This window comes from Bradyrhizobium sp. URHA0013, from assembly GCF_000518345.1.
Classification (GTDB): domain Bacteria; phylum Pseudomonadota; class Alphaproteobacteria; order Rhizobiales; family Xanthobacteraceae; genus Bradyrhizobium.
On record NZ_KI912426.1, the window covers coordinates 1,510,069 to 1,836,269 of the forward strand.

General features: G+C 64.0%; 332 protein-coding genes, 3 tRNA genes and 3 pseudogenes (1 of these 338 running past the window's edge). 185 read left to right on the forward strand and 153 right to left on the reverse strand.

Going from position 1 to position 326,201, the window contains the following annotated elements; translation table 11 throughout:
• The 3 genes from N551_RS0127690 to N551_RS0127700 all read left to right on the forward strand — a co-directional run.
• Nucleotides 1-649, forward strand: partial view of a type I secretion system permease/ATPase gene (locus N551_RS0127690; RefSeq protein WP_027569686.1) — the final stretch only. 1,484 nt of this gene lie to the left of the window's left edge; 649 of the gene's 2,133 nt are visible here — the last part of the coding sequence; its start codon lies off the left edge, out of view; the stop codon is at nt 647-649.
• On the forward strand, nt 636-2,090 hold the full coding sequence (locus tag N551_RS0127695) for an HlyD family type I secretion periplasmic adaptor subunit (protein ID WP_027569687.1): 1,455 nt from the start codon (nt 636-638) through the stop codon (nt 2,088-2,090). Before N551_RS0127690 ends, N551_RS0127695 begins: the two co-directional genes overlap by 14 nt.
• A gap of 165 nt (nt 2,091-2,255) precedes the next feature.
• Nucleotides 2,256-3,221: a tripartite tricarboxylate transporter substrate-binding protein gene (locus N551_RS0127700; protein WP_027569688.1), complete on the forward strand. Its 966-nt coding sequence runs from the start codon at nt 2,256-2,258 to the stop codon at nt 3,219-3,221.
• A 157-nt stretch (nt 3,222-3,378) separates the two neighbouring features.
• On the opposite strand, the gene N551_RS0127705 is transcribed toward N551_RS0127700, so the two are convergent.
• The 3 genes from N551_RS0127705 to N551_RS0127715 all read right to left on the reverse strand — a co-directional run bounded on the left by N551_RS0127705 (nt 3,379) and on the right by N551_RS0127715 (nt 5,954).
• Nucleotides 3,379-5,241 carry an ABC-F family ATP-binding cassette domain-containing protein gene (locus N551_RS0127705; RefSeq protein WP_027569689.1) on the reverse strand — a complete coding sequence of 621 codons (1,863 nt, stop codon included), beginning with the start codon at nt 5,239-5,241 and terminating at the stop codon, nt 3,379-3,381.
• Nucleotides 5,242-5,312: 71 nt separating this feature from the next.
• A complete protein-coding gene (locus tag N551_RS39035; protein ID WP_197031194.1) occupies nt 5,313-5,486 on the reverse strand; it encodes a hypothetical protein in 174 nt (57 codons plus the stop codon).
• 216 nt (nt 5,487-5,702) lie between these two features.
• Nucleotides 5,703-5,954, reverse strand: a complete 252-nt coding sequence (locus N551_RS0127715; protein ID WP_027569690.1) for a hypothetical protein — start codon at nt 5,952-5,954, stop codon at nt 5,703-5,705.
• 310 nt (nt 5,955-6,264) lie between these two features.
• Between N551_RS0127715 and ndk the strand changes: the two genes are divergently transcribed.
• Nucleotides 6,265-6,687 (forward strand): nucleoside-diphosphate kinase, encoded by a 423-nt coding sequence (gene ndk, locus N551_RS0127720; RefSeq protein ID WP_027569691.1) that lies wholly within the window; start codon nt 6,265-6,267, stop codon nt 6,685-6,687.
• 44 nt (nt 6,688-6,731) lie between these two features.
• Nucleotides 6,732-7,592 (forward strand): TerC family protein, encoded by an 861-nt coding sequence (locus tag N551_RS0127725; RefSeq protein ID WP_027569692.1) that lies wholly within the window; start codon nt 6,732-6,734, stop codon nt 7,590-7,592.
• A 59-nt stretch (nt 7,593-7,651) separates the two neighbouring features.
• On the opposite strand, the gene ppx is transcribed toward N551_RS0127725, so the two are convergent.
• From ppx to N551_RS0127745, 4 genes are all read right to left on the reverse strand, one after another.
• Nucleotides 7,652-9,154: an exopolyphosphatase gene (gene ppx, locus N551_RS0127730; RefSeq protein WP_027569693.1), complete on the reverse strand. Its 1,503-nt coding sequence runs from the start codon at nt 9,152-9,154 to the stop codon at nt 7,652-7,654.
• Between the two features lie 15 nt (nt 9,155-9,169).
• Nucleotides 9,170-11,362 (reverse strand): RNA degradosome polyphosphate kinase, encoded by a 2,193-nt coding sequence (locus N551_RS0127735; RefSeq protein ID WP_027569694.1) that lies wholly within the window; start codon nt 11,360-11,362, stop codon nt 9,170-9,172.
• Between the two features lie 128 nt (nt 11,363-11,490).
• Complete coding sequence (locus N551_RS0127740; RefSeq protein ID WP_027569695.1) at nt 11,491-12,168, reverse strand: DnaA ATPase domain-containing protein; 678 nt, start codon at nt 12,166-12,168, stop codon at nt 11,491-11,493.
• 93 nt (nt 12,169-12,261) lie between these two features.
• Nucleotides 12,262-12,804 (reverse strand): CDP-alcohol phosphatidyltransferase family protein, encoded by a 543-nt coding sequence (locus tag N551_RS0127745; protein ID WP_027569696.1) that lies wholly within the window; start codon nt 12,802-12,804, stop codon nt 12,262-12,264.
• A gap of 155 nt (nt 12,805-12,959) precedes the next feature.
• Between N551_RS0127745 and purM the strand changes: the two genes are divergently transcribed.
• Both purM and purN read left to right on the forward strand, forming a co-directional pair.
• Entirely contained in the window at nt 12,960-14,033 is a 1,074-nt protein-coding gene (gene purM, locus N551_RS0127750) for a phosphoribosylformylglycinamidine cyclo-ligase (protein WP_027569697.1), read from the forward strand.
• A complete protein-coding gene (gene purN, locus N551_RS0127755; RefSeq protein WP_027569698.1) occupies nt 14,033-14,686 on the forward strand; it encodes a phosphoribosylglycinamide formyltransferase in 654 nt (217 codons plus the stop codon). The genes purM and purN overlap by 1 nt, the downstream gene beginning before the upstream one ends.
• Before the next feature lie 96 nt (nt 14,687-14,782).
• Here the strand turns inward: purN and N551_RS0127760 are convergent, their stop codons facing one another.
• A complete protein-coding gene (locus N551_RS0127760) occupies nt 14,783-14,989 on the reverse strand; it encodes a cold-shock protein (RefSeq protein ID WP_007591938.1) in 207 nt (68 codons plus the stop codon).
• Between the two features lie 379 nt (nt 14,990-15,368).
• On the opposite strand from N551_RS0127760, the gene N551_RS0127765 reads away from it, so the two are divergent.
• Nucleotides 15,369-16,508: an autotransporter outer membrane beta-barrel domain-containing protein gene (locus tag N551_RS0127765; RefSeq protein WP_027569699.1), complete on the forward strand. Its 1,140-nt coding sequence runs from the start codon at nt 15,369-15,371 to the stop codon at nt 16,506-16,508.
• A 79-nt stretch (nt 16,509-16,587) separates the two neighbouring features.
• Here N551_RS0127765 and N551_RS0127770 read toward each other — a convergent pair whose 3' ends face one another.
• On the reverse strand, nt 16,588-17,628 hold the full coding sequence (locus N551_RS0127770; protein ID WP_027517562.1) for a LysR family transcriptional regulator: 1,041 nt from the start codon (nt 17,626-17,628) through the stop codon (nt 16,588-16,590).
• Between the two features lie 71 nt (nt 17,629-17,699).
• On the opposite strand from N551_RS0127770, the gene N551_RS0127775 reads away from it, so the two are divergent.
• The 5 genes from N551_RS0127775 to N551_RS0127795 all read left to right on the forward strand — a co-directional run bounded on the left by N551_RS0127775 (nt 17,700) and on the right by N551_RS0127795 (nt 21,255).
• Nucleotides 17,700-18,317 (forward strand): hypothetical protein, encoded by a 618-nt coding sequence (locus N551_RS0127775; RefSeq protein ID WP_027569700.1) that lies wholly within the window; start codon nt 17,700-17,702, stop codon nt 18,315-18,317.
• Nucleotides 18,304-18,924: a GNAT family N-acetyltransferase gene (locus tag N551_RS0127780; RefSeq protein WP_027569701.1), complete on the forward strand. Its 621-nt coding sequence runs from the start codon at nt 18,304-18,306 to the stop codon at nt 18,922-18,924. Before N551_RS0127775 ends, N551_RS0127780 begins: the two co-directional genes overlap by 14 nt.
• 25 nt (nt 18,925-18,949) lie before the next feature.
• Entirely contained in the window at nt 18,950-19,513 is a 564-nt protein-coding gene (locus N551_RS0127785; protein WP_027569702.1) for an isochorismatase family protein, read from the forward strand.
• 30 nt (nt 19,514-19,543) lie between these two features.
• Nucleotides 19,544-19,714 (forward strand): hypothetical protein, encoded by a 171-nt coding sequence (locus tag N551_RS39040; RefSeq protein WP_197031195.1) that lies wholly within the window; start codon nt 19,544-19,546, stop codon nt 19,712-19,714.
• 158 nt (nt 19,715-19,872) lie between these two features.
• Nucleotides 19,873-21,255 (forward strand): aspartate aminotransferase family protein, encoded by a 1,383-nt coding sequence (locus N551_RS0127795; protein ID WP_027569703.1) that lies wholly within the window; start codon nt 19,873-19,875, stop codon nt 21,253-21,255.
• Between the two features lie 174 nt (nt 21,256-21,429).
• Here the strand turns inward: N551_RS0127795 and rnd are convergent, their stop codons facing one another.
• The gene (rnd, locus tag N551_RS0127800; RefSeq protein WP_007591909.1) at nt 21,430-22,581 is read right to left on the reverse strand and encodes a ribonuclease D; all 1,152 of its coding nucleotides are present in this window, start codon (nt 22,579-22,581) and stop codon (nt 21,430-21,432) included.
• Nucleotides 22,582-22,954: 373 nt separating this feature from the next.
• On the reverse strand, nt 22,955-23,854 hold the full coding sequence (locus N551_RS0127810) for a LysR family transcriptional regulator (RefSeq protein ID WP_027569704.1): 900 nt from the start codon (nt 23,852-23,854) through the stop codon (nt 22,955-22,957).
• Between the two features lie 103 nt (nt 23,855-23,957).
• On the opposite strand from N551_RS0127810, the gene N551_RS0127815 reads away from it, so the two are divergent.
• Complete coding sequence (locus N551_RS0127815; protein ID WP_027569705.1) at nt 23,958-24,947, forward strand: zinc-dependent alcohol dehydrogenase family protein; 990 nt, start codon at nt 23,958-23,960, stop codon at nt 24,945-24,947.
• 86 nt (nt 24,948-25,033) lie between these two features.
• Here the strand turns inward: N551_RS0127815 and N551_RS0127820 are convergent, their stop codons facing one another.
• Nucleotides 25,034-26,509: a YdiU family protein gene (locus N551_RS0127820; RefSeq protein WP_027569706.1), complete on the reverse strand. Its 1,476-nt coding sequence runs from the start codon at nt 26,507-26,509 to the stop codon at nt 25,034-25,036.
• Nucleotides 26,510-26,703: 194 nt separating this feature from the next.
• Here N551_RS0127820 and aspS point away from each other — a divergent pair, with 194 nt between their 5' ends.
• Nucleotides 26,704-28,476 (forward strand): aspartate--tRNA ligase, encoded by a 1,773-nt coding sequence (gene aspS / locus N551_RS0127825; protein WP_027569707.1) that lies wholly within the window; start codon nt 26,704-26,706, stop codon nt 28,474-28,476.
• Between the two features lie 145 nt (nt 28,477-28,621).
• On the opposite strand, the gene N551_RS0127830 is transcribed toward aspS, so the two are convergent.
• Nucleotides 28,622-30,586, reverse strand: a complete 1,965-nt coding sequence (locus N551_RS0127830; protein ID WP_027569708.1) for a hypothetical protein — start codon at nt 30,584-30,586, stop codon at nt 28,622-28,624.
• Nucleotides 30,587-30,831: 245 nt separating this feature from the next.
• On the opposite strand from N551_RS0127830, the gene N551_RS0127835 reads away from it, so the two are divergent.
• Both N551_RS0127835 and N551_RS0127840 read left to right on the forward strand, forming a co-directional pair.
• On the forward strand, nt 30,832-33,141 hold the full coding sequence (locus N551_RS0127835) for an NADP-dependent malic enzyme (RefSeq protein ID WP_027569709.1): 2,310 nt from the start codon (nt 30,832-30,834) through the stop codon (nt 33,139-33,141).
• Between the two features lie 303 nt (nt 33,142-33,444).
• Nucleotides 33,445-33,897: a DoxX family protein gene (locus N551_RS0127840; protein ID WP_027569710.1), complete on the forward strand. Its 453-nt coding sequence runs from the start codon at nt 33,445-33,447 to the stop codon at nt 33,895-33,897.
• 11 nt (nt 33,898-33,908) lie between these two features.
• Here the strand turns inward: N551_RS0127840 and N551_RS0127845 are convergent, their stop codons facing one another.
• The 4 genes from N551_RS0127845 to N551_RS0127860 form a co-directional block, all read right to left on the reverse strand.
• Entirely contained in the window at nt 33,909-34,460 is a 552-nt protein-coding gene (locus N551_RS0127845) for a dihydrofolate reductase (RefSeq protein WP_027569711.1), read from the reverse strand.
• Between the two features lie 7 nt (nt 34,461-34,467).
• Entirely contained in the window at nt 34,468-35,493 is a 1,026-nt protein-coding gene (locus N551_RS0127850) for a polysaccharide deacetylase family protein (RefSeq protein ID WP_027569712.1), read from the reverse strand.
• Nucleotides 35,494-35,659: 166 nt separating this feature from the next.
• Entirely contained in the window at nt 35,660-36,229 is a 570-nt protein-coding gene (locus N551_RS0127855; protein ID WP_027569713.1) for a glutathione peroxidase, read from the reverse strand.
• Nucleotides 36,230-36,321: 92 nt separating this feature from the next.
• The gene (locus N551_RS0127860; protein ID WP_027569714.1) at nt 36,322-37,908 is read right to left on the reverse strand and encodes a L,D-transpeptidase family protein; all 1,587 of its coding nucleotides are present in this window, start codon (nt 37,906-37,908) and stop codon (nt 36,322-36,324) included.
• Nucleotides 37,909-38,116: 208 nt separating this feature from the next.
• Between N551_RS0127860 and N551_RS0127870 the strand changes: the two genes are divergently transcribed.
• The 3 genes from N551_RS0127870 (at nt 38,117) to N551_RS0127885 (ending at nt 39,931) form a co-directional block, all read left to right on the forward strand.
• Entirely contained in the window at nt 38,117-38,665 is a 549-nt protein-coding gene (locus N551_RS0127870) for a CreA family protein (RefSeq protein ID WP_027569715.1), read from the forward strand.
• Between the two features lie 703 nt (nt 38,666-39,368).
• On the forward strand, nt 39,369-39,533 hold the full coding sequence (locus N551_RS39045) for a hypothetical protein (protein WP_007591870.1): 165 nt from the start codon (nt 39,369-39,371) through the stop codon (nt 39,531-39,533).
• Nucleotides 39,534-39,568: 35 nt separating this feature from the next.
• Nucleotides 39,569-39,931: a hypothetical protein gene (locus N551_RS0127885; RefSeq protein ID WP_027569717.1), complete on the forward strand. Its 363-nt coding sequence runs from the start codon at nt 39,569-39,571 to the stop codon at nt 39,929-39,931.
• A gap of 3 nt (nt 39,932-39,934) precedes the next feature.
• On the opposite strand, the gene N551_RS0127890 is transcribed toward N551_RS0127885, so the two are convergent.
• Entirely contained in the window at nt 39,935-40,183 is a 249-nt protein-coding gene (locus tag N551_RS0127890) for a DUF6719 family protein (RefSeq protein WP_027569718.1), read from the reverse strand.
• A gap of 67 nt (nt 40,184-40,250) precedes the next feature.
• The gene (locus N551_RS0127895) at nt 40,251-41,723 is read right to left on the reverse strand and encodes a PLP-dependent aminotransferase family protein (protein WP_027569719.1); all 1,473 of its coding nucleotides are present in this window, start codon (nt 41,721-41,723) and stop codon (nt 40,251-40,253) included.
• 74 nt (nt 41,724-41,797) lie between these two features.
• Between N551_RS0127895 and N551_RS0127900 the strand changes: the two genes are divergently transcribed.
• The 7 genes from N551_RS0127900 (at nt 41,798) to N551_RS0127930 (ending at nt 48,352) form a co-directional block, all read left to right on the forward strand.
• Complete coding sequence (locus N551_RS0127900; protein ID WP_027569720.1) at nt 41,798-42,523, forward strand: pyridoxamine 5'-phosphate oxidase family protein; 726 nt, start codon at nt 41,798-41,800, stop codon at nt 42,521-42,523.
• 54 nt (nt 42,524-42,577) lie between these two features.
• Nucleotides 42,578-43,855 (forward strand): ArgE/DapE family deacylase, encoded by a 1,278-nt coding sequence (locus N551_RS0127905; RefSeq protein WP_027569721.1) that lies wholly within the window; start codon nt 42,578-42,580, stop codon nt 43,853-43,855.
• A 253-nt stretch (nt 43,856-44,108) separates the two neighbouring features.
• Nucleotides 44,109-44,918, forward strand: coding sequence for an alpha/beta hydrolase (locus N551_RS0127910; protein WP_027569722.1), 810 nt, complete (start codon nt 44,109-44,111; stop codon nt 44,916-44,918).
• Between the two features lie 33 nt (nt 44,919-44,951).
• The gene (gene kynA, locus N551_RS0127915; protein WP_027569723.1) at nt 44,952-45,791 is read left to right on the forward strand and encodes a tryptophan 2,3-dioxygenase; all 840 of its coding nucleotides are present in this window, start codon (nt 44,952-44,954) and stop codon (nt 45,789-45,791) included.
• An 8-nt stretch (nt 45,792-45,799) separates the two neighbouring features.
• A complete protein-coding gene (gene kynU / locus N551_RS0127920) occupies nt 45,800-47,002 on the forward strand; it encodes a kynureninase (protein ID WP_027569724.1) in 1,203 nt (400 codons plus the stop codon).
• A gap of 169 nt (nt 47,003-47,171) precedes the next feature.
• On the forward strand, nt 47,172-47,573 hold the full coding sequence (locus N551_RS0127925) for a PaaI family thioesterase (protein ID WP_027569725.1): 402 nt from the start codon (nt 47,172-47,174) through the stop codon (nt 47,571-47,573).
• Nucleotides 47,574-47,722: 149 nt separating this feature from the next.
• Nucleotides 47,723-48,352: a GNAT family N-acetyltransferase gene (locus N551_RS0127930; RefSeq protein WP_027569726.1), complete on the forward strand. Its 630-nt coding sequence runs from the start codon at nt 47,723-47,725 to the stop codon at nt 48,350-48,352.
• Between the two features lie 65 nt (nt 48,353-48,417).
• Here the strand turns inward: N551_RS0127930 and N551_RS0127935 are convergent, their stop codons facing one another.
• The 7 genes from N551_RS0127935 to N551_RS37460 form a co-directional block, all read right to left on the reverse strand.
• Nucleotides 48,418-48,723, reverse strand: a complete 306-nt coding sequence (locus N551_RS0127935; protein WP_007591844.1) for a hypothetical protein — start codon at nt 48,721-48,723, stop codon at nt 48,418-48,420.
• Between the two features lie 95 nt (nt 48,724-48,818).
• A complete protein-coding gene (locus N551_RS0127940; protein WP_027569727.1) occupies nt 48,819-49,505 on the reverse strand; it encodes a DUF2161 domain-containing phosphodiesterase in 687 nt (228 codons plus the stop codon).
• A 195-nt stretch (nt 49,506-49,700) separates the two neighbouring features.
• Entirely contained in the window at nt 49,701-49,943 is a 243-nt protein-coding gene (locus tag N551_RS39475; protein WP_027569728.1) for a hypothetical protein, read from the reverse strand.
• The gene (locus tag N551_RS0127950; RefSeq protein ID WP_027569729.1) at nt 49,940-50,137 is read right to left on the reverse strand and encodes a hypothetical protein; all 198 of its coding nucleotides are present in this window, start codon (nt 50,135-50,137) and stop codon (nt 49,940-49,942) included. Before N551_RS0127950 ends, N551_RS39475 begins: the two co-directional genes overlap by 4 nt.
• 53 nt (nt 50,138-50,190) lie before the next feature.
• Nucleotides 50,191-50,871, reverse strand: a complete 681-nt coding sequence (locus N551_RS0127955) for an SDR family oxidoreductase (protein WP_027569730.1) — start codon at nt 50,869-50,871, stop codon at nt 50,191-50,193.
• Nucleotides 50,872-50,911: 40 nt separating this feature from the next.
• On the reverse strand, nt 50,912-51,655 hold the full coding sequence (locus N551_RS0127960; protein WP_027569731.1) for a tyrosine-protein phosphatase: 744 nt from the start codon (nt 51,653-51,655) through the stop codon (nt 50,912-50,914).
• Between the two features lie 167 nt (nt 51,656-51,822).
• Entirely contained in the window at nt 51,823-52,026 is a 204-nt protein-coding gene (locus N551_RS37460; protein WP_007591835.1) for a DUF2735 domain-containing protein, read from the reverse strand.
• A gap of 538 nt (nt 52,027-52,564) precedes the next feature.
• Between N551_RS37460 and N551_RS0127965 the strand changes: the two genes are divergently transcribed.
• The 4 genes from N551_RS0127965 to N551_RS0127980 all read left to right on the forward strand — a co-directional run bounded on the left by N551_RS0127965 (nt 52,565) and on the right by N551_RS0127980 (nt 56,052).
• Entirely contained in the window at nt 52,565-53,599 is a 1,035-nt protein-coding gene (locus N551_RS0127965; RefSeq protein WP_007591833.1) for a glutamine synthetase beta-grasp domain-containing protein, read from the forward strand.
• 195 nt (nt 53,600-53,794) lie between these two features.
• Complete coding sequence (locus N551_RS0127970) at nt 53,795-54,496, forward strand: GrlR family regulatory protein (protein WP_027569732.1); 702 nt, start codon at nt 53,795-53,797, stop codon at nt 54,494-54,496.
• Nucleotides 54,497-54,514: 18 nt separating this feature from the next.
• Nucleotides 54,515-55,198: a substrate-binding domain-containing protein gene (locus tag N551_RS0127975; protein ID WP_027569733.1), complete on the forward strand. Its 684-nt coding sequence runs from the start codon at nt 54,515-54,517 to the stop codon at nt 55,196-55,198.
• Nucleotides 55,199-55,230: 32 nt separating this feature from the next.
• The gene (locus N551_RS0127980; RefSeq protein ID WP_027569734.1) at nt 55,231-56,052 is read left to right on the forward strand and encodes a tetratricopeptide repeat protein; all 822 of its coding nucleotides are present in this window, start codon (nt 55,231-55,233) and stop codon (nt 56,050-56,052) included.
• 105 nt (nt 56,053-56,157) lie between these two features.
• Here N551_RS0127980 and N551_RS0127985 read toward each other — a convergent pair whose 3' ends face one another.
• Nucleotides 56,158-56,607 carry a hypothetical protein gene (locus N551_RS0127985; RefSeq protein WP_245287858.1) on the reverse strand — a complete coding sequence of 150 codons (450 nt, stop codon included), beginning with the start codon at nt 56,605-56,607 and terminating at the stop codon, nt 56,158-56,160.
• Between the two features lie 338 nt (nt 56,608-56,945).
• On the opposite strand from N551_RS0127985, the gene N551_RS0127990 reads away from it, so the two are divergent.
• A complete protein-coding gene (locus N551_RS0127990) occupies nt 56,946-57,650 on the forward strand; it encodes a GrlR family regulatory protein (RefSeq protein ID WP_027569736.1) in 705 nt (234 codons plus the stop codon).
• A gap of 380 nt (nt 57,651-58,030) precedes the next feature.
• Complete coding sequence (locus tag N551_RS0127995; RefSeq protein WP_027569737.1) at nt 58,031-59,794, forward strand: methyl-accepting chemotaxis protein; 1,764 nt, start codon at nt 58,031-58,033, stop codon at nt 59,792-59,794.
• A gap of 1,134 nt (nt 59,795-60,928) precedes the next feature.
• On the opposite strand, the gene N551_RS0128005 is transcribed toward N551_RS0127995, so the two are convergent.
• Nucleotides 60,929-61,792, reverse strand: a complete 864-nt coding sequence (locus tag N551_RS0128005) for a helix-turn-helix transcriptional regulator (protein ID WP_245287859.1) — start codon at nt 61,790-61,792, stop codon at nt 60,929-60,931.
• A gap of 264 nt (nt 61,793-62,056) precedes the next feature.
• On the opposite strand from N551_RS0128005, the gene N551_RS37470 reads away from it, so the two are divergent.
• Both N551_RS37470 and N551_RS0128015 read left to right on the forward strand, forming a co-directional pair.
• Complete coding sequence (locus N551_RS37470) at nt 62,057-65,197, forward strand: autotransporter domain-containing protein (RefSeq protein ID WP_051462932.1); 3,141 nt, start codon at nt 62,057-62,059, stop codon at nt 65,195-65,197.
• Between the two features lie 318 nt (nt 65,198-65,515).
• On the forward strand, nt 65,516-66,202 hold the full coding sequence (locus N551_RS0128015; RefSeq protein WP_027569740.1) for an outer membrane protein: 687 nt from the start codon (nt 65,516-65,518) through the stop codon (nt 66,200-66,202).
• Between the two features lie 198 nt (nt 66,203-66,400).
• Here N551_RS0128015 and N551_RS0128020 read toward each other — a convergent pair whose 3' ends face one another.
• From N551_RS0128020 to N551_RS0128030, 3 genes are read right to left on the reverse strand one after another with little or no spacing between them, the layout of a single operon-like run.
• Nucleotides 66,401-67,018 carry a hypothetical protein gene (locus tag N551_RS0128020; protein WP_027569741.1) on the reverse strand — a complete coding sequence of 206 codons (618 nt, stop codon included), beginning with the start codon at nt 67,016-67,018 and terminating at the stop codon, nt 66,401-66,403.
• 8 nt (nt 67,019-67,026) lie between these two features.
• Nucleotides 67,027-67,551, reverse strand: coding sequence for a (2Fe-2S)-binding protein (locus tag N551_RS0128025; protein WP_027569742.1), 525 nt, complete (start codon nt 67,549-67,551; stop codon nt 67,027-67,029).
• On the reverse strand, nt 67,548-70,319 hold the full coding sequence (locus N551_RS0128030; RefSeq protein WP_027569743.1) for a xanthine dehydrogenase family protein molybdopterin-binding subunit: 2,772 nt from the start codon (nt 70,317-70,319) through the stop codon (nt 67,548-67,550). The genes N551_RS0128025 and N551_RS0128030 overlap by 4 nt, the downstream gene beginning before the upstream one ends.
• A gap of 235 nt (nt 70,320-70,554) precedes the next feature.
• Here N551_RS0128030 and N551_RS0128035 point away from each other — a divergent pair, with 235 nt between their 5' ends.
• Nucleotides 70,555-72,162 (forward strand): multicopper oxidase family protein, encoded by a 1,608-nt coding sequence (locus tag N551_RS0128035; protein WP_027569744.1) that lies wholly within the window; start codon nt 70,555-70,557, stop codon nt 72,160-72,162.
• Nucleotides 72,163-72,282: 120 nt separating this feature from the next.
• A complete protein-coding gene (locus N551_RS0128040; protein WP_027569745.1) occupies nt 72,283-73,905 on the forward strand; it encodes an ABC-F family ATP-binding cassette domain-containing protein in 1,623 nt (540 codons plus the stop codon).
• Here N551_RS0128040 and N551_RS0128045 read toward each other — a convergent pair.
• Complete coding sequence (locus N551_RS0128045; RefSeq protein ID WP_027569746.1) at nt 73,902-74,903, reverse strand: glycerophosphodiester phosphodiesterase family protein; 1,002 nt, start codon at nt 74,901-74,903, stop codon at nt 73,902-73,904. The two genes, N551_RS0128040 and N551_RS0128045, sit on opposite strands and share 4 nt — an antisense overlap.
• Before the next feature lie 149 nt (nt 74,904-75,052).
• Between N551_RS0128045 and N551_RS39795 the strand changes: the two are divergent.
• Nucleotides 75,053-75,927, forward strand: a pseudogene (locus tag N551_RS39795) (MBL fold metallo-hydrolase).
• Between the two features lie 14 nt (nt 75,928-75,941).
• On the opposite strand, the gene N551_RS0128055 reads toward N551_RS39795, so the two are convergent.
• Both N551_RS0128055 and N551_RS0128060 read right to left on the reverse strand, forming a co-directional pair.
• A complete protein-coding gene (locus N551_RS0128055) occupies nt 75,942-77,198 on the reverse strand; it encodes a type II asparaginase (protein WP_305803832.1) in 1,257 nt (418 codons plus the stop codon).
• Between the two features lie 82 nt (nt 77,199-77,280).
• Nucleotides 77,281-77,529, reverse strand: a complete 249-nt coding sequence (locus N551_RS0128060; protein WP_035962662.1) for a hypothetical protein — start codon at nt 77,527-77,529, stop codon at nt 77,281-77,283.
• 204 nt (nt 77,530-77,733) lie between these two features.
• On the opposite strand from N551_RS0128060, the gene N551_RS0128065 reads away from it, so the two are divergent.
• The gene (locus tag N551_RS0128065) at nt 77,734-78,198 is read left to right on the forward strand and encodes a cupin domain-containing protein (RefSeq protein ID WP_027569749.1); all 465 of its coding nucleotides are present in this window, start codon (nt 77,734-77,736) and stop codon (nt 78,196-78,198) included.
• A gap of 15 nt (nt 78,199-78,213) precedes the next feature.
• Here the strand turns inward: N551_RS0128065 and N551_RS0128070 are convergent, their stop codons facing one another.
• Nucleotides 78,214-78,777 carry a TetR/AcrR family transcriptional regulator gene (locus tag N551_RS0128070; RefSeq protein ID WP_027569750.1) on the reverse strand — a complete coding sequence of 188 codons (564 nt, stop codon included), beginning with the start codon at nt 78,775-78,777 and terminating at the stop codon, nt 78,214-78,216.
• Between the two features lie 101 nt (nt 78,778-78,878).
• On the opposite strand from N551_RS0128070, the gene N551_RS0128075 reads away from it, so the two are divergent.
• On the forward strand, nt 78,879-79,250 hold the full coding sequence (locus tag N551_RS0128075; protein ID WP_027569751.1) for a nuclear transport factor 2 family protein: 372 nt from the start codon (nt 78,879-78,881) through the stop codon (nt 79,248-79,250).
• A gap of 46 nt (nt 79,251-79,296) precedes the next feature.
• On the opposite strand, the gene N551_RS0128080 is transcribed toward N551_RS0128075, so the two are convergent.
• The gene (locus tag N551_RS0128080) at nt 79,297-80,259 is read right to left on the reverse strand and encodes an alpha/beta hydrolase (protein WP_027569752.1); all 963 of its coding nucleotides are present in this window, start codon (nt 80,257-80,259) and stop codon (nt 79,297-79,299) included.
• 128 nt (nt 80,260-80,387) lie between these two features.
• On the opposite strand from N551_RS0128080, the gene N551_RS0128085 reads away from it, so the two are divergent.
• Together N551_RS0128085 and N551_RS0128090 are read left to right on the forward strand one after the other, a co-directional pair.
• Nucleotides 80,388-81,065, forward strand: coding sequence for a nitroreductase (locus tag N551_RS0128085; RefSeq protein ID WP_027569753.1), 678 nt, complete (start codon nt 80,388-80,390; stop codon nt 81,063-81,065).
• Between the two features lie 133 nt (nt 81,066-81,198).
• Nucleotides 81,199-81,402, forward strand: coding sequence for a hypothetical protein (locus N551_RS0128090; protein ID WP_018456356.1), 204 nt, complete (start codon nt 81,199-81,201; stop codon nt 81,400-81,402).
• A gap of 25 nt (nt 81,403-81,427) precedes the next feature.
• Here N551_RS0128090 and N551_RS0128095 read toward each other — a convergent pair whose 3' ends face one another.
• Genes N551_RS0128095 through N551_RS0128105 form a run of 3 tightly spaced genes read right to left on the reverse strand, consistent with a single transcriptional unit; the run spans nt 81,428 to nt 84,020 of the window.
• Nucleotides 81,428-82,549 (reverse strand): HD-GYP domain-containing protein, encoded by a 1,122-nt coding sequence (locus N551_RS0128095; protein ID WP_027569754.1) that lies wholly within the window; start codon nt 82,547-82,549, stop codon nt 81,428-81,430.
• Between the two features lie 50 nt (nt 82,550-82,599).
• Nucleotides 82,600-82,920 carry a PilZ domain-containing protein gene (locus tag N551_RS0128100; protein WP_007591767.1) on the reverse strand — a complete coding sequence of 107 codons (321 nt, stop codon included), beginning with the start codon at nt 82,918-82,920 and terminating at the stop codon, nt 82,600-82,602.
• On the reverse strand, nt 82,917-84,020 hold the full coding sequence (locus tag N551_RS0128105) for a DUF2336 domain-containing protein (RefSeq protein WP_035962666.1): 1,104 nt from the start codon (nt 84,018-84,020) through the stop codon (nt 82,917-82,919). Before N551_RS0128105 ends, N551_RS0128100 begins: the two co-directional genes overlap by 4 nt.
• A gap of 303 nt (nt 84,021-84,323) precedes the next feature.
• Here N551_RS0128105 and N551_RS0128110 point away from each other — a divergent pair, with 303 nt between their 5' ends.
• Together N551_RS0128110 and N551_RS0128115 are read left to right on the forward strand one after the other, a co-directional pair.
• On the forward strand, nt 84,324-85,271 hold the full coding sequence (locus N551_RS0128110) for an AraC family transcriptional regulator (RefSeq protein WP_027569756.1): 948 nt from the start codon (nt 84,324-84,326) through the stop codon (nt 85,269-85,271).
• Between the two features lie 50 nt (nt 85,272-85,321).
• On the forward strand, nt 85,322-85,912 hold the full coding sequence (locus tag N551_RS0128115; protein WP_027569757.1) for an NADPH-dependent FMN reductase: 591 nt from the start codon (nt 85,322-85,324) through the stop codon (nt 85,910-85,912).
• 35 nt (nt 85,913-85,947) lie between these two features.
• On the opposite strand, the gene N551_RS0128120 is transcribed toward N551_RS0128115, so the two are convergent.
• The 3 genes from N551_RS0128120 to N551_RS0128130 all read right to left on the reverse strand — a co-directional run bounded on the left by N551_RS0128120 (nt 85,948) and on the right by N551_RS0128130 (nt 89,551).
• Nucleotides 85,948-88,029, reverse strand: a complete 2,082-nt coding sequence (locus tag N551_RS0128120) for a methyl-accepting chemotaxis protein (protein WP_027569758.1) — start codon at nt 88,027-88,029, stop codon at nt 85,948-85,950.
• A 112-nt stretch (nt 88,030-88,141) separates the two neighbouring features.
• The gene (locus tag N551_RS0128125; protein ID WP_027569759.1) at nt 88,142-88,927 is read right to left on the reverse strand and encodes a 2-keto-4-pentenoate hydratase; all 786 of its coding nucleotides are present in this window, start codon (nt 88,925-88,927) and stop codon (nt 88,142-88,144) included.
• 15 nt (nt 88,928-88,942) lie between these two features.
• Nucleotides 88,943-89,551, reverse strand: a complete 609-nt coding sequence (locus tag N551_RS0128130) for a TetR/AcrR family transcriptional regulator (RefSeq protein WP_027569760.1) — start codon at nt 89,549-89,551, stop codon at nt 88,943-88,945.
• Between the two features lie 102 nt (nt 89,552-89,653).
• On the opposite strand from N551_RS0128130, the gene N551_RS0128135 reads away from it, so the two are divergent.
• Nucleotides 89,654-90,136, forward strand: coding sequence for a hypothetical protein (locus N551_RS0128135; RefSeq protein WP_027569761.1), 483 nt, complete (start codon nt 89,654-89,656; stop codon nt 90,134-90,136).
• A gap of 32 nt (nt 90,137-90,168) precedes the next feature.
• A complete protein-coding gene (locus tag N551_RS0128140; protein WP_027569762.1) occupies nt 90,169-90,945 on the forward strand; it encodes a crotonase/enoyl-CoA hydratase family protein in 777 nt (258 codons plus the stop codon).
• A 9-nt stretch (nt 90,946-90,954) separates the two neighbouring features.
• Here the strand turns inward: N551_RS0128140 and N551_RS0128145 are convergent, their stop codons facing one another.
• Nucleotides 90,955-91,392, reverse strand: a complete 438-nt coding sequence (locus N551_RS0128145; protein WP_027569763.1) for a DUF1810 domain-containing protein — start codon at nt 91,390-91,392, stop codon at nt 90,955-90,957.
• A gap of 212 nt (nt 91,393-91,604) precedes the next feature.
• Between N551_RS0128145 and N551_RS0128150 the strand changes: the two genes are divergently transcribed.
• From N551_RS0128150 to N551_RS0128160, 3 genes are all read left to right on the forward strand, one after another.
• Nucleotides 91,605-92,555 (forward strand): DUF2778 domain-containing protein, encoded by a 951-nt coding sequence (locus tag N551_RS0128150; RefSeq protein ID WP_027569764.1) that lies wholly within the window; start codon nt 91,605-91,607, stop codon nt 92,553-92,555.
• 79 nt (nt 92,556-92,634) lie between these two features.
• Entirely contained in the window at nt 92,635-92,892 is a 258-nt protein-coding gene (locus tag N551_RS0128155; protein WP_007609546.1) for a hypothetical protein, read from the forward strand.
• 156 nt (nt 92,893-93,048) lie between these two features.
• On the forward strand, nt 93,049-94,140 hold the full coding sequence (locus N551_RS0128160) for a TRAP transporter substrate-binding protein (RefSeq protein ID WP_027569765.1): 1,092 nt from the start codon (nt 93,049-93,051) through the stop codon (nt 94,138-94,140).
• Between the two features lie 121 nt (nt 94,141-94,261).
• Here N551_RS0128160 and N551_RS0128165 read toward each other — a convergent pair whose 3' ends face one another.
• The 6 genes from N551_RS0128165 to N551_RS0128190 form a co-directional block, all read right to left on the reverse strand.
• Nucleotides 94,262-95,044, reverse strand: coding sequence for an ABC transporter ATP-binding protein (locus N551_RS0128165; RefSeq protein ID WP_027569766.1), 783 nt, complete (start codon nt 95,042-95,044; stop codon nt 94,262-94,264).
• A complete protein-coding gene (locus tag N551_RS0128170) occupies nt 95,032-96,087 on the reverse strand; it encodes a dihydrodipicolinate synthase family protein (RefSeq protein ID WP_027569767.1) in 1,056 nt (351 codons plus the stop codon). The genes N551_RS0128165 and N551_RS0128170 overlap by 13 nt, the downstream gene beginning before the upstream one ends.
• A 6-nt stretch (nt 96,088-96,093) precedes the next feature.
• A complete protein-coding gene (locus N551_RS0128175; RefSeq protein WP_027569768.1) occupies nt 96,094-96,915 on the reverse strand; it encodes a GNAT family N-acetyltransferase in 822 nt (273 codons plus the stop codon).
• Nucleotides 96,902-97,939 (reverse strand): NAD(P)-dependent oxidoreductase, encoded by a 1,038-nt coding sequence (locus N551_RS0128180; protein ID WP_027569769.1) that lies wholly within the window; start codon nt 97,937-97,939, stop codon nt 96,902-96,904. Before N551_RS0128180 ends, N551_RS0128175 begins: the two co-directional genes overlap by 14 nt.
• A gap of 30 nt (nt 97,940-97,969) precedes the next feature.
• Nucleotides 97,970-98,740, reverse strand: a complete 771-nt coding sequence (locus N551_RS0128185; RefSeq protein ID WP_007609553.1) for an ABC transporter permease — start codon at nt 98,738-98,740, stop codon at nt 97,970-97,972.
• 85 nt (nt 98,741-98,825) lie between these two features.
• A complete protein-coding gene (locus N551_RS0128190) occupies nt 98,826-99,473 on the reverse strand; it encodes a TetR/AcrR family transcriptional regulator (RefSeq protein WP_027569770.1) in 648 nt (215 codons plus the stop codon).
• A gap of 100 nt (nt 99,474-99,573) precedes the next feature.
• Here N551_RS0128190 and N551_RS0128195 point away from each other — a divergent pair, with 100 nt between their 5' ends.
• The 5 genes from N551_RS0128195 (at nt 99,574) to N551_RS0128215 (ending at nt 103,053) form a co-directional block, all read left to right on the forward strand.
• Nucleotides 99,574-100,590 (forward strand): ABC transporter substrate-binding protein, encoded by a 1,017-nt coding sequence (locus tag N551_RS0128195; protein WP_027569771.1) that lies wholly within the window; start codon nt 99,574-99,576, stop codon nt 100,588-100,590.
• 291 nt (nt 100,591-100,881) lie between these two features.
• Nucleotides 100,882-101,580: a septum site-determining protein MinC gene (gene minC / locus N551_RS0128200; protein ID WP_027569772.1), complete on the forward strand. Its 699-nt coding sequence runs from the start codon at nt 100,882-100,884 to the stop codon at nt 101,578-101,580.
• Nucleotides 101,581-101,599: 19 nt separating this feature from the next.
• Complete coding sequence (gene minD / locus N551_RS0128205) at nt 101,600-102,415, forward strand: septum site-determining protein MinD (protein WP_007591740.1); 816 nt, start codon at nt 101,600-101,602, stop codon at nt 102,413-102,415.
• Entirely contained in the window at nt 102,412-102,693 is a 282-nt protein-coding gene (minE, locus tag N551_RS0128210; RefSeq protein ID WP_027569773.1) for a cell division topological specificity factor MinE, read from the forward strand. The genes minD and minE overlap by 4 nt, the downstream gene beginning before the upstream one ends.
• A 174-nt stretch (nt 102,694-102,867) precedes the next feature.
• Nucleotides 102,868-103,053, forward strand: coding sequence for a hypothetical protein (locus N551_RS0128215; RefSeq protein WP_027517632.1), 186 nt, complete (start codon nt 102,868-102,870; stop codon nt 103,051-103,053).
• Nucleotides 103,054-103,066: 13 nt separating this feature from the next.
• Here the strand turns inward: N551_RS0128215 and N551_RS0128220 are convergent, their stop codons facing one another.
• The 4 genes from N551_RS0128220 to N551_RS0128235 all read right to left on the reverse strand — a co-directional run bounded on the left by N551_RS0128220 (nt 103,067) and on the right by N551_RS0128235 (nt 105,540).
• On the reverse strand, nt 103,067-103,318 hold the full coding sequence (locus N551_RS0128220; protein ID WP_027569774.1) for a hypothetical protein: 252 nt from the start codon (nt 103,316-103,318) through the stop codon (nt 103,067-103,069).
• Nucleotides 103,319-103,428: 110 nt separating this feature from the next.
• Nucleotides 103,429-103,818, reverse strand: coding sequence for a hypothetical protein (locus N551_RS0128225; RefSeq protein WP_027517634.1), 390 nt, complete (start codon nt 103,816-103,818; stop codon nt 103,429-103,431).
• Nucleotides 103,819-103,910: 92 nt separating this feature from the next.
• Nucleotides 103,911-104,141: a hypothetical protein gene (locus N551_RS0128230; protein WP_007591727.1), complete on the reverse strand. Its 231-nt coding sequence runs from the start codon at nt 104,139-104,141 to the stop codon at nt 103,911-103,913.
• A 379-nt stretch (nt 104,142-104,520) separates the two neighbouring features.
• Entirely contained in the window at nt 104,521-105,540 is a 1,020-nt protein-coding gene (locus N551_RS0128235; RefSeq protein WP_027569775.1) for a hypothetical protein, read from the reverse strand.
• Nucleotides 105,541-105,895: 355 nt separating this feature from the next.
• Between N551_RS0128235 and N551_RS0128240 the strand changes: the two genes are divergently transcribed.
• On the forward strand, nt 105,896-106,513 hold the full coding sequence (locus N551_RS0128240; protein WP_063628391.1) for a L,D-transpeptidase: 618 nt from the start codon (nt 105,896-105,898) through the stop codon (nt 106,511-106,513).
• Nucleotides 106,514-106,520: 7 nt separating this feature from the next.
• On the opposite strand, the gene N551_RS0128245 is transcribed toward N551_RS0128240, so the two are convergent.
• A complete protein-coding gene (locus N551_RS0128245; protein ID WP_027569776.1) occupies nt 106,521-106,949 on the reverse strand; it encodes a hypothetical protein in 429 nt (142 codons plus the stop codon).
• A 179-nt stretch (nt 106,950-107,128) separates the two neighbouring features.
• Nucleotides 107,129-107,593, reverse strand: a complete 465-nt coding sequence (locus tag N551_RS0128250; protein ID WP_027569777.1) for a MarR family winged helix-turn-helix transcriptional regulator — start codon at nt 107,591-107,593, stop codon at nt 107,129-107,131.
• Between the two features lie 103 nt (nt 107,594-107,696).
• On the opposite strand from N551_RS0128250, the gene N551_RS0128255 reads away from it, so the two are divergent.
• From N551_RS0128255 to N551_RS0128265, 3 genes are all read left to right on the forward strand, one after another.
• Entirely contained in the window at nt 107,697-109,619 is a 1,923-nt protein-coding gene (locus tag N551_RS0128255; protein ID WP_027569778.1) for an FAD-binding monooxygenase, read from the forward strand.
• A 165-nt stretch (nt 109,620-109,784) separates the two neighbouring features.
• Nucleotides 109,785-110,780, forward strand: a complete 996-nt coding sequence (locus tag N551_RS0128260; RefSeq protein ID WP_027569779.1) for an SH3 domain-containing protein — start codon at nt 109,785-109,787, stop codon at nt 110,778-110,780.
• A gap of 174 nt (nt 110,781-110,954) precedes the next feature.
• On the forward strand, nt 110,955-111,233 hold the full coding sequence (locus N551_RS0128265) for a hypothetical protein (protein ID WP_027517641.1): 279 nt from the start codon (nt 110,955-110,957) through the stop codon (nt 111,231-111,233).
• Nucleotides 111,234-111,252: 19 nt separating this feature from the next.
• Here N551_RS0128265 and N551_RS0128270 read toward each other — a convergent pair whose 3' ends face one another.
• On the reverse strand, nt 111,253-111,531 hold the full coding sequence (locus tag N551_RS0128270) for a DUF3551 domain-containing protein (RefSeq protein WP_027569780.1): 279 nt from the start codon (nt 111,529-111,531) through the stop codon (nt 111,253-111,255).
• Between the two features lie 109 nt (nt 111,532-111,640).
• Between N551_RS0128270 and N551_RS39050 the strand changes: the two genes are divergently transcribed.
• Together N551_RS39050 and N551_RS0128280 are read left to right on the forward strand one after the other, a co-directional pair.
• A complete protein-coding gene (locus N551_RS39050) occupies nt 111,641-111,847 on the forward strand; it encodes a hypothetical protein (RefSeq protein ID WP_027569781.1) in 207 nt (68 codons plus the stop codon).
• A gap of 85 nt (nt 111,848-111,932) precedes the next feature.
• Entirely contained in the window at nt 111,933-112,247 is a 315-nt protein-coding gene (locus N551_RS0128280; RefSeq protein ID WP_027569782.1) for a hypothetical protein, read from the forward strand.
• Nucleotides 112,248-112,317: 70 nt separating this feature from the next.
• Here the strand turns inward: N551_RS0128280 and N551_RS0128285 are convergent, their stop codons facing one another.
• Together N551_RS0128285 and N551_RS0128290 are read right to left on the reverse strand one after the other, a co-directional pair.
• Nucleotides 112,318-112,662 carry a multidrug efflux SMR transporter gene (locus N551_RS0128285; protein ID WP_027569783.1) on the reverse strand — a complete coding sequence of 115 codons (345 nt, stop codon included), beginning with the start codon at nt 112,660-112,662 and terminating at the stop codon, nt 112,318-112,320.
• 164 nt (nt 112,663-112,826) lie between these two features.
• Nucleotides 112,827-113,492 (reverse strand): O-methyltransferase, encoded by a 666-nt coding sequence (locus N551_RS0128290; RefSeq protein ID WP_027569784.1) that lies wholly within the window; start codon nt 113,490-113,492, stop codon nt 112,827-112,829.
• Nucleotides 113,493-113,589: 97 nt separating this feature from the next.
• On the opposite strand from N551_RS0128290, the gene N551_RS0128295 reads away from it, so the two are divergent.
• The 3 genes from N551_RS0128295 to pdxY all read left to right on the forward strand — a co-directional run bounded on the left by N551_RS0128295 (nt 113,590) and on the right by pdxY (nt 115,830).
• A complete protein-coding gene (locus N551_RS0128295) occupies nt 113,590-114,234 on the forward strand; it encodes a TetR family transcriptional regulator (RefSeq protein ID WP_027569785.1) in 645 nt (214 codons plus the stop codon).
• A 92-nt stretch (nt 114,235-114,326) separates the two neighbouring features.
• Nucleotides 114,327-114,968, forward strand: a complete 642-nt coding sequence (locus tag N551_RS0128300; protein ID WP_027569786.1) for an FMN-binding negative transcriptional regulator — start codon at nt 114,327-114,329, stop codon at nt 114,966-114,968.
• A 49-nt stretch (nt 114,969-115,017) separates the two neighbouring features.
• The gene (pdxY, locus tag N551_RS0128305) at nt 115,018-115,830 is read left to right on the forward strand and encodes a pyridoxal kinase (protein WP_027569787.1); all 813 of its coding nucleotides are present in this window, start codon (nt 115,018-115,020) and stop codon (nt 115,828-115,830) included.
• 9 nt (nt 115,831-115,839) lie between these two features.
• Here the strand turns inward: pdxY and N551_RS0128310 are convergent, their stop codons facing one another.
• A complete protein-coding gene (locus tag N551_RS0128310; protein ID WP_027569788.1) occupies nt 115,840-117,150 on the reverse strand; it encodes a hypothetical protein in 1,311 nt (436 codons plus the stop codon).
• 347 nt (nt 117,151-117,497) lie between these two features.
• Between N551_RS0128310 and N551_RS0128315 the strand changes: the two genes are divergently transcribed.
• From N551_RS0128315 to N551_RS0128335, 5 genes are all read left to right on the forward strand, one after another.
• Nucleotides 117,498-117,668 (forward strand): Flp family type IVb pilin, encoded by a 171-nt coding sequence (locus N551_RS0128315; RefSeq protein ID WP_007609602.1) that lies wholly within the window; start codon nt 117,498-117,500, stop codon nt 117,666-117,668.
• Between the two features lie 60 nt (nt 117,669-117,728).
• The gene (locus tag N551_RS0128320; RefSeq protein WP_027569790.1) at nt 117,729-117,932 is read left to right on the forward strand and encodes a hypothetical protein; all 204 of its coding nucleotides are present in this window, start codon (nt 117,729-117,731) and stop codon (nt 117,930-117,932) included.
• 171 nt (nt 117,933-118,103) lie between these two features.
• Nucleotides 118,104-118,358, forward strand: coding sequence for a hypothetical protein (locus N551_RS0128325; RefSeq protein ID WP_027569791.1), 255 nt, complete (start codon nt 118,104-118,106; stop codon nt 118,356-118,358).
• Between the two features lie 246 nt (nt 118,359-118,604).
• Nucleotides 118,605-118,751 carry a hypothetical protein gene (locus N551_RS39055; RefSeq protein WP_197031196.1) on the forward strand — a complete coding sequence of 49 codons (147 nt, stop codon included), beginning with the start codon at nt 118,605-118,607 and terminating at the stop codon, nt 118,749-118,751.
• A gap of 90 nt (nt 118,752-118,841) precedes the next feature.
• Complete coding sequence (locus N551_RS0128335) at nt 118,842-119,762, forward strand: DMT family transporter (protein ID WP_027569792.1); 921 nt, start codon at nt 118,842-118,844, stop codon at nt 119,760-119,762.
• Nucleotides 119,763-119,784: 22 nt separating this feature from the next.
• On the opposite strand, the gene N551_RS36365 is transcribed toward N551_RS0128335, so the two are convergent.
• On the reverse strand, nt 119,785-119,970 hold the full coding sequence (locus tag N551_RS36365; RefSeq protein ID WP_035962695.1) for a hypothetical protein: 186 nt from the start codon (nt 119,968-119,970) through the stop codon (nt 119,785-119,787).
• A 150-nt stretch (nt 119,971-120,120) separates the two neighbouring features.
• Nucleotides 120,121-120,471, reverse strand: coding sequence for a zinc ribbon domain-containing protein YjdM (locus tag N551_RS0128345; RefSeq protein ID WP_027569793.1), 351 nt, complete (start codon nt 120,469-120,471; stop codon nt 120,121-120,123).
• A 200-nt stretch (nt 120,472-120,671) separates the two neighbouring features.
• Between N551_RS0128345 and N551_RS0128350 the strand changes: the two genes are divergently transcribed.
• The 4 genes from N551_RS0128350 to N551_RS0128365 all read left to right on the forward strand — a co-directional run bounded on the left by N551_RS0128350 (nt 120,672) and on the right by N551_RS0128365 (nt 122,941).
• Nucleotides 120,672-121,208 carry a helix-turn-helix domain-containing protein gene (locus N551_RS0128350; RefSeq protein ID WP_027569794.1) on the forward strand — a complete coding sequence of 179 codons (537 nt, stop codon included), beginning with the start codon at nt 120,672-120,674 and terminating at the stop codon, nt 121,206-121,208.
• Nucleotides 121,209-121,456: 248 nt separating this feature from the next.
• A complete protein-coding gene (locus N551_RS0128355; RefSeq protein WP_027569795.1) occupies nt 121,457-122,110 on the forward strand; it encodes a hypothetical protein in 654 nt (217 codons plus the stop codon).
• Between the two features lie 136 nt (nt 122,111-122,246).
• Nucleotides 122,247-122,540, forward strand: coding sequence for a (2Fe-2S) ferredoxin domain-containing protein (locus tag N551_RS0128360; protein ID WP_035962697.1), 294 nt, complete (start codon nt 122,247-122,249; stop codon nt 122,538-122,540).
• Nucleotides 122,537-122,941 (forward strand): hypothetical protein, encoded by a 405-nt coding sequence (locus N551_RS0128365; RefSeq protein ID WP_245287861.1) that lies wholly within the window; start codon nt 122,537-122,539, stop codon nt 122,939-122,941. The genes N551_RS0128360 and N551_RS0128365 overlap by 4 nt, the downstream gene beginning before the upstream one ends.
• A gap of 12 nt (nt 122,942-122,953) precedes the next feature.
• Here N551_RS0128365 and N551_RS0128370 read toward each other — a convergent pair whose 3' ends face one another.
• Nucleotides 122,954-123,688 (reverse strand): lytic transglycosylase domain-containing protein, encoded by a 735-nt coding sequence (locus tag N551_RS0128370; RefSeq protein WP_371180124.1) that lies wholly within the window; start codon nt 123,686-123,688, stop codon nt 122,954-122,956.
• Nucleotides 123,689-123,955: 267 nt separating this feature from the next.
• On the opposite strand from N551_RS0128370, the gene N551_RS0128375 reads away from it, so the two are divergent.
• The 3 genes from N551_RS0128375 to N551_RS0128385 all read left to right on the forward strand — a co-directional run bounded on the left by N551_RS0128375 (nt 123,956) and on the right by N551_RS0128385 (nt 125,720).
• Nucleotides 123,956-124,963, forward strand: coding sequence for an acyl-CoA desaturase (locus N551_RS0128375; RefSeq protein ID WP_027569799.1), 1,008 nt, complete (start codon nt 123,956-123,958; stop codon nt 124,961-124,963).
• Nucleotides 124,964-125,289: 326 nt separating this feature from the next.
• Entirely contained in the window at nt 125,290-125,508 is a 219-nt protein-coding gene (locus N551_RS0128380; RefSeq protein ID WP_027569800.1) for a hypothetical protein, read from the forward strand.
• Entirely contained in the window at nt 125,502-125,720 is a 219-nt protein-coding gene (locus N551_RS0128385; protein WP_027569801.1) for a hypothetical protein, read from the forward strand. Before N551_RS0128380 ends, N551_RS0128385 begins: the two co-directional genes overlap by 7 nt.
• 440 nt (nt 125,721-126,160) lie before the next feature.
• Here N551_RS0128385 and N551_RS0128390 read toward each other — a convergent pair whose 3' ends face one another.
• Nucleotides 126,161-127,240 carry a hypothetical protein gene (locus tag N551_RS0128390; protein ID WP_027569802.1) on the reverse strand — a complete coding sequence of 360 codons (1,080 nt, stop codon included), beginning with the start codon at nt 127,238-127,240 and terminating at the stop codon, nt 126,161-126,163.
• 213 nt (nt 127,241-127,453) lie between these two features.
• Here N551_RS0128390 and N551_RS0128395 point away from each other — a divergent pair, with 213 nt between their 5' ends.
• On the forward strand, nt 127,454-127,750 hold the full coding sequence (locus tag N551_RS0128395; RefSeq protein WP_245287862.1) for an HdeA/HdeB family chaperone: 297 nt from the start codon (nt 127,454-127,456) through the stop codon (nt 127,748-127,750).
• Between the two features lie 107 nt (nt 127,751-127,857).
• Nucleotides 127,858-128,421 carry a type 1 glutamine amidotransferase domain-containing protein gene (locus tag N551_RS0128400; protein WP_027569804.1) on the forward strand — a complete coding sequence of 188 codons (564 nt, stop codon included), beginning with the start codon at nt 127,858-127,860 and terminating at the stop codon, nt 128,419-128,421.
• A gap of 188 nt (nt 128,422-128,609) precedes the next feature.
• Here N551_RS0128400 and N551_RS0128405 read toward each other — a convergent pair whose 3' ends face one another.
• Complete coding sequence (locus tag N551_RS0128405) at nt 128,610-129,125, reverse strand: ParB N-terminal domain-containing protein (RefSeq protein WP_027569805.1); 516 nt, start codon at nt 129,123-129,125, stop codon at nt 128,610-128,612.
• Nucleotides 129,126-129,298: 173 nt separating this feature from the next.
• On the reverse strand, nt 129,299-130,129 hold the full coding sequence (locus N551_RS0128410) for a response regulator (RefSeq protein ID WP_081747954.1): 831 nt from the start codon (nt 130,127-130,129) through the stop codon (nt 129,299-129,301).
• Between the two features lie 556 nt (nt 130,130-130,685).
• Between N551_RS0128410 and N551_RS0128415 the strand changes: the two genes are divergently transcribed.
• The gene (locus N551_RS0128415) at nt 130,686-131,240 is read left to right on the forward strand and encodes a hypothetical protein (protein WP_027569807.1); all 555 of its coding nucleotides are present in this window, start codon (nt 130,686-130,688) and stop codon (nt 131,238-131,240) included.
• A 316-nt stretch (nt 131,241-131,556) separates the two neighbouring features.
• On the opposite strand, the gene N551_RS0128425 is transcribed toward N551_RS0128415, so the two are convergent.
• Both N551_RS0128425 and N551_RS0128430 read right to left on the reverse strand, forming a co-directional pair.
• Nucleotides 131,557-132,339 (reverse strand): ImmA/IrrE family metallo-endopeptidase, encoded by a 783-nt coding sequence (locus N551_RS0128425; RefSeq protein ID WP_027569809.1) that lies wholly within the window; start codon nt 132,337-132,339, stop codon nt 131,557-131,559.
• Nucleotides 132,340-132,569: 230 nt separating this feature from the next.
• Nucleotides 132,570-136,334: a vitamin B12-dependent ribonucleotide reductase gene (locus N551_RS0128430; protein ID WP_027569810.1), complete on the reverse strand. Its 3,765-nt coding sequence runs from the start codon at nt 136,332-136,334 to the stop codon at nt 132,570-132,572.
• Between the two features lie 779 nt (nt 136,335-137,113).
• On the opposite strand from N551_RS0128430, the gene N551_RS0128435 reads away from it, so the two are divergent.
• Nucleotides 137,114-138,010, forward strand: coding sequence for a DMT family transporter (locus N551_RS0128435; RefSeq protein ID WP_027569811.1), 897 nt, complete (start codon nt 137,114-137,116; stop codon nt 138,008-138,010).
• A gap of 162 nt (nt 138,011-138,172) precedes the next feature.
• Here N551_RS0128435 and N551_RS37485 read toward each other — a convergent pair whose 3' ends face one another.
• Nucleotides 138,173-138,952 (reverse strand): outer membrane protein, encoded by a 780-nt coding sequence (locus N551_RS37485; protein WP_027569812.1) that lies wholly within the window; start codon nt 138,950-138,952, stop codon nt 138,173-138,175.
• Nucleotides 138,953-139,370: 418 nt separating this feature from the next.
• Between N551_RS37485 and N551_RS0128445 the strand changes: the two genes are divergently transcribed.
• Nucleotides 139,371-139,607, forward strand: a complete 237-nt coding sequence (locus N551_RS0128445) for an arginase family protein (RefSeq protein ID WP_027569813.1) — start codon at nt 139,371-139,373, stop codon at nt 139,605-139,607.
• Here the strand turns inward: N551_RS0128445 and N551_RS0128450 are convergent.
• From N551_RS0128450 to N551_RS0128460, 3 genes are all read right to left on the reverse strand, one after another.
• Nucleotides 139,604-141,856, reverse strand: a complete 2,253-nt coding sequence (locus tag N551_RS0128450) for a CHASE3 domain-containing protein (protein ID WP_027569814.1) — start codon at nt 141,854-141,856, stop codon at nt 139,604-139,606. The genes N551_RS0128445 and N551_RS0128450 overlap by 4 nt on opposite strands.
• On the reverse strand, nt 141,853-142,275 hold the full coding sequence (locus tag N551_RS0128455; protein WP_027569815.1) for a response regulator: 423 nt from the start codon (nt 142,273-142,275) through the stop codon (nt 141,853-141,855). The genes N551_RS0128450 and N551_RS0128455 overlap by 4 nt, the downstream gene beginning before the upstream one ends.
• 240 nt (nt 142,276-142,515) lie before the next feature.
• Nucleotides 142,516-143,148 carry a BA14K family protein gene (locus N551_RS0128460; protein ID WP_027569816.1) on the reverse strand — a complete coding sequence of 211 codons (633 nt, stop codon included), beginning with the start codon at nt 143,146-143,148 and terminating at the stop codon, nt 142,516-142,518.
• A 248-nt stretch (nt 143,149-143,396) separates the two neighbouring features.
• Between N551_RS0128460 and N551_RS0128465 the strand changes: the two genes are divergently transcribed.
• Nucleotides 143,397-143,804, forward strand: coding sequence for an NADH:ubiquinone oxidoreductase subunit NDUFA12 (locus tag N551_RS0128465; RefSeq protein WP_027569817.1), 408 nt, complete (start codon nt 143,397-143,399; stop codon nt 143,802-143,804).
• 413 nt (nt 143,805-144,217) lie between these two features.
• Here the strand turns inward: N551_RS0128465 and N551_RS0128470 are convergent, their stop codons facing one another.
• Nucleotides 144,218-144,904: a DJ-1/PfpI family protein gene (locus N551_RS0128470; RefSeq protein ID WP_027569818.1), complete on the reverse strand. Its 687-nt coding sequence runs from the start codon at nt 144,902-144,904 to the stop codon at nt 144,218-144,220.
• A 91-nt stretch (nt 144,905-144,995) separates the two neighbouring features.
• Here N551_RS0128470 and N551_RS0128475 point away from each other — a divergent pair, with 91 nt between their 5' ends.
• Both N551_RS0128475 and N551_RS39060 read left to right on the forward strand, forming a co-directional pair.
• Entirely contained in the window at nt 144,996-145,937 is a 942-nt protein-coding gene (locus tag N551_RS0128475; RefSeq protein WP_027569819.1) for a GlxA family transcriptional regulator, read from the forward strand.
• Between the two features lie 183 nt (nt 145,938-146,120).
• Nucleotides 146,121-146,297, forward strand: a complete 177-nt coding sequence (locus tag N551_RS39060) for a hypothetical protein (protein WP_008137831.1) — start codon at nt 146,121-146,123, stop codon at nt 146,295-146,297.
• Between the two features lie 59 nt (nt 146,298-146,356).
• Here N551_RS39060 and N551_RS0128485 read toward each other — a convergent pair whose 3' ends face one another.
• Nucleotides 146,357-147,373, reverse strand: coding sequence for a hypothetical protein (locus N551_RS0128485; RefSeq protein ID WP_027569820.1), 1,017 nt, complete (start codon nt 147,371-147,373; stop codon nt 146,357-146,359).
• 13 nt (nt 147,374-147,386) lie between these two features.
• Entirely contained in the window at nt 147,387-148,334 is a 948-nt protein-coding gene (locus N551_RS0128490) for an alpha/beta hydrolase (RefSeq protein WP_027569821.1), read from the reverse strand.
• Nucleotides 148,335-148,541: 207 nt separating this feature from the next.
• Here N551_RS0128490 and N551_RS0128495 point away from each other — a divergent pair, with 207 nt between their 5' ends.
• Nucleotides 148,542-149,576: a DUF2155 domain-containing protein gene (locus N551_RS0128495; protein ID WP_027569822.1), complete on the forward strand. Its 1,035-nt coding sequence runs from the start codon at nt 148,542-148,544 to the stop codon at nt 149,574-149,576.
• 33 nt (nt 149,577-149,609) lie between these two features.
• On the opposite strand, the gene aat is transcribed toward N551_RS0128495, so the two are convergent.
• The 10 genes from aat to N551_RS0128545 all read right to left on the reverse strand — a co-directional run bounded on the left by aat (nt 149,610) and on the right by N551_RS0128545 (nt 159,556).
• On the reverse strand, nt 149,610-150,290 hold the full coding sequence (gene aat / locus N551_RS0128500; protein ID WP_027569823.1) for a leucyl/phenylalanyl-tRNA--protein transferase: 681 nt from the start codon (nt 150,288-150,290) through the stop codon (nt 149,610-149,612).
• A 50-nt stretch (nt 150,291-150,340) separates the two neighbouring features.
• Nucleotides 150,341-151,456 carry a sensor histidine kinase gene (locus tag N551_RS0128505; protein ID WP_027569824.1) on the reverse strand — a complete coding sequence of 372 codons (1,116 nt, stop codon included), beginning with the start codon at nt 151,454-151,456 and terminating at the stop codon, nt 150,341-150,343.
• Nucleotides 151,453-151,893: a response regulator gene (locus tag N551_RS0128510; RefSeq protein WP_027569825.1), complete on the reverse strand. Its 441-nt coding sequence runs from the start codon at nt 151,891-151,893 to the stop codon at nt 151,453-151,455. The genes N551_RS0128505 and N551_RS0128510 overlap by 4 nt, the downstream gene beginning before the upstream one ends.
• Complete coding sequence (locus N551_RS0128515) at nt 151,890-153,407, reverse strand: ATP-binding protein (RefSeq protein ID WP_027569826.1); 1,518 nt, start codon at nt 153,405-153,407, stop codon at nt 151,890-151,892. The genes N551_RS0128510 and N551_RS0128515 overlap by 4 nt, the downstream gene beginning before the upstream one ends.
• Nucleotides 153,408-153,513: 106 nt before the next feature.
• On the reverse strand, nt 153,514-154,872 hold the full coding sequence (gene accC, locus N551_RS0128520) for an acetyl-CoA carboxylase biotin carboxylase subunit (protein WP_007609734.1): 1,359 nt from the start codon (nt 154,870-154,872) through the stop codon (nt 153,514-153,516).
• 60 nt (nt 154,873-154,932) lie between these two features.
• The gene (gene accB / locus N551_RS0128525; protein ID WP_027569827.1) at nt 154,933-155,421 is read right to left on the reverse strand and encodes an acetyl-CoA carboxylase biotin carboxyl carrier protein; all 489 of its coding nucleotides are present in this window, start codon (nt 155,419-155,421) and stop codon (nt 154,933-154,935) included.
• 37 nt (nt 155,422-155,458) lie between these two features.
• On the reverse strand, nt 155,459-155,926 hold the full coding sequence (gene aroQ / locus N551_RS0128530) for a type II 3-dehydroquinate dehydratase (protein WP_027569828.1): 468 nt from the start codon (nt 155,924-155,926) through the stop codon (nt 155,459-155,461).
• Between the two features lie 262 nt (nt 155,927-156,188).
• The gene (locus tag N551_RS0128535) at nt 156,189-157,028 is read right to left on the reverse strand and encodes a DUF1236 domain-containing protein (RefSeq protein ID WP_027569829.1); all 840 of its coding nucleotides are present in this window, start codon (nt 157,026-157,028) and stop codon (nt 156,189-156,191) included.
• Between the two features lie 216 nt (nt 157,029-157,244).
• Nucleotides 157,245-158,012, reverse strand: coding sequence for a DsbA family protein (locus N551_RS0128540; protein ID WP_027517690.1), 768 nt, complete (start codon nt 158,010-158,012; stop codon nt 157,245-157,247).
• Between the two features lie 140 nt (nt 158,013-158,152).
• Entirely contained in the window at nt 158,153-159,556 is a 1,404-nt protein-coding gene (locus N551_RS0128545) for a M48 family metalloprotease (protein ID WP_027569830.1), read from the reverse strand.
• 220 nt (nt 159,557-159,776) lie between these two features.
• Here N551_RS0128545 and N551_RS0128550 point away from each other — a divergent pair, with 220 nt between their 5' ends.
• From N551_RS0128550 to N551_RS0128560, 3 genes are all read left to right on the forward strand, one after another.
• Nucleotides 159,777-160,964 carry a pyridoxal phosphate-dependent aminotransferase gene (locus N551_RS0128550; RefSeq protein WP_027569831.1) on the forward strand — a complete coding sequence of 396 codons (1,188 nt, stop codon included), beginning with the start codon at nt 159,777-159,779 and terminating at the stop codon, nt 160,962-160,964.
• An 87-nt stretch (nt 160,965-161,051) separates the two neighbouring features.
• Nucleotides 161,052-161,606, forward strand: a complete 555-nt coding sequence (locus N551_RS0128555; RefSeq protein WP_027569832.1) for a biotin transporter BioY — start codon at nt 161,052-161,054, stop codon at nt 161,604-161,606.
• An 84-nt stretch (nt 161,607-161,690) separates the two neighbouring features.
• Nucleotides 161,691-163,025 carry a dicarboxylate/amino acid:cation symporter gene (locus N551_RS0128560; RefSeq protein WP_027569833.1) on the forward strand — a complete coding sequence of 445 codons (1,335 nt, stop codon included), beginning with the start codon at nt 161,691-161,693 and terminating at the stop codon, nt 163,023-163,025.
• A 26-nt stretch (nt 163,026-163,051) separates the two neighbouring features.
• Here the strand turns inward: N551_RS0128560 and N551_RS36370 are convergent.
• A pseudogene (locus N551_RS36370) lies at nt 163,052-163,874 on the reverse strand (SDR family oxidoreductase).
• Here N551_RS36370 and N551_RS39490 point away from each other — a divergent pair.
• Nucleotides 163,788-164,003 carry a hypothetical protein gene (locus N551_RS39490; RefSeq protein ID WP_245287876.1) on the forward strand — a complete coding sequence of 72 codons (216 nt, stop codon included), beginning with the start codon at nt 163,788-163,790 and terminating at the stop codon, nt 164,001-164,003. The pseudogene N551_RS36370 and the gene N551_RS39490 sit on opposite strands and share 87 nt — an antisense overlap.
• A gap of 30 nt (nt 164,004-164,033) precedes the next feature.
• Nucleotides 164,034-164,870 carry a helix-turn-helix transcriptional regulator gene (locus N551_RS0128570; RefSeq protein ID WP_027569834.1) on the forward strand — a complete coding sequence of 279 codons (837 nt, stop codon included), beginning with the start codon at nt 164,034-164,036 and terminating at the stop codon, nt 164,868-164,870.
• Nucleotides 164,871-164,943: 73 nt separating this feature from the next.
• Here N551_RS0128570 and N551_RS0128575 read toward each other — a convergent pair whose 3' ends face one another.
• Nucleotides 164,944-166,176 carry an FAD-binding oxidoreductase gene (locus N551_RS0128575; protein ID WP_027569835.1) on the reverse strand — a complete coding sequence of 411 codons (1,233 nt, stop codon included), beginning with the start codon at nt 166,174-166,176 and terminating at the stop codon, nt 164,944-164,946.
• A 64-nt stretch (nt 166,177-166,240) separates the two neighbouring features.
• Nucleotides 166,241-169,342 (reverse strand): ribonuclease E/G, encoded by a 3,102-nt coding sequence (locus N551_RS0128580; protein WP_027569836.1) that lies wholly within the window; start codon nt 169,340-169,342, stop codon nt 166,241-166,243.
• A 702-nt stretch (nt 169,343-170,044) separates the two neighbouring features.
• Here N551_RS0128580 and N551_RS0128585 point away from each other — a divergent pair.
• The 8 genes from N551_RS0128585 (at nt 170,045) to N551_RS0128620 (ending at nt 180,474) form a co-directional block, all read left to right on the forward strand.
• Nucleotides 170,045-171,337 carry an N-acetylmuramoyl-L-alanine amidase gene (locus N551_RS0128585; RefSeq protein WP_027569837.1) on the forward strand — a complete coding sequence of 431 codons (1,293 nt, stop codon included), beginning with the start codon at nt 170,045-170,047 and terminating at the stop codon, nt 171,335-171,337.
• Nucleotides 171,338-171,631: 294 nt separating this feature from the next.
• Nucleotides 171,632-174,133, forward strand: coding sequence for a penicillin-binding protein 1A (locus N551_RS0128590; RefSeq protein ID WP_027569838.1), 2,502 nt, complete (start codon nt 171,632-171,634; stop codon nt 174,131-174,133).
• A gap of 111 nt (nt 174,134-174,244) precedes the next feature.
• Nucleotides 174,245-175,376, forward strand: a protein-coding gene (prfB, locus tag N551_RS0128595) for a peptide chain release factor 2 (protein ID WP_155809971.1) whose coding sequence is annotated in 2 segments (ribosomal slippage) — nt 174,245-174,313 and nt 174,315-175,376 — 1,131 coding nt in all. Because the reading frame shifts where the segments join, the coding sequence is not laid out codon by codon here.
• Nucleotides 175,376-176,257, forward strand: a complete 882-nt coding sequence (locus N551_RS0128600; protein ID WP_027569840.1) for an NAD(P)-dependent oxidoreductase — start codon at nt 175,376-175,378, stop codon at nt 176,255-176,257. Before prfB ends, N551_RS0128600 begins: the two co-directional genes overlap by 1 nt.
• A gap of 189 nt (nt 176,258-176,446) precedes the next feature.
• Nucleotides 176,447-176,818, forward strand: coding sequence for a T6SS immunity protein Tdi1 domain-containing protein (locus N551_RS0128605; protein WP_197031197.1), 372 nt, complete (start codon nt 176,447-176,449; stop codon nt 176,816-176,818).
• A gap of 417 nt (nt 176,819-177,235) precedes the next feature.
• Entirely contained in the window at nt 177,236-177,928 is a 693-nt protein-coding gene (locus N551_RS0128610) for a Clp protease N-terminal domain-containing protein (protein WP_027569842.1), read from the forward strand.
• A gap of 290 nt (nt 177,929-178,218) precedes the next feature.
• The gene (locus tag N551_RS0128615; protein WP_027569843.1) at nt 178,219-179,130 is read left to right on the forward strand and encodes a DMT family transporter; all 912 of its coding nucleotides are present in this window, start codon (nt 178,219-178,221) and stop codon (nt 179,128-179,130) included.
• 108 nt (nt 179,131-179,238) lie between these two features.
• Nucleotides 179,239-180,474: an ABC transporter substrate-binding protein gene (locus tag N551_RS0128620; protein ID WP_027569844.1), complete on the forward strand. Its 1,236-nt coding sequence runs from the start codon at nt 179,239-179,241 to the stop codon at nt 180,472-180,474.
• 27 nt (nt 180,475-180,501) lie between these two features.
• Here N551_RS0128620 and N551_RS0128625 read toward each other — a convergent pair whose 3' ends face one another.
• The 3 genes from N551_RS0128625 to N551_RS37495 form a co-directional block, all read right to left on the reverse strand.
• Complete coding sequence (locus tag N551_RS0128625) at nt 180,502-180,987, reverse strand: low affinity iron permease family protein (protein ID WP_027569845.1); 486 nt, start codon at nt 180,985-180,987, stop codon at nt 180,502-180,504.
• A 99-nt stretch (nt 180,988-181,086) separates the two neighbouring features.
• On the reverse strand, nt 181,087-182,445 hold the full coding sequence (locus tag N551_RS0128630) for a M23 family metallopeptidase (RefSeq protein WP_027569846.1): 1,359 nt from the start codon (nt 182,443-182,445) through the stop codon (nt 181,087-181,089).
• Between the two features lie 110 nt (nt 182,446-182,555).
• Complete coding sequence (locus N551_RS37495; RefSeq protein WP_081747957.1) at nt 182,556-183,248, reverse strand: peroxiredoxin; 693 nt, start codon at nt 183,246-183,248, stop codon at nt 182,556-182,558.
• Nucleotides 183,249-183,452: 204 nt separating this feature from the next.
• Between N551_RS37495 and N551_RS0128640 the strand changes: the two genes are divergently transcribed.
• On the forward strand, nt 183,453-187,250 hold the full coding sequence (locus tag N551_RS0128640) for a DUF3971 domain-containing protein (protein WP_051462967.1): 3,798 nt from the start codon (nt 183,453-183,455) through the stop codon (nt 187,248-187,250).
• Between the two features lie 96 nt (nt 187,251-187,346).
• On the opposite strand, the gene N551_RS0128645 is transcribed toward N551_RS0128640, so the two are convergent.
• The 4 genes from N551_RS0128645 to tyrS form a co-directional block, all read right to left on the reverse strand.
• Nucleotides 187,347-189,041 carry a methyl-accepting chemotaxis protein gene (locus tag N551_RS0128645; RefSeq protein WP_027569849.1) on the reverse strand — a complete coding sequence of 565 codons (1,695 nt, stop codon included), beginning with the start codon at nt 189,039-189,041 and terminating at the stop codon, nt 187,347-187,349.
• Nucleotides 189,042-189,437: 396 nt separating this feature from the next.
• Entirely contained in the window at nt 189,438-189,842 is a 405-nt protein-coding gene (locus tag N551_RS0128655; RefSeq protein ID WP_027569850.1) for a DoxX family protein, read from the reverse strand.
• Nucleotides 189,843-190,063: 221 nt separating this feature from the next.
• On the reverse strand, nt 190,064-191,335 hold the full coding sequence (locus tag N551_RS0128660) for an MFS transporter (RefSeq protein ID WP_027569851.1): 1,272 nt from the start codon (nt 191,333-191,335) through the stop codon (nt 190,064-190,066).
• Nucleotides 191,336-191,392: 57 nt separating this feature from the next.
• Nucleotides 191,393-192,646, reverse strand: a complete 1,254-nt coding sequence (gene tyrS / locus N551_RS0128665) for a tyrosine--tRNA ligase (protein WP_027569852.1) — start codon at nt 192,644-192,646, stop codon at nt 191,393-191,395.
• A gap of 163 nt (nt 192,647-192,809) precedes the next feature.
• Here tyrS and N551_RS0128670 point away from each other — a divergent pair, with 163 nt between their 5' ends.
• The 3 genes from N551_RS0128670 to N551_RS0128680 all read left to right on the forward strand — a co-directional run bounded on the left by N551_RS0128670 (nt 192,810) and on the right by N551_RS0128680 (nt 195,031).
• Nucleotides 192,810-193,913, forward strand: coding sequence for an anhydro-N-acetylmuramic acid kinase (locus tag N551_RS0128670; RefSeq protein ID WP_027569853.1), 1,104 nt, complete (start codon nt 192,810-192,812; stop codon nt 193,911-193,913).
• Nucleotides 193,914-194,019: 106 nt separating this feature from the next.
• Nucleotides 194,020-194,697, forward strand: a complete 678-nt coding sequence (locus tag N551_RS0128675) for a glutathione S-transferase family protein (RefSeq protein ID WP_027569854.1) — start codon at nt 194,020-194,022, stop codon at nt 194,695-194,697.
• Nucleotides 194,698-194,707: 10 nt separating this feature from the next.
• A complete protein-coding gene (locus N551_RS0128680; protein ID WP_027569855.1) occupies nt 194,708-195,031 on the forward strand; it encodes a multidrug efflux SMR transporter in 324 nt (107 codons plus the stop codon).
• A gap of 122 nt (nt 195,032-195,153) precedes the next feature.
• Here N551_RS0128680 and N551_RS0128685 read toward each other — a convergent pair whose 3' ends face one another.
• Both N551_RS0128685 and N551_RS36375 read right to left on the reverse strand, forming a co-directional pair.
• The gene (locus tag N551_RS0128685; protein ID WP_007591562.1) at nt 195,154-195,801 is read right to left on the reverse strand and encodes an alpha/beta hydrolase; all 648 of its coding nucleotides are present in this window, start codon (nt 195,799-195,801) and stop codon (nt 195,154-195,156) included.
• Between the two features lie 349 nt (nt 195,802-196,150).
• A complete protein-coding gene (locus N551_RS36375; RefSeq protein ID WP_245287863.1) occupies nt 196,151-196,969 on the reverse strand; it encodes a LytTR family DNA-binding domain-containing protein in 819 nt (272 codons plus the stop codon).
• 176 nt (nt 196,970-197,145) lie between these two features.
• Here N551_RS36375 and N551_RS0128695 point away from each other — a divergent pair, with 176 nt between their 5' ends.
• The 9 genes from N551_RS0128695 (at nt 197,146) to N551_RS0128735 (ending at nt 205,936) form a co-directional block, all read left to right on the forward strand.
• Nucleotides 197,146-198,339 (forward strand): acyltransferase family protein, encoded by a 1,194-nt coding sequence (locus N551_RS0128695; RefSeq protein ID WP_027569856.1) that lies wholly within the window; start codon nt 197,146-197,148, stop codon nt 198,337-198,339.
• 51 nt (nt 198,340-198,390) lie between these two features.
• Nucleotides 198,391-199,530: a cysteine desulfurase family protein gene (locus N551_RS0128700; RefSeq protein ID WP_027569857.1), complete on the forward strand. Its 1,140-nt coding sequence runs from the start codon at nt 198,391-198,393 to the stop codon at nt 199,528-199,530.
• A gap of 116 nt (nt 199,531-199,646) precedes the next feature.
• Entirely contained in the window at nt 199,647-201,143 is a 1,497-nt protein-coding gene (sufB, locus tag N551_RS0128705) for a Fe-S cluster assembly protein SufB (protein ID WP_027569858.1), read from the forward strand.
• Between the two features lie 62 nt (nt 201,144-201,205).
• Complete coding sequence (gene sufC / locus N551_RS0128710) at nt 201,206-201,955, forward strand: Fe-S cluster assembly ATPase SufC (RefSeq protein WP_027569859.1); 750 nt, start codon at nt 201,206-201,208, stop codon at nt 201,953-201,955.
• An 11-nt stretch (nt 201,956-201,966) separates the two neighbouring features.
• Nucleotides 201,967-203,271 carry a Fe-S cluster assembly protein SufD gene (sufD, locus tag N551_RS0128715; protein WP_027569860.1) on the forward strand — a complete coding sequence of 435 codons (1,305 nt, stop codon included), beginning with the start codon at nt 201,967-201,969 and terminating at the stop codon, nt 203,269-203,271.
• The gene (locus N551_RS0128720; protein ID WP_027569861.1) at nt 203,268-204,515 is read left to right on the forward strand and encodes a cysteine desulfurase; all 1,248 of its coding nucleotides are present in this window, start codon (nt 203,268-203,270) and stop codon (nt 204,513-204,515) included. The genes sufD and N551_RS0128720 overlap by 4 nt, the downstream gene beginning before the upstream one ends.
• Nucleotides 204,512-204,883 carry an SUF system Fe-S cluster assembly protein gene (locus tag N551_RS0128725; protein ID WP_027569862.1) on the forward strand — a complete coding sequence of 124 codons (372 nt, stop codon included), beginning with the start codon at nt 204,512-204,514 and terminating at the stop codon, nt 204,881-204,883. Before N551_RS0128720 ends, N551_RS0128725 begins: the two co-directional genes overlap by 4 nt.
• A gap of 74 nt (nt 204,884-204,957) precedes the next feature.
• On the forward strand, nt 204,958-205,368 hold the full coding sequence (locus N551_RS0128730; RefSeq protein WP_081747958.1) for an iron-sulfur cluster assembly accessory protein: 411 nt from the start codon (nt 204,958-204,960) through the stop codon (nt 205,366-205,368).
• Nucleotides 205,369-205,504: 136 nt separating this feature from the next.
• On the forward strand, nt 205,505-205,936 hold the full coding sequence (locus N551_RS0128735) for a TfoX/Sxy family protein (RefSeq protein WP_027569863.1): 432 nt from the start codon (nt 205,505-205,507) through the stop codon (nt 205,934-205,936).
• 2 nt (nt 205,937-205,938) lie between these two features.
• On the opposite strand, the gene fabA is transcribed toward N551_RS0128735, so the two are convergent.
• From fabA to N551_RS0128755, 4 genes are all read right to left on the reverse strand, one after another.
• Nucleotides 205,939-206,469 (reverse strand): bifunctional 3-hydroxydecanoyl-ACP dehydratase/trans-2-decenoyl-ACP isomerase, encoded by a 531-nt coding sequence (gene fabA, locus N551_RS0128740; RefSeq protein ID WP_027569864.1) that lies wholly within the window; start codon nt 206,467-206,469, stop codon nt 205,939-205,941.
• Between the two features lie 108 nt (nt 206,470-206,577).
• Nucleotides 206,578-207,645, reverse strand: coding sequence for a GGDEF domain-containing protein (locus N551_RS0128745; protein WP_027569865.1), 1,068 nt, complete (start codon nt 207,643-207,645; stop codon nt 206,578-206,580).
• 166 nt (nt 207,646-207,811) lie between these two features.
• Entirely contained in the window at nt 207,812-209,392 is a 1,581-nt protein-coding gene (locus N551_RS0128750) for a DEAD/DEAH box helicase (protein ID WP_027569866.1), read from the reverse strand.
• Between the two features lie 299 nt (nt 209,393-209,691).
• The gene (locus tag N551_RS0128755; RefSeq protein ID WP_027569867.1) at nt 209,692-210,657 is read right to left on the reverse strand and encodes an AraC family transcriptional regulator; all 966 of its coding nucleotides are present in this window, start codon (nt 210,655-210,657) and stop codon (nt 209,692-209,694) included.
• A gap of 210 nt (nt 210,658-210,867) precedes the next feature.
• Here N551_RS0128755 and N551_RS0128760 point away from each other — a divergent pair, with 210 nt between their 5' ends.
• Nucleotides 210,868-212,382, forward strand: a complete 1,515-nt coding sequence (locus tag N551_RS0128760; RefSeq protein WP_027569868.1) for a caspase family protein — start codon at nt 210,868-210,870, stop codon at nt 212,380-212,382.
• A 72-nt stretch (nt 212,383-212,454) separates the two neighbouring features.
• Here N551_RS0128760 and N551_RS39600 read toward each other — a convergent pair whose 3' ends face one another.
• Nucleotides 212,455-212,589: a hypothetical protein gene (locus N551_RS39600; RefSeq protein ID WP_256379060.1), complete on the reverse strand. Its 135-nt coding sequence runs from the start codon at nt 212,587-212,589 to the stop codon at nt 212,455-212,457.
• 118 nt (nt 212,590-212,707) lie between these two features.
• Here N551_RS39600 and N551_RS0128770 point away from each other — a divergent pair, with 118 nt between their 5' ends.
• Both N551_RS0128770 and N551_RS0128775 read left to right on the forward strand, forming a co-directional pair.
• Nucleotides 212,708-213,964, forward strand: a complete 1,257-nt coding sequence (locus N551_RS0128770) for an FAD-dependent oxidoreductase (RefSeq protein WP_081747959.1) — start codon at nt 212,708-212,710, stop codon at nt 213,962-213,964.
• A 179-nt stretch (nt 213,965-214,143) separates the two neighbouring features.
• On the forward strand, nt 214,144-214,911 hold the full coding sequence (locus tag N551_RS0128775; RefSeq protein ID WP_027569870.1) for an outer membrane protein: 768 nt from the start codon (nt 214,144-214,146) through the stop codon (nt 214,909-214,911).
• A 109-nt stretch (nt 214,912-215,020) separates the two neighbouring features.
• Here the strand turns inward: N551_RS0128775 and N551_RS0128780 are convergent, their stop codons facing one another.
• From N551_RS0128780 to parE, 4 genes are all read right to left on the reverse strand, one after another.
• Nucleotides 215,021-215,791 carry an SDR family NAD(P)-dependent oxidoreductase gene (locus N551_RS0128780; protein WP_027569871.1) on the reverse strand — a complete coding sequence of 257 codons (771 nt, stop codon included), beginning with the start codon at nt 215,789-215,791 and terminating at the stop codon, nt 215,021-215,023.
• 21 nt (nt 215,792-215,812) lie between these two features.
• Complete coding sequence (locus tag N551_RS0128785; RefSeq protein WP_007609848.1) at nt 215,813-215,998, reverse strand: hypothetical protein; 186 nt, start codon at nt 215,996-215,998, stop codon at nt 215,813-215,815.
• Between the two features lie 221 nt (nt 215,999-216,219).
• Nucleotides 216,220-217,002: an outer membrane protein gene (locus N551_RS0128790; RefSeq protein WP_027569872.1), complete on the reverse strand. Its 783-nt coding sequence runs from the start codon at nt 217,000-217,002 to the stop codon at nt 216,220-216,222.
• Between the two features lie 468 nt (nt 217,003-217,470).
• A complete protein-coding gene (parE, locus tag N551_RS0128795; protein ID WP_027569873.1) occupies nt 217,471-219,513 on the reverse strand; it encodes a DNA topoisomerase IV subunit B in 2,043 nt (680 codons plus the stop codon).
• Nucleotides 219,514-219,787: 274 nt separating this feature from the next.
• Between parE and N551_RS0128800 the strand changes: the two genes are divergently transcribed.
• From N551_RS0128800 to N551_RS0128820, 5 genes are all read left to right on the forward strand, one after another.
• The gene (locus N551_RS0128800) at nt 219,788-220,318 is read left to right on the forward strand and encodes a DedA family protein (RefSeq protein ID WP_027569874.1); all 531 of its coding nucleotides are present in this window, start codon (nt 219,788-219,790) and stop codon (nt 220,316-220,318) included.
• Between the two features lie 224 nt (nt 220,319-220,542).
• Nucleotides 220,543-221,211, forward strand: a complete 669-nt coding sequence (locus N551_RS0128805; protein WP_027569875.1) for an FMN-binding negative transcriptional regulator — start codon at nt 220,543-220,545, stop codon at nt 221,209-221,211.
• A complete protein-coding gene (argC, locus tag N551_RS0128810) occupies nt 221,208-222,206 on the forward strand; it encodes an N-acetyl-gamma-glutamyl-phosphate reductase (RefSeq protein ID WP_027569876.1) in 999 nt (332 codons plus the stop codon). The genes N551_RS0128805 and argC (N551_RS0128810) overlap by 4 nt, the downstream gene beginning before the upstream one ends.
• Nucleotides 222,207-222,305: 99 nt before the next feature.
• Nucleotides 222,306-223,352, forward strand: coding sequence for an N-acetyl-gamma-glutamyl-phosphate reductase (gene argC, locus N551_RS0128815; RefSeq protein WP_027569877.1), 1,047 nt, complete (start codon nt 222,306-222,308; stop codon nt 223,350-223,352).
• Nucleotides 223,353-223,366: 14 nt separating this feature from the next.
• Entirely contained in the window at nt 223,367-223,954 is a 588-nt protein-coding gene (locus tag N551_RS0128820; RefSeq protein ID WP_027569878.1) for a bifunctional 2-polyprenyl-6-hydroxyphenol methylase/3-demethylubiquinol 3-O-methyltransferase UbiG, read from the forward strand.
• Nucleotides 223,955-223,956: 2 nt separating this feature from the next.
• Here N551_RS0128820 and N551_RS38440 read toward each other — a convergent pair.
• The 4 genes and pseudogenes from N551_RS38440 to N551_RS0128840 all read right to left on the reverse strand — a co-directional run.
• Nucleotides 223,957-224,067: pseudogene (locus N551_RS38440) on the reverse strand (MAPEG family protein); the annotation flags it as partial.
• Between the two features lie 74 nt (nt 224,068-224,141).
• Nucleotides 224,142-224,909 carry an outer membrane protein gene (locus N551_RS0128830; protein WP_027569879.1) on the reverse strand — a complete coding sequence of 256 codons (768 nt, stop codon included), beginning with the start codon at nt 224,907-224,909 and terminating at the stop codon, nt 224,142-224,144.
• 182 nt (nt 224,910-225,091) lie between these two features.
• Nucleotides 225,092-225,490, reverse strand: a complete 399-nt coding sequence (locus tag N551_RS0128835) for an MAPEG family protein (protein ID WP_027569880.1) — start codon at nt 225,488-225,490, stop codon at nt 225,092-225,094.
• Between the two features lie 65 nt (nt 225,491-225,555).
• Nucleotides 225,556-227,364 (reverse strand): alpha/beta hydrolase, encoded by a 1,809-nt coding sequence (locus N551_RS0128840; RefSeq protein ID WP_027569881.1) that lies wholly within the window; start codon nt 227,362-227,364, stop codon nt 225,556-225,558.
• Nucleotides 227,365-227,617: 253 nt separating this feature from the next.
• Between N551_RS0128840 and N551_RS0128845 the strand changes: the two genes are divergently transcribed.
• The 5 genes from N551_RS0128845 (at nt 227,618) to N551_RS0128865 (ending at nt 232,619) form a co-directional block, all read left to right on the forward strand.
• The gene (locus N551_RS0128845) at nt 227,618-227,893 is read left to right on the forward strand and encodes a hypothetical protein (RefSeq protein WP_027517741.1); all 276 of its coding nucleotides are present in this window, start codon (nt 227,618-227,620) and stop codon (nt 227,891-227,893) included.
• A 216-nt stretch (nt 227,894-228,109) separates the two neighbouring features.
• Nucleotides 228,110-229,330 carry an LL-diaminopimelate aminotransferase gene (locus tag N551_RS0128850; RefSeq protein ID WP_027569882.1) on the forward strand — a complete coding sequence of 407 codons (1,221 nt, stop codon included), beginning with the start codon at nt 228,110-228,112 and terminating at the stop codon, nt 229,328-229,330.
• A 29-nt stretch (nt 229,331-229,359) separates the two neighbouring features.
• On the forward strand, nt 229,360-230,676 hold the full coding sequence (locus N551_RS0128855) for a homoserine dehydrogenase (protein WP_027569883.1): 1,317 nt from the start codon (nt 229,360-229,362) through the stop codon (nt 230,674-230,676).
• A 97-nt stretch (nt 230,677-230,773) separates the two neighbouring features.
• Nucleotides 230,774-231,775 carry a class II fructose-bisphosphatase gene (gene glpX / locus N551_RS0128860; protein WP_007609885.1) on the forward strand — a complete coding sequence of 334 codons (1,002 nt, stop codon included), beginning with the start codon at nt 230,774-230,776 and terminating at the stop codon, nt 231,773-231,775.
• Nucleotides 231,776-231,899: 124 nt separating this feature from the next.
• Nucleotides 231,900-232,619: a haloacid dehalogenase type II gene (locus tag N551_RS0128865; protein ID WP_027569884.1), complete on the forward strand. Its 720-nt coding sequence runs from the start codon at nt 231,900-231,902 to the stop codon at nt 232,617-232,619.
• Nucleotides 232,620-232,649: 30 nt separating this feature from the next.
• Here the strand turns inward: N551_RS0128865 and N551_RS0128870 are convergent, their stop codons facing one another.
• The 3 genes from N551_RS0128870 to N551_RS0128880 all read right to left on the reverse strand — a co-directional run bounded on the left by N551_RS0128870 (nt 232,650) and on the right by N551_RS0128880 (nt 236,507).
• Entirely contained in the window at nt 232,650-234,368 is a 1,719-nt protein-coding gene (locus N551_RS0128870; protein WP_245287873.1) for a peroxidase family protein, read from the reverse strand.
• Nucleotides 234,369-234,663: 295 nt separating this feature from the next.
• Nucleotides 234,664-235,635, reverse strand: coding sequence for an MBL fold metallo-hydrolase (locus tag N551_RS0128875; RefSeq protein WP_027569886.1), 972 nt, complete (start codon nt 235,633-235,635; stop codon nt 234,664-234,666).
• 191 nt (nt 235,636-235,826) lie between these two features.
• A complete protein-coding gene (locus tag N551_RS0128880) occupies nt 235,827-236,507 on the reverse strand; it encodes a GntR family transcriptional regulator (protein ID WP_027569887.1) in 681 nt (226 codons plus the stop codon).
• Between the two features lie 102 nt (nt 236,508-236,609).
• Between N551_RS0128880 and N551_RS0128885 the strand changes: the two genes are divergently transcribed.
• The 6 genes from N551_RS0128885 to N551_RS0128910 all read left to right on the forward strand — a co-directional run bounded on the left by N551_RS0128885 (nt 236,610) and on the right by N551_RS0128910 (nt 242,909).
• Entirely contained in the window at nt 236,610-237,404 is a 795-nt protein-coding gene (locus N551_RS0128885) for an enoyl-CoA hydratase/isomerase family protein (RefSeq protein WP_027569888.1), read from the forward strand.
• 9 nt (nt 237,405-237,413) lie between these two features.
• Nucleotides 237,414-238,673 (forward strand): CaiB/BaiF CoA-transferase family protein, encoded by a 1,260-nt coding sequence (locus tag N551_RS0128890; RefSeq protein ID WP_027569889.1) that lies wholly within the window; start codon nt 237,414-237,416, stop codon nt 238,671-238,673.
• Nucleotides 238,674-238,725: 52 nt separating this feature from the next.
• Nucleotides 238,726-239,718 (forward strand): tripartite tricarboxylate transporter substrate binding protein, encoded by a 993-nt coding sequence (locus N551_RS0128895; RefSeq protein ID WP_027569890.1) that lies wholly within the window; start codon nt 238,726-238,728, stop codon nt 239,716-239,718.
• Nucleotides 239,719-239,851: 133 nt separating this feature from the next.
• On the forward strand, nt 239,852-240,334 hold the full coding sequence (locus tag N551_RS0128900) for a tripartite tricarboxylate transporter TctB family protein (RefSeq protein WP_027569891.1): 483 nt from the start codon (nt 239,852-239,854) through the stop codon (nt 240,332-240,334).
• 11 nt (nt 240,335-240,345) lie between these two features.
• On the forward strand, nt 240,346-241,908 hold the full coding sequence (locus N551_RS0128905; RefSeq protein WP_027569892.1) for a tripartite tricarboxylate transporter permease: 1,563 nt from the start codon (nt 240,346-240,348) through the stop codon (nt 241,906-241,908).
• On the forward strand, nt 241,905-242,909 hold the full coding sequence (locus N551_RS0128910) for a 4-hydroxythreonine-4-phosphate dehydrogenase PdxA (RefSeq protein WP_027569893.1): 1,005 nt from the start codon (nt 241,905-241,907) through the stop codon (nt 242,907-242,909). Before N551_RS0128905 ends, N551_RS0128910 begins: the two co-directional genes overlap by 4 nt.
• 20 nt (nt 242,910-242,929) lie before the next feature.
• Here the strand turns inward: N551_RS0128910 and N551_RS0128915 are convergent, their stop codons facing one another.
• From N551_RS0128915 to N551_RS0128925, 3 genes are all read right to left on the reverse strand, one after another.
• Nucleotides 242,930-243,346, reverse strand: coding sequence for a cupin domain-containing protein (locus N551_RS0128915; RefSeq protein WP_027569894.1), 417 nt, complete (start codon nt 243,344-243,346; stop codon nt 242,930-242,932).
• Between the two features lie 10 nt (nt 243,347-243,356).
• Nucleotides 243,357-244,100, reverse strand: a complete 744-nt coding sequence (locus tag N551_RS0128920; RefSeq protein WP_027569895.1) for an SDR family oxidoreductase — start codon at nt 244,098-244,100, stop codon at nt 243,357-243,359.
• Nucleotides 244,101-244,337: 237 nt separating this feature from the next.
• Entirely contained in the window at nt 244,338-245,348 is a 1,011-nt protein-coding gene (locus tag N551_RS0128925) for a formylglycine-generating enzyme family protein (protein WP_027569896.1), read from the reverse strand.
• A gap of 501 nt (nt 245,349-245,849) precedes the next feature.
• On the opposite strand from N551_RS0128925, the gene N551_RS0128930 reads away from it, so the two are divergent.
• Nucleotides 245,850-246,836: a helix-turn-helix domain-containing protein gene (locus N551_RS0128930; RefSeq protein ID WP_027569897.1), complete on the forward strand. Its 987-nt coding sequence runs from the start codon at nt 245,850-245,852 to the stop codon at nt 246,834-246,836.
• Between the two features lie 159 nt (nt 246,837-246,995).
• On the opposite strand, the gene N551_RS0128935 is transcribed toward N551_RS0128930, so the two are convergent.
• Nucleotides 246,996-248,072 carry a methyl-accepting chemotaxis protein gene (locus N551_RS0128935; RefSeq protein ID WP_027569898.1) on the reverse strand — a complete coding sequence of 359 codons (1,077 nt, stop codon included), beginning with the start codon at nt 248,070-248,072 and terminating at the stop codon, nt 246,996-246,998.
• A gap of 278 nt (nt 248,073-248,350) precedes the next feature.
• Here N551_RS0128935 and recJ point away from each other — a divergent pair, with 278 nt between their 5' ends.
• The 3 genes from recJ (at nt 248,351) to N551_RS0128950 (ending at nt 251,953) form a co-directional block, all read left to right on the forward strand.
• Nucleotides 248,351-250,192, forward strand: coding sequence for a single-stranded-DNA-specific exonuclease RecJ (recJ, locus tag N551_RS0128940; RefSeq protein ID WP_027569899.1), 1,842 nt, complete (start codon nt 248,351-248,353; stop codon nt 250,190-250,192).
• 44 nt (nt 250,193-250,236) lie between these two features.
• Complete coding sequence (locus N551_RS0128945; protein ID WP_027569900.1) at nt 250,237-251,046, forward strand: SDR family NAD(P)-dependent oxidoreductase; 810 nt, start codon at nt 250,237-250,239, stop codon at nt 251,044-251,046.
• 109 nt (nt 251,047-251,155) lie between these two features.
• Complete coding sequence (locus N551_RS0128950) at nt 251,156-251,953, forward strand: aldolase (protein ID WP_027569901.1); 798 nt, start codon at nt 251,156-251,158, stop codon at nt 251,951-251,953.
• A gap of 6 nt (nt 251,954-251,959) precedes the next feature.
• Here the strand turns inward: N551_RS0128950 and N551_RS0128955 are convergent, their stop codons facing one another.
• Nucleotides 251,960-253,189: a lytic murein transglycosylase gene (locus N551_RS0128955; protein ID WP_027569902.1), complete on the reverse strand. Its 1,230-nt coding sequence runs from the start codon at nt 253,187-253,189 to the stop codon at nt 251,960-251,962.
• Between the two features lie 133 nt (nt 253,190-253,322).
• On the opposite strand from N551_RS0128955, the gene N551_RS0128960 reads away from it, so the two are divergent.
• The 3 genes from N551_RS0128960 to N551_RS39065 all read left to right on the forward strand — a co-directional run bounded on the left by N551_RS0128960 (nt 253,323) and on the right by N551_RS39065 (nt 254,169).
• Nucleotides 253,323-253,583: a hypothetical protein gene (locus tag N551_RS0128960; RefSeq protein ID WP_027517762.1), complete on the forward strand. Its 261-nt coding sequence runs from the start codon at nt 253,323-253,325 to the stop codon at nt 253,581-253,583.
• A 72-nt stretch (nt 253,584-253,655) separates the two neighbouring features.
• Nucleotides 253,656-253,907, forward strand: a complete 252-nt coding sequence (locus N551_RS0128965) for a hypothetical protein (protein ID WP_027569903.1) — start codon at nt 253,656-253,658, stop codon at nt 253,905-253,907.
• Nucleotides 253,908-253,992: 85 nt separating this feature from the next.
• Nucleotides 253,993-254,169: a hypothetical protein gene (locus N551_RS39065; RefSeq protein WP_197031198.1), complete on the forward strand. Its 177-nt coding sequence runs from the start codon at nt 253,993-253,995 to the stop codon at nt 254,167-254,169.
• Between the two features lie 28 nt (nt 254,170-254,197).
• Here the strand turns inward: N551_RS39065 and N551_RS0128975 are convergent, their stop codons facing one another.
• Nucleotides 254,198-254,722, reverse strand: a complete 525-nt coding sequence (locus N551_RS0128975) for a MarR family winged helix-turn-helix transcriptional regulator (RefSeq protein WP_027569904.1) — start codon at nt 254,720-254,722, stop codon at nt 254,198-254,200.
• A 54-nt stretch (nt 254,723-254,776) separates the two neighbouring features.
• On the opposite strand from N551_RS0128975, the gene N551_RS0128980 reads away from it, so the two are divergent.
• Both N551_RS0128980 and N551_RS0128985 read left to right on the forward strand, forming a co-directional pair.
• Nucleotides 254,777-255,256 carry a carboxymuconolactone decarboxylase family protein gene (locus N551_RS0128980; protein ID WP_027569905.1) on the forward strand — a complete coding sequence of 160 codons (480 nt, stop codon included), beginning with the start codon at nt 254,777-254,779 and terminating at the stop codon, nt 255,254-255,256.
• A gap of 21 nt (nt 255,257-255,277) precedes the next feature.
• On the forward strand, nt 255,278-255,781 hold the full coding sequence (locus N551_RS0128985) for a cupin domain-containing protein (RefSeq protein ID WP_027569906.1): 504 nt from the start codon (nt 255,278-255,280) through the stop codon (nt 255,779-255,781).
• 30 nt (nt 255,782-255,811) lie between these two features.
• On the opposite strand, the gene N551_RS0128990 is transcribed toward N551_RS0128985, so the two are convergent.
• The 3 genes from N551_RS0128990 to efp form a co-directional block, all read right to left on the reverse strand.
• A complete protein-coding gene (locus N551_RS0128990) occupies nt 255,812-256,798 on the reverse strand; it encodes a DUF808 domain-containing protein (protein ID WP_027569907.1) in 987 nt (328 codons plus the stop codon).
• An 84-nt stretch (nt 256,799-256,882) separates the two neighbouring features.
• Complete coding sequence (locus N551_RS0128995) at nt 256,883-258,505, reverse strand: peptidoglycan DD-metalloendopeptidase family protein (RefSeq protein ID WP_027569908.1); 1,623 nt, start codon at nt 258,503-258,505, stop codon at nt 256,883-256,885.
• A 23-nt stretch (nt 258,506-258,528) separates the two neighbouring features.
• Nucleotides 258,529-259,095, reverse strand: a complete 567-nt coding sequence (gene efp, locus N551_RS0129000; protein WP_027569909.1) for an elongation factor P — start codon at nt 259,093-259,095, stop codon at nt 258,529-258,531.
• Between the two features lie 162 nt (nt 259,096-259,257).
• Between efp and epmA the strand changes: the two genes are divergently transcribed.
• From epmA to N551_RS0129015, 3 genes are read left to right on the forward strand one after another with little or no spacing between them, the layout of a single operon-like run.
• Nucleotides 259,258-260,322 carry an EF-P lysine aminoacylase EpmA gene (gene epmA / locus N551_RS0129005; RefSeq protein WP_027569910.1) on the forward strand — a complete coding sequence of 355 codons (1,065 nt, stop codon included), beginning with the start codon at nt 259,258-259,260 and terminating at the stop codon, nt 260,320-260,322.
• Nucleotides 260,319-261,413 (forward strand): lysine-2,3-aminomutase-like protein, encoded by a 1,095-nt coding sequence (locus N551_RS0129010; RefSeq protein WP_027569911.1) that lies wholly within the window; start codon nt 260,319-260,321, stop codon nt 261,411-261,413. The genes epmA and N551_RS0129010 overlap by 4 nt, the downstream gene beginning before the upstream one ends.
• A gap of 30 nt (nt 261,414-261,443) precedes the next feature.
• Complete coding sequence (locus N551_RS0129015; RefSeq protein WP_027569912.1) at nt 261,444-261,695, forward strand: hypothetical protein; 252 nt, start codon at nt 261,444-261,446, stop codon at nt 261,693-261,695.
• A 55-nt stretch (nt 261,696-261,750) separates the two neighbouring features.
• Here the strand turns inward: N551_RS0129015 and N551_RS0129020 are convergent, their stop codons facing one another.
• The 7 genes from N551_RS0129020 to N551_RS0129055 form a co-directional block, all read right to left on the reverse strand.
• Nucleotides 261,751-262,836 carry a 3-deoxy-7-phosphoheptulonate synthase gene (locus tag N551_RS0129020; protein WP_027569913.1) on the reverse strand — a complete coding sequence of 362 codons (1,086 nt, stop codon included), beginning with the start codon at nt 262,834-262,836 and terminating at the stop codon, nt 261,751-261,753.
• 235 nt (nt 262,837-263,071) lie between these two features.
• Complete coding sequence (locus N551_RS0129025) at nt 263,072-263,650, reverse strand: HdeD family acid-resistance protein (protein ID WP_027569914.1); 579 nt, start codon at nt 263,648-263,650, stop codon at nt 263,072-263,074.
• 74 nt (nt 263,651-263,724) lie between these two features.
• On the reverse strand, nt 263,725-264,765 hold the full coding sequence (locus N551_RS0129030; protein ID WP_027569915.1) for a PrsW family glutamic-type intramembrane protease: 1,041 nt from the start codon (nt 264,763-264,765) through the stop codon (nt 263,725-263,727).
• Between the two features lie 577 nt (nt 264,766-265,342).
• Entirely contained in the window at nt 265,343-265,600 is a 258-nt protein-coding gene (locus tag N551_RS0129040) for a hypothetical protein (RefSeq protein ID WP_027569916.1), read from the reverse strand.
• A 104-nt stretch (nt 265,601-265,704) separates the two neighbouring features.
• Nucleotides 265,705-266,331, reverse strand: a complete 627-nt coding sequence (locus N551_RS0129045) for a pilus assembly protein PilZ (RefSeq protein ID WP_027569917.1) — start codon at nt 266,329-266,331, stop codon at nt 265,705-265,707.
• A gap of 165 nt (nt 266,332-266,496) precedes the next feature.
• Entirely contained in the window at nt 266,497-267,144 is a 648-nt protein-coding gene (locus N551_RS0129050; RefSeq protein ID WP_027569918.1) for a hypothetical protein, read from the reverse strand.
• Nucleotides 267,145-267,247: 103 nt separating this feature from the next.
• A tRNA-Glu gene (locus N551_RS0129055) sits at nt 267,248-267,322 on the reverse strand.
• A gap of 224 nt (nt 267,323-267,546) precedes the next feature.
• Here N551_RS0129055 and N551_RS0129060 point away from each other — a divergent pair.
• Genes N551_RS0129060 through N551_RS38445 form a run of 3 tightly spaced genes read left to right on the forward strand, consistent with a single transcriptional unit; the run spans nt 267,547 to nt 268,277 of the window.
• Complete coding sequence (locus N551_RS0129060; RefSeq protein ID WP_027569919.1) at nt 267,547-267,801, forward strand: PilZ domain-containing protein; 255 nt, start codon at nt 267,547-267,549, stop codon at nt 267,799-267,801.
• Between the two features lie 57 nt (nt 267,802-267,858).
• Nucleotides 267,859-268,104 (forward strand): hypothetical protein, encoded by a 246-nt coding sequence (locus N551_RS0129065; RefSeq protein ID WP_027569920.1) that lies wholly within the window; start codon nt 267,859-267,861, stop codon nt 268,102-268,104.
• 5 nt (nt 268,105-268,109) lie between these two features.
• The gene (locus N551_RS38445) at nt 268,110-268,277 is read left to right on the forward strand and encodes a hypothetical protein (RefSeq protein ID WP_155809976.1); all 168 of its coding nucleotides are present in this window, start codon (nt 268,110-268,112) and stop codon (nt 268,275-268,277) included.
• A gap of 109 nt (nt 268,278-268,386) precedes the next feature.
• Here the strand turns inward: N551_RS38445 and N551_RS0129075 are convergent, their stop codons facing one another.
• The 3 genes from N551_RS0129075 to N551_RS0129090 all read right to left on the reverse strand — a co-directional run bounded on the left by N551_RS0129075 (nt 268,387) and on the right by N551_RS0129090 (nt 270,416).
• Complete coding sequence (locus N551_RS0129075; RefSeq protein WP_027569921.1) at nt 268,387-269,025, reverse strand: glutathione S-transferase family protein; 639 nt, start codon at nt 269,023-269,025, stop codon at nt 268,387-268,389.
• Between the two features lie 310 nt (nt 269,026-269,335).
• Nucleotides 269,336-269,788, reverse strand: a complete 453-nt coding sequence (locus tag N551_RS0129085) for a VOC family protein (protein WP_027517781.1) — start codon at nt 269,786-269,788, stop codon at nt 269,336-269,338.
• 229 nt (nt 269,789-270,017) lie between these two features.
• Nucleotides 270,018-270,416 carry a VOC family protein gene (locus N551_RS0129090; RefSeq protein WP_027569922.1) on the reverse strand — a complete coding sequence of 133 codons (399 nt, stop codon included), beginning with the start codon at nt 270,414-270,416 and terminating at the stop codon, nt 270,018-270,020.
• A gap of 302 nt (nt 270,417-270,718) precedes the next feature.
• Here N551_RS0129090 and N551_RS0129095 point away from each other — a divergent pair, with 302 nt between their 5' ends.
• The 3 genes from N551_RS0129095 (at nt 270,719) to N551_RS0129100 (ending at nt 271,762) form a co-directional block, all read left to right on the forward strand.
• Nucleotides 270,719-270,919, forward strand: a complete 201-nt coding sequence (locus tag N551_RS0129095; protein ID WP_027569923.1) for a hypothetical protein — start codon at nt 270,719-270,721, stop codon at nt 270,917-270,919.
• A gap of 5 nt (nt 270,920-270,924) precedes the next feature.
• Nucleotides 270,925-271,206: a hypothetical protein gene (locus N551_RS37505; protein ID WP_371180131.1), complete on the forward strand. Its 282-nt coding sequence runs from the start codon at nt 270,925-270,927 to the stop codon at nt 271,204-271,206.
• A gap of 325 nt (nt 271,207-271,531) precedes the next feature.
• The gene (locus tag N551_RS0129100) at nt 271,532-271,762 is read left to right on the forward strand and encodes a hypothetical protein (RefSeq protein ID WP_027569924.1); all 231 of its coding nucleotides are present in this window, start codon (nt 271,532-271,534) and stop codon (nt 271,760-271,762) included.
• 139 nt (nt 271,763-271,901) lie between these two features.
• On the opposite strand, the gene N551_RS0129105 is transcribed toward N551_RS0129100, so the two are convergent.
• The 7 genes from N551_RS0129105 to N551_RS0129135 all read right to left on the reverse strand — a co-directional run bounded on the left by N551_RS0129105 (nt 271,902) and on the right by N551_RS0129135 (nt 275,781).
• Nucleotides 271,902-272,105, reverse strand: a complete 204-nt coding sequence (locus N551_RS0129105; RefSeq protein WP_051462968.1) for a DUF3072 domain-containing protein — start codon at nt 272,103-272,105, stop codon at nt 271,902-271,904.
• Between the two features lie 132 nt (nt 272,106-272,237).
• Complete coding sequence (locus N551_RS0129110) at nt 272,238-273,248, reverse strand: acyltransferase (protein ID WP_155809978.1); 1,011 nt, start codon at nt 273,246-273,248, stop codon at nt 272,238-272,240.
• 170 nt (nt 273,249-273,418) lie between these two features.
• Complete coding sequence (locus N551_RS0129115) at nt 273,419-273,928, reverse strand: hypothetical protein (RefSeq protein ID WP_027569927.1); 510 nt, start codon at nt 273,926-273,928, stop codon at nt 273,419-273,421.
• A gap of 204 nt (nt 273,929-274,132) precedes the next feature.
• On the reverse strand, nt 274,133-274,309 hold the full coding sequence (locus N551_RS36380; protein ID WP_007610124.1) for a hypothetical protein: 177 nt from the start codon (nt 274,307-274,309) through the stop codon (nt 274,133-274,135).
• 338 nt (nt 274,310-274,647) lie between these two features.
• On the reverse strand, nt 274,648-274,920 hold the full coding sequence (locus tag N551_RS0129125) for a hypothetical protein (protein WP_027569928.1): 273 nt from the start codon (nt 274,918-274,920) through the stop codon (nt 274,648-274,650).
• A gap of 126 nt (nt 274,921-275,046) precedes the next feature.
• Nucleotides 275,047-275,349 carry a hypothetical protein gene (locus tag N551_RS0129130; protein WP_007610128.1) on the reverse strand — a complete coding sequence of 101 codons (303 nt, stop codon included), beginning with the start codon at nt 275,347-275,349 and terminating at the stop codon, nt 275,047-275,049.
• Nucleotides 275,350-275,595: 246 nt separating this feature from the next.
• Nucleotides 275,596-275,781 carry a hypothetical protein gene (locus N551_RS0129135; RefSeq protein ID WP_007591378.1) on the reverse strand — a complete coding sequence of 62 codons (186 nt, stop codon included), beginning with the start codon at nt 275,779-275,781 and terminating at the stop codon, nt 275,596-275,598.
• Between the two features lie 410 nt (nt 275,782-276,191).
• Here N551_RS0129135 and N551_RS0129140 point away from each other — a divergent pair, with 410 nt between their 5' ends.
• The gene (locus N551_RS0129140; RefSeq protein ID WP_007591377.1) at nt 276,192-276,488 is read left to right on the forward strand and encodes an HU family DNA-binding protein; all 297 of its coding nucleotides are present in this window, start codon (nt 276,192-276,194) and stop codon (nt 276,486-276,488) included.
• Between the two features lie 157 nt (nt 276,489-276,645).
• Nucleotides 276,646-276,822 (forward strand): DUF2934 domain-containing protein, encoded by a 177-nt coding sequence (locus N551_RS37510; RefSeq protein ID WP_081747961.1) that lies wholly within the window; start codon nt 276,646-276,648, stop codon nt 276,820-276,822.
• 239 nt (nt 276,823-277,061) lie between these two features.
• On the opposite strand, the gene N551_RS0129150 is transcribed toward N551_RS37510, so the two are convergent.
• On the reverse strand, nt 277,062-277,289 hold the full coding sequence (locus N551_RS0129150; protein WP_027569929.1) for a hypothetical protein: 228 nt from the start codon (nt 277,287-277,289) through the stop codon (nt 277,062-277,064).
• 291 nt (nt 277,290-277,580) lie between these two features.
• Between N551_RS0129150 and N551_RS39070 the strand changes: the two genes are divergently transcribed.
• The 3 genes from N551_RS39070 (at nt 277,581) to N551_RS36385 (ending at nt 278,716) form a co-directional block, all read left to right on the forward strand.
• Nucleotides 277,581-277,733 (forward strand): hypothetical protein, encoded by a 153-nt coding sequence (locus N551_RS39070; protein ID WP_197031199.1) that lies wholly within the window; start codon nt 277,581-277,583, stop codon nt 277,731-277,733.
• Nucleotides 277,734-277,976: 243 nt separating this feature from the next.
• Nucleotides 277,977-278,114, forward strand: coding sequence for a hypothetical protein (locus tag N551_RS39075; protein ID WP_197031200.1), 138 nt, complete (start codon nt 277,977-277,979; stop codon nt 278,112-278,114).
• 380 nt (nt 278,115-278,494) lie between these two features.
• Nucleotides 278,495-278,716, forward strand: coding sequence for a hypothetical protein (locus tag N551_RS36385; protein ID WP_051462969.1), 222 nt, complete (start codon nt 278,495-278,497; stop codon nt 278,714-278,716).
• A gap of 139 nt (nt 278,717-278,855) precedes the next feature.
• On the opposite strand, the gene N551_RS0129170 is transcribed toward N551_RS36385, so the two are convergent.
• Nucleotides 278,856-279,086 carry a hypothetical protein gene (locus tag N551_RS0129170; protein ID WP_027569930.1) on the reverse strand — a complete coding sequence of 77 codons (231 nt, stop codon included), beginning with the start codon at nt 279,084-279,086 and terminating at the stop codon, nt 278,856-278,858.
• 281 nt (nt 279,087-279,367) lie between these two features.
• Between N551_RS0129170 and N551_RS0129175 the strand changes: the two genes are divergently transcribed.
• Entirely contained in the window at nt 279,368-279,655 is a 288-nt protein-coding gene (locus tag N551_RS0129175; RefSeq protein WP_027569931.1) for a hypothetical protein, read from the forward strand.
• Between the two features lie 67 nt (nt 279,656-279,722).
• On the opposite strand, the gene N551_RS39080 is transcribed toward N551_RS0129175, so the two are convergent.
• Nucleotides 279,723-279,887 carry a hypothetical protein gene (locus tag N551_RS39080; protein ID WP_007610153.1) on the reverse strand — a complete coding sequence of 55 codons (165 nt, stop codon included), beginning with the start codon at nt 279,885-279,887 and terminating at the stop codon, nt 279,723-279,725.
• A 294-nt stretch (nt 279,888-280,181) separates the two neighbouring features.
• On the opposite strand from N551_RS39080, the gene N551_RS0129185 reads away from it, so the two are divergent.
• The 4 genes from N551_RS0129185 to N551_RS0129200 all read left to right on the forward strand — a co-directional run bounded on the left by N551_RS0129185 (nt 280,182) and on the right by N551_RS0129200 (nt 282,574).
• A complete protein-coding gene (locus N551_RS0129185) occupies nt 280,182-280,943 on the forward strand; it encodes an NAD-dependent protein deacetylase (protein ID WP_027569932.1) in 762 nt (253 codons plus the stop codon).
• 198 nt (nt 280,944-281,141) lie between these two features.
• Nucleotides 281,142-281,774 carry a cold-shock protein gene (locus N551_RS0129190; RefSeq protein WP_018457757.1) on the forward strand — a complete coding sequence of 211 codons (633 nt, stop codon included), beginning with the start codon at nt 281,142-281,144 and terminating at the stop codon, nt 281,772-281,774.
• Nucleotides 281,775-281,885: 111 nt separating this feature from the next.
• Complete coding sequence (locus tag N551_RS0129195; RefSeq protein ID WP_027517796.1) at nt 281,886-282,371, forward strand: DUF192 domain-containing protein; 486 nt, start codon at nt 281,886-281,888, stop codon at nt 282,369-282,371.
• A gap of 126 nt (nt 282,372-282,497) precedes the next feature.
• Nucleotides 282,498-282,574, forward strand: a tRNA-Pro gene (locus N551_RS0129200).
• 367 nt (nt 282,575-282,941) lie between these two features.
• On the opposite strand, the gene N551_RS39605 is transcribed toward N551_RS0129200, so the two are convergent.
• Nucleotides 282,942-283,073 (reverse strand): hypothetical protein, encoded by a 132-nt coding sequence (locus tag N551_RS39605; protein ID WP_256374433.1) that lies wholly within the window; start codon nt 283,071-283,073, stop codon nt 282,942-282,944.
• 332 nt (nt 283,074-283,405) lie between these two features.
• Between N551_RS39605 and N551_RS0129210 the strand changes: the two genes are divergently transcribed.
• On the forward strand, nt 283,406-283,600 hold the full coding sequence (locus N551_RS0129210; RefSeq protein WP_027569933.1) for a hypothetical protein: 195 nt from the start codon (nt 283,406-283,408) through the stop codon (nt 283,598-283,600).
• A gap of 41 nt (nt 283,601-283,641) precedes the next feature.
• Here the strand turns inward: N551_RS0129210 and N551_RS0129215 are convergent, their stop codons facing one another.
• Complete coding sequence (locus N551_RS0129215) at nt 283,642-284,811, reverse strand: OpgC domain-containing protein (protein WP_027569934.1); 1,170 nt, start codon at nt 284,809-284,811, stop codon at nt 283,642-283,644.
• Between the two features lie 259 nt (nt 284,812-285,070).
• Between N551_RS0129215 and N551_RS0129220 the strand changes: the two genes are divergently transcribed.
• The 3 genes from N551_RS0129220 (at nt 285,071) to N551_RS0129230 (ending at nt 286,706) form a co-directional block, all read left to right on the forward strand.
• The gene (locus tag N551_RS0129220) at nt 285,071-285,376 is read left to right on the forward strand and encodes an ETC complex I subunit (RefSeq protein ID WP_007591346.1); all 306 of its coding nucleotides are present in this window, start codon (nt 285,071-285,073) and stop codon (nt 285,374-285,376) included.
• Nucleotides 285,377-285,648: 272 nt separating this feature from the next.
• The gene (locus N551_RS0129225) at nt 285,649-286,134 is read left to right on the forward strand and encodes an Lrp/AsnC family transcriptional regulator (RefSeq protein ID WP_007591345.1); all 486 of its coding nucleotides are present in this window, start codon (nt 285,649-285,651) and stop codon (nt 286,132-286,134) included.
• Between the two features lie 272 nt (nt 286,135-286,406).
• Nucleotides 286,407-286,706, forward strand: a complete 300-nt coding sequence (locus N551_RS0129230; protein ID WP_027569935.1) for a DUF3551 domain-containing protein — start codon at nt 286,407-286,409, stop codon at nt 286,704-286,706.
• A gap of 85 nt (nt 286,707-286,791) precedes the next feature.
• Here N551_RS0129230 and N551_RS0129235 read toward each other — a convergent pair whose 3' ends face one another.
• The gene (locus tag N551_RS0129235; protein WP_027569936.1) at nt 286,792-287,820 is read right to left on the reverse strand and encodes an AraC family transcriptional regulator; all 1,029 of its coding nucleotides are present in this window, start codon (nt 287,818-287,820) and stop codon (nt 286,792-286,794) included.
• Between the two features lie 112 nt (nt 287,821-287,932).
• Between N551_RS0129235 and N551_RS0129240 the strand changes: the two genes are divergently transcribed.
• The 4 genes from N551_RS0129240 to N551_RS0129255 are packed head-to-tail and all read left to right on the forward strand — an operon-like array spanning nt 287,933 to nt 293,655.
• Nucleotides 287,933-289,105: an isovaleryl-CoA dehydrogenase gene (locus N551_RS0129240; protein WP_027569937.1), complete on the forward strand. Its 1,173-nt coding sequence runs from the start codon at nt 287,933-287,935 to the stop codon at nt 289,103-289,105.
• A 24-nt stretch (nt 289,106-289,129) separates the two neighbouring features.
• Nucleotides 289,130-290,734: a carboxyl transferase domain-containing protein gene (locus N551_RS0129245; RefSeq protein ID WP_027569938.1), complete on the forward strand. Its 1,605-nt coding sequence runs from the start codon at nt 289,130-289,132 to the stop codon at nt 290,732-290,734.
• 4 nt (nt 290,735-290,738) lie between these two features.
• Nucleotides 290,739-292,742: an acetyl/propionyl/methylcrotonyl-CoA carboxylase subunit alpha gene (locus tag N551_RS0129250; protein ID WP_027569939.1), complete on the forward strand. Its 2,004-nt coding sequence runs from the start codon at nt 290,739-290,741 to the stop codon at nt 292,740-292,742.
• Nucleotide 292,743: 1 nt separating this feature from the next.
• A complete protein-coding gene (locus N551_RS0129255; protein ID WP_027569940.1) occupies nt 292,744-293,655 on the forward strand; it encodes a hydroxymethylglutaryl-CoA lyase in 912 nt (303 codons plus the stop codon).
• 47 nt (nt 293,656-293,702) lie between these two features.
• Here the strand turns inward: N551_RS0129255 and N551_RS0129260 are convergent, their stop codons facing one another.
• The 3 genes from N551_RS0129260 to dctP are packed head-to-tail and all read right to left on the reverse strand — an operon-like array spanning nt 293,703 to nt 296,631.
• A complete protein-coding gene (locus N551_RS0129260; protein ID WP_027569941.1) occupies nt 293,703-295,061 on the reverse strand; it encodes a TRAP transporter large permease in 1,359 nt (452 codons plus the stop codon).
• Nucleotides 295,058-295,612, reverse strand: coding sequence for a TRAP transporter small permease (locus tag N551_RS0129265; RefSeq protein WP_027517812.1), 555 nt, complete (start codon nt 295,610-295,612; stop codon nt 295,058-295,060). The genes N551_RS0129260 and N551_RS0129265 overlap by 4 nt, the downstream gene beginning before the upstream one ends.
• On the reverse strand, nt 295,609-296,631 hold the full coding sequence (gene dctP, locus N551_RS0129270; protein ID WP_027569942.1) for a TRAP transporter substrate-binding protein DctP: 1,023 nt from the start codon (nt 296,629-296,631) through the stop codon (nt 295,609-295,611). The genes N551_RS0129265 and dctP overlap by 4 nt, the downstream gene beginning before the upstream one ends.
• Before the next feature lie 329 nt (nt 296,632-296,960).
• On the opposite strand from dctP, the gene N551_RS0129275 reads away from it, so the two are divergent.
• Entirely contained in the window at nt 296,961-297,203 is a 243-nt protein-coding gene (locus N551_RS0129275; RefSeq protein ID WP_007610178.1) for a pentapeptide MXKDX repeat protein, read from the forward strand.
• Nucleotides 297,204-297,341: 138 nt separating this feature from the next.
• Here the strand turns inward: N551_RS0129275 and N551_RS0129280 are convergent, their stop codons facing one another.
• Nucleotides 297,342-297,689, reverse strand: coding sequence for a DUF6481 family protein (locus N551_RS0129280; RefSeq protein ID WP_027569943.1), 348 nt, complete (start codon nt 297,687-297,689; stop codon nt 297,342-297,344).
• Nucleotides 297,690-297,957: 268 nt separating this feature from the next.
• Between N551_RS0129280 and N551_RS0129285 the strand changes: the two genes are divergently transcribed.
• From N551_RS0129285 to N551_RS0129295, 3 genes are all read left to right on the forward strand, one after another.
• Nucleotides 297,958-298,194, forward strand: coding sequence for a hypothetical protein (locus tag N551_RS0129285; protein ID WP_027569944.1), 237 nt, complete (start codon nt 297,958-297,960; stop codon nt 298,192-298,194).
• Between the two features lie 76 nt (nt 298,195-298,270).
• Nucleotides 298,271-298,519, forward strand: coding sequence for a hypothetical protein (locus tag N551_RS0129290; RefSeq protein WP_027569945.1), 249 nt, complete (start codon nt 298,271-298,273; stop codon nt 298,517-298,519).
• A 184-nt stretch (nt 298,520-298,703) separates the two neighbouring features.
• Nucleotides 298,704-299,483, forward strand: a complete 780-nt coding sequence (locus N551_RS0129295; protein ID WP_027569946.1) for a hypothetical protein — start codon at nt 298,704-298,706, stop codon at nt 299,481-299,483.
• Between the two features lie 106 nt (nt 299,484-299,589).
• On the opposite strand, the gene N551_RS39085 is transcribed toward N551_RS0129295, so the two are convergent.
• The gene (locus N551_RS39085) at nt 299,590-299,751 is read right to left on the reverse strand and encodes a hypothetical protein (RefSeq protein WP_027569947.1); all 162 of its coding nucleotides are present in this window, start codon (nt 299,749-299,751) and stop codon (nt 299,590-299,592) included.
• A gap of 246 nt (nt 299,752-299,997) precedes the next feature.
• Here N551_RS39085 and N551_RS39090 point away from each other — a divergent pair, with 246 nt between their 5' ends.
• Together N551_RS39090 and N551_RS0129310 are read left to right on the forward strand one after the other, a co-directional pair.
• Nucleotides 299,998-300,147: a hypothetical protein gene (locus N551_RS39090; RefSeq protein ID WP_197031201.1), complete on the forward strand. Its 150-nt coding sequence runs from the start codon at nt 299,998-300,000 to the stop codon at nt 300,145-300,147.
• 233 nt (nt 300,148-300,380) lie between these two features.
• Complete coding sequence (locus N551_RS0129310; protein WP_027569948.1) at nt 300,381-300,599, forward strand: hypothetical protein; 219 nt, start codon at nt 300,381-300,383, stop codon at nt 300,597-300,599.
• Nucleotides 300,600-300,724: 125 nt separating this feature from the next.
• Here the strand turns inward: N551_RS0129310 and N551_RS0129315 are convergent, their stop codons facing one another.
• Nucleotides 300,725-300,952 carry a DUF2171 domain-containing protein gene (locus N551_RS0129315; protein WP_027569949.1) on the reverse strand — a complete coding sequence of 76 codons (228 nt, stop codon included), beginning with the start codon at nt 300,950-300,952 and terminating at the stop codon, nt 300,725-300,727.
• 139 nt (nt 300,953-301,091) lie between these two features.
• Here N551_RS0129315 and N551_RS0129320 point away from each other — a divergent pair, with 139 nt between their 5' ends.
• From N551_RS0129320 to N551_RS0129335, 3 genes are all read left to right on the forward strand, one after another.
• Nucleotides 301,092-302,375 (forward strand): hypothetical protein, encoded by a 1,284-nt coding sequence (locus tag N551_RS0129320; protein WP_027569950.1) that lies wholly within the window; start codon nt 301,092-301,094, stop codon nt 302,373-302,375.
• Nucleotides 302,376-302,390: 15 nt separating this feature from the next.
• Entirely contained in the window at nt 302,391-302,756 is a 366-nt protein-coding gene (locus N551_RS0129325; RefSeq protein ID WP_027569951.1) for a hypothetical protein, read from the forward strand.
• Between the two features lie 644 nt (nt 302,757-303,400).
• The gene (locus N551_RS0129335; protein WP_027569953.1) at nt 303,401-304,363 is read left to right on the forward strand and encodes a hypothetical protein; all 963 of its coding nucleotides are present in this window, start codon (nt 303,401-303,403) and stop codon (nt 304,361-304,363) included.
• 60 nt (nt 304,364-304,423) lie between these two features.
• On the opposite strand, the gene N551_RS0129340 is transcribed toward N551_RS0129335, so the two are convergent.
• Nucleotides 304,424-304,500 (reverse strand) — tRNA-Arg (locus tag N551_RS0129340).
• Between the two features lie 402 nt (nt 304,501-304,902).
• On the opposite strand from N551_RS0129340, the gene N551_RS0129345 reads away from it, so the two are divergent.
• The 6 genes from N551_RS0129345 (at nt 304,903) to N551_RS0129370 (ending at nt 316,030) form a co-directional block, all read left to right on the forward strand.
• The gene (locus N551_RS0129345) at nt 304,903-310,107 is read left to right on the forward strand and encodes an alpha-2-macroglobulin (RefSeq protein WP_027569954.1); all 5,205 of its coding nucleotides are present in this window, start codon (nt 304,903-304,905) and stop codon (nt 310,105-310,107) included.
• Between the two features lie 11 nt (nt 310,108-310,118).
• Nucleotides 310,119-312,245: a penicillin-binding protein 1C gene (gene pbpC / locus N551_RS0129350; RefSeq protein ID WP_245287865.1), complete on the forward strand. Its 2,127-nt coding sequence runs from the start codon at nt 310,119-310,121 to the stop codon at nt 312,243-312,245.
• Between the two features lie 50 nt (nt 312,246-312,295).
• The gene (locus N551_RS0129355; protein WP_027569956.1) at nt 312,296-314,038 is read left to right on the forward strand and encodes a glycosyltransferase family 39 protein; all 1,743 of its coding nucleotides are present in this window, start codon (nt 312,296-312,298) and stop codon (nt 314,036-314,038) included.
• Between the two features lies 1 nt (nt 314,039).
• Nucleotides 314,040-314,885: a phosphatase PAP2 family protein gene (locus N551_RS0129360; protein ID WP_027569957.1), complete on the forward strand. Its 846-nt coding sequence runs from the start codon at nt 314,040-314,042 to the stop codon at nt 314,883-314,885.
• A gap of 63 nt (nt 314,886-314,948) precedes the next feature.
• Nucleotides 314,949-315,695: a glycosyltransferase family 2 protein gene (locus N551_RS0129365; protein ID WP_027569958.1), complete on the forward strand. Its 747-nt coding sequence runs from the start codon at nt 314,949-314,951 to the stop codon at nt 315,693-315,695.
• Complete coding sequence (locus tag N551_RS0129370) at nt 315,692-316,030, forward strand: lipid-A-disaccharide synthase N-terminal domain-containing protein (RefSeq protein ID WP_027517911.1); 339 nt, start codon at nt 315,692-315,694, stop codon at nt 316,028-316,030. Before N551_RS0129365 ends, N551_RS0129370 begins: the two co-directional genes overlap by 4 nt.
• Before the next feature lie 10 nt (nt 316,031-316,040).
• Here the strand turns inward: N551_RS0129370 and N551_RS0129375 are convergent, their stop codons facing one another.
• A complete protein-coding gene (locus tag N551_RS0129375) occupies nt 316,041-317,732 on the reverse strand; it encodes a Na/Pi cotransporter family protein (RefSeq protein WP_027569959.1) in 1,692 nt (563 codons plus the stop codon).
• Nucleotides 317,733-317,887: 155 nt separating this feature from the next.
• On the reverse strand, nt 317,888-319,072 hold the full coding sequence (metC, locus tag N551_RS0129380) for a cystathionine beta-lyase (RefSeq protein ID WP_027569960.1): 1,185 nt from the start codon (nt 319,070-319,072) through the stop codon (nt 317,888-317,890).
• Between the two features lie 395 nt (nt 319,073-319,467).
• Between metC and N551_RS0129385 the strand changes: the two genes are divergently transcribed.
• The 5 genes from N551_RS0129385 to N551_RS0129405 all read left to right on the forward strand — a co-directional run.
• Nucleotides 319,468-320,484 carry an amino acid ABC transporter substrate-binding protein gene (locus tag N551_RS0129385; RefSeq protein ID WP_027569961.1) on the forward strand — a complete coding sequence of 339 codons (1,017 nt, stop codon included), beginning with the start codon at nt 319,468-319,470 and terminating at the stop codon, nt 320,482-320,484.
• 25 nt (nt 320,485-320,509) lie between these two features.
• Complete coding sequence (locus N551_RS0129390; protein ID WP_027569962.1) at nt 320,510-321,715, forward strand: amino acid ABC transporter permease; 1,206 nt, start codon at nt 320,510-320,512, stop codon at nt 321,713-321,715.
• Nucleotides 321,712-323,232 carry an amino acid ABC transporter permease gene (locus tag N551_RS0129395; RefSeq protein ID WP_027569963.1) on the forward strand — a complete coding sequence of 507 codons (1,521 nt, stop codon included), beginning with the start codon at nt 321,712-321,714 and terminating at the stop codon, nt 323,230-323,232. Before N551_RS0129390 ends, N551_RS0129395 begins: the two co-directional genes overlap by 4 nt.
• 11 nt (nt 323,233-323,243) lie before the next feature.
• The gene (locus tag N551_RS0129400) at nt 323,244-323,981 is read left to right on the forward strand and encodes an amino acid ABC transporter ATP-binding protein (RefSeq protein ID WP_007591212.1); all 738 of its coding nucleotides are present in this window, start codon (nt 323,244-323,246) and stop codon (nt 323,979-323,981) included.
• 100 nt (nt 323,982-324,081) lie between these two features.
• Nucleotides 324,082-326,201: tetratricopeptide repeat protein (locus N551_RS0129405; RefSeq protein ID WP_035962917.1), on the forward strand; the 2,120-nt coding region annotated here is incomplete at its 3' end.

Consider the following 326,201-nt stretch of genomic DNA (forward strand, 5'->3'; position numbering starts at 1 on the left):
GACCGTCGGCATTGTCGGATCGTCCGGCTCGGGCAAAAGCACCTTCACCAAGCTGGTGCAGCGGCTCTACGTTCCGCAAGGCGGCCGCGTGCTGGTCGACGGAATGGATCTGATGACGACCGACCCGGCCGGGCTCCGTCGGCAGATCGGAATCGTGCTCCAGGACAACATGCTGTTCAACCGGTCGGTGCGCGACAACATCGCGCTGGCCGATCCAAGCCTGCCGATGGACCGCATCATCGACGCGGCGAAGCTGGCGGGCGCTCATGATTTCATTCTGGAGCTCCCCGAGGGCTACGATACGATGGTGGGCGAGCGCGGCTCGACGCTCTCGGGCGGGCAGCGCCAGCGCATCGCGATCGCCCGTGCGCTGGTAGGCAATCCCCGGATCCTGATCTTCGACGAAGCCACCAGCGCACTCGACTATGAAAGCGAGCGGATCATCCATGACAACATGAAGGAGATCGCGAAAGGCCGCACCGTCCTGATCATCGCGCACCGTTTGTCCACCGTCCGCGGCGCCGATCGCATCTTCACCCTGGAACGCGGCTGTCTGGTCGAGGACGGCACGCATGATGCGCTGATCAAGACCGGCGGCCGCTACGCCGCCCTGCATCGTCTCCAGGGAGGCATTTATGAGGTCGGCTAGCACTGTGCCGGCCGCTCGTCCGGAGCAGACCGTGATCCCGTTCCGGAATGGAAAGGGCCGGCGCGCCGAGGAAGTCGCCTTCCTGCCGGCGGCGCTGGAAATCACGGAAACACCGCCGTCGCCGATCGGCCGCGCCATCGCCCTGGTCCTGATGCTGCTTGTCTGCGCAGCGCTGGCCTGGTCGGCCTGGGGCACGATCGACATCGTGGCGTCCGCAACCGGCAAGGTCGTATCGAGCGGGCGAAGCAAAGTGGTCCAGCCGTTCGAGACCGGTGTGGTGCGCGCGATTCACGTGCAGGACGGGCAATCGGTCAAATCAGGCGACCTGCTGATCGAGCTTGATCCGACCGTGAACGCCGCAGAGCGCGATCGTCTGCACGACGATCTCATGGCCGAACGGCTCAATGTCGCGCGCCTCCGCGCGGCATTGGCGGGCGGCGAAGAGGTGTCCGCCGATCTCGTCGTACCAGAGGACGCCGATCCCATGCTGGTCGCGACGCAACGGCAGCTCCTCGCCAATCAGGTCAGCGAGAACAGGGCCAAGCTCGCGGCGCTGGCGCGTCAGGAAGCGCAGAAGGAGGCCGAACATCAGACGATTGCGGCGACGATTCACAAGCTTGATGCGTTGCTGCCGGTCACCCAGCAGCGTGTCGAGATCCGCAAGACGCTGATGGAGAAGGAGATCGGCTCGAAGCTGACTTACTATGAGACCCTCCAGCTCCAGATCGAGCAGCAGGAGGAGCTTCGCGTCCAGAGCAGCCGCTTGAAGGAGGCCGAGGCGGCCGTCGCCGCGATCCGGGAGACCCGCATCCAGGCCCTGGCGGAGTACAGGAAAAGTCTCTCCGACGAGCTTGCCAAGAGCGAACAGAAAGCCAATGGCGTCGCACGCGATCTGATCAAGGCACAGCAGAGGACGAGGCTTCAGCAACTGACGTCGCCGGTCGACGGCGTCGTGCAGCAGCTCGCGGTCCACACTGTGGGCGGCGTGGTCACGCCCGCACAGTCGCTGCTGGTGATCGTGCCGACCGATGCGCGGCTGGAGATCGAGGCGATGATCTCCAACCGCGATATCGGATTTGTCGAGGCCGGGCAGGGCGCCGCCATCAAGATCGACACTTTCAATTTCACCCGCTACGGCCTTCTCGCGGGCCAGGTCGTGAGCGTCTCGCAGGACGCCATCATCCGCGACCGGCCCCAGGAGCGCGGGAGCGACCGTGCGCTTGGGACGCAACGCGACAGCAGCGAGCCCAGCGGGCAGGAGTTGAGCTACAGCGCCCGCATCTCGCTCGATCGCAGCCAGATGCAGGTGGACGACCGCCTCGTCAATCTATCCCCGGGGATGGCGGTGACTGTCGAGATCAGGACCGGCTCGCGCAGCATCCTGAGCTATCTCCTATCGCCCCTGCAGCGCTACCGGCACGAGATCATGCGGGAGCGCTAGTTCCCGCCTGTTGCCGACGAAGCTTCGCGAGGCGCGCTGAGGGCCGATCAGGCCTTCGGCAGCTACACCATGCCGCGGGCGCGCCGCTCTCGATGAAGTCGTTTTGGTGTGGCCGCGCAGCCCGGAATGCGTACATAGGAGCAAGCAAAAAATTTGGAGGAAAGCATGCGGCTCATTGCCCTCGTATCGGCTCTGGTTCTGCCGTTTGGCGCGGCGCTCGCCCAGGACTATCCGATCAGGCCCGTCACCATGTTGGTGCCGTTCGCCGCCGGCGGACCTACGGACACCATTGCTCGCCTGACCGCGGCAGGCATGGCAAAATCGCTTGGCCAACAGGTCGTCGTCGAGAACGCGCCAGGCGCCGGTGGCACCATCGCCACGACCCGCGCCTCGCGAGCCCAGCCCGACGGATACACGCTGCTGATCCATCATGTCGGCCTCTCGACCGCCGCCACACTGTACCGCAACCTCAGCTATGACACGAAGACGGCCTTTGCGCCGATCGGGCTTGTGACCAATGCGCCGATGACCATCATCGCGCGTCCGGATTTTCCGGCCGACACGCTGAAGGAATTGGTCGCCTACGCCCAACAGCAGGGCGACAAATTGACCTATGCCAATGCCGGACTCGGAGCGGCGTCGCATCTCTGCGGCATGCTGTTCATGACGGCGATCCAGAAGCAGCTGACCGCAGTGCCCTACAAGGGCAACGGCCCCATCATGAACGATCTTCTCGGCAGGCAGATCGATCTCACCTGCGACCAGGCCACGAACACGACCGGCCCGATCATGTCGAAGCAGGTCAAGGCCTATGCGATCACCACCAGGGAGCGGCTGAAGAGCCTGCCCGATCTGCCGACGGCCGACGAGGCCGGCCTCAAAGGGTTCGAGCTTGGTGTCTGGCACGGCATCTATGCCCCCAAGGGCACACCGCCGGCGGTCGTTCAGAAGCTAACCGCGGCGCTCCAGTCCGCCCTTAGGGATTCCACGCTGATCGCCCGGTTCAACGACATCAACACGGAGCCGGTCCCGCAGGAGAAGGCGACGCCGGAGGCGCTGGCCGCGATGCTCGAGAGCGAAGTCGACCGCTGGGCTCCGATGATCAAGGCAGCCGGCCAATTCGCGGACTGAGCCATTTCTGCGCAATTCGTGCCGGTATCGCTGCGTGAGCGGGCCAAGTCAGCCCGAAAGAACAGTCCATTCAACAGCTAATCACCGGGTAGCAAAATACCGGTACTGTGCATGGGGTTGTTTTTGCGATTTTGATGTCGGCCCGGTCGTGGAGGCGTCAACCCGCCGCCTCGTCGAACTGCGTGCTCGCCTCGAGCCACTGCTCCTCGGCGCGCGCCAGCGCGTCGGCCGCATTGGCGCGCGCTTTCGACAATTGCGCGGCCTGCTTGGGGTCGCGGGTGAAGATGTCGGGCAGGGCGAGCGCAGTGTCGATCTTGCTGATGATCGCGCTGACGCGGGCGATCTCGGTTTCGGCTTCCGCGATACGTTTCTTCAGCGAACCGCGATTGTCCGATCTCGGACGCTGCGGCTTCTCGCTCGCGGCGCTTCGCTCGCGCGGGGCGGGCTCGCCATTGCGCGCGGACAGCACCAGGCGGCGATATTCGTCGAGGTCACCGTCGTAATTGGTCACGGTGCGGTCGGCGACGATCCAGAGTTGATCGGCGCAGGACTCGATCAGATAGCGGTCGTGCGAAACCATGATGACGGCGCCGGGGAATTCGTTGATGGCTTCGGCGAGCGCTGCGCGGCTGTCGATGTCGAGATGGTTGGTCGGCTCGTCCAGGATGATCATGTTGGGGCCGAAGAAGGTCGCAAGTCCCAGCAGGAGCCGCGCCTTCTCGCCGCCCGACAATTTTCCAACCTTGGTGTCGGCCGCCTTGCCGGAAAAGCCGATCGCGCCGGCGCGGGCGCGTACTTTCGCTTCGGGCGCCTCGCCCATCAGCTTGCGGACGTGGTCGTAGGTCGAGGCATCCTCGTTCAGTTCGTCGAGCTGGTGCTGCGCGAAATAGGCGATCGACAGCTTGTCCGCGCGCGTCACCTTGCCCGAGAATGGCGCGAGGCGGCCGGCGAGCAGTTTCACAAGGGTCGACTTGCCGTTGCCATTGGAGCCGAGCAGCGCAATGCGGTCGTCATTGTCGACGCGCAAGGTGACGCGGTTCAGCACGGGCGTATTCGGATCGTAGCCGACCACGACGTTGTCGGCGGCGATGATCGGCGGCGACAGGATTTTCTCCGGCGCGGGAAAGCTGATCTCGCGTACGTCCTGGGTGACAAGCGCCGTGATCGGCTTCAGCCGCTCCAGCATTTTCACACGGGACTGCGCCTGGCGGGCTTTCGAGGCTTTGGCCTTGAAGCGGTCGACGAAGGCCTGCAGGCGCGCACGTTCGGCTTCCTGGCGCTTGACCGCTTTGGCGTCCAGCATCTCGCGCATGGCGCGCTGCTCCTCGAAGGAGGAGTAGGTGCCTTTGTAAAGCGTGAGCTTGCCGCGCTCCAGATGCAGGATCTGGTCGACCGAGCTTTCCAGCAGGTCGCGGTCATGGCTGATCACGATCACGGTGCGCGGATAATGTGCGAGATGATCCTCCAGCCACAGCGTGCCTTCGAGGTCGAGATAGTTGGTGGGCTCGTCGAGCAGCAACAGGTCGGGAGCCGCGAACAACGTTGCGGCGAGCGCAACGCGCATGCGCCAGCCGCCGGAGAATTCGGCGCAGGGGCGGAGCTGGTCGGTGGCGGAGAAGCCGAGGCCGGAAAGGATGGCGGCGGCACGGCTCGGTGCCGAATGCGCGTCGATGTCGACCAGCCGGGTCTGGATCTCGGCGATCCGGTGCGGGTCAGTCGCGCTCTCGGCCTCGGTGAGCAGCGCGTCGCGTTCGAGGTCGGCTTTGAGCACGACCGAAATCAGGCTCTCGGGGCCGTTCGGCGCTTCCTGCGCGAGGCTGCCGACGCGCCAGCGGGGCGGCAGGGTCACCGTGCCGTGCTCGGCGGCGAGCTCGCCGCGGATCACCTTGAACAGGGTCGACTTGCCGGTGCCGTTACGACCGACCATGCCGACGCGGGATCCGGGCGTGATCTGCACGGAACTCTGGTCAATCAGAAGGCGTCCGGCGAGGCGGATGGAGAGGTCGGTGATGGCAAGCATGCGGCCTTGTCACCGCACCCGCGATCAAACGCAACCCGTTTTTCCGTGTCCACGGGCCAGTGCTCGTCAACTCAGTGCGAATCGCGGTCGCGCTGCTTCAGCTCATTGAGGAGTTGCTCGAGGTGCGTCGGGAGCCTGGCTTCGGGGCGCAGACTCTGCTTGAGCCGTTCGCCCACCGCATCGCGAATCGAGCGGCTGGTGCGCCGGTCGATTTGCTCGCTGTCATCGGCGAAAAGGCTAACCATCGCAGGGTTCCGTGTTCTCAAAGAAGCGACACGGTACCAAGTCCTTGGCCCCCAAATGGTTTCGCCACTCGCGGCGATTGCGCGGCATTCTAGCAAAAATTGTGTGAAGCCGCGCAATGGCCCCCTCCGAATACAAAACCCCGGCGCTGGGGGACACCGGGTTTCGCTTGGAAGGTACCTTGGGGCTCAGGTAGCTTTGGAAAGGTGCTGTCGGGCTCAGTAGCAGCGGTTGATCATCCGCCAGCGGGGTCCCCAGGGGGTCGGGACCAGCCGGCGCACATAGCAGCCGCCATAGCCGTAGGAGACGGGGCCGCCGGCATAGAACCGCGGTCCGCCCCAGCCGTGATGCCAGCCACCGCCGCCGCCATGACCCCAGCCGCCATGCCAATGAGCGGACGCGGAGGTCGGCGCCAGCGCGGCACCAAGCGCGACCACGGCGAGCGCGGCGAGCGAAAGTTTCCTCAACATGGTGATCTCCTCAAAACTGCCGGCGCGGGGCTATCGCGTCGATGGAAAGGCCGCCGAAACGGTCCGCCTCGGGCAGAGGCTTTGGTTTCGATGGACCCGAGGTTATCCGAGCGAGGCTGAACCAAACCCTGACGAGGCCTTCAGATTGGGTTCATTTGGGTGAAATCGTCGTAATCCATCTTGGAATTCGGGCGCTTGGCCTGCGGCGAAGCGCCCGCGAGTCGGTTTTGGCGGTCGCTTGCCGTATGGCGAACGCGCCGATATAAGCCCGGCAACTCCGAACCACCGTTTTCTCTTCAAGGACAAGATCATGGCCATCGAACGCACCTTCTCGATCATCAAGCCTGACGCCACCGCGCGTAACCTTACCGGTGCGGTTAACGCCGTGATCGAGAAGGCGGGCCTGCGCGTCGTCGCGCAGAAGCGCATCCGCATGACCAAGGAACAGGCCGAGACCTTCTATGCGGTCCACAAGGCGCGCCCCTTCTTCGGTGAACTCGTGGACTTCATGACCTCGGGCCCCGTGGTGGTCCAGGTGCTGGAAGGCGAGGGTGCCGTCTCCAAGTATCGCGACGTGATGGGGGCGACCGATCCGTCCAAGGCGGCTGACGGCACCATCCGCAAGCTCTACGCAAAGTCGATCGGCGAGAACTCCGCGCACGGTTCGGATGCGCCGGAAACCGCCGCGATCGAGATCGCGCAGTTCTTCTCGGGCAACGAGATCGTCGGCTGATCCGTCGGCCGATAAGGTAACGAGACGCGGCGAAAGGACGTAGTGTGAACTGGCTCTGGCAGATCTTCGATCCCGCTACGATCGGGGCATTCTTCACCCAGTTCCGCGTTGAGATGGCCGAACCGACCTTCTGGGTCGCGGTCGGCAAGATCATCTGGATCAACATCCTCTTGTCCGGCGACAATGCGCTGGTGATCGCGCTCGCCTGCCGCGGCCTCAAGCCGCGGCATCGGCTGTGGGGCATGATCCTCGGTGCAGGCGCGGCGGTGCTGCTGCGGATCATCTTCACGGGCATCGTCGCGAGCCTGATGGAGCTGCCGTACCTCAAGCTGGTCGGCGGTCTTGCGCTGATCGTGATTGCGGCAAAGCTGCTGGTGCCGGAACAGGAGGACGAGGACGGCGTCGAGTCGGCTTCGCATCTGTGGCAGGCCGTGCAGATCGTGGTCGTCGCCGACATCGTCATGAGCCTGGACAACGTCATTGCGGTGGCCGCGGCCGCCAATGGCAGTGCGCCCCTGCTGGTGCTCGGTCTTGCCATCAGCGTGCCCTTGATCGTCGCCGGTGCGGCGCTGATCATGGCGCTGCTCGCAAAGCTCCCGGTTCTGGTGTGGGCCGGCGCGGCGCTGCTCGGCTGGATCGCGGGCGAGGTGATCGCGACCGATCCCGGCATCGCGCCGAGGCTGCACACGCTGTTCGACGGTCCGTTCGGCGCCTCGCTGGACAACATGCTCGGCGCCTTGCGCATCCCGCCGCAATTCGCCCATGGCGGCGGAGGCGGCGAATATCTCTGCGCAGCTCTCGGCGTCGTCGTCGTGCTGGTCGTCGGCTCCATCTGGCGCCGACGCAGCATGAGCGCAGCCGCGCTGGAATCCTCCGAGCGCCACGCCAAGGCATCGGCGGAATAGGCTTATCTTTCGAGCATGATCTTTCCGGAAAAACGCTTCACGCTTTTCCGGATCATGCGCTAGCGCCGGATAATCGAGCCGGCGCGGTTGATCAGCCGGGCGAGCGCGCGGAAGCGGCTGCCGACGCGGTCCGCGACGAGATCGCCGAGGCGGTGCTCGAACACCAGCAACAGCTTGCGGCCCACGCTGCGGAAATGGGTCGCAGGCAAGACGCCCGGACGCGCCGCCGAGATCAGATGCGCGACGCGGAAGGCCGCGCCCAGCAGGCGGGCGCGTTCGAGCTGCGCCGGCGTCAGAAGCTCCTGCATGGCGACCGGCGGCTGGTTCTCCTCGCTGAGCCCCGCATAGCGATAGAACACGGACAGGCCGACGAAGGCGCGCTCGGTGTGGGTGATCGCGCCGAAATTGCCGTTGACGACGAGGCTCAGCGTCTGCTCGCCGCGATGGTCGGGATGCACGCGCCAGCCGATGTCGGACAGCAGGCACGCGGCGTGGCGCAGGCGGCGGTCCTCCTCGGTCTCGCGCAGCTTCACCACGCGGGCGAGGCGGTCGGTCCAGGCGATCAACTCGCGCGCGTGCTTGGCCGAACGCGACAGCAGCTGGTTCAGCTCCTCGGCCGCGCAGATCAGCCCGTCCTTGTTGCGTTCGGACTCCGGCAGCTTCTCGTGCAGCAGGCCCTCGCGCACGCCGAAGGTCGAGAACACGATGGTCTTCGGCTTCGCCACCCGGATGATGTGCTCGAGCACCAGTGCGGCATAGGTGAGGAGCGGGCGCCGGGCATCGGCGACGATCTCGATGTCGGCGAGCATGCCGGCGGCCGCAAGCCGGCGGAGACGACGCGAAAAATCGAGCGCCTCGGCCGCCGAAATCGAATAGCCGTGCATCACTTGGAGCGGATAGCCGCTCTGGATGATGTGGATGCGCGCAAGCGCGCGCCAGGTGCCGCCGACGGCGTAGAAGCTGCGGCCGCTCCCTGCCTTGAGCTGCGGCACCCCGTCGAGCGCTTCGCGCACGATGCGGTCGGCGCGTTTCAGGGATTTATGCGCGAGGTCCTGCAGCGCGAGGCCGCCGAGCGGCAGCGTCACGCCGCTGCGCACGGTGTTTTTGCGCACGTCGATCAGTTCGAGCGAGCCGCCGCCGAGGTCGCCTACGATGCCGTCGGGATGGTGGATGCCGGAGATCACGCCGAGCGCCGACAGCCGCGCCTCGCGCGGGCCCGACAGGATCTCGATCTTCACCGCGCAGATGCGCTCGGCTTTCGCGATGAAGTCGGCGCCGTTGGAGGCGTCGCGGCAGGCGGCGGTCGCAATCGCAAACACCCGTCCGACCTGCATCACCCGGCACAGCGCACGGAAGCGCTTGAGCGAGGTCAGCGCCTTGTCGACGGCGTCGGGCGCAAGCAAGCCGGTGCTCTGCACCTCGCGGCCGAGCCCGCACAGCGTCTTCTCGTTGAAGATCGGAATGAGGCTCCGCGTCGGTCCCTCGTAGACGACGAGACGGACCGAGTTGGAGCCGATGTCGATGACGGCGACGCTCGAGCCGCGCTTGCGCGGCCGCTTCACGTCGACGATCCCGGATCAGGATTGATGACGTTCATTACGGCGCGTGAGGCGGCGCGGCGAGGATTCCTTGAGCGACTTACCACGGCCAGACAGACTCGGATTTGTCATGAAGTAGTTGTGGACGTTGAAAGGCTCCTCGCCCTTCGCGGTCTTCATACGCGTTGAGGACCCGTCCGGCAACAATTGCCAGCTCTGTTCATTGTCCTTGAGATTCGCAACCATGATCTGTTCGAGAACCTGCTGATGCACCGTGGGATTTTGCAGCGGACACAGCACCTCGACGCGGCGGTCGAGGTTGCGCGGCATCATGTCCGCCGAGGAGATATACACAGCCGCTTTCGCGCTCGGCAGGCCCTGGCCCATGCCGAAGCAGTAGATTCGGCCGTGTTCGAGGAATCGTCCGATGATCGACTTGACGCGGATGTTTTCCGACAGGCCGGGAATGCCGGGCCTGAGGCAGCAGATACCGCGCACCACGAGTTCGACCTGCACGCCGGCCTGTGAGGCCTCGTAGAGCGCGTCGATGATGTCGGGGTCGACCAGCGCGTTCATTTTCATCCAGATCGCACCAGGCCGGCCGTGTCGCGCATGCGCAGTCTCGCCCTGGATGTGCTCGATGATGCGCTTGCGCAAGGTCAGCGGCGAGACCGCCATCTTTTCCAGATCGCTCGGCGCAGCGTAGCCGGTGATGAAGTTGAACACGCGCGCGGCGTCGCGGCCGATGGTCGGCTCCGAGGTGAAGTAGGAGAGGTCGGTGTAGATGCGCGCGGTCACCGGGTGGTAATTGCCTGTGCCGGTGTGGACGTAGGTCGTTAGGCTGCCGCCCTCGCGGCGCACCACCATCGAGAGTTTCGCGTGCGTCTTCAGTTCGAGGAAGCCGTAGACGACCTGCACGCCGGCGCGTTCGAGGTCGCGCGCCCAGCGGATGTTGGCCTCCTCGTCGAAGCGGGCCTTCAGCTCGATCAGCGCGGTGACGGATTTGCCGGCTTCGGCGGCTTCCACGAGCGCACGCACGATCGGCGAGTTGCTGGAGGTGCGGTAGAGCGTCTGCTTGATGGCGACGACGTCGGGGTCGCGCGTGGCCTGCTGGAGAAACTGCACCACGACGTCGAAGGATTCGTAGGGGTGATGGACGACGAGGTCCTTCTGTCGGATCGCAGCGAAGATGTCGCCGCCTTGCTCGCGCACGCGCTCGGGATGGCGCGGCACATAAGGGGTGAATTCCAGGTCGGGCCGGTCGAGGCGGGTGAGCTGCGAGAGCTCGTTCATGGCGAGCACGCCGTCGACCAGGAACACCTCGTCGTCGGCGGTCGACAGCGCGTGCTGCACGAAGCTGCGCAGCTGTTCCGGCATCTTGGCGTCGATCTCGAGTCGGATCACGGAGCCGCGGCGACGGCGCTTCAGCGCCGTCTCGAACAGGCGGACGAGATCCTCGGCCTCTTCCTCGATTTCGAGTTCGGAGTCGCGGAGGACGCGGAATGCGCCCTGGCCGTGCAGATTGTAGCCGGGGAACAGGCGGTTGATGAACAGAGCGGTGGCCTGCTCCAGGGAGATCAGCCGGACGACCTTGCCCTCGGCCGGCAGGCGGATGAAGCGGTCGATCTTGCCGGGCATGCGGATCAACGCGTTCATCTGCTTGCCGTCGGCGGCGCGCGTGAGCTGGAGCGCGATGGTGAAGCCGAGGCTCGGAATGAACGGGAAGGGGTGGGCCGGGTCGATCGCGAGCGGCGTCAGCAGCGGGAACACGTTGCTGAGGAAGTAGTCCTCGATCCAGGTTCGTTCCGCCTTGGTGACTTCCTTGCCCTCGACCAGCACGATGCCCTCGTCGGCGAGCGTGCCGCGCAGGTCGCGCCAGATTGCCTGCTGGTCGGACGCAAGCTGCGAGACGGTCCGGTTGATGAGCGCGAGCTGCTCGGACGGGGTCAGACCGTCGGGGCTGCGCTCGGCAATGCCCTCGCGCACCTGGGCCTTAATGCCGGCGACGCGGACCATGAAGAACTCGTCGAGGTTATTCGCTGAAATCGACAGGAATCGCACCCGCTCCAGCATGGGGTGGCTGGGATTGACCGATTCCTCCAGGACGCGGCGGTTGAAGTGCAGCCAGGACAGCTCGCGATTGATGAACCGCTCGGGGCTCGATGCGATCGCCGGCGGGCCTTCGGCTTCCGGGGCTTTTTCTTTAACTTCAACAGCTTGCGCAGAGTCCATCAGAAGTCGATCCATCCAGTTCGCCCCAATTTGCGACTTACGCGCAAAACCCGCGGGAGCATGTGTTAGAGCGATGACGTTTCGATGACATTGATGTTCCGCCGCCCGGCCGCGTCAAGCCGCCTTGGTCAGACATCCCGGAGCAGCTCGGCTGCCAGGGCCCGGGTGACGGGACGGCCAAGGCGCAGGGCCTCGGTGTCCAGCAGGTCGACAGCCCGTCGGGCGGCGGCCGAGGACCGCTCCAGGCGAGTGGCGAGGTAGCTGACCACGCTCTCGTCCACCGCGAGCTGGCGGTCGGCGCAGAATTTGACGATCAGGCCGCGGAAGAGCTGATCGTCAGGCGGCAGCAGCGAGATAACAGGGACGGCGCGGAGCCGCGAGCGCAGGTCGGCAAGCTCGATCTCGAGAGAAGCGGGCGCCTCGCGTCCGGTGAAGAGGACGTAGGCGCCGTCCTCGCGCGCCAGATTCATCAGATGGAACAGGGCGCGCTCGTCGAATTCCCTGGCCTTGGGGTCCTCGACCACCAGCGCGCCGGTGGCGAGCGCAGCCGGGACGGCTTCGGCGGTCAGCCCATTGGCCGTGGTCGAGCGGGCGCCTGAAGCCTCGGCCCAGATCGCGGCGAGATGGCTTTTGCCGCTTCCTTCCGGGCCGGCCAGCCACATGATCCGGTTCGGCCATTCCGGCCAGGCGTCGATGAGGGCAAGACCGGCGGCATTAACGGGGCCTTCGAGGAAATTGTCCCGGCTCAGGCTCTCCGCATGCGGAAGCGAAAACGCCAATTGTCGGGGATGAACGCGGCCTGGCACGCTTGCTTTGCTCCGTGCCGGCGTGCCGGCTTCGTTTGACGAGATGCGACTTCATCGAGCGGGAGTTGGCCTTTTACGGGGCCGCTTCCCAACTCACTTGGCCTCGATCGTGCTCATGTGCCGCAACCACTCAACGAGATAGAGCGACACGGAGGAGAGCGTGAAGACCGTTACGAGGCCCATCAGGATGATATCATAAGGACCGGCTTTGAAGCCGAAGGCGAGGGCGGCCAGCACCAGCGCCGCGAACGCTACCTGAGCCACAGTGTTGAGCTTGGATACCTTCGAGGGCTTCATCTCCACAGGGCGGTCGAACAGCCACGATATGATCACGGCGGCGACGATCATGATGTCGCGCGAGACCACTAAGATGACGATCCAACGCGGAATCGCGCCCCAGATGCCCAAGGCCATGTAGATCGAGACCAGCAGCGCCTTGTCGGCGAGCGGGTCGAGCAAGGCGCCGAGCTCGCTCGTCATGTTGAAGCGCTTGGCAAGGAAGCCGTCGACCGCGTCGCTGATGCCGGCGATCAGGAAGACGGCGAACGCCACCTCCATTTGGCTCGACACGATGGCCCAGACGATGATCGGGACCAGCATGATGCGGCCCAAAGTAATGATGTTCGGTATACTCACACGGCGCTTCCCGGCACCCGGCCTGACCTCGAATTCGGCCCTTTGGAGGCTGAACCGGTTGATATCTCTACATAGTATACGGAGGCGCGCCATGCGAGCCATTGCGCGTCCCCGGAATTCGACGTAACCAGCCGCAAACCCACTGGAAATCGGGCATGACCGACCGCAAAAACGGCCTCACTTACGCCGATTCAGGCGTCGATATCGACGCGGGCAACCGCCTGGTCGACCTGATCAAGCCAATGGTGCGCGCAACCGCGCGGGCCGGCGCCGACGCCGAAATCGGCGGATTCGGCGGCCTGTTCGACCTCAAGGCGGCCGGTTTCAAGGATCCCATCCTGGTGGCCGCGACCGATGGCGTTGGCACCAAGGTCAAGATCGCGATCGAGACCGGCCTGCATGGCGGGATCGGCATCGACCTCGTCGCCATGAGTGTCAACGACCTCGTGGTGCAGGGCGCCGAGCCGCTGTTCTTCCTGGACTATTTTGCCTGCGGCAAGCTCGATCCAGAGGCGACCGCATCGATCGTCGCCGGTGTCGCCGAAGGCTGCCGCGAATCCGGCTGCGCCCTGATCGGCGGCGAGACGGCCGAGATGCCCGGCCTCTACAAGGACGGCGACTATGACCTCGGCGGCTTTGCCGTCGGCGCCGCGGAGCGGGGCACGCTCTTGCCGCGCAAGGATATCGCCGCCGGCGATGCCGTGATCGGGCTCGCCTCGTCGGGTGTGCACTCCAACGGTTTCTCGCTAGTGCGGAAGATCGTGGAACAATCCGGCCTCGGCTTCGGGGCGCAGGCGCCGTTTGCGCCTGTCATGACGCTCGGCGGCGCGCTGCTGACGCCGACGCGTCTCTACGTCAAATCCTGCCTGCGCGCGATCCGCGAGACCGGCGCGGTGAAGGGGCTTGCCCACATCACCGGCGGCGGCTTCACCGACAACATTCCGCGCGTGCTGCCGAACCATCTCGGTGTCGGTATCGATCTGGCGCGCCTGCCGGTGCTGCCGGTGTTCAAATGGCTGGCAGCCCAAGCCGGCATCGCCGAGCTCGAAATGCTGCGGACCTTCAATTGCGGGATCGGCATGATCGCGATCGTCGAGCCGGACAAGGTCGACGAGGTCGTGGAGGTCTTCACTGACGCCGGTGAGACCGTCGCACAGCTCGGTACCGTGATCCCGGCTGAGGGCGAGCACCGCGTCATCTATAACGGCCACCTCGATCTGGCGCTTTGATGAAACGCCGCGTCGCCATCCTGATCTCCGGTCGCGGCTCCAACATGTCCGCGCTGATCAGGGCCGCTGCTGCTGCGGATTTCCCGGCGGAGATTTCGCTCGTCATCTCGAACAAGGCCGACGCGCTCGGGCTCGAACGGGCCAAAGCGAGCGGCGTGAACACGCTGGTGATCGAAAGCAAGCCGTTCGGCAAGGACCGCGCCGGCTTCGAGAAGGTGCTGCAAGCAGCGCTCGATCAGCACGGCATCGAGCTGATCTGTCTCGGCGGTTTCATGCGGCTGTTCACGGCTGAATTCACAAAAGCCTGGTACGGGCGGATGCTCAACATCCATCCCTCGCTGCTGCCGTCATTCCCAGGCTTGGACCCGCATGGCCAGGCCTTGCGCGCCGGCGTCAAGCTGTCCGGCGCAACGGTGCACTTCGTAATCCCCGAGACCGACGCCGGCCCAATCGTGATGCAGGGCGCGGTTCCCGTCAGCGACCACGACACGGCGGATACGCTGTCGGAGCGTATCCTCGAGGTCGAGCACCGCATCTATCCCGCAGCGCTGAGCCTGCTCGCGGCCGGCAAGGTCCGGATCGAGGGCGACGTGTGCAAGACCGCGGGCAGCGGGCCGTCCGAGAATTTTCTGGTTGCGCCGTTGGTGCGGTGAAGCGCCGTCGCACGAAATACTTCTCATCCCCAAAACAAAAACCCCCGGCAGAGCCGGGGGCAACGTCATGATCTCTTGCGCAGACCGCGAGAGAAGTCAGGAGACCTTGAGGTTCTCCGCGGATGCCTTGCCGCGGTTCTCCACGAGGTCGTATTCAACCACCTGGTTTTCATTGAGGGTGGAGAGTCCGGCGCGCTCGACGGCGGAGATGTGGACGAAGACGTCCTTGTCACTGCCGTTCGGCTTGATGAACCCATATCCCTTGGTCGGGTTGAACCATTTGACGGTGCCCTTTTGCGGCATCCTCAGTCTCCTCCGCTAGATACAAAAACGACGCGGCCGCTTTTCGCGTGCCACGCCACAAACGGGCTTCCGGTAGTCTGTTCGAGTCTTGAGTCTCAATGTCGCGAAACGCACAGTCGAGCGGCCAATTCCGATTGTGTCCGATATTGCAACATGAAAATCGCCCGTTAGCAAGCCGCGCGCGAATTTCAAGTCCGGGCCGGGTGCCGTCATCTGCAATTTACGACCTGTGGCCGGGGAACCACAATCGATGGCAATCGCCTTGGCGATGAGGTCTGGACCGATTGACCCTCGGGGGCAGTTCAGCACAAATCGTCGCATGCAGTGTGGCGCGTGTTGCATTTTTGCGCGCCGCCATTTTGCTTTGGGATTCATTGTCATGTGCTGCACATTGCAGCTTTCCGGGACGCGGCGGGTGATTGGCGGAGACCGGGTTCGTCGGACGGCGGCCAAGGTCGCGAGTGCCATCGTGCTTGGCTTGGTGACGACGGCTGCTCCCGTTCTCGCTCAGGTCGCCCCGCCGCTGCCACTGCCACCACCTCCCACGCCGTCGGCCACCTCCACCAATTACGACCAATCGGCCGGCAACAGCGCGCTCAATCTCGGGTCGAACTTCCTGGAGCGGCTCGGCAACCAGGCATCTGGCGGCGTCAACCGGGCGTTCCGAACCAATCCCGGCGGCGGCGGCGCATCGGCCGGCGCGGAAGATCCGCGCTACCGCACCTGGTTCGAGGGCTACGGCATCTCGGTCCGGACCGATGCGCAAGGAGACTTTGTCGGCGACAAGCGGAAGACCTTTGGCGGTGTCGCGGGCTTTGGCGCGCGGCTCGCACCGGGCGTCAATCTCGGCTTCTCCGTCGACCAGAGCCACACCGACATCGACGTTCCGCTCGCGCTCCAGTCCGCGACGCTGGACCTGACTCAACTCGGCTTCAGTGGCTCCGTCGACAAGGGCCCCTGGACCTGGGCTTTCGCGCTGGTGCACGGTTTCGGCAAGGTCCGCTCCAGCCGGGATACCGGCCTCGGCCTTGCGACCGCGGGTTATCGCGCCGCAGTCGACGGCGCGTTGACCGAGATCAGCTATTACTGGACCAAGGACCAGATGCGCATCGTGCCCAAGGGCGCACTGGAATATGTCCGCGCCACCAGCGTCGCGTTCCAGGAGGTTGGCGGCCTCGATCCACTCAATGTCGGCTCGACGGCGCTCTCTCGCGCGCGCGTCATGATCGGAGCCGAGATCGGACGCTACTTCATCTTCGACCAGAAGATCCTGGACCTGTCCGCCTACGGCAAGTTCGTCGACAATTTCCATCAGAACCTGGGATCGGTGCAGGTCAGCCTCGGGACCCAGAGCATCGTCGTGCCCGGCATCGGCGAGAGCCGCTACGGCACGGATGCCGGCGCCTCGGCCTCGCTCAGTCTGACCAACACGGCGCGGCTCTACGTCAACTACGACGGCAAGTTCCGCAGCGAGCTGACGTCGCACCAGGGCACGGTCGGCTTCGAATATCGGTGGTGAGGCGAAGCCTGCCCACGTCCGCCCAGAGCCGGATCTGGAAAACTGCGAAGCGGTTTTCCGAAGAGATCATGTTCAAGCTTTAAGTCGGCATCGCCGCGACATAACCCGTCAATCCAAAGCCCTCGCGCGCGGCCGTCATCATTGGCGCCAGCGCGTTCGGATGGATGAACTCGTCGCGGAAACAGGGATGGATCTTGGGATCGAAGATCTTCTTCAGCCAATCGACCACGATCTTGTGGCGCTCGGAGGCGCGGAACTCCTTGTGATAGGTGAGCCAGAGATCGGCGTGGTGGCTGACGCCGAGATCGACGGCAACGAGCGGGGCGCCGAGCGCGATCGAGACCGTCGGCAGGAACCCGATGCCGGCGCCGCGCTCCACCGCATAGAGCACGCCGACCGAGGAATTGGTCTTGATCCCGACGATGCCCTCGAGCGACTTCAGTCCGAGCACGCGGGCGTAGGCGCCGTCGTCGACCTGCGGGGCGCTCTGCTTGATGATGCGATGGTTCTTCAGCTCGGCCAGGGTCGCGGGCACGCCGTAGAGGTTTTCGTACTCCTTGGAGACGAAGGGATAGATGTGCAGCCGGCCGAGCTTGGCGACGATCAGATCGGGATTGGTCGGCGGCTCGAGCTGGATCGCGATATCGGATTCGAGCCGCGCGACGTCGGCCTGTTCCATCGCGCAGCGCAGGTCGACGGTGATCTTGCGATAGGTCTTCTGGAAGTCGATCAGTCGCGGCAGGATCCAGAAATTGCCGGGGCCTTCCGTCACCGCGACGCGCACGGTGCCTGACATGTCGTTCGACGATCGCGAAGCACGCCGGAACACGTTGAAGGCATGACGCTCCATATGCGCGACGTCGGCGATCATCGCGCTGCCTTCGTCGCTGAGCGTGAGCCCGCTCTGGTCGCGCAGGAACAGCTTGCAGTCGATGCTCTCTTCGAGCCGGTCGATCCTGCGCATCAGGGTCGTGGAGGTGAGCCCGAGCTCCTCGGCGGCGTTGCGGAAACTTTTATATTTTGCGCAAGCTAAAAACAGTTTCAAATCGTCCCAGGACATATCCAGGGCTTCTTCACGGTGCTGCATCATCGCAGCACCCCGGTGCAATAACTGCTGCATACGCCAGATCCCCAGCCGCTAAGCTCTTGGTCATAGCGGGGCACGAAAGCCGCGAACGATAGAGGGGTGACATGGGTATGGAAAGGGGCTCGTTTGCCGCAAGGCATGATTTCGACGCGCTGCCGCTCAGTCCGGATGTCGACGTCCGCCGCGCGCAATTTTCCGAAATCGCCGCGCTTTCGCAGTTGGCCCACCGGCTGGTGCCGGGCGTTCGGATCGGGGCGGCGGAGCTTGCAAAATATTTCGCCTTCGATCCCGAGAGCATCCTGACTTTCAGCCGGAAGGGCAATCTCGTCGGCGGCATGGCCTTCCTGTTTCTCAACGATCGCGGGCATGATGCGCTGCTGCTCGACGAGATCTGCCTCACCGCGCCGGAGACGCGCCATCTCGCGTCCGCGAAGGAAGACGTTTCCGCCATCTACATCTGGGCGATCGCGGCGACGGGGCGCGGCGTCGCCGGTCTCGGCAAGGCCGCGGCTCATCTGAGGCAGCTAAGGTTTCGCCACGCGGATTGCTATGCGCAGCCGTCAACCGTGGCCGGACGCGACATCATGAAGGCGACGGGATTCGAGCCTGTTCCAAGCTTCCAACCCGACCTCTGGTGCTACGAGCGGCCCTGGCATCGGCAGCCGATGCGCATGCCGGGCGCGATCATTCAAGCAAGGAGTTTTGCAGATGCACGGTACTAGGATTCCTCTCGCGAAGCCCGATTCCCGCGCCATCACCATTCGCCTCGCACGCGATCTCAGCGATCTCATGCTGGTCACCTCGATCCGCTCGGCCGTCTATCTCGCCGAGCAGGATTGCCCGTTCGACGAGGAGTTCGACGGCAACGACATGGTCGCCGCGCATTTCATCGGCTATGTCGGCAACGAGCCTGCGGGCTGTCTGCGGGTGCGGTTCTTCGGCGATTTCGCCAAGGTGGAACGGCTTGCGGTGCGGCACCAATATCGGCGCTCGCGGGTCTCGTTCAAGCTGGTGCAGGCGAGCGTCGACTATGTGAAGCGCAAGGGCTTTCGCAAGATCTACGGCCAGGCGCAGGATCGGCTGGTCGATTTCTGGGCCCATTTCGGCGCCAAGCCGCTCGGCCACAATCGCAAGATCACTTTCTCCGACTTCTCCTACACGGAAATGCTGCTGGAGATCGAACCGGGCCCGGATGCCATTACGCTGGAGAGCGATCCGTACGTGATCATCCGACCCGAGGGCGATTGGGACCGGCCGGGCGTGCTCGACGCCTCGGCGGGACGGGCCGTGACGTCGCCGCTGCGGGACGTCGCGCTCGCTGGCCGTTGAAACTGGTGCAGCTGCGCGCAAAAACATGCTGGTTTCCATCGCCGACGATCCGCCGATCCTGGTCTGCGCGGATCTCCAGGTCGAATATCTGACCCCCGGACGTCGCCACGTCATCCTCGATGGCGACGCCGCGACAGCGCGCTGCGTGGAACTGTTGACGTTCTGGCGCGACAATCTCTGGCCGGTGATGCATCTGAAGCGCATCGCGCAGGCGGCCTGGTTCAATCCGGCATCCAAGCTGACCGATTGGATCGCGGAGGCGAAGCCGCGGCCGGGAGAAATGACGTTCGAGCATCCGCTGCCGTCGGCATACAGTTCGGCGCGTTTTGTGGACTACATGTCCAATATCCGCAATGTCCGTTGCGTGCTCGCGGGCTTTTCCCTGGACGAAACTGTCCTGGCCACCGCTATTGACGGGTTTCACCGCAGTCATCGCTTCCAGGTGGTGGCTGACGCGGTGGCCTGCCGGCAGCCGGGGACAGGCGATGCTGCCGCCTACAAGCATGCGGTAGTGAATGTGATCGGGAATTTTGCTACAATCCAGTCCAGCGCCGAACTGATCAGAACCAGCGGCGCCGTTGCGGTGTAGGCGGCCGCGATCGACGGATGGAGTGGGACATTGTCACGGGGAGATCAGCTCGAGGAGCTGGCAAGCGACCTGTCGCGTGCCGCCGAGGCGGCGCGCCGTCTCGGTCTGCCCACGACGGTGTATCTGCTCTCGATGGCGCTGGTGGAGGTGCGGGAGGCCGCTGCCGCCGATGGCGATGGAAATGACGACGGCGCGACGTGACAGCTGCCCGATGTGCGGCTTTGTGCAACGCTGCTGAGCGCTTGCTGCCGACGAATTGACGTTGCAAGTTTTGCGCGGTGGCAATAGCCAAGGAGCTGGATCATCGAGTGATGACGCTGGCCGCGCCGGCGACGTGACGCTTTCAAGGATGCCTGCAAATGTCCATGTTGCCCAATTCCCAAGAGGCCCGGGATGTGGCCTATCAGCTCCATCCCTACACCAACGCGCGCGCCCATCAGCAGGCCGGTCCCCTGGTGATCGAACGCGGCGAGGGCCCTTACGTGTTCGACGCGTCGGGCAAGCGCTATTTCGAGGCGATGGCGGGCCTGTGGAGCGTCGGGCTCGGCTTCAACGAGAAGCGGCTGGTCGAAGCCGCGCACAAGCAGATGCAGGCGCTGCCGTTCTATCACACCTTCTCCGCCAAATCGCACGGGCCCTCGATTGATCTCGCCGAGAAGCTGGTGGCGCTGTCGCCGGTGCCGATGAGCAAGGTCTTCTTCACCAACTCCGGCTCGGAGGCCAACGACACCGTTCTGAAGTTGATTGCCTATCGCTCCAATGCGCTCGGCCAGCCACAGCGCAAGAAGGTGATCAGCCGGATGCGCGCCTATCACGGCGTCACGATTGCGTCCGCCAGCCTCACCGGGCTGCCGAACAACCACCGCTCTTTCGACTTGCCGCTCCCGAACATCCTGCACACGGGCTCGCCGCATTTCTACAAGGACGGCGCGCCCGGGGAGAGCGAGGAAGCCTTCGCGACGCGGCGGGCCGAGGAGCTCGATGCGCTGATCCAGAAGGAAGGCCCGGACACGATCGCGGCGTTCTTCGGCGAGCCGGTGATGGGCGCGGGCGGCGTCATCGTGCCGCCGGCGACCTATTGGGACAAGATCCAGAAGGTATTGAACAAGTACGACATCCTGTTGGTCGCCGACGAGGTCATCTGCGGCTTCGGCCGCACCGGCAAGATGTTCGGCTGCGAAACCTACGGCATCAAGCCCGACGCGATCGTGGTCTCCAAGCAGATCACGTCGAGCTATTTCCCGCTGTCGGCCATCATGATGAACGATCGCATGTTCGAGCCGATCGCCGATGAGAGCAACAAGATCGGCGTGCTCGGCCACGGCTTCACCGCGGGCGGCCATCCGGTCGGGTCGGCGATTGCGCTGGAGAATTTGAAAATCATCGAGGAGCGGGGCCTCGTTGCGCATGCCGCCGAGCTCGGTGGCTACATGCAAGGCAAGCTGCGTGAACTCACCAGCCATCCGCTGGTCGGCGAGGTCCGCGGTGTCGGGATGATCGCCGCGATCGAACTGGTGCTGGACAAGGCGCGCAAGACCGCAGCGGCAACGCCGGGCGCCGTCGGCGGCATGGCCAGCCGCATGCTGCAGGAGCGCGGCGTGATCTCGCGCAACATGCTCGACGCCATCGCCATCTGCCCGCCGCTGATCGTCACCAAGGCCCAGATCGACGAGCTGGTTGCGGCGATTTCAGGTGTGCTGGACGACATGAAGCCGGAAGTGGCGAAGCTGACGCCGGCGTAAGGGAAGCGTTTCAACGCGAGCGGAGCGTCTCACCACACTCTCGGTGTCGTCCTGGCGAAAGCCAGGACCCATACCGCGCGATCTAGCGAGACGGGTGGTAGTAGTCCCGAACGACGAGTCTTCGCCAAACTCTTGCCTGGAGTAATGGGGACGACGTTGCGGAGGGATGGCGGCCTATTCCGCCCGCTGAACCCCGATCACGCGGCCTTTCTCCACCGCCAGCGCCAGCTCACCGCGCTTCAGTTTCAGTGCGGCCTCGCCGAACAGCTCGCGGCGCCAGCCGCGTAGCGCCGGCACGTCGGCCTCGTCGTCGGCCGCGATCTCCTCGAGATCGTCGACGGTCGCAATCACCTTGCTCGCGACCGCATGGCGCTCCGCGGTCATGCGCAGCAGCACCTTCAACAGCTCGACGATCGCGGCGCCATTGTTGTTGTTGCGCGGCTTTTCCAGCTTCGGCAGCGTGGCGTGATCCCGCGCCAGCCCGCGCTCGACGGCGGCGACGATGTCGGCGCCCCATTTGGATTTCTCAAAACCCTTCGGCACCGAGCGCAGGTTTGCGAGCTTCTCGATCGTATTCGGCGCGTGGGTTGCGATGTCGCTGACGGCCTCGTCGCGCAGCACGCGGCCGCGCGGCACGTCGCGGCTCTGCGCCTCCTGCTCGCGCCAGGCGGCGACCTCCATCAGGACTGCGAGGTCCTTGGGCTTGCGCACCCGCGTCTTGAGCCGTTCCCAGGCGCGCTCGGGGTGGAAGTCGTAGGTCTTGGGCGAGGTCAGGACCTCCATCTCGATCGAGACCCATTCGCTGCGCCGGCGCTTCTTGAGGTCGGCGTCGAGCGCTGCGAACACGTCGCGCAGATGCGTGACGTCGGACACGGCGTAGTGCATCTGCTCCTTGGTCAGCGGCCGGCGCGACCAGTCGGTGAAGCGATGAGTCTTGTCCGGGCGGTGCCCGGTGACCTTCTCGACTAGCGCGTCGTAGGCGATGCTGTCGCCGTAGCCGAGCACCATGGCCGCGACCTGGGTGTCGAACACGGGGTGCGGGATGATGCCCGCCTGATGCCAGATGATCTCGATGTCCTGGCGGGCGGCGTGGAACACCTTCAGCACGGCCTCATTGGCCATCAGCTCGAAGAACGGCTTGAGGTCGATGCCGGCGGCCAGGGTGTCGATGACGATCGCTTCCTCGGCGCTCGCCATCTGCACCACGCACAGCAGCGGGTAATAGGTGGTCTCGCGCAGGAACTCGGTATCGACGGTAATGACGGGGTGCTTGGCCAGCCGGCTGCAGGCAGCCGCAAGGTCAGCGGTGGTGGTAATCAAATCCATGAACGGCCCATGACAAGTCCATCAGCCGTTCTGCCGAAAGCGCTGTGATGTCAAGGGGCTCGAAGCGAATTCGAGCCTTGCATTTGGGCCGGAATCGCATTTTCCGACGAAAATCCTATTCGTAGCGGACCCGCCGGGAGGGTTTGCGCGCGCAGGGCAGCGCCACCACGACCACGCACATGGCGACCAGCGCCAGCCCCAGGAACTCGAAAACCAACAGATCCACGGCAATGTCCCCCAGCAACATTGCTAAACTTGTCCGGGGGGAATTGAGGGTCTGTTAATTCTCGTGGTTACCGGCGGCGGGCTGGGCCGGATGGTGGACGCGGGGTTAACGGGGGCACCATGCGATGCAGCGCCGCGGCATCCGGCGTCACGTCATGAGCTTCGGCAGGACGGCCGCCAAGGCGTCCACGGCGGCGCGAACTTTCGGCGGCATCCGGGGCGAGCGGGGCCAGAGCGCGTGGCAGTCGTAGAGAAATCCCGGCTGACCGCTCAACAGATTGATGAGCGTACCGGCGCGTAGGCGTTCGCGGACCAGCCAGTATGGCAGCCAGGCCAGTCCCATCCCCTGTGTAGCGGCGTCCGCAATCGCGTCGAGATCGTCGAGCCTGAGCCTTCCCGCCGGCATGATTTCGCTCGGAGGCTGGCCTTCGCGGGGAAACAGCCACGGCCGGACGCGTCCGGAGCGGCGATAGATGATCGCTTGGTGTGCGGCGAGATCGTCGAGCGATTTCGGCTTGCCGTTGGCGCGCAGATAGGAGCGCGAACCGCACACCACCATGCGCTGGCTTGCGATGCGCCGCGTCATCAGGCCGGATTGATCGTTTAGATCGCCGGTCCGGATCGCAAGATCATAGCGGGCCTCGATGATGTCAGCGATCGGGTCGCCGAACGAGAGATCGAGCTCCAGATGGGGATATCGTCGCGCGAGCTTCATCAGCAAGGGGGCGATGCAGTGCCGGCCCAGCAGGGCGGGCATGGTCACGCGAAGCCGGCTACGCGGCTCGGACAATTCGTCGGAAGCGACGGCATCGGCGGCCTCGGCTTCGGCGAGCACAGTGCGGCAGCGCTCGTAATAGGCTTGGCCTGTCTCGGTCAGGCTCTGGCGCCGTGTGGTGCGGTTGAGGAGGCGGACGTCCAAGCGTTGTTCGAGGAAGCGAACGTGCTTGCCGACCATTGGCCCCGACATTTCGAGCGCATCGGCGGCAGCGGCGAACGAACCCACGTCAACCGCCTTGACGAAGACGGCCATGCTGGTCAGGCGGTCCATGATTGCAAACTCCTGGTTTCGACTGTTTTGCCGTTTGATCGCTTTATGCGCTGCCGCTCGGTTGGCATAGCTCCATTCAATTCAATTGTTTTGGAGTGTGTTCATGGCGCGCGTCGTTCGCTTCCACAGACATGGTGGCCCCGAGGTGCTGCGCATCGAGACCGTTGACGTCGCGCCGCCAGGAAGGTGCGAGGTGCAGATCAGGGTCAAGGCCCTCGGGCTCAATCGCGCGGAAGCGCTCTTGCGAGCGGGGACCTATATCGAGACCGCGACCTTTCCGTCTGGCCTTGGTCTCGAGGCCGCCGGCATCGTCGAGGCGATCGGCGAAGGCGTGAGCGGCTTCTCGCCGGGCGAGGTCGTCAGCATCGTGCCGCCCGTGTCGATGGTGCGATGGCCGGCCTATGGCGAGCTCGTCACGTTTCCGGCGGAGTTCGTTGTGAAGCACCCGCCCGAGCTCGGCTTCGACGCGGCGGCCGCGGTATGGATGCAATATCTGACGGCGTTCGGTGCTCTGGTCGATATTGCTGGGCTAAAGCGAGGGGAGGCAGTCGTTATTACGGCGGCGTCGAGCAGTGTCGGGCTTGCAGCGATTCAGATCGCGAACCGGATTGGTGCGATGCCGATTGCAGTGACGCGAACCTCGATCAAGCGGCAAGCCTTGCGCGATGCTGGCGCTGCCGACGTCATCGCCTCGGTGGAAGAGGACATCGGGTCGCGCCTGGAGGACATTGTCGGCTCAAACGGCGTCCGCGTGGTGTTCGACGCGGTCGGCGGTCCCATATTTGAGCCGCTCACCGCCGCAATGTCGCCGGGTGGCGTTCTCATCGAATATGGCGGCCTGAGCCCCGAGCCGACGCCATTTCCGCTGGTCAACGTCCTGACCAAGAGCCTGACGCTGCGCGGCTATCTCGTGCACGAGATCATCCGCGACCCCACGCGGCTTGCGAAGGCGAAAGCGTTCATCCTCGATGGGCTTTCGGGTGGTGCCTTGCGTCCGATCATCGCCAAAACGTTTCGCTTTGACGAGATAGTCGAGGCCCATCACTTTCTGGAGTCAAACGAGCAGTTCGGCAAAATCGTGGTGACGATCTGAGCGAACGATCGTCCTGGACAAACGATTTCCGCACCCGCATCACGGATTACGCCTTCGGCGCCTCCACCCTGCGCACCGAGCTCGCCTCACGTCCCGCAGAACGTCTGCAGCACCCGCTGGTCCGGCAGCGGGGGATCGGCGTAGGCGGCGTAGTCTGGCTGGTCATCGAACGGCTTTGCCAGCACCTTCACCAATTCCTCGAACGGCGCGTAGTTGTTATCGTTGACCGCGGCCTGGATCACGGCCTCGATGCGGTGGTTGCGCGGGATGAAGATCGGGTTGACGGCGTGCATGGCGGCTTGCCGTTCGGCTGCGCTCTGCGGCTCCAGGGCTGTGCGCTCGTGCCAGCGCCTGGCCCACTCGTCGAACGCCGCGGGCTCCATGAATTGCGCGCGTGCATCGTCGGCAGCAGGATCGCCAGCGGCGTCACCGAGCTTGCGGAAGGTGAGGGTGAAGTCGGCCTGGTTCTTGGCCATGGTGTCCAGCAGGTCCTGGATCAGCGCGTCGTCGCCGTCGCGCTCCGTGAACAGGCCGACCTTCTTGCGTAGACCCGCCTGATAGGCGTCGCTGAACGTCTCGGAGAAGGCGCCGAGAATGTCCTGGGCATCGGCGACCGCCTTTTCCTGATCGTCGGAGAACAGCGGCAGCAGGCATTCGGCCAGCCGAGTCAGATTCCACAGCGCGATGCGCGGCTGGTTCGCATAGGCGTAGCGGCCCATCTCGTCGATCGAGGAAAACACCTGCGCCGGATTGTAGGCATCCATGAAAGCGCAGGGGCCATAATCGATGGTCTCGCCCGAGATCGAGCTGTTGTCGGTGTTCATCACGCCATGGATGAAACCGACCAACAGCCAGCGTGCGACGAGATCGGCCTGGCGCGCGACGACGCCACCGAGCAGCGCGTGATAGGGCCGCTCGGCGCCGAGCAGCTCCGGATAGTGCCTCGCGATGACATGGTCGGCGAGCCGGCGAATGGCATCAGTGTCGCGGCGAACGGCGAAAAACTGGAAGGTCCCGACGCGGATGTGGCTCGAGGCGACGCGGGTCAGCACCGCGCCTGGCAGCGCGGTCTCGCGGATGACGTGCTCGCCGGTGACGACGGCAGCGAGTGAGCGCGTGGTCGGAATGCCGAGCGCGAACATCGCTTCGCTGACGATGTATTCGCGCAGCACCGGCCCGAGCGCGGCACGGCCGTCGCCGCGGCGGGAGAACGGAGTGGGACCCGAGCCCTTGAGCTGGATGTCGCGGCGGATGCCGTCCTTGTCGATGACCTCGCCGAGCAGCACCGCCCTTCCGTCGCCCAGCTGCGGTACGAATTGCCCGAACTGGTGGCCGGCATAGGCCATGGCGATCGGATCGGCGCCGGCGGGAACCGTCTTGCCCGCCAGGATTTCGGCGCCCTCAGGGGTCTCCAGCACATCTGGATCGAGCCCGAGCTGGACCGCCAGCGGCCTGTTCAGCTTGATGAGCCGGGGCGCCGCCACCGGCGTCGGTGCGACACGGGCGAAAAAGCTATCCGGCAGCCCCGAATAGGAGTTCTGGAACGGGAAATGGACTGTCATGGCCTCAAGATAGGCGTGGAACGCCGGATGGCAAAGGCTTGAGCCCGGATCGGGCAAAAAGGGGCACTTCCAGCCGAAAACAGGGCGTTCCCTTGGTTGCCGCTTGGGGCCTCGTCGGGTAAACCCTGCCGCAACTTCGGACCGGTCGTTTCAGGCCGTCCGATTCGATCCTCAGACATCATTTTGGGACGACCATGCATCGCTACCGGTCACATACATGCGGCGCGCTCCGCGAGAGCAACATCGGCGAGACGGTCCGCCTTTCAGGCTGGGTCCATCGCGTTCGCGACCATGGCGGCGTGCTGTTCATCGACCTGCGCGACCATTACGGCCTGACCCAGTGCGTGGTCGATCCGGACTCGCCGGCGTTCTCGCAGGCCGAGAAGCTGCGCTCGGAATTCGTGGTCAAGATGGACGGCAAGGCCCGCCGCCGCCCCGAAGGCACCGACAATGATGATTTGCCCACCGGCAAGATCGAGATCTATGTCAGCGAGATCGAAGTGCTGGGACCTGCCGGCGACCTGCCGCTGCCGGTGTTCGGCGACCAGGAATATCCCGAGGACATTAGGCTCAAGTACCGCTTCCTCGATTTGCGTCGCGAGAAGCTGCACCAGAACATCATGACGCGCGTCGAAATCATCAAGTCGATGCGCAGGCGCATGGAGGGGCAGGGCTTCTTCGAGTTCAACACCCCGATCCTGACCGCGTCCTCGCCGGAAGGCGCGCGCGACTTCCTGGTGCCCTCGCGCATCCATCCCGGCAAGTTCTACGCGCTGCCGCAGGCGCCGCAGCAGTACAAGCAGCTGTTGATGATGTCGGGCTTCGACCGCTACTTCCAGATCGCGCCCTGCTTCCGCGACGAGGACCCGCGCGCTGATCGTCTGCCGGGCGAGTTCTACCAGCTCGACGTCGAAATGAGTTTTGTGACTCAAGAGGACGTCTTCTCGGCGATGGAGCCGGTCATCACCGGCGTGTTCGAGGAGTTTGCCAAGGGCAAGCCGGTGACCAAGGGCTGGCGCCGGATTCCGTTCGCCGAAGCGCTGCGCAAATACGGCAGCGACAAGCCGGACCTGCGCAATCCGATCGAGATGCAGGACGTCTCCGAACACTTCCGTGGCTCCGGCTTCAAGGTGTTCGCGCGGATGTTGGAGGACCCCAAGAACCAGGTCTGGGCGATCCCGGCGCCGGGTGGCGGTTCTCGCGCCTTCTGCGATCGCATGAATTCATGGGCGCAGGGCGAGGGCCAGCCCGGCCTCGGCTACATCATGTGGCGCGAGGGCGGCGAAGGTGCCGGTCCGCTTGCCAACAACATCGGCGCTGAGCGCACGGCCGCGATCCGCGCCCAGATCGGCGTGAAGGAAGGCGATGCCGCGTTCTTCGTCGCCGGCGATCCCGACAAGTTCTGGAAGTTTTCAGGGTTGGCCCGCAACAAGGTCGGCGAGGACCTGAACCTCACCGACAAGGAGCGGTTCGAGCTGGCCTGGATCGTCGACTTCCCGATGTACGAGTACAATGAGGAAGACAAGAAGGTCGACTTCTCGCACAATCCCTTCTCAATGCCACAGGGCGGTCTCGAGGCCTTGAAGGGCCAGGATCCGCTGACCATCAAGGCATTCCAGTACGACATTACCTGCAACGGCTACGAGATCGCCTCGGGCGGCATCCGCAACCACGTGCCGGAAGCGATGGTGAAGGCCTTCGAGATCGCCGGCTATGGCGAACAGGAAGTCGTCGATCGCTTCGGCGGCATGTACCGTGCCTTCCAGTACGGCGCCCCGCCGCATGGCGGCATGGCCGCCGGCGTCGACCGCATCGTCATGCTCTTGTGCGGCACCAACAATCTGCGCGAGATCTCGCTGTTCCCGATGAACCAGCAGGCCATGGACCTCCTGATGGGCGCGCCGTCGGAGCCCAGCCCCAAGCAGCTCCGCGAGCTGCATGTGAAGGTGAATCTGCCGCAGAAGTGAGGCTGTCTCCACGGCGTCATTGCGAGCGTAGCGAAGCAATCCAGAATCTTTCCGCGGAGGGACTCTGGATTGCTTCGCTACGCTCGCAATGACGGGGAGGGATTTGCGCCGGTCCAATTGCCATCCCCGCGCGCAGCGTCGTTCCCTACAGCCCTGTCGACGCCTCGATCCTGAACTGCGCAAGCGCGCTCTGTGGGTCGGTTTGCAAGAGCTGCATCAATTGCATCAGCGGTGCCTTGGCGCGCGGGGACAGCTTGATGGAAAGCGTCTGGCCCGGCGTCTCGACGAAGCGGGCGATCGCGTCCACGGCCGCGTTCGCATCCGGATTGGCGGAAGCAACTTGCTCGCGTTTAGCCTTGATGCTCTCGACGAGTGCCTGGCGTGCGGTATCGCGGCTGACATTCTGCATGCGCGCGAACTGCGCCGCGACGAGATCGACGACGCCGCTATCGCGCAATGAGAATTCGAGTGTGCCCGCCTCGATGCGTGCCGCCTGGCCCATGAGCTGGGCGGGATCGGTCGAAAACACCTCACGCGGCACGTTGCCGAGCGCAATACGCAATTGCGCGCTTGCGATCCCGCCGATGTCGAGCGTCGCCGGCGTCAGAACGAAGCTGTTGGACTGTTCGGTCCAGGCAGCGCCGAGATCGAGGTCGACCGCGAGCTTGTCGATCCCGCTGGCAATCAATGGAAGCTGCTTCGGGTCGGATGGATCGGTGGGCGTGACAAATTTGGCAACCACATGCGCCTTGCTCGGGATTGAGCCGACCAGCTGCCCCCAGTCCAGGCTCAGTGTGTCGATCATGACCAGCTTCTTGGTGGTCTTGAACGGCGCCGTCACGCCCTTGATCTCTGCGCCAGCGAGCACGCCGAACAGCCCGAGCATCTGATCCGGCGAGGGCGCCCGCCCGGGAGTGGTGAGGGTTGCTGCCCAGCGCATCAAATTCGCCGTGCTGAAGGATTTCAGCGCGAAGCGCTCCATCTTGAACTGGCCTTGCGGAGATGGTGTGTCGACGCCTTCGACCGCGAACTCGCCGTCGCGATATCGGATGGCATTAACCGTGGCCGTTCCTTGCGGCGTGCCGACCGACATCTTGCCGAGTTCGGCCTTACCGATGCGAAGACCCTCATAGACTCCGGCGAGCTTCTCCAGCAGCTCGCGTGCCTGTGCCGGCGTCGGCGGGGCCGATTGATCCCGCGGCAGCGCGGCAAATATCTCGGCCAGCCGGAATTTCGACGGCTGCACGGCGATGTCTTCCATGGTGAAGCCGTCGATATCCACTCGCATCCCCTGTGCCGATTTGAGCGCATAGGGACCTGTCGAGACCTGCCGGTAGACCCGGCGATAGCTGTCGTCGCTGGCCGTCTGCGGATCGAGCGCGGCGAGGATAGCGCTCGCGTCGAAATCGTTGACGATGATGTTCGACAATTCGCCCGTCAGCTTGTCCGGCTTGCCGGGCTGCTTCACGTCGAGCGAGATCACGGCGCGGTCCGACTTCATCGCGTCGATCTTGCCGTGCTTCAGGTTCTGGATCGCCAGTCCGGAATAGGTGACCTCGCCGCTGCCGGCGGCGCCGGAATCGAAGCTAATCGCGAGGGTCGGGGCCGTGAGCGACGATGCAGCGACACTCGCATATTGGCCGAGCACGTAGCGGTACAGGTCGACCAGCGAGCCGTCCGCCGGCACCTGATCCGCGTGAACAGGACCGGCATAGTCGCGCATGACCAATTGCGGGAGCTTGTACGCGACCTTGAGCTTGGCAGCGCCGATCTGGTCCAGCGTAACCTCGAGCCCGGTGATGTTGATATCGTCGGCCGAGAACCTTGTCTCGTCGATCTGGCGAACGCCCGTGCCCTTGATGGCGGCGATCCTGATCTGCGCCTGCGGTGCCTTGCCGGGCGTAACCGCGATGTCCTCGATCGTGAGGGTGCGCGTGGGCAGATCGAAGGCGATCTTGCCGTAGCTGGCCTTGCCGCCTTGCTTGCGGATTTGCTCGAACGCGGCCTCCACCTCGGCGGTGGTGCGATGCTGGACGTAGAGATTGAAGCCGAACCATCCGCCCGCGACCACCACGGCCACGACGATTAGGCCGATCAGGATTCGCTTCATTCTCAGCTCCAGTTGCTCGCATTGCAGGACGCAACCTGCCATATTCGCAAAGCAATGCGGGGTCCAGGGAAAGTGAGCGCTATCAGATATTTGACCGCGCGCCCTGTTGATGGAGCCGCAATCGGATGTTGCCACCGGGGCGCCCGGCGTGCTTCATCCCGTTTCCATGACCCGGAAATACCACCCGAAGGCGGGCCGGTCAGGACAACGTAGTTTGAGGCCGGTAACGCGAGGCGAGACACCGCATGTCGTCTTATTCCGATGATCTCCACCAGGCGGCGCTGGCCTATCACCGTCTGCCGCGCCCCGGGAAGCTCGAGATTCAGGCGAGCAAGCCGCTCGCCAACCAGCGCGACCTCGCGCTGGCCTATTCGCCCGGCGTCGCCGCCGCCTGCCTGGAGATCGCCAAGAACCCGGCGGAAGCGGCGACGCTGACGATCCGCTCCAATCTGGTCGCCGTGGTTTCGAACGGCACCGCCGTGCTCGGCCTCGGCAATATCGGTCCGCTGGCCTCGAAGCCGGTGATGGAGGGCAAGGCGGTCCTGTTCAAAAAATTCGCCGGCATCGACGTGTTCGACATCGAAATCGCGGCCGACACCATCGAGCGCGTGGTCGAGACCGTGGCCGCGCTCGAGCCGACCTTCGGCGGCATCAATCTCGAGGACATCCGCGGACCGGAATGCTTCGAGATCGAGGCGCAGCTCAAGGAGCGCATGAAGATCCCGGTCTTCCACGACGACCAGCACGGCACCGCGATCATCGTTGCCGCCGCCGTCACCAACGCCCTGCGACTCAACGGCAAGAAGCTCTCCGACGTGAAGATCGTAGCATCGGGGGCAGGGGCCGCGGCGATCGCGACCCTGAACCTGCTGGTGTCGATGGGCGCGCAGCGCAAGAACATCTGGGTCTGCGACATCGACGGCCTAGTGCATGAGGGCCGCAACACCACGATGGACCGCTGGAAGGCGGTCTATGCGCAGAAGACCGACAAGCGCACGCTCGCCGACGTCATCGGCGGCGCCGACATCTTCATCGGCCTGTCGGCACCGGGCGTGCTCAAGCCCGAGATGGCCAAGGCGATGGGCGACAAGCCGCTCATCATGGCGCTCGCGAATCCGACGCCGGAGATCATGCCGGAGGAGGCGCGCAAGGTGCGCCCGGACGCCATGATCTGCACCGGCCGCTCCGACTTTCCGAACCAGGTCAACAACGTCCTGTGCTTTCCCTTCATCTTCCGCGGCGCGCTCGACGTCGGCGCCAGCGCGATCAACGAGGAGATGAAGCTCGCCGCCGTCGAGGCCATCGCGCAGCTCGCGCGCGAGGCGCCGTCCGATGCGGTCGCGCAAGGCTTTGATACCGGCGAGACGCAAGGGTTTGGCCCGGGCTCGCTGATCCCGTCTCCGTTTGATCCGCGGTTGATTTTGCGAATCTCGCCGGCGGTCGCCAAGGCTGCGATGGATTCCGGCGTCGCGACCCGACCCATCACCAATTTCGACGAGTACACCGCGCTGCTCGAGCGCTTCGCTTTCCGCTCCGGCCTCGTCATGAAGCCGATGTTCGCGAAGGCCAAGACCCAACCGGTGCGCGTGATCTACGCCGAAGGCGAGGACGAGCGCGTGCTGCGCGCCACCCAGGTGGTGCTGGAGGAGAAGCTGGCGACGCCGATCCTGGTCGGACGTCCGTCGGTGGTCGAGGCCCGCATCGAGCGCTTCGGCCTGTCGATCAAGGCCGGCAGGGACTTCGATCTCGTCAATCCCGAGGACGATCCGCGCTACCGCTCCTACGTGCAGTCCTATGTCGAGGTCGCCGGCCGCCGCGGCGTGACGCCCGATGCGGCGCGCACGGTGGTGCGCACCAACAACACCGTCATCGCGGCGCTCGCAGTGGTGCGCGGAGAGGCGGACGCCATGCTTTGCGGCGTCGAGGGCCGCTACATGAGCCATCTGCGCCATGTCCGCGAGATCGTCGGGTTCACACCGGGGATCAGCGACTATGCGGCGCTGGCGCTGCTGATCACCAGCAAGGGCGCCTTCTTCATCGCCGACACCCAGGTGCGGCCCAATCCGAGCGCCGAAGAGCTCGCCGAGATCGCCTCGCTCGCGGCGGTCCACGTCCAACGCTTCAACATCAAGCCGAAGATCGCCTTCGTCTCGCATTCGGATTTCGGCAGTTACGACACGGAATCCTCGCGCAAGATGCGCCGGGCGACCCAGCTCCTGAAGGAGAAGCATCCGGAGCTCGAGGCTGACGGTGAGATGCAGGGCGACACCGCGCTCTCGGCCGCGGCGCGCAAAATGGTGCTGCCGCACTCCAACCTCGAGGGCGAGGCCAACATCATGATCATGCCAAGCCTCGACACTGCCAACGTCGCCTATCAGATGATCAAGTCGCTGGCGGACGCGCTGCCCGTCGGTCCGATCCTGATCGGGCCGGCGCGTCCAGCCCACATCCTCACCCCGTCCGTGACGGCGCGAGGCATCCTCAACATGACCGCAGTGGCCGTGGTGGAAGCGCAGGAGCGCGCGTCGCGGCAGCAGCCGACGTTGTTTACGTAGGGGCGGGGCTCTTCACCTCGCCCCGCTTGTGGGGAGAGGTCGAATTCGCGCGCAGCTCGAATTCGGGCGAGGGGGGACTCTCCGCGAGTCCAACTTTCACCGTCCCGGCCGAGGCTCCCCCTCACCCCAACCCTCTCTCCGCAAGCGGGGCGAGGGAGCGCACCTGCCGCGCGTCGGCAATTCAATGCTTTCAAAACGACTTTCGCCATTTCCCCGTTTGTAAACCGGCGAATGACTCTCCATAATCCTTCAGTGCTTTCGCGAAAATTCCGGTTTCAAAAAGCCTGAGCAAAGAGGCCGATCATGCCAGCGTTCGTGACTTTCGGGCGGATTCTGTTCGCCGTGCTGTTCATCTACACGGGCGCGGCAAGACTGTTTGCCATGCAGGCGACCGTTGATTTCATCGCCGCCAAGGTCGTGGTGCCCGACATGATCGCGCCTTACGCCAAGCAGGTCGAGACGGCGACGGCCATGACGACGCCGCAACTGCTGGCGATCGCGGTCGGTGTCCTCGAGATCATCGCTGGGGTGATGATCGCGCTGAATTTCGGCGCGCGGTTCTTCGCGATGCTGATGATCATCTATGTCGCGGTCGCGACCTTCCTGTTCTACGACTTCTGGAACCAGGTGCCGCCTGACAACGGCAAGATGCTGGTGGACGCGCTCAAGAACCTGTCGATCATCGGCGCGCTGTTCATGATCATGGGCTACGGCCGCGCCACGCGTCCGGCGGAGGCGGCCTACGGGGACGTATAAAAGATAAACCGCTACGTCCTGCGCCACGGCGTGACGGTCACCCCGTGCGCGGCGTCGAGCAGATACGGCGCGCCCGGTTTCATCCCGTGTGAGGCCAGCACCTGCTGAGGCGTCCGCGCCGGTACTTCCACAAAACAGCCTTCGCCGCCGGGCAGCCGCAGATGCTGGGCTTCCGACAGCCAGAACGTGTCGTAGCGGTTCATGAACATGTCGAACACGACGGGGCCGCCGATGATTGCGACCGTGCCGGAGGCGACATCGGCAAACGCACAGGCGTCTTCGAAGCTGACGTGATCCGGATTCCACAAGGTCGCGTTCGGCATTTCGGGATCGACGGTCAGAGCCTTGATCTTGCGGGTCAGGATCAGGCGCTTGCGCTTGGGTGAATTCGGCTGCTGCTCGTGCGAGTGACGGCCGTGCACGATCAGCGCAGCGCGATCGAGCGCCTGCTCGAAGAACAGCTTGTCGCCTTCGAACTTCAGGCTGTCGGGCATGACATGCGCCGCGTCGGCGAGCATGCCGTCCGCGGAGACGATGACGTAGCCTTCGATGCGAAAGGACAAGGCGCGGCTATTCGGAAACCGTCGTCACGACGCTGTTGACCGGCCGGGTGCTCACCGTCGGCAGCTTGACGTCCTTGAGCAGCTCCTGGTCGTATTCCGGCAGCGTAGAGGCCGGGAACTTGGCGCGCATCGCTACCACCTTGTAGCCGCCGGCCTTCAGGCGCTTGAGCAATTCGGGCAGGGCCTCCGCGGTGTGCTTCTGGAAGTCGTGCATCAGGATGATGCCCTTGCCCTTGCTGTCCAGCTTCTTCATGACGGTCTCGACCACCTTCTCGGGCTTCGAGGCCTTGAAGTCGAAGGAGTCGATGTCGCAGGAGAAGATCGCCGTGTTGCGATTGCCGAGATAGGTGACCATCTCCGGCGGATGCTGGAGCGCCGGGAAGCGGAAGAACGGTGAGGGCGAAATGCCGCCGAGCGCCCATTTCACCGCGGAAAGACCCTTCTCGATCTCTTCCTTGCGCTGCGCTTCCGTGAGCTTCTTGTTGTTGAGATTGGCGTGCGACCAGGTGTGGGTGCCCACGGTGTGGCCGGCCGCGTAGACCTGCTTGAGGATCTCCGGCTCGTACGTCGCGTGCTTGCCGATCGAGAAGAAGATGCCGGTGGTGCACTCGTCGGCGAGCGCCTTCAGCACCGCAGGCGTGTTCTTGGGCCAGGGGCCGTCGTCGAAGGTCAGCACAACCTCCTTGTCGCGCAGGAAATCGAGCTCCTTGAAATGCTCGAAGCCGAAGCCGGGACCGCCCGTGGTGTCGATCTCGACGGTGCGGGCGACGCCCAAGGCGCCCGGCGTGTTGCAAGCCGCGCGCGCGGGCTGCGGCGCCTGTTTAGGCGCGGGAGGATTGACGAAGCCCGCCGGCGCGGCGGCTGCTGCAGGAGCGGGTGCCGGAGCCGCAGCGGGCGCAGCCGCAGCCGGTGTTGCCGCCGGTGGGGCTTGCGTCGCGGCAGCGGGCTTTGCAGCCGGGGTCTGCGACCATGCCGCGCTCGTCATCGCCAGAGACATCGCGCTTGCCAAAATCAGTCCTGCCGCCACACGCATGGTGTTGTCCTCGAGATTGATCCCGTTGTTCCGCCGCGGCTTTTCGCCTCCGGCAAAACCATCCTGCCCCTAACGATCCTAGCCTAGATGGTGGGCCCTCGCCATTGCAACGGCTGTTTGGCGCCCCACCGCAATTGTGCCCAACCGGGTTGCGGGACATGCGCCGTCAAGTGTCGGCCAGCGCCTTGGCGATCGCCGTCTTGATCCGCGTGTCGGCCGGCTCGACCGTGGATGCAAAGACGTCGGCGATATAGCCGTCCCGGCCGATCAGGTATTTGTGGAAGTTCCAGCGTGGAACATCCTTGGGGCGCGCCTCTGCCGCCCATTTGTAGAACGGATGCGCTTTGGCACCGACCACGACAGCCTTGGCCGCGATCGGGAAGGTAACGCCGTATTGGTGGTGGGCGGTCTCCGAGATCTCGCTGGTGCCGCCGGGCTCCTGTCCGCCGAAGTCGTTGGAGGGCACGCCAATGACGGTGAGGCCGCGTTGGCGAAACTCGCCCCAGATGTCTTGCAGGCCAGCGTATTGCGGCGTGTAACCGCAGAGCGAAGCGGTGTTGACCACCAGCAGCGGTTTGCCGGTGAAGGCCGCAAGGCGGATGTCGCCGCCTGACAATGCCGGGAAAGAGAAGGCGTAGGCGGAGATTCGGCTCATGCCGCCATCCGCCAGTGCACGCGTCGCCGGTGCCAGCGTGCCTGCAAAAGCGGCGATCAGCATCGTCCTGCGGTTCATCATGACGGCGTTTCCCGAAATGATCCGGGGCGGATGTTACCCCGCCGCTGCGAGCGGCCTCGTCAACACCGCGTTATCTGCTGCGATGAAGCGCGTTAGTACAGGCGGACGATGAAATCGGTGCCTTCGCCAGTCTCGCCCTGGTTGATGCCCTGGTCGGAGACGATGATCGAGCCGCCTGACGTCAGCATTTCGTTGATCTTCGTGATCGTGTCGGCCGGGACCGAGATGCGGTCGAGGGCTTCGGCCGGGCTGTCCGGCGTGACCACGGGCTTGGCAGCGACGGGAATCACGGCTGCGCCACGCTGGTGGCCTGTCATGCGGCGATCATCCTCGCGCGCGGCAGAGCGGACGGACACCGGCAAGGACACCACCGACCAATGCAGTGCATTGGAATCGGCCTTGTCGACTTCGGCGGTAAAGACATGCGTGCCGAGCGGTCGGTCGCTCGCGGCGATCGTGACAGGCACCTCGAACAGCGGCGCAAAGTTCTGCCGCACGTAGAGCTTGGAATCCTTGCGGCTGATGAAGACCGCGATCTGGCCCGCGCGCTTGGGCGCTTCAGGTTTCGCCACGGGCGCCGGATCGGCAACGCGGGTTTCGTCCTTCTTGACGTCGGGCGTGGCCGCCTGCGCTGGAGCCACGGCCGGTGCATCGGGCGTCTTCGCGGGTTCGGCGGTTTCGGACTTCGGCGTCTCCGCGGCCTCGACAGGCTTCGCTTCAGTGTTCGCGGGCTGCGCGGCATCTCCGGCCTGGGGCTTGGCCGCGTCCGCCGCCTCAGCGGTCTTGGTCTCGGGCTTTGCGGTGGTCTCGGTCTGGTCGGCCGAGGCCTCCTCGAGGACCGGGGCATATCCGGTGGTCACGTCCGACAACACGGTGTGGCCGACCGACGAGCGCAGCTCGAGCACGCCGTCCGCGCTGGCAGTCTTCGTTTCAACCGGCTTTGCTTCGGTGGCCCCGGTATTGGCCGCGCCCTTGTCGGCCTTCTCGGCGGCATTGGTCTGCGGCTCCAGGCTGGCCGCGGGTTGCGGCGGAACGCGCATCGAGGCAAGCAGCGGATGTGAGAAGTTCTGCGGTGACATCTGCCCGGGCGAAACGATCACGCGCGCGCCCATCCTGGTCCAGTTCCACATCTTCACAGCGAACGCCATCGGCATGCGGATGCAGCCGTGCGAGGCCGGATAGCCCGGCAGCACACCGGCATGCATGGCAACGCCCGACCACGTGATCCGCTGCATGTACGGCATCGGCGCGCCGCTATAGATGTTGGAATGGTGGAATTTGTGCTTCTGGATGACGCTGAACACACCCATCGGCGTCGAATGGCCCTTCATGCCCGTCGACACCGGGGATTCCGCGAACACGCCCTTGGTGTCGTAGACCGTGACCTTCTGCCGGTCGATCGAGACGACGATGACGAGAGGACCCTGCGGTTTCGTGCCGGCTTCTTTTTCGGCAACGAGGTCTTTCTTGCCGGCCGCACCACGCTTCTGCGGCTTCTGGCGCGGGACTTCGGGATGGCGCTCCTGGCGCCCGTAGGACCCGTCGGAATAATCCGTCCAGTAATAAAACGCTGCGTCCGCCTGGCTCGCCGTGCCGATCGCACCCGCCGCCGTCAAAATGGCGACCTGCCAAAATCGCGCCGGCTTGGCAGAAAAACCAGACCCGTTCACGCTGTTCATCATCGAATCCATAATCCAAATCAGATGTTAGTCTCTCAGAGGGGATACGCGTTCACCAGCACGGCGGTTCTGCGATCAGCTACTTTTGTCCAAAGCGTAGCAAAAAAGCCTCACGGAGCGGTAAACGGCGGCCGTATCGGCCTGCCGATCGTCTTCCTGATCGGTCGCCTCATACCTACATTGCTGGGACTTGTTACTGGAGAACTTCATGTCATCTCGTTTCCCCAGTCTTTCCAGCATCCGCTTGAAAGGCCTCGCTTTATTTCTCCTGGCGCTGACCGTGCCGGCAGCGTCCGCATCCGCCGCGGACGAGCCGGATCTGATCTTCCGCCGCTCGACCGTGTTCAAATGGATGAGCCCGAACGACAAGCTTGCGACCTATGGCCTCGACGACCCCGAAGTCGAGGGCGTGGCCTGTCATTTCACGGTGCCGGAGAAGGGAGGCTTCAAGGGCTGGCTGGGCCTTGCCGAGGAGGTCTCGGACATTTCGCTCGCCTGCCGTCAGGTCGGCCCGATCAAGTTCAAGAACAAGATGGAGCAGGGCGACGACATGTTCCGCCAGCGCCGCTCGCTGTTCTTCAAGAAGATGCAGATCGTGCGCGGCTGTGACGCCAAGCGCAACGTGCTGGTCTACATGGTCTATTCGGACAGGCTGATCGAGGGCTCGCCGAAGAACTCGACCTCGACCGTCCCGGTCATGCCGTGGGGACCGGCGGACGCAAACGTCCAGAAGTGCGGAGAGTTCTTCACTCAGTGACGCTCTTGCGTTCACTCAGTGACGCTCTTGCGTTCACTAAGTGACGCGCTTGCGTTCACCAGTGACGCGTTTGCCTTCACTCGGTGATGTCAGCGCGGCTGGCGCGCGGTTTTGCAAGATGCGAGCCGGTCAGCCGCACGAATGATTGCGGTGTGGCCTCAAACCCGCGGCTCGATTGCAGCGCCATTTCGCCAGGCGAATTGGCGCTGCTGCGAACAGACCGTTGCTCCCGGCGGTCCGTTGGTTGGTCCGCATCGCGCGTCGTTGCGCGATTCTGCGCCGTCATGATGGCCGTTCCTCACATGAACGCGCTCGGCGATTTCCGGGCGTCTCGGTCTCGATAGCTTGGGTCGCCGTCGAAGCGCCCCCGGTTCGACGGGGCCCAGCCTTCGTTCGGCTTCTCTTCAGCAGAAAAACGTAAAACGCATGTGAAGGGTGTGAGGCGGGATCATGACGGCGCCAGCATTCCGGCGCGCAGCCGAGCGCGCACGGAACCTGCCAAGCCACATTGGGCGGCCGCACGACCCATCTGAAAAGATTGAGATTTTCCGTCGAATATGTCGTCGCCCCGAGCGGGACGAAACAATTCTCACGGAGATGAAACCATTTTCCGGCTTTGGCGCATCACGCGCGAAACCGCCCATGGTTATCAACCTCACAACGACGACGGCGCACGCCGGCCACAGAATTCGGAGAGAACTCCATGCGTACGCTCAGCCTCATCCTTGCTTTCGCTTTTGTGCTCGCCGGCTCCTCGTTCGCAGGCTCGCCGGACGGCAATGTCCCGGGTATCGGCACTTTCCAGTACAGCGGGTCGCCGATCATGACCCCGGCGCCGCAGCCGATCGTGGTTGCCGCGCGCTTCTGATCGCCAACAAGAAAAATCAGCCGATAAAGGCCATCATGATTGTTCGTACCTTCGCTGCGGCGTTCATATTCCTTCTGACGATCAGTGCCGTTCAGGCGCAGGTGCGCTCTCCCTCCAGATTACCCGATCCCCGTACCGAGTTCGTGAGGCAATGCGCGCCGCGCATGCTCGGGCGATGGGAGCATCCGGAAGAGGTCTGCGGCTGCCTGCACGATCATGCTGCCGCCGTCGTCGAGGATCGCGATCTCCGCGAGGCCCTGCTGCGCGGCATCAGCGAGACCGGGGTTCCGACGATCGAGACCGACTGGGTGCCGGCCGCAAAGCAGACCGAAATCGGCCCGACCTTCACCAAGATCGCCAAGCCGACCCTGCAATGTATGTTCGATCCGGCGAAGTAGCGCTCATCGCTTTGATTTCGGACCAAACCGCGACACGCAGGTGCTCGTCCGTGCGACGCCCTTGTCGGTCATCTTGGCGCCGCGCACTTCCTTGACCTGTCCGGCGGGGCAGGTTCCGTCGTCCACTTGCACGCGCTGGCCGAGCTTGAGATCGACGATGTCCTGCTCGCGTCCGACCGTGCCTGCGCGCGCGGTTGCGGCGAATGCGATGAAGATCAGGAGCGAGAGGCAAGTCGCGCGGCGTAGCAGCATGGTGTGAGCTCCCGGCATCGATGCCGCAATGTAGGGAGCGGCAGCCGATTCTCATAGTGAGCGTTCGTCATGCCCGCCGGGCCGGCTTGCGTCTCGCACGCAAGGCCGCTCGCGATTCCCGCGCGAGCCGCTCGGCGGATGCGACGAGCTTCGGAACCGCGTGGCCGGAAAATCCCAGCACGAAACCGGGAAGAGGACGCGCGCGTGAATAGGTGTCGGCCAACAGCCAGCCTTCGGCGCCGGCGGCCTGCTTGGCGTCTGCCGCCACAGCCAGATCGACCGAGGGATCGAACCGGGCGACAAGATGCAGACCCTGTGATGGGACCGGCACCGACAGCACGCCCTCGGATTCGGCTTCGAGCGTCCCGGCCAGCGCGTCGCGCGCCTCGCGGTAAAGCTTGCGCACGCGCTTCAGGTTCGCCGCGAACGCGCCGGAATTGAGCATGTCGGCCACCGCGCCCTCCATCAGCGTGCCGGGAAAGCGGTCGAGCGCGGCCCGCGCGGCGGTGACATCCGCAATCAAGCGCTCGGGCAGGGCGCAATAGCCGATGCGCAGGCCCGGAAACAAGGTCTTGGCGAACGTGCCCATGTAGATCACACGCTGGAGGTGATCGATGCCGGCTAGTGACATCAGTGGCGCGCCGTCATAGCGGAACTCGCTGTCGTAATCGTCTTCCAGCACGAAGGCGCCGGCCTGCCTGGCCCAGTCCAGCAGCTCGAGCCGTCGCGGCATCGACATCTGCACACCCAGCGGAAACTGGTGCGACGGGGTCACATAGGCTGCGCGCGCGGACGGCGCCGCTGCGCGGCCTTTGGCGACACGCATGCCGTGCGCGTCGACGGGAACGGACACCGCACGATAGCCGCAATGCGCGATGGTTTTCCGCGCAGCGGGGTAGCCGGGGTCTTCGCACCAGACCTGGTCGTTGGGCTTCAGGATCGCGCTCAGCAGGATGCGCAGCGCGTGCAGCGTGCCCGACGTCAGCATGATCTGATCGGGATCGCAGCGCAGGCCCCGCGCCGACAACAGATGATCGGCGATCGCCGCACGCAGCTCGCGGCTGCCACGGGGATCGCCATAGTGCAGATGCTCCGCGCCGAAGGAGCGCATGCGACGGCCGACAAAGGCGCGGAAACGCTGCACGGCGCGCGCGTCGATATGGGTGCAGCCGAGCGAAAACGCGCCTTGCCCGGGCGTTTCGACGCTGATCTTCGGCCGCTTCGGCTCGGCCGCGCGCGCGGGGATGCGCGCGGCGACGAAGGTGCCGGAGCCGACTGTTGCGTCGGCAAAGCCGTCGGCAATCAGCCGCTCATAGGCGGTGACGACGGCATTGCGCCGAAAGCCAGTCTGTTTGGCCAGCGTGCGCGACGGCGGCAGCGGCTCGCCGGGTTTTACCAGACCGCCGACGATCATCTCGCACAGCGCCTGATACAGCCGGTGCGCCGACGAGGCGCCAGCCGTGATGTGCGGGCCTGCGAGGTCGAGCGGCAGCTCGGCTTTGGCCGGCGAGGAGACGTAATTGGTCGGAATTTTTCGCATGGAATTGGCACTATCGCAGACCAAATCCGTGGCTACAACTGCGCTGGAAGTGATTCAATCCGACAGGAGCGGCCGTGAGCCAGACCGAGAACCAAAATTCCTATCCGACATCCGCGCGCAACCAGGTGAAGCGCCGTCACGACCGCGGCTTCTACGATCACGACACCGTTCATCGCATCCTGGATTCCTCGATGCTCTGCCACGTCTCCTACGCCATCGACGGCCAACCCTATTGCACGCCGACCTTCTTCTGGCGCGAAGGAACGAAGCTGTATTGGCACGGCTCGAGCGCCAGCCGCATGCTGCGCAACCAGACCCGGGGCGAGCGCGTGTGCCTGACGGTCGCACATCTCGACAGCCTCGTGCTGGCGCGCTGCGGGTTCAATCACTCGGCCGATTACCGCGCCGTGATGGCATTCGGCACCGCCTATCTCGTCACCGATCCCGAGGAGAAAGAACGCGCGGTTGTCGCGATGGTCGACCGCTTCTTCCCGGATCGCACCGCGAGCCTGCGGGCGAGCAACACGCAGGAGATCAAGGCGACCTCCTTTATCGCGATGGAGATCGAGGAGGCCTCCGCGAAAGTCCGCGCCAAGGGTGTAGCCGACGATGACGAGGACTATGAATTGCCGATCTATGCCGAGCGCATCCCGGTGCGCACCGTGCTCGGCGCGCCGGAGCCTTGCCCGCGGCTGCTTGAGGGCGTGCGCCGACCGGCGACACTGAATGGCTATTCGGAGGGCCGGCTGCTCGAAGATGCATTGCGGGATGCCTATTTTGCAGAGTACCCGAACGGCTGAAATCGGCTAGCTTGCGCTCCATCGATGATCTTAATGCCCGATTGGAGTTGCCTGATGAATGCCGAAACGCAGCAGAGGATTCTTGACGCCGTTGATGCCGGCTTCGAAGCCCAGCTCGCGACCATACGCGATTTCGTCGCGATCCCCTCGACCCGCGGGGCGGAGGGGCCGTGCCAGGACATGATCGGCGACCTCCTGCGCGCGCGCGGCTACGAGGTCGACGACTGGCACATCGATGTCAATGACCTCAAGGATCTGCGCGGCTTCGGGCCCATCGAGCATGATTTTTCGAAGGCGCGCACTGTGGTCGGCACGTACCGGCCCAAAACCGAGGCGGGCAAATCGCTGATCCTCCAGGGCCATTGCGACGTCGTACCGGCCGGCCCGCTGGAACTGTGGGACACCCCGCCGTTCTCGCCCGTCATCAAGGACGGCAAGATGTTCGGACGCGGTGCCTGCGACATGAAGTCGGGCACCATCGCAGCGCTCTCCGCGCTCGATGCGATCAAGGCCGCGGGCCTCAGGCCGACGGCGCGGATTCACTTCCAGTCCGTGATAGAGGAGGAGAGCACCGGCGTCGGCGCGCTCTCGACGCTTCAACGTGGCTATCGCGCGGATGCCTGCTTCATTCCTGAGCCGACCGGCGGCAAGATGGTGCGCTCGCAGGTCGGCGTGATCTGGTTCCGCCTGCGCGTGAAGGGCCATCCGACACACGTCGCCTTCGCCGGCTCCGGCGCGAACGCAATCATGGCGGCCTATCATTTGATCCAGGCGCTGCAAAAACTCGAGATCGAGTGGAACGAGCGCGCGAAAGCCGATCGTCACTTCAAGACGCTGAACCATCCCATCAATTTCAACCCCGGCATCATCACGGGCGGCGACTGGGCCTCCAGCGTGCCGGCCTGGTGCGACGTCGATTGCCGGATTGCCGTGTTGCCGGGCTGGTCGATCGCCGATCACCAGAAGGAGATCATGGCTTGCGTTGCGGCTGCCGCGCGCAACCATCGTTTCCTCGCCAATAATCCCCCGGAGGTCGAATGGTCGGGCTTCTTGTCGGAAGGCTATGAGCTGACCGACGCCGCCGCGCCGGAAGCCGCGTTCGGCAAGGCCTTCAGCGCGGTCTATGGCGGACAAATCGAAGACCTCGTCTTCACCGCGCTCACCGACACGCGCTTCTACGGCCTCAATCACGGTATCCCGAGCCTGTGCTTCGGCGCGAGTGGCGGCGAGATGCACGGCTTCAATGAATATGTCGATCTGCAATCGCTGAAGAAGACGACCAAGGCGATGGCGCTGTTCATCGCGGATTGGTGCGGGGTGGAGAAGGGATAGGGGCCTTCCGTCGTCATTGCGAGGAGCCCTTGCGACGAAGCAATCCGGACTGCCACCGCGGAGGCAGACTGGATTGCTTCCGCCCTCGCTAAAGCTTCGGCGGACAAGTCGCTGCCCTCGCAATGACGGGAGCTGCCCAATCCACCGGCGTTCCAAAATCCTTTAAGCTTAAACTAAAGACTAGGACGCCGCCCGCGCCGGTGGCAGACTGGCGCCGGGTCCACAAGGTCTTGAGTCCGTCGAGGAAGTCACGATGCGCGATTGGGATGACGCTTACGCCAATTCGGCCCATATCCCGGGCTCGGACAAGATACCCGCGCTGTGGGCGGAGCGCGCGGCGGCTTATCGCGCCGGACTGAAGGAATTTCGCGCCGACATCGCCTATGGCCCCGGCGAGCGCCAGCGCCTCGACCTGATCTTGCCCGACGGCGACAGCAAGGGCCTCGTCGTCTTCGTCCACGGCGGCTATTGGATGCGCTTCGACAAATCGGCGTGGACTGATCTCGCCGAAGGCGCGCGGCATCATGGCTGGACGGTGGCACTGCCAAGCTACACGCTGACGCCGGCCGCGCGCATCTCCGACATTACGGCGGAAATCACCGTAGCGATCGCCAAGGCGGCCGCGCTCGTCGCGGGACCGATCCGGCTCGCCGGCCATTCCGCGGGCGGGCATCTCGTTACGCGCATGCTGTGCGACGACAGCCGGCTGGAGCCCGCCGTCTTCAACCGCATCGCCGGGACGCTGTCCATCAGCGGCCTGCATGATCTGCGTCCGCTGCTCAAGACCAGGATGAACGACACCCTGCGCATGACGATGGAGGAGGCGACGCTGGAAAGCGCGGCGCTGCATCTGCCGCGCGGGCCTTCACCTGTGACCGCCTGGGTCGGTGGCAACGAGCGGCCCGAATTCATCCGCCAGTCCGATCTGGTGGCCAATGTCTGGACTGGATTCGACGTGCCGACGCGTCTTGTCGTCGATCCCGGGCTGAACCATTTCACCGTGATCGACGCCCTCAAGGACCCGTCGTCGCCAATCACCGCGCGCCTGATCGGCCTCGACTGACGAGGCCTTAAAAATCGATCGAAAGGGCATGCCATGACGTCCAGCGAATACGATCCCGCAAGCGAAGGCGCCGAGACCGATTTCGCCCGGCGCATGTCCTACGGCAACTATCTGGCGCTGGACGCGATCCTCGGTGCGCAGCATCCGCTGTCGGAAGCACATGACGAGATGCTGTTCATCATCCAGCATCAGACCACCGAACTCTGGATGCGGCTCGCCATCCACGAGCTCAGCGCCGCACGTCGTTCGATCGCGAAGGATGAAGTGCAGCCTGCGATGAAGATGCTGGCACGGATGTCGCGTATCTTCGAGCAGCTCAACGGCGCCTGGGACGTGCTGCGCACCATGACGCCCAGCGAGTATACGCGCTTCCGCTCTCAGCTTGGGCAATCCTCAGGCTTCCAGTCGCGGCAATACCGGTTGATCGAATTCCTGCTGGGCAACCGCAACCACGCCATGCTCAAGCCGCACGCGCACGATCTGGAAACCACGCAGCTGCTCGAAGCCGAGCTCGCGACGCCAAGCCTCTATGACGAGGTACTGCGGCTCGCCGACCGCAACGGGCTCAAGATGCCTGCGGCCGTGCTGGCGCGCGATGTTCGCGAGACCCATAGCTTCAACGAAGGTGTGCTGCAGGCCTGGCGTATCGTCTACGAAGCGCCGGAAACGCACTGGATGCTCTACGAGCTGGCCGAGAAGCTGGTCGATTTCGAGGATTATTTCCGGCGCTGGCGCTTCAACCATGTGACGACAGTCGAGCGCGTCATCGGCTTCAAGCGCGGTACCGGCGGCACCGGCGGCGTCAGCTATCTCAAGCGTATGCTGGAGGTCGAGCTGTTTCCCGAGCTCTGGCGCGTGCGCACAATCCTGTAGAGATTTTCATGACCATGCTTCGCGTTTACGACGACACCAAAGCGCTGTTCCATATGCCCGACGGTGTCATCTATCTCGACGGCAATTCGCTCGGCGCGCTGCCGCTTGGCGTGGCCGAGCGCGTCAGTCGCGTCATCACCGCCGAGTGGGGCGATGAGTTGATCCGCGCCTGGAACACAGCGGGCTGGTATGCCCAGCCGCGTCATGTCGGGGATCGCATCGCGCGACTGATCGGCGCGGAAGCCGGCTCCATCATGGTCGGAGATACGCTGTCGCTCAAGGTCTATCAGGCGCTCGCCGCCGCGCTCGATATGAACGCATCGCGCAAGGTCGTCCTGTCGGACACCGGTAATTTTCCGACCGACCTCTATATCGCCGAAGGCCTGATCGCGACGCTCGGCCGTGGCCATCAATTGCGCCTGGTCGCGCCGGAGGAGATCGAGGCGTCGTTGTCGGAGGAGATCGCGGTGCTCTACATCACCGAGGTCGATTACCGCACCGGACGGCGCCACGACATGGCGAAGCTGACTGCAAGAGCGCATGCGCTCGGCATCGTCACGGTATGGGACCTCGCGCATTCGGCCGGCGCGCTGCCGGTTGACCTTGCAGGCACCGGCGCTGATTTCGCCGCCGGATGCACCTACAAATACATCAACGCCGGTCCCGGCGCGCCAGCCTTCCTCTACGTCGCGCCGCGCCACGCCGACAGCGTGCGAGCCGCTTTGTCGGGGTGGATGGGGCACGCAAAGCCGTTCGCGTTTGAGCTTGCCTACGCGGCCGCGGGCGGTGTCGAGCGCATGCGCGTCGGCACGCCGCCGGTGCTGGCAATGGCGGCGCTGGAGGCTTCGCTCGACATCTGGGACCGCGTCGATATCAGGGAAGTCCGCGCGCGTTCGCTGGCGCTCGGCGATCTCCTGATTGCCGAGGTCGAACGCCGCTGTCCGTCCTTGAAACTCGTCACCCCGCGCGCTCATCAGCGTCGCGGCTCGCAAGTCTCCTTCGCCTTCGCAGGCGGCTACGCTGCGATGCAGGCCCTCATCGCCCGCGGCGTGATCGGCGATTTCCGCGCGCCTGACATTATGAGGTTTGGCATCACGCCGCTGTATATCGGCGAGAGCGAGATCGTGCGGGCCGCCGAGTTCATCGAGGAGGTGATCGCGGGCGAGGTGTGGCGGCGGCCGGAGTATCAGGTGGTGAATGCGGTGACGTGAGGTACGAAGGCTGTCTCCCCGTCCTTGCGAGCCCAGCGAAGCAATCCAGAATCTTTCCGCGCATACATTCTGGATTGCTTCGCTGCGCTCGCAATGACGACCTCGGACGTCATTGCTTTGCCGCGCGGAGCAATTCACCCTGTGAGCAGAATGATTGGGAGGAGATCCGATGACGCCGCTCGAGAAGCTTAAAGCAATGAAGATGCCGTTTGCCGAACTCAAGGGCGTCGAGTTCGTCGAGGCCGGGAAAGATCGCGTGGTGGCGCGGATGACGGTCAGGCCCGATCTCTGCACGCTTCATCACACCATCCACGGCGGCGCGGTGATGGCGCTGGCCGATTCCGTCGGCGCGGCGGCCACCGTGATCAATCTGCCGGAGGACGCCAAGGGCACGACCACGCTTGAGAGCAAGACCAACTTTATCGGCGGGGCCAAGGAGGGAACCACGGTGATCGCGACCGCCACCCCAGTCCACAGAGGCCGGCGAACCCAGGTCTGGACCACCCGGCTGGAGACCGAGGACGGCAAGCTGGTCGCCGTGGTGACGCAGACCCAGCTGGTCCTCGTATGAATACGGGGCTTGATTTTGTTAACGAATTAGTCGCCTCCCATGCCCGAAACTTTGGCAGGTTCCCGTCTTGAAAAATTTGTTGCGATGCACAATATTGGAGGCCTAGGGATTCGAACGCCTCCTCGAGGGACACCAAGAGGAGTTTTGACTTGTCACTCGCAGCAGATTTTGGACTTGAAGTATCCAGCCGCCCGAAGTCCGTTCAGGGCTACGTGCGCACGTTGAGCCAGCAGGAAGAATTGCCGCTCTTGCGCGATCACCTGCTGAGGCTTGATGCCGAAAGCCGGCACGACCGCTTCAACGGTTTTCTCGACGACAGTTTCATCGAGCGTTACGCCGCCCGTTGCGCCGAGGACGGCACCGTGATCGTCGCCTATATCGTAGATGGCGTGGTCCGCGGTGCGGCCGAGTTGCATCCGCCCGAGGGCGATTCGCTGCCCGAGGTCGCCTTCAGCGTGGAAGCCTCGGCGCGGCGCCAGAACGTCGGCACCGTGCTGTTCAGCCGTTTGATCGCGGAAGCGCGCTGGAAAGGCTACAAGCGCCTGCGTATTACCACCGGCGCCGAGAATCACGCGATGCGGGCGCTCGCCAGGAAGTTCGGCGCGCATCTGCAATTCCGTCATGGCGAATCGACCGGTACGATCGATCTCGCCAAGGCGCCTGAGGACGAACTCGCTGATCTCGCGGCCTCGCCATTCGCGGCCGGCCGCGCTCTTATCAGCTTCAACTCGACCTGCTGGAAGATCATTTCCAGCATCTACGGCAATCGCGCCGCCTGAAGCCGATTGGAATCAAAAAAGCGGACCGGCAAAACCGGTCCGCTTTTGTATTCAGAATAGCGAGCTCAGGTGCCGGTGCGCTTGTCGTTGCCGAAGCGGCGCACGACACGGCGTTCGACCACCACTGAGCGCTGCGCGCCCTGTTCGCCGGCGATCACGCGCGTCGAGGTGATGCGGCTGTTGGTGCGAACCTGTTTCTTGACCTCGGCCTGGACGACATCAAGCGGCATGCCCATCAGGGCTGCGGCGATCTCGGCCTGCTGCTCCTGATCGTCGGTGATGCCGACGGCGGCGAAGATCGCCTCGTCCAGGGTCGGCGGATCGTGGCGCACGCGCCGCGTGCCATATTTCGTATTCCAGTCTGCGTTCATAACGGCCTCGTTTCGATGCCGGGATACCTAGTGCTGTCTATGTTGCATTGCAATATGAAATCGGTGTGGCATCACAGCTATGCACCGGTTGGGTGTCAGGGTGGTGACGCGACACCGGCAACATCCGCAAGCCGCTGTTGTGGCCAGCGTTTCAGCGCGGCGTGGCCCGCTTCCGTCAGCCCGTAGATTCCCCGCTCGGTGCGTTCGAACCAGCCATACACATTGTTAAGCATGATCTTGCCGGCATCGGGACAGCGTTGGCGCAATTCGCTCACCTTCCGCGGGCCCGCTGCAAGCTCTGAGGCGCAGGCCAGCGCCTGCTGCCGATAGGCCGTCATGATCGGCGCGCGCGTGCTACCGCCGAGCACCGGATCGCCCTGGCGGCGCTGATGCTCTGCGACGAGGCGCGAACGGACCTTCGGCTCGCGGCGTGGGGCTGCCGTCGGCGGCTTCACCAGCACCTCGACCTGACCGCGATCGGTCACCCCGAGCATGCCGAAGCCGAGGCGGCGACAGAGATTGCGATAGCGCGCGTCGGTCTCGCGTCCCTTGCCGCGCACCGACATCTTCGCGGCAATCCAGACCTCGTCGCCGGCCGGTGCACGATCGACCGCCTGAAGGATCAGCTCGAGATTGAAGGTCAGCTTGAGCTCGCCGATCACGACTACCGGCGGATCGCCGGCGCTGAGGCCCACGAGATCGCAGCCGCCGATCTCGCCCTTGACCGTGAAGCCGAGCTCTTCGAGGAAGCGTTTGACAGGCAGGTAGAGCGTGGTTTCCAAAGAAAGCTTCCGGGTGTCACGTCCGATCGGAGAATCAGTTGCGGCAGTTTAGCCCGGAACGGGCTTGAGGCTCTGCGCCATTTGATCGGGAACAGATGATCCGGCTGTTGGCGAGAAAATCGCACTCACCGGCGAGCAGAGCATCCGTTTCAAAGGCAATCTCCGGCTCTTGGGTGCCGGATTGACGCCTTTAGCCTATGAGACGGTCGCGTGCGAGCCGATCCGGAACCAGACGCAGGCTCCATCAGACTCGATAGCGAGGGCGCGATAACGTAGGCCGACTCTGGCGGACCAAAATCGTCCGACCCGTTTGAATTGAAGCGAGGGATGCGTTGGGTCGTTCTTCAGCAGCTTGAAATTGGCATCGGCGAGCCGCCGAACATTGACGGGCAATGCCTCATAAGCCTTCCAGAATCTCGTGGAAGCCGTGTGCTTCACAAGTCGCGCGTTTGGGCGGCGCGATAATCGCTCAGCGCTTCCTCGGCAAATTGATCGAGCTTACCCGCCTTGATATCCTGCTCCAGGACCTGATCGAAGCGTTCAGCGTCGAACTGCTCGAACCATGCACGAAACCGGGCCAATTCGTCAGGCGTAAGTCGCTCGACCGCTTGCTCGATATCTTCCGTTGTCATGGTTCGAATATAGCAATGCAGGAAGATTCAGAAAAGGTGGGCGGCAGTTGAACCTACATCCGCCCGCCGACCGGGATCAGCGCGCCGGTGACGCCGCTGGCGGCATCGCTGGCGAGGAACAGGATGACTTCGGTGAGCTCCTGCGGTGTCACCCATTTGGCGAAGTCGGCTTTCGGCATGTCGGCGCGGTTCGCCTCGGTGTCGATGATCGAGGGCAGCACCGCGTTCACGGTCACCTTGCCTTTCCACTCGCTCGCCAGCGCCTCGGTGAGCCGGTGGACGCCGGCTTTCGAAGCCGCATAGGGCCCCATGCCGGAGCCGGCCTGAAGCGCTCCCATGGCGCCGATATTGACGATGCGGCCGGCTGTGGACGCAGCCAGATGGGGCAGCGCCGCGTGCGAGGCGTTGAGCGCCGTCAGCAGGTTGAGCGCATGCATGTGCTGCCACGTCTTGACGTCGCCGTCGCCCACGGTCTCGACGGCGAAGCCACCGGCGATGTTGACCAACACGTCGACCTTGCCAAAGTGTCTTGCCGCCACCTCGACCGCCGTCTTTGCTTGTGCCGCCTCGGACAGATCGACGCCGCCGATCTCGATGCGCTCAGGCGTCGCGGAGATTTGCGATGGCGCATGGTCGATGCCGGCCACGCGCGCGCCGCGCGACTGCGCGGTCTCGGCGACGACTTTTCCAAGTGCGCCGAGTGCTCCGGTCACGATCAGAACCTTGCCTTGCATCATCGTTCTCCCGGCACGGCCGTATAGGATTTATTCCCGCTTACGATTGCAAATAGCGCGCCTTCAGTGCGGTCCGTTCCGCTGTGCCGAGCTTGAGACCGTCGCGCAAGTAGGTTTCGAGATCGCCATACTCGCTACCGACGGCCTCGAAAGCAGCGGCAAGATACGAGGCCTCGACGGTGCCGATCGCGTCGAGAACATCGGCGGGAAGATCGGAGACATTTGATGCGTCGCGCTTGTAGTGCCGGTTGGTCAAGAGGTAGTCCTCGGCAATGATTTCGTCGGCGACGCCGAGCGCATGCAGGATCAGCGCGCTGGCAAAGCCGGTGCGGTCCTTGCCGGCGGTGCAATGAATGACCAGTGGCGCGCGGTCCTCCAGGAGATGACCGAACAGGTTGCGGAAACTGGCCGTGTTGTGGCGGACGTAGTTGCGATAGGATTCGCGCATGAGTTCGAGCGCGACCGGCGCGGTCAGCCTGCCCCTGGCGAGCTCGGCGCGCAGCGCGGCCACGACCGTCGGCTCGATCGGCAGTGAGTGCACGGCGATCTCGCTGACCACGCAGACACCCGCCGCGCGCTCATCGACGCCGCGAAAATCGAAGGCGCTGCGCACGCCCAGCGCGCGGACGATCTCGACATCGGCGGCAGTGAGCTGGCCGAGATGGTTGGAGCGGAAGATGTGCCGCCAGCGCGTGGTGCGGCCATCTGCGGTCGGATAGCCGCCGAGGTCGCGAAAATTGCTGGCGCCTTGCAGGGCGAGATGGCGGGTAGGGGAGTCTTTCATGGAGGTGTCTTGTCACGCATCTGAAGCGGTCGGTGACCGCCTGTGCGACCATATGATCCCGCAATCAAGTCCGGAATCAAAAAGGGCCGAAACACCGTTGTTTCGACCCTTTTTCGACTGACGCCGGGCATTGAGAGACCGCGGCGGTATTGAACCGAACGCAGGCATCAGCGATCCCATTTCGGCTTGGCTTCATCGACTGCTTCCTGATGGTACCAGCTGCCGCTGCAAATCGTCTCGTTCACGGGGAGCGAGGCGTGGTTGGCGGGAAGGCGGGTCTCACCGTTGCGGCGCCCCCCGAGAGCCGAGCGGCCCCCGACAGGGAATTGGTAGATCTGTGCAGATCCGTGACTCAGTCCATTGTTCATCATTGCGGTATCTCCCGAGATCGCAGCGCTGGGCCTCCATGGTGCGCCCGACTCGTTGGCTTGTGGTTGCTGGAATCCCCATATCGGCCGTGCATTCCGAAATGCAAAGTGCTGAAAAGGAAATCAGCCTTGGCCTATTTTGTAGGCAGACTGCATTCTGCTTCCTCTAAGGCAGCGCTCGGGTGGCTAACGCGTGGGCCGTTGCGAAGGTTGCGGGCGACGGTCGCAGACTTCGCGAATATTGCCGGACGTTGATGCGCGTTTAGCCGGCAACCTCAGGCCGGGGCCTGCCTGCTCCAGAATCGGGCGATTTCCGCGGGATTTTTGCGGTGCAGCTTCACGCAAAGGTGCGCCGCTATGACGCACGGCGCGCTGGCCGATCCGCCGGGAGGGAGAGGGGGCCGGCCGCGGTGGAAAACCTCCCGCGCTGCGGCCTTTTGGCACGTTAAATGCTTGGAAAGGGTCGGCCGATGTTGGCCGGGTAAACAATCGTGCGGGGGCCTGCGGCCCCCACCTTTCGCATCATCTACAGAGAGGCTCAATGACCAAGTATAAGCTCGAGTACATCTGGCTCGACGGATATACGCCGACTCCGAACTTGCGCGGCAAAACTCAGATCAAGGAATTCGCGTCGTTCCCGACGCTCGAGCAGCTTCCGCTCTGGGGCTTCGATGGCTCCTCCACCCAGCAGGCTGAAGGCCACAGCTCCGATTGCGTGCTGAAGCCGGTCGCGGTGTTCCCGGATGGCGCCCGCACCAACGGCGTGCTCGTGATGTGCGAAGTCATGATGCCCGACGGCAAGACGCCGCACTCGACCAACAAGCGCGCCACCATTCTCGACGATTCCGGCGCCTGGTTCGGTTTCGAGCAGGAATACTTCTTCTACAAGGACGGCCGTCCGCTCGGCTTCCCGGCCTCCGGCTATCCGGCCCCGCAGGGTCCGTACTACACCGGCGTTGGCTTCTCGAATGTCGGCGACGTCGCCCGCAAGATCGTCGAAGAGCATCTCGACCTCTGCCTGGCTGCCGGCATCAACCATGAAGGCATCAACGCGGAAGTCGCGAAGGGCCAGTGGGAATTCCAGATCTTCGGCAAAGGCTCCAAGAAGGCCGCAGACGAAATGTGGATGGCCCGCTACCTGATGCTGCGCCTGACCGAGAAGTACGGCATCGACATCGAGTTCCACTGCAAGCCGCTCGGCGACACCGACTGGAACGGCTCCGGCATGCACGCCAACTTCTCGACCGAGTACATGCGTACGGTCGGCGGCAAGGAGTACTTCGAGGCGCTGATGGCGGCCTTCGACAAGAACCTGATGGACCACATCGCCGTCTACGGCCCGGACAACGACAAGCGTCTGACCGGCAAGCACGAGACCGCGCCCTGGAACAAGTTCAGCTACGGCATTGCCGATCGCGGTGCTTCCATCCGCGTGCCGCACTCCTTCGTCAACAACGGTTACAAGGGCTATCTGGAAGACCGTCGTCCGAATTCGCAGGGCGACCCATACCAGATCGCTTCGCAGATCCTGAAGACGATCGCCTCCGTGCCGGCCGACAAGAAGGCGGCCGCCTAAGATCCTCCCGGCCCGGGCTGGGGGGCTGGCCCGGGTTGGACTTCGATCCGCCGAAGCCGAAAGGCTTCGGCGGATTTTTCATTCCGATGACAGCCGTTGCGGAAGACTCCCCGGATATCATGGCGGGAAATTTGTCCATCGTCGCCGAAAGCGGAGTAGAGTGCGCCTGGATGCGTGTAGGGCCGGGGACGGCTGGTGTTTGAAGGCTTCTACAAGGTGAGATTTCAGCTCGGCGACGGGGTCGGCCGAAGCGTGATGCATGCTGGCAACGGCAAGATGCTCGGCGGTAATTCGGCCTTCGCCCATATCGGCACCTACGCCAAGACCGAAGCCGGCGTCGACATCGTGATCAACACGGTCCGCCACAACCCCGATCCGACCTATCGCGCCATGGCGGGCACGGACGATGCGACCCTGCTGGCCAAGGGCTGGGCCGACGGCGATCTCTATCGCTTCAAGGGCGAGCTCAAGGAGCTGCCCGGCGTACCCTTTCAGTCGTTGATGACGCCGATCACCGAAGACGAGATGCCGATCGCCGGCGGCGTCGGCGAGGCCGGCATCGCCGACGGGCTTTACTCGGTGCATCTGCGCATGCTCGACGGCGTCGACGGCGGTCTCACCGGCGTGATGCTGCTCAACAAGGGTCGCATCCTCGGCGGCGACGCATCATTCTACTATCTCGGCAGCTACACCGCCGCCAACGGGCGCTGGAAGGGCCAGATCCTCAATCAGGAGCACACGCCGGCCAAGGACGACCCGATCTTCGGCGGCCACGAGGTCGGCATCGGCTTCTCCGGCACTTATGATGCCGAGGAGGCGGTCCTGGAGGCAACGGCGCTCGCCGGCAAGCGCAGCCTGCGCCTGACCGCCGCGCTCAAGCTGATGCACCGCGCCTGATCGCCACGGGAATCGCTGATGGAAACAATTCGCATGCTTTCGACGCTCGGCCTGATGGGCGCGATGCGCAGCCTGTCCTCCGCGCACGAGGCCGCGACCGGCGTCCGCATCGACGCCGACTTTGCGCCGACCCTGGCGCTGCTCAAACGGTTGCGGGACGGCGAGGCCGCCGATCTCGTGATCCTCACCCGCGAAGGGCTCGACGAGATGATCGGCGAGGGCCGCGTCGTCTCAGGGAACGCAGCCGATCTCGCGCGCTCCTTCGTCGGCATCGCGGTGCGGGCAGGGCAAGCACATCCCGACATCGCCACCGCATGCGCGCTGCGCGACACGCTGCTGGCGGCGCGGTCCGTGGCCTATTCGCGGCTGGGCGCGAGCGGCGTGTACTTCGCCCAGCTGGTCGTCCGGATGGGGATCGCGGCCCAGATCAATGCCAAGGCCACCATCGTCGAGCAGGGCTTTACCGCAGAGCGGCTCGTGACCGGCGAAGCTGACCTCGCCGTGCAGCAGATCAGCGAGCTGAAGCAGGTCGAAGGCATCGAGGTGGTCGGCCCGGTCCCGCACGATCTGCAAACGCCGGCCGTGTTCTCCGCCGGCCGGATGGCCAACGCCGAGCACGCCGAAGCCGCTGACCGGCTGCTGCGCTATCTGGCATCGCCCGAGGTCATTCCCGTGCTGCGCCAATCGGGGCTGGAGCCTTGAATTTGCCGGGGCCACGACGCAACCTGGCGTCCATGCGGACTTTCCTCGTTGCCATCCTCCTCACGCTTGCGGCGCCGTTGTCGGCGCATGCGCAATCGGCCGATCTCGTCCTGTGCGACCGGGTCGCCGCCGACCCCAGCGATCCCGACAAGCCGGCCGACATGAGGGGCGTGACGGAGATTGCGGCCTCCGACGTTGCGACCGCCATCAAGTTCTGCAAGCAGGCCGCGCCGTCATCGCGACGCGCGATGTTCGCGCTCGGCCGCGCCTATGCGGCCAACCGGCAGACGGCGGAAGCGATGGCAGCCTGGCGCAAGGCCGCCGACAAGGGATCGAGTGCGGCGATGGTCGAGCTCGGTGTGGCCTACGGCACCGGCTCCGGTGTCGCCAGGGATGAAGCGCAGGCGCGCAAATTGTTCGAGAAGGCGGCGCAGGCCGGCAATCCCCGCGGCATCAGCAATCTCGCCGCGCTCAGTGGTACCGGCGGTGCCGCGCCGGCCGATCCCGCACAGGCGCGCGCATTGCTCGGCAGGGCCGCCGAGACCAATGCCGAGGCGCAGTACCAGCTCGGCGTGATGCTCTCCGAAGGTACCGGCGGGGCGAAGGACGACGCCGCGGCGCGCGCGCTGTTCGAGAAGGCGGCCGCGCAAAACCATCCCGGCGCGCTGGAGCGGATGGGTGCCTTCGCACAGGAAGGCCGCGGCGGGCCAAAGGACAAGGACGCCGCGAAATCCTATTACGAGCGCGCCGCAGCGCTCGGCGATGCGGATGCCAAGCAGGCGCTGGAGCGGCTGCGCTGTCCCTATGCGATCAAGGACAAGCAGGGCAAGCTCGTCACCACGCTGTGCTTCTAAAGCGCGTTGAACGCGCTTTGGATTTATTTGGGAGCATGATCTCTTCGGAAAACCGCTGTGCACTTTGCGCCAACGCGGCCCTGCGGGTCCGGATCATGCTGTAGCTCATTTGTAGTAGTAGGCGACGTTGTTGCGGGCGTCGCGATAGGTCATCTCGAGGAAATCGGGATAGTGCGCGGAGGCCTTCGCCACCGCGCGGACGACGCAGTCCCAGAAATCGCCATCCCAGCTGAAATACGTGAAGGTCGCGTCCTCGAACCTGACGGCGGTGATGATGGCCTGCCTGATCGCGTCGTCATCGGCACGCGGATGAGCGCGCTTCAGATAATCGAACATCGGTCCTTCATGGGCGTGGTCGCGATCCCAGCGGTATTTCGCGCTGATCTGCTCCGGCGTGAGGGTGCGGTTGACGCGGACCTCTTCGGCGGTCGGGCGCCCCTCGACCGAATCCAGCTGGGTGCGTCGGCGCCAAAGCTCGAACGCGGCATCGAGCAGCGGCTGCTTCGCCGCGCTTGCGATGAAGGTTGCGATCTGCGCCTCGGCTGATGGCTCCATGTGATCCATGCCGGTTTGTCGCGCGCCTCAACCGGCGGGTTCGAAGCCGGCTTGGGGGAGTGCGTAAGGGCGGCTCGCGACCGGCCAAACAAAAAACTCGAAAAACAACCCCATGCACAGTAGCCAAGTGTTTGAAATCGCAGCTCCGCAAATGGTGTGAAATCGCCTCCTGCGGAATTGCCGAAATCTATTGCGCCGTCGGGCAAAACAGGCGCATGATGGCATCATGGCAGGGTGTGGCTTCGCGAATGCCCCTGCGCGAAAAAGCCCGATGGTCTTGGTGCGATGGCGGTGCTAGGTAGCGCGTGCTTTCCTTCTGATATTCCGGGTCAATTGCGTTGCTGGACGGACTCTACAAGGTTGAATACGGGGTCAACGATGCCTTCGGCCGCAGCATCATGTGCATGCATGACGGCAAGCTGCTGGGCGGCAATTCGGCATTCGCGCATCTCGGAAGCTATTTCGAGCGCGACGGCGAGATCATCGCCGAAGTCATCACCGAACGGCATAACGACGATCCCAACTACAAGCCGCTGATGGGGGCCGACGTCGCCTCGATCGGCGCGCGCGGCCGGCTCGTTGGCAACCAGATCCGTCTCGCGGGCAGCGCGGACACGGTGCCGGGCGCCGGTTTCTGGGCCAATCTCACCCGGCTCGATGACGAGGGGTTGCCGCCGCAGGGGACGATTGGTCCGGGCGGGGTGGTGAACGGGCTCTATGCGATCCACCTGCGCGCGCTCGACGGCGTCGATGCCGGGCTCTCCGGCGTCATGCTGCTGATGGACGGCCGCATCCTCGGGGGCGATGCGTTCTTCTACTATCTCGGCTCCTATTCCTCGGCCGACGGCCGCTGGAAGGGCGAAATCCTCAACCAGGAGCACACGCCGGCGAAAGGCGAGAACCCCGTGTTCGGCGGCTATGAGGTCGGGATCGGCTTCTCCGGAACCTGCACGGCCGACAGCGGTGAGCTCGAAGGCATCGCACTCGCCGGCAAGCGCAGCTTGCGGCTGGCAGCATCGCTCAAGCTGATGCGACGGGCGTAGGGCGGTTATTCAAAGGTCCGGGGTGTCCGCTTGCGAAGATAAGCAGGCTGGCGTTCCGCTGAGGTCGAGGTCAGCACGTGACCCCATTGCGGATCTCTCGTTGAACTTCCGATAGCGGCGCTTCTGAACGAAGCGTCATTCGGTAATTCCGCCATTGCAGATCATCCTCGATCGCACCACCACCGTGTCAACCTGTGCCGTTCCGGCGAGGACGCCCAAAATTGCGAGCAGGGTGGATCCGTATTTTTACGTAACGGAATGTTAAGACTAACAATACCAGCCGTGCCTCAGATTTAGGCAGAGCACCGCCGCTCGCCCCCCAAATCATCAATTGCCGACCGCACATCGTTGATGGGCTGAACACATTTTGAGGAAACGACATGATTGGCATGATCCAGAATTTGCGCATTGGAACCAAGCTTGGGATCGCTTCGGCCCTGAGCATTCTTCTGGTGGGCCTGATGATCTACACCCAGATGTCCGGCAACTTGGCGGTTAAAAGAGCTAATCAGACTGCGACCGAGCAACAGACAATCGCGCTCACTGCTGCAGAGGCGAAGGCGGCGCAGCGCGGCATGCAGATCGGCCTTCGCGACATGCGCCTCGCCAATGGCCCCGAGAGCTTCAAAGCGGCGAGCGAGTACCTTGCGGCCCGGGTGACGCGGGCACACGGATTTGCCGACGCGATGTTGAAGCTGAGCCATTCCCCGGAAAATCGAGGACGCATGGAGAAGCTCAAGGGCGGTATTGGAGAATATGCCAAGGGTGCCCAGCAGATCGCAGCGATCAAGACCGAGATCATTGGGATCGAAGCTAAGCGCGTCGCCGGCGGCGAACTGCCGGCTGATGCTGTTGCAAAGATCGCAAAACTCAACGACGAGGCAGTCCGCGTCGCTCGCGAGGTGACTTTGCCCGTCGCGAACGAAGTTGAGGTGCTGGCCAACAAAATTGTTGAATTTTCGAAGAGCAGCGCCGATGAGGCCAATGTCACTGCCGCAAAGGAAATGGCTTCAGCCGAACTCATGTCGCTGGCGATCGGCCTGTCGGCAGCGTTATTGTTGGTCGCAAGCTGCGTGTTCTCGATTTTCAGCATTGCCCGTCCCATGCGCGCATTGAGCCTTTCCATGGAGAAGCTTGCCGAGGGTGATTTCGGAGTGGTGCTGCCCGGCCTCGGCCGTAAGGACGAGGTTGGCCAGGTCGCTGGAGCGGTCGAGAAATTCAAGGTGGTGTCGGCACAGAAGGCCCAAGCGGAAGCCGAAGCCAAGATCAAGCAGGACCAAGTTGCCGCGCAGCAGCGCAAGGCGGACATGATCAAGCTCGCTGATGGTTTTGAAGGCGCTGTCGGCGAGATCATCGAAACCGTGTCTTCGGCCTCGACCGAACTCGAGGCCTCCGCGGCAACGCTCACTTCCACCGCCGAGCGAGCGCAGGAGCTCACCACCATGGTCGCTGCGGCCTCGGAGGAAGCCTCAACCAATGTGCAGTCTGTGGCGTCCGCCACTGAGGAACTGACGTCGTCCGTCAATGAGATCAGCCGCCAAGTGCAGGAATCGGCGCGAATGGCCAATGATGCCGTCAACCAGGCCCGCACCACCAACGATCGAGTCGGCGAGTTGTCGAAGGCTGCCGCGCGCATCGGCGATGTGGTAGAACTGATCAACACCATAGCCGGCCAGACCAATCTGCTGGCTCTCAACGCAACCATCGAGGCGGCCCGTGCTGGCGAGGCCGGTCGCGGCTTCGCAGTCGTGGCTTCGGAGGTTAAAGCCCTGGCCGAGCAGACCGCAAAGGCGACCGGCGAGATCGGTCAGCAGATCACCGGTATTCAAGCCGCGACCCAGGAATCGGTGAGCGCCATCAAGGAAATCAGCGGCACCATCGAGCGGCTGTCGGAGATTTCGTCAACCATTGCCGCAGCAGTCGAAGAGCAGGGCGCGGCGACGCAGGAGATTTCCCGCAACGTCCAGCAGGCGGCGCAAGGCACCCAGCAGGTCTCCTCCAACATCATGGATGTGCAGCGGGGAGCTAGTGAGACCGGGTCGGCTTCCTCGCAAGTTTTATCTGCTGCGCAGTCACTCTCAGGTGATTCTAATCGCCTCAAGCTGGAGGTTGGCAAGTTTCTTAGCACAGTGAGGGCTGCGTAGTCCTGGGCCCGGATATCTGGAGGCAAATGCACTCGAGCGATATGAAGCCTTCAATAACGAGGCAGACCAAAAGCTCGAAAGCTTCTATGGAGGATGGCTTCTGTTTTCGCGAGCGCATGGTCCCTGCCGGCCGCCGCTAGTTTGCGGCGTCACGGATTTGAATCGTGATCGACGTGCTGACTTCCTCTGTTGGCCCATCGCTTCGGTTGACGCGGTGCGATGCATGTCGGCTCGAGAGTTTAGAGCGGAAGTTTGCAGCCGAGAGCCAGTTCGGCGTGGTGAGATACATGTGGTGAGTTGACACTTCCGGTGTTGGCCCTTCGCATTGCCCGGACGCCGTGCAGCGATCTATCTGCAGTTCGGGTCAGTCCGGAAGTGCCACGACTCCAGTCAAACCGGCTTTGTTGACCCAAGAGGACATGGAGGTTCGCGTTCTATGCCGATTTGTTCTCATTCTCGGCGCGACACCGGGGCTACTTAACCGCCCGCAGCCTCAGTTGAATTCGCGCTCGCCTGGTTCAATCTGCGGAACAATTGTGCACGTTGGAACTTAGTGATTCTCGCAACCTGAGTGCAGTACAGTGGACCGCGATTTCAAAAACGAAGTCTTTTCCAGCTATCAGCCAAATCCGACCAAGCCCTGCAATCACTGTGGCCGAAGGCTGGCCCTCGCGGTGAAGATGCTCAACCCGGATACCGGTGGAATCGTTCGCATGTTCAAGTGCCAGTGCGGCGAGCAAACCTGGACTGAGAACAAAGAGTAAGGCTGCCGCGTCGGCGCGCTCATGCACTGCGACTTCTGCTCTTGGACCATCAGCGAAGTAGCGGCGCATTTCATTGAGGGCCGCGTGGTTATCGCATCGAAGCTCGACTGCTGCGACCGGTGGCGGTTTCGCCGGAAGGCCGGGTCAGTTGCGAAGTCCTGATCTAAGAAATTTCGACCACGCGAGAGCCCGGTGCCGCAGCGGCTCTTTGACTTGCGAGGCGCGCCACAGACCAAAGGGCTTCGGTTGTATAGAACTCCCATCAAACGATTTCCTCGTCGGTCAAGGGGTGCATCGGCCCGCCGTCCGTGTTTGAGAACAGCCTCTACCGACCTGTGTCAGGCCGGGTTAACTGCGGACTTGAGTTCGTTTATTGCAGCTTGCCGAGCCACAGGGCGGCGAGCGACTGGCGACTGCGCACGCCGAACTTGGCGTAGATCGACTTGACGTGAAAATGCGTGGTGTTCGGACTCTGCTCGAGCTTTTGCGCGATCTGCCTTTCCGTGTCCCCTGCGAGCAGTCCGAGCAACACCCGGCGTTCAGCTGGCGTGAGGGGCGCGTTGGCGATGAGCAGACCATGGCTGAGCAATTGTTGACGGTGAAACCATCTCAAGGCGCGCATCACGGAGCCCAGACGCTGGCCGTCCTGTGCCGTAAAGCGGGGTTGCTGGGCATCACGAAACACGAACAGGCGAATCCTCAAATCGTCATTGAGTGCGATGCGCACGGAAATGCTGTCGGCGAAGCCGACATCCAGATAGTGCCGACGATAGTGCTTGCCCTCGAACCATGCCGGCGGCAGCGTTTCGAACAGCAGGCGGACGCGGAACGGCTCATCGCCCGACATTGACAGGATCTGCGACAGGTCGACGTCGTCCGACCAGAGCGTATCGTACTGCTTCTGCACGGATGCCGCGACCGCCGGTACCGGGTCCAGCACCCTGACGAGGCGCGGACGCCAGCCGAGCAGGGGATCGGCCCGCTTCGGCGAAGGCAATCGCACGACCACGCCCCACAGCACATTGCGTGCCGACAACATGGTGCGCAGTGCGGACATCAGGTGGGTCAGCGCAGCATCACCATCGGCTACCGAGAAGTCGGCCAGTTGATCCCAGAGTGCATAGACGTCTTGATTTTGCGGATCGATGGGATCCGTGGAGAGAAGCATGTCATTCCCAGTGCGCGTGCAGAGTTTCTCTGACCTCAGAGGTCGCCGACCTGCGCGGGCATACATAAAGCACGGCGAACCACCTTTCTAGGTAGTTCTCAGACCTATCCAGTGGCGCGATATTCGGCGCCGTGACTGGGAAGACGGATTCTCTCAGCGTAGCGACATTGGGAGATCAGCGATGCGTACGACGACGGGCGCGCGCCGGCTTAGATGGCCCGGCGAAGGCCGGACGGACAGGCGATGGCCCGGCTCTTTCTTCGTCCTGTCAGGCGCTATTCCGGCACTCGCAGCTTCCACTGGCCAGGGTGCCGGCGGTGGAGCAATGAAGTGAAGAATACGCCTGCCCGTCGACAGCGCCGCGAGCTTCTGGTGCGATCAACTCTCCTGAGCGGCACGGCTTATGCCCTGATCAGTTGCACCTGTGCGCACGCCCAGACGGTCATCAATGTGTCCGACGGTGCCAGCCTGTCGGCGGCGATCGCGCAGGCCGACAGCAATGCCAGCGCGAGTTATGTCATCAATTTCCAGAACAACATCACGCTGACTGGCGCAGCGGCCGACACGCTCAGCGCCTTCAACACCACCAGCAACGTCACGGTGAATGGCGGCGGCTTCAGGCTGGACGGCGGTGGCGTGCAGCGCGGGTTCTTTGTCTACGCAGGCACTGTCGCCATTAACAATCTGACGATCCAGAACACCCAGGCGCTTGGCGGCGACGGGGGCAACGTTGGATTCGGTAGCGGGGGCGGCGCTGGCGGCCTCGGTGCAGGCGGCGCGCTGTTCGTGGCGAGCGGTGGCCATGTGACCGTGAGCAACGTCGTTCTTTCAGGCAACAACGCAACCGGCGGCGCCGGCGCTGTCGGCGGTGACGGCGTGCCGGGCGCAGGAACGGCCGGCGGCGCAGGCGGCGGTCTCGGCGGCCATGCAGTGGGCGGGTTCGCCGGTGGCGGTGTCGGACGCGGCGCCGATGGCGACACAGGGGCCGGAGGCGGGGCGGGCATTGTCGTTGGTGCGGCAAGTGGCGGACAGGGTTTCGGCGGCTCCCCCGGTGGCATTAACGGCGGAGGTGGCGGCGATGGAGGTGCCGGCGGGATCGGCGGAAGTCCCATATTCGGCAATGGCCAAGGCGGTTTCGGCGGCGGCGGCACTCATAGTGCTGCGGACGACAGAGGCGGCTCGGGGGGATTTGGCGGCGGCGGCGCAGGGGGTCACTCGATAGCGGGCCATCAGGGAGGCGCTGGTGGCGTTGGTGGCGGCGGCGGCGGCGGCGGCGGGGCAGACCATTTGGGTGAGGTGGCCGGAACCGGCGGGAGTAGAGGATTTGGTGGTGGCGTCGGTGGCAACGGCAGCAGCATCGCGGCGAACGGTGGCAGTGGTGGAGGTGGCGGCGGCGGCGGCGGCGCCGGATTGGGCGGCGCCATGTTCGTTCAGGAGGGCGGCTCGCTAACGATCGCCGGCGCGTTCAACGTCAACGGCGGCAGCGTCGCCGGGGGAGTCGGCGGCACGGGCGGCAACGGTTTTGGCGGCGTGGACAATGGCACGGCGGGTAGTGGCGGTTCTGCTTTCGGAGCCGGCATCTTCCTTCAAGGCAACGGCATCCTCAACTTCCAGCCCGGCGGCGGCGCGACGCAAACGCTTTCAGACGGCATCGCCGACCAGACCGGTTCTGGCGGCACGGGTGTCGAGGCCGGAATATGGGGACTGAACAAGAACGGCGTCGGCACGCTGGTGCTCTCGGCGGCCAACACCTATAGCGGCGCAACGATGGTAGACGGCGGAACGCTGCGCGCCGGACACGCCGCCGCGTTCGGGACCAGCAATCAGTTTTCGGTCGCGGGCGGCGCGACGCTGGATTTGAACGGCTTCAACCAGACATTCGCCGTTTTGCAAGGCGCCGGCACGGTGACCGGCGCCAGCAGCACGATCTCCGGCATGTTTACGCCTGGCAACGGCACGCCGGGTTCGTCGATGGTGATAACGGGCAATCTCGCGTTCCAGGCGGCCGCGCAATATCTGGTCCAAATCGACCCCACGACGGCCTCATTCACGGTCGTCAACGGTACAGCGACGCTTGGCGGCGCTGCGGTGGGCGCCAGCTTTGCGCCCGGGACCTATGTGCAGAAAAAGTACATCATCCTCACCGCGACGGGCGGCGTCAGCGGTGCCTTCGGTGGCGTGATTACTTCCAGTGCGCCATCGAACTTTTCTTCGACGTTGAGCTACGATGCCAACAACGTCTACCTGGACATGGTCTTGAATTTTGGCATTCCAGGCGGCCTCAACCCCAATCAGCAGGCGGTCGGCGACGCGCTGACGAAGTTCTTCAACACCACCGGCGGCATTCCCGCAGTGTTCGCAAACATGTCGCCGAAGGGGCTCTCGCAGGCGGCCGGCGAGACCGGAACGGGATCGCAGCAATCCACGTTCAACGCGATGAACCAGTTCATGGGCGTCATGACCGACCCGTTCATTGCCGGACGCGATGACGGCGGAACTGCCGGCGGCAACGCCCCCGGTTATGCCGACGAGGAAGCGCTCGCCTTTGCCGCGAAGAAGCGCAATCTGAACGATGCGCTGGCGGCGATTTACACCAAGGCGCCAGCTGCGGTGCCGTTCCAGCAGCGCTGGAGCGTGTGGGCGGCCGGCTTCGGCGGCTCGCAAACGACGAATGGCAACAACGTGACCGGCTCCAATGCGGCGACGTCGCAGGTCTTTGGCACAGCTGTTGGCGCTGACTATCGCTTCTCGCCGTTTACCATCGCCGGCTTCTCGCTGGCCGGCGGCGGTACCAGTTTCAGCGTCGCCAATAACGGCACCGGGCGTTCCGACCTGTTCCAGGCCGGCGCGTTCGTTCGGCACACTATCGGCGCCGCCTATGTTTCCGGCGCACTCGCCTATGGCTGGCAGGATGTCACCACCGATCGCACCGTCACCATTGCCGGCATCGATCGGCTGCGCGCGCAGTTCAACGCCAATGCCTGGTCCGGCCGCGTCGAGGGCGGTTACCGCTTCGTGGCGCCCCTGATCGGCGGGATCGGCTTCACGCCCTACGGGGCGGGCCAGTTCACCACGTTCGAACTGCCGGCCTATGCGGAAGGTGTCATCTCGGGCAACAACACCTTTACGCTCGCTTATACGGCGAAGAGCGTGACCGACACCCGCAGCGAACTCGGCGTGCGCACCGACAAATCCTTCGCCATGCAGAGCGCGATGCTGACGCTGCGCGGCCGCGTGGCCTGGGCGCATGACTTCAGTTCCGACCGCGGCATCGGTGCGACGTTCCAGACTCTGCCGGGCGCCAGCTTCTTCGTCAACGGCGCCCCGCAGGCTACCGATTCCGCGCTTCTCACCGCATCCGCCGAAACCAAATGGATGAACGGCTGGTCGACCGCCGCGACTTTCGAAGGCGAGTTCTCCAACGTGACGCGCAGCTACGCCGGCAAAGGCGTGGTGCGATATGCGTGGTGAACTCCTCGGGTGGCAGCGGTGCCGTCGGAAATGATCAGGCCGCGCGATCACGTGATGACGCTCGGCGTGAACTACAATTTCGATTGGACTCCGTTCCCGGGACGGAGTGCGCTTGAGAAATGAGATCGATTGGCGCGCTGTTGAGATCGCGAAGAAGCGGCGGCGCGCGGGCGCCGCCGACCCGAATGACGCTGTCTGCTTGCTACCGAGCGTCATTCTTACTGAAAGACGAGTCGGGAGCGTGACGATGAGGACGCACTGCTACCGTTCTCGAAAGCTATGAATACAGTCGATAACTTAAAAAACAGGTGGGCTTTAATGAAGAAGATCTTGATGGCCTCGGTGGCCTTACTGACTATGGTTGGCTCATCATCGGCCGCTGACTTGTACGCAAAGGCGCCGGCCCATGCCGCTCCGGTTTTCAATTGGACAGGTTTCTACGTCGGTGTGAACGCCGGATATGGCGGCGGTGAATCGGCAATCATCACTGAGTCTCCTTTCGGGAGCGGAGTGTTGGCCCTCAAGTCGAACGGATTTCTCGGCGGCGGCCAATTTGGTTACAACTGGCAGGCCGCACAGTTCTTGTATGGCTTCGAAGCTGACATTCAGGGCACCGATGTGAAAAGCAGCCTCGGGATCCCCGCGCTTTTTGGCGCCGCCGCCGGCACGACGGTGGATTATTTCGGTACGGTTCGCGGACGCATTGGTTTCCTGCCGTGGGAGCGTTTCGTCGTTTACGCGACGGGCGGTCTCGCCTATGGACAGACAACAACCAACAGCGGCGTTCCACTCGGGACGAATACGAAACTCGGTTGGACCGCCGGCGCCGGCTTCGAATACATGATCGCACAAAACTGGTCTTTGAAGACCGAGTACCTTTACGTTGACCTGGGCAAGGACGCATTCAACCTAGATCAATTTGGCCTTCCCCCAGGCACCGGCTTCTCTGTCAGCGAAAAAACAGACATGCACGTCGTGCGCGCTGGTGTGAACTATCATTTCTAAGCGAACGAAGCTTAAGCGAACGAAGCTTTCAGACGTTGGCTGAGAACGAGACGCAAGAGGGGCCCCGGCGACGGAGCCCCTCAGTTATTTTTCACACTGCGTTGGTTTGCATTTTCTCGGCGTCGAAGGAGTGAAGCCTCGATGCCCTGTCACCGTACTGCTGCTTCACTGGAGCTTTTTTGTCATGCTTCGACGTCGTCAAGGCGCCGGACACGCCGCTCCGGTCTTCGCCCACGCCTCCACCAGCGCGCCGGCCTGCTGCTGCGTGCCCGGCACGGGTGAGCGGCCGAAGCCGGGCTTCCAGGCCCAGCCGACGAGGGTGTCCTTGCCGATATGGTCGATCAGGTCTTCCACCTTGCGCCCGCCATTGCGCGCGGGATCCCTGATCTGCTCGCAGATCTCGCCGACGGTCTTGCCCTCCCAGGCCATCTCGCGCGGGGCCAGATGCCAGTCGGGATGGCCGGGCATGCGGCCGGGCTCGAAATTGGCCTTCTGGTGGCAGCTGTTGCAGCGCATCGCCTCGAGGCCGTGGCCGTCAGCGCCGCGCGTCACCGGCGGCTGATGCAGGCGGGCATTGTCGCCCTGATGCGGCCTGTCGCCGGCCGGATGACAGTTGGTGCAGCGCGGATGCGTCAGCACCTTGCCGAGCTCAGTGAAGATTGCGGCCGAACGCCTCTCTGTGTCTCCGACCGAAGCAAAGCTCTCGGGCGAGGCGAGGGCGTGGCTTGCCGTCTCCGACGCCGCGTAGCCCGCACTGAGACTGCCGGCGAGTGCGGCGACCACGGCAATCATCTTGAACCGCACGTCGGAGATCATGATGCGTGTCACTTGGTGGCCATGAGGTAGCGCTTCGAGTCGGCGAGGATCACGTCCCGCACCGCCTCGTGATATTTGACGTAGCCGGTGCAGCGACAGAGATGACCGTCGAGCGCGTCCGCGATGGTCTGCTCCAGCGCCTCGCGCGCGACCGGTGTCCGCGACAGGCGCTCCAGCAAGACCTGGCCCTCATTGAGGAAGCCCGCGGTGCAATAGCCGCACTGAAAGGCGAAATGCGCGATGAACGCCTTTTGCAGGGTCGAGAGCTCGCCGTCCCTCGCGTGCCCCTCGACGGTGCGGATCGATTTGCCGTCGAAATTCATGGCGGGCGCGACGCAGGTCGGGCTGGTGGTGCTGGTGCCGTCGGGCGCGTCGACGATGACGGCGCAGCTCAGGCATTGCGCGGCGCCGCAGCCGAACTTGGTGCCGGTCATGCCCAGCATCTCGCGCAGAAAATCGTTCATCGAGAGATCGTCGCGGACGTCCATCGGACCGTGCTTCTGGCCGTTGATGGTGAGGCTGAGGGTCGTCACGCGAGCACTCCCTTCAATAGGCTTGCGGTGACCGGCAGCGCGCGGAAGCGATGGCCGGTGGCGTCGTGGATGGCGTTGATCAGCGCCGGCACGATCGGGATCATCACGACCTCCGCCATGCCCTTCGGCGCTTCGTCTGGTACTAGCGGCTTCAGCATCTCGATCTCGAGATCGCGGAGCGGCAGGTCGGAGCCGCGTGCGACCAGATAGCGCCCGAGATTCCATTCGCCGTTGCCGGGGCCGCCCTCGAAGGGTGGCAGGGTTTCGAGCAGCGCGTAGCCGACGCCCATGGCGAAGCCGCCCTGGGCCTGGCCCATCACCACCTCGGGCACCAGCGCGGTGCCGCATTCGAAAACGCTATAGGCCTTGGCGATGCGAAGCGCGCCGGTTGCGCGCTCGATCTCGACGCGGACGACCGTGCCGCACATCGAGGTGTAGGCGGTGCCGATCCGGTTGTTGTCGGTCGGCGGAAACTTGACGCTGGTGCGGTTGATCCGCTCGAACTTACCGTTGCCTTTGCGGATCGCCAGCGCGTCGATCTCGGCGCGGTATTGCTCGCCGGACAGCGGGAAGCGTGCCCGCGACCACGCCCAGCGCGAGAAGCTGTGCGCAACCGCACCGGTGACGAAGCCGCGCGCGTGAGCTGCCGCCGCGAGCGCAGGGAGGGCGAGCGGTTCGAGGCCGGGCATGATGAGCTGGCCGTTGTGCCAGCTTGCGCTGGCCCATTGCCCCGCGCGCGGATCGGTCTTTGCGATGCGCCACAGCTCAAGCGCCGCGGGCCACAGGCCGAAGCGGAAAATCACGCGGGCGGCTTCCGCGGCGGAATGCGTGCCGACATGCGCGCCGATCGAGGAGCTCGTCGGCGAGCTGATCGCGGGCACCCAGCGCGGGTTCTTCTCCGCGGCATCCTGGGTCTTCTGGTCCATGGTTGAGGGATCGCCGGATGTGACCAGCCCGAGTACGTCATAGCTGTCGACGCGGGCGACCGAGACCTCATCGGCGATGGCGCCGAGATGGCCGGCGACCCGGTTGGCCAGCGCCGTCCCGATGCCGTTGCCCATCTCGACATGATCGCAATAGATGACGATCCTGCCGTCAGGTCCAAGCTCAACGCGTCCGAGCGAGCCGTCCGCACCGGAGCCATAGTCTTTCGTGACGCAGGCAACGCCGGTGCCGACCAGCCGATCCGACGAGGTCTGCTTGAACTGCGCCCGCTGCTGCCAGATCGGATGCTTCTCGAGCTTGTCGAGGATTTCGGGGGTGCGCACCGAGACGATGTAGGGATTGCCCGTCATGGTCCGACCGTTCTGCGGCAGCGCGTTACGCCGCCGGAATTCGATCGGATCGCGCTTGAGCTCGGACGCGGCTTCGTCGATCAGGACCTCCAGCGCCGTCATGGCTTGCAGGATGCCATAGCCGCGCATCGAGCCTGCGCTCACGCCGCGCGAGTGCACCGCGACGGTCCTGACGTCGACCTTCGGAATGTCGTAGATGCCGATCGCGCCGGTGGCCGCGACGATTGCGACGCTGGCCGAGAAATGGGCGAGCCCGCCGCCGTCGAGCACGTGATCGGCGGCGAACGCCTTGATCTTGCCGGTCGCGCGATCGATGCCGATGCGCGAGCGCATCTTGATCGCGTGGCGTTTGATGCCGGCCTGAAATTGCTGGTAGCGGTCATGCGCCAGCCGCACCGGCTTGCCGGGAAAGCAGACCGCCGCGAGCGCAACATAGAGAATGAAAGGCGTGTGATCGCGGCCACCAAAGCCGCCGCCGACATGGGCGAACTGCGCGTTGATGTGCGCCGGCTTGTAGGGCGCGCGGGCCTTGCCGAACAGATGCGCGATCGACTCCGCCGCCTCGTAGGGCGACTGGACGCCAAGCAGCAGTTCGAGATTGCCGCCCTTGCCGTCGTACCAGGCGAGCCCGCATTCCGGCTCGAGGAACATCGGGTCGACCGATTGCGTCTCGAACTCGCGGTCGAGCACCAGCATCGAGGCGTCATTCGCTGCAAGCTCGGCGCGGATCTGCTCGCCATGTTTCGCCGCCTTGGCGTAATCCGCCGGCATGTCCTTCGCGAGCGGCGACCACACCGGCAGCGCCGCGCTCTGCACCTTCTTGGGCGAGACCCAGCCGGCCTGGAGCGGCGAATAGACATCCGGTTGGTCAGGCGAGGGACCTGCCACGCGGGTGAAGCGGAAGGCCCCGTAATCGGGGACGACGACAGGCCCGGTCTCCTCGCCGAATTGGACGAACGTGCCGTCGCGCAGCGCGAGACGCGCCTGGTCGAAGGCGTCGAACTTTTCGAAGATCAAAAGCGCCACCGGCTGTCCCAGATAAAGCGGCGTCTTGCCGATCGGACAGAACAGGTCGCCCGCATAGAATTCCGGCACCTGCGTCCCGATCCGGTCGAGATCGGCGGCTGTCACCACCACCGACGGCTTGAGCGCGCCGCCGAGGCGGGCGAGGTCCAGTCCGGTATAGACATGCGTGGCGTCGTTGGCGCGGACCAGGATCGCGTGCGAGGTGGTCTGTGGCCAGCCCTGCAGATCGTTGGCGCGGAAGTCGGAAGCGTAGAGCTTTGCGCCGGTGACCTTGGCGACGCCGTCGACGCGGCCGGCGCCCGTTGTCGCGGGATTGAACTTGCCGCGTCCGGGCAGCGTCTCGTGCGCTGCGAAGGGCACGCCCGCCGCGGACGCCAGATGTGACAGGCTGACCGAGATGCCTCCCGCCGACAACCACTTCACGAACTCACGTCGCGAAGGCCCCATGATCATATCCTTGTACAGAGTTTCGAGAACATCGGGATGCGGCCAGCATGCGATGTCCGGAGGACATAGGTCAGCGCCAGCGCGAATCCGTCACGATGCATCATGCGACGATAGAACGGGTGAGAAGGTTTACAACCGCTGAATGTCGTGCGCTCGCAGATCGAATTGTGGTTTCGTGCTTGCTTTGAAATCGAATCGAACGGAAGACGGTCCGGCAACAGGGGGCGCGATTCAAATGCAGCACGATCCGAACGGTGCGTGTTCAGTCACCAGCACCATGGGCACGACGACATTGTCGCGCCGCCAATTGCTGGATCGCGGTCTCAAAGCGGGTGCGTTGTCGCTGTTCGCAGGTGCAGCGAATGCCCAGCACGCCGTGCACGACCATGCAGGCACGTCCCACACCGCGGACATGTCGCCGACCATGGGAATGATCGCTGATACGCCCGTTCCCGCCATGGACCAGCCGCTGCTCGAGCCCGAGGCGCGGCGGTCCGTCAATGGCGTGCTGAGCACGACCTTGCGCGTCGGCTATGCCTATCGCCAGATCGGCGGCGTCCGGCTCTATGTCAGGTCCTATGAGGGCGGCAGCCCCGGGCCGACCTTGCGCATGAAGCCCGGCGATACGCTGCGCATCAAGATGATCAACGATTTGCCGCCGAACCGCGATGGATTGCCGGCCGACATCAGCCATCCGCACCAGTTCAACAACACCAATTTCCATTTCCACGGCGCGCATACCAGCCCGAGCGGGATTTCCGACAACGTCATGCGCTCGATGGCGCCGGGCCGCAGCTACAACATCGAAATCACCCTGCCGGCCGATCACACCAGGGGCACCTACTGGTATCACCCACATCACCACGGCAGCGCTGACATCCAGATGTCCTCCGGCATGGTCGGCGCCATCGTCATCGAGGGCGATTTCGCCGACGTCCCCGAGATCTCGACCGCCCGCGAACGTCTCATGGTGCTGACCCAGGTGGTCTACGATGCCAATGGCATGGTCGAGAATTTCGAGACGCTGTTTCCCGAGACTGCGACGCGCTTTCTCGCCATTAACGGCCAGCGCCGGCCAATGATCGAGATGCGGCCCGGCGAGGTGCAGCGCTGGCGCATCCTCAATGCCGCCTATCAGGACGACATGCTGCTCGACCTGGAGAAGCACGATCTGCAAGCGATCGCCTATGACGGCATCCAGCTCGGCGCCATGCAGCCGCTCAAGCAGGTCCTGATCGCGCCCGGCCAGCGCGCGGACATTCTGGTCAAGGCAGGGAGCCCCGGCACCTACGCCTTCAACGCGGCGCAGTACGACCAGGGCCATCCTTCGCCAGTGGGACCGCTGGCGCGGGTCGTGGTCTCAGGCGCGCCGATGGACATGAAGCTGCCGCGGGCCCTGCCGCCGGCGCCGCTCGCGACCATCAAGGATTCCGAGATCACCAACCGTCGCAAGGTGGTGCTGTCGGCGACCGCGCCGGAGGCCGATGCCGCAGGCCATTGGCAGGAATTCGAGTTCTTCGTCGACGGCAAGAAGTTCGACCCTGGCCGTATCGATCAGCGGGTCAAGCTGGGTGCGGTCGAGGAGTGGACCATCGTCAACACCCATGAGCATGACGACCACGTGTTCCACATCCACACCAACCCGTTCCAGGTGATCTCGGCCAATGGCAAGGCGCTGGCGGTGCCGGAATGGCGGGATTCCGTGATCGTGGAGCGCAAGGGCGGCCAGGTCGTGTTCCGCTCGCGCTTCATCGATTTCACCGGCGTCTACATGCTCCACTGCCACATGATGAACCATGAGGAGATGGGCATGATGCAGACCGTGGAGGTCTACAAGGCCTAAGCTGCGGGTCGAATTGCGCGAATTCGGCGGCGCGCGGGGCTGATCCGGGTCCGGCCGGGCTTCCCCTGGCGGCCGGCATGGCCTATGACGCTGCAACGCAACAATCCCCCAAAAGACCCCATGATCCGCCTCGACAACGTCAGCAAGCAAGCCGGCCACCAGATCCTGTTCATCGAAGCCTCCGCCGCCCTCAACAAGGGCGAGAAGATCGGCCTCGTTGGCCCGAACGGTGCGGGCAAGACCACGCTATTCCGGATGATCGCCGGCGAGGAACTGCCCGACGAGGGGCAGGTCTCGACCGACCGCGGCATCACCATCGGCTATTTCAACCAGGACGTCGGTGAGATGGCCGGCCGCAGCGCCGTGGCCGAGGTCATGGACGGGGCGGGGCCGGTGAGTGCGGTCGCGGCCGAGCTGCGCGAGCTCGAGACCGCGATGGCCGATCCCGACAAGGCCGACCAGATGGACGAGATCATCGCGCGTTACGGCGAGGTGCAGCACGCATTCGAAGAGCTCGACGGCTACGCGCTCGACGGCCGTGCGCGCGAGGCGCTGTCCGGCCTCGGCTTCAGCCAGGAGATGATGGACGGCGACGTCGGCAAGCTCTCCGGTGGCTGGAAGATGCGCGTGGCGCTCGCCCGCATCCTGCTGATGCGGCCCGACGTCATGCTGCTCGACGAGCCCAGCAACCATCTCGATCTCGAAAGCCTGATCTGGCTCGAGAAGTTCTTGCACGATTACGAAGGCACGTTGCTGATGACCTCGCATGACCGTGAGTTCATCAACCGCGTGATCTCCAAAGTGGTCGAGATCGATTCCGGATCGCTCACCACCTACGCCGGCAATTACGAGTTCTACGAGCAGCAGCGGGCGCTGAGCGAGAAGCAGCAGCAGGCGCAGTTCGAGCGCCAGCAGGCCATGCTCGCCAAGGAGATCAAGTTCATCGAGCGTTTCAAGGCGCGCGCCTCTCATGCGGCTCAGGTCCAGAGCCGGGTGAAGAAGCTCGACAAGATCGAGCGGGTCGAGCCGCCGCGCCGCCGCCAGACGGTGGCATTCGACTTTCCGCCGGCGCCGCGGTCGGGCGAGGACGTCGTGGCGCTCAAGAGGGTGTTCAAGGGCTACGGCAGCAAGCGCATCTATGACGGGCTCGATTTCATGATCCGCCGCCGAGAACGCTGGTGCGTGATGGGCGTCAACGGCGCCGGCAAATCGACGCTGCTCAAGCTCGTCGCCGGTGCGAGCGAGCCGGACGAGGGCACGGTTGCGGTCGGCGGCAGCGTCAAGATGGGCTATTTCGCCCAGCACGCGATGGATTTGCTCGATGGCGAGCAGACGGTGTTCGAGTCACTCGAATACGCGTTTCCGACCGCGGGGCAGGGCTCCCTGCGCGCGCTCGCCGGCTGCTTCGGCTTCTCCGGCGACGACGTCGAGAAGCGCTGCCGCGTGCTGTCAGGCGGCGAGAAGGCGCGCCTGGTGATGGCAAAGATGCTGTTCGACCCCCCGAACTTCCTGGTGCTGGACGAGCCTACCAACCATCTCGATCTCGCCACCAAGGAGATGCTGATCGCAGCGCTGTCGGATTTCGAGGGCACCATGCTGTTCGTCTCGCATGACCGGCATTTTCTCAGCGTCCTGTCGAACCGCGTGCTGGAGCTGACGCCCGAGGGCATCCACCAGTTCGGCGGCGGCTACACCGAATATGTCGCGCGCACGGGGCAGGAAGCGCCGGGATTGCGGAGCTAGTTCTTGCTCTTTCCCTTGCCCTTGCCCTTGCCCGCGATCGCGGCGATCGCCTCGATCTCGTTGGTCCAGATCCCGCCGGAATAGCCTTGCGGGAGCCGGGCGAAGAGCTCGGGCGTATCGATGCCGGTGGAGAACTCGCCTCCACTGTAGGGACCGAGCACGAACACTGCGCTGTTCGCGCCCTCCATGCGCGCGAGGAAGCGGTCAGGCCAGCCCCATAGAAAGGGCGCGATATTGATCGGCACCAGCACCATCGCGTTCCGGCAGGCTGCCGGCACCAGGCCGGTCCAGCCGCAGCCGATAGAGCCGATCAGGCAGGTTCGGATTGCCGCGCGCGAGATCGTGCGAACTTCCGGGGTAAGGCGACGGATCATGTCGATGGGCTCGTCGCCGCCATAAACCATGATCGTCCGGCGGCGCTCGGCCGGCAGCGCGTTCAACACCGTGGCAAGTTTCTCGCCTTCGTGCCCGTCGCGGCTCTTCACGTTGATGAGCAGCTTCCTGTCAGGGAAGGCGGCGAACACTTCCGACAATTTCGGCATCATCCCGATGCCTTTGCCGCGAAACGGAAATGTCTTGCCGCCGTCGGCGGTGTAACCATAGCCGATGTCGAGCAGCTTCAGCCTCGGCATGCTTTGCTCGCGCGTCACGCCGTGGCCGTCGGTGCGGCAATCGAGCGTCCAGTCGTGGAAGACGGCAAACTCGCCGTCGGTGGTCGGGTGCACGTCGAGCTCGACCACATCCGCGCCGGCGTCGAAGCTTGCCCGCATCGAGCGAACAGTGTTCTCCAGATAGTCGTGTGTCGGCGGCAACATTTGTGCGGCGGTGCAGGTGTCGTTCTTCACATCGCGCTCATCGAAGCGCTGCGCCATGCCGCGATGGGCAAGCAGCACCGGCTTGCCGTCACGACGAGGCGCCAGCAGACTCGTGTTGTTGACGTAGACGCCCGCGGCGACGGCGATGATGGCTGCCGTCGCGACTCTCAGTTTCGTGCCCACCGATTCTTCCCCCAACTCCGTGATCACCGTCGGCGGCGTTTGGGGTTGATTTGCGGCAATCGTCACGCAAGGGGACGGCTCTGCGCCTTCCGGCTTGAACGGTCCGATGCCGCCCGCTACGCTGCTTTAAAAGCTGGGGTGGAACGCGCATGAAGCAGCTGCGGATCGGCGACATCACCATCGATGCGGTGATCGAGCGGGAGGGGCCGTGGCGGCGGCCGCAGGATTTTTTCCCGGCCTATGACGAGGGTGTGTTCAAGCACCATCTGCCGACGATGGAGCCGGAGGTGTTCGACGCCGCGCGCGGCATGATGGTGATCACCTATCAGACCTTCGTGATGCGCACGCCGCGCTACACCATCCTGGTCGATACCTGCACCGGCGAGGACAAGGGCCACCGCCGCCATTCGATTTTCCGGGCAAGGAGCGCTGGCGCAACGAGCTGTTCGCGCTCGGCATCGGCTTCGAGCAGATCGATTACGTCTTCTGCACGCATCTTCATATCGACCATACCGGCTGGAATACGACCTTACGCGACGGACGCTGGGTGCCGACTTTTCCGAATGCGAAATACGTCTTCCACAAGGGGGAATATGCGGCCTGGGAGGCCGAGCACGCCAAGGGCAGCAACCCGCCCGGCACCGTGTTTCGCGACAACTGCCTGCCGATCGTCGAGGCCGGACAGGCACTGCTGGTCGATGACGATTACGCGCTCGACGACACCGTCACGCTGACGCCGACGCCGGGGCATTCGCCCTGTCATTGCTGCGTGAACATCTTCTCGAAGGGCCAGCGCGCGGTGGTGGCCGGCGATCTCATGCATCACCAGATCCAGTGCCGCGAGCCGGACTGGTCGGCCAAGCCGGATTGGGATGCGAAGCAGTCGGCGGTGTCGCGGCGGAAGTTTTTTGCTTCCGTCGTCGACACCGACACGCTGATCCTGCCGATTCATTTCCCGGCGCCGACGGTCGGGCTGATCAAGCCGTTCGGCGCCGCCTTCGACTACCGTTTCAAGCGGGAGTAGGGCGACCGGACGGTCTAGTAAGTGAAGAACATCCGCTGGATTTCCTTGGTGTCGGTCGTCTTGGTTAGCGCCAGCATCAGCAGAATACGCGCCTTTTGAGGATTGAGCGTATCCGAGACGACGAAGTCGTGTTCGTCATCCTTGGCCTCGCCATTGCGTGCGACGATGCCGTTGCCGACACGGCTGCTGCGCACGATCACGACGCCCTTCTTGCGGGCCTCGTCGAGGGCCGGTTCGACCGCGGGACGAGCCAGGCTGCCGTCACCGACGCCGGCATGCACGATCCCCTTGGCACCGGCGGCGACAAACGCGTCGATCGCGACCCGGTTCATGTTGGCGTAGCCGTAGACAATGTCGACTTGCGGCAGGACATCGAGGCTGGAGACGTCGAACTCAGAGTCCGCCGTGTGCCGCCGCGTCGATTGACGATAGAAGAACGGCTTGTTGCCCTGCATGTAGCCGAGAAAGCCGAGTTCAGGCGTGCGGAAGGTGTCTGCCGTCGAGGTGTTGTTCTTGGTCACATCGCGAGCCGCGTTGATCTGATCGTTGAGAGCAACGAGTACGCCCTTGCCGACGGCCTCGTCGCTGCCTGCGAGGATCACCGCATTGAAGAGGTTGATCGGCCCATCCGCGCTGATCGCCGTCGACGGCCGCATCGCGCCGACGACGACGACAGGTTTCTTGCTCTTGACGACGAGATCCAGAAAATAGCTGGTTTCCTCGATCGTATCGGTCCCGTGCGTGATCACAATGCCATCGACGTCGTCCTGCGCGAGCAGCGTGTTGACGCGCTTTGCGAGCTTGAGCCAGTAGTCATTGTTCATGTTCTCGCTGGCGATCTGGAAAACCTGCTCACCCTTGACGTTGGCCACCGTTTTCAGCTCGGGGACGGCGTTCAGGAGCGTCTCTATGCCAACCGTGGCGGCGGTGTAGCCGACCACGGTGGTGCTGCTCGCCCCGCTGCCGGCGATCGTGCCGCCGGTTGCGAGCACCATGACGTTGGGCAGTCCCGGGCCCCTTGCATGCGCGACGTCAAAACTGATGAGCAACGCGAAGAGCACGCTCATTATCGCCATCGTGTAATCACGCACTCGAAACTGCAACATCTCGACCACCCTTTGCTGGAAGATTCGTTGGTGCGCCCCGGTTTGCTCAGCGCTGCATGTTCCGCTAGCCGAGGCACTCTGTCTAGGGTGGCGACGATTTTGCTCTGCGCGCTCGGCGCGTGCGAGAAGAGGCAAACGGTCTTTGCCTCTGTTATTCAGAGACAAAAACGTGGATGCCCGGGACAAGCCCGGGCATGACGAGTTTGTGGAACCGTTGCTCGCTAAATGAGCACCAAAGTCGCAGCGGTCAGGCGCCGACTTCGCACTTCTTCATAAAGCTGTTCTTGGCGGCGCCGGCGAGCGGCTTGCCCTCGGCGCTGACGGCCTTGGGCGCGCAGGCGTCGGCCTTGCACTTCTTCATGAACGAGGTCTTGGCGGCACCAGCCAGGGCCTTGCCGTCCTTCCCGACGGCCTTGCTTTCGCAGGTGTCCTCCGCGAAGGCCGAACCCGCCGCAAACGTGGCAACGATCGCAGCCAGGAAAATCCGCTTCATCATGATTGTCTCCCTAAACCAGAAATGGCGCGCGGATTGGAGCCGGGAATCGTGGCGCAATCAAGCTGGATGAGCGCCTGCCGTCCGGTCTTCCTGGCGATTTTTCGAGCGCGGGTGCGAAGGGGCCGACGGCCTGCTGCACTGCTCGCTGACCGGGACGGGCGATCCTGCTAGCTTCGGGCGAATTTAGCCGAAGGGAGCATCGTGATGGAGACCCTGATTGCGAACATGCCGGTTGCCGCTTCTGACCGGCATTCTCACCTGGTTCGGCCGCAAGAGATGGAATGGCAGAAGACGCGCTTTCCCGGCTGCGAGGCCAAGACGCTGCTGTTCGATCGCAGCAGCGGTCTGATGACGGCCTTGATGCGCTTTGCGCCGGGATCGGTGCTGCCCGATCACGAGCATGTCGGGGTCGAGCAGAGTTATGTCATCGAAGGCGCTCTCGTCGACAACGAGGGGCCGGCCAAGGGGATTGCCTGCAAGGCCGGCGAATTCATCTGGCGCGAGGCCGGCAGCCGGCATGCCGCCTGGTGCCCGGAAGGCGCCCTGATCCTGGCGATCTTCCAGGTGCCGAACAAGTTCTTCGAAGCCGACGGCCGCGTCGTCGATGCCGCCGGTCAGGATTGGGACCAGACGTGGGGGCACACCGACGCGCAAAGGGCGGGGAGATAGGCGGCTGTTCGCAGCTCAAACGCTGTCATCGATGCTTCTGACGAGCATGGTGACCTGAACGGCGATCAGCCGCCGCATCTCCTTGCCGGTCCTGGCGGTTTCGCGCAGCCCCCGCATGCCGAACACCAGGCATCGCGCCAGTACTTCCGGCTCGTCCGCTATCGCAGCGGCCTTCACCTGATCGCGGATGAGGTCGGCGACCAAAGACTGGAAGTTGTCGTAGACGTTTCGGACTGCCGGGAAACGGAGGTCGAACAGATCTGCTGAATCGGGATGCGCCTCGATCAGGTCGAAGCCATGGGATCCCCAGGATTTGCAGGCGTGGAGCAGCTTGGCATGGAGACCGTCGAGACGCGCGATTGCGGCCTTAATGTCGCGATGCTTCTGCTCGTCCATTCTCTGGATCACCGCCGCGAACACGGCATCCTTGTCGGGGAAGAGCAAATAGAGCGCCGGCCGCGACATGCCCGCCTTGGCGGCGATATCGCCCATCGTCGTACGGGCATGGCCGTAGCGGGAGAAGACCTCCGTCGCAGCCTCGATCGCGAGCTCCTCTTTCGAAATGCTGGAACGAGCCATGAGCCTCACCGGCGTCGGAATTGAACCTCGGTCATATTGACAAAAGAACAAGAATTGTCAATTTGCCGGAAGCGGCATGAAGCCATGAGAGGTTCTGCGAGATGAACGATGAAGCGCGACTGAAGACCTGGAACACCTATCAGGCGGCGTGGGGACCCGTCGATGAGGACGAGCGGCGTCGGCTGCTGGAGCAAAGCGTCGCCGCGGACTGTGTGTATACCGATCCGGGCTCTCAGATTGAGGGACGCGACGCCTTGATGGCGCGCATCGGTCAAACCCAGCTCAAGTTTCCTGGCGCGCATTTCAGGAACGACAGCTTCCTCGAACACCACGAGCAGGGGCTTTTTCGCTGGACTATGTATGATGGCGCCGGTCGCGTGTTCGTCAGGGGTGAGAGTTTCGGCCGCTTCGGCGGCGACGGCCGGCTCGTTCAGGCGACGGGCTTCTTCGAGGTGCCCGCTGCCAAGGCCTGAACGCCGGCCGGCGTGGCGGCCGATCCTGCCGCTCCCGATATCACCCTCAGGCGCCGCGCGCGAGAAGCGCCTTGAAGTCCGCGCGTGCGCGCTGCGCTTCCGCGCGCGCCACCTCGGAGGCATCGCCGAGGCCGAAATAGCCGTGGATCAGGCCGGGGCCTTCATGGTGCTTCACCGGCACGCCGGCGGCTTCCAGCGCGCGCGCATAGGCTGTGCCCTCGTCGCGCAGGGGATCGAACCAGGCGGTGGTGACGATCGCGGGCGCGACGCCGGCAAGCGAATTCGCGCGCAGCGGTGAAACGCGCCAGTCGGTCGCATGCGAGGGATCGGCGAGATAATGGCCGCAAAACCACTCCATCACGGCGCGTGAGAGGAAGTAGCCTTCGGCATTCTCTGCGCGCGAGGGAAAGCGTGCGTTCTCGCGCGCGTCCGCATAACTGCCGAGGACGTCGGTCACGGGGTAGACCAGCAGTTGCGCGGCGAGCTTGATGCCGGCGTCGCGGCAGGCGATCGCGGTGGTGGCGGCGAGATTGCCGCCGGCGCTGTCGCCGGCAACACCGAGGCGTTTTGCATCGCCGCCAAATTCCGTGACGCGGCCAAACACGTCGCTGACCGCGGCAAAGGCGTCCTCGAACGCGCCGGGAAAGCGCGTTTCGGGCGGGCGGCGATAGTCGACGGAGACGACGACCGCGCCGGTCTCGATCGCAAGGTTGCGGGCCTGCCGGTCGTGGGTCTCGAGGTCGCCCGCGACCCAGCCGCCACCATGGAAGAACACCACGGTCGGTGCGGGCGTGGTGCCGACCCGGTAGACCCGTGCATCGAGCGGTCCGGCGCCGCCTTTCACCTTGATATCCGCGACAATGTCGACGGGTGGCGGCGGTATGGCCGCGCGCGAGGCAGCCAGTGCGCGCAAGGAATCGCGGGCGCTCTGTGGCGTCATCGTGGTGGCATCGCGCATCGGCAGCAGCGGAATGATCTGGGCGATGACGGGATCGAGCGGTGCGGCCATGTTGGCTTTCATGGGATCCTCACAGGGTTCTTGGTCTTGCTTGCGGGTTAGCATAGATATGGCGCGCCGCGTCGGCAACCGCTCGCATGTGGCAATGCCGGGGAATGAACGGGCAGGGAGGTCTTGAGGTGGAATTCGAAACGCTGGTCCAGTCGCGCCGCAGCGTGCGTGGCTTCAGGAACGAGCCGGTGCCGCGCGCGGTGATCGAGGCGATCATCGACACCGCCAAACGTGCGCCGTCGTCGATGAACACCCAGCCCTGGCATGTCCACGTGCTCACAGGCAGTCCGCTGGAACAGCTGCGGCGACGCAACATGGAGGAGATGGTTGGCGGCGCCAAGGTCAAGCGCGACATCGTCAGCCACGGCGAATACCAGGGCGTGCACCGGACGCGGCAAGTCGACGTCGCCAAGAAATTGTTCGGCGCGATGGGAATCGCGCGCGACGACAAACCGATGCGCCAGGACTGGGTGCTGCGCGGCTTCCGCCAGTTCGACGCGCCGGTGTCGCTGGTCTTGACCTATGACCGCGTGCTCGATCCCGGCGCGGTCTGCCATTTCGACCTGGGCGCGCTCTGCTACGGCATCGTGCTCGCGGCCTGGGACCGCGGGCTCGGTTCGGTGATCAACGGGCAGGGCATCATGCGCTCCGACATCGTGCGCGAGGTCGCGAACATTCCGGAGGACGAGGTGATCATGACCTGCGTCGCGATGGGCTATCCCGACGACAACTTTGCCGCGAACGCCGTTCGCTCCGATCGCGAGGGCAACGACGATTTCGTGCGCTACGTCGGATTCGCCGAGTAGCGCAGGCAGAGGAGATTATTCTCTCGCCGAATTTTTTTTGGTGCGGACCGCTTGGCGGCCTCTTGCAATCTCGATCGTGCAGGAGGAACAATGTACGGACTGAAAGGTTTGATGCTGGCGCGAGGGAATTGACATGCGGCGGCTCGCTAGCCTGGTTCGACGGTTCTTCGGCCCGCGAGTGCGGCGTCCGATCGATGATGATCCAAGTCTTCCTTTCACACCCGAAGAGTTCGGCCGGCTGATCCGCAGCGGCCGGCACGAGGACATGAAGCTGCTGGCCGAAGGGCTCGCGTGCCGGACCGTTCCGCGCCGCACCAGACATCGCGCCGCGCACTAGACCGGGTCGAGACGGGTTGCTGCGCTCATCTCGTGAGCGCGACCTGTCTGAACGCGGTCAGCAGTGCCTTTTCCAGCTTTCCACTCATTCCGCAGAGAATGTTATAAGCCTCTGCCCGCGGTATCGTCGGCTTGTAGTGCCGGTGCTCGATCAGGGCAGCGAAGATGTCCGCGATCGTCAGGATGCGCACGACATCACCGATGTTCCCGGCGCAAAGCGCATCCGGGTAGCCGCTGCCGTCGAGAAATTCGTGATGATGCCGCACGGCATCAAGGATCTCCGGCGAGATATTGTCGTGGTCTTTCAGAAAATCGTAGCCCGCCACCGGGTGCGTCTCGATTATGGCACGTTCCTCCGGATCGAGACGGCCGGGCTTGTCGAGGATGGCAAGCGGAATCCGGGCCTTGCCGATGTCGTGGAACATGGCCGCCGTATATAGCCGCTCCAGATCTGGCCTGCCGACGCCAAGGCTCAGGCCGAAGTCGATGGCGACGCCGGTGACGAGGAGGCAATGCTGATAGGTCCCCTCGTGATGGCGCCGCACCGTGGTGAGCCACTCCGACAAGCCATGCTGGGTGATGCGATCGGCGATCTGGCGGCCGGCTTCCTTCGTGCCGTCGACGTCGACAGGCTCGCCGAGCGTGACGGCCGTGAACATCGACGCGATGGCGATCGCCGCGGTCTCGACGGCGTTGTCCGGCTGCGGCGCGTGACCTGAGGAACCAGACGCCTCTTCGGCGGGATGAGCCAGCGCTGCCAGGAGCTTGATCTTGTCGATCGTCCCGGGAAGGACGAGCGTGGCTCCGAGCGCGTACGCCTGCGAGATACTCATGTGAGAGGAGTGCTCGACCAGGAAGATGCGTTTCGTTGCCTTCGCGAGCTTTGCGGCTCGTTTCTTGATGGCCGCAATGGTGCGGACGTCACGCAATTCCGCACGGATCACGATCGCGAACGGCACCTCGGACAGCTTGGCTTCCGCGTCGAGCCGTTCGCCTGCGACGGCAAACTGCTGCTCGAGAATCGAACAGACGCTCGACAATTTGTCCGAGGAATCAGCCAGCACATGCACGAACGGGCGTGCCGCTTCCTTCTCTCGGATGCCGCCGTCGCCTTTGACGGGGCGGGATATAATTCGCGCGTTCTGCACGGTTGACCTGAATCATGCTGGAGTTAATTGGGGCTGATGAATCCTTGGGGCTATTTGCTCTGAGCGGCAGTCTGCGCGGCGGCTGCCGGTTTCCTCTTTCCGTCTGCGGTGACGAAGTGTACGCCGGCGGTGGTGCCGTCGATCCAGACCAATTCGCAGCGCCGGTAGGCGAGCCCCGTCGACGATAGCAGCAGGAAGAATTCCTTTGCCCGCAGCACGTCGAGCGTGCCCTCAACTTCGATCTTCGCACCGCTTTGCGATATGTCGAGCAGAACGCAACTGCGCCGCCACGTGCCGTCCGAGCCCATCAGATTGACCGGCTGCTTGTGATCCATTTTTACGCGCTGCGCTTTGCGACCGTCGAACTTCATCGATTAACCACCATCTTCGAGCCGCGATCTACCGGATCGCGCGTGTTGGCGCTTGCTGCTATTTCTCCCCATCGCACTGCCCATTGGCTGGTGGACAGAAGCAGCGTCTCGAAGATGCGTTGCGCGCGCTCGCGCTCGGCAAAGGAGAGCCTTTTCCCGCCGCGGTTGCTCAGGATGGTAAGGGTGGTCTGCCAGTTCAGCCGCGAAGCCCGGCACGCCATGACCAGCCCTTCGCAATCGTCGTCGCTCACGACACGCTCGATGATCTCGAGCGGCGCCCCTGAAAGCACCGACAGCGCCGTGAACAAATTGGCCGTCTCGCCGCGGATCGCAAAACGGTTCACCGTGGAATCGTTGAGCTTGCCGATGCGGTTGAGGACGACGATCTCCGGCCTCGCGCTTGCGTAGTCGGCCCTGCAAGGCCGCTTTGGCGGAGCCGGCTCCGCTTCCGGCACCGGCGCCGCGGCGGGCGGGTTGGGTGTGGCCGGTGCCTTCCGGGCTGGTGGGGCGGAGAGCAGCTTGCGCACGACCAGGTCGGGCGTGCCGGGCCGGAGCACCAGCGCCTTCGCGATCTCGCCGTCATGGTCAGCCTTGGCAATCAGCGCTGCATAGGCTGCGTCGGAGAATTTCGTTCCCGGGTTCTTGATCAGGGCAAGGCAGATCGGGCCGCCGTGCTTGATCAGCGCCTCGGTCACGGTCGGCGCGATCTCGCTGCGGGCGGCGATTGCGCGTCGATGCCGCTCGCCACGGGAGTCAATGACAGCCTCGAGGTCTGCCGCGGAGAGCGCCTGCGATTTGAGCAGGACCGGACACGCCACGTCGGGATCGTCGTGTGAGGCGAGACGCCACAATGTTTCGGGAGGCGCCACGTCAAGCTCGGCGAGCGCCGTGCTGAGCTGAACCAGTGCGCTGGCCTCGACCCGTTCCGTCAATCGCAGCAGAACACCGTCGACCACGTTGCTGAGCAATTCCCGGCACTGGTCCTGGCTGCCAATGAGCAACTGCACCATGCCGGTGAGAATGCGTGCGCAACGGTGCGGTGGGCACGTTGCGACCACCTCTTCCAATTCAGCGAGAATAGCAGCAGGCGAATTTGCCATCCTGGCAGGGGCCTGACTCAAAATTGATTTTGACTATCTAACAGCGCTCATTCCGCTCGACAGAGGTTAATATGAAATGTTGCTTTCGACCGTTTGGGTATTGGTGCACCGCTGGCACGGCAGGAAACGCTATCGAAAATTGGCGAGATTTGATGCGCCGGGTTGTCCTTGGACTTCGACGCTCGCCAACTGGTCGGCATAGTTCGAAGTGATTCTTTCAGACTGAGGGGACACCGGAACGGGAAGTTGGGTCGGCATTGTCGCCGGACACGCGTTTGTTGCGACGCGAAGTTTCACATTGCCATGAACAGAATTGATGATGCGCCGACGCTGGCGCCAAAGGTATTTCGTTTCTCTGACGTCGATGAATTTCGAAATGCCATACGGGGCCTGAACTTCGAGTTCACGCCTTTCGTACGGAGGATTTCGGCCGAGCAGACCATTCTGTCGCTGCCCGGCTGCGACGTGAATTTGACGCGGGCATTTCCGCGGGTCGTCGACGCACAGCTCGTCGAGAATTGCACCGCGATCGGATTCACGATGGACGATTTGGACGTGCCCGTTCGATTCAACGGCACGCGGCGCACACGACCCGTCATCGTGATCGGCAGCGGCGGCGCGGCCTACACCACCGTCGAGGAGGTTCAGCGGGAAATCGCCTCGGTGGTGTTCAGGCCGGAGGTGACGGATCGCGGCTGGCCACAAGCAGCCCTCTGCTTCAAGATCTTCGAAACGACCGTCGCGGGCTTGAACCGGCTCCGCGGGGTGGTTCGGGAGGTGTTGGCAGCCGCTTCGGAGCCGGTCGACGTGCCCGACGTGCCGCTGAAGGCGGCCGCCATGAAGGAGACCCTGCTCGGCGCCGTGGACGCAATTTTCCAAAATATGGGTCCCGCGCGATGGACCCTGCACCCCAATGACGAGCGGAACTTCAAGGTCTTTCAGGACATCCGCGCTCTGCTTTCCGACGACCTCTCTCAGCCCATCTACAGCGCCGAGATCGCGCGCAAGCTTGGCCTGCCGGTTCGCACCATGCACGACGTCGTCCGCCGCTATCGCGGCATGAGCCTGCACCGCTATCTACGTCTGCGGCGGCTGTGGCTGGTGCGCCAGCGGCTGCTCGCCGGTGCCGACAGCGTCAAGGCCGTCGCGCTGGCGTTCGGGTTCTGGCATTTCGGCGACTTCTCCAGAAGCTATCGCGACCAGTTCGGCGAGACACCGTCGCAAACGCTCGAGCGCGGACGGCGAACCTAGCGCGTCAAAACGTTGAGGCCGGCTTGCTGATCCGTGCTATACTACCGCCCATGAGCAATCGTATCCTCGTCCTCTACGGTTCCTACCGTTCCGACCGCATGGGCATCCGCCTTGCGAATTTCGTCATCGATCGCCTGCGCGCCCGCGGCGACGACGCCGTGTTCATCGATGCCAAGGCGATCGGCCTGCCGATGCTCGATCGCATGTACAAGGAATATCCCAAGGGCTCCGCACCCGAGGCGCTGGAGAAGCTGGCCGGAGAGATCCGCGGCGCGGACGGTTTCGTCTTCGTCACCGGCGAATACAATTGGGGCATTCAGCCTGGCCTGAAGAATCTCACCGATCACTTCCTTGAGGAGTGGTTCTGGCGACCGGCCGCGATCGTGAGCTATTCGGCCGGCCGCCTGTCCGGCGCGCGTGCCTCGACCGCCTGGCATGGCACGTTGTCGGAGATGGGCATGGTGGTGGTGTCGAGCACCATCGGCGTCGGCCCGATCGCACAGACGCTGTCGGAGGCGGGCGAACCGATCGGCGAGGGCGGCAAGGCGCTCGAACGCTCGTTCCCGCGCTTCGCCGACGATCTCGCCTGGTGGATCGAGGCCGCCAAGGCGCAGCCGGCGCGCAAGGCACCGCCTTACTGACGGTCCCGGACTACGAAGCTGCGCGTTTGCCGCGCTTACGCGGCCCTGACCTCACCGAGGAAACGGTCGAACTGTCCGGCGAGATCGCGGGACTGGGTCGAGAGCTGCTCGGCTGCGCCCAGCACCTCCCGTGCGGCCGTGCCGGTATGGTCGGCGGCGCGCTGCACGCCTGATATGTTGGTGTTGACCTCCTGGGTGCCGCGCGCGGCCTCCTGAACGCTGCGGGCGATCTCCTTGGTCGCCGAGCCCTGTTCCTCGATCGCGGCCGCAATGGCGGTGCCGATCTGGTCGATCTCGCCGATGACGTCGGCAACGTTGCGGATCGCGGTCACGGTCTCGTCGCTCGCGGCCTGGATCGCCGAAATCTGCTCGGAGATTTCGGTGGTGGCCTTGGCGGTTTGGCCCGCCAGCGACTTCACCTCGGCAGCAACCACCGCGAAGCCACGGCCGGCGTCGCCGGCGCGGGCGGCCTCGATGGTCGCGTTGAGCGCCAGCAAATTGGTCTGCTCGGCGATGCTCTGGATCAGCGTTACGACGTCGCCGATCTTCTGCGCGCCCTCGGCCAGCGCACGGGCGGTGTCACCGGTGCGGCGGGCGTTGTCGACGGCGCGGGCCGCGATCTCGGTGGACTGGGCCACTTGACGGCCGATCTCCGAGATCGAAGAGGTCAGCTCTTCGGTGGCGCTCGCGACGGTCTGGACGTTGCTCGATGTCTGCTGTGAGGCGGCGGCAACGACCGCGGCCTGGCTGTTGGTCTGGGCCGCCGTCGAGGTCATCGACTGCGCCGTGCTTTCCATGGTGGATGACGCGCGGGACAGTCCGCCGACGAGCTCGGTGACCTTGGCTTCGAACGCGCGGGTGATCCCGTCGAGCGCCTGTGCGCGGCGCATCTTGCCGTCGTTCTCGGCCTGCTTCTCCGCCGCAAGGCTGTCGGCCCGGATCATGTTGTCCTTGAAGACCCGGACGGCCGCGGCCATGGCGCCGATTTCATCGGAACGCTCGGCGCCGGGAATCTCTTCCGTGACCTCGCCCTCGGCGAGCCGCGACATCCGCGTGGTCAGGTTGACGATCGGGGCGCAGACGCGGCGGCGGACCGTGACGATGAGGCCGGCGCTGGCGATCAGCACGGCGAGGAGGCCCGCGAGTGCGATGGTGAAGCTGGTGTGGGCCGCAGTGGAGGCACCGGCGAGAATCTGCTCCGCGTTGTCGTAGAAGGCATCGCGGACGTCGATGATGGTGCTGAGGCCGCGCTGCGTGGCGGTGTAATAGGTGTCCATGTCGTGTTCGTACTTGCCGCTGACCGCACCCTCCTTCACCAGCTTGAGCTCGCGGCCGAACTCGTCGATATAGATCGCGTTGAATTTCTCCAGTGCGGCGGCAACGTTCGCCGGCGTTGCGGGATTGCCGCGCAACTCCAGCAGCGACATCACGATCTGGTCGTTGCGGCCCTGCGAGCGGCTGATCTCGGCCTTCTCGGTATCGGTCGCCGGCTTTTTGCCCCCGACGAGATTCTTGTGCAGGCTGGAGTTGAAGCCGCCCACGTCGCGCAATGTCATGGCGATGTTGGCGTAGCTGGCCTGCCGGTAGGCATCGCCGTTGAGGATCGCCATGCGGCGGACCTGCTCGTTGAGCAGCGCGGTCACGCCGGCGTTGAGCACGGCGTTGTCGGCGACGATCTTCTTGGCCGCGTCCTTGCGCGCCTCCGGCGGGCCCGACATCGCCTTGTCGATGGCCTCGCGCAGCGCGGTGAACTTCGAATTGACGGCGTCGATGTTGCCGCCGGTGGTGTTGCCGTCGTCGAACGGGCCGGGCAGGTCCTTGCGCAGCGCGTTCATCCTGTCGCGGGCGGCATCGGTCTGCTTGCGCAGCTTGTCCTGCTCGGCAAGCAGCGCCGGGTCGACGGCGGGAGGGCCATAGAGGATGTTGGTGGAAAAGCCGCGCTCGGGATTGAGGTAGCGTGGGATGTCGCTGACGGCGCGAACGATCGCCAGCCGCCCCTGGGCCTCGGTGATCCGCTCCATGGTCTGGTATTTCGTCACGGCGACGTAGACGGCGAGGCCGCCGCCCACTGTCGAGAGCGAGACGATGGCGGTGGTCAGGAGCGTACCGATTTTCATGATTCTGTCCGGCAACTGGCGCGGGAAATTATTTGCACGGACAATAAGCAGGCGATGTTAATCCCGGGTTTACGCTGGTGGCCGCGGGCAGCCGCGCGCTGAGTCTGTCCGTCTAGGCGTAGGTCGCGCTTACGGTTCCGAGCGGACCGAAATCGGCGACGTAAGTCTCGCCCCGCTTCGGCCGCAGCATGCCCGTCAGCGTGCCGGTGGAGATGGTCTGGCCGGCCTTGAGGCCGATGCCGGTTCGTGACAGCTCATTGGCGAGCCAGGCGAGCGGCACCAGCGGATGATCGATCGCCTCTGCAGCGCTGCCGCGGCGCCTCTCGGCGTCGTTGCAGTTCAGGACGACCTCCTGATTGGCAATGTCGCGTTTGCGCCAGTCCGCGATGGGCTCTCCAAGCACGATCGTTCCCGATCCGGAGCCGTCGGCCATGATTGCGGGCATCGGGGGAAACGCCGCGTCGTGGACGAAGCGGCATTCCGCGAGCTCGATGCCGGGATGCAGCGAAGCGACCGCATCGCCGACCTCTTCCACCGTATAGGGCTTCGCGCGCGGCGGCAGGTCGGCGCCGAGCCGGGCCTGGTACTCGACCTCCGGAATCGGACTGCATTGTTTGACGTGTTCCACGCTCGCGGGCGAGGTCTTGATCAGTGGCGCGAACACCCGCCCATAGATCGGCGTGGAAATGCCAAGCTGGCGCTGGAGCCCGGGCTTCATGCCGGCGATCTTCCAGCCGACGACGTCCCAGCCCAATTCTTCTTCCACCATCTGCGCGATGCGGTACGCCGTGTCGGCATCCGGCGGCACCAGCCGCTGCTCGAGGCCGCTTTGCTGCCGGCCCTCGCGGCGCAAATCGGCGAGATGGCGGGCGAGTTCGCGTTGTCGGGAGAGATCCATCGGTGCGTCTCCATTCTATCCTGGTGTGCGGGCGAGGGCGGAGGACAGGACCGTCTCCAGCTCCTCTTGCACCTGATCGAGCGCGTCGGCGCTGCGATTTGCACGGCACATTGCGACCGTGCCTTCGATCGAGGCGACGACCAGCGTTGCAAGCCGCTCCGCGCGTTCGGCGGCCACTCCCTCGCGCAGGAGGGCTGAGCGCATGATCTGTCGCCAATCGGCGAACACGCCGTCGGCAAGATCGAGCAGGTGCTGCTGCGCCGTCTCGTCGTCCCTGTCGGAGGCTTCTCCGACATAGCGGTCGACGGCGACCGCGAGCACGGGGCAGCCGGCCTCGAAGCCGGTCGCTTCCAGCTGGCGGCGCCACGATGCGACGAAAGCTCGCAAGCCACCGATCACGCCGCGTTCGTTCATGGCCCTCTCCAGGGGAATGGACACCTGCTTGCCGGCAAAGGTTACGGCCTCGGCGATCATCTGCTGCTTGCCGCCGGGGAAGTGGTGACTGATCGAGCCGCGTGGCGTCGCCGTATGGCGGACGACGTCGCGCATGCTGGTGGCGTTGACGCCGCGCCGGCTCATCAGGTCGGCGGCGCCGGCGATCATCTTGTCGCGCGTGGTGGTCATCGGAACTTCCGCAGTTGGCTGTGCTTTATCTAAACTATGACGATTGACATAGGCAAGCGGCACTGCGATATGACGTGCGTCATAGTCGCAGAAAGGAATAGGTTGACCATCATCACCGTGACCGCACCTGCCGGCCGGCTCGGACTGGCGCAGCGCCGCTGCCTCGCCGAAAGCCTGACCGACGCCGTGCTCTCGCCCGAGATCGGCCAGCATGCGCCGGCGGCGCGAATGGGCTTTCAGGTGCATTTCCATGACCTGCCAGCCGACTGCATGGCGATTGGCGGCCGGCTCCTGTCGGACCAGGAAACGCCGCGCGACGTGATGACCGTCAATATCGCGGTGATGAACGCAGCCTGGCCTGCCGAGGTGCGAGCGGAGGTGATCCGCAATGTGCTGGCGCGGCTTGCGGAGGCCTGCGGCATGCAGGCGCCTGCGCCAACCTGGTGGGTCAATTTCGAGATCATCGAGGAGGGAAGCTGGGGATCGCGCGGCGGCGTGCTCTCGATCCTCCAACTCCTGGATTCCGGTGTGTTCACGCCGCAGCGGATCGAGGCTATCCGCGCGGCAATTCAGCCGCCGGCCTGATTTGCCCACCGATTAATCCGGAGAGAAGCGAAATGAGCGAAGGTCAGATCCGCACCGAGGTGCACGGCCATGTCTTCAAGATCATCATCGACAACGCCGCGAAGAAGAACGCGTTCACGCCGGCGATGATGGAGCAATTGTCCGATGCGCTGACTGAGCTGCACGACAACGATGCCTATCGCGTCGGCGTGGTTTGCGCCGAGGGCGGGGATTTCACCGCCGGTCTGGACATGCCGAAATTCTTCGGCCCGACTGCGGAGAAGCGCAATATCAGGGAAGGCAATGTCGATCCGTTCGGCCTTGCCAAGCGCTGCCGCAAGCCTGTTATCACCGCCGTGCAGGGCATCGTGTTCACGATCGGCATCGAGCTGATGCTCGCCGGCGACATCGTGGTCGCCGCCGAGGATGCGCGCTTCTGCCAGATGGAGTCCAAGCGCGGCATTGCGCCGCTCGGGGGCGCGCATTTCCGCTTTTTGTCGCGCGCCGGCTGGGGTGACGCGATGTACCATTTGTTCCTCTGCGACGAGTTTTCAGCCGAGCGCGCCCACACAATCGGTCTCGTCCAAGAGGTCGTGCCGGCGGGAGAGCAGGTCGAGCGGGCGATGGCGCTTGCCGCCATCATCGCGCGCAATGCCCCGCTCGGCATCCAGGTCACCAAGGAAGCCGCGGCCAAATATATCGAAGGGGGCGAGGCGGCGGCGATCGCCTATATCCCGATAATCCGCGATCGCGTGCTTGCAAGCGCCGACGCGAAGGAGGGCATTCAGTCCTTCATCGAGCGTCGCGCGGCCGTCTTTCAGGGGCGCTGATCCGACGCGCTATGTCGGCCGATCCAGCTTCGACAGGATCTCCAGCGTAGCGCCGTCGCGCTCGCCCGAAAAATACCGGGCGAGCGCCTCGTCGAAAACGGGCTCATTGGACACCGCGTCGAACAGCGTCATCGACGAGCGGCATTTGGCGTCATCGGGCGCGCCGAGGATGGCGTTGATGCTCCGACCCTCGATGGCAAGCACGAGGCGGGTGCATTCGATCAGGCGCGGACCGAGGATGGGGTGGGCGAGATAGGCCTTGGCCTCGGCGCGGGAGGCGATGGCGTAGCGCTGCGACATGGCACTGAAGCCGAGGCCGGCGACCTGGGGAAAGACGAACCACATCCAGTGGCTCTGCTTTCGGCCCCGGGTCAGCTCCCCCTGGATGTCGCGATAGACCGGGTCCTGGGCCCGGACAAAGCGAATGAGGTCGAAAGGATCGGTCATTGGATACCTTAGGATACCCTGGAATGGCTTGCCGGAGCCTTGCCGGCCGCGATTATGCCTAACTTTTGGCTCCCAATGTGGTAGCTGGTATAGAATCTCCGGGTGGGGGTGGGTCCCCCCCGGGGCTCGATTTTGGGGAGCTGATGGTTTCCGACCGGGCACAAGCCGAGAGGCTATTGTCGCGCCGCCGTATTGGGCGAGCCGAGACGATATTGCTGTCTCTGGCCGCTGTCGCGCTGGCACTGGGCGCCGCCGCCTGGGTCGCGGATATCGGCGGTTCGGCCTCGCTGGTCACCGCCGCGCTGCCGCCGTCCAATGCGCCTTCATTCGATGATCGTTTCGCTTCTGCTTCCAGCAGTCCGCCCGCCCGCGAGCTCGGCTTGCGGACGCTGGAGCGCTCCGCGGTGAGTGCAGTCCAGCTCAAATTGCGCGACGCCAAGGCGATGCTTGCCCAGAAGCTCCAGGGCGACGACTGGCGCTCGACCCTGACCGACGACGACCGGCATATGTCGGAGGAGACGAGACAATCGCAGCGTGCTGACGCCATCCCGATGCCGCGTTCGCGCCCGCCCCAGGCCGACATCTCGGCCCAGATCGCCTCGAGCCAGGCTTACGCGGAGACCAACCCCAGGGTCGACAACCGCAACTTCTTCGAAAAATTCACCGACAAGATCAGGCTGGCCTCGCTGACGCCCGACAGTGGCCTGTTCGGCAAGGCGCCGGACCTCGCCGCGCTCGGTTACGATTCGCGCACCGCGGTCTACGACATCTCGGCCAAGGCGCTTTACCTGCCGAGCGGCCTCGCGCTCGAAGCGCATTCCGGCATGGGCGCGCTGATGGACGACCCGGAGCACGTCGACCAGCGGATGGTTGGCGCGACCCCGCCCGCGACCTACGACCTGAAGCCGCGCGAAAAACTGTTTCACGGCGTCCGCGCCCTGCGCTTGACGCCTACCGAAGGCACCAGCGCGCTCGGCCGCGTCGGCCTGCTCACCCACAATTACATGCTCGGGCCCCGTGGCGACTCCAATGGTTGCGTGTCGATCAAGGACTATGATCGGTTCATGAAGGCCTTCGACAACGGTGAGTTCAACCGTCTGGTCGTGGTGCCCAGGTTGACCCCATCGGCGACCGCCTCGCAGCGCGCGAGCACTGAGTCCTGATATCTGCTCCTGATATTTGCCTGCCGCGGCGGGGCTGCCGTTTTCCCTTCGTTAAGCCGTCATCGTCCAGAAGCAGCCCATGAGTGATCCGCAAAGTTCCGAGACCCCGCTGCGCACGACGTTCAAGATCAAGCTGAACGGCGACACGCTGGCGATCGCGACCGTCGGCCAGGCCTATCAATTCCTCACCAATTTCAAATCGGTCGAGTGGATGGAATTCCGCTCGTTGCACGAAGACGCGGTCGCGGCGCTCGAAGGCGCCGCCGAGAACGCCATGCTCGTCGTGCAGGCGACCAACGCCGTGCGCGCGCTGTTCGTCAGCGCCAAGCTGCTCTGAGAGCGACACGGCAGATATTTGGGGAGATTCCCGGATTGCGCTGCGCTCCATCCGGGCTACCGCTCACGACTTGAATTCCGCTATAGGAACGGCAATAGCTCGCGAAGATCGCGCTCAAGCCGATACATTGAAACATAGTTCAGGGAGAGACCCATCATGAAACGCCGTACATTTCTCAAGGGCGGCGCGGTCGCCGGCGCGACGACGCTGGTTGCCGCACCCGCGATCGCGCAAGGCGCGCCCGAGATCAAATGGCGCCTGACGTCGAGCTTCCCGAAGTCGCTGGACACCATCTACGGCACCGCGCAGACGTTTGCGAAATATGTTGCCGAGGCCACCGACAACAAATTCCAGATCCAGACCTTTGCGGCCGGCGAGCTCGTCCCCGGCCTGCAGGCGCTCGATGCGGTCAGCACAGCCTCCGTCGACATGGCGCAGACCCCGCTCTATTTCTACATCGGCAAGGAGCCGGCGCTGGCCTATGCGACCGGCGCGCCGTTCGGCATGAACCATCGTCATCAGGAGTCCTGGTGGCATTTCGGCGGCGGCGCCGACCTCACCAACGAGGCGCTGAAGCCGTTCAAGGCGCATGCCATCCTCTGCGGCAATTCCGGCACCCAGATGGGCGGCTGGTTCCGCAAGGAGATCAAGACCGTCGACGATCTCAAGGGCCTGAAATTCCGCATCGCCGGTATGGGCGGTCATGTGCTGGCGCGGCTCGGCGTGGTCCCGCAACAGATCGCGGGCGGCGACATCTATCCGGCGCTGGAGAAGGGCACGATCGACGCGGTCGAATTCGTCGGCCCCTATGACGACGAAAAGCTCGGCTTCCAGAAGGTCGCAAAATACTATTACTTCCCGGGCTGGTGGGAAGGCGGCGCCATGCTGCACATGATCGTCAACGACGAGAAGTGGGCGTCGCTGCCCAAGCAGTACCAGGCGATCGTCAACCAGGCCGCGTCGGCCGCGGGCGCCTGGATGCTCGAGAAATACGACAGCGTGAATCCGGCGGCGCTGAAGCGGCTGATCGCCAATGGCGCGGAGCTGAAGGCGTTTCCGCAGCCGGTGCTGGAGGCCTGCTACGCTGCGACCCAGGAGCATCTGAACGAGCTCGCCACCAAGAGCGACCTCTTCAAGCGCACCAAGGAAAGCCACGACGCCTATATGAAAGAGCTGCTGTTCTACACGCAGATCGCGGAGAATTTTTACGACAATTATCTGCTCGGCAAGATGCGCAACAAGACCTGATCGCGCAAACGCCCGCGGGTGGGCAAAGGCGCACTTGCGCCGTGCCCACCACTGCTTGCTCGAGTCGCCATGGTGGGCACGCTTCGCTTTGCCCACCCTACAGCATCTGTCGTGCGGTGAATTAAGCCGCGCCCAAACCCAGCTTCTCGTAAATGCGCCGTGCATAGGCGCCGAACAGGTCCGTCGTCTTCAGCGGCAGAGCCCGCGGGAAGGGCAGGTCGATCGGGAAATAATCGGCCATCTTCGCCGGGCCGGCGGTCAGCACGGCGCAGTGCGAGGACAGGAATACGGCCTCCTGGATCGAGTGCGTGATGAAGATGATGGTCTTGCCGCTCTCGCGCCAGATCCGCAGCATCTCCAAATTCATCTGCTCGCGCGTCAAGGCGTCGAGCGCGCCGAACGGCTCGTCCATCAGGATCAGTTTCGGGTCGTGAATGAAGGCGCGCGCGATGGCGGTGCGCTGCTGCATGCCGCCTGACAGCTCTCGCGGATATTTCTGCTCATAGCCGGCAAGTCCCACCAGATTGAGCAGATCGCGTGCCCGCTCGCGCGCGGCCTTCATGGGAAGACCGACGATCTCCGCCGGCAGCAGCACGTTGTCCAGGATGGTCCGCCATTTCAGCAGCAGCGCCTGCTGGAACACCATGCCGATGTCGCGGGTCGGATCGAACGGGCTTTTGGCATTGCCGATCTTCACCGTGCCGCCGTCGGCGTCGTGCAGGCCGGCCAAGATCTTCATCACCGTGGTCTTGCCGCAGCCGGACGGCCCGACCAGCGAGACCAGCTCACCCTCCTGCACGTCCATGGTGACGTCGGACACCGCGAGGAATTCGGCTCCGCCGCTACGATAGACCTTGCGGACGCCGTGCAGGCTGATGAAGGGGTTTGAGCTCATGCCAGCCATTTGTTCAAGTTTGCGGCCACGAAGGCATCGTCGCTGAGATCTGAATGCTCGCGAGTGACGCGGTCGATCTCGTCCTTCTGGCCGGGGCTCAGGCCCTCGTTCGGATCGAGGCACCATAGGCCCTGCATCAGGCCCTGCCGTCGCAGCACCTCATGGCAGCCGGCGATGCAACCGTGAAAATCGTTGGCGACGTCGAAGAAGGCGCTGTTGCAATCGGTGACGCGGGCATCGAGCGCGAGCAAATCGGCCGGGACGCTGTCCTTGTGCCGTGCCGCCTTGCAGCGCTCGAATTGCTTGATCGCGCTCGCCGTCCACACCGACCAGTGGCCGAGCAGACCGCCCTTGAAGTAGGTCCGCGTGGTGACGCCGTTGTCGCGCAGATCGAACGGCAGCATCAAATCGAGCAGGATGTGGTCGTCATTGCCGGTATAGATCGCGACGCGGTCGAGCGCGCCGGCCGCCGCGACGCCGCGCAGAACATCAAGGGTCCTGTAGCGGTTGAACGGCGCGATCTTGACCGCGATGACATTGTCGATCGAGGCAAAGCGCTGCCAGAACCGGCTCGACAGGACCACGCCGCCGACTGCCGGCTGAAGATAGAAGCCGACCAGCGGAATTTCGGCTGCGACCGCTGTGCAATGCGCGATGATCTCGTCTTCCGACGCGCTCTTCATCGCAGCGAGGCTGAGAAGCCCTGCGTAGTAGCCGATGTCCCGCGCGGTGCGGGCTTCAGTGGTGGCCTGCCTGGTCGGACCGGCGAGGCCCGCGACCAGCGCCAGCGGACGCTTGGTCCAGTTCGCCGCAGTCTCGGCGGCGAGCTCGAGCACGGGACGATAGAGGCCGACATCGCGGATCGCAAACTGCGTGGTGTGGACGCCGACGGCAAGGCCGCCGGAGCCGGCGTCGATGTAATAGCGCGTCAGCGCGCGCTGATGCTCCTTGTCGAGCTGGCGTTCGGCGGTGAGCGCGAGGGGATGCGCCGGCAGCACGGTGCCGTCGGCGATCAGCTTGCGGATATCGCGATTGATCTGGCTGTGGTGCATGATGTCCTATCCGAATTCAGGGCCGGCGACGGCGAATGGCATGTCTTCCCCCACGGCAGTGGCGGGGCCGAACCGCATGCGCTGGAATGGCCGTTCGATGCTCCAGCCCGATGCGGTCAATCCGTCAGGGAACGCGGCTTGCGACGCGACGGCATCGAGCAGCAGCGGCCCGGTCTCCGATCGCGCGATTGCCTCGACCAGGGTCAGCGCGGCTGCCGTGTCGTCGGCAAACAGCGGGCCGATATGGCGCGCGGTGCGTCCGTCGCGAACCAGCGCGATGGCGCCGTTCGCGGCGACAATGCGTGAGCCGGGACGCTGAGCGAAGTTGGAGAGCAGGGCGGTTCGATCGAGGCCCATAGCCCGCCGGTCACGCGCGCAGAGCGCGTCGAGCGTCGCGGATGAAGGTGGCTGCGCGGACGCGAACGCGAATTTCACCAGCTTGAGACGGCGCAATTGCAGCGTCGGCGTGAACCCGAGCGGTCCGTAGACGGCAGCACCGTCGGGTGTTGCGTCGAGCCAGCTCGTCAGGCCGTTCCTGCGAGCGGTTTCCAGGCAGGCATCGACGAGGCGCGTTGCAATGCCGCGGCGGCGATGGGTGCCTGATACCAGCACCATGCTGATCCAGGCGTTTTTGCTGGAGTAGGGCAGCAGGGCCGCGGTTGCCACCAGCCGTCTGCCGTCGCGAATGCCGAACACGATTCCATCGTGCAGGAAGATGCGCCAGTCCTCCTCGGTCTGGTTCCAGTGTGCTTCCGTCGACAGCACGAGCCCGGCGATCGCATCGTCGACGCCGAGCTTGATGATGGCCGGATCGTCAGTAGCGTCCATCGCGCACCTCGTATTTTGTGGGCTTGCCGAGGCTCGGCATGGCGCGGGACACCCAATCCGCGGTCCAGGCGATCAGCTGCTCGGTGTCGACGACCGGCAGGCCGAACAGCTCGACGGCCTTGGACGTGTCGGTCAGCCACGCCGTCGGCTGTTCGTTTCCTGTCAGCACCGGCGTGCGGCCGAACCTGGCGCCGAATCGTGCTGCGAGGTCGCGGACCGACAAAATCTCGTGGCCGCTGACATTGATCGGCGAGGTCGGCGTCGTGCAATGCGCGAGACAGCGCAGCGCCTGGGACGAGGCATCGCCTTGCCAGATGAAATTGACATGGCCGATGCTGACGTCGATCGGCGTGCCCGTGAGCACTTTCGATGCGATGTCGTGGAGCACGCCATAGCGCATGTCGATCGCGTAGTTGAGGCGGAACAGCCGCCCGGGCGTTCCGAACTTGCGCGAAAAATACTCGAACATGCGCTCGCGGCCGACGCACGACTGGGCGTATTCGCCGGGCGGATTGGGCGCCATGTCCTCGGTTGCGCCTTTGCCGCCCACGGGGACGAAGGGATAGATACAGCCGGTCGAGAACGCCACGATCCGCGATGACGGGAAGGCCTGCGCGACCAGTGCCGGCACGTGCGCATTCATCGCCCAGGTCAGCGAGAGGTCGCCCTCCGCGCCGAATTTGCGGCCGGCCATGAAGACGATGTTGGGCGCCTTCGGCAGCGCCTCAATCGCGGTCTCGTCCATCAAATCGCAATTGATGGTCTCGACGCCACGCGCGTGCAGCCAGTCCTTGACGCCGGCGTCGCTGAAGCGGGCGACGCCGATGATGCGGCGATCGGGTGCTGCGGCTTTGGCGAGCCCCGCCAGCGTCGGCCCCATCTTGCCGGCGACGCCGAGGATCATGATGTCGCCGTCAACCCTGGCGAGGTCGTCGACCAATGCCTGCGTCGGCTGGCACAGCAGATCGTCTAGCGCGGCGATATCGGGGATGGTCTTCGGCAGTGTCTGGCGGGTGAGGAGCATGGTTGTGGTCCTTGGTCTTGGCTTTGCCGTTCAAGTCGGTGTTGCGTCACCGACCACGAACATGCGTTCGAGGACGAGCACGAAGCCGTAAAGCGCGACGCCGAGCAGCGTCAGCAGCACAACAGCCATCACCATCGCGGGCGTGTCGAGCGACGACTGCACCTGGATCATGAGGTAGCCGAGCCCGCGCTCGGAGGCGATGAATTCGCCGACGATGGCGCCGGCCACCGCGAGGATGGCGCCGACCTTCATGCCGGAGAAGATGTAAGGCAGCGATCCCGGCAGCTGGATCTTGCGGAACAGCGTCCAGCGCGAGCCGCGCAGCGATTTGACCAGATCGAGCAGATCCGGCTCGACCTCGCGCAAGCCCCGCGCGGTGGTGAGCAGGATCGGAAAGAAACAGATGCTGAAGGCGATCAGGATGTTCGGCACGATGCCGTAGGAGAACCAGACGATGAGGAGCGGGCCGAGCGCGACCTTCGGGATCATGTTCAGCGTCACGAACAGCGGCAGCAGCACGAGGCTGATCAGCGGCGCCCAGCTGAAGATGACGGCCAGCGCAACCCCGACGAATGCGCCGAGCGCAAAGCCGCCGAGGATCTCGATCGCCGTCACCAGCGTATTGGCGCCCCAGGCGTAGCTCGCGGTTCCCAGCGTCTGGATTGTCGCGAGCGGCGAGGGCAGGATGAACTTCGGCACGTGAAAGGCATCGACCAGGACCTGCCAGAGCACGAGCACGGCGAGGTGCACGATCAGGACGATCGCAAAGCTGCGCGTATTGCGGGCGCCGTCTCCTGTCACCGGTTGCTCCCTGTTGCCGCCGGCCACCTTGCCGCCTGGTCTGAAGCCTAACCGTCCTTGAGGGAAGTTTCAACCAGTTGGTTGATTACGGACGGAGCGAATGCAGCACGAGATCGGCGACGTGCCGGCGGCGGGCGCGGCGCGCGGCCCGGCTCGACAGGTCCTTGCCGAAGATCGCCGATAGCGTCGGCGTGTTCGAGAGATAGAAATAGCTGAGGCCCGCGATGGAGATATAGAGCTGGATCGGGTCGATCCCCTTGCGGAACATGCCGGCGCGGACGCCCTCGTGGAGGATGTGGGACACGCTCTTCACCAGTGGCGAATGCATCGCCTCCAGCCGCGTCGAGCCACGGACGTGGCGGGCGCCGCCGCGGTTCTCGTCGTTCAGAAGCACGATGAAATCGGGGTTTGCCGCGAGGTAATCGAACGAGGCCTCGATCAGTTTCCGGATCGCCTTTTCCGGCGGCAGGCCTTCGAGATTGAGCTGGCGCTCCTGCTCGCGGATATCGGCGTAAACCCATTCAAGCACGGCAAGATAGAGCGCGTCCTTGTCGCCGAAATAATGGTAGACGAGTTGCTTGTTGACGCCGGCGCGCTCCGCGATCTCGTCGACGCGGGCACCGGCAAAGCCGTGCCGGGCGAACTCCTCGCGCGCCGCGGTGAGCAGCTTCCTGCGGGTTGCGACCGGGTCGCGCCGCTGCGGCACGGTGTCGCCTGAACGTTTTGCGGGCATTTCCAACCAAACAGTTGACAAGTTGAGGGCGGCCTTGTTGCATTGGTATCCTCACAGGGGGAGAGCGACAAGCCGGTCGCGGGCAACGAGGAGAGATGCGATGAAGCGTTTGCAGGCGGCGGGCTCGGCCCTGGCTGTGGCCCTGATGCTCGGATTACCAGTCGTGCCGGCGACCGCGGGCGAGGCGGTCAATCTGATCCTGAACTGGGCACCGACGGCCGATCACTCGCCCTATTATTACGCCAAGGCACAAGGCTGGTACGAGAAGGCGGGCATCGATCTGACCATCGAGGTCGGCAAGGGCTCCGGTGTCTCCGCCGCCAAGGTCGGCTCCGGGGGCTCGCCCTTCGGCGTCGCTGATCTCGCCACCATGCTGGTGGCGAAGAGCAAGGGGGCTGACGCCGTTGCCGTGATGAGCGTCTACGCCAACACCGGCCAGACCTTCTACTGGCTGAAGAGCTACGGCGTGAACGGGGTGAAGGATTTTGCCGGCCACAAGATCGGCAATCCGCCCGGGGACGCCTCGCGCGTGATGTGGCCGGCCTTCGCAAAGGCTGCAGGGCTTGCCCCCGACTCCGTCGGCTTCGTCAATGTCGGACCGACGGCGAAGATCGCCGCGCTGAAGAGCCATACCGTCGACATCATCAGCGACTTCTACAACGAGCACGATTTGAAGGTGATCGAGTTCGGAGCCGATCTCGGCTACGTCAACTGGAAGGACATCGGGCTCAATCCTTACGGCAATTCGCTGATCGTCAACGGCGGCTATCTGCAGAAGAACCCGAAGCTGGTCGAGGAGTTCGTCCGCGTCACGCAAAAGGCCTTCGCGACTTGCGTTGCCGACGCCGCGCCCTGCCTGAAGGCGCTGCTCGACCAGGTCTCCGGTCTCGACAAGGAGAACCAGGAGCGCCAGTGGGAGCGCATCAAGTTCCTGATGACGGACGAATTCACGACGACGAAGGCGCTCGGCTGGATCGACGGCGAGCGGATGAAGAAGGACTACGATCTGGTCCAGACCTATCTCGGGATGGAGAAGCCGTTCGACGTCACAACGGCGTTCACGACCAAGATGCTCGATCCGACCATCAAAATGGATGCGAGCAAGGTGAAGAAGTAGGGGGGCTACGGGCGGAAGCGCTCGCCTCATACACCGGTGTCATGCCCCGCGCAGGCGGGGCATCCAGTACGCCGCCGCCTATCGGCTGACCCACAACCGTCTCGGATCGCCCGCCTTCGCGGGCGATGACAGCAGCGCGTTGGGCGAGAGCGTCTGCCCGACGCTCGCCCAATGCCGCCGGCTCATCGCGGCCCACCAACATCCCACGTAACCGCACGGAGAAATTAACCGGCCATTAACCATATCGGCGGCATCGTTAACCATTCAATAACAGGGAACGAGTCGGCCGCTATGGAGGCTGCAGTAAAACCTCAACGCCAAATGGTTCGCCTGCGCGGGCGCTCCTATGTGGCCTTCGTGTTCGTGCCGACGGTTCCCATCCAGGACTGGCTGCAGGAGATCGACACCACCATCGCGCGCTCGCCGGGCTTCTTCGCCGGCCGCCCCGTGGTGATCGACCTGTCCTCGGTCGATCTCAGCCAGTCCGGCATCGGCCATCTGCTCACCAGCCTTCAGGACCGCAACATCCGCGTGCTCGGGATCGAGGGCGTGGAGGAGGGCCGGCTGACCCCCATGATGCCGCCGCTGCTGTCGGGCGGGCGGAGCTGCGTGGTCGAGCCGAGTGCGCCCAAGAAGGTTGAGGCAAAGGTCGAGACCAAGCCGACTTCGCTGCTGCTCGAAAGCCCCGTGCGCTCCGGCCAGACCGTGATCTTCCCCGAAGGCGACGTCACCATTTTGGGTTCTGTGGGCTCCGGCGCCGAGGTCGTTGCCGGCGGCTCCATTCACATCTACGGCGCGCTGCGCGGCCGTGCCATGGCGGGCGTGAACGGTCACACGAGCGCACGCATCTATTGTCAGAAGATCGAGGCCGAACTGCTTGCAATCGATGGTTTCTACCAGACCGCCGACGATATCGACGCGGCCCTGCGCGGCAAGCCGGCTCAGGCCTGGCTCCAGGGCAACACCATGCGAATTACTGCGCTGAACTGACCAGAAGGAGATTTGAGAGATGGCCAAGGTACTGGTCGTGACGTCAGGCAAGGGGGGCGTCGGCAAGACCACGACGACCGCCGCGCTGGGAGCTGCGCTCGCGCAACGCGGCGAAAAGGTCGTGGTCGTCGATTTCGACGTCGGCTTGCGCAACCTCGACCTCGTGATGGGGGCCGAACGCCGCGTCGTGTTCGACCTTATCAACGTGGTGCAGGGCGTCGCAAAGCTGCCGCAGGCCCTTATCAAGGACAAGCGGCTGGAGAACCTCTGGCTGCTGCCGGCCTCGCAAACCCGCGACAAGGACGCGCTGACCGAAGAGGGCGTGGGCAAGGTCATCGACGATCTGCGCAGCCGTTTCGACTGGGTGATCTGCGACAGCCCTGCCGGCATCGAGCGCGGCGCCTCCATGGCGATGCGCTTTGCCGACGAGGCCGTGATCGTCACCAATCCGGAAGTCTCCTCGGTGCGCGATTCCGATCGCATCATCGGCATGCTCGATTCCAAGACGGTGCGGGCCGAGAAGGGCGAGCGGGTCGAGAAGCACATTCTCATCACCCGCTATGATCCCTCGCGCGCCGCGCGCGGCGAGATGCTGACCATCGAGGACATCCTCGAAATTCTTGCGACGCCCTTACTTGGCATCATCCCGGAGAGCCAGGACGTGCTGCGCGCCTCCAATGTCGGCACGCCGGTGACGCTGTCGAACGCGGAAGGTGCTCCGGCGCGGGCCTATATCGACGCGGCGCGGCGGCTGTGCGGCGACACCGTGCCGATGCAGGTGCCGACCGAGCGCAAGGGCTTCATGGACCGCCTGCTGCGAAGGAGGGCCGCATGAGCATGGGTTTGCTTCGGCTTCTCCGCGGCAACAAGGCCTCTGCACCCGTCGCGCGCGAACGGTTGCAGATCCTGCTTGCCCATGAACGCGGACTGCGCGGCCAGCCCGATCTGCTCGGTGTGCTGCGTGAGGAAATTCTCGCGGTCGTCTCCAAGCACGTCACGCTGGACCCGACCAAGGTCATCGTCCGGCTCGATCGCGGCGACGAGGTCTCGACCCTCGAGGTCGATATCGAGGTGCCCAACGATTTCGAGCGCAAGCGCGCGGCGGCCGGGTAGGATTTCGGCCGCGACGCTTTGAATTTGGGGTGGGTGAGAAGGCGGTCCGCTGGGCATAGCGGGCCGCCTTTTGCGCGTCGAGTGAACGCTACGGAACGAGGTCCGGGGCTCAATCGTTGTGAACAACCCGCGGCGGCGCGATGCACCGCGGTTTCGTCAAACGGGAGAACGCCCATGATGACCGAGGTCCAGGTCCACACCGTCGCGCGCCAGATGTTGGAACAGCACGGTTTTGCGGCGATCGCGAAGGCCGCGGAACAGGCCAGGGCTTGCGAGGGCCGCGGCGAGGCCGATGAAGCCAAAGAGTGGCGTCACCTCGCCGACGCGATGAAGATCATTCGCGGTCCGCACCAGAGCTGACACTCCCGCGCGTTCAACGCTCCCCGCGGTCGGCGCCCTGCGGCGACGTACGATGTTGCGTCTGCGGCTGGGAGCGCTCGCCCGTTTCCTTGCAGAGCAGCGGCTCCCACGAGCCGTCCGGCGCCTGCTGATAAGCGCTGCACGATGACGGCGAGGTCGATTTGTCCTCACCCTTCTGGGCGTCGGAATTCTTCGCCAGCACGGGCGCAGTCAGGATCGTGGCGACGGCAAACGCCACGGCGAGAAGGACATGGTTGATCCGCATGGGGCTCCCCTGTTCGAGATTCGAAGAGAGCCGCATGCTGGCGAGGATTGTGACGATTATTGGCCGAAGCAAAAGTTCCGGCGCGGCGTGCTTAACGCCGCGCGACAACGCTAGCCGCCCTTGCTGCGGATCAGGCCGGCGAGGTTGGTCTTCTGGGCCTCGCACCAGCTGGGCATGCCGAGGCGGCGTTGGTTGAGGTCGGTCGCCTGGGTGGCCACCGCGACCTCGGCCATCAGATCGTCGTCCTGCTTCTCGCCCAATTTGCCGCCGGTGTGCATCCACGCGATTGCCTTGCGGACCTTCTCGGTGGTGCCTTCGGGCAGCTGCATCTGCTCCGCCTTCTGCACCAGATCCTGGTAGACGACATCCGTGCCGGGACATTCGACCTTGGCGGCGAAGGCCTGCAAGACCAAAGTGACATAGGTCGAACGTGGATGGTCGGCCGCTTGGGCCGGCGCCGCCAGCAGCAACAGGGCCGTCATCAGAAAACCAGTGCGCATCCTTGGTACCTCCCCGAATTTTCGGGAAGGCTAGCGGCTGCCGCGCCGCTCCGCAATGGGGATAGCGTGCGGCTGCGAAGCCGGTCGGCGACCTAGCGCCGCCAGGCCGGCACGGGATCGAGCGGCGTACGATAGACCTCTTTGTGATCGCGGTCGGTAACGCGCACAGCGCAACCCTTGCTTTGCAGCTCGGGCTTCACCTGCGACAGCTCGGTGGCCAGTTGAACGGCGCGATCGGAGGCGACCTCGATGTCTTCGAGGATGATGCCGCCCTGGTTCTTGAACTCTTCACCAACCACGAGATCGAAGGAATAGTAGGGCATCCGAATTCCCCGGTGTGACGAATTGAGCTTCGGGTGGACGTTTCAACACATGACCGATGGTACCACTGAGTCGATGTTTATCGAATGAACGGCGCGCGCAATCTCTGTGCTTATGGCGCAGAAATGATGTGCAGCATTCAAGCGTGTTAAGATTTTATTAAATATGTCGGCGTGATCATGAGGCATGGAATTGCAGCAGAACCGGGCTCCGGGAACCGGCAGCTGCAAGAGAAGGCCGCCGGCATAAATCCCGACGGCCTTTTCTCTTGATCGAAAACGATCGAAGCGCCGCTTCCCGTAGTCATCCGGAGTCAACGCATCATATCGACTCGGACAGCATCGCTGGCGCGACGCTTTCGTGTCATCGCGTGACGATCGTTCAGCGCAGCGGCATTGGCGGGCGTACGACAGGTCCGTCGTCGTCGGCAACGGCTTGCGTCGTCATGGCAGCTGGCGGTGGGACTGAAGCAGCCTGCGAAGGCGGCGGCGGAGCGAGCGGCGCGGGCGAATAAGCCGGCATGTAGGTGTGCGACACGACCGGCTTGGGCTTGCGAACCGGCGGCGCCGCGGGTCGCGGCGGCAGCGCAGACATTTGCGCGCGCGGATCGATGCGCGGCTTGGCATCGGCCACCGGCTTCGGCGCGGGTGGCTTCGCCATCTCGCGTGCCATCTGCTCCTGCCCGGCCTTCAAGTCGGCGATGTTGGCCTTGAGCTGCTCGATCTGTTGCGCCATCGCGGCGAGATCGCGCGTCATCGACTGCACCGATTGTACAGGATCGGATTGTGCTGCCGCGGGCACCGCTGCTGCAAGCTGGGTTGCGGGCGGAGCCGCAGATTGATCGGTTGCTTGATCCGTGGCGGCTTGATCCGTTGCAGCCTGGTCCGCAGGCGCCGCGGCTTGTGCGGCGGCGACCGGTGCCGAGTGCGAGGTCGACGGCAGCAGCGACGACAATGCCGGGGTCCATTCGGCGAGCATCTGTCTTGCGGTGTCGCCATGTTTCTCCCAGGCGACAGTGGCGGCCGCGCTTCCGCCCGCAAACAGCATCGTGACGAACGCGCCGCGCAGCCATTTGCCGGCTGAGGAGCGCTTCTGCCGGCTGAGACCATCACTGGCCGCGACGCGCACGGCGGTGTCGACCGAGGGCGCTGCCGCCTGCGGCTCCACGAGGGGACTGAACTTCGGCTCGGGATTCGTTCTGGACTTCAGCGTGAACGCCGGATCTATCTTGGGCTCCGGACGGGCCGTAATCTCAGGCGCGAGCGCGGGCGCGACGCTGAGAGGGCGCGAGGCCAGCACAATGTCAGGCGAAATCTGCACGGCGTCGTGCGGGTCGTTGTTCGTGACCGTGTCCTTCACGATCTCATCGACGATTTGCCGAGAGTTCAGCGTCGCGAGCATCGCAGCTCCTTTGAAGCCTGGGTGTTTTGAAGCCCAGTTGTTGAGTAGTTGAAGTGTTGGCCGTCCGCATTCGCGCGAGCAGATCCGTGAGGTGAGCCCATCCAATTCCCCGAGGCCCAAGCACATGACGCACGAGTCCAGCCGGGTTTGACCAAAGCAAGGCGAGGGGATGGAGACTGTGCGACGCTCTTGCGCCGTTTGTGGTGATGGAACCCGGTTGATCAAACACGCGCAATTGTTCCGCAATGCCTTGTTTTCAGCACGATTTTGGCAGCATCTGGTGTCGCTGGGGGTGCTGCTATCGCTATCGGGGCCGGCGGTGCCAAGATCCTTATTCGTTCTATTCGTTCTTGCCATGCTTCCGTTGGGCGGCTGCATGCAGACAACGCTTTCGCCATCGACAGATGCGAGCATGACGCCGCGCGACCGGCAGTTGCTGGCGCATACGCCGTACGCGCAGGCGAACGTGCCCGAGCAATATCTCCGTCATATCGTCGATTATCCGCGCAAGGAGCAGCCGGGCACGATCCTGGTCGATACCGATGCGCGCTATCTCTATTTCGTGCTGCCCGAAGGCAAGGCGATCCGCTACGGCGTTGCGGTCGGCGAGGAAGCCATGGCGTTTTCCGGGGTCGCGCGGGTCGGTCGTCTGGCGGAATGGCCGGACTGGGTTCCGACGGCGGACATCCAGGCGCGGCTCGGACCCTATCCGGCGCGCGTGCCCGGCGGTCCCGCCAATCCGCTCGGCGCGCGGGGCATCTATCTCTATGCCGGCAACAAGGACACGCTCTACCGCATCCACGGCACCAACCAGCCGGAATATATTGGGCAGGCGATCTCGTCCGGATGCATCCGGATGCGCAACGAGGACGTGATCGATCTCTATGACCGCGTGAAGCTCAATTCAATGGTCGTGGTGCTGCCGCCCGGACAGAACGCGCAGGTCGAGGCGCGGCCCAGCTGGCGCGGGTGAGGTCGCCCTAGTTCTCGGGACGGGCGATGCGCCATTGCAGCGTCGTGGCATTGCCGTTGGCCTCGCCCGGCGCCTTGTCTGCCGGCGAGGTGTAGAGCGGACGATAACGATATGCCCACATCTTGCTGCCGTCGTTGCGGTTGATCACGGTGAAATCGCCGATCGCCTTGGCATCGGCTGTTGCGGAGAGCGGAATCCAGCTCTCGACGCATTTCCCGTTGCAGTTCGACGTCTTGCCGGTGGTATCTCGCTCGTAATAGTAGAGCGTCATGCCGTTGAGGTCGACGAGCGTGGGGCCCTGCTTGGTCAGGATCACTTTCGCCGGTGAGGTCGCGGGCTTCGGCGGAGGAGGGGCATCGCCGCCGCCATGGCCATTCGCGAGCGCCGGAGCGACCGAGAGCGCCATCGCCGCCGCCGCAATGAGGAACCTGAACATCCGAAACTCCAGACCGGCAAAGTTAATCGCGCGTTAAACGCCGAATGCCGCCGACCGTAACAGCCGAAGGTTAGTTCCTGGTTTCGCGATACTGCGACAATGAGGGGTAGAATTACGGGGGCATTCTGTCGTGGCGCGCTTTCTTGACGCGAAGCGGTGCCCCTTCGCTCGAAAACGCTCTATGCCTGCACCTCGCGTAACGGGGCGCGGCTGAGCTCGTTACCGGCGGCAATGGCCTTGTGCAACAGCCGCATCAGATCCTCACCTTCCTTCGCGCTGAGGCCACGCAACATGATGCGTTGCGCGGATTCGACGGCCGGCGTGATCTTGCGCAGGGTGCGGCGGCCTTCGTCGGTGATCTCGAGCTCGCGGGCACGACGGTCGCGGCGCGAGGCGCGGCGCTCCGCGAGCCCCTTCTGCACGAGGCGGTCGATCACGCCGGTGATGGTGGTGCGGTCGTAGGCAATCAATCCTGCGAGCGTCACCTGGTCGAGCCCCGGATTGGCCTTGATGGTCGCGAGCGCGGCGTATTGCACCGGCGTGAGGTCGAAGCCGGCATCCTCGACCTCGGCCAGAAACACCGCGACCGCGATCTGCTGGAAACGGCGCGCCAGATGTCCGGGCATGTCGTTGTTGTCTTTCACCGAATTTCTCCGTTGGGGTAGGACGGCCGGGATCGTTGACAAGTATACTGATAGTCAGCATACTGAGCAATATCCAAACAGAACATCGGCGGGAGAGGTGCTCATGCAATTCCATCTCAATGGATTTCAGCCGGGTGACCCTGAAATCGCAGATCCCGCCGCGCGCATTCAGCCTTCTGGCGCAACGGGCGCCGTGCCTGAAGAGGTCGATGTCCTCATCGTCGCCTGTGGTCCTGCGGGCCTGACGCTTGCGGCCCAGCTTGCGCAGTTTGATGACATCAAGACCTGCATCGTCGAGCAGAAGCCGGACCGCTTGCTGGTCGGGCAGGCCGACGGCATCGCATGCCGCACCATGGAGATGTTCCACGCCTTCGGATTCAGCGAGCGCGTCCTCAAGGAAGCCTGTTGGGTGAACGAGACGACATTCTGGAAGCCGGACGAGCGGGTGCCAGAACATATCGTCCGCAGCGGCCGGGTGCAGGACGTCGAGGACGGCTTGTCGGAATTCCCGCACGTCATTCTCAACCAGGCGCGCATTCATGACGGTTTTCTCGACGTCATGCGCAAAGCGCCCGCCAGCCTCGAGCCCCATTACAGCCGGCGCCTGCTCGACCTTCAGGTCGATCCGGCCGCGGGTCCCGCCGACCATGCCGTGACGGCGCGGCTCGAACGGCTCGATGCCGAGAACGAGGGCAAGATAGAGACGATCAAGGCGCGCTACGTCGTCGGCTGCGACGGCGCCCGCAGCACAGTGCGCAAATCGATCGGCCGCGAGTTGCTCGGCGATTCCGCCAATCATGCCTGGGGCGTGATGGACGTGCTGGCGGTGACCGATTTTCCGGACATCCGCTTCAAGGCCCTGATCCAGTCGGCGAAGGACGGCAGCCTGCTGATCATTCCGCGCGAGGGCGGTTACATGGTCCGCCTCTATGTCGAGCTCGCCAAGCTCGACATCGGCGAGCGCGTCGCCAATCGCAACATCACCGCCGATGACGTGATCGCGAAGGCGCAGCGGATCCTCAAGCCGCACACGCTGGATGTGAAGGAGATCGCGTGGTGGTCGGTCTACGAGATCGGCCAGCGACTGACCGACAAGTTCGACGACGTGCCGGGGACCGAGATCGCTAAGCGTCTGCCGCGGATCTTCATCGCCGGCGATGCCTGCCACACCCACAGCCCGAAGGCGGGGCAGGGCATGAACGTCTCGATGCAAGACGCCTTCAATCTCGGCTGGAAGCTCGCTGCCGTTTTGCGGAAGCAGTCTGCGCCAAGCCTGCTGCATTCCTATTCGGCCGAGCGCCAGGCCGTTGCGAAAGAGCTGATCGATTTCGACCGCGAATGGGCTGGGATTCTTGCGTCCGCCGCCAAGGCCGGCGGCGCCGATGCCGCCAGGACGCAGGACTATTTCGTCAGGCACGGTCGCTACACCGCGGGCACGGCGACGCATTACCGCTCGTCGGTTCTGACCGGAGCGACGTCCCACCAGCAGCTCGCGCAAGGCCTCGTCATCGGCACGCGCTTTCATTCCGCACCCGTGATCCGGCTTGCGGATGCCAAGCCGGTGCATCTCGGTCACGCAGCGTCCGCGGATGGCCGCTTTCGCATCTACGCTTTCTCCGGCGCTGAGGATCCGGCAACAGCCGGCTCGGCTATACGCGCATTGTGCAATTTTCTCTCCCAGGCGCGGGAGTCGCCGGTCCGGCGTTACACGCCCGGGGCCGCCGACATCGACAGCGTGATCGACCTGCGGGCGGTCTTCCAGCAGGATCATCGCGAGCTCGCCGTCGAGGCGATGCCCGCGCTGTTGCTTCCGCGCAAGGGCCGGTACGGCCTGATCGACTACGAGAAAATGTTCTGTCCGGACCTCAAGAATGGCCAAGACGTTTTCGCGATGCGCGGTATCGATCGTAAGGCCGGCTGCATGGTCGTGGTGAGACCGGATCAGTATGTCGCGACCGTGCTGCCGCTCGATCATTTTGCTGCGCTTGCTGCGTACTTCGACGGTTTTATGCAGCAAGTGAACTGACGGGACGGCGGCGCACACACTCGCGCGTGCGCGCGATGTCGATGAACGGCGAATGAATATTGAACCGCGCGCGGCATTCGTCTTGATCTTTCGACGGATGAGACCTTCGTTCGCGGAACGCCTGTTCCGCTTGCGCGTTCCGACTCGAAAGAGGAGGACTACGCCATGAAATTCCGAAGCGTGTTGTTAGCCGCATTGCTGCTCGCCCCGACGGCCGCGCTGGCCGCTCCGGGTATGGTCACCGTCTCGACCGGCCTGCGCGCCGGGCCGGGTTCGGGCTTTCCGCTGGTCGATCGCATCCCCGAGGGCGCCCGCGTCGATATCCATGGTTGCCTGCGCGGCAAAGCCTGGTGCGACGTGAGCTTCTCGGATGACCGTGGCTGGGTGTCGTCGCGATATCTCGAATATCTCTACCGCAATCATTACGTCTATCTCCCCGACTATGTCGACGAGATCGACGTGCCGGTCGTCCCCTTCGTGCTGACCTCGTACTGGTCGAGCTATTATGAGGGGCGGCCCTGGTATCGGCGCCATGCCCACTGGAATAGCTACTGGACCTCGCATCAGCGCGAAGCGACGCGGATGACGATCGATCCGCGCGCGGCTCGCATCGGCCGCGCGGCAACGCGCGATGCGGCGGTCGCACTCGGGCGCAACAGTGCGAATGCCAGGGAAAATGCGAAGGAAAGTGTCAAGGGCGCGGCCGCGGTCTCCGGTCGTGATGCCATAACTTCACGGCACGACGCCGCGATGGCCAGGCACGAGAGTGCGACTGCGACGGACCGGAGCCGTGCGGGACGAAGCGACCGCATCGCGCATGAGCGGACCAATCTTCAGGGCCGCAATCCGCACGATGCACAGGCCCGCATCATGCACGAGCAAGCCGCACACCGCGCGGCCCTGCATGCGCAGCCGATGGCGCGCCCGCATGAGGCGCCGCGTGTCTCAGCAGCTCCCGCAAGCCGGCCCGCGATGCCGCATGTGGCCCAGCCTAATGTGAGCCACGGCTCCCCGATGAACGCTCATGCCCAAATGCCGGCGCCGCGCACGGCTGCGCCTGCGATGCCTCATGGCGGTGGCGGCGCTCCTCACATCAACGCCGCGCCGCACGGCGGCGGTGCGCCGGCCGGCGGTCCCGGTGGCGGGCACCAGAAGCACTAGCGTTGCCAACGAAAGCCCGGCCCTCGCGCCGGGCTTTCTGCTGAGGCCCGAGCGAGTTCCTTGCCCATACAATTTAAGAAGTTTCTTCGCGGGCAGATTTCATCGATCGTAATATGTCTACTCAAAGCTGTAAGCATTCCACTCGGGGCAGCGGGGCACGGGAGGATGACGACGATGAGACAGAACCAGGCGGAGACGCGCCGCCATAATGTCGCGAAGAGGTCGATGACCAAGGAAGCCAAGCAGCTGTCCGGCCTGATTGCCGGATTGCGCCAATCTCTCGAGGTGATTCACAAGGAGCGATCGAGCACCAAACTCTCCGGCGCCGAGATGGGCCTTCTCGACGAACGCCGCAACAATCTGTTGCTGACCATCGCAGCCCTCGACGACCGCCTCTCCGCGGTGCAGGGGCTGATCGATCTTGGCCGCCCCCACATCATTCGCGTCCACTGATCGGAGCGCAGACCTGATGCTATCGGCTTCGTCGCGGCGGCGACGGAACCGGGCTCAGCTGCCGGCTCTGCGTGGCATAGGGATTGGCGTAGCACTGGGCGGATTGCCCGGAGGCGGTAGCGGCGCACTGCGCGATCGTCGCAAAGCTGCAATCGATGCTGCGGCCGTCGATGGTGTAGATCTCGATGCAGACGGGATGGCGCGGATCGTAGGTCTGAGCCGCTGTGGGCGCCGCGCCAAGCAGGCCCGCACCAAGGCAGCCCACGACAAGCAGGATTGCATTCATGATGCGGCGCACGAAAAGCTCCTTTCGTAATCGGAACCAGGCACAATGCTGCCGCGGATGGCACCAAATTGCCACGCTCCCGGCGAATTGCCGCCAAAGCCCGCTGCCACGACGAGAGCGGGTGCAGGCAACGCTAAGGGGATGCGCATTGGCCTACAAGATGATCGCAGAACGCGACAATGAGAAGTGCAGTTTTGCCCGCGAGAGCCGTTTGCTCATCGTGGCGAAGGCAAAGGTTTGGGCAAGCGAGGGGTGGAAGGTCGTCATCACCGACCAGGACGGCAAGGCCTACGCGCCGCCCGAGTTCGATCAGCTATTGGCGGCCTGACCGCAAGACGGGGCTGGGCAAGACATTGATTTCGCCATTTCGATTGGGGCGCGGCGTGATCGCGCCCCCTATGACTCTTCCAACGATGACTCTTGCGGCGGCCGCTGTTCTGACGGCGACGGTTGCCGTGGCGCAAAATCTCGATGCCGGCAAGTCGCCGCAAAAGCTTTTCGCCGATGGGTGCGCGACCTGCCATCGCAGCCCGCGCGGTCTTGCCAAGGGGCGCTTCAACCTGACGCTGTCCTGGTTTCTGAAGGACCATTACGCAACCAGTTCGGACACAGCCAAGGCACTTGCCGCCTATCTGGAATCGGTCGACACGGCGCCGCCGCGAGCTGCGGCCAAGCCTGGCGCGAAGCGATCCGGGCCGCGTGCGCCCAAGCCGTCGCAAAGCCAGTAGGCGTGGGTCGGCTGCCGGCAGGGCGTCGCGAAGCCGAAGGCCTTGCCGGTGAACACCGTGCTTGCCGGCATCAATGCACCGTGGTCGCCGAGAACAGGTTGATGACCACCACTCCGGACACGATCAGCGCGATGCCGACGAAGGCCGCAGCGTCGAGCATCTGGCGAAACAGCACGAAGGAGATCGTTGCAGTCAGGATGATGCCGACCCCGCCCCAGATCGCATAGGCGATGCTCAGGGGGATGACCCGGATCGCGACCGACAGCGCGTAGAACGAGGCGACATAGAACAGCACCATCGCCAGTGTCGGCCACAGCCGCGTGAACTGCACGGATTGCTGGAGGAAGGCGGACGCCGTGACCTCGAGGACGATAGCGAGGGCAAGCGCTGCGTAGGCATTGAAGGCGGAAGTCATCACGGGCTCGGGCGTATTGTGCAAAGAAAGATACCGCACGGTACGGGGAATATGACGTTTGCCCGGGTCCAGCTATCACGTGTCAGTGACGAGCCTGCGACACGAAGGAGCGCCGCACGAAACCGCCGCGCGATGGTTCGCGCGGCGGCTCATTGGTCGTGGCGTTAGTTGATCCGCACGGAGAGTTCGACGTCGTCGGCAAAGGCCGTGGACATGTAGCTGCTTCCGGGCATGCGCATGCGCGCCAGATAGTCGGGGCTGTCGTCGGCGTTGTCGGCGACGATGATCGCGCCCGGCCGGAGGTGGCCTTCGACCAGATCCAGGATATCGGGGTAGAGCGCCTTGGCGCCGTCGAGTAGCACGAGATCGATCGTATCAGGCAGATCGACTCGAAGCATATTCAGCGCGTCGCCTTCGCGGATTTCGACGAGGTCCAGCAGCCCGCCGGCCGCGAGGTTCTCGCGCGCCCGGGCCGCCTTGGACGGTTCGAATTCGCTGGTGATGAGGCGGCCGCCGCCATTGTCGCGCAAGCCCGCGGCAAGGTGCAGGGTCGAGATGCCGAACGAGGTGCCGAACTCGACGATCGCTTTGGCGCGGGAGCTGCGTGCGAGCATGTAAAGCAGGTGACCGGTCTCGCGGGAGACCGCGAGCGGTGCGTCCTTCAGCCGCCCGTAGAGGTCGCGGTAAGCGGTCTTGCTCCGCATCATCCGTGCGCGGTCGGCGTCGGTCACATCGGCGAAGGCGGCTCGCATCGCGCCGCGCGCGGCTTCGTCCTGGTCGAACAGACGATCGAGCAGTGGCGCAAGTGATGTGATGGTCGGGGTGGTCATGTGTACTCTCCAGATGTCGCCGAGAGGCGAGTGCTTGCGTGAGAATTGAAATACGACTAATTCGTCGCATTCGCTATTCGCATTGCCCGAGGGCCCCATGGCCGATCGCCGAAGCCGTTCAGTTTCCTCACGAAAACAGCCGCAGCAGGCCCGCTCGAACGAGCTGCTGGCGGCCATTCTGGACGCGGCTGTTCAGGTCCTGGCAAAGGAGGGGGCACAGCGCTTCACGACGGCGCGGGTGGCCGAGCGAGCCGGGGTGAGCGTCGGGTCGCTCTATCAATATTTTCCGAACAAGGCGGCGATCCTGTTCCGCCTCCAGAGCGACGAGTGGCGGTGCACGAGCGAGCTCCTGCGCGGCATCCTGGCGGACCGGGCGAAGCCGCCACTGGTGCGGCTGCGCGCGCTGGTCCACGCCTTCATTCGCTCCGAGTGCGAGGAGGCTGCGATCCGCACGGCGCTCAGCGACGCCGCGCCGCTCTATCGCGATGCGCCCGAAGCACACGACGCGCGGGCCGCCGGTAAGGGCATCGTCGCGGCCTTCATGCGGGAGGCCCTGCCCAAGGCGCCGGATGCGACGCGGGAGCTTGCCGGCGAGCTGATCAAGACGACGCTGAGCGAGGGCGGCAAGCAGTTCTCGGAGACACCGCGCAACGACGCGGAGATCGCGCGTCATGCCGACGCAATGGCCGACATGTTCTGCGCCTATATCGATGAGCTTGCGCGGCGGCGAGATCATTCCTGACATCCGCGTTTGCGGGCCAATATCGCTTCTGATCTGACCGGATCATGAGTTAGCCTCGATTTGTCCTCCAGCCCGCTAACGAGCGCCCCGCCATGCATGTCCTCCGCCCCCAATTCCGCATCGAGGAGCAGCAAGCGCTGGAATTCGCAACCCAGCGCGGCTTCGGCATGATCGTCGCTGCGGATGAGCGCGGTCCGCGCGCCTCGCATGTGCCCTTCGTGCTGGAGCAACGTGAGGGGCGCGCGATCGTCCAGATCCATTTCACCGCCAGGAATCCGCTCGTTCCGCTCGCGGATGGCGTGCGGCGCTTTCTGCTGATCGTTGCCGGCGATGACGCCTACATCTCCAACGACTGGTATTCTTCGCGCGACAACGTCTCGACCTGGCTGTACGAGGCCGTGCACCTGTCGGGCGTGGCGCATGTGCGCGGGCTCGACGAGAACCGCGGGCACGGCGATGCGCTACTCGCGGTCGCCGAAGCGCGGCTGCCGAAGGCGCCCTGGGACCTGGCGCAGATGGAGCCGGACAAGCGCGAGACCATGTTGGCCACCATTCGCGTCATCGATCTCGTGGTGGATACCGTCGAGGGGCAGGCCAAGCTCAACCAGCACAAGAGCGATGCGGATCACGTCGCGGTCGCCGGCCGGCTGGCGCGGTCGGAGGAGAGCGGGCATCGGCGGCTGGCGCGGAAGATGCAAGCGCTGCGGCCGGGGCTTGGATATGATTTTTCGTGATCTGGGCGACCCTTGTCCCGCTTGACGATTACTCCTACGGACCTCCTTCATGCTCGTCATCTCCATTCAAAGCCAGGTGGTCCACGGCCATGTCGGCAACAGCGCCGCCGCCTATGCCATGCAGGCGGAAGGTGTGAATGTCGCGGCGGTGCCGACCACGTTGCTGTCGAACCATCCGCGCTATCCGACCCTGCGCGGGCGGGTGCTGGAGACCGAGCTCGTTGCAAATCTGCTGAGAGGCGTCGAGGAGCGCGATCTCGTCGACGAGGCCGCGGTCCTCGTCACCGGCTATCTCGGTTCGTCCGGCAATGCCGCTGTCATTGCCGATTTCGTAGAGCGGGCGCTGACACGCAATCCAAAGCTGATCTATCTCTGCGACCCCGTGATCGGTGACGATGGCCGCGTCTACGTCGCCGACGGCATCCTGGACGTGGTCCGGCACCGGCTGCTGCCGGCCGCCAATCTGACCACGCCGAACCAGTTCGAGCTCGGGCTGCTCGCAGGCCTCGACATCGCGGATGCGCAGGGTCTGCGCGCGGCGTGCGCAGCGCTGGCCGGGACCGGCCACGTCGACGTGGTCGCCACCGGTTGCACGCTCACTGATACGGCGGAAGGGCAGGTGGAAACGATTCTGTGCGCCGACGGTCAGTTGTCGCGCTTTGCGACGCCGCGCCTGCCGATCCGCCCCTCAGGCACCGGCGATCTTCTCACGGGCCTGGTCGCGGCGCATCTGGCCAAGGGCACAGCGACCGAGGCGGCGGTACGGCTCGCGGTCGAAACCATCTTTGCAGTGCTGGTGCGGACTCAGGAGGCGGGCACCGTCGAGATGCAGCTCGTGCCGCTGCCGACGCCGGGACGATAAGCTGGATACTCAGGTCGCGCGTTTCGCGGCCGATTGCGCTGATTTCTGCGGCTTTGCCGGAACCTTCTGCTCGCGCGTCGCCTGTGCCTTCGCCTTTGGCGGCTTTGCGCTTGCCACGGCCCGCGCCTTCCTCGGCTTGACGCTGGCTTCCTTACGGTCCGACGTGCCTCGGCGCGAGACATATTCCGTACCGTCGACCGGGCCGACATGCGGGGGATCGCGGCCGAGATAGGGTCGGCCGATACCGAGCGCCTTGCCATTGGCATCGACCCACTTCCACAGCACCTCGGTCGAGACCCAGCGTTGCGCGCGGTTGTCGCCCTTGGTGCTGACGATGTCGGCCGCCATGCCGTGGCCGTAGCCGCCGCGCGTGCTGCCGCCGTGATAGGAGCGGTCCGAGGCAGCCTTCAGGCCGCTCGCGATCGACTGGCGATAGTCGTCCCGGAACGCGCTGGTGATGCCCGGCGAAAGCCCGGCAGCCTCAGCCGCGAGCAACGTGCGAAACAGCTTTTTCTTGAAACTCTTGTCCATGCCGCCGATGACGTAGTCCATCATCGACATGCCGGCGCGGTCGGCCGCCTTCGGATCCTTCCAGCCAAAGTCCTCGTCGACCAGTTTCGTGAAGCTGCGCATCACGGTCACCATCTTGCCCTTGCGCTTGACGGTGACAGCGCGCCGATCCTCGACCTTGACCGAGTCTTCCTTGGGCGTGCGCTGGTAGAGCGCCCAGAGATAACGGTCGATGCAGGCTTCCATGACGTAGCATTCGTCGAGCACCGCGGTCGTGTCCGCGGACGGCGAGGCCTTGCTCGCGGCAGGCGCAGGGCCGGTCGCGATCGTCGCGGGCGACAGTGCGTCCGTCGTCACGATCTCGGTGGGATCGGCCGAGGCGAGCTTAATCACGGGCTCCGGCGCGGGAGCCGGAGCCACCTCGCTGGCGACTGGAGTCGGCTCAGTTGAAATCTGCGGCACGAGCGGCGCTTCGGTCGGCAAGATCAGCAACGGGTCGGCCGAGGCGAGCTTGATGGCCGGAGCTGGCGCCTCGGGCGCTGCCGTTTCAGTGGTTACGATCGACGGTGTCGCAGCGATGGCGGCCGCGATGTCGGCGGTCAGGGCGACGCCGTCCTCGATGGCCGCAGCGTGCGGGATGTCCGCGAGGTCAAGCCGGCTGAGATCCTTCGCGCGCGAGACGGCGGAAGCATTCGCGCCGCTGTTCTCGATAAGGGCAGGGGCATAGGCGGACAAAGAGAGCGCCAGCCAGCCAGCGAGAACCGCCGAGGGGCAGGAGACCGCCACCAGAAGAGACCGCCGATCATTCATGATCCCTGCCTCCAAACGGTTCTGTCGAACCTCGTCTTCTCCGAACAGACTTGACCAGACAGTCTTGGCCAAACAGCCTTGCACGAAAAGGCACGCCGCGCGTCGATTGTTCGGAGGACGGTGTGGCGGCGCAATGGCGCAATTCGGCGAAATGGGGCTTTTCGAGCGGGTGTTGCGCGCGGGCAACGCGGGTTCCATTGTGGTTTCAGGGGGCCGTAGTCGAAAGGGCCCGCAAATGCGGCATTCATTGTCATCAACTTGAGGCGACTGAATTTACTCAATCTTGGATTGTGGCTGTGCAAGTCTCCCGTGTCGGCGATTCCGGCAGAGTTGGGAAGGACACGCACATGAAACTGAAATGCAAATGGGCCGAATTCGCTGCCGATGAATCCGGCGCTACCGCGATCGAATACGGCCTAATCGCAGCCGGCATCGCGCTCGCGATCATCGAAATCATCTACGCCCTCGGCACCAACCTCGTCGCAAAGCTGCAATCGCTGGCGACAGCGCTGAAATAAGCTGTGCGGTGCGGCGCCCGGCGCTTCGCAACCTTGGGCCGGCTGGCGCGTTAGGCGGCCATGACGCATTCGTCGCTTCGTCCCATGGACGCCTTCGATCCTTCCGAGCCCGCCATCCTGCACGACCAGCTCTCCGATACGATCATCACGTGGACCGCTGAGCAGGCTGACGATTTCAGGCGTGCCAGCCAGCCGGGACAGGACGGAACCGTGATCTGGAAGACCTACGTCTTCGACGGCTGGGGACACGTGCTCGGCGGCTGACCGCCGCTCATAAAAGTGTCATGTCGCAGTCGGCGGTGATTCGGCCAAAGCTTTGTGCGCATTAAACATATTGCTATGCACCGGGCGCGTTGTTGCAATGCAGCAACGCATGTCGCAACGCAGCAAAATGAGCTTAGATGTGCTCCGAACCTTCCATCAGGAGCATCACCCATGAACAAGAAGACTCTGTCGATCGCCGCCGCCATTCTGACGATCGCGGGCAGCACCGCGGCTTTCGCCGCCGAGCTGCCGACTTATGAGGTCAACGGCTTTCCGGTCTCCCCGATGCAGGTGCGCGTGCTCGGTGCAGCGCATGTCGAGCAGCAGGCCTCGGCGCCCACTACTGTCGCTTCGGTCCACCAGACCCGCGTTCTGTCGCCGCGCAAGGTGAAGACGGCTGACGTCACGACGGGCAGCGCCCGCTGATCTGGGGACGCCACAAGCCAACATCAAGCCAACGTGATGCAGGCTCGTTTTCTTCGAGCCTGCCTGGACCGCGTTCCCTTTCGGGAGCGCGGTCTTTTTTTGGCGCAGCGAGTCATGATCACGTGCGGTTGTGTACGGCCGTTCAAAGCGAGTGTGATCTCTTTAATAGTTGCTTTGCAGATCGCGGCGCTTGATGCGGGCGCCGCTTATTGAGCAGCCAAGAATCATTTTCATAATGGAGTAGTCATGCCCGTTGCACAGAAAGCCGTTGTTGCAAGCGTCTCGCCGCGCGCCTTCATTCTCAGGCACATCGCTTTGTTCGCAGCCGCCGCGCTGTTCGTGTTCGTTCTGAGCCTGACCTATGGGCTCGATCTCAGCCCCGGGTTCTTCTGAGAGAAGGCGCGCTGGCGTCTCTCGCCTGCGTGCCAGCCTTGCAGGCACATGGGTTGAGCCGTGGCCTCCGTCGGCGTACCGCTTTGTCCCATGGATCAGCTGACGAGCGGCGCCGACGCTCTCATTCGGAAGAACGATCAGGCGCCGGCGCTTGTCGGCGTGCTCTGCGGCCTTGCCGCGGCGGTGTTCTGGGCGCTCGGCTTTGCCGGCACGCGGCACGGGCTCAAGGTCGGCTTCACGCCGGTCGATCTGCTGGTGCATCGCTATGTCTGGTCCGGCATCGCGTTCCTGCCGCTGGTGATACGCGGCGGAATCTCCGATCTCTGCGGCATCGGCTGGGGCAGGGGCCTTGCGCTGATGGTGCTCGGCGGCCCCGTGATGTCGCTGATCTCCTACACCGGTTTTCTGTTCGTGCCGCTCGGCCATGGCAGCGTGATCCAGCCCTCCTGCGCGACGCTCGGCGGCCTGCTGCTCGCGGCCTTGTTTCTGAAAGAGCATGTCTCCGCGTCGCGCATCGCTGGCGCCCTCGTCATCGTCGCCGGGCTCGGCGTGATCGGCGCGGAATCGATCGGTCATATCGGCGTCGATGGCGTGCTGGGCGATCTCACCTTCGTGCTGACCGGATTGATGTTCGCAGGTTTCGGCGCGCTGGTGCGCCACTGGCGTGTCTCCGCCGTGTCGGCCGCGCTCGTCATCAACGTGCTGTCGCTGTTGCTGCTGCCGATCTACCTCATGACCGGCGGCCTCGCGCGGATCGCGGCGATCGGTGTCGGTGAGAACGCCATCCAGGCGCTGGCGCAGGGCGTGCTTGCGGGTCCGGCTGCGCTTTATCTGTTCGCCGTCTCGGTCCAACGCCTCGGCGTTGCCCGCGCCGCCGTTGTCCCCGCCTGCGTGCCGGCGCTGACGGTGCTCACCGGCTGGCTCCTGCTCGGCGAGCCGCCGACACTATTGCAGACGGCGGGATTGGTGACGGTGCTGTGCGGATTCTATCTGGCGCAGAGGCAGCGATAGACCGCAAGCCTCCGCACGGCGCTTACCATTCGATGGTGGTGAACTTGACGCCGCGGCCGGTCAGCTCCCGCCCGAGCCGCTCGGCGCGCTCGCTGGCGGATTTGCCGAGCAGCCGATACCTGCCTCCGAGAGCCTTGTCGGCGACAACCTGATGCCGGATGTTTTCGTACAATCGCAAGACGGCCTGATCGCTCAGATTGTCGAACATGTCATCGGTCGGGTTTGGTTTGGTCGCGTCGCTTGTTGGCGGTCCTCGCAGAGCGGCCTCCCAAGTCTTGTTCGTACGGATGTCGGCTCATGGGTAGCGGTCCGGCGCAGCAACGTATGTCCACTTCTGAACATTGCGACATGCCTCGGTTTACGCCTTCCTCACGAACTCCGATTTTAGGTTCATCGCGCCGATGCCGTCGATCTTGCAGGCGATGTTGTGGCCGTCGGTCGCGTCCTGCAGGCGGATGTTGCGGACCTTGGTGCCGCCCTTGACGACGGAGGAGGAGCCCTTGACCTTGAGATCCTTCATCACGATGACGCTGTCGCCATCAGTGAGCGCATTGCCGTTGGCATCGCGCACGCCGGCCTCCTGCGCGGCGTCCGCGGCGGCCTCCGCCGTGCCGCTCCATTCATGGCCGCATTCCGGGCAGACCCAGAGGCCGCGATCCTGATAGGCGTGCTCGGAGTTGCAGGTCGGACATTTCATCGCGTCGGTCATCGTTTGCCTCGTCGCCCGTCACGGGCGCGCCGCACGCTTTCCGCCGGAAAAGATGGATTGGGAGCAAATCCTTTACCATGGCTTTCAGTCCTGGTCGAACCCTTGGAAACTTAGGAGTTCAGGAAAAACTCTGCGGTATCGAGGTCCGGAATTTGTGGCTGCGCCGGTTCGACGTCGCGGCGGAAGGGAGTGTTCTGGTCATGAGCGAGCATCGCGCCGCAGTCAGACATCACACGCTACGCACCGGCATTGTCGAATTCGACAACGGTACCGGCAAGATCATCAGCGCGCCCTGCACGATCCGCGATGTCTCGGGCACCGGCGCGCGCCTCGGCCTCAACGCCTCGCTCTGGGTCGCCGAGCAGTTCACGCTGGTCTTCAGCAGCGGACTGCGCAAGGACTGCCGCGTCGCCTGGCGCAAGGGCCGGCTGATCGGCAGCGCGTTCGCGGACGGCTATGCGAGCGCGGACGAGCAGGCCGTGATGATGACGGCGGACGAGCAGTCCCGGCACCGGCTCGGGATCGGCGCGCGCCTCAGGGCTGCGCGCGAAAAACGCGGCTACACGCAAGGCCAGCTCGCCGAACTCATCGGCGCCACGCCGGCCTTCGTCTCGCTGGCCGAGCAGGGCCTGGCGGACATTCCGCTGTACCAGCTGATGCACATCGCCGATCTGCTGATGGTCGGTCTCGATGGGCTCGTCGCAGGGCCGGCGCCCGAGGACGTCGACGCGGCGTAGTCAGCACCCCGTCAAAATAAGAACGTCGAAAACAACCCCATGCACAGTAGAAATCCCGAGGGATTTCAGCGTGTTGAAAATCCGAAAAAACGGTGGTGTTGAGCCGTAGCACGGATGGAGCGCAGCGGGCTACGAGCCTCGCATCGACTTCGGCGATACCGAATCGAATTTGACTCGTCGGGCAAAACAGGGGCAGTATGGCATGATGGCGCCGCTGGAAGCTGGTGGCTCGCCGGCTGCGGAGCGACATGCCGAAGACACCAAAAAGAAAACTGAAGACCTATCAGACCTCGCTCGGCTTCTACGACCAGGCGATCGCCGCGCCCTCGATGAAGGCGGCGCTGGATGCCTGGGGCGCCAGGTCCAATCTGTTTCACCAGGGCGCCGCGAAGGAGACCGACGACCCCGACATCGTCGCGGCGACGATGGAGAAGCCGGGCGTGGTGCTCCGGCGTCCGGTCGGATCGGACGGGGCGTTCACCGAGCATTCCGAGTTGCCGACCGATCTCGCTGACGACGAGGCCGGGCCGAAGCGCAAGGCCAAGTCCAAAGCGAAGTCCAAACCGAAAAAGAGTCCTTCAAAGGCTGCAAAGCAACCAGCCCGCAAGATCGACGCTCAACAGGCGCGCAAGGCCGCCGCGGCGTTCGAGAAGGAAGAGAAGCGGCGGGAAGCCGAGCGCCGCAAGGAGGAGGCCGCCCGCGCCAAGGAGCGCGCGCGTCGCGACAAGGCGGTCGCAACTGCGCAGGCCGCATTGGACGAAGCGAGGCGGGAGCACGAATCGCGGGCGGAGACGATTGAAGCCGAGCGCGCTGCACTCGACGAACGCGCCGAGGCGGAGCAGAGCCGGTGGGACAAGCAGAGGATGAAGCTGGCGGAGGCTGTGCGTCGCGCGCGGGAGTAAATGCCCGGCCATGCGCGCCGCGTCGTCGTCCTTGGCGGCGAGGTCGCGGTTCCATGCCTATATGGACTGATGTCCCACATAGGTTGCCATGTCTGAAAAGCCGTCGATTTTTAAAAGCCCCAATTCTGCAAGCCCAATGATCGTGCGCTCGCGCCGCGCGGCGCCTGTCCTGGTTTGCCGCAAGTGCCTCAAGCGCAGCGACGACGGCCGCGACGTCAGGCGTGCGCTGAAATCCGAACTGAAGGCGAACAAGCGCGACGGCACCAAGCCGGCCAAGCTGATCGTGACCGGATGCTTCGGCCTGTGCCCGAAGCAATCGATCGTGATCGCGAGCGGCGCCAGCCTGGCGCGGCAGGAATATGTGCTGGTTGCGGACCGCGATCAGGTGCCGCGAGCGCTCGCGCTGTTGGATGGCAAGCCCGGCGCATGATGGTCGGTCTGCGCTGCGCCGAAACGGCGGAGCGGCCGGCGTCGGTCATTCCGGCAAAGCTTGATCGCAAATTCGCTTGCCTTGCCTGGCGTCCTTTTGCACTCTGGCGGCAAGGAGACCAACGCATGAAGATCATGACTGTCGCGTGTGCGCTCGGAACCGCCCTGGTGCTGGGCAATCTCGGGATATCGGATGCCGAAGCCCGGACGCGGAAGGCTCGCGTGGTGGATGAACAACGGCTGAGGGTGGATGTCCCCGTGCTCAGGCCAACGCCGTGGGATTACAATATCGTTCCGCGCTATCGTTATCGCCCGGAAGACGACCGGGTCGACCCCTACGGCCCGCCGCTGGTGTCGTCGTATGTCCGCTACGAGGGCTGGCGGTGGCCGTATTGGTGGTGAAGGGCGCCGTTCCTAACCGCCATCCTCCGCCGCAAGCCGCAGAAACTGCCGCTTCATTACGTTGACCCTGGCGACATAGCTCGCGACGAGGTGATCGCCGCAGCGCTCGTCGGCGCTCATCGCAAACTTGCGGCGCGCATAGGCCGTGGCGGGGCCGGCGCCGCAGAGATGGATGAAGGCGGCGAGATCCTGTCTCTCGCGCGCACTCGCCTTCACATCGCCCGCACGGGTGAGCACATCGGCGACATTGCGATCGAGATAGACCGATGCCAGCTCGATGGCGTGGCTCGGGATTGCGCGGATATAGAGGAAGGGAGAGCCGCAGCCGGCCTCCGTGACCGCGTTGCCACGAACGCAGAACCGCGCGGCGTCGGCATAGGCTGCGTCCAGCATCTGGAAGAGGCCGACGGCGCTGGAGGCGGGCCGGTAGATCGCGAGCGGATTAAAACTCCATCGCCAGCGCCAGTAGGTGCGCGCCAGCGGATTGCCCGATGTCTCGACCTGCGCCAGCGCGGCCAGCAATTCGGGCGTGATCGTCGCGGTGGCATGCTTGCGGAATAGCGGCCCGTATTGCCGCCAGGTCTCCGGTGGATCCTTGTCGAGCGCGTGGCCGACAAGGACGAACAGCTCGGTCGGCTTGCGCATGGTTTGATAGGCGATGTTCACGAGCACGACGACCGCAAGCAGCATCGCCACGCCGCCCGCGATCCGGACCATCCGCGGTGCGCGCGCGAAGGTCTTTCGCATCCATCGTGCGCGTCGCCTGAGCTTGCGAAGGCGAGAGAGGAGGGGCTTGCTTCGTCCTGGCATCGGTCTTCTGGGAGTGCATTGCGGAGGCTTTGCACCTGGTTAACGCTACCACCAGGCTTGAAATCCGGCTTCTTTTCGCTCTGGTCGCGTCCTTTCAAGCCGCCGGTCCGTACTCCCACGGCAGTTCGCATCCTTGATGGAAATAACCCGAGGTTGTACTGTGCACCGCAACAGGGATAATTTTGTGTGAATGGATCGGCTGGAATGACCGTAATCGAAAGCGTGGTGTCGGCGGAAGGCGCGGAGCGGAAAATGCCGCCGGGCGTGCTGGTCGAAGGGCCGGTGGTCGAGGCCAAGTTTCGCGACTCCTACATCTCCTTCGTCATCATGATCGGCGGTTCGATCGCGGCGCTGGTCTGGGCGTTCTGGCAAGGCATCGGTTGGGTGGAGATTTCGGTCTTCGCCGGGACGTTCGCGCTGTCCACGGTCGGGATCGGCTTCATGCATCGCTACTTCGTGCACCGCAGCTTCCGCTGCGGTCCGGTGATGCGGACGCTGTTCGCGGCCATCGCCACCATGGCGGTGCAGGGCTCGATCCTGAAATGGGTGAGCAATCATCGCCGGCATCATCTGCACTCCGACAAGCCCGGCGACGTCCACAGCCCTTACTATGACGGCGACGGCAACCCCTATGTCACATTCGCCAAGGGGATGATGCATGCGCAAGGGGGCTGGGTGTGGGACCAGGCCACCACCGATGCCGGATACTACGCCAAGGATATCCTGGCCGATCCGATCGCGATGTTCTTCACCAGGACACGCTGGTACTGGTACGCGCTCTCGGCGGTGATCATTCCGGGCGCGATCGGCTACGCCTTCGGCGGCGTGCACACGATGACCGGCTGCATCCTGTTCTCCGGCCTGTTCCGCAGCTACCTCATGACCATGGCCACCTCGATGGTCAATTCGGTCTGCCACAGCGACGGCCGCTACGGCTACCGCCGCTTCGATCTCGACGACGGCACCACCAACGAGTTCGTGACCACGATCCTCACCTTCGGTGAGGGCCTCCACAACAACCATCACCGGTTTCCGCGCGACGCCTACATTTCGCACGCCTGGTACGAGATCGATATCAACGGCCTGATCATTCTGGGGCTGGGGAAGCTCGGGTTGGTGCACGACATTTTCGCGGCCGGAAGCAGGGCTGTTCGCTCTGGAGATTCGGAGGACGGAAAGCGTCCAGTGGCAGATACCGAAGCGATGGTCTGAAGCAGGTAGGATGGGTCAAGCGGAAGCGAAACCCATCAGTTGCCATTATGACGCGACGGGTTTCGCAAGTGCTCTACCCACCTACGGGCTTTGTGCGTGAGGCGCGGGCCAAACCGTATCTATCCCGCGTTGGCTTGGACGCCATCGGTGAAATCCAAACATAAGTTGTGTTCGGAGGGAACTCTGGCCCAAGGGAGCCGTTGAGCCTATGATCCCCGAGCGTAGCGAGATCGAACCTCCGATCCTCGCCTGAATAAAGACCGCAGTCGCGTTGTGAGCGCGGCTCGGCGCGAAGCGTCCTCCGTGCGTATCAACCGGAAACCTTCATGAACAGCCCCGATGTTCGCAATGCCATTCAGATCGACCGCGGCTCCAGCCTGGCGATCTGCAATGAAATAGGCGACCGCCTGCGGATCAAGCTTGGCGGCGAGCACGACCCATTGCCGCGACATCTAGCGGCCCTGGTCGACCGGATCGCGCAGATCAGCAGCCATTCGAACCAAGCGACGCTCGTGATGACCTCCAGATCGGATCCAGCATGTTAGACTTTTCGAATGTATCTTTTACGCCTGAAACCATCGGCGTCATGAAGACCGCGCTGGACACGGCGGTGGCGTCACTGCCGGCCCCGGTCAGCTCTGCGCATGTCCGGTCGATCGCGGAAACAATCCTTCGCACGGCGAAGGAGGGCGAGCGAGACCCCGCTGTCCTGGAGCGCATGGCGTTGATGGAGCTTCAGATCTCGTCGCGTGATTGATGCCGGTCCGCAGGCTTGCGTGCTGGCGCAGACGTGCTTGCGTTGATTGCCGTGCCCTGATGCGTGGATGGAACTCTGGGGCCGCGGAAGCATTCACATCTGCAGCCGCGATCACGCGGCTCCTGGAGAATCCCCAACATGATACGTCATTTGTTGATCGGCGTTGCCGCGTGCGCAATCGCGGCAATGTCGACACTATCCGCTTCTGCCATGCCCCGGGTTGCGGCGGAGACGCTGGTCGCTGGCTCCGACAGTCCGGTGATTCTCGCGCGCGGCGGTCATGGACACGGCCACGGTCACATGGGACGTGGCGGCCACGGTCATCACTATGGCTGGAGCAGGGGCCGTCATCGTGGCTGGCGCTAAACGCAAACCCACTCAACATCCGGGGCCGCCTTCGATCGGCGGCTCCGTAAAGTCGGCTCATTCGCCCAGCGCGCTCACCAATCCGGATCGCCGTAATAGGGATCGACCATATAGGGCGGGGGCATCCAGGGCCCTCGCGACGGCCTGGGCCGCCGAGGTGCGGCCGCTTGAGCGTGCGGCCGTGCAGGCGCAGCGGCATCGTTGTTGATCACGCTGCGCGGGGCGGGTTTCGCGGATGCAGGCGCGGATGGAGGTGCGGATGCGGGTGAAGTCGTCAGCTCCTTTTGCAGCGTCTGGACCTGTGCGGCGAGGCGCGCATTGGCCGCCGCATCCTTCTCCTGCGCCGCCTTGAGCTGTTGAATGGTGTCGGCCTGCTCGCGCAGCGTCTGTTCGCTGCGGCTTTTCAGTTGCTCGAGCTTTCCGTTGATGTTCGCGAGCTCGCTGCTGATGGTCTTGAGCGATTGCGCGAGATCAGACGACGACGGGTCAGGCGTTGTGGCGCCGGTTCTTGAGGCGTCGGATCTCGAGGCATCGGGTCTTGAAGCGTCAAATCCTGCATTGCTCTCCGTGTCCTTGGCGACCGGCGGCGCTGGCACCGTGCCGGGCTCATCCGCGGCAGCCAGTTGCACGGCCCGCGGTGGCGCCGGACTTTCGACAGCGGAGGATGGCGGAGGCGGCTTCGCGACCGGCGGAGCCCATCGCGCCATGATCGACCTGCTGATCGACCTGGCCTCATCGCGATATTGCGAAGCGAAGGCGACACCGAGAACGCCGATTGCCAGCACGAGGCCGATCAGAGCGCGCCGCATGGGCCGGTCTCCCATCAGGCCTTGATCGCGAACTTGGCTATCCGGCGCCGGCGCCGCGGCCTTGGGAAGCTCGTCCTTGGGAGGCTCCTCCTTGGGAATCTCGTCTTTGGGAGGCTGGACTGCCTCCGCGGCGGCGCTTGCTCGCGAGACCCGTGGGCTTTCGCTGCCGCGTTCCATTCCGGAAACCAGCCGGTCCAGCCGCGCAAGGTCTTGCTCCGCGCTCTTGATCCGGTCGTAAGCCCGCGCCAGCCCGCCATCGGCGCGCCCCGCGTCCGGCTTGGGGGCCTCAGGTTTGGGCGCGTCTGCCTTGTGGTCGTCAGGCTTGGGGTCGTTCGTCTCGGGCACCGATGCGCTCTCGATCCAGTCGGGCGTCAATGGGAGTGCGGCAGTTCAATCGGAACGATAGGTCTCGCCGCTGTCCCACACAACGCGCGTGCGAAGGAGAAATTATGGCGGGCTCGAAGGAGGGCGGGTCGCGGGGTAGCGGGCCCCTTGATCTGGATCAAGCAGGCAGCGCCCGACCGCCTCCAGCGTGCAGGCATTCATCGGAAGGAAAACATGGTTCAGACAAGAGTGATCGTCCTTGGTGCCTTCGCCGCCCTGCTGCTGGCGGTGCCGGCCAAGGCCCAGGTGCTGGTCGATGTTTCCAAGATCAGCTGCGACCAGTACATCACCCAGCGCATTACCCACATGCAGACCGTGAACGTCTGGCTGGCCGGGTTCTACGCCGGCCGCCGCAACAATCCCGTTGTGGACACGCAAGCGCTGAACAAGAACGGCAACAAGCTATCGCGCTTCTGCGAGTCGCATCGCGAGATGCCGCTGCTGGATGCGGTCGAGGCCAATACGAAGTAGCGCCTCGCTCGTCTACCCGACGAGCTCTTACCGTAATGTTGGGCTTGGGAACCAAATGCAAAATCATTCGATTGATGAGCATCACCCCACGATCAACGGAGACACGGATGGAACTGGCCGGGAAAAAGATTGCGATTCTTGCGACCAACGGCTTCGAGCAATCGGAGCTCGAAGTGCCGCGTGATACCCTCAAGGCGGCCGGAGCGACCGTCGAGATCATTTCGCTGCAGCCCGGCGAGATCAAGGGCTGGGACGAGAAAGACTGGGGCCGCCCCGTCAAAGTCGACAAGACCCTCGATCAGGCCAAGGCCGGCGATTATGACGCGCTGGTGTTGCCCGGCGGCCAGATCAACCCAGATCTCTTGCGCGTCGAGCCCAAGGCGCTGGCCTTCATCAAGAGCATCTTCGATGCCAAGAAGGTCGTTGCCGCGGTCTGCCATGCGCCCTGGCTGCTGGTCGAGACCGGCATCGCGAAGGGCCGCAGGATGACCTCCTACAAATCGATCAAGACCGACATCGCCAATGCCGGGGCGAAGTGGGAGGATTCCGAGGTCGTCGTCGACCAGGGCATCATCACCTCGCGCAACCCGGGTGACCTCAAGGCCTTCAGCGCCAAGATCATCGAAGAGGTGAAGGAAGGCCGCCACACCCAGCGCAGCAACGCGGCGTAAGGGTGTTGGCGGTGCGCGAGGCGATGCCATCCAACCCCGGTTCACGTGGCGCTATCGAAATGAAATTGGCTCGTAGCTCGTAGGGTGGGTTAGCCGAAGGCGTACCCCCCACGACTTGCCGGAGAAAACAAAAGAGGTGGGTTACGCTTCGCTAACCCACCTTACGCGCCAGAATCTGGAGCCAGCAATCAATAGCGGCTGCCGCTGCCCTTTTGCTGCGTGATCCAGTCCGACAATGTTTTCGGTCTGGATTTCTCGGTCCGGCCCGGTGATACCTTTGGATTGTCGCGGGTGCCTTTGGTCGAACGGGACCGCGGTGCATCCGTTGCGTGGACGCTCCTCAAGGCAGTCGTCGATGCCTCCGCGGCTTCCTTCTCCAGGCGCAATTGCTTCAATCGCGCCATCTTGAGGCGCTCTGCCTCGACTTCGGGGCGTTCGGCGAGCTGCGGCTTGTGCTGAGCAAGCTCGGCCGGGACCAGGACACCGAGAATGGTCGTCTCGCCGAGCGCCTTGCAGGCTTCGAGCCGATGCAATCCCTCGACCAGAACGAGCCGGTCTCCGTCGAGCCGAACGGAAATGGGGCTCTGCTGTCCGATCTCCAGCATGCTTTCTGCAATCTCCTCGACGGTCTCGGGCTTGATGGCTTTCTTCTGCTTCGTGGGAACGAAAATCTTCTCGATCGGGAAGCTTTCCGGTTTGGGCATAACTCGACTCCGCTTCTACCGGGCCCGTCGGAACCCATGCCGGCGGTGGTCGGAGTTTAGGAGGGAGGGGCTCGACCGCAAAGGTAATTTCGGCGGCATTGATCGCCGAATGATGGGTTTCGCAAGGGCTCTACCCATCCTACGAGCTGTCGCCGCCATTTCCGATCCTTTCCTTAAGTTATCTTCTTTGACGCGATATCAATTACGAGATCAAAGACCTTCTGCGGGTCATCCGTGATCGTTATGACGGGCGACACAAGTGCCTCGCTTGAAGGCCGGTTTGCGAAGCTACCGGAGTAGACAATGATTGGAATATTCGGATGGCTCGACTTGATGTTATCGATGGTCTTTAAGCCGGCGGTCTTATCGGCGGCCCTCATTCCGCTGCCGTCTCGCCCGATGTCTGTAATGACTACGTCAAACAGTCCTGCGGTTGCAAAAGATGCAGATATACCGGCATCGCTGTCGATACAAACGACGATCATCCCAAGGGTCTGAAACGCATATTGTAGGCCAATATTGTTCTGCGGATGATCGTCGATCCACAAAACTTTCATGCGTGTTTCCGGTGGCTGCAAATTCTGCGACATCAGCTTTGATGTCGCGTTTTTTGCCTCGGGACTGGTAGGATCTCGTCGAGAAATCGTATTTGCTTCCCCAGGTTTGGCTGCAAGTTGTTGCGATAATCCATTCTGAACTTGTTGCGCGACCAACTTGAAAGTGAGCCCGTCCTTACCGGCAGAAATCTCGACGGATTGCTTGTCTCGCATGAAAGCATTCACGAACGTCTGGATTGCGTTCATGTTGGTGTGCTGGACGGCCATATAGATCAGGATTAGCAACGTCGCCGGCCAAGCCAATCCGATGAGTAACGTAACAAGCGATGACCAAACGTCGGATATGAACTTGTTGCGGACGGGGATCGTGGCCGACGGATCAGCGGCAGGATCTTTTGCGGCGCCTGCGTTTTCCTGAGGTACGAGAGGATTCGGATCATCTGGCATGTCTAATCAATCAAAAGAGTAAAGGGTGACAATAGGGCTCAGCTTATAATTGTGAATTTTTATTCACATCTCCGCTGGTTGTCTAGCGGGTTGTCGCTAGCCCGTAGGATGGGTTGAGCCGTTGCGAAACCCATCGCTTTGCCGAACGACTGACGATGGGTATCGCTTCGCTCCACCCATCCTACGGGCTTGTTAAGCCTCTTCCGCTTCAGCGCAGCACTTGATCTGGTCGTACGCCCGCGCCAGCCCGCCATCGACGCGCCCCCGTCCGGCTTGGGGGCGTCAGGCTTGTGGTCATCCGGCTTGGGTTCGTTCGTCTCGGGCGCCGATGCGCTCTCGCTCCAGTCGTGCGTCAATGGGAGTGAGGCAGTTCGATCGTTGGAACGATAGGTCGCGCCGCTGTCCAACACAACGCGCGTGCGAAGGAGAAATTGTGGCGTCGGATCGTCGATGAAGAAAGCTGAGCCTCACGACAATTTAAGATTGAATTGCACTCACTCGTGGGCCAAAGATTGGTCTCTTCAATGAGAAGTCGGTGGAGAGAAGTGCATCGCCCATGTCCTTGCCGCCCGTCCGCGCAATGCTGGGAAGTATTGATGATCTACCTGATGACCTCGATTTTGAAGAGGAAGACGGCTGCGTCTATCTTCGCGCTCCGATCGGCCTGAGCGAAGACGACCGTTGGCTCACCCTGATCGACGTGGGCCTTACACCGAGACGCGATTCGACGCCTCTGCCCGACCTGCGGTCCTTCGACTATCACGAATTCGGGTATGAAGTTACCATTCTTGATCAGTCCGGGAAGGTCCCGATCCGATCAACGATGAACCGGGACATCGCAAAAGTCTGGTTGCCGCCAAACTGCTCCGGCTTGGTTTTCGACGTCGTAAACCATTGTTGTCGCAGGCTTTTGCGGGAGTTTAGGCCCGGCTATATCTACCGTGTGACCGCTGCCTCGCAGGTTGGAGGACCTGCACTGCACAAGCACACTTTGGTGACGAATGTGATGCAGAATGAGGGTTACTCGATCCTTAGGGACGGAACGGACGATTGGAAGCGGACGTTCTGGCTGATGGGCCGAGAAGGGTTTGATCTGTCCTACCTAGGGTAGGAAGTTCGACGAAGGTCCTTCGATGAATTGGCAAAAGTTGATCTCGACGGCGCTGGAGGCAATCGGTTTCCGCAGGGAAAGCGAACAGAAGCCCCGTGTCTATGAAGGCATTCGCGAGCGTCGGGGCGAGGAAGCGCAGCGTTATCTCGCACAGGCAAACCGTTCGCTCGCCAAGGTTCGGAAGAAGCGAGACGAACGGGCGCACGAGTCCGCATAACCCGATAGGCCACGGTCGGATCTTGGCGTTAGCGTTTAGTGCACTGTGACTGTAATCCTGCCATTATAGCCAAATCAACGCGGTATAGGCGTCGCTCCGTTACTGGACTTCGTCGCCATCTTGGAAACGGTCGTAAACTGTGTCGCAGACTTGACACATGAACTTGTGGCCGACTGGAAAGAGCTTCTGCTGACCGCAGCAAGAGCAGACCTCGTTTAAGAACGTAGTTTGCGGAGGCACGGGATTTGACGACAAGATCTCCCGGACCTCGTCGGCGATCTTCTGGACCCGAATTGCAACCGCCGGTCTCGCCAGCTCTTCCTGCATCTCCTCGAAATAGATACGCGCGGCAGTCAAGCTTACGCCAGCCTGAACGGACACCTCGTCGGCCGAGGAGAGTCCGCGCGCGGTGTCGTCGTTGATCAAGAACGCCCCGCCGAACACGACGGCTTGGTGCTCGGCCGACTTAAACTTGGGAATCCAAGTCGGGGTTACGTTGCCGACGCGACGCCGTGGGAGCGTTGCTCCCTTCATCAACTGGTCGATGTGAAGAACGGCATGGCCGAGCTCATGGGCAATGGTGTACCGAGCATAACCGTCACCCATGAATGCCTTGTGCCGAATCCGCCTGGGAATCTTCACGACGATGCATGCGCCATCGTAAATGGTCAGTCCGGAATCGTCGGGCAGTTCGGCATCGGACACGACGTCGAGCCTAAACGGCATTTTCCCGCGAACAGTCCAAATCTCGTTGACTGACTCGAGAGCGAGAGGATCGACTCGCTCGGAATTCTCCCACCGCAGGAAGCGGCGGAAAGCCTTCGCGTGTTCGTGGACTTCGATGTCCCGCAGCGGATCTACTATGAAATCGTCACTCGACATCGAATTGACCTCGTCGAAACGAACAATTCTTCACTCAGGAATGCGCCGGCACTTGGCCGGCAGGTCGGTTAGATGCCGGCAGAGAGAGGCCAACCGGGCCTCCGTGGGTTGGAAACCCCGCAACTTCGCGGGGAATCCGTGGATTTGCAGGCCCGCGATCGCGAGCGTCAGAGTGGGAGTCGCGGGCTTTCTTTCGTAAAAACTAGAAGATTGTCATCTTTCTCGCTAACTCAGCTACACCCCGTCGTGCTTCCACACGTATCGCACTTCATGCAGGTGCCATTCCGCACTAGCGTGAAGTTGCCGCACTCCGAGCACATCTCGCCTTCGTAGCCTTTTGCCTTCGCTTCCGCGCGGCGTTCGGCTTTGGAGGGCACCATGGTCTGCGCAGTGCCGGACTTGCTCCATTGCAGGGCTTCCAGCTTCTCGGTGGGCGAGAGGTCGTGGGCCACTTCCTGCTTCAGCGCGACCGCGCCTTCCAGGACGTCGCCGGCACGGCCTGCGCCGTGCGAGGCCAGCGAGGTGACCTTGCTGCCGCCTGATGGTGCGCTGTCGTTGCCCTGCGCGACCGCGGTCGAGCCGCCGCGCATCACCACGAGGTTGTCGGTGCGGGAGCGGGTGAGGCCGCGCGACACCAGCTTGGAGGCGCGCTGGCCGTGATCGTCGGGCTCCTTGCCTTCCTCGACGCCCTTGCCGAGCACGTCGAACCCGGTCTCGCTGGGATCGACATGGGCGAGGTCGAAGCGGCTGAGATAGCTCACCGCCAGCTCGCGGAAGACGTAGTCGAGAATCGAGGTCGCGTACTTGATGCTGTCGTTGCCCTGCACGGGGCCCGCCGGCTCGAAGCGGGTGAAGGTGAAGGCGTCGACATATTCGTCGAGCGGCACGCCGTACTGGAGGCCCAGCGACACCGCGATGGCGAAGTTGTTGATGAAGGAGCGCAGTGCCGCGCCTTCCTTGTGCATGTCGATGAAGATCTCGCCGATGCGGCCGTCGTCATATTCGCCGGTGCGCAAGTAGACCTTGTGTCCGCCGACGACCGCCTTCTGGGTGTAGCCCTTGCGACGATCCGGCATCTTCTCGCGCTCGCGCATCACGATGATGCGCTCGACCAGCTTCTCGACGATCTTTTCCGAGACCTGGGCGGTACGTGCCGCCATCGGCTTGTCGTAGAGATGCTCGATCGCATCGTCCTCGTCCTCATCGTCGCTGATGAGCTGCGAGTTGAGCGGCTGGGACAGCTTCGAGCCGTCGCGATAGAGCGCGTTGGCCTTGAGCGCCAGCTTCCACGACAGCATGTAGGCGGACTTGCAGTCCTCCACGGTCGCGTCGTTCGGCATGTTGATGGTCTTGGAGATCGCACCCGAGATGAAGGGCTGCGCCGCCGACATCATGCGGATGTGGCTCTCGACCGACAGATAGCGCTTGCCGACCTTGCCGCAGGGGTTGGCGCAGTCGAACACCGGATAGTGCTCGGCCTTGAGGTGCGGAGCACCTTCCACCGTCATCGCGCCGCAGATGTGGACGTTGGCCGCCTCGATCTCGCGCTTGGTGAAGCCCACGGCCTGGAGCAGGTCGAAGCCGGGGGTCGCGATCGCCTCGGCGCCGATGCCGAGCTGGTCGCGGATGAAGTCTTCGCCGAAGGTCCATTTGTTGAAGGCGAACTTGATGTCGAACGCGGTCGGCAGCGCCTTCTCGACCTTGGCGATGGCCTCGTCGGTGAAGCCCTTGGCCTTCAGCGTCGAGGCGTTGATGCCGGGCGCGTTGGAGAGCGAGCCGTGGCCGACGGCGTAGGCCTCGATTTCCGCGATCTCGCTCTCGCGATAGCCGAGCGCGCGAAGTGCTGCGGGGACCGCGCGGTTGATGATCTTGAAGTAGCCGCCGCCGGCGAGCTTCTTGAATTTCACCAGCGCGAAATCAGGCTCGATGCCGGTGGTGTCGCAATCCATGACCAGGCCGATCGTGCCGGTCGGCGCGATCACCGTGGTCTGGGCGTTGCGATAGCCGTGCTTCTCGCCGAGCTCGAGCGCCGCATCCCAGGCCGCTTGCGCGTGCGTGACCAGGTCGGTCTGCGGGCAGGACACCAGGTCCATCGGCACCGGATTGACGCTCAGCGCCTCGTAGCCGTTGGACTGGCCATGGGCGGCGCGGCGGTGGTTGCGGATCACGCGCAGCATGTGCGCGGCGTTCTTCTTGTAGCCGGGGAAGGTGCCGAGCTCGGACGCCATCTCGGCCGAGGTCTTGTAGGTGATGCCGGTCATGATCGCGGTCAGCGCGCCGGCGATGGCGCGGCCTTCCTTGGAGTCATAAGACAGACCCATGGTCATCAGCAGGCCGCCGATATTGGCGTAGCCGAGGCCGAGCGTTCGGAACTCATAGGAGAGCTCGGCGATCGACTTCGACGGGAACTGCGCCATCATCACCGAGATTTCGAGCACGATGGTCCAGAGCCGGCAGAGGTGCTCGTAGCCCTCGACGTCGAAGCGCTTGGAGGGGATGTCGTAGAACGTCAGCAGATTCGCGGAGGCGAGATTGCACGCCGTGTCGTCCAGGAACATGTATTCCGAGCACGGATTGGAGGCGCGGATGTCGCCGGACGCCTTGCAGGTGTGCCAGTCGTTCATGGTGGTGTTGAAGTGCAGGCCCGGGTCGGCCGACGCCCAGGCGGCGTAGCCAATTTTTTCCCAGAGGTCGCGCGCCTTCAGCGTCTTGGTGATCTTCTTGGTGGTGCGTCCGACGAGATTCCAGTCGCCGTCGGTCTCGACCGCGCGCAGGAAGTCGTCCTTCAGCGAGACCGAGTTGTTGGAGTTCTGGCCGGATACCGTGAGATAGGCTTCCGAATCCCAGTCGGTGTCGTAGACGTCGAACTGGATGTCCTTGTAGCCTTGCTTGGCGAACTGGATGACACGCTTGATGTAGTTGTCAGGCACGAGGCTGCGACGGGCGAGCTTGATCTCGCGGCGGAGCGCCGGGTTCTTCTCGGGATCGAAGCAATCGTCGCCCGAGCCTTCGCAATTGACGCAGGCCTTGAGCACGGCCTTGAGGTGCTTCTGGTTGATCTTGGATCCGGTGACGAGAGCCGCGACCTTCTGCTCCTCCTTCACCTTCCAGTCGATATAGGTCTCGATGTCGGGGTGATCGACGTCGACGACGACCATCTTGGCCGCGCGGCGCGTGGTGCCGCCCGACTTGATCGCGCCCGCGGCGCGGTCGCCGATCTTGAGGAAGCTCATCAGGCCGGACGAGCGGCCGCCGCCGGAGAGGCGTTCGCCTTCGCCGCGCAGCCGCGAGAAGTTGGAGCCGGTGCCGGAGCCGTATTTGAACAGGCGGGCTTCGCGGACCCAGAGGTCCATGATGCCGCCCTCGTTGACGAGGTCGTCACCGACGCCCTGGATGAAGCAGGCGTGCGGCTGCGGATGCTCGTAGGAGGATTTCGACCGGGTCAGCTTGCCGGTGAAGGGGTCGACGTAATAATGGCCCTGGCCGGGGCCGTCGATGCCATAGGCCCAATGAAGCCCGGTGTTGAACCATTGCGGCGAGTTCGGCGCGACCATCTGCATGGTCAGCATGTAGCGGAGCTCGTCGTAGAAGGTCTGGGCGTCCTCGTCGGAGGAGAAATAGTTGCCCTTCCAGCCCCAATAGGTCCAGCAGCCGGCGAGACGGTCGAACACCTGCTTGGCCGAGAGCTCGCTGACATAGCGCTCTTTCTCGGGCAGGAGGGCGAGCGCCTCGGTGTCGGGCACGGAGCGCCACAGGAAGGAGGGAACGGACTCTTCCTCGACCTTCTTCAGGCGCGCGGCGACGCCGGCCTTGCGGAAGTACTTCTGGGCCAGGACGTCGGAGGCGACCTGCGACCACGCGGTCGGCACCTCGACGTTCTCGAGCTTGAACACGACAGAGCCGTCGGGATTCCTGATCTCCGACGTGGTCAGCCGGAAATCGATGCCGGCGTAAGGTGACTGTCCCGAAGTGGTGTGGCGCCGCTCAATCCGCATGGTCTTGCCCCGTCCTAATCTTTGACCGGACCGCCTCCGTTCAGGCGTGCCGGGTCATCATTTCATTTCGCGGTGCTTGAGGGCGGTCGGGCCCCTTAGCAACGCAGCTCAGCCGGTAGACCCGGCCCATTTTCTCCCGACGCGATTCCTCGATGCGCGCACCGATCATCCGCCGGCACGTCCAGACCCATCCGCCCCAAAGGGATGAGCCCGACATGCGTTCAACGCCCCACACATCAAGTCTTCAACCACTGCACGTCTTCAACCATTGCCATCCGGGCCTGTTTCCAGCCCGTTCAGGCGCCCGAAAAGTCCGCTCTCGCCGGGCAGACAAGCCCGTATCCCGCTGCCCTTGTCTGGCTTGGCGGAGTGCTGTTTTGCAGACCCTTTGGGGGAGTGCCGGCGGGACGCAAACACACTCGCGCCGAACGGATCGAAAACTAGGACTCTCCGTTACGCCCGTCAAGAACTAGTGCGAGTTCCTGAATCAAATACTAAATATGGTGGATTGCGGGGGATAACAGGGGGCAAGCCCACGCCTGTTGTTGAGCCAAGTATCAGTGAGTCCTCAGGGATTCCCAACCGAAAAAATTTGCATCTTGTAGTGCCGGCGAGGCTTCACCCCGCTGTTCACAGGGGAGGTATATTTTTGAATGGCGGGCTTGCCTCCGGGGGACTCACGTAGGGCTACGGAAGGTGAGGGCAGGCATGCCCGCCGGGGTGGTGGTGGGAGGCGCGAATCCGCGCCAAGCTGAGCCCGATTTTGCCGGACTGCCCACATGCTTGATTCGACTCGGCCGGTGCTGCGACCGCGCATCGCCCCGGCCGGCCTGATGTTCCTCGCCATCACCTCGGTGGGCTGGGGCTTCAACTGGCCGGTGACGAAATTCCTGCTCTCCGAGCTGCCGCCGCTGACCTTGCGCGGGGTGACCGGCGTGCTGGGCGCGGTGCTGCTGGCGGCGTTGGCGCTGATCCGCGCTGACAGCCTCAGGGTTCCGCGCGAGATCTGGCCGCGGCTCGTGACCGCCGCGGCCCTCAATGTCACCGGCTGGATGGTGCTGATGGGCCTGGCGCTGCTGTGGCTGCCGGCGAGCGAAGCCGCGCTGATCGCCTACACCATGCCGGTCTGGGCCTCGCTGATCGCCTGGCCGGTGCTCGGCGAGCGGCCGACCTTGTTGCGCACCATCGCACTGGTGATGGCCTTTGCCGGCCTCGCCTCGATCATGGGCGGCAACGGCTTTGCCGCCACCGCGGACAAGCTGCCGGGCATCATCATGGCGCTGTGCGGCGCGATCGGCTTCGCCGCCGGCACGGTGTTTTCGAAGAAGTACCCCATCCGCCTGCCGCCGATCACGGCCGCGGCCTGGCAGATCGGGATCGGCTGCCTGCCGATCACCATCATCGGCCTCGCAGTCGAGACCACGCATCTGGAGCTGGTGACGCCGGTCGGATGGTGGCTGCTGGTCTATTCGACCGTGGTGCAGTTCTGCATCGCCTATGTCAGCTGGTTCGCAGCCCTCGCGCGCCTGCCGGCCTCCGTCGCCGCGATCGGCACCATGGCGGTGCCTGTCATCGGCGTGGTGGCGTCAGCGATTGCGCTCGGCGAGCCGCTGGGGGCAGGGCAGATCGCGGCACTGATCTTCACGCTGGCGGCGGTGGTGCTGGCGACGCGGTAGGGCGTGTACTCAGGAAGCGACTGGCCGGCGGATGTCCGGCTTACCGCCAACATCCGCCGGCGAGCGGAAGGTCTCCGAGGTCGCCGATGGGCCGATCGGCGACATGCTGAGCACACAAAAAAGCCCCGGAGGATGCCGGGGCTTTCGCAGTGCTCTTAAGGATCAGTACCTGGCGACGACCGGACCGCCGAAGTTGAACTTGTAGTTTACGCCGACCGTCGCGGTAGATACCTCCAGCCGAGTCGAGATGACTTCGGAGGGAAGTCCCGCCACGAAGCCACTGCCGGTAACGGCCGAGATGTGCTGAACGTCTCGACGGCCGAAGTCCATATAATTGTACTCGGCAAAAGCCGACCAGCCCGGAGCGAACATCCACTCGAGACCGCCACCCACTGTCCAACCAGAACGGTTCACACTCAGAGCCGTTTCGGAAAGAGCTCCGCTGGGCTGCACGACGATATTGTCCTGCCGGGTCCAAGCGCCACCGCCCTTGATATAGCCAAGCAACTGCGGAACGAATAAATAGCCGACGCGGCCCGTGACAGTCCAAACGTCTTTGGTCTCGTTAACGGAGGTAAAGGTCGGGAACGCTGGCAAAGCGTGCGAGCTGCCGATGCGAGCATAATCGTACATGCCTTGGATACCGACCACCCAATTTCCAGCAAATTGGTAATCGCATCCGATCTGACCGCCGCCAATGACCTGGCTGTTATCGCTAGAACCATAGTCCGCCGGAAACAGTACACCGAGTCGCGACACTCGGGTTTGATCAGTCCGGGCCCAACCACCGCCGACGTTGCCGCCAACATAGCAACCCGTCCAGTTATAGACCGTGACAGGTGCGGGGGGTGGAGCCTTCGCATAACGAGGAGCCATATCTGCGGCGATAGCTGATCCGGTGAATGCTGCTATAGCGGCGATAGAGATCACGATCTTTTTCATGTCCACTCTCCCATGGCGCATCCGAAATCGTGGCCCGAAAGTAGCGCTATTCTGGCAAATTACTGTCCCCGGAAAGCCACACTCGCCTGTTGTCGCGACGATTGGTAGGCATCGAAACACTGCGAAATGTGCGAAGAGCGACAAGTCGGCTATGGGGCCGATTGCAGGAGTCTATGTTGTTGACGGGCTACCGCCGGGGCAGGAAGGAACGACAACCTTGGTGTACGCACAAAAGCCGAGGTGTCAGATGTCATTGCGTGGAGTGATCCGCAAAATCGAACCGGACTGCACTGGGCAGCGTGGCTGACGTTCAGCTGCAGCTCAGTCGGGTTTTTCCTGGGGTTCGGTTTGTCTACCTGGCCGAGGAACCGCCAGGTGCGATCGAGACGCCAAAACACGTGCCTCTTACGCTGCGGCTATGGCTTATGTTGTTCGGAGTAAACGCACGCTACCCCTGTTGCAACGGCTCCTGAGAGCGGGCCTGTCCTATTTCGACGTCATAGACCTGATCGCGGGCGTCGCCTCGAAGGCCAGAATTGTCGGTCTCGATCTAGTCGAATTGGTGCCGGAACGTGATGTGCAGACTATTGGGGCGATCTGCGCAGCGCGGATCATCTGCAACGCCATTGGATGTGCCGCCAAGCAGAAACGCTAGCCCGCCACCGCGCCTCCCAGCGCCTTCCTGATCATCTCGGCGAGCTGGTTGCGGCGGTAGGGTTTTGTCAGCAGCATGACGCCGTCGTCGAGCTTGCCGTGGTGGACGATGGCGTTGTCGGTGTAGCCGGAGGTGTAGAGCACCTTCACCCCGGGGCGGATCGTCGCCACCTTGTCGGCGAGCTCGCGTCCGCTCATGCCGCCGGGGATGACGACGTCGGTGAACAGCAGATCGAACGGCTGGCCGGCCTGGATCAATTCGAGCGCGGCCTTGCCGTCGGGCGCGGCGACGGTCTGGTAGCCGAGGCTCTGGAGCTGCACGGTGACGAAGTTGCGCACCAGCGGGTCATCCTCGACCACGAAAATGGTCTCGGCGCCGCCTTCCGCCTGCGGCGTCGTGGTGGGAGCCACCTCGGCCATGCCTTCGCCCGGCGGCAGATAGAGCTTGATCGTGGTGCCGTGGCCTTCCTCGCTGTAGATCTTGATGTGGCCGCCGGACTGCTTGACGAATCCGTAGACCATGGAAAGGCCGAGGCCGCTTCCCTTGCCGACCTCCTTGGTGGTGAAGAACGGCTCGAACGCCTGCTGCTGCACCTCCGTCGGCATGCCGGTGCCGGTGTCGCTGACGGCGAGCATCACGTAAGGACCGGGCCGTACGTCGGGATTGTTTTGCGCATAGGCCTGGTCGAGCACGACGCGGTGGGCCTCGAGCAGCAGCTTGCCGCCGTTCGGCATGGCGTCACGCGCGTTGATCGCCATGTTGAGCAGGGCATTGGTGAGGCGGGACGGATCGATGTGCGCGGTCATCTGCCCCTGTTCGAGCACGGTCTCGATCTCGATCTGCTCGCCGAGGGTGGGGCGCAGGAGTTTCGCGATGTCCGCGACCGCGGCGTTGATCTCGACGTTGCGCGGCTGCAGCGGCTGCCTGCGCGCGAAGGCGAGCAGATGCTGGATCAGCTCGGCGCAGCGTTCGGCGGCCTCGTCGATCAGGCGCGCCACGCGCTGGAGCTCGGGCTGCTGCTTCAGGCTTGCCACCAGCGTCTCGGTATTGCCGGAGATCACGGTCAGCATGTTGTTGAAGTCGTGCGCGACGCCGCCGGTGAGCTTGCCGATGGCATCCAGCTTCTGCGACTGGTACAATTGCCGCTCGGTCTCGCGCGACATGGTCGCGTCGTGATAGACCAGCACCGCGCCGGAGACGTTGCCTTGCCCGTCCAGCATCGGCCGGCCGCTGATCATGAGATGACGGGGAGCATTGCCGCTGTGCGGGCGGACGATCATCTCCATATTCTCGAACGGCTCGCCGCGCAGCACGCGTGCCGACGGCAGTTCGTCCGGCTTGAGCGGGGTGACGCCGTCGCCGTGAAGCACGTTGGACAGCGCCCGCAGATTGCGCAGGTTCATGCCGGTCCGGTGCAGCAGCATGCGCTCGGCGGCGGGATTGGACAGAAGGACGTTGCCCTCGGCGTCGATGACCAGCACCGCTTCCGCCATGCTGTGGAACGTGCTCTGGAGCACGTTGACCGACAGGCGGAGCTCGTCATGCGCGGTGACCAGATGCTCGGTGCGCTCGGCCACTGCGGTCTCGAGCTGCTGGTTGGCGGCCGTAGTCTCCAATAGCGTGCTCTTGAGTGCGCCCTCGGTGCGCCGGCTCTCGCGCATCATCATCACGACCAGCAGCAGGATCACCAGCGCGCCGGCGACGTCGATGCCGAGCAGCACGATGCCGGTGCGGCGCGAATCCTGGGAGCGCGCCGCGAGCAATCGTTCTTCTTCTGCGCTCAGATGATCGAAATTGCCCATCACCGTGTCCATGAGGCCACGGCCCTCGCCCTTGCCCTGGAGCGCGGCAATGCCGGCCTGGTCGTTTCCGGCGCGCAGGCGCATCACTTCGGCGGCGATCTCGATCCGGCGCAGCGCCAGCGGCTCGGTGCCCTCGAGCAGCGCGACATGTTCCGGAGTGTCGCGCACGCTGCGCTTGAGGTCGGCGAGTGCCGGTGCGATCCGGGCGTGCACCGCCTGGAATTCCTCGCTGAAGCTCGGGTTGCGATAGATCTCGTAGCCGCGTGCGGCGCTCTCGGCACTGCGCATCAGCACGCGCAGGTCGGAGATCTTCTTCAGCACCTGGACGGTGTGATTGACCCAGGCCGCGTCGGACCGCGACTTGACGTCGAGGCCGATCGAGGCTGCGGTGATGATCAGGAGGATGGCAAGTCCAGCACCGAGAATGACGCGCTGCGTTGGGATCAAGGGGCTTCTTTCTTGTCCTTCGGCTGCGAGCCATCGCCCGGCGCGGCGATGCATTCCCGGATCGTGGTCAGCAGCGCGTCCGGCGTGAACGGCTTGCGCAGGCAGCGGGTCGCGCCAAGCTCCAGCGCCATCCGGAGGAAGTCGGGAGAGGGCGAGGCGGATGAGGCGAAGGCGTAGCCGGACATTGCGATCAGCGGAACCGCCGGCGCGCGCTCGTGAAAGATGCGAATGGACTCGAAGCCGCGCATATGCGGCATGAAGATGTCGACCAGCATCACGTCGAAACTCTGGGTTTCGAGCGCAGCCAAACCCGTTTCTCCGCCGTCAGTCAACGTGACGTCGAAGCCCTGACGTTGGAGGAGGACCTCGATGGTCGCACCGACCATCGGATCGTCATCGACCACGAGAATACGCGGCATGACACTTCCCAGTCATCGAAGTCCCCATAGCCAAGTTGATACAGGTGAATCGCGCGTCGGGTCAATTTGGGATTGGATAAGGGTAGGTATGCACGGTGCGGTGAATAAAGGTCCGCGCATCGGTTGTATGCGACAGTCGCCGATGGCGAACATGAGGCGAGCGAAACAGGTGAGGCGCCCGAATGCGAAAAAGGCGCCGCATCGCTGCGACGCCTTCTTCTTCACGTGTTGCAGGTCGTGTTACGGGCAGGGATGACGCTGGCCGTCATAGCCGAGATAAGTGCCGGACGCCGGATCGTAGGACTTGTAGCGCTGCGCGCAGTAGCCCGCGGAGTCGCCGCCGCTATCTGGGACCACGGCTACTGACGGCTCATCATAATAGCTGTCGTCGCCATAGTAGTACGGGTCGTTGTAATAGCCGCCGCCGTAATAGGCGTACGAGCCGAGGCCGCCGATCGCAGCGCCTGCCGCGACACCGGGCCAGAAGCCGCCGCCGCGATGGCGCCAGCCGCCGCCGTGCCAATGACCGCCGCCGCCATTCCAGTGCTGACCCCCGGCTGCTGCGAAGCTGCGCCCGCCGCCGCCGTTGAAGGCAGCTCCGCCGCTGGGACGCATGGCTGTACCTGCTGCGAAATTGCCACCGCCGCCACCGATCCTCGCGCCGCCGAAGTTGCCGCCGCCCATGCGGGCGCCGCCACCGCCAAAGTGAGCGCCACCGCCGCCGCCGCCGCCGAAGTGGGCACCGCCACCTCCGCCGAAATGGCCACCGCCGCCACCGCCATGTCCGCCGCGACCTTGCGCGAAGCTTGGCGTCGCCAACGGGAGAACCAGCGCCACGGCCGCAGCCGCGCTCAAGACTTTCAGACTTCTCATGATCAAAACTCCTTTTCCCGGAAGCAAACCCGATGAAAGGGCTGTAGTTCCTGGGATCACGGCGGTTTGCGTGCGAGGACAAGTTTTCATGGCGACGCTGTATCCGGCATGAACGGATCGCGTCCGATTTGCGGCAGAGTCCGTGTGCCCGGCGACCGCATCTGCAGCAGGGCACCGCCGCCCCCGCCGAACTGGACATTTCGCCGTCCGGATGGCATCAGGACCCGACGAAGCAGGGCCCTTGCCGCATGAAACAATTCTTCCTCAAGTTCTTCACCTGGTGGAATGGCCAGACGTTTGGCACCCAACTCTGGACCAGGCGCTATGGCGAGCTGGTCGGCCAGGACGAGCAGGGCAACCTCTATTATCGCACCCGCGGCGGGGCGATCGATCCTGCCCTCGGCTTCGAGCGGCGCTGGGTGGTCTATAACGGCTACGCCGAGGCCAGCCGTATCCCGCCGTCCTGGCACGGCTGGATGCATCACACCGTCGACGTGCCGCCGACGCAGGACAACTACCAGCCGCGCGAGTGGGAAAAGCCGCACCAGCCCAATCTCACCGGCACGGCCAACGCCTACCGTCCCTCGGGCTCGACGCTCGCCAGCGGCAAGCGGCCCAAGGCGACCGGCGACTATCAGCCCTGGACGCCCAGCTAGGCTTCCGATTCCCGTCTCAACCCTTGTCGTTGGAGTGGATGCACCCGCATCCGCCTCGCTCTGCTGTGGACAGCGGGAACAGCGGCGATGAGTCCTGCGCGGGCATTGCAGCCACCCGGGCGATGCGGCTCAATGGTCGCATCTTACGGAGATGGGAGACCATCGTGTTCGGTTCGGGCAACAGTTCGCGACTGTCCCGAAATGCAGCGGCCGCCGACCAGGACTCGATCGGGAAATAGGCCCCCGGTCTGGAAGCTCCGAAATCGCCCGATGAAATGTGCAGCCGCCGTAAGACAGGAAAGGCCGCTCGGGAAACCGGGCGGCCTTTTTCTTTCATGGAGGCACAACTGGATGTCGCGTCCGTGCGCAGCGCCGCTACGCGCTGCAGCGCGCCCGGAACACGAGAGCGGAGACTAGGTCATCCTTTCAGCCGCGCGCTTCACCGCCTCTAGCCGCCGCGCCTGACCCTGCGCGCCACGCTCTTTCAGCAATGTCAGCACCTCGGCGGGTGCGGTGTCGGGCGAGCCTGCATTGAACGGCGGGGCCGGATTATATTCGAGTTGGAGCTGGATCGCCTCCGCGGTGGTGCGATCGACCATGATCGACACCAGGGTCAGCGCGAAATCGATTCCCGCGGTGACGCCGCCGCCGGTGATGCGGTTGCGGTCGACGCAGACGCGCGTCTTGGTCGGCGTCGCGCCGAACTGAGCGAGCATCTCCATCGCGCTCCAATGCGTGGCGGCGCGGTAGCCCTTCAGGAGGCCGGCGGCGCCGAGCGCCAGCGATCCCGTGCAGACCGAGGTGACGTATTTGGCGCCCTCGGCCTGCCGGCGCAGGAAACCGAGCACCTCCTCGTCATTGAGCAGATCGTTGGTGCCGCCGCCGCCGGGCACGCAGATCACGTCGAGCTGCGGGCAGTCGGCGAAGGTCGTGGTCGGGGTCAGCGTCAGCACGGAATCGCTCGGCACCGGCTCGATCCGTTTCCAGATCAAATGCAATTTCGCGCCCGGCACGGAGGAGAACACCTGCAAGGGGCCCGTAAAATCGAGCTGGGTGACGCGCGGAAACACCAAGAGACCGATCTGGAGCGGGGACGACATGAGAGCCTCCAATTTTGAGCTTGACGGACGCAGCCTCTCATGATGCCATTCTGTCCAAAATGGCGTATTTCCCTCGCTTTCGGACATGACCATGATCGGCATCCTGATCTTCCCGGACTTCCAGTTGCTCGATGCGGCCGGTCCGATCTCCGTGTTTGAGATCGCGGCGCGCTGCACGGGCAAGACGACGACCGGGATCCGCGTGCTGGCGGTGAACGCGGGGCCCGTGCGCAGCTCGTCCGGCGTCGAGATGATGGCCCGCGACTTCAAGTCGGCAAATGCGATCACGACGCTGGTCGTGGCGGGAGGCGCGGGCGTGACGGATGCCGCGCGCTGCGAGGTCACGCGCGCCTTCGTGCAGCGGCTGGCGCGGCGCGGCGTGCGGGTCGCCAGCGTCTGCTCGGGCGCCTATGTGCTGGCGGAGGCGGGATTGCTCGACGGCCGTCGCGCCACCACGCATTGGGGGCGGACACGCGATTTCGTTGCGCGCTATCCCAAGGTGAAGTTCGAGCCGGACCAGATTTTCACGCGCGACCGCAATGTGTGGACGTCGGCGGGCATCACGGCGGGCATCGACCTTGCGCTCGCGATGGTGACCGAGGACCACGGCGAGCAGATCGCGCAGGACACCGCGCGGCAGCTCGTGCTCTATCATCGCCGCAGCGGCGGCCAGTCGCAGTTCTCGTCACTTCTGGAATTGAAGACGCCGAACGGCCGCTTCGGCGCGCTGCTGTCCTGGGCGCGCGAGAACCTCGACGCTCGCTTGACGGTCGAAGATCTCGCCGACCGCGCTGGCATGAGTGCGCGGCATTTTGCCCGCGCCTTTGCCGCCGAGACCGGCACGACGCCCTCGAAGGCCATCGAGCGCTTGCGCATCGAGGTCGCGCGCGAGCGCGTGCAGTCCTCGCGTGAGGCGATCGAGCTCGTCGCGGAGACAACTGGCTTCGGCGACCCCGAGCGCATGCGGCGCGCTTTCATCCGCGCCTTCGGCCAGCCGCCGCAGGCGCTGCGGCGCGCGGCAAGGGCCGGGTAGGGAGAATTCACCGATTTGGAGAGGCCGCTTGAGCGGGTGAGCAGACTTGGATATTTGAGCAGACTTGCATATTGCGCGGCATTTCGCCTTTTGGACCCGGAACCGACCTCCTCAAGCGAATGCAGCCGTTGCGGACGATCTGTACAACACGTACCGTCGCCGAAACCGATGCAAGGAACCCCAATGACCGATCGAGAAAAGATTCTGATTGCCCTTCGCGAAAAACCTCTGAAGACTTTCGACATCATGAAGCGCGTGAACATCAAGAACCAGGACGACTGCCAATCGCTCCTGTTGAAGATGCGCGACGACGGTGCCGTGAAGTTCGATATTCACAAGGGACATTGGCGCGCTGCGTGACGACATTCGCTTGGTCACCAGCGGCGTCGCTTGGCAGCGGACATGACTTGCGGATTGGTTCAGCCCGATGCGGCCTTGCCGCCGGTCGCCGCGGCGCCCGAGGCCTGTGCGCGCGCCGTCAAGCGCCGCGCGATCGGCATCAGCATGTAGGGCGCCAGGTGAATGGGAAACTGCGTCATCGCGAAATAGAGCCAGGTGGTGGGCGGCAGCGCGCCGGCGGTCGCGGCGAGCATCAGGCCCAGATTGCGCTGTGACACCATAAGCCCGAGCGCCAGCGCGCGCTCATAGCCGATACGGCGGAACAGCAGCGTGGTCACGGCGAGCAGCGTGAAATAGATCGCGAAGGCGAGAGCCGCGAAGCCCAGGGTGGAGACCGGCCGGGCGACGAGATCGCTCGCGACGTCGCCCATGATCGCGGTCGCGAAGACCAGCAGGATGACGATGTTGAAGCCGTCGATCGGCTGCCTGTGGCGCTGGATCGCGGCCGCGCCGAAGACCTGCCGGATCACGGTCGCTGCCAGCAGCGATGCTGCGAGGATGCCGAGCAGCTTCAGCCCCAGCGCAGGCGGCGAGATACTGAGCATGTCGCCGAGGAACAGGCTCGCGAACAGCGATGCCGTGAACGGCACCAGCGCGGTCGCGCTCACCAGCGTGACCAGCACCAGCGTGGCGTCGAGGCCCATCAGCGCGGCCAGCGCCGGCGCGGCCATCATCGGCGAGGCCATGCTCTGCAGCATCAAGGCCAGCGCAAGGTCGGGCGCGCGCGCCGTGAGCCCGGTGACATGGACGATCAGCCCGACGATCACGGGCACGCCGATCATGGTCCAGACGGTGGCGGTCCCGACCAGCGCCGGCCGGCGCAGATGGCCGGTGAGCGCGGCGAGATCGACCCGCATGAAGGAGATGCAGAGCAGAACGAAAATCGCCTCGGTGACGAAGGGGCGCAGCAACATCCCGAGCGGCGGCACCGCGAGCGCGATGAACACGACGGCGGCCACCGCGCGGGTGCCTTGGCCGCCAAGCCATGTCAGCCAGCGCAGGGGGAGGACGAATATGCTTTGAAGAACGGGCGGCATCGGGAACGGCGTTTCAGCCCAATCCTTTCAGCCACGCGCCGATCTCGCTCACGGCGACATTGGCCTCACGCAGCAATTTTCCCATCGTGATGAAGCCGTGGAACTGGCCGGGATAGTGCTTGGTAGCCACGGGCACGCCGGCCTGCCTCAGGCGCTGGGCATATTCGTCGCCTTCGTCGCGCAGGGGATCGGCACCGGCGGTGAGCACATAGGCCGGCGGCAGTCCGGCCAGGTTTGTCGTCCGTGCCGGCGAGGCGCGCCAGTCGTGGATATCGGCGGCGCCGTTGAGATAATGGTCGCGAAACCAGCGGATCACCGAATGCGTCAGCAGCAAGCTGGTCTCGGGCTCGCGGTGAGAGCCATGCGTCATGGCGAAATCGGTCGCCGGGTAGATCAGCAACTGGGCCGCGATCGCGGGACCGTTGCCGTCGCGCGCGGCGAGCGCGACGACGGCGGCGAGATTGCCGCCAGCGCTGTCGCCGCCGATCGAAAGTCGGGAGGCGTCGATGCCGAGCTCGCGCGCGTTGGCGGCGACCCATTTGGTCGCGGCGATCGCGTCATCAATGGCGGCGGGAAATTTGTGCTCGGGCGCTAGGCGGTAATCCACCGAGATCACGATCAGCGCGCCGGCGTCGGCGAGCTGGCGGCAGACGACGTCATGGGAATCGAGATCGCCAATCACCCAGCCGCCGCCGTGGAAGAACACCAGCGCTGGCGACAAACCATCATCCCGGCGCGGCTCCTTCGGAACATAGAGACGCGCGGGAATGGCGCCGTGCGGTGCCGGGATCGATAGCGGCGTGACGCGCGCGAGGTCCGGTGGCTCGGGATTGGTCGCAAAGCGTGCCTGCGCGTAATAGGCCCGCGCTTCCGGGGCGGTCAGCGTCTCGTAGGCGGGCCGGCCGGCCTCCTGGAAGGCCTTGTAGACGGCGGCGGCATCGGGATCGAGCACAACGGGCATGGGGGAGCGACCTTGCGGGTTTCTGATTGTTCGTTGGACGTCGTTTTCGGGGGCGATGCCCGCCTGACCCCTGGCAGGAGTGCTCGACTATCCCATCCGGGGGCCGATCTGGCCAGACCGGGCCGGGAAGGGCAGGGATGCCGCCCTTCCCCCGCCGTATTCGCCGTGTTAACCGGATGGCCTGCGAGCGGCGGTATCCCCTGTAGAATGTCCAGCAAGCCCGATTCGCTGTTGAAGCCGCGCGAGATGTTTCGAACATTTACTCTGACAGGTCTTGCGGCGCTTCTGGCCGCCACCGCACTGACGGCTGCGACGCCGGCGCAGGCGCAGATCGGTACGATCTTCTCCGATCCGCCGCCGCTGCGGCCGCCCGGCAACATTCCGCGTGGCCAGCCCCAGCCGCAGCAGCAGATACCCGACGACGACGAAGAGGTGCCGGAGCTGCCGCCGCAGGGCCGTGTGCTGCCGTCGCGTCCGATGGCGCCACCGCCGGGTCGGCAGGGCAATGTGATGCCGGGGCCGGTCGAGACCCAGCCTCTGGCGCCGCCGCCAGGGTCTAGCGCAGCTCCGCCAAACCAGCCGCCGTCCGTCGCGGTCGCTCCACCCAATCCGCAAGGCGCGCCGGGTCAGCGCCAGCCGCAGCAGAAGGGCGCGCCAGGAGGCGCAGTCCCGCAGACGCCGGCGAGCCTTCAGCCGGGCGACGAGGTCGTTACCGAGCCGCCGGCCCAGAAGATCGTGAACAAGAAGGCGACCTTCTCCGGCCTCGACAAGATCACCGGGCGCATCATCAATTTCGACGAGGAGATCGGCGAGACCGTGCAGTTCGGTGCGCTGCGCGTCAAAACAGACGCCTGCTACACGCGGCCGGCGACCGAGGCCGCCAACACCGACGCCTTCGTCGAGGTCGACGAGATCACCTTGCAGGGTGAGGTGAAGCGCATCTTCTCGGGCTGGATGTACGCGGCAAGTCCAGGCCTGCACGGCGTCGAGCACCCGATCTACGATATCTGGCTCACCGACTGCAAAGAGCCCCAGCAGACGATTGCGACCGCGGCACCGGATCCCGGCACCAAGCCGCCACCGCCGCCGCCCGCGCAGAAGAAAGCCGCGCCCAAGCAGGTGCAGCAGCGTCCGCCGCAGCCGCTGCCGCCGATCCAGCAGCAGCAGCCGGCACCGCCGCCACCACCTCCGCCGCCCGAGCAGCGCCCAGGTCTGTTCGGTATCCCCGGGTTCGGCCGCTAGGCCAAATCCCCGGGGGTTGGCTAATATCCCTGATTATTGCCGCGCGGCGATGATCTCGAGCGCGCGTGCGCCCGGGATTGCTTCACCAGTGGAGAGCCTCAGGAAATCGCCGGGCTCGCCCGCGAGCGCCTTGTCGAGCAGCGCGGTGTAGCGCCGCCGCGAAATCTCGGCCGCGCCAAAACTCTTCAGGTGCTCGGTGACGTACTGGGTGTCGAGCAGCTCGAAGCCGCCATGGATGAGCCGCGCGACCAGATGCACCAGCGCGACCTTGGAGGCATCGCGCGCGGTGTGGAACATGCTCTCGCCGAAAAAGGCCCGGCCCAGGCTGACGCCGTAAAGCCCGCCGACAAGGTCCTCGCCCTGCCAGGCCTCGACGCTGTGGCAATGGCCGAGCTCGTACAGCCCGCCATAGAGGTCGCGGATGCGCTTGTTGATCCAGGTGTCCTCGCGCCCGGCCTGCGGCGCGGCGCAGCCGGCGATCGTGGCCTTGAAGGCGGTGTTGACGGTCACACGGAATGAATCCGAACGTACGGTGCGCGCGAGCCGCGAAGCCACGCGAAATCCGTCGAGCGGGATGACCCCGCGCAACTCCGGCTCGACCCAGAACAGGGTCGGATCATCGGCGCTTTCGGCCATCGGAAAGATGCCGCAGGCATAGGCGCGCAGCAGAACGGCCGGCGTGATTTCAGACGGGGCAGAGTCGCGCGAAGTCATGGCTCGCCATAATAGCAGGATCGCAATGCGGTTGCGATGGGCGGTGCAGATCAGTTCGCTGCGGCAGCAGCCGGCTTGCCGGCGGCAACTGGGACACGGCGGAACATCAACATGACGCGGGTTCCGGAATGGGTGGGATCGCGCTCGACCGAAGCATCGAGCTTCGTGGCCATGGCTGCGACGATGCGCTGGCCCATACCGGTGGAGCGCGGATCGGCCTTGACGTTGTCGCCGACACCATCGTCGCTGATCGACAGCAGGAGATCGTCGCCCTGCGAGGTCAGCTCGACATGGATCGGGCCGGCGCCGTCAGGGTAGGCGTATTTCACCGCATTCATCACCAGCTCGTTGACGATGATGCCGACGGCGACCGCACGGTCCGGATCGATCTCGATCGGTTCGGCCTTCAGCGTCAGGCGCGACATCCGGTTGCCCTCGGCCGAGCGGCGCAAATCCTCGAGCAGCGAGTCCAGATACTGGTTCAGGACCACGCTCTTCAGGTCCTGCGAGGTGTAGAGGCGGCGGTGCACCTGCGCGACCGCGGCGACGCGGCCCATCGCATTGGTCAACGCAGCCTTGACCTCGTCCTGCGCAGCGGAGCTGGCCTGCAGATGCAGCAGGGAGGCGATGATCTGGAGCGAGTTGCCGACGCGGTGGTTGACCTCGCGCAGCAGCATTTCGCGTTCGGCGGCAAGGGCCGCGTAGCGGTCGCGTGAGGCATGGATCTCGGCTTCGGCTTCCTCGCGCGCCTTCTGCATTTCGGCCTGGCGCAGCGCGCCCTCGGCCGCGACGTGAAGCAGGGGGATGAAATCGCCCTTGACGTCCTTGACGAGATAATCGGCCGCGCCCGCCTTCAGCGCCGTCACCGCAATGCTGGAATCCTGCGAAGCGGTGACGAAGACCACCGGCGGCGCGCCCGGGATCGCCATGATCTGCTCCAGCGTCTCCAATCCGTCGAGGCCGGGCATGTACTGGTCGAGCGCCACGACGTCGATGCCGCGGTCAATGCTGTCCTGCGCGCCCGCGCGGCGGATGAGCTCGAGGCCTTCCTCGCCGCTTGCGGCGTGAACGACCTTGTAGCCGCGCCGTGTCAGGCCGCGATCGACCAGACGCGCAAGCGCCCCGTCGTCGTCGATGTAGAGCAGTGTGGGCATGCGCTGGTTCATGGGGCGGCGGGCGGGACCTGGATGACCGAGAAGAACAAGCCGAGCTGCCGGATGGCATTGGCGAAATTCTCGTAGTTCACGGGCTTGGTGATGTAGACATTGCAGCCGAGCTCGTAGCAGCGCTTGATTTCCTGGGAATCGTCGGTGGTGGTCAGCACCACGACGGGCGAGGCCTTCAGATATTTGTTCTCCTTGATCTGCTTGAGAATGTCGATCCCGGTCATGTCGGGAAGGTTGAGATCGAGCAGGATCAGGAGCGCATTACCTTTCTGCACGAGCCCGCTGCCGTCGGGCCCGAACAGGTATTTCATCGCGTCCGTGCCGTTGGCAAAGGAGATGATCTCGTTGTTGACGCCGGATCTTCGGATGTTCCGCTCGATCAGCCGCGCGTGCCCTTCGTCGTCCTCGATCATGATGATGCTGACGGGTTGAGTCATTGATCCGCGTTCCGGTTGCTGGTGTTCCAGGTGATGGGCAGCGTGATGGTGAAGGTACTGCCCGTATTCAGTTCCGATGATACCGACATGGTGCCGCCGAGGCGACGCACAAGTGCACGCACATGCGCAAGACCGATGCCCTGACCGGGCTTATCCTGGGTTCCGGCGCGGCGAAACAGGTCGAAGATCCGCTGGTGGTCCTTGGGGTCGATGCCGCGGCCGTTATCGCTGATCTCGAAGATTGCGTAGCCGAGCTTGGTGCGCCCGCGGATTCTGATCTCGCCGGGGACGCCGGGCTTGAGATATTTGATGGCGTTGTCGATCAGATTGGAGAAGATCTGCTCCAGCGCCAGGCGGTCGCTGACGAGATTGGGCAGGGGGGCGACTTGGATCTCCGCCTGCGCCTCGGCGGCCTGATGCGCCAGCGTCGATACGATCGCTTCGATCAGCTCGGCGGTGTCGATCTTTTCCGGCTGGAACTCGCGCCGGCCCTCGCGGGTGAGATTGAGGATCGCCGAGATCAGGCGATCCATTTTGGCGATCGACGACTTGATGAAGCCCAGCGCTTCGGAAAAATCCGCTGAGAGCTGCTTGTCGGGACCTTCGAGCGCGATCTCGCCGTCCGGCAGCGGCGGCCCGTCGGCCGGGACGTGGGTAAGGCCGCCGATACGGCGGAAAATGTCGCCGCCGAGCTCTTCGAGTTCGCTGGTGAAGCCCATGATGTTGACGAGTGGCGAGCGCAGATCGTGGCTGACGATATAGGCAAAGCGCTGGATCTCGTTGTTGGCTTCGCGCAGATCGGCCGTGCGTTCGTCGACCACGGCTTCCAGGTTGACGTTGGCATCGCGCAGGCGCGCCTCGGCATCGTCACGGGCGCCGGCCGAGCGCCGCACCAGCCAGATCGATATCAGCGCCAGCAGCACGACGAGGCCGGAGCCGATGCCGGTCATCGACGCGGCGAGGGTCTGGCTGCGATCCGAATTGACCGTTCGGAGCCGGAACAGCCGCTCCTCCTCCTGAATCATCCCTGTCGCGACATTGGCGATCACGGCTGTTGCGTCCGTGGAGGCGATCTCACGGACCAGCGCTGCGGCTTTCTCCGGCTCACCCCGCCGGATGAAATCCATCTCCTGCGCGAACTGCCCGAGCCGGGTCTCGATCGCCGCGCTCAGCTTCTCGATGCTTTGGCGTTGCGCCGGGTTGTCGCCGATCAGGCGCGTGAGCTTGTCGAGAGCGGGGATGACGGCCGCCACGGCCTTGTCATGCTCGACCTTGAAATCCGCCCCTTGTGTCAGAAGGTAGCCGCGGGCGGCGCTCTCGGCCCGCCGGATTTCCAGCAGGAGGGCGTTGATCTGGTTCTCCGCCTCGATGGTGTGAACCACCCATTTGCTGTCGTCTCTCGCCTTGTTGACGAGGTAGACGGAGCCGGCGCTGATCACGGTCAGCACCAGGAGTCCCGCTGCGAACAGCAGGATCTGCCAAAATGTACGCCGTCGCTGCGCGTCAGCGGTCACGACGGTCTCGCTCGATCAGGATTGCCGGACTTCAAAACGCCCCCTCGGAACTGTCCCCATCGTCCCAAACGCGATTGGGGCCAAAGGGTTCCATGCGGAGGGACGGCTACTTCGGGGCGGGTTCCGCCTTGCCGGCAAGATATTGTTCCAGCCAATGGATGTGGTAGTCGCCGTTGATGATGTCGTCTTCGCGCACCAGAGCGCGGAACAGCGGCAGCGTGGTCTCGATCCCCTCGACCACCATCTCGTCCAGCGCCCGGCGCAGCCGCATCAGGCACTCGCCGCGGGTCTTGCCGTGCACGATCAGCTTGCCGACCAGCGAGTCGTAATAAGGCGGGATCGTGTAGCCCTGATAGACGGCGGAATCGATCCGCACACCGAGCCCGCCGGGCGGGTGATATTGCGTGATGCGGCCGGGCGAAGGACGAAAGGTCTGCGGATTCTCGGCGTTGATGCGGCACTCGATCGCGTGGCCGATGACCTGGACCTCTTCCTGCCTCGCCGGCAGGTCGCCGCCGGCGGCGATGCGGATCTGCTCCAGCACGAGGTCGATGTCGGTGATGCTCTCGGTGACGGGATGCTCGACCTGGATGCGCGTGTTCATCTCGATGAAGTAGAACTCGCCGTCCTCGAACAGGAATTCGATGGTGCCGACGCCGAGATATTTCATCTCGCGCATCGCCTTGGCGCAGGTCTCGCCGATCTTGGCGCGTGCAGCCGCGGTCAGCACAGGCGAGGGGCCTTCCTCCCAAACCTTCTGGTGGCGTCGCTGCAGGGAGCAGTCGCGTTCGCCGAGATGAATCGCGCCGCCGCGGCCGTCGCCGAGGATCTGGATCTCGATGTGACGCGGCTTCTGCAGATACTTCTCGAGGTAGACGGAGGCATCGCCGAAAGCGGATTTGGCCTCGTTGGCAGCCGTCGACAGCGCGACCTGAAGATCGGCCTCGCTCTCGGCCACCTTCATGCCGCGGCCGCCGCCGCCCGCCGCGGCCTTGACCAGCACGGGGAAGCCGATCTTCCTGGCGATCGCCATCGCGTCGTCGTTGGGGCCGACCCCTCCGTCGGAGCCGGGCACCACGGGAATGCCGAGCTTCTTGGCAGTCCTCTTGGCCTCGATCTTGTCGCCCATCAGGCGGATGTGCTCGGCCTTCGGGCCGATGAAATGCAGATTATGCTCGGCGAGGATTTCGGCGAAGCGCGCGTTCTCCGACAGGAAGCCGTAGCCGGGATGCACGGCATCGGCGCCGGTGATCTCGCAGGCCGCGAGCAGCGCGGGCACGTTGAGATAGCTGTCCTTGGACGCCGGCGGCCCGATGCACACGCTCTCGTCCGACAGGCGCACATGCATGGCATCGGCGTCGGCGGTGGAATGCACGGCGACGGTCGCGATCCCGAGCTCCTTGCAGGCCCTGAGGATGCGAAGGGCGATCTCGCCGCGATTGGCTATGAGGATCTTGTCGAACATGGTGTCCTTATTGGACTGACGCGCGGAAAGCGGCGAGGGCGATGAGACCGCCCTCGAACGTCACTCAATGATCACGAGTGGCTCGCCGTACTCGACCGGCTGGCCGTCCTCGATCACGATCTGCGTCACCGTGCCGGCGCGCGGCGAGGGAATCTGGTTCATGGTCTTCATGGCTTCGATGATCAGCAGCGTCTGGCCGACCGAGACCTTGCTGCCAACCTCGATGAACGGCTTGGCGCCGGGCTCCGGCGCCCAATAGGCGGTGCCGACCATCGGCGAGGTCACGGCGCCGGGATGCTTCGACAGGTCGGCAGCGGCCGGCGCGGCGGCAGCTGCAGCCACCGGGAGCGCGGCGGGGGCAGCCGCCATCTGCATCGGCATGGTCGCGGCGACGCTGATGTTGCGGGCGACGCGCAGGCGCAGGCCGGCACGCTCGATCTCGATTTCAGTGAGGCTGGTCTCATCGAGCAGCAAGGCGAGCTCGCGGACGAGGGCGGAATCCTCGCTGGAAAACTTTGCGGCTGATTTGTCGTCTGGCTGGCGCGCCATGTTGTTTGATCCGAATGTTCTGTGTGAAGGGGGAGCGTCAGGCTTTGGGCTTGATGCCGAGCTTGGCGGCAAGGCCCTGGATGGCGAGGCGGTAGCCCTCGATGCCGAAACCGCAGAGCGAGGCGAAGGCCGCGCGCGCGGTGTAGGAGTGATGTCGGAAATTCTCGCGGGCGTGGATGTTGGTGACGTGCACCTCGACCGTCGGGATCTGCACCGCCAGCAGCGCGTCGTGCAGCGCGATCGATGTGTGCGAATAGCCGCCGGCATTGATGATGATGCCCTTCATCTTGCGGGCATGTGCCTCGTGGATGAAGTCGATCAGCTCGCCCTCGCGGTTGGACTGCCGGCAGTCCGCCTTGAGGCCGAACGTCGTTGCCGTCTCCCGGCACAGCGCCTCGACGTCGGCCAGCGACGCATGCCCGTACTTCTCGGGCTCGCGTGTCCCCAACATGTTGAGGTTCGGCCCGTTCAGGACAAGGATCGTATCGGTTGCTGGTTCGGCCATTCCAATCCCGCAAGAGGTGCTTCGGCGTGGCGGGGTTATAGGTAACAAAGCGCGTGAGGGGAAGCCTTGAAGGACCTCCGAGCTGGCTTCAGATGCCTCATCCGGGGTGCAAAAACCTGTGTGCAAGCTACGGAAATTGCTTGTTAACCAGTCCGAAGCATGGCTGCCGCAGCGCCAGAGGGGCTGGGTCTCCCGAGAGACCGAAAGCCCCCGCCGATTTCTCGGCGGGGGCTCGTGCGGACGGGTCGGTCAGCGGACCGGCTTACCCCTCGATGACGTACACGATCTCGCGCGTCTGCGGACGAACGATCACGTACTGGCCGTGCACGAAGATCACCTCGTAGCCGCGCCACTCCGGATAGATCTCGACGATCCGCGGCGGGAGCGGGTGGAAATGAACGCTGGCAGGGATCGTCGTGCCGACCGAGATGTTGAAGTTGACGTTGGTCGTTTCCTCGATCTTGGTCGACTTGATCGCGGATGTGATCTCGGTCCGCTTCTCGGGCGGCGGTGCAGAAGCGGTCGCGGAGGCCGTGCCGGTCGTGGTCTGAGACTTGGTATCGGCAGCCTTGTTGTCCGCACCCTTGGTCTGACTGTCTGCGCCCTTGGTCTGGGCGTTCATATTGCCGCTCTTGGTGTCAGTCTCCGTGCTCTTGGACTTGTCCGTCTGGGACTTGTCCATCGTGCTCTTCGACTTGTCCTGCGCTGCCTTGTCCTGCGCTGACTTGTCATGCATGGACTTGTCCTGCGCGGACTTATCCTGCGCGCCTTGGGCGTGCTCACCCTTCGCCGCGCCGGCCTTCTCGTCGGCCGCGTTCTTGTTCATCGCGCCGGACTTATCCATCCCGCCCGACGACTTCTCCTCGGCTGCACCGCCGGGCTTCATGGCGCCGCCAGTCTGGCCGACGGTGCCCTTCTCCTGAGCGGATTCACGGCCCATCGAGCCGCCGCGCTCGGCGGCGCCGGAAGGCTGCGAGTGCTGGGTCGGCTGCGCGCCAGCGCCGCCACCGCTGTCGCGGTTCATGGTGCCCTGTGCGTTTGCCAGACCGGTGCCGGCGACGAGCGCGAGCGCGGCGACCGAGATCATAAAGCGGTTAGACATTGAATTCTCCTCACGTGTTTCTCTGCGTCATTGCCCGCGCCGACAACGAAAGGAGGTATCAGGAGTTCCGGAACATTGGCGGTTCCGCGGCATTTGTTTGTTGAACGCCAGATGAACGCGCGCGCCAGATTTCGGCGCAATGAAAAGGCCGGCTTTTCAGCCGGCCTTTTGCGTTGGTGAGTTGTAGAGCAGATCGCTGATCAGCAAGTCGCCTTGTTAGCAGGTCGCTTTGCCGCAGCGGGCCACAGCGATCTTTTCCTTCAGGCTATCGACACCGACGGCGCCGACAACGATCTGCTTGCCGATCACGTAGCTGGGCGTGCCGTTCATGCCCATCGCTTCGGCGAGCTTGAAGTTCTCCTCGATGGTGCTGCGCACCTCGGCGCTGCCGATATCCTTCTCGATCTTCGCGACGTCGAGACCGGCTTCCTTGGCCGCCTGAAGCGCGCGCGCCTTGTCGGCCGCGCCACGGCCGCCGAGCAGCTTCTGATGGAAATCGAGATATTTCTTGCCGGAGGGATCCTGCATGCGCACGGCGACGGCGACCTGGGCTGCTTCGACCGAGCCCTGGCTCAGCACCGGAAACTCCTTCAGCACTACCTTCAGCTTCGGATCGGCTTTCATGAGGGTGAGCATGTCGTCCATCGCGCGCTTGCAGTAGCCGCAATTGTAGTCGAAGAACTCGACGAAGGTGACGTCGCCGTCCTTGTTGCCGAGCACGACCTGGCGCGGCGAGTTGAAGATCGCATCGGAATTCTGCGCAACGCTGGCCTCGTGTTTCTGCGTCTCGGCCGCGGCCTGGCGCTTGGTGAGCTCGGCCATCGCTTCCTCGAGCACCTCGGGATGGGTGACGAGATAGTTCTTGATGATCACCTCGATGTCCGTGCGCTGGGCATCGGAGAAGCTGTCGGCCGACGCGGGTGCGGCTGCGCCGAACATGGCGAGCGCAAACAGCGCGGGAGCAAGCAGGCGCAGCGAAGGCATAGGCAAATCCTCTTATCCAAAGCAGGTTTCGGAAAACGTCCCGGCAGACTTAAGCTCAGTGTCGTGACGTCGTTTCGTAAGGCGTCGTTTCTTAGGGCGTCGTGGCGTAAGCGTCGTCTTGTCAGGTCGTCTTGGTCTTGTCAGTTGCGCGGCGGTTTCGACGCCACGATGTCGTCGGCCTTGACCCATCCGGGCGTGCCGACGGCGAAACGGGTTTTCGCGCGCGTCGCAAGCTCGCGGGCGGTCTTGTTGTCGCCGCGCAGATAAGCGGCCTGCGCCGACGCCAGATCGGCCTCGGCATAGTCGCCCTTCCGGCCATAGGCCATCGCGAGCTGCATGTAGCCGAGAATGGCCTCCGGTTCCCGTGCGACCGCGGCCCGGAGAATCCGAACGGCGTCATCGGTGTAGGCCTTATTATCGGACCCAACCAGAGCCTGCCCAAGTAACATCTCGATGAGGGGCGCGTTGTTCGAAAGTGCGACGGCCTTGCGCAGGGCAGGGATCGCCTCGGCCGGCTTGCCGCCCTCCAGCAGGGCCTGGCCGCGCACCTCGTAAAAATACGCATTGTTGGGCTGGACCTGGATCAGCGCGTCGATCTGGGTGAGCGCGCTGCGCAAATCCCCGTGCAGATAGGTGCTGATGGCGCGGGCGTAGCGCGCCGGCATGCTGTCATTGGTCAGGGGATAGCGGCGATACACCGTCTCCGGCCGCTCCATGAAGGCGGAGATCTTGGCGCGCACCATGTCGTGGCGGAGCTGGAGCGCTGGATCGTCCTTCTTGTCCCAATAAGGGCTGGAGCTGGCGAACTCTTGCAAGGAAGCGACGCGCTCGGCCGGCATCGGGTGCGACTGGAGATAGGGATCGGCGCCTCGTGCGGCGAACAGGCTCTCGCTGGTGAAGCGCTTGAACGTCTCGTACATGCCCTTCGGCGACTGCTGGGTCGCAGTCAGGAATTTCACGCCCGCGCGGTCGGCGTTCTCCTCCTGCTGGCGCTGGTAAGACAGCAGCGTCCGGCGGATCATCTCCTGGGGACCGGCGAGGGCGGCGGCTCCTGCATTGGCAAGGCCATTGTTGCCGGCGCTGCCACTGCCGCGGGTGCTGCCTACGGCCATCGCGCCCGCGCCGAGCAGCATGGCGATGATCATCTGGGTCTGGGCATTGGCGAGCTGCTCGCGCAGCTTGGACAGATGGCCACCGGCCAGATGCCCGGTCTCGTGCGCGAGCACGCCGATGATCTGGTTCGGCGTCTCCGACTGGAGGATCGCACCGTAATTGACGAAGATGCGGCGGCCATCGGCGACGAACGCGTTGAACGAGCCCTCGTTGACGATCACCATCTGGATGTTCTGCTTTTCCAGACCGGCGGCGCGCAGGATCGGGCGCGTGTATTCGCGCAGCAGCTGCTCGGTCTCGGTGTCGCGCAGGACCGGCGGCCCCTTGGCCTGCGCATGCGCGGCCGAGAACGGCGTCAGCGCGATCGCAGCCGCCGCGACGAGGGAGGTGAGGGCGGTGGCCTTCTTGCGCAATGCGATCTGGAACAACATCAAGCGGTCTGGGTCAAACGGTCTTGTCAGCAGGCTTGTCAGGCATTCCTGGTCAAGCAGTTCAGTGATTGGTTTTGGCGATTGGCGGCGGACCGGATACGCGATATGCCCCTTTGAGCCGTACCCCTTATGAGCCGTACAATGCGGCCAGTCTGGGGCGCAAGCACCCCGTTTTTCCCGGGTCGGACGGATCGGCCCCGCCAGCGAATAGCAGAAATCGATGCACGATGCGACATTGAGGAACCGATTGGGAGAGTGGCTTGCGCCCTCTCGCCGCGGCGATGTTCCCCCGTTCATGGTGATGGACGTGATGGCCGCGGCGGCCCGGATCGAGGCGGCCGGAGGCCATGTGATCCACATGGAGGTTGGCCAGCCCGCCGCCGGCGCGCCGAAGACTGCGATTGCGGCCGCCCATGCGGCGCTCGAGGCGGGGCGGATTGATTATACTTCCGCACTCGGCATCCCCTCCTTGCGCGCGCGCATCGCGCGGCATTATCGCGATGCCTATGGCTGTGACGTCAGCCCCGAGCGGATCGTGGTGACCACCGGCTCCTCCGGCGGGTTCATTCTGGCATTCCTCGCGATGTTCGAGCCGGGCGACCGCGTTGCCGTAACGGTGCCGGGTTATCCGCCGTACCGTCATATCCTCACCGCGCTCGGTTGCGAGCCGGTGCTGATCGAGACCACGAACGAGACGCGCCATGCGTTGACCGGCGAGGCGCTGCTGGCCGCCCATCGCAAGGCGCCGCTGAAGGGCGTGCTGGTCGGCAGCCCCGCCAATCCAACCGGGACCATGATGTCCCGCGAGGCGCTCGCCGGTCTGATCGCGGCGGCGGAAGACGCGGGCATCCGTTTCATCTCGGACGAGATCTATCATGGGCTCGATTACGCGTTTCCCGCGGTGACGGCTGCGGCGCTGTCGGACCACGCGCTCGTGATCAACTCGTTCTCGAAGTATTTTTGCATGACGGGCTGGCGCGTCGGCTGGATGGTCGTGCCCGAGATTCTGGTGCGGCCGATCGAGCGGCTGCAGCAGAACCTGTCGATCTCGGTGCCATCGCTGTCGCAGATCGCAGCCGAAGCGGCCTTCGACGGCGCGGCCGAGATGGAGGAGATCAAGCACGGCTATCAGGAAAACCGGCGCATCCTGATCGAGGGATTGCCCAAGGCCGGCCTGACCAGGTTTCTGCCGGCCGACGGTGCATTCTATCTCTATGCGGACGTCTCGGATTTCACCTCCGACAGTTTCGAGTTCGCCAAGCAGATGCTCGAACAGGCCCATGTCGCGGTCACGCCGGGGCTCGACTTCGATCCCATCCATGGTCGTTCATTCATAAGGCTCTCTTACGCGCGTTCGGCTGCGGAGATGCGGGAAGCAGTTGACCGGATCGCCCACTGGCTTAAATAGCCGCCAGTTTTCGACAGCCTTCTGGAGTGCAACTTGTCTGACCGTTCCGTCCCGTCTACCGCCACGCATTCTCCTCTCGCCGCATTGATGTGGCCGATCCGGCCGGGTGAAACCGTCGGCGCCTTGCGCGCCGTCGTGCTGATAGCGCTCGGCACCGCCTTGATGGCGCTGTCAGCCAAGGTGAACCTGCCACTGCCTTACGTGCCCATGACATTGCAGACGCTGGTCGTGTTGATGATCGGCGCCGCCTATGGCTGGCGGCTTGGCAGCGCAACCATGATCGCCTACCTCGCCGAGGGCGCAATGGGCCTGCCGGTGTTCGCCGGTCCCGTTGGTGGAATCGCACCGTTGGTCGGCCCGACCGCAGGCTATCTGTTCGGCTTCATTGGCGCCGCGTTCGTCACCGGCTGGCTCGCCGAGCGCGGCTGGGATCGCAGCGTAATGCTGCTGTTTGCGGCCATGGCCGTCGGCCACATCCTCATTCTGGCCGCGGGCTTTGGCTGGCTGGCCTTCGGTCTCGGCCTCGGCGCCGCAAAGGCGTGGCAGGTCGGCCTGATGCCGTTCGTTGCGGCCTCGCTGGTCAAGAACGCGCTGGGCGCGACGTTGATGCCGGCGATACGCCGGGTGGTCGACCGCGGGTAAAGCGCGCAATATCGAGCAGTTCCGATTGACAGGGCCGGCCAAGTTGATCTTGGCTGGCCTGGCGTTTTGAGGGGGAGTGAAACAATGACGACGACAACGATGGTGGGGGCGCCGGTCGCGCCGCCCGCCGCCAAGCCGTGGTACAAGGTACTTTATATCCAGGTGCTGATCGCGATCGTGCTTGGCGCCATCGTCGGCTGGCTCTGGCCGTCAGTCGCCACCAACGAGTGGATCAAGGCACTCGGCGACGGCTTCATCAAGCTGATCAAGATGGTGATCGCGCCGATCATCTTCTGCACCGTTGTCTCGGGCATTGCCCATATCCAGGACGCCAAGAAGGTCGGCCGCATCGGCGTCAAGGCGCTGGTCTATTTCGAGATCGTCTCGACCTTCGCACTGGTGATCGGACTCATCATCGGCAATCTGGTGAAGCCGGGTGCGGGCTTCGGCGGCGCCGCCGCCAATGCGCAGGCCGTCGCCAACTACGCCAAGCAGGCCGAAGGCCAGAAGTCGGTCGACTTTGTGCTGCACATCATTCCGGACACCGTCGTCGGCGCCTTCGCGCAAGGCGAGATCCTGCAGGTGCTGCTGTTCTCGGTGCTGTTCGGCTTCGCCATCATGGGGCTCGGCGAACGCGGCCACACCATCCGCAGCTTCATCGACGACGCCGCGCATGCGGTGTTCGGCGTCATCTCCATCGTGATGCGCGCAGCCCCGATCGGCGCCTTCGGCGCGATGGCCTACACCATCGGCAAGTTCGGCACCGGGGCGATCCTCAACCTCGTCGGCCTGATCGCGACGTTCTACGTGACCGCGGCGCTGTTCGTGTTCGTCGTGCTCGGAACCATCGCGCGCTTCGCCGGCTTCTCCATCTTCAAGTTCCTCGCCTACATCAAGGACGAGCTGCTGATCGTGCTCGGCACCTCGTCCTCGGAAAGCGCGTTGCCGTCCTTGATGGAAAAGCTCGAGCGCCTCGGCTGCTCCAAGTCGGTGGTCGGCCTCGTGGTGCCCACGGGCTATTCGTTCAATCTTGACGGCACCAACATCTACATGACGCTGGCGACCCTGTTCATCGCGCAGGCGCTGGGCTTCGATCTCACCTTCGGCCAGCAGCTCACCATCCTGGTGGTGGCGATGCTGACCTCGAAGGGTGCCTCCGGCATCACGGGCGCGGGCTTCATCACGCTGGCGGCGACGCTCGCCGTGGTCGATCCGCGCCTCGTGCCGGGCATGGCGATCGTGCTCGGCATCGACAAGTTCATGAGCGAGTGCCGCGCGCTAACCAATCTGTGCGGCAACGGCGTTGCCTGCGTGGTCGTCGCCTGGTGGGAGGGCGAACTCGATCGCGACAAGCTCAACGCCAACCTCGCCAGGCAGATCGATCCGACCGATATGGAAACGGCGGTCACGACGGACTGATCTGCATTTGGCGGTGCCGAGCGCCGTCAGATCTTGAAGTAATAGGGCTGGTCGAGATCCTCGATCAGCCCTTTTTCTTTGGGCGACCAGCCGAGAGCGGCACGCGTCTTCGCGCTCGAGGTCGGAACGTCGGCGGCCGCGAACTGTGCGAACCAGCCGAAATGCGCGGCCGCTTCCTCGGGCGATTGGGACACCACGGGCACGCCGAGCCGTCGGCCGATCACCTCCGCAATCGCCTTGAACGGCACGCCTTCCTCGGTGATCGCGTGATAGTGCTTCGCGGTTACGCCTTGCTCCAGCGCCAGCCGGTAGACGCGCGCGGCATCGACGCGGTGCGCGGCGGGCCAGCGGTTGCCGCCATCGCCGACATAGGCCGATACGCCTTTCTGGCGCGCGAGGTTGATCAGGATCGGGACGAAGCCGTGGTCGCCCTCGCCATGCGTGGAGGGCGGAAGGCGCACAACGGCGGCGCGGACGCCGGCCAGCGACAGCGCGGTCGCTTCCGACACGCGCGGAAAGCGCTGCGCCGAACACATCGTCCTCGGTGGCGAGGCGGCCGGGCGCAAGCAGCGCGACGCCGGAGGTGACGATGAGGGGGCGACCGGAGCCCTTGAGCTCCTCGCCGATCGCCAGGATCGCGCGGCGGTCGAGCTCGCAATTTTCCAGAAACTTCGAAAAGTCGTGGTTGAAACCGAGGTGCAGGACGCCGTCGGAGGCGGCCGCGCCGCTGCGCAACGAGGCGTGATCCTCTAGCGACCCGCGGTGGACATCGGCACCCATCGCGGCGAGCGCCGCGGCTCCCGCGTCGGAGCGGGCGAGGCCCGCGACCCGGTGGCCGGCGGCGATCAGGTCGCGGACGACGGCGGAGCCGACGAAGCCGGTGGCGCCAGTGACGAAAACACGCATGAGCATTCTCCAGGGATCAAGCAAGGATTGGTGGAGACGACGATCTGCGCTAGAATTATCCGGGTAAAGTAGTGACATTATCGGGGTATAATAGCTAACAGGATGAGCGAGACAGCTTCAGCCGAAAACCTGCTCGGGACCTACCTCAAGGACCGCCGCACCCGGCTCGACGCGGCCGCGTTCGGCTTCGCGGGTCGCCGCAGGCGTACGCCGGGACTCCGCCGCGAGGAGGTGGCGCAGCGCGCCAATATCAGCCCGACCTGGTACACTTGGCTCGAGCAGGGCCGCGGCGGCGCGCCATCGCCCGATGTGCTCGACCGCATCGCGCGTGCGCTGATGCTGACCGATGTCGAGCGTGAGCACCTGTTCCTGATCGGGCTCGGCCGCCCGCCCGAGGTGCGCTACCAGGCGAGCGAAGGCGTCTCGCCGCGCCTGCAGCGCGTGCTCGACGCGCTGGAGACCAGCCCGGCGATCATCAGAACTGCAATCTGGGACGTCGTTGCCTGGAATCGCGCGGCGACCATCGTGCTGACCGATTACGCCAAGCTCGCGCCGGAGCGACGCAACATCTTGCGGTTGATCTTCTGCGAGCCGCGGGTGCGCGCCGCGCAACATGACTGGGACAGTGTGGCCCGCTTCGTGGTCGCCGCCTTCAGGGCGGATGCAGCGCGGGCCGGGGCCGTCTCGCATGTCGCCGACTTCGTCGATGAGCTCTGCCGCCTTAGCCCCGAATTCGCGTCGCTATGGCGCGACAACGACGTCCGCGCCCATGGCGAAGGCGTCAAGCATCTGCGCCACCCCGTGCTCGGTCCGATCGCGTTCGAATATTCGGCCTTTGCCGTAGATGGTAGGCCAGATCTCGGCATGGTCGTCTACAATCCGGCGACGCCTGATGATGCCGAACGCATCAGGACGCTTCTCGCCGAGCGCGCTGGCTGACGGAATTTGCGAACTCGCGCGTTCAACCTGCATCGGGCGACGCGCGCGCGGTGCTTGCCGTCAACCCTGGGAATTAGAATCGCTCCGGCCGGTACGGCGTCGGATCAATCATAGGCGTTTCGCCGCTCATCATCTCGGCGAGCAAGCGCCCGGTCGCGGGTCCCAGCGTAAAGCCCTGGTGGCCGTGGCCGAAGTTCATCCAGAGGCCGGGATGGCGTGGGGCAGGGCCGAGCACCGGCAGCATGTCGGGCGTGCAGGGGCGGGTGCCGAACCATGGGTCAGGCTCGACGCGCTTGCCGAGGTCGATCAGCTCGCGCGCGGAGGCTTCCGCGCTGGCAAGCTGCACGGGCGTTGCGAGCGCGTCCAGGCCGGTCAATTCCGCGCCGGTGGTGATGCGGATGCCTTTGGCCATCGGACCCATGGCGTAGCCACCGGCCTTGTCGACCAGAGGCAGATCGAGCGAGGCGCCACCGCTGTAATGCATGTGGTAGCCGCGCTTGCGCACCAGCGGGATGCGATAGCCGAATTTGAGCAGGAGATCGGGCGACCACGGCCCGAGCGTAACGACGGCGTGGGCGGCGTCGATGTGTCCAACGTCGGTCCCGACCGACCAGCCGGTCGCGGTTTGCCGCAAGCTCTGGGCATCGCCAAGCACGATGCTGCCGCCGAGTCGCTCGAACAGATCGGCATAGGCCGTGACCAGCGCGCCGGGATCGGACACGGTCCAGGTGTCGAGCCAATGGATCGCGCCGGGGAGGTCGTCGCGCAGGACAGGTTCGGCCTTGGCGAGCTCGGCGCCCGAGAGCGCACGAAACCTCACGCCGAATTCGCGCTGGTCCTCTTCCGCCGCCTTGACGGCGAGATCGAACGAAGCTGCGTCGCGATGCAGGTGCCGGTATCCCGCGCGGCGGATCAGATTGTCGGCGTGGGCTTCGCGAATGAGAATGTCGTGCTCCGCCGTCGCGTAGGCGATCAGCCGCGCCCAGGCGTCGATCGCCTCGCGATGCCGCTTCGGCGCCGAATGCCACCAATAGCGGAGCAGGGGCTCGATATGGAGATGAAGCGATGACAGGCTGTAACGCACGTCGTTGGTGCGTCCGGTCGCGATCTTCAGGAGCGTGGCGAGGTCGCGCGGCATCGGATAGGGGCGCACCGCTTCCGCCTGGATCATGCCGGCATTGCCGTAGCTGGTCTCGCGGCCCGGCTCCCTGCGGTCGATCAGCGTGACGGACCAGCCGCGCTGCTGGAGGTGCAGCGCCGCGCTGACGCCGATCATGCCGCCGCCGAGGACGATCACGCTTTGCATCGAACTGACCTCGCAAATCAAAACCGCCCGGTTTGGCCGGGCGGTTTCAACAGTTTTGTTCGCTTTATTCGCCGCCGCCGAAGCGGCGCGACCACCAGCCGGCACGACGCGGTGCGGCCGACGTTTCGCTTGCCGCTGCGGGCGCGGGCTCCGGAGCCGGTGCGGGCGGGGCAACCGGCTCGGGCGCCTGAGCAACCGGCGCCGGTTCACTCTGGCTGCTCGACAGGAAGCTCACCTTTTCCCGAACCGTCGAACGGCGTCGTGAGGCCTTGTCGTCGGCGTTCTCTTCGTCCGCGGCAGCAGGAGCCGGCTCAGGCCGGGCCGTTGCCTCGATGCTTGCCTCGATCTTTGCCGCGGCGCGCGGCTCTGGCTGGGTGACCTGCGGCTGCGAGGTGTGCTCGGCCTGCGCGATCGAGGGCGCAGCCTCGCCGCTGAAACCGTCGAAATCGGCGACTGCGTCGGTCGCTTCCGACGGCGCATTGGCCGCGAGCTCGTCGCCGATGGAGCCGGCGAGACCTTCCTCGCCAGGACCACGCCGGCGGCGTCCGCCACGGCGACCACGCCGGCGGCGGCGGTCCGCGCTGCCCTGCTGCTCGCCACGGGCTGCCTGGTCCTCGCCGTCCTCGCCGTCCGGCTCGGCCTCGGCATCCTCTTCGCCTTCGCCGGCCGCCATGGCCGTCTCGGCAAGAGCGGGAGCGCCATCCTCGCGCGTCTCCTCGTCGCGCGGGCCACCGCGACCGCGGCGACGACGGCGACGCTTGCGGCGCTGGCTGTCCTGCTCGATAGCGTCGCCTGCGGTCTGCTCCTCGGCGAGACCTTCGGTCTCCTCGGTCTCGACCTCGGATTCGGTCTCGGGATCGAATTCCTCGTCGTCATAAGCCTCTTCGACCAGGGGCGGCGGGCTTGCGGCCGCCTGCGCCGCCAGCAGAGCCTTGGCGGCTTCCAGCGTATGCACCTGCTCGCCGCGGTCGATGACATAGGCCTGAGGTCCGTTGACGCTCGGGTCGGCGATGACCGCCAACGTGACCTTGAAGCCGTTCTCGAGGTCGCGCAGATGGCCGCGCTTGTGGTTCAGCACATAGAGCGCGACGTCAGTGCGGGTGCGGACCACCAGATTGTGGGTCGCGCCCTTCATCAGGATCTCTTCGAGGCCGCGCAGCAATTGAAGCGCAACCGAGGACACCGAGCGCACATGGCCGGTGCCGCCGCAATGCGTGCAGGGATCGGTCGAGGATTCCAGCACGCTGGCGCGGATGCGCTGGCGCGACATCTCGAGCAGGCCGAAATGCGAGATGCGGCCGACCTGGATGCGCGCGCGGTCCTGCCGGAGGCAATCCGACATCTTGCGTTCGACCGCGCGGTTGTTGCGCTTTTCGTCCATGTCGATGAAGTCGATGACGATCAGGCCGGCGAGGTCGCGCAGCCGAAGCTGACGGGCGACCTCCTCAGAAGCCTCGAGATTGGTCTTGAGCGCGGTGTCCTCGATATGATGCTCGCGCGTCGAGCGTCCGGAGTTGACGTCGATCGAAACCAGCGCTTCGGTCTGGTTGATCACGATGTAGCCGCCGGAGCGCAGCTGCACGGTCGGCGAGAACATCGCATCCAGCTGGCTTTCGACGCCCATGCGCGAGAACAGCGGCTGGCCGTCGCGATACTGCTTCACCGCGCTCACATTGGCGGGCATCAGCATCTTCATGAAGTCGCGCGCTTCGCGGTAACCGGATTCACCGGCAACTGAGATCTCGTCGATCTCCTTGTTGTAGAGGTCGCGCAGCGAGCGCTTGATCAGCGAGCCTTCCTCGTAGACGAGGGTCGGGGCCTGCGACTTCAGCGTCATGTCGCGCACCGTCTCCCACATCCGGATCAGGTACTCGAAATCGCGCTTGATCTCGGGCTTGGTGCGGGCGGCACCCGCGGTGCGCAGAATGATCCCCATGCCCTCGGGCACGTCGAGATCCTGCACCACTTCCTTCAGGCGCGAACGGTCCTGCGCGCTCGTGATCTTGCGGCTGATGCCGCCGCCGCGCGCGGTGTTCGGCATCAAGACGGCATAGCGGCCGGCGAGCGAGAGGTAGGTCGTCAGCGCTGCGCCCTTGTTGCCGCGCTCTTCCTTGACGACCTGCACCAGCATCACCTGGCGGCGCTTGATGACTTCCTGGATCTTGTACTGGCGGCGGGGACGGAAAGTGCGCTCCGGCACTTCCTCCAGCACATCGTCGCCGCCGACGGATTCAACGACGTCCTCTTCGGCTTCCTCGTCGTCCTCGTCTTCGTCGTCATCCTCAGCCGTGGCTTCGGATTCGTGATGCGGAGGCTCCGCACTCTCCCCTGCGGCGTACACGGCGTCGGCAGGCTCAGCAGCCGATGTCACGGCCTCGGCAAGGTCGTCGGCGTGTGCGTCGGAGGCAACCTCCTGCGGCTCGGCAACGGCCTCGGTGGCGACCGCGGGCTCGGCACCGATCGCTGCGACAGGCGCCGGTGTCTCGTCGGCATGATCATGGTCGTGATGACCATGGTCGCCATGATCGTGGTCGTGATGTTCGTGCGCGTGATGATCGTCACCATGGGCATGATGATGGTCGTCGTGGTCATGCCCTTCGTGGTCATGCCCTTCGTGGTCATGTGCTTCGTGGCCGTGATCATGATGATCGTGGCCTTCGTGCTCGCCGTGATGCTCTGCGCCGGCGTGCAGGTGCTCGCCCTCGTGCGACGCGCCCTCGGGCAGGGCCTCGCCCGGGACCTGCCGGGCCGCGGGATCGCTGCCTTCGACGACGTCGCTGCGGACGCGCTCGCCATGACTACGGCGGCGGGAATTGCGGTGGCGGGAGCGACGGCGACCCTGGGAGCGGTTCTCGCTCTCTTCCTCGGCCTCGCGATGGGCCTGCTCCTCGGCTTCGATCAGCGCCTGCCGGTCGGCAACCGGGATCTGGTAGTAGTCGGGATGGATTTCGCTGAAGGCGAGGAAGCCGTGGCGGTTGCCGCCATATTCGACGAAAGCGGCCTGGAGCGAGGGTTCGACCCTTGTGACCTTGGCGAGGTAGATATTCCCGCGCAGTTGCTTGCGTTGCGCGGTCTCGAAATCAAACTCTTCTACGCGATTGCCGCGGACCACGACGACCCGGGTCTCTTCCGGGTGGGTGGCATCGATCAACATCTTGTTGGGCATGTCTTAACTCTTGGCGGCGGCGGGCGCGATTCACCGTGGGCGCCATCAGCGCTGCCGGGTGACGCGACGGTCCACCTGATTCGGGGGTGAGGGGAAGGCCGAAACGCCGTCTCTCGCGCCTTGCCGAACCGGAAGCCGGAGGACCAAAGCGGCGCGCGGAATTTTCACTCCGCAGCGTCGCGAATGGTCCTTCGGAATTGGTCGGCACAGTCTGGCGCATCAAGCGTCGGCCCGTATGAAACATTGGGCGGCGGGGCCGCCCCTCAATCAGTTGCTGTTGGCCAGGCATGGCGCGAGCGCGCTCGCCTTGGGTATTACGAACCGTTCCCTTGGATTAAGGGACCGGGTAACGGGTCGCGCCACTGTCAGAACCGTCCCGGAAACATGGTGGTAACCGGGGACCGTCCGCCGCCGGGGCTTGCCCCGTCCACCTCGCTGCCGCGCACCGCGCTGGACTTAGAGGGGAACGGAAAAACGCTGGAATTCCCAAACCTTGAGAGTTCCGGCGCTGCACCGGGAGGCTGAATGCGACACAACCAGAAATATCGGCCGTCAGCATTCCGTACATACGTGGATTGGGCCATTCGTGCAAGGAGCGTCGCACGGCGGTCACAGTCAGCGAGTTTCGCGTGTCCGTCATTAAGGATCGTTTAACCCTGTGGTTCTATTGCGTTAAAGAGGCTGCTCGGAGGCACGGAATCGGTGGCGAGCCGCGCAAATCAAAGGATCCTGCTGGGATGCGTGCTGCTCTGCGCGGCGGCATTGCCGTGTGCTGATTCCTCGCGTCTGAAGGCTGCGGAAAGTCAGCCTCAACTCCCTGTTGCATCAGCGAATTTCCCGACGGCCTCGGCCGCCCGGCTGGCCGGCGACGGCCGGCAAACGCGCTTTGTCCTCGACATCGACCAGACCGTGACCTTCCGCGCCGTCACCCTGGCTGACCCGTACCGGGTGGTGGTCGACGTGCCCCAGCTTAATTTTCAACTTCCCGCCGGCACCGGTTCCGGCGGACGCGGACTGGTCAAGGCCTTCCGCTATGGGCTGGTGATGCCCGGCGGCTCCCGAATCGTGTTCGACCTGACCGGCCCGGCCAAGATCGCCAATTCCTACGTGGTGGAGGCTGCCAACGGTCAGCCGGCGCGGCTGGTGCTCGAATTGGAGGAGGTCGAGCGCACCGCCTTCGTGGCGTCGTTAGCTCCGGAAAACCGCCCTGAGCTGCGGCCGGCAATTGCCGATCCGCCGCCCGCGACGGTTCCGGCATCTGCGCACCCTGAAGCCGGGCAGAAGGCCGATGGCCGCGCGGTAGTCGTCATCGATCCCGGCCATGGCGGCATCGACAACGGCACGCAGTCGAGCGGCGAGAGCGAGAAGAATCTGGTGCTGGCCTTTGGCCTGGCACTGCGCGAACGGCTGGAAAAGACCGGCAAATATCGCGTGGTGATGACCCGAGACGACGACACCTTCATCCCGCTTAACGACCGGGTTAAAGTGGCTCGCAGCCTCAAGGCGGCGCTGTTCGTCTCGATCCATGCCGACGCGCTGCCGCGCGCCGAGGGCGATGCGCAGGGCGCGACCATCTACACCTTGTCCGACAAGGCCTCCGACGCCGAGGCGCAGCGGCTGGCGGATGCGGAAAACCGGGCCGACGCCATCGCCGGCTTCAACCTCGCGGAGGAGCCGACTGATGTCGCCGACATCCTGATCGATCTCACCCAGCGGGAAACCCGCACCTTTTCAAGTCGTTTTGCCCGCCTGTTGATGGGCGAAATGAAGTCGACGGTGCGCATGCACAAGCATCCCCTGAAGTCGGCCGGCTTCCGGGTGCTGAAGGCGCCCGACGTGCCGTCGGTCCTGGTCGAGATCGGCTACGTCTCCAACAAGGGCGACCTCGAGCATCTGGTCTCCGAGGGATGGCGTTCGCGTGCCGTGGGCTCGATGGCGCAGGCGATCGACGGGTTTTTGGCCAAGCGGATGGCCACGGCCGGATCGTCCAATTGACGACCGGGGGATCGTCGAACTGACGACCGGGGGTCGTCGAATTGAGAGTGATTTTCCGTCCCGCCGCAAAAGCCCTAGTTTGGCCACAGCGGGCGCTTTATAAAAACGCCGCAGGGGGTTCCGGAATCGGCGAGAATCCCGCTCGGCAAGCGTCTTGGGTCCGGCACTGATAGTATTGAGTAAGGCCGGGGAATTCGCGATGGTTTGGTGCCTGTTTTCGGTGCCAAGGGCTGATCTTAAGCTGGTCTTGGGCTGATCTTTGGGCTGATCAGAGTTTGAACGGATAAACAGATAATGCGCTTGCTGGTGCGGTTCATGGGCTTCCTGTTCGCCGCGGGAACGGTGTTGTTCCTTGTCGGGGTCGGTGCCATCGCAGGCCTGATCTGGCATTTCTCCAAGGACTTGCCGGACTACTCTCAGCTTCAGGATTACGAGCCGCCGGTGATGACCCGCGTGCACGCGACCGACGGCTCGCTGCTCGGCGAATACGCCAAGGAGCGGCGGCTTTACCTGCCGATCCAGGCGGTGCCGAAGCTCGTGATCAACGCTTTCCTCGCGGCCGAGGACAAGAATTTCTACGAGCATGGCGGCATCGACTACACCGGCATGGCGCGCGCCGGCGTGGTCTACATCCAGAACTACGGCTCCAATCGCCGCCCGCAGGGCGCTTCCACGATCACCCAGCAGGTCGCCAAGAACTTCCTTCTGACCAACGAAGTCTCCTTCGCCCGCAAGATCAAGGAAGCCTTGCTGGCGATGCGGATCGAGAAGACTTACTCGAAGGACAAGATCCTCGAGCTGTATCTGAATGAAATCTATCTGGGCTTAGGTGCCTACGGCATCGCGGCGGCGTCGCTGGTTTATTTCGACAAGTCGGTGAACGAGCTGACGGTGGCGGAGGCGTCCTATCTCGCGGCGCTGCCGAAGATGCCCGCGACCCTGCATCCCGTTCGCAACCGCGATCGCGCCATCGAGCGCCGCAACTACGTGATCGATCGTCTGGTTGAGAACGGCTGGGTCAAGCAGGCCGACGCCGACAAGGCGCGCAAGGAGCCGCTGGCCGTGACCAGCCGTTCCAACGGCGCCCACACCTTCGCCGGCGAGTATTTCGCCGAGGAAGTGCGCCGCGACATCTTCGAGCGTTATGGCGAGAAGAAGTTGTACGAGGGCGGTCTCTCGGTCCGCACCACGCTCGATCCGAAGATTCAGGTCATGGCGCGCAAGACCATGGTCGCCGGACTCGTGAACTATGACGAGCAGCAAGGCTATCGCGGTGCCATCAGCAAGCTCGACATTTCGGGCGACTGGGGCGTGAAGCTCGCCGAGATCAAGTCTCCGTCCGATATCTCGCCGTGGCGCATGGCGGTGGTGCTGGAGACCAGCGATCAGTCGGCGCGCATCGGCTTCCAGCCGAGTCGCGAACTCGGCGGCGCCATTAGCAAGCAGCGCGAGACCGGCCTCATCACGCTCGATGGCATCAAATGGGCAAGAGCGGCGTCCGGGGCTGCGAAGGGCAGGGCGGCGAGCGCGGTGTCGCAAGTGCTTCAGCCCGGCGACGTGATCTACGCCGATCCGCTGTACAAGGACGCCCAGCCTGTCGAGGGCCAGTACCGGCTGCGCCAGATTCCCGAAGTGTCCGGCGCGATGGTGGTGATGGACCCCTGGACCGGCCGCGTGCTGGCAATGGTCGGTGGCTTCTCGTTCGACCAGAGCCAGTTCAACCGCGCCACGCAGGCCTATCGGCAGCCCGGTTCGTCGTTCAAGCCGATCGTCTATTCGGCCGCGCTCGACAACGGCTATACGCCCTCGACTGTCGTGCTCGACGCTCCGATCGAAATCGACCAGGGCCAGGGCGCCGGCGTGTGGCGGCCTGAAAACTTCTCCTCGGGCAAATTCCAGGGGCCGGTGACGCTGCGCAATGCGCTGCGGCAGTCGCTCAACACGGTGACGGTGCGCCTCGCCCAGGACATCGGCATGCCCCTGATCGGCGAATATGCCCGCCGCTTCGGCGTTTATGACGAACTGCCGAACTATCTCTCCTACGCGCTCGGCGCCGGCGAGACCACGGCGATGCGCATGGTCACGGCCTATTCGATGCTCGCCAATGGCGGCCGCCGGGTGAAGCCGACTCTGATCGACCGGATCCAGGATCGCTACGGCCACACCATCTTCAAGCACGACCAGCGCGAATGCCGCGGCTGCGACGCGCCGGGTGGTTGGAAGAACCAGAACGAGCCGCAGCTGATCGACCGCCGCGAGCAGGTGCTGGATTCCATGACCGCCTATCAGATCACAGAGCTGATGGAAGGCGTGGTCCAGGCTGGTACCGCGACCGTGGTCAAGCAGGTCGGCAAGCCGATCGCCGGCAAGACCGGCACCACCAACGAGGCCAAGGACGCCTGGTTCGTCGGCTTCTCGCCCGACGTCGCCGTTGCCATCTATATGGGCTACGACAAGCCGCGTCCGCTCGGCAAGGGTAACGCCGCGACCGGCGGCCATCTGGCGGCTCCCATCGCACGCGACTTCCTCCAGCTCGCGCTCGCCGACAAGCCGGCGGTCCCGTTCAAGGTGCCGGCCGGCATCAAGCTGGTGCGGGTCGTCGCCAAGTCTGGCATGCGCGCCGGTCCAGGCGAGACCGGCGGAACAATCCTCGAAGCCTTCAAGCCGGGCACGGCGCCGCCGGATAATTATTCGGTCATCGGCGTTGCCGATGCCGACGGCCGCATGCCGGCGTCACAGCAGCAGCAGCCGGATTCCGGTTTCTTCATGCGGCCGGGCACCGGCGGGCTGTACTAGGGCTTAGGACAAAAAGGGCGTTCTTCGCCGCGGCGGTTGCGCTTTGCAGCCGCCGCCGCTACATCCCGTTGCAACGAGACGCGGAACAATTCCGCGAGACCCGAGAATCACATGCGCGCCGAAATCGAACGGTTGGTAGAAGAGATCAAGCAGTCTGTCGGGCTGCTGAGGAGGCATCTTTGACGTCGAGAAATCGACGGCGCGCCTCGCTGAGCTGAACAAGCTCGCAGAAGATCCCAACCTCTGGAACGATCCCCAGAAAGCCCAGAAATTGATGCAGGAGCGCACCTCGCTCGAGGATGCGCTCTCCGGCATCGGCAAGGTCGAGCAGGAGCTCGAAGACGACATCGGCATGATCGAGCTCGGCGAAGCCGAGGGCGATGAGGGCGTCGTCAAGGAAGCCGAAGCCGCGCTCAAGACCCTCAAGAAGGAAGTCGCCCGACGCGAACTCGAGGCGCTGCTGTCGGGCGAGGCCGATAGTTTCGATTCCTATCTCGAAGTGCATGCCGGCGCCGGTGGCACCGAGAGCCAGGACTGGGCGCAGATGCTGCTCCGCATGTACTCGCGCTGGGCCGAAACCCGCGGCTTCAAGGTCGAGATGCTGGAAGAGTCCGAGGGCGAAGAGGCCGGCATCAAGTCCGCGACCATCCAGGTCTCCGGTCACAATGCCTATGGCTGGCTCAAGACCGAGGCGGGCGTGCACCGCCTGGTGCGGATCTCTCCATTCGATTCAAACGCGCGGCGGCACACCTCGTTCTCATCCGTAGCCGTGTTTCCGGTGATCGACGACACCATCAAGATCGACATCAAGGAATCCGACGTTCGCGTCGACACCATGCGCTCTGGTGGTGCCGGCGGCCAGCACGTCAACAAGACCGAGTCCGCGGTACGACTGACGCATATCCCGACCGGCGTCGCCGTGGTCTGCCAGGCCGGCCGCTCGCAGCACAAGAACAAGGCGCAGGCCTGGGACATGCTGCGCGCCCGGCTTTACCAGATCGAGCTGAAGCGGCGCGAGGAGAAGGCCGCCGCCGACCAGGCCGCCAAGACCGACATCGGCTGGGGCCACCAGATCCGCTCCTACGTGCTGCAGCCCTACCAGATGGTGAAGGACCTGCGCACGGGTGTGCAGACCTCGGACACCTCAGGCGTGCTCGGGGGCGATCTCGACGAGTTCATGGCCGCAACCCTGGCGCAGCGCGCCTTCGGCACTCCCGGCGCCGACATCGAGGACGTCGACTGATGCTCCGCATCGCCTTCATCGGGCTTGGACGGATGGGCCATGGCATGGCCGGCCGCTATCTCGATGCCGGTTTTACGGTGACGCTGTGGAATCGCAGCAAAACAAAAGCGGAAGACCTGATCGCGCGCGGCGCGCTGTGGGCGACCTCGCCCGAGGACGCGGCGATCGACGCCGACGCGGTCGTGACCATGGTCGCCGATGACGAGGCCTCGCGCGCAGTCTGGCTCGGCCCCAAGGGCGCAGCCAAGACGGCGAAGGCCGGCACCATCGCGATCGAATGCTCCACCGTCTCCTATGACCATGCGCGCGAGATGGGCCGCGAAATGAATGCGCGCGGTCTGATCTATATCGATTGCCCCGTGACCGGATTGCCGGATGCGGCCGCGAGCGGAAAGCTGACGCTGCTCGTTGGCGCCGATGCGGCCGATCTCGAACGCGCGCGGCCCTATCTGACACCGATCAGTTCGACCATCCGCCATTTCGGCTCGGTCGGCACCGGCACCGTCTACAAGCTGATCAACAATCTGATGGGCGCGATCCAGATCGCCGGCCTCGCCGAGGGACTTGCCATTGCCGAACAGGCCGGGCTCGACATGAACCTGGTGCTGGACTCGATTCAGGCTGGCGTGGCCGCGAGCCCGCAGGTGCAGCGCCACTCCAGGCGCATGGTCGCCCGCGATTTTTCCGGCGCAACGTTCACGGCGGCACTGCGGCACAAGGATGCCGCCTACGCGGTGAAGCTCGCCGAGAGCCTGCTGGCCGACAAGCCGCTGGTCGCGCGCGCCGCGGTGGAGGCCTACGCGCAGGCAAAAGCTGCGATGCCGGATGACGATGAAGGCAAGATGATCGAGCTGGTGTCGCGGCCGAAGAAAACGTCCTAGGTGTGGACTCATAAACTTCAGCTTAGCAACGCAAAGCGGAAGTCTCCGACCTTGAAGGTGTTCGGCGGCTTGTGACCCGAACGAGACATTGGCGGGTGACCTTCACACCTATAGCATGATGCGATGCACATCCTTAATGAGATAGCTGATGCTTGGGGTTGGCGGGGGGTACGGCCACGTGCATTTGTCATGCAGAATGAATTTGGCAATGTGATCTTCACTGATGAAGACGGGCAATATTGGCGCATCTGCCCAGAGGAATTGACTTGCGAGGTTGTCGCGATCAACGGAGAGAACTTTGCAAGGCTGCAAGATACGGACGAATTCTTGAAAGATTGGACTATGCGCGAACTCGTTGAACAAGTTCGCACAACGTTGGGAATGCCAGATGCTCAGCGATGCTACTGCCTGAAAATCCCCGCCACCCTGGGCGGTGCTTACGCGCTCGCCAATATTGGAACTATCGATAGAGCAGAACTGATCTCATTCTCGGGCCACGTTGCGAAACAGATCAATGATCTTCCCGACGGTGCCCAGATCCGGCTAAAGATCACCGATTAAGCTTCAGAGTGTGGTACTCCCTTGTGCGCACTTCTACTGTTCTCCAAACGCCAGCCGTCGCTGAACGAGAAGCGAAAGCGCGTTTCCCATGGCTCCAATAAGTCTGCATTTGGCCCGTTCGAGACCTGCCGGCCCGATCTGACCACGTCCGCTTATCTGGATAGACCGGAAGTCACTGCCTCTCGGGCAAACCGGCGCGAATGACCCAACTCGGACATGATCTATCGCGTCAAAGGTAATTGACAGCGTTTTGCATCCGGATCATTCTACCTTGGAAGGTAGATACGACCTGCTGCTTGCGCCCCAACGGGGACGGTGAACGTATCACAGGTCTTTCATAGCCCTTTGCCCGAACGAACGGGTCAGCAACGCAAGCTCCTGGCACCTCTTTTTCGTTCAAGCAAAGGATGAAAGGTCATGCGCGATTTTCGCGATGCCAAGGCTATGGCACACACGGTTCGAAGCTTCTTGGCGCACCAAAACCTAAAGATCACAAACAGTCAAAGTCTTGAACTGGTTGCAAAGGCATTTGGAGTTTCCGACTGGAATACGCTTGCCGCTGCAATTCGCGGCGAAGTCACGGCGGGCCGCACCGAGGTTGCCACGCCACCGGGCGCAATCGACGCGGGGATCAGGCCTCGGGCACCTCGGTATTCTACCGAGCTTGAACTCACTCTGCAGCATGCGCTCAGCTACGGCGACGCACGCAGACACCAGTACACGACGCTAGAACATCTGCTGCTTGCGCTGACCGATGATGGGAATGCTTCGAAGGCATTGCGGGCGTGCGGTGTCGATCTTGCCGCGCTCCAGAAGAGCTTGACCGACTACATCGACAACGAACTGCGGGCCATCGTGGTCGAACCTGGTAGATCCCTCGGCGGATCGCGACCATCGGCGGCGTTTCAGCGCGTGATGCAGCGCGCGGAGGCACACGCCGAGCAGATGGGCCAGCAGGAAGTCACCGGCGCAAATGTGATGGTCGTTATCTTTGCCGAGCGGTTGAGCCCGGCAGTGCGGCGGCTCTACAATCAAAGCATGACCGCTGAGGATGCGGCGAACATCGTCGAACGCGGCATTGCCAAGCGAGATGGCACCGCTGCGCCCTGATCAGTTCGGGGCCGTGCCCAATTTCGGGACTTCTGTAACTGGCCCTTAGCCGACCAGTTGGGGCGACCTCGCTGTGTCCGCAATTGAAAACTGAACGGACAAGGCGCCGCCTCCGCGGGCTGATCGGGTTTATGAGTTACGCGTCCTGGCCGGTCAGCATCGCGTGGGAGAAATTCGATCGCCCCATTCATTGTCGGGATCGGTTTCATAAACCGGCATTCATCGGAAATCGGGTGGCAATGTCCGCCATGTCGTATAAGCGACCGCCTTGGTCACTGATACGAGACACCATGCCCCCGAACCACAAACGGATCGACGCGCGCGACTGGTCGCTGCTCGCTGTGCTCTCGGTCCTCTGGGGCGGCTCGTTCTTTTTCAACGGCGCTGCGCTGCGGGAATTGCCGCCGCTCACGCTGGTGCTTTTGCGAGTTGCACTCGGATCGGCCATTCTGCTGCCGCTGCTCCGCATGCAGGGCATCAGTTTCCCCCGGGGCATAGCCGGCTGGAAGCCGTTCATCGCGATAGGGCTCCTCAACAATGTCATCCCGTTCTCGCTGATCGTGATCGGCCAGACTTTCATTCCAAGCGGGCTGGCGTCGATCCTGAATGCCACCACGCCGCTGTTCACGGTGATCGTGATGGCCGCGGCAGGCGAAGAGGCCTTACGGCTGCGCCGCGTGGCCGGCGTTGCCCTCGGGCTTGCCGGCGTGATCATCCTGCGCGGATGGGGCGTTGAAACACGGGCAGGGCAGGGGCTCGGCATCCTGCTCTGCCTCGGCAGCGCCTTCAGCTATGGCTTTGCGGCGCTAGCGGCGCGGCGGTTGTTGAAGGACGCAGCCCCGCTGGGGACGGCAGCATTTCAACTGATGGCTTCCACGGTGATGATGGCGATCGTCGCCGGCGCGATGGAGCAGCCGTGGCGTCTCCCGATGCCGGGCGCGACAACGTGGCTCGCTGTGCTTGGCCTTGCCGGCTTGTCGACGGCCCTCGCCTACATCGTCTTCTTCCAGATCCTGCGGCGCTCAGGCGCGACCAATGTGATGCTGGTGACGCTGGTCATTCCCGTCACCGCCATTCTTCTGGGATGGCTGGTGCTGGGCGAGCCGATCTCGATGCGCGAGATCGCGGGCGCGATCGTGATCGGCAGCGCATTGCTGGTGATTGATGGGCGCGTTCTGAACCTGTTGCGGCGCGGCACATAGTTCCAGAGCCGCCGTTTCACCTCGCGGAAAATCGCGGCGCTTGCCAGCCGAGAGCCACCTTGCGACACTCCCAGCAAAACAAGACTACAAAACACAGGGGAGAGAACGATGCCGGGTCGTCGCAATAATTTTGCTGCCCTCGCCATTTTTGCTGCCGGCGTGCTCGTCACGACACCGGCCCTGGCGCAGAAGAAATACGATCCCGGCGCCACCGACACCGAAGTCAAGCTCGGCAATATCATGCCCTATAGCGGGCCGGCGTCGTCCTATGGCGTGATCGGCAAGACCGAGGCTGCGTTCTTCAAGATGATCAACGACCAGGGCGGCATCAACGGGCGCAAGATCAATTTCATCAGCTATGACGACGCCTATTCCCCGCCGAAGGCGATCGAGCAGGCGCGCAAGCTGGTGGAGAGCGACGAGGTGTTGCTGATCTTCCAGCCGCTCGGCACACCCTCGAACTCCGCGATCATGAAATACATGAACGCCAAGAAGGTACCGCAGCTCTTCGTTGCCTCCGGCGGCACCAAGTTCGGCGACCCCAAGAATTTCCCATGGACCATGGGATTTCAGCCGAACTACCAGAGCGAGGGGCGGATCTACGCGAAGTATATCCGTGACAAGTTTCCGAACAGCAAGATCGCGGTGCTCTGGCAGAACGACGACGCCGGCAAGGACCAGTTCAAGGGCCTGAAGGATGGGCTCGGCGACAAAGCCAATATGATCATCGCCGACAAATCCTATGAGGTCAGCGATCCTTCGATCGACTCGCAGATCGTTGCGCTTCACGATTCCGGCGCCGACATCTTCTTCTCATGGGCCGCGCCGAAAGGCTCGGCGCAGGCGATCCGGAAGGTCGGCGAGCTCGGCTGGAAGCCGAAATTCTTCCTCGCCAATACGGCCACGTCGATCGCCTCGGTGCTCAAGCCCGCCGGGCTCGACTATTCCAAGGACATCATCTCGACCGCATATCTGAAGGATCCGACCGACCCGACCTGGGACAAGGATCCGGCGGTCATCGCGTGGCGCACCTTCATGGACAAGTACTATCCCGAAGGGGACAAGACCAACGCCAACAACCTTTACGGCTACGTCCAGGCGGAGGCGATGGCGCAGGTGCTGAAGCAGTGCGGCAACAACCTCACACGTGACAACGTCATGAAGCAGGCCACGAACCTGAAGGATTTTCACACCGACCTGATGCTGCCCGGCATCATGGTCAACACCTCCGCCGACGATTATTTTCCGATCGAGCAGATGCAGCTGATGCGCTTCAACGGACAGGCCTGGGAGCTGTTCGGCGACGTCATCACGGGCGAGGTCGGCCACGAGCGCGGACAGTAGTCAGCCCCATTTTCGGCGTCCCCCCGCTTATTCGGTGACGAGATCGGCGGCGCGTTTCGCCTTCTTGCCGGTATTCTTGACCGTCTCTTCTCCGGCCTTTTCGGCGTTGGCGCGAAGCTCACATTTGGTGCGGATCTCGTCGAGCTCGTCATCGGTCAAATGCTCAATTCCGACGAAGGAATTCTGCGCCGCGCTCACCCGGATCAGTTCGTCAAGCTTCACCTGGATCGCCGCGCTATCGCGATTCTGAGAATTCTGAATCAGGAAGACCATCAGGAACGTCACGATGGTGGTGCCGGTGTTGATCACCAACTGCCATGTGTCGGAGTACTGGAAGATGGGACCGGTGACCGCCCAAACCAGGATGATGCCGGCTGCAATCATGAATGTTAGCGCGCGCCCGGCCGCTTGAGATGTTCGGTTAGCAATATCGCTGAAGAGTTGAGCCGCGCTGTTACGTGGCTGGTTCGCTTTGCCCTTGGCCGGACGAGCTTTGGTATCGGTCTGTTGCATCGGAAGATCGCGCTGATAAGGGAGCTGCGATCTAACGTCGAGGGAACTCCGAAGTTCCGCGATGTAAACAGGAACTAGGCGAGCGGACTCTCAACGAGCCTAGCCCGCGCTCAGGCGCACGCCGGCGCGCAGGAATTTCTGCGGATCGACCGCTTCGCCGTCGATGCGGGTTTCATAGTGCAAATGCGGACCGGTGGAACGGCCGGTCGACCCGACGAGCCCGACGACCTGGCCGATCTTCACGATCTCGCCGACCCGGACATTGATCTCGGAGAGATGGCCGTAGCGGGTCGCAAGACCATTGCCGTGATCGACCTCGATCATGCGGCCGTAGCCGCCCGACCAGCCGGCCGAGATGACTTTGCCGTTGGCGGTGACGCGAACGGGATCGCCGCTCGCGGCGCGGAAGTCGAGCCCGGTGTGCATCGCGGGCCGGCCGAGGAACGGATCGCTGCGCACGCCGAAGCCGGAGGTGAACTCGACCTCGCCGATGACGGGCTTGCGGTAGGGCACGAGCGCGAGCGTGCGATTGAGTCGGTCCATCTCGGTGCGGGTATTGTTGATGCGATAGAGCTGCTTCTCGAACGGCCCCGAACTGGCGGTGATCTTAACGGGCACGAAGGGGCCCCCCATCGCGGTGCGCGGCACGGCGGCTTCGAGATTTGCGAGGTTCAGGCCGAGATCGCTGACGACGCCGCGCATCCGGCGCATGCGGGAATCCATGGTTTCCTCGAGGGCGCTGAGCGCCGCGATCTGGCGACGCTCGACCTGGTCAAGCGAGGTCGTGAGCCGAACGACGACGTTGTCGAAGCCCTGGTTCTTGGCGAACTGATTGACGGGCGGAGCCGCGAGGGTCGGCGCGCGCGACTCGAGCCGCGCCTCGCGATCCGGCGGCGCCACGAAGATCACGGTGTCGCTGATCGGCGAGGGCTTTGGCGTGCCCTGCGTCGTCTGGCTGGCATCGCCACGCTGCGGGCTGGAGCGGGGAATCGATCCGGTCACGTCCGGCATGGACCCGAGCGCCGTGGCACGGGACTCCAGCGCCGTCTGGCGCTTCATGATCTGGTCGAGCTTCTGGTCGAACTGCTCCTGGTCGAGTAGCTGCCGGCTGGTGGTGCGGTCGACCTTGGCGCGCAGCTCGGCGATGCGGTCTTCATAGGCGTATTGCATCTCGGCCTGCCGGGCGATCAGCCGGGTGAGGACGTCGTCGCGGAAGGCGAAATAGGTCGCGGTTGCAGCCGACCAGAGCCCGAGCAACACGATCGTGCCGACCACGATCCAGAACACCACAGGCCCCAGGCGAACCTGCTTGCCGTGATGCACGATGGTGTAGGCGTCGTCGATGTCCGGAAGGGGAAGCGCGGTTGCCACCGCGGCGGCACGGCGATGAAAGGCTCGGCCGTGGTCGTGGGGGTGATGTTGGGGGTACTGCGAGAGCTGGGCAGAACTTTTCGACATCGGCACTCCCGCGCCGATCGGATGAGTCCGTGCGGCCTAATTGCCGCGGCAATCTGGGCCGGTCATGGTTAATTTTCCGGAAACGGAACCGCTTGAATTTAAATGATTGGTTAAAGGCTCCTTGCGGCTTCCAGCACCTCGTCGGCGTGGCCGTCGACCCGAACATTGCGCCAGATCCGGGCGATCTTGCCGTCGGCGCCAAGCAGCATCGTGGTGCGAAGAACTCCCAGGAAGCTCTTGCCATACATGGATTTTTCGCCCCAGGCGCCGTAGGCCTCCAGCATCGCGTGCGTCTCGTCCGAGATGAGGGGCACGCCGAGACCGTGCTTGTCGCGGAACTTGTCCTGAGCCTTTACCGGATCGGCGGAGATACCAAGCACGGCGGTGCTGGCCTTGGCGAAGGCGCCGGTCAGCCGGGTGAAGTCGATGGCTTCCCTGGTGCAGCCCGGCGTGTCGGCGCGGGGGTAGAAGAACAGGACCAGCTTCTGGCCGGCATAATCCGACAGCGCAACGACACCGCCACCGTCGCGGGGCAGGCGGAAGGCGGGGGCCTTCTGACCCTCGGCTAAGCCGGCCTTCGCCGCCGTTTTGGGCGCGGATGCCGATTTGGAAGAATTTAACCGTTTCGGTGCGGCCTTATGCGATGCTGTCTTTGCTATGATCCCAGTTGATTTGCTCGCTGGTGTCCGCTGTGTTTTCGCGGACTTAGTTTGAGTCGCAGCCCGCGCTTTCACGGGCGTCTTTTTAGCCGTCGGACTGACGGAGGGCGTTTTGGACGATTTCTTTCGGGATTTCTTGGACATACGCCTTCCTTTCGTCGCTTTCGGCGGGTCAACCAAAGCGGTATTGCAGCCTTTTTCCGGTATGCCGGAATCGTGCCCTCGGCTGGATGAGTCTGACGACGGCGAAGTCTGGTTACAAGGAATTACACGGACCACCCCACTGCTCGTTGAACGCGCTCCCGGGGCGACATGACGAACAGAAGGAATATTCGAGGTATGGCGGCAATGCCGGCGCGGGAAGCTTCGCTTCCTGACGACGGCTGCGGCCCCGGCGGCGCTCAATCCCACGACGGGCGCCTGTATCGAGAGGCAATGGCAAGGAATACGTCGCCCCAGGATTACAATCGGGATTCGGATCGGCGCGGCAGCCAACCAGAGCAGCAGCAATGGGACGACGCCGATTGGGATCCGGATCAGGAAGCGGCGGCGGGCTATCGGGCGCGCCGGCTGTTGTCGCGTTCCAATTCGGGCTTCCATCGCTTCGCTGACGGGTTTGGTCCCTTGCGCCGCTGGCTGGGCGGCGGTCGCTGGGTGAAGCGCGTGGCCGTGGTCGTCGGTGCCCTGGTCGTCATCTTCGTCGGCTGTTTCGGCGCGCTGTGGTGGCGGCTCGGCGCCGGTCCCATCAATCTCGACATTGCGACGCCGTGGCTCGCGGCCGCGATCGAGGACAATATCGGTCACGGCAACACCGTGGAGGTCGGCGGCACGCAGATCGAACGGGCCGGGCGGATCCGAATCGCCGTGCGCATCCGTGATATCGTCGTGCGCGACCACGATCACGTCATTGTCGCCACCGCACCGAAGGCCGAGGTGAAGCTGTCGGGTGCAGGCCTGCTGATGGGGCATCTGCGCGCCGAAAGCCTCAACCTCGTCGATGCCGAGCTCGCGATCCGGATCGCGCCTGACGGCACCGTCACGGTGTCGGCTGGCGACACCGCAAAGCCGCTTGCAACTGGCGTCGCCTCCAAGAAGGACGCGGGGCTGCCGCCGACTTTCCCGCGCAATGGTGTCCCACCGCCGCCATTCGCCACCGGGCCTGCGACCCCCGACGCATCGCAAGCCGCGACCCAGGCCACGGCCCCGACCGGCATTCTTCAGGGCCTCGACTGGCTCGACAGTCTGAGCATGACCGGCCTCGACGGCCAGAATCTCAACGAGATCGGCCTGAAGAACGGCAATCTGATCGTCGACGACCAGCAGCGCGGCAGCAAATGGACGTTTGAGAACATCACGCTCAGCCTGCGCCGACCCAGCCGTGGCGGCGTCGCGCTCAGCCTCGGCGAGGAGGGCGCGCGTCCGTGGTCGTTGCGGGCCACGATCGGCCCCACCGAGAACGGTGTGCGTTCGGTCGATATCCGCGCCGACAAGGTTTCGACCGCCAACATCCTGCTGGCGCTGCGGGTGAAGGATCTCACCTACACCGCCGACCTGCCGCTGACCGGCGAGCTCAAGGGCGAGCTCGGCCGCGACGGCGTGCCGACCTTCTTTCGCGGCAAGATCGCAGTCGGTGCGGGCAACATCATCGACACCGATACGCCGGATTATCCGATGGCGATCGACTCGGCCGAGATCAATGTCGAGTGGGACGCCAATCGGCGGGTGCTGGTCGCTCCGTTCAAGGTCCTCTCGGGCGCGAACCGCCTGACGCTTCTGGCTCATGTCGAGCCGCCCAACGGCACCGTCAATGACTGGCAGCTCGGTTTCAGCGGCGGTTCGATCCTGCTCGGCGGCATCGACAACGAGCCGCCGCTGGTCTTCAACCGTATTGCGATCGGCTTCCGCTTCGACACCGACCACAAGAGGCTGCTGTTGACCCAGGCCGACATCTCCAACGGAGAGATCGGCGTCGCCGGCACCGGTGCCATCGACTATTCGGGCGAGCCGCGGCTGACATTGGGTTTTGCGGGGACGCCGATGTCGGCCTCGGCGCTCAAGCGGATGTGGCCAACGCTTGTCGTTCCCGAGTTGCGCGAATGGGTGATCGAGCGGATCGAGCGTGGAACGCTCCAGCGCATCGAGATCGGCGTTAACTCGCCGACGAAGAATCTTCCGCGCAAGGGCCCACCCATTCCCGACGACGGCCTGTCCGTCAATATCGTGGCGAGCGGTGTCACGGTTCGCCCTGTCGATGGCCTGCCGGTGGTGCACGATGCCGATTTGAAGGCGCGCGTGACCGGGCGCACCGCGACGGTGAACATCGGGCAGGGCATTGCTGATACGCCGGCGGGCCGCAAGGTCACGATTTCCGACTTCGTCTTCGAGGTGCCCGATATGGCGCCCAAGCCGTCGCCGTCGCGAACCAGGTTCCGCGTCGAGGGTCCGGTGCCCGCAGCCGCCGAAATGCTTTCCAACGATCGCCTGAGCGATCTGTCGTCGACCGTCATCGATCCCAACACCAGCAAGGGGACGTTCTCGGCGAACGTCCAGCTTGGGCTGCCGGTCAAGGGCGAGCTGACCAAAGCCGACACCACCTACAGCGTGACCGCCGATCTCAACGGTTTTGGTGCCGACAAGCTGGTGATGAACCAGAAGCTGGAGGCCAACAACCTCAAGATCGTCGCGAGCAACCAGGGCTATCAGGTCAAGGGCGACGTCAAGATCAACGGGCAGGCGGCCTCGCTCGACTACCGCAAGCCCGCCGAGGGCGATGCGGACGTCAAATTGCAGACCACGCTGGACGATGCGAGCCGCGCGCGCCTCGGGTTCGATCTGGGCCCCGCCGTCAGCGGATCGGTGCCGATCAAACTGTCGGGCAAGATCGCCGGGGGGCCCGACCAGACGACGAGGCTCGGCATCGAGGCCGACCTGACCTCGGTCAAGCTCGACAACATCCTGCCCGGCTGGGTCAAGTTGCCGGGCAGAGCGGGCAAGGCCAGCTTCAAGGTGGTGCCGACGGCGCAATCGACGCGCCTGGAGGAGATCGTCATCGAAGGCGGCGGCGCCTCGATCAAGGGGTCGATCGAGGTCGATGCCAACGGCGATCTCATGAACGCGAACTTCCCGACCTACGCGCCGTCCGACGGCGACAAGGCGTCGCTGAAGGTGGAGCGCAGCCAGGACGGCGTGGTCAAGGGCACCATGCGCGGCGACGTATTCGACGGCCGCGGCTTCCTGAAATCGGCGATCTCAGGCAATTCCAAGGACGATGCCAAGAGCAAGACGAAGAACGTCGATTTCGACATGGACGTGAAGCTCGGCGCCGTCATGGGTTTCAACGGCGAGGCGATGCGCAGCGTCGAGGCCAAGATGTCGCGGCGCAATGGTGCGGTCAAAGCCTTCACGTTGAGCGGCAGGATCGGAAAAGACACGCCTGTGGCCGCCGATTTGCGCGGCGGCCGCGCCCAGGGCAACCGCGAGGTGATCTATCTCCAGACCAGCGATGCCGGCAACTTCCTGCGCTTCACAGACACCACCAACAAGGTCTTCGGCGGCCAGATGGTGGTGGCCATGGAGCCGCCGACGTCGGAGCCCACGACCCGGGAAGGCCTGATCAATGTGCGCGACTTCTCGGTCAAGGGAATGGATCAACTCGATCGCGTCGCGGCGGGCGCTCCCAACGGGGCGCAGAGCGGCGTGGCCTTTACGGCGATGCGTGCGGAGTTCACGCGGCAGAACGGCGCGCTCACGATCCGCGACGGCGTGGTCAAGGGGCCGATGATCGGCGCTACCATCGAGGGCTCAATCGACTTTCCCGGCAATCAGGTCTGCATGAGCGGCACATTCGTGCCGATGTATGGCGTCAACAACATCTTCGGCCAGATCCCGTTGTTCGGCATCTTCCTCGGCGGCGGCAACAATGAAGGATTGATCGGCGTGACCTACGAGGTCGTCGGCACCCCGGCCGCGCCCGTGATGCGCGTCAATCCGATTTCGGCGATGGCACCCGGTCTGTTCCGCAAGATCTTCGAATTCAACACCGGCAAACAGAACTCGCCGTTCGAGGAATTCCCGTCGCAGTCGAACGATGGTTCGACCGGAACGACGCGCCAGCTCTCGAGCGGCTGCACCCTCGCGCGGCGATAGCGGCGAGGCTGCCGAGCTCCTTCCAATAAGCGCGCAGAACGTGGATGGCCGGGACAAGCCCGGCCATGACGACGTGCTGGGTTTGATGCCGGCCGCTTACGCCGCGCGCACGCCGGCCAGGAAGGTTCCGACTTCGCCGGAGAGCTGCTCGGCCTGCTTGGAGAGGTTTGACGCAGCTGCGAGCACCATGCCTGCCGCATTGCCGGTCTCGTTCGCTGCCGTGCTGACGCCGCCGATATTGGTGGTGACCTCCTGGGTCGCCTCCGCCGTCTGCGAGACGCTGCGGGCGATCTCGGCGGTGGCGGCGCCTTGCTCCTCGATCGCAGCGCCGATCGAGGTGGCGATCCGGCTGACCTCCTCGATGGTGGCGGTGATGCCGCCGATGGCGTCTACCGCTTCCTTGGTCGCGCCCTGGATCTGGGCGATCTTGTCGCCGATCTCGCGGGTGGCTTCCGCAGTCTGGCTCGCCAGCGACTTCACCTCCGAAGCGACGACCGCAAAGCCGCGGCCGGCTTCACCGGCGCGTGCGGCCTCGATGGTGGCGTTGAGCGCGAGCAGATTGGTCTGCGCCGCGATGCTGGAAATCAGCTCGGCGACATGCTCGATCTGCTGGGCGCCGTCCGAGAGGGCGCGCACGATGGTGTCGGTGCGGCGTGCGCTGTCCACGGCACGGCCGGTGACCACGGCGGACTGCGCGACCTGACGGCTGATCTCGGTGATGGAGGAGGAGAGCTCCTCGGCGGCGGCCGCAACCGTCTGGACGCGCTGGCTGGCTTCGGTGGCGGCCGAGCCCACGACGGCGGCGCGGCGGTTGGTGCCTTCCGCGGTCGACGACATCGACTTGGCAGTGACCTCCAGTTCGCCGGAGCCCGAGGCCATGAGGCCGACTAGCTGGCCGACGGAGGCGTCAAACCGGTCGGCAAGCGAGATCAGCGCGTCACGCTTCTCCTGTTCGCTGCGGGTCTTGGTGGCGACCTGCTCGGCCTCCAGCTTGCGCGCTGTCAGCGCGGTCTGCCTGAGCACTTCGAGGGTCTCGGCCATGCGGCCGATCTCGTCGCCGCGACCGGTCTCCTCGACCGCCGCATCGATGGCGCCTTCGGAGATGGCCTGCATGCGGTTCTTCTGGCGGTCGAGCGCGCCGAGCACATCGCGCGCAATCAGCCAGGACAGCGTCGCCATCAGCAGCATCAGGCCGATGCCGATCGCCCCCAGCTCCAGCGTCAAGGCTCGCACGTCGGCGTCAATGTCGTCGACATAGAGGCCGTAGCTGATCGTCGCGTTCCAGGGCGCGAATTTGCGCGCGAACACGGTCTTGCGGACGGGCTCCGTCTGGCCGGGGCGGGGATAGAGATAGGAGGTCACGCCGCCCTGTGCGGTCTCAGCGCCAGCCTTGATAATGGCGTCGGCGATCAGGACGCCATTGGAGTCCTTCGCACCGGTGATCTTGCCCTCGAGCTGCTGGTTGGCGCCGTTGACGATGAGGGACGTATCGGCGTTATAGACCACCGGATAGCCTTGGCCGCCATTGAAGCTCATGCGGCGGCCGCGCTGGTGGAACTGGACCTTCGCTTCGGCCTGCGTCAGCTTGCCGGCGCCGACTTCTTCTTCAAGTGATTGGGCGAGGTTATGGAGCATATCGACCGCGGTCCGCATCTGCTGGACGCGGTCCTCAAGCATGCGGCTCTTGCTGAGCACGGACGACACCCCGATGATGGCCGTGACCGTGAGTGCCGAAAGAAAGACCATGCTGGCGAGCTTGGTGCGGATCTTGAGGTGGCTCAGCAGCTTCATCACGGCCTCGACGGAATGGTTATTGTTGCTCGCGTCGGTAGCATGAAATTCTTACCAATCATGAATGGACGCGTGCGACGGCTGCCGCGCAAGCGGCGTCCGCGAGCCGCATGCGCAAACATCCATGCGGAAAAGCGCCGTGTCGGCGCATGGCAAGTCAACTGGGAGAAAGATTGTGTGGGTCTTTAGTCCCGACCGAATCCGGTGGGAGCGGACATGAACCGATTCGTTCATCGCCTCATCATGTCGATGCTGCTGGTCGCGGTCCTCGTCCTCGTCTGGAACGTGCTGGGCTCGCGCTGAGATGGCACCCGTAAATGTTCGGGTGCCATCCCTTTATCCGCGAATCAATTGCTGATGCCTCAGCGCCGCGGGAACGCGCCGCCGGTTGTGCCGCTAGTCCTTGCCCATCGCCGCATCGGCGCTGACCGAGCCGCCGCCGGCTGCCGAGAGATAGAGGCAGGCGAAGCAGAACAGGATCGCCGCGGTGCCACCATTGAGCAGCGGCAGGAACACCGGCGTCTCGCCCTTGAACATGTGGCCCATGAAGTAGGCGAAGGCCATCTCACCCGACAGGATGAACGCCGCGAGGCGGGTGAACAGGCCGATCATCAGCAGCGCGCCAAGCACGAGCTCAAGCGTACCGGCTGCGTAGATGAGCGGCGGGATGTTTGCGAAGTAGGGAAGCACCGGAAACTTGAACAGCTTGGCGATGCCGTACTGGAGCAACAGGAGTCCAGTGATGAAGCGAAACAGGCTCAAGAGAACCGGTTGAAAGCGAACGAGATAGGGAAAGTTCATTGGTTTGTGCCCTCCATCCAATGCTTGCGACTAGGACCGCATTCAGTTCTGCCCTGCAAGCCGCCCAAGGGCAATTTGCGCTGACATTTTTGTCATGTCGGACAAAACACCGCAGGAGGGACTTTCACCCGCGCGCCATCCACATCTTTTGCAGCTGTTCGCGTCGTGCCCATCCGTAATTTCCCGGTGACGCGAATGCCCGCAGGTTACCTCTGAGACACCTACCGCCGCAGGGCGGGCACGACCAGGAACGGGATCATCCCGAGCACCACGCTGGCAAGCGCGAAGGCGAGCAGCGCGTTGTAGCCGTGGGTCGCGTCATGGATCAGGCCGCCGCTCCAGGAGCCGAACGCCGAGCCGAGTCCGCTGCCGATCGAGATCGTGCCGTAAATGGTGCCGACGCGCTTGCCCCCGAAGATCTTCATCGCGGTCGCCGTGATCAGCGGTCCACGTGAGCCCATCATGCTGCCGAAGCAGACCACGAATCCGGTGAGCAGGAGGAGATTGGCGGAGTATTGCAACAGCCACAGCAGGAAGATGCCGAGGATCGAGATCGCGTAGCTGAGCAGCACCGACGGCCGACGTCCGATCAGGCCGTCGAGCGCGGACACGCCGAGCATGCCGAACACCAGCACAACGCCGGAGAAGCCCCAGGCGGTCGCGGCCTGCAGCGGCGGAAAGCCGGCATCGATCAGATAGGCCACAATCTGTGCGGCGATCGCATACATGCCGACCGCGGTGAAGAAGAAGGTCGAGAACAGCGCCCAGAAGGCGTGATGGCGCATCGCGCTCGGAAGGGTCCAGCCGTGATCGACGAAATCCGGATCGGTCTTCTTCGCGATATGCGGCGAGCCCGAGGCGAACAGCCGCCATGGCAGCAGCATGAGCGGCACCAGCAGGCCGAGCGCGGCGAAGCCGAACAGCTGGTAGGTTTCGCGCCAACCGAGATGATCAATCAAAAGCTGCGAGGTCGGCAGCAGTGCCAGCACGCCGCCCCCCATGGCCGAGTAGACCACCGCCATCGCGGTCGGCAGCTTTGGGCCGAACCAGCGGCCCAGTAGGATCGAGTTCGGCACATTGCCGATGAAGGCGACGCCGATGCCGACGAAGAGTCCGATCGAGAGCTGGAACTGCCAGAGTGACTGCGCGTGCGCCGCAATCAGGAAAGCCGAGCCGAGCAGCAACAGGCCGAGTGCATAGACGATGCGCGGTCCGGAATGATCGAAAAGCCGTCCGACCAACGGCGCAGTCAGTCCGCTGACGAGCCAGGTCAGCGAATAGATCGAGACCACCTGGGCGCGATCCCAGCCAAAATTTTCCGAGATCGGCTTCAGGAAGACGGTAAAGCTTTCGCTGAGGCCGCGGCCGAGCACGGCGAGTGTGAAGCAGAGCGCGAGCACCACGAGCGCGGTGCGCACGACGCCCTGCGGCGTCGCCGTGACGCGTTCCCTGGTCGCTTGCTTGGACTGTTCCTCTAGCGTGTTCTGGTCCATTGCCGATCAGGGAGCGCGCTTCGGCGCGCCCTGACAAGCAGCGAAAATCTCATACGCCTATGCAGGCCTGAGCAGGATGTGCTTCTTCTTGCCGAACGACAGCTTGATCACGCCTTCCGGCGTCAGGTCGGCCGCCGACAATGCCATCTTCTCGTCGGTGACGGGCTCGTCGTTGACGCGCAGGCCGCCGCCCTTGATCTGGCGCCGTGCTTCGCCGTTAGAGGCAACGAGGCCCGCCTTGACGAAGGCATTGAGCACGCCGAGGCCGGCGTCGAACTCGCCGCGTGGAATTTCCACGGTCGGCAGGCTCTCGGCCAGCGCGCCTTCCTCGAAGGTGCGGCGCGCGGTCTCGGCCGCCTCGTTCGCTGCGTCGCGGCCATGCAGGAGCGCGGTCGCCTCCGTGGCGAGCACCTTCTTGGCCTCGTTGATCTCGGAGCCTCCGAGTGCCTCGAGCTTCCTGATCTCGCTCATCGGCAGCGTCGTGAACAGCTTGAGGAATTTGCCGACGTCGGCGTCCTCGGTGTTGCGCCAGTACTGCCAGAAATCATAGGCCGAGAACTGGTCGGCGTTGAGCCAGACCGCGCCTTGTGCGGTCTTGCCCATCTTGACCCCCGATGCCGTCGTCAGCAGCGGCGTCGTCAGCGCATACAGTTGATGGGTGCCCATGCGGCGGCCGAGATCGACGCCCATGATGATGTTGCCCCACTGGTCGGAGCCGCCCATCTGCAAGTTGCAGCCGGTCCGCCTGGCGAGTTCGACATAGTCGTAGGCCTGGCAGATCATATAGTTGAACTCGATGAAGCTCATCTCCTGCTCGCGCTCGAGGCGTAGGCGCACGGAGTCCATGGTCAGCATGCGGTTGACCGAGAAGTGCCGGCCGATGTCGCGCAGCATCTCGATGTAATTGAGCTTTGTCAGCCACTCGGCATTGTCGAGCATGATGGCGTCGCTCTTGCCCTCGCCATAGCGCAGCACTTTTGCGAACACGCCGCGGATCGATTCCTTGTTGGCCTCGATCTCGGCGACGGAGCGGATCGCCCGCGTCTCGTCCTTGCCGGAGGGGTCGCCGACCATGGTGGTGCCGCCGCCCATCAGCGTGATCGGTTTGTTGCCGGATTGCTGCAGCCAGTGCAGCATCATCATGGTCAGGTAGTTGCCGATGTGCAGCGAGCGGGCGGTGCAATCGTAGCCGACATAGGCCGTCACCTCGCCCTTGGCGGCGAGTGCGTCCAGCCCCTCGAAATCGGAGCATTGGTGGATGAATCCACGTTCCTGCAGCGTATTGAGGAAATCCGATTTGAATGCAGTCATTTGTCGGCGTGCCTGACAATTCTTGGTTTACTGTTTCGGGAGCAATTTAAGGGTCTTCCGTGGGAACTCGGTTGCTGCCCGCTACTTTGGCCTGTGGCATTATAAGATGTGTCCCTCTGGCACAAGATCGGCATGCCGGAGGGGGCTTTGAGGATGCTGATCCATGATGTTGACGGCACTCGGTTTGATGAGCGGCACCTCGCTGGACGGGGTGGACGTCGCGCTGATCGAAACCGATGGAAAGCAGGTCAAGGCGTTCGGGCCGTCCGGCTACCGGCCCTATAGTCCGGCGGAGCGCAACCTACTCCGCCAGGCGCTCAGTGAGGCCGTGCACCTGTCGCAACGCGATGCCCGGCCGGGAGTTCTGGCCGAGGCCGAACGCGCGGTGACGCTGGCGCACGCCGAAGCGGTGGCCGCCTTCGTCGCCCAGAACCGGATGAAGCCGGAAGACATCGACATCGTCGGCTTCCACGGCCAGACCGTGCTGCACCGCCCCGAGAAGCGCCTGACCGTGCAGATCGGCGATGCGCCGGCGCTGGCGAGGGCGATCCATATTCCCGTAATGCATGATTTCCGCGCCGCCGACGTCGAGGCCGGCGGGCAGGGCGCGCCATTCGTGCCGGTCTACCACCGGGCGCTCGTCCATTCGCTGGAGCGCGAAGGGCCGATCGTTGTCGTCAATATCGGCGGCGTCTCCAACATCACCTATATCGACGGCAACGACACGCTGATCGCCTGCGATACCGGGCCCGGCAACGCGCTGCTCGACGATTTCATGTACCGCACCATGAATCAGGCGTTCGACGCGGACGGAAAGTTCGCAGCGCTCGGCAAGGCCGACGAGGCCTGGATTGCACGGGCGCTGGAATTGCCGTTCTTCGCAAGCCCGCCGCCGAAATCGCTCGACCGCAACGATTTTGCTGCCCTCAAGCTGGGCGATATCGCGCCGGCCGATGGCGCCGCGACGCTCACCGCCTTCACTGCGGCGGCCATCGCCCGCATCGTCCCGCTGCTGCCACGCAGGCCGCGAAGCTGGATCGTCTGCGGCGGCGGCGCCCGCAACCGGACCATGCTGCAGATGCTGCGGGAGCGCGTGGGGTCCGCCACTGTCGAGGCCGCCGAGACAGTCGGCTGGGCCTCCGACGCCATCGAGGCGCAGGCCTTCGGCTTCCTGGCTGCCCGCGGCCTAAAGGGCCTGCCGCTGTCGTATCCCGCGACCACGGGCGTGCCGATGCCGATGACAGGCGGGGTGATCGCGCGGCCGTGAGGAGATCCTACATCGATACCGGTCGATGCAAATGCACGAACTTGACGAATGTATGCAAGTGCATCTATATTGGATGCAGTTGCATCCAACCGCCGGGATCTTTGCCATGACCGCTTCACTCAAACTGATCAGCCACAAGCTTTGTCCATACGTGCAGCGCGCCGTGATCGCGCTCAACGAGAAGGGCGTCCCGTTCGAGCGGGTCGACATCGATCTCGCCAACAAGCCGGACTGGTTTCTCAAACTGTCGCCGCTCGGCAAGGTGCCGGTGCTGGTGGTTGCGACCGACAAGGGCGAGGTCGCGCTGTTCGAGAGCAACGTGATCTGCGAATACATCGAGGAGACGCAAGGCGGCGGAAAACTGCATCCGACTGATGCGCTCGAGCGTGCCGAGCATCGCGCCTGGATGGAGTTCGGCTCGGCGATTCTCGGCGATCTCTGGGGGCTGGAGACCACGACCGACCCGGCGACGTTTGAGAGTAAGCGCCAGGCACTCGTGGCGAAGTTCGCGCGTGTCGAGGCCGCGCTCAGCGCGGGCCCATTCTTTGCAGGCGATGCGTTCAGTCTCGTCGATGCGGTGTTCGCTCCCGTCTTCCGCTATTTCGATGTGTTCGATGAACTGATCGAACTCGGCATCTTCAAGGATCTACCGAAGGTGCGCGCGTGGCGCGCCGAGCTGGCAAAGCGTCCGAGCGTCCGTACTGCGGTGGGCGCGGACTATCCGCAATTGCTGCGCGCCTTCCTCGTGCGCCACGACGCGCATCTGCTCAAGCTTGCGGCCTGAGCCCACGCCGATGTCGCAATCCATGGCCTGGTTGATGCTGGTGATCGCCGGCGCACTTGATGTCGGTTGGGCGATCTCGATGAAATATGCGGAGGGCTACACGCGCGCTGGATGGAGCATCGTCTCGCTCGTGCTGCTCGCAACCTTCGTTGTCCTGCTCGGGCGTGCCTTGAAGGTGCTCGAGGTCGGCGTCGCCTATTCGGTGTGGACCGGCATCGGCGCCGCCGGCACCTTCGTCATGGGCGTCGTGCTGTTCGGCGAGACCTTGAGCGCGATGAAACTAGCGGGCATCGCGCTCGTCTTGATGGGAATCGTCGCCCTCAAGCTGGCTTAAAACCGAGCTTTAGTTTGGTAGCCCGGATGGAGCGAAGCGCAATCCGGGGCCTTGTCTCAGCAGATGGAGCTTCCCGGATTTCGCTTCGCTCCATCCGGGCTACAAGGCTCAGCGACGAGGCCTTAGCGCACGTTGGCGAGGCGCATGTCGAGATAGGCGGTGATGGTTTCCATCAGCGGCTCGAGTTTGGCGTCGAAGAAATGATTGGCGCCGGGGATGACCTGTTGGTCGATCACGATGCCCTTCTGCGTCTTCAGCTTCTCGACCAGCGTGTTGACGTCCTTGGGCGGCACCACCGCGTCCTTCTCGCCATGCACGATGAGCCCAGAGGACGGGCAGGGCGCGAGGAACGAGAAGTCGTAGAGGTTGGCGGGCGGCGCGATCGAGATGAAGCCCTCGACCTCCGGACGGCGCATCAGCAGCTGCATGCCGATCCAGGCGCCGAAGGAGAAGCCGGCAACCCAGCAGGCGCGCGCTTCGGGATTGATGGTCTGCGCCCAGTCGAGCGCCGCGGCCGCGTCCGACAATTCGCCGGTGCCGTGGTCGAACGAGCCCTGGCTGCGGCCGACGCCGCGGAAATTGAATCGCAGCACCGAGAAGCCACGATGCGCGAACGCATAGTAGCACTGGTAGATGATCTGGTGATTCATCGTGCCGTGGAACTGCGGATGCGGGTGCAGGACCATCGCGATCGGCGCGTTCTTCTGCTTGGCCGGATGGTAGCGGCCTTCGAGACGGCCGGCGGGGCCGGTGAAAATAACTTCAGGCATGATGATCTCTTGATTGATCCCTTGAAGACGCTCTTCAACAATCAACCGATTGTGCGGACTTCGTCGGCTGCTGGGCCGATCAAGCCGCGAATGGAAGGGTGGAGCGGCGCCCTCGGATGATGCGCGAGCGGCGCGCGGCGAACTGACGCGCGCGTTCTAACATGAGGCGAGGGTCAAAAAGCAAGCATCTTGAACATCGCCCAATGAGCTCAAGAGCTTACCCGGTCATGCCAGTGTCATGCCGACGGCTGCCGGGACCCAACCAGGTGACGGCTAGGATCGGTGGTGTGGCAACAACCAATTGGAATCACGATTGTTTATCGTTTGTCGGGCGATCGCCGGTGGCGATTCACACCGGCTCGGTGCGATCTCCCAGGGAGGCGACCGCGGGCCGATAGCGGCGACTGCCCCCAAGCGTCTGCCCATTGTCGAATGTGAGCTCGAAATCCCCTGACGGCTTGAAGTCCACGGCGCTCACCCGGTCGAGATTGGCGAGCCTGGTCCGGTGCACGCGCACGATGGCGAAGCGGGCGAGCTCGCTTTCGGTCGCGGCCAACGTGCCGCGGATCAGGTGCTGGATGCCGCTGGCGAGGTTGTATTCGATGTAATTGCCGGCAGAGGCGACCCACAGGATGTCGCGCGGCACGACGCGAATGCGGCTGGTGCCGTCCCGGAGCCAGATCAGATCGAGGGACGACTGCTCCAATGGAACGGCCGGGATGGGCATCGCCGCCCGCACGGCCTTCCGCAGCTCGCGCCGGCTTTCGAGCAGCCAGAGCGTTGCTCCGAGCAGCAAAGCGGTCACGGCATCCTTGCGGAACTCGTACAGGACCGCCGCCAACGAGAAATGGAAGTCGTAGGCACTTCCCGCGAGCCAGAGCAGGAATTTCCGGACCGCTACCATTCCGGTGATGTGGAGGGCCGAGAAGCCAAGCAAGGCGACCGCGGCGATTCCGATCCGAATTGCCAGCGGCCGTGTCTGGCGCATGCGCCGGACGGCCAGCACCAGGATCGGCACCAGCAGCAAGATGACGATGATGCTCGACAGCTCCCAGAACAGTCGCCGGCCAATGTCATAGCTGTCGCCACGCCAGGCGGCGTCCTGCGCGCCGGAGAGCGCATTGACGATCCCGATGGCGAGCGAGACGGCGGCGATCGCGGCGAACATCGTCCCGTCGCCACTGATCCCGCCGGGCCAACCGCTCGTCCCGGACCCCGACGCCTCGTCCCCTCGCGCCCGGTCCTGATCCCAAACCGTCTCGACACGCTCCGTTTCGGGGGCATTTTGGCCGTCAGCCATGGCCCAAAACCCGTGTTTGCCGTCCCGCCGAGGAGCAGAGAACCATGTCAACACCGCAACAAATTTCGACTTCGGAACGACGCATCGATCTGGATTGGGTGCGGATTTTAGCGTTCGGGCTCTTGATCTTCTACCACGTCGGCATGCTCTACGTGTCCTGGGGGTTTCACATCAAGAGCGAGCACCGGCTGACTTGGCTCGAGCCCCTGATGCTGGTCATCAATCCCTGGCGGCTGTCGCTGTTGTTTCTGGTTTCCGGCGTCGCCACCCGTTTCATGCTGGGCAAGTACAACCTCGGTGCCTTCGTCCGCACGCGCTCGGCACGACTCCTGATCCCACTGATCTTTGGCATGTTCGTGATCGTGCCGCCGCAGTCCTACCTCCAGATCGTTGAGAGCCTCGGTTACCCCGCCGGCTTCGCCGATTTTTACGTCCGGCACTATCTGGCGTTCGGAGCGCAATTCTGCCCGAACCCCTGTATCGTGCTGCCGACCTGGAACCATCTCTGGTTCGTAGTCTATCTATGGGTCTACACCGTCGCGCTGGCCGGCCTGCTCTGGCTGCGGCCCATGCTGGCCGATCGGCTCGGCCCGAGACTGGCTGTCCTCCTCACCGGACCCGGGCTGCTGGTCCTGCCGTGCCTTTTGTTCGCGGCCTGGCGCTTGTTCCTGTTTCCGGCCTTCCCGTCGACGCACGCGCTGTTCGGCGACTGGTACAACCATGCGGACCATGCGACCGCGTTCCTGATTGGCTTCCTGCTGGCGAAAGAGGGCGGTATCTGGCGCGATATCGAACGGCAGCGCTGGATTGCGCTCGCAGTTGCCGCAAGCCTGTTCGTCCTGTTCATTCTGCTTCGTGCCGGCCTGGTCGAGCCATCGCCGATGCTGAGATGGTTCGCGAGCTCGGCCTATGGCTGCTACCAATGGCTGGCGATGGCGGCGGTGCTCGGCTTTGCGCGACGCCACCTGACGGCCGACGGCCCCGTGCGCCGCTATCTGACCGATGCGATCTTTCCCTATTACATCGTGCATCAGACCGCGATCATCATGATCGCGCACGCATTGCAGGGCAGCGGGCTATCAGCCGGAAGCGAAGCCGCCATCGTAATATCAGGCACCGGGCTCACTTGCCTCGTCGCCTACGAGATCGCGCGTCGGATCGCCTGGCTACGGCCACTGTTTGGCCTCCGGACAGAGGTCCGATCCTCGGCCGGAATTGCGCAGCAACAGCCGGCCTGATGTGCGGCGGCTGCCGATTGGCGCGAGGGTAAAAGATGCTAAGAGGGCGCCATGCCGAGCCGCGTCTATCTCGACTGGAATGCGACCACGCCGCTGCGCGCCGAGGCGCGCGCAGCGATGCTGGCCGCCTACGAGCTGATCGGCAATCCGTCCTCGGTTCATGCCGAGGGGCGACAGGCGCGGCGGCTGGTCGAGGGGGCGCGGGCCGTCCTTGCGACCGCAGTAGGCGCGCTGCCGCGGAACGTCGTCTTCACCTCCACCGGAACCGAAGCCAACGCGCTGGCGCTGTCGCCGGGCCTGCGGGGGCCGTCGGGAGGGCCTGTCGAGCGGCTTCTGGTCTCGGCCGTCGAGCATGCTTCGGTAATGGCAGGCGGCCGGTTCCCGGCGGATGAGATCGGTCAGATCAGGGTCACACGCTCCGGCGTGATCGACCTCGATCATTTAGAGGCGCTGCTCAGCGATGGCCCGCCGGCGTTGGTCTCCGTCATGGCCGCCAATAATGAGACGGGCGCGCTGCAGCCGGTCACTGACGTCGCAGGAATCGTTCACGGGGCCGGCGGCCTCCTGCACGTCGATGCAATCCAGGCGCTTGGAAAAATCCCTTTCGATATCAAGGTGATCGGCGCAGACCTTGCGACCTTTTCTGCGCACAAGATCGGCGGCCCCAAGGGTGTTGGCGCGCTGGTCGTGGCCGAGGGCGTAGCCGGACTCGCGCCGGTGCTGCGGGGCGGCGGGCAGGAGCTGAACCGGCGCGCGGGAACCGAGAATGTCGCGGGCATTGCCGGCTTCGGGGCAGCGGTGCGGGTCGCCCTGCAAGCTTTGCCGGAAGATGCGGAGCGGATGGCAAGTCTCAGAGATCGCTTGGAAAATGACATTCGCTCCATGGCCGGCGCCACGGTCTTCTCAGACGACGTCAAGCGGTTGCCAAATACCGTTCTTTTCACGGCTCCCGGCTTGAAAGCCGAGATCGCGGTGATCGGCTTTGACCTCGAAGGCATCGCGGTATCCTCGGGTTCCGCCTGTTCCTCGGGCAAGGTGCAGCCGTCCCACGTGCTGTCGGCGATGGGGTATGATCCCACCGTCGCCCAGGGAGCAGTGCGTCTCAGTCTGGGCTGGTCCACGGAGCCGGATGACATCAACAGGGCGTTAGAGGCTTGGCGAAAGCTCGGTAATACCCTACTTAAGGGATAAGCGATGAAACACGGCTTGAACGGTTCTAAGCGCGTGCGTCCCGCCAAGAAACATCGTAATAGTCGTCCGAGTTTGATGATCCACCGCGGTCCTTGAAACCGCGAGCGGAGGATAGAATGCCAGCCGTGCAAGAGACGGTCGAGCGCGTGAAGCGCATCGACGTCGATCAGTATCGTTATGGGTTTGAGACCCTGATCGAGTCCGACAAGGCCCCCAAGGGGTTGTCGGAAGAGACCGTCAAGTTCATCTCCGAGAAGAAGAACGAACCCGCCTGGATGCTCCAGTGGCGGCTCGAGGCCTATCGGCGCTGGCTGACCATGACCGAGCCGACCTGGGCCCGCGTCGACTATCCCAAGATCGACTTCCAGGACCTCTATTACTATTCGGCTCCCAAGCCGAAGAAGACGATCACCTCGCTCGACGAGATCGATCCCGAGATTCTGAAGACCTACGAGAAGCTCGGCATTCCCTTGCGGGAAGTCGCCATGCTCGAAGGCGTCGAGCCGAAGCCCGGCGAGGAAGACCCCAACAGGCGCAAGATCGCGGTCGACGCCGTGTTCGATTCTGTCTCGGTTGCGACCACCTTCAAGGCCGAGCTGAAGAAGGCCGGCGTGATCTTCATGCCGATCTCAGAGGCGATCCGCGAGCATCCCGAGCTGGTGCAGAAATATCTGGGATCCGTGGTGCCGACCTCGGACAATTTCTATGCGACGCTGAACTCGGCGGTGTTTTCGGACGGCTCGTTCGTCTACGTGCCGCCGGGCGTGCGCTGCCCGATGGAGCTGTCCACCTATTTCCGCATCAACGAACGCAACACCGGCCAGTTCGAGCGCACGCTGATCATCGCCGACAAGGGCTCCTACGTCTCCTATCTCGAGGGCTGCACCGCGCCGCAGCGCGACGAGAACCAGCTGCACGCGGCCGTGGTCGAGCTCGTCACGCACGACGACGCCGAGATCAAATATTCGACGGTTCAGAACTGGTACCCGGGCAATTCGGAAGGCAAGGGCGGCATCTACAATTTCGTCACCAAGCGGGGTGACTGCCGCGGCAACAATTCCAAGATCTCCTGGACCCAGGTCGAGACCGGTTCGGCGATCACCTGGAAGTATCCGAGCTGCATCCTGCGCGGCGACAATTCGCGTGGTGAATTCTACTCGATCGCGATCTCGAACGGCTATCAGCAGGTCGACTCGGGCACCAAGATGATCCATCTCGGCAAGAACACGTCGAGCCGCATCATCTCCAAGGGCATCGCCGCCGGCAAGTCGCAGAACACCTATCGCGGGCTCGTCACGGCGCATCGCAAGGCGACCGGCGCGCGCAACTTCACCGCCTGCGATTCGCTATTGATCGGCGACAAATGCGGCGCGCACACCGTGCCCTACATCGAAGCCAAGAACTCGTCGGCGACGTTCGAGCACGAGGCCACCACGTCCAAGATCTCCGAGGACGTGCTGTTCTACTGCATCCAGCGCGGCCTCACGCAGGAGGAGGCGGTCGGCCTCGTCGTCAACGGCTTCGTCAAGGACGTGCTGCAGCAACTGCCGATGGAGTTCGCGGTGGAAGCGCAGAAGCTGATCTCGATCTCGCTCGAAGGATCGGTCGGCTAACGCCGACCCTCGCGGCGCGCATCGCGCGCCCCATGCATCATTTGAATAAACTGGACACCAAGATGGCTTTGCTCGAAGTGAAAGACCTCAAGGTTCGTGTCGAGGAGCGTGAGATCCTCCATGGGCTGACGCTGACCGTGAACGAGGGCGAGATCCACGCGATCATGGGGCCGAACGGCTCCGGCAAGTCGACCCTGTCCCACGTCATCGCCGGCAAGCCCGGTTACGAGGTCACCGACGGCGAGATCCTGTTCAAGGGCGAAGACCTGCTCGCGATGGCCCCGAACGAGCGCGCCGCCAAGGGCGTGTTCCTGGCGTTTCAGTATCCGGTCGAGATTCCCGGCGTCTCCACCATGAATTTCCTGCGCACCGCGCTGAACGCGCAGCGCAAGGCGCGCGGCGAGAGCGAATATTCGACGCCGGACTTTTTGAAGAAAGTCCGCGACGTCTCGAAGTCGTTGAACATCCCGCAGGACATGCTCAAGCGCGGCGTCAATGTCGGCTTCTCCGGCGGCGAGAAGAAGCGCAACGAGGTGCTGCAGATGGCGCTGTTCGAGCCGAGCCTGTGCATCCTCGACGAGATGGATTCCGGCCTCGACATCGACGCGCTGCGCATCGCAGCCGACGGCGTCAACGCGCTGCATTCGCCCAAGCGCGCGATGGTCGTCATCACCCACTATCAGCGGCTGCTCAACTACATCGTGCCTGACGTCGTGCACGTGATGTCGAAGGGCCGTGTCGTGAAGAGCGGTGCCAAGGACCTGGCGCTGGAGCTGGAGTCGTCCGGCTACGCCCAATACGAGGACGCGTAAGGAATTTTGCGATGAACGTTGCTGTGGCAAAGACCGGAAACGGCCGCGCGGTGAGCGATCTGTTCGCCAGCGCCGAAGGCCGTCTGCCGGGTTCGCCTTCCGTGATCGCCGTGCGCCGCGAGGCGTTCGAGACCTATGAGCGTCTCGGCCTGCCGCACCGCCGGATCGAGGAATGGAAATACACCGATCTGCGCGCGCTGGTCGGCGAGGTGCTGCCGCTTGCGGCTGCACCCGATGCGGCTGCGTTGAAGCGCGCCGCGGACGCCGTGAAAGCGCACGCGATCGCGGGCGCCCGCAAGCTGGTGCTGGTGGACGGCGTGTTCGCCACCGACCTCTCTGACGTCAAGGCGCTGGCCTCCGAGGTGAGCGTTAAGACCTTGCGGGAGACGCTGGACAAGGATTCCGGTCTGTTGAAGACCGCGGCCACCGATGCGGTGATCGCGCTGAACGCGGCGATGGCGACCGACGGTGTCGTGCTTACGGTCGCCGATGGCGCGCAGCTCTCCGCGCCGATCCAGATCATCCACATCGCGATCACGTCTTCCGCGTCGACGTTCACCCGCTCGCAGGTCGCGGTCGGGAAGGGCGCTCGTGCCACCATCATCGAGAGCTTCGTCGCGGCCGGCGCCAAGGCTTACCAGGTCAGCGATGCCGTCATCCTCTCGGTCGGCGACAACGCCGACGTCGCGCATATCCGCCTGATGGACGATTCGCCTGATGCGGTGAACATCACCTCGCAGTTCGTCACGGTCGGTGCGAACACGAAGCTGAATTTCTTCAACATGACCACCGGTGCTGCGGTCAGCCGCCTGCAAGGCTTCATCACGATGGCGGGCGAGGGCAGCGAACTCTCGGTCAACGGCGTGAACCTGTTGCAGAAGACCGAGCATGGCGACACCACCTTGGTGGTCGACCATGCCGTGCCGAACTGCGTCAGCCGGGAAGTTTTCCGTGCCGTGATCGACGATCGCGCCCATTCGGTGTTCCAGGGCCGCATCATCGTTCGTCCCGATGCACAGAAGACCGACGGCAAGATGATGATCCGTGCGTTGCTGCTCTCGGACGAGGCGGAAGCCGACAACAAGCCCGAGCTCGAGATCTTTGCTGACGACGTCTCCTGCGGTCACGGCGCCACCGCCGGTGCGCTCGACGACAGCCTCCTGTTCTACCTGAAGGCGCGCGGCCTGCCCGAGAAGCAGGCCCAGGCGCTGCTGATCCAGGCTTTCGTCGGCGAGGCGATCGAGCAGATCGCCGACGATGATCTGCGCGAGCACGTGATCGGCATTGCCGAGCGCTGGCTGGAGCGGCGCCAATGAGCGCGCATCCGGCAGTCAAGAACGGCTCTTACGACGTCGCGCGCGTGCGCCAGGATTTTCCGGCGCTGGCCATGCAGATCTACGGCAAGCCGCTGGTCTATCTCGATAACGCGGCTTCCGCGCAGAAGCCGAGCGCCGTGCTCGATCGCATGACGCAGGCCTACACCTCCGAATACGCCAACGTGCACCGCGGCCTGCATTATCTCGCCAACGCCGCGACCGAGGCCTATGAGGGCGGCCGCACCAAGGTGGCGCAATTCATCAACGCTGCGCGGACCGAGGAAGTGATCTTCACCCGCAATGCGACCGAGGCAATCAACCTCGTCGCCTCGTCCTGGGGTGAACCGAACATCAAAGAAGGCGACGAGATCGTCATCTCGATCATGGAGCACCACTCCAACATCGTGCCCTGGCATTTCCTCAGGGAACGCCATGGTGCCGTGATCAAATGGGCGCCGGTCGACGACGAGGGCAATTTCCTCATCGAGGAATTCGAGAAACTCCTGACATCGAAGACCAAGCTGGTCGCGATCACGCAGATGTCGAATGCGCTCGGCACCATCATTCCGGTCAAGGACGTCGTGAAGATCGCCCACGCCCGCGGCATCCCCGTGCTGGTCGACGGCAGCCAGGGCGCCGTGCATCTGCCCGTCGATGTCCAGGACCTCGGCTGCGACTTCTACGTCTTCACCGGCCACAAGGTCTACGGTCCGACCGGCATCGGCGTGCTCTGGGCCAAGTACGACCACCTCGTCGCGATGCGTCCGTTCAACGGCGGCGGTGAGATGATTCGCGAAGTCTCGCGCGACATCGTCACCTATGGCGATCCCCCGCACAAATTCGAGGCCGGCACGCCGGCGATCGTCGAGGCCGTCGGGCTTGGCGCCGCCATCGACTACGTCAATTCGATCGGCAAGGAGCGTATCGCCGCGCACGAGCACGATCTCGTCACCTACGCCCAGGACAAGCTGCGCGAGATCAACTCGCTGCGGCTGATCGGCACGGCACGGGGCAAGGGCCCGGTGATCTCTTTTGAGCTCAAGGGCGCCCACGCCCATGACGTCGCCACCGTGATCGACCGCCAGGGCATCGCGGTGCGCGCCGGCACCCATTGCGTGATGCCGCTTTTAGAGCGGTTCAACGTCACAGCCACATGCCGAGCGTCGTTCGGCATGTATAATACGCGGGAAGAAGTCGATCATCTGGCACAGGCGCTGTTGAAGGCGCGGGATTTGTTCGCATGAGTGACACGGCCGAAATCAAAGCCAATCCGATGGAAACCCAGTCGGCACTGCCGCCTGAGGAGACCGAGCGTTTGACCACCGAGATCATCGCCGGGCTCAAGACCGTGTTCGACCCGGAAATCCCGGCCGATATCTACGAGCTCGGCCTGATCTACAAGGTCGAGATCAAGGACGATCGTTCCGTCGACGTGAAAATGACCCTGACGACGCCGAATTGTCCGGCCGCCGGCGAGTTGCCGACGATGGTCGAGAACGCGGTCGCCAGCGTCCCCGGCGTCGGCGTGGTCGACGTCAAGGTGGTCTGGGAGCCGGCCTGGACGCCGGAACGCATGAGCGACGAGGCCCGCCTCGTGCTCAACATGTGGTGACGCGTAACCCTGGCTTTAGATACTCGTTAGATCCTTGGCATTGAATTCGCTCGGCAACGGACCACATCACTGACATGACACAGATATCGTCGGGTTCAACACCAGCATCCACTCCGAAGCCGCGGCGGCCGCGCCCGCAGGTGATGCGGCTGACGGACGCTGCTGCCCAGCGCATCAACGAGCTGACCCAGCGGGCCGATTCCGAGATCGTGGGCCTGCGCGTCGGCGTCAAGAACGGCGGCTGTGCCGGCCAGTCCTACACCGTCGAATACGCCCACGATGTCCGCCCGACCGATGAGGTCGTCGAGGACAAGGGCGTCAAGATCCTGGTCGATCCCAAGGCCGTGCTGTTCCTGCTCGGCACCGAGATGGACTACAAGGCCGACAAGATGCAGGCCCAGTTCGTCTTCAACAACCCCAACCAGATATCCGCTTGCGGCTGCGGTGAGTCGGTCGAACTGCGCCCGGCGCAGATCGACGGGTAGTTTTTCCGTCCTTGCGAGGAGCACTTGCGACGAAGCAATCCAGACTGTCTCTGCGGCGACAATCTGGATTGCTTCGCTTCGCTCGAAATGACGGCGGTGGTATGAAGGCTGGCCTGCTCGCCCCGGGAAGCCTGCCATGGACCGCGAATTCCTGATCGACCTGTTCGCCGATTTCGGCCCCGTCGCCATCCGAAAAATGTTTTCCGGCTACGGCATCTCCGCCGACGGCATCAATTTCGCGCTGTCCCTGCGTGCCGGCTTGTTCTTTCGCGCCGACGAGATGACCATCCCGGACTTTGAAGCGGAAGGCTCGAAGCCATTCCAATACGCGACCCGCGCCAAGACGGTGCTGGTGAACTCCTATTGGGAGCTGCCGGCCCGCCTGTTCGACGATTCCGAGGAGCTTGCGCAATGGGCGAAGGCGGCTCTCGCCGCCGCTCAGCGCGCCAAGGTGAAGAAGCGGCCCAAGGTCAAGAAGGCGGCGAAGAAGGCCGCCAAGCCTGCGAAAGGGCGGAAGAAGGCGAGCAAAAAAAAAGCGGTTGGGAAGCGCGCCAGGCGACTGGGTTAAGCTCAGTCCACGGCCTTTGTCAGGCCAACCCTCATGTCTTTGGCGATGTAAACGCAGACACCGTCAGCTAGCACGCGGCCGTCGGCAAATCCCAGGACCAACCTGCCGCGCCTCACCTGGCGCATGACGACCTCGTAGCGCACGCATCGTGTGTCCGGTGTGATGGAGCCCGTGAACTCCACCTCGCCGACGCCGATCGCGCGGCCCTTGCCCGCTGAGCCCGACCAACCGAGCCAATAGCCGATCATCTGCCACATGGCATCCAGTCCCAGAGACGCCGGCATCATGGCATCGCCGCGAAAGTGGCAATCGAAGAACCAATGGCCTGGCGCGATGTCGAGCTCGCCGACGATATGGCCTTTGCCGAACTCGCCGCCGTCCAGGCTGATCTCCGTGATGCGGTCCATCATCAGCATTGGCGGCGCCGGCAATTGCGCGTTGCCTGGGCCGAAATAGCTGCCCTCGCTCGATCTCAGCAGGTCGTCCCTGGTGTAGGACGGTTGCGGCGTGTGAAAATCATGCGGGTTGGGCAAGACGACAAGTCCTCCGGATGCTCGCAGTCGGACGCCTCGAGACGGCGAGGGAGATGTCGTTCGTCAGGCCAGAATGTCAAGCGCAGCTGGCGGTGCGCGGCTTCTGCGTCACGCCACCCGGTTGTGCGTCTCGACCGCGAATTCCGGATCGGCCTCGCAGATCACGCGGTTGCGGCCGTTGCGTTTGGCGGCGTACAGGCAGGCATCCGCGCGTTCGATCAGCGCATCGGTGTCGTCGCCCTGCTTCAGCATGGAGACGCCGATGGAGATGGTGACGCGGCCGAGGATTTCGCCGGTGGACTTCTTTTTCAATTCCTTGGCCATCACCGCGCGGCGGATGTGATCGGCCACCGTGAGGGCTTGGCGCAGCGCGGTGTTGGGCAGCACGACCGCGAATTCCTCGCCGCCATAGCGCGCGGTGATGTCCTGGCCCTTGATGGTCTGCTTCAGCGACAGGCCGACCAGCCGCAGCACCTGGTCGCCGGTGAGATGGCCGTAGGAATCGTTGAACGACTTGAAATGATCGATGTCGACCAGCAGCAGCGACAGCGGCTCGCCGGAGGCGAGGGCGCCTTGCACGGCCATGTCGATCATGCGATCGAAATATTTGCGGTTGCCGAGCCCCGTCAGCGGATCAGTCAGGCTCTCGGCGCGGATCGCCTCCAGGCTCTGCTGGAGGTTGCTGATCTCGCTCTTCGACAGCGTCAGCCGGTCTTCCAGCGCCTTGTTGGTCTCGCGCATCTCGCTGGTCGAATGCAGCAGCGTCTCGACGATCGACTTGATCTGCTCGCGGCTCTTGGCCGATGAGAGCTTTTCGGTCGCGCCCGACAGGCTGGCATCGTAGGAGCCGGTCATCCCGAGCGCGTCACCGAGTACCTTCATCACGTCGTCGATCTCGCCGATGACGCGCGCGCCGACCTTGTCGATGCGGTCGGTGGTCTTGATGTGGGAGAGGTAGGTCTCGTAGATCTGATCGAGATCGGCTTCGGTCAGCGTGCCGCTCCGCGCCAGTGTCTCGTTGATGATCTTGTTGAGCGGGGCATTGTAGCCGGTGGCGTAGACGAACCAGATCTCGTAATTGCGGGGAATTGCGGTCTGTCGTAGCGATCGGATCTGACCGAGCGCTACCTCGGCGAACGCCATTGTGCGTTCGTGTTCGTCGAGCACCTTGACCACGGAACATACCCCACAGCGATCGGCGTGCCGTCGACCGCAGCAATACTTAAATTATGTTCGTAGGCTAACGGACGATCGTGAACGCCCCGTAAATATACGTCCACGAATACGTCCAGAAAAGTGCGCGCAAGCTTTATTTCAACCAAAGCCGGGCGCGCATCGGGCTTCAGGCGCCGGCTGGGGAGCGAACCGGACGCAGCAGAAAGGCCGGCAGATGCGAGTGGTCGCCCGGCTCGCTGTCGGCCTCGCGTTGGCGGCGCGGCTCGGGACGGCCGATCGACGGCACATGCGACGGATTGGCCTGCTCGCGCGCACCGTCACGCGGCTCGGATGATGGCTTGGCTTCGCGCGGAGGCCTGGCTTCACGCGAAGGTCTGCCTTCACGCGAAGATCTGGCTTCACGCGGAGGCCTTGCCTCGCGCGCGGGCCTTGCTTCGGAAGCGGGCCTTGCTTCGGGAGCGGACCGTGCTTCGGCTGAAGGTTGTGCCTCGCCACGCGCTTCGCGCGGCTCCTGGCTGCGCTCGCGACCGCGTTGCGGCTTGCCGCGTCCGCCGCGTGAACGTTCACGGCCGCGCTGCTCGCGCGGACGCTCGCTCGCATCGGAAGCATCGGTGCGGACTTCGAAATCGCCTTCGGCGCGCGGAATGCTCTGTCCGATCAGCTTCTCGATCGCCACCATCGACTTCTGGTCGGGCGGCGTGACGAGCGAGATCGCCATGCCGGACCGGCCTGCGCGACCGGTGCGGCCGACGCGGTGGACATAGTCGTCGGGATGGTGGGGAACGTCGAAATTGAAGACGTGGCTGACCTCGGGGATGTCGAGGCCGCGGGCGGCGACGTCGGATGCGACCAGCAGCGGCAGCTCGCCCTTGCGGAACTGTTCGAGCGCCGCCGTGCGGGCCGACTGATCCATGTCACCGTGCAGCGCGCCGACGCTGAAGCCGTGCTTTTGCAGCGATTTATGAACGACGGCGACATCGCGCTTGCGATTGCAGAAGATGATCGCGTTCTGGAGATCCTTGGCCTCGCGGAGCAGTCGGCGAAGCAGCTCGCGCTTCTCGTGCGCCTCGCGCCCGGCCGGGACCTGACACTGCGTAACCGTGACAGCGGTGGTGGCAGGCTTCGATACCTCGATCTTCTGCGGATTGTGCAGGAAGGTTTCGGTGATGCGCCGGATCTCCGGCGGCATGGTCGCGGTGAAGAACAGGGTCTGCCGCGTGAACGGGACGAGCTTGCAGACGCGCTCGATGTCGGGAATGAAGCCCATGTCCAGCATGCGGTCGGCTTCGTCGATGACGAGCAGCTCGACGCCGGTGAGCAGCAGGCCGCCGCGCTCCGTGTGGTCGAGCAGGCGGCCGGGAGTGGCGATCAGCACATCGACACCGCGCGTCAGCTTGGCATCCTGGTCGCCGAAGGAAACGCCGCCGATCAGGAGGGCGACGTTGAGTTTCTGGCCCACGCCGTAGCGGTCGAAGTTTTCCTTCACCTGCGCCGCGAGTTCGCGGGTCGGCTCAAGGATCAGCGTGCGCGGCATGCGCGCCCGGGCGCGGCCCTTTTCGAGAATGGTGAGCATCGGCAGCACGAAGGCGGCGGTCTTGCCGGTGCCGGTCTGGGCGATGCCGAGAACGTCCTTGCGAGCAAGGACGTGAGGGATCGCCTGTTCCTGAATGGGGGTGGGGGTGGTGTAACCGGTGGCCGCCACTGCGGCGAGGACTTTTTCGGATAGTCCGAGATGGGTAAAAGACATTGAGCCTCTGGTCGAAACCGCCGTTCGGATTCGAGGGTAATAAGGCTGTCGCGTTCCACCCCAAAACGGCGCGCTCTCAAAGAAGCTGGGGGTGCTGACTCACGCGAACAAAGCGCCAAGCTCAGGAATCGCTCTTCGATACCGAGCCGCGTCGACCCGGAACATAGGGGGGAATCGGCCAAAGTCAATGGAGCAGCCGCGGGAAGGCCCTAAAAAACCTGAGGTTTTCGCTCAAATAGCGGGCGAGGCTGCGGTTTTCCGCCCAATCCAGCGGTCGGCCGGAGCTGTCCAAACGTCGGCTAACGCCCTTCCGGACCCTGGGCGCGGAAGTCGCCGGGCGCCATCCCATAGGCGGCGTTGAAGACCCTGTAATAGGTCGCGAGGCTGTCGAAGCCGCAGGCGGTCGCGATGTCGGCGATCAGCCGGTCCGGGGCTTCGCGCATCAGGCGGCGGCTCTGGTTCAGGCGTTCGCCCGTCACGGTTTGCGAAAAACTCTTGGCCGCGCTTTCGAACAGCATGTGCAGGTGACGGACCGACACGCCGAGAAGGTCGGCCACCATCGCCGGCGCCATGTCCGGGTTTTGCAGGTGACGCGCGATCAGGCGTCGTGCCAGCGAGAGCCGGGCGATCCGCAGCGCGGCCTGCCCGAGGCGGCTGCCGGGCCGCAGGATGCCGCGCTCGATCAGTGCCAGATGGGCTAAAGCCTGGACGAGGGGGGCGGCATCGGCGGCGCCGTCATCACCCGCGGCAACCGTACCGAGGTCGGCAAAGCAGGCGTCGAGTAGGGGCGCCAGGCTGGGATCAACGAACGTCCGGGGCGCAAGCTCGCGCATGCGCTTGTCCTGCGTGGAGAGACCGCTCACGGGAATCTTCAGGATCCGCAGGTGGAAGCCTCCCGCGCCAAGCGGCGCGGCGCGATAGGGCTGGTCGGTATGGCTGGTGGCGAAGCTGCCGTTGGCGATCGTGAAGTCGCTGCCGCGCATGCCGCCGAACCAGGCGCCGCTGCCGAGTTGCTGATAGACGCAGAGGCTGTCGCCCGGCGCGTCAGCGATGTCGGTCATGCTGCGCTCGACCGTGTAATGCGAAGCCTTCAGCTCGACGAGGCCGGCTCCGCCAAGCTGACACAGCGAGAATTCGCCGAAGAAGTCCGCGCGGCGTTCGCGCTCGAGTTCGACGGTGACGCCGAACAGGCCCTTGGCGCGCACCTCGCGCCAAAAGTCGAAGCGGTCGTGCGGCTCGACCTCGTCGGTGCACCAGCGATACACGGCGTCCCCTCGCTTCCAGCGGAATTGCCCACAAGAATTGACCGAGAAAAAGCAAATTCCGGTGGCATCTACCATAGGCTAGACGGCAGACCTGTGTCCTCAGAGCTGTTGAACCAGCGCTATGGCTGGGCCGACTATCACATCAACGACGCGGTTCCCATGAACCGCTGTTCGAAGGAACCGGCGTGGGCCGTTCTTGAGGGATTTTCGATGACACGTCGGCTTTTCAGAGTACTGGCAGCGCTTGGCCTCGCGGCCGGCCTCAGCGGTTTCGCGCTTCCCGCCTGTGCCGAGAAGCGCGTCGCGCTCGTGGTCGGCAACAACGACTATAGGAACGTTCCGAAGCTGCTCAAGGCGGTCAACGACGCCCGCACCATGGGCGATACGCTGAAGCAGCTTGGCTTCTCGGTGATGCTCGCCGAAAACCAGAGCCGACAGCAATTTTCGGAGACGCTGCTTGCGTTCGATCGGACGATCGAGCCCGGCGACACCGCGTTCTTCTTCTATGCCGGCCACGGCTTCGAGATCGCAGGCCAGAATTACCTGCTGCCGACGGACGTGCCGGCAGCGACGGAAGGGCAGGAAGAGCTGGTGCGTGACGCCTCCATCCTGGCCGATCGCATCGTCGAGCGCCTCCAGAACAAGAAGGCGCGAACCTCGATCCTGGTGTTCGACGCCTGCCGCAACAACCCGTTCGAGCGCAAGGGTACCCGCGCCGTCTCCGGTGGTGGCGGGCTTGCCCCGATGGTGCAGCTGCCCGAAGGCGTGTTCTCGGTCTTCTCCGCGGGCCCGCGCCAGACCGCGCTCGACCGCCTCTCCAACGACGACGCCAATCCCAATTCGGTGTTCACGCGCACCTTCGCCAAAGAGCTGCTCCAGCCCGGCGAGAACCTGGTGCAGGTGGCGCAACGTACGCGCCGTCTCGTCAGTGAGATGGCCGACACCGTCAAGCACAGGCAGGTGCCGGTCTATTTTGATCAGATGGTCGACGACGTCTTCCTCAGCGGCATCGCCAAGGATGTCGCCGCGCGCCCGGCCGATCCGCCGGCGCAGAAGCTCGCGGCGCTGCCGCCAGTGTCGGTGCCGCGCGTGCCGAAGGAGGAGACCACCAACGCGCCGATCGCGAGCTTCTCGCGCCACAATGGCGGCTGGAGCGTGGTGTTCTCCTTTGCCGATCCCACGCTCGGCGTTTCCTGGCGCATGGCCGGCAGTGGCGATTTCCGCGAAACCGGCTTTATCGATACGCTCGACCCGCGCACGCGCAAGAGAATGCCGAACCCGTCGATCGAATTGCCGCCGGATGCGCAGGCCGGCACCATCGAGGTCCGCTATGTCGACCAGTCCGGTGACATGCAGGGCCCATTCCCGATCAGGTTCGATCCCGAGGCCGCGCTGATCCGCGACCAGCGCAAGATCCTCGATATGACCGCGACGAGCTGGCTGTCATTCCGCGAGTTCAACGGGCTGCTGGTCTACTACACGCACCTCGTGTCTTACCGCTGCGCCATCCGCGAGGTGCGCATCGGCATCGACACCGCCGTTCCGAACCAGGTGTTGAAGATGCCGGGCTGCGACATGCGCGATCCCAGCGCGATCAGCGCCGGCATGCCGCTCTACATGAAGCTCGCGCCGGCAACGCAGTTCATCTCGGTGGAGCTGACCTATCGCGACGGCAGCGTGTCGGAGATCAAGAGCTTCCGCAGCGCGAACCGCAGCAACAATTGATGAGGCGGCCGAAGGCGTCGCGCGCGCTTCTTGTTACTCGCGGCGCTTCCTGATGAAGCTCTTGAGCTTCTCCTACTCCTCGTACGGATAGCCGTTCCGTTCGATGCGCACCGGCGCAAGCGCCGGCCTGCGCGGTGCGATCATGATCAAGACGAAAAGCACGTTGATCAGGATCCAGACGCCGAGCAGTATGAGGATTGTCTGCACTGCAATTTCCTGAATGAGTCGGAATTGGCGTAAAGGCTAACGGCCATTCACAATCGCGGCAAATGAATCTTGCTTGCTGCACTGCACAGAAACCTTGACCCTAAATGAGAACCCGGCCGTGAAACCCGATACGTCGCAGAATCTCCAGGGCGCCTCGCTGAAAGTGCGGTGTTGCATCGTCGGCGGCGGACCGGCGGGCATGATGCTCGGCTATCTTCTGGGGCGCGCCGGCATCGATGTCGTGGTGCTGGAGAAGCATGCGGATTTCTTCCGCGACTTCCGCGGCGACACCGTGCATCCCTCGACGCTCCAGGTGATGGACGAGCTCGGCCTGATCGACGGATTCCTGAAGTTGCCGCATCAGCGCTTGCAAAAGATGGACGGCCTGTTCGGCGGTACCCCCGTTCGCATCGCCGATCTCAGCCGCCTCCGCACCAAGTACCCCTTCATCGCCTTCATGCCTCAATGGGATTTCCTGAACTTCCTGCGCGAGGCCGGCCAGCGCTTCGCCTCGCTGAAGGTGATGATGAACACGGAAGCGGTCGATCTGATCCGCCGCGGCGAGACCATCGCCGGCGTGCGGGCGAATACGCCGGACGGCATCGTGGACATCGAAGCCGATCTCACCATCGCCTGTGACGGCCGGCATTCGACCGTGCGCCAGCGTTCCGGCCTCGAGGTCGAGGAGATCGGCGCGCCAATGGACGTGCTGTGGTTCCGCGTCGGCCGCAAGGCGAACGAGACCGAGAACGTGTTCGCGCGCGTCGAGCCCGGCAAGATGATGATCACCTTCGACCGCGGCGACTACTGGCAATGCGCCTATGTCATCGCCAAGGGGCAATACGACGCGGTGAAGGCGAGGGGATTGCAGGCGCTGCTCGACGACGTCGTTCGCATGGCGCCGATCCTGAAGAGCGGCATTGCCGATGTGAAGAGCTTCGACGATTTCAAGCTGCTCACCGTCGCGATCAACCGCCTGCCGCGCTGGACGCGGCCCGGCTTGCTTCTCATCGGCGACGCCGCACATGCGATGTCGCCGGTCGGCGGCGTCGGCGTCAATCTCGCCGTGCAGGATGCGGTCGCGACCGCAAATTTGCTGGCGGACAAGCTGCAAAACGGCGCCCCGTCGGAGAACGAACTCGATGCCGTGCGCCGTCGCCGCGAATTCCCGGTTAAGATGACGCAGCGAATGCAGATGATCGTGCAGAACAACATCATCAGCGGCGCCTTGCAGGGCGGCGACCGGCCGCTGAAAGTGCCGCTGATCGTGCGCCTCATCACCGCGCTGCCGTGGCTCCAGGGCATTCCGGCGCGTCTGCTCGCGCTCGGCGTCCGGCCCGAGCACGTGCAGTCGAAGGCTGCGCCGGCACGGTAGCGCAAGGACTCGGTAGGGATAACGCGGCGTTAAATCGCGCTCAGCGCGTTGCCTGCGTACAACAGTTCAGATGGATTGAAGGCGCGCTGCTTGCCAATTCGGCGTCTTAACTGTCTTGATTCAAATTTGAGTAAGAACTGCGTGTGAGCGTGCACCCATCAAAGGACACGGGGTGTACTATGCGTAACAAGTTGATTGCCGCCTTCGCCTGCACGACCGCTCTGGTTTCGACCGGCGCCGCTTCCGCCGCCGATCTCGGTGCGCGCTACACGAAGGCGCCCGCCTATGCGGAGCCGCTGTTCAACTGGACCGGCTTTTATGTCGGCGGTCACATCGGCGGAGCATGGACCAACGAGCAGTTCATCAACAACGGGACCGGCGCGCCGTTCGGCGATCTGACCCCGGGGCAGGGCTACCGTCAGCGCAACTCCGGCATCCTGGGCGGCGCCCAGATCGGCTACAATTGGCAGGCCAACAACTACGTGTTCGGTATGGAAGGCACGATCTCGGGCCTCGACAACAAGGGCTCGTTCTTGAACACCGCGTTCGGCGCGGGTGATGACGTGTTCTCCTGGCGCGCCAATGTGCTTGCCACCGTCGTTGGTCGCGCGGGCTTCGCCGTGCAGAACAACCTGTTCTACATCAAGGGCGGCTATGCCGGCGTGAACAACCGTCTGTCGGTCACCGATACGGTCGGTCCGGCTACCGGTTCTGGCGGTCAGACCCATTGGGCCAACGGCTGGACCGTCGGTGCCGGCTGGGAATACGGCATCACCCGCAACTGGATCGTCGGCCTCGAATACAATTACGCAGCTTTCGGTAGCCAGACCTATCAGCTCGGCGGCACCTCGGGCAATTACAGCTTCGATGCCAAGCCGCGCGACCTCCAGTGGGCCGTCGTGCGCGCCAGCTACAAGTTCGACGCGCCTGTGATCGCCCGCTACTGAGTGGGTCAACGAACGACCAAGCAACCATAAAAGACGATCACTGCCCAAATTCAAAAGCCCCGGCATTGTCCGGGGCTTCTTTTTTGTGTGCAGGTTTCTGGCGTACGGCCTACGCCATCACCGAGAACCCGCCATCGACGGGGATCGCGGTGCCGGTGACGAAGTTAGACGCGGACGAGGCAAGGAACACCGTGATGCCGGCGAAGTCGTCGATGTCGCCCCACCGCCCCGCCGGCGTGCGTGCCAGCACCCGCTCGTGCAATCCCGATACCTGCTGCCGCGCACCGCGGGTCAGGTCGGTGTCGATCCAGCCGGGAAGGATGGCATTGACCTGGATGTTGTCGGGCGCCCAGGCATTGGCGCAGGCGCGCGTGTACTGAACGATACCGCCCTTGCTCGCCGCATAGGCCGTTGCGAAGCTCGCGCCGAAGATCGACATCATCGAGCCGATGTTGATCACCTTCCCGTTGCCGGACGCCTTCAGCGCCGGATAGGCCAGCTTCGAGCACAGGAAGGCGCTGGTGAGGTTGGTGTTGATCACCGTATTCCATTCGTCGAGCTCGAGCTCGTGCGGCGGCTTGCGGATGCTCATGCCGGCATTGTTGATGAGGATGTCGATGCGGCCGAGATCCCCGACGACACGCTCGACCATCGCGGCGATGGCCGCCTTGTCGGTGACGTCGGTGGCAACACTGATCGCCTTCACACCGCGTTGACTGAGATCGGCCACGGCGGCGGCCGATTTGGTTTCGTTGCGTCCGACCACGGCGATGTTGGCGCCGGCATCGGCGAGGCCGCGGGCCATGCCGAGCCCGATGCCGCCATTGCCTCCCGTGACGATCGCGACCTTGCCGCGGAGATCGAACCGACTGGATGTCATGCTGCTGTTCCCTGGTTTCTTCTATTGGTTACTCTGCCAGATCAGCACCAGCCCAAAGCCGGCCATGGCTGCGCCATAGCCGGCCCATTGCAACTGGTTGACCATGAAGCTCGATCGCGGCCACGCGACGGTGCCCGTGCCCTGTCCGATCCAGAGCAGCCCGACGGCAAGGGCAAACAGGCCTGCGATCAGCAGAAATCTGCGCATGCATTCCTCCCCATAGGTCCGCTTCTGTCGTGACGCGGCATGACCACTGCCGCGGCCCGAAAACTTGCCGGGAGACTAGCCGTAGCCGTGGTTCGGATACAATGGCCGCTGATGCAGGCCGCAGGGCGGATGCATGTCCATACGCAAGGTCCGCTGAAGCACCGTACAACGAAAAAGCCCCGGACGATGCCGGGGCTTTAACGTCTGAACTTGCGTTCGGATCAGTACTTCGCGACGACCGGACCGGTCCAGTTGAAGCGGTAGACCAGCGAGGTCGAAATCGTCTGGTTCCAGCTGTTGGCGCGGATGTCGCGGCCGACGAGGACGTTGCCAGCATCGAACAGTTCGTTCTGGGTCTTGGCGTTGTAGAAGGCCGAGCGATATTCGGTCTTCATGAACCAGCCGGGCGACTGGATGCCGAAGATGTTCAGGTTGTTCTCGACGCCGCCGCCGATGAACCAGCCATTGCGGTTGTAGCTGTTGAGATGGATACCGGCGGGCGCGCCGGCCAGGGTCATGAAGTTGGTCTGGCCGAAGTGAGCGCCCGAGTAACCGCCGTTGACGTAGGAGAGAACGTTCGGAGCGACCAGCCAGCCGAGGCGGACACCAGCGGCCCAGGAATCTTCCAGCTTCTGGTTGCCAGTGATTCCAGCGATCGGGTCCTGAATGGTAGCACGGATGCTGCCGAACTGACCGTCAGCGAACACGCCGGCGACCCAGGTGCCGCTGAACTGCCAGTCGTAGCCGAGACCGACGGTGCCGAACCAGCCCGAGCCACCCTGGCGCTGATCGATCGTCAGGGGAACTGCGCCAACCGTGGTCTGCACGCGCTGGTCAGAGGCCGAGAGGCCGCCGCCGGCGCCGCCGAAGATGTAGAAGCCGGTCCAGTTGGCGACGGGAGCCGCCATCGGCGCCTTCACGTAGGGACGGGCGCCAAGGTCAGCGGCCGAGGCCGAACCGGTCATCGCGGCAACCGCGGTCAGTGCGAGCAAAATCTTCTTCATCTTAAAATCCCCAAGCTTTGGTCTGTCTGGAAGGCGCGAGCGCACTGAAGTCCGTGTGATCTGATGTCCCGGACTATACCTGCTTCTCTCCGAAATGCTGTTGCAGAGCAGGCACAGTCGCCGGGAAACGCCGCACGGCAGGGATTCTGAGCACCATCGTGGAAATTCGAAATAGTCTTGTATTATCAATTCAGTAGGTCGAATTTTGCGATTTGTATTTTGGTAACTTCTCGTTAGTAAATCCGGCTTTGTCCGAAATGGAGGCAATCCTGCATCAGCCCGGCTCGGTGAGTCGTTGGCCGAGTCGCGATGCGACGAGGCAGGGAATCACCGGAGCCGTGGCGGACCGTTGGCAGGTTCGGCGGGCAGGATCGTCGGGAAATGGCGGTTGTCGTCCCCAAAAAACAAAAGAGCCCCGGGCTTCATGCCGGGGCTCTTGATGGGATGCGACCGGGCAGCGCCTGCGGATCAGACGTCCAGCAGGTCGTCATTGGCGAATTCGGCCTTGTCCGAGATGAACGCGAAGCGCGCTTCGGCCTTGGTGCCCATCAGCCGCTCCACCGAATCCGCCGTGGTGTCGCGGTCGTCGGCGAGCAGAACCACTTTCAGCATGGTCCGCTTGGCCGGATCCATGGTGGTTTCCTTGAGCTGCGCCGGCATCATTTCGCCGAGGCCTTTGAAGCGATTGACCTCGACCTTGGCGTTGGCGTTGAACTCGCTCTTGATCAACGCTGCCTTGTGCGCGTCATCGCGGGCGTAGACCGACTTCGTGCCGTTGGTCAGCTTGTAGAGCGGCGGCACGGCTAGGAAGAGATGGCCTTCGTCGATCAGCCGCGGCATCTGCCGGTAGAAGAAGGTGATCAGCAGCGAAGCGATATGGGCACCGTCGACATCGGCGTCGGTCATGATGATGATGCGCTGATAGCGCAGATCCTCCTCGCGATACTGCGCGAGCATCCCGCAGCCGATCGCCTGCACAAGGTCGGCGAGCTGCGTGTTCGCCGTCAGCTTGTCCTTGCCGGCGGAGGCGACGTTGAGGATCTTGCCGCGCAGCGGCAGCACGGCCTGGGTCTTGCGGTCGCGCGCCTGCTTGGCGCTGCCGCCGGCCGAGTCTCCCTCGACTATGAAGAGTTCTGAGCCGTCCAAACCGGCATCGCTGCAATCGGCGAGCTTCCCCGGCAGGCGCAGCTTTTTGCCGGCGGTCTTGCGCGCGGTCTCCTTCTCTTGCCGGCGGCGCAACCGCTCCTCGGCGCGATCGACCACGAAGTCGAGCAGCCTGTTGGCCTGGTTCGGATTGCCCGACAGCCAATGGTCGAACGGATCCTTCATCGCCTGTTCGACGATGCGCTGCGCTTCGGCCGTGGCAAGGCGATCCTTGGTCTGGCCCTGGAATTCGGGCTCGCGCACGAATACCGAGAGCATCACGGCTGCGCCGACCATCACGTCTTCAGACGTAATGGACGACGCGCGCTTGCCCTGGCCGACGCGCTCGGCGTGATCCTTGAGACCTCGCAGCAGCGCGCTGCGCAGGCCGGATTCATGCGTACCGCCATCGGGCGTCGGCACGGTGTTGGTGTAGGACGACAGGAAGCCGTCGGCATCCGCAGTCCAAGCCACCGCCCATTCGCAGGCGCCATGCGCGCCGTTGCGGCCCGACTTGCCGGAGAAGATGTCGGGATGCACCAGCGTGTCGGCGTGGATCGCCGCCGCCAGATAATCCTTGAGGCCACCGGGGAAGTGGAACGTCGCTTCGGCCGGCACGTCGTCGACGCCCTTGAGCAGTTCAGGCGCGCAATTCCAGCGGATCTCGACGCCGCCGAACAGATACGCCTTCGAACGCGTCATCTTGAACAGGCGCTGCGGCTTGAACGCTGCCTTTGCACCGAAGATGTCGGTGTCCGGCTTGAAGCGCACGCGGGTTCCGCGGCGGTTGTTGATCTTGCCGAGATCCTCGAGCTTGCCCTTCGGGTGCCCGCGCTCGAACGTCATGCGGTAGAGTTTCTGGCTGCGCGCGACCTCGACCTCGAGCAGCGAGGAGAGGGCGTTCACCACGGAGATGCCGACGCCGTGCAGGCCGCCCGAGGTCTCGTAGACCTTGGAGTCGAACTTGCCGCCCGAGTGCAGCGTGCACATGATGACTTCGAGCGCCGACTTCTTCGGAAATTTTGGATGCGGATCGATCGGGATGCCGCGGCCGTTGTCCGTGACGGTCAAAAAGCCGTCCGCGCTCAACTCGACTCCGATGAAGGTCGCATGCCCCGCGAGCGCCTCGTCCATCGAGTTGTCGATGACTTCGGCGAAGAGGTGATGCAGCGCCTTCTCGTCGGTGCCGCCGATATACATGCCGGGCCGGCGGCGCACCGGTTCCAGGCCTTCGAGCACCTCGATGTCGGCTGCGGTGTAGTCGGCCTCGGCACCGCCTGCGCGCGGGGTCGCCTTGGCGGCTCGGGGCTTCGGCTCATCGCCGCCGAAAAAATCGTCTTTTGCTTTGGGCTTCAACTGCTTGGACATATATCTTTATGCGTTTTGAGGGCCGCATGAGCGGCGAATCGGTTGGGCCGACTATGCCACTTCTGACCTGGAAAGGTTATCGCAGGGCGGGCCGGGCGGTGTGGTTGGGAGCCAATCCCGGCGATTTTACGCCGCACCCCCAACGAATTCCCGGCAATGTGACGGCCCGGTCCGGTCTGGACCGGACTTTGTGACTTGATGTCACACAAGTCCTTGGCTTACCAGTCCTTTTCATCGAGCAGCACCTTCGGGCAGGGCGGAAAGGCTATTTTGAATGGAGCAGTTTGCGCACGCGCTGGCGGATTTTGTGCGCGCTCACCAGACATGGGCAGCTCCCATCGTGTTCGTGCTCGCCTTCGGGGAGTCGCTCGCCTTCATCTCGCTGCTGATCCCGGCCTGGGGCGCGTTGGTCGCGATCGGCGCGCTGATCGGCGCGAGCGGCATCAGCTTCTATCCGGTCTGGATCGCCGGCGGCATCGGCGCCGCGCTGGGCGACTGGGTCTCCTACTGGTTCGGCTACCGCTACAAGGAGAAGGTCGCGCAGATGTGGCCGCTCTCGCGCTATCCGGAACTCCTGCCCCGGGGCGAGGCCTTCGTTCGCAGCTGGGGCGTGCCGAGCATCTTCATCGGCCGTTTCTTCGGTCCCTTGCGTGCCTCCGTGCCGCTCGCAGCCGGCATTTTCGAGATGCCCTATTGGAGCTTCCAGGCGGCCAATTTCGTCTCGGCGCTGATCTGGTCGGCGGCGCTCCTGCTGTTCGGGGACGTGATCGCGAAGATCATGGAATGGATCTGGCGGGTGGTGTGACGTCCGAACCTTGACGCGAACCGCAACTGGCCCTATAGCCCCGCGCCATGATCAACGCCGCGACCATTTTGTTCGCCCGTCGCCGCCGCCGCTCTTTAGCGGTTTGGGCGATCGATCGCGTTTGAGATCATCGTCTTTGCCGCTGGATCCGATCCGCGGCATTCTCTCTCCTGTCAGCGCGATCTGATCCGGCGGCCCCCAAGGAGGCCCAGCAGGAGACAACGATGTACACGCCACCCTTTTTCAAGCAGGACCGCGCCGCGAGCCTGAAGTTCGCCGACACGCGCGGCTTCGGCACCATGTGCGCGTTCGACGGCCACAAGCCGATCGCCTCGCCAATTCCGTTCTATTTGACCTATGCCGCCGACGGCACGCCGCAGGCCGCCTTTCACGTCGCGCGTCACAATCCGCTGCTAAAGCTTGCGGACGGGACGACCTCCTGGCTGCTCGCGGTCAACGGCCCCGATGCTTACGTGTCACCGGACTGGTACGTCTCGCCGGATCAGGTGCCGACCTGGCTCTACCAGTCGGTCCATCTGACCGGGCCGGTGCGGTTGTTGTCGGATGGTGAACTGGCCGTGCAGATCGACACGCTCAGCGACAAGTTCGAGAGCTGGCTGTTGCCGAAGAAGCCGTGGACCTCAGCCAAAATGACGGCGGGGCGGCTCGAGGCGCTGAAGAAGGGAATCGTGGGTCTGGTCATGACGGTTGAAGAGGTCGAAGGCAGCTTCAAGCTCAACCAGCACAAGTCCGACGCCGACTATACGGCGATCGCCAACGCGCTTGGCGCGCAAGCCCATGCCGACGCCAGGGAGATCGCGGAATTGATGCAGGACGTCAGGCCGGAGGCCTTGGCATCCGAAACCAACATGCTCGAAAGGAGCGCGCCATGACCTTTTCTGAAGCCAGCCTCGTCGACACCAAAAATGCCCCGAAGACCGGCGCTGCGACAAAGCCCGCCACCGTCTTTGTCGACGGTGGCTCCGGCACCACCGGGCTCGGCATCAACGAGCGGCTGAAGCTGCAGAACGACGTGGTCGTGAAGACGATCGCCGACGACAAGCGCAAGGATCCCGCGGCCAAGAAGGCGCTGATGGAGGAGGTTGACCTCGTCATCCTCTGTCTGCCGGACGATGCTGCCAGGGAAACGGTTGCGCTCATCGACAGCATGGGGCCGTCGGGCCCGAAGGTGCTGGATGCATCGACCGCGTACCGGGTCGCGCCCGATTGGGCCTATGGCTTTCCGGAACTGACGCCGGATCAGGCTGGCAAGATCAAGGCTGCGAAGAAGGTCTCCAATCCCGGCTGCTATCCGACCGGCGCGATCGCGCTGCTGCGACCGATCGTCGATGCCGGCCTGCTGCCTGCGGACTATCCCGTCACCGTCAATGCGGTGAGCGGCTATTCCGGCGGCGGCAAGTCGATGATCGCGAGTTTCGAGGACGGCAGCGCGCCCTCGTTCGAACTCTACGGCCTCGGCTTCGAGCACAAGCATCTGCCGGAGATGCAGCTCTATTCGAACCTGACGCGGCGACCGATCTTCATCCCGTCGGTCGGCAACTACCGGCAGGGCATGCTGGTGTCGGTGCCGCTCCAGCTCGACACGCTGCCCGGCAAGCCCAGCAGTGCCGATCTCCAGGCGGCGCTGGCAAGGCGTTACGCCGGCTCGAAGTACGTCTCGGCGATGCCGCTGCAAAACGAGGCGACCAGGGGCGGCCGAATCGAGCCGGAAGCGCTCAACGAGACCAACACGCTCGAGCTCTACGTCTTCGCCAGCGACAAGTACCACCAGGCGGTGCTGGTCGCCCGGCTCGACAATCTCGGCAAGGGCGCGTCCGGCGCGGCCGTGCAGAACATGCGGCTGATGCTGGGCCTTGCCGAGGAGTAGCCGATGAGCGTTGCCTGCCAGACGGGTCCGGTGGACGAAGCGACGCTGCAACTTTCTACTCCGGCAAGACGATCCAGCGACGCCTGAAAGGAACGTGTGATGAGTTTGAAGAAAATCGGCATTCTCGGCGCGTCCGGCTACACCGGCGCCGATGCGGTGCGCCTGCTGGCGCGGCATCCGAATGCGGAAATCACGGCACTCACCGCCAACACCCATGCCGGCAAGGCCATGAGCGAGGTGTTTCCGCATTTCTTCATGCTGGATTTGCCCCAACTCGTGGAATGGGAAAAGGTCGACTGGACCAAGCTCGACGCGGTGTTCTGCGGACTGCCGCACGGCACCACGCAGCAGATCATCGCGGCCGTGCTGAAGGCCAACCCGAAGATCAAGGTCCTCGACATGTCCGCCGATTTCCGGCTGCGCGACAAGGAAACCTACGCGCAGTGGTACGGCCACGAACATCAGGCGCTCGGGTTGCAGGGCGAAGCCGTCTACGGCCTGACCGAATTCTATCGGGAGAAGATTACCGCGGCGCGGCTGGTCGCCTGCCCCGGCTGCTATCCGACGGCAGCGTTGTTGGCGCTGGTGCCGCTGGCGAAAGCAAAACTGATCGACGTCGATGACATCCTGATCGACGCCAAGTCAGGCGTCACCGGCGCCGGACGCGGCCTGAAACAGAACACGCTGTTCAGCGAGGCGGGCGAGGGGATTTCGCCATATTCGGTCGGCACGCACCGGCATGCGCCGGAGATCGAACAAGAGATCGGCGTTGCGGCGGGCGCGAGCGTGACCGTCAATTTCACGCCGCATCTCATACCGATGTCGCGGGGCGAACTCTGCACGTCCTACGTCAAGCTCAACGGCGCGACGCCGGACGATTTGCAGGCCGCCCTCGAGAAAGCCTACGCGAAAGAACCGTTCGTGCATGTCGTCAAGAAGGGCGTGCTGCCGCAGACCCAGAACGTACGCGGCTCGAACTATGTCCAGATCGGTGTCATCGCCGACCGGATCAAGAACCGCGCCATCGTGATTTCGGTGCTCGATAATCTGGTGAAGGGCTCGGCCGGTCAGGCGATCCAGAACATGAACCTGATGTTCGGATTCCCCGAGACCGCTGGACTGGAGCAGATCGCGCTGTTTCCCTGATCGGAGTGGTCGCCGTGGACGAAGGGACTCTGCAATTCTATCGCAGCAACGCCCGGTCCTATGCGGACTGGGCGAAGGCGCCCTCGACGCGGCTGCGAGGCTTTCTTGCTCTGCTGCCGTCCGGCGGCTCGATCCTCGAGCTCGGCTGTGGCGCCGGCAATCATTCGGCGGTGATGCTGGCCGAAGGTTTTTCGGTGCGCGCCACCGACGGCTCGCCTGAAATGGCCGAGATCGCGTCGCAGCGGCTCGGTCATGCCGTCGAGGCGATGCGGTTCGACCAGCTTGACGCGCACGAGGCCTATGACGGCGTCTGGGCCAGCGCCTGTCTCCTGCACGTGCCGCGCGACGAACTCACCGGCATCCTGGCGCGGATTCATCGCGCGCTCAGGCCGTCAGGCGTGTTCTATGCCAGCTACAAGATGGGCGAGGGCGACGGCCGGGACAGTCTCGGGCGCTATTACAATTATGCGCCGCCAGAATGGCTCGAGGCGACTTACGCCAGCGCAGGCCCATGGATCACGCTGTCATCGGACAGGAACGTGATCCAGAGCTTTGACGAGACGCCGGCGAACATGCTGCATCTTGTCGTTCGCAAGGCCTGATCTCAAACCACCTTGAAGATCGCGACGGTCAGCACGGCCTGCGCGATGAAGCCGACGGTGAAGGCCACCGTGCGGAACACCGGGATCCCGAGCGCATAGACGATCGGTTGCGCTGACGAGTAGCAGCAACATTCGCTGCTCGTCATGGCCGGGCTTGTCCCGGGCATGACGGTTGCGAGACGCTTCCTCAGTACTTCGCGATGATCGGGCCGCCGAATTTGTAGTTGATGCGGGCGGTGATCAAATCGACGTCCTGGCCGATGCGGTCGGTGCGTGAGAACGTGCCGACCGGCGTCAGCGCGCCGTTGGAGGTGAGCGTGACGTCGTGACGGCCCATGAACAGATGGTCGTATTCGAGGCCGACCGACCAGTTCGGGGCGAAGCCGTATTCGATGCCGATGCCGACCGTGCCGCCCCAGCGGGTGTCGTCGGCACGATCGAACTCGGCTCCGGCCAGACCACCCGTTCCGATACCGCGGTAGCGATCGCGGGTGACGGCGGCGCCGCCCTTCACGTAAAGCAGTGCGTTATTCCAGGCGTAGCCGACCTGGCCCGTGAACAGGCCGAAAGCATCGACGCGGGTGCGGTTCGCGACGCCGGCTACGGTGCTGGTGTTCCGGCCCGAGAGATCGGCCCAGTCGCCCTGTGCTTCGAGGCCGAACACGAAGGCGCTGTTCTGCCAGCGATAACCGATCTGGCCGCCGGCGACGGCGCCCGTCGCGTCATGGCAGCCTTCCGCAACGCCGGGCGCGAAACCAACAGTCTGGTCCCAGCAATTGCGCGACGAGCCATAGCCGCCGTTGGCGCCAATGTAGAAGCCGCTCCAATCATAGGTCGCCGCGATCATCGGCGGCGCCTTGGTGTAGGGACGGGCGGCGAGATCTGCGGCACTGGCCTGGGTCGCGACGGCCGCGAGCGAGAGGCCGGCGAGCGCGGATGCAATCTTCCAATTCATGTTTGCCCCGAATCATCAATGCGATGGGCAAATATACCTGTGGATGGGTGATCCTTCGTGTCAGCCTAGGGATCGCATCCCTGTTTTTGTCGCACTGTCATCCTTTGGCAACACCGGCGGCCGCGGCAGGCCTTCGAGCATTTCACCCCTTTGTTGCAGGCGCTAAGCCATCGGAGATCCGATCAAACCACCTTGAAAATCGCGACGGCCAGCACGGCCTGCGCGATGAAGCCGACGGTGAAGGCCACCGTGCGGAACACCGGGATCCCGAGCGCATAGACGATCAGATGCGCGACGCGCGACCAGAAATAGACGGCGCAAGCAAGCACCGTCCATTGCGAGGAGTAGTCGATCGCGTTCAGGATCAGCACCAGCGGCGCGAACAGCACGAGGTTCTCGACGGCGTTGTCATGCGCGAACATCAGGCGGTTCGCCCATTCCGATTGCGGCTTGTCGGTGCGCGAGGGATTGGCCATCGCGCCACCGAGACCGCGAATCTGGCAGCGGTTGATGGTGTAGGGAATCCAGAGGATTCCGGTCAGGACCACCGTCAGTGTCAGCCAGAACAATTCACGCGTCATAACCCGGTCCCCTCATCAATTTCTGCTGCAGGCGTGGAGCTTATACGAAAGCGCGGAAGATTCTGCTATGCGCGAACCCTGACATAGCTGCCGGGCGCGTCCTCGATCGGGGGAAACGCCTCGCTGCCGATCGTGCGGGCCGGGACTTCCTCGGGATCGAGTGCGCCCAGCCATTGCCGCCAGTCCGGCCACCACGAGCCCTTGTGCTCGACCGCGCCCTTCATCCACTCGGCGACGTTGGCGGACTTCGCGTTGTCGTTGGTCCAGTACTGGTATTTGTTCGAGGCGGGCGGATTGACCACGCCGGCGATATGGCCCGAGCCGGACAGCACGTATTTCACCGGGCCGCCGAAGAACTGGGAGCCGTACAGCACCGATTCCGCCGGCGCGATATGGTCTTCGCGGGTTGCGAGATTGTAGATCGGCACCATGATCTTGGAGAGATCGAGCAAGGTGTTGTCCAGCACCAACGTGCCGGTCGAGAGCCGGTTCTCCAGATAGCAATTGCGCAGATAGTAAGAATGGTTCGACGCGGTCATGCGCGTCGCGTCCGAATTCCAGTGCAGCAGGTCGAACGCGCTCGGCTGCTGGCCCTTGAGGTAATTGCTGACGACATAGGACCAGATCAAATCGTTGGAGCGCAGCATGTTGAAGGCCATCGCCATCTTCGAGCCTTCGAGCACGCCCGCCGCCTTCATGTCCTGCTCGAGGGATGCGATCTGCTCCTCGTCGACGAACACGAGCAAATCACCGGCATGGGTGAAGTCGACCTGTGCCGCGAAGAACGTCGCGGAGGCCACGCGCTGGCGGCGCTTCTCGGCGAGCCAGGCCAGCGTGGTCGCGAGCATGGTGCCGCCGACGCAATAGCCGGCGGTGTGCACCTTCATCTCGCCGGTGACCTTCTCGATCACGTCCATCGCCGTGAGCGGGCCTTCCTTCATGTAGTCTTCCCAGCTCTTGGCACCGAGCCGCTTGTCGGGATTGACCCATGAGATCACGAACACGGTGATGCCCTGATCGACGCACCACTTGATGTAGGATTTCTCCGGCTTGAGATCGAGGATGTAGAACTTGTTGATCCAGGGCGGGATGATCAGGAGCGGCGTGCGCAGCACGTTCTCCGTCGCCGGCGCATACTGGATCAGCTGCATCATCTCGTTCTGGTAGATCACCTTGCCGGGCGTCGTCGCCATGTTCACGCCGACGACGAGATTGTCCGGATTGGACTGACGGATCTTCAGCGTGCCCTTGCCGGCGGCGATGTCCTCGGCCAGCATCTTCAGCCCGCGCGCGAGATTTTCGCCGCTGCTGGCCACCGTCGCGCGCAGCACTTCCGGATTGGTCAGCACGAAGTTGGAGGGCGACATCGCGTTGGTGAGCTGCTGGACGTAGAACTCGGCCTTGCGGCGGGTCAGCGGATCGAGCCCCTCGGCGTCGCGCACAAGCTCCTGCGCAAATTTGGTCGTGAGCAGGTAGAGCTGCATCAGGAAATCGAAGAACTGGTTCGACTTCCATTCCGGATCGGCAAAGCGCTTGTCGCGCGGCGACGGCGCGATCGCGGGCGGGGCGTCCTGACCGGCCATGCGGCGGGCCGCCGAGCCCCAGAGATCGAGATAGTCCTTGGCGAGCTTGGTCTGGAGTACGGAGGACCGCGACGTATCCGACAGCCAGTATTCGGCGACGGCAGTGAAGGTCTTGACGACCTCGGTAAGCTCCGCCGGCGGACGATCCTGCACCTCGCCGCTCTCGCGCGGCTTCAGGTACGCGGCGAGCGCCTTGCCGCCGCTTTCCATCGCCCGCGCGACATTTATCGCGAAGGCTTCCGCATCGAACTTCGTCTCGGGTTTGGGCGTATCGGTCGTGGCCATACTCATGAGCAGAACAGTAACGATTCATTCCGTATTCGTCACCGCGAAGCTCGCATGTTTGGCATTAAACACTCTCGAAGATGTGTTGCAGTGCGATAAATTTTCTTGGTTCCGTCACAATCGAGCCGCACCGCTCGGCTTGGTGGACCGGGGCTATTTTCTCGCTCGGACCATTTGGGCAGCAATGGTTTGAGCTTGGGCGCGGACTTGGGTAAGGTTGCCCGGGGCCGTGCTTTGGGACGAAGTGGGGATTTCCCTGGTGTTGGCGTTGAGGGACCTGCAAAAGTCGCGACGGATCTGTGGCGCGCTGCTGATGGCGACGCTCGCCCTGGGCGGCTGCTCGAGCCAGCTCGCGGATATGACGCCTTCCGATGCGCAAGCGCATCCCAGGGAGGCCGGTAGCTATCTGCCGGTGCACGATCTGCCGCCGGATCGCGATCAGGCGGTGATGCCGCCGGACCAACGCGCCAAGATCGAGGCCGAACTTGCTGCCGCGCGCGACCGTCAGGCGGTTGCCACCAAGGACGCGAAATAGGGCGCTGCAAGGTAATCGCTGGCGCCTCCGCCTCGCCGTGCTAAAAGACCTTAGTTCAGCCGAGAGTCAGGGCGAACGACTTCAGTCAACGTCGTCGATAATTGCTCTAAGTATTTGATCTTGAGTAATTTTCGCGAGGGATGCGGGCGCCTTTCCGCCTGGTCTTTTATGGCCTGTCGATTCTGTCCTGACCGGTTGCCCGGAGCCGAGAGAGCCATGGAAGAGTTTTACCGCATCCGCCGCCTTCCGCCTTATGTGTTCGAACAGGTCAACCGGGCCAAGGCAGCCGCGCGGAATGCCGGCGCCGACATCATCGACCTCGGCATGGGCAATCCCGACCTGCCGGCGCCGGCGCACGTGCTGGAGAAGCTGAAGGAGACGCTGGGCAAGCCGCGCACCGACCGCTACTCGGCCTCCCGCGGCATTCCCGGGCTGCGCCGGGCCCAGGCCGGCTACTACGCCCGCCGCTTCGGCGTGAAGCTCAATCCCGACACCCAGGTGGTGGCGACGCTCGGCTCCAAGGAGGGGTTTGCCAACGTGGCGCAGGCGATCACCGCGCCCGGCGACGTCATCCTTTGTCCGAATCCGAGCTACCCGATTCACGCCTTCGGCTTCTTGATGGCGGGCGGCGTGATCCGCTCGGTGCCCTCGGAGCCGACGCCGCAATTCTTCGAGGCGGTCGAGCGGGCGATCGTGCATTCGATCCCGAAGCCGCTGGCGCTCGTCGTCTGCTATCCTTCGAACCCGACCGCCTATGTCGCGAGCCTCGACTTCTACAAGGACCTGGTCGCATTCGCGAAGAAGCACGAGATCCTGATCCTGTCCGATCTCGCTTATGCCGAGGTCTATTTCGACGAGAACAACCCGCCTCCGTCGGTGCTCCAGGTGCCGGGCGCGATGGACGTCGCCGTCGAGTTCACCTCGATGTCGAAGACCTATTCGATGGCTGGCTGGCGTATGGGCTTCGCGGTCGGCAACGAGCGCGTGATTGCGGCACTCGGCCGCGTCAAATCCTATCTCGACTACGGTGCGTTCACGCCGATCCAGGTCGCAGCGACCGCCGCGCTGAACGGACCGGACGATTGCATCAAGGAGATGCGCGACACCTACCGCAAGCGGCGCGACGCGCTGGTGGAATCGTTCGGCCGTGCCGGCTGGGAGATCCCGCCGCCGGAAGCGTCGATGTTTGCCTGGGTGCCGCTGCCGGAAGCCTTCCGCAGCGTCGGCAGCATGCAGTTCGCGACCCTGATGGTTGAGAAATCCGGTGTCGCGGTCTCGCCCGGCGTCGGCTTTGGCGAGCATGGTGAAGGATATGTCCGCATCGCCATGGTGGAAAACGAGCAACGGATCAGGCAGGCCGCGCGCGGCGTGCGCCGCTTCCTTGAAAGCGGCATCGAAACGTTGCACAACGTCGTTCCGCTCGCCACTCGGCGTTAAGTTCTCTTCCGCAGGTTTTCCAAGGCATCATGGTTGCACCCCTGAAAGTGGGCATAGCGGGGCTCGGCACCGTGGGCGCCGAAGTTGTCCGTCTGATTGAAACGCAGGCGCGCGTGCTTGCCGGCCGCAGCGGCCGCGGCATCCGGGTGGTCGCCGTCACCGCGCGCTCGAAGGCGAAGAAGCGCGGCGTCGATCTGCGCGGCATCGAATGGGTTAAGGATCCGCTTGCCCTTGCGACGCATCCCGGCATCGACTGCTTCGTCGAGCTGATGGGTGGCTCCGGCGATCCCGCGCTGGCGGCGGTGGAAGCTGCGCTGAACGCCGGCAAGTCCGTTGTCACCGCCAACAAGGCGTTGCTGGCAAAGCACGGCCTCAAGCTGGCAAAGGCCGCCGAAAAGCACGGCGGCGCGCTGAATTTCGAGGCAGCCGTCGGCGCTGCGATCCCTGTCATCAAAACGTTACGCGAAGGTCTTGCCGGAACCGGCATCAACCGGGTCTACGGCATCCTCAACGGCACCTGCAATTACATCCTGACCCGGATGGAGCAGGAGGGCCTTTCCTTCGCCGAATGCCTGAAGGACGCGCAACGGCTCGGCTATGCCGAGGCCAATCCGTCGTTCGACGTCGACGGCCACGATACCGCGCAAAAGCTCGCCATTCTTGCCAGCCTCGCTTTCGGCACGAAAGTTGCTCAAAGCGCGGTGTATGTCGAAGGTATCTCCTCCATCGCGCCGGAAGATCTCCGTGCCGCCGACGATCTTGGTTACCGGCTCAAGCTGCTCGGCGTCGCCGTTCGCACCGCCAAGGGCATCGAGCAGCGCGTCCATCCGACCATGGTTCCGAAATCCTCGTCGATCGCGCAGGTGATGGGTGTCACCAATGCGGTCACGATCGATGGCGAAGGCATCCCGCCGATCACGCTGGTCGGCCCCGGTGCCGGCGGCGCTGCGACCGCATCCGCCGTCGTGGCCGACGTCGCCGACGTCGCGCGTGGCATCCGCGCCAATCCGTTCGGCCGGCCGATTTCGCAGCTGCGCGATACCAAGAAGGCGCCGATGGAGCGCCACGAGGGCGGCTACTATATCCGCCTTCTGGCACGCGATTTCCCGGGCACCGCGGCTGCGATCGCGACCCGGCTGGCGGAGCAGAAGATTTCGATCGAGTCGATCGTGCAGCGCCATCCCAATGGCGGTGCTGCGCCGGCAGACGGGAAGGCGGTCCCGGTGCCCGTCATCCTCATCACCTATGCCACGCACGAGGACGCCGTGCGCCGCGCGCTCGCGGCCGTGCAGAAGGACAAGGTGATCAGCGGACGGCCGCAGGTGATACGGATCGAGAAGAACTGAGCATGCTTAAGCAATGACACGGTTCGAACGAACTGTGGGTGTTACGAGTTGATGCGGCGGAGATGTCCGTCCAAAACTGTTTCGAAGGAGTGAGCCGATGTCGACCCATATTTCAGTCCCGCCGCAAGCACTGCTCGAGCGCATTCTCACGCTGGAGATCGTGCGGGTGACGGAGCGGGCGGCGGTGTCTTCGGCGCGTCTGCGCGGGCACGGCAACGAGAAGGCGGCCGATCAGGCCGCGGTGGACGCGATGCGGCGCGAGCTCAACAAGCTGCCGATCGAGGGCACCATCGTCATCGGCGAGGGCGAGCGCGACGAGGCGCCGATGCTCTTCATCGGCGAAAAGGTCGGCATGAACGCCGGCCCGCAGGTCGACATCGCCGTCGATCCGCTCGAAGGCACCACGCTGTGCGCCAAGAACATGCCGGGCTCGATCGCCACGATGGCGATGGCCGACGGCGGCACGCTGTTGCACGCCCCCGACGTCTACATGCAGAAGCTCGCGATCGGTCCCGGCTATGACAAGGGCGTCGTCGAGCTCGATGCGACGCCGGCCGAAAACGTCCGCCGCCTCGCCAAGGCCAAGGGCGTCAAGCCGGACGGCATCACCGTGCTCGTGCTCGACCGTCCGCGCCATGCCAGCATCATCGAGAGCGTGCGCTCGACCGGCGCCGCCGTGCGCCTGATCACCGACGGCGACGTCGCCGGCGTGATCCATTGCGCCGACCCCGACAATACCGGCGTCGACATGTATCTCGGCACCGGCGGCGCGCCGGAAGGCGTGCTCGCGGCCGTGGCGCTGCGCTGCATCGGCGGCCAGATGCAGTGCCGTCTCATCCTCGACTCCGACGAAAAGCGGGAGCGCGCCGCCAAGATGGGCGTCAACGATCCCAAGATGATCTACGGCATCGAGGACATGGCGCGCGGCGACTGCCTGTTCGCCGCCACCGGCGTCACCACGGGCTCGCTGCTGTCAGGCGTCAAATTCCGCAAGGACGGCGTGATCGAGACCGAGACGGTGGTGATGCGTTCCGTCACCGGCACCGTACGCTACATCAAGGCCGAGCACCGCGAACTGGCGAAGTTCCATTTGGACTGATTTTCTCCGTCATTCCGGGGCTCGCAAAGCGAGAAGCCGGAATCTCGCGCCACAACTTTTGGATTCCGGGTTCGCGACTTCGTTGCGTCCCGGAATGACAACAAAAAAAATCAGGGGAGCGCCCATGTCTGATCTATCCGTCGTCAAAGCGCTCGTCTTCGATGTGTTCGGCACCGTCGTCGACTGGCGCACCAGCCTGATCACGGACTTCATGTGGTGGGCGAAGGGCCGCGGCATCTCCGCCGACTGGACCGCACTGGTCGACGGCTGGCGCGGCTTGTACATGGCTTCGATGGATGACGTGCGCAAACATCCCGAGCGCGGCTATGTCATGCTCGATGATCTGCATCGCCGCTCGCTGGAAAAGCTGGTCGCGCAATTTTCGATTCGAGGCCTGACCGAAGCCGATCTCGATCACCTCACCAAGGGGTGGCACCGGCTGCACCCGTGGCCCGACAGCGTCGCGGGCCTGACGCGGTTGAAGACGAAATTCGTGATCTCGCCGCTGTCGAACGGCAATGTCGCGCTGCTGACCAACATGGCGAAGTTCGCAGGGCTTCCCTGGGACCTCATCATGTCGGCCGAGCTGTTCGAGCACTACAAGCCCGATCCCGAAACCTATCTTGGCGCCGCGCGCCTGCTGTGCCTCAAGCCGGAAGAGGTGATGATGGTCGCCGCCCACAACGGCGATCTCGCCGCCGCGCAGAAGAACGGGCTGAAGACGGCCTTCGTGGCGCGGCCAACCGAATACGGTCCGCTCCAGAAAGTCGATTTCGAGGCCACCGGCAATTGGGACATCGTCGCCAGGGATTTTGGCGGAATCGCCGACAAGCTCGGGTGCTAGGGCGGCTGCGACTTTGCAGAGGGCCAAGGCTCAGCGTCGCAGCACGTTCCACGGCGCGAAGGCGTTGTTGACACCCTCGAGCGCCGGTCCGAGTTGCGGCATATGCCGCAGCAGCACCGATTTCATTCCGTTGTTGTGGATCCAGTCCATACCGAAATTGGTGTAGACTTCCGCCCGGTAGTCATCGGTGAAGAACCGGTCGCTCTTCAAACGCCGCGATGCCATCAGGATGAAAATGCGGAAGGCGGTATCGCTGAAGCCAAAACCGTCCGGCAGGTCCTCGGCCAATAGTCCGACCATCAGATCAACGCGATCGACGTCGCCCTTGTAGATCGCGCGCATCTTCCCGGCCGCGCCGGGGATGCTGGTGATTTCCTCGAACGTCTTGACCCGCTTTTTGCCGACCAGTTCGCGGAACCGATTGTAGCGCGGCACGCCGCGCTCGCGATCACGCATAATGTCGATCGCCGCCACGTCGAGCAGCGGCTGGTCGTCTTTCGTGAACCGGCGCAGAAAGTTGGGATAATTGTGGAGGCGAATGGCGCCGGGATGAGCGGTGCCGAACGAGTACAGCAGGTCGACGAAGCCGTGAGTCTGCATGAACTCCCGGGAGGCGCGCCCCTGCATATTGACCAAGTCGCTAGGGGTAATCTCTGTGCTATCGAGCCGCCGTACATCCATCGTTTCGGGGATCAGCGGGTGCAGGCGGTACACGGCGGTGAATTCCTCGGTCATCGCATAGGGCGCGCTGTGCTGATCCGTCGGAGAGCCGATGATGCCTAAGGCGGCTTCGCTGTTCTTGCCGAGCACGGCGCGCAGCACCCGGCACGGGATCCCCGACCAGTTGGCGTGCATGCCGAAATCCAGTGCGGGATGGCCGAGGATGCCTGGCGTCCATTCGACGGTGTGGATCTTGGCGATCAGGGCCGCGTTGATCAGGCGAGCGCGCTGGAATAGCTCCTGGTCCTTCCAGGTCGGATACCGCGCCTTCAAGCCGTCGCAGATGACATTGTGCTCGCGTGCGAAGAGGTTGTGCAGCAGGCTGAGCCCCACCCACCAATTGTCGTTGAAGCCGGTGAGATCGGCGCCCGGATGCACCGGATCGGCTGGAAGCATCCCATCATTGCCGACTGCGATCTTCCCATCTGCCCGCGAACGGATCTGCATCTGCCTCGCGCGGTCGCTGCCGTAGATCTGTCCGGCATCCCACCAGTGCGAGTTGAGGTTGCGGAACGTGGGGGTCGCGCCGAGCCATCGTTCACGTGGCGTCTCGTCGCAAACGGTCCGACGGATCTTCATACAGTCGTCGATCCGCTCATCCGCAGGCCATTCGTCGTTTGGCTTCAGCGGAATTTTGAACTCGTTTCCCGACTTGGGGGCCCCATGACTGAACCAGTTATGGGTTTCGAACTGGATCCAGGCGGCGGCCAGCAGATTGAGGCTGGTCGCGGGAATGAATTCGCGGCGCGCCAGCAACTCCTCCGAGATCACGCGCGGACTGGGTTCGAGCAGGTCGTCCAGGCGGTCCGGCACGCATTCGGGCAGCGCGAAATTGCGTCCGAACCGCGCGCCAGCCATCCCCATGCGCGGATGGTCGAGGCTGTTGAACGAGCCGTCGGCGGAACGCCAGCGGTCATTGCCCGTGCTCCAGCGAGGCGATGTCGTGCCGTAGCCGGTATGGTGCAGATTGTGCTCCCGCAGCCGATCGCGGAACGCCGAGAGATTGGCAGCTCCGAGCAGCCTCGGCAATTTGTCCCATCTGACAAAGAAGTTGATGGCCCGATAGACAACATCCGGGACCCATTGGAGCAGGCCGCGATGGAAGACAAAACCATCGTTCTCGCGGGACATTGACGCTCCCAAACAAATTCGCGTGAATAAATTCGGTTTGCAATTAGTAGATGTAGTTCAATAACACCAAAATGTCCGCCTGCCAACGCCGCCGGAGACATTGCGGATTGTAGTTGCTTGCCGGTCAGCCGGACGGCGGTGATCGTTCGGATGGTCCGGGCGGCGCTTGCGCCACCCGGACCTGATCCGGCGATTACAACGTCATCTGCATCGGTTCGGGATAATAATGGAATCCTTCGCCGGCCTTGGCGACATGGCCATAGCCCGGCCAGGCGAAGTGATAGGACATCACGGGCACCTTGTTAGCCGCAAGCATGGTCAGCAGCTTGACCCGCGACTCGGCCGCCTGCTTCGGATCGGTGTCGTAGGAGAATTCCATCCGCGGCCGCTCCAGCAGCAGCACCGAATGATGCGAGAGGTCGCCCATGAAGGCGAAGGACTTGCCAGCCGACGAGACCATGAAGATGGTATGGCCGACGGTGTGACCGGGGGCCGAGATCGCCTGCACGCCCGGCAGGAATTCCTGGCCGTCCTTGAAGAACACGATGCGGTCGCGCACCGGCAGCAGGTTCTTGCGGGCGTGAACGACGAAATCCTTGGCGTCGCTGCCGAGCTTGCCTTCGTCGGTCCAGAAGTCGAAATCGGTCTGCGAGATGTAGATCTGCGCGTTCGGAAACAGCGGCTTGCCGCCGTCGTCCACGATGCCCCCGATGTGGTCGATATGGGCATGTGAGCAGACCACCGCATCGATGTCCCCGGGCTTGATGCCGGCCTCGGTCATGCTCTTCTGCTGCCGGCCGGTGGTGGCGCCGAACAGCTTGGAGCTGCCCATGCCGGTATCGAACAGGATGAGCTTGTCGCCGGTGTTGACGATCGGCGAGTTCTGTTCGAGCACGACATTGTCCGGCGACAGGAAATTGTCGGCGAGCATCTTCTTCACCTCTTCCTTGGGAACGCCGGTGAAGGTCCCGGAGGGGTCGCCAAGCGGAAGCGGTCCGTCGGAGACGATCGTGACTTCGGCATCGCCGAGAACGAAGCGGTGCCAGTAAGGCGTCTGGGTGCCGAGCTTGGGAGCGCGCGCCATCGCGCTGCTGCCGAGCATTGCGCTGGCACCGAGGCCAGCCCCGAGGGCGAACAAGGACCGACGTGAGACATCGATTGTCATGCGTTTCCTCCGCTTTTGTCTTTTGTTTTGCGCAATTGTTCGCGCGTTACCTTCGGCCTGCGCCGATCGCCTCGCGTCGGCACGATCCGACCGATGCAGTCAAATGCAATCAATGATTGTGTCGCGATTGTGTCTCTTGACCGAGCGTTGTGGCGGGACCGCAGGTTTCTTTCTGCGTGGCGAATGCCGTCTCACGCAATCCGCGGCACCAGGTCACTGCCTTCCGTTTCGGCGAAGCCCGCCTGCAAAACTTCTTCGCGCTTGTGGCGTAGATGCGCTCGCAGGATATGGGCGAGGCCGACGCCGTCGCGCCTCTGCAGTGCATTCAGGATGGCGTCATGCTCCTGCACTGCGACCGCCCAGCGCTCGGGCGTCATCGGCGTGACATAACGCGCGCGCCGAATGCGCGCGGTCACGGACGCATACAACCCCGCGAGCACCGGGTTGCCGGCCGCAGCGACGATGCCTTCGTGAATGGCGCGGTTGCCGCGATAGTACTGGATGAGGTCGCCAACACGATAATGCCGCACCATGTCCGCGTGCGCGGCGGCGATCGCAGCGATCTCGGCATCGGTGATGCGTTCGCAGGCGAGTTCGCCGGCGAGCGCCTCGAGACCCTGGCAGACCTCGAACAGGTCGCGCATGTCCTTGTCGGTCAGTTTTGCCGCACGCGAGCCACGGTGGGGCAGGAGCTGCACGAGCCCTTCGGCGGCGAGCACCTTGAGCGCCTCGCGTAGCGGCGTGCGCGATATCTGGAGCCGCTCGCACAGCTCACGCTCGGGAATTCGCGCGCCCGGCGGGATTTCGCCGTCGAGCAGGATGGCCCGGATGCGGCCGACGACTTCCTCATGAAGCATGGGTCTGAAGTCCATTTGAATGCAAAAACGAAGATACATGCGGATTAAGGCAAGTTCCAGCTTGTAAATCGACAATTTTGCATTCAAAAATGTAGAAAAGCAGAAGGACATGAGGAAATGGACCAGCAGGTGGTGGCGGAAGACCTCGTTTTCGAGCGCCAGGACGGTATCGGGCGGATCACCTTCAATCGTCCGCAGGCCCGCAACGCCTTCACCTTCGCGATGTACGAGCGGCTTGCCGCGATCTGCGAGGAGATCAACGACGATCAGGCGATCAAGGTGCTGGTGCTGCGCGGGGCCGGCGACAAGGCGTTTGCCGCGGGCACCGACATCAATCAGTTCCGCGATTTCAAGTCGCCGCAGGACGCGGTCGACTACGAGAACCGCATCGATCGGGTGCTGACCACACTCGAACAGTGCCGCGTGCCGACGATCGCCGCGATCAACGGGTTCTGCACCGGCGGCGGCGCCGGCATTGCCGCGGCCTGCGACCTCCGCATCGGCACCCAAAGCGCGAAAATCGGCTTTCCCATTGCCCGCACGCTCGGCAATTGCCTGTCGATGTCCAATGTCAGTCGTCTCACCGCGCTGATCGGCGCTGCCCGTGTCAAGGATCTGATCTTCACCGCGCGCCTGGTCGACGCGACGGAGGCCGCCAGCGTCGGGCTGCTCGGCGAGATCGTCGAGGATCTCGCCGCGCTCGACAGGCGCGCGGACGAGGTTGCCCGGCTGCTCGCCAGCCACGCGCCGCTGACGCTGAATGCGACCAAGCAGGCCGTGGCGCGCCTGCAAAGGCGGCTGACGCCGGACGAGGGCGAGGACCTCATCCTGATGTGCTACACGAGCCAGGATTTTCGCGAAGGGCTCGATGCTTTCCTCACCAAGCGGGCGCCGCAATGGCGCGGCCAATAGGAGGCCCCGATGCAAAGCGATCGATCGCAATCAACCTCCGCCCGTTCGGGGCCGCTTGCCGGCCTCAAGGTCATCGACCTCACCCATGTCATGGCAGGGCCGACCTGCACCTTGATGCTGGCCGACATGGGCGCCGACGTGATCAAGATCGAGAAATCGCCGAACGGTGACGATACCCGCCATTCGGTGCCGCCTAAGATTGGCGACGAGGCGGCCTCCTTCCTGATGATGAACCGCAACAAGCGCGGCATCGTGCTGGATCTGAAGACCGATGGCGGCAAGCAGGTGTTGCGGCGGCTGATCGCGGGCGCCGACGTGCTGGTCGAGAACTTTGCGCCGGGCGCCATGGAGCGCCTCGGCTTCGGCTATGAAGACCTGCACAAGCAGCATCCAGCGCTGATCTATTGCTCGCTGTCGGGCTTCGGCCGCACCGGGCCCTACAAGCATCGCCGCGGCTTCGATCTGGTCGCCCAGGCCATGAGCGGCATCATGAGCTTCACGGGCGAACGTCCCGATGGTCCGCCCGTGAAATGCGGCCCGCCGCTGTCCGACATCACCGCCGGCCTGCTGGCGAGCATGGGCATCCTCGCAGCCTACACGCACCGTCTCAAGACCGGCGAAGGGCAGTGGGTCGAGACCTCGCTCTATGAGGCCGCGCTGGTGCAGACCTACTGGCAGTCGACTATCGCGCTCGCCGCGGGCACCGCGCCGCGCGCGATGGGTTCGGCCCATCCGCTCAACGCGCCATATCAGGCCTTCGAGGCCTCCGACGGCTGGCTGGTGGTTGGCGGCGCCAACAAGAAGCACTGGCTGTTGATGCTGGACGCGCTCGGTGCGAGCGAACTCGCATCCGATCCGCGTTTCATCAACGGCGCCGACCGCATGGCCAATCTGAAGGAGCTCGAAGCCGTCCTGAGCGAGCGCTTCCGCACCCGGACGCGGGCGCACTGGCTGGCGGCACTGGACGAGAAGGGCGTGCCGTGCGGACCCGTGCACGACATGCTGGAGGCGCTCAGCGATCCGCAGACGGTGGCGCGCGAGATGGTCGTCGAGGTCGAGCATTCCACGCTCGGTCCGGTGAAGACGATCGGCTTGCCGGTCAAGTTTTCGGAGACCCCAGGCAAAGTGCGTACGGGCGCGCCGGTCTACGGTGAGCATACAAGCGAGGTGCTGGTCGAGCACGGGTTCGACCAGAAGCAGATCGAAGCGCTCGAAAAAGAAGGCGCAATCGTGCTGGCATCGGGAAGACGCGAGGAACGCGTCGCCTGACCGGGCGTCGAAAACGACAAGAACAAGAGACAAAAATCAGCTGGAGGACATCATGGGTCGGACGTCAACACTTCTGCTCTCCGCCGCCGCAATCGTGCTCGCCGGCACGGTGCCGGCGCTCAGCGCCTGGCAGCCGCAAAAGCCGATCGAGTTCGTGGCGACCGCGGGACCCGGCGGCGGCACCGACAATCTCGCGCGCGCCGTGCAGAACATCATCACCAAGCACAAGCTGGTGGAGCAGCCGATCGTCGTCGTCAACAAGGGCGGCGGCAGCGGAGCGGAAGGCTATGTCTACGGCAAGGCATCCGCCGGCGATCCCTACAAGGTGATCTTCGGCACGTCGAATGCCTGGCAGCAGCCGCTCGTCTCCAAGGTCGCCTTCAACTACACCGATCTCACTGCCATCGCGGCAATGGCGCAGGACGAGTTCCTGCTCTGGGTCAAGCAGGACGCGCCCTACAAGACGGCGGGCGACTATCTGAAGGCGGCCGCATCGGGCGAATTCAAGATGGGCGGCGCGCAGTCGAAGGATACCGACGAGGTGCTGACCCGCATGATCGAGAAGGCCGGCCACATCAAGCTGACCTACATCCCCTTCAAAAGCGGGGCCGAGACCGCCGTGCAGCTCGCCGGCGGGCACCTCGACTCCCACGTCAACAATCCCAGCGAAAGCATCGGGCAATGGCGCGGTGGGACGCAACGGCCGCTTTGCGTTTTCAGCCCGAAGAGGCTGCCGCAGGGCGCCAAGGTCACCGCGACCGAAGGCTGGGGCGACGTTCCGACCTGCGTCGAGCAGGGTCTCGACATCAAGCAATATGAGCAGCCGCGGACGGTGTGGCTCCCCGGCAAGGTCACCCCGGACCAGGCCGCGTTCTATGTCGACCTGATGAAGAAGGTGCAGGCGACACCGGACTGGAAGGATTACATCGAGAAAACCTCCCAGGTCGACACGTTCCTGACCGGCGCCGATTTCGACAAGTTCATCAAGGACGACCTCGAGCACGTCAAGCAGGTCGCGGGCGAGCAGGGCTGGTTGGTCAAGTGAGGCGGCGCAAGCCTCCAACCCCTCCGTCGTCCCGGCCTAGTGCGCAATTGCGCACTAGGCCGGGACGACACCGAGCGTTGGGGAACATGCGCGCCATAGCCGGCCATTGTACTTAGCCTGACCGGAGCCTCCCATGATATCGCGCCGTGCCCTCGAACTTGCGACCGCAATCCTCACCGGCAGCTTTGGTGTGGCCGTCGTTGTCTCCAGCCTCGATAACGGTATCGGCTGGTCGAGCGCGGGCGTGGACGCCGGCACGTTCCCGTTCCTGACCGGCATCATCATCGTGCTTGGAAGTCTCTACAATCTGGTGCGCGGTTTGATGCCGGTTACGTCACTGGCGAATGTCCCCATCGCGATCACGTCGATTGAGCTGCGCCGCCTTGCCGGCCTGTTCGTGCCGGCGGCAATTTTTGTGGCTGCGATCCCGTTGGCCGGGATGTACGTCGCCTCAGCCCTGTACATCTTCGCGGTGCTGGCGATCCCCCGACAACAATCCGTGCCGCGCGCGCTTGGCATGGCGGCGGCGACGGCGCTCGCGCTCTACATCGTGTTCGAGCGCATGTTCCAGGTGAGCTTGCCGCACGGCGCGCTCGCCGCGGCCTTCGGCTTCTGACGGAGAGGCCGATGGACAATCTCCAGGAACTCCTTCACGGCTTTAGCATCGCGATCACGCTGCCGCATCTGGCGCTGATGGTGATCGGCGTGCTGCTCGGCATTCTTGTCGGCGTGCTGCCCGGGCTGGGTGCTCCGAACGGGGTGTCGCTGCTGCTGCCGCTGACCTTCGGCATGCAGCCGGTCTCCGCCATCATCCTGCTCTCCAGCATGTATTGGGGCGCGTTGTTCGGGGGATCCGTGACCTCGATCCTGTTCAACATCCCGGGCGAGCCGTCGTCTGTCGCCACCACCTTCGACGGCTACCCGATGGCGCGCGACGGCCGTCCGACCACGGCGCTCGCCACTGCGTTCGGCTCGGCGGCGTTCGGCGCGCTGATCGGCGTCATCCTCATCACCTTCCTCGCATCATGGGTGGCGCAGGTCGCACTCGCCTTCGGGCCGGCGGAATATTTCGCGGTCTATTTCCTGGCCTTCGCCAGCTTCGTCGGCATGGGCGGGACGGCGCCGATCAAGACCGTCGTCGCGCTGGCGATCGGCTTCGCCATTGCCGCCATCGGCATCGACACCGTTTCCGGCAGCGTGCGTCTCACCATGGGCGTCGACGAACTGGTCAAGGGCGTGAACTTCGTTGTCGCGGTGATGGGGCTGTTCGGCATTGGCGAGCTGCTCGTCGCCGTCGAAGAGGAGTTTCATGCCCGCGCGGTCTCGTCGAAGATAGAGTGGCGCGAGGTATTTCGCGCGATCGGCCGCCTGCCGCGGCATAGTGTGGCACTGCTGCGCAGCGCGGCCATCGGATGCTGGATGGGGATCACGCCAGGCGGCCCGACCGCGGCATCCTTCATGAGCTACGGCATCGCCCGCCGCTTCTCGCGCCGCGGCCGATATTTCGGCACCGGAGAGGTCGAGGGCATCATCTCGCCGGAGACGGCCGATCATGCCGCCGGCACCAGCGCGCTTCTGCCCATGCTCTCGCTCGGCATTCCCGGCTCGGCCACTGCGGCCGTCATGATGGGCGGGCTGATGATCTGGGGCCTCAATCCCGGGCCGATGCTGTTCGTGGACCAGAAGGACTTCGTCTGGGGCCTGATTGCCTCGATGTACGTCGGCAACATCGTCGCCGTCGTGCTGGTGCTGCTGACCGTGCCGGTCTTCGCCGCCCTGATGCGGATTCCCTTCGTGATCATCGCGCCGCTGATCGTGATCATCTGCGTCGTCGGCGCCTATTCGGTGTCGAACTCCTATCTCGATGTCGTTATGATGCTCGGCTTCGGCATCGTCGGCTACCTCTTCAAGAAGCTGTTCTATCCGCTGGCGCCGCTCGTGCTCGCGATCGTCATCGGCGACAAGGCCGAGGATGCGTTTCGGCAGTCGATGCTGATGTCCAAGGGATCGCTCGGGATCTTCTTCGCCAACAAGCTCGTGACGTGCCTGATCGTGGCCGGCATCGTGCTGTTGCTGCTCCCGCTCGTGCTGCAGCTTGCGCGCCTGGTGCGCAAGCCTGCGCCGTCCGCTGACGAGATTACAGCCCAAGAGAGAGCTCAAGAGACCGCTCGGGAGAAAGTGATCATATGACCGCACAGCCGCTCATTGCATTGGCAATGGGAGATCCCGCCGGCATCAGCCCGGAATTGACCGCCAAGCTCGTGGTGCAGGACGACATCCGCGCGCGCAGCCGGATCGTCGTGATCGGCGACCGCCGCATCTTCGACGAAGGCGCGCGCATTGCCGGCGTCAAGCCAGAGCTGACAACAGTGGAGCAGGGGGCCGATCTGCGCCTGGCGGAGGGCGAAACGCTGTTCGTCGATCTCGGGCACCTCGATCCCAGCGACGTCCAACAGGGGGTCGCGAGCCTCGCCGGCGGCAGGTTCGCGCTTGCCAACTACAAGCAGGCGCTCGAACTCGGCCGCGACGGCCGGGTCGATGCCGTCTGCTTCACGCCGTTCAACAAGCAGGCGATGCGGCTGGCCCGCGCCGAGTATGACGACGAGATCGCGTTCTCCGCGGAAGTGGTCGGGCTCAAAACCCCCGCAAGCGAGTTCAACGTGCTGGACCGGCTCTGGAACGCCCGCGTGACGTCCCATATCCCGCTCAAGGACGTCGCCGCGCGACTGTCCGGCGAACGCATCCATCGCGCGCTCAAGCTGACCGATGCCTGCATGCGCAACGCCGGCTTCGCCCGGCCGCGCATCGCGGTCGCCGGTCTCAATCCGCATGCCGGCGACGGCGGCAATTTCGGCCGTGAGGAGATCGATGTCATCGCGCCCGTGGTCGCGGCCGGCCAGCGCGAGGGCATTGCCGCCGAGGGGCCGTTCCCTGCCGACACGGTGTTCCTGCGTGCCAAGGGCGGCACCTTCGATGCGGTGCTGACGATGTATCACGACCAGGGCCAGATCGCGATGAAGCTGATGGGCTTTGATCGCGGCGTGACGTTGCTCGGCGGCTTTCCGTTCCCGATCTGCACGCCCGCCCACGGCACCGCCTACGACATCGCAGGCCAGGGCATTGCATCAATCGGCGCCAGCCGCGCCGCGGTGTTGCTCGCCGCGGAGATGGCCGCTCCGCGCGCTACCTGATTACACGCGCTGACCTGGCGTTACTTCGCGACAGGCGTCACGAGCTCCTTGTCAGCAGTATCCACGACAAAGACCGCCAACAGCTTCGCTGGCTCGGTGTCACTGGCATTGGCGCTGACGGCATGGCGGTCGCCGGGCTTTTCAGAGAAGTTCTCTCCCTTGTGATAAACCTTGGCAGGCTCGTCATTGACCTGGCTGCGGATCGCTCCTTCCAGGATTGTGGCATAGATGAATGCGGAGCGCGGGTGCATGTGGGCGGGCGAGGAGCCTCCTGGGCCGTACTCGACCAGCACGCCCTTCATGCTCTTGCCGGGGACATTGGGCAGCGCCTGGTCGAACACGACGGTCACCTTGGCCGTGGGTGTCGCCGTCTCGGCGGCATGGGCCGTCAGGAATGATGCGGCATAAACAGCGGTTGCGATCAGCAATCTGCGCATGGGAGTCTCCTCAAAGTTTCGCGAGCCAGGTTGCGAGCGACGTTTTCCCGAGCCGCGCCTCGCCGAGAGGGTTCAGCGACGTGTCGTCGATGGGAGCGCCGTAGTACGGCGCCCTTGGGTCTCCCACCACCGGTCGAGCGTCGCCGGACGCCTTCAGGCGCCGTGCGATGAAGTCATTGAAGGGCGCCTTCTCAGGTCCTGCAATATCGATCGTGCCGTTGAGCGGTTGGCCCATCGCGACCTCCGCGAGGCGATCGGCCACGTCCTCGGCCGCGATCGGCTGAAACAATGCCGAGGGAACGACGATCCGGCCATCGGCCGCACCCATATCGCCGATGGCGCCGAGGAATTCGAAGAACTGGGTGGCGCGGACGATCGAGTAGGGGACCGGAGATGCCTTGACGATGGTCTCCTGCGCCAGCTTGGCCCGAAAATACGCGATGTCGGGCGAACGCTCGGTCCCGACGATCGAGAGCGCCACATGATGCTTCACGGCCGCAGCCGCCTCGGTCGCGGCGAGGTTCTTGCTCGAACGCTCGAAGAATTCGAGCACGGCGGCGGGCTCCCACGACGGCGCGTTGGCAACGTCGACCACGACATCCGCGCCCGCCAGCACTGCTGCGAGGCCTTCTCCGGTGACGGCGTTCACGCCCGATTTCGGCGAAGCCGCGACGGCGTCGTGGCCTTGTTGCTTGAGCTTCGCTACGAGCTTGGATCCGATCAACCCGGTCCCGCCGATCACGACGATCTTCATGGCATGTCTCCTCGGGGCGTTGCGGGCGCGAGCGTTTCAGGGTCGACGGCGCGCGCGTCGCGAAAGCGATGAGGCGACTCTTACCGGGGAAATGGGGCAGGCTCTTGCCTGTAACCGGCCCGCCTTGTCCAAAAATGCTGAAGACGTCTGTCGGATCGCCGATAGATAAAGTTGCATATCGAAATCATCCGACGCGCGGAGCGCACCGCTGACGCCGGCATCCGCCAGCGGCGCTCGCTAGATTGCAGCGCGTCCTTGTTGGTGTTCGGTCACAGACGGCATTCGCACCACGCAGCGGAACCCGACATGGCTGGTCGAGGTGTCGACCGGTTCGGCGTGCCGCGCGGCCGGGCGATATCGGCGGCAATAATTCGGCGCGCAGAGGTGCGAGCCGCCCTTGAGGACCTTGCGCGGAATCTGGATGTCGGGGAGGCGCGGATCGTAACTTGTGTGCTCACCGCCGCCGCGAGGATTCTTGGGGATGCAGCAGGGTTTTGCGGCGTCGGCGGCGTGCTTTGACGACCACCAGTCGGAGGTCCACTCCCAGACATTGCCGATCATGTCGTAGAGGCCGTAGCCGTTCGGCGGGAAGGCCATGACCGGCGAGGTACGCTCGTACCCATCCTCGCCGAGATTCTGGACGGGGAAGTTGCCCTGCCAGATATTGGCCATGTGCTTGCCGCCCGGCATCAGCGCGTCGCCCCAGGCGTATTCCTCCGCCTCGAGGCCGCCACGCGCCGCGAACTCCCACTCCGCCTCCGTCGGCAAGTCCTTGCCGGCCCAGCGGGCATACGCTGCCGCATCGCTGAAGGAGACGTGGACGACGGGATGGTCGTCGAGGTCCTTGATGTTGCTGCCGGGACCATAGGGATGGCGCCAGCTGGCGCTGCGCAGGAAAGTCCACCACTGGCTCCAGTCGGTGAGATCGGTGATGCGCGGCAGCGGGGAGAACACCAGCGATCCCGCGTAGAGCATCTCCGCCAGCGCGCCTGGATAGTCCTTCGGATCGGGAACGACCTGCGCCTCGGTGACATGGCCGGTTGCGTTGACGAACTGCTTGAACTGCCGGTTGGTCACGGGCGTGCGGTCAATCCAGAAGCCGTCGACAGCGACGCGATGGCTCGGCGCCTCTTCGGAATAATGATGGTCCGAACCCATGCGAAAGGTTCCGCCGGGAATGAAGACCATCTCGCCGCTCTTCAAATCATCCGGCAACCACTCGCAGTGATCCAGATCCGCTCGCAACATGGTGGAAGCTCCGATACGCGCATTCCACCCGATGCTACTGCGCCAACTCTGGGAGACTTCGACGATAGCTCTTTGCCCTGCTCATTAGACGCATTGTCTGATCCCTACTTTTTTGGCCCTCGGGGAGAGGAGGACACTGCATTGCGTCCACATCTCTTTCCTTTGCACGCACGTTTGCGAGCACGCGGCAAATCCATGCCGCGTCCGCTCTGCCATCCGCAGAGCCCGTCCGCTCAATATCACTAAGGTTGCAAACGGTACCCGAAGATTGGACGGCTGTGATGTGCAGTTTGTGCCAGTCTGCGTGGCCAGTTGGTGAGACCCAATGCCCCATGCCGCAAAGCCTCAGTGCAGAGGCAATTCAGTGGCATGTCGAGCGACAAATTCGGCGATGATTTACCTCAAAACGGGAAGTCAGCATGTCGCACCCACCTCGCGTTGTGGTGGTATTTCGCTGCTGCCTGCCGCAGAATTGTCGCGCTTCAGTAACAGGGTACAGCCATGGGGCAATTCCTTCTGGTTGATTCGCGCAAGCTGGACGGTTTCGAAGGACTTCAACAGGCCGTCCACGGCTCGCATGTCGATGTGATGCAACTCGGCCGCGGTCGGTTGCGCGGAACGTTGTCCCATGTCGGCATCGGCGACTTCTCGCTCAGCATTGGTGCGTTCAACGTCGGCATACGCACGCAGCGAGTTTCCAGCGACGACAAGCTGATCATCGGGATGCTGCTCGTGGCTGAAGAGCGCGTCGCCCACTGGTCGTTCGACATGCAGCTCAACGATGTGCTCGTCATTCCGCCGCGGCTCGAACATGACGGTGTTTTTCACGGCGGCTCCGCTTACGCCGCCATGCGGTTCGACCTCAACGAGGTCGCGACGCTGTTCGGCGGAGAACTACGGTTGAGCGATCCCGACACATGGCGAAGTCGCGGGCATTTCCGCGCGGACCTCGCGACCGGCGCGGTCGCCTCGCGCCGCCTGGTTCGGGTCATGTCGCACCTGCGCGACAACAAATATGGGCTGACGCCGTCAACTGCCGATTTCTGGAAACGATCGATCGCCGAATGCATGGTTGCCAACGTCGCGTCGTCGCTGCCACCTGACGGCAACGGCTGGCTCCCTTCCGCCCGACGGCTGATCCGCAAGGTCGAGGAGTATCTCGACGACGCCGGGACGCGTCCGGTGCACGTGTCGGAAATTTGCGCGGCGCTGGGCGTATCGCGGCGCACCCTCCACCGCGCCTTTCAGGAGGTATTCGGCCTCGGCCCGGTCAGCTTCCTAAGGCACAAGCGTCTATGCGCTGTTCATTCCATCCTGCACCAGAGCGCACCCGGTTCGACCACCGTGACAGCCGTCGCCATGCAACAGGGCTTTTACGAACTCGGCCGGTTTTCTCAGTATTACTTTGCAATGTTCGGGGAGCGTCCATCGCAAACGCTTGGAATTACGACGCCGCACGCAGTCGAAGACGACATCGCCAGAGCCTAGCGCTCTGGGTCCGGACCGCGAACGGTGCCATGATCGCATGCATGCCGGCGTTTTGCCCGCGTCAAACGGCGAAAAAAACGTCATGAAAACAACCAGATGGCTACTGTGCATGGGGTTGTTTTCACGGTTTTGAGTTGGACAGGCAGGCCGCCTCCCGCTTCACGCCCCGCAGACGATCACGCCATACCAGCCCAGCCCGCGATAGGTCTCGTAGCCCGGCGTCGCATGGAACGCGACCAGCGTGCCGGAGCGGTCTTGATAGAAGCCGGAGCGCCGACCGTCCAGCGACAGCGAGATGCGTTCGCTGAGAATGCCTTGTCCGTCGGAAGCGGCGATCACGCGAAGATTGGAGTCGACCAGCAGCACGCGCGCCTTGTCGCTGTCGCCGACGCGCACGCCTTGCACGATGGCGCGGGCCTGTGCCTCCCAGTCGAAATGGATGGCGAGCACCCCGATCGGCGCGCCGTTGGCCTGGCCGCCGGCGCGGACGCTGGCGCAATAGGTCGCGACCTGGGCATTGCCGAGCAGCGGCTGGTTCTCGACGTCGCCCGCGACATAGTCGTCGCCGGAGCGCAGGGTCTTGGCCTCGCGAAACCATTTGGTGTGGGCGACATTCTGGCCGACGGCGTGAAAGCGGTCGGCGCGGCCGTTGGCGATGACGTTGCCCTCGAGATCGCAGAGCCAGAGGTCGAGATAGACGGTGTAGGCGCCCAAGATCACGCCGAGACGCTGCGAGGCATGGGACACGGCCGCGGCGTCGGGCGAGGCCGCGCAATCGACCAACGCTGAATCGGTCGCCCACCAGCGCACGTCGCAGGTACGTTCATAGAGGTTGCGGTCGATCAGCTCGATGGCGTTGAGCGAGAGGTCGACCATGCGCTCGCCGCGCGAGCGCTGGCTCATCCGGTCGATCGAGGAGACGAGATCGCCGGTCCGTTTCGTCAGTTGGCTTTCGAGCTCGCGGGCGATGGTCTCGACCTGCTGGCCGACGCCGCGGACCTCCTGCGCCACCACGGCGAAGCCCGCGCCCTGCGCGCCGGCGCGCGAGCTTTCGATCAGCGCATTCAGCGCCAGCATCTTCATCTGGTTGGTGATCTGCTGGATCGCCTTGGTCTTGTCGACCGCGATCTGGTTGACCTCCGCCGTGAGCCGGTTGATCAGCGCGGAGATATCGGAATCATCATCAGCGGGTTCATTTGCGATCGGCTTGGCTTTGAGACCCAGCGCAGCAGACATCGGGGGCTTCCCTTGGCAATGAGGTCTGATCTGCAACGAACCCGGAACAATCACTGACAGATCGAATACGATTCTTTTTCGGAGATTCCGCCTAACGCCTGCTTAATTTGCTGTTTTGCGGAATGCTCAAATGATAGTCAGTCCGCGTAGCAAAACGGCAATCCACCGCTTTGTGCCGCGCAGACGTTGCAAATCCCGGGGGATTGCGGGCCAATCGTCCCGTCGGCCGGACGATGCAATACTTCCGGCTCCCAGGTTCCTCAAACCGACCGTTGTTCATGACGCCGCCCGCCACCACCTTGCCCGTCGAAGCGCCCCAGGCATTCCTGGGGGTGGCGCGCTCGCTCACTGACAAGCTTTGGCGCGACCGGCTGGATGCGCGCGGGGCGGCGAAAGCGCTTGCCATCGTGCAGCGCCACCAACTGCCCGAGCTGCTGGCGCGGGTGCTGGCAGGCCGCGGTGTCGACAGCGACGCCGTCGCAGATTTCCTCGATCCCACCATCCGCAAGCTTCTGCCGGACCCGTTCACGGTGACGGAGATGGAAGCCGCCGCGAAGCGGATCGCGGATGCTGCAGCGAACGGCGAGAAGGTCGCGATCTTCGGCGACTACGATGTCGACGGCGCGACCTCGGCGGCGCTGCTGACCTGGCATCTGCGCCATTGCGGGCTTGACCCGCTGATCCACATTCCCGACCGCATCTTCGAGGGCTACGGGCCCAACACGGAAGCCGTGCGCGCGCTGGCCGCAAAGGGCGCCACGCTGCTCGTCACCGTCGATTGCGGCACCACCAGCATCGAGCCGCTCGCCGAAGCGAAACGTCTCGGCATGTCCGTCGTCGTGATCGACCACCATCAGGCCGGCACGGAGCTGCCGGAGGTCGATGCGCTGGTCAATCCGAACCGGCTCGATGATCTCTCCGGCCTCGGCCATCTCGCCGCCGTCGGTCTCGTGCTGGTGACGCTGGTCGCGGTCAATCGCGAATTACGCCAGCGCGGCTTCTGGAATGCGGAGATGCCCGAGCCTGACCTGCTCGGCATGCTGCATCACGTTGCGCTCGGCACGGTTGCCGATGTCGCGCCGCTGATCGGTCTCAACCGCGCTTTCGTCGCCAAAGGCCTGATCGCGATGCGGCGGCGCGACCATGTCGGCCACACCGCGCTGATGGACGTGGCGCGGCTCAACGGCCCGCCGGAGGCCTGGCATCTCGGCTTCATGCTGGGGCCGCGCATCAATGCCGGCGGCCGCATCGGCCGCGCCGATCTCGGCGTGCGGCTGCTTTTGGAGGGTGACAGCGTCGAGGCCGCGCGGATCGCAGCCGAACTCGACCGCCTCAACAGCGAGCGCCGTATCATCGAGCAGGCGGCCGAAGCGCAGGCCGAAGCCGAGGCACTCGCCTCGATCGGGCTCGAGGACAAGATCGGCGTGATTGTGACGGCCTCCGAAGGCTGGCATCCCGGCGTGGTTGGTCTCGTTGCGTCCCGGCTGAAGGAGAAGTTCTCGCGGCCCGCCTTCGCGATCGCGCTGGAGCCCGGCGGGATCGGCACCGGCTCCGGCCGCTCGATTGCCGGCGTCGATCTCGGCAAGGCCGTGCGGCAGGCGGTCACCGACGGCATTCTGCTCAAGGGCGGCGGCCACGCGATGGCTGCGGGCGTCACGCTGCGGAAGGAAAAGCTCGCCGAATTTCGCGCCTATCTCGAGCATGCGTTGGCGCGCGACGTTGCCGAGGCGCGCCACGTCAACGAGCTCTACATCGACGGCGCGGTTTCCGCGCGCGCGGTGACGACCGAGCTTGCAACGACGCTCAACCGCGCCGGTCCCTTCGGCAGCGGCAATCCGGAAGTCGTGTTGGCGCTGCCGGCGCACCAGCTCGTCTATGCGGACGAGGTGGGACAGGCGCATTTGAGGCTACGCTTCAAGTCGGGCGACGGCGCCATCGTCAACGGCATCGCGTTTCGTTCGATCGGACAGAAGCTTGGCAACGCGCTCGTTGCCAATCGCGGCCAGCAACTGCATGTCGCGGGATCATTGTCGGTCGATCGCTACCAGGGCGCCGAGCGTGTGCAATTCCGGGTCATGGATGTCGCGCTACCCGACCAGGGGCCATCCATGATTAGATAGGCCCGGCAAACAACAAAAAAACGAATAGAAAAAAGGGAGTGAGCATGGCAGGGCAGGTTGAGGGTAAAGTGGCGCTGGTGACGGGCGGCGCCTCCGGCATCGGCGAGGCCGTCGTCGAGCTGTTCGCGCGCGAGGGCGCCACCGTCATCGCCACCGACATCGACGAGCTACGCGGCCCCGAGCTCGGCGATCGCATCACTAAGGCCGGCGGCAAGGCGATTTTCCTGGAGCAGGACGTCACCAGCGAAGAGCGATGGATCGAGATCGCAGCCGAGATCGCGAAGCGCTTTGGCCGGCTCGATATTCTCGTCTCCAACGCCGGCATCGGCATTGCCGTACCCTCGATCGTCGACATGACGCTCAGCGACTGGCGCAAGCAGAACGCGATCAACCTCGATGGCGTCTTCCTCTCGGTCAAGCATTGCCTGCCCCTGATGCGCAAGACCGGCGGCGGCTCGATCGTCATGATGTCCTCGCTCGCGGGCCTGCGCGGCGCGCCCGGGCTGTCGGCCTATTCGGCGACCAAGGGCGGCGTGCGGCTGTTCGCAAAGTCCATCGCGATGGAGTGCGCGGCCGCCTGTGACGGCATCCGCGTCAACTCCGTCCATCCCGGCATCATCGACACGCCGATCTGGGGCAAGATCCCGACCGGCGCGACCGGCAACCAGGGCAACGCGCCGATCGACCCAGACGAGCGTGCGCGCGTCGTCACGCCGCTCGGCCGCGCCGGCCAGGCTGGTGAGATCGCCTCCGGCGTGCTGTATCTGGCCTCCGATGCTTCGCGCTACGTCACCGGCAGCGAGCTCGTCATCGACGGCGGCATGAATGCCGGCGGCGTGTCGCGGCGGCAATAGCCCGCCGCGCGGGCTGCGAAGGGCAGGGTGGCGCCCGCGGGGGCTGACGCGCAGGCGTCGGACCTGTACAACGCGGGCGTCTTCCGGCCGACAGAGGTGTCCTTCCGCCATGGCGCACAGCCTTCACTCTTCGTCATCTACGCCAGCAACGTTCCGCTCGAACCGTCCGGACCTCGTGACCGACGCGATCCGCAGCGCGCGCGAGGATCTTGCCGCCTGCTTCCGCATGGCTGCGCGCAACGGCTTTGAGGAGGGCATCTGCAACCACTTCTCGGCCGTGGTGCCGGGCCATGACGATCTCTTCCTGGTCAACCCTTACGGCTACGCCTTCCGCGAGCTGACTGCGTCAAAACTGCTGATCTGCGATTTCCACGGCAACGTGCTCGACGGCGAGGGCGTGCCCGAGGCGACCGCGTTCTACATCCATGCCGAGATGCACAAGCGCCTGCCGCGCGCCAAGGTCGCCTTCCACACCCACATGCCCTACGCCACGGCGCTGTCGATGACCGAGGGCGATCCGCTGATCTGGGCCGGCCAGACCGCGCTGAAATTCTACGGTCGCACGGCCGTGGACCGCGACTACAACGGCCTCGCGCTCGACAACCGTGAAGGCGCGCGCATCGCGTCCAGCGTCGGGAATGCCGATATCATCTTCATGAAGCATCACGGCGTGATGGTGCTGGCACCAACCATCGCGGACGCCTGGGACGATCTCTACTATCTCGAACGCGCCGCCGAGGTGCAGGTGCTGGCGATGTCGACGGGCCGGAAAGTGCTGCCGGTCGATCCCGCGATTGCGGCCGAGACCTACAAGCAGATGCGCGAGGGCGATTCCGAATCCGCCCGGCTGCATCTTGCGGCGATCCGTCGCCAGCTCGATGCGGAAGAGCCGCAGTACCGGCATTGAGGCGCGTTACGACCCTTGGCGCAGCTTCGCCAGCACCTTCAACCCGCCATAGCCATCGGCAGGTGTGATCCCCGCGCGCTGCTGAAAATCCTTGATTGCCTTCATGGTGTCGTTCCCGACACGGCCATCGGTGCCGCCGGTGTCGAAGCCGGCCTTGGTCAGCCGCGTCTGCATTTCCTGCACCTCGGCTAGCGTCAGCGCGCGCTCGGAGCCGGGGAATGGCTGGATGAAAGGCGGGGCGCCGAGGCAGCGGTCGCCGAGATGGCAGATCGCCAGCGCGTAGTTCATCGAGGGATTGTAGCTCTTCACCGCGTTGAAATTCGGCCCCAGCAGAAACGTCGGCCCGCCCGCAACCGGGGTCCACATTTGCGCGGATGCGGAGGCTTGCGGGAACGGCTGGCCGTCGGCACGGGTGACGCCGGCCGCCTGCCAAGCCGCATAGGTCCGGCTGCCGCTCATCTCACCGGGCGCGCGCACCTCGTAGCCCCAATGCTCGCCGCGGTGCCATTTGCCGCGGTTGACGAGATATTTTGCGGTCGAGCCCAGCGCGTCGTCGGGCTTGCCGAACGGCGACACCTTGCCGTCGCCATCGTAGTCGATGCCGACATTGAGCCAGACCTCCGGCATCCATTGCGAATGCCCCATCGCGCCGGCCCAGGATCCCTGCATCTGCTCCGGCGTGCTCCAGCCCTTGTCGACGATGCGTAGCGCGTTGATCAGCTCGGTCTCCCAATAGGCTTTGCGCCGCGGCTCGTTCCAGGCGAGGGCGGCGAGCGAGGGAAACACCGGCGTCATGTGGTTCTGCTGCACCAGCGGATCGCCGTAGGCGGACTCGACGCCCCACAGCGCCAGCAGCGTGCCGCGCTCGACGCCGAAATCGCGCTCGATGCGTGCGAGCAGCGCCTCGTTGTTCTTCAGGGCGATCTTGCCGTTGATGATACGCCAGTCGGAGACGCGACGGTTGATGTATTGCCAGACCTGCTCATGGAATTCGGGCTGGTTGCGCATCTGCTTGAACACGCTCATGTCGGGCTCGACCCGCGCCATCGCGCGCTGCCAAGTCGCGGCCGAAATGCCTTTCGCCATGGCACGGGCGCGAAAACCCTCACGCCATTCCTCGAAGCCTGGAGGCGCGGCCAGGATGCGCGTTGGGACTGCGACGAGTGCGGCTGCGCCGAGCGTGGATCGAAGCAGAGCGCGGCGGCTACGAGAGGCTATGGAATCAGCGTGTTTCATGGACCCATTCTAGCGGGAAACATGGTGGCTGTGACCAGTTCCTGGAACTGCAGGAACAGACGCGGGCCCGCGTTCCCCGGAACAAACTGTCGCACTCCCGCATTCCCCCAGCATCACGTTTGAGGAGGAGAAGATGAGGAAATATCTGTTTGCCGCCGCCATGGTCACCGCCATCGCCGCGCCTGCGTTGGCCGACGAAGTCGGCGTTCACGTCGGTCCGGTCGGTGCCGGTGTGACCGTCGGACAGTCTCACGAATATCGTGAGCGGGACCGCGATCGCGACCGCACCACCGTCATTAGGGAGCGCGAGCCCGCCGACCGCACCACGGTGATCAAGAAGGAAGATGAATTCGGCAATCGCAGCAAGACCGTGATTCATCACGACAACGACTGATGGAGTGGGGCCCCGGCCGATCGCCGGGGCCCTCCGTCGCTCGCGGTCCGTTCATCGAGAATTCGGGGTGGAATGAAGATACGCGCGCACGCGGAGAGCCATGTCGTCGAACTGGACGACGGATCGCAATGGCAGATCTTTCCCGGCGATCTCGCCACCACGCTGAGCTGGGAGCCCGAAACCGATCTGCACCTGGAGCGAAGCGGCGAGCGGGTGAGTTCGCATGAGCTGGTGAATGACGCCGATCAAGGCCGCGTCCGGGTGATCGCAGCGGGCGAGACCTGGCCTGATGGCGAGGTTAAGAAAGTGTTGAAGGGCGGGTAGGGCGCGCCTGCAACAGGTCGGATATCCCCAATTTTGAGCCTGTCACTTTACGGTCGGTTTGCCTCCGTCTGCGCATAATGCGTGAATGCAGGAGCTGTTCGACATTATCCGCGCCAATCCCTGGCCGTTCGGGGCCGAGTTGTTCGTCGTCATCCTGATGATCCTCGCGGAGAACTTTGGGCGCGGTATTCAAGGCGACGGCGCAGTCAGTGACTTTTCGGATTCGGACGGTGGCGGCTGCGGCGACGGAGGAGGCGACTAGGGCTGGTCAGCGGCCGAACGCGCTTCGCCTAGTCCTCCTGCAAATCGGCTGCGATGCCTGCGAGCCAGCGGCGAATGCTTGCTTCGGCCTTGGCGTCGAGCCCGGCGGCCAGGCGCTTCTCCAACGCAATCACCCGTTCCCGGCACGCCTTCAAAAGCGTCGTGCCGCGCGGCGTCAGCTTCCATTGCTGGATGCGGCCGTGGACGGGATGGGGCGTCATCACAATCGCACCGTCACGTTCAAGATTGCGGATGATGACGCCGACGGTCTGGGGCGTCAGAAAGGTGAGGCGGGCAACGTCGGCCCCTGACAGTCCCGGATAAGCATTGAGCATGGTCAGCACCGCGAATTGCGGAGAGGTGACACCGAGATCGGCCAGCGACCGCTCCATCGTCAGACGGACTGCGGCGTGGGCCTGGCGCAGCAGATAGCCGAGATAGCCTTGCTCGCCGCGCTTGCCTTCCCCTGGGGCTGGGACGCGCACCGCCGGGGTGGCCGTGGCTGCCTGCCGCCGCGGTTGCGATCTCGTGATATCAGGTGGCTTGCGCGTCATGTAAGTGCTCTTATAATGTGTCAGCGCTCTTACAATACCACGAGGTGAACGGCAATGTCACACGCCCGCAGCGAATACGAGGATTTCAAGAGGATCGCGCCCGACGCGTATGAGCTGGTGCTGGCGCTCGGCCAGGTCGCGGCCAAGGCCGGCCTCGACAAGCAGCTTCTCGAACTGGTCAAGCTGCGGGCATCGCAGATCAACGGCTGCGCCTTCTGCCTGCAGCATCACATCCTGCTTTCGGAGCGGATCGGCGTCCCTGTGGACAAGCTCAATTTGGTCGTGGTCTGGCGCGAGGCGCCGATCTTTTCCGCGCGGGAACGTGCCGCGCTGGCGTGGACCGAGGCGCTGACCTGCCTGCCCGACGGAGTCGGCGAAGACGTGTACGCCGAGGCGAGCCGTGAATTCTCGGAGACCGAGCTGACATACCTGACCTCGGCGGTCGCCTCGATCAACGTCTGGAACCGTTTTGGTGCGGCGTTTCGCTGGACGCCGGCGAAGCGGCCGGTCGCAGCGAATGCGGCGGCATCCTGATTGCAACCAAGGGAGATCATGATGACAACGATGAGTCTGCCCACCACCCCGCGCCCGTTGCCATCGCGCTCGATGGCGATCGCCGTTATCGGCGGGCTCGCCTGCGCGCTTGGGATTGGCAAGGCGCTGCCGGTAACGATGGACACCATATCCGGCGCACTCTCGCCGCTCTGCGCCACAGCTGCCGAAAGCTCGCCGCTCGACAAGGTCGAACCGATTGGCTCCTACGCGCTGCCGAACGTACCGGGCAAACGCGTCACCATCGTGCGCGTGTTCTACGGTCCCGGCGGGTTCTCGCGGCCGCATCGTCACGCGGGATCCGTCACCGCCTACATCACCAAGGGCGAGATCCGCTCCCAGCTCGGCGGCGGCCCGGTCGAAACGTTCGGCGTCGGCCAGTCCTTCTTCGAGCCGCCCGGCTCGACCCATCTGGTCTCGGCCAATGCGAGCACCACGGAGCCGGCGGAATTGATCGCGGTGTTCGTGGCGGACGAGGGCGCGCAACTCACGACGCTGTTGGAATAACTGGCACTCACAGTCCGAAGTCGCTTTTGTTCAGGTCGGCTGCGATCGCTTCAGACGTTTCCATAGCGGTGAAAGACCGTATGTGACGGCCGGTATCGCAACCGCCCCGACAAGGAGGCCAACGACGCCCGAGATGGCTGCCTCGACCGACCATTCGACGATGCCGGCAATGGAGGGAAGGAAATGCGCGGCGGCCTCGGCGGCGGCATGGACCGTATGACCGATCACTGGTGGGCCGTATTGTTCGATGCCGTGCAGGATGATGCCGCCGCCGACCCAGATCATGGCGGCGGTGCCGATGGTGCTCAGCACCGCAAGGAAGGCCGGCATGCCGCGGACGAGCGCACGTCCAAGCAAGCGGATTGCGCCGCCAATGACTGAGGCGCCGCTATACCGCGCAAGGGCCAGGCCGACATCGTCCGCCTTCACGATCAGGGCGACCACGCCGTAGACACCAACTGTGATGAAAATGGCGACGAGGGCCAGCACGAGCGCCTGCGTCCAGATGCTGCCCGCCGGGACGGCTGCCAACGTGATTGCCATGATCTCCGCTGACAGGATGAAATCCGTCTTGATGGCGCTCGCGACCTTCTCGTCCTCGACCGACCTGGCATTCAACGCAATCGGCTGGGGCTGAGCTTCGTGGTCGTGCGCATGATGCGGCATCACGGCCTCGAGCACCTTCTCGGCACCCTCGTAGCAGAGAAAGGCGCCGCCCAGCATAAGCAGCGGCGTGACTGCGGCGGGAAGGAAATAACCAAGCAACAAAGCGATGGGCAGCAGGATCAGCAATTTGTTGCGGAGCGACCCAACCGCAATCTTGCCTACGATCGGCAGTTCGCGTTTCGAGGCAAAGCCGATCACGTAGTTGGGCGTGACGGCTGCGTCATCGATGACCACGCCAGCCGCCTTTGCTCCCGCCTTGGCCGTTTGGCCCGCGACATCGTCGAGCGAGGCTGCCGCCACCTTTGCGATCGCTGCGATATCGTCGAGAAGACCAATCAGTCCGACACTCATCAACCCAGTTCCTTCGGCCTTCCAGCGGGCGGTGTGTGCGACAAACACGTTGTTGCACTGCCTGGCAATGGAAGGAGCAAGCCGTCAGTTCTCGTCGCCGCCCGATCCCTCGCGCAGGTCCGGCTTGAGCACGTCCTCCGGCAGCGCATGCGCCACGGGCTGCGGCGTGCCGGCGATCTCCGGGCCGACCTCGCGGCCGCGGGCGCGGATCAGGCGCTCATAGGCGGAGACCAGCGTGACGTAGGGACTGACCCAGATCCAGCCGTCCCGAGTGAACACCTGTACGTCGAAATGCAGGTGCATCGAGGTGCCGGCGGGATGGTCGAGATAATTCGAGACCACGCCGATCTTCTCGCCCTCCGATACGATGCGGCCATTGAGCAGGCCATCGGCGTTCAGTGCCTGCGGGTTCATATGCATGTAGCGGAAACGGATGTGCTCGCTCCGGCTGTTGATTTGCAGCGTCACTGCCTGGTCCTTGGAAGCGCGTATGACCCTCGCATCGCGCACGGCGACGACGGCGCGCTGCTTGGGATCACAGGCTTGGCGGCCTTCACCGGGCGGTGGGCACTCAGCCGCGCGGATGTCCTCGCCCTGATGGCCATAACCGCCGCCGCATTGCCAGACCTCGAAACTGCGGGACTCGCAGAAATTGTCGCGCCAGGGATAGGCGGTCGTGCTCTCCATCTTGTCGCGCTTGGCATAGGATTGCGAGTGTACGAACGCGGGCGCCTTCTCGAGAGGAAAGCGGATCTGTGCGTAGGCCATCACGTCGGGATGGCCGCCCTGCTTGCGATAGCCGGTGTTCGGGATGATGTCGCCGCTCGGCCGGTAGGTGAAGTCCGGGGAACGTGCCCCGGGACGATCGAGAATGTTGGAAGCGACGTCCGTCAGCGGCCGCATGCGCTGGCCGCCGGCCACGCGCAGCGCCTTCAGGAAGCGTTCGGCGACCGGATAGGCCTCCTTGCAGGCAAGCCGCCGCGGTTTTGCGACGCTGTCGAGGCATTGTATCGACACCACATAGGTGACGCCGAAACGGGTGAAAGCGTAGCGTACATAGCCTTCCCGGATGAACTTGCGCAAGTCCGGGTAGAGCGCCGCGAGCGGTTTGACCGGCTCGCCCTTGCCGCCCGAGGGATCGGCAATGTCATAGACGAGCGCCGAACCCGTAATCTGCACCTCGACCGGCCTTGCGAAGACTCGGCTCGGCATGCCGTCTCCGGTACCAGGCTCGAACGAAAAGGTCGCGCTGTAGCCGGCGGGCCCGGCATCGAACATGTCGACGGAATTGAAGTCGGCCTGGTAGCGCGACAGCGCGAGGGTCGCCGGCGCGCCATTGCGCCGTGCTTCGAAATACGCGGCAGCGTCGAACGGCAGCAGCACGGGCACGGAGCTCCGGGCGATGCCGGTGAAGAATTGCGAGGAGATCGCATTGAGCTGCACCAGCGCCGGCATTGCGCGGGAATCATAGCGCGGCACCGAACGACGGGGGGCGAAGATGAAGTCGTCCGCGGCCCGGGGATGGGCGTTGATTTCGGTGCGGAGCTGGTCGAGCGCCGCGCGCCAATCGACGCGCAGCGCCGTGAGCGAGGGGCTGCGGAACTCATCCGCGGCAAGCGGAGAGGCAATGAAGAGCGAAAGCGACGCCAGAAGTTGCGAGACGAAGCGGAAACTTTTCCCAACCACTGTCTCGCCCCCCGGCGGCACCTGTTGCGCTCGCTTTGGCCCCGTCAGTCCTTGGCGCGCTCGGAGTAGGAGCCGTCTTCGGTCATCACGACGATTCGGGTGCCGACGGCGATGTGCGGCGGCACGGTGGTGCGCACGCCGTTGGACAAAATCGCGGGCTTGTAGGACGAGGAGGCGGTCTGGCCCTTGGTCACGGGCTCGGTCTCGACCACTTCGAGCGTCACGCGCTGCGGCAACGCGATCGACACCACATTGACGTCGTGCGTCGACAATTTGACCGTCATGCTCTCCTGAAGATAGGCCGCGGCGTCGCCGATGACGTCCTTCGACACCTGGACCTGGTCATAGGTTTCAGGGTTCATGAAGTGGAAACCATCACCGTCTTCATAGAGATAGGTGAAGTTGCGTTCTTCGATCGTGGCCTTCTCGACCTGGTCGGTGGTCTTGTAGCGCTCGGAGATCTTTACCCCGTCCGAGATTCGGCGCATCTCGATCTGGCTGACCGGGGTGCCCTTGCCGGGATGGATGTTCTCGGCGGTCACGACGACATATAGCTTGCCGTCTTGCTCGATCACGTTGCCCTTGCGAATAGAACTGGCGATGACTCTCAAAGCTGTATTTCCTGCTTGCTTGGCCCGGCTCGGGCCAGGAGGTGGTCAAATTGATGGGGGACCTGGGGCCCCAAATCAGACCGCGGCACCCGTTTCGGGCCGCAACATACTGGTTTTGCCGTTGGATGCCAGCGTTTTGCTGGCCAACGGAGCAGTCGGCTAATGGCTGGGGACAAGCCGATGTCGCCGTTCTGGTCCCCCTCGCGGCATCTCGACCGCCGGCCGTTCCTTCAGGCCAGGGGGGCCATCACAGGGGCTCTACGGGGATTTTTCGCCGAGCAGGGCTTCATCGAGGTCGAAACCTCCGTTCTCCAGATCTCTCCGGGCAACGAAACCCATCTGCATGCCCCCCGGACCGAGATCATGCGACCCGACGGCAGCCATGTGAGCCGATATTTGCGGACTTCGCCGGAATTCGCCTGCAAGAAGCTGCTGGCGGCCGGAGAGACCCGGCTTTTCGAGTTCGCCCGGGTGTTCCGGGACCGCGAGCGCGGCGACCTGCATTTGCCCGAATTCACCATGCTCGAATGGTACCGGGCAGACGCCCCCTATGACGCCATCATGGCCGATTGCGTCGTCCTCATCGCCCGCGCGGCCCAGGCGACCGGTATCGGCACGTTCGCCTTCCGCGGCCGGACCGCCGATCCCTTCGCCGAGCCGGAGCTCGTAACGGTGGCCGGCGCCTTCGAGCAGCTTGCGAGAATCGACCTGCTTGCGACCATTTCCGGCGGCGAGGGCGACCGCGCCTCGCTCGCCCGGGCCGCTGCCGGCAAGGTCCGCGTCGCCGAGGATGACACCTGGTCCGACATCTTCAGCAAGGTCCTGGTGGAGCATGTCGAGCCGCATCTGGGGCATGGGCGTTTGACCATTCTGTTCGAATACCCATCTCCAGAGGCGGCACTGGCGCGCTTGAAGGCGGGCGATCCTCGCGTTGCCGAACGGTTCGAGGTCTATGCCTGCGGTGTCGAGCTCGCCAACGGCTTTGGCGAACTGACGGACGCCGAGGAGCAGCGCAAGCGCTTCACGCAATCCATGGCGGAGAAGCAACGCCGCTACGGCGAAGCCTATCCGCTGGACGAGGACTTTCTGGACGCGGTCGCGGCCATGCCGGAGGCAAGCGGCGTCGCGCTCGGCTTCGACCGGCTGGTGATGCTGGCGAGCGGCGCATCGCGAATTGATCAGGTGGTCTGGACGCCGCCTGCAAATGAAACGTTAAGCGAGACATGATGAAGAGCAATCTTGCGCGCACATTGCGCGAGCCGGCCGAACTTGTGGCCGAGCAGCTGGTATCAGCCGAAGCGCTGCCGGCGCTCGAACGTGTTGCCGCGCGCTACGCAGTTGCGATCACCCCCGCGCTGGTCGATCTGATCGACAGGTCCGATCCCGACGATCCCATCGCGCGGCAATTTGTTCCGACGGCCGCGGAGCTGGAGATGCAACCGGGCGAGAACGCAGATCCAATCGGCGATCATCCGCACTCGCCGGTTCCCGGGATCGTGCATCGCTATCCCGACCGCGTGCTGTTCAAGCTCGTTCACGTCTGTGCGGTCTACTGCCGCTTCTGCTTCCGCCGCGAGATGGTCGGACCCGGCAAGGAGAACGCGCTCTCGGACGCCGCCTATCGCGCGGCGATCGACTACATCCGCTCGCACGGCGAGATCTGGGAGGTGATCCTGACCGGGGGCGATCCCCTGATGTTGTCGCCGCGGCGGATGAGCGAGATCATGGCGGATCTTGCCGACATCGATCACGTTAAGATCATCCGCCTTCATACCCGCGTGCCGGTGGCCGATCCCGCGCGCATCAGTGACGAGATGGTCGCGGCGCTCAAGGCCGAAGGCGCCACCACCTGGGTAGCGCTGCATGCCAACCATGCGCGCGAACTGACAGGGCCGGCGCGTGCCGCCTGCGCGCGGCTGGTCGATGCCGGAATCCCCATGGTAAGCCAGTCCGTGCTTTTGCGCGGCGTCAATGACAATTTGACCGCTCTGTCGGATTTGATGCGAGCTTTCGTCGAATGCCGGATCAAGCCCTATTATCTGCATCACGGCGATCTCGCGCCCGGCACGGCGCATCTGCGAACGACGCTCGCCGAGGGGCAGGATTTGATGCGGCAGCTGCGCGGACGGGTGTCCGGACTGTGTCAGCCCGACTATGTCATCGACATTCCCGGCGGCGCCGGCAAGTCGCCGGTGGGGCCGAATTACTTGGTGCCGATGCAAAATACCGCACCTGATGCGGGTGATGCGGCATCGGAAACGCGCTATCGTATCGTGGATTATTGCGGCGACATTCATGTCTATCCGCCCGAGACCTGAAGATGCCGGCTTGAGAAATGGAGAGGTAAAATGAGAAGCATCATTTTGGCACTGTCGCTTCTGACGGTGTTCGGCAGCGCCGGCTTCGCGCAGACGGGAAGCAAGGGATCGACGACCTCGGGACAATCGGCGGGTTCTTTGCCGCCTGCGCCCGTGGGCCATCGGCAGCCGCGCGTCGGCGACGTGCCAAACGAGAAGAACCTGAGCGACCCGAACGATCCCCTCAGCAAGGAAAATCAGGCGCTCGACAAGAAGATCAAGAGCATCTGCCGCGGCTGCTAGGCGCCGTGGAAAGCGGGCAGGGTGCGACAGCCTCACCCCGCCCGCGATCGTTCGGTCAGGCGGAGCGCTCGTGCAGCCCAGCGCGCTTGGTGTTGCGCCGGATCTCGACCGCGTCAGCGAGCTGCTTGAGCACGGTTGCCGTGGTCGCCCAGTCGATGCATCCGTCCGTGATGCTCTGGCCATAGGTGAGCGGCTTGCTCGGCACCACGTCCTGGCGCCCGGCGACCAGATTGCTCTCGACCATCACCCCCATGATGCGGTTCTCGCCGCCGGAAATCTGGCCGGCGATGTCGGCTGTCACACGCGGCTGGTTTTCCGGCTTCTTGCTCGAATTGGCGTGGCTCGCATCGACCATCACGAGCGGTGCGACGTTCGCTTTCGCCAGATCGTTGCAGGCCGCTGCGACGCTCGCCGCATCGTAATTCGGCGTGCTGCCGCCGCGCAGGATGATGTGACAATCCTCGTTGCCCGCGGTTGAGGCGATCGCCGAGCGGCCGAGCTTGGTCACCGCCATGAAATGATGGGGATTCGAGGCCGACTTCACCGCGTCCGCCGCGATGCGCACATTGCCGTCGGTGCCGTTCTTGAACCCGACCGGGCAGGAGAGCCCCGAGGCCAGCTCGCGATGGATCTGGCTTTCGGTCGTGCGCGCGCCGATCGCGGCCCAGGACACGAGGTCCGCAATGTATTGCGGCGTGGTCATGTCGAGGAATTCGGTGCCGGCGGGCAGGCCGAGATTATTCACCGCCGAGAGCACGTTGCGCGCCAGACGCAGGCCCTTGTTGATGTCGAAGCTGCCGTCCAGATCAGGATCGTTGATCAGGCCTTTCCAGCCGACCGTGGTCCGCGGCTTCTCGAAATAGACCCGCATCACGATCTCGAGCTGGTCGGCAAGCTCTTCGCGCAAGCTCGCGAGGTGCTCGGCGTAGTCGAGTGCGGCCCTGGGATCATGCACCGAGCACGGGCCGACCACGACCAGAAGCCGGTCGTCCTGGCCATTGAGGATTGCATGGATGGCGTTGCGTGCCGCCATCACCACGCGCGTCGCCGTGAGCGTGCGTGGGACTTCCCGCATCACCTCTTCGGGCGTGCTCAGCTCTTTCAGTTCGCGGATACGAAGATCGTCGGTCGTGCTCAGCACGGCGGGCTCCTGTCATTTTGAGAACCTGCCGGCCAATAAAAAAGCCGCCAGGTCTGGCGGCTTGTTCGGACTAGATGCTGCAATTTGTCAGATTGAGCGTGATCCTCCCACCGCCAGCGAGCTGTCGTAGCTAAAATACCAATAGAAGCTGGTGGTGGCGGTGATCATGGCCAGTCATATAGCGCGGGGGCGGCGGCTTGTCACCCCCCGAATGGACGTGACGGCCACGGGCGCCTCAACTGTTGCTTTTGCGTGCCGCCAGCGCCATGCCGATCAGCGTGGCGCCGCCGAACAGCAGGTTGATCCCGACGAGGATGCCGATCGCCCATTCCGCCGAGCTCGGCAATCCCGTGATCACCATGAACGAGATCGCGATGTCGACGAGGCCCGAGATCAGGAGCCACGACCAGCGGCCGCCCGGCTCGCGACGATGCTCCAGTGCGTACATGATGGTGGCGACGCCTTCGGCGAGGAAATAGGCGCCGAGCACGATGGTCAGCGTCAGCACGGCCTGCATCGGCCGCGCCAGCAGCAGCATGCCTGCGAGCACGGCGAGCGCGGCCGAGATCAGCGACCACCAGAAGCCCGGCGTGCTGCGTGCCCAATAGGTGGCGATCAATCCGCCGATGCCGCTGATCAAGAACATCCAGCCCAGGAAGATCGCAATCGCAAGGCTTGCGAGCGGCGGCAGGATCAGCGCGGCTACGCCGAGCACGGAAAGCAGGATGCCTTCGAACAGGAAGGCCTTCCAATGCGCCTTGACCCTCCGGCTCAAGGCGGATTGCAGCCGGGAAAGATCCTCAGGCGATGTCATGGGCAGGCTCCGGATCGAGACGTGTGTGCTCGATCTAGTCTAGTACGCGCACACCGCGCTTGCCATCCCGCGGTTCAGCCGCCGCCGTGCGCCGACGAAAAACCTTCGCCGCTGGTGCGGATGCGGTTGCGGCCGAGAACATAGATCGCGGTCGTGACGATCAGAAGTGCGAGGCCGAGCAGGATCGAGACCAGGCCGATCGGGATCAGGGCCAGCGTCAGATTGCGCTCGGGGTTGATGAGCCAGTGATGGATCGAGGTCAGCACGAAGGCGAGCCCGAGAAAGCCGACGCCGCCACCGGCCAGCAGCAGCGCCCACATCCGGCGGAGCTGGCTGAGGCGCTCCCGCGCGACGTCGGTTCGGGGTGCATGATGGCGCGCGACGCGCCGTACCAGTCGGATGGCGAAGGCGATCGAGCTGAAGCCGATCAGCAGGCTCGCGCCGCCCAGCCACATCCGCAGCGTCGGATCGAGATCCGGCATGCGCTGGAGTGTGAGCAGGGGGAAGTCGAACGCCGAATGCAGGGCGAGCGGGCCTGCGAAGATCAGCAGGCGGCTGGAGAGACGGGCCCAGTCGCGATGATGGCGGTTCGCACCCAGCGCCGTGCCGGCGCGCGCGATAGTCAGATAGGCGCCGGCGATAATGCCGAGCGCGCCGTGGAACGGCACCGTCAGCACGCTGCGCAAGGCGGCCAGCGAGCGCCACATTTCGGCGTGCTGGACGAGATAGGCGAGGTTCTCGTAGGCGGCGAAGCCCAGGCCGACCGCGGCGCCATAGACCACGGTGTCCATCGGATTGGCGAAGGTCCGCCGCTTGGTCGAGGCGACCAGCACGATGGCGATCACCTTGACCGCTTCCTCCGGCAGCGCGACGCCGAAGATCGAATGCATGGCCAGCGCCGCCCACGGGTTGTCCGGGGCCGCGACCATTTTGGCGAAAGGGGCGCGGGCCAGGCCCAGCAGCGAAATGCTGGCCGCGCCGAGCAGGAACGCGGTCCAGACCTGGGCCGGCGGTCCCGGGCGTTCCTCGGCGGCGATGACAAGCCACAGCATCAGCAGCGCCGGGGCAATGGCGGCCGTTCCGATGACGGTGGGTAACGCTTCAATCAGGTACATCGGCGCCGAAAATAGGTTCCCTTGATCCGCTTATCCACATCGTCCAATGCGACCTTCTGTCATGCGCTTGCTGTCGCGTCTCTTAACAAGCGTGACAGCCTGCGTTCATCAAGACGGTCGCCGAAGTGTAGAATATGGAGTGCAATCAATCGCATGACAGAACCACCTCGTCATCCCTGACAACGGTCGCGCGCCCGTCGTCGGATCGCGATTGGTAAGTTAGATCAAGGCAATGTGCAGGTTTCTTCGATTCACGATGAACGGGTCGCCGAGGCAAGTCCAGAGCCGGGATAGCCCCTCCGGGCGAGGCATGGCTTGGCAAGCCGGCCTAGTCACGCTTCGTCGCACGAGAGGGTGACGAGATCCGGCGTGTCCGGATCTGCTCCAGCTCCCAAAAGGCGCGTATGAGGAACGTGCCGAGACAGAGCACGATGAGCAACAGCAGAAAGGCCTGGTCGACGGCAGGGATGTGAGTGGGGATGGGAGTCATGGCAATGATAAAGCAACGCCCGTGCCACGCGTTCCCGCCGCGGCCTGTGCTATCTGCAAGGGCCGCCGCTCCCAAGCCCGCTTTGACTCAATGCGTGGTGAACGGCGGCGGTGCGTCGGGCGCGACGTCGAAGGCGCCGAGATGGAATTCCTCGCCGATGGACGCGTCCGGCTCGGAATGCTGCGCCATCAGCGTGAACGCGGCCTGCGGGTATTGCTTCCAGATGTCGAGATCGCCGGCGGTGATGGTGAGCCAGCCGAAGGTGTACATGTAGCGTCCGGGCTCGGTGACCCGGCCGACCCTGTCCCAGGTGATCTTTTCGACTGTGATTTTCTCGACTGCCATTCGGTCCCCCGATCGCAAGTCTGCAGATGATGCCTGGCAAGAGCCGTGGACCTTTAAAAGCTGACCCCGGAATGGGGCTGCGATAGGGCGGCGCGGCGCGAGGATCAGGCCGATTGCAGCATGGGCGTGCGGACGATCAGCCGGACGACGTCATCCCGCGACTGCTTTTCCGCGAATTTGACCGCGAACCCGTTTTCGAATTTGCGGATCACGCGCCCGACGCAAGCGCCGACCGCGAGCGGAGTTCCCACTGGCGGATCGTACTCGCAGGATATCGCAACACCGGCCGTGGAGACGTCGATGATGAAGCAGGCATGGGTGCTGCCGTCGGCGAGCGTCAAGAAGGTGTGCGCGACCTGCGGAACGAAGCGCGCGTCATTCCGCAGCTCCTGGACGCTGGCGTCCTTCTGCTTCTTCTCGAGCCAGGTCAGCTTTTCCGACATCCAGGCGCGCCGGGCTCGCGTCATGTCGAGCTCCATCAGGAAGCCCGATTTCAGCGTCGCGCTGATGGTGCACTGGAATTCGCCAAAATCTTGGAAGTATGAGGTCACGCGCTCGCCGACCTTTCCGACCACGGGAACGTCGACCATCATGCGGAACGGTGAGACGCGGCTGGTGCGGCACGCGAAGGTGCGCAGCTTGCCCTCGCAATCGTACCAGCGCGGCAGAGAGTAGCTGCCGCTCACGGTGACTTGCACGGCACGCTGTCTGAGGAACTCTGCGACGGACATGGGCGCCAATCGTGTTGCGGAGGTTTTCCGTAATTCCACGGTAGCAATCAAATTCTAAGCAAATGATACCGGCGCTCACGAGCAGGGGTAAATTTTTGGTAAACGCGCGGATCGGGATGGGCGGCATAGCGCCGCGATTAGCAGGCCCGCGATCTCACGATTGCGTCATCCGAGCAGCACCAGCAGAGCCAGCACGCCAATGGCCATGACGAGCTTGATCGTCGCGCAGGTCTGGCTGCCGGGTCCGCGCTCAAATCCGAACCACGGCAATGCATGCCGCATCGCGCGCGTTGCGAATGCTTCGACGATGACGAACAAGAGAGCGATGCCGGCGAGGAAGGACCATGATGCATCCGGCAGCATCCATGCCGCGAGCCACGCGGGAACGGACGCCTTCAGCGATGCCAGCAGCGCGAACCATCCGAACAGCGATACGAAGCCCTTGATGATGTCGGGCCCGATCGTGCCGGGCTCGAGACGGATGCCGATCTTTCCAAGAGCGAGTTCGATGCGCTCGCCATCGGTGAAGAAGAGGAAGGCGCCGAGGTAGAGCGGGACGCGCGACTGAAACAGGAGCGCGACCATGCCGAACAGGACGGCGTAGCCGAAAGCGTCACTGACGATGGTCGTGCCGGCCGCCTGCGACGGCTCCGGTGCAGCCGTGGCCCGAGGCAGCGACCTGGCGCGCGCCATGTGCTCGAGCATTCTAGCGCGGCGCTCCGGCGCGTAGGCTGCCGTGCGGTGGATCCATGGCGGCGGCGCCGGCGAGGCAATTCCGGCCTGGTCGTCCGAGGGAGATTTATGCTGCGCCATGGGCCTGCATCCGGTTCCATCTGGACATTGGTCGGAGCCGAGGGGCAGGGAGGTTCATGCGGGGGCCGCAGATATCGCCGCGTCATCCAAAACGCCCGGATAATGGCGCTCCCTAGCGGAATCGAACCGCTCTCTCCACCGTGAAAGGGTGGCGTCCTAACCGATAGACGAAGGGAGCAAACCCAGGGCCCCGCCGCTTTTCGCGGCACGGCCGCTGGCCGCCCGAGTCATGCCCGGCGGCTGCAGCGGGCGAACCTATAATGGCCTTTGGCGCCTTGGGCAAGCCGTTCGGGAACGGTCTTTTGGCACCGGTGGATAGCATCCTCCCCGGATCATTCGGGGGCGAATTCAACGGTTTCTTAGGTTCCCTGAGCTAGCGCTGGAGGGGGAGAATTTGAGCCGATGCCACCGCCCAAGAAGCGCGCAGCCCGCAAGTCGCTGTCGCAGCATGCCTGGATCACGCTCGAGGGCGGATTCGCGGCGCGGCAATGCCTGGTCCAGGACATCTCCGCCACGGGCGCCAAGATCACGCTGGACGAGGATGCGGGCCAGCTTCCGGGGGTGATCCGGATGGCGTTCGCGCGCGATGCGCGGACCGGGCGGAGCTGCCAGGTGGTGTGGCGCCGCGGCAAATCGGCCGGCATCAAGTTCATCTGACCCCGGGCAAAGTGACCTCGATGGCGCGCGGCGCCGGTTCGGGTTAGAACGGCCCGCATGCGTGCGCCGCTCCTCATCCTGATCTCGTTGCTGACCATGTCCGCGGCCGCGGCGGAAGCTTTGCATCTGCCGCCTCCGGAGCGCCCGCAGACCGGCAAGGCCTTGCCGCTCAAGGGTGCCGGCGGGAGCGCGAAAGCGGGTTCCTGCGCCGCCTATGGCCGCGGCTTCCATCTGGTCGAGAGCACCGGCACCTGCGTCAAGATCGGCGGCTCGATCAGCGTCGAGACCACGATCAGGCGCTGACCTCGATGCCACCGGATATCATGCGGCCCGAAATCATCGTCCCGTTCGTGATGTATTGCGCGCTGCTGTGGTGGATCGGCCGCGGCCTGAGCTGGACCGCGCGGCTCGCCACCGCGGCCGTGACGCTCGTGCTGATTTTCTGCGTGCTGCTTTTCGAGCGCGGTTGGCCCTAAACAAAAAAACGCGAAAACAACCCCATGCACAGTAGCCGCCACCTCTTGGCGGCACGCGGCGAAGTGCCGATTCATCGTGCTCTCAACGAGGGTTAAGCCGCATCACCGCTCACGACATCGGCGGTGCCACAAATTGCGCAAAACCGGGCCGTTTGCCGAGATCGGCGAGCCAGCGCGTCAGATGCGGCTGCGCGGGCCGGGTGATGCCCTCGACGCCGAGCCAGCGCCGCGCATAGGCGCCGATCGCGATATCGGCGAGGGTGAACGCATCGCCGTCCATGAACGGACGCGTGGAGAGCAGACGGTCGGCGATGGCCCAGACCTCGGCGGCGGCATCCGCATCCTTCTGCAACTGGATCATGTCGCGCTCGGCGGGCGGCGTGCGCACGAGGCCCCAGAACACCGGGCGGTCGACCGGCTGCACCATCGACAGCGTCCAGTCGAGCCAGCGGTCAACGCTGGCGCGCAGCTTCGGCGCCTCGGGATAGATCGGCGTGCCGCGCCCGTGCGCGAGGCAGAGATAGCGCATGATCGAATTGGATTCCCACAGCGTGAAATCGCCCTCGACCAGCGTCGGGATCCGCGCATTGGGGTTCATCGCGAGATAGTCGGCCTCGCGGGTCTTGCCGAAAGCCATGCCGGCGTCGATGCGCTCGTAAGCCAGGCCGAGCTCGGTGAGGCACCACAGCACCTTCTGCACGTTGACCGAATTGGCGCGGCCCCAGATCGTCAGTTTTTGGTCCGGCACGTCATCCTCCCCAGGCGTTTTCGGTGTCGGAGGTGATAGCGGAATCCGCCGTCGCGAGCGATCCGCGATTGCGGCGAGCCCCTCATGCAAAAGCTCCGCATGCAAAAAGCCCCGCCCGAGGCGGAGCTTTCATTGCAAGGTCAAGCTGGTCAGGCGGATCAGCGGCCGAAGAACAGCCACAGCAGAATGATCACCGGAATCGGCACGCCCACCATCCACAACAATAGTCCTCGTCCCATTGCATCCTCCTCCAATTGCATTGTCGAGGAGAGAACGCCGGCGGCAAGGGGTTGTTCCAACCGCGAAAGCGTTACCAATGGCCGATGTTGGGCATCGACGACCACGGCTCCTGCGGCGGCTTCGGATCGCCCTTCTGCAAGATCTCGATCGAGTGCAGATCGGGCGAGCGGACGAAGGCCATGTTGCCGTCGCGCGGCGGCCGGTTGATTGTGACGCCGGCCTTCATCAGCTTCTCGCAGGTGGCGTAGATATCGTCGACCTCATAGGCGAGATGGCCGAAGAAGCGGTCCTCGCCGTATTTTTCCTCGTCCCAATTCCAGGTGAGCTCGACCAGCGGCGCGCCGCGCGTCTGCGGCTGCTTCTTCAGCGCCTCGAGATCGTCCGACGAGCACAGGAACACCAACGTGAAACGCCCCTTGTCGTTCTCGATCCGCCGCACCTCCTTCAGCCCCAGCGCATCCTGGTAAAACTTCAGCGCGACATCGAGATTGCGCACGCGCAGCATGGTGTGGAGGTATCGCATGGTTGTTGCTCCCTGGGTGGATGGAGGGTTTTTGGTTCGGCCGAGCCGAAGGGAGTAGGAGATAGCAGGAAAATCCGAGGAGGGGCAGGGGGGCGGGTGCACATGTCCATGAGGGCGAAGCCGGCTGATGAAGTAAATCAGCCGGCGAAATTTCAATGCACTTTCACCGCAAATCCAGTGGCGCACACGCGCCATTGGCAGTGTGTGCGGGGCGGTCTGCTGCCGCAGCCTATTGCGTCGCGAGGCGCTTTCCGGCCTGCTCGGCCGGCGGCGTGAAGAGCGATACTGCGGTGCCTTCGGGGTCACGAAACTGGAACGTCCTGTTGCCCCATGGCATCGTTTTCAGCTCGTGCACCAGTGTGACCTTGTCTTTCAGGCGCTCATAATCCGCATCGATGTCCTCAACCTGAAACTCGATCACGGCGGTCCGATTGGCGCCGGGCTCGGCACTGTTTTCTTTCCAGAGCGCGACCGTCTCGGCTGCGCCGATTGCCAGGTTGGCGCCCGGCGTCACGATCTTGGCGAACACCGGCGCGAGCCATTCGGCGGAAACTCCGGTGATCATTTCGTAGAACGAAACCATGCTTTTGATGTCGGTGGCGATCAGGCGAGTGGAGGCGAACTTCATGGCATGTCCTTTGGTTGACCGCAGATTTGAGCGGCATCGCGGGGCTCGTCGCACACCGCTGCTGCCACCCTGATGTCAGCAGTCACGACGCCGCGCCGAGCGTGCGAACTAAGGGCATGAATTGCGATGGCAGTGCTCAAGCGCTAGACCACGAGCCCCTTCACGCGAAGTGCCCCACAGCGCGAACCGGGCCGTCAGAACGGTGACGCAAACCGCAGAACTGGCCACTTCACTCACGGGTGGACAGGCTTGTGTAGCCGCTCGCAGATGAACTCCTCGCGGCAATGACGCGACTAACGGCCATGGCCAATATCCTAGGTGAGCTTCTGTTTGCGCTGATCCGATCGATTGTTGCTGGATGGGCGTATGCGCTCTGGGTCAAACTGGCGACATGGCTCGAGCCGAAAATCCAACGGCGTTGGGTGAAGCTTGCCGTAGGAGGCCTCCTCGGCTTGGCAGCTTATTTTATGATTCCGATCTTGATGGGGCTGTTGGGCCTTTGAACACAATGAAATCCGTTCTCATCGTCGCACTGGCAATCGGGGCGCTCGTCTCGACGGTGCTGCTCGTCATGGAGCAGCTCACCGACTACTCCATCGCTGTGATGGCATGGGAGATGCCGGGCATATCCGCAGCCTACCTTTTTCTGGGGAGCGGTTGGCAGTTCCGTTTTCCTGGGCGTCGCCATCACTTGGGCCGTGAATGCCATCGTTTACGGCGCGCCCGCCTTCGTTGTCCTTACAGTCGTCAAGCTGGCAATTCGCGGTCTGCCGAAGTGATCTGGCAATGACCGTGGGTCAGATCTTGGCCTATGCGTCGGGAATTACGCATTACGTGACACGCAGTTAACTGCGTGATCGCGGTGCTGTTCGCGAGCACCGACGGCTACCTTACGGGACAGTGCACTGACGCCGCAGGTGCCAACGAAACGCATCACGCTTAACGTTTGTGAATGCCGCGTTGGCCGAACGCCTGCAATTCTCCAGTATTGGCGGCACTTCAGATCATCGGTGGAGTCAGGCTCTCCCGTCTCGCGGGACGGAGCGTGCATGCCTCGATCGGCGTCCGCCCGCCAACACGACTAGCCGTATTCATTATGAGATTGAGGACAGGTGATGTTGCTTCTGGAGGAGTTCAACGAACGAACGCTGTCGCACATGGACAGGGCGCTGGAGCGCGTCAGCGAGATGATGCCTGAGGTGATGGAAGCCTACACCGCGCGCCGGTATGTCGCCGAACGGATCATCCACTGCGCCAAGCACGAGACACGCGAGATCGACGGCCTCGTCGCGGCCGGCCGGCGTGCGGTCGCTGAGCTGGCTGTGAGGGTCGTCGAAAGCGATTAGCTGTCTGGCCGCGAACCTGCCGCAGAGGACCGCGCTCGCCGGCGATGATGGGGGTGAATTGGCGCTTCGTGAGAGGCGGCGATGGGCGGCCTCCCTGTCAGCCGCCGCCCATCTTTCGGGTTTCGAAATGCAGCGCCGTTTACTTCTCGAGCCCGGCCTTCTGCCGCATCGTGTCGATCAGCTCTGACGCCTCTGCCTTGGTCAGATCCTCCTTGGGGAGGGGCTTGTGGGCCTGCTCGGCGAGGGTCTTGAGGTAGGATTCCTGGGCGCCGGTCATCGGGTCGTCCCCGGAGACCCAATCCTTCGGATCCTTTTGGGTGTTGCCTGCGGTGTTGCCAGCCATCTTGTTGTCAGTCACGGCGATCTCTCCTTTTCAGGCTCAATGCCGACTGATGCTTTTTGTTCCTTATTTGTTCGTGGCCGGCCCCTGACGCAGCCAGGGGCGCACTTTGCCCGGATCAGCGTCGGGAGATGATCACGGAACGGCCGGCAGCGATCGGCGTCTGCGCATCAGACTTAGCTTGCGCCCCCAATCGAGGATCGGTGCCTCAACGGCGACGTGCAAGGCGGCGGCGAGACCGATGGAGAGCAGGATGCCCGCGATGATTGTCCCGACGGTCGACAGAAGCCACAGTCCGTCGAAGCTGGCGATCCATTTCACCACCAGATAATGGACGATATACAACGCGTACGAGATCTTGCCGAGCCATTGCAGCACCGGTGAGAAGGAGCGTCCTTCGATCTCGACAGCGACCACGGTATGGATCAGCAATCCCGCGCCGAGGCCATAGGTCAGGACGCGCGCGAATTGCGGGTCGGCCGCGCCGCGCACGAAAATCCAGTACCACCCGGCCGCGAACAGGCCCGCGGAAACGGCGGGGAAGTGGCGCGAAAAGCGCAATCGTCCGCTTCTCTGGAGATAGGCGATGACAACGCCGGCACCGAATTCCAGCACCAGCGGATGAAAGTAGATCCCGGCCTCCAGGCCGAAGACGAGAGCAAGAATGACCAGGGCGAATCCAGCGAACAAGATCTCGAACAGCCGGTCCGGCTTGATCGCCAGGACGATGGCGACGGCGACGTAGAAGTGCAGTTCGAAAGCCAGCGACCAGGCTGGGCCAAGGTACCAGTTCGGATAGGTCCATGCGAAGATGGTTCCGAGATCGAGAGCGGGTCGGCCGCCCGGCGCCAGCGCGATCCAGGAGGAGCTGACAAACGCCGCCAGCAACACCAGCCAATAGAGCGGAAAAATTCGGAGGGCCCGTCTGAAAGCGAAATCCAGCGGGTTGTGTTGTGCCGTCGCCGTGGTCGCGATGATGAAGCCGGAGATCACGAAGAAGATGTCGACGCCGCTCGCAAGTATCGTCAGCGCACCCTCGGCAAGCTCCGGCCCGACCATGTCGGGTCGCGCACTGATTGCGTGTCCGCAGACCACCGACAGCGCAGCGACGCCGCGCATCGCCTGTACACCCGCGAAGATTCGCACCAAGCCTCGCCACGTTCATTCCAGAATAGTGCAATTTAGGCGAGAAACCCATTAAGGAACAGTTGCGCGGATGCGATAGAATGGGTGTCGGATGCTTTAGGGTGAGGCATGCATCTGAGGCGGATTGATTGCTGTGCCCTTCCTCCAAGGCACGACCACAGGAGCACTCCCTAGCGCTTTGCTTCCTGCTTGCCCCGCCTGATTTCCTCTGCCTCGTCCACCAGCTTCAAGGCGGCGCCGTCGTAGCTCAGCTTCAGCCCACGACCGACGGTCCATATCCATCCTTCCCGGGCATCCCCGGTTGGCTGGGCGTTGAACTGGTCGGATATCGATTTGACGGCAGCGTCTTGGGGGCCCGGATTGCTCAACTCCGCGTTGACGCGCCAGATGGGATGTTTGGGGTCCGGATTCTTGGGGTCGACGTCGTCGGCAAAGATCGTGACCTTGGCGCCGTCGACTGCGCATTCGAGGACGTAGGAATCGCGAAGCTGACGGCAGCGGTAGCGACGTTGCGTGATGAGCTTGTTGGTCTCGTCGAATGTCATGCCGGGCGAAAAGCCGAGGATGTCGGACTTTTGCACGAGTGCCAGTGACGCAGGCTTCAGAAAGCTCGGCTGGACCGCCACGAGAACGGCCGCGGCAACAACGATCACGCCGGCGACAACAATGGCAATCTTCATCAGCCCCTCGTAAGAAACGTCCGACCATACAATAGCCGGAGCGTTCTACCAGCATCGCGCTGCATGGTTCGAGACGTCCGCTATCGTTGGAGGATCGCACCACCGAAAGATCGCATGGTCACATATCGCCTGGTCATGAACGTGAAAAACCGCCCCTGACATGACCAGGGGCGGTTTTAGCAAACGGGGTTTTCGAAACGCGGTCTAGTGACCGGTGCCGGGCTTCGTCGTCTTCGGCGGCTTGCCATCTTCGATCCGGCCTTCATTGCGCAAGTCGCGACCTTCCTGGGCTTTCTTCTGGCTCTCAGGGGACTTGCCGTGTTCGTTCATCTCTTCCTTGATGAACCCGGCGCCTTCCTTCACTTTACCTTCAACGCTCATGACGATCTCCTTGTCCTGGTAATAGGTCAACTCGCGCGAGACCTGACCGTTCCGGTGCGCGCACCTATGTGAGGAGTGCAGTATTGAGGGTGCACTTTGTAAGAGTGCACTTGCCGGGAACAGGTTAGTTGTCAGCGCGTACCGATGCGTTGATGTCGCGGGCAGAAACCGGAAAAATGCGCCGCGTCCAACATCCCCATTGCGTCCGGTTGTCACCCGGCAGTGCGTTGGACAACGCGGCTTGGGGCGACAGGTTTCCATCGGGACCCGTTATGAAATGGCCGCGCCGCCTTTTGGAAAGCGACGCGGCCAAGAGGCAAGCGATATAGGAAACCGGCTTACTTCATGTTGCTGCGGGTCTTGGTGCCGCCCTGGTCGCTGCCGGGGCCGGAGCCGCCCTGGCCGGAGGCGTCGGGCCTCACCATTCCGCCCTTGCTCGTGCCGTCATGGCTCATGCCCGTCGTGCCCCTCGTCATCGTGCCCTTGTCCGTGTTGTTCATGCCGGGCTTCTGCATGTTGTCCGACTGCGCGGCGGGGCCGGTCTGGGTCTGGGCAAAGGCAGAGCCGCACATGAGGCCGAGGGCGGCGGTCGCAATGATGAACTTCTTCATCTCAAACTCCTGGTTGGTTGAGTAGGCCAACGGGAGCGCAGAAGCCCTGTTCCTAAAACAGGGCGTTCCAGAGTGCAAAAGTTCTCGTCTGCGCGCGAACCGCTATCGACTTCCTTTGAAAACGCTCTAAGCCGCAATGCGCTGGTCGGCCGGGCCCGTCAGGTGCTTGAGCACTTCCGCATGCTCCAGGTCTGGAACCGCGATGGCCGTGTGGCTGTAGCTCGCATGGGTTCGTGATTTTGCAATCTGGTCCAGGATCTCGCCGCCCTTGATGACGTGGAGGCCCATGCCCTCTCCGGACGGGAAGATCGCGAGCACCACGTCATAGGCGGTGATGACAGCGCGAAGCGCTTCGGCCTTGTCCTCGGCAATTTCGACGAACACGCGAACATCGGCTGCGAGTTCACGCAGCTCGTTAAAATCCAGCACTGTGGGTACTCCAACGCAACGATACTGAGAGGAGCTTGGAGGGGTTAGGTTACCGAAGTCTCAACGGCGCATGCCCGGCAACAGGTTTCTCGACCGGGCGCCCCCCGCGAGGCGATAGACAAGCGGGCATTGCCGCCTGCTCGGCAATGCGCCGGCACGGAAAGAACATCTGGAACGGGGGAGGGACGAAGCGCGCCTCATACCCCTAAGGGCGTCACACGATGCGCGCGTGACTTTATGCGCGCTTTACTTGGCGTATCCCTGGGAGCGGAGCCACGCGATCTTGCGGTCGCCGTTGATCCAGTCGTCGGCATCTGCCTTGCTGGTGAAGCCCTTGATTTCGCGCTGTTCGCTGTCCGGGTAATCCGCCAGGATTTTCCAGTCGTTGTCTGCAATGCGGACGGTTTTGAAGGTCACTTTTGTTTTTGCCATGCCGCATTATGCAGGAGATGACCGGAAAAGAGAACCTGCCTTGTGACGGTCACCCGCGCGGCCCCAGGCGCAGACCTGGGGGCCAGCCTGATCGGCATTGCGCGGCCGGGTCCCCCAGAAAAGGCGAAAGCCCCGCCTGGGGGAAGCGGGGCTCTCTGATGGGGTGAAGCTTGGGGACTTCAAAGAGTTAGACGCCTCAGGAAGAAAATGGTTCAACGCGGAAACGGCGCAAGCTGCGGCATCTTTGCCGGGGCGTCCGGGCTCCCCCAGAACCCCCTGCTTGCGTTTTGGGCGTCGATGGGTTCTAAGCCCCGTCACTTCATGAAAGTTGGCATGAATCAGAAGCGCGTTGCGCGGTTGGACCGCGTCCTGAGCAAAGCCTGCTCGCGCGCACAGAAGGAAATTCAGACATGGCGAAGATGACCAAGACTCAGTTGATCGATGCAATTGCCGAGGGTACGCAGCTGTCGAAGAACGACGTGAAGTCAGTCATCGAGTACATGGCAACCGTCGGCTACAAGGAGCTCAACGAGTCCGGCGAGTTCGTCATTCCCGGCTTCGTCAAGATGTCGGTTGTGAACAAGCCGGCGACCGAAGCCCGCATGGGCGTCAATCCCTTCACCAAGGAGCCGATGCAGTTCGCCGCGAAGCCGGCGAGCAAGTCGGTGAAGGCCTCGCCGCTGAAGGTGGCCAAGGACTCCGTCTAAGGGCTAGCCTGCTCGCGTTTTCGTTGTGGACCCTCTTTTTCGCGGAGTGCTGCCGCGGAGTGCTGCAATGACCGCTTGCTTGTGCTGAACCAATAAGGAACTCTGTTAGGGAACTCTCGGGCGTCGTCAGGCTTTGCTTCCGAAAGGGAGAAATCACATGACTGGTCTCAGTGAAGTAGAGATTCGAAACCGCGCCTATCACCTCTGGAAGGAGGCCGGCGAGCCCGCGGGCACGATGGACACATTCTGGTACGAGGCCGAAAAAGAGCTTCTCGCCGAGCGGACCAAGCAAAGCGAAGTCCCGCCCGGGATTACCGACAATCTGCCGGTCTGACTTTGCAGGTCTAAGAGGCGGACAGAGGCGAGCGTCGACAGTTCTCAAAGCAGCCACCCGGCGTAACGCCCGGGTGGCTGCTTTGCTGTTCGGGCCATCGCTTGGATGGCGGCCGCCTCAAAGAAAAACCCCGGGCTTAGGGACCGGGGCTCTTCAAGCTGGTCGGCCGCGTCGCGACATGCCGCCAGCACCACTGAATTCGGTTTGACAACGCGAGACGAAAAAATTCGTTCCGGCTGCTACTCCGCCGACACGGACACGTCGACGATCGCCGGCGTATCGACCTGGCGCTCGCGCCAGACGACGAAATCGCATTTGGGATTGAGCCACTGATACTCGGAGCCGCGCGCCTTCAGGTGCGCAAGCGCTGCATCATGTGCGGCGGTCTGATCCGGCGCCTCGACCATGATTTCCACGGTCTCCTCGATCTGACGCACCACCTCGACGGCGTAGTATTTTCTGGTCACGGTCCCTCGCTCCGGAATGACTAACGGGGAGGGCCATGGCGCGTTCCCCAAAAGAAAAACCCCGCGCTTTCGCACGGGGCCTTCCTGGCTGGCTGCGATGGGATTTCAGCGCCGCGCCGCCGGCCGCGTTCTCGAACTTAAGGTTGAAAACCCAAAAAGCAACCGCGCCGACGCGCGGAAGGCTCAAGGCGATGTGCCCGGCGAATTTCGCGGGAGGGGCTGGACTTTCTGTTCTTAGTTTGTTCTAGTGAAGCATCTCTTTTGGCGGCGACCATTTGGTTGGAGGTCCCCATGACTGTCGAGAAACAACGCGAAGTGATCAGGCTCTGGAATCAGCTCAGGAAGCTCGAAGGTCCGGCCGCGGAAGAACTCCGCATCCAGATCCTCGAATGCTTTTCGGAGAAGGATCTGTCGGGGAAGGAGACGGTGAAGCGCGCAGCGTGATGAGCGTCGCACTACGTCGACGATAACAGGCAATCGCGCCTGCCTTCACCGATCGTTAGGAATCGTTTTGCGCTGATTCCTCGACTCCGATTCGTTCTTTGCGAACGAAGTGGAGTCGGATGCAGAACAAGCCGTGGCTTCTGTGTCGATGCGGGACACGCCCTCTCTGACCCAGCTGGCGTGATGCTTGGCACAGTCCCGTTGGCGTCTCCTCGCTATGAGATCAGGCGAGGGAGACGCGACATGGATGCGTGCTGGTTTCTCGAGATGTTTGCCGAGATCGCAAAAGTGTTTTGGTACGACCGGCATCCGCGCTTGCGCAAAGGCAGGCCGTCGGTGCCGCAGGTGCCACCGCGATCGAAATCCGATGACGCGATGTGAGCGCGCGACCGTTTGCGATGATGCGATCGTTTGCGCACAAACGAAGAGTTAAGACCTGCTTCGCGCCGATTTCTGCGATTCCGATTCGTTCTTCGAGAACGAAAAGCAGGTGAAGCTGGAACAAAGCCGGACGGCGGATCGCCACAAGCTCCGCAGCCGCGGCTTTCGCGCGAGCTTGAGGCGGCTCGCCGAGTTCTGGAGACGCTTGGCCAATTCCTAACGGAAGATTGCCGCGAAGCCGAGAACCCTATTCGGTTAGGTTAAAAGCCCAATCGCGTTGCGCTTGCCGCTGCTTGGGATAGGTGTGTCTGGCGACCTCTGGAACCGACTTTGCCAACAAGCGACTTTGGCCAACGAGCAATTTTGCCAAGAACGAATTCATGACACCTTTTTCAGAACCGAGCTTTTATCAGGGCGACCGCCACACCTACCGGCGCGTCGCCATCGTCGGCACGCTCTTTTGTCTGGCGTTCGTGGTGATCAGCGTCTCGCTGCGGCCACAGCTCGAGGACACGCGTGTCGCGGTCACCTCACACGAATTAACGGTCGTCGCCGGAGATCTGATGGTCGGCGCAATTCCCTGGGCACGCGGTGCCATGTGAGGCGAGCGCCACGAAACCGGCATAACCGGACAGGTTGAGCAGGACTTCGAGCCAAACGGGCATGTCGGCCTCTTTTCTCCTTGAAGGCTACGCCAACGTGCGCGCGAAGCGCATGTTCCCGGACAAGACGGACCGGCGCTCAAAGCGGGGTGGTGGGGTCGAGCCGCCGGCCGAGGGCGCCTACGGACTCGCTCGACGGCTGTTCCTTAAGGAACTCGGCAATGGCCCGCGCCAACTCGCCGTCGCTCATCGGCGTCGGCGGCGGGCGCAGCGTGCCGACACCGAAACTGCGGACGATCTCGTCGTAATGCTGATCGCCCGATCTCGGAACCAGCCTGCGGATACGGGCCAGCAATCTGGATATCGGCACTTTATCCTCCTGGACGCTCCCCGCTGGCAGCAATTGTGCTGCGTTGCCAATTTGCTGTCCGTGAAACTGAAAACCCCGCCAGCATTGGTGATGCTGACGGGGTCTTCGTGCTGTTGCCTCAACCGGATGGCGGAGGCGTCCGCACTTGAACAAGCAATTCGCGGAACGCGCGCCTGTTCCATGCGTGGCGGATTTAATCCGAGCTCGGTTCCACAGCCTTGCGCGCAACCATCGCACCGCGCCGGCGTTGTTTATGCGAGACACGAAGGAGGAGATTGATGATGAGGAAGACACTGGCAGTTCTGGCTACCGTAGCGGCCGTCGGCGTGACCGCGGTCGCGGCGCCTGCGCCCGCCGAGGCGCGCGGCCGCGGCATCGGTCCGGGCCTCGCATTCGGCCTCGCCGCCGGCGCTATCACCGCGGGCGCCGTCGCCGCGTCCCACCCTTACGGCTACGGCCCGGGGTACGGCTACTATGGCCGCCCGGCTTATGCTTACGGCCCCGGTCCGTACGCCTATTACGGCGATGGACCGTACTACCGCCGCCACCATTATTACCGTCACTGGTAACGGCTGACCAAATGAAAAGCCCGGAGCAACGCTCCGGGCTTTTTTCATGCTCGGTGATGTGGTGTCGTTACGGCCAGAGCGAGGGCCGCTCCACCTTGCGCGCGTTGTCGAGCGTCGACACGAAATACTCGTCACGCTCGCGCTTGAATTTTTCCTGGGTGGCACGGAAGGCGGCGACACGGGCGGCGATCTCTTCGCGTTCGCGGATTTTACGTTGTTCGTCCTCGGTCATTTCAAATCCCCTCTGCACGTGAGTATGTGTCCTACTGAACTCAAGCACTGCCGCCGCAATCACGTTGAGTCGCGTCAACACATGCATTGGCGCTTCTGATTGGGGCGTCAATGGGGAGGAGGCATTGCAGGATTGTGATAAGCGAGGGGCGGAAAAAATTGCCGACCACGTCGTGCGCCGCGGTGGATAACCGCGTCAACAATCTTGTCGCTTGCCCATGTTGCAGCTAGCGCAAAAACAAATCGGCAAAACCGATCGGCCAAGCCAATCGGCAAAGCAAAACGGGAGGCCGCGTTGATTGCATCGGATCTTCGCAGCGGCGTCGAGCGTCTCGGCGACATGATCGCCGAAGCCAAACGTATCGTGCCGTTCACCGGCGCCGGCATCTCGACCGAGTGCGGCATCCCCGACTTCCGCTCGCCGGGCGGAATTTGGACGCGCAACCGCCCGATCCCATTCGACGAGTTCGTCGCCAGCCAGGAGGCGCGCGACGAATCCTGGCGCCGGCGCTTCGCGATAGAGGAGGTCTTTGCGGCGGCCAGGCCCGGCCGCGGCCATCGCGCGCTCGCCTCGCTCTACCGTGCCGGCAAGGTTCCCGCGATCATCACCCAGAACATCGACAATCTACACCAGGCCTCAGGCGTCGCGAGCGACCACGTGATCGAACTTCACGGCAACACCACGTATGCGCGCTGCATCGGATGCGGTCAGGCCTATCCGCTTGATTGGGTCAAGCGCCGCTTCGACAAGGAGGGCGCCGCGCCCAACTGTACCGTGTGCGACGAGCCGGTGAAGACCGCCACGATCTCCTTCGGCCAGATGATGCCCGAGGACGAAATGCAGCGCGCGACCGCGCTGTCGCAAGCCTGCGACCTCTTCATCGCGATCGGTTCCTCGCTGGTGGTATGGCCGGCCGCGGGCTTTCCGATGATGGCGAAGAGATCAGGCGCACGTCTGGTGATCGTCAATCGCGAGCCCACCGAGCAGGACGACATCGCCGACCTCGTGATCCGCCACGACATCGGCGAAACGCTCGGGCCCTTTGTCGGTAATTGAGGCAGCAATTTGATTCGCGGCTGTGCAAGCTGTTCATAGGTTCCGCCGAATCTCTTTTTTGTCTATGCGTCGCAACCGGGAGTGTTATCTTTTGAGTCGAAAGATTCGCGTCGCGTCGAGTTGAGAAGATTCTCTAAAGACGCGTGATTCGGCGCCGCCATTCAGGCGGGTTGCATGGCATGTGTGGGGTCCGGGGTTATGGGGTCGTCGGACGGATTTGAGTCCAAGAAGGTCGGAGTTCCCGCGGTGGGCGAACACGGCGGTGGCGGTCGCGACAGCGCACTCAGTCCCTTCACCGGGCTTGGTGAGAGCAGCGCCAACCTCGTCGAGGTTCACGGCGTCATCAAATGGTTCGACGCCTCAAAGGGCTACGGCTTCATCGTTCCCGACAATGGCTGGCCCGACGTCCTCCTGCACGTTACCGTGCTTAGACGCGACGGCTTCCAGACCGCCTATGAGGGCGCCCGCATCGTCGTCGAGTGCATTCAGCGCGCCAAGGGCTACCAGGCGTTTCGCGTCGTCTCGATGGACGAGTCGACTGCGATCCATCCAGCGCAGATGCTGCCGCCGCGCACCCATGTCACGGTGACTGCGACCAGCGGGCTGGAGCGGGCTCAGGTCAAGTGGTTCAACCGGCTGCGCGGTTTCGGCTTCCTGACCTGCGGCGAGGGCACGCCCGACATCTTCGTGCACATGGAGACGCTGCGCCGCTTCGGCATGACCGAGTTGCGGCCCGGCCAGTATGTCCTGGTCCGCTTCGGGCCCGGCTCCAAGGGCATGATGGCGGCCGAGATCCATCCCGAGACGGGATCGCCGGTCTCGTCCCACTAATTCCATTCCCGCGATCGTGAGCAGAGGCGCGCTGGCTCGCCGGCGCGCCTCTGGCTTTTCCGGCGACCGCCACGTAAGGACTGGTCCAGTCCCACGCCTCGAGAGCCATCCATGAATTTCGATCGAAAGGCCGTCTTCGCCGTTGCGAAGGGCTGGCTTGCCGCCATCCTCGTCATCGCCGGCTGTGCCGTCGCGAGCGCACCCGTCCGCGCCGCCAGCTTCCAGCCGCTCGAGATCGTCACCAGGAACGGCGTGCAGGTGTTCTCGGTCGAGATCGCGACCACCGAGGAGGAGAAGCAGACCGGCCTGATGTACCGCAAGGAACTGGCGGACGGCAAAGGCATGCTGTTCGACTTCAATCCCGAGCAGGAGGTGTCAATGTGGATGAAGAACACCTACGTCTCGCTCGACATGATCTTCATTCGCGCCGACGGCCGCATCCTGCGCATCGCCGAAAATACCGAGCCGATGTCGACAAAGATCATCTCATCCAGGGGGCCCGCGCGGGCCGTTCTGGAGGTGGTGGCGGGGACGGCGCAAAAATATGGTATCCGCGCCGGCGACCGCGTCGGCCACCCGCTGTTCGGCAGCAAGTAGGCGGGCAAGGGGCTATTGGCAGGGCCAATGCCCCCGTCCTGACGGTCTTTTGGGAAGCTTGCTGGCGCCTTTGGAAGGCTTGCTGGCGCTTTGGGAAGCGTGTATCGACGGGGCTCGCCGGACATTCGGGGTATAGCGCAGCCTGGTAGCGCGGCAGTTTTGGGTACTGCAGGTCGTTGGTTCGAATCCAGCTGCCCCGACCAGTCCGGAGGTGGGTCGGAACGGCACCAGAGAAAAACAGCCATTCGGCGAGGCGCCAGGCGATCCAGGCGAGCGCGGTTTCCAGCCGAGCGCGGCGATCCAGGCCAAGCCGACCAGCCGCGTTCGATGCAGATGCCGGAGCTGCCAAAGCCTTCCTAAACCCTCGGCGCTCATTCCCTGCGCAACGCGACTTCCGCGCGATTTTTCAAGGCATTGGGCGGGTCGGACGGCGCGGAAATCGTAAAACTTTGTCGAACCTTTAGGCGTCGCCCTAGACATATAGGTGTTGGGGGATTTCAGCGCCCAATGCCTAACGGACGCCGCCAAGCGATGATATTCCGCTTGCGCGGCGTTACGCTTTTCCAACCATCAGTTCGTCGCGTACCAGCCGAACGGAAACGGCAGGAACGGCCAGGCCAGCTGATTGTCGTTCGCGACCTTCCGCGGCTCTTGCTCCGGCGTCTTGGCGGGCAGAGCAGGCGGCGTCGAATGCAGCGCCAAGCGCAGACATGCACATTGCAAATTCATCGTGGTGGCCCCCGCCCATCAATTGTTCAAAAATTCGCGTCAGCCTGGAAATCACCGCGCGTCCTCAAAACGACGCGCTCATTCTCAAATCGCACACAGTCTAGGAAAATCGGCGAGCGCTTTCAACCGGTCTTGCCACGCGCTCACAGGAAGTAAGGTTGACCGGTTAGGTTAAGGGCGAGCGGTTGTTGCGGCCGCCTTCGTGACTGTTATCAGATCGGTCCGGCTCGCGATGGGTTGCCTGAATTCGTGCTCACACGACATCACAGTTCGTCGCAGTGCTCGTATCCTGTGAGTTCTGCATCATGTCTTTCGATCGCAACGTCCGAACCACCGGTCCGCAGGCGAGCTGGACCGAGATCTGGCACCTCTGGACCGTGCTCGTGCCGCGCCGCTCGATCAACGGGCAGCTAGTTTACGGCAAGGTCTGGCGCCGCCACGACGGCCGCGACTGGATCTACAAGAAATTCACCGAGTACGATAGCGAAGCGGCGGCCTGAAGCGGCGTCGCTGTTGTCCGGCGCGGTATCGCTGCTGCCCTTCAAGCGGCCTTTGCGGCCGCAGGCTTGGGCGGCGGCGGCTTCAGCGGCTTGTCCTGCTTCTTCGACCAGGAGATGTAATAGGCCACCGTCGTCATGATCGCGATGCCGGCGACGCTGACGAAGATCTGCGCAAACAGCGAGCCCGAGCTCATCGACAGCTCGAAATGACCGACGAAGGACAGGAACACGCCGACGCAGAATACGGCGAGCGACTGCTGGCCGCACACGATGATGGGGTCGAACCCTTTCCATTCCAGGCCCGGCCAGTCCTTCGGCACGAAGCGGATCACCAGGATCACGATCACGACGAAGTGGATGAAGCGGTAGGGCGCGAGGTTGGTCTTGTCGTTCGGGTTGAACGCCGAGAACAGCCATTCCGGGAACATGCCGCCGAGGGTCGGGAAACGACCAGCCATGGTCATGACCAGCGCGAACAGCATGTAACCGAGACAGAGCCACAGCGTGACCGGCGCGTTGATCAGCGTCATCGAGCGCCGCGCGCCACCCATGGCGCACCAGGCGCCGAATACGAACAGCACCTGCCAGGCATACGGGTTGAAGTACCACTGGCCGGCCGGATAGGCGGTCAGGTTCAGGCCGAAATGCCGGGCGGCGAGCCACAGCACGATTGAGAGCGCCATGGTGAGGTCTGGCTTGCGCAGCATGAACCAGAGCACCGGCGGAAACAGTCCCATCAGCACGATGTAGAGTGGCAGCACGTCGAGATTGAGTGGCTTGAAGCGCAGGAACAGGCCCTGGCGCAGCGTCTCGGTGGCGTTGTCGACCAGGCCGGCGACGTTGAACTCGTTGATCATCTCTGAATCGCCGAAGCGCAGCGCCAGATAACTGATCGAGGCGATGTAGATCACGAACAGGATGATGTGAGCGACGTAGAGCTGCCAGACCCGCTTGGTTAGCCTGGTGGCGCCGACCAGGAAGCCGCGCTCGAGCATCATCCGCGCATACACGAAGGATGCGGTGTAGCCGGAGATGAAGACGAACAGATCGGCGGCGTCGGAAAAGCCGTAATTGCGGGTGGTGATCCAGTTCACCACGTTGTCGGGGATATGGTCGAGGAAGATCGCCCAGTTCGCAATGCCGCGAAACAGGTCGAGCCTGAGGTCACGGCCCTTCTCGGGGAGCGTGGCGTTGATGTTCAGGAAGGACATGCGACGGGAGCTTTCGGAGGGGACGGACAGGGAGATGTCAACGAAGCAGGGCCGCCGGGCGAGACCCCGGCGCGGAAGGCGGGTACGCAATTGTCACGATGCAGCATAATGATTATACCCATCGGCGAGCCATCCCGGGGGCCGGAATCACCGATCAGTTCCCAAAAGGTGTCTCTATACTATGCCCGCGGTTTCCACCAACTGCTACCGTGACGCATCGAAATCGGACGAAAAGACGAACAAGAGGCCCGGACCATCCATGACCGCACGCATTTTCAAGCCCGCCAAGAACGCGATGCAATCCGGCCGGTCGAAGACCAAGGAATGGCAGCTCGACTACGAGCCCGAGCAGCCGCGCGCGGTCGAGCCGCTGATGGGCTGGACCTCGTCCGGCGACATGAAGCAGCAGATCACGCTGCACTTCCACAGCAAGGAAGAGGCGGTCGCCTATTGCGAGCGCAAGGGCATCGCCTACCAGGTGATCGAGCCGAAGGAATCGGTGCGCCGTCCGGTCGCCTATGCGGACAATTTCTCGTTCCGCCGCGGCGAGCCCTGGACGCATTGAAGGCGGGCCACGCGTCGAGACTCTCGTCGCGCCCGGGCTTGCAGTCTTCGCTGAAGCTTCGCCGGCCCAACACCGAATGCCCGGCAAGCCTTGGCGGAGCCGGGTCCCGGGCATCTACGTTTTAGCCTCCGCGTGAAAAGGCGCGGACGGCCGGGACAAGCTCGGTCAATCACGCCGGTTCTTCCCATGGTTCTTCCCATGGTCCTGCCCTTGGCAGCCATTCCGCCCCGTGCTTCGCTGCCGCGCAAGACAGGCTCATGGCGAGGTGGGGTATGGCGGGGCGTGACCAGCTCGACGGCGTCGATCTGAAAATACTCTCCGAATTGCAGCAGGACGGGCGGGTTCGCAACAACGAGCTGGCGCTGCGCGTCGGGGTGTCCGGGCCCAACTGCGTGAGGCGGCTGAAATCGCTGTTCAGCCGCGGTGTGATCCGGGCGGTGCGCGCCGTGATCGATGAGCGGCTGCTCGGCTACGAGGTGGTCTCGTTCGTCTCGATCCAGCTCGGCAGCCAGGCCCAGCCGGTGCTGGCGGCGTTCGAGAGCTCGATCGCCGCGATTCCGCGCATCCAGCAGTGCTGGCGGATTTCGGGCGACACCGACTATCTTCTCAAATGCGTGGCGCCGAGCGTCGAGAGCATGCGCCAGCAGCTCCTGCATTTCGCCGCGATGCCGAACGTGAAGAACGTCCGGAGCTTCCCGGTGCTGGGTGTGGCGAAGGACGTGCCGCTGCCGTTGCAGGAGATCGCGGCGGCAGGATAGTTCGGCGGGGACGGGTGCTAAAGCGTGGCGGGCACAACGACATCCAAAACTCCGAAGGCGCGGGAGTGATCCCCTTGCCGGGATACAGGTTCGGATAAGACGGATAAAATATAACTAACTCACCTAACTGCGACATGTGATTTAGGAAGTTCTGCAATGCGCCGAGCCGTGATTGCCGGTTCCTGGCGCCGGCCTACATGCGAGCTGTGAACCTCAGCCTGCGTCGCATGCCGAGGCCTCTTTTGTGGGACCCTGAAGCAGGAAAAGACAACATGACCCCGACCTCGAAGACGTTCGTCGCATCCGCTGCGACGCTGTTTGCATCTGCGTTTCTCATGATGACCGCGCCGGCTGCCCAGGCAGAAGACTACTGCATCACCAATGGCGCCCAGGCCGCACACGGCTGCGGCTATCCGACGATGGAGGCCTGCCGGGCCGCGGCCGGCGGCATCGGCGGCTCGTGCTCGCAGAGCGGCGGCGCGAAGACTTCGACCGACGCGCTTGCCTTCCAGCCGAAGCAGACGCAGTCGCGCACCAAGCTTCGCCCGGGTGGGCAGACCAACTCGAACTGATCGAGACCGGTTTCGAAATGTTGCGGCCTCCGAGTCGGATCGCGGAGGCCGCAACAGCATGACAGCCCGCGCGTCAGCGATACCGTCAGCGATACCTGCCGCGAAACTCGCGCGGGGAGGCGCCGGCCCAGGTGCGGAAGGCACGGGAAAAGCTCTTCTCGTTGCGGAAGCCGGCGATCTCCGCGATCCGCTTGATCGGGTTGCGACCGCGCATCAGCTCCTGCTTGGCGAGCTCGAATTTTGCCTCTTCCTTGAGATCGCGCAGCGAGGTCGCTTCATCGCGCAGGCGCCGATGCATGGTGCGGGTGGAGAGCGCCAGCTCGCTCGCGACATCCTCGGCTCCGAGGCTGCGTCCGCGCGCATTGCGGAGCACGCGGCGAACGCGCTCGACCAGGAGCCGGTCGCGCCGATAGGGTAGTACGGTCAGCCGCAGCGCGCCCTTGAGCATGTTGTCGAGGTCCGCCGCGCTACGGGTGAGCGGCAGCGACAGATAATGCTTGTCGAAGGTGATGGAAGCTCGGTCCGCATCGAAGCGGATGTTTCGGCAAAAGATGGTCGGATAGACCGAGACGTGGCCGGGCTCGGGGTGCGGAAATTCCGCGGCGCGGAGCGCGATCCTGGAATCCACGGCCCAGCAGGAAAAGCCGAGAACATAGCGGAGCAGGGTGACCAGGCAGAATTCGCGCAAAGGCCCGAGGTCGCGCAGCTCGCGGATGGACACGACGGCGGTCTCCTCGCCGACGGCGAGATCGAGCAGCACGTCCTCGGTCAGCAGGCGGTGGTGCCGGCACCAGCGCTTGAGCGCGACTTCCAGCGTCGGGGCGGTGATCGAGGCGCGGCACAGCATGCCGTAAGTGCCGAAGGGCAGCCGCCGCGAGAACCAGCCGAGCGCCTCGTCATCGAGTTCGCGCATGGCATGACCCGCCAGCGCCTCGAACTGGCCGGCCGTGACCCGCCCATCCGGAGAATTGACAAGGTCTGGCGTTACCTGACCCCGGCTCAGCGCCTCGGTCGGATCGCGGCCGTAGCGTTCGTAAGCGGCAACGACGCCGCGGACGAAGGCGGCAGGGGTCACGGCACGGCGCGGGATCGCGGTTGCGACTTGAAAAGGCATCGGACATCCTCTGGAAAAATCCTCGCCAAGTTTGGCGGAAAATGCAACCTTTTCGACCGCAGAAGGGCCCCGATGCCGCTAGGTTTGGTCCCCAAAATACGGAGGAATCGCCTTGAATATCCCGAGCATCGATTTCGATCTGGGCGAAGACATCAGCATGCTGCGCGACACGCTGCGCGCCTTCGTGGAGGCGGAGATCGCCCCGCGTGCCGCCGATATCGAGAAAGCCAATCTGTTCCCGGCGGACCTCTGGAAGCGCTTCGGCGACCTCGGCCTGCTCGGCATGACCGCGCCGGAGCAATATGGCGGCTCCAACATGGGCTATCTCGCCCATATCGTCGCGATGGAGGAAATTTCGCGCGGCTCGGCCGCGGTCGGGCTCTCCTACGGCGCGCACTCCAATCTCTGCGTCAACCAGATCCGCCGCAACGGCAATGATGCGCAGCGCGAGCGCTATCTGCCAAAGCTGATCTCCGGCGAGTTTGTCGGCGCGCTCGCGATGTCCGAGCCCGGCGCCGGCTCAGACGTCGTCTCGATGAAGCTGCGCGCCGACAAGCGCGGAGACCGCTACGTACTCAACGGCTCGAAGATGTGGATCACCAATGGCGGCGATGCCGACGTGCTGGTGGTCTACGCAAAGACCGATCCGGAAGCGGGCCCGCGCGGCATGACCGCCTTCCTGGTCGAGAAGGGGGCCAAGGGCTTCACCCACGGCCAGCATCTGGACAAGCTCGGCATGCGCGGCTCCAACACCTATCCGCTGTTTTTCGACGAATGCGAGGTGCCGGAGGAGAACGTGCTTGGCAAGGTCGGCGAGGGCGTCAGGGTGCTGATGTCCGGGCTCGACTATGAGCGCACGGTCCTCTCGGGCGGGCCACTCGGGATCATGGCGGCCTGCATGGACGCGGTGGTGCCCTACATGCACGAGCGCAAGCAGTTCGGGCAGCCGATCGGCGACTTCCAGCTCATGCAGGGCAAGCTTGCCGACATGTATGCGACCTGGCAGGCCACGCGCGCCTATGTCTATGCGGTGGGGCGTGCCTGCGACCGCGCCGATCACGCGCGCAGCTTGCGCAAGGACGCCGCCGCTGCGATCCTCTATTCCGCCGAGAAGGCGACCTGGATGGCGGGCGAGGCGATCCAGGCGCTGGGCGGGGTCGGCTACACATCCGAATTTCCGGTCGGACGCCTGTGGCGCGATGCAAAGCTCTACGAGATCGGCGCCGGCACCTCGGAGGTCCGGCGCATGCTGATCGGTCGCGAATTGATGGCTGAGACGGCTTAAAACCTTCACGCAATTGGAATCAACATGCCGCTCCATTCCAGCATCGATACGTCTTCGTCGGACTTTGCCCGCAATTCCGAGGCCATGCGCACCCTCGTCGCGGATCTGCGCGAAAAGCTGAGCCAGGTCGCCGGCGGCGGCGGCGAGGTCTCGCGCAACCGCCACACCTCACGCGGCAAGATGCTGGCGCGCGAGCGCGTCGACCTCTTGGTCGATCCCGGCACCGCGTTCATGGAGCTGTCGCCGCTCGCGGCCTATGGCCTTTACGGCGGCGACGTGCATTCGGCGAGCGTCGTCACCGGGGTCGGGCGCATCGCGGGCCGCGAATGCGTGATCGTCGCCAATGACGCCACCATCAAGGGCGGCACCTATTATCCCATGACCGTGAAGAAGCATCTGCGCGCGCAGGACGTGGCGCGGCAGAACAATCTTCCCTGCGTCTACATGGTGGATTCCGGCGGCGCCTTTCTACCGCTGCAGGACGAGATCTTTCCGGACGAGCGTCACTTTGGCCGCATCTTCTACAACCAGGCCCAGATGTCCTCGCAAGGCATCCCGCAGATTGCGATCGTGATGGGCTCCTGCACCGCTGGCGGCGCATATGTCCCCGCGATGTCGGACGAGAGCATCATCGTGCGTAACCAGGGCACGATCTTCCTCGGCGGGCCGCCGTTGGTGAAGGCGGCGACGGGCGAAGTGGTGACCGCGGAGGAGCTTGGTGGCGCCGACGTGCACTCGCGGCAATCGGGCGTGACCGATCATTATGCCCAGAACGACGCACACGCGATCGGCATCGCCCGCCGCATCGTCGGCACGCTGAAGCCATCGGTACGACCAAACCTCAACATGCATCCGCCGCGTGATCCCTTGTTCGCGGCGGTGGAGATTTACGGCGTGGTGCCCGTCGACGGGCGCAAGCCGTTCGACGTGCGCGACATCATTGCGCGCGTCGTTGATGGTTCCGAGTTCGACGAGTTCAAGAAGCTCTACGGCACGACACTGGTCTGCGGCTTCGCCCACGTCTGGGGTTTTCCGGTCGGTATCATCGCCAACAACGGCATCCTGTTCAGCGAGAGCTCGCTGAAGGGGGCGCATTTCATCGAGCTGTGCTGCCAGCGCGGCATTCCGCTGGTGTTCCTGCAGAACATCACGGGCTTCATGGTCGGCAAGAAATACGAAGCCGGCGGCATCGCGCGGGATGGTGCGAAACTCGTGACGGCGGTCGCGACGGCGTCGGTGCCGAAATTCACCGTCGTGATCGGCGGCTCCTACGGCGCCGGCAATTACGGCATGTGCGGCCGCGCCTACTCGCCGCGCTTCCTCTGGATGTGGCCGAATGCGCGCATCTCGGTGATGGGCGGCGAGCAGGCCTCGATGGTGCTGAGCCAGGTCCGGCGCGACAATATCGAGGCGAAGGGCGATAGCTGGTCGAAAGAAGAGGAAGATAAATTCCGCGAGCCGATCCGCGCGCAATATGAGAGCCAGGGGCACCCGTATTACGCGACCGCGCGTCTCTGGGACGACGGCGTGATCGACCCGGCCGATACAAGGCTGGTGCTCGGCCTCGGCCTCTCGGCGGCGTCGAATGCGCCGATCGAGCCGACGAAATTCGGCCTGTTCAGGATGTGATGCGATGGACCGCTCAAAGCTCTACCGCCGTTTTCGCACGCTCCTGATCGCCAACCGCGGCGAGATCGCCTGCCGCGTGATCCGCACCGCGCGCGCCATGGGCCTGCGCACCGTGGCCGTCTATTCCGAGGCCGACCGCGACGCGATGCATGTCGCGCTCGCCGACGAGGCCGTGCTGCTCGGTCCCGCACGTGCCCGTGACAGCTATCTCAACGTCGAGCGGCTGATCGAGGCCGCGCGCAAGACCGGCGCGGAGGCGATCCATCCCGGCTACGGCTTCCTGTCGGAGAATGCCGAGTTTGCGCAGGCGTGTTTCGACGCCGGCCTGGTCTTCGTCGGCCCCACCGCCGCGATGATGACCGCAATGGGCTCGAAATCCGGCTCCAAGGCGCTGATGGAGAAGGCCGGCGTACCGCTGGTGCCCGGCTATCACGGCGAGGCCCAGGACGATGCCACGCTGGCGAAGGCGGCCGAGAAGGTCGGTTTCCCCATTCTGGTGAAGGCGTCCGCCGGTGGTGGCGGCCGCGGCATGCGCATCGTTCGCTCGGCGGATGAACTCGCGCCTGCGATCGTCAGTGCGAAGCGCGAGGCCAAGGCCGCGTTCGGCGACGACCGCATGCTGATCGAAAAATATGTAGACAATCCCCGCCACATCGAGGTGCAGGTGATCGGCGACAGCCACGGCAATCTGCTGTCGCTGTTCGAGCGCGAATGCACACTGCAGCGCCGCCACCAGAAGGTGATCGAGGAGGCGCCGTCGCCGACGCTCAATCCCGCCCAACGTGAGACGGTCTGCGCCGCCGCGCGAAAAGCGGCCGGGGCCGTCAACTATGTCGGCGCCGGCACTATCGAGTTCGTCTCCGACGGCAAGGACGTGTTCTTCATCGAGATGAACACCCGTCTCCAGGTCGAACATCCCGTGACCGAGCTGATCACCGGCATCGACCTGGTCGAGTGGCAGTTGCGCGTCGCCTTCGGCGAAGCGCTGCCGCTCAAACAAGATCAGATCAAGCTCAACGGACATGCCGTCGAGGCTCGGGTCTACGCGGAGAACCCGACCAAGAACTTCATGCCCTCGGTCGGCAAGATCTCGACCTGGCGGTTGCCCGCGGAAACCGGCGGCCTGCGCATCGACGCGGGCTATCGCGAGGGCGATGCCGTCTCTCCGTACTATGATGCGATGCTAGCGAAGATGATCGCCTGGGCGCCGACGCGTGATGTCGCGATCGAGCGGCTGAACCGCGGGCTTGAGGACTCAGACGTTCGCGGCATCGTCACCAATATCCCGTTTCTCTCCGCCCTGATCACGCATCCGAAGGTGAGGGCGAATGCGATCGACACTGGCTTCATCGAGCGCGAGCTGGCGGTGCTGACGCAGGCCACGCCGGCGGCGGGAGAGCTCGAGCTGTGTGCCGCGGTGGCCGCCGTGATCAACGACGAGCGGCAGGCCGCGCAGGCGGAAGCGAATTCGCCCTGGCAAACCTTTGGCTGGCAACCGGTCGGCCGCCGCCAGCGCGGCTTTGCGTTCCGCGTCGGCCACGGGCCGGAGCAGAAGGTTAGGCTGAACTACGGCAGCGGCCCGTCCACACTGGTGATCGGCGAGCGCGAGCTGGCGTTCACGATCGTGGTGAAGGACGGCGGCTTCGATCTGACGCTTGACGGCGTCAAAACGTCGGTCGCGGCCGTGATCGATGGCCATGAGCTGTATTTGCGCACGCGCAACGGGCGATTCGACCTGCATTGGGTCGATCCGTTCGGCGGCGAGATGGAGGAGCAGGCCGGCGCGGATAAGATCGCGGCGCCCTTGCCGGGTACCGTTGTCGCCGTGCTGGCGGAGGAGGGTGCCAAGCTCGAGAAGGGCGCGCCGATCCTGACGCTGGAAGTGATGAAGATGGAGCAGACGCTGCGCGCGCCTTATGCCGGCGTGCTGAAGTCCATCAAATGCAAGGTCGGCGACATCGTCCAGGAGGGCGTCGAGCTCGCCGTGGTCGAGCCTTCCGGAGAATGAGATGAGCGATCCCGTCCGCATCATCGAAATGGGGCCGCGCGACGGCCTGCAGAACGAGAAGACGGCGGTCAGCGTCGAGGCCCGCATCGCCTTCATCGAGGCTCTGGTCGCAGCCGGCCTCAATACAGTCGAGGTCGGCGCCTTCGTCTCGCCCAAGGCGATCCCGCAGATGGCGAGCTCGGACGCTGTGCTGCGCGGCGTCAGCCACCTGACCGGCGGCGAGTTCCACGTGCTGGTGCCGAACGAGAAGGGCTATGACGCGGCGCGCGCGGCCGGCGCCAAGATCGTCTCGGTGTTCGCGGCGGCCTCCGAGGGCTTTTCGCGGGCCAACATCAATTGCACGGTCGCGGAGTCCATCGAACGGTTCAAGCCGGTGCTGGCACGCGCCAAGGCAGATGGTGTGCCGGTTCGCGGCTATATCTCATGCGTGCTCGGTTGTCCGTTCGACGGCGAGATCAAGCCGAAAGCCGTCGCCGATCTCGCCACCACGCTGTGGGAGCTCGGCTGCTACGAAATCTCGCTCGGCGACACCATCGGGGTCGGCACGCCCGAAAAGGCGAAGGAGATGCTGCGCGCGGTCAGCGCCAACATCCCTCCCGCCAACCTCGCGATGCATTTCCACGACACCTACGGCCAGGCACTCGCCAATCTCTATGCCGGGCTGGAGCAGGGCGTCCGCGTCATCGACGCCGCCGCCGGCGGCCTCGGCGGCTGTCCCTACGCGCCTGGCGCGACCGGCAATGTCGCGACCGAGGACGTCGTCTATATGCTCGAGGGCATGGGCGTCAGGACGGGCGTCGACATGGATCGGTTGCTGGCGGCGACGAACGAGATGAGCGGCGTGCTGGGCAAACCGCCCGTGAGCCGCGTGGCGTCCGCGCTGAACGCTAGGAGGAAGCGCGCGACTTCCTAATTCCCGTCATTGCGAGCGCAGCGAAGCAATGACGGTGGACGCAGCAGCTACCTGCTCCCGTCCGGCCCCATCACCAGGTCCGGCAGCCCGGTCGAGATCTCCGGCACGAAGCACAGCAGCAGCACCGCGACCATCATCAGCAGCACGAACGGCAACGTGCCCCAGATCACTTCGCGCAAGGGGATGTCGGGCGCGACGTTGCGGATGACGAAGATGTTGAGGCCGACGGGTGGATGGATCAGCCCCATCTCCATCACGATGGTCATGACGACGCCGAACCAGATGATGTCGAAATTGGCGGCGCGGAGCGGCGGCAGGATGATCGGCGCGGTCATGAGAATGATCGAGACCGGCGGCAGGAAGAAGCCGAGTACGACGACCATGACGAGGATCGCGAACAAGAGTCCCCAGCGCGGCAGATGCATCGCCACGACGGATTCGGCGGCCGATTGCGAGATGTGGAGATAGCTCATCACGTAGGAGTAGAGCAGCGACATGCCGATGATCATCATCAGCATGGTCGATTCCCGGATCGTTGATTTCAGGATTGGGGCGAGGTCGCTCGGACGCCACACGCTATAGATCGCCGCGATCAATGCCAGCGCCAAGAGGCCGCCGAGACCAGCGGTCTCCGACGGCGTCGCATAGCCGCCATAGAGTGCGATCATGACGCCGGTGAGCAGCAGCACGAAGGGGATCACGCGCGGTAGCACGCTGAAGCGTTCCGCGAGCGTGTATTCGTCACGGGCAAGGATCGCAGCTTCTGGGCCGCCGTTCTTGTAGATCGCTTCGGCCGCGGCATATTCCTGGCGGAAGCGGATCACGGCGTAGACGCCGAACAGCGAGACCAGCAGCAGGCCGGGCCCGATGCCGGCGAGGAACAGCCGTCCCAGCGATTTTTCGGCGGCGACCGCAAACAGGATCATGGTGATCGACGGCGGGAGCAGAATGCCGAGCGTGCCGCCGGCGGCGATGATCCCTGCGGCAAAGCCGCCGGAATAGCCGCGTTTGCGCATCTCGGGGATGCCGGCCGAGCCGATTGCCGAGCAGGTCGCGGGCGAGGAGCCCGCCATCGCCGCAAACAGCGCGCAGGCGAACACATTGGCGACCCCGAGGCCGCCGGGAACGCGGTGCAGCCAGGCGTGCAGGGCCGAGTAGAGATCCTGGCCTGCGCGCGACTTGCCGATCGCGGCCCCCTTCAGGATGAAGAGCGGGATCGACAGCAGCGTGATCGAGGCCATTTCCTCGTAGACGTTCTGCGTCACCGTATCGAGAGAGGCGGCGGGCATGTAGATGCCCATGAACACGACCGCGACCGCGCCGAGCGCGAACGCGATCGGCATGCCCGAAAACATCACGACCAACGTCGCGATCCCGTACGCGAGGCCGATACCGAAAACGCTCATGAACGCCTGGCTCCAGCGAAAGGCAGCGCAAGCTGCACGAGGATCTGGACGCAGAGCAGGCTCATGCCGAACGCCATCAGCGAATAGGGGATGGCCAGCGGCGGCGACCACATCGAGTTCGAGACCTGGCCGTCGACATAGGCTTCATGCGCCAGCGTCCAGGACTTCCAGGCGAAGAAAGCGCAGAACAGAAGCGTCACGGCATCGACCAGCCAGAGCCTGATCCGGTTCGCCAGCGGTGAGAGCAGGCCGACGAACGCCTCGATGCCGATGTGACCGCGGTTCTGCTGCACGTAGGCGGCCGTCATGAAGGTGGCGCCGACCAGCAGGAACACCGCGGCCTCGTCCTGCCAGTAATTGGCAGCCTTGAACAAGGCGCGGCTGAGCACGCTGTAGCTCAGGATGGCGCAGGCGGCGATCAGCGCAATCGCTGCGAACACGACGATGATGTTGTTGAGGATGGCGAGACCGCGATCGATCGCCGCCGCAAGGCCGGTCCTTGCGGCAGCGTTTGCCTGGTCGTCACGATCCGGAAGCGGACCGTGGCTCATGCGGCGACGTCGGTCGCGAGCTTGAGCAGGTTGGCCGAGGTCGCGGTCTTGGCACCGTAGTCCTTCCACGCGGTGTCGCGGGCGATGTCACGCCACTTGCCGACGGTCGCGGCATCGAGCGCCGAGACCTTGGCGCCGGCCTTTTCGTAGACCTTGGCGACCTCGACGTCGTCGTCCTGCGCGCCCTTGCGGCCGAAGGCTTCGAGCTCGGTGCCGACTGCGAGCAGGACGTCCTGCTGGTTCTTCGGCAGCTTGTCGAAGATCGCCTTCGACATCATCAGCGGCTCGAGCATGAACCAGTAGGACGCACCTGCGCCCGAGGTCAGCGATTTCGCGACCTCTTCGAGACGGAACGAGATCAGGCTGGTCGAGGAGGTGATGCCGGCATCGCAGGCACCCGTCTGCATCGCTGCGTAGATTTCGTTCGAGGGCACCGACAGCACGGATGCGCCGGCGGTCTGCAGCACCATATCCATCTCGCGAGAGCCGCCGCGCACCTTGAGACCCTTGGCATCTTCGGGGGCCACGATCGGCTTGGAGCGGCTGGCGACGCCGCCGGCCTGCCACACCCAGCTGAGCAGCATGATGCCCTTGTCGGCGAGGAAGTCGGTCAAGGCCTTGCCGACCGGCTCCTTCTTCCAGCGCATGCCCTGGTCGTAGGTGGTGACGAGGCCCGGCATCAGGCCGATATTGGTTTCCGGCAATTCGCCGCCGGCATAGGGCATCGGATAGAGGCTGATGTCGAGCGCGCCCTTGCGCATCGCGGAGAACTGCGCGTTGGTCTTGATCAGGGAGGAGTTCGGATAGATCTCGGCGGCGATGTCGCCATTGCTGCGCTTGGTGACTTCGGCGGCGAACATGCGGCAGAGCCGGTCGCGGAAATCGCCCTTATCGACGGTGCCGCCGGGGAATTGATGCGAGATCTTCAGCGTGGTCGCGGCATGCGCGGTGCCGGTGCCGAAACGGAGAATGGCGGGTGCGGCGACGGCGGTCGCAATCAGGTGGCGGCGCGTAAGCATGGCGTGATTCCCTTGGACGGTTTCTTGGACGATTTTTTGGACGGTTCTTTGGATGGCCTTGTTTGCCGTGATTTTGGGTTGGTCTTTGAGACCGTGCTGAAGCCCATCCTAGCCGGTCTTTCGGACAATGTTCTCTCATCTGATAGTTCGAGACCGAATGCCGCGGCAAGTGCCGGCCATGCTGCGTTGCACACTTCTGATTTACTGCATCAGCGGCAATTGCCGCGGAAATTTATCAGCGGCCGAGTAACAACGCCCCGTGGCAATCCGTCGAGATCAGATAGCGGCGTCCGTCGCTGACAAACCTCATCTCGAAGGGAAGACCAGTCATGACCATTCGTACCCGCATCGCGCTCGGCGTTTCAGCGGCCATTCTCTCGCTCGGCCTCGCGCTGTCGCCGGCTGCCTTTGCCCAGGACAAGATGGGCAAGGATGACGGCATGATGAAAAAGGACACGATGTCCAAGGACGGCATGAAGAAGGACACCATGTCCAAGGACGACGGCATGAAGAAGGACACGATGTCGAAGGACGGGATGAAGAAAGACGACGGGATGATGAAGAAGCACTGATCTTCCATCGTCGAGGAGGCGCTTGCGACAGGCAGACGCGCGCCAAAAATCCGGGGGCGGTCACGTAGACCGCCCCCGGATTATTGTTTCAGTCCAAATTCAATTGAACGTGACTTGCGAGCGTTAGACTTGCGAACGTTACTTGCGCTTCGCCTTACGGGCGGCGTAGCGGGCGTCTCGCTTGGCCTTTTGATCGGCCTCGGCTTCGGCCGCCTTCGCGACGGCTTCTTCGGCTTCGCGGGCGATCCGCGCGGCCTCGAGCGCGGCAGCCTCTTCTTGAAGGCGCTTGTGCTCGGCCTTTTCCGTCTCGCGCGCAGCCTTTGCCTCGGCGCGCTTGGCCGCAAGGGCCTCGCGCTCCGCACGCTTCGCCACAACCGCGGGATCATCCGGCCCCGGCTGCGACTTGAATTTGTTCAAAAGGTTTTTGCGTGCTTCCTGTGCCGCCTTTTGCCGGTCGGAGAAGCCTGGTTCCCTAAATCCACTCATCGGCGAACCTTGTCATCCTCGCTTTCGATCCTACATCACTGCCTGTTGGTACGTCGGCTGGGCATAGCGGGCGCCGCGCGACGCAGATGCGTGTACATCGGCGCGCGCCGTGATGCCACCTATAATCGCAGCCGATCAGGTAGACGAAAATCGCCGCCCCCGACGATCTCTCGTAGCCCCGAAAAACTGCCGAATTGTGATGTCCCTCATAAGGGGGCACCAGGGCGGTGCCTAGCGTCCGCCCGGGTATGAGACGCGGAGCACGGGTATGACGATCTCAAGACTGAGCCTGAAGGCGCTCGCAATCGCGGTCGCGGTGGCAGCCCTGGCCGGTGCCGCGCTGCTCCTCGCTGGCCCGCAGCCGATCGAAAGTGCCGTCCTGGGTGCAGATTGGGAATGCACCCAGACCGCGCTTGTACTTACGACCTGCGCACCGCGGGTCCAGCAGGCGATCCCGGCGGTCGAAACCTCGCGCAAGGAAGCGATCCGGCCGACCCGAGGCTAACCGGGAGAAGCTTGGGCAGGATGTGACGCCGCGCCGCAGAGGCGATAAAGCCCGCTCGCCCCGTGATCGGTCAGCCATGTCCAAGTCCGAAGCCAATTCCGAGCCTAAGTCCAAAGCTAAGCCCGAACCGGGCGCTAAGCTCAAATCCCCTCCAAAACCTCAAGCCGGTGACAACCGCCGCGGTGCCATCGCCGGCTTGATCATCGCGATCGTGATCCTCGGCGTCGGCTGGTGGCTCGCCCGCGATCTCACCTCCGCGAGCAAGATGCAGGACTGCCTGATGTCCGGGCGAAGCAACTGCAATGTGATCGAGCCGGCCCGCTAGAGGCACTCCAGAGCGGCCCGGGCGGACGGAAAAATGTCGTGATCTTAATCATTTGTAACGGGACTTGGGCGACCAAAGCAGGTCAGTCATGTCAGCCGGCATCAGCTCAGCGCGAGCCGAATCGTCTATCGCGCGAGGCATCACGGCCATTGACGGCAATCGAGAGAGTAGGGGGCAAGCACGCATGAGTGCGTCCAGTCGCATCAAGATCATCATTCCCTTGGTTTCGGCCATGGCATTGCTCGCCGTCCCGGCGCAGGCTCAGGACGCCAGACCGCCGAGAGACGCCGCCCAGCCATCGGCCGGGCCGGGCGGCGGCGCGCCGCCTCAGAACATACGAAAGGGTCCGCCGCCGCAGCAGGCTGTCCGGCCCGCGCCACAGCCCGGCGGCCAGCCCCACGCTGGCGGTCCTGGTCATGCAGGTCCAGGTGCAGGTCCTGCGCCGCGCAATGCCGGCGGTCCGCCGCCCGGACGCAATTACGCCAGGGGTCCCGCGCCGCCGCGCGATTGGGGCGGACACGCCTATCGCGGCCATCTCGCCTGGGATGGCGGACGCTGGCGCCACGAAGTCCACAACGGCCGCTCCGGCTGGTGGTGGGATGTGGGCGGCGCGCGGTATTATTATCCGCAGCGGATGGAGGGGCCCCCGGCCTACATTTCGGAGGATTATTACGATGACGTGCCGGTAGCCTACGCCCCGCCCGTCGCCTACGAACCGCCTCCGCCGCCAGCCGACCCCGGCGCGAGCGCCCTTGGCGGCGCCATCGTCGGCGGTGTGCTGGGCGGCCTGATCTCGGGCAACGCCTCGGGTGCGGCCGCAGGCGCCGTGATCGGCGGTGCCACCGGTGCGATCGCCGGCGCGACGGCTGCTTCGCGCCCCGGCTACTATCTGGCCCAGGGCAACTGCTACTACCGTTATCCGAGCGGCCAGTATGTGCAGGCTGATCCCCGCGCGTGTTACTGAGCACTCCAGGCGAGAGCTGAAGCGAAGAGGCGGGCCAAGATCCCGCCTCTTTTCGTTTGGCGCTGGCCGTCAGCTGGCCAAGAACTAAAGAGGATCGGCCCGCGCCTCAGGACACCAGCCAGCCGAAGAACGCGATCGCGGCCCAGACCAGGCCTGCGATCCAGGCCAGCATCACGATGGCGATGGTCGCCAGATATGCGATGCCGAGCGGGTCGGATCGTTCGCGCCGCGTCGGGACGGCAATTTCGGCTGCGGCTTCTTGTGTCATGACGGGAATATCTCCCAAGCCTTCTCGCTCTCTGGGAGCGCTGAAGACTGTTTAGCGGAGACGCCGGGCGCCGGCTGTGACGCACTTCACAGATCGGTGCGCGTCAAGCCCACAATGGTTGCCGGTCGTTCGACAGATGCGTGAGTTGGATCGCGTCGCAAATCCGTGTGGGGAGGCATTAACCCCGCAATCATACGGACGAAATTGCCACGCGCTTGTCCAGATCGTCCGGCTAGAATTGGCTTCATGTGTACCAAGTACGATCCACAGCATGAAGCCGAGGCGGCGATGAAGCGCGCCGTGGCGGCCGAAGGTCCCGACCGGCAACGTCTCATCGAGCTGGCCCTGGCCTGGCATCAACTCGCCCGCGACCGGCGCGAAGAGCGTACGGACTGAGCTCACGCTCTTACGACAATACCCGTATTCACAGAAAAACCCCGTGCTCGGGGGGACAAGCACGGGGTTCTCGAGAGCCGATCGGGGCTGGCAAATCGGCACCACTGAATTTCGAACGCGTCGATCGCAGGTTCGTTCCGCGCCCCTTCAATTCTTTTCGCGCGAGATCAAGGGCGACCGAGCGGGAGGCGCGTGCAGGTGGAACGTCGGTTCCCCGGCGACGTTGAGCCGCTATGACCGATCCCGAGTTGCGCGCACAATCCTTCGAGATTGCCTGGAAGTATCTTGACCAATCCGGCCTGCTGACTGGCGAGCGCAGGGACGCCGCCCGATTCATCCTGCACAGGATCGACCGCATGATGCTGGCTGGCGAAAGGCGACGATTGCTGCTGTCCAACGCCGCGATCGATGCCTACCGCTTCCGGCCCGTGCTCGTGACGCTCGACGCCTGACGCAAGTCGCCGAAACGCGACGTTAAGACTCGTTCGATGACGATTTTCCGATCGCGATTCGTTTCGCGGAACGAAGCGGAGCAGGATCGTGAACAAACAAAAAGCCTGCAAAGGGCTGCAGTGTGTCAGGCAGCTTCCGGCTTTGGCACCGCGTCGGCATTCACCGAGAGCTTGACGACATCGCCTTCGACAGCACCCACATATTTCGTGTCGATGTAATGATGATGGTCCTTGTGACCTTCCGGGCTGTCCTTCCGCGTCAGCTTGATGCGGTTGCCCTCGACGCGGTCGACGGTGCCGACAGGCGCGCCGTCCTTGCCGATGATCTTCATGTGCTCTCTGATCTCGCTCATGATGTTCTCCCTATGAAGTGTCAACGGCGAGGGCCGGTCTTTGTTGCAAGGATGAGCGGGCCCGGCTGTTGGAGCCAATGCGTTCGCCGAACGTTGAAAGGCAGTCGCAATTGCCAAGACCACCATCATCAAGATCCGCATGGAGACCTCCGAGGCCTATCTCGAACGAAAGCACAGGGAAATCGGGCTGCTGAACGATTGCCTGAGGAGCCCGCTGCATTTGGCTCGGCCGCAATCGGTCGAGGAGGTTGTCGACTCCAAATTTCAGCTCGCCGCCGCACTGCGCGCGGAGCATGCGCTGCAGGACTGGAAGGCGACGGAGACGGCTTGGTCGCACGCGGCGTCTCCCTCCAGCGGTCCGTTCGTGTTCAGCTACGATTATCAGCGCGCGGACCTCAAGGTGTGCGGTCCCTCGTTTTATGAACTCGAGCGGGGCTGCAGGAGCGAGGCGATCTATACCGCCTCCGGCATGGCCGCGATCTCCGCACTGCTGCTCGCGTCCGCACGAACTATCGGCAAGGCAGACGTCGTAGTGCTGCCGGGCACCTACGGCGAGACAGTGGAGCTGATCGAGAGCCTCGTCCCCCATTTGCGGCTTGTGACCGCCAGGCTGCCGCTGGGCGAAGCGTTTGATGCGGCGGCCGCGCCACGGCTTCTGCTGCTGGATTCATGCGCCCCTGCCGGGGCGTTCGAGGCGGCTCTGCGCTGCGACGGTTCGGGGCTCGACCTGTTGATCTTCGACACGACATGTTTCGCCGGCAGATCGGGACGCATCCGGCGCGTCCTGAGATGGGCCGCGCGGTGGGACATCCCCGTCGTGTTGGTGCGAAGCCACAACAAGCTGGATTCGCTCGGCGTGGAATATGGCCGGCTGGGCTCTGCCGTCTTCGTGCATTGGAGCCGGAAGGACCTCAAGGCAGGCCAGCTGCTGTCCGAAAGCCTGGCGGCGGAAACCCGCAATGCCGTCCGGCTTCTCGGTGGCGCGGCGTTACCGGCGCACTTCCCGCCATTCGTGGGCTCGGCGGCCTATTGGGCCCTGACGAAAAGGCGCGTCGCGGCAATCCTGCGCAACGGTCGCCACACGGCGCGATATTTCGCCTCCGAGCTCGCTTCGCTCTCGGCCGAGCTGCATTTCACCCACGGCCTCTATGTCACGCTTCGCGGCAGGCGCGCCCTCGACGAGGCGACCGCGCGACAGGCGGCCGACGACGTGAGCCGCGACCTGAGCGGCAAAGGCTTCCCCATTCGCCACGCCGGCAGTTTTGGCTTCGATTTCGCGGCTACCGAGTGGTTTCACGACGCGACTACGGATCGGTACAGCGTCCGGGTGGCGGTGCCGGATCTGCCGACCGAGGTGTGGAAGGCGCTTGCGGCGGCGATCGCCGAGTGGTGGGCGCGACATCAGGGCAACACTGAAGGGTGAGTACGGTGCAAGGCCATGACAGAGCGACCGAAAGCGTTTCCTTACAGGGAATGCACATGGCATGTTTCAGACGAACAGTCCCAGCAATGGCTTGCGGTGCTTGAAAAGACGGGTGCAGCCAACGTCCGAGCGCGCCTCGCCCAGACCGACGCGGCATCCGCAGGAGCGATCGCGATCGGAACCGCGCCCGTCATGACGATCGGGTTCGCCCAGGAATGGCTGAACTGGAAAGATAATCAAAAATCCGAGGCGGATATCGAACGGCACGAGCGGCAGATCTGGTGGACTCGGACCGCGGCAATCGCCGCATCGGTCGCCGCCTTGAGCACACTGTTCGGCTGGATTTGGACGATCTTCATCCGGGGGAATAACGGCCTATAACAAACATGATTGTTACGTTGCGCATACATCCGCGAGACGAGAGCGGCTACAAACTGCGCTGTTTCAATCGATCGCCAGGCATTCTTCCACGGCCGGCTTCTGGTGGTCGCGACGCGCCCACGCCTGAACGGCGAACGCGAGTTGATGCTGACTCGCTGCCGCGTCCGCGATAGTGGCCCGGGCCGTCGCGATGGGCTTTGTGACCACACCGGAGTTCACGACTCCCGCGTCAACTGCCAGAAACGATATTGCCACAACCGCCACCGCAGATGCGATAGCCATTCTCGTCAAGTCGGATAGTGGCATCGAAGTCCTTATTGGGCGCACGTCGCTCGGCGGATAGATAGGGCTCGTTTGCCCGGATCAAAGCCCGGAGCGAGGCGACCCACGCGTTCGTGAAGGACGGATTCTGCAGCCGCCTGTCGTAGATCGGGACCACGATCAACGTTTGAGACTGAAATTGGCGATTCCGGCAGAAATTGAACCTGTAATCGGCGGAGTAAAAGCATTTGAGGCCTAGCGCAATATCCTTTGTTTGCAGATGGTTATTATTTTTTGGTGTTGTGGAGGCATCTTTGGGGCTTAACGCTAGTTGCATTTGATCAGTACCTCGCCGATAAGCAATAATATCGGCGGGGGGGTGGATGCGTCGCGATCAACTTATTGGCGCTACGGAGAATTTGGCCAACGCGCTGGAGTCGTCGAAGATTCACCAAGTGCTTTTATCCGCGATCAGAAGCAGTAAAGATCCTATCTCCCCTAACCAGCTGTTCAGCGCCTACGCCAGTTTCATGACCGCGTATGCGAATTTCGGGCCGACAGAAAAATATTTGATGAAGCTGTTCAAGGTTGAACGCCTCATCGTGCCCGAGTTCTGGGAAGGCTTGATCAAGCAAGACGGTAGCCCGAGCTCGATGACAGTGCGTAGAGGCATCACCCTCGTTACCGAATTTCTGCCGTCGGTCGCACGCATGCTCGAACGGCCTTCCGATAAGTCTAACCTGGCGTTTGAAAATCCTGTCGACCCTTCCAAGACAGTTGATAGTGAGAAAATTCGGTTTTTTGTAAGAGATCCCGGTGTTCCTACGCTAACTGTCGGCCACTTTTCGAGCATCTTAGGGGCGATTGAGGAACTGCACTCAGCAATTGAAACGGTGGAGCAAACAAAGCACTCAGATCTCGTGGTCGCGTCCCTAGACTCCGGAAGTGACAAGGAATTCGACCTGCTTGGGGTTGCAGCCGCCGTAAGAAAGCTCTCTGAGACGCTGCTTGAGGTTTGGAGCCGTATCCAGTCCGCACGAGCCACAAAGGCCAAAGTTAACTATGGTGCAGCTTGTGAAGGAATTGCGGTACTGGTCAAGTTGAACGCTGCTGAAAAAAGCAATGCAATTCCGAAAGATCAGGCTGAGTCGATACGCCGAACTATAATTAGCAGCATCACTCACCTCTTCGAGAACGGCGTTTACACCGAGGCAATGGAAGCCCAGGTCAATCCTCTACCTAGCGCACTGCCGGTTGATCGAAGAAAGCTGTTGACGCACCAGCCGAGCGAATCAGCTCCGTTGGAGGCCCCGGATGAAGGGTCTGCTTCCAATGAAGAAATCTAGAACTGAATAATTCGTGGGGTGATCGGAGAACAGAATCCCTAAACGGTAATCCCCGTGTTTTGGCGATCCCGGCAGGAATCGAACCTGCAACCCTCAGAGTAGAAATCTGATGCTCTATCCAGTTGAGCTACGGGACCGTCTTGAGCCGCCCTGGTTGGGGCCGGCTGTTCATCTACCATGCCATTATGAAAAATATCGTCTTTCGCCAAGCCTGAACCGAACCGTTTTCCGCGAAGCCGCGACAAAGCGGAACGGTGGGGTGTCAGGGTGCCGGGTTGAGCGGCAGCGGACTGGACGATGGATCACATCGCCGGGAACGCTGGCCAGCTTCCGGGACACGGCCGCCGGACGACTGGTCAGGTATTGCTGCGCCATCAGGACGGCGTGCGCGGCGGTAGCTTGATCGGTCTCCTCTGGGCCTGCCTTGTCATGGCGAATGCGACGATCTGCACCTTTGGTTCCATCGCCTTGAGTCCGTCACCTTTCCGCGCATTTCATGCGACAAGCGGCGTTCGTCCGCGAGTTCCGGGAGTCCATCCATGATCGGTCTTGTTCGCGCCGTCACACTCTGCGCCACGCTGGCGTTCGGCCTTAGCGTAGCGCAGGGCGCCGACAAAGCCTTCAAGCGGGACGACTTGGCCGATTCCGCGATCAAGCTGGAGGCGCAGATCAAGGGCGAGGCGGGGCCGGTCGCCAAGACTGGCGCGAGCTTGCGCACCGACGCCGATGCTGCCTTCCGGCGCAACGACTATCGCACCGGCCTGTCGGTGCTCGGCCAGATCGCGGCGACCACGCCGGAGGATGCCGGCAACTGGCTGCGGCTGGCGAAAGTCATCTTCCAGATATCGCCGAAGAGTTCGAGCGAGCAGACGTTCCTGCTGGAGCGCGCCTCGACTGCCGCCTACATCGCCTACCAGCGTGCCGCTAATGCGGGCGAGGAGGCCGACGCGCTCGCGGTGCTCGGCAAGTCGCTGTCCGAACGCAAGCTGTGGCGGCCGGCGCTGGATGCGCTGCGGCTGTCGCTCGACATGCGCGAGGTCGCCGATGTCCGCGGCCAATATGAGAAGATGCGTGACGAGCACGGTTTTCGGCTGCTCGACTACACCGTGGACTCGGACTCCGCCAGTCCGCGCGCCTGCTTCCAGTTCTCGGAGGAGCTGGCGAAACGCACCGATTTCGCGCCGTACCTCGCGCTGGCGGGCCAGGACAAGCCGGCCCTGTCGGCCGAGGGCAAGCAGCTCTGCGTCGACGGGCTGAAGCATGGCGAGCGCTACAACGTCAATTTGCGCGCCGGTCTGCCGTCCACCGTGAAGGAGGGCCTGCCGAAATCGGCCGAGTTCAACGTCTATGTGCGCGACCGCAAGCCGTTCGTGCGCTTCACCAGCCGCGCCTATGTGCTGCCGAGGACCGGCCAGCGCGGCATTCCCGTGGTCAGCGTCAACACGCCAGCCGTCAACATCAACGTGTTCCGGATCGGCGACCGCAATTTGATCAACACGGTGGTCGACAGCGATTTCCAGAAGACTCTGTCGAAATACCAGCTCAGCGATCTCGGCGGCGAGCGCGGCGTGAAAGTCTGGACCGGCGAGCTCGCGACCGCGATGACGCTGAACCAGGACGTCACCACCGCATTCCCGGTCGACCAGGCGCTCGGCGAACTGCAGCCCGGCGTTTATGTGATGACGGCCGCGGCCAAGGGGCCGGGCTCGGACGACGACTACCAGCTCGCCACCCAATGGTTCATCGTGTCCGATCTCGGCGTCACGGCCTATTCCGGCAATGACGGCATCCATGTCTTCGTGAATTCGCTGGCCTCGACCGATCCGGTCGGCAAGGCCGAGGTGCGGCTGGTCGCGCGCAACAACGAGATCCTGGCCACCCGCAAGACCGATGAGAGCGGCCATTTGCTGTTCGAGGCGGGGCTTGCGCGCGGCGATGGCGGTCTGTCGCCGGCGATGCTCACCGTGACCGGTGAGAAGGCCGACTATGCCTTCCTCAGCCTCAAGTCCTCCGCCTTCGACCTGTCGGACCGTGGCGTTTCGGGCAGGGCCGTGCCTGCGGGCGCCGACGCCTTCGTCTATGCCGAGCGCGGCGTCTACCGCTCCAGCGAGACCGTCTATCTGACCGCGCTGTTGCGCGACGGGCAGGGCAACGCCGTCACCGGCGGGCCGATGACCCTGGTGATCGAGCGCCCCGACGGCGTCGAATACCGCCGCGCCGTGCTGGCCGACCAGGGCGCCGGCGGGCGCACCCTGTCCGTGCCGCTCAACTCGGCCGTCCCGACCGGGACCTGGCGGGTGCGCGCCTTCACCGATCCGAAGGGCTCTTCGGTCGGCGAAACTACCTTCATGGTCGAGGACTACGTCCCTGATCGGATCGAATTCGACTTGTCTGCCAAGGACAAGCTGATCAAAGCTAACGCTCCAGTGGAGCTTAAGGCGGACGGTCATTTCCTCTATGGCGCGCCGGCCTCCGGGCTGGCGCTCGAAGGCGACATGCTGGTCGCGCCCGCGTCGGAGCGGCCGGGCTTTGCCGGCTACCAGTTCGGTGTTGCCGACGAGGAGACCACCTCGAACGAGCGCACGCCGCTGGAGAACCTGCCGGAAGCTGACGCCAACGGCGTTGCCACCTTCCCGGTCACGCTCGACAAGCAGCCGGCCTCGACGCGACCACAGGAGGCGCAGATCTTCGTCCGTATGGTCGAGACCGGCGGCCGCGCCGTCGAACGCAAGATCGTGCTGCCGGTCGCGCCTGCTGCTGCCATGATCGGCATCAAGCCGCTGTTCGGCGACAAGAACGTCGCCGAGGGCGACAAGGCCGAGTTCGATGTCGTGTTCGTCTCGCCCGAGGGTGAGAGGCTTCGCCGCGACGGCCTGCGCTACGAGCTCCTGAAGATGGAGTCGCGCTACCAGTGGTATCGCCAGAGCAATTACTGGGAGTACGAGCCGGTCAAATCGACCTCGCGCGTCTCCGACGGCGACGTGACCGTTGCCGCGGACAAGCCGTCGCGGATTGCGCTGACCCCACGGCCCGGCCGCTACCGGTTGGATGTGAAGTCGAACGACGCCGACGGCCCGGTGACCTCGGTGCAGTTCGACGTCGGCTGGTATTCCGACGGCAGCGCCGACACACCGGACCTCCTGGAGACCTCGATCGACAAGCCGCAATACGCCTCGGGCGACACGATGACCGTGTCGGTCAACGTCCGCAGCGCCGGCAAGCTGACGGTCAACGTGCTCGGCGATCGCCTGCTGACGACGCAGACCATCGACGTCAAGGAAGGCACCGCCCAGGTGAAGCTCCCGGTCGGCAAGGACTGGGGCACCGGCGCCTATGTGGTGGCGACGCTGCGCCGTCCGCTCGATGCGGCCGCGCAACGCATGCCGGGCCGTGCCATCGGCCTCAAGTGGTTCGGCATCGACAAGCAGACCCGCACGCTCCAGGTGAAGCTGACGCCGCCGGCTCTGATCCGGCCGAATGCGATGTTGAAGATCCCGGTCAAGCTCGACGGGCTCAATCCGGGCGAGGACGCCAAGATCGTCATCGCCGCGGTCGACGTCGGCATCCTCAATCTCACCAATTACAAGCCACCCGCGCCGGACGACTATTATCTCGGTCAGCGCCGCCTGAGCGCGGAGATCCGCGATCTCTATGGGCAACTCATCGACGGCATGTCGGGCACGCGCGGGCAGATCAAGTCCGGCGGCGACGCTGGTGCCGCCGAGCTCCAGGGCTCGCCGCCCGCGCAAAAGCCGCTCGCGCTCTATTCGGGCATCGTCACCGTTGCCGCCGACGGCACGGCAGAAGTGAGCTTCGATATTCCGGAGTTCGCCGGCACCGCGCGCGTGATGGCGGTGGCGTGGACCGCGACCAAGCTCGGTCGCGCCAACATCGACGTCGTGATCCGCGATCCCGTGGTGCTGACCACGACCCTGCCGCGCTTCCTGCTCAACGGCGACCACGGCACGGTCAATCTCGAGATCGACAATGTCGAAGGGCAGGCCGGCGATTACGTCATCAACGTGAAGACGGGCGGGCCGGTGAAGATGACCGGCAATCCCGCAACCACGGTCAAGCTCGCCGCCAAGCAGCGCAACTCCTTCTCGCTCGCTATCGACGCGACGGCGGCGGGGCAGGCGACGCTCGACATCGACATCAAGGGGCCGAATGGCCTGGCGCTGGCGCGCCATTATGCGCTCGACGTCAAGGCGGCGACGCAAGTCCTGGCGCGGCGCTCGATCCGGACGCTCGCGAAGGGCGAGAGCCTGACGTTGACCTCGGATATGTTCGCCGATCTCGTGCCGGGAACCGGCAACGTCTCGGTCTCAGCCAGCCTGTCGACTGCGCTCGATGCAGCGACGATCCTCAAAGCGCTCGACCGCTATCCCTATGGCTGCTCGGAACAGATCACCAGCCGGGCGATGCCGTTGCTCTATGTCAACGAGCTCGCTGTCGGCGCGCATCTGGCCATGGACACCGAGGTCGACCAGCGCATCCGCGACGCCATCGAGCGGCTGCTGGCTCGCCAGGGCTCGAACGGCTCGTTTGGGCTGTGGTCGGCCGGTGGTGACGATGCCTGGCTCGATGCGTATGTGACGGACTTCCTGACCCGCGCCCGCGAAAAGGGTTTTGTGGTGCCGGATGTGCTGTTCAAGACTGCGCTGGATCGTATCCGCAACTCCGTCGTCAACGGCAACGAGCCGGAGAAGGACGGCGGCCGCGATCTCGCCTACGGCCTCTATGTGCTTGCGCGAAACGGCGCGGCGCCAATCGGCGACCTCCGCTATCTCGCCGACACCAAGCTGAGCAACCTCGCAACTCCCATCGCGAAATCGCAGCTCGCCGCGGCGCTCGCGCTGGTCGGCGACCGCAACCGTGCGGAGCGGGTCTATGGCGCAGCCCTCGACAGTCTCGCCCCAAAGCCGGTGCTGGAGTTCGGCCGCACCGACTATGGCTCGCAGCTCCGCGATGCCGCAGCGCTGGTGTCGCTTGCCAGTGAAGGCAATGCCCCGAAGGCGACGCTGACGCAGGCGGTGTCGCGGGTCGAGACCGCGCGCGGGCTGACGCCCTACACCTCCACGCAGGAGAATGCGTGGCTGGTGCTGGCGGCGCGCGCGCTCGCCAAGGAGAACCTGTCGATGGAGGTGGACGGCCAGCCGGTCAAGACCGCGCTGTACCGCAGCTACAAGGCTGAGACCCTGGAAGGCAAGCCGCTGAAGATCACCAACACCGGTGATGCGCCGGTGCAGGCGGTGGTCTCGGTGTCGGGCTCGCCGGTGACGCCGGAGCCCGCGGCATCGAACGGCTTCAAGATCGAGCGCAGTTTCTTCACGCTCGACGGCAAGCCCGCCGATATCAGCAAGGTCAAGCAGAACGACCGCTTCGCCGTGGTGCTCAAGATCACCGAGGCCAAGCCCGAGTACGGCCACATCATGGTGTCCGACTATCTGCCGGCCGGCCTGGAGATCGACAATCCAAAACTGGTGTCGTCGGGTGACAGCGGCACGCTGGGCTGGATCGAGGATGGCGAAGAGCCCGAGGATACCGAGTTCCGCGACGACCGCTTCACGGCTGCCGTCGACCGGGCCTCGGATTCCAAGGCGGTGTTCACGGTGGCCTATGTCGTGCGTGTGGTCTCGCCCGGCAAATACGTGCTGCCGCAAGCCTATGTCGAGGACATGTACAATCCCTCGCGCTACGGCCGCACCGGGACCGGCACGGTCGAGGTGCGGGCGGCGAAGTGAGTGATGGCAAGATGAGCGGGAGAGAAAATCTGGATGGCCGGGATGAGCCCGGCCATGATGGAGCAAGGGGCAGGGGCCATCGCCTCCTCTCCGGCCTCGCGCTCACGCTCATCCTCACCATCGTCGGCTTCGTCGCGTGGGTTTACTCCCTCGGCCCGCTGCCTTTCGACGAAGCCCGCCAGGTCTCCACCACCATCGTCGGTCGCAACGGCAAGCTGCTGCGCGCCTATGCGATGGCGGACGGGCGCTGGCGGTTGCCGGTCGAGACAAGGGCGAATGTCGATCCGACCTACCTCAAGCTGCTGCTCGCTTATGAAGACCAGCGCTTTTACGCACATGACGGCATCGACCCGCTGGCGCTGGGGCGCGCTGCGTTTCAGCTTGGGACCCGCGGCCACATCGTCTCGGGCGGCTCGACCATCTCGATGCAGCTGGCGCGGCTGATGGAGCCGCGGCGGCAGCGCTCGCTTTATGCAAAGCTGCGGCAGATGGTGCGTGCGATCGAGATCGAGCGCAGCTTGAGCAAGGAGCAGATTCTCGATCTGTATCTCGCGCTCGCGCCTTACGGCGGCAACCTCGAAGGCATTCGCGCCGCCTCGATCGCCTATCTCGGCAAGGAGCCGAAGCGGTTGTCGCTGGCTGAAGCCGCGTTGCTGGTCGCGCTGCCGCAATCCCCGGAGACCCGCAGGCTCGATCGCTATCCCGATGCGGCGCGCAAAGCGCGCGACCGCGTGCTCGACCGCATGGTCGAGGAGCAACAGATCAGCCGCGACGATGCCAAGCAGGCCAAAGCCGTTCCCGTGCCGAAACTGCGCAAGCCGATGCCGATCCTGGCGCCGCATGCCTCCGATGCGGCGCTCGCGACGGTCAAGGACGCCCCCGTCATCAAGCTGACGCTGGATGCCAACCTGCAGAAGGTGCTGGAGCCGCTGGCGCGCGATCGTGCCATTGCGTTGGGGCCGAACATCTCGGTCGGCATCATCGTCCTCGACAATGAGAGCGGCGACGTGCTCGCGCGCGTCGGCTCGGCGGATTATTTCGACGAGCGCCGGGCAGGGCAGGTCGACATGACCCGCGCGGTCCGCTCGCCGGGCTCGACGCTGAAGCCTTTCATCTACGGGCTCGCTTTCGAGGACGGCTTCGTTCATCCCGACAGTCTGATCGACGATCGACCCGTGCGCTTCGGCTCCTACGCGCCGGAGAATTTCGACATGACGTTCCAAGGCACGGTGCCGGTAAAGAAGGCGCTGCAGCTGTCGCTGAACGTGCCCGCGATCGTCCTGCTCGACCGCGTCGGCGCGAGCCGGCTGGCCTCGCGGCTGCGCCAGGCCGGTGGCAATCTGGTTCTGCCCAAAGACGAGGCGCCGGGACTTGCCATGGGCCTTGGCGGCGTCGGCGTGACGCTGCAGGACCTCGCCCAGCTCTATGCGGGCTTCGCCCGGCTCGGCACCACCAGGCCGCTGCGCGAGATCATAACTGACAGGGACGACCGCGAGCCGCTGCGGCTGCTCGATCAGGTCGCGGCCTGGCAGGTCGGCAATGTGTTGCTCGGCACCCCGCCGCCGGAGAACGCAGCTCACAACCGCATCGCCTTCAAGACGGGCACCTCCTACGGCTACCGCGACGCCTGGTCGATGGGCTTTGACGGGCGCATGACCATCGGCGTCTGGGTCGGCCGGCCCGATGGTGCGCCGGTTCCAGGCCTGATCGGTCGGGTTGCCGCCGCGCCGATCCTGTTCGACGCCTTCGCCCGGACCGGCAAGACGCTCCTGCCGTTGCCGAAGCCACCGAAGGGGACCCTGGTTGCCAGCAACGCCAAGCTGCCGTTGCCCTTGAGGCGGTTCCGCCCGGTCGGGGATCTGGTGCGGACCGGGGGCGAACAGGCCCTGCACATCCAGTTTCCGCTGAACGGCTCGCGGATCGACGTCGATCGCTCAGGTGGCGAGGCGGGCGCAGCCATGCCAGTCAAAGTCGCCGGCGGCGTCCTGCCCATGACCGTCATGGTTAACGGAACGGCGCAGGGCGAGATAGACGGACGGCGCCAGCGGCTGATCGATCCGCCCGGTCCCGGCTTTGCGCGGCTGACCGTCATCGACGCCACGGGCGCCGCGGACACAGTTGTCATTCGAATTCAATGACCCTGCCTCAAGCGGTTGTGGCGATGGCGGTTTCAGCGTAAGCGGAACCGATGGCCGAGACCTACCCAGCACCCCGTTTTGGAGCTCCGCGCGAGCCGAAATCCCCGGTGAATCCGGGCAGCCGGCTCGTGTCCATGTTCGATATCGCCACGGCCAGCCACGTCCGCGCGGTGAGCTTCCTGCTGCTGTGCGCGCTGCTGCTATTCCTGCCGGGCTTCTTTACGATTCCTCCGGTTGACCGCGACGAGGCGCGCTTTGCGCAGGCCACCAAGCAGATGGTCGAGAGCGGCGATTATGTCGACATCCGCTTTCAGGAGGACGTCCGCTACAAGAAGCCGGTCGGGATCTACTGGCTGCAAGCGGCCGCGGTCGAGACGGCATCGGCGCTCGGTTTGCCGAAGGCCGAGTTGCGAATCTGGGTCTACCGGCTGCCCTCGCTGATCGGCGCCATCGGTGCCGTGCTCATGACTTATTGGACGGCGCTCGGCTTCGTCACGCGGCGCGCCGCGGTGCTTGCAGCGCTTCTGATGTGCGCCTCCGTGCTGCTCGGCGTCGAGGCGCGGCTTGCGAAGACTGACGCGATGCTGCTGTTCTGCGTGGTCGCCGCGATGGGCGCGATGGCGCGGGCCTATCTGTCGTGGCAGCGCGCCGAGGACGAGACGCATCCGCCATGGAGCTGGCCCGCGATCTTCTGGACGGCTCTCGCTGTCGGCATCCTGATCAAGGGCCCGCTGATCCTGATGTTCGCAGGCCTCACCATCGTCGCGCTCGCGATCCAGGACCGCGATGCCTCCTGGCTATGGAAGCTGCGCCCGCTCTGGGGCCTGATGTGGATGCTGGTGCTGGTGCTGCCCTGGTTCGTCGCGATCTTCTGGCGCGCGGGCGATGCCTTCTTCGCCGATTCCGTCGGCGGCGACATGTTGAGCAAGTTGGGCGCGCAGGAATCCCACGGCGCGCCGCCCGGACTGTACCTGGTGCTGTTCTGGATCACGTTCTGGCCCGGCGCGCCGCTCGCCGCGATGGCCGCGCCCGCGGTCTGGCGCGCGCGGCGCGAGCCCGGCGCGCAATTCCTGCTGGCCTGGCTGGTCCCGTCCTGGATCGTGTTCGAGGTGGTGCTGACCAAGCTGCCGCATTACGTGCTGCCGCTGTACCCTGCGATCGCGATCCTCACCGCGGGCGCGCTGGAGCGGCGCGTGCTGTCCTGGTCCTGGCTGATGCGCGGCTCGGCCTGGTGGTTCGCGATCCCCGTTGGCGGCTCGATCATCGCGGTCGTCGGCGCTGTGATGCTGACGCGGCAACCGGCCTTCGTGGCGTGGCCGTTCATCGCGGCCTCGCTGATCTTCGGCCTGTTCGCCTGGTGGCTCCACGACAACAATCACGCCGAGCGCTCGCTGCTCAACGCGCTGGTCGCAGCCCTGATGCTCGCAGTGACGGTCTACGGCATCGTGCTGCCGTCGCTGACGCCGGTGTTTCCCAGCATCGAGATCGCACGCGCGCTTCGCAACGTCACCTGCGTCGGCCCGAAGGCGGCCGCGGCCGGCTATCACGAGCCAAGCCTCGTCTTCCTGACGGGCACGCAGACGGTGCTCACCGACGGTTCGGGCGCGGCGGATTTCCTGCGGCAGGGGAGTTGCCGTTTCGCGCTGATCGAGCAGCGTTCGGAGCGCGGCTTCGTGCAGCGCGCCGAGGCGATCGGGCTGCGCTACAAGGTTGGTACGCGCATCGACGGCTACAATTTCTCCCAAGGGCGTGCGATCTCGATCTCGATCTTCCGCTCGGAAGGCACCGAGTAGGATGTCGGCACCCACCGACATCGCGCCGCGCGCGAGCTATCCCGCGCAATTGCTCACGCTGTCGGGGCGCGCCCTGGCGCAGCTCGTGCGTACGCCCTCGCATTCGCGCCGCGCCGAGGCCGCGCGAAAGCTGGCGCGGCATTCGCTATGGCTCAGTGCGGCAGGTGCAGCCCTGGTCATCGCGCTGATGGTCGTGTTCGACCTGACCGAGATCCAGCTGATGCCGGCGCGCGGCACGCCGGGCCTGTGGCCGATCCGCATCCTGACCGATTTCGGCAAGGACGAGTATGTGCTCTCCGTGCTCGGGGGCGGGCTGGTGGTGCTGGCGCTGGTTGCGGCGGGATTGCGCGGCAGAAGCCGCGCGTTGCTGCTCGGCCTCGGCACGCGGCTGCAGTTCATGTTTCTGTCTGTTGCCGTGCCGATATTCGTCGCCGAGATCCTGAAATATCTCATCGGTCGAGGACGTCCGTTCGTCGGCGGCAAAGCCAATCCGTTCAACTTCATCCCATTCGAGGGGACGGGGGCCTATGCCAGTCTGCCGTCGGGTCATGCGGTGACGGCGTTCGCACTGGCGTTCGCCGTCTCGGCGCTATGGCCGCGCCTGCGCGTATTCATGTTCACTTACGCGATCGTGATCCTGCTGACGCGACTGGTGCTGCTCGCGCATCACCCGAGCGACGTGGTGGCCGGCGCCCTGGTCGGCATGGTCGGCGCCATGGCGGTGCGCTACTGGTTCGCGGCCCGCAGGCTCGGCTTTGCCATCCGTGCCGACGGCACCATTGTGCCTCTTGCAGGGGCGGTCTCGGGCCGCCTCAAAAGGGTTGCCCACGGGGCATCCGCCCCATAAAAGCGGCTGCTTGCCGGGCCCGCCGGTTCCCGAGCCAAGCCAATTCCAACCACGAGCTTCGATTTGTCGTCCCAGCCTTCGGTTTTCCAGCCCTCGGTTTCCATCGTCGTTCCCGTGCGCAACGAAGCCGACAACATTGTGCCGCTGATCGAGGAGATCGGCGCGGCGCTCGACGGCCGCTGGGCCTATGAGATCATCTACGTCAATGACGGTTCGACCGACGCGACCGGCGAACGGCTCTGCGCGGTCATGAAGCAGCGGGACAATCTGCGCCAACTGCGCCATGCCAAATCAGGCGGCCAATCCGCGGCCGTGCGCAGCGGCGTGCGTGCGGCACGCGGCGCGATCGTGGCGACGCTCGACGGCGACGGGCAGAACAATCCGGCCTTCCTGCCGGACTTGATCGCGGCCGTCGAGAACGGAAGCAAGGTCGGACTCGCCGCCGGACAACGCGTCGGCCGCAAGGATACCGGCTTCAAGAAATTCCAGTCGCGCGTCGCCAACGGCGTCCGCAACGCGATCCTGAAGGACGGTACGCGCGACACCGGCTGCGGCCTGAAGGCGTTCCGGCGCGAGGTGTTCCTGATGATGCCCTATTTCGACGGGCTGCATCGCTTTTTGCCGGCGCTGGTGCGCCGCGAGGGCTACGAGATCGCCTATGTCGACGTGATCGACCGGCCGCGCCGCTCCGGCGTGTCAAACTACGGTTTCTTCGACCGGCTGTGGATCGGCATCATGGATCTCGTGGGCGTGTGGTGGCTGATCCGCCGCAAGAAGCCGACGCCGGATGTGACTGAGGTGAAGGCATGATCATCCAATACGGTCAGGCGCTGAGCAATTATTTCTACGACGTCTTCGTGGCCAAGTTCGACTTCTGGCTCGCGTTCGGCCTCGTCGCGCAGCTGTTCTTTACCGCACGCTTCCTGGTGCAGTGGATCGCGAGCGAGCGCGCCGGCAACAGCGTGGTTCCGATGGCGTTCTGGTTCTGCTCCATGGGCGGCGGGCTGATGACGCTGGTTTATGGCGTCGTCAAGCGCGAACCCGTGATCATCCTCGGCCAGGCGCTGGCGACCGTCATCTATATTCGCAACATCATGCTGATCGTGAAGAACCGCGGCCGGGCGTCAAAGACGCTGGAGCGCTGATCCAAGGCGACTAGCGCGGCAGCGCTGACGCCGCGCCTGTCGCAGGCAGGGCAGCGGTCTCCGTCTCGGTTCTGCGATGGGGCTCGCCGGCCGCGTCGAGCACGGGATAGGCGACCGAGCAGATATGCGAGTGGATGCGGCGCAGGTCCCGCAGCACGTCGAGATGCAGCGACGTGGTTTCGATGGTCTCGGGGCGGCCCTCGCGCAGGCGGTCGAGGTGGCGCTCGACGGCGGCAAGCTCGGTGTTGCGCAGCGCCGTCTTCTCCACCAGCAGCTTGCGTGCCTCGTTGGCGTCGCCCGACATGAAGACGCCGAAGGCGATGCGCAGCGAATCCATCGTGCGCTTGTGGAAGGCGGCGAGCTCCTCGGCGCCCTCGGGCGAGAACTGGAAGCGGCGCTTGATCTTCTTGGTCGCGAGCTCGCTCAGGCTCTTGTCGATGATATCGCCGATATGTTCCAGATTGATGGCGAAGGAAATGATCTCCATCGCGCGCCGGCCCTCGCTCTCGTCGAGGCTGCCCCGCATGAGTTTCGTCACGTAGAGCTTGATGGCTTCGTCGAGGCCGTCGACGATGTTGTCCATCTTCGAGACCTGGTCGACCAGCGCGCGGTCCCCGCTCATCATCGCGGCCATCACCTTGCGCAGCATGATCTCGACAAGATCGCCCATGCGCAGGGTTTCGCGGCCGGCATCGGCCAGCGCCAGCGACGGCGATTCCAGCGCGGTCTCGTCGAGATAGCGCGGCCGGGCCGGATCGGCCTCCTGAACACGATCGGGCAGGAGCCGCGTCAACAGGCGCGACATGGTGTCGAGCAGGCCGATGAAGATAATGGCCGTGCCGACGTTGAAAGCGATATGAAATGCCGCCGTCATCCTGGCGAGATCGGGCTGCCAGGCGTGCATGTGCTCGGCGATCGGGCCCAGGAAGGGTAGGACCAGGGCGATCCCGATCACGCGATTGACGAGATTGCCCACCGGCAGGCGATAGCTGGCGGGATCGTCACGCTTGGCGCCTTCGAACACGGGATTGATGGCGCTGCCGAGATTGGCGCCAAGCACCAGTGCGAGCGCCGCGTAAGGCGAGATGAACTGCGAATAGGCGAGTGACATGATCAGCAGCACGCTGGCGACGCTCGAATGCACCGCCCAAGTGACGAGCGCCGCGATCACGATGCACAGAACGGGATCGCCCGTGATGGAGGACATCACGACGCGGACGCCCGGTGCGTTCTCGGCCGGCGCCAGCGTGTCGAGCAGGATGTGCAGCGACAGCAGCATCAGTCCGAGACCGATCAAGACGCGGCCGACGTCCTTGATCCGCGAGCGCGGACCCACGCGGAAGGCGACCAGTCCGAGCACGAACAGGACCGGCGCGACGGCGGCGATGTTGAACGACAGCACCTGCACGATCAACGTCGTGCCGACATTGGCGCCGAGCATGATGGCGAGCGCGGTGACCAGGCTGAGCAGGCCCTCGGCTGCGAACGAGCTCGTGAGCAGCGCGGTCGCCGTGCTGCTCTGGAGCAGCGCTGTCAGCCCGAGACCGGCGGCAAACGCGTTGAAGCGATTGCCAAGCGCCTTGCCGAGCAGCCGTCGCAGGTCCGGGCCAAAGGCGCGCAGAATCCCGCTGTGGACCATGTGCAGGCCCCACAGCAACAGCGCCACGCCGCCCATCAGATCGAGCAGTACCAACGTTCCCATGCTCCGAGTCCGGATTGGAGTCGATTGGTGAGGCTAGCGCCAAATGCTTGAGGTTCAAACCATTTGTTGGCGCGTCGGCGTTAACGTTTGCGGGTTCTGCACGTTCCCCCGGCGCGCGTTGGCGCGTCCCGCGGCGCGATGCCTTGTGAGCAGGCTCACATTGCTGCCTTGAGGGCAGCGAAGCCGCGATCGAGGTCGGCCTTGAGGTCGTCGACGCTTTCGAGCCCGATATGCAGACGCAGCGTGGGGCCGCCCGGCGCCCACTTGGTCGCAGTGCGATAGGCGTCGCAATCGAAGGGAATCACCAGGCTCTCGAAGCCGCCCCAGGAGAAACCCATGCCGAACAGTTTGAGCGTATCGAGCATGGTGTCGACCGCCTTCTGCGGCGCCGGCTTCAGGACGATGCTGAACAGGCCCGACGCGCCCGTGAAGTCGCGCTTCCAGATCGCATGGCCCGGATCGGTCTCGAGCGCCGGATGCAGCACGCGCGCGACCTCGGGACGGCTCGCAAGCCAGTGCGCCATGTCGAGCCCGGAGCGATGATGCTGCGCCAGCCGCACCGATAGCGTGCGCAGGCCGCGCAGTGCCAGGAACACGTCATCGGGACCGGCGCAAACGCCGAGCAGGCGGATGCCTTCGGCGATCTGCGGCCAGGCCTTGGCATTAGCCGAGATGGTGCCGAACATGATGTCGGAATGGCCGCCGATATATTTGGTGGCGGCCTGCATGCTGATGTCGACGCCCTGTTCCAGCGAGCGGTGATAGAGCGGCGTGGCCCAGGTGTTGTCGTCGATGACGAGCGCGCCGCGCCCATGCGCGACCTCGGCGATGGCGCGGATGTCCGGCATCTCGAACGACTGCGAGCCGGGCGCCTCGACCAGAACGGCACATGTGTTGGGCCTGAACAGCTTGTCGATGCCGGCGCCGATCATCGGATCGAAGTAGGTGGTCTCGACGCCGTAGCGGGTGAGCATGCCGTTGCAGAAATTGCGCGAGGGCCGATAGACGTTGTCGCAGACCAGGATGTGGTCGCCGGCCTTCAGCACCGAGAGCAGGGTGGTCGAGATCGCCGACAGCCCCGACGGCACGATGCCGACGCCGGCGCATTGCGGCCCCTCCAGCGCCATCAGGGTCTCCTGGAACGCACGGGTCGTCGGCGTGCCGTGCCGGCCGTACTGGAACTCGCCGCGATGGGCGTGCAGGTCCTCGGCGGTCGGATAGAGCACGGTCGAGCCGTGGAAGACGGGCGGGTTGACGAACCCCTTCTGCGCCTTGGTGTCGCGGCCGGAGGTGACCAGTCGGGTCTCGGCGTGCTGCTCGGAGGGGTGTGAGGAATCCATGCGTCTGCTTTCAAAAGCGCGTTTCCACGAGGCGCGCTGCGCCCGCGGGCTGGCCGAAAGGCCGCTGTCGTTAATAACAGAACACAGAAGAGTCCCGTCAACCCCTTGACCCGGCACGCCAGTCGTTCTGTTATCGCAGGTGCTATTCAGTCGCCGCATGTTGAGGGGCCTGCCGCGACCTTCGATCCATCGCCTGACCGGACCTAGCGCCACAGCCATAACGGCGGGCGCCTTTCGGCGAGGATTAAGGCAAGGCCTCCCGGGATCGGCGGGTGATCGGCAAGGTTTTCCAGCATGACTCTTGCAGGGCTGGTCTTGATACGGCTAGCCCTGGCAGAGACGATCGCAAAGACAACGTTCCTGACCTTGAGACGACTTTGAAAGGCCCAAAGCCCATGAAACGCGTAACCCTGGCTCTCACTCTCGCTCTCGCCGCCGGCCTGACTGCCCAAGCCGCCCATGCGCAAACGCTCAAGACCGTCAAGGACCGGGGCATGCTGTCCTGCGGTGTCAGTCAGGGTCTGCCCGGCTTCTCCTCGCCGGACGACAAGGGCAACTGGACCGGGCTTGACGTCGACGTCTGCCGCGCGATCGCCGGGGCGATCTTCAACGATCCGACCAAGGTCAAATACGTGCCGCTTTCCGCCAAGGACCGCTTCACGGCGCTGCAATCCGGCGAAGTCGACGTGCTGTCGCGCAACACCACCTGGACCATCTCGCGCGATACCTCGCTCGGCGCCAACTTCACCGGCGTGACTTATTATGACGGGCAAGGTTTCATGGTGAAGAAGTCGCTCAAGGTGAACTCGGCGCTCGAGCTCAACAGCGCCTCGGTCTGCGTCCAGACCGGCACCACCACCGAGCAGAATCTCGCCGACTACTTCAAGGCCAACAACATGAAGTACGAGGTGATCGCGTTCGGCACCAACGACGAAACGGTCAAGGCCTACGAGGCCGGGCGCTGCGACGTCTTCACCACCGACCAGTCGGGCCTGTACGCCAACCGCCTGAAGCTTGCCAATCCCGGCGATCACATGGTGCTGCCGGAAATCATCTCGAAGGAGCCGCTCGGACCAATGGTGCGCCACGGCGACGACCAATGGTTCGACATCGTGAAATGGACGCTGTTTGCCATGATCACCGCCGAAGAGCTCGGCGTGACCGCGAAGAACGTCGACGAGAAGACGAAACAGGAAAATCCGGAGTTGAAGCGCGTCCTCGGTACCGACGGCAATTTCGGTGAACAGCTCGGCCTGAGCAAGGACTGGGTGGTGCGCATCGTGAAGGCCGTCGGCAATTACGGCGAGGTGTTCGACCGCAACGTCGGCGCAGGCTCGCCGCTTGGTATCAGTCGGGGTCTCAACAATCTCTGGAACAAGGGCGGTCTCCAGTACGCGCCGCCGATCCGCTGACCCCGCCTGATCCGCGCTCGCGGCGATGAGCATCGAGGCTCGCAAACCCCCGCCCCAGATCGCGCTGAAGATCAGGCGCGCGCTGGGAGGCAAGACAGGCTGGAACGGCATCGCCGTCCAGTTTGCCTTCGCTGCGGTCCTGGGCTGGATTGCCTATGAAATCGTCTCCAACGCCCGCGCCAACCTCGAGAACCAGCACATTGCGGCCGGCTTCGGCTTCCTCGCGAACAACGCCGGTTTCGACGTCAATCAGACGCTGATCTCGTATACCGGCTCAGACACGTTCCTGCGCGTATTCCTGGTCGGGCTCCTCAACACGCTCGTGGTCTCGGTGGTGGGCATCGTGTTCGCCACCGTGATCGGCTTCATTGTCGCGCTGTGCCGGCTGTCGCCCAACTGGCTGCTCGCGCGCATTGGCGAAATCTATGTCGAGATCATCCGCAACCTGCCGGTGCTGTTTCAGATCCTGTTCTGGTACCTGGCGGTGCTCGCGGCCTTGCCCAATCCACGACAAAGCATTTCGCTGCTCGGCATCGCTTTCGTCAGCAATCGCGGTCTCGTCATTCCCCGCCCGATCGGCGAGAGCGGATTCGAGGCGTTTCTTGTGGTGCTGGCGCTCGGCATCGTGGCTTCGGTGGCGCTGCGCATCCATGCGCGCCGGGCGCTGTTCCAGCGCGGTCAGGTGATCCGGATCTGGCCCTATGTGCTGGGGCTGCTGTTCGGACTGCCGCTCGTCACCATGCTGGTAGCGGGTCTGCCCTTCACCTTCGAGCTGCCGCAGCTCAAGGGCTTCAATTTCGCCGGCGGCTCGCGCATCATCCCGGAGTTCGTGGCGCTCACGTTGGCCTTGTCGACCTATACGGCCGCTTTCATCGCCGAGATCGTGCGCGCGGGCATCCTCTCCGTCCACAGCGGACAGATGGAGGCGGGATCGTCGCTGGGCCTGAGCCGCGGCACTACGCTGCGCTTGGTCGTCGTGCCGCAGGCGATGCGCGTCATCGTTCCGCCGCTGACCAACCAGTACCTCAACCTCACCAAGAATTCGTCGCTGGCCGTCGCGATCGGCTATCCCGACCTCGTCTCCGTGTTCGCCGGCACGTCGCTGAGTCAGACCGGGCAGGCCATCGAGATCATCGCCATGACGATGGGCGTCTATCTCCTGATCTCGCTGATCACCAGCGCCGTCATGAGCGTCTACGGTTGGCGCATCAGCCGGAGTCTCGGCGCATGAGCGATATCAGCTCGTCCAGTTTCGTCCGCCAGGATCTTCTCGATGAGCGTCCCGCGCCGGTGAAGACCACGGGCTTCGTCGGCCTGGTACGGACGCACCTGTTCAACTCGCCGACCAACATCCTGCTCACGATGGTCGGCGCCTTGCTGCTGTGGTTCACCGTCATTCCTTCCGTCAAATTCCTGATGGTCGACGCAGTCTGGACCGGCAAGGATCGCACCGCCTGCCTCGCCGAGAACGCCGGCTTTGCGGTCGGTGCCTGCTGGCCCTACATCCAGGCCAAGCTGCCGCAACTGATCTACGGCTTCTACCCCGAAGCCGAACGCTGGCGGGTCGACCTCACGCTCGTCCTGTCAGTGGTTCTGTTGGTGCCGTTGCTCATTCCGCGGCTGCCCTCGAAAGGATTGAACGCAGGCCTGTTCTTTTTTGCGTTTCCAGTGGTTGCATTCTTTCTGCTGCATGGCGGCGGCATCAAGGGATTTGGCCTGAGCTGGACCGCTGACCTGCTGCAATTATTCGACGACAGCATCATCGGCGCCGGGCAGGCTCTGCTCAGTCTCGGCAAGACGTCCTCTGCCGCACCGGTGTTGTGGGTCGTCGGCAATGTCATCGTGCTCGTGGGTAACCTGATCTACTGGCTGATCTTTCCGCTGACCTGGCTGCGAGATCAGCTGCACGGGACAGGCCAGTCGATCTGGGCCGATTTCGCCATCACCGCCGCGATCGTCTCCCTGATCGCCTTCGTTCTCGGCGGCGGCCTCCGCACCGGGGGGCGGGCCCTGACGTCCAGCATCGCCACCTTCGTCGCCATCGCAATCGTGATCAAGCTGATGGGGCTCGATCACGGCGGACTGCCGATCGTGCAGACCAACCTGTGGGGCGGGCTTCTGGTGACGCTGGTGGTCTCTGTTACCGGCATTGTCACCTCGCTGCCGATCGGCATTGCGCTGGCGCTTGGCCGCCGCTCGACCATTCCGCTGATCCGGATCTTCTCGATAGCCTTCATCGAGTTCTGGCGCGGCGTGCCGCTGATCACCGTCCTGTTCTTCGCCACTTACATGCTGCCGCTGTTTCTCCCGGGCAATTTCACGGTCGACGGGTTGGTGCGTGCGCTGATTGGAATTTCGCTGTTCACCGGCGCCTATCAGGCCGAGAACGTCCGCGGCGGGCTGGCCGCCATCCCGCGCGGGCAGGGCGAGGCGGCCGCGGCATTGGGGCTGTCCTGGTGGAAGACGACCTCGCTGATCGTTCTGCCGCAGGCGCTGCGCCACGTCATTCCGAACCTCGTCAACAGCTTCATCTCGCTGTTCAAGGACACATCGCTGGTCTCGATCGTGGCGCTGTTTGATCTCTTGGGCTCGCTGCGGGCGTCGTTCTCTGATCCTAAATGGTCGTCGCCGTCGACCGCGTTCACCGGGTTCGCCTTCGCCGGGATCATCTACTTCATCTTCTGCTTTGGAATGTCGCGCTACTCGCTCTTCGTCGAGCACCGTCTCAACGCTCACCGCCGCAACTGATCGAGGTCACCATGTCCGACCCAATCGTCAAGATATCCGGCCTGAACAAATGGTACGGCGAGTTCCACGTGCTGCGCGACATCGACCTTGCGGTCGAAAAGGGCGAGCGCATCGTGATCTGCGGCCCCTCCGGCTCGGGCAAGTCGACGCTGATCCGCTGTATCAACGCGCTCGAGGAGTTTCAGGAAGGCGAGATCGTCGTTGACGGCATCGAGCTCGGGCCGAACCTGAAGCATGTCGACGCGGTGCGGCGCGAAGTTGGCATGGTGTTCCAGAGCTTCAACCTGTTTCCGCACCTCTCCGTGCTGGACAATTGCACGTTGGCGCCGATCTGGGTGCGCAACATCCCCAAGAAGGACGCCGAGGCAGCGGCAATGAAGTTTCTGGAGCGGGTCAAGATCCCGCACCAAGCCAACAAGTTTCCGGGACAGATGTCCGGCGGTCAGCAACAGCGCGTCGCGATCGCCCGCGCGCTGACGATGAACCCGAAGGTGATGCTGTTCGACGAGCCGACCTCGGCGCTCGACCCCGAAATGGTCAAGGAGGTGCTGGACACCATGGTCGACCTCGCTGAGGAGGGCATGACCATGCTGGTGGTCACCCACGAGATGGGCTTTGCCCGCGAGGTCGCCAACCGCGTGGTATTCATGGACGCGGGCCAGATCATCGAAGCCAACACGCCCAACGAGTTCTTCGCGGCCCCGCAGCATGCCCGCACAAAACTGTTCCTGAGCCAGATCCTGCGCTGAGTACCTGCAATCCGGTGGCGTCGCCGGTCTAACCGACCCGCCAGCTTGGCACCATGCGAATCGGCCAGCCTCTTTTCGGGCCATATTCCGGAGAGAGATTTTGCAGAGCAGCGCCGGCGCGCGCGCATTCCAGAACGCGCGATTGCAAAAGAAATTGAAGAAGCAGGCGGACGCGCTCATGTCCGCCGCGGTTCAGGCACTCGGGCAGGGCCGATACGCGGAGGTCGAGACACTCTGCCGCCGGATTTTGACGGAGGTTCCGGATCATTTCGACGCCGCTCACCTGCTCGGCCTGCGCGCGTATGATGGCGGGCGGCTCGAGGAGGCGCAACAACTGCTCGAGCGCGCGACGGCGCTCGATCCGCGTTCGCCCGATGCCCATGGTAATCTCGGGGCAGTGTATTTCACCCTCCAGAAGTTTCAGGACGCTCGCGCATGCCAGGAGAAGGCGATTGCGCTGAAGCCGAATTCTCCGATCGCCTTGACCAATCTGGGCAATACGCTGCTGCACATGGGCCTCGCCGAGCAGGCTATCGAGCTGCACGAACGCGCTATCAGGCTGAAGCCGGATTTTGCCGATGCATTTTGCAATCGGGGCATGGCGGAGCTGATCGAAGGTCAGTTCCAGCGCGCCAAGGGGAGTTTCGATCGCGCCCTCGCTTTTCAGCCGCGCCACGCGGAAGCGATCGCGGGCAAGGGCATGGTATGCATCGAGCTCCGGCACTACGAAGAGGCGGCCGCGGCGATCGCGGCAGGGCTCGCGATCAAGCCGGATTCGCCGAAGATTCTGGCGCAGCGCGGACGGCTCAATCTCGATCTGTCGCGGCTGGAGCAGGCGATCGCGGACTTTGATGGGGCGCTGGAGCTTTCGCCAAGGCTCGAAGTGGCCTTGCAGGGAAAGGCGCAAGTCAACCTTGTCAGGGGCAACACGGCCGGGGCGATTGCGGCGGTCAAGACGTTGCTCGAGGAAAATCCGCGGTCCGACATCGGAATTGCGCTTCTGGCTTCCTGCTATGCGAGCCAGGGAGACATCGCGACTGCGCTCGAACATCTCGACGCGGGGCTGGCAATCGCGCCTGATTATGCGGACTTGATCGGGCGCAAGATCTTCTTTCTGGACTATCTCCCCGACGCCGATTTTGCGGTTCAGCAGGCCGCACGAAAGCAGTGGTGGGACGCGATCGGCGCCAGATTGCCGCAAAGCGCGTTGTCGTCCCGCAAGCTCGATGGGGACAAGCGGATATTGATCGGATACGTCGCTTCCGAATTCAGGAACCACTCCGCAGCATTCGCTCTGTTACCGGTACTGCGCCATCATGATCATGCCAGGTTCGAGATCGTCTGCTATTCGTGCTCGCCATTACGAGATGAGATAACCGACGAATTCAGGTCCATGGCGGATGTCTGGGTCGATGCCTGGCAGCTTTCGGACGACGAGCTGGCCGATCGCATTCAGGCCGACGGGATCGATATCCTGATCGACGTGTCCGGGCATTCGACCGGCAACAGGCTCCATGTCTTCGCCCGCAAGCCGGCCCCGATCCAGGTCTCGGGGTTTGGTCACGCCACTGGTACGGGCCTTCAGACCATGGACCATGTGCTCGCCGATCCCATCTTCATTCCGCAATCGGCGCGACATCTGCTGGCTGAAAAGGTTTACGACCTGCCGTGCCTGATCACGATCGATCCCATTTTGGATCTACCTGCATCGGAGCCGCCCATGCTCCGCAATGGTTATGTCACCTTCGGCGTGTTCAACCGCATCTACAAGATCTCGGACGAGGCCATCCGGGTGTGGTCGAAAGTGATGCGCGAGGTGACGGGTTCGAAGATCATCATCAAGCATACCCTGCTCGACGATCCCATGCTGCGCGACAGCCTGATCGCGCGGTTCGTAGCACAGGGCATTGCCGAGGAGAATGTCACCTGCCTGGGCTCGTCGCCGCGCCACGAGCACCTGCTGGCGTTTGCGAACATCGACATATCGCTCGACACGTTCCCGCAAAACGGCGGCGTCAGCACCTGGGAATCGCTCTATGCGGGCGTGCCGGTCGTAGCCAAGCTCGGCAACGGTGCATCGTCGCGCGCCGGCGGGTCGATCGTGGCTGCGGTCGGTCTCAATGACTGGGTCGCCGATAATGACGAGGGCTATGCCGCGATCGCATCCAAATATGCGGCACAGCCGGCGCATCTGGCGAAGCTGCGCGCGGACTTGCCGGC

Coding starts and splice junctions, on each gene's coding strand:
- N551_RS0127695 (WP_027569687.1), top strand. CDS start 636: ATGAGGTCGGCTAGCACTGTGCCGGCCGCTCGTCCGGAGCAGACCGTG.
- N551_RS0127700 (WP_027569688.1), top strand. CDS start 2,256: ATGCGGCTCATTGCCCTCGTATCGGCTCTGGTTCTGCCGTTTGGCGCG.
- N551_RS0127705 (WP_027569689.1), bottom strand. CDS start 5,241: ATGCTTGCCATCACCGACCTCTCCATCCGCCTCGCCGGACGCCTTCTG.
- N551_RS39035 (WP_197031194.1), bottom strand. CDS start 5,486: ATGGTTAGCCTTTTCGCCGATGACAGCGAGCAAATCGACCGGCGCACC.
- N551_RS0127715 (WP_027569690.1), bottom strand. CDS start 5,954: ATGTTGAGGAAACTTTCGCTCGCCGCGCTCGCCGTGGTCGCGCTTGGT.
- ndk (WP_027569691.1), top strand. CDS start 6,265: ATGGCCATCGAACGCACCTTCTCGATCATCAAGCCTGACGCCACCGCG.
- N551_RS0127735 (WP_027569694.1), bottom strand. CDS start 11,362: ATGGACTCTGCGCAAGCTGTTGAAGTTAAAGAAAAAGCCCCGGAAGCC.
- purM (WP_027569697.1), top strand. CDS start 12,960: ATGACCGACCGCAAAAACGGCCTCACTTACGCCGATTCAGGCGTCGAT.
- purN (WP_027569698.1), top strand. CDS start 14,033: ATGAAACGCCGCGTCGCCATCCTGATCTCCGGTCGCGGCTCCAACATG.
- N551_RS0127760 (WP_007591938.1), bottom strand. CDS start 14,989: ATGCCGCAAAAGGGCACCGTCAAATGGTTCAACCCGACCAAGGGATAT.
- N551_RS0127765 (WP_027569699.1), top strand. CDS start 15,369: ATGTGCTGCACATTGCAGCTTTCCGGGACGCGGCGGGTGATTGGCGGA.
- N551_RS0127770 (WP_027517562.1), bottom strand. CDS start 17,628: ATGCAGCAGTTATTGCACCGGGGTGCTGCGATGATGCAGCACCGTGAA.
- N551_RS0127775 (WP_027569700.1), top strand. CDS start 17,700: ATGGGTATGGAAAGGGGCTCGTTTGCCGCAAGGCATGATTTCGACGCG.
- N551_RS0127780 (WP_027569701.1), top strand. CDS start 18,304: ATGCACGGTACTAGGATTCCTCTCGCGAAGCCCGATTCCCGCGCCATC.
- N551_RS0127785 (WP_027569702.1), top strand. CDS start 18,950: ATGCTGGTTTCCATCGCCGACGATCCGCCGATCCTGGTCTGCGCGGAT.
- N551_RS0127795 (WP_027569703.1), top strand. CDS start 19,873: ATGTCCATGTTGCCCAATTCCCAAGAGGCCCGGGATGTGGCCTATCAG.
- rnd (WP_007591909.1), bottom strand. CDS start 22,581: ATGGATTTGATTACCACCACCGCTGACCTTGCGGCTGCCTGCAGCCGG.
- N551_RS0127810 (WP_027569704.1), bottom strand. CDS start 23,854: ATGGACCGCCTGACCAGCATGGCCGTCTTCGTCAAGGCGGTTGACGTG.
- N551_RS0127815 (WP_027569705.1), top strand. CDS start 23,958: ATGGCGCGCGTCGTTCGCTTCCACAGACATGGTGGCCCCGAGGTGCTG.
- N551_RS0127820 (WP_027569706.1), bottom strand. CDS start 26,509: ATGACAGTCCATTTCCCGTTCCAGAACTCCTATTCGGGGCTGCCGGAT.
- aspS (WP_027569707.1), top strand. CDS start 26,704: ATGCATCGCTACCGGTCACATACATGCGGCGCGCTCCGCGAGAGCAAC.
- N551_RS0127830 (WP_027569708.1), bottom strand. CDS start 30,586: ATGAAGCGAATCCTGATCGGCCTAATCGTCGTGGCCGTGGTGGTCGCG.
- N551_RS0127835 (WP_027569709.1), top strand. CDS start 30,832: ATGTCGTCTTATTCCGATGATCTCCACCAGGCGGCGCTGGCCTATCAC.
- N551_RS0127840 (WP_027569710.1), top strand. CDS start 33,445: ATGCCAGCGTTCGTGACTTTCGGGCGGATTCTGTTCGCCGTGCTGTTC.
- N551_RS0127850 (WP_027569712.1), bottom strand. CDS start 35,493: ATGCGTGTGGCGGCAGGACTGATTTTGGCAAGCGCGATGTCTCTGGCG.
- N551_RS0127855 (WP_027569713.1), bottom strand. CDS start 36,229: ATGATGAACCGCAGGACGATGCTGATCGCCGCTTTTGCAGGCACGCTG.
- N551_RS0127860 (WP_027569714.1), bottom strand. CDS start 37,908: ATGAACAGCGTGAACGGGTCTGGTTTTTCTGCCAAGCCGGCGCGATTT.
- N551_RS0127870 (WP_027569715.1), top strand. CDS start 38,117: ATGTCATCTCGTTTCCCCAGTCTTTCCAGCATCCGCTTGAAAGGCCTC.
- N551_RS39045 (WP_007591870.1), top strand. CDS start 39,369: ATGCGTACGCTCAGCCTCATCCTTGCTTTCGCTTTTGTGCTCGCCGGC.
- N551_RS0127885 (WP_027569717.1), top strand. CDS start 39,569: ATGATTGTTCGTACCTTCGCTGCGGCGTTCATATTCCTTCTGACGATC.
- N551_RS0127890 (WP_027569718.1), bottom strand. CDS start 40,183: ATGCTGCTACGCCGCGCGACTTGCCTCTCGCTCCTGATCTTCATCGCA.
- N551_RS0127895 (WP_027569719.1), bottom strand. CDS start 41,723: ATGCGAAAAATTCCGACCAATTACGTCTCCTCGCCGGCCAAAGCCGAG.
- N551_RS0127905 (WP_027569721.1), top strand. CDS start 42,578: ATGAATGCCGAAACGCAGCAGAGGATTCTTGACGCCGTTGATGCCGGC.
- N551_RS0127910 (WP_027569722.1), top strand. CDS start 44,109: ATGCGCGATTGGGATGACGCTTACGCCAATTCGGCCCATATCCCGGGC.
- kynA (WP_027569723.1), top strand. CDS start 44,952: ATGACGTCCAGCGAATACGATCCCGCAAGCGAAGGCGCCGAGACCGAT.
- kynU (WP_027569724.1), top strand. CDS start 45,800: ATGACCATGCTTCGCGTTTACGACGACACCAAAGCGCTGTTCCATATG.
- N551_RS0127925 (WP_027569725.1), top strand. CDS start 47,172: ATGACGCCGCTCGAGAAGCTTAAAGCAATGAAGATGCCGTTTGCCGAA.
- N551_RS0127935 (WP_007591844.1), bottom strand. CDS start 48,723: ATGAACGCAGACTGGAATACGAAATATGGCACGCGGCGCGTGCGCCAC.
- N551_RS0127950 (WP_027569729.1), bottom strand. CDS start 50,137: ATGACAACGGAAGATATCGAGCAAGCGGTCGAGCGACTTACGCCTGAC.
- N551_RS0127955 (WP_027569730.1), bottom strand. CDS start 50,871: ATGCAAGGCAAGGTTCTGATCGTGACCGGAGCACTCGGCGCACTTGGA.
- N551_RS0127960 (WP_027569731.1), bottom strand. CDS start 51,655: ATGAAAGACTCCCCTACCCGCCATCTCGCCCTGCAAGGCGCCAGCAAT.
- N551_RS37460 (WP_007591835.1), bottom strand. CDS start 52,026: ATGATGAACAATGGACTGAGTCACGGATCTGCACAGATCTACCAATTC.
- N551_RS0127965 (WP_007591833.1), top strand. CDS start 52,565: ATGACCAAGTATAAGCTCGAGTACATCTGGCTCGACGGATATACGCCG.
- N551_RS0127975 (WP_027569733.1), top strand. CDS start 54,515: ATGGAAACAATTCGCATGCTTTCGACGCTCGGCCTGATGGGCGCGATG.
- N551_RS0127980 (WP_027569734.1), top strand. CDS start 55,231: ATGCGGACTTTCCTCGTTGCCATCCTCCTCACGCTTGCGGCGCCGTTG.
- N551_RS0127985 (WP_245287858.1), bottom strand. CDS start 56,607: ATGGAGCCATCAGCCGAGGCGCAGATCGCAACCTTCATCGCAAGCGCG.
- N551_RS0127995 (WP_027569737.1), top strand. CDS start 58,031: ATGATTGGCATGATCCAGAATTTGCGCATTGGAACCAAGCTTGGGATC.
- N551_RS0128005 (WP_245287859.1), bottom strand. CDS start 61,792: ATGTATGCCCGCGCAGGTCGGCGACCTCTGAGGTCAGAGAAACTCTGC.
- N551_RS0128015 (WP_027569740.1), top strand. CDS start 65,516: ATGAAGAAGATCTTGATGGCCTCGGTGGCCTTACTGACTATGGTTGGC.
- N551_RS0128020 (WP_027569741.1), bottom strand. CDS start 67,018: ATGATCTCCGACGTGCGGTTCAAGATGATTGCCGTGGTCGCCGCACTC.
- N551_RS0128030 (WP_027569743.1), bottom strand. CDS start 70,319: ATGGGGCCTTCGCGACGTGAGTTCGTGAAGTGGTTGTCGGCGGGAGGC.
- N551_RS0128035 (WP_027569744.1), top strand. CDS start 70,555: ATGCAGCACGATCCGAACGGTGCGTGTTCAGTCACCAGCACCATGGGC.
- N551_RS0128040 (WP_027569745.1), top strand. CDS start 72,283: ATGATCCGCCTCGACAACGTCAGCAAGCAAGCCGGCCACCAGATCCTG.
- N551_RS0128060 (WP_035962662.1), bottom strand. CDS start 77,529: ATGATGAAGCGGATTTTCCTGGCTGCGATCGTTGCCACGTTTGCGGCG.
- N551_RS0128065 (WP_027569749.1), top strand. CDS start 77,734: ATGGAGACCCTGATTGCGAACATGCCGGTTGCCGCTTCTGACCGGCAT.
- N551_RS0128070 (WP_027569750.1), bottom strand. CDS start 78,777: ATGGCTCGTTCCAGCATTTCGAAAGAGGAGCTCGCGATCGAGGCTGCG.
- N551_RS0128075 (WP_027569751.1), top strand. CDS start 78,879: ATGAACGATGAAGCGCGACTGAAGACCTGGAACACCTATCAGGCGGCG.
- N551_RS0128080 (WP_027569752.1), bottom strand. CDS start 80,259: ATGGCCGCACCGCTCGATCCCGTCATCGCCCAGATCATTCCGCTGCTG.
- N551_RS0128090 (WP_018456356.1), top strand. CDS start 81,199: ATGCGGCGGCTCGCTAGCCTGGTTCGACGGTTCTTCGGCCCGCGAGTG.
- N551_RS0128100 (WP_007591767.1), bottom strand. CDS start 82,920: ATGAAGTTCGACGGTCGCAAAGCGCAGCGCGTAAAAATGGATCACAAG.
- N551_RS0128105 (WP_035962666.1), bottom strand. CDS start 84,020: ATGGCAAATTCGCCTGCTGCTATTCTCGCTGAATTGGAAGAGGTGGTC.
- N551_RS0128110 (WP_027569756.1), top strand. CDS start 84,324: ATGAACAGAATTGATGATGCGCCGACGCTGGCGCCAAAGGTATTTCGT.
- N551_RS0128115 (WP_027569757.1), top strand. CDS start 85,322: ATGAGCAATCGTATCCTCGTCCTCTACGGTTCCTACCGTTCCGACCGC.
- N551_RS0128120 (WP_027569758.1), bottom strand. CDS start 88,029: ATGAAAATCGGTACGCTCCTGACCACCGCCATCGTCTCGCTCTCGACA.
- N551_RS0128125 (WP_027569759.1), bottom strand. CDS start 88,927: ATGGATCTCTCCCGACAACGCGAACTCGCCCGCCATCTCGCCGATTTG.
- N551_RS0128130 (WP_027569760.1), bottom strand. CDS start 89,551: ATGACCACCACGCGCGACAAGATGATCGCCGGCGCCGCCGACCTGATG.
- N551_RS0128140 (WP_027569762.1), top strand. CDS start 90,169: ATGAGCGAAGGTCAGATCCGCACCGAGGTGCACGGCCATGTCTTCAAG.
- N551_RS0128145 (WP_027569763.1), bottom strand. CDS start 91,392: ATGACCGATCCTTTCGACCTCATTCGCTTTGTCCGGGCCCAGGACCCG.
- N551_RS0128155 (WP_007609546.1), top strand. CDS start 92,635: ATGAGTGATCCGCAAAGTTCCGAGACCCCGCTGCGCACGACGTTCAAG.
- N551_RS0128160 (WP_027569765.1), top strand. CDS start 93,049: ATGAAACGCCGTACATTTCTCAAGGGCGGCGCGGTCGCCGGCGCGACG.
- N551_RS0128165 (WP_027569766.1), bottom strand. CDS start 95,044: ATGGCTGGCATGAGCTCAAACCCCTTCATCAGCCTGCACGGCGTCCGC.
- N551_RS0128170 (WP_027569767.1), bottom strand. CDS start 96,087: ATGCACCACAGCCAGATCAATCGCGATATCCGCAAGCTGATCGCCGAC.
- N551_RS0128175 (WP_027569768.1), bottom strand. CDS start 96,915: ATGGACGCTACTGACGATCCGGCCATCATCAAGCTCGGCGTCGACGAT.
- N551_RS0128180 (WP_027569769.1), bottom strand. CDS start 97,939: ATGCTCCTCACCCGCCAGACACTGCCGAAGACCATCCCCGATATCGCC.
- N551_RS0128190 (WP_027569770.1), bottom strand. CDS start 99,473: ATGCCCGCAAAACGTTCAGGCGACACCGTGCCGCAGCGGCGCGACCCG.
- N551_RS0128195 (WP_027569771.1), top strand. CDS start 99,574: ATGAAGCGTTTGCAGGCGGCGGGCTCGGCCCTGGCTGTGGCCCTGATG.
- minC (WP_027569772.1), top strand. CDS start 100,882: ATGGAGGCTGCAGTAAAACCTCAACGCCAAATGGTTCGCCTGCGCGGG.
- minD (WP_007591740.1), top strand. CDS start 101,600: ATGGCCAAGGTACTGGTCGTGACGTCAGGCAAGGGGGGCGTCGGCAAG.
- minE (WP_027569773.1), top strand. CDS start 102,412: ATGAGCATGGGTTTGCTTCGGCTTCTCCGCGGCAACAAGGCCTCTGCA.
- N551_RS0128215 (WP_027517632.1), top strand. CDS start 102,868: ATGATGACCGAGGTCCAGGTCCACACCGTCGCGCGCCAGATGTTGGAA.
- N551_RS0128220 (WP_027569774.1), bottom strand. CDS start 103,318: ATGCGGATCAACCATGTCCTTCTCGCCGTGGCGTTTGCCGTCGCCACG.
- N551_RS0128225 (WP_027517634.1), bottom strand. CDS start 103,818: ATGCGCACTGGTTTTCTGATGACGGCCCTGTTGCTGCTGGCGGCGCCG.
- N551_RS0128230 (WP_007591727.1), bottom strand. CDS start 104,141: ATGCCCTACTATTCCTTCGATCTCGTGGTTGGTGAAGAGTTCAAGAAC.
- N551_RS0128235 (WP_027569775.1), bottom strand. CDS start 105,540: ATGCTCGCGACGCTGAACTCTCGGCAAATCGTCGATGAGATCGTGAAG.
- N551_RS0128240 (WP_063628391.1), top strand. CDS start 105,896: ATGCTTCCGTTGGGCGGCTGCATGCAGACAACGCTTTCGCCATCGACA.
- N551_RS0128245 (WP_027569776.1), bottom strand. CDS start 106,949: ATGTTCAGGTTCCTCATTGCGGCGGCGGCGATGGCGCTCTCGGTCGCT.
- N551_RS0128255 (WP_027569778.1), top strand. CDS start 107,697: ATGCAATTCCATCTCAATGGATTTCAGCCGGGTGACCCTGAAATCGCA.
- N551_RS0128260 (WP_027569779.1), top strand. CDS start 109,785: ATGAAATTCCGAAGCGTGTTGTTAGCCGCATTGCTGCTCGCCCCGACG.
- N551_RS0128265 (WP_027517641.1), top strand. CDS start 110,955: ATGAGACAGAACCAGGCGGAGACGCGCCGCCATAATGTCGCGAAGAGG.
- N551_RS0128280 (WP_027569782.1), top strand. CDS start 111,933: ATGACTCTTGCGGCGGCCGCTGTTCTGACGGCGACGGTTGCCGTGGCG.
- N551_RS0128285 (WP_027569783.1), bottom strand. CDS start 112,662: ATGACTTCCGCCTTCAATGCCTACGCAGCGCTTGCCCTCGCTATCGTC.
- N551_RS0128290 (WP_027569784.1), bottom strand. CDS start 113,492: ATGACCACCCCGACCATCACATCACTTGCGCCACTGCTCGATCGTCTG.
- N551_RS0128295 (WP_027569785.1), top strand. CDS start 113,590: ATGGCCGATCGCCGAAGCCGTTCAGTTTCCTCACGAAAACAGCCGCAG.
- N551_RS0128300 (WP_027569786.1), top strand. CDS start 114,327: ATGCATGTCCTCCGCCCCCAATTCCGCATCGAGGAGCAGCAAGCGCTG.
- pdxY (WP_027569787.1), top strand. CDS start 115,018: ATGCTCGTCATCTCCATTCAAAGCCAGGTGGTCCACGGCCATGTCGGC.
- N551_RS0128310 (WP_027569788.1), bottom strand. CDS start 117,150: ATGAATGATCGGCGGTCTCTTCTGGTGGCGGTCTCCTGCCCCTCGGCG.
- N551_RS0128315 (WP_007609602.1), top strand. CDS start 117,498: ATGAAACTGAAATGCAAATGGGCCGAATTCGCTGCCGATGAATCCGGC.
- N551_RS0128320 (WP_027569790.1), top strand. CDS start 117,729: ATGACGCATTCGTCGCTTCGTCCCATGGACGCCTTCGATCCTTCCGAG.
- N551_RS0128325 (WP_027569791.1), top strand. CDS start 118,104: ATGAACAAGAAGACTCTGTCGATCGCCGCCGCCATTCTGACGATCGCG.
- N551_RS39055 (WP_197031196.1), top strand. CDS start 118,605: ATGCCCGTTGCACAGAAAGCCGTTGTTGCAAGCGTCTCGCCGCGCGCC.
- N551_RS0128335 (WP_027569792.1), top strand. CDS start 118,842: ATGGATCAGCTGACGAGCGGCGCCGACGCTCTCATTCGGAAGAACGAT.
- N551_RS36365 (WP_035962695.1), bottom strand. CDS start 119,970: ATGTTCGACAATCTGAGCGATCAGGCCGTCTTGCGATTGTACGAAAAC.
- N551_RS0128345 (WP_027569793.1), bottom strand. CDS start 120,471: ATGACCGACGCGATGAAATGTCCGACCTGCAACTCCGAGCACGCCTAT.
- N551_RS0128350 (WP_027569794.1), top strand. CDS start 120,672: ATGAGCGAGCATCGCGCCGCAGTCAGACATCACACGCTACGCACCGGC.
- N551_RS0128355 (WP_027569795.1), top strand. CDS start 121,457: ATGCCGAAGACACCAAAAAGAAAACTGAAGACCTATCAGACCTCGCTC.
- N551_RS0128360 (WP_035962697.1), top strand. CDS start 122,247: ATGATCGTGCGCTCGCGCCGCGCGGCGCCTGTCCTGGTTTGCCGCAAG.
- N551_RS0128365 (WP_245287861.1), top strand. CDS start 122,537: ATGATGGTCGGTCTGCGCTGCGCCGAAACGGCGGAGCGGCCGGCGTCG.
- N551_RS0128370 (WP_371180124.1), bottom strand. CDS start 123,688: ATGCGAAAGACCTTCGCGCGCGCACCGCGGATGGTCCGGATCGCGGGC.
- N551_RS0128375 (WP_027569799.1), top strand. CDS start 123,956: ATGACCGTAATCGAAAGCGTGGTGTCGGCGGAAGGCGCGGAGCGGAAA.
- N551_RS0128380 (WP_027569800.1), top strand. CDS start 125,290: ATGAACAGCCCCGATGTTCGCAATGCCATTCAGATCGACCGCGGCTCC.
- N551_RS0128385 (WP_027569801.1), top strand. CDS start 125,502: ATGTTAGACTTTTCGAATGTATCTTTTACGCCTGAAACCATCGGCGTC.
- N551_RS0128395 (WP_245287862.1), top strand. CDS start 127,454: ATGGTTCAGACAAGAGTGATCGTCCTTGGTGCCTTCGCCGCCCTGCTG.
- N551_RS0128400 (WP_027569804.1), top strand. CDS start 127,858: ATGGAACTGGCCGGGAAAAAGATTGCGATTCTTGCGACCAACGGCTTC.
- N551_RS0128405 (WP_027569805.1), bottom strand. CDS start 129,125: ATGCCCAAACCGGAAAGCTTCCCGATCGAGAAGATTTTCGTTCCCACG.
- N551_RS0128410 (WP_081747954.1), bottom strand. CDS start 130,129: ATGCCAGATGATCCGAATCCTCTCGTACCTCAGGAAAACGCAGGCGCC.
- N551_RS0128415 (WP_027569807.1), top strand. CDS start 130,686: ATGTCCTTGCCGCCCGTCCGCGCAATGCTGGGAAGTATTGATGATCTA.
- N551_RS0128425 (WP_027569809.1), bottom strand. CDS start 132,339: ATGTCGAGTGACGATTTCATAGTAGATCCGCTGCGGGACATCGAAGTC.
- N551_RS0128430 (WP_027569810.1), bottom strand. CDS start 136,334: ATGCGGATTGAGCGGCGCCACACCACTTCGGGACAGTCACCTTACGCC.
- N551_RS0128435 (WP_027569811.1), top strand. CDS start 137,114: ATGCTTGATTCGACTCGGCCGGTGCTGCGACCGCGCATCGCCCCGGCC.
- N551_RS37485 (WP_027569812.1), bottom strand. CDS start 138,952: ATGAAAAAGATCGTGATCTCTATCGCCGCTATAGCAGCATTCACCGGA.
- N551_RS0128445 (WP_027569813.1), top strand. CDS start 139,371: ATGGCTTATGTTGTTCGGAGTAAACGCACGCTACCCCTGTTGCAACGG.
- N551_RS0128455 (WP_027569815.1), bottom strand. CDS start 142,275: ATGCCGCGTATTCTCGTGGTCGATGACGATCCGATGGTCGGTGCGACC.
- N551_RS0128460 (WP_027569816.1), bottom strand. CDS start 143,148: ATGAGAAGTCTGAAAGTCTTGAGCGCGGCTGCGGCCGTGGCGCTGGTT.
- N551_RS0128465 (WP_027569817.1), top strand. CDS start 143,397: ATGAAACAATTCTTCCTCAAGTTCTTCACCTGGTGGAATGGCCAGACG.
- N551_RS0128470 (WP_027569818.1), bottom strand. CDS start 144,904: ATGTCGTCCCCGCTCCAGATCGGTCTCTTGGTGTTTCCGCGCGTCACC.
- N551_RS0128475 (WP_027569819.1), top strand. CDS start 144,996: ATGATCGGCATCCTGATCTTCCCGGACTTCCAGTTGCTCGATGCGGCC.
- N551_RS39060 (WP_008137831.1), top strand. CDS start 146,121: ATGACCGATCGAGAAAAGATTCTGATTGCCCTTCGCGAAAAACCTCTG.
- N551_RS0128485 (WP_027569820.1), bottom strand. CDS start 147,373: ATGCCGCCCGTTCTTCAAAGCATATTCGTCCTCCCCCTGCGCTGGCTG.
- N551_RS0128490 (WP_027569821.1), bottom strand. CDS start 148,334: ATGCCCGTTGTGCTCGATCCCGATGCCGCCGCCGTCTACAAGGCCTTC.
- N551_RS0128495 (WP_027569822.1), top strand. CDS start 148,542: ATGTCCAGCAAGCCCGATTCGCTGTTGAAGCCGCGCGAGATGTTTCGA.
- aat (WP_027569823.1), bottom strand. CDS start 150,290: ATGACTTCGCGCGACTCTGCCCCGTCTGAAATCACGCCGGCCGTTCTG.
- N551_RS0128505 (WP_027569824.1), bottom strand. CDS start 151,456: ATGAACCAGCGCATGCCCACACTGCTCTACATCGACGACGACGGGGCG.
- N551_RS0128510 (WP_027569825.1), bottom strand. CDS start 151,893: ATGACTCAACCCGTCAGCATCATCATGATCGAGGACGACGAAGGGCAC.
- accC (WP_007609734.1), bottom strand. CDS start 154,872: ATGTTCGACAAGATCCTCATAGCCAATCGCGGCGAGATCGCCCTTCGC.
- accB (WP_027569827.1), bottom strand. CDS start 155,421: ATGGCGCGCCAGCCAGACGACAAATCAGCCGCAAAGTTTTCCAGCGAG.
- aroQ (WP_027569828.1), bottom strand. CDS start 155,926: ATGGCCGAACCAGCAACCGATACGATCCTTGTCCTGAACGGGCCGAAC.
- N551_RS0128535 (WP_027569829.1), bottom strand. CDS start 157,028: ATGTCTAACCGCTTTATGATCTCGGTCGCCGCGCTCGCGCTCGTCGCC.
- N551_RS0128540 (WP_027517690.1), bottom strand. CDS start 158,012: ATGCCTTCGCTGCGCCTGCTTGCTCCCGCGCTGTTTGCGCTCGCCATG.
- N551_RS0128545 (WP_027569830.1), bottom strand. CDS start 159,556: ATGTTGTTCCAGATCGCATTGCGCAAGAAGGCCACCGCCCTCACCTCC.
- N551_RS0128550 (WP_027569831.1), top strand. CDS start 159,777: ATGCACGATGCGACATTGAGGAACCGATTGGGAGAGTGGCTTGCGCCC.
- N551_RS0128555 (WP_027569832.1), top strand. CDS start 161,052: ATGTGGCCGATCCGGCCGGGTGAAACCGTCGGCGCCTTGCGCGCCGTC.
- N551_RS0128560 (WP_027569833.1), top strand. CDS start 161,691: ATGACGACGACAACGATGGTGGGGGCGCCGGTCGCGCCGCCCGCCGCC.
- N551_RS0128570 (WP_027569834.1), top strand. CDS start 164,034: ATGAGCGAGACAGCTTCAGCCGAAAACCTGCTCGGGACCTACCTCAAG.
- N551_RS0128575 (WP_027569835.1), bottom strand. CDS start 166,176: ATGCAAAGCGTGATCGTCCTCGGCGGCGGCATGATCGGCGTCAGCGCG.
- N551_RS0128580 (WP_027569836.1), bottom strand. CDS start 169,342: ATGCCCAACAAGATGTTGATCGATGCCACCCACCCGGAAGAGACCCGG.
- N551_RS0128590 (WP_027569838.1), top strand. CDS start 171,632: ATGCGCTTGCTGGTGCGGTTCATGGGCTTCCTGTTCGCCGCGGGAACG.
- N551_RS0128600 (WP_027569840.1), top strand. CDS start 175,376: ATGCTCCGCATCGCCTTCATCGGGCTTGGACGGATGGGCCATGGCATG.
- N551_RS0128605 (WP_197031197.1), top strand. CDS start 176,447: ATGCAGAATGAATTTGGCAATGTGATCTTCACTGATGAAGACGGGCAA.
- N551_RS0128610 (WP_027569842.1), top strand. CDS start 177,236: ATGCGCGATTTTCGCGATGCCAAGGCTATGGCACACACGGTTCGAAGC.
- N551_RS0128615 (WP_027569843.1), top strand. CDS start 178,219: ATGCCCCCGAACCACAAACGGATCGACGCGCGCGACTGGTCGCTGCTC.
- N551_RS0128620 (WP_027569844.1), top strand. CDS start 179,239: ATGCCGGGTCGTCGCAATAATTTTGCTGCCCTCGCCATTTTTGCTGCC.
- N551_RS0128625 (WP_027569845.1), bottom strand. CDS start 180,987: ATGCAACAGACCGATACCAAAGCTCGTCCGGCCAAGGGCAAAGCGAAC.
- N551_RS0128630 (WP_027569846.1), bottom strand. CDS start 182,445: ATGTCGAAAAGTTCTGCCCAGCTCTCGCAGTACCCCCAACATCACCCC.
- N551_RS37495 (WP_081747957.1), bottom strand. CDS start 183,248: ATGTCCAAGAAATCCCGAAAGAAATCGTCCAAAACGCCCTCCGTCAGT.
- N551_RS0128640 (WP_051462967.1), top strand. CDS start 183,453: ATGCCGGCGCGGGAAGCTTCGCTTCCTGACGACGGCTGCGGCCCCGGC.
- N551_RS0128645 (WP_027569849.1), bottom strand. CDS start 189,041: ATGAAGCTGCTGAGCCACCTCAAGATCCGCACCAAGCTCGCCAGCATG.
- N551_RS0128655 (WP_027569850.1), bottom strand. CDS start 189,842: ATGAACTTTCCCTATCTCGTTCGCTTTCAACCGGTTCTCTTGAGCCTG.
- N551_RS0128660 (WP_027569851.1), bottom strand. CDS start 191,335: ATGGACCAGAACACGCTAGAGGAACAGTCCAAGCAAGCGACCAGGGAA.
- tyrS (WP_027569852.1), bottom strand. CDS start 192,646: ATGACTGCATTCAAATCGGATTTCCTCAATACGCTGCAGGAACGTGGA.
- N551_RS0128670 (WP_027569853.1), top strand. CDS start 192,810: ATGATGTTGACGGCACTCGGTTTGATGAGCGGCACCTCGCTGGACGGG.
- N551_RS0128675 (WP_027569854.1), top strand. CDS start 194,020: ATGACCGCTTCACTCAAACTGATCAGCCACAAGCTTTGTCCATACGTG.
- N551_RS0128680 (WP_027569855.1), top strand. CDS start 194,708: ATGTCGCAATCCATGGCCTGGTTGATGCTGGTGATCGCCGGCGCACTT.
- N551_RS0128685 (WP_007591562.1), bottom strand. CDS start 195,801: ATGCCTGAAGTTATTTTCACCGGCCCCGCCGGCCGTCTCGAAGGCCGC.
- N551_RS36375 (WP_245287863.1), bottom strand. CDS start 196,969: ATGTTCGCCGCGATCGCCGCCGTCTCGCTCGCCATCGGGATCGTCAAT.
- N551_RS0128695 (WP_027569856.1), top strand. CDS start 197,146: ATGTCAACACCGCAACAAATTTCGACTTCGGAACGACGCATCGATCTG.
- N551_RS0128700 (WP_027569857.1), top strand. CDS start 198,391: ATGCCGAGCCGCGTCTATCTCGACTGGAATGCGACCACGCCGCTGCGC.
- sufB (WP_027569858.1), top strand. CDS start 199,647: ATGCCAGCCGTGCAAGAGACGGTCGAGCGCGTGAAGCGCATCGACGTC.
- sufC (WP_027569859.1), top strand. CDS start 201,206: ATGGCTTTGCTCGAAGTGAAAGACCTCAAGGTTCGTGTCGAGGAGCGT.
- sufD (WP_027569860.1), top strand. CDS start 201,967: ATGAACGTTGCTGTGGCAAAGACCGGAAACGGCCGCGCGGTGAGCGAT.
- N551_RS0128720 (WP_027569861.1), top strand. CDS start 203,268: ATGAGCGCGCATCCGGCAGTCAAGAACGGCTCTTACGACGTCGCGCGC.
- N551_RS0128725 (WP_027569862.1), top strand. CDS start 204,512: ATGAGTGACACGGCCGAAATCAAAGCCAATCCGATGGAAACCCAGTCG.
- N551_RS0128730 (WP_081747958.1), top strand. CDS start 204,958: ATGACACAGATATCGTCGGGTTCAACACCAGCATCCACTCCGAAGCCG.
- N551_RS0128735 (WP_027569863.1), top strand. CDS start 205,505: ATGGACCGCGAATTCCTGATCGACCTGTTCGCCGATTTCGGCCCCGTC.
- N551_RS0128750 (WP_027569866.1), bottom strand. CDS start 209,392: ATGTCTTTTACCCATCTCGGACTATCCGAAAAAGTCCTCGCCGCAGTG.
- N551_RS0128760 (WP_027569868.1), top strand. CDS start 210,868: ATGACACGTCGGCTTTTCAGAGTACTGGCAGCGCTTGGCCTCGCGGCC.
- N551_RS0128775 (WP_027569870.1), top strand. CDS start 214,144: ATGCGTAACAAGTTGATTGCCGCCTTCGCCTGCACGACCGCTCTGGTT.
- N551_RS0128780 (WP_027569871.1), bottom strand. CDS start 215,791: ATGACATCCAGTCGGTTCGATCTCCGCGGCAAGGTCGCGATCGTCACG.
- N551_RS0128785 (WP_007609848.1), bottom strand. CDS start 215,998: ATGCGCAGATTTCTGCTGATCGCAGGCCTGTTTGCCCTTGCCGTCGGG.
- N551_RS0128790 (WP_027569872.1), bottom strand. CDS start 217,002: ATGAAGAAGATTTTGCTCGCACTGACCGCGGTTGCCGCGATGACCGGT.
- parE (WP_027569873.1), bottom strand. CDS start 219,513: ATGTCCAAGCAGTTGAAGCCCAAAGCAAAAGACGATTTTTTCGGCGGC.
- N551_RS0128800 (WP_027569874.1), top strand. CDS start 219,788: ATGGAGCAGTTTGCGCACGCGCTGGCGGATTTTGTGCGCGCTCACCAG.
- N551_RS0128805 (WP_027569875.1), top strand. CDS start 220,543: ATGTACACGCCACCCTTTTTCAAGCAGGACCGCGCCGCGAGCCTGAAG.
- argC (WP_027569876.1), top strand. CDS start 221,208: ATGACCTTTTCTGAAGCCAGCCTCGTCGACACCAAAAATGCCCCGAAG.
- argC (WP_027569877.1), top strand. CDS start 222,306: ATGAGTTTGAAGAAAATCGGCATTCTCGGCGCGTCCGGCTACACCGGC.
- N551_RS0128830 (WP_027569879.1), bottom strand. CDS start 224,909: ATGAATTGGAAGATTGCATCCGCGCTCGCCGGCCTCTCGCTCGCGGCC.
- N551_RS0128835 (WP_027569880.1), bottom strand. CDS start 225,490: ATGACGCGTGAATTGTTCTGGCTGACACTGACGGTGGTCCTGACCGGA.
- N551_RS0128840 (WP_027569881.1), bottom strand. CDS start 227,364: ATGAGTATGGCCACGACCGATACGCCCAAACCCGAGACGAAGTTCGAT.
- N551_RS0128850 (WP_027569882.1), top strand. CDS start 228,110: ATGGAAGAGTTTTACCGCATCCGCCGCCTTCCGCCTTATGTGTTCGAA.
- N551_RS0128855 (WP_027569883.1), top strand. CDS start 229,360: ATGGTTGCACCCCTGAAAGTGGGCATAGCGGGGCTCGGCACCGTGGGC.
- glpX (WP_007609885.1), top strand. CDS start 230,774: ATGTCGACCCATATTTCAGTCCCGCCGCAAGCACTGCTCGAGCGCATT.
- N551_RS0128865 (WP_027569884.1), top strand. CDS start 231,900: ATGTCTGATCTATCCGTCGTCAAAGCGCTCGTCTTCGATGTGTTCGGC.
- N551_RS0128875 (WP_027569886.1), bottom strand. CDS start 235,635: ATGACAATCGATGTCTCACGTCGGTCCTTGTTCGCCCTCGGGGCTGGC.
- N551_RS0128880 (WP_027569887.1), bottom strand. CDS start 236,507: ATGGACTTCAGACCCATGCTTCATGAGGAAGTCGTCGGCCGCATCCGG.
- N551_RS0128885 (WP_027569888.1), top strand. CDS start 236,610: ATGGACCAGCAGGTGGTGGCGGAAGACCTCGTTTTCGAGCGCCAGGAC.
- N551_RS0128890 (WP_027569889.1), top strand. CDS start 237,414: ATGCAAAGCGATCGATCGCAATCAACCTCCGCCCGTTCGGGGCCGCTT.
- N551_RS0128895 (WP_027569890.1), top strand. CDS start 238,726: ATGGGTCGGACGTCAACACTTCTGCTCTCCGCCGCCGCAATCGTGCTC.
- N551_RS0128900 (WP_027569891.1), top strand. CDS start 239,852: ATGATATCGCGCCGTGCCCTCGAACTTGCGACCGCAATCCTCACCGGC.
- N551_RS0128905 (WP_027569892.1), top strand. CDS start 240,346: ATGGACAATCTCCAGGAACTCCTTCACGGCTTTAGCATCGCGATCACG.
- N551_RS0128910 (WP_027569893.1), top strand. CDS start 241,905: ATGACCGCACAGCCGCTCATTGCATTGGCAATGGGAGATCCCGCCGGC.
- N551_RS0128915 (WP_027569894.1), bottom strand. CDS start 243,346: ATGCGCAGATTGCTGATCGCAACCGCTGTTTATGCCGCATCATTCCTG.
- N551_RS0128920 (WP_027569895.1), bottom strand. CDS start 244,100: ATGAAGATCGTCGTGATCGGCGGGACCGGGTTGATCGGATCCAAGCTC.
- N551_RS0128925 (WP_027569896.1), bottom strand. CDS start 245,348: ATGTTGCGAGCGGATCTGGATCACTGCGAGTGGTTGCCGGATGATTTG.
- N551_RS0128930 (WP_027569897.1), top strand. CDS start 245,850: ATGGGGCAATTCCTTCTGGTTGATTCGCGCAAGCTGGACGGTTTCGAA.
- N551_RS0128935 (WP_027569898.1), bottom strand. CDS start 248,072: ATGTCTGCTGCGCTGGGTCTCAAAGCCAAGCCGATCGCAAATGAACCC.
- recJ (WP_027569899.1), top strand. CDS start 248,351: ATGACGCCGCCCGCCACCACCTTGCCCGTCGAAGCGCCCCAGGCATTC.
- N551_RS0128945 (WP_027569900.1), top strand. CDS start 250,237: ATGGCAGGGCAGGTTGAGGGTAAAGTGGCGCTGGTGACGGGCGGCGCC.
- N551_RS0128950 (WP_027569901.1), top strand. CDS start 251,156: ATGGCGCACAGCCTTCACTCTTCGTCATCTACGCCAGCAACGTTCCGC.
- N551_RS0128955 (WP_027569902.1), bottom strand. CDS start 253,189: ATGAAACACGCTGATTCCATAGCCTCTCGTAGCCGCCGCGCTCTGCTT.
- N551_RS0128960 (WP_027517762.1), top strand. CDS start 253,323: ATGAGGAAATATCTGTTTGCCGCCGCCATGGTCACCGCCATCGCCGCG.
- N551_RS0128965 (WP_027569903.1), top strand. CDS start 253,656: ATGAAGATACGCGCGCACGCGGAGAGCCATGTCGTCGAACTGGACGAC.
- N551_RS39065 (WP_197031198.1), top strand. CDS start 253,993: ATGCAGGAGCTGTTCGACATTATCCGCGCCAATCCCTGGCCGTTCGGG.
- N551_RS0128975 (WP_027569904.1), bottom strand. CDS start 254,722: ATGACGCGCAAGCCACCTGATATCACGAGATCGCAACCGCGGCGGCAG.
- N551_RS0128980 (WP_027569905.1), top strand. CDS start 254,777: ATGTCACACGCCCGCAGCGAATACGAGGATTTCAAGAGGATCGCGCCC.
- N551_RS0128985 (WP_027569906.1), top strand. CDS start 255,278: ATGACAACGATGAGTCTGCCCACCACCCCGCGCCCGTTGCCATCGCGC.
- N551_RS0128990 (WP_027569907.1), bottom strand. CDS start 256,798: ATGAGTGTCGGACTGATTGGTCTTCTCGACGATATCGCAGCGATCGCA.
- epmA (WP_027569910.1), top strand. CDS start 259,258: ATGGCTGGGGACAAGCCGATGTCGCCGTTCTGGTCCCCCTCGCGGCAT.
- N551_RS0129010 (WP_027569911.1), top strand. CDS start 260,319: ATGATGAAGAGCAATCTTGCGCGCACATTGCGCGAGCCGGCCGAACTT.
- N551_RS0129015 (WP_027569912.1), top strand. CDS start 261,444: ATGAGAAGCATCATTTTGGCACTGTCGCTTCTGACGGTGTTCGGCAGC.
- N551_RS0129025 (WP_027569914.1), bottom strand. CDS start 263,650: ATGACATCGCCTGAGGATCTTTCCCGGCTGCAATCCGCCTTGAGCCGG.
- N551_RS0129030 (WP_027569915.1), bottom strand. CDS start 264,765: ATGTACCTGATTGAAGCGTTACCCACCGTCATCGGAACGGCCGCCATT.
- N551_RS0129040 (WP_027569916.1), bottom strand. CDS start 265,600: ATGGCAGTCGAGAAAATCACAGTCGAAAAGATCACCTGGGACAGGGTC.
- N551_RS0129045 (WP_027569917.1), bottom strand. CDS start 266,331: ATGTCCGTCGCAGAGTTCCTCAGACAGCGTGCCGTGCAAGTCACCGTG.
- N551_RS0129050 (WP_027569918.1), bottom strand. CDS start 267,144: ATGGCGCAGCATAAATCTCCCTCGGACGACCAGGCCGGAATTGCCTCG.
- N551_RS0129060 (WP_027569919.1), top strand. CDS start 267,547: ATGCCACCGCCCAAGAAGCGCGCAGCCCGCAAGTCGCTGTCGCAGCAT.
- N551_RS0129065 (WP_027569920.1), top strand. CDS start 267,859: ATGCGTGCGCCGCTCCTCATCCTGATCTCGTTGCTGACCATGTCCGCG.
- N551_RS38445 (WP_155809976.1), top strand. CDS start 268,110: ATGCCACCGGATATCATGCGGCCCGAAATCATCGTCCCGTTCGTGATG.
- N551_RS0129085 (WP_027517781.1), bottom strand. CDS start 269,788: ATGCGATACCTCCACACCATGCTGCGCGTGCGCAATCTCGATGTCGCG.
- N551_RS0129090 (WP_027569922.1), bottom strand. CDS start 270,416: ATGAAGTTCGCCTCCACTCGCCTGATCGCCACCGACATCAAAAGCATG.
- N551_RS0129095 (WP_027569923.1), top strand. CDS start 270,719: ATGGCCAATATCCTAGGTGAGCTTCTGTTTGCGCTGATCCGATCGATT.
- N551_RS37505 (WP_371180131.1), top strand. CDS start 270,925: ATGAAATCCGTTCTCATCGTCGCACTGGCAATCGGGGCGCTCGTCTCG.
- N551_RS0129100 (WP_027569924.1), top strand. CDS start 271,532: ATGTTGCTTCTGGAGGAGTTCAACGAACGAACGCTGTCGCACATGGAC.
- N551_RS0129105 (WP_051462968.1), bottom strand. CDS start 272,105: ATGGCTGGCAACACCGCAGGCAACACCCAAAAGGATCCGAAGGATTGG.
- N551_RS0129115 (WP_027569927.1), bottom strand. CDS start 273,928: ATGAAGATTGCCATTGTTGTCGCCGGCGTGATCGTTGTTGCCGCGGCC.
- N551_RS36380 (WP_007610124.1), bottom strand. CDS start 274,309: ATGAGCGTTGAAGGTAAAGTGAAGGAAGGCGCCGGGTTCATCAAGGAA.
- N551_RS0129125 (WP_027569928.1), bottom strand. CDS start 274,920: ATGAAGAAGTTCATCATTGCGACCGCCGCCCTCGGCCTCATGTGCGGC.
- N551_RS0129135 (WP_007591378.1), bottom strand. CDS start 275,781: ATGGCAAAAACAAAAGTGACCTTCAAAACCGTCCGCATTGCAGACAAC.
- N551_RS0129140 (WP_007591377.1), top strand. CDS start 276,192: ATGGCGAAGATGACCAAGACTCAGTTGATCGATGCAATTGCCGAGGGT.
- N551_RS37510 (WP_081747961.1), top strand. CDS start 276,646: ATGACTGGTCTCAGTGAAGTAGAGATTCGAAACCGCGCCTATCACCTC.
- N551_RS39070 (WP_197031199.1), top strand. CDS start 277,581: ATGACTGTCGAGAAACAACGCGAAGTGATCAGGCTCTGGAATCAGCTC.
- N551_RS39075 (WP_197031200.1), top strand. CDS start 277,977: ATGGATGCGTGCTGGTTTCTCGAGATGTTTGCCGAGATCGCAAAAGTG.
- N551_RS36385 (WP_051462969.1), top strand. CDS start 278,495: ATGACACCTTTTTCAGAACCGAGCTTTTATCAGGGCGACCGCCACACC.
- N551_RS0129175 (WP_027569931.1), top strand. CDS start 279,368: ATGAGGAAGACACTGGCAGTTCTGGCTACCGTAGCGGCCGTCGGCGTG.
- N551_RS39080 (WP_007610153.1), bottom strand. CDS start 279,887: ATGACCGAGGACGAACAACGTAAAATCCGCGAACGCGAAGAGATCGCC.
- N551_RS0129190 (WP_018457757.1), top strand. CDS start 281,142: ATGGGGTCGTCGGACGGATTTGAGTCCAAGAAGGTCGGAGTTCCCGCG.
- N551_RS0129195 (WP_027517796.1), top strand. CDS start 281,886: ATGAATTTCGATCGAAAGGCCGTCTTCGCCGTTGCGAAGGGCTGGCTT.
- N551_RS0129210 (WP_027569933.1), top strand. CDS start 283,406: ATGTCTTTCGATCGCAACGTCCGAACCACCGGTCCGCAGGCGAGCTGG.
- N551_RS0129215 (WP_027569934.1), bottom strand. CDS start 284,811: ATGTCCTTCCTGAACATCAACGCCACGCTCCCCGAGAAGGGCCGTGAC.
- N551_RS0129220 (WP_007591346.1), top strand. CDS start 285,071: ATGACCGCACGCATTTTCAAGCCCGCCAAGAACGCGATGCAATCCGGC.
- N551_RS0129225 (WP_007591345.1), top strand. CDS start 285,649: ATGGCGGGGCGTGACCAGCTCGACGGCGTCGATCTGAAAATACTCTCC.
- N551_RS0129230 (WP_027569935.1), top strand. CDS start 286,407: ATGACCCCGACCTCGAAGACGTTCGTCGCATCCGCTGCGACGCTGTTT.
- N551_RS0129235 (WP_027569936.1), bottom strand. CDS start 287,820: ATGCCTTTTCAAGTCGCAACCGCGATCCCGCGCCGTGCCGTGACCCCT.
- N551_RS0129245 (WP_027569938.1), top strand. CDS start 289,130: ATGCCGCTCCATTCCAGCATCGATACGTCTTCGTCGGACTTTGCCCGC.
- N551_RS0129250 (WP_027569939.1), top strand. CDS start 290,739: ATGGACCGCTCAAAGCTCTACCGCCGTTTTCGCACGCTCCTGATCGCC.
- N551_RS0129255 (WP_027569940.1), top strand. CDS start 292,744: ATGAGCGATCCCGTCCGCATCATCGAAATGGGGCCGCGCGACGGCCTG.
- N551_RS0129260 (WP_027569941.1), bottom strand. CDS start 295,061: ATGAGCGTTTTCGGTATCGGCCTCGCGTACGGGATCGCGACGTTGGTC.
- N551_RS0129265 (WP_027517812.1), bottom strand. CDS start 295,612: ATGAGCCACGGTCCGCTTCCGGATCGTGACGACCAGGCAAACGCTGCC.
- dctP (WP_027569942.1), bottom strand. CDS start 296,631: ATGCTTACGCGCCGCCACCTGATTGCGACCGCCGTCGCCGCACCCGCC.
- N551_RS0129275 (WP_007610178.1), top strand. CDS start 296,961: ATGACCATTCGTACCCGCATCGCGCTCGGCGTTTCAGCGGCCATTCTC.
- N551_RS0129280 (WP_027569943.1), bottom strand. CDS start 297,689: ATGAGTGGATTTAGGGAACCAGGCTTCTCCGACCGGCAAAAGGCGGCA.
- N551_RS0129285 (WP_027569944.1), top strand. CDS start 297,958: ATGACGATCTCAAGACTGAGCCTGAAGGCGCTCGCAATCGCGGTCGCG.
- N551_RS0129290 (WP_027569945.1), top strand. CDS start 298,271: ATGTCCAAGTCCGAAGCCAATTCCGAGCCTAAGTCCAAAGCTAAGCCC.
- N551_RS0129295 (WP_027569946.1), top strand. CDS start 298,704: ATGAGTGCGTCCAGTCGCATCAAGATCATCATTCCCTTGGTTTCGGCC.
- N551_RS39085 (WP_027569947.1), bottom strand. CDS start 299,751: ATGACACAAGAAGCCGCAGCCGAAATTGCCGTCCCGACGCGGCGCGAA.
- N551_RS39090 (WP_197031201.1), top strand. CDS start 299,998: ATGTGTACCAAGTACGATCCACAGCATGAAGCCGAGGCGGCGATGAAG.
- N551_RS0129310 (WP_027569948.1), top strand. CDS start 300,381: ATGACCGATCCCGAGTTGCGCGCACAATCCTTCGAGATTGCCTGGAAG.
- N551_RS0129315 (WP_027569949.1), bottom strand. CDS start 300,952: ATGAGCGAGATCAGAGAGCACATGAAGATCATCGGCAAGGACGGCGCG.
- N551_RS0129320 (WP_027569950.1), top strand. CDS start 301,092: ATGGAGACCTCCGAGGCCTATCTCGAACGAAAGCACAGGGAAATCGGG.
- N551_RS0129325 (WP_027569951.1), top strand. CDS start 302,391: ATGACAGAGCGACCGAAAGCGTTTCCTTACAGGGAATGCACATGGCAT.
- N551_RS0129335 (WP_027569953.1), top strand. CDS start 303,401: ATGCGTCGCGATCAACTTATTGGCGCTACGGAGAATTTGGCCAACGCG.
- N551_RS0129345 (WP_027569954.1), top strand. CDS start 304,903: ATGATCGGTCTTGTTCGCGCCGTCACACTCTGCGCCACGCTGGCGTTC.
- pbpC (WP_245287865.1), top strand. CDS start 310,119: ATGAGCGGGAGAGAAAATCTGGATGGCCGGGATGAGCCCGGCCATGAT.
- N551_RS0129355 (WP_027569956.1), top strand. CDS start 312,296: ATGGCCGAGACCTACCCAGCACCCCGTTTTGGAGCTCCGCGCGAGCCG.
- N551_RS0129360 (WP_027569957.1), top strand. CDS start 314,040: ATGTCGGCACCCACCGACATCGCGCCGCGCGCGAGCTATCCCGCGCAA.
- N551_RS0129370 (WP_027517911.1), top strand. CDS start 315,692: ATGATCATCCAATACGGTCAGGCGCTGAGCAATTATTTCTACGACGTC.
- N551_RS0129375 (WP_027569959.1), bottom strand. CDS start 317,732: ATGGGAACGTTGGTACTGCTCGATCTGATGGGCGGCGTGGCGCTGTTG.
- metC (WP_027569960.1), bottom strand. CDS start 319,072: ATGGATTCCTCACACCCCTCCGAGCAGCACGCCGAGACCCGACTGGTC.
- N551_RS0129385 (WP_027569961.1), top strand. CDS start 319,468: ATGAAACGCGTAACCCTGGCTCTCACTCTCGCTCTCGCCGCCGGCCTG.
- N551_RS0129390 (WP_027569962.1), top strand. CDS start 320,510: ATGAGCATCGAGGCTCGCAAACCCCCGCCCCAGATCGCGCTGAAGATC.
- N551_RS0129395 (WP_027569963.1), top strand. CDS start 321,712: ATGAGCGATATCAGCTCGTCCAGTTTCGTCCGCCAGGATCTTCTCGAT.
- N551_RS0129400 (WP_007591212.1), top strand. CDS start 323,244: ATGTCCGACCCAATCGTCAAGATATCCGGCCTGAACAAATGGTACGGC.